General features: G+C 62.2%; 420 protein-coding genes, 4 tRNA genes, 1 other RNA gene, 3 pseudogenes and 1 CRISPR repeat array (2 of these 429 running past the window's edge). Of the genes and pseudogenes, 204 read left to right on the top strand and 224 right to left on the bottom strand.

All coding sequences use genetic code 11. The features are described 5' to 3' along the window. The 3 genes from N4J17_RS13755 to N4J17_RS13745 form a co-directional block, all read right to left on the bottom strand. Positions 1-197 carry the start of a transglycosylase SLT domain-containing protein gene (locus tag N4J17_RS13755; RefSeq protein ID WP_277458223.1) on the bottom strand. It extends 895 nt beyond the left edge of the window, so only the first 197 of its 1,092 coding nucleotides appear in the window; the start codon lies at positions 195-197; the stop codon falls past the left edge of the window. 285 nt (positions 198-482) lie between these two features. Continuing rightward, a complete protein-coding gene (locus tag N4J17_RS13750; RefSeq protein ID WP_232470262.1) occupies positions 483-2,033 on the bottom strand; it encodes an FAD-binding oxidoreductase in 1,551 nt (516 codons plus the stop codon). A gap of 423 nt (positions 2,034-2,456) precedes the next feature. Further along, a tRNA-Met gene (locus tag N4J17_RS13745) sits at positions 2,457-2,533 on the bottom strand. 265 nt (positions 2,534-2,798) lie between these two features. Between N4J17_RS13745 and N4J17_RS13740 the strand changes: the two genes are divergently transcribed. The 4 genes from N4J17_RS13740 (at position 2,799) to asd (ending at position 6,889) form a co-directional block, all read left to right on the top strand. Then, on the top strand, positions 2,799-3,986 hold the full coding sequence (locus N4J17_RS13740) for an aminotransferase class V-fold PLP-dependent enzyme (protein WP_198321987.1): 1,188 nt from the start codon (positions 2,799-2,801) through the stop codon (positions 3,984-3,986). A 96-nt stretch (positions 3,987-4,082) separates the two neighbouring features. After that, on the top strand, positions 4,083-5,054 hold the full coding sequence (locus N4J17_RS13735; protein ID WP_198321986.1) for a 2-hydroxyacid dehydrogenase: 972 nt from the start codon (positions 4,083-4,085) through the stop codon (positions 5,052-5,054). Between the two features lie 27 nt (positions 5,055-5,081). Then, positions 5,082-6,026: a hypothetical protein gene (locus N4J17_RS13730; protein WP_232470261.1), complete on the top strand. Its 945-nt coding sequence runs from the start codon at positions 5,082-5,084 to the stop codon at positions 6,024-6,026. Continuing rightward, on the top strand, positions 6,023-6,889 hold the full coding sequence (gene asd / locus N4J17_RS13725) for an archaetidylserine decarboxylase (protein ID WP_198321985.1): 867 nt from the start codon (positions 6,023-6,025) through the stop codon (positions 6,887-6,889). Before N4J17_RS13730 ends, asd begins: the two co-directional genes overlap by 4 nt. On the opposite strand, the gene lapB is transcribed toward asd, so the two are convergent. The 13 genes from lapB to N4J17_RS13660 all read right to left on the bottom strand — a co-directional run bounded on the left by lapB (position 6,855) and on the right by N4J17_RS13660 (position 23,042). Continuing rightward, positions 6,855-8,075, bottom strand: coding sequence for a lipopolysaccharide assembly protein LapB (gene lapB, locus N4J17_RS13720; RefSeq protein WP_198321984.1), 1,221 nt, complete (start codon positions 8,073-8,075; stop codon positions 6,855-6,857). The genes asd and lapB overlap by 35 nt on opposite strands. A gap of 63 nt (positions 8,076-8,138) precedes the next feature. Beyond that, positions 8,139-8,426, bottom strand: coding sequence for an integration host factor subunit beta (locus N4J17_RS13715; protein ID WP_198321983.1), 288 nt, complete (start codon positions 8,424-8,426; stop codon positions 8,139-8,141). Between the two features lie 73 nt (positions 8,427-8,499). Next, positions 8,500-10,167 (bottom strand): 30S ribosomal protein S1, encoded by a 1,668-nt coding sequence (gene rpsA, locus N4J17_RS13710; protein ID WP_198321982.1) that lies wholly within the window; start codon positions 10,165-10,167, stop codon positions 8,500-8,502. A gap of 116 nt (positions 10,168-10,283) precedes the next feature. Next, positions 10,284-10,952, bottom strand: a complete 669-nt coding sequence (gene cmk, locus N4J17_RS13705) for a (d)CMP kinase (RefSeq protein ID WP_198321981.1) — start codon at positions 10,950-10,952, stop codon at positions 10,284-10,286. Between the two features lie 6 nt (positions 10,953-10,958). Further along, complete coding sequence (aroA, locus tag N4J17_RS13700; protein ID WP_198321980.1) at positions 10,959-12,272, bottom strand: 3-phosphoshikimate 1-carboxyvinyltransferase; 1,314 nt, start codon at positions 12,270-12,272, stop codon at positions 10,959-10,961. Next, a complete protein-coding gene (locus N4J17_RS13695) occupies positions 12,265-13,137 on the bottom strand; it encodes a prephenate dehydrogenase (protein WP_198321979.1) in 873 nt (290 codons plus the stop codon). The genes aroA and N4J17_RS13695 overlap by 8 nt, the downstream gene beginning before the upstream one ends. Next, positions 13,134-14,249: a histidinol-phosphate transaminase gene (gene hisC, locus N4J17_RS13690; RefSeq protein WP_198321978.1), complete on the bottom strand. Its 1,116-nt coding sequence runs from the start codon at positions 14,247-14,249 to the stop codon at positions 13,134-13,136. The genes N4J17_RS13695 and hisC overlap by 4 nt, the downstream gene beginning before the upstream one ends. Before the next feature lie 10 nt (positions 14,250-14,259). Beyond that, positions 14,260-15,348, bottom strand: a complete 1,089-nt coding sequence (pheA, locus tag N4J17_RS13685; protein ID WP_198321977.1) for a prephenate dehydratase — start codon at positions 15,346-15,348, stop codon at positions 14,260-14,262. Between the two features lie 24 nt (positions 15,349-15,372). Continuing rightward, positions 15,373-16,551, bottom strand: a complete 1,179-nt coding sequence (locus N4J17_RS13680; RefSeq protein ID WP_198321976.1) for a phosphoglycerate dehydrogenase — start codon at positions 16,549-16,551, stop codon at positions 15,373-15,375. Positions 16,552-16,561: 10 nt separating this feature from the next. Then, positions 16,562-17,644, bottom strand: a complete 1,083-nt coding sequence (serC, locus tag N4J17_RS13675; RefSeq protein WP_198321975.1) for a 3-phosphoserine/phosphohydroxythreonine transaminase — start codon at positions 17,642-17,644, stop codon at positions 16,562-16,564. A gap of 126 nt (positions 17,645-17,770) precedes the next feature. Next, on the bottom strand, positions 17,771-20,353 hold the full coding sequence (gyrA, locus tag N4J17_RS13670) for a DNA gyrase subunit A (RefSeq protein ID WP_198321974.1): 2,583 nt from the start codon (positions 20,351-20,353) through the stop codon (positions 17,771-17,773). 93 nt (positions 20,354-20,446) lie between these two features. Further along, positions 20,447-22,141, bottom strand: a complete 1,695-nt coding sequence (locus N4J17_RS13665) for a cellulose-binding protein (RefSeq protein WP_277458216.1) — start codon at positions 22,139-22,141, stop codon at positions 20,447-20,449. Between the two features lie 136 nt (positions 22,142-22,277). Beyond that, positions 22,278-23,042 carry a glycosyltransferase family 25 protein gene (locus N4J17_RS13660; protein ID WP_232470260.1) on the bottom strand — a complete coding sequence of 255 codons (765 nt, stop codon included), beginning with the start codon at positions 23,040-23,042 and terminating at the stop codon, positions 22,278-22,280. A gap of 93 nt (positions 23,043-23,135) precedes the next feature. Between N4J17_RS13660 and N4J17_RS13655 the strand changes: the two genes are divergently transcribed. After that, positions 23,136-25,997, top strand: a complete 2,862-nt coding sequence (locus tag N4J17_RS13655) for an MFS transporter (protein ID WP_198321973.1) — start codon at positions 23,136-23,138, stop codon at positions 25,995-25,997. 119 nt (positions 25,998-26,116) lie between these two features. On the opposite strand, the gene N4J17_RS13650 is transcribed toward N4J17_RS13655, so the two are convergent. The 7 genes from N4J17_RS13650 to N4J17_RS13620 form a co-directional block, all read right to left on the bottom strand. After that, entirely contained in the window at positions 26,117-27,496 is a 1,380-nt protein-coding gene (locus N4J17_RS13650; protein ID WP_198321972.1) for an O-antigen ligase family protein, read from the bottom strand. Beyond that, positions 27,496-28,086, bottom strand: coding sequence for an acyltransferase (locus N4J17_RS13645; RefSeq protein ID WP_198321971.1), 591 nt, complete (start codon positions 28,084-28,086; stop codon positions 27,496-27,498). The genes N4J17_RS13650 and N4J17_RS13645 overlap by 1 nt, the downstream gene beginning before the upstream one ends. Before the next feature lie 4 nt (positions 28,087-28,090). Continuing rightward, positions 28,091-29,107: a glycosyltransferase gene (locus tag N4J17_RS13640; protein WP_198321970.1), complete on the bottom strand. Its 1,017-nt coding sequence runs from the start codon at positions 29,105-29,107 to the stop codon at positions 28,091-28,093. Beyond that, on the bottom strand, positions 29,100-30,158 hold the full coding sequence (locus N4J17_RS13635) for a glycosyltransferase family 4 protein (protein WP_198321969.1): 1,059 nt from the start codon (positions 30,156-30,158) through the stop codon (positions 29,100-29,102). Before N4J17_RS13635 ends, N4J17_RS13640 begins: the two co-directional genes overlap by 8 nt. Continuing rightward, positions 30,155-32,275, bottom strand: a complete 2,121-nt coding sequence (locus N4J17_RS13630) for a GumC family protein (RefSeq protein ID WP_198321968.1) — start codon at positions 32,273-32,275, stop codon at positions 30,155-30,157. Before N4J17_RS13630 ends, N4J17_RS13635 begins: the two co-directional genes overlap by 4 nt. 10 nt (positions 32,276-32,285) lie before the next feature. Next, positions 32,286-33,287 (bottom strand): polysaccharide biosynthesis/export family protein, encoded by a 1,002-nt coding sequence (locus N4J17_RS13625; protein ID WP_198321967.1) that lies wholly within the window; start codon positions 33,285-33,287, stop codon positions 32,286-32,288. 61 nt (positions 33,288-33,348) lie between these two features. After that, a complete protein-coding gene (locus N4J17_RS13620; RefSeq protein WP_198321966.1) occupies positions 33,349-33,693 on the bottom strand; it encodes an STAS domain-containing protein in 345 nt (114 codons plus the stop codon). A gap of 177 nt (positions 33,694-33,870) precedes the next feature. Between N4J17_RS13620 and N4J17_RS13615 the strand changes: the two genes are divergently transcribed. The 10 genes from N4J17_RS13615 to N4J17_RS13570 are packed head-to-tail and all read left to right on the top strand — an operon-like array spanning position 33,871 to position 44,743. After that, the gene (locus N4J17_RS13615; RefSeq protein WP_198321965.1) at positions 33,871-35,133 is read left to right on the top strand and encodes a glycosyltransferase family 4 protein; all 1,263 of its coding nucleotides are present in this window, start codon (positions 33,871-33,873) and stop codon (positions 35,131-35,133) included. Next, positions 35,130-36,359, top strand: a complete 1,230-nt coding sequence (locus N4J17_RS13610; protein WP_198321964.1) for a glycosyltransferase family 4 protein — start codon at positions 35,130-35,132, stop codon at positions 36,357-36,359. The genes N4J17_RS13615 and N4J17_RS13610 overlap by 4 nt, the downstream gene beginning before the upstream one ends. Positions 36,360-36,377: 18 nt before the next feature. Further along, entirely contained in the window at positions 36,378-37,568 is a 1,191-nt protein-coding gene (locus N4J17_RS13605) for a glycosyltransferase family 2 protein (RefSeq protein ID WP_198321963.1), read from the top strand. Next, the gene (locus tag N4J17_RS13600; protein ID WP_198321962.1) at positions 37,555-38,529 is read left to right on the top strand and encodes a glycosyltransferase family 2 protein; all 975 of its coding nucleotides are present in this window, start codon (positions 37,555-37,557) and stop codon (positions 38,527-38,529) included. Before N4J17_RS13605 ends, N4J17_RS13600 begins: the two co-directional genes overlap by 14 nt. A gap of 5 nt (positions 38,530-38,534) precedes the next feature. Beyond that, a complete protein-coding gene (locus N4J17_RS13595; RefSeq protein WP_198321961.1) occupies positions 38,535-39,047 on the top strand; it encodes a serine O-acetyltransferase in 513 nt (170 codons plus the stop codon). A 1-nt stretch (position 39,048) separates the two neighbouring features. Further along, positions 39,049-40,437, top strand: coding sequence for a WecB/TagA/CpsF family glycosyltransferase (locus tag N4J17_RS13590; protein WP_198321960.1), 1,389 nt, complete (start codon positions 39,049-39,051; stop codon positions 40,435-40,437). Next, positions 40,427-41,671, top strand: a complete 1,245-nt coding sequence (locus tag N4J17_RS13585; RefSeq protein WP_198321959.1) for a hypothetical protein — start codon at positions 40,427-40,429, stop codon at positions 41,669-41,671. Before N4J17_RS13590 ends, N4J17_RS13585 begins: the two co-directional genes overlap by 11 nt. Further along, complete coding sequence (locus N4J17_RS13580; RefSeq protein WP_198321958.1) at positions 41,662-43,125, top strand: sugar phosphate nucleotidyltransferase; 1,464 nt, start codon at positions 41,662-41,664, stop codon at positions 43,123-43,125. Before N4J17_RS13585 ends, N4J17_RS13580 begins: the two co-directional genes overlap by 10 nt. Beyond that, positions 43,126-44,331: a PP2C family protein-serine/threonine phosphatase gene (locus N4J17_RS13575; RefSeq protein WP_198321957.1), complete on the top strand. Its 1,206-nt coding sequence runs from the start codon at positions 43,126-43,128 to the stop codon at positions 44,329-44,331. It abuts the gene before it with no gap. Between the two features lie 4 nt (positions 44,332-44,335). After that, positions 44,336-44,743: an ATP-binding protein gene (locus N4J17_RS13570; RefSeq protein ID WP_198321956.1), complete on the top strand. Its 408-nt coding sequence runs from the start codon at positions 44,336-44,338 to the stop codon at positions 44,741-44,743. A gap of 1 nt (position 44,744) precedes the next feature. On the opposite strand, the gene N4J17_RS13565 is transcribed toward N4J17_RS13570, so the two are convergent. Genes N4J17_RS13565 through N4J17_RS13555 form a run of 3 tightly spaced genes read right to left on the bottom strand, consistent with a single transcriptional unit; the run spans position 44,745 to position 47,777 of the window. Continuing rightward, the gene (locus N4J17_RS13565; RefSeq protein ID WP_198321955.1) at positions 44,745-45,392 is read right to left on the bottom strand and encodes a class I SAM-dependent methyltransferase; all 648 of its coding nucleotides are present in this window, start codon (positions 45,390-45,392) and stop codon (positions 44,745-44,747) included. Positions 45,393-45,446: 54 nt separating this feature from the next. Next, a complete protein-coding gene (locus tag N4J17_RS13560; RefSeq protein WP_198321954.1) occupies positions 45,447-46,091 on the bottom strand; it encodes a carbonic anhydrase in 645 nt (214 codons plus the stop codon). Between the two features lie 57 nt (positions 46,092-46,148). Next, the gene (locus N4J17_RS13555; RefSeq protein WP_198321953.1) at positions 46,149-47,777 is read right to left on the bottom strand and encodes a SulP family inorganic anion transporter; all 1,629 of its coding nucleotides are present in this window, start codon (positions 47,775-47,777) and stop codon (positions 46,149-46,151) included. A 403-nt stretch (positions 47,778-48,180) separates the two neighbouring features. Between N4J17_RS13555 and N4J17_RS13550 the strand changes: the two genes are divergently transcribed. The 7 genes from N4J17_RS13550 to pqqE all read left to right on the top strand — a co-directional run bounded on the left by N4J17_RS13550 (position 48,181) and on the right by pqqE (position 52,132). Next, positions 48,181-48,357: a hypothetical protein gene (locus tag N4J17_RS13550; protein WP_198321952.1), complete on the top strand. Its 177-nt coding sequence runs from the start codon at positions 48,181-48,183 to the stop codon at positions 48,355-48,357. Positions 48,358-48,398: 41 nt separating this feature from the next. Then, complete coding sequence (locus N4J17_RS13545) at positions 48,399-48,779, top strand: hypothetical protein (RefSeq protein ID WP_198321951.1); 381 nt, start codon at positions 48,399-48,401, stop codon at positions 48,777-48,779. A gap of 166 nt (positions 48,780-48,945) precedes the next feature. Continuing rightward, on the top strand, positions 48,946-49,020 hold the full coding sequence (pqqA, locus tag N4J17_RS13540; RefSeq protein WP_010960722.1) for a pyrroloquinoline quinone precursor peptide PqqA: 75 nt from the start codon (positions 48,946-48,948) through the stop codon (positions 49,018-49,020). 86 nt (positions 49,021-49,106) lie between these two features. Next, complete coding sequence (gene pqqB, locus N4J17_RS13535) at positions 49,107-50,021, top strand: pyrroloquinoline quinone biosynthesis protein PqqB (RefSeq protein WP_198321950.1); 915 nt, start codon at positions 49,107-49,109, stop codon at positions 50,019-50,021. 8 nt (positions 50,022-50,029) lie between these two features. Continuing rightward, positions 50,030-50,755: a pyrroloquinoline-quinone synthase PqqC gene (pqqC, locus tag N4J17_RS13530; RefSeq protein ID WP_198321949.1), complete on the top strand. Its 726-nt coding sequence runs from the start codon at positions 50,030-50,032 to the stop codon at positions 50,753-50,755. Between the two features lie 5 nt (positions 50,756-50,760). Then, positions 50,761-51,042: a pyrroloquinoline quinone biosynthesis peptide chaperone PqqD gene (gene pqqD / locus N4J17_RS13525; RefSeq protein ID WP_198321948.1), complete on the top strand. Its 282-nt coding sequence runs from the start codon at positions 50,761-50,763 to the stop codon at positions 51,040-51,042. Continuing rightward, positions 51,011-52,132 carry a pyrroloquinoline quinone biosynthesis protein PqqE gene (pqqE, locus tag N4J17_RS13520; RefSeq protein WP_198321947.1) on the top strand — a complete coding sequence of 374 codons (1,122 nt, stop codon included), beginning with the start codon at positions 51,011-51,013 and terminating at the stop codon, positions 52,130-52,132. The genes pqqD and pqqE overlap by 32 nt, the downstream gene beginning before the upstream one ends. A 12-nt stretch (positions 52,133-52,144) precedes the next feature. On the opposite strand, the gene N4J17_RS13515 is transcribed toward pqqE, so the two are convergent. From N4J17_RS13515 to leuS, 4 genes are read right to left on the bottom strand one after another with little or no spacing between them, the layout of a single operon-like run. Beyond that, positions 52,145-52,360, bottom strand: a complete 216-nt coding sequence (locus N4J17_RS13515) for a hypothetical protein (protein WP_198321946.1) — start codon at positions 52,358-52,360, stop codon at positions 52,145-52,147. A 24-nt stretch (positions 52,361-52,384) separates the two neighbouring features. Further along, positions 52,385-53,389 (bottom strand): DNA polymerase III subunit delta, encoded by a 1,005-nt coding sequence (gene holA, locus N4J17_RS13510; RefSeq protein ID WP_198321945.1) that lies wholly within the window; start codon positions 53,387-53,389, stop codon positions 52,385-52,387. After that, positions 53,386-53,904, bottom strand: a complete 519-nt coding sequence (gene lptE, locus N4J17_RS13505; protein ID WP_198321944.1) for an LPS assembly lipoprotein LptE — start codon at positions 53,902-53,904, stop codon at positions 53,386-53,388. The genes holA and lptE overlap by 4 nt, the downstream gene beginning before the upstream one ends. Then, positions 53,901-56,564, bottom strand: a complete 2,664-nt coding sequence (gene leuS / locus N4J17_RS13500; protein ID WP_198321943.1) for a leucine--tRNA ligase — start codon at positions 56,562-56,564, stop codon at positions 53,901-53,903. Before leuS ends, lptE begins: the two co-directional genes overlap by 4 nt. A 114-nt stretch (positions 56,565-56,678) precedes the next feature. Between leuS and N4J17_RS13495 the strand changes: the two genes are divergently transcribed. Further along, positions 56,679-57,455 carry a ParA family protein gene (locus N4J17_RS13495; RefSeq protein ID WP_198321942.1) on the top strand — a complete coding sequence of 259 codons (777 nt, stop codon included), beginning with the start codon at positions 56,679-56,681 and terminating at the stop codon, positions 57,453-57,455. A gap of 192 nt (positions 57,456-57,647) precedes the next feature. Here the strand turns inward: N4J17_RS13495 and lnt are convergent, their stop codons facing one another. The 17 genes from lnt to rpoE all read right to left on the bottom strand — a co-directional run bounded on the left by lnt (position 57,648) and on the right by rpoE (position 72,967). Beyond that, the gene (gene lnt / locus N4J17_RS13490) at positions 57,648-59,132 is read right to left on the bottom strand and encodes an apolipoprotein N-acyltransferase (protein ID WP_232470259.1); all 1,485 of its coding nucleotides are present in this window, start codon (positions 59,130-59,132) and stop codon (positions 57,648-57,650) included. 12 nt (positions 59,133-59,144) lie between these two features. Then, complete coding sequence (locus tag N4J17_RS13485; protein WP_198321940.1) at positions 59,145-59,999, bottom strand: HlyC/CorC family transporter; 855 nt, start codon at positions 59,997-59,999, stop codon at positions 59,145-59,147. Beyond that, positions 59,996-60,448 carry an rRNA maturation RNase YbeY gene (gene ybeY, locus N4J17_RS13480; protein ID WP_198321939.1) on the bottom strand — a complete coding sequence of 151 codons (453 nt, stop codon included), beginning with the start codon at positions 60,446-60,448 and terminating at the stop codon, positions 59,996-59,998. The genes N4J17_RS13485 and ybeY overlap by 4 nt, the downstream gene beginning before the upstream one ends. After that, positions 60,445-61,410, bottom strand: a complete 966-nt coding sequence (locus tag N4J17_RS13475; RefSeq protein WP_198321938.1) for a PhoH family protein — start codon at positions 61,408-61,410, stop codon at positions 60,445-60,447. The genes ybeY and N4J17_RS13475 overlap by 4 nt, the downstream gene beginning before the upstream one ends. A 13-nt stretch (positions 61,411-61,423) precedes the next feature. Further along, complete coding sequence (gene miaB / locus N4J17_RS13470; RefSeq protein ID WP_198321937.1) at positions 61,424-62,797, bottom strand: tRNA (N6-isopentenyl adenosine(37)-C2)-methylthiotransferase MiaB; 1,374 nt, start codon at positions 62,795-62,797, stop codon at positions 61,424-61,426. A 121-nt stretch (positions 62,798-62,918) separates the two neighbouring features. After that, the gene (locus N4J17_RS13465; protein WP_198321936.1) at positions 62,919-63,455 is read right to left on the bottom strand and encodes a hypothetical protein; all 537 of its coding nucleotides are present in this window, start codon (positions 63,453-63,455) and stop codon (positions 62,919-62,921) included. A gap of 153 nt (positions 63,456-63,608) precedes the next feature. Next, on the bottom strand, positions 63,609-64,337 hold the full coding sequence (recO, locus tag N4J17_RS13460; protein WP_198321935.1) for a DNA repair protein RecO: 729 nt from the start codon (positions 64,335-64,337) through the stop codon (positions 63,609-63,611). A gap of 15 nt (positions 64,338-64,352) precedes the next feature. After that, positions 64,353-65,234 (bottom strand): GTPase Era, encoded by an 882-nt coding sequence (gene era / locus N4J17_RS13455; RefSeq protein ID WP_198321934.1) that lies wholly within the window; start codon positions 65,232-65,234, stop codon positions 64,353-64,355. Then, entirely contained in the window at positions 65,231-65,923 is a 693-nt protein-coding gene (rnc, locus tag N4J17_RS13450; protein ID WP_198321933.1) for a ribonuclease III, read from the bottom strand. The genes era and rnc overlap by 4 nt, the downstream gene beginning before the upstream one ends. Continuing rightward, complete coding sequence (locus tag N4J17_RS13445) at positions 65,920-66,297, bottom strand: DUF4845 domain-containing protein (protein WP_198321932.1); 378 nt, start codon at positions 66,295-66,297, stop codon at positions 65,920-65,922. Before N4J17_RS13445 ends, rnc begins: the two co-directional genes overlap by 4 nt. Positions 66,298-66,300: 3 nt before the next feature. After that, a complete protein-coding gene (lepB, locus tag N4J17_RS13440; RefSeq protein ID WP_198321931.1) occupies positions 66,301-67,089 on the bottom strand; it encodes a signal peptidase I in 789 nt (262 codons plus the stop codon). Positions 67,090-67,103: 14 nt separating this feature from the next. Further along, positions 67,104-68,909, bottom strand: coding sequence for a translation elongation factor 4 (lepA, locus tag N4J17_RS13435; RefSeq protein WP_198321930.1), 1,806 nt, complete (start codon positions 68,907-68,909; stop codon positions 67,104-67,106). Continuing rightward, on the bottom strand, positions 68,906-70,324 hold the full coding sequence (locus N4J17_RS13430) for a DegQ family serine endoprotease (RefSeq protein WP_198321929.1): 1,419 nt from the start codon (positions 70,322-70,324) through the stop codon (positions 68,906-68,908). The genes lepA and N4J17_RS13430 overlap by 4 nt, the downstream gene beginning before the upstream one ends. 58 nt (positions 70,325-70,382) lie before the next feature. Beyond that, positions 70,383-70,823 (bottom strand): SoxR reducing system RseC family protein, encoded by a 441-nt coding sequence (locus tag N4J17_RS13425; protein ID WP_198321928.1) that lies wholly within the window; start codon positions 70,821-70,823, stop codon positions 70,383-70,385. 11 nt (positions 70,824-70,834) lie between these two features. Next, on the bottom strand, positions 70,835-71,833 hold the full coding sequence (locus N4J17_RS13420) for a MucB/RseB C-terminal domain-containing protein (RefSeq protein ID WP_198321927.1): 999 nt from the start codon (positions 71,831-71,833) through the stop codon (positions 70,835-70,837). Positions 71,834-71,851: 18 nt separating this feature from the next. Continuing rightward, positions 71,852-72,367, bottom strand: coding sequence for a sigma-E factor negative regulatory protein (locus N4J17_RS13415; protein WP_198321926.1), 516 nt, complete (start codon positions 72,365-72,367; stop codon positions 71,852-71,854). A gap of 21 nt (positions 72,368-72,388) precedes the next feature. Further along, on the bottom strand, positions 72,389-72,967 hold the full coding sequence (gene rpoE, locus N4J17_RS13410; RefSeq protein WP_277458243.1) for an RNA polymerase sigma factor RpoE: 579 nt from the start codon (positions 72,965-72,967) through the stop codon (positions 72,389-72,391). Positions 72,968-73,146: 179 nt separating this feature from the next. On the opposite strand from rpoE, the gene nadB reads away from it, so the two are divergent. Beyond that, complete coding sequence (gene nadB / locus N4J17_RS13405) at positions 73,147-74,748, top strand: L-aspartate oxidase (protein ID WP_198321924.1); 1,602 nt, start codon at positions 73,147-73,149, stop codon at positions 74,746-74,748. 11 nt (positions 74,749-74,759) lie between these two features. On the opposite strand, the gene malQ is transcribed toward nadB, so the two are convergent. Together malQ and glgC are read right to left on the bottom strand one after the other, a co-directional pair. Next, the gene (malQ, locus tag N4J17_RS13400) at positions 74,760-76,244 is read right to left on the bottom strand and encodes a 4-alpha-glucanotransferase (RefSeq protein WP_277458211.1); all 1,485 of its coding nucleotides are present in this window, start codon (positions 76,242-76,244) and stop codon (positions 74,760-74,762) included. Between the two features lie 71 nt (positions 76,245-76,315). Further along, a complete protein-coding gene (glgC, locus tag N4J17_RS13395; RefSeq protein ID WP_198321922.1) occupies positions 76,316-77,590 on the bottom strand; it encodes a glucose-1-phosphate adenylyltransferase in 1,275 nt (424 codons plus the stop codon). Between the two features lie 148 nt (positions 77,591-77,738). Here glgC and glgB point away from each other — a divergent pair, with 148 nt between their 5' ends. Then, the gene (gene glgB, locus N4J17_RS13390) at positions 77,739-79,961 is read left to right on the top strand and encodes a 1,4-alpha-glucan branching protein GlgB (protein ID WP_198321921.1); all 2,223 of its coding nucleotides are present in this window, start codon (positions 77,739-77,741) and stop codon (positions 79,959-79,961) included. After that, positions 79,958-81,439, top strand: coding sequence for a glycogen synthase GlgA (glgA, locus tag N4J17_RS13385; protein ID WP_198321920.1), 1,482 nt, complete (start codon positions 79,958-79,960; stop codon positions 81,437-81,439). The genes glgB and glgA overlap by 4 nt, the downstream gene beginning before the upstream one ends. Before the next feature lie 18 nt (positions 81,440-81,457). Here glgA and N4J17_RS13380 read toward each other — a convergent pair whose 3' ends face one another. The 3 genes from N4J17_RS13380 to rluC form a co-directional block, all read right to left on the bottom strand. Further along, positions 81,458-82,060: an NUDIX domain-containing protein gene (locus N4J17_RS13380; RefSeq protein WP_198321919.1), complete on the bottom strand. Its 603-nt coding sequence runs from the start codon at positions 82,058-82,060 to the stop codon at positions 81,458-81,460. 2 nt (positions 82,061-82,062) lie between these two features. Beyond that, a complete protein-coding gene (gene sppA, locus N4J17_RS13375; protein ID WP_198321918.1) occupies positions 82,063-83,043 on the bottom strand; it encodes a signal peptide peptidase SppA in 981 nt (326 codons plus the stop codon). A 69-nt stretch (positions 83,044-83,112) separates the two neighbouring features. Beyond that, positions 83,113-84,066 (bottom strand): 23S rRNA pseudouridine(955/2504/2580) synthase RluC, encoded by a 954-nt coding sequence (gene rluC, locus N4J17_RS13370; RefSeq protein WP_198321917.1) that lies wholly within the window; start codon positions 84,064-84,066, stop codon positions 83,113-83,115. Positions 84,067-84,726: 660 nt separating this feature from the next. On the opposite strand from rluC, the gene N4J17_RS13365 reads away from it, so the two are divergent. Then, entirely contained in the window at positions 84,727-87,396 is a 2,670-nt protein-coding gene (locus tag N4J17_RS13365) for an Rne/Rng family ribonuclease (RefSeq protein WP_198321916.1), read from the top strand. Positions 87,397-87,534: 138 nt separating this feature from the next. On the opposite strand, the gene hrpA is transcribed toward N4J17_RS13365, so the two are convergent. The 10 genes from hrpA to dapC form a co-directional block, all read right to left on the bottom strand. Then, positions 87,535-91,428: an ATP-dependent RNA helicase HrpA gene (hrpA, locus tag N4J17_RS13360; protein ID WP_198321915.1), complete on the bottom strand. Its 3,894-nt coding sequence runs from the start codon at positions 91,426-91,428 to the stop codon at positions 87,535-87,537. Positions 91,429-91,434: 6 nt separating this feature from the next. Beyond that, the gene (locus N4J17_RS13355; RefSeq protein ID WP_232470258.1) at positions 91,435-92,202 is read right to left on the bottom strand and encodes an ABC transporter permease; all 768 of its coding nucleotides are present in this window, start codon (positions 92,200-92,202) and stop codon (positions 91,435-91,437) included. Continuing rightward, positions 92,192-93,121, bottom strand: a complete 930-nt coding sequence (locus N4J17_RS13350; RefSeq protein ID WP_198321914.1) for an ATP-binding cassette domain-containing protein — start codon at positions 93,119-93,121, stop codon at positions 92,192-92,194. Before N4J17_RS13350 ends, N4J17_RS13355 begins: the two co-directional genes overlap by 11 nt. Before the next feature lie 106 nt (positions 93,122-93,227). Continuing rightward, the gene (locus N4J17_RS13345; RefSeq protein ID WP_198321913.1) at positions 93,228-93,947 is read right to left on the bottom strand and encodes an SAM hydrolase/SAM-dependent halogenase family protein; all 720 of its coding nucleotides are present in this window, start codon (positions 93,945-93,947) and stop codon (positions 93,228-93,230) included. A 17-nt stretch (positions 93,948-93,964) separates the two neighbouring features. After that, positions 93,965-94,771, bottom strand: coding sequence for a twin-arginine translocase subunit TatC (tatC, locus tag N4J17_RS13340; protein ID WP_232470257.1), 807 nt, complete (start codon positions 94,769-94,771; stop codon positions 93,965-93,967). Next, positions 94,758-95,072 carry a Sec-independent protein translocase protein TatB gene (gene tatB / locus N4J17_RS13335; RefSeq protein ID WP_198321912.1) on the bottom strand — a complete coding sequence of 105 codons (315 nt, stop codon included), beginning with the start codon at positions 95,070-95,072 and terminating at the stop codon, positions 94,758-94,760. Before tatB ends, tatC begins: the two co-directional genes overlap by 14 nt. Positions 95,073-95,079: 7 nt before the next feature. Continuing rightward, positions 95,080-95,292, bottom strand: coding sequence for a twin-arginine translocase TatA/TatE family subunit (tatA, locus tag N4J17_RS13330; protein ID WP_198321911.1), 213 nt, complete (start codon positions 95,290-95,292; stop codon positions 95,080-95,082). A gap of 23 nt (positions 95,293-95,315) precedes the next feature. Beyond that, entirely contained in the window at positions 95,316-95,720 is a 405-nt protein-coding gene (locus N4J17_RS13325) for a hypothetical protein (RefSeq protein ID WP_198321910.1), read from the bottom strand. A 31-nt stretch (positions 95,721-95,751) separates the two neighbouring features. After that, positions 95,752-96,567, bottom strand: coding sequence for a 2,3,4,5-tetrahydropyridine-2,6-dicarboxylate N-succinyltransferase (dapD, locus tag N4J17_RS13320; protein WP_198321909.1), 816 nt, complete (start codon positions 96,565-96,567; stop codon positions 95,752-95,754). An 11-nt stretch (positions 96,568-96,578) separates the two neighbouring features. Beyond that, entirely contained in the window at positions 96,579-97,775 is a 1,197-nt protein-coding gene (gene dapC / locus N4J17_RS13315; protein ID WP_198321908.1) for a succinyldiaminopimelate transaminase, read from the bottom strand. A gap of 437 nt (positions 97,776-98,212) precedes the next feature. Between dapC and N4J17_RS13310 the strand changes: the two genes are divergently transcribed. The 5 genes from N4J17_RS13310 to N4J17_RS13290 are packed head-to-tail and all read left to right on the top strand — an operon-like array spanning position 98,213 to position 102,627. Then, positions 98,213-99,538: an NAD(P)/FAD-dependent oxidoreductase gene (locus tag N4J17_RS13310; protein WP_232470256.1), complete on the top strand. Its 1,326-nt coding sequence runs from the start codon at positions 98,213-98,215 to the stop codon at positions 99,536-99,538. Next, a complete protein-coding gene (locus tag N4J17_RS13305; RefSeq protein ID WP_198321907.1) occupies positions 99,538-100,575 on the top strand; it encodes a hypothetical protein in 1,038 nt (345 codons plus the stop codon). Before N4J17_RS13310 ends, N4J17_RS13305 begins: the two co-directional genes overlap by 1 nt. Then, complete coding sequence (locus N4J17_RS13300; protein ID WP_277458207.1) at positions 100,572-101,351, top strand: lysophospholipid acyltransferase family protein; 780 nt, start codon at positions 100,572-100,574, stop codon at positions 101,349-101,351. Before N4J17_RS13305 ends, N4J17_RS13300 begins: the two co-directional genes overlap by 4 nt. Further along, complete coding sequence (locus tag N4J17_RS13295) at positions 101,348-102,115, top strand: glycosyltransferase family 2 protein (RefSeq protein ID WP_198321906.1); 768 nt, start codon at positions 101,348-101,350, stop codon at positions 102,113-102,115. The genes N4J17_RS13300 and N4J17_RS13295 overlap by 4 nt, the downstream gene beginning before the upstream one ends. A gap of 17 nt (positions 102,116-102,132) precedes the next feature. After that, positions 102,133-102,627, top strand: a complete 495-nt coding sequence (locus tag N4J17_RS13290) for a nucleoside deaminase (RefSeq protein ID WP_277458206.1) — start codon at positions 102,133-102,135, stop codon at positions 102,625-102,627. A 27-nt stretch (positions 102,628-102,654) separates the two neighbouring features. Here the strand turns inward: N4J17_RS13290 and glcF are convergent, their stop codons facing one another. From glcF to N4J17_RS13265, 5 genes are all read right to left on the bottom strand, one after another. Beyond that, positions 102,655-103,863, bottom strand: coding sequence for a glycolate oxidase subunit GlcF (gene glcF, locus N4J17_RS13285; protein WP_198321904.1), 1,209 nt, complete (start codon positions 103,861-103,863; stop codon positions 102,655-102,657). Continuing rightward, a complete protein-coding gene (gene glcE, locus N4J17_RS13280) occupies positions 103,864-104,925 on the bottom strand; it encodes a glycolate oxidase subunit GlcE (RefSeq protein WP_198321903.1) in 1,062 nt (353 codons plus the stop codon). A gap of 8 nt (positions 104,926-104,933) precedes the next feature. Beyond that, positions 104,934-106,313: an FAD-linked oxidase C-terminal domain-containing protein gene (locus tag N4J17_RS13275; RefSeq protein ID WP_232470255.1), complete on the bottom strand. Its 1,380-nt coding sequence runs from the start codon at positions 106,311-106,313 to the stop codon at positions 104,934-104,936. Positions 106,314-106,516: 203 nt separating this feature from the next. After that, positions 106,517-107,230 carry a rhomboid family intramembrane serine protease gene (locus N4J17_RS13270; protein WP_198321901.1) on the bottom strand — a complete coding sequence of 238 codons (714 nt, stop codon included), beginning with the start codon at positions 107,228-107,230 and terminating at the stop codon, positions 106,517-106,519. Then, positions 107,227-108,129, bottom strand: coding sequence for a hypothetical protein (locus tag N4J17_RS13265; RefSeq protein WP_198321900.1), 903 nt, complete (start codon positions 108,127-108,129; stop codon positions 107,227-107,229). Before N4J17_RS13265 ends, N4J17_RS13270 begins: the two co-directional genes overlap by 4 nt. Positions 108,130-108,419: 290 nt before the next feature. On the opposite strand from N4J17_RS13265, the gene soxC reads away from it, so the two are divergent. The 7 genes from soxC to N4J17_RS13230 all read left to right on the top strand — a co-directional run bounded on the left by soxC (position 108,420) and on the right by N4J17_RS13230 (position 116,983). Further along, complete coding sequence (gene soxC, locus N4J17_RS13260; protein WP_198321899.1) at positions 108,420-109,679, top strand: sulfite dehydrogenase; 1,260 nt, start codon at positions 108,420-108,422, stop codon at positions 109,677-109,679. After that, positions 109,666-110,202 (top strand): c-type cytochrome, encoded by a 537-nt coding sequence (locus N4J17_RS13255; protein WP_232470254.1) that lies wholly within the window; start codon positions 109,666-109,668, stop codon positions 110,200-110,202. The genes soxC and N4J17_RS13255 overlap by 14 nt, the downstream gene beginning before the upstream one ends. 19 nt (positions 110,203-110,221) lie before the next feature. Then, positions 110,222-111,916, top strand: coding sequence for a hypothetical protein (locus tag N4J17_RS13250; RefSeq protein WP_198321898.1), 1,695 nt, complete (start codon positions 110,222-110,224; stop codon positions 111,914-111,916). A 626-nt stretch (positions 111,917-112,542) separates the two neighbouring features. Then, positions 112,543-113,187: a glycosyltransferase gene (locus tag N4J17_RS13245; RefSeq protein ID WP_198321897.1), complete on the top strand. Its 645-nt coding sequence runs from the start codon at positions 112,543-112,545 to the stop codon at positions 113,185-113,187. Next, complete coding sequence (locus N4J17_RS13240; protein ID WP_277458203.1) at positions 113,159-113,833, top strand: class I SAM-dependent methyltransferase; 675 nt, start codon at positions 113,159-113,161, stop codon at positions 113,831-113,833. Before N4J17_RS13245 ends, N4J17_RS13240 begins: the two co-directional genes overlap by 29 nt. A gap of 60 nt (positions 113,834-113,893) precedes the next feature. Then, complete coding sequence (locus N4J17_RS13235; protein WP_198321895.1) at positions 113,894-114,937, top strand: glycosyltransferase family 2 protein; 1,044 nt, start codon at positions 113,894-113,896, stop codon at positions 114,935-114,937. Between the two features lie 15 nt (positions 114,938-114,952). Further along, a complete protein-coding gene (locus N4J17_RS13230) occupies positions 114,953-116,983 on the top strand; it encodes a tetratricopeptide repeat protein (protein ID WP_198321894.1) in 2,031 nt (676 codons plus the stop codon). A 54-nt stretch (positions 116,984-117,037) separates the two neighbouring features. Here N4J17_RS13230 and N4J17_RS13225 read toward each other — a convergent pair whose 3' ends face one another. The 3 genes from N4J17_RS13225 to N4J17_RS13215 form a co-directional block, all read right to left on the bottom strand. Next, a complete protein-coding gene (locus N4J17_RS13225; protein ID WP_198321893.1) occupies positions 117,038-117,454 on the bottom strand; it encodes a pilin in 417 nt (138 codons plus the stop codon). A gap of 101 nt (positions 117,455-117,555) precedes the next feature. Continuing rightward, complete coding sequence (locus N4J17_RS13220) at positions 117,556-119,112, bottom strand: tetratricopeptide repeat protein (RefSeq protein ID WP_198321892.1); 1,557 nt, start codon at positions 119,110-119,112, stop codon at positions 117,556-117,558. Between the two features lie 64 nt (positions 119,113-119,176). After that, the gene (locus tag N4J17_RS13215; protein ID WP_425326318.1) at positions 119,177-120,703 is read right to left on the bottom strand and encodes a tetratricopeptide repeat protein; all 1,527 of its coding nucleotides are present in this window, start codon (positions 120,701-120,703) and stop codon (positions 119,177-119,179) included. Between N4J17_RS13215 and N4J17_RS13210 the strand changes: the two genes are divergently transcribed. Next, a complete protein-coding gene (locus N4J17_RS13210; RefSeq protein ID WP_232470282.1) occupies positions 120,641-120,916 on the top strand; it encodes a hypothetical protein in 276 nt (91 codons plus the stop codon). The genes N4J17_RS13215 and N4J17_RS13210 overlap by 63 nt on opposite strands. A 45-nt stretch (positions 120,917-120,961) precedes the next feature. On the opposite strand, the gene N4J17_RS13205 is transcribed toward N4J17_RS13210, so the two are convergent. The 4 genes from N4J17_RS13205 to N4J17_RS13190 all read right to left on the bottom strand — a co-directional run bounded on the left by N4J17_RS13205 (position 120,962) and on the right by N4J17_RS13190 (position 125,677). After that, entirely contained in the window at positions 120,962-121,693 is a 732-nt protein-coding gene (locus N4J17_RS13205) for a glycosyltransferase (RefSeq protein WP_232470253.1), read from the bottom strand. Between the two features lie 305 nt (positions 121,694-121,998). Next, positions 121,999-123,603: a methyltransferase domain-containing protein gene (locus tag N4J17_RS13200; RefSeq protein WP_198321890.1), complete on the bottom strand. Its 1,605-nt coding sequence runs from the start codon at positions 123,601-123,603 to the stop codon at positions 121,999-122,001. Further along, complete coding sequence (locus N4J17_RS13195; RefSeq protein WP_198321889.1) at positions 123,593-125,347, bottom strand: tetratricopeptide repeat protein; 1,755 nt, start codon at positions 125,345-125,347, stop codon at positions 123,593-123,595. The genes N4J17_RS13200 and N4J17_RS13195 overlap by 11 nt, the downstream gene beginning before the upstream one ends. A gap of 12 nt (positions 125,348-125,359) precedes the next feature. Continuing rightward, positions 125,360-125,677 carry a hypothetical protein gene (locus N4J17_RS13190; protein ID WP_198321888.1) on the bottom strand — a complete coding sequence of 106 codons (318 nt, stop codon included), beginning with the start codon at positions 125,675-125,677 and terminating at the stop codon, positions 125,360-125,362. A gap of 268 nt (positions 125,678-125,945) precedes the next feature. On the opposite strand from N4J17_RS13190, the gene N4J17_RS13185 reads away from it, so the two are divergent. After that, the gene (locus N4J17_RS13185) at positions 125,946-127,703 is read left to right on the top strand and encodes a cation:proton antiporter (protein ID WP_198321887.1); all 1,758 of its coding nucleotides are present in this window, start codon (positions 125,946-125,948) and stop codon (positions 127,701-127,703) included. Between the two features lie 77 nt (positions 127,704-127,780). Here the strand turns inward: N4J17_RS13185 and pta are convergent, their stop codons facing one another. Next, the gene (gene pta / locus N4J17_RS13180; protein ID WP_198321886.1) at positions 127,781-129,889 is read right to left on the bottom strand and encodes a phosphate acetyltransferase; all 2,109 of its coding nucleotides are present in this window, start codon (positions 129,887-129,889) and stop codon (positions 127,781-127,783) included. 452 nt (positions 129,890-130,341) lie between these two features. Here pta and N4J17_RS13175 point away from each other — a divergent pair, with 452 nt between their 5' ends. The 11 genes from N4J17_RS13175 (at position 130,342) to trmB (ending at position 138,301) form a co-directional block, all read left to right on the top strand. Next, entirely contained in the window at positions 130,342-131,202 is an 861-nt protein-coding gene (locus N4J17_RS13175; RefSeq protein WP_232470252.1) for a 4'-phosphopantetheinyl transferase family protein, read from the top strand. A gap of 90 nt (positions 131,203-131,292) precedes the next feature. Beyond that, positions 131,293-131,502 carry a cold-shock protein gene (locus N4J17_RS13170; protein WP_010960796.1) on the top strand — a complete coding sequence of 70 codons (210 nt, stop codon included), beginning with the start codon at positions 131,293-131,295 and terminating at the stop codon, positions 131,500-131,502. Between the two features lie 217 nt (positions 131,503-131,719). Next, entirely contained in the window at positions 131,720-132,052 is a 333-nt protein-coding gene (locus N4J17_RS13165; protein WP_198321884.1) for a hypothetical protein, read from the top strand. A gap of 86 nt (positions 132,053-132,138) precedes the next feature. Beyond that, positions 132,139-133,167, top strand: a complete 1,029-nt coding sequence (locus tag N4J17_RS13160) for an AAA family ATPase (protein WP_198321883.1) — start codon at positions 132,139-132,141, stop codon at positions 133,165-133,167. Beyond that, positions 133,164-134,003 (top strand): DUF58 domain-containing protein, encoded by an 840-nt coding sequence (locus N4J17_RS13155; protein ID WP_198321882.1) that lies wholly within the window; start codon positions 133,164-133,166, stop codon positions 134,001-134,003. Before N4J17_RS13160 ends, N4J17_RS13155 begins: the two co-directional genes overlap by 4 nt. A gap of 11 nt (positions 134,004-134,014) precedes the next feature. Beyond that, complete coding sequence (locus N4J17_RS13150) at positions 134,015-134,905, top strand: hypothetical protein (RefSeq protein ID WP_198321881.1); 891 nt, start codon at positions 134,015-134,017, stop codon at positions 134,903-134,905. Continuing rightward, a complete protein-coding gene (locus N4J17_RS13145; protein WP_198321880.1) occupies positions 134,902-135,879 on the top strand; it encodes a vWA domain-containing protein in 978 nt (325 codons plus the stop codon). The genes N4J17_RS13150 and N4J17_RS13145 overlap by 4 nt, the downstream gene beginning before the upstream one ends. After that, positions 135,879-136,427: an MxaK protein gene (locus N4J17_RS13140; protein ID WP_277458200.1), complete on the top strand. Its 549-nt coding sequence runs from the start codon at positions 135,879-135,881 to the stop codon at positions 136,425-136,427. Before N4J17_RS13145 ends, N4J17_RS13140 begins: the two co-directional genes overlap by 1 nt. Next, positions 136,424-137,350 carry a VWA domain-containing protein gene (locus tag N4J17_RS13135; protein WP_198321878.1) on the top strand — a complete coding sequence of 309 codons (927 nt, stop codon included), beginning with the start codon at positions 136,424-136,426 and terminating at the stop codon, positions 137,348-137,350. Before N4J17_RS13140 ends, N4J17_RS13135 begins: the two co-directional genes overlap by 4 nt. Further along, entirely contained in the window at positions 137,337-137,552 is a 216-nt protein-coding gene (locus N4J17_RS13130; RefSeq protein WP_198321877.1) for a DUF2905 domain-containing protein, read from the top strand. The genes N4J17_RS13135 and N4J17_RS13130 overlap by 14 nt, the downstream gene beginning before the upstream one ends. A gap of 56 nt (positions 137,553-137,608) precedes the next feature. Next, the gene (trmB, locus tag N4J17_RS13125) at positions 137,609-138,301 is read left to right on the top strand and encodes a tRNA (guanosine(46)-N7)-methyltransferase TrmB (protein ID WP_198321876.1); all 693 of its coding nucleotides are present in this window, start codon (positions 137,609-137,611) and stop codon (positions 138,299-138,301) included. A gap of 84 nt (positions 138,302-138,385) precedes the next feature. Here trmB and N4J17_RS13120 read toward each other — a convergent pair. The 3 genes and pseudogenes from N4J17_RS13120 to N4J17_RS13110 form a co-directional block, all read right to left on the bottom strand. Next, positions 138,386-138,445: pseudogene (locus N4J17_RS13120) on the bottom strand (hypothetical protein); the annotation flags it as partial. 36 nt (positions 138,446-138,481) lie between these two features. After that, on the bottom strand, positions 138,482-138,631 hold the full coding sequence (locus tag N4J17_RS13115) for a hypothetical protein (protein ID WP_232470251.1): 150 nt from the start codon (positions 138,629-138,631) through the stop codon (positions 138,482-138,484). Between the two features lie 82 nt (positions 138,632-138,713). Then, positions 138,714-139,190, bottom strand: a complete 477-nt coding sequence (locus N4J17_RS13110) for a PAS domain-containing protein (protein WP_232470250.1) — start codon at positions 139,188-139,190, stop codon at positions 138,714-138,716. A 478-nt stretch (positions 139,191-139,668) separates the two neighbouring features. On the opposite strand from N4J17_RS13110, the gene N4J17_RS13105 reads away from it, so the two are divergent. Further along, a complete protein-coding gene (locus tag N4J17_RS13105) occupies positions 139,669-140,613 on the top strand; it encodes an IS110 family transposase (RefSeq protein WP_198324346.1) in 945 nt (314 codons plus the stop codon). A gap of 435 nt (positions 140,614-141,048) precedes the next feature. On the opposite strand, the gene N4J17_RS13100 is transcribed toward N4J17_RS13105, so the two are convergent. The 3 genes from N4J17_RS13100 to N4J17_RS13090 all read right to left on the bottom strand — a co-directional run bounded on the left by N4J17_RS13100 (position 141,049) and on the right by N4J17_RS13090 (position 143,215). After that, a complete protein-coding gene (locus N4J17_RS13100; protein ID WP_198321629.1) occupies positions 141,049-141,627 on the bottom strand; it encodes a YggT family protein in 579 nt (192 codons plus the stop codon). 3 nt (positions 141,628-141,630) lie between these two features. After that, a complete protein-coding gene (proC, locus tag N4J17_RS13095) occupies positions 141,631-142,455 on the bottom strand; it encodes a pyrroline-5-carboxylate reductase (protein ID WP_198321628.1) in 825 nt (274 codons plus the stop codon). Positions 142,456-142,519: 64 nt separating this feature from the next. After that, positions 142,520-143,215 (bottom strand): YggS family pyridoxal phosphate-dependent enzyme, encoded by a 696-nt coding sequence (locus N4J17_RS13090; protein WP_198321627.1) that lies wholly within the window; start codon positions 143,213-143,215, stop codon positions 142,520-142,522. 54 nt (positions 143,216-143,269) lie between these two features. On the opposite strand from N4J17_RS13090, the gene N4J17_RS13085 reads away from it, so the two are divergent. Continuing rightward, positions 143,270-144,304, top strand: coding sequence for a type IV pilus twitching motility protein PilT (locus N4J17_RS13085; protein WP_198321626.1), 1,035 nt, complete (start codon positions 143,270-143,272; stop codon positions 144,302-144,304). 15 nt (positions 144,305-144,319) lie between these two features. After that, complete coding sequence (locus N4J17_RS13080; RefSeq protein ID WP_198321625.1) at positions 144,320-145,438, top strand: PilT/PilU family type 4a pilus ATPase; 1,119 nt, start codon at positions 144,320-144,322, stop codon at positions 145,436-145,438. Positions 145,439-145,473: 35 nt separating this feature from the next. On the opposite strand, the gene N4J17_RS13075 is transcribed toward N4J17_RS13080, so the two are convergent. From N4J17_RS13075 to metH, 7 genes are all read right to left on the bottom strand, one after another. Further along, on the bottom strand, positions 145,474-147,294 hold the full coding sequence (locus N4J17_RS13075) for a VWA domain-containing protein (protein WP_232470184.1): 1,821 nt from the start codon (positions 147,292-147,294) through the stop codon (positions 145,474-145,476). After that, positions 147,275-147,697 (bottom strand): protein YgfX, encoded by a 423-nt coding sequence (locus tag N4J17_RS13070; RefSeq protein ID WP_198321624.1) that lies wholly within the window; start codon positions 147,695-147,697, stop codon positions 147,275-147,277. Before N4J17_RS13070 ends, N4J17_RS13075 begins: the two co-directional genes overlap by 20 nt. Next, entirely contained in the window at positions 147,691-147,948 is a 258-nt protein-coding gene (locus tag N4J17_RS13065; RefSeq protein WP_198321623.1) for a succinate dehydrogenase assembly factor 2, read from the bottom strand. The genes N4J17_RS13070 and N4J17_RS13065 overlap by 7 nt, the downstream gene beginning before the upstream one ends. Continuing rightward, positions 147,945-148,727 carry a succinate dehydrogenase iron-sulfur subunit gene (locus N4J17_RS13060; protein ID WP_198321622.1) on the bottom strand — a complete coding sequence of 261 codons (783 nt, stop codon included), beginning with the start codon at positions 148,725-148,727 and terminating at the stop codon, positions 147,945-147,947. Before N4J17_RS13060 ends, N4J17_RS13065 begins: the two co-directional genes overlap by 4 nt. Positions 148,728-148,758: 31 nt before the next feature. Further along, a complete protein-coding gene (locus N4J17_RS13055; protein WP_198321621.1) occupies positions 148,759-150,168 on the bottom strand; it encodes a class II fumarate hydratase in 1,410 nt (469 codons plus the stop codon). A 235-nt stretch (positions 150,169-150,403) separates the two neighbouring features. Then, positions 150,404-150,640 (bottom strand): glutaredoxin family protein, encoded by a 237-nt coding sequence (locus N4J17_RS13050; protein ID WP_198321620.1) that lies wholly within the window; start codon positions 150,638-150,640, stop codon positions 150,404-150,406. After that, positions 150,630-154,343, bottom strand: coding sequence for a methionine synthase (gene metH, locus N4J17_RS13045; RefSeq protein WP_425326308.1), 3,714 nt, complete (start codon positions 154,341-154,343; stop codon positions 150,630-150,632). The genes N4J17_RS13050 and metH overlap by 11 nt, the downstream gene beginning before the upstream one ends. Before the next feature lie 196 nt (positions 154,344-154,539). Between metH and N4J17_RS13040 the strand changes: the two genes are divergently transcribed. The 12 genes from N4J17_RS13040 to N4J17_RS12985 all read left to right on the top strand — a co-directional run bounded on the left by N4J17_RS13040 (position 154,540) and on the right by N4J17_RS12985 (position 163,542). Continuing rightward, entirely contained in the window at positions 154,540-154,932 is a 393-nt protein-coding gene (locus N4J17_RS13040) for a hypothetical protein (protein ID WP_198321619.1), read from the top strand. 10 nt (positions 154,933-154,942) lie between these two features. After that, positions 154,943-155,383 carry a hypothetical protein gene (locus N4J17_RS13035; protein ID WP_198321618.1) on the top strand — a complete coding sequence of 147 codons (441 nt, stop codon included), beginning with the start codon at positions 154,943-154,945 and terminating at the stop codon, positions 155,381-155,383. A gap of 46 nt (positions 155,384-155,429) precedes the next feature. After that, positions 155,430-155,642: a DUF2970 domain-containing protein gene (locus N4J17_RS13030; RefSeq protein WP_198321617.1), complete on the top strand. Its 213-nt coding sequence runs from the start codon at positions 155,430-155,432 to the stop codon at positions 155,640-155,642. 93 nt (positions 155,643-155,735) lie between these two features. Beyond that, the gene (gene sdhC / locus N4J17_RS13025) at positions 155,736-156,143 is read left to right on the top strand and encodes a succinate dehydrogenase, cytochrome b556 subunit (RefSeq protein WP_277458267.1); all 408 of its coding nucleotides are present in this window, start codon (positions 155,736-155,738) and stop codon (positions 156,141-156,143) included. 5 nt (positions 156,144-156,148) lie between these two features. Then, positions 156,149-156,529 (top strand): succinate dehydrogenase, hydrophobic membrane anchor protein, encoded by a 381-nt coding sequence (sdhD, locus tag N4J17_RS13020; protein ID WP_198321615.1) that lies wholly within the window; start codon positions 156,149-156,151, stop codon positions 156,527-156,529. A 5-nt stretch (positions 156,530-156,534) separates the two neighbouring features. Continuing rightward, positions 156,535-158,322 (top strand): succinate dehydrogenase flavoprotein subunit, encoded by a 1,788-nt coding sequence (sdhA, locus tag N4J17_RS13015; protein ID WP_198321614.1) that lies wholly within the window; start codon positions 156,535-156,537, stop codon positions 158,320-158,322. Between the two features lie 123 nt (positions 158,323-158,445). Beyond that, positions 158,446-159,024, top strand: a complete 579-nt coding sequence (locus tag N4J17_RS13010) for a DUF2726 domain-containing protein (RefSeq protein ID WP_198321613.1) — start codon at positions 158,446-158,448, stop codon at positions 159,022-159,024. A gap of 2 nt (positions 159,025-159,026) precedes the next feature. Further along, a complete protein-coding gene (locus tag N4J17_RS13005) occupies positions 159,027-159,368 on the top strand; it encodes an arsenate reductase (protein ID WP_198321612.1) in 342 nt (113 codons plus the stop codon). Further along, positions 159,365-160,498, top strand: coding sequence for a succinyl-diaminopimelate desuccinylase (gene dapE / locus N4J17_RS13000; RefSeq protein ID WP_198321611.1), 1,134 nt, complete (start codon positions 159,365-159,367; stop codon positions 160,496-160,498). The genes N4J17_RS13005 and dapE overlap by 4 nt, the downstream gene beginning before the upstream one ends. A gap of 388 nt (positions 160,499-160,886) precedes the next feature. Beyond that, entirely contained in the window at positions 160,887-161,741 is an 855-nt protein-coding gene (gene sseA / locus N4J17_RS12995; RefSeq protein ID WP_198321610.1) for a 3-mercaptopyruvate sulfurtransferase, read from the top strand. An 11-nt stretch (positions 161,742-161,752) separates the two neighbouring features. After that, on the top strand, positions 161,753-163,138 hold the full coding sequence (gene atpD, locus N4J17_RS12990; RefSeq protein WP_198321645.1) for a F0F1 ATP synthase subunit beta: 1,386 nt from the start codon (positions 161,753-161,755) through the stop codon (positions 163,136-163,138). Then, positions 163,135-163,542 carry a hypothetical protein gene (locus tag N4J17_RS12985; RefSeq protein ID WP_198321609.1) on the top strand — a complete coding sequence of 136 codons (408 nt, stop codon included), beginning with the start codon at positions 163,135-163,137 and terminating at the stop codon, positions 163,540-163,542. The genes atpD and N4J17_RS12985 overlap by 4 nt, the downstream gene beginning before the upstream one ends. Before the next feature lie 2 nt (positions 163,543-163,544). On the opposite strand, the gene N4J17_RS12980 is transcribed toward N4J17_RS12985, so the two are convergent. The 4 genes from N4J17_RS12980 to N4J17_RS12965 form a co-directional block, all read right to left on the bottom strand. After that, on the bottom strand, positions 163,545-163,838 hold the full coding sequence (locus tag N4J17_RS12980; protein ID WP_198321608.1) for a hypothetical protein: 294 nt from the start codon (positions 163,836-163,838) through the stop codon (positions 163,545-163,547). Next, on the bottom strand, positions 163,822-164,067 hold the full coding sequence (locus tag N4J17_RS12975) for a hypothetical protein (protein ID WP_198321607.1): 246 nt from the start codon (positions 164,065-164,067) through the stop codon (positions 163,822-163,824). Before N4J17_RS12975 ends, N4J17_RS12980 begins: the two co-directional genes overlap by 17 nt. A gap of 85 nt (positions 164,068-164,152) precedes the next feature. Then, positions 164,153-165,037, bottom strand: a complete 885-nt coding sequence (locus N4J17_RS12970; RefSeq protein ID WP_198321606.1) for a class I SAM-dependent methyltransferase — start codon at positions 165,035-165,037, stop codon at positions 164,153-164,155. A 21-nt stretch (positions 165,038-165,058) separates the two neighbouring features. Further along, a complete protein-coding gene (locus N4J17_RS12965; protein ID WP_255527180.1) occupies positions 165,059-165,193 on the bottom strand; it encodes a hypothetical protein in 135 nt (44 codons plus the stop codon). Positions 165,194-165,563: 370 nt separating this feature from the next. Here N4J17_RS12965 and N4J17_RS12960 point away from each other — a divergent pair, with 370 nt between their 5' ends. The 6 genes from N4J17_RS12960 (at position 165,564) to N4J17_RS12935 (ending at position 171,546) form a co-directional block, all read left to right on the top strand. Further along, positions 165,564-166,502, top strand: a complete 939-nt coding sequence (locus N4J17_RS12960; RefSeq protein WP_198321605.1) for an ABC transporter ATP-binding protein — start codon at positions 165,564-165,566, stop codon at positions 166,500-166,502. Continuing rightward, complete coding sequence (locus N4J17_RS12955) at positions 166,499-167,233, top strand: ABC transporter permease subunit (protein ID WP_198321604.1); 735 nt, start codon at positions 166,499-166,501, stop codon at positions 167,231-167,233. The genes N4J17_RS12960 and N4J17_RS12955 overlap by 4 nt, the downstream gene beginning before the upstream one ends. 13 nt (positions 167,234-167,246) lie before the next feature. Further along, positions 167,247-169,106, top strand: a complete 1,860-nt coding sequence (locus N4J17_RS12950) for a GldG family protein (protein ID WP_198321603.1) — start codon at positions 167,247-167,249, stop codon at positions 169,104-169,106. Positions 169,107-169,117: 11 nt separating this feature from the next. Then, the gene (locus tag N4J17_RS12945) at positions 169,118-170,281 is read left to right on the top strand and encodes a DUF4340 domain-containing protein (protein WP_198321602.1); all 1,164 of its coding nucleotides are present in this window, start codon (positions 169,118-169,120) and stop codon (positions 170,279-170,281) included. Between the two features lie 417 nt (positions 170,282-170,698). Further along, positions 170,699-171,103 carry a group III truncated hemoglobin gene (locus N4J17_RS12940; RefSeq protein WP_198321601.1) on the top strand — a complete coding sequence of 135 codons (405 nt, stop codon included), beginning with the start codon at positions 170,699-170,701 and terminating at the stop codon, positions 171,101-171,103. Then, on the top strand, positions 171,100-171,546 hold the full coding sequence (locus N4J17_RS12935; protein ID WP_198321600.1) for a hypothetical protein: 447 nt from the start codon (positions 171,100-171,102) through the stop codon (positions 171,544-171,546). Before N4J17_RS12940 ends, N4J17_RS12935 begins: the two co-directional genes overlap by 4 nt. 21 nt (positions 171,547-171,567) lie before the next feature. On the opposite strand, the gene glp is transcribed toward N4J17_RS12935, so the two are convergent. The 4 genes from glp to N4J17_RS12915 all read right to left on the bottom strand — a co-directional run bounded on the left by glp (position 171,568) and on the right by N4J17_RS12915 (position 176,099). Then, positions 171,568-172,779: a gephyrin-like molybdotransferase Glp gene (glp, locus tag N4J17_RS12930; RefSeq protein ID WP_232470183.1), complete on the bottom strand. Its 1,212-nt coding sequence runs from the start codon at positions 172,777-172,779 to the stop codon at positions 171,568-171,570. A 149-nt stretch (positions 172,780-172,928) separates the two neighbouring features. Then, entirely contained in the window at positions 172,929-174,134 is a 1,206-nt protein-coding gene (locus N4J17_RS12925; protein ID WP_198321598.1) for an NAD-dependent formate dehydrogenase, read from the bottom strand. Between the two features lie 130 nt (positions 174,135-174,264). Further along, the gene (locus N4J17_RS12920; RefSeq protein WP_198321597.1) at positions 174,265-175,182 is read right to left on the bottom strand and encodes a LysR family transcriptional regulator; all 918 of its coding nucleotides are present in this window, start codon (positions 175,180-175,182) and stop codon (positions 174,265-174,267) included. A 176-nt stretch (positions 175,183-175,358) separates the two neighbouring features. After that, on the bottom strand, positions 175,359-176,099 hold the full coding sequence (locus N4J17_RS12915; RefSeq protein ID WP_277458263.1) for a peptidylprolyl isomerase: 741 nt from the start codon (positions 176,097-176,099) through the stop codon (positions 175,359-175,361). Between N4J17_RS12915 and N4J17_RS12910 the strand changes: the two genes are divergently transcribed. Then, positions 176,083-176,277: a hypothetical protein gene (locus N4J17_RS12910; RefSeq protein ID WP_232470182.1), complete on the top strand. Its 195-nt coding sequence runs from the start codon at positions 176,083-176,085 to the stop codon at positions 176,275-176,277. The genes N4J17_RS12915 and N4J17_RS12910 overlap by 17 nt on opposite strands. A 58-nt stretch (positions 176,278-176,335) precedes the next feature. Here the strand turns inward: N4J17_RS12910 and N4J17_RS12905 are convergent, their stop codons facing one another. Genes N4J17_RS12905 through N4J17_RS12895 form a run of 3 tightly spaced genes read right to left on the bottom strand, consistent with a single transcriptional unit; the run spans position 176,336 to position 177,470 of the window. Beyond that, positions 176,336-176,623, bottom strand: a complete 288-nt coding sequence (locus N4J17_RS12905; protein ID WP_198321595.1) for a BolA family protein — start codon at positions 176,621-176,623, stop codon at positions 176,336-176,338. Then, entirely contained in the window at positions 176,620-176,922 is a 303-nt protein-coding gene (locus N4J17_RS12900; protein WP_198321594.1) for a YciI family protein, read from the bottom strand. The genes N4J17_RS12905 and N4J17_RS12900 overlap by 4 nt, the downstream gene beginning before the upstream one ends. 5 nt (positions 176,923-176,927) lie before the next feature. Beyond that, positions 176,928-177,470 carry a septation protein A gene (locus N4J17_RS12895; protein ID WP_198321593.1) on the bottom strand — a complete coding sequence of 181 codons (543 nt, stop codon included), beginning with the start codon at positions 177,468-177,470 and terminating at the stop codon, positions 176,928-176,930. A gap of 186 nt (positions 177,471-177,656) precedes the next feature. On the opposite strand from N4J17_RS12895, the gene N4J17_RS12890 reads away from it, so the two are divergent. Then, positions 177,657-177,968 (top strand): DUF1244 domain-containing protein, encoded by a 312-nt coding sequence (locus tag N4J17_RS12890; RefSeq protein WP_198321592.1) that lies wholly within the window; start codon positions 177,657-177,659, stop codon positions 177,966-177,968. Here the strand turns inward: N4J17_RS12890 and gloA are convergent. Next, complete coding sequence (gloA, locus tag N4J17_RS12885) at positions 177,965-178,357, bottom strand: lactoylglutathione lyase (protein WP_198321591.1); 393 nt, start codon at positions 178,355-178,357, stop codon at positions 177,965-177,967. The two genes, N4J17_RS12890 and gloA, sit on opposite strands and share 4 nt — an antisense overlap. 179 nt (positions 178,358-178,536) lie before the next feature. Between gloA and N4J17_RS12880 the strand changes: the two genes are divergently transcribed. The 3 genes from N4J17_RS12880 (at position 178,537) to N4J17_RS12870 (ending at position 181,692) form a co-directional block, all read left to right on the top strand. Then, positions 178,537-178,627 (top strand) — tRNA-Ser (locus tag N4J17_RS12880). Positions 178,628-179,201: 574 nt separating this feature from the next. Continuing rightward, a complete protein-coding gene (locus N4J17_RS12875; RefSeq protein ID WP_232470181.1) occupies positions 179,202-179,999 on the top strand; it encodes a PAS domain-containing protein in 798 nt (265 codons plus the stop codon). Then, a complete protein-coding gene (locus N4J17_RS12870) occupies positions 179,980-181,692 on the top strand; it encodes a putative bifunctional diguanylate cyclase/phosphodiesterase (RefSeq protein ID WP_277458262.1) in 1,713 nt (570 codons plus the stop codon). Before N4J17_RS12875 ends, N4J17_RS12870 begins: the two co-directional genes overlap by 20 nt. A 20-nt stretch (positions 181,693-181,712) precedes the next feature. On the opposite strand, the gene N4J17_RS12865 is transcribed toward N4J17_RS12870, so the two are convergent. The 15 genes from N4J17_RS12865 to N4J17_RS12795 all read right to left on the bottom strand — a co-directional run bounded on the left by N4J17_RS12865 (position 181,713) and on the right by N4J17_RS12795 (position 195,786). Further along, positions 181,713-182,021, bottom strand: a complete 309-nt coding sequence (locus N4J17_RS12865) for a hypothetical protein (protein WP_198321590.1) — start codon at positions 182,019-182,021, stop codon at positions 181,713-181,715. A gap of 112 nt (positions 182,022-182,133) precedes the next feature. After that, positions 182,134-182,637: a phosphatidylglycerophosphatase A family protein gene (locus N4J17_RS12860; RefSeq protein ID WP_198321589.1), complete on the bottom strand. Its 504-nt coding sequence runs from the start codon at positions 182,635-182,637 to the stop codon at positions 182,134-182,136. Next, a complete protein-coding gene (gene thiL, locus N4J17_RS12855) occupies positions 182,634-183,623 on the bottom strand; it encodes a thiamine-phosphate kinase (protein WP_232470180.1) in 990 nt (329 codons plus the stop codon). The genes N4J17_RS12860 and thiL overlap by 4 nt, the downstream gene beginning before the upstream one ends. 2 nt (positions 183,624-183,625) lie before the next feature. After that, positions 183,626-184,222, bottom strand: a complete 597-nt coding sequence (nusB, locus tag N4J17_RS12850) for a transcription antitermination factor NusB (protein WP_198321587.1) — start codon at positions 184,220-184,222, stop codon at positions 183,626-183,628. Next, complete coding sequence (gene ribH, locus N4J17_RS12845) at positions 184,219-184,698, bottom strand: 6,7-dimethyl-8-ribityllumazine synthase (RefSeq protein ID WP_198321586.1); 480 nt, start codon at positions 184,696-184,698, stop codon at positions 184,219-184,221. Before ribH ends, nusB begins: the two co-directional genes overlap by 4 nt. A 12-nt stretch (positions 184,699-184,710) precedes the next feature. Further along, the gene (ribBA, locus tag N4J17_RS12840) at positions 184,711-185,826 is read right to left on the bottom strand and encodes a bifunctional 3,4-dihydroxy-2-butanone-4-phosphate synthase/GTP cyclohydrolase II (protein ID WP_198321585.1); all 1,116 of its coding nucleotides are present in this window, start codon (positions 185,824-185,826) and stop codon (positions 184,711-184,713) included. After that, positions 185,823-186,482, bottom strand: a complete 660-nt coding sequence (locus N4J17_RS12835; protein ID WP_198321584.1) for a riboflavin synthase — start codon at positions 186,480-186,482, stop codon at positions 185,823-185,825. The genes ribBA and N4J17_RS12835 overlap by 4 nt, the downstream gene beginning before the upstream one ends. A gap of 33 nt (positions 186,483-186,515) precedes the next feature. Beyond that, the gene (gene ribD, locus N4J17_RS12830; RefSeq protein WP_232470179.1) at positions 186,516-187,640 is read right to left on the bottom strand and encodes a bifunctional diaminohydroxyphosphoribosylaminopyrimidine deaminase/5-amino-6-(5-phosphoribosylamino)uracil reductase RibD; all 1,125 of its coding nucleotides are present in this window, start codon (positions 187,638-187,640) and stop codon (positions 186,516-186,518) included. Between the two features lie 27 nt (positions 187,641-187,667). Continuing rightward, positions 187,668-188,165 carry a transcriptional regulator NrdR gene (gene nrdR / locus N4J17_RS12825; protein ID WP_198321582.1) on the bottom strand — a complete coding sequence of 166 codons (498 nt, stop codon included), beginning with the start codon at positions 188,163-188,165 and terminating at the stop codon, positions 187,668-187,670. A 53-nt stretch (positions 188,166-188,218) separates the two neighbouring features. Further along, positions 188,219-189,475, bottom strand: a complete 1,257-nt coding sequence (gene glyA, locus N4J17_RS12820; RefSeq protein ID WP_198321581.1) for a serine hydroxymethyltransferase — start codon at positions 189,473-189,475, stop codon at positions 188,219-188,221. Positions 189,476-189,620: 145 nt separating this feature from the next. Continuing rightward, on the bottom strand, positions 189,621-191,636 hold the full coding sequence (locus N4J17_RS12815) for a methyl-accepting chemotaxis protein (protein WP_232470178.1): 2,016 nt from the start codon (positions 191,634-191,636) through the stop codon (positions 189,621-189,623). A 5-nt stretch (positions 191,637-191,641) separates the two neighbouring features. Continuing rightward, the gene (locus tag N4J17_RS12810) at positions 191,642-192,928 is read right to left on the bottom strand and encodes an ABC transporter substrate-binding protein (protein ID WP_198321580.1); all 1,287 of its coding nucleotides are present in this window, start codon (positions 192,926-192,928) and stop codon (positions 191,642-191,644) included. A gap of 35 nt (positions 192,929-192,963) precedes the next feature. Next, entirely contained in the window at positions 192,964-193,290 is a 327-nt protein-coding gene (locus N4J17_RS12805; RefSeq protein ID WP_198321579.1) for an STAS domain-containing protein, read from the bottom strand. Between the two features lie 40 nt (positions 193,291-193,330). Beyond that, positions 193,331-195,058: a solute carrier family 23 protein gene (locus tag N4J17_RS12800; protein WP_198321578.1), complete on the bottom strand. Its 1,728-nt coding sequence runs from the start codon at positions 195,056-195,058 to the stop codon at positions 193,331-193,333. A gap of 11 nt (positions 195,059-195,069) precedes the next feature. Next, positions 195,070-195,786 (bottom strand): carbonic anhydrase, encoded by a 717-nt coding sequence (locus N4J17_RS12795; protein ID WP_198321577.1) that lies wholly within the window; start codon positions 195,784-195,786, stop codon positions 195,070-195,072. 123 nt (positions 195,787-195,909) lie between these two features. Between N4J17_RS12795 and N4J17_RS12790 the strand changes: the two genes are divergently transcribed. The 7 genes from N4J17_RS12790 (at position 195,910) to mrcB (ending at position 203,046) form a co-directional block, all read left to right on the top strand. Further along, positions 195,910-196,377 (top strand): ATP-binding protein, encoded by a 468-nt coding sequence (locus tag N4J17_RS12790; protein WP_198321576.1) that lies wholly within the window; start codon positions 195,910-195,912, stop codon positions 196,375-196,377. A gap of 146 nt (positions 196,378-196,523) precedes the next feature. Then, on the top strand, positions 196,524-197,267 hold the full coding sequence (gene pdxJ / locus N4J17_RS12785; protein ID WP_198321575.1) for a pyridoxine 5'-phosphate synthase: 744 nt from the start codon (positions 196,524-196,526) through the stop codon (positions 197,265-197,267). 93 nt (positions 197,268-197,360) lie between these two features. Then, positions 197,361-198,041: a hypothetical protein gene (locus N4J17_RS12780; RefSeq protein ID WP_198321574.1), complete on the top strand. Its 681-nt coding sequence runs from the start codon at positions 197,361-197,363 to the stop codon at positions 198,039-198,041. Between the two features lie 7 nt (positions 198,042-198,048). Continuing rightward, on the top strand, positions 198,049-199,140 hold the full coding sequence (dusA, locus tag N4J17_RS12775; protein WP_198321573.1) for a tRNA dihydrouridine(20/20a) synthase DusA: 1,092 nt from the start codon (positions 198,049-198,051) through the stop codon (positions 199,138-199,140). 22 nt (positions 199,141-199,162) lie between these two features. Continuing rightward, positions 199,163-199,720 (top strand): GTP cyclohydrolase I FolE, encoded by a 558-nt coding sequence (folE, locus tag N4J17_RS12770; RefSeq protein ID WP_198321572.1) that lies wholly within the window; start codon positions 199,163-199,165, stop codon positions 199,718-199,720. Between the two features lie 4 nt (positions 199,721-199,724). Next, positions 199,725-200,702 (top strand): ferrochelatase, encoded by a 978-nt coding sequence (hemH, locus tag N4J17_RS12765; RefSeq protein ID WP_198321571.1) that lies wholly within the window; start codon positions 199,725-199,727, stop codon positions 200,700-200,702. A gap of 85 nt (positions 200,703-200,787) precedes the next feature. Further along, positions 200,788-203,046, top strand: a complete 2,259-nt coding sequence (mrcB, locus tag N4J17_RS12760; protein ID WP_198321570.1) for a penicillin-binding protein 1B — start codon at positions 200,788-200,790, stop codon at positions 203,044-203,046. A 66-nt stretch (positions 203,047-203,112) separates the two neighbouring features. Here the strand turns inward: mrcB and N4J17_RS12755 are convergent, their stop codons facing one another. From N4J17_RS12755 to hypE, 4 genes are all read right to left on the bottom strand, one after another. Continuing rightward, positions 203,113-207,150, bottom strand: coding sequence for a bifunctional diguanylate cyclase/phosphodiesterase (locus tag N4J17_RS12755; RefSeq protein ID WP_198321569.1), 4,038 nt, complete (start codon positions 207,148-207,150; stop codon positions 203,113-203,115). Positions 207,151-207,208: 58 nt separating this feature from the next. Beyond that, positions 207,209-209,299 (bottom strand): methyl-accepting chemotaxis protein, encoded by a 2,091-nt coding sequence (locus N4J17_RS12750; RefSeq protein ID WP_198321568.1) that lies wholly within the window; start codon positions 209,297-209,299, stop codon positions 207,209-207,211. A gap of 139 nt (positions 209,300-209,438) precedes the next feature. Beyond that, the gene (locus N4J17_RS12745) at positions 209,439-211,154 is read right to left on the bottom strand and encodes an ABC transporter ATP-binding protein/permease (RefSeq protein ID WP_198321567.1); all 1,716 of its coding nucleotides are present in this window, start codon (positions 211,152-211,154) and stop codon (positions 209,439-209,441) included. A gap of 182 nt (positions 211,155-211,336) precedes the next feature. Then, on the bottom strand, positions 211,337-212,362 hold the full coding sequence (gene hypE, locus N4J17_RS12740) for a hydrogenase expression/formation protein HypE (protein ID WP_198321566.1): 1,026 nt from the start codon (positions 212,360-212,362) through the stop codon (positions 211,337-211,339). A 124-nt stretch (positions 212,363-212,486) separates the two neighbouring features. Between hypE and N4J17_RS12735 the strand changes: the two genes are divergently transcribed. Together N4J17_RS12735 and N4J17_RS12730 are read left to right on the top strand one after the other, a co-directional pair. Then, positions 212,487-212,562 (top strand) — tRNA-Gly (locus tag N4J17_RS12735). A 54-nt stretch (positions 212,563-212,616) separates the two neighbouring features. Then, positions 212,617-212,690: transfer RNA gene (locus tag N4J17_RS12730), tRNA-Cys, on the top strand. A 205-nt stretch (positions 212,691-212,895) separates the two neighbouring features. On the opposite strand, the gene glnA is transcribed toward N4J17_RS12730, so the two are convergent. From glnA to secA, 4 genes are all read right to left on the bottom strand, one after another. Further along, entirely contained in the window at positions 212,896-214,305 is a 1,410-nt protein-coding gene (glnA, locus tag N4J17_RS12725) for a glutamate--ammonia ligase (RefSeq protein ID WP_198321565.1), read from the bottom strand. A 167-nt stretch (positions 214,306-214,472) separates the two neighbouring features. Further along, positions 214,473-215,393 carry a Nudix family hydrolase gene (locus tag N4J17_RS12720; RefSeq protein WP_277458261.1) on the bottom strand — a complete coding sequence of 307 codons (921 nt, stop codon included), beginning with the start codon at positions 215,391-215,393 and terminating at the stop codon, positions 214,473-214,475. Positions 215,394-215,430: 37 nt separating this feature from the next. Further along, positions 215,431-216,657: a bifunctional glutamate N-acetyltransferase/amino-acid acetyltransferase ArgJ gene (gene argJ / locus N4J17_RS12715; RefSeq protein ID WP_198321563.1), complete on the bottom strand. Its 1,227-nt coding sequence runs from the start codon at positions 216,655-216,657 to the stop codon at positions 215,431-215,433. After that, the gene (gene secA / locus N4J17_RS12710; protein ID WP_198321562.1) at positions 216,641-219,361 is read right to left on the bottom strand and encodes a preprotein translocase subunit SecA; all 2,721 of its coding nucleotides are present in this window, start codon (positions 219,359-219,361) and stop codon (positions 216,641-216,643) included. The genes argJ and secA overlap by 17 nt, the downstream gene beginning before the upstream one ends. Before the next feature lie 165 nt (positions 219,362-219,526). Between secA and uvrC the strand changes: the two genes are divergently transcribed. Together uvrC and pgsA are read left to right on the top strand one after the other, a co-directional pair. Continuing rightward, entirely contained in the window at positions 219,527-221,359 is a 1,833-nt protein-coding gene (gene uvrC, locus N4J17_RS12705) for an excinuclease ABC subunit UvrC (RefSeq protein ID WP_198321561.1), read from the top strand. Between the two features lie 3 nt (positions 221,360-221,362). Then, the gene (gene pgsA, locus N4J17_RS12700) at positions 221,363-221,932 is read left to right on the top strand and encodes a CDP-diacylglycerol--glycerol-3-phosphate 3-phosphatidyltransferase (RefSeq protein ID WP_198321560.1); all 570 of its coding nucleotides are present in this window, start codon (positions 221,363-221,365) and stop codon (positions 221,930-221,932) included. 42 nt (positions 221,933-221,974) lie between these two features. On the opposite strand, the gene N4J17_RS12695 is transcribed toward pgsA, so the two are convergent. The 5 genes from N4J17_RS12695 to N4J17_RS12675 form a co-directional block, all read right to left on the bottom strand. Beyond that, a complete protein-coding gene (locus tag N4J17_RS12695; protein WP_232470177.1) occupies positions 221,975-224,518 on the bottom strand; it encodes a PAS domain S-box protein in 2,544 nt (847 codons plus the stop codon). Positions 224,519-224,529: 11 nt separating this feature from the next. Beyond that, positions 224,530-227,838: an NAD-glutamate dehydrogenase domain-containing protein gene (locus tag N4J17_RS12690; protein WP_232470176.1), complete on the bottom strand. Its 3,309-nt coding sequence runs from the start codon at positions 227,836-227,838 to the stop codon at positions 224,530-224,532. A gap of 79 nt (positions 227,839-227,917) precedes the next feature. Beyond that, positions 227,918-228,346 carry an ATP-binding protein gene (locus N4J17_RS12685; RefSeq protein ID WP_198321558.1) on the bottom strand — a complete coding sequence of 143 codons (429 nt, stop codon included), beginning with the start codon at positions 228,344-228,346 and terminating at the stop codon, positions 227,918-227,920. 13 nt (positions 228,347-228,359) lie between these two features. Further along, complete coding sequence (locus tag N4J17_RS12680) at positions 228,360-228,695, bottom strand: STAS domain-containing protein (RefSeq protein WP_198321557.1); 336 nt, start codon at positions 228,693-228,695, stop codon at positions 228,360-228,362. A 549-nt stretch (positions 228,696-229,244) separates the two neighbouring features. Next, positions 229,245-229,382, bottom strand: a complete 138-nt coding sequence (locus N4J17_RS12675) for a hypothetical protein (RefSeq protein ID WP_198321556.1) — start codon at positions 229,380-229,382, stop codon at positions 229,245-229,247. A gap of 80 nt (positions 229,383-229,462) precedes the next feature. On the opposite strand from N4J17_RS12675, the gene N4J17_RS12670 reads away from it, so the two are divergent. Genes N4J17_RS12670 through mepA form a run of 3 tightly spaced genes read left to right on the top strand, consistent with a single transcriptional unit; the run spans position 229,463 to position 232,635 of the window. Next, positions 229,463-230,728, top strand: a complete 1,266-nt coding sequence (locus tag N4J17_RS12670; protein WP_198321555.1) for a hypothetical protein — start codon at positions 229,463-229,465, stop codon at positions 230,726-230,728. Next, the gene (locus N4J17_RS12665; protein ID WP_198321554.1) at positions 230,712-231,788 is read left to right on the top strand and encodes a hypothetical protein; all 1,077 of its coding nucleotides are present in this window, start codon (positions 230,712-230,714) and stop codon (positions 231,786-231,788) included. The genes N4J17_RS12670 and N4J17_RS12665 overlap by 17 nt, the downstream gene beginning before the upstream one ends. Positions 231,789-231,795: 7 nt before the next feature. After that, on the top strand, positions 231,796-232,635 hold the full coding sequence (gene mepA, locus N4J17_RS12660) for a penicillin-insensitive murein endopeptidase (RefSeq protein ID WP_198321553.1): 840 nt from the start codon (positions 231,796-231,798) through the stop codon (positions 232,633-232,635). 221 nt (positions 232,636-232,856) lie between these two features. Here the strand turns inward: mepA and miaA are convergent, their stop codons facing one another. The 4 genes from miaA to trxB all read right to left on the bottom strand — a co-directional run bounded on the left by miaA (position 232,857) and on the right by trxB (position 237,321). Then, positions 232,857-233,795 carry a tRNA (adenosine(37)-N6)-dimethylallyltransferase MiaA gene (miaA, locus tag N4J17_RS12655; protein WP_198321552.1) on the bottom strand — a complete coding sequence of 313 codons (939 nt, stop codon included), beginning with the start codon at positions 233,793-233,795 and terminating at the stop codon, positions 232,857-232,859. Then, on the bottom strand, positions 233,792-235,627 hold the full coding sequence (gene mutL / locus N4J17_RS12650; protein ID WP_198321551.1) for a DNA mismatch repair endonuclease MutL: 1,836 nt from the start codon (positions 235,625-235,627) through the stop codon (positions 233,792-233,794). Before mutL ends, miaA begins: the two co-directional genes overlap by 4 nt. Positions 235,628-235,718: 91 nt before the next feature. Further along, entirely contained in the window at positions 235,719-236,330 is a 612-nt protein-coding gene (locus N4J17_RS12645) for a hypothetical protein (protein WP_232470175.1), read from the bottom strand. 37 nt (positions 236,331-236,367) lie between these two features. Further along, positions 236,368-237,321, bottom strand: a complete 954-nt coding sequence (gene trxB, locus N4J17_RS12640; RefSeq protein ID WP_198321550.1) for a thioredoxin-disulfide reductase — start codon at positions 237,319-237,321, stop codon at positions 236,368-236,370. 193 nt (positions 237,322-237,514) lie between these two features. Between trxB and N4J17_RS12635 the strand changes: the two genes are divergently transcribed. Next, the gene (locus tag N4J17_RS12635) at positions 237,515-239,875 is read left to right on the top strand and encodes a DNA translocase FtsK (protein WP_232470174.1); all 2,361 of its coding nucleotides are present in this window, start codon (positions 237,515-237,517) and stop codon (positions 239,873-239,875) included. A 15-nt stretch (positions 239,876-239,890) separates the two neighbouring features. Here N4J17_RS12635 and N4J17_RS12630 read toward each other — a convergent pair whose 3' ends face one another. From N4J17_RS12630 to N4J17_RS12615, 4 genes are all read right to left on the bottom strand, one after another. Beyond that, entirely contained in the window at positions 239,891-240,358 is a 468-nt protein-coding gene (locus N4J17_RS12630) for a type II toxin-antitoxin system RatA family toxin (protein WP_338457606.1), read from the bottom strand. Positions 240,359-240,673: 315 nt separating this feature from the next. After that, a complete protein-coding gene (locus tag N4J17_RS12625; protein WP_338457605.1) occupies positions 240,674-241,291 on the bottom strand; it encodes a flavodoxin in 618 nt (205 codons plus the stop codon). 318 nt (positions 241,292-241,609) lie between these two features. Beyond that, positions 241,610-243,061 carry a sodium:proton antiporter NhaD gene (gene nhaD, locus N4J17_RS12620; protein ID WP_198321548.1) on the bottom strand — a complete coding sequence of 484 codons (1,452 nt, stop codon included), beginning with the start codon at positions 243,059-243,061 and terminating at the stop codon, positions 241,610-241,612. Between the two features lie 90 nt (positions 243,062-243,151). Continuing rightward, the gene (locus N4J17_RS12615) at positions 243,152-244,525 is read right to left on the bottom strand and encodes a porin (RefSeq protein ID WP_232470172.1); all 1,374 of its coding nucleotides are present in this window, start codon (positions 244,523-244,525) and stop codon (positions 243,152-243,154) included. A gap of 559 nt (positions 244,526-245,084) precedes the next feature. Between N4J17_RS12615 and N4J17_RS12610 the strand changes: the two genes are divergently transcribed. From N4J17_RS12610 to N4J17_RS12600, 3 genes are all read left to right on the top strand, one after another. Beyond that, positions 245,085-245,906, top strand: a complete 822-nt coding sequence (locus N4J17_RS12610) for an NADPH-dependent oxidoreductase (protein ID WP_198321547.1) — start codon at positions 245,085-245,087, stop codon at positions 245,904-245,906. A 1-nt stretch (position 245,907) separates the two neighbouring features. Continuing rightward, positions 245,908-246,483, top strand: coding sequence for a peptide deformylase (def, locus tag N4J17_RS12605; RefSeq protein WP_198321546.1), 576 nt, complete (start codon positions 245,908-245,910; stop codon positions 246,481-246,483). Between the two features lie 193 nt (positions 246,484-246,676). Beyond that, complete coding sequence (locus tag N4J17_RS12600; RefSeq protein ID WP_198321545.1) at positions 246,677-247,018, top strand: hypothetical protein; 342 nt, start codon at positions 246,677-246,679, stop codon at positions 247,016-247,018. Positions 247,019-247,459: 441 nt separating this feature from the next. On the opposite strand, the pseudogene N4J17_RS12595 reads toward N4J17_RS12600, so the two are convergent. Next, positions 247,460-247,555 (bottom strand): annotated as a pseudogene (locus tag N4J17_RS12595) ((2Fe-2S)-binding protein); the annotation flags it as partial. 141 nt (positions 247,556-247,696) lie between these two features. Then, positions 247,697-248,167 carry a bacterioferritin gene (gene bfr / locus N4J17_RS12590; RefSeq protein ID WP_198321544.1) on the bottom strand — a complete coding sequence of 157 codons (471 nt, stop codon included), beginning with the start codon at positions 248,165-248,167 and terminating at the stop codon, positions 247,697-247,699. A 173-nt stretch (positions 248,168-248,340) separates the two neighbouring features. On the opposite strand from bfr, the gene N4J17_RS12585 reads away from it, so the two are divergent. The 4 genes from N4J17_RS12585 (at position 248,341) to N4J17_RS12570 (ending at position 252,455) form a co-directional block, all read left to right on the top strand. Further along, on the top strand, positions 248,341-248,865 hold the full coding sequence (locus N4J17_RS12585; protein ID WP_198321543.1) for a YcxB family protein: 525 nt from the start codon (positions 248,341-248,343) through the stop codon (positions 248,863-248,865). A 21-nt stretch (positions 248,866-248,886) separates the two neighbouring features. Further along, a complete protein-coding gene (locus N4J17_RS12580; RefSeq protein ID WP_198321542.1) occupies positions 248,887-250,794 on the top strand; it encodes an ATP-binding cassette domain-containing protein in 1,908 nt (635 codons plus the stop codon). A gap of 18 nt (positions 250,795-250,812) precedes the next feature. Continuing rightward, complete coding sequence (locus tag N4J17_RS12575; RefSeq protein WP_198321541.1) at positions 250,813-251,316, top strand: hypothetical protein; 504 nt, start codon at positions 250,813-250,815, stop codon at positions 251,314-251,316. A 62-nt stretch (positions 251,317-251,378) separates the two neighbouring features. Beyond that, positions 251,379-252,455: a YkgJ family cysteine cluster protein gene (locus N4J17_RS12570; RefSeq protein ID WP_198321540.1), complete on the top strand. Its 1,077-nt coding sequence runs from the start codon at positions 251,379-251,381 to the stop codon at positions 252,453-252,455. A 6-nt stretch (positions 252,456-252,461) separates the two neighbouring features. Here the strand turns inward: N4J17_RS12570 and N4J17_RS12565 are convergent, their stop codons facing one another. Beyond that, positions 252,462-253,340 carry a RodZ domain-containing protein gene (locus N4J17_RS12565; RefSeq protein WP_198321539.1) on the bottom strand — a complete coding sequence of 293 codons (879 nt, stop codon included), beginning with the start codon at positions 253,338-253,340 and terminating at the stop codon, positions 252,462-252,464. Positions 253,341-253,586: 246 nt separating this feature from the next. Here N4J17_RS12565 and N4J17_RS12560 point away from each other — a divergent pair, with 246 nt between their 5' ends. The 33 genes from N4J17_RS12560 (at position 253,587) to N4J17_RS12400 (ending at position 295,013) form a co-directional block, all read left to right on the top strand. Then, positions 253,587-253,838 carry a zinc-ribbon domain-containing protein gene (locus N4J17_RS12560; protein ID WP_198321538.1) on the top strand — a complete coding sequence of 84 codons (252 nt, stop codon included), beginning with the start codon at positions 253,587-253,589 and terminating at the stop codon, positions 253,836-253,838. A 230-nt stretch (positions 253,839-254,068) separates the two neighbouring features. Further along, complete coding sequence (locus tag N4J17_RS12555) at positions 254,069-255,664, top strand: efflux transporter outer membrane subunit (RefSeq protein WP_232470171.1); 1,596 nt, start codon at positions 254,069-254,071, stop codon at positions 255,662-255,664. 106 nt (positions 255,665-255,770) lie between these two features. Beyond that, the gene (locus tag N4J17_RS12550) at positions 255,771-256,967 is read left to right on the top strand and encodes an efflux RND transporter periplasmic adaptor subunit (RefSeq protein WP_198321537.1); all 1,197 of its coding nucleotides are present in this window, start codon (positions 255,771-255,773) and stop codon (positions 256,965-256,967) included. Beyond that, entirely contained in the window at positions 256,964-260,128 is a 3,165-nt protein-coding gene (locus tag N4J17_RS12545) for an efflux RND transporter permease subunit (RefSeq protein WP_198321536.1), read from the top strand. The genes N4J17_RS12550 and N4J17_RS12545 overlap by 4 nt, the downstream gene beginning before the upstream one ends. 174 nt (positions 260,129-260,302) lie before the next feature. Then, positions 260,303-260,722: an NADH-quinone oxidoreductase subunit A gene (gene ndhC, locus N4J17_RS12540; protein ID WP_198321535.1), complete on the top strand. Its 420-nt coding sequence runs from the start codon at positions 260,303-260,305 to the stop codon at positions 260,720-260,722. A 6-nt stretch (positions 260,723-260,728) separates the two neighbouring features. Next, positions 260,729-261,370, top strand: a complete 642-nt coding sequence (locus N4J17_RS12535; RefSeq protein ID WP_232470170.1) for a NuoB/complex I 20 kDa subunit family protein — start codon at positions 260,729-260,731, stop codon at positions 261,368-261,370. Between the two features lie 18 nt (positions 261,371-261,388). Next, a complete protein-coding gene (nuoC, locus tag N4J17_RS12530; protein ID WP_198321534.1) occupies positions 261,389-263,152 on the top strand; it encodes an NADH-quinone oxidoreductase subunit C/D in 1,764 nt (587 codons plus the stop codon). Positions 263,153-263,164: 12 nt separating this feature from the next. Continuing rightward, positions 263,165-263,638: an NADH-quinone oxidoreductase subunit NuoE gene (gene nuoE, locus N4J17_RS12525; RefSeq protein WP_198321533.1), complete on the top strand. Its 474-nt coding sequence runs from the start codon at positions 263,165-263,167 to the stop codon at positions 263,636-263,638. Continuing rightward, positions 263,638-264,921: an NADH-quinone oxidoreductase subunit NuoF gene (gene nuoF / locus N4J17_RS12520; RefSeq protein WP_198321532.1), complete on the top strand. Its 1,284-nt coding sequence runs from the start codon at positions 263,638-263,640 to the stop codon at positions 264,919-264,921. Before nuoE ends, nuoF begins: the two co-directional genes overlap by 1 nt. After that, the gene (gene nuoG / locus N4J17_RS12515; protein WP_232470169.1) at positions 264,914-267,802 is read left to right on the top strand and encodes an NADH-quinone oxidoreductase subunit NuoG; all 2,889 of its coding nucleotides are present in this window, start codon (positions 264,914-264,916) and stop codon (positions 267,800-267,802) included. The genes nuoF and nuoG overlap by 8 nt, the downstream gene beginning before the upstream one ends. After that, on the top strand, positions 267,799-268,749 hold the full coding sequence (gene nuoH, locus N4J17_RS12510; RefSeq protein ID WP_198321531.1) for an NADH-quinone oxidoreductase subunit NuoH: 951 nt from the start codon (positions 267,799-267,801) through the stop codon (positions 268,747-268,749). The genes nuoG and nuoH overlap by 4 nt, the downstream gene beginning before the upstream one ends. A 13-nt stretch (positions 268,750-268,762) precedes the next feature. After that, complete coding sequence (gene nuoI, locus N4J17_RS12505; RefSeq protein WP_198321530.1) at positions 268,763-269,278, top strand: NADH-quinone oxidoreductase subunit NuoI; 516 nt, start codon at positions 268,763-268,765, stop codon at positions 269,276-269,278. 22 nt (positions 269,279-269,300) lie between these two features. Then, positions 269,301-269,795 (top strand): NADH-quinone oxidoreductase subunit J, encoded by a 495-nt coding sequence (gene nuoJ / locus N4J17_RS12500; protein WP_198321529.1) that lies wholly within the window; start codon positions 269,301-269,303, stop codon positions 269,793-269,795. Between the two features lie 11 nt (positions 269,796-269,806). Then, positions 269,807-270,115 (top strand): NADH-quinone oxidoreductase subunit NuoK, encoded by a 309-nt coding sequence (gene nuoK, locus N4J17_RS12495; RefSeq protein WP_198321528.1) that lies wholly within the window; start codon positions 269,807-269,809, stop codon positions 270,113-270,115. Between the two features lie 8 nt (positions 270,116-270,123). Further along, complete coding sequence (gene nuoL, locus N4J17_RS12490) at positions 270,124-271,965, top strand: NADH-quinone oxidoreductase subunit L (protein ID WP_198321527.1); 1,842 nt, start codon at positions 270,124-270,126, stop codon at positions 271,963-271,965. Continuing rightward, positions 271,962-273,431, top strand: a complete 1,470-nt coding sequence (gene nuoM, locus N4J17_RS12485; RefSeq protein WP_198321526.1) for an NADH-quinone oxidoreductase subunit M — start codon at positions 271,962-271,964, stop codon at positions 273,429-273,431. The genes nuoL and nuoM overlap by 4 nt, the downstream gene beginning before the upstream one ends. 1 nt (position 273,432) lies before the next feature. Further along, entirely contained in the window at positions 273,433-274,914 is a 1,482-nt protein-coding gene (locus N4J17_RS12480) for an NADH-quinone oxidoreductase subunit N (protein WP_198321525.1), read from the top strand. A 132-nt stretch (positions 274,915-275,046) separates the two neighbouring features. Continuing rightward, on the top strand, positions 275,047-276,042 hold the full coding sequence (gene cas6 / locus N4J17_RS12475; RefSeq protein ID WP_198321524.1) for a CRISPR system precrRNA processing endoribonuclease RAMP protein Cas6: 996 nt from the start codon (positions 275,047-275,049) through the stop codon (positions 276,040-276,042). 41 nt (positions 276,043-276,083) lie between these two features. Then, positions 276,084-277,214, top strand: coding sequence for a CRISPR-associated ring nuclease Csm6 (gene csm6 / locus N4J17_RS12470; protein WP_198321523.1), 1,131 nt, complete (start codon positions 276,084-276,086; stop codon positions 277,212-277,214). A gap of 334 nt (positions 277,215-277,548) precedes the next feature. After that, a complete protein-coding gene (locus tag N4J17_RS12465) occupies positions 277,549-277,953 on the top strand; it encodes a hypothetical protein (RefSeq protein ID WP_198321522.1) in 405 nt (134 codons plus the stop codon). A gap of 8 nt (positions 277,954-277,961) precedes the next feature. Beyond that, on the top strand, positions 277,962-278,492 hold the full coding sequence (locus N4J17_RS12460; protein ID WP_198321521.1) for a hypothetical protein: 531 nt from the start codon (positions 277,962-277,964) through the stop codon (positions 278,490-278,492). A gap of 9 nt (positions 278,493-278,501) precedes the next feature. Beyond that, complete coding sequence (locus tag N4J17_RS12455) at positions 278,502-278,924, top strand: hypothetical protein (RefSeq protein ID WP_198321520.1); 423 nt, start codon at positions 278,502-278,504, stop codon at positions 278,922-278,924. Positions 278,925-279,140: 216 nt separating this feature from the next. After that, a complete protein-coding gene (locus N4J17_RS12450) occupies positions 279,141-279,569 on the top strand; it encodes a hypothetical protein (protein WP_232470168.1) in 429 nt (142 codons plus the stop codon). Between the two features lie 354 nt (positions 279,570-279,923). Beyond that, the gene (cas10, locus tag N4J17_RS12445) at positions 279,924-282,671 is read left to right on the top strand and encodes a type III-A CRISPR-associated protein Cas10/Csm1 (protein WP_198321518.1); all 2,748 of its coding nucleotides are present in this window, start codon (positions 279,924-279,926) and stop codon (positions 282,669-282,671) included. Positions 282,672-282,755: 84 nt separating this feature from the next. Next, positions 282,756-283,160 (top strand): type III-A CRISPR-associated protein Csm2, encoded by a 405-nt coding sequence (gene csm2, locus N4J17_RS12440; protein ID WP_232470167.1) that lies wholly within the window; start codon positions 282,756-282,758, stop codon positions 283,158-283,160. A 168-nt stretch (positions 283,161-283,328) separates the two neighbouring features. Beyond that, the gene (gene csm3 / locus N4J17_RS12435; protein ID WP_198321516.1) at positions 283,329-284,054 is read left to right on the top strand and encodes a type III-A CRISPR-associated RAMP protein Csm3; all 726 of its coding nucleotides are present in this window, start codon (positions 283,329-283,331) and stop codon (positions 284,052-284,054) included. A 56-nt stretch (positions 284,055-284,110) separates the two neighbouring features. Beyond that, positions 284,111-285,079 carry a type III-A CRISPR-associated RAMP protein Csm4 gene (csm4, locus tag N4J17_RS12430; RefSeq protein ID WP_198321515.1) on the top strand — a complete coding sequence of 323 codons (969 nt, stop codon included), beginning with the start codon at positions 284,111-284,113 and terminating at the stop codon, positions 285,077-285,079. Next, complete coding sequence (locus tag N4J17_RS12425) at positions 285,076-286,767, top strand: RAMP superfamily CRISPR-associated protein (RefSeq protein WP_198321514.1); 1,692 nt, start codon at positions 285,076-285,078, stop codon at positions 286,765-286,767. The genes csm4 and N4J17_RS12425 overlap by 4 nt, the downstream gene beginning before the upstream one ends. A gap of 29 nt (positions 286,768-286,796) precedes the next feature. Beyond that, positions 286,797-287,429, top strand: a complete 633-nt coding sequence (locus tag N4J17_RS12420) for an NUDIX domain-containing protein (protein ID WP_198321513.1) — start codon at positions 286,797-286,799, stop codon at positions 287,427-287,429. Further along, positions 287,426-289,552 carry a CRISPR-associated ring nuclease gene (locus N4J17_RS12415; protein WP_198321512.1) on the top strand — a complete coding sequence of 709 codons (2,127 nt, stop codon included), beginning with the start codon at positions 287,426-287,428 and terminating at the stop codon, positions 289,550-289,552. Before N4J17_RS12420 ends, N4J17_RS12415 begins: the two co-directional genes overlap by 4 nt. Before the next feature lie 125 nt (positions 289,553-289,677). Then, positions 289,678-290,703 carry an RAMP superfamily CRISPR-associated protein gene (locus N4J17_RS12410; RefSeq protein WP_338457684.1) on the top strand — a complete coding sequence of 342 codons (1,026 nt, stop codon included), beginning with the start codon at positions 289,678-289,680 and terminating at the stop codon, positions 290,701-290,703. 12 nt (positions 290,704-290,715) lie between these two features. Then, positions 290,716-293,838, top strand: a complete 3,123-nt coding sequence (gene cas10 / locus N4J17_RS12405) for a type III-B CRISPR-associated protein Cas10/Cmr2 (protein ID WP_198321510.1) — start codon at positions 290,716-290,718, stop codon at positions 293,836-293,838. Next, positions 293,835-295,013 (top strand): type III-B CRISPR module-associated protein Cmr3, encoded by a 1,179-nt coding sequence (locus N4J17_RS12400; protein ID WP_198321509.1) that lies wholly within the window; start codon positions 293,835-293,837, stop codon positions 295,011-295,013. Before cas10 (N4J17_RS12405) ends, N4J17_RS12400 begins: the two co-directional genes overlap by 4 nt. Here N4J17_RS12400 and N4J17_RS12395 read toward each other — a convergent pair. Together N4J17_RS12395 and N4J17_RS12390 are read right to left on the bottom strand one after the other, a co-directional pair. Then, positions 294,982-295,248: a type II toxin-antitoxin system VapC family toxin gene (locus N4J17_RS12395; protein WP_198321508.1), complete on the bottom strand. Its 267-nt coding sequence runs from the start codon at positions 295,246-295,248 to the stop codon at positions 294,982-294,984. The genes N4J17_RS12400 and N4J17_RS12395 overlap by 32 nt on opposite strands. A 93-nt stretch (positions 295,249-295,341) precedes the next feature. Then, the gene (locus tag N4J17_RS12390) at positions 295,342-295,497 is read right to left on the bottom strand and encodes a type II toxin-antitoxin system Phd/YefM family antitoxin (protein ID WP_232470165.1); all 156 of its coding nucleotides are present in this window, start codon (positions 295,495-295,497) and stop codon (positions 295,342-295,344) included. Positions 295,498-295,559: 62 nt separating this feature from the next. Between N4J17_RS12390 and cmr4 the strand changes: the two genes are divergently transcribed. The 11 genes from cmr4 to N4J17_RS12335 all read left to right on the top strand — a co-directional run bounded on the left by cmr4 (position 295,560) and on the right by N4J17_RS12335 (position 308,099). Continuing rightward, positions 295,560-296,474: a type III-B CRISPR module RAMP protein Cmr4 gene (cmr4, locus tag N4J17_RS12385; protein ID WP_198321506.1), complete on the top strand. Its 915-nt coding sequence runs from the start codon at positions 295,560-295,562 to the stop codon at positions 296,472-296,474. Beyond that, a complete protein-coding gene (gene cmr5 / locus N4J17_RS12380; RefSeq protein ID WP_198321505.1) occupies positions 296,474-296,908 on the top strand; it encodes a type III-B CRISPR module-associated protein Cmr5 in 435 nt (144 codons plus the stop codon). Before cmr4 ends, cmr5 begins: the two co-directional genes overlap by 1 nt. Position 296,909: 1 nt before the next feature. Further along, positions 296,910-298,304, top strand: a complete 1,395-nt coding sequence (gene cmr6, locus N4J17_RS12375; RefSeq protein WP_198321504.1) for a type III-B CRISPR module RAMP protein Cmr6 — start codon at positions 296,910-296,912, stop codon at positions 298,302-298,304. After that, complete coding sequence (gene csx16, locus N4J17_RS12370; protein WP_198321503.1) at positions 298,301-298,720, top strand: CRISPR-associated protein Csx16; 420 nt, start codon at positions 298,301-298,303, stop codon at positions 298,718-298,720. Before cmr6 ends, csx16 begins: the two co-directional genes overlap by 4 nt. Positions 298,721-298,735: 15 nt before the next feature. Then, on the top strand, positions 298,736-299,905 hold the full coding sequence (gene csx2 / locus N4J17_RS12365; protein ID WP_198321502.1) for a TIGR02221 family CRISPR-associated protein: 1,170 nt from the start codon (positions 298,736-298,738) through the stop codon (positions 299,903-299,905). Positions 299,906-300,035: 130 nt separating this feature from the next. Further along, positions 300,036-300,320 (top strand): CRISPR-associated endonuclease Cas2, encoded by a 285-nt coding sequence (gene cas2 / locus N4J17_RS12360; protein ID WP_198321501.1) that lies wholly within the window; start codon positions 300,036-300,038, stop codon positions 300,318-300,320. Positions 300,321-300,327: 7 nt separating this feature from the next. Beyond that, complete coding sequence (gene cas1, locus N4J17_RS12355) at positions 300,328-301,302, top strand: CRISPR-associated endonuclease Cas1 (RefSeq protein ID WP_198321500.1); 975 nt, start codon at positions 300,328-300,330, stop codon at positions 301,300-301,302. Then, positions 301,299-302,072, top strand: a complete 774-nt coding sequence (locus N4J17_RS12350) for a CRISPR-associated endonuclease Cas1 (RefSeq protein ID WP_198321499.1) — start codon at positions 301,299-301,301, stop codon at positions 302,070-302,072. Before cas1 ends, N4J17_RS12350 begins: the two co-directional genes overlap by 4 nt. 2 nt (positions 302,073-302,074) lie before the next feature. After that, the gene (gene cas2, locus N4J17_RS12345; RefSeq protein ID WP_198321498.1) at positions 302,075-302,392 is read left to right on the top strand and encodes a CRISPR-associated endonuclease Cas2; all 318 of its coding nucleotides are present in this window, start codon (positions 302,075-302,077) and stop codon (positions 302,390-302,392) included. Positions 302,393-302,558: 166 nt separating this feature from the next. Further along, positions 302,559-306,670: direct repeats of the CRISPR family, unit length 36 nt; unit sequence GTTGTAATCGAGACCTGATGAAGAAGGGATTAAGAC. 92 nt (positions 306,671-306,762) lie between these two features. Continuing rightward, complete coding sequence (locus N4J17_RS12340; RefSeq protein WP_198321497.1) at positions 306,763-307,701, top strand: IS30 family transposase; 939 nt, start codon at positions 306,763-306,765, stop codon at positions 307,699-307,701. A 62-nt stretch (positions 307,702-307,763) separates the two neighbouring features. Next, positions 307,764-308,099 (top strand): hypothetical protein, encoded by a 336-nt coding sequence (locus N4J17_RS12335; RefSeq protein ID WP_198321496.1) that lies wholly within the window; start codon positions 307,764-307,766, stop codon positions 308,097-308,099. A gap of 1 nt (position 308,100) precedes the next feature. Here the strand turns inward: N4J17_RS12335 and N4J17_RS12330 are convergent, their stop codons facing one another. Beyond that, complete coding sequence (locus N4J17_RS12330; RefSeq protein WP_277458287.1) at positions 308,101-308,709, bottom strand: fatty acid cis/trans isomerase; 609 nt, start codon at positions 308,707-308,709, stop codon at positions 308,101-308,103. 79 nt (positions 308,710-308,788) lie between these two features. Continuing rightward, positions 308,789-310,750 carry a fatty acid cis/trans isomerase gene (locus tag N4J17_RS12325; protein WP_232470164.1) on the bottom strand — a complete coding sequence of 654 codons (1,962 nt, stop codon included), beginning with the start codon at positions 310,748-310,750 and terminating at the stop codon, positions 308,789-308,791. A gap of 255 nt (positions 310,751-311,005) precedes the next feature. Between N4J17_RS12325 and N4J17_RS12320 the strand changes: the two genes are divergently transcribed. The 10 genes from N4J17_RS12320 (at position 311,006) to N4J17_RS12275 (ending at position 322,391) form a co-directional block, all read left to right on the top strand. Continuing rightward, on the top strand, positions 311,006-314,413 hold the full coding sequence (locus N4J17_RS12320; protein WP_198321495.1) for a GH36-type glycosyl hydrolase domain-containing protein: 3,408 nt from the start codon (positions 311,006-311,008) through the stop codon (positions 314,411-314,413). A gap of 150 nt (positions 314,414-314,563) precedes the next feature. Further along, entirely contained in the window at positions 314,564-316,999 is a 2,436-nt protein-coding gene (locus tag N4J17_RS12315; RefSeq protein WP_198321494.1) for a phosphoketolase family protein, read from the top strand. A 67-nt stretch (positions 317,000-317,066) separates the two neighbouring features. Further along, on the top strand, positions 317,067-317,366 hold the full coding sequence (locus N4J17_RS12310; protein WP_198321493.1) for a hypothetical protein: 300 nt from the start codon (positions 317,067-317,069) through the stop codon (positions 317,364-317,366). Positions 317,367-317,373: 7 nt separating this feature from the next. Beyond that, on the top strand, positions 317,374-318,558 hold the full coding sequence (locus tag N4J17_RS12305; protein WP_198321492.1) for an acetate/propionate family kinase: 1,185 nt from the start codon (positions 317,374-317,376) through the stop codon (positions 318,556-318,558). A 49-nt stretch (positions 318,559-318,607) separates the two neighbouring features. Further along, entirely contained in the window at positions 318,608-319,144 is a 537-nt protein-coding gene (locus tag N4J17_RS12300) for a DUF2058 domain-containing protein (RefSeq protein WP_198321491.1), read from the top strand. A gap of 156 nt (positions 319,145-319,300) precedes the next feature. Further along, positions 319,301-319,397, top strand: an RNA gene (gene ffs, locus N4J17_RS12295) — signal recognition particle sRNA small type. A 38-nt stretch (positions 319,398-319,435) separates the two neighbouring features. Further along, positions 319,436-321,091 carry a DNA polymerase III subunit gamma/tau gene (dnaX, locus tag N4J17_RS12290; RefSeq protein WP_198321636.1) on the top strand — a complete coding sequence of 552 codons (1,656 nt, stop codon included), beginning with the start codon at positions 319,436-319,438 and terminating at the stop codon, positions 321,089-321,091. 4 nt (positions 321,092-321,095) lie between these two features. Next, positions 321,096-321,419 (top strand): YbaB/EbfC family nucleoid-associated protein, encoded by a 324-nt coding sequence (locus tag N4J17_RS12285; RefSeq protein WP_198321490.1) that lies wholly within the window; start codon positions 321,096-321,098, stop codon positions 321,417-321,419. Between the two features lie 6 nt (positions 321,420-321,425). After that, positions 321,426-322,022, top strand: a complete 597-nt coding sequence (gene recR / locus N4J17_RS12280; RefSeq protein ID WP_198321489.1) for a recombination mediator RecR — start codon at positions 321,426-321,428, stop codon at positions 322,020-322,022. A gap of 24 nt (positions 322,023-322,046) precedes the next feature. After that, positions 322,047-322,391 (top strand): histidine triad nucleotide-binding protein, encoded by a 345-nt coding sequence (locus N4J17_RS12275; RefSeq protein ID WP_198321488.1) that lies wholly within the window; start codon positions 322,047-322,049, stop codon positions 322,389-322,391. Positions 322,392-322,419: 28 nt separating this feature from the next. On the opposite strand, the gene N4J17_RS12270 is transcribed toward N4J17_RS12275, so the two are convergent. Further along, positions 322,420-322,854, bottom strand: a complete 435-nt coding sequence (locus tag N4J17_RS12270) for a hypothetical protein (RefSeq protein WP_198321487.1) — start codon at positions 322,852-322,854, stop codon at positions 322,420-322,422. Positions 322,855-323,001: 147 nt separating this feature from the next. Between N4J17_RS12270 and N4J17_RS12265 the strand changes: the two genes are divergently transcribed. Continuing rightward, a complete protein-coding gene (locus N4J17_RS12265) occupies positions 323,002-323,928 on the top strand; it encodes a 5'-nucleotidase (protein ID WP_198321486.1) in 927 nt (308 codons plus the stop codon). A gap of 75 nt (positions 323,929-324,003) precedes the next feature. Here the strand turns inward: N4J17_RS12265 and epmB are convergent, their stop codons facing one another. Then, complete coding sequence (gene epmB / locus N4J17_RS12260; RefSeq protein ID WP_198321485.1) at positions 324,004-324,990, bottom strand: EF-P beta-lysylation protein EpmB; 987 nt, start codon at positions 324,988-324,990, stop codon at positions 324,004-324,006. Between the two features lie 100 nt (positions 324,991-325,090). Here epmB and efp point away from each other — a divergent pair, with 100 nt between their 5' ends. Together efp and epmA are read left to right on the top strand one after the other, a co-directional pair. After that, positions 325,091-325,657 (top strand): elongation factor P, encoded by a 567-nt coding sequence (gene efp / locus N4J17_RS12255; RefSeq protein WP_010960601.1) that lies wholly within the window; start codon positions 325,091-325,093, stop codon positions 325,655-325,657. Beyond that, positions 325,647-326,636 (top strand): EF-P lysine aminoacylase EpmA, encoded by a 990-nt coding sequence (epmA, locus tag N4J17_RS12250; RefSeq protein WP_198321484.1) that lies wholly within the window; start codon positions 325,647-325,649, stop codon positions 326,634-326,636. Before efp ends, epmA begins: the two co-directional genes overlap by 11 nt. Positions 326,637-326,647: 11 nt before the next feature. On the opposite strand, the gene N4J17_RS12245 is transcribed toward epmA, so the two are convergent. Further along, the gene (locus tag N4J17_RS12245) at positions 326,648-327,373 is read right to left on the bottom strand and encodes a UDP-2,3-diacylglucosamine diphosphatase (protein ID WP_198321483.1); all 726 of its coding nucleotides are present in this window, start codon (positions 327,371-327,373) and stop codon (positions 326,648-326,650) included. Positions 327,374-327,619: 246 nt separating this feature from the next. Between N4J17_RS12245 and rimP the strand changes: the two genes are divergently transcribed. The 7 genes from rimP (at position 327,620) to pnp (ending at position 336,019) form a co-directional block, all read left to right on the top strand. Next, positions 327,620-328,072 (top strand): ribosome maturation factor RimP, encoded by a 453-nt coding sequence (gene rimP / locus N4J17_RS12240; protein WP_198321482.1) that lies wholly within the window; start codon positions 327,620-327,622, stop codon positions 328,070-328,072. A gap of 17 nt (positions 328,073-328,089) precedes the next feature. Next, on the top strand, positions 328,090-329,589 hold the full coding sequence (gene nusA / locus N4J17_RS12235) for a transcription termination factor NusA (RefSeq protein WP_198321481.1): 1,500 nt from the start codon (positions 328,090-328,092) through the stop codon (positions 329,587-329,589). Positions 329,590-329,623: 34 nt separating this feature from the next. Then, on the top strand, positions 329,624-332,233 hold the full coding sequence (gene infB / locus N4J17_RS12230) for a translation initiation factor IF-2 (protein ID WP_198321480.1): 2,610 nt from the start codon (positions 329,624-329,626) through the stop codon (positions 332,231-332,233). 17 nt (positions 332,234-332,250) lie between these two features. Further along, on the top strand, positions 332,251-332,607 hold the full coding sequence (rbfA, locus tag N4J17_RS12225) for a 30S ribosome-binding factor RbfA (protein ID WP_198321479.1): 357 nt from the start codon (positions 332,251-332,253) through the stop codon (positions 332,605-332,607). A gap of 4 nt (positions 332,608-332,611) precedes the next feature. Continuing rightward, on the top strand, positions 332,612-333,541 hold the full coding sequence (gene truB / locus N4J17_RS12220; protein ID WP_198321478.1) for a tRNA pseudouridine(55) synthase TruB: 930 nt from the start codon (positions 332,612-332,614) through the stop codon (positions 333,539-333,541). Between the two features lie 101 nt (positions 333,542-333,642). After that, positions 333,643-333,912, top strand: a complete 270-nt coding sequence (gene rpsO / locus N4J17_RS12215; RefSeq protein ID WP_169603754.1) for a 30S ribosomal protein S15 — start codon at positions 333,643-333,645, stop codon at positions 333,910-333,912. A 31-nt stretch (positions 333,913-333,943) separates the two neighbouring features. Next, the gene (gene pnp / locus N4J17_RS12210) at positions 333,944-336,019 is read left to right on the top strand and encodes a polyribonucleotide nucleotidyltransferase (protein WP_198321477.1); all 2,076 of its coding nucleotides are present in this window, start codon (positions 333,944-333,946) and stop codon (positions 336,017-336,019) included. Positions 336,020-336,087: 68 nt separating this feature from the next. Here the strand turns inward: pnp and N4J17_RS12205 are convergent, their stop codons facing one another. From N4J17_RS12205 to N4J17_RS12185, 5 genes are all read right to left on the bottom strand, one after another. Continuing rightward, on the bottom strand, positions 336,088-336,765 hold the full coding sequence (locus tag N4J17_RS12205; RefSeq protein WP_198321476.1) for a Bax inhibitor-1/YccA family protein: 678 nt from the start codon (positions 336,763-336,765) through the stop codon (positions 336,088-336,090). Between the two features lie 46 nt (positions 336,766-336,811). Continuing rightward, positions 336,812-338,269 carry a deaminase gene (locus tag N4J17_RS12200; protein ID WP_232470163.1) on the bottom strand — a complete coding sequence of 486 codons (1,458 nt, stop codon included), beginning with the start codon at positions 338,267-338,269 and terminating at the stop codon, positions 336,812-336,814. Positions 338,270-338,410: 141 nt separating this feature from the next. Then, entirely contained in the window at positions 338,411-341,164 is a 2,754-nt protein-coding gene (locus N4J17_RS12195) for an Hsp70 family protein (protein ID WP_198321475.1), read from the bottom strand. A gap of 94 nt (positions 341,165-341,258) precedes the next feature. Continuing rightward, positions 341,259-343,199 (bottom strand): Hsp70 family protein, encoded by a 1,941-nt coding sequence (locus tag N4J17_RS12190; RefSeq protein WP_198321474.1) that lies wholly within the window; start codon positions 343,197-343,199, stop codon positions 341,259-341,261. After that, positions 343,196-344,257 carry a DUF2760 domain-containing protein gene (locus N4J17_RS12185; RefSeq protein WP_277458286.1) on the bottom strand — a complete coding sequence of 354 codons (1,062 nt, stop codon included), beginning with the start codon at positions 344,255-344,257 and terminating at the stop codon, positions 343,196-343,198. The genes N4J17_RS12190 and N4J17_RS12185 overlap by 4 nt, the downstream gene beginning before the upstream one ends. A 245-nt stretch (positions 344,258-344,502) precedes the next feature. Here N4J17_RS12185 and N4J17_RS12180 point away from each other — a divergent pair, with 245 nt between their 5' ends. Continuing rightward, positions 344,503-345,117, top strand: coding sequence for a glutathione S-transferase family protein (locus N4J17_RS12180; RefSeq protein WP_198321473.1), 615 nt, complete (start codon positions 344,503-344,505; stop codon positions 345,115-345,117). Here the strand turns inward: N4J17_RS12180 and queG are convergent. Then, complete coding sequence (queG, locus tag N4J17_RS12175) at positions 345,108-346,229, bottom strand: tRNA epoxyqueuosine(34) reductase QueG (RefSeq protein ID WP_198321472.1); 1,122 nt, start codon at positions 346,227-346,229, stop codon at positions 345,108-345,110. The two genes, N4J17_RS12180 and queG, sit on opposite strands and share 10 nt — an antisense overlap. Positions 346,230-346,312: 83 nt before the next feature. Here queG and N4J17_RS12170 point away from each other — a divergent pair, with 83 nt between their 5' ends. Together N4J17_RS12170 and tsaE are read left to right on the top strand one after the other, a co-directional pair. Further along, positions 346,313-347,800 (top strand): NAD(P)H-hydrate dehydratase, encoded by a 1,488-nt coding sequence (locus N4J17_RS12170; RefSeq protein ID WP_198321471.1) that lies wholly within the window; start codon positions 346,313-346,315, stop codon positions 347,798-347,800. Then, entirely contained in the window at positions 347,797-348,216 is a 420-nt protein-coding gene (gene tsaE, locus N4J17_RS12165; protein ID WP_198321470.1) for a tRNA (adenosine(37)-N6)-threonylcarbamoyltransferase complex ATPase subunit type 1 TsaE, read from the top strand. The genes N4J17_RS12170 and tsaE overlap by 4 nt, the downstream gene beginning before the upstream one ends. Here tsaE and N4J17_RS12160 read toward each other — a convergent pair. The 9 genes from N4J17_RS12160 to N4J17_RS12120 form a co-directional block, all read right to left on the bottom strand. Then, positions 348,197-348,793 carry a DoxX family protein gene (locus N4J17_RS12160; RefSeq protein WP_198321469.1) on the bottom strand — a complete coding sequence of 199 codons (597 nt, stop codon included), beginning with the start codon at positions 348,791-348,793 and terminating at the stop codon, positions 348,197-348,199. The genes tsaE and N4J17_RS12160 overlap by 20 nt on opposite strands. Continuing rightward, positions 348,790-349,611, bottom strand: a complete 822-nt coding sequence (locus N4J17_RS12155) for a DNA-binding domain-containing protein (RefSeq protein WP_198321468.1) — start codon at positions 349,609-349,611, stop codon at positions 348,790-348,792. Before N4J17_RS12155 ends, N4J17_RS12160 begins: the two co-directional genes overlap by 4 nt. Continuing rightward, positions 349,608-350,474, bottom strand: coding sequence for a DUF692 domain-containing protein (locus tag N4J17_RS12150; RefSeq protein WP_198321467.1), 867 nt, complete (start codon positions 350,472-350,474; stop codon positions 349,608-349,610). The genes N4J17_RS12155 and N4J17_RS12150 overlap by 4 nt, the downstream gene beginning before the upstream one ends. Positions 350,475-350,492: 18 nt before the next feature. Further along, a complete protein-coding gene (locus tag N4J17_RS12145; RefSeq protein WP_198321466.1) occupies positions 350,493-350,807 on the bottom strand; it encodes a hypothetical protein in 315 nt (104 codons plus the stop codon). A gap of 68 nt (positions 350,808-350,875) precedes the next feature. After that, on the bottom strand, positions 350,876-351,118 hold the full coding sequence (locus N4J17_RS12140) for a zf-HC2 domain-containing protein (RefSeq protein ID WP_198321465.1): 243 nt from the start codon (positions 351,116-351,118) through the stop codon (positions 350,876-350,878). Beyond that, positions 351,118-351,717, bottom strand: coding sequence for a sigma-70 family RNA polymerase sigma factor (locus N4J17_RS12135; RefSeq protein ID WP_198321464.1), 600 nt, complete (start codon positions 351,715-351,717; stop codon positions 351,118-351,120). The genes N4J17_RS12140 and N4J17_RS12135 overlap by 1 nt, the downstream gene beginning before the upstream one ends. A gap of 29 nt (positions 351,718-351,746) precedes the next feature. Then, positions 351,747-352,064, bottom strand: coding sequence for a P-II family nitrogen regulator (locus tag N4J17_RS12130; protein WP_198321463.1), 318 nt, complete (start codon positions 352,062-352,064; stop codon positions 351,747-351,749). Between the two features lie 37 nt (positions 352,065-352,101). Next, positions 352,102-355,203 (bottom strand): efflux RND transporter permease subunit, encoded by a 3,102-nt coding sequence (locus tag N4J17_RS12125; RefSeq protein WP_198321462.1) that lies wholly within the window; start codon positions 355,201-355,203, stop codon positions 352,102-352,104. A 3-nt stretch (positions 355,204-355,206) separates the two neighbouring features. Next, positions 355,207-356,412, bottom strand: coding sequence for an efflux RND transporter periplasmic adaptor subunit (locus N4J17_RS12120; protein ID WP_198321461.1), 1,206 nt, complete (start codon positions 356,410-356,412; stop codon positions 355,207-355,209). Between the two features lie 216 nt (positions 356,413-356,628). On the opposite strand from N4J17_RS12120, the gene N4J17_RS12115 reads away from it, so the two are divergent. Next, positions 356,629-357,840 carry an N-acetylmuramoyl-L-alanine amidase family protein gene (locus tag N4J17_RS12115; protein WP_198321460.1) on the top strand — a complete coding sequence of 404 codons (1,212 nt, stop codon included), beginning with the start codon at positions 356,629-356,631 and terminating at the stop codon, positions 357,838-357,840. 8 nt (positions 357,841-357,848) lie between these two features. Here the strand turns inward: N4J17_RS12115 and N4J17_RS12110 are convergent, their stop codons facing one another. Next, complete coding sequence (locus N4J17_RS12110) at positions 357,849-358,124, bottom strand: hypothetical protein (RefSeq protein ID WP_198321459.1); 276 nt, start codon at positions 358,122-358,124, stop codon at positions 357,849-357,851. A 182-nt stretch (positions 358,125-358,306) separates the two neighbouring features. On the opposite strand from N4J17_RS12110, the gene N4J17_RS12105 reads away from it, so the two are divergent. From N4J17_RS12105 to N4J17_RS12070, 8 genes are all read left to right on the top strand, one after another. Next, positions 358,307-359,656, top strand: coding sequence for a UDP-N-acetylmuramoyl-tripeptide--D-alanyl-D-alanine ligase (locus N4J17_RS12105; RefSeq protein WP_198321458.1), 1,350 nt, complete (start codon positions 358,307-358,309; stop codon positions 359,654-359,656). Further along, a complete protein-coding gene (locus N4J17_RS12100; RefSeq protein WP_198321457.1) occupies positions 359,653-360,666 on the top strand; it encodes a ribonuclease T2 family protein in 1,014 nt (337 codons plus the stop codon). The genes N4J17_RS12105 and N4J17_RS12100 overlap by 4 nt, the downstream gene beginning before the upstream one ends. A 1-nt stretch (position 360,667) precedes the next feature. Continuing rightward, positions 360,668-361,042, top strand: coding sequence for a hypothetical protein (locus N4J17_RS12095; RefSeq protein ID WP_232470161.1), 375 nt, complete (start codon positions 360,668-360,670; stop codon positions 361,040-361,042). A gap of 87 nt (positions 361,043-361,129) precedes the next feature. Then, the gene (locus N4J17_RS12090; protein ID WP_198321456.1) at positions 361,130-361,639 is read left to right on the top strand and encodes a DUF1269 domain-containing protein; all 510 of its coding nucleotides are present in this window, start codon (positions 361,130-361,132) and stop codon (positions 361,637-361,639) included. A 68-nt stretch (positions 361,640-361,707) separates the two neighbouring features. Beyond that, positions 361,708-362,184: a hypothetical protein gene (locus tag N4J17_RS12085; RefSeq protein ID WP_198321455.1), complete on the top strand. Its 477-nt coding sequence runs from the start codon at positions 361,708-361,710 to the stop codon at positions 362,182-362,184. 192 nt (positions 362,185-362,376) lie between these two features. After that, positions 362,377-363,630 (top strand): hypothetical protein, encoded by a 1,254-nt coding sequence (locus N4J17_RS12080; protein ID WP_198321454.1) that lies wholly within the window; start codon positions 362,377-362,379, stop codon positions 363,628-363,630. 11 nt (positions 363,631-363,641) lie between these two features. Next, positions 363,642-364,013: an N-acetylmuramoyl-L-alanine amidase gene (locus tag N4J17_RS12075; RefSeq protein WP_232470160.1), complete on the top strand. Its 372-nt coding sequence runs from the start codon at positions 363,642-363,644 to the stop codon at positions 364,011-364,013. 477 nt (positions 364,014-364,490) lie between these two features. Beyond that, the gene (locus N4J17_RS12070; RefSeq protein ID WP_232470159.1) at positions 364,491-364,715 is read left to right on the top strand and encodes a hypothetical protein; all 225 of its coding nucleotides are present in this window, start codon (positions 364,491-364,493) and stop codon (positions 364,713-364,715) included. Positions 364,716-365,383: 668 nt separating this feature from the next. Here the strand turns inward: N4J17_RS12070 and dnaE are convergent. The 9 genes from dnaE to N4J17_RS12025 all read right to left on the bottom strand — a co-directional run bounded on the left by dnaE (position 365,384) and on the right by N4J17_RS12025 (position 376,676). Then, positions 365,384-368,881 (bottom strand): DNA polymerase III subunit alpha, encoded by a 3,498-nt coding sequence (dnaE, locus tag N4J17_RS12065; RefSeq protein WP_198321453.1) that lies wholly within the window; start codon positions 368,879-368,881, stop codon positions 365,384-365,386. Between the two features lie 579 nt (positions 368,882-369,460). Next, positions 369,461-370,366, bottom strand: coding sequence for a dTDP-4-dehydrorhamnose reductase (gene rfbD / locus N4J17_RS12060; protein ID WP_198321452.1), 906 nt, complete (start codon positions 370,364-370,366; stop codon positions 369,461-369,463). Beyond that, positions 370,363-370,920 carry a dTDP-4-dehydrorhamnose 3,5-epimerase gene (gene rfbC / locus N4J17_RS12055; protein ID WP_198321451.1) on the bottom strand — a complete coding sequence of 186 codons (558 nt, stop codon included), beginning with the start codon at positions 370,918-370,920 and terminating at the stop codon, positions 370,363-370,365. Before rfbC ends, rfbD begins: the two co-directional genes overlap by 4 nt. After that, a complete protein-coding gene (gene rfbA / locus N4J17_RS12050; protein ID WP_232470158.1) occupies positions 370,917-371,804 on the bottom strand; it encodes a glucose-1-phosphate thymidylyltransferase RfbA in 888 nt (295 codons plus the stop codon). The genes rfbC and rfbA overlap by 4 nt, the downstream gene beginning before the upstream one ends. Next, the gene (rfbB, locus tag N4J17_RS12045) at positions 371,801-372,874 is read right to left on the bottom strand and encodes a dTDP-glucose 4,6-dehydratase (RefSeq protein ID WP_198321450.1); all 1,074 of its coding nucleotides are present in this window, start codon (positions 372,872-372,874) and stop codon (positions 371,801-371,803) included. Before rfbB ends, rfbA begins: the two co-directional genes overlap by 4 nt. A 5-nt stretch (positions 372,875-372,879) precedes the next feature. After that, the gene (locus N4J17_RS12040; protein WP_232470156.1) at positions 372,880-373,683 is read right to left on the bottom strand and encodes an ABC transporter permease; all 804 of its coding nucleotides are present in this window, start codon (positions 373,681-373,683) and stop codon (positions 372,880-372,882) included. Then, entirely contained in the window at positions 373,680-374,423 is a 744-nt protein-coding gene (locus tag N4J17_RS12035; protein WP_198321449.1) for an ABC transporter ATP-binding protein, read from the bottom strand. The genes N4J17_RS12040 and N4J17_RS12035 overlap by 4 nt, the downstream gene beginning before the upstream one ends. After that, complete coding sequence (locus tag N4J17_RS12030; protein WP_198321448.1) at positions 374,420-375,409, bottom strand: YVTN family beta-propeller repeat protein; 990 nt, start codon at positions 375,407-375,409, stop codon at positions 374,420-374,422. The genes N4J17_RS12035 and N4J17_RS12030 overlap by 4 nt, the downstream gene beginning before the upstream one ends. Continuing rightward, positions 375,375-376,676, bottom strand: a complete 1,302-nt coding sequence (locus N4J17_RS12025; protein ID WP_277458281.1) for an ABC transporter substrate-binding protein — start codon at positions 376,674-376,676, stop codon at positions 375,375-375,377. The genes N4J17_RS12030 and N4J17_RS12025 overlap by 35 nt, the downstream gene beginning before the upstream one ends. Positions 376,677-376,837: 161 nt before the next feature. On the opposite strand from N4J17_RS12025, the gene N4J17_RS12020 reads away from it, so the two are divergent. Then, on the top strand, positions 376,838-378,292 hold the full coding sequence (locus N4J17_RS12020; protein ID WP_232470155.1) for a TolC family outer membrane protein: 1,455 nt from the start codon (positions 376,838-376,840) through the stop codon (positions 378,290-378,292). 26 nt (positions 378,293-378,318) lie between these two features. On the opposite strand, the gene murI is transcribed toward N4J17_RS12020, so the two are convergent. The 3 genes from murI to N4J17_RS12005 are packed head-to-tail and all read right to left on the bottom strand — an operon-like array spanning position 378,319 to position 381,419. After that, the gene (gene murI, locus N4J17_RS12015; RefSeq protein ID WP_198321447.1) at positions 378,319-379,134 is read right to left on the bottom strand and encodes a glutamate racemase; all 816 of its coding nucleotides are present in this window, start codon (positions 379,132-379,134) and stop codon (positions 378,319-378,321) included. A 20-nt stretch (positions 379,135-379,154) separates the two neighbouring features. Further along, positions 379,155-380,201, bottom strand: coding sequence for an AI-2E family transporter (locus N4J17_RS12010; protein WP_338457604.1), 1,047 nt, complete (start codon positions 380,199-380,201; stop codon positions 379,155-379,157). 42 nt (positions 380,202-380,243) lie between these two features. Next, entirely contained in the window at positions 380,244-381,419 is a 1,176-nt protein-coding gene (locus tag N4J17_RS12005; protein ID WP_198321445.1) for a pyridoxal phosphate-dependent aminotransferase, read from the bottom strand. A gap of 138 nt (positions 381,420-381,557) precedes the next feature. On the opposite strand from N4J17_RS12005, the gene N4J17_RS12000 reads away from it, so the two are divergent. From N4J17_RS12000 to sufT, 4 genes are read left to right on the top strand one after another with little or no spacing between them, the layout of a single operon-like run. Beyond that, complete coding sequence (locus tag N4J17_RS12000) at positions 381,558-382,874, top strand: TRZ/ATZ family hydrolase (protein ID WP_198321444.1); 1,317 nt, start codon at positions 381,558-381,560, stop codon at positions 382,872-382,874. A gap of 13 nt (positions 382,875-382,887) precedes the next feature. Next, positions 382,888-383,601 carry a bifunctional 2-polyprenyl-6-hydroxyphenol methylase/3-demethylubiquinol 3-O-methyltransferase UbiG gene (ubiG, locus tag N4J17_RS11995; RefSeq protein ID WP_198321443.1) on the top strand — a complete coding sequence of 238 codons (714 nt, stop codon included), beginning with the start codon at positions 382,888-382,890 and terminating at the stop codon, positions 383,599-383,601. Further along, on the top strand, positions 383,598-384,365 hold the full coding sequence (locus N4J17_RS11990) for an SDR family NAD(P)-dependent oxidoreductase (RefSeq protein WP_198321442.1): 768 nt from the start codon (positions 383,598-383,600) through the stop codon (positions 384,363-384,365). Before ubiG ends, N4J17_RS11990 begins: the two co-directional genes overlap by 4 nt. Continuing rightward, complete coding sequence (sufT, locus tag N4J17_RS11985) at positions 384,352-384,900, top strand: putative Fe-S cluster assembly protein SufT (protein WP_198321441.1); 549 nt, start codon at positions 384,352-384,354, stop codon at positions 384,898-384,900. Before N4J17_RS11990 ends, sufT begins: the two co-directional genes overlap by 14 nt. Before the next feature lie 345 nt (positions 384,901-385,245). Here the strand turns inward: sufT and N4J17_RS11980 are convergent, their stop codons facing one another. The 10 genes and pseudogenes from N4J17_RS11980 to N4J17_RS11935 all read right to left on the bottom strand — a co-directional run bounded on the left by N4J17_RS11980 (position 385,246) and on the right by N4J17_RS11935 (position 394,857). Further along, entirely contained in the window at positions 385,246-385,434 is a 189-nt protein-coding gene (locus N4J17_RS11980; protein WP_198321440.1) for a type II toxin-antitoxin system HicA family toxin, read from the bottom strand. Beyond that, on the bottom strand, positions 385,431-385,646 hold the full coding sequence (locus N4J17_RS11975; protein WP_198321439.1) for a type II toxin-antitoxin system HicB family antitoxin: 216 nt from the start codon (positions 385,644-385,646) through the stop codon (positions 385,431-385,433). The genes N4J17_RS11980 and N4J17_RS11975 overlap by 4 nt, the downstream gene beginning before the upstream one ends. A gap of 161 nt (positions 385,647-385,807) precedes the next feature. Then, positions 385,808-386,692 (bottom strand): DEAD/DEAH box helicase family protein, encoded by an 885-nt coding sequence (locus tag N4J17_RS11970; protein WP_198321437.1) that lies wholly within the window; start codon positions 386,690-386,692, stop codon positions 385,808-385,810. Positions 386,693-386,996: 304 nt separating this feature from the next. Continuing rightward, a pseudogene (locus N4J17_RS16615) lies at positions 386,997-387,230 on the bottom strand (hypothetical protein); the annotation flags it as partial. A 220-nt stretch (positions 387,231-387,450) separates the two neighbouring features. Next, positions 387,451-387,840 carry a YkvA family protein gene (locus N4J17_RS11960; protein WP_198321436.1) on the bottom strand — a complete coding sequence of 130 codons (390 nt, stop codon included), beginning with the start codon at positions 387,838-387,840 and terminating at the stop codon, positions 387,451-387,453. Positions 387,841-387,854: 14 nt separating this feature from the next. Further along, on the bottom strand, positions 387,855-389,477 hold the full coding sequence (locus N4J17_RS11955) for an ABC transporter ATP-binding protein (RefSeq protein WP_198321435.1): 1,623 nt from the start codon (positions 389,475-389,477) through the stop codon (positions 387,855-387,857). Then, positions 389,474-390,316: a phosphoserine phosphatase SerB gene (serB, locus tag N4J17_RS11950; protein ID WP_198321434.1), complete on the bottom strand. Its 843-nt coding sequence runs from the start codon at positions 390,314-390,316 to the stop codon at positions 389,474-389,476. Before serB ends, N4J17_RS11955 begins: the two co-directional genes overlap by 4 nt. A gap of 13 nt (positions 390,317-390,329) precedes the next feature. Further along, positions 390,330-391,718: an ABC transporter permease gene (locus N4J17_RS11945; RefSeq protein WP_198321433.1), complete on the bottom strand. Its 1,389-nt coding sequence runs from the start codon at positions 391,716-391,718 to the stop codon at positions 390,330-390,332. Then, the gene (locus N4J17_RS11940) at positions 391,718-392,695 is read right to left on the bottom strand and encodes an ABC transporter permease (RefSeq protein ID WP_198321432.1); all 978 of its coding nucleotides are present in this window, start codon (positions 392,693-392,695) and stop codon (positions 391,718-391,720) included. The genes N4J17_RS11945 and N4J17_RS11940 overlap by 1 nt, the downstream gene beginning before the upstream one ends. Beyond that, on the bottom strand, positions 392,692-394,857 hold the full coding sequence (locus N4J17_RS11935) for an ABC transporter substrate-binding protein (RefSeq protein ID WP_277458277.1): 2,166 nt from the start codon (positions 394,855-394,857) through the stop codon (positions 392,692-392,694). The genes N4J17_RS11940 and N4J17_RS11935 overlap by 4 nt, the downstream gene beginning before the upstream one ends. A 128-nt stretch (positions 394,858-394,985) precedes the next feature. Here N4J17_RS11935 and N4J17_RS11930 point away from each other — a divergent pair, with 128 nt between their 5' ends. The 3 genes from N4J17_RS11930 (at position 394,986) to N4J17_RS11915 (ending at position 396,752) form a co-directional block, all read left to right on the top strand. After that, positions 394,986-395,768: an enoyl-ACP reductase FabI gene (locus tag N4J17_RS11930; RefSeq protein WP_198321431.1), complete on the top strand. Its 783-nt coding sequence runs from the start codon at positions 394,986-394,988 to the stop codon at positions 395,766-395,768. 511 nt (positions 395,769-396,279) lie between these two features. Continuing rightward, on the top strand, positions 396,280-396,459 hold the full coding sequence (locus N4J17_RS11920; RefSeq protein ID WP_198321430.1) for a hypothetical protein: 180 nt from the start codon (positions 396,280-396,282) through the stop codon (positions 396,457-396,459). Next, positions 396,456-396,752 carry a hypothetical protein gene (locus tag N4J17_RS11915; RefSeq protein ID WP_198321429.1) on the top strand — a complete coding sequence of 99 codons (297 nt, stop codon included), beginning with the start codon at positions 396,456-396,458 and terminating at the stop codon, positions 396,750-396,752. Before N4J17_RS11920 ends, N4J17_RS11915 begins: the two co-directional genes overlap by 4 nt. A gap of 609 nt (positions 396,753-397,361) precedes the next feature. Here the strand turns inward: N4J17_RS11915 and N4J17_RS11910 are convergent. From N4J17_RS11910 to N4J17_RS11875, 8 genes are all read right to left on the bottom strand, one after another. Then, positions 397,362-397,574: an FmdB family zinc ribbon protein gene (locus N4J17_RS11910; RefSeq protein ID WP_198321428.1), complete on the bottom strand. Its 213-nt coding sequence runs from the start codon at positions 397,572-397,574 to the stop codon at positions 397,362-397,364. 12 nt (positions 397,575-397,586) lie between these two features. After that, entirely contained in the window at positions 397,587-398,009 is a 423-nt protein-coding gene (gene hemJ / locus N4J17_RS11905; RefSeq protein ID WP_198321427.1) for a protoporphyrinogen oxidase HemJ, read from the bottom strand. Positions 398,010-398,013: 4 nt separating this feature from the next. After that, entirely contained in the window at positions 398,014-398,517 is a 504-nt protein-coding gene (locus N4J17_RS11900; protein ID WP_198321426.1) for a TlpA disulfide reductase family protein, read from the bottom strand. A 29-nt stretch (positions 398,518-398,546) separates the two neighbouring features. Beyond that, positions 398,547-399,473, bottom strand: a complete 927-nt coding sequence (locus N4J17_RS11895; RefSeq protein ID WP_198321425.1) for a Tim44 domain-containing protein — start codon at positions 399,471-399,473, stop codon at positions 398,547-398,549. Positions 399,474-399,626: 153 nt separating this feature from the next. Further along, positions 399,627-399,797: a rubredoxin gene (locus N4J17_RS11890; RefSeq protein ID WP_198321424.1), complete on the bottom strand. Its 171-nt coding sequence runs from the start codon at positions 399,795-399,797 to the stop codon at positions 399,627-399,629. A gap of 37 nt (positions 399,798-399,834) precedes the next feature. Then, positions 399,835-401,883, bottom strand: coding sequence for an oligopeptidase A (gene prlC, locus N4J17_RS11885; protein ID WP_198321423.1), 2,049 nt, complete (start codon positions 401,881-401,883; stop codon positions 399,835-399,837). A gap of 382 nt (positions 401,884-402,265) precedes the next feature. Beyond that, a complete protein-coding gene (locus tag N4J17_RS11880; RefSeq protein WP_198321422.1) occupies positions 402,266-404,398 on the bottom strand; it encodes a sodium-translocating pyrophosphatase in 2,133 nt (710 codons plus the stop codon). A gap of 52 nt (positions 404,399-404,450) precedes the next feature. After that, a complete protein-coding gene (locus N4J17_RS11875) occupies positions 404,451-405,713 on the bottom strand; it encodes a 6-phosphofructokinase (protein WP_198321421.1) in 1,263 nt (420 codons plus the stop codon). A gap of 424 nt (positions 405,714-406,137) precedes the next feature. Here N4J17_RS11875 and N4J17_RS11870 point away from each other — a divergent pair, with 424 nt between their 5' ends. Further along, a complete protein-coding gene (locus tag N4J17_RS11870) occupies positions 406,138-407,436 on the top strand; it encodes a hemolysin family protein (protein WP_198321420.1) in 1,299 nt (432 codons plus the stop codon). A 19-nt stretch (positions 407,437-407,455) separates the two neighbouring features. Here the strand turns inward: N4J17_RS11870 and N4J17_RS11865 are convergent, their stop codons facing one another. Both N4J17_RS11865 and argH read right to left on the bottom strand, forming a co-directional pair. Next, positions 407,456-408,079 (bottom strand): histidine phosphatase family protein, encoded by a 624-nt coding sequence (locus tag N4J17_RS11865; RefSeq protein ID WP_198321419.1) that lies wholly within the window; start codon positions 408,077-408,079, stop codon positions 407,456-407,458. Continuing rightward, entirely contained in the window at positions 408,079-409,476 is a 1,398-nt protein-coding gene (gene argH, locus N4J17_RS11860; protein WP_198321418.1) for an argininosuccinate lyase, read from the bottom strand. Before argH ends, N4J17_RS11865 begins: the two co-directional genes overlap by 1 nt. A gap of 140 nt (positions 409,477-409,616) precedes the next feature. Here argH and pgi point away from each other — a divergent pair, with 140 nt between their 5' ends. The 7 genes from pgi to N4J17_RS11825 all read left to right on the top strand — a co-directional run bounded on the left by pgi (position 409,617) and on the right by N4J17_RS11825 (position 419,767). After that, the gene (pgi, locus tag N4J17_RS11855) at positions 409,617-411,257 is read left to right on the top strand and encodes a glucose-6-phosphate isomerase (protein WP_198321417.1); all 1,641 of its coding nucleotides are present in this window, start codon (positions 409,617-409,619) and stop codon (positions 411,255-411,257) included. 34 nt (positions 411,258-411,291) lie between these two features. Further along, complete coding sequence (locus tag N4J17_RS11850) at positions 411,292-415,434, top strand: EAL domain-containing protein (protein WP_198321416.1); 4,143 nt, start codon at positions 411,292-411,294, stop codon at positions 415,432-415,434. Between the two features lie 82 nt (positions 415,435-415,516). Next, positions 415,517-416,935, top strand: coding sequence for a DUF6513 domain-containing protein (locus tag N4J17_RS11845; protein ID WP_198321415.1), 1,419 nt, complete (start codon positions 415,517-415,519; stop codon positions 416,933-416,935). 3 nt (positions 416,936-416,938) lie between these two features. Next, a complete protein-coding gene (locus tag N4J17_RS11840; protein ID WP_198321414.1) occupies positions 416,939-417,550 on the top strand; it encodes a DUF447 domain-containing protein in 612 nt (203 codons plus the stop codon). Further along, on the top strand, positions 417,547-418,359 hold the full coding sequence (locus N4J17_RS11835) for a (5-formylfuran-3-yl)methyl phosphate synthase (RefSeq protein ID WP_198321413.1): 813 nt from the start codon (positions 417,547-417,549) through the stop codon (positions 418,357-418,359). Before N4J17_RS11840 ends, N4J17_RS11835 begins: the two co-directional genes overlap by 4 nt. Further along, entirely contained in the window at positions 418,356-419,411 is a 1,056-nt protein-coding gene (locus tag N4J17_RS11830; RefSeq protein ID WP_425326307.1) for a quinone-dependent dihydroorotate dehydrogenase, read from the top strand. The genes N4J17_RS11835 and N4J17_RS11830 overlap by 4 nt, the downstream gene beginning before the upstream one ends. Continuing rightward, complete coding sequence (locus tag N4J17_RS11825; protein WP_198321411.1) at positions 419,408-419,767, top strand: VOC family protein; 360 nt, start codon at positions 419,408-419,410, stop codon at positions 419,765-419,767. Before N4J17_RS11830 ends, N4J17_RS11825 begins: the two co-directional genes overlap by 4 nt. A 7-nt stretch (positions 419,768-419,774) precedes the next feature. Here N4J17_RS11825 and N4J17_RS11820 read toward each other — a convergent pair whose 3' ends face one another. From N4J17_RS11820 to N4J17_RS11810, 3 genes are read right to left on the bottom strand one after another with little or no spacing between them, the layout of a single operon-like run. After that, entirely contained in the window at positions 419,775-420,368 is a 594-nt protein-coding gene (locus N4J17_RS11820) for a UbiX family flavin prenyltransferase (protein ID WP_198321410.1), read from the bottom strand. Further along, positions 420,365-420,796 carry a type II toxin-antitoxin system VapC family toxin gene (locus tag N4J17_RS11815; protein ID WP_277458274.1) on the bottom strand — a complete coding sequence of 144 codons (432 nt, stop codon included), beginning with the start codon at positions 420,794-420,796 and terminating at the stop codon, positions 420,365-420,367. The genes N4J17_RS11820 and N4J17_RS11815 overlap by 4 nt, the downstream gene beginning before the upstream one ends. Beyond that, positions 420,793-421,179 carry an AbrB/MazE/SpoVT family DNA-binding domain-containing protein gene (locus N4J17_RS11810; RefSeq protein WP_232470152.1) on the bottom strand — a complete coding sequence of 129 codons (387 nt, stop codon included), beginning with the start codon at positions 421,177-421,179 and terminating at the stop codon, positions 420,793-420,795. The genes N4J17_RS11815 and N4J17_RS11810 overlap by 4 nt, the downstream gene beginning before the upstream one ends. On the opposite strand from N4J17_RS11810, the gene N4J17_RS11805 reads away from it, so the two are divergent. From N4J17_RS11805 to N4J17_RS11795, 3 genes are all read left to right on the top strand, one after another. Beyond that, the gene (locus N4J17_RS11805; RefSeq protein ID WP_198321407.1) at positions 421,178-422,536 is read left to right on the top strand and encodes an IS1182 family transposase; all 1,359 of its coding nucleotides are present in this window, start codon (positions 421,178-421,180) and stop codon (positions 422,534-422,536) included. The two genes, N4J17_RS11810 and N4J17_RS11805, sit on opposite strands and share 2 nt — an antisense overlap. A gap of 348 nt (positions 422,537-422,884) precedes the next feature. Then, a complete protein-coding gene (locus N4J17_RS11800) occupies positions 422,885-423,700 on the top strand; it encodes a hypothetical protein (protein ID WP_232470151.1) in 816 nt (271 codons plus the stop codon). Between the two features lie 128 nt (positions 423,701-423,828). Beyond that, entirely contained in the window at positions 423,829-425,931 is a 2,103-nt protein-coding gene (locus tag N4J17_RS11795) for an InlB B-repeat-containing protein (protein WP_277458288.1), read from the top strand. Positions 425,932-426,067: 136 nt separating this feature from the next. Here N4J17_RS11795 and N4J17_RS11790 read toward each other — a convergent pair whose 3' ends face one another. Then, entirely contained in the window at positions 426,068-426,574 is a 507-nt protein-coding gene (locus tag N4J17_RS11790) for a L,D-transpeptidase (RefSeq protein ID WP_198321405.1), read from the bottom strand. 61 nt (positions 426,575-426,635) lie between these two features. Here N4J17_RS11790 and N4J17_RS11785 point away from each other — a divergent pair, with 61 nt between their 5' ends. After that, the gene (locus N4J17_RS11785) at positions 426,636-427,640 is read left to right on the top strand and encodes a bile acid:sodium symporter family protein (RefSeq protein ID WP_198321404.1); all 1,005 of its coding nucleotides are present in this window, start codon (positions 426,636-426,638) and stop codon (positions 427,638-427,640) included. On the opposite strand, the gene metA is transcribed toward N4J17_RS11785, so the two are convergent. The 6 genes from metA to N4J17_RS11755 are packed head-to-tail and all read right to left on the bottom strand — an operon-like array spanning position 427,597 to position 432,271. After that, on the bottom strand, positions 427,597-428,664 hold the full coding sequence (metA, locus tag N4J17_RS11780) for a homoserine O-succinyltransferase MetA (RefSeq protein ID WP_198321403.1): 1,068 nt from the start codon (positions 428,662-428,664) through the stop codon (positions 427,597-427,599). The genes N4J17_RS11785 and metA overlap by 44 nt on opposite strands. A gap of 13 nt (positions 428,665-428,677) precedes the next feature. Then, complete coding sequence (locus N4J17_RS11775; RefSeq protein WP_198321402.1) at positions 428,678-429,517, bottom strand: ATPase; 840 nt, start codon at positions 429,515-429,517, stop codon at positions 428,678-428,680. A gap of 8 nt (positions 429,518-429,525) precedes the next feature. Further along, positions 429,526-429,921, bottom strand: a complete 396-nt coding sequence (locus tag N4J17_RS11770) for a group II truncated hemoglobin (protein WP_198321401.1) — start codon at positions 429,919-429,921, stop codon at positions 429,526-429,528. Positions 429,922-429,934: 13 nt separating this feature from the next. Next, positions 429,935-430,567, bottom strand: a complete 633-nt coding sequence (nadD, locus tag N4J17_RS11765; RefSeq protein WP_198321400.1) for a nicotinate-nucleotide adenylyltransferase — start codon at positions 430,565-430,567, stop codon at positions 429,935-429,937. 13 nt (positions 430,568-430,580) lie between these two features. Continuing rightward, positions 430,581-431,873 (bottom strand): glutamate-5-semialdehyde dehydrogenase, encoded by a 1,293-nt coding sequence (locus N4J17_RS11760; protein WP_198321399.1) that lies wholly within the window; start codon positions 431,871-431,873, stop codon positions 430,581-430,583. Then, positions 431,870-432,271 (bottom strand): hypothetical protein, encoded by a 402-nt coding sequence (locus N4J17_RS11755; RefSeq protein WP_198321398.1) that lies wholly within the window; start codon positions 432,269-432,271, stop codon positions 431,870-431,872. Before N4J17_RS11755 ends, N4J17_RS11760 begins: the two co-directional genes overlap by 4 nt. A gap of 231 nt (positions 432,272-432,502) precedes the next feature. Here N4J17_RS11755 and N4J17_RS11750 point away from each other — a divergent pair, with 231 nt between their 5' ends. From N4J17_RS11750 to N4J17_RS16610, 4 genes are all read left to right on the top strand, one after another. Continuing rightward, positions 432,503-436,465: a non-ribosomal peptide synthetase gene (locus N4J17_RS11750; RefSeq protein WP_232470150.1), complete on the top strand. Its 3,963-nt coding sequence runs from the start codon at positions 432,503-432,505 to the stop codon at positions 436,463-436,465. A gap of 16 nt (positions 436,466-436,481) precedes the next feature. Further along, positions 436,482-437,435, top strand: coding sequence for an acetylxylan esterase (locus N4J17_RS11745; RefSeq protein WP_198321396.1), 954 nt, complete (start codon positions 436,482-436,484; stop codon positions 437,433-437,435). Beyond that, positions 437,432-438,160 (top strand): esterase family protein, encoded by a 729-nt coding sequence (locus N4J17_RS11740; RefSeq protein WP_198321395.1) that lies wholly within the window; start codon positions 437,432-437,434, stop codon positions 438,158-438,160. The genes N4J17_RS11745 and N4J17_RS11740 overlap by 4 nt, the downstream gene beginning before the upstream one ends. Before the next feature lie 437 nt (positions 438,161-438,597). Further along, a complete protein-coding gene (locus N4J17_RS16610; RefSeq protein ID WP_198321394.1) occupies positions 438,598-438,846 on the top strand; it encodes a DUF2442 domain-containing protein in 249 nt (82 codons plus the stop codon). 42 nt (positions 438,847-438,888) lie between these two features. Here the strand turns inward: N4J17_RS16610 and N4J17_RS11735 are convergent, their stop codons facing one another. The 15 genes from N4J17_RS11735 to N4J17_RS11665 all read right to left on the bottom strand — a co-directional run bounded on the left by N4J17_RS11735 (position 438,889) and on the right by N4J17_RS11665 (position 453,242). Continuing rightward, positions 438,889-440,169 carry a cation:proton antiporter gene (locus N4J17_RS11735; RefSeq protein WP_198321393.1) on the bottom strand — a complete coding sequence of 427 codons (1,281 nt, stop codon included), beginning with the start codon at positions 440,167-440,169 and terminating at the stop codon, positions 438,889-438,891. 9 nt (positions 440,170-440,178) lie between these two features. Further along, the gene (gene fabG, locus N4J17_RS11730) at positions 440,179-440,898 is read right to left on the bottom strand and encodes a 3-oxoacyl-ACP reductase FabG (RefSeq protein ID WP_198321392.1); all 720 of its coding nucleotides are present in this window, start codon (positions 440,896-440,898) and stop codon (positions 440,179-440,181) included. After that, the gene (locus N4J17_RS11725) at positions 440,895-441,356 is read right to left on the bottom strand and encodes a hotdog family protein (protein ID WP_198321391.1); all 462 of its coding nucleotides are present in this window, start codon (positions 441,354-441,356) and stop codon (positions 440,895-440,897) included. The genes fabG and N4J17_RS11725 overlap by 4 nt, the downstream gene beginning before the upstream one ends. Next, the gene (locus N4J17_RS11720) at positions 441,347-442,147 is read right to left on the bottom strand and encodes a beta-ketoacyl synthase chain length factor (RefSeq protein WP_198321390.1); all 801 of its coding nucleotides are present in this window, start codon (positions 442,145-442,147) and stop codon (positions 441,347-441,349) included. Before N4J17_RS11720 ends, N4J17_RS11725 begins: the two co-directional genes overlap by 10 nt. Further along, on the bottom strand, positions 442,144-443,334 hold the full coding sequence (locus N4J17_RS11715; RefSeq protein WP_198321389.1) for a beta-ketoacyl-[acyl-carrier-protein] synthase family protein: 1,191 nt from the start codon (positions 443,332-443,334) through the stop codon (positions 442,144-442,146). Before N4J17_RS11715 ends, N4J17_RS11720 begins: the two co-directional genes overlap by 4 nt. Positions 443,335-443,474: 140 nt before the next feature. Then, the gene (locus N4J17_RS11710; protein WP_198321388.1) at positions 443,475-444,185 is read right to left on the bottom strand and encodes a class I SAM-dependent methyltransferase; all 711 of its coding nucleotides are present in this window, start codon (positions 444,183-444,185) and stop codon (positions 443,475-443,477) included. Beyond that, entirely contained in the window at positions 444,182-444,994 is an 813-nt protein-coding gene (locus N4J17_RS11705; RefSeq protein WP_198321387.1) for a polysaccharide deacetylase family protein, read from the bottom strand. Before N4J17_RS11705 ends, N4J17_RS11710 begins: the two co-directional genes overlap by 4 nt. Continuing rightward, on the bottom strand, positions 444,991-447,363 hold the full coding sequence (locus tag N4J17_RS11700; RefSeq protein ID WP_198321386.1) for an MMPL family transporter: 2,373 nt from the start codon (positions 447,361-447,363) through the stop codon (positions 444,991-444,993). Before N4J17_RS11700 ends, N4J17_RS11705 begins: the two co-directional genes overlap by 4 nt. Then, a complete protein-coding gene (locus tag N4J17_RS11695; protein WP_232470149.1) occupies positions 447,360-447,941 on the bottom strand; it encodes an outer membrane lipoprotein carrier protein LolA in 582 nt (193 codons plus the stop codon). Before N4J17_RS11695 ends, N4J17_RS11700 begins: the two co-directional genes overlap by 4 nt. Before the next feature lie 4 nt (positions 447,942-447,945). Beyond that, complete coding sequence (locus N4J17_RS11690; RefSeq protein WP_277458273.1) at positions 447,946-448,893, bottom strand: acyl-CoA synthetase; 948 nt, start codon at positions 448,891-448,893, stop codon at positions 447,946-447,948. Beyond that, positions 448,890-449,195, bottom strand: a complete 306-nt coding sequence (locus N4J17_RS11685; RefSeq protein WP_198321384.1) for a hypothetical protein — start codon at positions 449,193-449,195, stop codon at positions 448,890-448,892. The genes N4J17_RS11690 and N4J17_RS11685 overlap by 4 nt, the downstream gene beginning before the upstream one ends. Continuing rightward, the gene (locus N4J17_RS11680; protein ID WP_198321383.1) at positions 449,192-450,523 is read right to left on the bottom strand and encodes an AMP-binding protein; all 1,332 of its coding nucleotides are present in this window, start codon (positions 450,521-450,523) and stop codon (positions 449,192-449,194) included. The genes N4J17_RS11685 and N4J17_RS11680 overlap by 4 nt, the downstream gene beginning before the upstream one ends. An 18-nt stretch (positions 450,524-450,541) precedes the next feature. Further along, on the bottom strand, positions 450,542-451,216 hold the full coding sequence (locus tag N4J17_RS11675) for a hypothetical protein (protein ID WP_198321382.1): 675 nt from the start codon (positions 451,214-451,216) through the stop codon (positions 450,542-450,544). Beyond that, the gene (locus tag N4J17_RS11670) at positions 451,216-451,494 is read right to left on the bottom strand and encodes a phosphopantetheine-binding protein (protein WP_198321381.1); all 279 of its coding nucleotides are present in this window, start codon (positions 451,492-451,494) and stop codon (positions 451,216-451,218) included. The genes N4J17_RS11675 and N4J17_RS11670 overlap by 1 nt, the downstream gene beginning before the upstream one ends. A 185-nt stretch (positions 451,495-451,679) precedes the next feature. Further along, positions 451,680-453,242: a sigma 54-interacting transcriptional regulator gene (locus N4J17_RS11665; protein ID WP_198321380.1), complete on the bottom strand. Its 1,563-nt coding sequence runs from the start codon at positions 453,240-453,242 to the stop codon at positions 451,680-451,682. A gap of 350 nt (positions 453,243-453,592) precedes the next feature. On the opposite strand from N4J17_RS11665, the gene N4J17_RS11660 reads away from it, so the two are divergent. The 4 genes from N4J17_RS11660 to N4J17_RS11645 all read left to right on the top strand — a co-directional run bounded on the left by N4J17_RS11660 (position 453,593) and on the right by N4J17_RS11645 (position 456,939). Beyond that, positions 453,593-454,189: a DUF938 domain-containing protein gene (locus tag N4J17_RS11660; protein WP_232470148.1), complete on the top strand. Its 597-nt coding sequence runs from the start codon at positions 453,593-453,595 to the stop codon at positions 454,187-454,189. A 38-nt stretch (positions 454,190-454,227) separates the two neighbouring features. Further along, positions 454,228-454,806: a beta-class carbonic anhydrase gene (locus N4J17_RS11655; protein ID WP_198321378.1), complete on the top strand. Its 579-nt coding sequence runs from the start codon at positions 454,228-454,230 to the stop codon at positions 454,804-454,806. Positions 454,807-454,866: 60 nt separating this feature from the next. Further along, positions 454,867-455,244, top strand: a complete 378-nt coding sequence (locus N4J17_RS11650; protein ID WP_198321377.1) for a cupin domain-containing protein — start codon at positions 454,867-454,869, stop codon at positions 455,242-455,244. 165 nt (positions 455,245-455,409) lie between these two features. Then, entirely contained in the window at positions 455,410-456,939 is a 1,530-nt protein-coding gene (locus tag N4J17_RS11645) for an AAA family ATPase (protein ID WP_198321376.1), read from the top strand. A 54-nt stretch (positions 456,940-456,993) separates the two neighbouring features. On the opposite strand, the gene N4J17_RS11640 is transcribed toward N4J17_RS11645, so the two are convergent. The 5 genes from N4J17_RS11640 to N4J17_RS11620 form a co-directional block, all read right to left on the bottom strand. Then, the gene (locus tag N4J17_RS11640; protein ID WP_198321375.1) at positions 456,994-457,236 is read right to left on the bottom strand and encodes a hypothetical protein; all 243 of its coding nucleotides are present in this window, start codon (positions 457,234-457,236) and stop codon (positions 456,994-456,996) included. Between the two features lie 182 nt (positions 457,237-457,418). After that, on the bottom strand, positions 457,419-458,924 hold the full coding sequence (locus N4J17_RS11635; protein ID WP_198321374.1) for a hypothetical protein: 1,506 nt from the start codon (positions 458,922-458,924) through the stop codon (positions 457,419-457,421). A gap of 16 nt (positions 458,925-458,940) precedes the next feature. After that, a complete protein-coding gene (gene rlmD / locus N4J17_RS11630) occupies positions 458,941-460,272 on the bottom strand; it encodes a 23S rRNA (uracil(1939)-C(5))-methyltransferase RlmD (protein WP_198321373.1) in 1,332 nt (443 codons plus the stop codon). Continuing rightward, on the bottom strand, positions 460,272-461,159 hold the full coding sequence (gene cysM / locus N4J17_RS11625) for a cysteine synthase CysM (RefSeq protein ID WP_198321372.1): 888 nt from the start codon (positions 461,157-461,159) through the stop codon (positions 460,272-460,274). The genes rlmD and cysM overlap by 1 nt, the downstream gene beginning before the upstream one ends. A 117-nt stretch (positions 461,160-461,276) precedes the next feature. After that, on the bottom strand, positions 461,277-461,373 hold the final stretch of the coding sequence (locus tag N4J17_RS11620; protein ID WP_198321371.1) for a cation diffusion facilitator family transporter. Its footprint extends 848 nt past the window's final position; 97 of the gene's 945 nt are visible here — the last part of the coding sequence; the start codon falls outside the window, past its right edge; it ends in the stop codon at positions 461,277-461,279.

Raw genomic sequence — 461,373 nt, 5'->3', positions numbered from 1 at the left:
GAAACCGCCCTGGCCAGACGCAGATCGGCCGTCGCCCTGGTTTTTCGTCTCTTGGTTGCCGTAGCCATGGCCGTTTCAGAGTCTTCTCCCACCGGCAGATCTCCGTTCCACATGCGGCTCGCCAGCCGGTCCTGCAGCAGCGCCAGGTCCGACGGCAGCCGAAGATAAGACGGGTCGACCGGCTTCCCCGGCGGCAATTTGACATCGCGATGCGCTACCGAATGCTGATTGGCTGGCGGCGGAGTATGAGCACAGGCTGCCAGGAGCGGTGGAAAAGTCAGCGTACCAATCAATCGCGTCGCTCTTCGCAGTAGCGAAGACCGACACTTTTGCCTGCCATTGAGAAGGGCATGCGGGGATAATCGCTCGGGCATAAACTTATGAATATACGACAGAAATGGTTGATCCCTATCTTATTTGGTTTCAGATTCTGCCTCAAACACCACTCCGTGGCAAGTCTCTATCCCACAGGCGAGCGGCGCTTACTGATTTTTCTTCATCCGCCGGATTTCAAGGGGGGCTGCCCGAGCCGCAGTCGATACCTTGTCATATACCTCGTCGAATGCTAGCTTGCATAACGGCAATTTGTCGCGCAGACGATCATAGCCGGTATGATCGAACATTCGCCGGAAATCAGAGCGGCTCAAAGCCGTTTTCGCATATAGCGCCTGATATCCGTGATGCTGCAGGACGAATTGCTCAAGCGAGCTGAGCACGTCCCTGGCATCTATGTCTTTCTTTTTCAGGGTGCCGTAAGCGCCGATGTCCACGAACAGCTCGTCCTCGATGCCGTTTTCGTCGCGGAAGGGGCGAACGAACCCGATATTCTCGCCGCTGCGCCAGATCGACATGGGGGACAGCCAGAGAGGATAGAGTGCTGTATGCTCGTCAAAATATTCGATGGATTTCCTCAGATATCGTATAGGTATCAGCATGTCCTGAATCATCTGGTGGCGATCCCTCAGATCTCTGGTGGTTTCCGTTTCCGTATACTTCAGCAGCTCGATACGTGGAGGCAGCGCCCAGCCCAACAGAGCCCGAAACAGCGGATGATTACCGGAGGGGATAATGTCTTTCATCATCCAGAAATAGCTTCTTGTATGCCTATGAAAGTAATCCTCTAAAGGAATGTATTCGACGCTGCTCGAGTTCGACCGGAGGCGATTCTCCACATGCTTGAAGAACCAGGGTTTATACCACCGGTTTATGGGATTGACAGGGCCGTCGTGTCCTGCCATGTCTGTCAGTCTGCCGGACATGATGACGGCCGTGTCCCTACTGTATACGATCCCTTCCACGAAATCGTTGTCGGCGTTCCTGGCCTCGGACTCAAACAGCTTCGTCATTTCGCTCAAAGAAAATATGGGCTGGTAACGCAGTCTTACATATTTTTTGGCAGGCATTATTTTAAGTTCTGCGGCCACAAGAAAACCGAGTGTACCATGACTCCATGGAATCTGATGAAACAGCTCTGGATTTTCGGAGCGACTGCAGGGAACCAAATCCCCATCAGCTGTTACGATCTCGAAAGATTCACATATGTGTTGAAAAAGGCCGTATCTATGACTGCTGGTTTCAATGCCGAACCCCATGATCAGGCCGCCCACAGTCAAATCATTCAGCTCGGGAACCACAGGAAGCATCCATCCCTCAGCCCTCAGGGTTGAGGATAACTGTCCCATTGTGACCAGAGGTTCGACCCTCACGACACGCCGGATCGCATCGATTTCAAGAATATCATATAAATCAAGATGGATTTTTCTGTAAGAATATTTATATCTTGGGATGAGTTCGCTCATGCTTTTCCATCCCGAACGACCAGTACATAATTTTTCTTTGCATCCTTGTTCTTTCCATAGCTCGATTTGCCTGATCACGCGCTGGACCTTTTCATCATGCCTAGCCGGCGCAGTCCGCCAGAAAAACATGATGCGGTTTCTCAGATTGACATAGGCGCTATAAATGACTGATATAGGTAACAAGAACAGCGTGGCAAAAATACCGCGATGGTAGGTTAATATATATTCGAGCATGCCGAAATAAATGTTGACGGGTATCAGTAAATTGTTCTTGACATAAGTCCCGGCTCTGCCGGTCGACTCAGCGGCGTGACCTGTGCGGCGGTCATTGTGACCTTGAAACCTCGATCGCGAGGCCGAATGTCATCTGGACAGAGTACCAGAGTCTTCTCGGCACGCGAGGAGGCATTTCGAGGGCGAGAGCACGGTTCGGCTTGCCCGGATGTCTGGGATTGTGAGGAGTTCCAGCGGTGGGAATGTCCGGGCGACTCGCATGGCGGCGCGATTCACGATGCATCTGAACCTCTGCCCGTTGCAGGTCGCACATTAGTGCGCATAATGTATATTATGTAAAATATAGGGTCACGCTCATCGGCGGCTTGCCAATAGCGCGGCAAGCCTTGTTTGATGGGTGAGCAGCACGGGGAAAGTGTGATTTGGTGGTGGCGGGCGGAATCGAACCGCCGACCTAGGGGTTATGAATCCCTCGCTCTAACCAACTGAGCTACGCCACCATCGATGATGTGTCCGCCCGCCGAAAGCGCGGGACGGCTTGTTGCCAGAAGGGCTGCGTGACACGCGCCCCGGAAGTGAAGGCGCGCATTATCATTTTCGGTCACCCCCGTGTCAAGAGCGCTTCGTGATTGAAGAATGTCTGACTGCTGTGGCATGATTGTCCTCTTTCCTGAGGGGATGGATCAGTGTCGAGGTTCGTCCTGTCCCCGCCCACACCTCTACGAATAAGAGCAATATCCAAATCCTAAACTCAAGGTGAATTTGATGCCTGGTCGCAACCATCTTTACGTTCCCGGCCCGACGAATATCCCGGATGCCGTTCTCAGCGCGATGCACGTACCGATGGAGGACCATCGGCGGCCCGACTTCCCCTCCCTTGTGACGCCGCTGTTGGAGAATCTGAAAAAGATATTCCGGACGGAAGCAGGACAGTGCTTCATCTTTCCGGCCACGGGAACCGCGGGTTGGGAAATCGCCCTTTCGAATACACTCTCTCCCGGCGACAAAGTGCTGTCCTACCGTTTTGGGCAGTTCAGCCATCTGTGGATCGATTTGGCCAGACGTCTTGGCCTTGAAGTCGAATACGAGGAGGTGCCGTGGGGCCAGGGGGTGCCGCTGGACAGACTGGAGGCGCGCCTTAAAGCCGATACCGCCCACGAAATCAAGGCGGTGTTGATCTGCCACAATGAGACTGCGACCGGTGTCACCAACGACCTTCCGGCCGTACGCAAGGCCATCGATGCCGCCGGCCACCCTGCTCTGTTCTATGTGGATGGCGTGAGTTCCATCGGCTCCCTGGACTTCCGCATGGATGAATGGGGCATCGATATCGGTGTGGCCGGTTCCCAGAAAGGCTTCATGTTGCCGGCCGGTCTGGCACTGGTGGGCTTCAGCCAAAAGGCGCTCAAGGCGCGCGAGTCCGCGCAGTGCAGGCGCGCGTTCCTGGACATCAACGACCACATCATCCATAACGCCGGCGGTTTCTTCCCGTACACGCCTTCGATCCCGTTGCTGTATGGCTTGCGCAAGTCGCTGGAATTGCTGCTCGAGGAAGGACTGGAAAACGTTTACGCCCGCCACGCCCGCTTGGCGGAAGGCGTCCGCCGGGCGGTAGCCGCCTGGGGACTCAAGCTCTGCGCCCAGGATTCGAAATGGTATTCGAATACCGTCTCGGCTGTCGTCGTGCCGCCGGAGTTTGATGCGCGTGACGTGATCCACACGGCTTACTACCGCTACAACCTGTCGCTGGGTGCGGGTCTGAGCGAGGTGTCGGGTAAGGTATTCCGCATCGGTCACTTGGGGGATCTCAACGAATTGAGCCTGGCCAGTGCCATCGTAGGTTCGGAAATGGCCATGCGGGATGTGGGTATCCCCGTGATGCCGGGCAGCGGCATCGCCGCGGCCAGTACTTATTGGCGAGAGACCGCTCCGGCAATCCAGCCCCGGATTTGATCCGCCTGGCCTTGCAGCGGTACGGATCGCCGCTGCGGGCAAGATCCCATCGGAGCGCGCCGTCCGGCGCGCCCTCCCCTTTCTGGAGCTGCAGTCATGAGCAAACCCAAAATACTGGTGACGCGGCGCTGGCCGGAATCTTGTGAAAGCAGACTCCGGGAGTCGTTCGACGTCGTTTTCAACACCGATGATCATCCCATGAGCCGGGATGAGCTGAAGGCAGCTCTGCGTGATTATGATGCGGTGCTGCCCACGGTCACCGATACCCTCGATGCCGATGTGCTGGGTGTGGAGCCGCTGCGCTGCAAGATCCTCGGCAATTTCGGGGTGGGCTTTAACCATATCGACATCGAAGCCGCCAGGCGGCGCGGCATCACCGTCACCAACACTCCGGACGTGCTGACCGACTGTACCGCCGATATCGCGATGCTGCTCATGCTCGAAGTCGCCCGCCGGGGCGGCGAAGGTGAGCGGGAGGTCCGTAGTGGCCGATGGGCGGGGTGGCGCCCCACCCACATGCTCGGTACCAAGGTGACCGGCAAGACCTTGGGACTCGTCGGCTTCGGACGGATTGCCCGCGCCATGGCGAAAAAGGCCCATTTTGGATTCGACATGCCCGTCATTTTTTACGATCCCTTTCCGCCGCCTCAGGACCTGATCGATGCCCTTGGTGCCGAGCAATGTGGTACGCTGGAGGAGGTGCTGGAACGCGCCGATTTCGTCGCACTCCACTGCCCAGGCAGTAAAGAAAACCGGCATTTGATCAATACCGAGCGTTTGGCGCGAATGAAACCGCATGCCTATCTCATCAATACCGCCCGCGGCGATGTGGTCGACAGTGAAGCGCTGATCGACGCCTTGCGAAACCGGCGTATCCGGGGTGCGGGCCTGGATGTTTACGAAGGCGAACCCAGACTGAATCCGGGTTTTCTCGAATTCGACAACGTCGTATTGTTCCCTCATCTGGGCAGTGCCACGGAGGAGACGAGAGTCGCGATGGGTATGCGTGTCATCGACAACATCGCTGCGTTTTTCGAAGGGCGTCCACCGAGGGACAAAGTAGCCTGATTGCGGGCAATGGTTGCCGATCCGTCCATGTTGTGGCCCGCCTGGATATTGCCGGAGGATGTCTTTCGGTCGATCTGGGAGCGGGTCCGGCCGGTTTTCCTGGCCTCGATGGGCCAGCAGCGCATACCCTTCACGCTTGCCGAACCCTTGGCGAGAGTCTATTTGCCGCTGGCGGCTTGGGTTGTGGCGCACAAAAAGGACGGCCCTTTCGTACTCGGCGTCAACGGTGCGCAAGGCTCCGGCAAGTCGACACTGTGCGAATTCCTGGCTTTGATTCTGCGCGAGGGCTATGGGTGTAAAGTTGCCGGTTTCTCGCTCGATGATATCTACAAAACGAGATCGGAACGGGAGCGGCTGGCGCGGGAAGTGCATCCACTCCTGGTGACGCGGGGTGTTCCCGGCACTCACGACGTCGGCCTGGGATTGCAGACGCTCGATCGTCTAACGACGGCCGGGCCGGAAATCGCCGTGGCTTTGCCGGCGTTCGACAAGTCGATCGACGACCGATGTCCGATGTCGGCCTGGCCGCAGACCTCCGCCCCGGTCGATATCGTCATTTTTGAAGGCTGGTGCGTCGGTTGCCTTCCTCAATCCGGTGAGCATCTGGTCCGTCCGATCAATGCGCTGGAGGCCGGGGAGGACGCCGACGGTAGCTGGCGGACCTATGTCAACGAACAGCTCGGCGGACCTTACGCGGAATTATTCGGCCGGCTGGACAGGCTGATCATGTTGAAGGTCCCCGACATGGAATGCGTATACCAGTGGCGAAGTTTGCAGGAGCGTAAGCTCGCAGCAGCAATTGGCAACGGCTCCTCGGGGCACCGCCTGATGGATGAGACGGCGCTGCGGCGTTTCATCATGCATTACGAGCGCCTCACCCGGCACATGCTGGCGGAAATGCCTGCGCGCGCCGACGTCACGCTGTTTCTCGACGAAAATCATGGTTTCGCCCGCGTTCACATCAACGAATGATCATGCCCCCATCGTCGTCCAAGCTGTTTGCCAGCCTACAATATCTGCTCCCGCAACACGGCCTTTCACGGCTCATGCACAGGGTGGTGCGTATTCGCCGACCATGGTTCAAGAACGCCATGATCCGGACCTTCTGCAAGCTCTATCGGGTCGATCTCACGGAGTCGATTTGCACTTCGCCGGATTCATTCGAGTGCTTCAACTCGTTTTTCACACGCGCACTCAAACCTGGTGTGAGACCGATCTGCAGCGAGCCCGATGGCATTGCTTGTCCCGCGGACGGTGTAATAAGTCAGATCGGCGCCATTGAAGGCAGGCGGCTGTTCCAAGCCAAAGGACACTGCTTCGAACTGGCCGAACTGCTCGGCGGCGATGACTGCCGCACGGCGAAATTCGAAAACGGCAGCTTTGCCACTGTCTATCTTTCGCCCCGTGATTACCATCGTGTCCATCTTCCAGTGGCCGGCACTCTGGCGGCCATGGTGCATGTGCCAGGCGCCCTGTTCAGCGTCAACGTCGCGACGACGGAAAACATCCCAAATCTCTTTGCGCGAAACGAACGGGTGATCTGTTATTTCGATACTGTCGCGGGACCGATGGCGGTTATTCTAGTTGGAGCGATTTTCGTGTCGAGCATCGAGACCGTCTGGTATGGCGAGGTTACACCGCCTCGCTCAAAGACGATCCGGCGGTGGGATTATTCAGGACAAGGTCTCAGTTTTGAGCGCGGCGCTGAAATCGGCCGCTTCAACATGGGATCGACGGTGATCGTTCTTTTCGGCGCCGGCCATGCGTGTTGGCGGCCCGAGATTGAAGCCGGGCTCTCTGTCAAGATGGGTATGTCGCTGGGGTCTTACCGGTGAAGCCGACATCCGAACCGGATGGCTGGATGGTTTCCCAAGCGCGGCAGGTCGGACAGTGCCAATGCAGCTCACAGCATTCATAGCCGCACTGGATGCAGCCGTACCCGGGATGCTGGGCCGCAAGGCTGTCGAGAGCGGTCAGGCAGCGACGCAGGACCGACATGCAAGTGCTGTCGAGACAGGTGACCGATCCGGCATAATGCAGCGTGCGGCGGATCAAGTTCAGGCTGGACCGCTCGGACAGCAGCCCCGTCAGATAGCTCGCAGCCGCCTGTGCCCCTTCCCGTTGCGCCAGTTCGTCGGCCAGAAGTATGGCGGCCGCCTCCGTACGATAACGCTGATAGACATAGTCGAGATAGGTCAGATACCCGTCCATGTCCCGAAGATTGGCATGGCAGAGCCGCAATTGCCCTATGACCTCCGAGAGAAAGGCGGGATTCTGGAATTCCACCGACCGTAGCAGGACACCCGCTTCCGCCCATTGCTGCCGTTGCAGCGCGAGTCGTGATTTCAGGAGGGTCGCCCGGACGCAGCGCGGATCTTCGGCCAGGGCCTGCTGCAGATGGGTCTGTGCTGCGACCGTTTCTCCCCGGGCGATCGCCGACTCGGCCTGCTCGCATAGGAGGTGAGCCAAAGTGGCGTTGCGCTGGCCGGCGCCGAGTTTCTTGAGTGATCGGGCGCATTCGGCTGCCCTCACCCAATCCTTTTCACTCTGGTAGATCGCCAGCATTTGCTGGAGCGAAGCCTTGCCGTGTGAAGCACTCGCCGTCAAACCCGCGAAGACGTTTTCGGCCCGATCCAACAATCCCGCGCTGAGATAATCCATGCCCAGTTCGAAACGAATGGCGTGGAGCTGCTCGTCCGACAACTGGGGCTGGGAATGGAGGCGTTCATGCAGTTCGATCGCCTTGGAAAGCTCTCCGCTCCTGCGTAACAGACTGCCGAGAGCCAACTGCAACTCCAAGCTCTTGGCGCTGGAATCAGCGATCTGTCTGAGCAGCTGAAAAGCCTCATCGGCTTTGGCTCCGATGGCTGTATCGGTGGGGGGTTGATAGGCCCGTCGGAGGCCGTCTTTCAGTCCATCCGATCGGTTTCGTCCGTGGTGTCTGGATGCTGCATACCAGCCCGAAGCCGCGGCCACCGGAAGAAGCAGGGCCAACAGTTCGAGCATAAAGCCGTCTGGCATTCCAGCACCTCCACGATCGGCCTGGGGAGGACGGTGGCAAGAAATTACCCGCCGAAAAAGGCGTTATTCCTTGATCGAATTGACCCGGTCGCGTAACTCCTTGCCGGGTTTGAAATGAGGAACGCGCCTGGACGGCAGATGAACGGACTCGCCGGTCTTGGGATTCCGGCCGATCCTGGGGGGGCGATGGTGCAGGGAGAAGCTGCCGAACCCTCTGATTTCGATGCGCTCGCCGCCGGCCAGTGCTTCACTCATGTAGCCGATCATCTCCTTGATGGCATGCTCGATGTCCCGGGGAGACAAATGCGGGTACTTTCCGGCCAGGGATTCGATCAATTCCGATTTAGTCATGTCGATTTCCAGGTTCCAAAAAGCGAACCGGAAGGGGCCTCATGGCCCCCTCCGCCGGGAAAAACCTGAGCGATCAGCGGTTTTCCATCTGTTCCTTGAAGATGTCGCCGAGGGTCGGCGTGCCGGCTGCCTGATGCGAGTAGTCTTTGATCGCGGCCGCTTCCTCGTCCTGGTCCTTGGACTTGATCGACAGTGAGATCGATTTGGTCTTCTTGTCGACGCCGATGAACTTGGCTTCGATTTCCTCACCCACGCTCAGCAATGCCCGTGCGTCTTCGACCCGATCACGCTGGATTTCGGAGGCGCGCAGATAACCTTCCACGTTGTCCGCCAGAGTGATGACCGCACCCTTGGCATCCACTTCCTTCACTATGCCGCGCACGATCGAACCTTTGTCGTGAGCTGCCAGGAAGTTCTGGAACGGGTCCTGCTCTAGTTGCTTGATGCCCAGCGAGATGCGTTCGCGTTCGGGATCGATCGCCAGGATGACGGTTTCCAGCACGTCGCCTTTCTTGAACTGGCGGATGGCTTCCTCGCCCGGCACGGACCACGAAATGTCGGAGAGATGTACCAGCCCGTCGATGTTGCCGTCGAGGCCGATGAAAATACCGAAATCGGTGATCGACTTGATCGTGCCGCTGATCTTCTCGCCCTTCTTGTGCGTCGCAGCGAACTCATCCCAGGGATTCTGCCGGCACTGCTTCATGCCCAAGGAGATGCGGCGGCGCTCCTCGTCGATGTCGAGGACCATGACCTCGACTTCCTCGCCGAGCTGGACGACCTTGGCCGGGTTGACGTTCTTGTTGGTCCAGTCCATTTCCGAGACGTGGACCAGACCCTCGACACCCTCTTCCAGCTCGACGAAGCAGCCGTAATCAGTGATGTTGCTGACTTTCCCGAACAAGCGGGTACCGGCAGGATAGCGGCGGGCGATGTTGACCCACGGGTCTTCGCCGAGCTGTTTGAGGCCCAGCGACACGCGGTTCTTTTCCTGATCGTACTTGAGCACCTTGACCTGCAGCTCCTGACCGATCTGGACCGCTTCAGACGGATGGCGTACCCGCTTCCAGGCCATGTCGGTGATGTGGAGCAGGCCGTCGATACCGCCTAGGTCGATGAACGCGCCGTAATCCGTGAGATTCTTGACCACGCCAGTGACGACGGCGCCTTCCTTGAGGCTCTCCATCAGCGCTTCCTTCTCGGCGCTGAACTCGGATTCGACCACCGCACGGCGCGACAGCACCACGTTGTTACGCTTCTGATCGATCTTGATGACCTTGAATTCCAGGTCCCGCCCTTCCAGGAAGGTGGTATCTCGCACGGGACGGACGTCCACCAGGGAGCCGGGCAGAAACGCCCGCAGGGCGCCGATCGCCACGGTGAAGCCGCCGCGGACCTTGCCGACGATACGGCCGACGACAGTCTCGTTGTTTTCGAAAGCTTTCTCCAGGTCATCCCAGGCCTTGAGCTTTTTGGCTTTGTCACGGGACAGCAAGGTCGCGCCCAGACCGTCCTCCACCATGTCCAATGCGACCTCGACCTGATCGCCCACCTGGACTTCCAGTTGGCCATCGGCATTGAGGAATTGCCATTTCGGGATGACGCCTTCGGATTTCAGTCCGGCATTGACGACGACCGCGTCGTTGCCGATATCGACGACGGTGCCGGTGATGATGCTGCCCGCACGCATCTCGGCTTTCGCCAGACTTTCTTCAAACAGTTCTGCAAAGCTTTCGCCCATGATCGATGATTCCAGCGTCCGAGGTATTGAAATCGGACGAATGTTGGTTGAGTTGGTTGATGATCGTGCCCGCTCGCTGCGGAACACACCCTACGTACTGTATTGGCCTCGGGATTTCAGTGCGATGTCACCACCGAAAGGCAAGCCTCGATCACTTCATCGACGGTCAAATCCGATGAATCGATCACGACGGCATCCTCTGCGGCTCGAAGCGGGGCAGTTTGCCGCTCCCGGTCGCGCCGGTCGCGCTCCTCTATCTCTTCGGTCAAGTGCGCTAGGCTAACATCGATGCCTTTTTCTTTCAACTGGTTATAGCGCCGGAGCGCCCGAACCTCCGCGCTAGCGGTAAGAAAAATCTTGTACGGTGCGTCCGGGAAAACCACCGTTCCCATGTCGCGGCCGTCTGCCACCAGCCCCGGCAGACGGCGGAAGCTGCGCTGCTTGTCGAGCAAGGCCCGGCGCACTGCTGGAAATGCCGCCATTTTCGAAGCCAGGTTACCGCATTCCTCGGTGAGGATACGCCTGCCGATATCGTTGTTCCACAACAGGATACGCGGCGCCGGACCCGCCTCGAAAACGAGATCCATCGATTCTGCGAGTGCCTCCAGCGCCGCTTCGTCCTCCCAGGAGACCCTCCGGTCCATGGCCGCGACCGCCAATGCTCGGTAGATCGCCCCGCTGTCCAGAAAGTTCCAGCCGAGCCTGGCTGCGACCGCGCGGGCCGTGGTGCCCTTGCCGGCGCCGCTGGGGCCATCGATGGTGAGAACGGGAATGGTGTCCTGCATATCGGTTCAGTTGACCTCGATGTCCAAACCCAGGGTCCACGCCAGTTCGACGAAGTTGGGAAAAGAAGTCGCCACATTGGCGCAATCGTGAATCTCGATGGGATCGGAAGCGCGCAATGCTGCGATCGAAAATGACATGGCGATGCGGTGATCGCCGCGCGAATCGACTGTGCCGCCCTGGAGGCTGCCGCCTTGGATGACCATGCCATCGGGGGTCGGGTGGGCCTCGATACCCAGCGCGGTCAGTCCGTCGGCCATGACCTGGATACGGTCGCTTTCCTTGACCCGCAGTTCCTCGGCCCCGCTCAGCACGGTTTCACCCTTGGCGCAGGCCGCCGCGACGAACAGGGCCGGGAATTCGTCGATGGCCAGCGGCACGGTATGCTCGGGAATGCGGATGCCATGCAGTTCACGATGACGGATGCGGAGGTCCGCCACCGGTTCACCACCAACTTCGCGAGGGTCGAGTATCTCAATGTCGGCACCCATTGCCCGAAGGATTTCGACAACGCCGGTACGCGTGGGGTTGATTCCGACGTGACGCAGAAACACATCGGAGCCTGGGCTGATCGCGGCACCGACCATGAAAAAAGCCGCCGACGAGATGTCAGCCGGCACGTCTATGTGGGTGGCAGACAGTTTGCCGCCGGACTCGATGCAAACGCGATTGCCGTGCCGAGCCACCGGATAGCCGAAACCGGCCAGCATGCGTTCGGTGTGGTCGCGGGTCGGTGCGGGCTCGGTAACGCAGGTTCTGCCTTCGGCATAGAGGCCGGCCAGCAGCAGACAGGATTTCACTTGGGCGCTGGCGACGGGCATTTCGTAAGCAATACCTTTCAGCTTGGTCCCACCGCTGATGTATAGCGGGGCGGTGCCGGCTTCAGTGGTATCGATCCGTGCGCCCATGGCCCGCAACGGTTCGGTCACCCGACGCATCGGCCGGCGTACCAGCGATGAATCGCCGGTCAGCGTCACATCGAATGCCTGGCCGGCCAGCAGTCCGCTCAAGAGGCGCATCGACGTCCCGGAATTACCGAGATCCAGAGGCGCGGTGGGCGGCTTCAGGCCGTGCAGGCCTACGCCGTGGATACGCAACCGGCCTTCCGACGGACCTTCGATTGCAACACCCATCGCCCGGAATGCCGCCATAGTCGCCAGACAGTCCTCGGCCTGGAGGAAGCCGCTCACCTCGGTCACGCCTTCGGCGAGCGAACCCAGCATCACTGACCGGTGGGAGATGGACTTGTCGCCCGGCACCCGGATGTCGCCCCGCATTCGTCCGCCGGGCTTGGCGGTGAATACCACGTCTTTGTCATGCATGATTGTTTTCCGTCAACTGTAGAAATTTTTCGCGGGCGGACCTGGCTTCGCTGAAGCAGGCGTAGAGGCGCCCGGCGTCGTCGCTGCGGATCAGTGCCGCCACCTCGCGCAGCGCCGTTTCGTATTCGCCCAGGAGCTGCAGTAGCGGCTCCCGGTTGGCCCGGCAGATGTCCAGCCACATCCGGGGATCGCTGGAGGCGATACGGGTGAAATCACGAAAACCGCCGGCGGCGTAGCGGAAGATTTCCGCCTGCTCGTCTTTGCGGCCGAGCATACGCGCGAGCGTGAAGGCCAGCACGTGGGGTAGATGGCTGGTCGCTGCCAGCACCTCGTCGTGACGTCCGGCTTCCATTTGCTCCACCTTTGCGCCCAGATACGTCCAGAACTCTTCCACTCGTGCCAGCGCTTCGGGCGCACTGTCCGGCAAGGGCGTCAGGATGACGCGTTTACCTTCGAACAATCCCGAGTCGGCGGCTTCCACCCCACTGCGCTCGGCACCGGCGATCGGGTGGCCAGGGATGAAATTGCCTGGCACCTTGCCGAACACGCGCCGGGCAGCTTCAATCACGTTACCCTTGGTGCTGCCGACATCGGTGTACACGCAATCCGACCGCCATACCGGCTGCAGCCCTCGGAACAACGGCTCGATAGCGCCGACGGGTGTCGCGATGAGCACGAAATCGGCCGTTTCCGCGCCCTGCTCCGGATGGTCACAGCCGCGATCGATGACCCCCAGGGCTTCCGCCTGCTCCAGGTTGTCCGAATCGGCATCGACGCCGATGATTTCACCGAACAATCCTCGGGCGCGCCGGGCAGCCGAACCGCCGATCAGGCCGACGCCGATGACGCAGAGCCGCCGGCTCATGAACCCAACACGCGATCCAAGGCGGCGAAGAAAATGTCGATTTCTTCCGTAGTGCCGACCGTAACCCGGAGATGGTTCGGCAGGCCGTAATTTCCCACGGGACGCACGATGACCCCTTCACGCAGGAGGGCGTCGAAAACCGGAGCTGCCGGCCTGCCCAGATCGAAGCTGAGGAAATTGCCGGCGGAAGGGATAAAATCGAGGCACCGCTTCCGGAAACCGGCTTCCAGCCGGCGCAGGCCGGCATCGTTTGCCTGCACCGTGGCTTCCAGAAAGCCAGTATCTTCCAGGGCAGCGGTCGCGGCGGCCAGTCCCAGGGCGTTGACGTTGAACGGCTGTCTGGCCCGGTTCAGTAGGTCGGCGACCTCCCTTCCGGAAACCGCATACCCCACCCTAAGGCCTGCCAGCCCGTAGGCCTTGGAGAACGTGCGGGTGACGATCAGACCGGGAAACTCCTCCAGCCAATCCAACGCGTTCGGATGGTCAGGGGAATTTGCATACTCGAAATAGGCCTCGTCCACGACCGCGATGACATGCTCGGGCAGCGCCGCCAGAAAAGAATGCAGCTCACACCGGCCGAGCAGCGTCCCGGTCGGGTTGTTCGGATTGGCGATGAAGACGACGCGGGTATCGGGGTCGACCCGCTCCAGCATGGCCTGCAGGTCATGGCCGAAGCGCGGACCCCGGCTGCCGTCGTGAGCCGGGGCCGGCTTTCCCGTCGCCCCCGCAGTCTGGGTCGCGATCGGATAGACAGCGAAGGCATGTTCGGAATACACCGCATTGCGTCCTGGCGCGAGAAACACCCGCGCCACCAGATCAAGCACGTCATTGGAGCCGTTGCCGAGGACGATCTGCGCCGGCTCGACGCCCAGTTTTTGCGCCAGCGCGGCCTTCAGTTCGAAACCGTTACCGTCGGGATAGAGATGGCTAGCGCCGAGTATCCGCCGCACGACTTCCAGCGCCTTGGGGCTCGCGCCCAGAGGATTCTCATTGGAGGCCAGTTTGACGATGCGCTCCAGTGCGAACTCCCGTTCCAGCTCGCCGATGGGCTTGCCGGGCTGATAGGGCGTGAGTCCGCGAATGCCGGGGACCGCGAGTGTAGTGATGTTCATGTCGAAAGTGTCAGCTCAGTGCGCGCGGATAGGAGCCCAGGATACGCATCGTGCAGCTGTGCTCGCGAACCTCGGCCAGGGCCTGCGCCAGAATGGGATCGGCCTGATGCCCTTCCACGTCGATGAAGAAAAAGTAGTCCCACATGCCCCGCCGCGAAGGCCGCGATTCGACCTTGGTCATACTGATCCCCAGGCGGGCGAACGGTTCGATTAGACGGAACAGCGCGCCCGGGTCATTGCGGGTGGACAACAGCAGCGACGTTTTGTCACGGCCGGTCGGTCCCACCGGCTGGCTACCGATGACCAGGAACCGCGTCGTGTTGTCGGGTTCGTCCTCGATGTTGCGCTCCAAGATTTCCAGCCCATAGAGTCCCGCCGCCACTTCGCCCGCGATTGCCGCCGTACTGGCGGTTTCCGCCGCCCGCCGGGCGGCCTCGGCGTTGCTGCCGAGCGGTGTGCGGCGTACACCGGGCAGGAAACGGTCCAGCCAGCCTCGGCATTGCGCCAGCGACTGCGGATGGGAGAACACCTCGGTCAGCTCGGCCAACGCGGTCGGTGTCTTGCACAGGAGGTTGTGATGGATGCGCAGCTGAACCTCCCCGGCGATGATCAGACTGGAGCGCACGAAGCTGTCCAGGGTATGGGTGATGACGCCTTCGGTCGAATTCTCGACCGGAACCACGCCGTAATGACAGGCGCCGCTCTCCACCGCCCGGAAGATTTCGTCGATGGCCGGCAGTGGGATGGTCTGGATGGCCTGCCCGAAATGCCTGTATGCCGCCTGCTGGGTGAACGTCCCTTCCGGGCCGAGGAAGGCGACGCTCAGCGGCTTTTCGAGGGCCAGGCATTCCGACATCACTTCGCGGAAAAAACGGACCACGGCCTCTCTGCCTAGCGGACCGGGATTATTCGCCGTCAGCCGCTGCAGGATTTCCGCTTCCCGTTCGGGACGGTAGAAACAGTCGGTCTCGCCTGCTGCGACCTTGATCTCGGCCACCTGTTGAGCACACCGTGCCCGCTGGTTGAGCAACTCCAGCACCCGGTCGTCGAGTTCGTCGATGCGCTTGCGCAGTTCCGCGAGAGAAAGATCGTTCGCCATGCGTGTCTTGAAAAAGCTGACGTCTTAAGGTCGGTGGGCGAGTAAAGGATGGACGGACAGAACTCCGCGGATGTTCGCGATCCTGTCCAGAACTGCCGGTGGAACCTCCGTGTCGAGGTCGATAAGCGTATAGGCATATTCGCCGCGCGATTTGTTCAACAACTCCAGGATGTTCAGACCAGCCTCCCCCAAGGCTGCCGAGATCTGGCTCACCATGTTGGGGATGTTTTCATTGGCGACCCCGATGCGATGGGGGTGGCAACGCGGCATTTCGACTGTCGGATAGTTGACCGAATTACGGATGTTGCCGTTTTCGAGGAAATCACGGATCTGGTCCGCGATCATGACTGCGCAGTTGTCTTCGGCCTCGACCGTCGAGGCGCCTAGATGCGGCAGCAGGATGGTGCCTTTGACACCCATGAGGCGGGCGGTCGGGAAATCGCTGACATAAGCGGATAACCGGTCGTGTTCCAGCGCCGCGCGAACTGCCACCTCGTCGACGATGCCGGCGCGCGAAAAATTGAGTAGCACGGCCCCTTTCTTCACGGATCCCAGCCGTCCAGCATCGATCATGTTCCGGGTTTCGCCGTTCAGCGGCACGTGCAGGCTGATGAAATCGGCGTGTGCGATCAGATCGTCGGTACTGCCGGCACGGGAGACGGCGGCGGAAAGCTGCCAAGCGCGCTCCACCGTGAGTGCCGGATCGAAGCCGGTCACGTTCATCCCCAGGGACACCGCGGCGTTGGCGACGCCGACACCGACCGCGCCCAGACCGAGTACGCCCAGCGTCTTGCCGGCCAGTTCGGTGCCGACGAAATTCTTCTTGTTCCGCTCGACCGCCTGGGCGAGGGCCGCGTCGTCGCCTGCGAGCGAGCGGGTGAAATCCCAGGCCTCGCAGATATGCCGCGCCGCCAGCAGCATTCCGGCGACGACGATTTCCTTGACGGCGTTGGCGTTCGCGCCGGGAGTGTTGAATACCGGTATGCCGCGCCGGCTGCAGTCAGCCACCGGGATGTTGTTGACGCCGGCGCCGGCCCGGCCAATGCAGCGGACCGAGTCGGGAATCGTGACGCCCTTCAGGTCGAAGGAACGCAGCAGGATGGCATCGGGATGCTGGATCTCCGAAGCAACCTCATAGCGGTCCCGCGGCAAGCGTTCCAGGCCAGTCACCGCGATGTTGTCGTAAGTCAGAACCTTGTACATGGCACACCCCCTAGCCGTACCGGTGCTCGAAGTCCGCCATGAAGGCGATGAGTGCATCCACCCCAGCCTCGGGCATGGCGTTGTAGATGCTGGCGCGCAAACCGCCGACCGACCGGTGGCCTTCGAGCGCCACCAGTCCGCGGGCTGCGGCTTCGGCGGCGAAAGTCTTTTCCAATCGGGCGTCGGCGAGGCGGAAGGGCACGTTCATGCGCGAGCGGAAGGCCGGGTCGATCGGATTGGAGTAGAGCGCCGAAGCGTCGATTGCGGCGTAGAGCTTTTGCGCCTTGCGGATGTTGCGGGTCTCCAAGACCGCCACCCCACCTTCCTGCTTAAGCCATTCCAGCACGAGGCCGAGCAGGTACCAGATGTAGGTCGGCGGCGTGTTCAGCATGGAGCCGTTGTCTGCGTGCTTCTTGTAGTCGAACACCGTGGGCGTACCCGGGATCGTCGTTCCGATCAGGTCTTCCCGGACGATGACCACGGTGATTCCCGCCGGTCCCATGTTCTTCTGGGCACCTGCATAGATCAGTCCGAACCGGCTCACGTCGATCGGGCGGGAAAGGATGTTGGACGACATGTCGCACACCAGGGGTAGGCCGCCGGAATCCGGGACGTCCTGGAATTCAACGCCGTTGATCGTTTCGTTGGCGGTGTAGTGGAGATAAGCCGCGTCGGAGTCGATCCGCCATTCGCTACGCGGCGGCACCGTCGTGAAACCGCCCGCCCTTGCAGTGGCCGCAACCACGACGTCGCAGTAACGACTGGCCTCCTCGATCGCCTTCCCCGACCAGATGCCAGTATCGACATAGCAGGCCGCGGCCCTGTCTCGCAGCAGGTTCATTGGGACCATGGCGAACTGGGCGGTAGCCCCGCCTTGCAGGAACAGTACCTTGTATTCGGGGGGGATGGCGAGCAGCTCGCGCAGATCGGCTTCCGCCTTTTCGGCGATGGCACCGAAATGTTTGCCGCGATGGCTCATTTCCATCACGGACATCCCGCTTTCGCCCCACTCGAGGATTTCTTCGCCCGCGCGGCGCAGGACCGCTTCCGGCAGCATCGAAGGGCCGGCGCTGAAGTTGTAGATACGTGTCATGGGCAGACTCCCGCTATTCGTAGACGTGGAGGACCGCTCGCGCCCCTCGCCCGGGAAGTTAGCGCCAGTCCCGTATCGGTATTGAATACCCCAAAGATTTCATCGATAGCCATGGCCCACCTGGATTCATTTGGTTTCCGCGGATTCTTCGGAACCATTGTCCGGCTCATCCCCTTCGCCATCGGGCAGGCTACCGATTCGATCCATGCCGACGACCTTTTCACCGGCGCCCAACCGGATGACGGTAACACCTTGGGTATTGCGGCTGAGCACGGGGATTTCACCGACCCGCGTCCGCACCAGGGTCCCGGCGTCGGTGATCAGCATGATCTCGTCCTCGTCCTGGACCAGAGCCGCTCCAACCACCGCGCCATTGCGGGCGCTGGTCTGAATGGCGATCACCCCCTGTCCGCCGCGCCGGTGACGGGGGAATTCCTCCAGCCGTGAGCGCTTGCCGTAGCCGTTTTCGGTTATGTTGAGCACGGTGCCTTCACTGGCGATGATCAGGGCGATGACTTTCTGCCCCTCCTGCAAAGTCATGCCGCGCACCCCAGCGGCGGTACGGCCCATAGCACGGACATCCGTCTCGGGGAAACACACCACCTTGCCGTCGCTGCTGAACAGCATCACGTCCTGTTCGCCATGGGTAATCGCCACGTCGACCAGGCGGTCGTCGTCGCGTAGCTCGATGGCGATCTTGCCGCTGGGCCGGGGGCGATCGAACTCGCTGAGCGCGACTTTCTTGACGGTGCCGGAGGCGGTGGCCATGAAGATGAAATGGGCTTCGTCGAACTTCCGGATCGGGAGGATGGCGTTGATGCGTTCACCTTCCTCCAGCGGCAGCAGGTTGACGAAGGGGCGGCCGCGCGCGGTGCGGCTGGCCACCGGGAGCTCGTATACCTTGAGCCAGTAGACTTTACCGCTGCTGCTGAAGCACAAAATGGTATCATGGGTGTTGGCCACGACCAGCTTTTCGATGTAATCCTCTTCTTTCGTGGCGGCCGCCTGCTTGCCGCGGCCGCCACGACGCTGGGCCCGGTAATCCGCCAGTGGCTGGGCTTTGACGTAGCCTTCGTGCGAGACCGTCACCACCATGTCTTCCTCGGTGATGAGATCCTCGGCCGAAAGGTCGAGGCGGTCGGCAATGATCTCGGTGCGGCGGGGATCGCCGAATTGTTCGCGGATCGCGACCAGCTCATCGCGGATCACCTGCATCAGACGGCTGTCCTTGGCCAGGATGTCCAGCAGATCGGTGATCTGCTCCAACAGTGCTCGGTATTCAGCGATGATCTTGTCCTGCTCCAGTCCGGTGAGGCGATGCAGGCGCAGGTCCAGGATCGCCTGGGCCTGGGTGGGCGAAAGATAATACCCACCCTCGCGCAGCCCGTAGGCAGGGTCCAGATCGCGGGGACGGGAGGCTTCTGCGGCCTCCGCTCGTTCCAGCAGTTCGGTGACGATGCCGGGCTGCCAGGCGCGCGAAACGAGGCGCTCCTTAGCTTCGGCGGGACTCGGTGAGCTCTTGATGAGTTCGATGACTTCGTCGATGTTGGCCAGCGCCACCGCCAGACCTTCCAACACGTGCGCCCGCTCTCTGGCCTTGCGCAGTTCGTACAGCGTGCGCCTGGTCACCACCTCGCGACGGTGGTCGATGAAAGCGGAGATCAAGTCGCGCAGGTTCATCAGGCGCGGACGGCCGTTCAGCAGCGCCACCATGTTGATCCCGAACACGCTCTGCATCTGGGTCTGCTGATACAGATTGTTCAGTACCACCTCCGGCACTTCGCCACGGCGCAGTTCGATCACCATGCGCATGCCATCCTTGTCGGACTCGTCGCGCAGAGCGGAAATACCTTCGAGCTTGCCTTCCTTGACCAGCTCGGCGATTTTCTCCAGCAGCCGCGCCTTGTTCACCTGGTACGGCAGCTCGTTGACGATGATGCTCTGGCGGCCACCCTCCTCGCCCTCGAACTGGCAGCGGGCGCGCAGATAGATGCGGCCGCGGCCGGTGAGATAGGCCTCACGGATGCCCGCGGCGCCGTTGATGATGCCCGCCGTGGGGAAGTCCGGGCCGGGCACGTGGACCATCAGATCCTGCACGCTGGCTACCGGATTCTCGATCAGCGCCAGGCAGGCATCGATGACTTCCCTGAGGTTGTGCGGCGGAATGTTAGTGGCCATCCCGACCGCGATGCCTGCCGCCCCGTTGATCAGTAGATTGGGAATCCGTGTCGGCAGGACCGAAGGCTCACTTTCGGAATCGTCGTAGTTGGGGACGAAGTCGACGGTTTCCTTGTCCAGGTCGGCCAGGAGGTCGTGGGCGATGCGGGCCATGCGGACTTCGGTGTAACGCATGGCAGCCGGCGGGTCGCCATCGACCGAGCCGAAGTTGCCCTGGCCGTCGATCAGCATGTAACGCAGCGAGAACGGCTGGGCCATCCGCACGATGGTGTCGTACACCGCCGTGTCGCCGTGCGGATGGTATTTACCGATCACGTCGCCGACCACGCGGGCCGATTTTTTGTAGGGTTTGTTCCAGTCGTTGCCGAGTTCGTGCATCGCGTACAGGACGCGCCGGTGCACCGGCTTGAGACCGTCGCGGGCATCCGGCAGGGCGCGTCCTACGATCACGCTCATGGCGTAATCCAGGTAGGACTGCTTCATCTCGTCTTCGAGATTGACCGGAATGATTTCTTTGGCGAAGGCTGTCATCGGAACCGAGCGGTAGGGAATGGGCGTGGCGGCGATGCCTGCCCGGGACGGAATCTGCGCATTATAACAAAAGCGTCATCCCTTGCCCCGGACTCATTCCCGGGGCATCGCCGCCTTGACCGCGTCATATTTCGGCGCGCCGGGCTGGTCCCTGTATTCGAGCAGGCCCCAACTGCCCCACTGGGAATAAGGGCCTGCACTGTTCCACAGGTTGTAGAGCCCGCCGCCCGCTGCCCGCCAATCTTCCAGGTGGCGTAGGTAGGCATCACCCATCCGGTGGTCCCGGTTGGCGGCCACGAACAGGGCGGTGATCGCCGGATCAGCGCCGGCCTCGCCGACGCCCACCAGATGCTGGCCGCCTTCGTAGGCCACCAGGTCCAGCCCATACTCGCTGGCAAGGCGTTTGTTTTCCTGCATCTGTCGCTTGGCTTCCTCCAAGGCTCCGCCGGGCGGGCCGCCGGGAAGCTCGCCGCCGTAGAAGATTTCGGTGAAAAGGCGGCGCAGTCCGCCGTCGGGATCGGAACACCAGCCTTTCACCGTCGCCGCATGTTCGGGCAAACCCAGGTAGTGGCCGAAATAGGGGGCGATGGCCAAAGCCTGGATATGATGCCGGTAGCACGGCGAACCGCCGCGCCCGCCCTGCCACAAAGGACAGTCCAGGGCCTGGCGTGCAGTCCAGGGATTGGCCGCCTGGCTTCCCATGACACAGACGACCCGGTCCCCTTCCTCCGCCCAGACTTCTTTCCAAATGTCGCACATCTGTGCCGTACGCATTCCGTACCATTGCAGCCTTTTGCCGTAGGCGCTCTCGTCCGCGTCCGGCCATCTCGCCAGCGCCTGCGCTTCCATCCAGCGACCGGCGGAGAACGCATCGTTCCAGGCTTCGTTGCTGTATTCGACGTAGACCTTACGGTCTTTGTCGAGCTTCCGCCGCATCAGCATGGCGAACTGGCGGACGTAACCATCGTCGGCGCGGGCAGGCATGTTCACCCAGACGTCCGCCTGCAGGCGGTTGCCCAATGCCGGGATCATCTCGGCCGGACCGCCGTCGCCGGTCTCGGACGCCCAGGTCCGGCTTTCCGGAGCGGTGCGATCGGTCCAGCCGACAGCGGTGGAATCGTTGGTGTTTTGATAAGCCATGAAACGGATGGCGCGGAACTGCGCCAGATTGCGCAGGAATCGAGGATCGAAGATGGAGTCCGACTCCTCGAACGGCCGGCAGTCACGCTGCTCCCCGCAGCCCATGGAATCGGTGCAGAAGGCCGTGGGCTGTCCTTCGCAGGTGCCCCCTTCGGGCACGACTCTGATATTGCGGATGTGATCGCCGTTGCCGCCGGGATCCGTGGCCAGGATGGCGAGCTCGAACCAGAATTCGCCACCGACACCATTCACGTCGACGACATCCCGCCCGGGTCCAGATAAAGCGGCATTGCGAACGGCGCCCCGCGCATAGCCGAGCGTGCCCTGGCCTTGGTAGCGAACGATGAAGCGTCCGGCCGGTCGGGAAGGACTCAGGCCAGTCGGTACCAGAGTGGCGACGGAGGTGAAACGACTGCCGGACGCGCCGTTTCGGGGCGGATCCGGCAGCGAATTCGGATACCCCGCTGCGTCCAGTACCAGCGCATCCTGTTCGAAAGTGTTCCAAGCGCTCGCGCCGGGAGGCCAGCGTTGTTCGTCGCAGCCTGGATCGCGCCCGGGCCGACATTGGGTGAGCCAGGGTCCTGAGAGTTTGAACAGATCGACAAAAGGAATTTCAGTGCCGTAATAGGCTAGACCGGCGATGTTCACACCGATACCGGAGCTGGAGGCTGACGGAGCAGCTGGAGCGTCCGTTTCACCGCAGGCTGTAAAGCCAAGGCAAAGCACTGCGACGATAAGCCAGCATTCCGGCGGCCGCCCATCCCGTCTCCCGCCCGCCGAAGTTTCAAAGCCGGCGGTTGCCACGTAACCATACCTTGCCACGGCGTGCCAGGGCGACCAGATTCCGCATCAGAGGCCAGCGATCGTACCACCGATTGGGAGCGATATCGCTGCGCGAGCTGCGCTGCCATCCCAGGCTGGGCACCGCCACCAGGGTGACGACATCGGGATTCTGCTGCCGGAATGTCGAGTACGCTCCATCCACGTGCATGGGGCCCCCTTCCGGATGGCCCGGCGGACGCTGCAACAGAGTATCGAGAAACGCCAGCAGGCGGTCGATCACGGGACCGTTGACCGCATAGAAGTGCGCCGTGACGATGGGGCCTGCGTAGGGCTCCAGGTGCACCTTGTCTGACGGGACTTCGGAAAACTCCAATACATGGCCGAAGAACGTGAGATCCCAGGGGATTTCCCGCAATTCGCCGAGCAGCCTCTCTTCGACTTCGGGAAACTGCGCGGAGAGGGTGAGGTCATCCTCGAGTATCAGGACATTGCGGAGGCCCTGAGCCTTGGCTGCGCGCAAGATGCTCAAATGGCTCATGAAGCAGCCGTGTGCGCCGATACTGGGGAACGGCCCGGCGGATTCGGGCCGGATGGCCGGGAAGAACTCCACCCGGCCGGGCATCGGCGACAGGCCAACCCGTTCCAGTTCCTTTTCCATCTCACGCCGGCGATCCCTGCGTTCGGGCAGATTGATGATATAGCAGCGATCGAAATAATCCATCAGACGCACGATTCCCCCTCCTTTGCGCTCGATGCCACCCATCATACCGCAGCCCTCGTCGATTCGCAGGTTGCTGCAGCCGGATAGCTGTGCGCATGGCAAAATAACGCCCCCTTCGCCTCACCGGAGCAGCAGTCCATGGCCGACGACCACCGCAATGCCCATACCCGCCTGTCCAGGAATGCCATCGCCAGCGTCGTCGGGCAAATGATCTACCTCATTATCCGCGTCGGCCTGCCGCCGTTCATCCTGCTGCACGTATCGCTGCAGGACTACAGCATCTGGGCCACCTGCTTCCTGGTGTTGGGCTACATCGGCATGAGCACCTTCGGCATCGCCGGGGTGTACATACGTTATTCGGCGGAATACTACGCCCACGGCCGGCTCGACGACATAGGCCGCATGATGGGAGCCGGCATCTGGCTCACCCTGGCGCTCGGGAGCTTCATCCTGGGTACATTGTGGGTCTCGATGCCCTGGCTCTACGCCTGGTTCCATGTCGAACCGGCGATGCAGGAAACGATGCGGCTTCTGGTGCTGGGCGTGGTGGGAGCGATGCTGCTGGAACTGCTGGTTCCATACGGTTACGTCATGGGTGGCATCCACCGCAATGCGGAAAACGCGGTGATCTCGCTGGTCTGCTCGACCCTGGAGGCCGTGCTGATAGTCGTCTTCCTGCTCCAGGGCTGGGGACTGGTCGGGATGATGGCGGCCTATGTGTTGCGCGCGGTGTTCGCGCTGACGTTCACCCTAGCCTGGTTTCACCGGCTGTTGCCCGGATTCCGCATCCATCTGTGGGGGCTGGGAAAGGCCCAGTGGCGGCCGTTCCTGGAGTACGGCGGCGTCATGCAGGTGAACGGCCTGCTCAGTGTATTCTTGAATACCAGCGAACGGGCACTGGCCGGCTACATCACCCACAATCCCGGCGCCCTCGGCCTGCTGGACATCAGTCAAAAATTCCCGACGATGGCCAGCCAGCTTTTCAATTCGGCGACTAATAGCCTGCTGTCCGCGATCACCCACTTGCACACGCTCGGGGAGCGTGAGGAACTGGTACGGCTGTATCTGCGCTCCTCGCGCTACCTGAATGCGCTCAACGGGTTGGCGCTGGGATTCATGGCGCCGTTCGCGACGGTGCTGATCACGGCCTGGATGGGACAGAGCGTCCCGGTCGCCGATGCCGGAACCCTGCTGCTCTATGCCGCGGTCGGCTTTCATATCCATGCACTGACGGCCCCGGTCACCAGTTATTTCCAGGCGATCAACTCGCCCGCCCGCACTTTCTGGGCTTTCATCGTGCCGCAGATCGTCCTGTTGGCGGTGGGGTTGGTCTGGATGAAGTTGCGGGGTGAAACCAGTTTGCTCACCCTGGCAGCGATGATCATGCTGACCCGGATCGGCAGCAGCCTGGGCGTCATCGTTTATGCCAATGCGCAATTGGGCATTGGTCAGTTACGGTTTTTTCGGGAGGTCGCCCCCATCGGAGCCCTGCCCTATCTGGTCGGCTATCTGGCCAGCCGGGCCGTGTCCGGCTGGACCGGGCTCGCCGAGCTCACGCGGTGGGATGCGCTCGGCATACTGATCTTGTTCGGCCTGGCCTATGTCGCCGTCACCGCCGGTCTCGTATTCGTCCTTCTGTTCCGGCCCGACGAACGGCAGGTTGTGTACGCCGTTCTGGCCAGACTAGGCCTGAAGCTGCGGACCGAGCGGCGCGAAAGCGATTCTCCCCGTCCCGCGACCCGGAGTGGTTTCAGCCGCTGGCCGGTCTCGGTCGCCGCATTCGGTGTATTCATCGGCCTTGGCCTATTATATTCACTTGCCCTGCCCGGCGGACTCCTGGCCAGTCTCTTTGCACCCGATCTCATGCCGACTCAGGCGTGGATGTTCGGTTTGGCCGTGCTTGGCGTGGGATTGGCGGCGGACTTCGGTGGCCGCTGGGCGGACCGGGTCGGACCTCGTCCAGCGCTTTTCGCCGCCTCCCTGCTCTTGTTGGCCGGTCTGCTCTCAGTTCTGTTTGGCGCGCATCTCCAGGTGAAGAACCTGGTTTTGTCCGGTTACGGCATGGTAGGCGGCCTTGGCTTGGGTTTCGGTTATGCGGCCACGATGCCCGCCTTGATGCAAGTCATTCCTGCCCGTCGTGGAACGATGGCCGGACTGACGCTCGCAGGCTTCGGCGGTGGCATTCTGTTGGTCGGTCCGCTGGCGGAGGCGCTCTCGAAACTCAGCGGAAATCCCGAACCCTTGGGCATGGTGGAAACGGCGTTTGCGCTCGGATCGCTGGGTTTGGTTTTGCTGCTCGCCGGCTTTGCCCTACGGCTGTCGCCGTCGGATGGCAAACTGGCCCCGGTGCGGGAATGGCGGTCGCCGCGGTTTTATCTGCTTTGGCTCATGCTCTTTCTGAGTGCCGCCGCCGGTATCGGCCTTTCGAGCCTGGCAGTGCCAATACTGCGCGGCATGCCCAGCGCCGCCGGCACGGCGGTGTTTGTCGGAATGCTGGCTCTGGCCGACTTCGGTGGTCGCCTGCTGTGGGGCTGGGTGTCCGACCGGGTCGGCCGCAAGTCCGTCTATACGCTGGTGTTCCTGGGCGGTGCGGCGCTCTGTATGGCGCTGCCTTTCATAGGCCTGAGCGGCAACGTGCCTGCTTTCATGGCCTGCTGCGCCGCCGCGGCGAGCCTTTTCGGTGGCGGGATCGCCGCCTTGCCTGCCTATGCGGCGGATGTATTCGGAACCCTCCGGCTCGGGAGGGTCCATGGCAGACTACTGATGGCTTGGGCGGTTGCGGCGGCAGCCGTGCCGCCGCTGATCTCCTCGCTGGAAACCTGGCTGATCGGACTCGGCCTCGCCGAGGCCCATGCCCGGTTCGCCCTGCTGTGGATGGCGTCAGGCCTGCTGCTGATCGGCTTTCTCTGCAATCTGCTGATTAACGTGAAAGTCGCAGCATCTTGGCCTCCTTCTCCTTCCGGGCGAAGAGCCGAGGAGGAGGGGGAACGATCATGGTGAGCAGTTGCGCTCACGCGATACCTCCCGCTATTGCGCTCACTGCGTTATTGCCGAGGAGGCATTGTCCAAGGGCGGCCTGTCGCCATGATCCTTAGCCAGACCCAAAACGGGCCGGCGCGTCATAAGACCCTCCTGAACCGGAACGGCACTGCCGCCTCGAACCGCCGGCCTGCGCCCATCCAACCCCATTCTGGGCTCCGCCGCTGCATGTAGCTCTCCGCCCAGCCGGTGAGCATGAAAAACATGGGCATCGTCTGTTGCCCCATGAACACTGTGGCAATGGCGACGAAATAAGCGAGATAGATGCCGGCGAGCGTGAAGGCCAGCGAACTGCCGGGTGGGCCGGTGGGCGGCTGGCGCAGCCCATAGATCAAAAGCCGGATCATGGTGCCGGGCAGCAACAGTAGAAAAAACACCGAGGCCAAGTAGCCATGCATCAGCAACAGCAGCAGGAAATGATTGTCGATGGACTCCGCCCCCGGCACTTTCGGCCATTTGGTCAGGCCCCAGCCCCAAAGCGGCTCTTGATTGGCAATGTCCAGGTAGTTTTCGATCAGTTCATAGCGATAAGCCGCCGTTTCCTGATTTTCATCTTTGGCGTTTTCGCGGCCGACCGAAGCGTAGTTCAGGAAGGCGATGATTGCCGGAACGCCGATCACGACCATCCCGCCCAGAATCACCGCCATCGCCAGATTGCGGTGTTTGCTACGCCCCACGGCGGTAAGACTGGCGCCGATGAAACTGGCCAGCCAGGAACCCTTTGCCAGAGTGATGAACAGGCCGCCCGCTGTGATCAGTGTCAGCCAGAACGCCGGTTTGTAGGGCAGCCAGGGCAGCTGCCTGAACTTGTCCGGCCAGGCGCCGGACCATTGCAGCCAACGCTGCAAACGGAAGGCGACGATCATCATGATCCCGGCCAGCAGGGCGTGGGCGTAAGGACCGGCAGCCCGCGCCAGCCCAAAGCGGAAAGTCGTGACCCATTCCATCCCCTGACCCGGAAAGAACCGGTCGAACACGAAGCGCCACGGATTCAACCCCAGGCGCGTCTCGACCAGATTGAAGATCGATACCACTGCTATGGCAAGCACACAAATCTTGGCAAACAGGAAACGGTTGCCGAACGGCTCGATCAGACTTTTCGCCAGCAGGTAGGGAACGACGCCGCTGAACAGCATCGCGAACATCAAATTCTGGGCGTCGGAATACCCGGAAGCGCGGTACTCGGAAATCGATACGCACAGCGCATAGCCGAACACCCACACGTCGTTGAGGCTGAACCGGTAACCGGGGAAGCCCTTCATGGCGAAGCTTGCCGCGACCGCCACGCAGGCCGCCTGATTGAAGGTCGGGTCCGGCAGACCCGGGAAAATGCAGCGGTAATAATCCGGCAGAAGCAGTAACACCGGCAAATAGACACGGAGAAAGGCGTATTGGGTGTCGTGCCGGGTAGCGATCAGAAAGGCCGCGATGCCGGGCAGCAGCGCGATGTAGGAGAGCATCAGGCGGGGCGTGGGCGCTCGATGGGCCGGGCGGGCACCCCGGCCACGACCGCGCCGGCGGGGACGTCGTGCGTCACGACCGCGTTGGCGCCGACCACGGCGCCGTCTCCGACTGTGACTCCCCGCAGGATGGCGGCGCCCCGCCCGATCCATGCATTGCGCCCGATCCGCACCGGCCTGGCATCATGACCGGTATCCCGTACGGAGCGGCCTTCGGCGACACGGTGATGGGCATCCCGGATGCTGGTGTATTCACCCACCATCACACCGTCTTCCAGGACAACCGAGGCATAGGACACGATATGCACCCCGCGCGACAGCACCACGCCGTCGCCGATTTCGATGCGGCCTAGTTCCTGGGTTTCCAGGTACAGACCTGGATAAAGGAACAAGTCCCGCCCCAGATGGATGTTTCTGCTGCCGTGCAGTTCGGGTGTCTCCAGTACCACCACGGAAGGGTCCAGGTCCGAATCGAGGGCCGCCTTGAGCCGTGCATGCGCCCACAGGCGATGCCAGGAATCCAAGCGGTTGGCGATGGCCGCGGCCGGCGTCAATAAACTCAACAGGAGACGTTTGGTGATTCTGGACATGGCCTCACTTGTACTCGATCAGGTAACGGTTGTGTCGGCGCAGGCGGTCGATCCGGCAGGCGATCTGACCGACCAGGATGGGGATCTGCTGGAGATGCGAATGGACCCCGTAGAGCAGCAGCGTCCCCAACCCGCCTCCTTTCCACCGGGCCTTCCAGGCCGAGCGCAGGGCCAGCGCCAAGAAGAACGCCAGCGCCAGCACCAGCGGTAACAGGCTCTTGGCGATCACCGAAGCCAGGACTCCGCCAGCGAACAGAACGCTCAGGAAACCGCCCCGCACCCGGTTCCGCCGCGCATCCGTCAGCCACAGCGGAAAGGCCGTGTGCCGCAGCCGCTCGGATACTTCGGCATAGGCATAGCCCGCCCGGAATGCCCGCTTCCAGTAACTTGCCCAGGTTTTCATCGCCAGGTCATGCCCGGTCATGGGGCGGTCGACGTGCACGATGGTGAATCCCAACGCTCGGATGCGCTGGCACATTTCCGGTTCTTCCCCCGCGATCAAGCTGGCATCAAAGCCCCCCACGGAGCGGACGACATCGGCGCGCATCAGTGCATCGCCACCGCAGAAATCAGAAGGGCCCGGCGGATAGACCCAGTCGAGGTCCAGTACGCGGTTGAACAGCGAGTGCCCGGGATAGAGTTCACGCCGGTGCCCCCATACCACGGCAACCTTCGGATCATCGAACTCGGGTAGCGAATCGGCGACGAAATCGGGGTGCAGGACGGTATCGCCATCGAGAAAGAGGAGATACGGCGCTTTGGCTTCCCGCCAGCCGGCGTTGCGTCCCAGGGCGGCGGACGGACGTTCCGGCTTCACCTCGATGACTTTCGCGCCGAATGCGCGTGCGCGGGCCACGCTGTCGTCCCGCGAAGCCGAATCGACATAGATGATCTCCACCGGACCGCCGGGATCGCGCATGCCACGCACCGAGGCGAGACAGCGGCTCAGCCGCTCGCCTTCGTTCCGTCCGATGACGATGACCGATAGCAAAGGCTGGCTGGAAAGTGTCGACTCAGTCATCGGCAAGCTCCTTGAACAGTCTGGCATAGCGTTCCAGCCCGGCCTTGCTCGAATAACGTTCGCGCAGCCTGGCGTCGGCCGCCGCGACGATGCGATCCAGGCTCGTCGGCGCAAGGCCGGCGACTTCGGCCAGCACGCTTCCCAGATCATCGGCGTCACCGGCATGGAACTGAAATCCCGAAACACCGGGTTCGATCAGCGAGCCCGCGCCGCCGGCGTCCGGCACCAGCACGGGAACGCCAGCGGCCATGGCCTCCAGGATGGCGAGGCCGAACGGCTCGCACGGGCACAGGTGCAGCAATAGATCGCTCTCTGCCAGGATTTGCGGAATTTTGTCGCTGAAGCCTTCGAACACCACATTCGGATGATCCTTTTCCGCACGTGCCCGCAGCATTTCAAAGTCCCACCCTGTGCCGCAGATGCGGAAATTCAGGCGCTCGAGTGCCGGGTGCTGGTCCAGACAGTCGAGCAGCAGATCGACCCGCTTGATCGGATCAACGCGCGAAACCACGACGACGTTGTGGATCCCCTCGCGGAATGCCGGCCGTCGAGGGGCTTCGGCGATCTGCCGGTCCGGCAGGAAATTCTCGCAGACTTCGATGTCGTCTTCGGCGACGCCATGAGCGAGCAGGCGTTCCCGGACGAATTCGGACACCGCGACGAAGCGAACGCCCGTTCCGTTGAGTAGCCGTTTGCGCCCATAGCTTTCGCGCTCGTCCGTACCGCCGTGCACGAGATGGAGATGCGCGTTGCGGCGCCGGTACAGCCGGTTCCAGGCCAGGAATATCAGGGAATGACTCACGCCGGTGGCGGCGAAAGCGATCTGGCGGTGACGGGCGATCCAAGGCCTAAGCTTGATGGCCAAGTCACGCGCGCCGCGGAACGCCACCACCTGAATGCCCAGCTGCTCGGCCTCGCCCAGGGCTGGGCCGTGTGGAGCGAACAGGACGGGTTCCATGCGACCGCGCAAGCCGTCCAGAGTTGCCAGCGCCATGCGTTCGGTCCCATAGAGATTGCCGCTGTGCAGCACGTAAAGAAACACCGGTTTCATTCCTCCAGCCTCCTCGATGCGTGTTTCTTCCTGTTTTCGTTGCCGATGGCCAGGGCGAACTCCTCGGCCAGTTTGGCGTAATAACCGCCGCCCCGATAGACCTCCAGTCGGGTGACCACGAAACCCACCGCGCTAGGGTCGATCTTCTGCAGGATGCCGGCCGCCCGCCGCAGTTCGCCCGGCTTGACCTGGCCGGCGCCTACCAGCAGCAGGGTGACGTCCGCGACCTCCACCAGGTACTCAGTATCGGCGGACAACAGCAGGGGCGGCGCATCGACCAGCACCAGATCATAGGCCGCTTTCAACTCGTCGAAACACCGGCGCAATGTGGGATAGGCGAACAACTGCCGCCCCGGGGCGGTCCCCATTCCCAGCCGATCCGGCAATCCGTCTGCCGCTGCCACGACCGCCGTTGGAACTTCGCCGGAACCGGCCAACAGGTCGGCCAGCCCCGGTTGGGCCGGCTCGGCCCGGTAGCGGGGGTCGGGTTTGATGGCATCGGCTTCTACGACCACGGTGCGTACACCGAGCACGGCCAATTCGGAGGCTAGGTCCAGGGCGAGACTGGTCACCCCGGCATCCGGTTTGACAGAGGTCAGCAATACCAGCCGATTGCCGTGTACCTCCCGCTCCCGGTTTACAGCAATGGCCAGCCGGCGCAGCTGATCTGTGCTCATCCGTTTGAGATCGGGGCTACCGTGATGTTCGACGAACCAGGCGACTGGCCGGTGGCCGATGATCTTGGCGACCTGGCCTGTGGTCCGAATGCGCTGATCCAACATGTCGAGCCCGATTGGCGTGGCGCCCCCCAACATCAATGCCACGACGAGGACTACGGCGAACAGTTTCTTCCGGCCGCCCTTGACCGGAAGCTCCGGCGGACGGGCATAGGTTTCGACACGAACGAAACCGGGAGCCCGCGACTCGAGCTCGAAGAATTCGATACGCTCGTCGATCATGTCGAGCTGCTTACGGCTGCGTTCGATTTCGTCGTTGAGGCTCAGGGCTTCATTGTAAAGTCTTGCGAACCAGGAGGCTTTCTGGCGGAAGGATTCGAGCTGGCGGGAGAGTTCCTGTTCGATCTGGCGGTCCCGTTTCACATCGGATCTGCGCTGATCGATGAAGCTCTTCGCGACCTGCTCATTGAGCTTGTCGACGGTTCGGTTGAGCTCCTCGTCGATTTCCTTGAATTCACGGTCGATCTGGATTTTCAGAGGGTGCCTGGGATCGAGGCCGCTGGCCTGCTGCAGCAATTCGCTGCGGCGCTTGTAGAGGCTGCCTTTCAGGCTGATCAGGCCGGGATCTTTCTGGATGGCGTCGAAGGCTGCCGCGGCGATGGCGTCCTGGCCGCTGTTCCTGTCTTCGAACAGCGCCAGAGCGGCCTCGCTCGCCAGCCGGTTGCGCTGGGCCGCGGCCAGCGCGTTTTGGCTTTCGATCAGCAGTTTGTCATAGGGGCTTGCCAGCTGTTCGCTGAACGTCGTGACGCTCAGCTCCTGGGCGATCTCTGTACGGCGGGCAAGCTTTGTGTTGATTTCATCTTGGATCTGCCCCCGCCGCTCCCGCAGGCTGGCCAGGCGTACGTTGCGGGCGAAAAAGGAGTCCGATTCGCGGGATTTTTCGAGATAGGTATCGACGATAGTGTTGACCAGTTCGTCGAGATGGTCCGGTGTGGTCGATTCTAGCGTGACCGTGATGAGGTAGCTGTCCTTGACCGGCTTGACCTCGAGCGCCGCTTGCAGGCGCTCCGCAGCCCGCCGGTCCGACTCCTTTTCCCTCTGCCAGACGTAGCGTTTGTCGCCGAGCTTGGCCAGCGACTCCAGCAGGATGTCGTAACGCGGTACCGTCCGGGCCTGATGTTCGATGAATTGATCATAGGCAGGGATGTCCAGCTCCTTGGAATCTTTGAGGATGTTCACGAAGCGCGGCGCTACGTACAGCACCGCGGTGGCCGAATAGACGGCCTTGCCTTTGACCCAGGCGAATCCGGCTCCGAGGACGACGACCACGGCCATGACGATCAGCGCGATCCGGCGGTGCCGCTGAAAACTCACCAGCGGCATCAGCGTGCCGGCGGATTGCGGCGAGTTCTGCGGAATTTCGGAGGCGGAAGCGTTCATCGTGCCAGCGCTACATGGTGCCGATCTGGCGCAGCATCCAGGCCTGCATGAAAGGATTCGCCCGCTGCAGGATGAAACCGATCTTCGAAGCGGTGTTCATGGGTACGTAAATGATGTCGCCATGTTCCAGCGCGAGCGACAGGCTGGGGTCCGGCCTCATGATGTCACTCAAGGCAATCTGCAGGTTGACACCCTTTTGCGGCCGGATCAGGTGGATTTCTCCCTGGTGGGCATCCGGAGTGGGGCCCCCGGCCTGGCCGAGCGCGTCGACGAAGGACATTCGCGACGTGAGACGGATGGCTCCCGGTTTGTTGACGGCGCCGAGTACGAAGACTTGGCGGTCCGACGCGTCGGGGATATACACCACGTCGTTTCGGTGCAATTGCACATTGAGCTGCAGATCACCCGCCAACAGCCGCCCGATATCCACCCAGAGAATGCGGTCGCGCCGGATCACTGCACAGCTCGTAAGCACCTGTTCTGGCCGGATCAGCGGAAACACACCGGCTTTCGACAGGATCTCCAGCAGAGTCGGGGGGGTATCGAAAGGCACTGGGCCGGGATGTTCGACCCGGCCGAGAACGGTGACGCGGTTGGACGCGTACTGCAGCACCCGTACCGTGGTGAAGGGATCGCGATAATATTGCCGCAATGCCTTACTGATGGCATTGGCCGCCTCCTCCCGGGTCAGATTCCGGACCGCAATATTGCCGACCACGGGCAGGGTGACATAACCGTCCGGTCCAACCACCTGCGGCCCGGAAAGCTCGGGCCGGCCGACCACATCAATCTGGATCTGATCACCGTCGCCCACCCGGTAATCGGTCACGGTTTCCTCCTGGAAAGCCTTGATCACCTCAGCCGGCGACATGGTCTCGGCCTTCTGTGGGGCGCTGAAGGCCTCGCGGGCGCCGGGGGTGGCATCCGGCACCGATTCCCAGGAACCGCAGCCGGATAGTGCTACGGTCAGAGCAAGGATAGCGATGCGGGCGACCCTATGGAACGCTTTCATACCCACGCGTACCGGCCGGCGGTGGCTGTCGATCGCCGCGTCAGATCCCCGAGGCCGGAAGTCATTCGGCCGATGCGAGATATTCGACAGCCCGGTCGGCGTCGGCGAAAACCAGGAAGATCTCGTTGAGGCGAGTCAGTTCGATCAACGCCTGGATTTCCGGTGACAACCCGGCCAGGACCATTTTTCCCAACCGCTCCTCGATGGCCTTGAAGGCGGCGATCAGCACCGACAGACCGCTGGAGTCGATGAAATCGACATCGCTCAAATCCACCACCAGCCGCCCCGTGCCTCGTTCCACGACAGCCAGGAGCTCGCTCCTGGCCTTGGCGGCGTCTGCCATCACCAGGCGTCCGCCGAGTTCGACGATGTCCACATTGTCCTGCGTCCTGTGCTTAAGCAGCATCCCCTTTACTCCTAGCAGTCATCGAAAAATGGCTATCTTTATTATTGTAGTTAGAACGGTTTCACAAAGTCGATGAGATTGCGGGGGGGGCTATCCGCCTGCAAGCAAATGAATGCTACAATTCCAGCGCCCACTGGGCGGCAGGCATCGGCTCGATCGCTATCGACTGGGGAAAGCATGGAAAATATCGGCAGATTGCTCCTTTCGGCCTATCAGTGCGCACCAGGCATGGGCTCGGTCTCCCAGATCGGCTGGGAATGGTATTCCCGGCTGGCCGGGCGCATGCCGCTCACGCTGGTCACCCATGTTCGGAACCGGAACGCTCTGGAGGAAGCCGGAGCTCCATTGCCTGGTACCGACGTCACCTACATCGATACCGAGTGGTTCGCCGGCCCTCTCTACCGCTTGGCTTCCCGCCTCTTTCCCCGCAGCGAGCACCCGGTGTTTCTGATTTCATCCCTGGATTTCTTCGTTTACGACCGGATTGCGCTGCAAACGCTTCGGAAACTGCGCAAGGAAGGTCGAAGCTGGGATCTCATCCATCAGCCGACCCCGGTTTCCCCCCTGGCGGCGACCACCTTGCATCGGCTGGGAGTGCCTGTCGTCCTGGGTCCTTGGAATGGCGGGTTGAAGTCCCCGGCGAATTTTCCCGAAATCATGGCCGCCGAATCCGGCTGGATTTATCCGGTGCGGCGGTTGGGTCGGCTGGTGGATGGCCTGCTCGGCTCCAGCCGGAACGCCCGTATGATTTTGACCGCTACCGCCGCCACCCGCGCCGACCTGCCCTCACGCTACCGCCCGAAGTGCCGGGGTATGCTGGAGAACGGCGTAGACCTCGAGGTCTTTCGGGCCGCGCCCTGGCCCGAACCACCCGGTGATAGGCGGCCTTTGCGCATTCTTTTCGTCGGTCGTCTGCTCCCCTTCAAGGGCGTGGCCATGCTCCTCGAAGCGGTGGCGCGGATCGGTGCCGGTTGCCCGGTTCATCTCGCCATCGCAGGCGCCGGTCCCGAGGAAAATGCACTGCGGCAAAGGGCCGACGAGCTAGGGATCGCCAGCCGCGTGGCATTTCTGGGGCACCTGCCCCACGCCGAAGTAGCCCGCCGGCTGGCCGAGTCCCATGTGTTTTGTCTGCCTTCCATCCGCGAATCGGGCGGTGCGGTGTTGCTGGAGGCGATGGCAGTGGCAAGGCCGGTCGTCGCCCTCGATTACGGCGGGCCTGCGGAAATCGTCGACAGCGAGGTGGGCGCGCTGGTGCCTGCCAGCGGCTGGAAAGCCGTCGTGGCCGGACTCGCCGGTGTCTTCGAAGACATTTTCCGTGATCCGGAAAACTGGCGGGGCCGGGGCCAGGCCGGCCGCCAGCGGGTCGAACGGCGGTACTCCTGGCCCGCGAAGATCGACGCAGCCTTGTCCCTCTACCGTGAGTGCCTGGATCGCCGATGAATCCCCCTTGTAGACTGGCTTATCTGGTCAGCCAATATCCGGCAATTTCCCATACCTTCATTTTGCGGGAGGTGCTCGGCCTCAGAGCGCGCGGTTTTGCGATCTCCGTCGCTTCGGTGAACCCGCCGGACCGTTTGCCCGAAAAACTGACGGCGGAGGAACGACGGGAGGCCAAGGCCACTTGGTATCTCAAACCCCAAGGCGCGGCGGGCGCGCTGAAAGCTTTGGGCCGTACGCTCCTGCGCCGGCCAACGGCCCTCGTCCGGGGGCTGTGGTTCGCACTGCGCCTCGGCGGCACCGATGGCAAGAAACTGGGCTATCAGCTCGCCTATTGGGCGGAGGCGATCATGATCGGCGACTGGATGCACCGCGACGGACTTTCCCATCTGCACGTCCATTTCGCGACGCCTGCCTCCATGGTCGGTCTGATCGCTAGCAAAATTTTTCCCATCGGCTTTTCATTCACCGTACATGGCCCCGACGAGTTCTACGACGCCCCCGGTTACCGCCTGGCGGACAAGATTGCGGGCGCGGACTTCGTCGTTTGTATCAGCCATTACGCCCGCAGCCAGCTGATGAAGCTCTCGCCGGTGACACACTGGAACAAATTCGAGGTCTGCCGGCTCGGCGTGGATCCAGCCCGCTTCGCTCCCCGTGAGGCCAAAGTCGCCGGCGCCGTGTTCGAGCTGCTGTGCGTGGGACGCCTGGTGCCCGCCAAGGGGCAGCACATCCTGCTTGAAGCACTGGCCCGGCTGTTCGCCCGGGGCCGCCGGGTCCATCTCACGCTGGTCGGCCAGGGTCCGGACCGCCCTTCACTCGAAACCCATGCCCGCCGGCTGGAGCTGGGGGATGCCGTCGATTTCACGGGGGCCGTCAATCAAGACGAGATCACCGGCTACTACAGCGCCGCCGATGCCTTCGTCCTGCCCAGTTTCGCAGAAGGGTTGCCAGTGGTGCTGATGGAGGCCATGGCGCTCGGGGTTCCCTGTATCACCACCCACATCACCGGCGTGCCTGAACTGATCAGGGACGGCATCGAAGGGCTATTGGTTGCGCCGTCCGACGTCGAAGGGCTGGCCACTGCCATCGAGCGGCTGATGGATGATCCGGCGCTCGGCATGCGGCTGACGGAAGCCGGACGGACCAAGGTACTGGCCGAGTACGATCTCAATGCCAGCATCGCGCGGCTGGCGGCCGCCTTCGAACGCTGGCTTTCCCCTTCCTGACCACATCGAGATTCCGGCATGCCGACCGATACTCTCATCCTGTTACCCGGTGTCTTGCTGAGCGCCGCCGTCCTGCCCGGCATTTTCGAGCTGGCCATGCTGACGCTCGGAGGCGCTTTGCCCCCCCGAAAAACCGCCGCCATCCAGGGCGCTGCTCCGCTACGCTTCTGCATCGTGATTCCGGCGCACGACGAGGCCGAGGGCATTGCGGCCTGCCTGCGTAGCGTCCAGGGCGCCGCAACGGGCCCTCACAGCGTAACGACCGTAGTCGTCGCCGACAATTGCAGCGACGATACGGCCGCCCGTGCCGAAGCCGGCGGCGCACGGGTGCTGGTCCGTGACGAGCCCGAACGGAGCGGGAAGGGGTATGCGCTGGACCATGCTTTCTCGATTCTGCTTAAGGAGGACCACGAGGTGTTCGTGGTCGTCGATGCCGACACCCGGGTGGAGCCGAATTTTCTCACCGAGCTTGCGGCGCTGTTCCAGGCCGGTGCCGACGCGGCGCAAACGCGTTACCGCGTCTCCAACCCGGAACAGTCGGTCCGCGCCCGCCTCATGCACGTCGCCTGGCTGGCATTCAATGTGCTGCGTCCGCGCGGGCGGGACTATTGGGGTTGGTCCGCCGGCATCCTCGGCAGCGGCTTCGGGCTGCATCGCAGGACGCTGGAGAGCGTTCCCTTCGACGCCGGTTCCATCGCCGAAGACCTGGAGTACCACATCCGGCTGGTGCAGGCAGGCAGGCGCGTGCGCTTCTGCGACAGTACGACGGTGTGGTCACCCATGCCGGCCACGGGTGCTGCAGCTTCCAGCCAGCGTGCCCGCTGGGAGGGAGGCAGGTTCCGGATGATGCGCGAACAGATCCCCTCTCTCGTCCGGCAGGTCGCTAGAGGCTACTGGCCGCTGCTGGAGCCGTTGCTGGACCTGCTGCTGCTGCCTTTGGCCTATCATGTGATCCTCCTGATCCTGCTGCTGGCCTGGCCCTGGGCACCGGGGAGGATATTGGCCGCCACCGGTATGGTCATCGTCGGTTTGCACATCGCCGCCGCTCTGGTCATAGGACGCGCCGGCTGGCGCGACTGGGGGGCATTGGCTGCGGCGCCTTTCTATGTCGTATGGAAACTCACTCTAGGCAAACGCCTGCTCTCGTCCGCGAGCCGGGACGCCGCCTGGGTACGGACCGAAAGGATAAAATCCGATGAATCCCCCTGATATTTCGGTTCTGATCGTATCGTTCAACACCCGCGACCTGTTGCGCCAGTGTCTGGCCAGCCTGCAGGACCAGGGAGGACAGGCAGACATAGAAACCATCGTGGTGGACAATGCCTCGTGGGACGGGTCGGCCGATATGGTTGCCACCGAATTTCCGCCTGTTCGGCTGATCCGAAGTCCCGTGAACCTCGGCTTCGGCAACGCCAACAACCTCGCCTTCGCGCAGGCCCGGGGACGCTATCTGGTTCTGCTGAACTCGGATGCCCGCCTCGCTCCCGGCCTGCTCGACGCCGCCTTAAAGCGCATGGATGCCTCCCCGGACGTCGGCATGGCAGGAGGGCGACTGGTCGGTGTGGAAGGCGGCTGGCAACCCTCTGCCCGTATGTTCCCTTCACTGCTGAACGAGTTCCTCGTGTTGAGCGGTCTGGCGCATCGATACCCAAAATCCCGGCTGTTCGGCCGTTTCGACCGGACTTGGGCGGACCCGGCCGAGGAAGCCGAAGTGGACTGGGTGCCGGGGGCCTTCGCGATTCTGCGGCGCGATCTGATCGACCGCATCGGCTTTTTCGATCCACGTTTCTTCCTTTACTACGAAGAAGTCGACTTATGCCGACGGATCAGGGCTGCCGGTTGCAGGATCATGTACTGGCCGGAACTGGTCATCACCCATCTCGGTGGCGAGTCGGCCAAAACATTGAACGACATGGAGTTCTCATCTCACGCATCCCAGCTTACGCTTTGGCGTATGCGCAGCCAGGCGCTGTATTACCGCAAATGGCACGGCCTGGCTGGCGCCTGGGCCGTCAAGTCCCTGGAGCAGGTTTGGCATTGGCTGCGGGCCTTGCGCAATCGGGGAGCGGCTCCCGTCAAGGCCCGCGAATCCCAGGGGCTGATCCGTCTGTGGAACCGGGCCTGGAAAGAAACCGAAGGCGGCACGGTGTCGCCGCCGCAACCGTGGTGATCGGCATGTTCGAGTATGTTCGGGAAGACTGGAAAAACTATGACGGCGACCTGACCCGGCAGGGCTTGTGGGTCATGCTGGTCTACCGATTCGGACGCTGGCGCTACCGGATCGGACCGCGCTGGCTGAGGCTGCCGCTGTCGTTCCTGTACAAGGTACTGAAGCTGCTATCGCAGATACTCACCGGCATCGACCTTCCCTGCGAAACGCAGGTCGGACGGCGCTTCACCATCGAGCACTTCGGCGACATCATTATCAGCGGCGATGCCGTAATCGGGGATGACGTGACGATCCGCAACGGCGTCACCATCGGGCTGAAGCGCACCAACGAGCCCGGTTCCCCGGTGATTGGCAATCGGGTCGACATCGGTGCAGGGGCCAAGGTGTTGGGGCCGATCCGGATCGGCGATGACGTGGTCATTGGTGCCAATGCGGTGGTCATCACCGATGTGCCGTCGAACAGTCTGGCGGTGGGCGTTCCCGCGCGCATCAAACCGCGGACGGCCGTTGGGCGCTGACATGGGCCGTCACACGGCGATTCCCGGCCCCCTGGGAAAACGACCCCGTTGGCACTGGCGTTTGTGGCTGCTGCCGCTGCTGACTCTGGCCACCAGCCTGTTGCCACGGATCGTCGATTTCTGTGTTGCTGGGGCTGCGCTGATTTTGCTCGGACCACTGCTATTGCTTCGCGCCCTCGTCGCCAAACTGCGGGCAGGACGGATCTTCGCCGCCACGGAGAGAGTCGGCCGTTTCCAGGTGCCGTTCCGGCAGCTCGCCTTTGCCGATGATGCTCCTCTCCGCAACTTGGCTGTCCTGCTGAACGTATTTTGGGGAGACATGGCTTTCGCCGGACCGCGCCCGTTGAGTCCCGAGGAGGCCGCGGCGGTGCCTGCGGACCAGAGCATCCGTTTCCGTCTGCGACCGGGGATTTTCTCGCCCTACATGTTGCGCTCCAGGATCGGGATCGCCTATGAGGGCGAAGCGGAACTGGACCGTGAGTTCTACTACACCGAAACGGCGGCGGGCAATCTCGGCCTGATGTTGCGCACCGGCGTCGGCGGATTGCTCGCCGGCGATGCCGTGCGGCCGGCGCCGGACCTGCTCGAGTTCTTCGGTGTCGCCATCGCCAATACCACCATGAGCGAGGCCATCGACTGGATCGTCCGCCGCGTCCGTGAAGATCATCCTGCAACTATTGCCTTCGTCAACCCGGACTGTCTCAACATCGCCTATGGCAATCCGGAATACCGCGCGGTTCTGGGCAAGGTCGACCTCGTTCTGCCGGATGGTATCGGCATCCGCTTCGGCTGCCGTATTCTGGGTATCAGCCTGCGCGCCAATGTCAACGGCACCGATATGTTTCCCCGGCTGTGTGAACGCTGCGTGGACGAACAACTGTCGCTGTTCCTGCTTGGTGCCCGGCCCGGCGTAGCCCGGCTGGCCGCCGAAAACATGCTACAGCGCTATCCAGGCTTGAAGATTGCCGGTACCTGCGACGGTTACTTCGCGCCGGCAGCCGAGGCGGAGGTCATCGAGTCCATCAACCGGTCCGGGGCAGACATCCTGCTGGTCGCCTTCGGCGTCCCCAAACAGGAGCTCTGGCTGTGGAAACACCGTGCCCGGCTCAAGCCGCGCGTCGCCATGGGGGTGGGCGGACTGTTCGACTTTTACTCGGGCCGGATCCCCCGGGCTCCGCTTTGGCTGAGGGAAATCGGGTTGGAATGGAGCTGGCGGCTCTTGCAGGGATTGAGGCCGGCAGACTCGCAGATGGCGCAATTCGAAATCGGGTTGGAATGGAGCTGGCGGCTCTTGCAGGAGCCGGGACGGATGTGGCGGCGCTACATCATCGGCAACCCCCTTTTCCTCTATCGCGTGTGGCGACAGAAAATTGGAAAACTTGTCATCTGAAAGTAAATCCGGGCTAGCGGCGATTCTGGCAGGGGCCTTGCTGCTGCGCCTCGCGCTGGCGGCCTCCTGCAAAGGCCACCCCATCGACGTCGGCACCTTTAGTGCCTGGGCCGGGCATGCGGCGGAGGGGTTGCTTTCATTCTACAGTCCGGGCTATTTCGCGGATTACCCGCCAGGATATATCTATGTATTGTGGCTGATCGGCAAATTACGAATGCTGTTGCAGACGGGCTTCGATACCCCAGGATTTCTGGTGATGCTCAAATTTCCGGCAATCGCCGCGGATCTTGCGACGATCGGGGTGATCCATCGACTTGCCACCGACCGAAACCAAGCTCGCGCCGGCGCCCTCACTCTCACCGCGCTTTATGCCTTCAACCCCGCCGTAGTCGTCGACTCGGCGGTTTGGGGGCAGGTCGATTCCGTACTGACGCTGTTCCTTCTACTCGGCGTGTTGTGGCTGGAACCGCGCCCCGCAGCATCAGGGGCGGCTTTTGCGGCGGCGCTGCTGGTCAAGCCGCAGGCGCTGATCTTCGCTCCCGTCCCTTTGTTGTGGTTCGGGAACCGGCTGTTGCGGCAGCACACGGCCGTAGGAGTGAGCCTTTTCCTGCCCGCCGCGATCGTGGTGTTCACCCTGGGAGTCCTGCCGTTCGCCGCCATACACGGGCCAGCTTGGGTCGTGGAGAAATATGCCTCGACCCTGGCCTCCTATCCTTACGCCAGTCTGAATGCCGCCAACGTGTTTGCCCTGGTCGGTGGCAACGGCGCCGATGCGGCGCAAGCGATACTGTTTCTGAGTTACAAGACCTGGGGAACGGTCTTTCTTTTTCTCATCCTCGCCTGGGTGACCAGGCTCGCCTGGCGGACACTGGCCCCTTCGGATTGTGTTTACCTGGCAGCCTTTCTGGCGGTTTCCGTCTATCTCTGGTCGATCAAGATGCACGAGCGCTATCTTTTCCCCGCTCTCGTCATGCTGCTCGCCTATCACATCCTTAGTCGGGATCGACTGACGTTAGGGTTGTTCCTGGGCTTCAGCGCAACTTTGTTCATCACCATGGCGCAGGTACTGCATCTGAGCATGCACGAAATCTGGTACATCTCCCGTCTCGACCCCACCCTGCTGGCCGTCTCAGTGGCCAATCTGTTGCTATGGTCGCTGCTGGCAAGGGCCGGGGGGCGAAGGCGGCGCCAGTATCGAGTGGCCGACGGGCACAGGAGGGAAGCATGCGCGTGATCATTCTGGCCGACCGCATCGGCCGTGAACTCCTGCCTTTGACCGATCGTATCTGCGTCGCTCTGTTGCCGGTGGCGGCGAAGCCTGTAATCAACTATACCCTGGAAATGCTGGTGGCCGCCGATATCGGAGAAGCGATGGTCACCATCGGCCCTTTCGGTGAGCAGCTCCGGATGCATCTCAGCGATGGACGGAATTTCGGCTTGAGTCTGGATTACTGGCCCTCCCCTGGCGAAATGGACATTGCTTTGCTGCTGAGCCAGTTGCCAAAGTCCTCGGACGAATCGACCCTGATCGTGCGCGGCGACATGTTGCGCTCGCCGCTGCTGGTGGAATTTCTCCAGGCGGCCGGCTCCACTGCCGGCCCCGTCCTCCATGGCTGGTGCGAAGACAAACCGGCTGGACTGTGGCTGGTGCGCGGCAGCTTGGACGACACCCTGGGCATGGGTTGGCAGGACATCCTTTCCGACGCACCCGTTCCTGCGGCCGGCAAGCTCCTGCTGAAGGATGGCAGCGCATACTTGCTGGAATCCCTGCGAGCCTATCATCAGGCCAACCTCGACGCCGCGAGCGGACGGATCCAGGGACTCGCCATTCCCGGACGACAGCTCCAGCCGGGATTCACAGTGGGCCGCAACTCTTCCGTCGCGGCCAGCCGTCTCGCGGGCAGCACCGTCCTGGTCGGCAGCCATTGCCGAATCCATCCGAGTGCCCAGTTGCGGGGTGAGGTCGTGATCTCCGACAATGTAATCGTCGACCGTAGCGCCCGGTTGTCCAATGCCGTCATACTGCCCCATTCCTACGTCGGGGAGCTTGTCACGGTCGAGAACGGCATCGTGCGTGGCAACGATCTGCTCCGCGTCGACACCGGTGCCCGGCTCAGGATCGTCGATGCGTTCCTGCTGGCGGATCTGGCTCAGATCTCGATCAGGCGTGATTTTGCCGGGCTGTTGAATCAATTGGCGGGCATTCTGCTGCTGGTGCTATCGCTCCCTCTCTGGCCTATAGCGGCCGTGGCCGCCATGATAAGGCACCCGGCCCGGCCGCTGCGGTTCCGGCGTCTGCGCGGTAACCGCTTGGTCCGGGACGGCGCCGGCCTGCCGGTGCGGGCAGAGTTCACGGCTGCCGAATGGGCGACCGGTGTTCCGGTACTGGCGAAGCTGCCCTGGCTCTTGAATGTGGCTAAGGGTGACCTTAGGCTGGTCGGCGCGGAAGCCGTTACCTCCGAACAGGCCGCCTGCCGTACCGCCGAATGGGAAAAAATGGCGGACCGGGCTCCGGCCGGCCTGCTCGGGCCGACTCAGTTGGAACTGCCGGCTTCCGTCCCGGCCGAGGAACGCCTCATGAGCGATGCCTGGTTCGCCGCCCAGCCCGGCTGGGGCAAGGAGTTTCGCGTCATCCTGCGCGGTCTGCGTGCCCTGTTCAGCCGGCGCGCCTGGCATCCGGAGAACTGAGTGCGGATACTCCTCGTCGACGACGACCCCATCGCGGTACTCGCGGTCGCGGTTTACCTTCGCAAGCTCGGCTATGAGGTCACATCGGCCAGGGACGGTCGCGAAGCCCTCGAGCGGTTCCAGTCCCAGTGTTTCGAGTTCGTCATCAGCGACTGGAACATGCCTCACCTGAACGGCGAGGAGCTGTGCCGGCGGATACGCTCGCTGAAGCTGCCCCATTACGTTTATTTCATTCTGCTGACCGGTCGCGACGACAAGGATTCGCTGCTGCGGGGCATGGAGGCCGGGGCGGACGATTTTCTGGTCAAACCGGTCGACCGCGAGGAGCTTCGTGCCCGGATCCGGGCCGGAGAACGCATCGTCAGGCTTGAGCAGCAGCTCGACGAGCGCGGCCGCCTGCTGGAGGACATGAATCGCGAACTCAAACAGGCTTACCAGACCATCCGCAATGATCTCGCCACTGCTGCCGCCATTCAGAAATCCCTCCTGCCCGAGCCATGGACGCTGCCCGATTTGGAAGTCCGGTCGCTATTCATCGCCAGCGATTTTCTCGCCGGCGACATGTTCGGTTACTTTCCGCTGGACGATCGCCATGTCGGCCTGTTCCAGCTCGACGTCTCCGGCCATGGCGTATCCTCGGCTCTGATTTCCGTGGCGTTGAGCAAATGTCTGCTACAGAGCCGGCCGCTCGACGTGACCACAGACGGCCGCCGATCCCCGGGTTGCGGCGACTTGCCCCCCAATCGGATGCTGGAGGAACTGAACCGTTTCTTTGCCGGCCAGCCCGAATCGAACAGCTATTTCGCCACGATGATCTATGCCGTACTGGACCGGCAGACGGGGCGGCTCGACTTCAGCACGGCCGGACATCCTCCGCCGTTGATATGGAAAAGGGGGAATGGTGAAATCGTGGAAAGCGAAGTTCGCGGACTCCCGCTCGGGGTCGTCGCCGACCGTCGGTATGCTTGCGAATCTCACCACATGGTGGCGGGGGACCGGTTTTTTGCCTATTCGGACGGCATCACCGAATGCATGAGCCCGGCAAGGGAGGCTTTCGGTAATACACGCTTCCGCCGCCTGCTCGAAGAAACCATCCATCTGCCATTGGCCGAAGCGATCGGCCGTATCGAGTCGTCGCTGTCGGAATGGAGCGGCTGGGGCGGCTACACCGACGACATTTCGCTGGTCGTCGTCGAGAGGAAGTGATCAGGTGCAGCAGGCCATACGCCTCACGATCAGCAGCGAAGCCAACAACATCAACCTCGTCGGCGTGACGATTCGCGCCTTGTGCTTCGCCGCCGGGATTTCGCCGGTGGACGCCGCCCGCATCGAACTCGGTACCGTCGAAGCCCTGAACAACATCATCCGGCACGGCGGCGCCAGCGAACCGGTCACGGTGTCGTGGAACCGCTCCCCGCAAAGCATTTCGATCGAAATCGAAGACAGCGGCCAGCCCCTCCCCCACTGGCCGCCGCGCAGCGAATTTCCGGAGCCCTTCGAAGAATCCGGGCGTGGCTGGCCTCTGATCGCCGCCTGCTTCGACAGCATCGACTACCGGGTGGGAGCCTCCAGGAATACCCTGGTCCTGGTGAAGACACGAGGAATCGAAAGTATCTGACCTATCGTCCCCCTGAAGCCGGGAATGGACTGCGTGCTTCTATCAGCCGCACCAGCGCGTTCAGCCGCTCGACATGTTCCAACCGGAATCCGGCAGTTTCCACGTTCTCCACCGTGCGGCGATTGATGTGAGCGCCGACCAAGCGGGACACCCAGGGATCGAGCAGGTCCATCAGCCGGCCAGCCGCTTCCCCTTCCGAACGTACGTGTTCCAGCAAAACGAGTTTGCCTCCCGGTTTCAGAACCCGGCGCACTTCTTCCAGGCCGCGTCGTGGATCGGGTACCGAGCAAAACACGAAGGTACCGACCACCGTGTCGAACTCGCCGTCGGCAAATGCCAAGGACTGGACATCCATGAGTTTCAAGTCGGTTTGGACTCCCAGCCGGGCCGCACGCTGACTGGCCCGGCGCAGCATCCGTTCGCTGAAATCCACCGCGATGACGACCCGTCCTGCCGGGTGGAATGCGAGGTTCTTGCCCGTCCCGACACCCACCTCGAGCACGCGTTCGCCCTCGACCAGGCGCCAGACGCAACGCCGCCAGTGCTTGAACCACAGAGCCTCCATCATGCCTTCGACCACATCGAACAAAGGTGCGATGCGATCATAACGATGGCGGACGACTTCGGTAGCCTCGGGGGACCCGCTCATTTCCAGCTCCTGGATTCAGCCATTTTGGCAAACCGGAGGTTTCAGATATCCGCGCTATTCGGAAAAATCGTCATACTGATAAACGGGGCGAACCTCGCTGCCTGGAGGCAGGGTGATCAACTGTTTGAGGAGTCCGTCCTGCAGTCCGTACACCCAGCCATGCAAGGTCGGGCAGTGCTCCCGCTTCCAGCTCTGCTGAATGATCGAGGTGTGGGCCAAATTGTAGACCTGTTCGATCACGTTGAGCTCGACCAGGCGGTCGACGCGCTCGTCCTCATTGCCCAGAGCCTCGATCTCGCCGGCATGCAGCCGATAGACGTCTTTGATGTGCTTCAGCCATTTGTTCACGAGCAGGAGCTTCGCGCTCTGCCTCTGCAGCGCAGCTCTGATGCCGCCGCAGCCGTAGTGTCCACACACGACGACGTCGCGGACCTTGAGTACATCGACCGCGTATTGCAAAACGCTCAAGCCGTTGAAGTCGGTCGTGACCAACTGATTGGCGATGTTGCGGTGGACAAAGATTTCGCCGGGCTGGGCATGAACGATGATTTCCGCCGGCACCCGACTGTCCGAACAACCGATCCAGAGTACGGCAGGACTCTGACCGCCGGCCAGTCGCTCGAAATAACCCGGGTCCTTCAATACCTGGTCCTTGGCCCAGGCTTTGTTTTCCAACAGCATCCGCTCGAAAGCTTCCATGAGTTCGCTCTTTGAGATATTGAAAGGGAATGGTGAACGTTAATGCCGGCCCGAGACTCAGCCGGAAATCTTGTACAAGGGGACTTGGCCGGCGTCCCCTTGCCTGCTCTTCGAGTCAGCTCCGCTGCTCTTCGAGTCTCTGCCGACCTGCCCATGCGCCGCTTTGAGGTTCTTTAGATGAACCACGATACGGTCATCGCGCGCGGCTTCGACGAAGTTCTCGATGGTTTCCAGGATGTCATGATCCACGAATTCTGCATAGGCGCCGTCGATGATCAGCTCGCTGTCGGGTTCGACCTGGTCCAATTGCTCGCGCAGCAAGGCCTTGTTCAGGAACGAGACGTCCTTGCGCAGCCGCAGCAGGTAATGGTTGCCATGGCGGGTGAGGGAGATGGCGGCGTGGAAGTTCGTCCGGATGACGTAGTACAGACCGCAGGCGACACCGATAGCGATCCCTTTGAGCAAATCGGTGGCCAATATCGCCATGACCGTAACGGCAAACGGGATGAACTGTCCCCCTCCCTTGCGGTACATCTCCGCCACCATAGCCGGCTTGGCCAGCTTATAACCCGTCATCAGCAGAATCGCCGCCAGCACGGCCAGCGGGACGTGGTTGAAGTAGCGGGCAAGGAAGCTCACGCTCACCAACAGCAGGAGGCCGTGGACGAAACAAGCCACCTTGGTACGACCGCCGGCATTGATGTTGGCCGACGAGCGAACGATCACCGCCGTGATCGGTAATCCGCCCAGCAGTCCGGCCAACAGGTTGCCGATGCCCTGGGCCTTCAGCTCCCGATTGGTCGGCGCGACCCGTTTCAGTGGATCGAGCTTGTCGACCGCCTCCAGGCTGAGCAGGGTTTCGATACTGGCAACGACCGCAATCGTGAATGCCAGCGTATGCACCGTCGGGTCCATGATCCGGCTGAAATCCGGAAACACGAGGCGGCCTGCCAGATCCTCGAAACCTCGAATGTCCGGAAGCTGAACCATGTGCTCCGGTGCAATCTCCCAAGATGATCCCGCCATCGAGACATTGAACGCCACCGCCCAGGCTATCGCCACCAGTGGCCCCGGAATCTGCGCCAGCAGCGGCACGGAGCGTATGATGCGGGACTCCCACAGCACCATGATGGCGATGGCGACCGCACTCACTACGGTCGCTCCCGGCGAAATCGAACCCATGGCATGCAGCAGTTCCGAGAAAGTGCCCTGTACGTCCTGAGGCAGGTAGGTTTCCTCGCCCATGATGTCGTGACCGTAACCGACGGCGTGGGGGAGCTGCTTGGTGATCAGGATCAGCCCGATCGCCGACAGCATGCCTTTGATGACGGACGAAGGGAAATAGGCGCCAAGGGTTCCGGCCTTGAGGAAACCGAGGGCGAGCTGCATCAGGCCCGCCAGGATCACCGCGAGTAGAAAATGCTCGAAGCCACCGAGCTTTTCGATACCCTGCATGACGATGACCGTCAGCCCCGCCGCTGGACCCGACACGCTCAACTGTGACCCGCTGGTCCAGGCGACGACCAGCCCCCCGATGATGCCGGCAACCACTCCTGAAAGCAGCGGTGCTCCGGAAGCCAGCGCAATACCCAGACAGAGAGGGAGCGCCACGAGGAACACCACGATGCCGGCCGGGATGTCGTACCGGAGATGTGCAAGATAGTACGCGAGATGTTTTCTGACCATGTCCAATGCTTTCCACTCGTGTAGTACAACCAGCCCCCTACGCGGGTTCATCGTTGGGCCTGGTCCCGTTCGTTCGTCCAGGCGGATGCCCCTGCCGGTCTTCCGCCCTTGCTGCTTGCTCGCCGCGGGATTACACCACATCAAAGAGGTTCATTTCAACAATATGGTTGATATAAACCAAGCTACGCCCTTGGCGGTTCCATGTGACAGGCGCTTATAAAGTATCGAGTCAATCATATATTGACAATAAATCTTTCAGCGCCTACCCTTCCTCGTGGTTTCGTTACGAAACTATAAAAGCCTGCATGAAAGCGAAGACCCCGCTGCCGGCTACGGCGGAACACGGCTCCACTTTCATGCAATACGGGCACACGAGAGCACAAATAAAGAGGAGAACAACGAGATGAACGAAGAAACCCAGACGGGCAAAGATTACTTCTGGATTTACGTCGCGCTGGCAACGGCCGCTCTGGTGGGCGTGGTCGTCATGGCGAAGCTGAGTGAGAACGAAAAGTACGATCCCATTCGGGCGCAGCAGAACGAAGAAGTCGCGCGCATGAACATACGCGTTCTCAACTGAATCCGGAACTGCATCACCGGCCCTGCCAGAAGGACATCCCCATGATCGACACAAGCTTGAAACTCTATTCCCTTCTTCTCCTGGCCCTGGTCGCGGTACTGCCGGGAAGCGTCTTCGCCACGGAATACATCTATCGCGACCTGATCGGCAATACACTCCCGCCGCAGAAGTGCTCAGCGAGAACGGAAGCCGAGCGCGCTGCAACCGATGAATATAATCTCAAAAAGCATGCCCGGATATTCTGCGAATCCCAGGGCTATGGCTGGCACGTCGAACAACGCAAAAGTGCGGGCAAGCTGGTCTGCGAGGAATGCAGCGAAGGCGGCGACAATGGCCGCTTCCACTGCCATATGGAAGACCTCGTCGTACAATGCAAGCGGATCAAACCCGGCTCTGTCGGCCTGATCCCTGGCCAGGGCTGAGGAACCGTCCTGACGTTCATGGCGTGTGGGTTGCAGCCGGCGGACGGCCATTTCGGGAAAAACTCTGTTGCACAGGAGCTGGGCGGTACGTATACTGGCTGCCGAGCTGTAACCTGCTCTTTCTCTCGAAGACCAGACGTACAACATTATCTGGAGGACATATAAGATGCGTTGGGAAAAACCGAGCTACAACGACATGCGCTTCGGCTTCGAAGTCACCATGTATATCTACAACCGCTAATCCCAAACGGTTGTGCGCAAACGGGGTTCGATCATTCGAGCCCCGTTTTCGTTTGCGCGGCGGCATAAACCTTTCAAAGTATCCTTATGATCATTCGTGTGCTCGGCGCCGGCGCCGGCGGCGGATTCCCGCAGTGGAACTGCCGATGCGACAATTGTCGGCGCTTCCGGGAAAACAATATCAACGCCCGAGGCCGCACCCAGTCCTCGATCGCAGTCAGCGCCGATGGCCGGCGCTGGGTGCTGTTCAATGCCTCACCGGATATCCGCAGCCAGCTCGAGGCCTTTCCAGCCAGCCATCCGCGTGAAGGTGTCCGTGACACCGGCATCCACGCCATCGTGCTGATCGACAGCCAGATCGACCATACCACTGGCCTTTTGATGCTGCGTGAATCCCCCCGCCCCTTGCAAGTATACTGCAGCGAGATGGTGAAGCAGGATCTGTCCACCGGCTTCCCGATCTTTCGTATGCTGGAACATTATTGCGGGGTGGAGCACCATGCCGTACCGTTGGATGGGAGCGGCTTCATGATCCCCGGCATCGAAGGCCTGAAGTTCTCGACTCACTCGTTGAAAAGCAAGGCCCCTCCCTATTCGCCCCATCGCCACGATCCACACGAGGGCGACAACATCGGCGTGATCGTCGAAAACCTGGAAAATGGCCGCAAGCTCTACTACGCGCCGGGCTTGGGCGAGATCGAACCCCACGTTCGCGCCGCCATGGAAGGCGCCGACTGCATGCTGGTCGATGGAACCTTCTGGCGCGAAGACGAGATGTGCCATGCCGGCATCTGCGACAAACAGGCGCGTGCGATGGGCCACCTCCCGCAGTCCGGTCCGGGGGGCATGCTGGAAGTCTTGAACGGCTTGCCTGCTGCGCGCAAGGTGTTGATCCACATCAACAACACCAATCCGATTCTGGACGAAGATTCGCCGCAGCGTCAGACCCTGACCGAAGCCGGGGTCGAAGTCGCCTACGATGGTTTGGAAATCGTTTTGTGAGGAATCCCATGAGCCAAGACACGACCCCCTGGAGCCGCGAAGAATTCGAAGCCCGGCTGCGGGCGAAGGAAAAGTACTACCACATTCATCACCCTTACCACGTGATGATGGCGAATGGCGAACTGAACCGCGAGCAGATCCAGGGCTGGGTGGCGAACCGCTTCTATTACCAGATCGCCATTCCACGCAAGGATTCGGCCATCATGGCCAACTGTCCGGACCGCGACACCCGCCGCAAATGGATGCAGCGGGTGATGGATCACGACGGCTTTGGCGAAGATCCCGGCGGGATCGAAGCCTGGATCCAGCTCGGCATCGCCTGCGGCCTGAGTCGGGAGGAACTGACCTCGCTCAAACGCGTGCTGCCCGGCGTGCGTTTCGCCGTCGATGCCTACGTCAACTTCGCCCGCACCGCAAGCTGGCAGGAAGCCGCCTGTTCTTCGCTCACCGAGCTGTTCGCGCCGACCATCCACAAGCAAAGGCTGGCCGGCTGGCCCGATCTGTATCCCTGGATCGCGGCCGATGGCCTGGCCTATTTCCGCAAGCGGGTGACCCAGGCCAGCCGCGACGTCGAGCACGGCATCGAAATCACGCTGGATCATTTCAAGACCCGCGAACAGCAGGAACGGGCCCTGGAAATACTCCAGTTCAAGCTCGACGTCCTGTGGTCGATGCTTGACGCCATGTATCTGGCCTACGTCGACAAAAAGCCGCCCTATTTCAACATCACCTGATTTGCATGAGCCTGCAACCCGATACTCTGCTGGAACTTTCGCCTCTGCTGCGCCTGCAATGGGAAGAAGCGCAACAGTGCCACGTCATACTCTATCCCGAAGGCATGATCGAACTGAATGAGACCGCTGCGGCGATCCTGGAACTTTGCGACGGACAGCACAATCTCAACAGCATCGTGGAAAAGCTGGAACGTAGATACGAAGCTTGCGGAATCGAACCCGATGTGCGCGAAATGCTCGAAAGCGCCTTGAACAATGGCTGGATCAGAGAAATCATCGCTCACTAAACCGCGCTGGCTGCTGGCGGAACTGACCTACGCCTGTCCGCTGCAATGTCCCTACTGCTCCAACCCGCTGGATTACGCCCGTCTGGGCGACGAGCTGAGCACCGCGGAATGGAAGCGGGTGCTGAGCGAGGCCCGCACGCTCGGTGCTGTCCAGCTCGGGCTTTCCGGCGGAGAGCCGCTGACCCGCCGCGACTTGGCCGAGATCGTCACCCACGCCCGCCAGCTCGGCTATTACACCAACCTCATCACTTCCGGCTACGGCCTGGACGAAGCCCGTATCGCCGAGCTGAAAGCGGCCGGCCTCGACCACATCCAGGTCAGCATCCAGTCGCCGGAAAAGCTGCTGAACGATCAGCTCGCCGGCACCGAGTCCTTCGAGCGCAAGCTCAAGGTCGCCCGCTGGGTCAAGAAGCATGGCTATCCGATGGTGCTGTGCGTGGTGATCCATCGCCATAACATTCACCAGATGCGGCAGATTCTGGAGATGGCCGAGGAACTCGGAGCGGATTATCTGGAACTGGCCAACACCCAATATTACGGATGGGCGCTGCTCAATCGGGATCATTTGCTGCCGACCCGCGAACAGTTCGCCGAAGCCGAGGCAATCGCCCAAAGCTATAAAGAGAAAGTAAAGGGTCGGATGAAGATTTACTACGTCGTTCCGGACTATTACGAAGACCGGCCCAAGGCCTGCATGAACGGCTGGGGTACGACCTTCCTCACCATCGCACCGGACGGCCTGGCCTTACCCTGCCACGCCGCCCGCGAACTGCCTGGTCTCGACTGCCCCAACGTGCGCGACTTCAGCCTGCGCGATATCTGGTACGACTCGGAAGCCTTCAACCGCTTCCGCGGCGACGGTTGGATGAAGGAACCCTGCCGCTCCTGTCCGGAAAAGGAAAAAGACTTCGGCGGCTGCCGCTGCCAGGCCTATCTTATGACCGGCGACATGACCGCCGCCGACCCCGTTTGCAGCAAATCCCCGCACCACCATCGTGTGGCGGAAGCCATCGCCTCGGCCCAAGAAGCGGGGGGGGAGAAGCCGCTTGTATTCCGTAACTCCAGGAACTCCAAGGCTTTGAGTGGCTGAACCGCGGTCTGCTCAGTCCTCCGGGCTCATCAGATCGAACACCATCAGGACGTGCTTGCCGGTTTTGGTGTTGGTAGCCTTGAATGTCGCGACGTCGTTCTCCATACCGACGCACTCGATTTCCACCGGGGGATCGTCGTGCTCGCTCTCTGGAATCTCGAGCCGTTCGAGCAGGTCCGCGTCTTCCTCTTCGGTCAGTTCCATATTGCCATGTTTGTCAATTCTCATTTTTTTACCTTGGAATTTCCGAAATCAACTGGAAGCGGCTACGCGGAGACATACGTCGGAGAGACCTAGCCAGGGATCGCCCGGCTCCAGCCCTTTCGCTATCCGGTCTACCCGAGTACATAACCGGATGGCCTCCAGCACGCCGTCTCGGCCGAGCCGTTTGGCGGCTCTGGCGAACGCCTCCTTGCGCTTGTCGAATATCCGCAGGCGGGCCAGCGCGCCGTCCATCGACTGCCCCTGTGCGATCTCCCGCTGGACCGCAGCCAGGGAGCGCAGTTCGCGGCTGATGGCCCACAACACCACCAAGGGGGCCACACCTTCACCTTCCAGGCCACGAAGGATCCGCAAGGTCCGGCTGGTGTGGCCTTCGAGCATGGCCGCCGCGACGTCGAACACGTCATAGCGCGCGCAGTCGCAGACCGCCGATACGATCTGCTCGTCCTCGATGCGACCGGTGCCGTACAAGATGTGCAGCTTTTCGATTTCCTGGGCAGCGGCTAGCAGATTGCCTTCCACCCGGGCCGCCAGAAGCCGCAAACCGGACTGGTCTGCCAGCAGACCCAAGCGGTTCATGCGCCGGTCCAGCCAGGCGACCAGTTCGCGTCCTTGCAGTGGCCAGACCTGCACGATCACTCCGGCCGTGTCGGCGACCCGTGCCCAGGCCGCATTCAGATCCTCCCGGGTCAAGCGCGGCAAGGTGAGAATGAGGATCGCGTCTGACGGCGGCTGGTCGAGATAGCGCAGCAGCGCTGCTGTGCCTTCCTTGTCGGGCTTGGCATTGAGGCGTAGGTCCAGGATGCGCAGATCGCCGAACAGCGGAACGGAATCGCTGGCTTCCAGAAAAGTGCTCCAACTGAAACCGGGCTCGACGTGAAACAGTTCGCGAAGTCCATAGCCCCGCTCGCGCGCCGCCGCCCGGATGGTATCCCCCGTCTCACCCAGTTGCAGCGGCTCGTCGCCGGACAGGACGTAGACCGGAGCCAGGCCGCGCTCCAGCGCCCCGGCCAGTTGATCAGGCTTCAGCCTCAAGACTTGCCACCCGGATTCCTGCCCATCTCGATGAGGACACGGCGAACCAGGGTTTCGGCAAGCTCCCGCTCCATTTCGGACCTGAGCAGCGATTCCTCCTCCCCCTGCCCGATCGGAGAAAGCTGATTGTTGAAATATTCACGCTTCACCTCGACCTCTTGGGGTGGAATGATGATCTCACCCTGCGGCGTCGTGACTTCGTATCTCACCCGTGTGTAGAGGTCGAACAGGTTGCCGCGTCCGCCCAGGTTCAAGGACATCGTCCGGCGTTCATCGGTTTCCTTGAGGATACGTATCACACCTTTGGCGTCGAGCATAGTACGTGCGAGCTGAGCCCCTGTCAGACGGATCGCATCGGGAAGTCTCGAGCCTACGCGGGTGGAGCCGGCTTTCTCCAGGTAGAGGATCTGACCGGCGCCATCCGAGGTCTCGCCACCCCGCAAATGAAAGCCGCAGCCGGCCAGTGACGCCATGAAGAGCAGGGAAAGGGCCCGGAACGCTTTGCTCACGCTCATATCACGATGTTGACCAGTTTGCCCGGTACCACGATGACCTTCTTCGGCGGCTTTCCTTCGACGAAACGCTGCACATGGGCATCGGCCAAGGCCGTCCGTTCCATGGTTTCGCGGGAAGCATCCACCGCAACGGTGATCTTGCCGCGCAGCTTGCCGTTGACCTGAACCACCAGTTCGATTTCGTCCTGCGCCAGGGCCGATTCATCGACCTCGGGCCAACCGGCATCGAGAATATCGGTACCCGGCATGAGTTGCCGCCAGAGCGCGTCGCAGATGTGGGGCGCGATCGGGTACAACAGCCGGGTCAACAGCGAATAGCCCTCGAAGGCGACCACGGCGGCGCTCCGGCGGAACGCGTCCTTTTCGTCACCTTCGGGAAGGTGATCGCAATTCCAGAACCCCTTGTCATCGGCCAGGGTGTTGAGGATCTTCATCGCCGCTGAGACCACGGTATTGAACTGATGGCGGACGAAGTCAAAATTTGCCTGCTTCAGAGTCGCGTGGATCAGGCGGCGGGCTTCTTTGTGGTTCGGTGCCAACGAAACACGTGCCCAATCGTTGACCTGCAATTCGTCACGCCCATATTGCGAAAATGCGGTATTGACGTTGAATGCTGCACGCGCCCATAGACGCTTGAGGAACCTGAACGCCCCTTCCACCCCGCTGTCGGACCACTCCAGCGACTGGTCCGGGGGCGCCGCGAACATGGTGAACAGCCGCACCGTATCGGCGCCGTACCGGTCTATCAGATCCTCCGGGTCCACCCCATTGTTCTTCGATTTGGACATCTTCTCGATGGGGCCCACGGTGACCGGCGCTCCGTCCGATTTCAGGGTCGCGCCCACCGGGCGGCCCCGCTCATCGGTGCGCAGCTCCACTTCGGTGGGCCCGAAATAATGTTTCTTGCCGCCCTCTTCCCGGTAGAAGGTGGGAGCGACCACCATGCCTTGGGTCAGTAGGTTGGTGAACGGCTCGTCGCAGTGCACCAGACCGGCATCGCGCATCAGCTTGTGGAAGAAGCGGGCATAGAGTAAGTGGAGGATGGCGTGTTCGATGCCACCGACGTACTGGTCGACCGGCAGCCAGTAGTCGGCGCGCTGGTCCAGCATGGCCTCCATGTTGTCCGGGCAGGCGTAGCGGGCGTAGTACCAGGACGATTCGACGAATGTATCCATGGTGTCGGTTTCGCGTTCCGCCGCGCCACCGCACGTCGGACAGGTCGTGGTGTACCACTCCGGCATCTTCTTGAGCGGCGAGCCCACGTCGATGGTGACGTCCTCCGGCAGTACCACCGGCAACTGGTCCGCAGGCACCGGCACGTCGCCGCAGTTCGGGCAGTGGATGATCGGGATGGGGCAGCCCCAGTAGCGCTGGCGCGAAATGCCCCAGTCGCGCAGGCGGAACTGGGTGCGCTTTTGGCCCAGTCCTTTGGCTTCCAGATCCGCGGCGATGGCGTCGAACGCGGCCTGGAAATCGAGGCCGTCGTATTTCCCTGAGTTCGTGCAGCGGCCGTGCTCGGCGTAGGCATCGTTCCAGCCACCGTTCGCGTCCACGGTTTCATAAGCGCCGACGGTCGAAACGATGACCGTCTTAATGGGCAGGCCATATTTGTTCGCAAACTCGAAGTCACGCTCATCGTGCGCCGGCACCGCCATGACCGCGCCTTCGCCGTAGCCCCACAGCACGTAGTTGGCGATCCAGACCGGCAGTTTCTCGCCGTTCAGCGGATGGATCACGAAGCGGCCGGTGGCCATCCCTTTCTTTTCCATGATGGCGAGATCGGCCTCGGCGGTGCCGCCATGCCGGCATTCCTCGATGAACGCCAGTAGTTCGGGATTGCCTTCGGCGGCTTCCAGAGCCAGCGGATGCTCCGCCGCCACGGCGACATAAGTCGCACCCATCAAGGTGTCAGGGCGGGTGGTGTAGACCTTCAGGACATCGCGGCCATCCTCGTAGGGAAAATGCACTTCGCAGCCGTGGCTCTTGCCGATCCAGTTGCGCTGCATGGTCTTGACCTGTTCGGGCCAACCGGGGAGATTATCCAGCCCAGCTAGCAGTTCCTCGGCGTAGGCAGTGATCCGCATGAAATACATGGGGATATCGCGCTTTTCCACCAGGGCGCCGGAGCGCCAGCCGCGGCCGTCGATGACCTGTTCGTTGGCCAGCACCGTCTGGTCCACCGGGTCCCAATTGACCGGCGCGGTTTTCTTGTAAATCAAACCTTTCTCGAACAGCCGGGTGAACAACCACTGCTCCCAGCGGTAATAGTCCGGTTTGCAGGTCGCGATCTCGCGGTCCCAGTCGATCGCCAGTCCCAAGGACTTGAGCTGCTTCCTCATGTAATTGGCGTTGGCGTAGGTCCAGGCCGCCGGCGCGACCTTGTGTTGCATGGCCGCGTTCTCCGCAGGCAGTCCGAAAGCATCCCAGCCCATGGGTTGCAGCACGTTTTTGCCGCGCATGCGCTGATAGCGGGCGATCACATCGCCGATGGTGTAGTTGCGCACATGCCCCATGTGCAGCCGCCCGCTGGGGTAGGGAAACATCGAGAGACAGTAGAATTTCTCGCGGCCGGAGTCTTCCCGTGCCCGAAAAACCCCGCCCTCATCCCAGGCCTGTTGCGCGGCTTCTTCGATGGCCTTCGGAACGTAAGTTTCTTCCATTGGAACCGATTCGATCAATCAAGCAAAAGTGGCTAGAATACCGGACGCCGCGTCTAATCTAAAGCCGGAAACGGCGATGAACGCTTGAGAGCGGCAGCGTTCTGGGAGACAAACATGCATAGGGTCGTATTCAATCAAAAAGGCGGGGTCGGTAAATCCACCATCAGTTGCAACCTGGCCGCCATCAGTGCGGCTCGGGGCTTGAAGACGCTGGTCATCGACTTGGATGTCCAGGGTAATTCCACGCACTACCTGCTGGGGCAGAAGGTGGCGGACCAGGACCGGACCCTCGCCCGCTTCTTTAAGGACACGCTGGGTCTGAGCCTGTTCGGCAAGGGCCAGGATGAGGGACTGAATGCAGTCATCCACGAGACGCCCTACCCCGACCTGTACATCGCACCCTCTCATCCGGAGTTGGAACCGTTGCAGGGACGGCTCGAATCCCGCTACAAGATCTACAAGCTGCGCGAAGCGCTGGAAGCCCTGTCCGGTTTCGACCGGGTATTCATCGACACGCCGCCCGTGTTGAATTTCTACAGCCGCTCGGCCCTGATTGCAGCCCGCCGCTGTCTGATCCCGTTCGATTGCGACGCTTTCTCGCGCGAGGCATTGTATAACCTGCTGGCCGTGATCGCCGAAATCAAGGCGGATCACAACGAAGGCTTGATGCTGGAAGGCATCATCGTCAATCAGTACCAAAGCCGCGCCAGTCTTCCGCAAAAACTGGTCGAGGAATTGCTGGCCGAAGGCCATCCGGTGTTGGATACCCGGATTTCACCCTCAGTGAAGGTCAGGGAATCACACAGCGAATCCAAACCTCTCCTCTACTACGCGCCGGATCACAAGCTGTCCAACGAGTTCCAGGCACTGTTCGACGAGTTGGAGACCTAGCAAGCCAGTGTGGCCGACGCCACGGATTAGAGCGGCTCACGTGGACGATGGCTCAGATCGCTGACGATTGCCCCCCGTGAAACTGCGCCTCTCGGCCATCGAGGAAGGACTGGCGATCAGGAAGCGCGGTCAAGCAAGTATCGATAAACTGGCAGCATGCGTAGCCCCGGCCGAAACTCGCCTGGAACTGCTTCAACGCCCTCTTCCCCCGGATTTTTCCAGCCGGCGCCTTGCGAAACAGATGCCGACGATTCCGCCACATAGTCCGACCGCCGGCCAGTCGCCCCATACAGTGTAAGGTGTCGTACCTGCCATGGGCTGCAGCATGCCGGTCAGTGCGTGACGTTCGAACATGGGCGCCACCGCGACCGGTTTGCCGCTGGCGTCGATGATGCCGGTGACGCCGGTGTTAGTGGCGCGCAGCATGTAGCGCCCCGCCTCCAGAGCCCGCATCCTCGCCTTTTGCCAGTGCTGGTGGGGAGCGAACGAATCCCCGAACCATGCGTCATTGGTGACGTTGACGAGGTAGGCGCCCTCCGGCAGCCCGGTCAACGATTCCTGGCCGAAGATGTCCTCATAGCAGATCGAGGCGATCAGCGGATAGCCCGCTGCCTGGAGCAGCGTCTGTTGGGATGCTCCTGCGGTGAAATCCGCCAGCGGGATCTGCAGGATATCCAGCACGAAGCCCAGCACGGGCCGCAGCGGCAGAAACTCGCCGAACGGCACCAGATGGCGCTTGAAATAGCGGCCTGGCTTGGCGCCGAGCGTCACCAACGCATTGTAGTAACGATCGCCCTGAGCCTCGTAGTAAGGCACGCCGACCAGAATATCGACGCCGTGCTGGCGGGCCTCGGCTTCCAGCGGCGCCATGAAGCTGTCGGCCACTTGCTGATAGAACGCCGGCACCGCCGTTTCGGGCCAGACGATCAGACGGGAGTCCCAATGCTCCCGGGTCATCTCGATGTACATCTGGACGGTGGCGCTTTTGGCTTCCGGACGCCATTTCTGGTCCTGCGGTACATTGCCCTGCAAGAGCGTCACCTGGATCGGATCGCCGGCAGGATGGGTCCATCGTACCTTGGTCAACTGGGTGCTGCCGACGAGCACGACCGCGGCGCCGAGCAGCGCGAGGCGGCGTCCGCGTCGATCCAGCAGCCATGCGCTCAATACGAGGCCGGCCAGGATCGCGAGCAGCCAGCCCACCCCGAACACGCCGAATAGCGGCGCGATACTGCGCAAACCCGTATCGGTCTGGCTGTAGCCAATCTGCAGCCAGGGGAAACCGCTGAACAGCCAACCACGGAGCCATTCGGTGACCACCCAGGCAGCCGGGAACACCAGCAACGTCCGAACCAGTACCGAACCGCCACTGGCCTTGACGCCCAGCCAGCCTGCCAGTGCCGGAAACAAAGCCAGATAAGCCACGAACAGCGCAGTCAGGCCGGCGGCCGACAACACGTCGCTGCCGCCGTATTCATGCATGCTCACGAACACCCAGGACACACCGACTCCGAACTGACCCAGCCCGAATAAATAGCCGTACAGAGCGGCTTGCAGGGGGCGCGCATTCAGCCAGACCCGGAACAAGAGAGCCAGTGACAGCAGCGCCACCAGCGCGTAGCCGAACGGCGCGAAAGCGAACGGCAGCAAAACCCCGCCGGTCAGCGCGAGCAGCATGGCCTTCATTCGTCAGCCCGCCGCCGGACGGAGCGTATCCGCAGACAGGCGCAGCAGCCTCAAGAGATGCACGCGCCGGCTGTCGGCACGAATCACGATAAAGCGGAATGGACCGATCTCGATCCGCTCTCCCCTCTCCGGCACATGTCCCAGGCGGTGCACAATCATTCCGCCGACGGTGTCGTACTCGTCGTCTTCGAAATCGGTACCGAAATATTCGTTGAACTCCTCGATGGGGGTAATGGCTTTCAGGGTGTATTCCTGGTCGTTTTTCCGGAAGATGTATTCCTCCTCGCTCAGATCGTGCTCGTCCTCGATTTCGCCGACGATCTGCTCCAGTACATCCTCGATAGTCACCAGTCCTGCGGCGGCACCGTATTCATCGACGACGATGGCCATGTGGCTACGGGAAGTCTTGAATTCTTTCAGCAATACGTTGAGGCGCTTGCTCTCCGGCACGAACAGGGCCGGGCGCATGATTTCGGAGACTTTGAGGTGGCGGTTGCGCAGGCTTTGCGCGAGCAGATCCTTCACCAACAGGATGCCCACCACTTCGGCGCGGTCATCGGCGATAACCGGATAGCGGGAATGGCCGGATTCGACGACCAGCGGGAAAACCCGCTCCAGTTCGGCATCCTGAGGCACCACGGCCATCTGTGCTCGGGGGATCATGATGTCCCGGACGCGCAGCTCGGATACCTGCAGTACACCCTCGATCATGTTGAGGGCTTCGGTTTCGATCAGTTGACGCTTTTGGGCATGCCGGAGCGCCTCGAGCAACTCCTCCCTGCTCTCCGGTTCCCCGGATAGGAAGTGCACGAGCCGCTCCAGCCAACTTCGATGTTCGCCCGAGTTCCCCTCGCTCATTCCGGTTGAATCTCCAGATAAGGATTTTCGATGCCCAAGCTTTGCAGGATCGCGATCTCGCGGTTTTCCATGACTTGAGCGTCCGCTTCTTCGATGTGGTCGTAGCCCTGCAGATGCAGCATTCCATGCACGACCATGTGGGCCCAGTGGGCTTCGACAGGTTTGCCCTGCTCCGCCGCTTCGCGTTCGACTACCGCCGCGCAGATCACCAGATCACCCAAAAGATCGTTGGGAATACCCGCCGGCACGACAAAGGGAAAACTGAGCACGTTGGTCGGGCCGGTCTTACCCCGGTAGGCCGAATTCAAGGCGGCGCTTTCCTCCGCATCGACGATGCGGAGAACGACCTCCGCATGCGGTTTTTCCAGCGCCGCCTCAGCCCAGACCCGGAACGCCGACGCGTCCGGCACTTCAGAGCTGCTCGCCTGCTGCAGGGTCAGATCGATCACTCGCTGCTCTCCTGTTGCGCTTTTTCATGCGCTTCGTAGGCGGCGACGATGCGCTGCACCAGGGGGTGCCGCACGACGTCGCGGGTACTGAAGAAGGTGAAGCTGATGCCCTCCACATCGCGTAGCACCTGCAGGACGTGACGCAGCCCGGATTCCTTGTTGCGCGGCAGATCGGTCTGAGTGATGTCACCGGTGATGACGGCCCGGGAGCCGAAGCCGACGCGGGTCAGGAACATCTTGATCTGCTCGATTGTCGTGTTCTGGGCCTCGTCGAGGATGATGAAGGAATCGTTCAAGGTACGGCCGCGCATGAAAGCCAGGGGTGCCACCTCGATCACGTTGCGCTCGATCAGTTTGGCGACACGCTCGAAGCCCAGCATTTCGTACAGGGCGTCGTAAAGCGGGCGGAGGTAGGGATCGATCTTCTGCGCCATGTCGCCTGGTAGAAAGCCCAGTTTCTCGCCTGCTTCGACCGCCGGGCGGGCCAACACCAGACGTCGGACCTGTTCCTGCTCTAAAGCTGCTACCGCACAGGCCACTGCCAGATAGGTTTTGCCCGTACCGGCGGGGCCGATGCCGAAATTGATGTCGTGCTGTTCGATGTTCTGCAGGTATTTTCGCTGATTCGCCCCCCGTGCCCGGATCACTGAGCGCTTGGTGCGGATCAGCGCCTCATCTTCTGGTGCGCCGGTTTCGCTGACCAGCGTGTCGACATTCGCGGTCTGCAGCGACAGATGCACCCGCTCAGGCGTGATGATCTCGTGCTGAGCTGCATCGAACAGACTGCGGATTACCTCATAGGCGGCCCGCGCCGCCTTCCCGGCGCCGATGATCTGGAACTGATTTCCGCGGTTCTGGATCTCGACCCCGAGCCGCCGCTCGATTTGGCGCAAGTGTTCGTCGAACTGGCCGCAGAGGTTCGCGAGCCTGGCATTGTCCGATGGCTCCAGGAGCAACTGCATTGAACTGGGGTGATTAGGCAACTTGAACGGCAGCGTTTGAGAAGGAACGGGACTTACGAGCCAGTCCGATGAACCGGCCTCGCAGAGAATTGGGCAGGGACTCGGTGATGATGACGTCGACGAACTGGCCGATGAGACGGGGATGGCCTTCGAAATTCACTACGCGGTTGTTTTCGGTGCGGCCGCTGAGCTCGTTGAAATTCTTGCGCGATGTGCCTTCGACCAATACCGATTGCACGCTGCCTACCATACTCGATGCGATTTTGGCGGCATTGTCAGCGACTTTTGCCTGTAATCGGGCCAGCCGGGCACGCTTGATCTCCAGCGGCACGTCGTCGGCCATCTCCGCCGCCGGCGTACCCGGGCGGGCGCTGAAGATGAAGCTGAAGGACTGGTCGAACCCGAGCTGTTCGATCAACGCCATCGTGTCCTCGAAGTCCTCCTCGGTTTCGCCAGGAAACCCGACGATGAAATCCGACGAGAGGCTCAGATCAGGGCGGATCTCGCGTAATTTGGCGATTTTGGCTATGTATTCGGCGCGAGTATGACCCCGTTTCATCAGTCCGAGAATCCGGTCGCTGCCACTTTGGACCGGCAGGTGCAAATGATTGACCAACTGAGGGATGTCTCGAAACGCCTCGATCAGGGCATCGGAAAATTCCACCGGATGCGAGGTCGTGAAACGGATGCGATCGATGCCATCCACCGCCGCCACGTAATGCAGCAACAAGGCCAGATCGGCCATACCGCCGCCGGCCAGCGCGCCGCGGTAGGCGTTCACGTTCTGGCCCAGCAGATTGACCTCGCGGACGCCCTGTTCCGCCAGTGCCACGATCTCTGCGATCACATCGTCGACCGGACGGCTGATTTCCTCACCACGGGTGTAGGGTACGACACAGAAGGTGCAGTACTTGCCACAGCCTTCCATCACCGAAACGAAAGCCTTCGGTCCTTCGGCGCGAGGCTCCGGCAACGCATCGAATTTCTCGATCGCGGGGAATGATACGTCCACCACCGGCCGCCGCTCGCGTCTGACTTGCTCGAGCATGGCGGGCAGACGGTGCAGGGTCTGGGGACCAAACACGATGTCGACATAGGGTGCCCGTTTCTGCAGCGCTTCGCCTTCCTGGCTCGCCACACAGCCGCCGACGCCGATGACGACTTCCGGACGCATGAGTTTGAGGGGACGCCAGCGCCCGAGCTGCGAAAAGACTTTCTCCTGAGCCTTTTCCCGGATCGAGCAGGTGTTGAGCAGTAGAACGTCCGCCTCTTCGGGCGATCGGGCGAGTTCGAAACCGTCGGAAACCTCGAGCAGATCCCGTACCTTAGCGGAATCGTATTCATTCATCTGACAACCGAAGGTCTCGATGTAGAGCTTTTGCGGCATGTGTTAGGGCGGGGAACCGTTGTCAGCGGATGGCCATATTCTAGCAGACTTACCCGCCCCGATTAAGAAAGCCGGCTCCTGGCGCCTCGGGGGAAAGCCGGAACCGGCTGTGGCCGAAAGCTCAGACGGCAGGATGCGCAAATCTGAAAGGATTGATCAGCGTCGAGCCTACCCGCAGCAACTGCGCCTCCGGATGGGTACGCGCCATGAGTGCACGAACCCTTTCCTCCTCCTCCGCCCGGATATCGATGAGGATCAGATGTTTTCCGGCATCGATGTCGTCATGATAGGTAGAGATCGCCTGGTTCTCGGTGGCCATCCCCATCAGGCCACCCACCCAGACGCCAAAGAGTGTAATGAAGCCGAAAATCGCAAGATAAACCATCCCGCTCATGTCCGGACCGAATGGCTGCTCGCTGGCCACATAGATGCTGCCGAGGACGGAAAAGAGGAGTCCCGCCATGGCTCCGCGCTCCGCATAGCGCACGGCGTCGGACTTCTGAATGAAATTCGCCGAATGGATGTGACGGCGGTAAAGACCTGCCTGATCCTTACTGATGACATGGAAATTCCAGTCGGTGATGCCTTCCTTATGCAAGGCGTCGGATATCCGCTCCACGCTGTCGAGATTGTCCGCCAGGTAATACAGTCGTTTCATGACGCACCTCCTTACCATGTTACGGTACCAATGTCCCGGCATGACCCGCCGGGGTCAAGGAAACTCATATTACTTTTGCCGGCCGCTGTCAATGGACTGGTCGGGTACGGGAAAGGCCGGCTATACGGGGCTGGAGGTTTTCGGTCCGCGAAATCAGAATGAGCTGCGGAACAGCTCGCGGCTCTTGAGAGTGCGGCCGTCCAAATAGTGAGCGATGATCCGCCGCATCAGGTGTTTGGCTTCGGTGCGGGTTTGTGACGAGGGGAAACGGCGGTCGTGCAGCGCCAGCAGGGTCGTTCCGTGCACCGCACCGGCCTCGTCTCCGGCGGGAACTGGGCCGGCGTCGATCCGATAGCTGTAAAGGCGCTCCGGCCGGATGGCCTCCCCACTCTCGGCCTCGACCCGCAGTTGCAGACCATAGCCAATGGATTCAAGCAGCGATAGTTCGAAAATGCGCAGCGCGGATTCCAAGTCTTCGCCCGCCGCGAGTGTTTTCAACCCGTCTCGGTAAGCGCTGAAGAGTTCCGGATAGGGATCGTGCGGTGGCAGCAGCTTCACCAGAAGCTCGTTCAGGTAGAAGCCACAGAACAAGGCGGTGTGCTGCAGCCGAACGCCAGTGCCAGCGGCCTCGGCATGGCTCAGGTTGGCAAGCTCGCCGCGGCCGGACCAGGACGCCAACAGGGGGACGAACGGCTGCAATATCGTGGCGAATCCCTGCCGGCCGCGACGCGCGCCTTTGGCAATCACGCCGATGCGGCCATGCCTGAGCGTGAACAGTTCGAGGAGGAGACTGGTTTCGCGGTAATCACGCCGATGCAGCATGTAGGCGCGGTCGAGCAGGACCCGGCGCTGATCACCATGGCGCGGGGCTTCAGACGGCATGGGCTCCGGCCAGGTTCATTCGGCATAGCCCAGACCTTGCAGCGCCCGTTCGTTGTCCGACCAGCCGCGCTTGACCTTAGTCCAGAGTTCCAGGTAGACGCGCCGCTCAAGCATGCGTTCCAGATCCTTGCGCGCCGCCTCACCCACCCGTTTCAAAACCTCGCCTCCCTTGCCGATGACGATGGCTTTCTGGCCTTCCCGCTCCACCCAGATGACGGCGTGGATGCGGACCAGGGTCGGCGATTCCCTGTACTGTTCGATCTGGACGGTGAGTGCATGCGGCACTTCCTGCGCCAGACGGTTGAACAGCTTCTCGCGGATGATCTCCGCCACGAAGAAGCGCTCCGGCCGGTCGGAAATCTGATCCTCCGGATAGATCGGCTCACCCTCGGGCAGGAGGGCCAGAACCCGTTCTTCCAGCACCGCCAGGTTGACGCCCTTGAGCGCCGAAATCGGCACGATCTCGGAGAACAGCCCGGTAGCATTCGCTTCGGCGAGAAATGGCAGCAAGACATCCTTGTCCTCGAGACGGTCAACTTTGTTGATCACGAGAATGACAGGAAGCTTCGCCTCCTTGATCCGTGCCATGACCAGTTCATCATCCGGCAGCCAGCCCGCCCGATCCACCAGCCAGATGATGACATCGACCCCGAGCAGGGCGGAAATCGCGGTGCGATTGAGATAGCGGTTCATCGCCCGCTGCGCGCAACCGTGGATGCCAGGGGTATCGACATAGATGGCCTGGCCGCGCCCGTCGGTCTTGATCCCGAGGATGCGATGGCGGGTGGTCTGTGGCCGGCGCGAGACGATGCTGAGCTTCTGCCCCAAGAGACGGTTGAGCAGTGTCGATTTGCCGACGTTGGGACGGCCCACCAGAGCCACGTAACCCGATTTCAAACTCTGAACCTCGATTGTTCCGAAAGGCGGTTGAGCATGTTTTCCGCCGCCTGTTGTTCGGCTTTCTTGCGTGAACTGCCCTCGCCCACACAGGGTTCGACGGCCAGCGGTATCTCGCAGCGCACACGGAAATGCTGGTCATGCGGCAGCCCCGACTGGTCGATAAGGGTATAAACCGGAAGAGGCAGTCCTCGTCCTTGCATCAGTTCCTGCAAACGTGTCTTCGGATCTTTTTTCCAGTCATCCAGCGACAATGCGGACAGGGGGCGATCGAAGAGCTTAAGGATCAGTGCCCGACAGGCGTCAATGCCCTGGTCCCGCAGTACGGCGCCGAGGATGGCCTCCAGAGCGTCGGACAGGATCGAGTCACGCCGATAGCCGCCGCTCTTGAGTTCGCCCGAACCCAGGATGAGGTATTCGCCCAGCTCCAGCTCCCGGGCAATCTTAGCCAGGGCGGCTTCATTCACCAGGGTCGCCCGGAGCCGGCTCAGCACCCCTTCATCCGCCGAAGGGAAGCGCTGATAAAGATACTCTGCGATCACGAACCCCAGCACCGAATCGCCCAGGAATTCCAGGCGCTCGTTGTTTACCCCTTCGGCGCTGCGGTGAGTGAGAGCGTTCTTGAGTAGGCCCGGATCGCGGAACGGAATGCCGAGTTTGCGCGCCAAGTGCTCGTGGCTGCGGATCAACGGTGTTCGACCTCGATTTGGTCGTCGAAGTGGATCAGCGCAGCGACGTTGCCCACGATGGGCCGCACCACATCGTAGGCGACCTGGACGCGCAAGGAGCCGTCGCTGCGGGTGATCTTTACGTCTTTCGTCGTTACGGAATCTACCATATTGATGTCCCAGCGCTTCTCCAGCGTCTTGAGAATGTCTTCGCGAGTTTTCTCCGGCAACTGCTGGTCCGATTTCAGCGATTCCAGTGAGCTGCTGACCTTGTAATGATTGAGATAAACGGGCCCCAGGCGGAACAGGAGCAGCAGGAAAAAACCGGCCACTGCCATCAGCAGGACGAAGCCGATGAAAGTCAGGCCATGCTGATGACGGAGCATGCCGCCCATGGTTCACCGTCCGGAATTCAGTACCGTGCCGAGGCGCGAGAAGCCGATGCCGCCGTTCTCGAAGTCCCAGCTCATCCAGATGAAAAAGGCCTTGCCCACCAGGTTGGCTTCGGGTACCACCCCCCAATAGCGGCTGTCGTTGCTGTTGTCCCGGTTGTCACCCATCACGAAATAGCTGCCTTCGGGTACAGTGAACTCACCCTGCACCGTCGGCTGGCCACGGCGGATCAAAATGTCGTGCTTGACGCCTTCCAGATCCTCCGACAGCAACTCGGCCCCGCTCATACTGGCACCCTGCCCTACCCCTTGGTAAATGCCCAGCGGGGTCTGGGGAATGGGATTGCCGTTCACATAGAGCTGCTTGTTGTAATAGCCGATCTTGTCGCCCGGCAGACCGATCACGCGTTTGATGTAATCGACGGTCGGATCCTTTGGAAACCGGAACACTACGATGTCGCCCCGTTGGGGCTCGCCGAGCTCGATGATCTTGGTATTCAGCACTGGCAGGCGGATGCCATAGGTGAATTTGTTGACCAGGATGAAATCGCCGATCAAAAGCGTTGGCATCATGGAGCCCGACGGAATACGGAACGGCTCCACCAGGAACGAACGCAGCAGCATGACGATGAGCACGATCGGAAAGAACGACCGGGCATATTCCACCAAGATCGGCTCCTTGTGCGCTGCGCCTTCCGGCAGGGGGTGCCGTTTGAGCCAGAGCGCGTAGCCGCCCCATACCGCACCGGTGACGAACGTGGCAGCGACGAGAAAAAACGAGAAATCGTAGTCCATCGGGATGACCGTTATCAGGAATCCTTGTTGACGCGCAGGACGGCAAGGAATGCCTCCTGGGGAATGTCGATCTTGCCCACCTGCTTCATACGCTTCTTGCCGGCTTTCTGCTTTTCCAGAAGCTTGCGTTTACGGGTGATGTCGCCACCATAGCATTTCGCCAGGACGTTCTTGCGCATCGCTTTGACCGTGGAGCGGGCGATGATCTTGGAGCCGATGGCGGCCTGGATCGCCACTTCGAACATCTGCCGGGGGATCAGGTCCTTCATCCTCTCGACCAGGTCACGGCCGCGGTTCATGCTGATGTCGCGATGTACGATCAGTGACAGCGCATCCACCTTTTCGCCGTTGATCAGGATGTCGAGCTTGACCAGGGGCGCGGCCTGGAACCGCAGGAACTCGTAATCGAAGGAGGCGAAACCACGGCTGCACGACTTGAGCCGGTCGAAGAAATCGAGCACCACCTCACTCAGGGGCAGTTCGAAGCTCAGAGCCACTTGCCCCGCCATGTATTGCAGCTTCTTCTGCACCCCACGCTTTTCGATGCACAGGCTGATGACCGCACCGAGGTAATCCTGGGGTACTAGAATCTTGGCCTCGATGATCGGCTCACGGATTTCCACGATCTCGTTCGGGGGCGGCAGATCGGCCGGATTGTCGACAGGGATCACCGTGCCGTCGGATTTGGCCACCTCATAGACTACGGTCGGTGCGGTAGTGATGAGGTCCAGGTCGTATTCGCGCTCCAGCCGCTCCTGGATGATCTCCATGTGCAGCATCCCCAGGAAACCGCAGCGAAAGCCGAAACCCAGGGCCTGGGAGACTTCCGGCTCGAAATGCAGAGCGGCATCGTTCAAATGGAGCTTGTTGAGCGCCTCCCGGAGACTCTCGTAATCGTCCGATTCGACAGGATAAAGGCCGGCGAACACCCGCGGTTGAACTTTCTGGAAACCGGGCAGCGCTTCTGTCGTCGGACGGTCAGTCGCGGTAATGGTATCGCCCACCGGTGCGCCGAAAATGTCTTTGATACCCGCCACCACGAAGCCCACCTCGCCAGTGCTCAGTACCGTCTTGTCCAGCGGTTTGGGGGTGAACACGCCCAGCTTTTCGACCAGATGGCTCTTACCGGTCGACATGATGGTGATCTTCTGCTTGCGTGAGATCGAGCCGTTCACCACCCGCACCAGGGAGACCACCCCGAGGTAGTTGTCGAACCAGGAATCGATGATCAGTGCCTGCAGCGGTCCATCGGCGTTACCCTTGGGTGGAGGAATCTTTTTCACCAGCTCTTCGAGCAGGAGATCGACGCCGAAGCCAGTCTTCGCGCTGATCTCCACCGCGTCTTCCGCCGGGATACCGATGATCTCCTCGATTTCGCTCTTGACGCGCGCCGGATCGGCCGAGGGCAGATCAATCTTGTTCAGCACGGGCAGCACTTCCAGCCCCTGTTCGATGGCCGTGTAGCAGTTCGCCACGCTCTGCGCTTCCACACCTTGGGCAGCATCGACCACCAGCAGCGCGCCTTCGCAGGCTGCCAGTGAGCGGGACACTTCGTAGGAAAAATCGACGTGCCCCGGCGTGTCGATGAAATTGAGCTGGTAGATACTGCCGTCCCTGGACTTGTATTCCAGCGTGACACTCTGAGCCTTGATGGTGATGCCGCGCTCGCGCTCGATGTCCATGGAATCGAGCACCTGCTCGGCCATTTCGCGGTCGCTCAGCCCTCCGCAAATCTGGATGAAACGGTCTGCAAGCGTCGATTTTCCATGGTCGATGTGCGCGATGATGGAGAAGTTGCGTATATGCGTCTGGTCGGTCACTGCTTTTCGTCTTTCAATTTCATCGCTAGGAAGATGGAGCCATCGCGCCGCTGCACCAGCACCGCCAGGGATTTCCCTGCCGGCAAGGTCTTCTCCAACTCCAGCAATTGTTTCACGCTATTGATTTCCTTGTCCTGAATTCGAAGGATCACATCGCCGCGCCGCAGTCCCGCATCGTAGGCGGGACCGGGATTGACGCCGTAGACGAGCACGCCGCCCCGTGGCACCTCGAACTGCTCACGCAGTTCCGGGGTCAGATCTGCTACGCTGGCGCCCATACGTTTCAGCGGTACCGCATTGGGCTCGCCAGTGCCCATGGCCGGTTCTTCCTCATCGGGAAGCGATCCGATCTTGATGGTCAACTCCTTGATCGTACCGTTACGCAACAACTTGATCTTGGCGACTTCGCCGACCTTGGTCATGCCTACCATGGGTGGCAGCGCAGCCGACGTGTCCACCGCCTGGCCGTTGAATTCCAGCACGATGTCGCCGATCTGGATGCCTGCCGCCTCGGCCGGGCTCTTCGGCAGAACCTTGGATACCAGGGCGCCTTGCGGTTTCTTCATGCCGAAGGACTCGGCCAGTTCCCGCGTCACGTCCTGGATTTGGACGCCGAGCCAGCCGCGGGAAACCCGCCCGCTGGCTTTGAGCTGGTCCACCACCTGCATGGCGACTTCGATGGGAATGGCGAAGGATAGGCCCATGAAACCGCCGGTGCGGCTGTAAATCTGCGAGTTGACTCCGACCACTTCGCCGTTGAGGTTGAACAGTGGTCCTCCGGAATTGCCAGGGTTGATGGCCACGTCGGTCTGAATGAATGGCACGTAGTTGTCGCTCGGAAGGCTGCGTCCCTTGGCGCTGACGATACCGGCGGTGGCGGAATGGTCGAACCCGAACGGCGACCCAATGGCGAGTACCCATTCGCCGACCTTGAGCTTTTCGGACGACCCCAGCTTCACCGTGGGCAGCTGAGTCGCCTCGATCTTGAGCAGGGCCACGTCGCTGCGCTTGTCGGAGCCGACGATCTTGGCCACCAATTCCCGCCGGTCCTGCAGGCGCACTACGATCTCATCGGCCCCTTTCACGACGTGGTGATTGGTAATGATGTAACCGTCGGTCGACATGATGAAACCCGAACCCAGGGACTTCGCCTCGCTCGGCTGGCCGTCGCTGCCGCCTTCGCCGAAGTAATGCCGGAAAAAATCGTCGAACGGCGTGCCCTCTGGAATCTCCAGACCCTCTGGCATCTGTTGTTCGTTGGCCGCCACTTTCTGGGTGGTGCTGATGTTCACGACGGCAGCGTTGTTCTGCTCGACCAGCTGGGTGAAATCGGGAAGCTGGGCTCGGACCGCCGGCGAAACAGCCAGAACCAGCGCCGCACAAATCGCGCCGACAAAACGGTATCTATCAAACATGGTGACTCCTGAATGCAAGGGCGGCAGCCGCCGGCGCAGCCGGAAGACTCCGGGCATCTCAACGGGAAATGCGGCGAATGTATACCGGATGAAGACCCTGCCTTTGGAGGCCGGGACGATATTTGAGCAATACGAACGTCAGTCCCAGACCGAGCAGTCCTCCGACGATCGACCCGACATCGGCCGAAACGAACAACCCGTGCTCGGCCAGCTGCTTACCCAGCAAGGCACCGCCGAGCAGCGAAAACAGAGGCAACAGATACATCCGGAAAGAGCCCGCGAGCAGAGCGCCTTCTTCCACCCCGATGATGACGCGGTCCCCCGGCGACACTGGAGCCTCCGTGGCGACCCGTAGGCGCAGGGGCTTGCTGTCAAACAGCCTCGCCACCAGGGAAGTGCTGCAACCCTGGGCGCAGCTTCCGCACGCCGATTTCTGAACCTTTTCCACCCAGATCGAGTGTTCTTCGACCTCGGTGACCATAGCCTCTTCCTCAATCATTCACGTCACATTCATTCTTTGGATTTCTGGTGCCGGATTCCATTGGCGATCATATGAACCGTCTTGGGCGGAACCTCACCCATCACAGTCACGACGAAGCCGTCGATCTTCCGGGCATAGGCATTCACGGCGCCAATTTTATTCGGTTTTTCCAGGAAGGGCTCATCCTTCGGTTCGTCGACATAGATTGAAACAGATGAAAGCCCGTCGCTCAACAATATATGTTCGATGGGATGCTTCAGCGGAGGATGTTGGACGCGGCTGTAACCGCTGATCCTGAACCCCACAGGAACAGTGTCCAGACTCCAGTCCATCGCCTCGATGGGTATGATTTCCCGCTTCGACGATTGTTCCGAGTAGCTGTCGGAAGCCGCTGCCGGCGCCACCTCCAGACCCGGCGCATCACTGGATACTTCCAGGGAAGTGAACACCATCTGCTCGATCGGCTTGCCGTTTTCGTCGAGCAGTTCGAAACGGAGTGGCAGATGGGACTCTGTGTCGATCCAAACCTTGCGCCCGTAGCGGTAATCATCGACCGGCACGATCTCGATGGCCTGAGCGTGCCGCTGCGCCACGTACTCCTGATCACCGACCAGGAATGCGTAATAATCGCATAAACCGACGAACGACTCGGGAAGGTCGACCAGGAAAGAACGATTCAAAGGCACGCGCTCGGTCATCACTGACTTCGTTTCGGGAAAAAAGAACCGGACCCGATCGCCATCCCGGACGATCTCCCGCATCGGGCTGTTCAACGAGGTCAGCCGCTCGTGTTCGATGCCGTTCGACATGCCGTGCACGAACTCCATGCTGTTGACTTTCTCGTCCTTCAGATAGGCCACCAGGCCCCGATAATTGAGGCGGCTCATGGCATCGCGCATGCCCGTCAGCCATTCCACGCCGGCACGGCCACCGAGCGTCTGCGGTGCATCATCGGCGAGGGACGGCTGCGGATGCTCGAATGCGACGGCGGCCCCGAGGGCCGCCGCAATTACTCGAACTCTGAACATGGCCGGGTTCGCAGCGGATTAGTGTTCATAGCTGACCAGCCTCATGTAGGGCATCAGGGTTCCCGAACCCGCCACATGGGAGGTGCCACTGTGCGCGAGAAGATAGGCCTGCATTTCCGGATCTATGCGCGTCTCGGCCGAAGCCATATCAGCACCGGCGGACAGGCCGCCGTCCATGGCAGCGAAACCGCTCACGCCGCTCACGCCGCGCCAGACGAGAACCGCCACCGCCGCCATGGAAGCAGCGAGTGCTCCGGTGACGATGTGCCGGCGCAAGCTGTAGGAAGCCCTCGCCTTTGCAGGCGCGAGAATCGCCGGTTCGAACGCGATCCGGTGCGCCACTGCCTCCGCCAGCCTGTTGCCGACGGGAGTCCGTCCCGTGCGAAGCACTTCGCCGATCAGGTAATACCGGCTCAAGGTGGAACGGAACTCCTCCCGCTTTCCGATCAACCGCAAATAGCCCTCGGCTTCGGCCAGGTCCATCTCGTTATCCACGAAAACCGAGGCCTTTTGTGCCATATGCTCTTCCAACATCGTTCGATTCCTAATTCTCAATCAGTCGAGTAACGGCCGGAGCCGTTTGTCTATGGCTTCTCTCGCCCTGAAGATGCGGCTGCGGACCGTGCCGACCGGGCAGTTCATGACTTCGGCGATTTCGTCGTAACTCAGTCCGTCCAGCTCCCTCAGAGTTATAGCCAGCTTGAGTTCCTCCGGCAACTCGTTCAGCGCCGATTGAATCGTTGCCGCCAGCTCGTCGCTCAAAACCGCCGCTTCGGGCGTATCGACATCTTTTAGACGGTGGCCGTTCTCGAATTGTTCCGCAGATTCGACGTCGAACTCGTCCTCGCTGGGCCGGCGTGAACGGGTGACGAGGTAGTTTTTTGCCGTATTGATCGCAATGCGGTAAAGCCAGGTATAGAACTGGCTGTCCCCGCGAAACCCCGGCAGCGCCCGATAAGCCTTGATAAAGGCCTCTTGCGCCACATCCAGTGATTCGTAGGGGTCCTTGATGTAGCGGGAAATGAGCTGGGTGATTTTGAACTGGTACTTTCTGACGAGTAAGTCGAAAGCTCTCTTGTCGCCGCGCTGTACCCGTCTGACGAGTTCGTCGTCCAGTTCTTCACTCATCCCCATTCCACGCATCGCCTTGGACATCACACCATTTCCTTCCGGGAAATCCTCGGAATCGCGGACAATCACGATCCGCTGCTGGAACGGATAGGCGGAAACAAGATGCTGATTATCTTATGTTCGGAAGTGCGCTTCAACGCAATGCCGATTTACTGTAACATGCCGTTAACACAACGATACCCATGGACAAGGACATCATCTACGACGCGCTCATCATCGGCAGCGGTGCTTCGGGCCTCAGCCTGGCCCTGCGGCTCGCCGGCCAGGCCCGGGTCGCCGTCTTGTCGAAGGTCGCATTGAGCGAAGGCAATACCCGCTACGCCCAAGGCGGCATTTCCGCTGTGCTGGATGCCCAAGACTCGCTCGAATCGCATATCGAAGACACGCTGGCGGCCGGCGCCGGTCTGTGTGATCCAGACATCGTGCGCCTGGTGGTCTCCCAAGGCAAGCAGTGCATCGACTGGCTGCTCCAACATGGAGTCGCCTTCACCGAAGTCGAGAGCACCGACGGCGCCCATCATCTGCACCTGACCCGAGAGGGCGGTCATACCCACCGGCGGGTCGTGCATGCCGCCGACGCCACCGGCCGCGCCGTGGAGTCATCGCTGGAACAACACGCCCGCGCCCATCCCAACATCGATCTGTTCGAGTACCACAACGTCATCGACCTGATCACGTCCGGCAAGCTCAGCCTCGCCGGCCCGCAACGCGTGTTGGGCGCCTACGCGCTGGATACGAAAACCCACCGTACCCGGACGTTCCGCGCGCGCGTCATTGCATTGGCTACCGGTGGTGCCAGTAAGGTATATCTTTACACCAGCAATCCCGACGTTTCCACCGGCGATGGCATCGCCTTGGCCTGGCGGGCCGGTGCGCGGGTGGCGAACATGGAATTCATTCAATTTCACCCCACCTGCCTCTACCATCCTCACGCCCGGTCTTTTCTGATCTCCGAGGCCGTGCGCGGAGAAGGTGGCCGCTTGCTGCTGCCCGACGGCAGTGCGTTCATGCAGCGGTTTGATCCGCGCGGCGAACTGGCGCCCCGTGACATTGTGGCGCGCGCCATCGACCACGAAATGAAACGCCTCGGCGCCGACTGTGTTTACCTCGACATCAGCCACCGGCCGGCCGACTTCATCAAGAGCCATTTCCCGACGATTCATGCACGCTGCCTGGAATTGGGGATCGACATGACCCGTGAGCCCATCCCGGTGGTGCCGGCAGCACATTACACCTGTGGGGGCGTCGTGACCGATCGCCTGGCGCGGACGGATATCGCTGGCCTTTATGCAGTCGGCGAGGTGGCCTGCACCGGCCTCCACGGCGCCAACCGCATGGCCAGCAACTCCCTGCTGGAATGCCTGGTCTTTGCCAAGCAGGCCAGTGAGGATATCCTTAAGCGCCTGGGCGACATTCCTCCTCCCCCGCTGCTGCCGGACTGGGACGAGTCGCAGGTCACCGATTCCGACGAGGAGGTCGTCGTATCCCATAACTGGGACGAGATCCGGCGCTTCATGTGGGATTACGTGGGCATCGTGCGGACCGACAAACGACTGCAGCGCGCCTTACACCGGGCGGAGCTGCTCAAGCAGGAAATCGCGGAGTACTACGGCAACTTCCGGGTCACCAGCGATCTACTGGAACTTCGCAACCTGATCATTGTCGCTGAACTCATCATCCGGTCGGCCCTCCAGCGGAAAGAGAGCCGCGGATTGCACTTTACCTTGGACTATCCGGAACGGGACGAGACCCACCCGCCGCGGAACACCGTCCTCCAGCCCTGAGCACGCTGGGCTCAGGCCGCCCGGCCATACATCCGGACCTGGTGGGCCAGACGGTCGGCGTGCTCCTCGTGCAGTTGAGCCCAGTCGAAGCGCCAGCTCCAGTTGTCGCCCACCGTGCCCGGCGTGTTCATGCGGTGTCCCCGCCCCAGCTCCAGCACATCCTGCATAGGAACGATCGCCAGCCGCGCGACCGAGGCCATGGCCGCCTGAACCAACGCCGCCGGCATGGGGAGGCCGGACCGGCCGAGATAGTCGTAAACATACCTTTGCTGATCCGGCGAAAGCCCTTCGAACCAGGACAACGTCGTATCGTTGTCGTGTGTACCGGTGTAAACGACGCTGTCGAGAGCATGGTTGTGGGGTAGATACGGATTCCGGGGACCGCCTTCGAATGCAAACTGGAGTATCCGCATGCCGGGGATCCGGAAACGTCGCCGCAGCGCATCCACCTCGGCGGTGATAATGCCCAGATCTTCGGCGACCAAGGGCAGTGTTTCGCCGAAGGTCTCGATACAGCGCGACAAGAGCGCCTCGCCGGGAGCCTTGACCCAGCGTCCCTCCATCGCCGTCGGGGAAGAGGCGGGGATTTCCCAGTAGGCTTCGAACCCCCGGAAATGGTCGATGCGGATCAGGTCATAGAGGTTGAGCTGGGTACGCAGGCGATTCAGCCACCAGGAGAAACCCGAGCGCTCCATGTTTTCCCAGTTGTAGTGAGGGTTTCCCCAGCGCTGGCCGGTGGTGGAGAAATAATCGGGAGGCACGCCGGCGACGACACGCGGCTCGCCGTCATCGTCAAGTTCGAAATACTCCCGTCCGGCCCAGACTTCAGCGCTGTCCGAAGCGACGAAGATCGGCATGTCACCGAACAGCAGCACGCCAAGCCTCCTGGCGTATTCATGCAAACCCTGCCACTGCTCGAAGAACACGAATTGTTCGAAGCGGACCCGGGCGATGATGTCGGCATACAAAGTGCCCGCCGACGCCAGGGCATCGGGTTTGCGGTCCCTCAATGCCTTGGGCCAGGCCTGCCAGGGCAGACCACCGTTGACCTCTTTGAGCGCTGCATACAGGGCGTAATCGGCCAGCCACCAGTCGTTCGCGCTGACGAAATCGCCGAACGCCGAACACAAGGTGTCGGCAGTTCCGCGCCGGCGAAAAGCTTCGAAGGCCCGCTCCAACGCCTGTTGCCGGACGGTTTTTGCATCTTCGGCGGCAGGAATGGCATCGGCTTCCAGCAGTCCACGCTCGATCAGCCAGCCCAGCCCGATCAGGAGCGGATTGCCGGCGTGCACGGACGTGCATTGATAGGGTGAACCGTCCTCGTGAGTCGGATTGATGGGCAGCGTCTGCCATACCGAGACGCCTGCCGCGGCGAGAAAATCCACGAATCGGAAGGCATCGGCCCCCAGATCCCCGTTTCCCGGACCGCCGGGCAGGGAGCTGATATGGAGCAGAATACCCGCTCGGCGCCGATCGAAAATTCCGTGAGCATCCATGTGGCTATGACACCGAAAACAACGGGTGGAGCAGCAGTCCCGACCCTCCGGCCGGCACTTTCAAATCGCGATCAGCGATGGAAGTGCAGCTGCTGGCCGAGGCAATCGGGCGTCACCAGGACGATGCCGTCGGGGCTGACATAATAACGCTTGCGATCCTCCTCCAGATCCTCACCGATGACGGTGTTGGGCGGGATATTGCAGCCCTTGTCGATCACCGTCCGCCTGATCCTGCAATGGCGCCCGATGTTCACTTCCGGGAGGATCACCGAATCCAGCACGTGCGAGAATGAATTCACCCGCACATTCGAAAACAATAGCGAGTGGCGGACCTCGGCGCCGGAGATAATACAACCGCCCGAGACCATGGAATCCACGGCCATGCCGCGCCGGTCGTCGTCGTCGAACACGAACTTGGCCGGTGGCGTCTGGGCCTGATAGGTCCAGATCGGCCATTCCTGGTCATACAGATTGAGCTCCGGATCGACGCCGATCAGCTCCATATTGGCGGCCCAGTACGAGTCTACCGTTCCCACGTCACGCCAGTAGGACTGCACGCCGCTCTGGGCATTGCGGAAGCGGTAGGCAAACACGCGGTATTTCTGGATGACCTGAGGAATGATGTCCATCCCGAAGTCATGGTTCGAGCCGGGGGTGTCGGCATCCTTGATGAGCTGCTCGAACAGGAAGCCGGTGTTGAAGATATAGATCCCCATCGAAGCCGCTGCGTAATCGGGCCGGTGCGGGATGGCCGGAGGATCGGACGGCTTTTCGACGAATTTCTGGATACGTTGTTCGGCATCCATCTGCATGACACCGAATGCCCGCGCATCGGCGAGCGGCACCTCCAGGCAACCGATGGTAAGATCGGCGTTCTTCTCCACGTGATAGGCCAGCATGAGGCCGTAGTCCATCTTGTACACGTGGTCGCCGGCCAGGATCAGGATGAACTCGGGATGACGCTGCCGGATGATGTCCAGGTTCTGGTACACCGCATCTGCCGTCCCCGCGTACCAGCTTTCCTGCAGCCTCTGCTGGGCAGGCATGATGTCCACGAATTCGCCCAGCTCGCCGCGCAGAAAGCCCCAACCCTGCTGGATGTGGCGGATCAGCGAATCCGCCTTGTACTGGGTCAGTACGCCGATCTGGCGTATTCCGGAATTGACGCAATTGGACAGAGGAAAGTCGATGATGCGGAATTTGCCGCCAAACGGTACGGCAGGCTTGGCACGCCATTCCGTCAGTTTCTGCAGTCTGCTTCCGCGACCGCCCGCCAGGATGAGGGCCAGGGTTCGCCGGGTCAGCCGACTTACAAAACGGGATGAAGCGTGCATCGACTCGGGCATATAAGGGACTCCTGATTCCTGGCGAGGGGCAAACGCGGCAGGAAATCTGGTAACATCCTGCCACAGACATCGCATATTCCGGCACCGACCTGCCGGCATTGTACTATCAGAATTCCAGCAAAGTGAATCCGAACGGGAGGGATGCGGTTTGACGGACAGCTCGACCTTGACAGAACTCTCGCCGGACTTCCAACGGCTCATCGAAGCCCGCCATCACGATCCGTTTGCGGTGCTGGGCCGCCACCGGCGAGAAGGCCGGGATATCATCCGCGCTTTCCTGCCTCATGCCGAGGAAGTGCGTGTCGGCCCCGATGGACGGGTCATGGCACGTCTCGCCGGTACCGCCATTTTCGAATGTGAGGTCGAGGCGGGGGCCGCCGATCTGCACTACCGACTGTACTGGACCGACCAGACGGGGCAGACTCACAGCTTCATCGATCCGTACACCTTCCCTCCCCGGCTTTCCGAGTTCGATCTCTACCTCTTCGGGGAAGGCCGTCACTGGAACATCTATCGCATTCTGGGGGCTCATCCGCATAGCGTCGATGGGATCGACGGCATTTTGTTCGCGACTTGGGCGCCCAACGCGGAACGCATCAGCGTGGTCGGGGAATTCAATGGCTGGGATGGCCGCCGGCATCCCATGCGGGTGCGCGGCGCCAGCGGCGTATGGGAACTGTTCATTCCCGAACTGCAGCCGGGCCTGCTGTATAAGTTCGAGATACGCAACCGGCCGCATGGTACCATCCATCTCAAGAGTGACCCCTACGGTCGGCAGTTCGAGCTGCGGCCGAACACCGCCTCTATCATCACCCGCGAGAGCGGCTATGCGTGGAACGATGCCGGCTGGCTCGCCCAGCGCAAGGACTGGCCCTGGCTGCACCGGCCGCTGTCGGTATACGAGGTGCACGCCGGCTCCTGGAAGCGCGATCTGGAGGGCGGCTATCTGAACTATCGCGATCTCGCCCACGACCTGGTCGACTACGTCAAGTCGGCGGGCTTCAGCCACATCGAGCTGATGCCGGTGACGGAGCATCCGCTGGACGCCTCCTGGGGCTACCAAACCACCGGCTATTTCGCTCCTACCAGCCGCTTCGGCACTCCCGACGATTTCCGTTATTTCGTCGATCATTGCCATCAGAATGGCATCGGCGTGATCCTCGACTGGGTCCCAGCGCATTTTCCCAAGGATGCCCATGGTCTGGCTCGCTTCGACGGCACTGCACTGTACGAGCACGAAGATCCCCGCTTGGGCGAGCACCGCGATTGGGGCACGCTGATCTATAACTATGGCCGCAACGAAGTCAAGAATTTCCTGCTGGGCAGTGCGCTGTTCTGGCTGGAGGAATTCCACCTCGACGGCCTGCGCGTCGATGCCGTCGCCTCGATGCTCTATCTCGATTATTCGCGTCAGCCGGGCGACTGGATACCCAACAAGTACGGCGGCAACGAAAACCTGGAGGCCATTGCCTTCCTACGCGATCTCAATACCGTAGTACACCAACAGTTTCCAGGCGTGCTGGTCATCGCCGAGGAATCGACCGCCTGGCCCCAGGTCACCCGGCCGACCTGGACTGGGGGGCTGGGCTTCTCCATGAAGTGGAACATGGGCTGGATGCACGACATTCTGGTCTATATGAGCAAGGATCCAGTGCATCGGCATTACCATCACGACCAGCTCACGTTCGGCCTGCTGTATGCCTTCACCGAAAACTTCGTCCTGCCCTTCTCGCACGACGAGGTCGTCCATGGCAAGGGTTCCATGCTGGCAAAAATGCCGGGCGACGAATGGAGGCGCTTCGCCAACCTGCGTGTCCTGTACACCATGATGTTCACCTACCCCGGCAAGAAACTGCTGTTCATGGGCTGTGAATTCGCGCAGACCGGTGAATGGAACCACACGACGGCGTTGGACTGGCCCCTGCTCGAATCCAACCTGCACAAGGGGGTGCTGCATCTGGTGAGCGATCTGAACCGCCTGTACCAAAGCACCTCCGCGCTCTACACCTACGATTTCGAAAGTCAGGGCTTCGAGTGGATCGACAGCCACGACGCGGCGCAGTCGGTCATCAGCTATGTCCGCCGGGATGATGACAGCCACGTGATCGTCGTCTTGAACTTCACCCCGGTGCCGCGCCACAACTACCGCATCGGTGTGCCAGAGCCGGTTCGCTACCGAGAAGTCTTCAATTCCGACGCCGAATGCTATGGGGGTGCCAATCTCGGCAACTGGAACATCGAAACCGAAAACGTCGAATGGATGGGACGTGCCCAGTCCGCCGTGCTGACCCTCCCGCCCCTGGCCGGTATCGTGCTGGCGCCCGTCGCTCCGCCAGCCAAACCTGACACCAGAACGCCGGCCGACGAATGAAAGTCCTGTTCATCTCCAGCGAGGTCTTCCCCCTGATGAAGACCGGCGGGCTTGCAGACGTCTCCGGTAGCCTGCCGGCGGCCTTGTCCGCCCTGGGCCATGACGTGCGCATCCTGATGCCCGCCTACCCCGAGGCCATCGCCGCTGCCGAAACCCCCAAACAGCTGAGTCTGCGGCAGGCTGGCAGCCAGCTGACCCTGTTGTCGACGCGCTTGCCTGGCACCGCCGTGCCGCTCTGGCTGCTGGATGCCCCGGCCTCGTTCGGCCGCTTCGGGAACCCTTATCTGGCGCCCAACGGCGCCCCCTGGCCCGACAATGCCGAACGCTTCGCCCTGCTCGCGCGCGTCGCCGTCGATCTGACCCAGGACCGCCTCGGCCTCGGCTGGAAACCCGATGTCGTCCATTGCAACGACTGGCAGACCGGCTTGATCCCGCCGCTCTTGAGCGACGAGCCGAGTCGTCCGGCCGTGCTGTTCACCGTCCACAATCTCGCCTACCAGGGGCTGTTTCCCTACGAGACATTCCAGCGTCTGGCACTGCCTCCACGTCTTTGGAAAATGGAAGCGCTGGAATTCTACGGCCAGCTTTCCTTCATCAAAGGCGGTCTGGTATTCGCTGACCGCATCAATACGGTGAGCCCGAGCTATGCGGAAGAGATCCAGACCCCTGAGTTCGGCTGCGGCCTGGACGGTCTGCTTAGAAGCCGCAGATCATGCCTGAGCGGAATTCTCAACGGTATCGACGATGTAGCCTGGAATCCGGCCACCGATCCGCACCTTCCCGCGACCTACGGTCCGGACACCCTTGAGCGAAAAAAGATCAACCGCGCGGCGCTTAGACAGCGGTTCGGGCTGCCGGACGACCAGGAGGTCGCCGTGCTCGGAATGGTGGGAAGGATGGTCGAGCAGAAGGGAGTCGATCTGTTGATCGACATTCTGGATGATCTGCTGCAGTTGCCGGTTCAGCTCGTCATCCTGGGCAGCGGCGACAAAGAATTCGAACGCAGCTTCGAACGGGCCGCCGCAGCCTGTCCGGAACGTATCGCCGTCACCATCGGCTATGACGAACCGCTGGCCCATCTCATCGAAGCTGGCGCCGATATCTTTCTGATGCCCTCCCGCTTCGAACCGTGCGGATTGAACCAACTCTATAGCCAACGCTACGGCACTGTGCCGATCGTACGCAAGGTGGGCGGACTGGCAGACACCGTGGAAGATGCCACGCCCGAGCGCATTGCAGCCGGACAGGCCAGCGGCATCGTGTTCGAGACAGCCAAGCCCGCCTTTCTGCTGGAAGCCATCTACCGCGCCCTGGCACTGTACCGGGAGCCCGAGGTGTGGCGGGCGATCTGCAAGTGCGGCATGACCAAGGATTTTTCTTGGCGCAAAAGCGCCTCCCAGTATGTCGAACTCTACCGGGAGGCGCTGGCCGGGCTGAATGCCGGCCGTTCCATCGCCGACCCCCGGTACGCGGCCTAAAAAAACCGTCAAAGTCCGTCAGGCCGGGCCGTACCGCATCCTAAGACGCTCCCGGTTCAGTGCCAGCCATTGCAAGCCAATGATGGGAATGGCCGACCGGATCCGCCCTTCGCCGAGCAGGACCATCGCTTCGGCAAAGTCGACCACGCTGACCAGGATGTCCTCATGTTCGTCGGCCAGGCCGTGGATTCCGCCGAGGCCGGAGGAATCCACGATGCCGCAATAAAGGACGATGCTTTCGGAGCAGCCGCCTGGCGTAGTAAAGAACTCCGACACCGGTATGAGTTCAAGAATCCGGCTGCCGGCCTCCTCCATCGTTTCGCGATGGGCCACTTCGTCCGGCTGTTCGCCCGGTTCCACGGCGCCGGCAACGATTTCCAGCAACCACGGATTTTCCCCCGATTTGAGCGGTCCGACCCGGAACTGTTCGATCAACACCACTCGGTCGGCCACCGGATCGTAAGGGATGACCGCCACGCAACTGCTCCTGTGGTACAGCTCGCGCGTGAGGACTTCGCTCCAGCCGCCGCCATGAAGGGTATGGCGCAGGCGCAGCCGTAGCAGCGTGAAGAATCCGCCGTGAAGCTGCTCCTCCCGCAGAACTTTGAACTCGCGGGTCATCATTACAAGCGTGGCGACGAGGTGGCGAGTTTTGTCAAAGCCGTTTCCACGCTGGTGCCCAGTTGCCGGATGACGCGGTCCAGTAAGGTCTCCCGGTGCGAGTAATTCACGATTTCCTTGGCGCCGATGACCGTCTCGGCCACCTGATGCAACTCGCCGACGGCGTCCACGAGCCCCAGCTCGATTCCTTCGGCCCCGGTCCATACCAGGCCCGAGAAGATTTCGGGCCGGTCCTTGAGACGATCGCCACGGCCGGCCTTCACCGCTGCGATGAACTGTTGGTGAACCGCGTTCAGCAACTGCTGTACGTGCTGTTTCTCGGCCGGATCTACCGGACCGAACGGATCGAGGATCGCCTTGTGATCGCCCGCCGTCATCACCCGGCGTTCCACCCCCAGTTTCTCCAACGTTCCGACAAAGCCGAAACCATTCATGATCACCCCGATCGAACCGACGATGCTGGCCGGGTTCACAAAGATCCTGTCGGTGGCCGAGGCGATGTAATAGCCGCCCGAGGCACAAAGATCGGACACGACGGCATAGATCGGCAGCGCCGGATGTTCCTTCTTGATCCGACGGATTTCATCGTAGACATAGGCCGATTGCACCGGACTCCCGCCCGGCGTGTTCATTCTGAGGACGATGCCTTTCACTCCCTTGGCCTCGGCCGCCTCGCGCAACCCCTCAATGATGGTGTCGGCATCGATCTCACCGCCTTCGGCGATGGTGCCGATTACATCCACGACCGCCGTGTGTGCCTTGCTGGGTGCCGTCAGACCGCCTTGAGCCAGCGGCTTGAAGGCCAGTATGAAGCCGAGCCCGATCGCGGCAACCAGGAATACCCTGAACGCCAGACTCCACCGCCGTGCCTTCCGCTGCTCCACCAACGCTTCGAGCAGAAGCTTTTCCAGCAGTTCCCGGTCCCAGCCGGACGAGGGGCGGGCCGGTTCGGTCGATGACTGGGGTGTCGAATCCTCATTCATAGTTCTTGAACCCTGTGGAATTTTGAGACGGAAAACGAGAGTACTCGCGAATGAGCACCTGCGCCGGCCTCAGCGCCTGACAGCCGAGAGAAAGTCATGAAGGTCCTGTTCCAGGGGCGCTTCGACGCGAACCTCGCGTCCGCTTCGAGGATGGATGAACACGAGGGTCGCGGCATGCAGAAACAGGCGCTTCAAGCCGCGCTGGCGGAAAGCCTGGTTGAGCGAGGGGTCTCCATAACGTTCGTCACCCGCCAGCGGATGACCCAGCGACCTGGCATGCACCCGGATTTGATGGGTACGGCCGGTCACCGGCTTGGCTTCCACCAGCGTCGCCCCGGAAAGCGGTTCCAGGCGGCGGAATTCGGTGATTGCCGCTTTCCCCTCGGACGATATCTTCACCATCCGCTCACCGCTCTGCAAGACATTCTTGAGCAAGGGGGCGTCCACCACTTGTCGCCGGCGCGCCCACACGCCGCTGAACAGCGCCAGATAAGTCTTGTCCACCCCCTCCCCCCGAAATTGCTCGTGCAACTGCCGCAGTGCGGAACGGCGCTTGGCAATCAGCAGACAGCCCGAGGTATCACGGTCCAGCCGGTGTACCAGCTCGAGGAACCGCGCTTCCTCCCGCGCCGCCCGCAGACCTTCGATCACCCCGAAACGGAGGCCGCTGCCGCCATGTACCGCCATGCCCGCGGGTTTGTTGACGACCAGCAGGTCTTCGTCTTCATACAGGATCCGGTTTTCCAGCCGGTCCCGCAGCCATGGTCCCGGGACCTCTGCCGCCGGCGCCTCGGCGAGGCGCAAGGGCGGGACCCTGATGACGTCACCCTCGTTCAGCCGCTGCCGTGCCTTGCTGCGGCTGCCGTTGATCCGCACCTGGCCGGTACGCAGGATGCGGTACACATGGCTCTTGGGGACACCCTTAAGGCGCGCAAACAGAAAATTGTCGATGCGCTGGCCGACAGCCTCGGCATCGACTTCGATCAGGCGAGGTCGGTTCGGGTCTTGCAGGAGAGGTTTCATTACGGAAAAATCATATCAGCTTTACACCTTAAATTGATGCTTTTGCTGAAGGTTGCTATAGTTCATATTGGCATTTCACCGACCGCGTGCCTGATGGCGCGAGTCGTCTTCGGTGAGAGCCCCAAAGAATTGTTGAACGAATGACCCGGCGCATCGCCTGAAATACACAGACGCACCCCATGCGGCTACCTGCGGGCGGAAGCGTCGCAAAACAGTGGTGCCCGCCGGAATTCCAATATACAAATCAAAAACCCAAGGTCTGGATGCTCGACCATTGACGAGCTCGAGAGTTAAGTTTTCCAACACTATCATTATCCGTCGGACCGGCCTTCGGGCCGAGCGGACTGGCCGTGTTTTCGCACGGTATGGAAGTGGACGGGCCACGACGAAAGACCCTGCCGAACGCAGGTTCGAGGCTGGCATCGCGCTGCCTACCGTTCGCCGAATGGGAACGGTGCAGGAACCCTCGGGTTCCCCCGCAGCCCATCTTTAACACACAGCATCGGGATACCCATCATCCGATCGATCGCTTCGATATCGCGAACCTGAAGAAGAGCATTCGCATGACAGAAGAAACAGAACAGGAAGGGATGTGGGCGAAATCCTGCGGCACAACCGGTTCAGGCGGTTCTCCAGCAAGAACGCCCAAGGAATCCATTGATGAAAAGAATGTTGATCAACGCCACGCAGCCCGAGGAATTGCGGGTCGCGCTGGTCGATGGACAAAAGCTTTATGACTTCGACATAGAAATCCCGTCGAGGGAACAGAAAAAAGCCAATATCTACAAAGGCCTGATTACCCGTGTCGAGCCCAGCCTCGAGGCGGCGTTCGTGAATTTCGGCGCGGAGCGGCACGGCTTTCTGCCGTTCAAGGAAATCCTGCCGAAATATCTCGGCGCCAGCGGCGAAGAATCCATCTCCCGGCGGGAAATCAAGGACGTCCTCAAGGAAGGCCAGGAAGTCGTCGTCCAGGTCGAAAAAGAGGAGCGCGGCAGCAAGGGCGCGGCCCTGACTACCTATATCAGTCTGGCCGGCAGCTATCTCGTGCTCATGCCGAACAACCCCAAAGCAGGCGGTATTTCCCGCCGCATCGAGGGCGACGTCCGGTCCGACATGAAAGAGACGCTGAGCCAGCTCCACGTTCCCGAAGACATGGGGGTCATCATCCGCACGGCAGGCGGTGGCAAGACGGTCGAGGAACTGCAGTGGGACCTCAATTATCTGCTGCAGCTGTGGGAAGCGATCGAACGCTCGACGCGGGAAAAGCCGGCGCCGTTCCTGATTTTTCAGGAAAGCAACGTCATCATCCGGGCCCTGCGCGACCATCTGCGGGGTGACATCGACGAAATTCTGGTCGACAACCCTTCGACCTTCAGGCTGGTACACAGCTTCCTGCAACAGGTCATGCCGCAGTTCATCAATAAGGCGCGCCTGTATCAGGACAACGTGCCACTGTTCAGCAGGTACCAGATCGAAAGCCAGATCGAAATGGCCTATGCCCGCGAAGTGCCGCTACCCTCCGGCGGTGCCATCGTCATCGACCATACCGAGGCGCTGACGACCATCGATATCAATTCGGCGCGGGCCACCAAGGGCGGCGATATCGAAGAAACCGCGCTGAACACCAATCTCGAGGCCGCCGACGAGATCGCCCGCCAGTTGCGCCTGCGCGACCTGGGAGGATTGTTCGTGATCGATTTCATCGACATGATGGCGGCCCGCAACCAGCGTGCGGTGGAGAACCGTCTGCGCGAGGCGGTGCGCCTCGACCGGGCGCGCATCCAGCTCGGCCGGATTTCCCGTTTCGGCCTGATGGAAATGTCACGCCAGCGCCTGCGGCCTTCGCTCACCGAAACGGCACTCCTGACCTGCCCGCGCTGTAAGGGCCAGGGGACGATACGCAGCGTCGAGTCGCTGGCCCTGTCCATCCTCCGCGTCCTAGAGGAGGAAACGATGAAAAAGAACACCGACCGGATCATCGCTCAGTTGCCGGTCGAATCGGCCACCTATCTGCTGAACGAAAAACGCGCGGCGATCCAGCAGATCGAGACACGACACAACGTGGCCATTACCATCATCCCCAATCCACATCTCGAAACGCCCAACTACGACATACAGCGGATCCGGAGCGGCGGGGCCGGGGCGGAGGAAGAGGCGCGTAAGAGCAGTTACCAGCTCATAGCCGAGAAATCGCCCGAGGTTCCCAAGTCCATACGGATGCCCAGTGCCGCTGCGGAAGCTCCAGCGGTGCGGGAATTCATTCCCGCCGCCCCGCAGCCGTCCGGTGGCGATCAGCGTCCCCAGGCTCAACCGGGGCAGCACGGCGGCGGACTGATCAAACGTTTCCTCAACATCCTGACCGGCCAGCGCATCGAGGACCAGCCATCATCCCCCGAGGCGGCTCAATCATCCGCGGAACTGCCGCTGCCCGTGCCTTTCGTGCAGACGGGCAAGACGTCCGGTGAACAGGCGCAAATGAGCGCCGGTTCGGCCGACGAAGGTGAGCGTCCTGGTGACCAGCGCCGCCGTGAGCGGGACGGCAGCAGACGCGGCGGCAGTCGCCGGAAACATCCTGCGCAGCGGGACGAAACTGCCGACAGGCGCCGCAGTGGGCTATCGGCGGATATCGAAACCAGTCAGGAGCTCGGAACGGAAGGATCGCCCCAGATCATGGCTGCCCAAGAGGATCGGCCGAAATCCACGGAGGATCGCGGCCGCCGGCGGGATGGCAGGGGCCAGCGCCGTCGAATCTCGGCTCAGCCCATGACCGAATCACTGGCGGAAGATATCGCAGATGATACGGTCACGACGGAAAGTCCGGCAGCCACTGCGGATTTGAACGACCGGCTGCCGGTCGCCGATTTCGGCGAAACTCACGAACAAAGTGATGGCATCTGCTACGATCCGGCCGAAGGAGACTTCGGGGAGGCCGAACTCCGCCCGCGGTCTCCACGGTCGCGCCGGGCCGGCGTGAGGCGGCGCGGACGTGGCAGGCGGGATCGTCGTCCGGTAACCTCAGGTGAGCCGGAGGTAGGCGAAACTTTCGAGCCGGTCGGCCTCGAAGTACCCGAACGCAACGCCGTGGTAGCCGGGACCGAGCCGGCCTTACCGGGAGAAACCGACGATCGCCGTACCGTGCCGCCCGCCTCCGAGGTGTTTTCAACACTGGCGGAACACGAAGCTCATGCAGAATCCCGTCCGGAGCCTGACTACCATGCGCCCGGCCTGCCGCCCAAAGCATGGGAGCCCCCCAAACCGGATCACGAACCGCGGGACGATCGCAACGATCTCTTGCCTCCTGTTGAGCGCGGAACCGGGTCCACGGAGTGAGCATTGCCAACGGGCACACGGACCGAAGGTCCGTGTGCCCGTTGGCGGCTACGTAAAGGCAAAGCCATCTTCCAAGGCCGCTACGTCCTCGTACTCTGCGGGGAAAAAGACTCGTTGTTAAGGTCGCGCGATGTGATGTCAGGTCTTCAGCGCCGGCGGGGATGACCGCTGCGACCACAGCTCCCACAAACGCTTAGTCGAGACCGGATACGCCGTTTTCATCTGCTGGGCAAACAGAGAAACGCGGAATTCTTCCAGCGCCCATCGGAATTCGTCCCGTTCGGGGACAAAGGGCGCTTGGCCGTGTTTCACGGATTCCCAGTAGGGCTGCCAGAACGAATTGAGCTCCCTCTCCAGCGCGGCGTCGCGGACGGGATCCTGGCGACATTTTTCCAGACGGTGTAGCAGCGCCTTGAAATAGCGTGGATAGTGCTTCAGTCGGCGATAAGGCACCTTGGCCACGAAGCCCGCGTACACCAGATGGTCCAACTGGTCGGCGCCATCACGGGCGGCGGGATGGTTGCCCAGGGCAGCCAGGGCTTTGCGACACTCCGCATAAAGCCCCAGCGCCTGCTCAACGGTGCGCCCCAGTTCATTGGCCTTGAGCACTAAGTCGCCGCGCCCCTGTTCGCTGCGGGCATCGAATGCCACGCGGGTCCGCAACTCCGGCAGGTCGTCGAGGAACAAGGCCGCCATGAGCTTGTCCAGCAGGTCTTCCCTCAGATCGCGCCCGCCCGGGGGCAACTGGCGATAGAGCAGTTCGCTGGTCGCGGTGACGGGCAGGTTTTTACGTAGGTATTTGATCTCCCTGGCCAACCTCAGGCGCAGCAGACGGACCAGGCCGAATTCATGCTGCAGTTGGGCCTCCTCGGCCCGATCGAACACCCGCACGCCGACGGTCCCGCCTTCGTCGATAATGGCCGGAAAACCGTGCAGTTCTTGACCATCGACCCGTCCACTGTAAGCGGCCGGCAAATCGTCGAAATCCCAGACCCGCCGGCCGGAGACTGCAATTTCCTGGCAGGCGATGTTCTGGAAACTGCGGCCGGCTTCGGCGCCGTGGCGGGCCTGGAGCTGACCGAGATCGCGGGAGCGGGCGATCACGACGTTGTTTTCGTCGACCAGGGCATAGTTTATCCGCAGGTGCGCCGGCAGCGCGGCTTCGTCGAAGGCCGAAACCGGCGGCGCCACTTTGCCGATTTTTTTCAGCGCCTTGGCTAATTCCTGTGGCAGCGAGCCTCGCCGGTAGTCCAGCATGGGCAGGGCGCGGTCGGCGAAATCAGGGGCGGGTACGAAATGGATGCGCCAGGTCTTGGGCAAAGACTTGATCAGAGCCACCACTTTCTCGCGATACAGCCCCGGCACCAGCCAGCGCAACGGCTCGGGGTCGATCTGATTGAGCACGTGCAGCGGCACGATGGCGGTGACACCATCGTCCTCATGGCCCGGCTCGAAGCGATATTCGAGTTTCAGCCGCACCGGTCCCAGCACCAATTCGTCCGGGAAATCTCTCGCGTTTCCTGCCCCACCGCCGTCCAGGGTGATATCTTCCCGCGACAGCATCAGCAGTCGGGGCTCGCGGCGTTCGGCGGTCTTGCGCCAGATCTCGAAGCTGGCGCCATTGACCACTTCGGCGGGCACCCGCTCGTCGAAGAAACGGTACAGGGTCTCCTCGTCCACCACCAGATCCGCCCGCCGTTCCTTCTGCTGGGAGTATTCCGCTTCTTCCAGCAACTTGCGGTTCGCCATCAGGAACGGGGCCTTGCTGTCATAGTCCATGCGCACCAAGGCGGAGCGTATGAAGAGCTCCCGCGCCCCGGCGGGATCGACGTTCTCATAAGGCACTTTGCGGCCGTTTTGCACGGTGAGGCCATACAGGGCGGTGCGCTCGAACACGGCACCGCGCGCGGCCTTGCGTTCCCAGTGCGGCTCGTAATGGTGACGCTTCAACAAATGGGCGCCGCACTTTTCGATCCATTCCGGCTCGATCTTGGCTACGGTGCGGGCATAGACTCGGCTGGTCTCGACCTGTTCGGCGGAGACGATCCACACCGGTCGGGTCTTGAACAGGAACGAACCGGGAAAGATCTGGAACTTCTGTCCACGCACCCCGACATATTCATTGTAATCCTGGCGGAAACCGATATGGCACAGCAGTCCGCTCAGTATGGCGCGGTGGATCTCACCGTAGTCGGCGGGAACCTGATTCAACCGAAGTCCGAGTTCGCCCTTGATGACTTCCAGAATCTGCTGATGGATATCGCGCCATTCCCGCATCCGCAAAGCCGAAAGGAAATTGTCGCGGCAGTACTGGCGCAGCTTGCTGCCGGAGAGATGCTGGCGCTGCTCCTCGTAGTCCTTCCACAAAGCGAGGATCGCCATGAAATCCGAATCCGGATGGCGGAAACGGGCATGCTTCTGGTCGGCGGCCTGAGCTTTGTCCGCAGGACGCTCCCGCGGATCGGGGACGCTCAAGGCAGCGACGATGATGCAGACTTCGCTCAGACAGTTTTCCTCGGCTCCGGCCAGAAGGATCCGACCCAAGCGCGGATCGACCGGCAGCTTGGCGAGTCGGCGGCCCAGTTCGGTCGGCCGACCCTGAGCGTCCAGCGCGTTGAGTTCCTGCAGCGTCTTCAGACCATCCCGAACCAAACGCTCGTCTGGCGGTTCAACGAACGGGAAACCGCGGATATCCCCGAGATTCAGCACCTTCATCTGCAGGATGACGGCGGCCAGGTTGGTGCGGAGAATCTCCGGATCTGTGAATTCCGGCCGGTTCAGGAAGTCCTGCTCCGAATACAGGCGGATGCAGATTCCCGGCCCGACACGCCCACAACGGCCGGCGCGCTGATTGGCCGAGGCACGGGAAATCTTTTCGATCGGCAGGCGCTGCAACTTGCTGCGGTGGCTGTAGCGGCTGATACGGGCATAGCCGGCATCGATCACGCCGCGGATACCGGGCACCGTCAGCGAGGTCTCGGCCACGTTGGTGGCCAGCACGATGCGGCGGCGGCCGTGCGGCTTGAAGATTTTCTCCTGCTCGGACACTGCCAGCCGCGAATACAGCGGCAGCACTTCGCAGTCGACCGGATGATGCTTGCGCAGGGACTCGGCGGTATCACGAATTTCCCGTTCACCGCTCAGGAAAATCAGGATGTCGCCGGTGTTCTCCCGGCACAGCTCATCCACCGCATCCAGGATCGCCTGCTGTTCGCCGCGGTCGGTCTCGTCGCTCTCCTCTTCGGCCAGGTCCGGCGGGCGGTAGCGAATCTCCACCGGATAGGTGCGGCCGGAGACACTGACGATCGGGGCATCGCCGAAGTGCCGGGAAAAGCGTTCGGGGTCAATGGTGGCCGAAGTGATGACCAGCTTGAGATCGCGCCGTCGGGGCAGCAGCCATTTGAGGTAGCCCAACAGAAAGTCGATGTTGAGGCTGCGCTCGTGAGCCTCGTCGACGATGAGGGTATCGTACTGGTCAAGGAACCGGTCGGCCTGGGTCTCCGCCAGCAGGATGCCGTCGGTCATCAGTTTGATGAGGCTGTCCGGGCGGGTCTGGTCGTGGAAGCGGACTTTGTACCCGACGGTTTCGCCCAGGGGCCGCTTCAATTCGTCGGCGATCCGCGCGGCCACGCTGCGGGCGGCGATACGGCGCGGCTGGGTGTGGCCGATGTAACCCTGGATTCCGCGCCCCGCCTCGAGGCAGATCTTAGGCAACTGGGTGGTTTTGCCGGAACCGGTCTCGCCGCACACGATCACCACCTGATTCCGCCGGATCGCTTCGGCGATCTCGCTGCGCCGTTCCGACACCGGCAATTCTTCGGGATATTGCAGTGGGGGCACGGCAGCCGCCCGCGCCGCGCACAGAGCCGTCGAGACCTCGATCCGTCGGGCGATCGCCTCCAATTCTTGCACCGGCAGGGGTGCCGTTGCAGCCGTGGCCTTTAGACGCTGCAGTCGGCGTCGTAACGCAAACCGGTCCTTACCGAAACATCGGTCCAGCGACCGTTCCAGTCGTGTGAGGTAGTCGAGCATGAGGAATTATTGCGTCAGCCTGCACTCGAGGCGCCAGATGGCAAGGGAGATCGCCGATACGGCAAAGGCCAGCAATACCGCCACGTGCCCGAGCAGGGCCGAATCCAGCTCGCCGGCCAGCAGCGGACGGATCAGCGCCACGACGTGAAACAGCGGCAGACACTCGCTGCCGGCACGAACGATAAAGGGCAGACTGTCGGAAGGGAAGAATACCCCGCTCAGCAGCACCATGGGAGTGATGCCTAGCGTGATGTAATACACGAAAAAGTCGTATCCGCGCGCAAAGGAAGTCACCACCAGGGCGATGCTGCCGAAGCAGACACCGGCCAGGAAAGCCAGCGGCAGTACCCCCAACGCTGCCCATCCGGAAGTGAGACCAAAACCCGCCAGCACCGCCAGAATCAGACCAGCGGCGATCAAGCTCTTGGTGCCCATCCATAACACCTCTCCCATAACGACGTCGGCAAGCGACAAAGGCGCCGCCAGCATGCCGTCCCAGGTCTTCAACACCACCATGCGGGTATAGGCGAGGTACAGTCCTTCGAAGGTTGCGGCGTTCATGGCGCTGGTCGCGAGTATGCCGCCGGCGAGGAAATCCAGATAGGACAGGCCGGCGACCCGGCCGACGTAGCTCCCCAACCCGAAGCCGAGTACGAGCAGATTGAAAAGCGGTTCGACGAAACCACCCAGCAGCGCCGTGCATGCGCCTTTGCGCCATACCCAGGCGTTGCGCCGCCACACGGATTTCCAACGCTTGGCGGCCTCAAACATCATGCAGATCACGTCCAGTGAGCTTCAGGAACACGTCTTCCAGATTGGCGCGGCGGTAGACGTAATGCACGCCCTCCCAGGTATCCAGCGAGCGGACCAGGGCTTCGAGGTCATCACCATAGACGAAGACGCTCTCGCCGATGCGCTCGCAGCGCTGGCCATCGGCCAGCGCAAGCGCATAACACCAGTTTTCGGCGTTGGCGCCGTGGACTTCCAGCACATGCGGCTCGATGTGATCGCGAATCAGGGTCGGGGGACTGCTGTCGGCCAGAATCCGGCCGTGGTCCATCAGGATGATGCGGCCGCACAGGCGCTCGGCCTCTTCCATGTAATGAGTGGTCAGGATGATCGTCAGTCCTTCGTTCTGCAGCTGGCGCAGCATGTTCCAAATATTGTGCCGCACCTGGGGATCGAGTCCGGTGGTCGGTTCGTCCAATACCAACAGCTCGGGCTTGTTGATGAGGGCACGGGCGATAGAAAGGCGTCGCCTCATGCCGCCGGAAAGCTGGCCGATGCGAGCATGGGCCTTGTCAGTAAGCGCTGCGAGCTCAAGGAGCCTGGGAATCCGGACCTTCAGCGCCCGCTCGGCCAAGCCGAAATAACCGCCGTAAATGCGAAGGTTTTCCACCACCGTGAAATCGATGTCGAGATTGTCCTGCTGTGGCACTACGCCGATCCTGGCGCGCATCGTGCGCCCCTCGGCGGGGATGGCAAAGCCCAGCACCGAGAGTTCGCCCGAGCCCGGTGGCGTGTTGCCTACCAGCATCCGCAGCGTGGTAGTCTTGCCCGCGCCGTTGGGACCGAGAATACCCACGAATTCGCCTTGCCGAATTTCGAAGCACAGACCGTCCACCACCCGCTTCGCCCCGAAAGATTTGGTCAATTGGCGCGCGATGACGACTGGATGGCCGGGTGAATTCACGGAAAGCTTGTGGAAATGAACAGGCGGGAAGGCTTGAAAATTATACTATCGTGCTCCCCGGAGCCGCCATGCATCGGATGGCAATCCGCGGCGAACCGGCTATCCCCTACGGCTCGAAAAGCACACCGTCACCGATGGCAAGTCCCAGAATCTGGTCCGCTCTCCCCCGATTGACAGCGACCTCGACCAAATCCAGCGAGTTGCGGTACCACAATGCCGCGCCCCTCTCAACCGCGCAAAAAACCTCCGCATGCCGCACATACCGGTCGTTGACACGCAACATCCGTCCCGCGAATTCAGGACGGTAGCGCAGGCCTGTCAGCGCATTGCCATAATGGTCGCAATAGATGATTGAGGCTCGGTCCGCCGGCCATAACGTTAGCTCAGGTCCCGCGACCACGCGATGTTCCCAACTGAAATCCCGTCGGGCGATCCGGGCCGCGATCGGCGCGAACAGGTCGCGGCCATGGAAACTGGCCGACAGGATCGGCGGCCGCCAGTCGATCCGCAACCAGCGCCGGGTTTGCGCCTGTACGGCAATGGTATTGAGCAGACCATTGTTGGGGCCGACGAACCAGCGTCCGTCCGCTTCGAGTGCCAGCGCCTCCCGATCGCTGCCCACCCCCGGATCGACCACACAGAGAAAGACGCTGCCTTGCGGAAACTGCCGGCATAGCGCCGCCAGCAGGTAACCCGCGGGAAGCGGAGCCGGCGCGTCGCTCACCAAGTGGATGACGTCCACGCCGGGCGCGTTCAGCCGAAGCACCGCTTCCACTTGGCCCAGGTAGGGGCCAGCCGGCCCGAAGTCGGTGAACAGCAGAATCATGGCCGAAGGACCTGGCCTCAATGACCGGAAGCAGAGGAATCGCGGTGTTCGATGCCTCTGGTGGCTGCGGCCTCGTGGGCCGGTTTGGGCTCGAAAAACCGGGAGAAGAAGAACCCGAATTCGAACAAAAGCCAGATCGGAACCGAGAGCAGGGTCTGTGACACGACGTCCGGCGGTGTCAGGATGGCTCCTATCACGAAAGCGCCCACAATCACATAGGGGCGGTTGTTGCCGATGGTTTCGCGGGAAACGATGCCACTCCATACCAGGAGTATGGTTGCGATCGGGACCTCGAAGGCGACGCCAAAAGCGAGGAACAGAGTCAGGACGAAGTCCAGGTACTTGGCGATGTCCGTCATCACCGCCACGCCGGCCGGTGCCGTAGCGGTCAAAAAGCCAAACATCACGGGGAACACCACGTAATAGGCGAAAGCCACGCCAGCATAGAACAAGAGCGTACTCGCCACCAGCAGCGGCAGCACCATGCGCCGCTCGTGGCGATAGAGGCCAGGGGCAATGAAAGCCCACGCCTGGTAAAGGATGAACGGAATTGACAGGAATATGCAGACCACCAAGGTCAGCTTGAACGGCGTGAGAAACGGAGACGCCACATCGATCGCGACCATCTGCGAACCTTCCGGCAGGTGTTTCAGCAACGGCCCTGCCAGGAAGGAATAAATTCCGTTGGCATAGAATGCCAGTCCGAGAAACAGCACCAGCACCACCGCCAGGGCGCGAAGAATCCGCTGCCGCAATTCTACGAGGTGGGAGATGAAAGGCTGCTCCACATCCTCTTCGGCCATTCTCGATTTACGGTCGGTCATCGGCCTGTTCCGTCGCTGCGGCGCCCGACTCGTTCTCCGGTTGCACATGCTCCGGAGAGTTGCCACCTTTCTCTGCTGCGGATTCGAGAAGCCGGCCGGATTTGGCTTCCTGCATAGCCTGTTTCAACTCTTGCATTTCCATCTCGTGTTCGATCTCCGCGCGGACCGAAGCCAGCGTGCTGCGGGCCTTGCGTATCCAGTAGCCGGTTTCCCTAGCCACCTTCGGCAGCCGCTCCGGCCCGAACGCCAGCAGGGCGACCAGGCCGATCAGCAGCATTTCGGTGAAGCCGATATCGAACATGATCCGGTCAGACCCTGTCCTTTTCCTTCTTTTCCACCACTTCACCCTCGAGGGTGCGTGCCCCGCCCTCGGTGGGTTTGTCTTCGTTCTCGCTCATGGCCGAGCGGAAGCTCTTGATCGCTCCGCCCAGGTCGCCTCCGATGTTGCGCAAACGCTTGGTGCCGAAGACGACCAGAACGATCAGAAAAAGCAGCAGCAATTCCCAAACACCTATACCCATGGCTCAAACCCCCGGGTTGAACGTCATTTTACGAGAAGCAGCGGTTTGCCTTCCGATCCGAACTTGCAGTAGGTGCCAAGGAAATAGCCACAGTCCTTGGACTGCTCGATCACGGCCGCATCGCCTTTGAGGTGAATCTTGAGTTCACAGTAGCGCGCTTCGCTTTCCACCTGTTTCTTCAGCACCAGCTCATTGTCGGCAATCTTCTCCGCATTGCCACTGATCGTGTGGGAGCAGGGCCTCTTGCCTTCGTCGACACTGCCGACCGGCTCGAAGTCGACATCCACCTCGACGCTGATTTCATCGCCGACCTTGTTGATCTTCATGTGCTGGACGTGCCCGCCATCCTGGCGCACGTAATGCTGGGCGACGGCAAACACGTTGGCGGAGAACAAAAGGCCCGCTACTGCGGAGGATAATCGTTTCATGACTCTTCCTCGTTTATTTGTTGTTGGATAATCAGTCTCTGAGCAGCTCGTTGATGCCGACTTTACCGCGCGTCTTCTCGTCCACCTGCTTGATGATCACCGCGCAATACAGGCTGTGGCTGCCATCCTTGGCCGGCAGATTGCCGGACACCACGACGGAGCCCGCGGGCACCCGCCCGTAGCTGATCTCGCCGGTCATCCGGTTGTAGATCTTGGTGCTCTGACCGATGTAAACACCCATGGAAATCACCGAGCCCTCTTCCACGATGACGCCTTCCACGATTTCGGAGCGCGCTCCGATGAAGCAATTATCCTCGATGATGGTCGGGCCCGCCTGCAGAGGTTCCAGCACGCCGCCGATGCCGACGCCGCCGGAAAGGTGCACGTTCTTGCCGATCTGGGCGCAGGAGCCCACCGTGGCCCAGGTGTCGACCATGGTGCCGGAATCGACATAGGCGCCGATGTTGACGTAGGACGGCATCAGGATGACCCCGGGGGCGATGTAGGCGCCCCGGCGGACGGCGGCGGGCGGTACGACGCGCACGCCGGCGGCGCGAAAGTCTTCCGGAGCGAAGCTGCCGAACTTGGGTTCCACCTTGTCGAAATAGCGCGTCTCGCCGCCGTCCATCACGCGGTTATCGTTGATCCGGAAGGAGAGCAGCACGGCTTTCTTCAGCCACTGGTTGACCACCCAAGCGCCTTCCTTCTTCTCGGCGACCCGGGCCGCCCCGCTGTCCAGCAACCGCAGGGCCTCTTCCACCGCCTCGCGCACGTCGGGACTCACCGCGGCCGGACTGAGCTGCGCACGATTTTCGAAAGCTTCATTGATGATGTTTTCCAAGGACATGTTATCGCTGACTATAGGGTTTGAATGAACTGCTTGATACGGTGCGCCGCCTCGACACACTCCTCCAAAGGAGCGACCAAAGCGATGCGAACATGGCCTGCACCCGGATCGACGCCTCCACTCGGGCGGGATAGGAAGCGCCCCGGCAGCACCGTAACATTCTGAGCCTCGAACAGGCCGGCGGCAAATGCCGTGTCGTCGATGGGTGTGCGCAGCCAAAGATAAAATCCAGCCGAAGGTACGGCTAGATCGAGGATGTCTCTGAGCACGGTGGCAACCGCGTCGAACTTCCGCCGGTAAAGTTCCCGGTTTTCCCGCACATGAGCCTCGTCGGCCCAGGCCGTTGCGCTGGCTTTTTGCACCGGAAGAGGCATGGCGCAGCCGTGGTAGGTCCGGTAGAGCAGGAAACGGCCGAGGACATCGGCGTCGCCCGCCACGAAACCCGAACGCAGGCCGGGTGCGTTGGATCGCTTGGAGAGGGAATGAAACACCACGCAGCGGCGGAATTCACCGTTGCCCATCCCGGCCGCGGTCTGGAGCAAACCCGGCGGCGGATCGGCCTCATCGGCGTACAGTTCCGAATAGCATTCGTCCGATGCGACGATGAAATCGTATCTTTCCGCCAGTTCCAGCAACTGCCGCTGCTGATCGACTCCCATCACCGCGCCGGTGGGATTGCCGGGGGAGCAAACGTAGACCAGGCGGCAGCGGCTCCAGACCGCTTCGGGCACCGCATCGAAATCCGGCAGGAACCCGGACTCGGCCGTGGTATTGAGGAAAAATGGCTCCGCGCCGGCCAGGATCGCCGCCCCCTCATAGATCTGATAGAAGGGGTTGGGCATCAGCACCAGAGGCTGCTCCGCCGGATCGACCACCGCCTGGGCGAAGGCGAACAGTGCCTCCCGCGTGCCATTGACCGGCAGCACCTGCCGCTCCGGATCTATCGCGCCCTCCCCCAGGGCGAAACGCCGTTCCAGCCAGCGTGCGACACTGTGGCGCAGTTCCGGCCCGCCCTTGGTGGTCGGATAGGAGGACAGACCATGCAAATGCTGCAGCAGGGCTTCGGCAATGAAGTGCGGCGTCGGATGCTGGGGCTCGCCGATCGACATTGCGATGTGAGGCTTATCCGCCGGCGGCACGCGGCCCCGCTTGAGAACCGCCAGCTTCTCGAAGGGATAAGGATGGAGGCTGGCGAGCTTGGGATTCATGTCCGAAAGAATCGCGGGCGCCGTCTTCGTTGAAAAGGCAGGTTAGTATAAGTCATGGCGCCAGCGCTCTTCCAGAATCGGGACGGGATTCGGCCTGAAAGGCCCGGCAATGCTCCTGGGGCGCTGTCCTTGTCCCCGAAACAGTCGATGTTCACGCCCATAACGGGCGCTGGCCCCCGGCGATTTGTCGTGGGGAATACCATCGACCTAAAGGCTTCTGCCGGTCACCATCCCGCTGCCGCAGCCGAAATCCGACCATCGGCAAACCGTGGCGAAGTGGAAAAATCTGACACCCGCAAAGTCCGGCCCGGGTCGCCGTGACCCAGTCGGTGAGCTCTGGTCGGCACAATCGCCATGGGCGATCTTGGTTCGCCCCCCGCATCGTTGAAGCTATAATGCCTCGTCGGCCGTCACCCATCCGATCCTGATCCGTCCCGATGAACGCGAGTCCCGAATCCACGCCCCCTCGATCCACCGACTGTGATGTGCTGGTCATAGGCGGGGGGCCCGCCGGTTCCACGGCTGCCGCGCTCCTGGCCGAACGCGGCTATCGCACGGTCGTGCTGGAAAAATACCGGCATCCCCGCTTCCACATCGGCGAATCCCTGCTACCGGCCAATCTCCCCTTGCTGGAAAGGCTGGGGGTCAAAGAGGAAGTCGAGCGCATCGGCATGCACAAACCCGGCGCGGAATTCGTGTCGCCCGACCACGCCGAGACACTCACCTTCGAATTCGCCGACGCCTGGGATAAATCCATGCCATACGCCTACCAGGTGCGGCGATCGGAATTCGACCACATCCTCGTCCGCAACGCGGCGAAGCGCGGTGCGGAAGTCCTGGAAGGCTGGCGCGCGACGGATATCCGGTTTCTGGCCGGCGCACAAGGCGCGGAGGTCGATGCCCAGGACGACGACGGGCGGAGCCGGCGCTGGCAGGCGCGCTTCGTGGTCGATGCTTCCGGCCGCGACACTTTCATCGCCAACCGGCTGAAGCTCAAGCAGCGCAACCGGAAACACAGCAGCGCCGCGGTTTACGGCCACTTCGCCAACGCCCGCCGCTTGAGCGGCCGTCACGAGGGCTGTATCTCGGTGTTCTGGTTCGAACACGGATGGTTCTGGTTCATACCGTTGGCCGATGGCACGACCAGCGTGGGCGCGGTGACATGGCCCTATTACATGAAACGCAGGGACAAGCCGCTCGGCGAATTTTTCCTCGACACGATCGCGTTGTGCCCGCCCCTTGCCGAACGCCTGAACGCTGCCGAACTCGTTTCGGAGGTGCAAGCCACCGGCAATTTCTCCTATGTATCCACCCGGACGCACGGCGCATCCTATTTGTTGATCGGCGATGCCTTCGCTTTCATCGACCCGGTGTTCTCGTCTGGCGTTCTGTTCGCCATGCAGGGGGGGGTGGCCGCGGCCGAGACGGTGGATGCCTGCCTGCGCCAGCCGGGGCGAGCGGATACGGCGCTCAAACGCTTCGACCGGCGGATACGGCACGGCCCCCGCGAGTTTTCCTGGTTCATCTACCGGATGACCGACCCGACGATGCGCGAGCTGTTCATGGCGCCGCAGAACGTGCTGCGCATGAAGGAAGCCCTGCTGTCGTTGCTGGCGGGCGACATCTTCGGCCGTACGCCGATATGGTTTTCGCTGTATGCCTTCAAGGTGATCTATTACCTCAACAGTCTGTGGCACTTCCGCCGGACTGTGGAAGCGCGCCGGCGGCGCAGCCTGAACATCCAGGACGCCGATCCCGCCTGATGTTACCGGCCAATATCACGCCGGCGAACGGCATGCTGGCAGCCCTCTACCTGCGGCAGGCCGAACTGCCGGCCGCGCTCGATCTGATCGGGGAACGCGGGCTCGGCGCCGTCGGCTTCGGGGGGGAACCGCCGGCCGACCTGCCCTGCATGCTTCCCCGATTGGAGATCGCGATGCCCCAGAGGCTGCCGGCCGAGCCGCTGGTCGAAATTTGGTTGGGCGTCTCCCGAGCGACCTGGGGCAGAACCGGAGCCATCCACTGGGCCTGCGATGGCCACCATCTGTTCGGAAGCTTGCAGACCGATGCGGAGGCGGACATCCGCGGCGCGACGGCGCGCGCCTACGATGCGCTGTTCCGGTTGCTGGAGCAGCAGGGCTACCCGCACCTCGTGCGGGTCTGGAACTACTTCCCGGGCATCAACAGGGAAGAATCGGGTCTGGAACGTTACCGGCAGTTTAACATTGGGCGGCAGGAGGCATTTCTGCGGGCCAACCGGCCGCTTTCCGGTGCTTTGCCCGCCGCTTGCGCGCTCGGTACGCACGCCGGTCCCTTGGTGGTCTATTTTGTCGCTGCGCGTATACCGCTGATCCCTGTCGAAAACCCGCGCCAGCTCAGTGCGTATCGCTATCCTCCGGCATACGGGCCACGCAGCCCGAGCTTTTCCCGTGCCACTGTGCTGCGATCGGCCGATCAGACCGCGGTCTTCGTTTCCGGCACGGCGAGCATCCTCGGCCATATGAGTGTACATCCCGGCGATGCCGCGGCGCAGACCCGCGAAACGCTGATGAACCTCGCGGCCCTGGTCGAAACCCTGAACGGAGGGGCCAGCGGTGGCTTCACCTGGGAGGATTTCCGCTACAAAGTCTATGTCCGGCCCGGTTGCCCGCTGGAGCCGATAAAATATGAGCTCGCGGCGATGCTGCCGGCGGCGGAGGCGATCCTGATCGTCGAGGCCGACATCTGCCGCCGCGAACTGCTGGTCGAGATCGAAGCCTTCGGAAGCAGGAGCCTTGGCAATCCAGGAGAACCGATGTGAGTCGATTGATCAGCCTGCTAAAGGCGCTGTACGAATACAGCGTGCTATACCTGGGGCTCTTGCTTTATGCTTCCATGTCCCTTGTCTGGATCGGCGCCGCCGTGCTGCTCTATCCGTTGCTGCCCGAACGGCTGGGACGGCCGGTCGGCCGGTTCGGAATCATGTACGGCTGGCGGATCTTCTTTGCCATCATGCATGCGGCCGGCGCTTTCCGCTTCGACACTGCCGAACTCGAAGCCCTGCGCAAGGACATCCCGCTGCTGCTGGTCGCCAACCATCCCAGCCTGCTAGATGCCGTGATCGTCGCCGCGCGCCTGCCGGACCTGGTCTGCATCATGAAGGCGAACCTGAATGACAACATTTTTTTAGGCGCCGGCGCCCGCCTGGCCCGCTACATCCGCAACGATTCCGGCCATGGCATGATCAAGGCTGCCGTCGCAGAGCTGCACAAGGGCGGACAACTGCTGATCCTCCCTGAAGGCACCCGCACCGCGGAGCCGCCGGTCGGGCGGTTCAAAGGAGGGGCCGCCCTGATCGCCCGCCATGCGGGCGTCCCGGTGCAGACGCTGATCGTGGAAACCGACTCCCCTTTCCTGAGCAAGCGCTGGCCGGTTTATGCAAGACCCCGCCTCCCGATCCGCTTCCGCATCCGGCTGGGTCTGAGATTCGATCCGCCCGACGATCCTGTGGCCTTCACCCATGCGCTGGAAGCCTATTACGCCAGGGAACTCGCCCTGTTTTCCCCCCGCCCTTCGAAACCGGTTCCTAAGACATGAATACGCCCTCCAGTACCCATCTCGTCATCATTCCCAGTTATAACCCCGGCCCCAAAGTCTACGAAACCGTCCAGGCGGCCCGCCGGCACTGGAATCCGGTCTGGGTCGTGGTGGATGGCAGCACGGACGGTACCTGGGAAGGGCTGCTGAAGCTCTCGGCGGAAGATGGCGGCCTGGTGGTCCTGGGGATGCCGACCAACCGCGGCAAAGGCGCGGCCGTGCTGCGGGGATTGCTGACCGCCCGCCGCAAGGGCTTTACCCATGCCCTGGTCATGGATTCCGACGGCCAGCATCCCGCCGACTGGATTCCGGTCTTCATGGCACGCTCGCAGGAAGAGCCGGATGCCATGATCCTGGGGGTGCCGGTGTTCGATGACTCCGCCCCCTCTCTGCGCGTGAAAGGCCGGCGTATTTCCAACTGGTGGGCGAACCTGGAAACGCTCTGGAGCGGGATCGGCGACTCCCTGTTCGGTTTCCGCGTTTATCCGATCCATGCGCTATGCGTCATCATGCAGGATCATCAATGGATGCGGCGCTTCGATTTCGATCCGGAAGCCGCCGTCCGGCTCTGCTGGGCCGGCATGCGGCCGGTCAATCTACCGGTGCCGGTTTATTATCCCAAGCCCGAAGAGGGCGGCACCTCGCACTTCCATTACTGGCGCGACAACGCCCTCCTCACCTGGATGCACGTCCGTCTGATGTTCGGCTTTCTGGCGCGGCTGCCGATCCTGCTCGCCAGAATCGTCCGGCGGCCGGAAATCTGAGTTTGAGAGGAACCGACGTGCCCGCCAACGTTTTTCCCAGCGAGCAGGACCGGGCGTACATGCGGCTGGCAATCCAGACGATGCGGCATGCCGGCATCGTCGACCGAACCGGCGGCCCCTTCGGTGCGGTCATTGTGCGCGGCGGACAGGTGCTCGCCGTTGCCGGCAATAGCGTGATCCGCGACAACGACCCGACGGCCCATGCGGAAGTCAACGCCATCCGGGAAGCCTGCCGCCAAATCGGCAGCTACGACCTTTCCGGCGCCGTCCTGTATAGCAGTTGCGAATGCTGCCCGATGTGCTATGCATCGGCTTACTGGGCTCGGATCGATAAAATCTTCTACGCCGCCGCCTGGCACGACTACGAAGACCTGTTCGACGACTCGCGGATCCATCTGGACATCGCCAAGTCCTACGCCGAACGGCATTTAGCGCCGCAGCAGCTCATGCGGGAGGAAGCGCTCGAAGTCTGGCGGGAGTTCCGGGCTCTGCCCAATGGCGCGAGGTACTGACAGCCCCGCCGAACCCCATGGAGCCGGTCAGCACCGGTCCAGCAATTCGACCCAATGCCGCACCGGCCGCCTGGTGCCGGAAGCAAGCTGTAATAGGCAACCGATGTTGGCCGTTGCGATCACTTCGGGCTCGCCGGCTTCCAAGTTTCGCAGCTTGTCGTCTCGCAACCGCGACGACAACTCCGGCTGCAGTAGGGAATAGGTGCCGGCGGAGCCGCAGCAGAGGGCGGCATCCGCGACCGGCGTCAGTTCGAATCCCAATCTCTGCAACAGCGCCTCGACCACACCGTCGAGGTGCTGACCATGCTGAAGGGTACAGGGCGACTGAAAGGCGATCCGCCGGGTGGCGAGCGGCGCCAGTGAAGTCCAGTCCTCGGCAGCGACGACCTCGCTCAGATCCCGCGCCAGCTCGGACACCCGCGCCGCTTTATCCGCGTAGGCCGGATCGTCGCGTAGCAGTTCGCCGTATTCCTTCACCACCACGCCGCAGCCGCTGGCGGTGATGACGATGGCTTCGGCGCCGGCTTCGATGGCGGGCCACCAGGCGTCGACGTTGCGGCGCATGAAGTCCAGCCCTTCCCCGTGCGCGCCAAGGTGGTGGCTCAAGGCACCGCAGCAGCCGCTTGCCGGGACCCGGATCAGCGATATCCCAAAGCGGTCCAACACCCGCGCCGCGGTGGCATCGATGGACGGGGCCAGCACGGGCTGGACGCAGCCGCCCAAAGCTAGCATGGTGCGTCGATGACGGGCCGGTGGCCAAGGCGGCGTGCCTGAAGCAGGCGGCAGCTTGTTCCGCAAGACGGCAGGCAGCAACGGCCTCAACCGGCGGGCCAGACCGACCCAGGGCGCGAACCTGGACGGGTACGGCAGGAACATCCGCAACAACTTGCGCTCGAGCCTTTCCATGGCTGGCCTTGACCTCTGTTCCTCAATGATGCCGCGGGCGAGATCGGCGAGCCGACCGTAGCGCACGCCGGACGGACAGGCGCTCTCGCAGGCTCGGCAGCCCAGGCAGCGGTCCAGGTGGCTTTGGGTGCGCTCCGTAGCCGGTTCGCCTTCCAGCATCGCCTTGATCAGGTAGATCCGGCCGCGCGGGCCGTCCCTTTCGTCGCCGAGCAGCCGGTAGGTCGGACAAGCGGCCGTGCAGAAACCGCAATGGACGCAGGATTGGAGGATGGCGGCGGCCTCCTGTCCCTCCCGACTGTCTTTGAAATGTTCGTCCAAACGTGTGAGCATTCACGCCGCCTCGGGATACAGTCCGCGGTTGAGGATCCCCGCCGGATCGAAGACCGCCCTCACCCGGCGGTGCAGGGCGGCCAGCGCGGGGGCTAGGGGAGCGCAGCGCGGCGCCTGCGGATTCAGCGTCCGAAACAAGCGGGCATGCCCGCCTGCGGCCTGGGCGGCGGCAAATACCTCGTCCGGATCTGCATCGGTGCGCAGCCAGCGCTGAGCGCCGCCCCAGTCGATGAGCCATGCGCCGGACAACCGGCCGGTATCTGCGGCCGGCGGCAGCGATAGGCGCCACAGGTCAGCCTCTCCCGAGAAAAAGTCATGCGCATGCTCGCGCAGGCCGTTCCAGAATCCCGCTGCGTCTTCCGCCCTATCGCCGCCGATACGGCGGACAGCAGTGGAAACAGCCGGCTCCGCTCCGGCCAGCCGCAAGTACAGCCGCCCGTCCCAGGCCAAGCCGGTGACCGGCAGGCCGCTGCCGCCCCAACGGATCATCCGTTCGCGGCTTTCGACGTGCGAACATTCGAAGCTCAGAGTGATCTCGCACTCGGGCTTGGGCAGCACCTTCACCGAGATTTCCAGCAGCAGTCCCAGCGTCCCGAGCGCACCGGTCATCAGCCGGGAAACGTCGAACCCGGCAACGTTTTTCATGACCTGGCCACCGAACGACAGCACCTTCCCGCGACCGTCGACGATGCGGCAGCCCAGCACTGCATCTCGCAGGCTACCGGCCCAGGGCCGGCGCGGCCCGGACAATCCGCAGGCCACGGTTCCGCCCCAGCTCGCATCGGACCCGAAATGCGGAGGCTCGAAGCCAAGCATCTGGCCGGATTCCGCCAGCACCGCCTCGATCGCGGTGAGCGGGGTGCCGCTGCGGGCCGTGAGCACCAGTTCGGTGGGTTCGTAATGGACGATGCCGCTGTGGGTCCGGGTCGACAGCGGCTGCCCCGTGCAGGGCCCGGCGTAGAAGTCCTTGCTGCCGCCGCCTTGAATCCGCAATGGCTCACCTCGGGCGCAGGCTTCTGCCACCCGCCCCGCTAGATTTTCCGAGTCGTCCAGGCTACGCATGGTGGCTATCAGAACCGCTCCAGTTCGGGGTGGCGGAGCCGGCCACCGTGCACGTGCACGCGGCCGAATTCAGCGCAGCGCGCCAGCGTCGGGACGGCCTTGCCGGGGTTGAGCAGGCCGCCCGCGTCGAACGCGGCCTTCAACGCGTGAAACCGGCGCAGCTCCGCCGTGCCGAACTGCACGCACATTGGATTGAGCTTCTCAATACCCACCCCATGCTCACCGGTCACCGTGCCACCGACCTCGACGCAGAGGACGAGGATTTCTTCGCCCAGCGCCTCGGCGCGTTCCAGTTCGCCGGGGTGGGAAGCATCGTAGAGGATCAGGGGATGCAGGTTTCCATCGCCAGCATGAAAGACGTTGCCGACCGCCAAGCCATACCGTTCCGATAATTCGCCGATGCGCCCCAGCACTTCCGCCAGCCGCTTCCTGGGAATCGTGCCATCGATGCAGTAATAGTCGGGGGCAATCCGCCCGATCGCCGGGAAGGCGGCCTTGCGCCCCGCCCAGAATTTCCGGCGCTCGGCTTCGTCGCGGGATTCGCGCACTTCCACCGCACCGTGTCCCGCCAGCACGGTCCGCGCCCGGGCGATCTCGGCCTCGACCTGCTCCACCATGCCGTCCATTTCGCACAGCACGACGGCCGCCGCCTCCACGGGATAGCCGGCGTGAACGAACGCCTCCGTGGCGCGGAGTGTGAGGTTGTCCATCATCTCCAGGCCGGCCGGCACCAAAGCCGCGCTGATCACGCCGGCCACGGCCTCGCTCGCCGCCTCGATACTGTCGAACGCTGCTAGCACTGTCCGCGCCGTTTCCGGCACCGGCAGCAGCTTGACGACGACCTCGACGATCACGCCGAGCAGGCCTTCCGACCCGTTGATCAGGGCGAGCAGATCGTATCCGGGTCCGTCCAGCCCCAGCGAACCCAGTGTCAGCAGCTCGCCTTCGATCGTCAACAGGGTGACCTGCAACACGTTGTGCACAGTCAGGCCATACTTCAGACAATGCACCCCGCCGGAATTTTCCGCCACATTGCCGCCGATGGTGCAGGCGACCTGGGAAGACGGGTCCGGAGCGTAATACAGACCGAAGGGCGCCGCGGCTTCGGAAATCGCCAAGTTGCGGACACCCGGCTGCACCCGGGCCAGGCGGTTGGCGGGATCGACCTCCAGGATACGGTTGAACTTGGCCAGACTCAGCAGCACGCCCTCCGCCACGGGCAAAGCACCGCCGGACAGACCGGTGCCGGCGCCCCGGGTCACCACCGGCACACTTTGCGAATGGCACAGACGCAGCACCGCCCGGACCTGTTCCACGGTTTCCGGCAGCACGGCGAGCCAGGGCAGGACGGTGTAAGCGGACAGCGCATCGCATTCGAAGGGCCTCAAGTCCTCCGGCTCGCTCAAAACCGCCGCCGCCGGGAGAACCCGCTTCAATTCACGGAGAAAGGCCGCCCGCTCCATGCCTGACGTGAAACAATGGGCAGCGTTTTTTTGTCCTCCCTCACCCGCGAGCGGAACAGGGTCGGAGTGAGCAGTCGCTTCCATCCATCCAGGGCGGCCGGTCGCCATGATCGTCAGCTCCGAAAGACTCAGGTGCGTACCCGGCGCAAGCCGGTCTCTTCGGGTGGCTCGCGCTCCGGCAGCAGAAACAGCCGGTGTGTGAACACCCCCATGATGAAGCCGCCCAGATGCCCCCACCACGCCACATCGGCATAAGGCGCGTGACTGACGAAGCCGCTGGTGGCCTTGTAAAGCTGGAAGATGACCCAGGCGCCGAGAAAAGCGATCGCCGGCACAGTCACGAACAGCGGCAGGAAAAATACCCAGATCACCAATCGGGCGTATGGGTACAAAAAGAAATAGGCCCCCATGACGCCGGCGATGGCCCCGGAGGCTCCCACCGTGGGGACCGTCGACTGCGGGCTGAAATAGACCTGAAGCCCTGCCGCCACCACGCCGCACAACAAATAAAAGAACAGGAAACGGACCCCCCCCATGCGGTCCTCGATGTTATCGCCGAAGATCCAGAGCAGCCACATGTTACCGACCAGGTGGAACCAGCTCCCGTGCAGGAACATGCTGGTGATGAAAGGACTGTATTCATCGGCCGGGAAGCCCGCCGTCACCGCCCAGTCCGGAAATCCGTAGCGCGCCGGCACCAGCCCGTGCAGGGTGAGCAGCGCTTGCAACGCCCTGGGCGGCAGCGTTTGCGTGTAAACATGAACGGCGAGGTTACACACCATCAGGCTCCATGTCACCCAAGGCGTATAGCGGCAGGGAATGGTGTCGCGATAAGGAATCACGCCACTTTGCGCTCCGCCGCGGGCAGGCGGCGGAAATTCGCCAGCGCATCGACGGCACCCAGCACCGCCAGCCCGACGGCCCCGAACTGCGGCACGAAAACCAGGGCGAGATACGGCGGCAGCCAGCCTGTCCAACCGATTCCGCGCTGGGCCACCACCCCGTGCACGACCGCCAGCCCCTGGAACGCATACATCATGATACCCACCAGCAGCAGGTGCATTACCAACGCAGGACGCCCGAAATACGCGAGTACGAGCAGCGCCACAGCGACTGCCAGAGCGGCGCGAGGCAGACGGAGGCGCTGGAATTCCGCTCCGAACTGGTCCGGGTTATAGAGAAGGGATTGCCACCAGCGGGCCAAAAGCAGAGTCAGAAACGCGCTGGCTCCGACCAGCAAAGGGATGAGACCATTCATCAGCACCAGCGTGCCGTTCTCCTCGAAGCCCTCGACAGTTGCACCTTTGACGCCCTTCACCGCGTGCTGCAGCCAGCTCTTCCAGAACGCCGTGGCATTGCCGGAGATCAGCTCTATGGCGATGGCACCGGCCATGCAAACCGCACCGATGAATAGCAGCGCAGGACCTTGCCGTCCGTCACGACGCAGCAGGGCCGCCGCACCCAGCACCAGCGGACCGATCAGGACGAGCAGGGGCAGTTCCAGACCCGGCCGCGGCGGGAAAAGGTAGCCGCATGCCGTTACCGGCACGGCGACCGCCAGGGCCAAAAGTACTCCCCTCCCTGCGCCCAGGCGCAGGCTGACCAAGCCCATTGCGGCCGCGCAGAACGACGCGGCGGGGAGAAAATACAAGGACAGTATGCCCAATAGGCTCGCGACGAGGAAGGCAAATCCCGTCCCCCGCATGATCAGGCCGGCAAAGTCCCGCATGACCTCACGCATACTCAAGACCTCCGTTTCATCGTTATGGGCTTAAGTTAACTTAGGTGGCGGGCAATAAAAACCCTGGAACGAGTGGAAATTCCTGCGTCGTGGCGCCGAAGTTGGAATTTTGTAAGACTGTAAGCAAAAAGAAGGAACGGAAATGGCCGCGCTCACAATTGAAACCGACAAATCCATCCGGAAGCCACCCGATGCAGACTCCCTTCCGACGCAAGCCGGACTCGCTGCCACAGGCGCCTGAAAAAGGAATCGGTCCGCGCCTCATCCCTCATACACACCGAAAGCCCGACATGAAGCCATCCTTCGAACCCGATACCCTTCCGACCGAAACCCTTGCCAGCGGGCCGGACCGCCGGCGATTCCTGAAAGCCGGCCTGGCCGTCACCGGCGCCGCCTTGACCGGCAGCGTCCGGGCGTCGCCGGCGCCGTGGATGACGCGTCCAGGCGCTCCCCTTTCCAATTACGGTCAGCCCTCGCCGCATGAGCGCGCCGTCATCCGGTGGGTCGCAGCCAATGCCGACGCACCAGGGAACGGGGTATCCTGGACGCCGCTGGAACGACTGGAAGGCATCGTCACCCCCAGCGGCCTGCATTTCGAGCGCCACCACAACGGCGTGCCGCAAATTGATCCCGCCATCCATCGCCTGGTCGTACACGGCTTGGTGGGCAAGGCTTCCTCCTTTGGCATCGATGACCTGCTGCGCTATCCGATGATCTCACGCCTGGGCTTCATCGAATGCGGCGGTAACAGCAATGCCGGCTGGCACCAGGAGCCGATGCAGGTCCCGGCCGGGAATCTCCACGGCCTGGCTTCCTGCAGCGAATGGACCGGCGTTCCGCTGGCTACCGTGCTGGAGGAATGCGGCCTGCGGCCGAACGCCAAATGGCTGATCGCGGAAGGCGCTGATGCTGCCGCGATGAACGTCAGCATTCCCCTGGAAAAAGCGCTGGACGACGCCGTACTCGCCCTGTACCAGAACGGCGAGCGCCTGCGGCCGGAGAACGGTTATCCTTTGCGGCTCATCCTGCCCGGCTGGGAAGGCGTTACCCATGTCAAATGGCTGCACCGCCTGCAGCTCGCCGAGCAGCCGGCGATGGCCCGCAACGAAACCGCGAAATACACCGAGCTGCTGCCCTCCGGCCAGTCCCGGCAGTTCAGCTTCGTCATGGAAGCCAAGTCGCTCATCACCCGCCCCTCCGCCGGCCAGTCCCTGCCCGGCCCCGGCTTGCACCCGATCTCCGGCCTGGCCTGGAGCGGCCGGGGAACGATCCGACGAGTGGAAGTCTCCACCGACGGGGGACGAACCTGGCGCGATGCAATGCTAGACTCGCCCGTCTTGCCCCAATGCTTCACCCGCTTCCGCCTGCCCTGGCACTGGGACGGTGCTCCCGCTGTGCTAAAAAGCCGGGCCACCGACGAAACCGGCTATATCCAGCCCGAACGCCAGACCCTTATCGCCGAACGCGGGCGCCACGGTTATTTCCACTTCAATGCGATCGTATCCTGGGCCGTCGCCGTCGATGGGAGCATCAGCCATGTCTATGCGTGAGGGAGGGCTCGCTCTGTTCATCGCACTGGTCGGCGCTCCTGCAGCGAGCGCCCCCGAAGGGCCGCGCCTAGGACAACCGCTGGAACCGGCCGCGATCTCTGCTCTGGATATCACGGTGTTCCCCGACGGCACCGGCCTTCCGCCCGGTGAAGGCACGGCGGTCGAAGGCAAAGCCATTTACGATGCCAGATGCGCCGCCTGCCACGGCCCTAATGGCAGCGGTGGCAGTGCAGAGGAACTGGCCGGCGGCCGCAACCCGCTGACTAGCGCCGAACCCGACAAAACCATCGGCACTTATTGGCCCTATGCCAGCACGATATTCGACTTCATCCGCCGTTCCATGCCGCTGGATGCACCGCGCTCACTGAGCGACGACGAGACTTATGCCCTCACCGCCTACCTGCTCCATGCCAACGGCATCATCGGCGAGCGCGATCCGATCAACGCCTCGACGCTACCGAAAATACGCATGCCGAACGCCGCCGGCTTCGTTTGGGCCTATCCCGAACGGCAACCCCGCTGACATTCCGATCGATACGACCATGCAATTCCCCGAAGACCAATCCCCCCGCGACCGCGAATCCATCTCCACCCACGCCGGCCTGATCTGGCAATGGCTGGATGCCAATATCCTCGAACTCGGCCGCCAGATCCGGCTCAGTTACCTGCCCCCGCTCATGGTCTACCTGGCCGCCGGCATTTCGGGACTGACCGGCATCGTCGGCACCTTCTTCGTCAAGGAATACCTGGGGCTTTCGGCCGAATTCCTCGCTTCGCTCGGGTTCTGGGCCATGTTGCCCTGGGCGATGAAGATGCCCATGGGGCACCTGGTTGATCTACTTTGGCGACACAAGGGACGCCTGATCTACTTAGGCGCGGGACTCGTCGCCCTGAGTCTCCTCATCATGATCGGCTTGCTCGCCAAACCGGCGGCAATGCGGGAAATCATGGCGCCCGAAAGCTGGTATGTGCTCTCGGTCCTGCTGGCTCCGATGGGCTATGTCATCCAAGACACGGTGGCCGACGCCATGACCGTGGAAGCCGTCCCCCGCGTGGATGAGGAAGGCCACGCCGTTCCCGAGGAACAGCTCAAACTCGCCCACACCACCATGCAGACCTTGGGGCGCGTCGCCATCATCAGCGGCACCCTGCTGGTCGCCGCCATCAATGTGTTCATGTTCAACGGTGTGGAAACCATGGACATTGACCAGAAAAAGGAAATCTACCTCGAAATCTACCGGCTGGCCCTCGTCATCCCGGTCGTTTCCGTCGCCGGTGTCTGGCTGTCCGCGATGGTCCGGAATCGTGAGGCCCGGCGTCTCGCCGCCCAGGGATTCGAACTGGACGCAATCGAAAAACTGCAAAGCGCGCATGTCGAAACGCCGGAGGTAAACTGGTGGATACTCGGCGGCAGTCTCGCCTTCCTGGTGTTTTCCGTCGTCATGGGCCTGGCCGATTTCAAGTTCAGCGCCGAAATCGTCTTCGCCGGCTCCATGGGCATAGTCCTGTTCCTGATGCGGCAGCTCACCCAAGACCTCGCCCCCGACGCCCGCTTCGAACTCCTCGGCACGGCCGCCGTGATCTTCGTGTTCCGTGCCGTTCCCACCAGCGGCGCCGGCTCCACCTGGTGGATGATCGATGAGCTCGGCTTCGATCAACAGTTCCTTTCCAAACTATCGCTGCTGGCCAGCGCACTGGCGCTGTTCGGCATGTTCGTCTTCCGCCGCTTCATGGCCGAGCGCTCGGTGATCTATGTGTTCGGCGCGCTCACCGTCGCCGGCGCCTTGCTATACCTGCCGAACATCGCCATGTTCTATGGCTTCCACCACTGGACCTCGGCGCTCACCCATGGCCTCATCGACGCCCGCGCCATCGCCTTGATCGATACCGCGCTCGAATCGCCCCTCGGCCAGATCGCCATGATCCCAATGCTGACCTGGATCGCCCGCTCGGCTCCCCCTGCGCTCAAAGCGACCTACTTCGCCGTCATGGCTGCATTCACCAACCTGGCGCTGTCACTCTCACAGCTCGGCACGAAATATCTGAACCAGATATTCACGGTGACCCGCCAAGTGACAGACAGCGTCACCGGCGCCGTCAAAATCCCCGCCGACTACAGCCAACTCGGCGCGTTGTACATCAGCGTCGCCCTGCTCGGACTGATTCTACCGCTCACCACGATATATCTGGTCCAGCGCCATGCGCCGCGGCTTGCTCGACAGGATGCCCGAAATTAAAACTATCCCTGCCGTGTTCTGGGAACCGGGCTTTAAAGACTAGGCCAAACCGGAGGAAAACACTGCTCCGCGGCAAATTTGCAAAACCTCACTGGTTTTACATGAGCCGCCGAACTACGAATCCGAACCTCGCCACCCGATGAACTCCTTCTTCAGCCAAACCGCCGCCGACATGTCCGGGAAAAAATACGCGTCATGTCATTCGGTTCCAGAACCCACGACGAACAATGCGCCGGGGACATCGACTTGCTGGATCGACCTCGCGACCTTCGACACGAAAAAATAACGCGAGAGTCTGACATTCGTCATCCGCCTGCAAAAGACGGCTGGACGGCCAGTGCTTCGACGCCAGAGCCGCCCATATACCGAATCCTGCATGAAACCGCGAGACCCTTGTGAAAGACACTACATCTTCGCCTTTGTAGCGATCTATCGTATGCTCACATTGTGTGATCGATATGGAATTGACAAATATAATAAGCATGAATGCGACAGAAAGTACACGAGTTCACTCGACCTGAACATTCTGAACTGCTAGGTAGAACAAATTGAATAAGTTGCGTTTCATATGTGCAACCCGAGAAACCCGGAAGGGCTTTTTCGAAAAGACTCTTCTAGGTCGAACATTGAAACTTTTTGAAAGTCTTCCCTTGATAGGGCTGGAACTTAGCGCAGAAAATACTCGCGGCCTGCCAGAGGTTTATAATGAAGCCATAGATAAATCAAAATCAGATCCCGCCATTTTATTATTCTCACACGACGATATACAAATTCCTGACATCTACTTACCAAACCAAGTACACGCAGCCATGAAACATTTCGATATTGCTGGAGTCGCAGGCAACACACGCCGACTTCCAGCTCAACCTTCATGGTATTTTTCAGCCTTTTCAAATAACCGACTGGTCCGCGATGAAATAACCAATCTGAGCGGCATCGTAATGCACGGAAATGGTTTTCCAGAATGCAAACTAAGCTATTATGGCCGCCCTGGAAAATCAGTAAAGCTTCTGGATGGATTGCTTTTGATTACCAAAAGCGACACCTTACATAAACACGAACTCAGGTTCGACCCATTATTCAAATTTCACTTTTACGACATGGATTTATGCCGCCAAGCTGAATCAAAGAACTTAATCATGGGCACGTGGCCTATAACTGTAATTCATGGCAGCGCTGGCGACTATACCTCAACGAGCTGGAAAGAATCTTATATAAAATATTTGAACAAATATGGGGAGCATGATGTTGAAACAAACCAAAGCCCATGACAAACATAATGCTGACCTCTTGGCTATTCTGCCATTAAACGCTGAGCGGATCATCGAGGTGGGGTGCAGCACGGGAGCCTTGGCTAGGGAGTACAAGAAGCTGAACCCGAAATGCAACTATATAGGAATAGATATCGATCCAGACTACGCAAAACTTGCCGAGCGTTACTGTGACTCCACATTGGCAATTGATATAGAAAGAATACCAGAAGACATTTTTATCTCTCTGTTTCCATCAGACTGTTGGATTTTTGGGGATACATTGGAGCATTTTCATGATCCTTGGTCTGTTTTAACCAGAATACGCAAAATGATTTCTCAAAGTGGCTGTATATCTGCTTGCATCCCCAATGCCCAGCATTGGAGCGTCCAGGCACGTCTGAATTCCGGTAATTTCGTTTATGAGGAGGTCGGCCTACTCGATAAGACTCATTTGCGATGGTTCACTCGAACCACGATGTTAAACCTCTTCAATGATTGCGGATTCAGAGTAGAGGTAATTATACCTAGAATTTTTTACGAGCCTGGCAGAGATAAGGTTATGAGCGCCGTGCGCGCGATGGCCATAAGTATAGGGTCTGATCCGGAAAGAGCGGCCATAGACGCGATGCCAATTCAATATGTGATACGTGCTGCTCCAATATGATACATGCCTTTATTATAAAGGTGCCGCTTAATCATTTCCTCGCTCAAAATTGATAACGAGATGCTTTTGGTAAAAATAATAAAAAATATTTTCAATAAATATTTCAGAACCAACCATTCCAAGGTAAGCGTCCTCATACCAGCTTACAATCATGAGCTGTATATAGAAGAAACCGTGAGAAGTATTTGGGGTCAGAACTATCCAAATCTTGAGATAGTCGCCGTCGATGACGCGTCCAGCGACAACACCTTCGCCATTTTAAATGGGCTAAAAAAAATCTCACCCATACCTATGATCGTCTCTAAAAACGATGTAAATCGTGGCCCTGCATTCACTCTCAACCGGGCGGCAGCGATGGCAAGCGGGGACCTGTTCATTCTTTTCTCCTCAGATGACTTGTTTACGCCAGGCAGAGTCACGCTGCAAGTCGATATATTGTCTAATAATCCTGAATTATATATTTTATATTGCAATGGTCGCGGATTGGATATAACTACAAATATGAGAAAAGGCGTGTGTCATACGCCCCAGGCGATCGAGCTTTTGCGGAAAGATGCCAAAGATATTTACCTGTATCTTATAACACATAAAAATTGTATTTTCGTGCATACCGCAATAATCAGACGCAGTCTTTTTGAGGCTGTGGGTGGCTATGATCCCAGCATGTTGGCCGAAGACTGGAGCCTCAATGTAAAGATTTTTCATTATTTGTCGTCACTTCCGGATAAACGCCATGCATTTTGTGATGAGATCGTTTTTGAATATCGGCTCCATGCTGATCAAAGTTTTCGAAATGATAAACGGCAGCTTGAGTCCAAATGGAAAATGATCGAGCGATATACGCCTGATCATCTAAAGCTTCAGGCGAGCAACAATATAATTTTGGAACATCTCAATGCTCCGTGGTGCCGACTGACCGATACGGAAAAGTCTGAACAACTTATCAAACTTGTAAGATTCCATGCCTCTCTGGGCGAGTGGTCGTCTGTACTGAGACTTTGTTCCAGATATATATATTTGTACCAAGATAATGAAGACCTGCGGTTACTAAAATCGGCTGCCGAAAATCATGTATATTCAAACGCCAATGCAGCGTCACTCTAGAGCGTTGGGGCGAAGATGATGATTTGGCGCATCATACAGGATTTTGCTTCTGCAACGATTTATGGAATTAAAGGTATTTGTGACGCCGAGAAATTACTACAAAAAGGACAGATCGACAAGGCGGAACAAGCCGCTCTGAACATGCTTAGATGCAGACCAGATAATGCCAAGGCCCTGCATCTTGCCGGATTTATCGCGCATCGGAAAGGGCAGCACTCCCAGGCTATTGGGTTAATTTCCAAAGCACTTGAATATGCGCCTAACGAGAGTCTTTATTATTTTAATCTGGGCAATGCATATCTTGCAGCCGGTGCCGTTGACAAAGGGATCCAGGCTCTGCAGACTGCCACGCAGCTTGATCCGGAGCGTATGGATGCATGGATGAATCTGGGGCTTGCGTTGATAGAAGCGAAACGCCATCCCGAAGCCATTGTCGCATTCAAACGTGTACTGGAAATCGATCCTGATAACGACGTCGATGTTGCCTTCGCTTCCGCGCTGGTAGGTGCCGGGATCACGCTCAAAGATTCCGCAATGGTGGATCGTGGAATCTCAGTGCTCGCGTCGAAGCCCAGGGAGGGTTATGAACGCTATGCGGCGGGGGTCATCCTGGCCAGGGCGCTGGAACACCGGAATCGGCTCAGCGAAGCCGTCTTGCAACACCAAGCGTTGCTCGAAACAAACCCAGGCCATGTCGGAATCCGCAATAATCTCGCTCGCTGTCTGGTCCAGCTCGGGCGCGTAGAGGAAGCCAGAACACACTATCGATTGTGCGTTAATGCGGAACCAGACAAATATCATGCATTTTCGGCATTGCTCGCCGGCCTGAATTATGAACCCCATCTGACGCCAGAGATGCACGAGACTGAAGTGCGAAACTGGGAGAAGCAGCTGGCCTTACCCCATTACCCAATCGACCCGGATTTTCCGAACGAGCGCGATCCGGAGCGTCCCCTCAAGATAGGATATCTATCGCCGGACCTCAGACAGCACGTCGTCGGCCACAATTTCCTGCCCTTACTTGAGCACCGGAACCGCGATCAGTTTTCGGTCTTTTGTTATCACATCGGGAAAAAGGAAGACCACATGAGCCGCAGGATTGCTGCACTTTCGGATCACTGGCGCCATCTTCATGGCGCTTCCGACGATGAAGTGGCTGCGCTCATCCGTGAGGACTGTGTCGATATTCTCGTAGACTTGTCAGGGCACACCTCCCATACACAGCCCTTGGTTTTTGCCCGCAAACCAGCGCCGGTCCAGGTGAGCTGGCTCGGCTACTTCGATACCACGGGGCTGGCCACGATGGATTGGTTCATCACCGATCCGTATTCATCCCCTCCGGATCAAAAGCAGTATTTTTCTGAAAGACTATACCGTATGCCGCATACCCGTCTTTATTACCACCCTTATCCCGACATGCCGGAGGTAGGGCAACTACCGGCAAAGCGGAACGGTTACATCACCTTCGGTTGTCTGAACAATCTGGCAAAGATCAACGCGCAGGTACTCGACCTCTGGGCACAAATTTTGGCGGCGTCGCCAACCAGCCGCTTGCTCATTCAAACAGTCGCGCTGTGCGACAGGCTCAACCTCGAGAGGTTTCGCGCTCTTTGTGTCGAACGGGGTTTAGACCCGGCCCGGCTGGAACTTCGGCCCGCAACCTCTCTGGAAAAGTTCGCACAGACCTACCACGAAATCGACATTGCACTCGACCCTTTTCCCTTTTGCGGTGGTTTCACCAGTTTCGACGCCTTGTGGATGGGGGTGCCGGTGATCACATTGGAACAGCAACGACTGGCTGGACGTCAGACGATTGCTATGTTGATGAATCTGGGGTTGCCAAATCTCGTGGCCAGAACGAAAACTGACTACCTGACAATCGCGCTCGACCTCAGTCGCAATTTGTCAGCACTCGAACGCTTGAGAGCAGATCTTCGGCGACGGTTTATCCAGTCTCCCCTGATCGACAGCCGTCGGTTCGCCATCGATTTGGAACGAGCATATCGAGTCTTCTGGAGAACGTGGTCTACGCTATCGAATAGCTGACTTCATCAAAAAGCGCCTCAGAAGAGGCGCTACTGGTACGAGAAAGCTGTTTCGTTAGCGGCAAGAGCCCGGAACGTATCTTGCTGGAGCTCCTGTGCACGACCAGACCGCCGATCCCAACACAGAATTCCAACTGGGGGTCAAGGTAATGCTTACGGAGGCGCCCACGCTGTCAGTGGCAGTACTTCCCTGTATCACGATCGTTCCGTCGTTGCCAACATCGCTGCCTGTCGCTATTTTTCCCCCAATCGCAACCGTCATACTCGTCCCGGAGCCGGAACATGTACCGGCCAGCTGACACTTTTCAGTGATATCCGTCCTGAATTTGCTGCCTGCAAGAATCAGTTCCGACACTTTCGCTCGAACCGTATAGTCCTGATAGGCAGGCAGAGCGACTGCTGCGAGGACACCGATGATCGCCACGACAATCATCAGCTCGATCAATGTAAAACCTTTTTGTACCGCTTTCATATCATCTCCTTGTTTTGATTCTGCTTGCGGGGACAGTGGCTTGCACCACTTGCATAAACATAGCAGAGACTTTACCTTACCGAAAGGGGCACCCCTGCGATTCACGGCATGGCGCTGACCAGCCTCTGCGCAACGTGCCGCAGTACCGGCGTCCAGTCTCCGTGGCGGGGCTGACGGAACAGCCGCACCGAGGGGTACCACGGCATGGTGTCTCCCGAAGCGAGATAACGCCATTCCGGCACACGCGGGACCAGTACCCAGGCCGGACGTCCCAAGGCTCCGGTCAAGTGAACGATGGAAGTGCACACCGTGATGACTCGGTCCAGTGCCATCACCAAAGCGGCGGTTTCATCATAGTCGTCAATGGCTTCCTGCCAATGATGGACCACGATTCCATGCTGTGCCTCCAAAGTCTGGAGTTCCTGACGACAATCGGTGTATTGCAGGCTCACGAAATGCATCCCCTTGGTCGCCAGAATTGGCAGCCACTCGCGGAGGGGGATCGAGCGTACCTCCCGCCGGGTCGTCCCCTGCCCGCCGCGCCAGGAGATACCGATTTTTGGACCGTCACCCAACGCTGCCAGCCGATTTTTCCAAAATGTCACACGCTTCGGGTCGGCCTCGAGATAACCCCGATGGTTGGGGAAAGCGGCCTCCTCGGTGCGAAAAATACTGGGGAGGTCCCCTATCGCCGTCTGGAAATCTATGGTCGCCACATCCGCGAGACAATCGACGCCGGTTTGCGCTCTTGACCTGCCAATGACCAAAACGTCCGGAAACGAACGTCGAAACAGGTTTTCCAGACGGATGTTACATTCCAGAACTATCTTCGCCCCTGTTTTATCCTGCAAGTCCTTGAGGCAGGATGAAAACATGATTTCATCTCCCAATCCTTGCTCGCCGTAAACCAGCAAGGTTTTTCCCGTACAGGGCTGGCCGTCCCAGGCCGGAAATGGGAACGAGCGGCTCTGTGTGCCACGATAACGCCACCGCAGGTGATACTCCCGCCATCCGTCGCCGAATCGCCGGTTTTTCAGGAGCACAACGGAGCGGTGAAACATGACCTCTTCACGAAACGGTTCTGCCAGCATGGATTCGAAACCCGCGAGGGCTTCATCGACCTTCCCGGCATCCGCCTTGGCCTGATAAAGATTGAAGCGAGCTTCGGTCAGACAGGGATTCAGTTCCAGTGCCTGCATGAAACAGTCCGATGCTTTGTTGACATCGCCTTTCCCATAATGCCACTGCAATCCCAAATTGTTATGGGCCGACGCATCCAGAGGATTCAATGCAATCACTTCTTCCCAGGCACGAATCGCCAAATCGATTTCATCCAGATCGTCATAAATCAATGCAATCTGCGACAAAAACACCCCCGATCCGGAATGACGATTCTTGGCTTCCTCGAGGAGAGCAAGGGCTTCTGGTCTGCTTCCGAGAGCGACACAATTTCTGGCCAGCTTATGCAGAATTTCAGAAGAATCAGGGGAGCAGCGTAAAGCCATCCGTAAACAGTAATCTGCCTCGACCAGATCGTTTTTACGCTGATATATGTCACCCAACGTGGCATACGCCGAGGCATATTCCGGATCGTGGTCTATGGCCTGTTCCAGCCATCTCAGCGCTGAATCGATCTCGTTTGCGGCCAGTTCCGCCATCCCGCGCTGAAAACAGATTTGCGCCTCACTCCGAACCTCGTCCGCTATGGATATCATCGTCGTGCTACCCTATCTCAGCGAAATTCATGAGTGATGATACATTCGTCAAACGTGCGAGTTCCTTACCGATTTCGGCTATGACCGGTTCCCAATGGAGCGGTTTCTCCTGCCGGAACAAACGGGCCGCGGGGTACCATGGCATGCGTGATCCCTCGCGCCCGTAGCGCCAGCCCGGCGAACTCGGTACCAGAACCCACACCGGCACTCCCAGGGCACCAGCCAGATGCACGACCGCCGTACAGACACTGATGACCAGATCCAAGCTGGCAACCAAAGCGGCCGTTTCCTCAAAATCGTTTTCAAGCCAGCGCCAGGAATGAATCCGAGTGCCGTGGCGCGAGTGAAGCAAATCCAGTTCGGCCCGGCAATCGGTATACTGAATATTAACGAAATGCGTGTCCGGCATCTGTAAAATAGGCAACAAGATTTCCAGGGGGATCGAGCGTAAATAAGCGTTGGTTCTGCTGGTCCCGCCTCGCCATGACAAGCCGATTTTCAGCCCCGGTCCAAGTGCGGCAAGCCGTTCTTTCCAACGTCCGATACGCTGTGGATCGGCTGTCAGATAGCCAGAATGGCGGGGGAACTCACAGATTTCGTTGCGGAAAAACCGGGGAAGGCTGCCTAAGGGTATTTGCAAGTCGATGGGGCGGAATGCTTCCAGCCAGATGTCCGGATTTTTGAACCTTTTGCCGGCAAATTCAGCCTGTGGAAAGGAACGCCGATACAGGGTTTCGAGTCGGGGATCACATTCGATCACGCACCGACCGCCTCTAGCAAACAGGTCGGGGAAGCAGCTGGCCAGCATGATTTCATCGCCGATCCCCTGTTCGGCGCAGACCAGTAGGTTTTTTCCTGCAAGGTCCTCCCCTTTCCATTCGGGGAGTGAAAAACGGTCGCTTGGAAATTCCGGCGCCAGACGCCGGTATTCCTGTTCCTCCCAGCCTTCACGGAAACGTCTAGCCGAAAGCAGCAGATGAGCTTTGGTCAAATGAATGTCACCGGACTCCGGTTCCAGCTCCAGGGCGCGGTCTAAGGCTGCGATCGCATCGTCGAGCTTGCCAAAATCCTGCAGCACGACACCGATATTGGCCTGGGCCAATGCGAAGCCCGGCTTCAGCGACAAAGCCCGTTCGAGCATCTCCAGCGCTTCCGCAGGCCTGCCCAAATCTCTCAGCAAAAGCCCGCAATTGTGCATGGCTTCGGCGAAATCCGGCTTCAGTTCCAAAGCGCGCTGGAAACATGTCAAAGCTTCTTCGAGGTCGCCTTTGCGCTGCAATGCAATCCCCAGATTGCACCAGGCGTAGGCGTAGGTGTCGTCCTTGGCCAGGATGGAACGGAAACATGTCTCCGCTCTTGCGCAGTCATCCAGGTCCAGCCAGACGATGCCGATGCGGTTGTGAGTTTTCACGTCGAGGCCAGGCATGTGTTCGGCCCGGCCCAGACATCCTGAGGCTTCCGCCAGACGCCTTTGAGCGAGCCTGATCCGGGCGAGATGGAGACTGGCCAAGGCCGCATCGGGCCGCAGTTCCAAAGCTTTCCGGCAACATGTTTCGGCAAGCGCCAGATTGCCCTCCGCCAAAGCTTGCTCGATTTGCTGATAAAGCTGATCCATCTCTGCCTCACCGGATTCGACGGATTCCGCTTTATCGGTATGGCAACGAAGTATTCCGGCCGGGGTAGACTCGTCGTCCTCCGAATTCTGCAAAGCCTGTGCTCTGCCCGGAAAGCAGAGATTTTTGAATAACTGCAGCAGCATGATGGAATCCGGTGGCGGACCGAGAGCCAGCCGTCAGCGGGCCTGTCTCTGATCGACCCGCAACATGCCGGCGAGTTCGGCGCGCCACTCGTCGGAATATTCGCAGTCGCGGTACTCCTCGAAATAAGGTCCGCCTATGGTGTAATGCGCAAGTGATACTTCGCGTGATGGCGTATCGTATCCCACCAGGTGATTCCAGCGATGAGGTATATGACCGATCAAGGCTTCGTCATCCAGCCACTTGAACTGGTGTAGATCGAGGCCGGATGCGGTATTCACGTAATCCGGCGTCAAGGCTTTGCATTTTGTGTTGTTAAAAAGCACGACGCTGGACCAATTTTTCTTCTCATAGCGGGTTTGTGCCGCGTCCAGAAATTTGATTTCTTCGGCTGGAACGTGGTCGTGCTTGACCACCTGTATCGCATAACGCTCATCCCGCAGGGCCCAGAGCTTTGCGATATCGTCGAGGACGAGCATGTCGCAGTCCAGGAAAACGGACCAGCCGGAAAATCCCGACAGATACGGGACCAGGAACCGACTGAAAGAAAAATCCGTTGACTGGAGCGGATTGCGTTCCCGCCGGTAAACCTGGCCGAGCTGGCTCAGCATCAAAGGCGTGATGGAAACCGGCCGGGACGCTCGAACGTGGATGCTGTGGGCCAGCACACTGAAAGCCAGCGCTTCGCGCGGATCATAGCCAATGAATATTCGAATGGGGGATATTTCTTGCATTGTGCTTTTGGTAATTCCGTCTTTATTTGTCAAAAGGATCGAAGCCGGTGTTTTTGTTTAAATTCCGATCAACGAACGAAATTGCCGAGAGTAAAGAAACCGATGCCATGTAGCGGCTTCACTTATATCTCATCGCCTGACAGGATAATTCCGTTCGTTAAGAACAACTCGTCGTTCCAACACGGAATATCGGAACCCATAAATGCGGTAATGGCGACACCCCCACCCTTCCTAGTGCTCTGGATACTGAGCCATCTCTGCCGATATGACGGCCTAGGTCAACTGCATTATATATTTTAATGATTTGGCATCAGATTATTTATATCCGGCGCTCGATATCAAGAGCGGTGTGGCTTTATGCCAACAACCCTCATATCCCTGGGCTCTCTCAATTTGAATTGAGCAGGCTCCTGACGCACGTTGATCAACCCGGCTTGACGCATGATTTCCGCAAGGCTCTCGGGCGTATAAGCCCAGCGGTGAACCATCAGCGGATCACGCCAGGTTGGATCGCCGTAAAGCACCCACATCGACCGCTGGCATTCCCTCCCTTCCCCTGTCGCGGCGTTGGGATTCCGGAGGATCTCCTGGCATGCCGCGAGCAAATTCGGACATTCCAGAATCATCCTGCCGCCAGGTTTCAGAACCCTGACCCATTCCCGTAGCACATCCTGTACCTCCCATCGCCAAAAATGCTCGATGACGTGAACGGAAAGAATCTCGTCAGCCATATCGCCATCAAACGGCAAGGCATGAAGATCGCAAATGATGTCCGGCACCTTTCCAGCCCGGGCGAGGGCGACGTCGATGTTCAGATGGCCGGGAAGTATTTTGTCCCCACAGCCGAGATTCAAACGCAAGGGGTCGGCATCGGCCGTGACTTGTTTGTGAGTCGTGCCTGAGCCGGTTTCGGCGATGAGCTCCAGCCAGCGGGCCCCCATGTGTTCCGGGGTCAGATGATCATTTATGAACACCTGGGCCTGTGCCACCTGGTTCGGCACCATGTCCGGATGGGTCAATGCCCACTTGATGCCCGTCACCAGATCTTCGCTGATCCAGGCCCAGTCGATGAAATCCTGATAGGCCGGCAGCGGATGGGCGACGACGTATTTGCCGGCCCAAAGCGCTTCGGTCAGTCTGTTGTGACTCTTGACGGATTCCCGTCTGCCCTCGGGATCGCCGGGGACGATCACCAGATCACAGCGTTCCATGGCATCTTCCAGAGCCCGCAAAGACCACTCGGAGAACAAGATACGGAAGTTTTTGCTGGCCGTAGCCGCATGCGTCGACAACAAATCCTCCAAACCAGGATTTCTGGAGGTGACGATCTCCAGCTCTATCGGGTATTGCTGCGCCAATGCCCTGAGAGAAGGAATCACCGCCAACAGCGCCGGCAGATTGGACGGATGCCCAAACCACAACAGGCGTGCGGCCTCCCGAGTGCTCGCAAACAGGCCCACGCGCCGCCCGACGGTTCTCATGGCGGAAGGCGCCTTTCGTTGCCCTTCGACCGGATCGGGAATGACGGCCGCGATCAGACCGGTGTGCTGCAAAACCACCTTGCCCATCGCCGCAGTCGGTACGGTCACCCGGTCCGCCAGCGCCGCCATCGTCCGGTAGTGGGCGCTGAATTCTGGATGAATGAAATGATTGTCACTGATGTCGAACAGGACTTTCGCGCCGTTCCGCCGGGCGAAAGAAGCGGCTTGCTCGTTGGCCGGGTTGAAACTCTTGGAAAATATGACGACCTCGGCATCCAGCGAACCCCGCGGATAGGAATCCCAGTTCACCTCCGGGCCGATACCGTGAAACTCCACCTTATGTCCCTGGCTTTGGAGATACCTGCCCGGCAAGAGCATGCGATAGCGCGCGCTAGCCATGTCCGAAGTGATTGCACCATTCTCTGTACGGAGACTGGCGAAGGTGATCCAGCTAATTTTCATCGAGATAGGCGATCAGTTCATTTCTCACGCGAAGAATGAGTTCCTCCCACGCAAACGGCGCAGCCTGCCTGAATACACGGCAGGTTGGATACCAAGGCATCGTGCCTCCAGTCACCCCGTACCGCCATTCTGGCCCTACCGGCGCCATGACCCACACGGGCCGCCCCAGCGCACCGCCCAGATGCACCACCGCCGTACAGACGCCGATGACCAGATCGAGCGCCCCCAAAAGCGCGGCCGTTTCGTCGTAATCGGCGATGGCCGCAGGAAAATGATGGAGGGTCAGTCCGTGGACCGACCCGAGCTTTGCGATCTCGTCCCGGCATTCGTCGTACTGCAGGCTGATGAAATGCGCACCGGAAACTTCGAGTAGCGGCACCAGCGTGTCCAGGGGCATGGAACGATAGCTCTGGCGGGTCTGACGGGTGCCGCCCCTCCAGGTGATGCCTATCTTCAAACCGGGGCCGAGCCCTGCCAGCGACCGGCGCCAATATGACATACGTGCTTCGTCCGCCTTCAGGTAGCCGGTGTGTTGCGGGAAATCCTCCAGTCGCCGGCGGAAATGCAGAGGCAGGCTGCCCACCGGAATGCAACAATCGATCGGCGGTAGACCTGACAACCCGCTCGGTTCGTCATGTTGGCCGCCGTCATGCACGGTGGCGGTCGGGAATGAGCGACGGAACATCGGTGCCAGTTTTTTGTGGCATTCGATCACGCAATGGCCGGACCGGACGATGATGTCGGGCAGACAGGAGGCGAACATGATCTCATCGCCCAGACCCTGTTCGGCGTAGACCAGAATGGTTTTGCCGCTCAGCTCCGTTCCATCCCAGCGCGGAAAGGGGAGAGCCCGCCGGGGGCACTCCTCGTTGAGCAGGCGGAGTTCGTAGTCGGGCCAGCCCTGCTCGAAATCGTGCACCAGCAGCTTGGCCAGTGACCGGTGAAAACGCACCGCGCGGTTTTCCGGTTCCAGATGCAAGGCCTTGTCGTAACTGGCGAGCGCTTCATCGATGCGGCCTAGGTCCTGCAGGGCGATGCCGCGATTGCCGTGAAGTTCCGCATGGTTCATTCCCAGCGCCACCGCCCGATTGAAATGGGTGATGGCCAGATCGGGCCGGAAACGGTGCTTGAGCCACATGAAGCCCAAGGCGGCCTGCGCTTCGGCGTGGTCCGGCACCATATCGGCCCAACGCTCCAGAAGCTCCGCGGCGCCATCCGGCCAGTCGAGTTTCGTCTGAATACCTACCCAATGCCGCAGCGCCAGACCAAAACGGGGGTTCAGGTCCAGCGCCCGCCGGAAGCTCTCGGACGCCTCCGTCAGTTGGGAGCGCTTTTGCTGGCAGAGTCCTAAGTTACACCACGCCAAGACACTGGTCTCGTCCACGGCAAGCGCTCGTCGATAGGCCGACTCGGCCTCCTCCGGCTTATCCGACGTCAGCTGGACATTGCCGAGGTCGATCCAGGCTTCCGTGAAATCGGGTTTGAGCCGCACCGCCTTGGCCAGATTCCGGCCAGCGGTCGCCAACTCACCACGCATGCCCTGCAAGCGTCCGAGGCCATGGAGAGCCACCGGCGATTCCGGGTTTTGCCGAAGGAGGGAAACCCAAACGGCTTCGGCATTTTCCGCATCGCCTGATGCCAGCCGTGCGTCTATTTCTTCCCAAGCGGCGGGAGAAATCTCGCGTCCACGCTTGCCGCGGTCCGCCCATACCCTGGCGGCCCGTTTGAGGACCTGAGCGAGCATGCGTTTGCGGCGTTATTTTCTGCTGAGATAGACGATCAGCCCTTCGGTCGCCACCTCGATGAATTCCTTGCTGTAGCCGAGCTCCTTCAACTCCCAGCGGAACGTATTACCGAATTTGGCTTTCTTGTACATCCCCAGGGCCTTTTCCTGGTTGAACCGTTTGGCCTTCGCATAGGCATCTTCGAGGATTTTGGTGAGCCGGTTGGCGGAAATCTTTTTCTCCGGGGCGGTGTCCATGGATGGCGGGTAGCGTTTGGCGATGTCCTGCGCCAGCGTTTTGGCGAACAGATCGAGCTCTTTATTGGCGGAGAACCAGGAGAACAGGCCCATGTTGTTGCATCCCTCGACTATATTTAGAATTTTCGATCAATGTGCTGTAAAGCATTTGCGGTGGGAGAAAACTAGCAGATTTGCAACTTTCCGCAAGGGATCGCGCGCCATGGTCCCACACCGGGTGCACACGGACATACCCTTGCCGGCGCCAGGGAACGCCGTGTTTTTTCGGCGTCAACGGCTTGACGAAAACGTTCTGCGGCCCAAGAGTTCCGTTACAGGGCGGAAAGAACGCCCGATCGCTTTCCCACCCGATGCCCGGAACATGGCCGAACATCTCTATCCCGGTTTTTTCAGCGAACTCCTGGTGCTGCTCCTGGCATCCCTCGCCAGCGTACTGCTGTTTCAGCGCCTGCGCCTGCCCGACATCCTGGCCTATCTGTTCGCCGGCGGTCTGGTGGGGCCGTTCGGCTTCGGCATGGTGACCAACGGTGCCAACATCCATTTTCTGTCCGAGCTGGGCCTGGTGTTCCTGATGTTCGAACTGGGGCTGGAGTTCTCGCTTCGCCAGTTGCTGCACCTCAGCCGCGCGGTGTTCGGCCTGGGTTCCCTGCAGATGCTGCTCACCCTGTCGGTATTCGCATCGGCGCTTTTCTTTGGTTTGGACTGGCCCCTCGGCGCCACGCTGGTGGTCGCGGGTTCCCTGGCGCTGTCTTCGACGGCACTGGTCGTCCGCGAGCTGCGATCGCTCAAGCTCATCAACCGCCACCATGCCCAGCTTGCGGTGGGCGTGTTGATTTTTCAGGATTTGGCCGCGTTGCTCGGTCTGATCCTGGTGCCCGCGCTGGCCGGAAACAGCGGGCGCGCCCTGCATGAACAGCTGCTTCACGTCGTGGAAAAGGGTGGCATTCTGGTCGTGATATTGACAGGTGCTGGCAAATGGCTGCTGCCGACCATCTTTCACGAGGTCGCCCGGAGCCGCTCGGACGAAATCTTCGTCCTGACGGTGCTCGTCATCATCCTGCTGTCGGCCTGGCTGACGCAGACTTTCGGCCTGTCGATGGCGCTCGGGGCGTTCCTCACGGGGGTGATGCTCGGGGAGTGCGAATTCCGCCATCAAGTGGAAGCGGACATCCGCCCATTCAAAGACATTCTGATGGGCGTGTTTTTCGCCAGCGTCGGCATGCAGATCGATTTCGGCCTGCTGGTACAGGAAGGCCGCATCGTCCTGTTCGGCATCGTCCTGCTGATTCTGGCCAAGTCGGTGGTGATCGCCCTCGCCGCCCGGCTCATGGGCGAATCAGCCACGACGGCGAGCAAGACCGGCATCATACTCGCCCAGGCCAGCGAATTCGGGCTGGCCCTGATCACCTTGGGAGCGCAACTCCACGTGCTCGCCCAGCGGATCGCTTCGCTGTCGCTGGCCATTGTCGTCGGCAGCCTGATCCTCGCGCCCTGGCTGATCCGCTACAACTTCGAAATCAGCCAGTGGCTCTGCCGTCTGGCGGGCCAGAAAGTGTCGGGCCGGGACCGCGAGATGAGCCGGATTCCGCCGAACCTGTCCGACCACATCATCCTCGCCGGTTACGGACGGGTCGGCCAGATGATCGCGAAGTTCCTCAAAAACAACGGCATCCCCTTCATCGCCCTGGACCCGGACGGCAACCGGATCAAGGAGGGACGGGCAGCCGGCGATCCGGTGATCTACGGCTCCTGCGCGCGAATCGACCTGCTGCGACGCTGCCACATGGAACGCGCCCGGCTTGCCATCCTCACTTTCAAGTCGCTGAGCGAAGCGCGCCGGATCATTACCCAGATACGCCGCCAGGGCTATACCTTGCCTATCGTGGTACGCACCCAAAACGAAGCGGACTATGCCGAACTGATCGCGGCTGGTGCCGACTATGTCATCCCGGAAATGCTGGAATCGAGCCTGGTGATCGCTGCCAAAGTCTTGAGCCTGCTGGGGTATTCCAAGACCGTGGTGCAGCCCCAGATCGATGCCGAAAGAGCGCTGCATCCACAGATCAAAGAAACCGCCGCACCGGAACGCGAGGATGGTAGCCGCAGTCCGCCCAGGTAACGCCCTGGGCTTTCAGGCAAAGATTCGTCGTTCCGGCATCCATCCGGACCGGCCTCATTACGGACTTCAGTCACACCTTACCTCTCCTCGGCGGCTGTGGCGCCCTGCGCCTGAATCGCCGTGATCACCACCGTGTTGACGATATCGGCCACCGTGCAGCCGCGGCTGAGATCATTCACCGGCTTGGCGAGTCCTTGCAGGATGGGGCCGATGGCCAGCGCGCCGGTTTCACGCTGCACGGCCTTGTAGGTATTGTTGCCGGTGTTGAGGTCGGGAAACACGAATACGGTAGCGCGGCCGGCCACCGGCGATCCCGGCATTTTCTGGGCGGCGACGCCGGCATCGGCCGCGGCGTCGTACTGGATCGGCCCTTCCAGCAGGAGGTCCGGCCGGCGTTGGCGGGCGATGCGGGTCGCTTCCCGGACCCGCTCGACATCCTCCCCGTGTCCCGAGTCCCCGGAGGAATAGGACAACAGGGCCACCCTCGGCTCGATTCCAAAAGCCTTCGCCGTGTCGGCGGAACTGATGGCGATCTCGGCCAGTTGTTCAGCATTGGGATTCGGATTGACCGCGCAGTCCCCGTACACGACCACGCCGCTGTCCAGGCACATGAAGAAGACGGAAGACACGATCGAGCAGCCAGGCCGGGTCTTGATGATCTGCAGTGCGGGCAGGACGGTATGCTGGGTGGTGTGGATGGCGCCGGACACCATGCCGTCCGCATCGCCCCGATAGACCATCATGGTGCCGAAATAGGAGACGTCGAGCAGACAGTCGCGCGCGGCGTCCAGGGTCATACCCTTGTGCCGCCGCAGCTGGAAATAGGTTTCCGCATAGGATTCGCGCCGGGCGTCGGTGGCCGGGTCGACGATGTCCAGAACCGCGGGATCGAGGACAATGGCATGCCGCCTCAGGGCATTTTCAACCTCCTGCCTGGAGCCGAGCAGGGTGAGACGAACGGCGTCGCGCTCGAGCAGGAAGGCGGAGGCGCGCAGCACCCGGGAATCGGTGGGTTCGGGCAGGACGATGTGACGCTTGTCGGCCTTGGCACGCTGCATCAGGTTGTAGGTAAACATCCGTGGCGTCAGACCGTCGAAGCGGAGGTTTCGCACCTGCGATTCCAGGGATTCGGCATCGACGTGGTCGTTGAAGGCAGTGATGCTGCGCTCGATTTTGCCGCGGTCGCCGGCCCTCAGCTTGCTTTTGACCTGGAGCGCCCGGGTCGCGGTGGTATAGGTATCGGTGGCCACGGCCAGGATGGGCAGCGAGTCGGACGAGCCCTCGATCAGGTCCAGAATCGACGGCTCGGGCCGCTGACCGCCCGACAGCAGCAGACCGGCCAGCGACGGGTAGCGGACCGAACGGTCGGCCTGCAGCATCCCGATGATGATGTCGCCCCGGTCTCCCGGCGTGATGACCAACTGCCCTTCCTGCAGCCAAGTGAGGGCATGCTGCAACTGCATGGCCGCCACCAGATAGCCGGACACGAGCCCGTCCAGACGCTCTCCGCCGCTCAGGATCTCCGCACCCAGCCGGTCTGCGATTTCCCGCACGGTGGGGCTCCCGAGCCTGGCGTCGAATGGAATCACTGCCTTCAGCCCGACCTTGTCGCCGAAATGGCCGACCAGCGCTTGCCGGTAAGCCGCGAGGTCTGCCGGATCGGCCTTGTTCAGGAATACCCCGGCCACCCGTCCGCCACGCTCGCGGCAGGCATCCACCGCGATTGCCAGTGGATGCACCGCCTCGTCCAGGGTCTTTCCCTGGGCACCGGCGATCATCAGCACTGGCGCACCGAGATTGCGTGCAATCTCTCCATTGAGCTCAAACTCGAGAGAGGCCATCTCACCGAGGTAGTCCGTACCCATGCAGACGATGACATCGCAACCCGCTTCCAGCTTCTTGTAAGCCGCGATGATGCGTTCCAGCAGTTCGTCGGCCCGGTTTTCGCTTAGCAGCGTCTGTGCCTCACGGTAAGTCAGGGCATAGGAATCCTCGTAGCGCTGTGGAAGAGCGAAATGATCGAGGACCAGCCGGATGTCCTCGTCCGGGCCATCCGCCTCGGGAATCACCGGCCGGAAAAATCCGACCCGCGTGGTCTTCCTCAAGGCGAATTCGGTCGCGCCGAGTACCACCAGGGCCTTACCTGCGTCGGCTTCGGTCGCCGTGACATAGAACGCATGGCTCATGCCTGTCCACCTTGTCGAGGAAAATCGGTTCGAATTTTGCCAGCGACGGACCGCACAATCACCGCCCCGGTGAGCACCTGCGGACCTCCAGGCGGTCTCCGATCCGACCGGAGGATGCAGACACCGCAGCGCACCTCCGAAGGAAGCGATCGGCGAAGCCGCGGTATCGTCCACCGGACAGAACAGTTTGGTGATCGCGACGGGGGAATAGTCGTAGAACGGCAAAGTCATGCCATTCCATCACGTTGCCGCGCAGTCCGGCAAGGATGATGCGGTCGTGACGGCGACGCCGCACGGTTGCAGAAGCCATGTGGATATGCGGAATCCTCGCCGGAGCAGAATCGGGGAAAGGAAAACCGCCGGAGTCGCAGGGGCGAAAGACAGGCTCGCCATCTGCTGCCACCGCAAATACAATTCGCAGCGCCCGTATCCACCCCGCCGCCCATAATCCCTTGGAACCGAGAAGCTTCCCTACGCTCAGCGTTACCGAGTCCGAGACTGCCGTACCTTCGCTCGCGGCGCTCGAGGCCGGCCAAGTCCATGTCTGGCATGGGGATCTGGGCAGCCTGTCCGCCCTGGCTCAGAACTGGCTTGACGAAGGAGAAACCCTCCGCGCGGCCCGCATCGGTCTGGCCGCGGCGCGGATCCAGTTCGTGACCGGGCGCAGGCTGCTGCGTGGCGTGCTCGGTCATTATCTCGGCCGCAAACCGGCCTCGCTCAGCTTCTCGATCGGCCCCCACGGCAAACCGGCTCTGCGTGACGAAGGCATCGAATCCGAGCTTCAGTTCAACCTCAGCCACTCCGGCGACGTGATCGTGCTGGCGTTGGCCTGGCGATCCCCGGTCGGGATCGACGTCGAGGCACGGCGCCCCCTGGCTCGTCTCGATGCGCTGGCCCGGCGTTGCCTGGCACCGAGCGAACAGGCACAGCTCGATGGCCTCGATGACGAAGCGGCGGCATGCGCCTTTTTCCGCTTCTGGGTGCGCAAGGAAGCATTGGGCAAGGCCTCGGGACAAGGCATGGCGCTGGGCCTGCAACACTGCGTTTCCAGCCTCGAAGGCCGGCCGCGCTGGCTTGGAATTCCGCCGCAATTGGGAGACGTGCGAGGCTGGTCGCTCGCCGAATTGTCGGTACGGGAAGGGTTCGAGGGGGCGGTCACGGTGCAGGCGGCGAACGCCCGGTTTTTCTCCGGCGAGATCGAACTCGAAGGCGAAAATCTGGAATTTGAAAACCTCAAATCGCTTCTGTATCCTACCCCGGACTGCGTATTGGGAAACGCGGCAGCGGATTCATCGCGGTACCTTTCCCGGTAAAGCCACTTGTGCCATCGATCTCCTGCTACCAGTTCGCCCGGTCGCCGTCGGCAGCGGCATAGTTCGATCCACACCGAAGAGATGAGAGAGATGAGTCAAGTACAGCAGGGCACCGTCAAATGGTTCAATGAAACGAAAGGATACGGCTTCATTCAGCGTGAAAGTGGCGCCGATCTGTTCGTCCATTTCCGCTCCATCCTGGGCGAGGGTTTCAAGACCCTGAAGGAAGGCCAGCGGGTCAGCTTCGTGGAAGTCCAGGGCGCCAAAGGTCCGCAGGCGGATCAGGTCAGCGTCATCTGATTTTCCGAACCGGATATTCGCGGAAAACAGGCCCTGCGGGGCCTGTTTTTTTACCTCCCGTCGGATCCGGAGCCAGAGCTCCAAGCTATGCTAAAATGCCAATCATTTTGAGGTTGTGTTCCACTCCCGGCATGCCGCCATCCCGAGCCGCACCCGGAGACTGGACCGATACGCAGACAAAAATTCGATTAGAATAATCCCGGGAAGGGCAAAACGCATGAAAATCAATCTGATATTGGCCTATGTATTCAAGTTCGTCACCTTCGTGTTCTTCAGCTTCATCATTCTGGTCTATGCCGGCCTGTTGATCCTGCTGCCGCTGGACATCCTGTTCCAGGTCATCCGCCTCTTCGCGGGCATCGGCTTTCCCACGGTCATCGCCGCGCTGCTCGGCATCGGTACGCTGGGCTATGTCGGTTACAAAGTGTACCTGGCGCCCTCGCTATACAAGCTGGTTTTCGACGTGGGCTATCAGTTGATCGAATTCACCCGCTTCCAGTTGAAACGTTTCGACGACCTCATCGCTGCCGAGCAAAGCGGCAAGAGCTGAGCACTCCGGGTCGTTCCGACGTTGTCCCGATGCCCGGCGCCGCCGGGCATCGCTCGTTTTGAGACACCGCACTTTCCGCATTCGCCATGTCCGCTGACCTGAAACATACCCAACTCGCCGACTGGCGCCAGCGCGCTCTGGCCTTCGAACGTGAAGTCTGCAAGGCCGTGATCGGGCTGGACCGGCCCATCCGCCATATCCTGATCGCCGTCTTCGCGCGTGGCCATGTGATGCTCGAAGGCGACGTGGGCGTCGGCAAGACCACCCTGCTGAGGGCCGTGGCCCGCTGCCTGGGCGGCGCCTACGAACGGGTCGAAGGCACGATCGACCTGATGCCGAATGACCTGGTGTACCACACCTACATCAACGAACACGGCAAACCACAGGTCGACCCCGGCCCCGTCCTCAAGCACGGTGAGGATCTGTCGGTGTTCTTCTTCAACGAAGTCAACCGCGCCCGCCCGCAGGTGCATTCGCTGCTGCTGCGGATTATGGCCGAACACGCCGTGAGCGCTTTCAACCGCGAGTATTTTTTCCCCTATCTGCAGATCTTCGCCGACCGCAACCGGGTGGAGAAGGAGGAAACTTTCGAGATCCCCTCGGCGGCGCGCGACCGCTTCATGATGGAATTGCACATCGAGACGCCGGCCGACCCGGCGTTGCGATGCGCCCTGATGTTCGACCCGAAGTTCCACGACGTCGACCGCCTGCTCGATACCTTGACGCCGGGCCTCCTGCCCTACCGTGAAATCCCGCAGATCGCGCCCGTCATCCAGCAATCGGTCATGGCCAGCGAGACCCTGCAACGGTATGCACTGGACCTGTGGGAAGCGACCCGCCACCCCGCCGCCTACGGCCTCAAACTGGGGGACGTCGACATGGACCGGCTGATTCTGGCCGGAGCCAGCGCCCGCGGTGTAAGCATGATGATGCGCGCCGCCCGGGTCGCCGCCTGGCTCGACGGGCGCGACTACCTCGTGCCAGAGGACATCCATGATGTATTCCGCGAGACCATCGGCCACCGCATATTCTTCAATCCGGTATACGAACTGCGGCGGACGGCGCTGATCGACGAACTCCTGGACGGCATCAGGCAAAGGGTCGCTGCGCCATGATCCCGGAGTTCCACTACCGGGTCCGCTGGCGCGCCGGCGGAGCACATCCGGGCCACCACCCCAGCCACCAGACCGGAGGCGGCTACGAATTCGCAGGGCACCTGCCGTTCACGGCTTTCCCGGACCCGCGCAACATCGATCCCCATGCCACCTTGAATGATCCCTTCGGGCGGCTCATGGTGAAGAGCTTCCGCCAGCGCAGCGCGATCCCGGTGTTCGTCCTCGCGGACCTCTCGGCGTCCATGGGTTTCGCCGGCAAAGGGCGGACGCTGGTGGAATTTACCGCTGCCGCGGCTTATTCCGCCTACCGCAGCGGCGATCCTTTCGGCCTCATCGTCTGCGGTGAGACCATCCACTGGGATCTCAGCCTGCCGCTGCGCTGGCACAAGGGTGGTTTGCCCGCTGCCACGGCCGAACGTCTCGCCAGCGTCCGGCCGAGCGCCCGCAATGCCATGGCGCTGGCGCAGGCCGTTCCCCATCTCGGCCGCGGCAGGGCACTGGTGCTGTTGGTGTCCGATTTCCACCTGGATGATCCTTTCCTGGAATTGCTGCTCGACGCCTTGCGTCCGCACGACGTGGTGCCCGTCGCCGTGTGGAGCCGGGCCGAATACGAGGCGCTCCCCGACTGGGGACTGATCCATCTGCGCGACCCCGAGAGCGGCCGACGGCGGCGCTTGTTCATGCGTCCTGCCCTCAAACGGCGATTCCGGGATGCTTTCCAGGCGAGGCGGGATCGCCTACGGGAATTGGCAGCCCGCCACGGCACCCGCGAGCCCTTTCTGCTCGAAGACCGTTTCGACGCCGACGCGTTGACCCGGTATTTCTACGAGGCATGAAAGGCGGCCTCATGCGCAAGTTAACCCTGCCGCTCGCCAGTTTGCTCGCCGTCGTCGTGACCTTCGCATGGGTGTTGAGGGCGAACGACCGGACCGTGCCAGCGAGGTTCGAGAGCCAGGATGGCCACACCGCTACCCATACGATGGGCGACCTGATCACGCGCGATGTCGTGGTCTCTATCCACGGCGGCCAAATCGACCCCGCTTCGCTCCCCGTTCCCGGTCCGATCACTGAGTGGGCGGAGATTCGTAAGGTGGAAACCGACTCGGCCGACGATCGGACACGAGTCCGCATCACCTATCAGGTCTTCTATGGTGTGCGCGGGCCGGAAACCGCCGAGCTGCCGCCGCTGAGGCTGCGTGTCACAGACGCAGGCGGTTCGACCCTCGTCGAAGTGCCGGCACTGCCGGTCAGCTTCATGCCGCTGATTCCGCCCGGCATCCCCGACGAGAAAGTGACCATCCGAGCCACCCGGCCGGCAGAACGCCGGCCGTTTGCGCCTTACGGGCGATGGCTGAGTCTCGGAGTGGGCTTGGGCGCTGTAGCCGGCTTTTACCTGCTGTGGCTGCGCGGTCTACTGCCGTTATTCTCCGGGCCCCTGCCATTCCGCCGCGCCTGCCGCGAATTGCAGCAGCTGGTAAATCAGCCTTCACCGGGCCGGGCCGCCTGCCTCATCCTGCACCGGGCGCTGAATGAGACCGCCGGCGCCGCTGTGTTCGCCAACGGTCTGGAAGCCTTCCTCACCCGCCATCCGGAATTTGCCGACCTTCGCGAGCTGCTGGACAAGTTCTTTGCCCTGTCACGCCAGCTATTCTTTGCGGAAGGCTCCGATGACGGGGTCTACGCATTTTGCCTGAAACTTGCGCGCCAGGCCAGGCGCCTGGAGAGGCGGAGGTCATGAGCTTCGGATTCACTTCCCCCTGGTGGCTGCTGCTCGGCACCGGCGCCCTACTGCCCTGGCTGCAGGCAGGCCAGCCCACGGTCGGCTATTCCTGCGCGGCCATGATTCCGGAAGACCGATTGTCCGCCGCTATCGACCGAGGACTGCGCGCCCTCACCTCACTGGCGCTGCTGGCACTCGCCGCCGGTATCTCTGGCCCTTACGCTCTGGAGCAATGGGAGGAGCGGCTGGGCACCGGCGCTCACATCGTCCTGCTCATAGACCGCAGCAGCAGCATGAACGAGAATTTCTCTGGCCGCTATCTCGGCGGCACTGCCGGCGAGTCCAAGAACGCCGTCGCCCGCCGGCTGCTCGCAAACTTCGTCCGCCGGCGCGGCGACGATCTGTTCGCCATGGTGGCCTTCAGCGCTGCACCGCGCTATGTGATGCCCCTGACCCAGGACCGCGAGGCCGTGTTGGCCGCCATAGAGAGCGTCGGCGACCGCGGCCACGGTATCACGAACATCGCACCGGGGCTGGCCATGGCATTGGATTTTTTCAAAGGCAAGCCCGCGACCGGCGCCCGTATCATCCTGCTGGTCTCCGACGGCGCCACCCGCATCGAGGAAGAATCGCAGGACTTGATCCGGCAATGGTTCCAGGACAGCCAGGCGCGGCTGCACTGGATCTATCTCCGCAGCAAGAACAGTGCTCCGCTGGAACGCCCACCCACAGGGGCCAGCGAGGACGCCTCGCCCGAATACCTGCTGCACCAATACTTCCAGAGTCTTGGAGTGCCCTACACGGCCTACGAGGCGACAAATCCGCAGGCAGTGGAAGAGGCCATTGCCGATGTCGGACGGCTGGCCAACCAGCCCCTGCGCTATCTCGAGAAGGTGCCCCGCCAGGACCTCTCCGGATGGTGCTACGGCTGCGCCCTGATCCTGCTCCTACCCCTTCTTGTCGCCAAATCCCTGGAGGTGCGTGCATGGTGATGCAGGCTAAACTGCGCGAAAGTGCCGCATGGGGGCTCCTTGCCCTCAGTTTGGGATTGGCCGGATGGGCCGGTTACCACCTGTTCGTCGTGGCGCGGGAGAATGCGGCCATCGACGATCCCCGGCACATCATTCCGGACGAGGACACGGCGCCGGAAGTGATCCTGGCCAAGGCGCAGACGCTGGACCTCGGGGGCGATTACCAGGAAGCGTTGCGGCTCTACCACACGATCCGGAACGATCCATCCCCCGCATTTCGGCAACGGGTTCACTACAACATGGGCACAATCTACTTGCGGGAGGCGGCCAGTCTATGGAACTCGCGCGGAGTGCTGGAGTATGCGCGCGTCAACGCCCTGGTGGCGCTGGCCAAGGAAAATCTCAAAGAGGCCTTGCGGCTGAGGCCGGACGACCAGGATGCACGGTTCAATCTGGAATACGCCTTCCGTATCACGCCGCCGCCCAAGGAAAAGGAAAAGGCCAACTGGCAGGGCACCAAGTCCTCCGTGTTCTCTACCCTGCCCGGTATCCCTGGGGGTGGTCCATGAAGCCGCGCTTCGGCCGGTCATTCGCGGGGCTGGCGGCAGCCGCCGTACTCACCCTGCTGGCCTGGGCCGATCCCCGGATTCCACTGGAACAGCCGGTGTTCCGCTACCTGTTCGTGCTCGACATCACCCAGAGCATGAACGCCCGCGACTATCATTTCGAAGGACTACCAGCCGACCGGCTGAGCTTCGCCAAGGCCGCTATCCGCCGAGCCATCGCCGATTTACCTTGCGGCTCACAAGCCGGTCTCGGTCTGTTCACCACCCAGAACGTGGAACTGCTGTTCGAGCCGCTGGAAGTCTGCCGCCACGCCGGGGTGATCGAAGACGTGCTGGAGCATATCGACTGGCGCATGGCCTGGGCCGCCGACAGTTTCATCGCCCAAGGCATCAATGCCGCGCTGCGTATCGTCAAGAAACGCGATCCGGTTCCGCGGCTGGTGTTCCTCAGCGATGGCCAGCAGACGCCGGAGGATCCGGTCAGACCGGAGCTCCAGGTCAAGCCAGGTGAAGTCCAAGGGCTCATCGTCGGCGTCGGCGACACCAAGCCGGTACCGGTGCCACGCCTCGATCGGGAAAACCGGCCGCTGGGATTCTGGGAAAAGGCCGACATCCTAGCCCCGGTAACCACCACCGCTTACCTCGACGCTTCCGCCGATACCACCCATCGGCGCGGAAACGACGGCAGTCTGTACCTGTCCTGGCTACACGAGACGGAACTCAAGGATTTCGCCAACACTGTCGGATTGGGCTACCTGCGGCTCGACACGCCGGAAGGGCTGAGCCTGGCGCTGCGCGATCCGGCGCTGGGCGAACTGCGCGTCGTACCCACCGGCATCGGCTGGATGCTCGCACTCATCGCTTGGCTGCTGGTAATCTGGCCACATCTCGTTCCTGACCTGAGAGTCCGCCATGTCCCTGGCTAAGCTGCTGATCACCCTCGGACTCGGTATCGCCGCCCTGGGCGCGCTGCTGCATCTCGCGCCCGGTCTGTTCGGCTGGTTCGGCCGGCTGCCCGGCGATATCCGGCTGGGCGATGAAAACCGTTATGTTTTCATTCCGATCACTTCTATGATCGTGATCAGCCTCATCATCAGCCTGATATTGAACCTGTTCTTCCGACGCTGAACAGCCTCCGCCGGGGGAACATGGGCTGAATCCACTCCCACTGCCCCCCTACGACCATGACCGATACGCAAAACGCCGACCTACCCCGCCGCATCCGCAGCTTCGTGCTCCGGCAAGGCCGCATCACCGCCTCGCAGAAGAATGCCCTGGAAAACCTATGGCCGCGCTATGGCCTGGATCCGGAAGCGCCGTTCGACCCCGCAGCCGTATTCGGCCGAAGGGCGCCGCTCACCCTGGAAATCGGGTTCGGCAACGGCGAAAGCCTGGCGGCGATGGCCCAGAGCCTGCCGGCAGAGGACTTCATCGGCGCGGAAGTCCATCCTCCCGGCATCGGCCATCTGCTGATCGAGCTGGAGCGGCGGGGGCTGGACAACGTCCGGGTATTCCGGATCGATGCGGTCGAGCTGTTGGAGAAATGCATCCCCGAAGGCGCTCTGGCGCGGATCCTGGTGTTCTTTCCCGATCCCTGGCACAAGCAGCGGCACAAGAAACGCCGCCTCATCTCGCCGGAATTCGCCCGGTTGGCCGCCTCCCGCCTGGCTCCGGGAGGCGTGTTCCATGCCGCCACCGACTGGGAGGATTATGCGATGCAGATGCTGGAGGTATTGAACGGCTGCGAGCCGCTGGTAAACCAGGCGCCGGACGGGCGCTTCAGCGAACGCCCCGGGTACCGCTCGCTGACCAAGTTCGAACAGCGCGGTCAGCGGCTGGGACACGGGGTGTGGGATCTGGTTTACCGGCGATCCTGAACCGCTCCCTCCGTGGACAACCAACCAATGCCCTTCGGTCTCGATCGCCCGCCAGAACCGCTGGTAGAAATCGCTGTCATGACGCCCGGACTGGAGAATCCTGGGTGTGCGTCCGAGCGCCTCTTCGGCACTGTAGCCGGTGATGGTTTCAAAGGCGGGGTTGAGCTGCAGAACCCGGGGCTAGGCGTCGGTGATCAACACCGCATCGCGAGTATGCTGGAAAGCGGTTTCGACCAGGCGTAGCTGCGCCATCGCCTTTTCCCTGTCGGTCACATCGTTCAAGGAGAACAGCAGACATTCGACCTCGCCATTGCCGTCGAGAACCGGCACCAGGGTCCAGTCCCAGTAGGTGACACCCCGGTCCGGCTGATCCGGAAATGTGAAAGGGCGCGCAAAAACTCCGACCGGGCCGTCAGCTCCGCACGACCTCCTCGAAGAGGAACCGGGTATCCGAAGGATATAGTTCGAAATGGTTGCGGCCTTCGAACTCGGCAGCATCCCGGCGGCAGGCCCGCGCATAGGCGGGATTGACACGGATGAAATAGAACCGTGGATCCAGCACGACGAGGCACGAGACACTGTATTGGAAGACCATTTCCACCAGTTTGAGCCGCTCTTGCAATGCTGCTTTCAGCCGCTCCATTTCCGTGATGTCACGAATGATAGCGGACACCCCGGCCAGGCGGTTTTCGGCGTCGAAAAGCGGTGAAACCGTGAGTGATATCGGGAAGTCATGGCCGTTCTTGTGCCGGTCCCGGCTCTCGAAGCGGACGACCTCATGCTCATGGATGACCTGCCGCAATATCCGCCCTGGCTCGCCCTGCTTTTCGAACGACGGCAGAACAGTGGCCGGCTGTCCCACGATCTCGTCCGCCGCATAGCCCCACATCCGCTCCGCCCTTTGTTCCAGGTGCAGATCCTGCCCTGGAGATCGATGACGATGACAGTGTCACCGGTCGATTCCACGATGGCAGCGAGTCGGCGAAGTTTCTCTTCGGTTTCGTGAAAGGAAGTGATGTCCCATACCGTCCCCACCGATCGCAAGGGCCGCCCATCGTCGCCGTAAAAGGTCTGGCACCACTCGCGGACATGTTTGACACGGCCGTCCGGCATGAGCGGCCGATGGACGATTTCGTAGGGCTGCCTGTTGGCGACCGAGCGGCGGTAGGCCGCATCCACCCTTGTATGTTCTTCCCTGAGCCACGGAGGTATGAATAAGAGGTTCGGAGGAAGATAGATCGTTGACCCTCGAAGCCGAGAAATTGAGCTTGTGGGAGAGCGTGGATCGTCTTTCTTCTTTTGTTGGCAGAGCCCGAACAGTTGCTGGGACGGAAGTCCGAATTTTTACAAGGTGGGGTGTGTACGACATGAATAACGAAGAGCGATTTGCCGGGGTGGATGTATCGAAGGCGTATTTGGATTTGGGAGTCAGTCCCGAGGGCGGGGTCGAGCGTTTTAGCAATGATGAGGCAGGGGTCACGGCACTGATCCAGCGACTCCTCACGCTCCAACCGGCGTTAGTCGTCTTGGAGGCGACCGGGGGACTCGAAACCTTGCTCGCGGCTTCCGGTCGAGTGGCCGGACTGCCGTTGGCCGTCGTCAATGCTCGCCAAGTGCGTGACTTCGCCAAGGCCACCGGCCGGCTCGCGAAAACCGATAAGCTGGATGCCCTGGTATTGGCCCATTTCGCCAAGGCCGTGCGCCCCGAAGTTCGCGCCGGCCGGACCGAGGCAGAGCAAGCCTTGGTGGAACTGGTCGCCCGGCGACGGCAATTAGTGGAGATGCGCGCCCAAGAGAGAACCCGCTTGGCGATGGCCGGCTCACGGCAAAAACAGGGCTTAAAGGAGCACATTGCCTGGCTGGACGAGCATATCGCTCGACTCGACGGGGATTTGAAAAACCGGCTGCGCGAATCGGACATTTGGAAAACCCGAGTCGACCTGCTCCAAAGTGCACCGGGCGTAGGCCCCGTGACGATGCTCACGTTGCTGTCGTATCTGCCAGAACTCGGCAAACTCAACCGGCGCGAGATCGCTGCCCGGGTGGGATTGGCGCCGTTTAATCGGGACAGTGGCTTCCAGCGAGGACGGCGGAGGATTTGGGGCGGACGAGCGGAAGTGCGCTCGGTGCTGTACATGGCGACCTTGGCCGCTACCCGAGGCGATAATCCCATCGCCACCTTCCATCGTCGATTGGTCGAAAAAGGCAAACCGGCCAAGGTCGCTTTAACGGCGGCCATGCGTAAGCTCCTCACCAGCCTGAATGCCATGCTGAAACAAAATAAACCTTGGTCATGCCCACAAATCGCTTGACCTCCAACACAGTTGCTCTCCCTATCGTCGGGATGCACGAGGGCGAGAAACGCCTCGTAGGACGCCCCGAATCGCGCGAGATCAAGCTCGAAAATACGGAAAACCTGATCCGACCATTCCAACCGGTCTTCCACGAGATCGAGTTCCCAGCTGCCGAGATTGCCCACCCGCTGCGCCTCGCGCAGATGGTGAGTGCTCCGCCGCAGCGCCGACTCGACCCGCTTGCGCGCGGTCGAGAATGCGCAGGCCAGCGCCATCATGACCAGCGCAATTGCAAAACCAAAGATCAGGTAATCCATTTGCCGTTGCCGTTCGGACCCCGGCCACGCGCCTTCTGCCCCGGCACGCCTCCCCGCACGTCCCGATTTCTTGCCAGCCTCTTCGGGGGAAGAGACGTTCTTCTCCACAGCCGGCACAGAACCGGCCAGTACTGCGTCAGTTCAAAAGCACTGCCAGATGCTGAAGTGGTGGCAGGAACAGCATCCTGACCAACTGGATGCCGATCAGCGGCAGGAGGGGGGAGAGATCGAGTCCGCCGGTGGGCGGCAGCAAGCGGCGGCTGCGGCGCAGCAGCGGCTCGGTCAGGCTGGCGAGAAGGGCGGCGGCCGGATGGTAGGGCATCCGGCCGAACCAGCTCAGCAAGGCACGGGCGATGATGCAGAAAAAAAAGATGTTGAGGACGAGATCGAGCAGATCGTGAACCGACCACACCGCCAGGGCCGCAACCGAAATGGCGGTAGTGCCCTGCAGCAAAAACACCAGATAGCCCGCCACCATCTGCAACGCCAGCATCAGCACCAGCGAGGCGGTATCGACCCGGCCGATGGCCGGAATGAAACGCCGCAGCAGCCGAAGCGGAGGATGGGTCACCTTGACCAGAAATTGTGATATGGGGTTGTAATAGTCCGCTCCGGTCCATTGCAGCAGAAACCGCAGGAGAACGGCGAGAATGTACAGGCCGAACAGGGTTTCCACCAGAAACACCGCCGGATTGACGAGATAGCCCAGGTCCATCGCTCAAGCCCCCAGTTCCCGCGCCAGCTCGATCGCTCGGGCGTGGGCGGCCGCCACGGCATCCCTCACGATCTCATGCAGCCCCCGCTCCTCCAACACGCCGATGGCCCGCTCGGTCGTCCCTTTGGGAGAGGTCACCCGCTGCCGCAGTTGGGCTGGGCCTTCTTCGGACTCGATGGCGATACGGGCGGCCCCGAGCGCCGTCTGTTGCACCAACAGGCGCGCGGTCTCGGGATCGAGACCCAGGCCGGTCGCCGCATTTTCCATCGCTTCCATGAGCAGAAAAAAGTACGCCGGTCCACTCCCGGAAATCGCCGTGACGGCATCCAGTGCTTCCTCCCGCTCGACCCATACGGTCACGCCGACGGCACGCAGGATGCTCTCGGCTTCGCTGCGCTGGGCCGAGGTCGTCTTTTCGTTCGCATGCAGGGCGGTGGCGGAACTTTTGACCAGCGCTGGGGTGTTCGGCATGCAGCGGACGAGGGACTGTCCGCCGCCCAGCCAGCGGTCGATGACGGACTCGCCGACGCCGGCCGCAACCGACAGGATCAGCGGCCGGGTTTCCGCGACGATGTCCGCCACACCTTCTGCCACTTCCCGCAGAATCTGCGGTTTCACGGCCAGCACCAGGATTTCCGCCAGTCTCGCCACCCGCCGGTTGTCTCCGCTCACGTTGACGCCGAATTTCAACGAAAGCGCGTCCAGCTTGGCCTCATCCACGTCCGACACCCAGATATTGCGGGCCGGATAACCGTCAGCCACCAGCCCTCCCACCAGGCTCGAGGCCATATTGCCGGCCCCGATGAACCCAAGCATTTTGTGTTTCACTATCCCGCCCCTCCCAACTGAAAAATTTTGATTATCATAATTTACTGTCTGCCGCGCCGGAATCCTAAGCTCGTCCCTTGGCACGCGGGCGGCGGCCGAAAATCGAAGTTCCGATGCGCACCAGGGTCGCCCCTTCCGCCACTGCCGCCTCCAGGTCGTTGGACATACCCATGGACAGCGTATCGAGTCCCGGTATCCCGAGACGTTCCAGCAGTTCCCGCAAACGGCGGAATGCGGCATGTTGCGCTCCCACCTCGGCGGTCGGCGCCGGAATCGTCATCAAGCCCCGGAGCCGCAGGCGAGGCAAGCCGGCGACCGCATGTGCCAGCCCGGCCACATCGGCCGGAGCCACGCCGGATTTGGTCGACTCCCCGCCGATGTTGACCTGGATGCAGACATTCAATGGCGTCATGGATTCCGGGCGCTGGTCACTGAGGCGCTGGGCGATTTTCAGGCGGTCGATTCCGTGCACCCAGTCGAAGCGCTCGGCGATGGGCCGGGTCTTGTTCGATTGGATCGGCCCGATGAAGTGCCAGAGGATGTCGAGATCGGCCAGGGCATCCTGTTTCTCCATGGCTTCCTGCAGATAATTTTCGCCGAACTCCCGCTGGCCCAATCCATAAGCCGCGCGCAACACCGTGGCGGGCTGGGTTTTCGAGACGGCCAGCAGCCGCACCGAGCCCTCCGGACGGCCGCATGCCTGCTCCGCCGCCCGGATTCTCCGTCGCACGGCCTGTAAATTTGCCTCGAGCTCCAGCATTACATACACCGTTAGCTATACTTTTGCGCTTTCGGATTTTACCCGACTGGCCCGATGGATATCGCCGAACTGCTCGCCTTCTCAGTCAAGAACAAATCTTCCGACCTGCACCTTTCTTCCGGGCTGCCGCCGATGATCCGCGTCGACGGCGACATCCGGCGCATCAACGTGCCGCCGCTGGAGCACAAGGAAGTACACGCGCTCATATATGACATCATGAACGACAAACAGCGGCGCGACTTCGAGGAGTTCCTGGAAACCGATTTCTCATTCGAACTGCCGGGTGTCGCCCGTTTCCGGGTCAATGCCTTCAACCAGGACCGCGGCGCGGCGGCTGTGTTCCGGACCATCCCTTCCAAAGTCCTCACGCTGGAGGAACTGGGCTGCCCGAAGTTCTTCCAGGACGTCACCCGCCAGCCACGCGGCCTGATCGTGGTCACCGGACCGACGGGTTCGGGCAAGTCCACCACGCTGGCGGCCATGATCGACTACATCAACTCCAACGACTATTCCCACATTCTGACCATCGAAGATCCGATCGAGTTCGTCCACCAGAGCAAGAAATGCCTGATCAACCAACGCGAGGTGCACCGCAACACCTTGGGCTTCAACGAAGCCCTGCGCTCGGCCCTGCGCGAAGACCCGGACGTGATCCTCGTGGGCGAAATGCGCGACCTGGAAACCATCCGCCTTGCGCTGACCGCGGCCGAAACCGGACACCTGGTGTTCGGCACTTTGCATACCAGTTCCGCCGCCAAGACCATCGACCGCATCGTCGACGTGTTCCCGGCCGCCGAGAAAGACATGATCCGCTCCATGCTGTCGGAATCGCTGCAGGCGGTCATTTCGCAGGCCCTCGTCAAAAAAGTCGGCGGCGGCCGGACGGCGGCCTGGGAGATCATGGTCGGCACTCCGGCCATCCGCAACCTGATCCGCGAGGCCAAGGTGGCCCAGATGTATTCGACGATCCAGACGGGCCGTAAGGACGGCATGCAGACCCTGGATCAGCACCTGCAGGAACTGGTGGAGAGAGGGATCATCACCCGTCAGGTCGCCCGCGAAGTCGCCGTCAACAAAGCCGCGTTCTAGCACCAGAGCCCGCCCATGGAATTCGAGTCACTGCTCAAGCTGATGGTGCTGAAAAAAGCATCCGATCTCTTCATCACTGCGGCCAAGGAACCCTGCATGAAGCTCAACGGCAACCTCGTACCGCTGGCCAGCACCAAACTCACCAGTGAACAGGCGCGCCAGCTCGTCCTCGGCATCATGAACCAGCGCCAGCGCGACGAATTCGAGAACACCAACGAGTGCAATTTCGCCCTCTCAGCGGCCGGACTGGGCCGGTTCCGGGTCAGCGCCTTCGTCCAGCGGAACAGCCCCGGCATGGTGCTACGCCGGATCGAGACCGAAATTCCCACAGTGGAGCAGCTCAACCTGCCGCCCATCCTCAACGATCTGGTGATGGCCAAGCGCGGTCTGATCCTGTTCGTGGGCGCGACCGGCACCGGCAAGTCCACTTCGCTGGCGGCGATGCTCAAGTACCGCAACGAGCATTCCAGCGGCCACATCATCACCATCGAGGATCCCCTGGAGTTCGTCCACCCGCACGCGGGCTGCATCGTCACCCAGCGCGAGGTCGGCATCGACACCGAATCCTACGAAGTCGCACTGAAGAACACCCTGCGGCAGGCGCCAGACGTGATCCTGATCGGCGAGATCCGCACCCGTGACACCATGCAGCAGGCCATCACCTTCGCCGAGACCGGTCATCTCTGTCTGAGTACCCTGCATGCCAACAACGCCAACCAGGCGCTGGACCGCATCCTCCATTTCTTCCCGGAAGACATGCATCCGCAGCTGCTCATGGATCTGTCGCTGAACCTGCGCGCGATCATCGCCCAGCAGCTCGTGAAACGCGCCGACGGCAAGGGGCGCTATCCGGCGGTGGAAATCCTGATCAACACGCCCCTGGTCTCCGACCTGATCCGCCAGGGAGAGATCCACAAGCTCAAGGAGGTCATGAAGCAATCGCGCGAACAGGGCATGCAGACCTTTGATCAGGCGCTGTTCGAACTGTTCAAGGCGGGCCGGATCGGCTACGAAGATGCCCTCTACTCGGCCGATTCCAAGAACGAAGTCCGCTTGATGATCAAGCTCAGCGAAGAAGGCAGCATCGACAAATACGCGCCCACGGACGCATCGATCCAGATCGTCGACAACTGAATAGCAGAAGTGGCTGGTACGATCCGCCGCGGCCCCTATTTGCAATGCTCTGGCTTCTCGGCATCCTTGGCGGCCTGATGGACCATCTGGTCCAGGCTCATGCCCGATCGGGGGGTGAGTACGTCGCCACCGGTGGCCTTCGCGATGCAGCCGACTGCGCCGTCACCGACGATGTCCACCACGTTGATCTTGAGTTTGGGCTTGGCGGCTTTGACCGCCGAGGCGATGGAGCAGGGATCCGCATTGCAGCTGTCCTTGCCGTCCGACACGACGACCATGACTGCCGGCGCCCGCACACCGTCCACCTTGTTTGCCGCCTGCACGATGCCGTTGCCCAGCGGCGTGCCCTTGCGCGGAATCAGGCCGTTGACCCGCTGCAGGAGCTGCCCCCGGCGGGAGCCATCGTACATCCCGTAATCGGATGCCTGCGGGCAGTCCTCCAGGACTACGAGGCCGACGTCGACGTCGCCTGGCAGGCCGCTGACCACGTTGTTGACGGCCCGCTGGGCGGCCATCAGTCGGGTCGGGCCGCGGCCGCCCTGAATGATCGATTCGTAGACGCCGATGAGGTCCGCACAGACCACCGGGGCGAGCAGTCCACTGTCCAGCATGCAGCGCTCGAAGCGGGCGATGAGCTGGGCACTGTTGCCATCCAAAACAGATGGAATGCGCATGCTGCCGGAAGCGTCGAGCACGATTGCGACATCGGGCGCATCCTCCGGCGGACGCTCGCCGGGACAGGGCGGCAGGCCGCCCGCCGCCTGGGCTGGCCTGGGCGAGCCTTCCGGAACAGGCGAAACGGCGGCCGGCGAGGTCGTTTCGGCAGTCTTGATGGGCGGCTGCTTGCCGCAGCGGTTCAGCTTGGCGGCGAGTTTGGCTTCCACAGCGGTCAGCTTGGTGCGCAGTCTGGCCGACTCGGCCAGTTCGCCGCTCAGTTTGGCGCCGCCGCACTTCCCCAGCGCGGCTCTCAGGTTCCGCTGCAGACCGGCGAGCTCGATGTTCAGTGCGTCGCGTTCCTTCGACAAAGCGTTGACCGCTGCCTCACCCCGGCAGTTCTCCAGGCCTCCGGCCAGCTCTGCCGCCAGCGCTTCCAGCTTTCCCGCCAACAGTTCTCCTTCCCGCGCCAGCGCATCACGCTGGGCTTCAAGCGCACATCGGCCCAGGGCCCGCGCCAGATCGGACTGGCGTGCGAGTAGGACACGCCGCAGATCATGGCCGGTCTCCCTTTCGGCAGCGAGCACGGCGGCATAGTCCGGACCCCACGGGGGCCAGCGCCACCAGTCGAAACGGAGACCGGCCCACCCCAGACCGGCGGCCAGAATCAAGCCGGCCAGGTCCCGCCACAGCCGGCGGAAAAGCTTCGCCCACGAGCAGTCGGAAGGCAAAACGGGACGCTCAGGCTGTGTCGTGGTGCCATAGCCCCAGAACGTCAATACCGGCTGGCCGTCGACCACGTAGACCGCGGACTCATCGGGGAACCCCGCCGCCCGGCGCATCGCGTCGGCCAGATCAGGATCGACGGCAGCCAGCCGCTGCGCCAGCACCGCCATGGCCTGGATGCGGTCCTGCAGCAGATTGCGCGTACGTCGCAGGGCTTCCCCGGACAGAGAACGCAGCGGGACGGGCTGGCCCGCCAGCCCGGTGTACCAGTCGATCCATGCGCCATCCCCGCTCGGCACGGGCTCAGCCAAGAGAGTCGCGGCGGCGGGGGAAAGATGGCGCCGCAACGCATCGCACAGCCGGGCGTGCAATACTGCATCGGGCCGGCCAGAGGGCGGATGCGGATAGGCGGCGGCGCGGGACCGGCAAATGCGCAGACGGCTCATCCGCGCCGCTTCAATGAAGTTGACCAGCATTCCGGCTTTGATGCGACATCGCCCGGCAACGCAGATGGACGCGGAGGCGACGATAGGTTTCGGCGTCGACGCTGTCCCTGAACACCGGAACTACGACCCTGCCGCTTTCGGTCGAGAAATGCAGCACCACGCAGAGCGACGAAGCGAAACTCGATCCCCTCAGCTTCGCCGGGATCGCTTCTCCACCAGAAGAAATCACGCTCCAGGCACCCGCGCCATCGAAGCGGGCGCCGATACCCGGGCCACCCTGCAGGAACACGAGGTACCCTGCCAGGCACAGAGTGAACCCCAGCCTGACCAGCAGCGGAACATCCGCGATCCAGATGCCGTAGCAAGCCAGCAGACCGACGGCGTGGACGGCCAGTGAATGAATCCGCGACGGGGTCGGCTCCACGGTCAGCATGCTGCATATGCACCGGTGGCGAGAATGCGAAGTTTGGCCGCCAGGGCGGCCAGCGCCGGATCTTCGGGACAGGCGAGGCCGGTCAGGCAGCGCCAGAGGTCGGCGTCCGGCATATCCAAAAGGCATTCGAACGCCTGCCGCTCGGCGTCGTCGGCTTGCTGGTAAGCAACGTCCACATAGAGTGTGAGCATCCGATCCAGTTCGGCCATCCCCCGGCGGCAGCGCCACAGCAGCCGACCCTGTCCGCTCATTTTTGCCGCTCGACCAGCAGCTTCTTGATCTCGGCGATCGCACGCGCCGGATTGAGGCCCTTCGGGCAGGAATCGGTGCAGTTCATGATGGTGTGGCAGCGGAACAGCTTGAAGGGGTCTTCCAGCGCGTCCAGGCGTTCTCCGGTAGCTTCGTCCCGGCTGTCGGCGATCCAGCGGTACGCCTGGAGCAGGGCGGCCGGCCCCAGGAAACGGTCGCCGTTCCACCAGTAGCTGGGGCAAGCGGTGGAACAGCACGCACACAGGATACATTCGTGCAACCCATCCAGCTCGGCCCGCTCCGCCTTGCTCTGCAGGCGCTCGCGATCCGCGGGCGGCGGGGTCTGGGCTTCGATCCAGGGTTTGATCGAGGCATATTGGGCGTAAAAATGGGTCAGATCCGGCACCAGATCCTTGATGATCGGCTGGTGGGGCAGCGGGTAGATCCGGACCGGCTCGCTGCAGTCGTTCAGCGGCTTGATGCAGGCCAGCGTGTTGCGCCCGTCGATGTTCATGGCACAGGAGCCGCATACGCCCTCCCGGCAGGAACGCCGGAACGCCAGGGTGCTGTCGATCTCGTTCTTGATCTTGATCAGAGCGTCCAACACCATCGGACCGCAGCGGTCCAGATCGACGTGGTAAGTGTCCAGGCGAGGATTGCCCCCCGTATCGGGATCCCAGCGGTAGACTAGGACGACCTTCACCCGTCGCGCACCTTCCGGCGCCGGATAGGTTTTGCCCCGCTCAACAACCGAATTCTTGGGCAGCTTGAACAAGCCCATGGCGTCGCTCCCAAAGGTTTTGACAAAAGAATCAGCCCGCACCGCCAGCCGGCACGCTATGGATACCCCCGGAAGTCAGGGTCGCCGGATCAAGCAGATGCTCCAGTTCGCCGCGATCCAGACCGCTCATTTCAACGGCCACCTCCAGGATCGGCCGCCCCGTCCGATAAGCGGTCTTGGCAATTTCCGCCGCCTTCAGGTAGCCGATGAGCGGGTTGAGCGCGGTCACCAGGATCGGATTCGTTGCCAGAGCCCGACGCAGATTATCCTCGCGCACCCGGAAATCGGCGATGGCTTTATCGGCCAGCAGGCGGGCAATGTTGGCTAGCAGCTCGATGCTCTGCAGCAGGTTGTAGGCGATCACCGGCAGCATCACATTGAGTTGGAACGAACCCGACTGCCCAGCCACCGTGATAGTGGCATCGTTGCCGATCACTTGCGCCGCCACCATGCAGGCAGCTTCCGGAATCACCGGATTGACCTTGCCCGGCATGATGGAACTGCCGGGCTGGAGCGCAGGCAACTCGATCTCGCCCAGGCCGGCGAGGGGGCCAGAATTCATCCAGCGCAGGTCGTTGGCGATCTTCATGATGCCGACGGCGATGGTCTTGAGCTGGCCCGACAGTTCCACTGCCGCGTCCTGGCAACTCAGGCTCTCGAAGAATGAATCGTTCGGCCGGAACGGCAGGCCCGTGGCATCGGCCAGAGCTTCGGCAAAGCTGGAAGCGAAGGCCGGATCGGCGTTGATGCCGGTGCCCACGGCCGTACCACCCTGCCCCAATTTGTAAAGCCGCGGCAGGCTCGCCCGCAGCCGGTCGACGCCGTTGGCGATCTGCAGCGCCCAGCCCGAGAGCTCTTGCTCCAGCCGCACCGGCATGGCGTCCATCAGATGGGTCCGCCCGGTCTTGACCACCTTCGGATGCGCTAAGCCCTTGTAGCGTATCGTCGCCGCCAAGTGTTCCAGCGCCGGGATCAGCTGTTCGTTGACTGCCAGCGCGGCACTGACGTGAATCGCTGTGGGGATGACGTCATTACTGCTCTGGCCCATGTTGACGTCGTCGTTGGCACTCACCGGCATTCCCGAGCGCCGGGAAGCCAGGGTCGCCAGCACTTCGTTGACGTTCATGTTGGTGCTGGTGCCGGAACCGGTCTGAAACACGTCGACCGGGAACTGCTCGGCATATGCCCCGCCAATGATCTCCTCGGCCGCAGCCATGATCGCCTTGCCCTTGCCTGCATCCAAATACCCCAGCGCCATATTGACCCGAGCCGCACATTGCTTGATCCGGGCGATGGCGCGGATGAACGCCGGCGGCAAAACCAGCCCGCTCACTGGAAAATTGTCAATGGCACGCTGAGTCTGGGCCGCGTAGAGCGCGGAAACCGGAACCCGCAGCTCACCCATGCTGTCTTTCTCGATGCGATAGCCGTCGTGGCTCATGATCTCTGTTCCCCCTTCGATTCAGTCCTGCCGGATAAGACTCCGGCATCCAGTTCCCAAAGCTTGCCCCAGACTCGATCCGGGAGATGGGAAGTATGCCGGAGCGACGTTGCGCTGTATGGTGCGTAGATTACCGAGCTTGCCTTCCATGACCGTGGGCTCCGGTTTCCCGGCCGGAGCGAGGTCCGTTATGTCCAGGATTCCCCCTACCTTCTTGGAACCGCACTGCACATAGTCATCGGTCTCCGAGAAACCGCCGCACCGCCGCAGCGTCGAACGGCCAGCCCAGCTCGCGCCCGGCGCCATCCCGCAGCACCGGAATCCGGAGACCGTACCGCTGCAACAGATGGTCGTCGCCGAGGATGTCCACCGCCGTTGCCACCACGCCCAGATCCGTCAGCACCTCCCCGGCTGCCTTGCACAGATGGCAACCGTCCGTGCCATATAAAACCAGGCCGGATTCAATCGGCATCGTAGCCCAGACTCGGCGCCAGCCAGCGCTCGACCTCGCGTACCGTCATTCCCTTGCGCCGAGCGTAATCTTCGACTTGATCGCGGCCGATCTTACCGACGTTGAAATACTTTGCCGAGGCATGCGAAAAATACCAGCCGCTGACCGAGGACGCCGGATACATGGCGAAACTTTCGGTCAGTGAGATGCCGGTGTTGGCTTCGACATCCAGCAAGCGGAACAACGTGGCCTTCTCGGTATGGTCGGGGCAGGCTGGGTACCCCGGCGCCGGCCGGATGCCGCGGTATTCCTCCGCGATCAGCTGATCGTTCCCCAAGGACTCCTCCGGCGCATAGCCCCAGAATTCACGCCGCACCCGGCGGTGCATCAGTTCAGCGAATGCCTCAGCCAGTCGGTCGGCGAGCGCCTTCAGCATGATGCTGCTATAGTCGTCATGGACCTGGGCGAACCGCTCCAGCTGCACCTCGATACCATGGCCGGCGGTGACGGCGAAACCGCCCAGGTAATCCGCCACTCCGCTGCCAACCGGAGCGACGAAATCCGCCAGACAGTATTCTGGCTGCCCGCCCGGCTTGTCCTGCTGCTGACGCAGATGATGCAGCACAGCCAGCCGCTCGCTCCGACTCTCGTCGGTCCAGAGCACGATGTCATCCCCTTCCGAATTGGCCGGAAAAAATCCGATCACGCCACGGGCAGTGAGCCAGCGCTGCTCGATCAGGAGCGCCAGCATGGCGCGGGCATCCTGCAGCAGGGTACGGGCGTGCTCACCCACGACTTCGTCGTCCAATATCTTTGGATAGCTGCCGGCCAACTCCCAGGTATGGAAGAACGGCGACCAATCGATGTATCCGGCGATCTCCTCCAGGGGATAAGCGTCGAACACCTCCAGCCCCAGCCAATGCGGCGGCGGCGGTACGTAATGCGCCCAGTCCGTATGGAAGGCTCTGGCCCGCGCCTGCTCCAGACTCAGCAACGTACCTTGGGCGCGTCGTCCGGCGTGATGCCGCCGTACCTCTTCGTATTCCTTGCGCACCCGGGCCGTAAAGTCATCTTTCAGGTCGGCGCTGAGCAGGCTACCCGCGACGCCGACGCTGCGCGAGGCGTCGGTCACATAGATGGTCGGCCCATGGTAATTGGGCTCGATCTTGACGGCGGTGTGCGCCCGGGACGTCGTGGCGCCGCCGATCATGAGCGGGATTTCGAAACCGAGCCGCTCCATCTCCCTGGCGACATGGACCATCTCATCCAACGAGGGCGTAATCAGCCCGGACAAGCCGATGATGTCGACGTTTTCCGCCCGGGCAGTCTGCAATATCTTGTCGCAGGGTACCATGACTCCCAGATCGATCACCTCGAAACCGTTGCACTGGAGCACCACGCCGACGATGTTCTTGCCGATGTCATGCACATCGCCCTTCACCGTCGCCATGAGGATTTTGCCGTTGGCGCTGACGTCGGTTCCTGCCTTCTCGGCGTCCATGTAAGGCATCAGATAGGCCACGGCCTTCTTCATCACCCGCGCCGATTTGACCACCTGGGGCAGGAACATCTTGCCAGCACCGAACAAATCGCCGACCACATTCATTCCGGCCATCAGCGGTCCTTCGATGACATGCAGCGGGCGTTCGAATTGCCGGCGTGCTTCTTCCGTATCGGCTTCGATGAACTCATCGATGCCTTTGACCAGCGCATGCTCCAAGCGCTTGTCCACCGGCAGCGAGCGCCAGGCCAGATCGGCCTTGCGCTCGCTGCCGGCGCCCTCCTCGCCCCGGTAACGGTCAGCAATGGCGAGCAGGCGCTCGGTGGCGTCCTCGCGGCGGGCGAGGATGACATCCTCCACGGCATTGCGCAGTTCCTCCGGCACTTCTTCGTAGATCGCGAGCTGGCCGGCGTTGACGATTCCCATGTCCATCCCGGCGCGGATGGCGTGGTACAGGAACACCGCGTGGATGGCCTCGCGCACCGCATTGTTGCCGCGGAAGGAGAAGGAGACGTTGGATACACCACCGGAGATCAGCACATGCGGCAGCCGGGCCTTGATTTCGGCAACGGCCTCGATGAAATCGAGACCGTAGCGGTTGTGTTCCTCGATGCCGGTCGCCACCGCGAAGATGTTGGGATCGAAGATGATGTCCTCGGCCGGGAAGCCGACCTGCTCGGTCAGTAGTTTGTAGGCTCGCTCGCAAATCTCGACCTTACGCTCACGGGTATCGGCCTGGCCCTGCTCGTCGAAAGCCATGACGATGACCGCCGCCCCGTAACGCCGCACCAACCGGGCATGGTGGATAAAAGCCGCCTCCCCTTCCTTGAGCGATATCGAGTTGACGATACCCTTGCCCTGGATACACTTGAGCCCGGCTTCCAAGATCTCCCACTTGGACGAATCGATCATCACCGGCACGCGGGCGATATCGGGCTCCGAGGCGATGAGATTGAGGAACTGCACCATCGCGGCGCGCGAATCGAGCATCCCCTCGTCCATGTTGACGTCGATGATCTGGGCTCCGCTCTCGACCTGCTGGCGCGCCACTTCCAGGGCTTCATCGTACTTCGCCTCCCGGATCAGCCGCCGAAAAGCCGCCGAACCCGTCACGTTGGTGCGTTCGCCGACGTTGACGAACAGTGAATCCGCCGTGATGTTGCAGGGTTCCAGTCCGGCCAGCCGGCAGGCCGGTGGTATCTCCGGAATGCGCCGGGGTGGAAAATGTTCGGCCGCGTCGTGGATCGCCTTGATGTGCGCCGGCGTGGTACCGCAGCAGCCGCCGATAATGTTGAGGAAGCCCTGTTCGGCCCAGTCGGCGATCTCGCGTGCCATCGCTTCGGGTGATTCGTCGTATTCGCCGAATTCGTTGGGCAGGCCCGCATTGGGATGAGCGGAGACGTAGGTGTCGGCGATGCGCGAGAGTTCTTCGACGTGCTGGCGGAGCTGTTTGGCCCCGAGTGCGCAATTGAGGCCGATCGAAATCGGCTTGGCGTGGCGCAGTGAATTCCAGAAGGCTTCGGTGGTCTGCCCCGACAGCGTGCGGCCGGAGGCATCGGTAATTGTGCCGGAGATCATCACCGGCAGGGTATAGCCCTGTTGCTCGAAGAACTGCTCGACGGCGAATACTGCCGCTTTGGCATTGAGGGTGTCGAAGACCGTTTCGATCAGAATGATGTCTGCACCGCCATCGACCAGGCCGCGTACGGCCTCATCGTAGGACGCCACCAGTTCGTCGAAGCTGATGTTGCGGAAACCCGGGTCATTGACCGAGGGCGAGATCGACGCGGTCCGACTGGTCGGTCCCAGGACCCCAGCAACGAAACGCGGCCGGTCCGGCGTCTGCCGGCTCATGCGGTCCGCCGCCTGCCGGGCCAGTCGGGCCGCAGCCACGTTGATCTCGTAAACCAGCGCCTCCATGCCGTAATCCGCCATACTGATGCGGGTAGCGTTGAAGCTGTTGGTTTCCAGGATGTCGGCGCCGGCTTCCAGATAGGCCCAGTGGATGGCTTCGATCACGTCCGGACGGGTCAGTGACAAGAGGTCGTTGTTGCCCTTGACGTCCTGCGGCCAGTCGGCGAAGCGCTGGCCCCGGTAATCGTCCTCCGCCAGCTTGTAGCGCTGGATCATCGTACCCATGGCGCCATCGAGAAACAGGATGCGTTCCTTGAGCAAGCGTCTCAGGAGCGACGAACGCTCCATGGCAGTAACGGGAATGGTCATTGTCCGAAGCCGAAAAAAAAAGGGCTCCATTGTATTCGCTCGGGCGCCATGGATAAACTTGGCCGGTTCCTTGCCAGATGCGAGTCAACCGGGAGACAATTGACCAGTGACATAGGAGTTTAGACCCGAGCGCCTCCCCGAACGAACGGAAGGAGAGCCGCACCCCGCTATGGGCACTTGAATGAGGAGGATCGGAATGAAGCGTTTTTCCACCCTCGCGGGCATCGCACTGCTCGCAGGACTCTCGGCTGGCACCGCCGCTGCCGATGTTTACCTGAAGGATCCGAGCGAAATCGTGGGAACCTGGCAGCTTGAAACGGTGTCTTCTTCGCTGAAGGGTCCTCGGATCGAAGAGAACCGTACCTGGGAGTTCCGCGCCGATGGCGTCATCGTGACCTCGGGTTACAATCGGCATCTGAAGACGAATGACGTGCACGAATGGAAATACCAGATCGTGAACGGCAAGATCTCCGCCGACGATCCCGGCCGCCCAGGTAAGACGATCGACTATACGGTACAGGAGAAAACCGCCGATAGCATGATATTGAGAGGAGGAATAGAAGGCTTCTATTTCTTCAAAAAACGCTAGGAGAAAAACAATGAAAATCAGTGACTTCTTGGAATTCAGCGAAGTAGACAAGAAACTCTGGATCGGCATCGCCGGGGTGAGCGCCCTCATCATCGTCCTACTGTCGGTGTTCGCCACGACATCTCCGTTCTACTGGGTGGAACGCTTCCTGATTACCATCCTGGAAATGTTCATGCCGGGCTATCTGATCACGAAGTTGTTCTTCGACAAGGTGACTTTTTCGGAGTACCCGGTCGCCGACAAGTTCATCGTCTCTCTCACCCTGTCCATCGCCACGGTTCAGACGCTCTACTTCCTGAGCACCTATGTGCGTACCTATGGCTTGAACGTGGACGAAGACGTGATCAGCAGCGACAAGATCGCCGTGGGGTTGGTGTTCCTGGTGATCGCCGGCGCTTTCGGGATCAAGTACTATCTGCTCCGGAAAAAAACGTCCACCCCGGCATCTTGACCCACTGCTCGAACGAAGGCGATCCGCCGCGAATCCCCTGCCCAGTATGTCCGACACCCCGAACAAACCCAATCTGTTGCAAGTGATGGTCAGCACGCTTGCCGGCGCCTTCGGCGTACAGAGCGAAAAGAACCGGCTCCGCGATTTCCAGTACGGCTCGGCGAAAGCCTACATCGCTGCGGGTATTATCGGAACGGTCGTTTTCGTCCTGATAGTGTACGGTGTGGTGAAGCTCGTTCTGAGCGGCGCTGGAAAGTGACGCCGGTGCCATGATCTCCGGCCCGTTTGCAAGCGAGCCGCACGGCGTGGCGGTGCCTGATCCGGGCAGAGTGTTGCATCGCCCATGGAAAGAATGAACACCGAGTCATCCCGGCCGTCGGTCCGCGAACGTCCGCTTTCGCCTCACCTCCAGGTTTATCGCCTGCCGGTCACAGCCCTTCTGTCCATCACCCACCGCATCACCGGCGTCCTGCTCAGCATCGGCCTGATTGGGCTGGTGCTGGTGCTCATGTTGGTGGTCCAGGGGCCCTCGGCCTATGCGCCGGTCCATGCATTCCTGTCCGGCATCGTGGGCCGAATCCTGCTTTGGGCCTGGATCACCGCCCTGCTTTTCCATCTTTCCCATGGCATCCGCCACCTCGCCTGGGACACCGGCCATGGTTTTTCGCGGGATTCCCTCCTGTATTACGCAGTGGGTGAACTCGTGGCAACGCTGGTACTGGTATTGGCCGTCGCGGTTGCCACCCTCGCCAGGAGCTGAACCCGATGAAAAACTATCAGACGCCGCTCGCCCGTGCCCGCGGCCTTGGCTCCGCCCGCGAAGGGCTGCACGACTGGTGGCGACAGCGGGTGACGGCGGTTGCTCTGGTCCCGCTGGGACTGTGGTTCGCCTTCAGCGTGGCCCTGCTTCCTTCCGCCAGCCATGCCGAGCTGGTGGGATGGATCACCGTCCCCTGGAATACGCTGCTACTTCTTTCCTTCGTACTGATCGCGTTCTACCACACGATGCTCGGCCTGCAGGTCGTCATCGAAGACTACGTCCATCTCGATTGGCTCAAGCTGGCAGCGATTCTCGGCGTCAAACTGGTGACATCTTTCCTGACGCTGGCAGCGGTCTATGCCATCCTCCGCATCGTATTCGCATAGCTGAAATGAGCAAGGCCTATGAAATCGTCCGGCACACCTACGATGCCGTCGTAGTCGGAGCCGGTGGTGCGGGACTACGAGCTACCCTGGGGATGGCCGAGAAGGGCCTCAAGACGGCCTGCATCACCAAGGTGTTTCCCACCCGCAGCCACACCGTGGCGGCGCAGGGCGGCATCAGCGCCGCGCTCGGCAACATGGGTGAGGATGACTGGCGCTGGCATATGTATGACACGGTCAAGGGCTCGGACTGGCTGGGCGACCAAGATGCCATCGAATATATGTGCCGCGAGGCCATGCCGGCGGTCATCGAATTAGAGCACTACGGCGTTCCGTTCTCGCGCACCGAAAACGGCAAGATTTACCAGCGACCCTTCGGCGGCATGACCACGCGTTTCGGCAAAGGGGTCGCCCAGCGCACCTGCGCCGCCGCGGACCATACCGGCCACGCGATCCTGCAGACCCTGTACCAGCAATCGCTGAAACACGAAGCCGAGTTCTTCGTCGAATATTTCGCGCTCGACCTTCTCATGGATGAAGGCGAATGCCGCGGCGTGCTGGCCTGGCGCCTGGACGACGGTACGCTGCACATGTTTCGGGCACATATGACCTTGCTCGCCACCGGCGGCTACGGACGGGCCTATTTTTCCTCCACCTCGGCCCATACCTGCACCGGCGACGGCAACGCGATGGTGCTGCGGGCCGGCCTGCCCTTGCAGGACATGGAATTCGTCCAGTTCCATCCCACCGGTATCTATGGCGCCGGCTGCCTCATCACCGAGGGCGTGCGCGGGGAAGGCGGCTATCTCACCAACTCCGAAGGCGAGCGCTTTATGGAGCGCTACGCCCCGCATGCCAAGGACCTTGCCTCGCGCGACGTAGTCAGCCGCGCCATGACGATCGAGATCCGCGAAGGTCGTGGCCTCGGCCCGGAAAAAGATCACCTGCATCTGCATCTGGAACATCTCGACCCGGGGGTCATCCACGAGCGGCTTCCCGGCGTCGCAGAGACCGCTCGGATCTTCGGCGGCATCGACGTGACCCGGGAACCGATCCCAGTGCTGCCGACCGTGCATTACAACATGGGCGGTGTTCCCACCAATTACCGTGCCGAAGTCGTGACGCTCAAGGACGGAAATCCGGAAACCGTAGTGCCGGGCCTGATGGCGATCGGTGAAGGCGCCTGTGTCTCCGTCCATGGCGCCAACCGGCTGGGTTCCAACTCACTGCTGGATCTGGTGGTATTCGGGCGCGCTGCCGCGCTGCGCTGTGCCGAACTGATCCGGCCCCGCCAGATGCACAAACCTCTGCCCGAGGGCACCTGTGATACCGCCCTGGCCCGCTTCGACCGCCTGCGTCATGCCTCTGGCAGCCGGCGGACCGCCGACATCCGGCTGGACATGCAGCGCACGATGCAGAGCCACGCCAGCGTGTTCCGGACCGGCGAGGTATTACGGGAAGGGGTGAAAGAACTGAAGCGAATCATGGATTCCTTCGGCGACGTGTGCATCCGTGACCGCTCATTGATCTGGAACGCTGATCTGCTCGAAACCCTGGAGCTGGAAAATCTGCTTCAGCAGGCTATGGTAACCGTCGTCGCCGCACTCAACCGGGAGGAAAGCCGCGGCAGCCACGCCCGGGAAGACTTCCCGGAGCGGGATGATGTCAACTGGCTCAAGCACTCTTTGCTTTGGCTCAACGAGCGGCACGAAACGACCATAGCCTACCGGCCCGTCCACCTCCATACTCTGACCTCCGACCTGGAGCCGATACCACCCCAAAAGCGTGTTTATTGAACCGCTATTCGCTCCACGGAAAAATACTGCTTCCCGAATTTTCCCGGCCATGCGGGAAATCGCACGCCAGCTCTGGTATCTTTAACTATTTCCCCCACCTCCCTGCTTCCGATCGGCATCCCGATGTATTGGCTTTGGTACCTTTATGGCTTGGCGGCTCTCTTGGCCGTCGGCTGGCTGATACGGGCCATTCCCCGGCGCAAGCTCAAGCGCGCCCGCACAATGCCCTGCCAGATCAAACGGATCCTGTTTTCCCCGGAAGAACATGCCCTGTTTGCCGTCCTGAAGAGTGCAATCGGGAACGAATTCGAGATCTTCGCGAAAATACGGGCGAGCGACATCCTGTCTCCGCATCCGGGGATCGGTCGCCGGGAAGCAGGTGAGCTTTACCAGTCGATGGCCGGCCGGCGCTTCACATTCGTGCTCTGTCACAAGCCCGACCTGTCCGTCGCCGGGATCGTGGAGCTGGCCGAGCATGGAACGGGACGAAAGCTCCAGGAACCGGACGACCCGGTCGTACTGCTGTGCCACGCCGCCGGACTGCCTTTGATCCGCATCCCGGCCAGCCCGTACTACGACACGGGAGAAATTGCCCGGCAGGTCAAGGACGAAATCCGGCGGGAACCCGTGTTCGTCCACGGCGACAGCGAGAGTGGCCGGATCGAGCCGCGGATATCCAGTCTCGAAGACCTCAAGTTCTGAACATGGCAACACTCACCCTCTACGGTATCGCCAATTGTGATGCCTGCCGCAAGGCGCGCCGGGCTCTGGAAAGCCGGGGATATAACTTGCGCTTCCATGACCTCCGTCACGACGGCCTGGATCCACTCTTGCTCGGATGCATGGTCACAGACTTGGGCTGGGATAATCTGCTCAACCGCCGCAGCACCACCTGGCGCCTGCTGCCGGAATCCATTCGGACCTCGCTCGACCGCGAACGCGCGCTGGAGCTCATGCTGGCCCACCCGACACTGATCAAGCGCCCGGTCGTCGAAGACGCAGGCCAATTTTTCCTCGGTCTTGCGGACTTCCCCTCCATCCCATGAGCGATACCCTGAACCTTGCCTTCGAGCTGATTCGGCGCGAATCCGTCACCCCTGAAGACGCAGGCTGCATGGACTTGGTGATCGAACGGCTGGCACCACACGGCTTCCGGCCCGAATGGCTGAATTTCGGCGACACCAAGAACCTCTGGCTCCGCCGCGGCGACGCGGCGCCGCTCTTCGTGTTTCTGGGCCATACCGATGTAGTACCGCCGGGCCCTTTGGAAGACTGGTCATCTCCGCCGTTCGAGCCCGAAATCCGTGACGGCAGACTGTACGGACGCGGCGCGGCCGACATGAAGGGCAGTGTCGCTGCCATGACCACCGCCTTGCAGCGGTTCGTGGGCCGTCATCCGGGGCACCCCGGTTCCCTCGCCGTTCTGCTGACCAGCGACGAAGAAGGCTCGGCCTACGACGGTGTGGTCAAGGTGGTGGAGGTCCTGAAATCGCGAGACACGGTGATCGACTGGTGTCTGGTCGGCGAACCTTCGAGCTTCGCCCGGCTGGGCGACGTGATCCGGGTGGGCCGCCGCGGCTCCTTGGGCGGCATATTGCGGATCCTGGGCGTGCAGGGCCACGTCGCTTATCCCGATAAGGCCGACAACCCCATACACCGCTTCGCTCCCGCGCTTCACGAGCTCACCGCAGAAATCTGGGACGAAGGCAACGAGTTCTTTCCTCCAACCAGCTTCCAGGTCTCCAACATCCATGGCGGGACCGGCGCGGACAATGTCATCCCTGGCAAACTGGAGGTCCTGTTCAATTTCCGCTTTTCGACCGAACTCACGGTGGAGGACATCCAGCGCCGGGTAAAAACCATCCTTGACCGCCATCGCCTCCGCTACGAACTGAGCTGGCGGCTTTCCGGCCTACCGTTTCTGACTCGGGAAACGGAACTGGTGAATGCGACCCGTGCCGCCATTGCCGCAGTCACCGGCCTCAGCCCGCGTGCCGATACCGGTGGCGGCACTTCCGATGGCCGCTTCATCGCCCCGACCGGCGCTCAGGTCGTGGAACTGGGACCGATCAACGCCAGCATCCATAAGATCGACGAACACGTCGATGTCGAAGACCTCGAAGTGCTGTCCGCGATCTACGAACGTATTCTCGGTTATCTGCTGGCAATCTCCTGACCGTCTGAAGCGGATCGCCGCCGATGCGGTTTGTTCAGTTAACAATTAATTGCTATTTACCGGTATTGTCAACACACTCTCCCCTCTATAACCTAGAGCCGTGTTCCACATTCAAGGGTCGAGGTATTTCTTATGACTGCTCTCGAACTTGTTCTGTTCACGGCGCTCTTCGCCACCTTCGCCGGCAGCGTCGGCTATTGCTGGAACCATTACCGCTCGCTCGGCAAATAAGTGCCGGGCCCGATTTCACGGACACCGACGATCTCCTCCTCGTGTGCCATAGAGCTCACGCTTGACCTGCCCTTTCGGCAGGTCTTTTTTTGCCCGCCGGAAGAGCAGATGGCGATGGTATCATCCGGAGGACCCTACGAGATTTCAGGACGATTCCATGCATGATACCGCTTTCCCTCCTCTGGTCGATGCCCGCTGGTTGGCTGAGCACCGGCACGATCCTCGGGTCTTGGTGGTCGATGCCAGTTTCTTCATGCCAGCACAGCGGCGCGATGCCAAAGCCGAATTCGCCGCCGCGCATATTCCGGGCGCCCGGTTCTTCGATATCGACGTGATTGCCGACGCCGCCACCCCCCTGCCTCACATGCTGCCGGCCCCGGCGTTCTTCGCCCACCAGGTCGGCCGGCTGGGGATAGCCAATGACAGCCATATCGTCGCCTACGACGACAACGATTTCATGGCTTCTGCCCGGGTCTGGTGGACATTCCGGGTGTTCGGCCACGACCGGATATCGGTGCTCGACGGCGGGTTCCAGTCCTGGCGGGACCTGGGCCTGCCGGTTTCTTCCGAGGATACGCCACGGGCCGAACGCCCCTTCCGGGCGGGGTTCCGCCCTGAACTGGTGATAGACCTCGAAGCCATGAGGAAGGCGACAACGGAACGGACGATACAAGTGCTGGATGCCCGTTCGCCTGGACGATTCACCGGCACCGAGCCAGAGCCCCGGCCCGGTCTGCGCTCCGGCCATATACCCGGCAGCCGTAACCTGTTCTTCAAGCGACTGATCGATGAAACCAGCCATCGGTTCAAATCCGTCGCCGATTTGGCGGCGCTCTACCGCGAAGCCGGTATCGACCTCAACCGTCCGGTGGCTGCCACCTGCGGAACGGGTGTGACGGCCGCGGTCCTTGCGTTGGGATTGTATTTGCTGGGGCGCTCGGATACTGCGGTCTACGATGGCTCATGGACCGAATGGGGCGGTCGGACCGACACCCCCGTCGAAACGGGTTGAACGCTTCCCGCATGCCGTTCGCTCCGGAACATGCCCCGATCATCGGCAATATCGCCGAGGTCCACGGTCCGGTGGTGGTGATCGCCTGCCAGACACTGCCGCCGCTCCGGCAGGCCCTGTACAGCCGAATCGATCACGAAACCTATCTGTTCGAGGTCCACCAGCACCTCGACGAAAGCCATGTCCGGGCCGTGACCCTGCACCGTACCGCGGGTCTCAAACGCGGCATGGCGGTCCACGATCTCGGGGCGCCGCTGCAGGTCCCGGTGTCCGCGGCCTGCTTGGGCCGGCTGGTGAACCTGTTCGGCGAACCGCTGGACGGCGGCCCGCCGCTGCCCGACTCCGAATACCGCAAGGCCCATCGGCCGCCGGCGCCGCTGGCTGAATCGCTCGCCGCCAGCGAAACGCTGGAAACCGGTATCAAGGTCATCGACCTGCTCTGCCCTTTCGCCCGCGGCGGGAAGACCGGGCTGTTCGGCGGTGCAGGGGTCGGGAAAACGGTGCTGATCATGGAGTTCATGCATGCCGTCATCGCCCTGCACCGCGGAGTCTCGGTCTTCGCCGGCGTGGGCGAACGCATCCGGGAAGGCCACGAATTGTGGCGGGAGCTGGCCGAAGCCGGCGTCCTCGACAAGTCGCTGCTGGTGTACGGCCAGATGGACGAGTCGCCCGGCGTCCGTTTCCGGGTCGGCCTGACCGCTCTGACCTATGCCGAGTATCTCCGCGACACCCTGCACACCGAAGTGCTGTTCCTCGTCGACAACGTATTCCGCTTCGTTCAGGCCGGCAGCGAGATTTCCAGCCTGCTGGGCCGGATGCCCGCGACCGTGGGTTACCAGCCGACCCTCGCCACCGAGGTGGCGGAAATCGAAGAACGCATCACCTCGACCGCTGCCGGTGCGATCACCTCGATACAGGCCGTGTACGTGCCGGCCGACGACATGACTGACCCCGCCGTGGCCGCCATTCTCAGCCACCTCGACACCACGGTCGTGCTGTCGCGCGCCCAGGCGGGCAAGGGCATCTACCCGGCGATCGACCCGCTGGCCTCGGGCAGCCGCCTGATGGACCGCCATGTGATCGGCGGCCGCCATTATGCAATCGCCCAGGGGGTGAGGGAACATCTGGCCCGCTATCGGGAACTGGAAGACATCATCACCATGTTAGGGATGGAGGAGCTCTCGCCCGCGGACCGGCTCCTCGTGCTGCGGGCACGCAAGCTTCAGCGCTATCTGACTCAGCCTTTCTTCGTCACCGCCCAGCATACCGGGCTTGCCGGCGTCAGCGTGCCGCTGGAGGCCACACTCGGCGATTGTGAAGACTTTCTGACCGGGCGTTACGACGATTTAGCGGAAGAAGATTGCTATATGCGCGGCAGGCTCGGGCGCGGCACATGAGGACCTTTGCCCTGAGTCTGAGGGATACCCGCCGCTGTGAGGAAATCGAAGGCATCGAAACCTTCGTCGGCGCCGACGACACCGGCAGTTTCGCCATCCGCGCCGGGCACGCCCCGCTGATCGCCGCCTTAGGGTTCGGCCTGGCGCGCTTCAAACCCGCAGACGGCGACTGGCGCTACCTCGCAGTACCCGGCGCCATGCTGAATTTCGTCCAGAACCGGCTCGAGGTCCTGACGCGGCGGTTTTATCTCTTCGACGACTACCGGATCGCAGCCGCGGCATTGAGGGAGGAGCTGGAAGCCGAGGAGAAGTCGCTGGCGGAAACCCGAGCCAGCATCCGCGCCCTGGAAAGGCACATGCTGAAACGCCTGTGGCAGCTACGGCGCGAGGGGATCAAGCTTTGACATCATAAGGGACCGCCCCAGTAGCCGCCGCTCAGTGACCCCGCGCCCAAGTATCCGCCACCGACCCCGTACCCATAAGGTCCCGCATAGGGCATGCCGTAGTAATAATAGGGGTTGCCGCCGTAGAAACCACTCTCACCCATGGGGTTGCCTGCTTGGCCTGCGTAGTAACCCAGGGGTTCCCCGTCCTGCGTCAGATAGGCATCGGCCCCCGGCCCGCAACCCGCCATTGCGAAGAGAGCCAGACCCGCGAACATGCGCGGCCTCGAAACGCCGGATTCAGCGATGGCGGTCATCAACATCCCCCACGTAAGGATCGCCCCAGTAGCCACCCATACCGTACGGCATGCCATAGTAGTAGTAGGGATCGCCGTAGGGACCTCCATAGCCGCCGTAATAACCCATACCGGCATAGGGATTTCCGGCCCCCACGGAGTAATACCCGAAGGGCTCGTCGTTGTTCAGATAACCCTGATAGCCGGGATCGCCGCAGCCGGCGCCAAGGACTGTCAGACTTCCCGCCATCACTCTGCTCCAAATCTTATGCCGGACCTTCAATGGCGGTCTCCTCCAGCCACTGCACGAACCCAGAGGATAGCCGGTTTCACGCTCACACGCACGCGCGTTCAGCGGTCGCAGCCGGTTCCGGCTCGGACACCCGTTTGCGGTAAGTGAGGATACGATAGCGCAGGAGCCCCAGGCGGCTGGCAAGCTCGGCAAACAGCGTTTCCGCCACGGCGGATGACCGCAGCGCCGGCAGTCTCGGGCTCAAGCGGCGCAGGAATGGATAGGTGGGCAGCGTATGACGGGTGATGTCGCGATCGAGCAACGGCAGAAAGCCGGCTTCGGTAGCGAGCTTCGCGTAACGGTGCGCAGTGCAGCGCATATCGACCTTGCCGTAGAATCCGCGGGATCCTGGCCAGAAACCCGCGGCCAAGGTCACGGGCAACAGGACTTTGGCCGGCACGAAATCGGACAATGCCAGCCGGCCGCCGGGTTTGAGCACACGCCAAGCTTCGGCGAAAAAACGTCGGCGGTCGGGAAAATGAAAGATGCACTCCACCGCGAGAACGACGTCACAGGAGACAGCGGCGAGGGGAAGGGCACAGGCATCGGCACACAGCCATGCCAGTGTGTTTCCAGCATGGGCGGCTTTCGTCATCCGGGCGGCGCGGAGCAGCTGGCGGTGGTCGATGTTTACACCGGTAAGGGTGACACCGCTGCGCTGCGCCTCCACACTGACCAGCGTCCCGCCGAAGCCACAGCCGACGTCCACCACCCGGTCACCGTCACGGATGCCGGCGGATTCCCAGACCTCCCGGCACAAACGCTCGGCCGCCCTTGCGAACTCGGCCGAGGTCGGCGCACTTTCCGGTTCCTGCTCCCAATAGCCCCAATGGACATGGCGGCCGAAAGCCTCGGCGACATTCGTGTCTCCGGCGTCGAAGCTCTCCAGCAACGTATCGAAGTAAGGAAGCCGGGAACCTTGGACCATGCCTGCTCCGTATGCCCGCTGTCAGATCAATGCAGTCAAGAGGATCAATGAAACGAAACCGACCAGGATGAAGGTGAGAGTACGTTCGTGATGCCCCGCTTCTTGATCTGTAGAGAAATTTTCAAGCTTGTCAAGAGCCTTGTCCAGAAATTTCATGGTGTTTGCATTCCGAATACAGCACACGGAATGAGCCGTGCCTCAGAAAAACTCAAGCACGATTCGGGCCACATAACACATATCGTTGGATCAAAAGGTTGCATGGCGAGCGATTGGCTCGCCTTCCAGTCTTCCGGTTGAAGACAACCAGACCGGTGGTCGTTGAAACCACGGATCGACACCAGGTATTCCCCTCAGGAAGCTTTCCCGCAGCGTAGTTTTGGGTATCACCGCCGCCTCCCAACAACTTGAAAAACCGGGCGCTGGCCCTATGAATCCCCGCGGACTCTCAAGCAACTGCAACCCATAAGGAGGTAGAACGCATGCTTGCTCAGTTGGCCCCGTCCTCCCAACCGTCGAGGTATCCGTCATGATTGAAGCCTCGGCGCTCACCAAACGCTATGGCCGTTTCACCGCCGTAAACGCCGTCACCTTCGAGGTCAGGCCCGGACAGGTGCTCGGTTTCCTCGGACCCAACGGAGCCGGTAAATCCACCACCATGAAGATGATCGCCGGCTTTCTCTCCCCTACGGCCGGCCGCGCGAAAGTCTGCGGTTTCGACGTCGAGACCCATCCGATCGAAGCCAAGAAGGCATTGGGCTATCTCCCGGAAGGCGCTCCCAGCTATGGCGAAATGACGGTCCGCTCGTTTCTCGAGTTCATCGCCGGTATCCGGAGTCTTACGGGAGAGTCGAAACGACGCCGGCTCGACGATGTGATCGGACGCCTGCACCTAGAAGACGTACTGCAACAAGCCATAGACACACTGTCCAAGGGCTTCAAACGCCGGGTCGGTCTGGCGCAGGCCATACTCCATGATCCGCCCGTGCTGATCCTCGATGAGCCCACCGACGGCCTCGATCCCAATCAGAAGCACGAAGTGCGGCGCCTGATCAACGATATGGCTGAGAACAAGGTGATCGTCATCTCGACGCACATCCTCGAGGAGGTGCACGCGGTCTGCAACCGCGCCATCGTGATCGCCGATGGCACGCTCTTGGCCGACGCCACACCTGGCGAACTGGAGGCCCGTTCCCGCTACCACATGGCGGTGTCCCTGACCACCGGTGAAACTGCAAAAGCCAGGGAAGCACTGACGGCCATCCCCGAGATCGAGACCATCGAAGTCGATCCGCAGAACCAGCGCATCACCGCCTTTCCCCGCAAAGGCAAACAGATACTTATGGCCGTCAGTGACGTCCTGAGAGCACAGGGCATCACCGTCAGCGAACTCCAGCTCGAAACCGGACGCCTGGACGAGGTGTTCCGGAGCATCACCCAGTCGCATCTGCGAGAGGCCCATGCATGAAGCCGACCTTCACCCTCTTCTGGCGCGAATTGCGCAGCTATTTCGCCACGCCCGTGGCCTATGTCTTCATCGTCATCTTTCTGCTCTTGTCCGGCGCCTTCACTTTTTACCTGGGCCGGTTTTACGAACGAGGCCAGGCCGATCTCGATCCGTTCTTTCAGTTCCATCCCTGGCTTTATCTGTTCCTGGTACCGGCGGTGGCGATGCGGCTTTGGGCCGATGAACGCAAAAGCGGCACCATTGAGCTGCTGCTGACGCTGCCCGTCACCATGGGACAGGCCGTGCTGGCCAAATTCCTCGCGGCTTGGTCCTTCGTCGCCCTGGCCTTGGCGCTGACTTTCCCCATCTGGCTCACGGTCAATTATCTGGGCGATCCGGACAACGGTGTCATTGTCACGGGCTATCTCGGCAGTCTGCTGATGGCAGGGGCTTATCTCGCCATCGGCGCTTGCCTGTCGGCGGCAACGCGCAGCCAGGTCGTCGCTTTCATCCTCAGTGTGGTGGTGTGTTTCCTATTCCTTTTGGCCGGCTTTCCGCTGGTGTTGGACGTGTTCCGCGCCATCGCCCCCCAAAGCCTGGTGGATGCGATCGCTGGCCTGAGCTTCCTCAGCCATTTCAACGGTATTTCCCGTGGCGTGATCGATCTGCGCGACCTGATCTATTTCCTCCTCACCATCGGCTTCTGGTTGTATGCCAATGCCGTCGTCATCGACCTGAAAAAGGCCGATTAAGGAGCAAAGGACCATGACCCTGAATCGCAAGACCCTGAGTGGTAGCGCACTCGCCGTCCTGGCGGTGCTTTTCGTGTCCTTGACGCTGATTTCCAATACCCTTTTCCGCGGCGTCCGGCTCGATCTGACGGAAAACTCGCTATACACGCTGTCAGAGGGAAGCCGTAACATCCTGGCGAAGCTCGATGAACCGATCCACCTGCGGCTGTACTTTTCCGACAAAGCGACCGCCGAAAGCAATCGCCCCGATGTACGGGCACTCCGGCTGTACTTCGACCGGGTTCGGGAGATGCTGGACGAGATGAGCGCGCGCGCCGGAGGCAAAATCGAGCTCGAAGTGATCGATCCCTTACCCTATTCCGAAGCGGAAGACCGGGCGGCAGCGGCCGGACTCCAGGGTATCCCCCTCGGACCCTCCGGAGAAAAGGTATTCCTCGGGTTGGAAGGCAGCAACTCGACCGACGGGCGGGCTACGATCCCCTTCTTCGAACCCGGTAAGGAACCGTTTCTGGAATACGATCTGGCCAAGCTCGTCCATGATCTGGCCACGCAGAAAAAGCCGGTGGTGGGACTCGTTTCCGGTCTGCCCTTGGCGGGCGGCTTCGACCCGCAACGCGGAGACATGGGCTCACCCTGGACCGTCTACGAGCAGCTCTCACAATCGTTCGACGTCCGGTCCCTAGATGCCGACAGCCTCAAGGCCGTCGCCCCCGAAATCGAAGTATTGGTCGTCGTCCATCCCAAAAGGCTCGGAGAGGACGCCCAGTACGCTCTGGATCAGTTCGTTCTGCGAGGTGGACGTCTGATGGTGTTCGTCGATCCCCATGCGGAGAGCGATAGTGTGGGCGATCCGATGGCGGCCATGGTGACTCCCAAGGCTTCGGACCTTCCCGCCCTGTTCAAAGCCTGGGGGGTGGAGTACAAAGCCGATGAAGCGGTGCTGGACCGCGCCCGTGCGGTCACAGTCAATACTGCCCCGGGTACTCCTCCAAGCCGGCATCCAGCGATTCTGCGGCTAGGCAAGGCGGATCTGGACACCGTCGATGTGATCACCGCCAACCTCGACACCATTCATCTCGCCAGCGCCGGCCACTTCAGGCCGACAAAGGACAGGGAGACCCGGCTGACCCCCCTGCTCCAGAGCAGCGACCAAGCCATGATCGTCCCCGCAGACCGCCTCCGCTTTCTCGGCGACCCCTCCGCCCTGTTACAAGACTACCAGCCGGGTGGCGAGCGTCTGGTCCTTGCCGGCAGGCTGGAAGGCAAGTTCAAAACTGCTTTTCCGCAACGCAGCGATCCGGGTCACCTGGCAGAAGCCAAGAAAACCGGGGAGATACTGCTGATAGCAGATACTGATCTGCTCAGCGACCGGCTGTGGGTCAGATCTTCCAACTTCTTCGGTCAGAAGCTGCTCACCACCTTCGCCGGCAACGGTGACCTGTTCATCAATGCTGTGGACAACCTCGCCGGCAGCTCTGACCTGATTTCGATACGAGGACGGGGCATCTCGGCACGTCCCTTCACCAAGGTCGAGGAACTCAAGGCAGCAGCGGACGACCGCTTCCGCAGCAAAGAGCGGGAGCTCCAGCACGAGCTCAGCGAAACAGAGCGCAAGCTGGCCGAGCTGCAAAGGGACAAAACCGGAGATGACGCCTTCGTCCTCAGCCCCGCACAGCGGAGAGAGCTGGATGACTTCCTCAGGCGCAAACTCGAAATCCGCAAGGAACTGCGCGAGGTGCGGCGACAACTGGATGCGGATATCGACGCGCTGGGAGCCCGGTTGAAGTTCATCAACATCGCACTCGTGCCCCTCCTGCTTACCCTGGGCACGCTGGGTTTCATCGCCTGGAACGCCAGGCGAGGGCAAGCTTGAAGGAGACAACGATGACTCATCTCAATGCCAGGGCGGTGCTGGGACTGGGCGCCGCCGCCATTATCGCCGTGATCGCCGCCCTGATGATATCCTCGGGCCGTCAGCCCGTCAGCGAACCCAAAGGTGCAGGCTATGCCCTCCCCGGGCTACGGGATCATCTCAACGAGATCCGATCCGTCACCATCTTGGGTCCGGAAAACAAGACAATGGTCAGCTTGCTGAAGGAGGAGCAAGGCTGGAAGGTCCTGGAAAAAGATGGCTACCCCGCGGACAGCGGCAAATTGCGGGAAATGCTGATCACGCTGGCAAACGCCGAACTGCTGGAGCGTAAGACGGCAAACGTCGAACGTTATGCCGACCTGGGCGTTGAAGACGTCCAGGCCAAGGAGGCCCGTGGCGTCGAACTGCGGGTGGAAGGACTGAGCCAGTCCGCCCGTCTCATCGTCGGAAAGGTCGATGACGACAATAGCGCCACTTTCATCCGGAGACCGGAAGAGAAGCAGAGCTGGCTGGCGAAAGGGGTGTTACGCATCGATCGGGACCCGCTCCGGTGGCTGGACAAAGCCCTCACCGACATTCCTTCGAGCAGGATCATGGAAATCAAGCTGTCCCAGCCCGGCAGCAAGAGCCTGCGGCTGTTCAAATCAAAACCCGAAGACAGCGCTTACACTGTTGCCGATCTGCCGTCCGGACGAGAAGCCGATCCCGCTAGCGGCGGGCTTGCATCGACCCTCGCGGGTCTGAGCCTGATCGATGTCTTCCCGGTTTCCGCGGTTACGATTCCGCCCGAAAGCAATCTGCTCAATGCCCAATACCGGACCTTCGACGGACTGACGATCGAAGTAAAGGCATGGAACCAGGAGGGCAGACACTATGCCCAGTTTTCGGCGCAATTGGACCCCGAACTGGCCGAAAGTCACCTCCAGTCCGAAGTGGTAACGCCTTCTCAGACAGCGGATGCCGGAAATACCCAAAGTTCTCCGGCCCTGGCGACGCCTGATCCCGATCCGGGCCGGCGGCTGGATGCTTTGAACAAGGAGGTGGAACTGCTCAACCGGCGCTTTAGCGGCCGTGTTTTCGCTATTCCGGCGGACAAATACGGCAACATGGACAAATCATGGGCGGATGTCTTGAAGCCGGCCCCCTCGGCAAAAACGAAAGGAAACCGTTCCTGAGGAAGGCGGACAGGGACGTCCCCCCTTTGACCGCCACCTGGCAGATCACGCTCAGGGCAAGCAACCGGTCCCTTCCTTTGTTCATGAATAGCGGCGTGAGCGATACGGGCCTCTGGACCGGCGATCTCCTGCTTTATACTCTGACGAGCAAGGCAACGCGGGGATCCGTCCAGACCACCGATCCGGGCTGCGGCCGGGTAACGGCCCCTCGGAAAACGTTGGATGCTTCACAGTCTCCGCCCTGCGCGGACTGTCGGTACTACTGCTGTATTTTCCTGACGGACGCCGCAACGACATCCCTGATGTGGTAGATTTTTACGAAACCCGATTCGGCCCAGGCAACAGGGAAAGTCTGGCGCTGATCAGTTTTTTGCGGACCCTTGGACGAATCGAACGACCATTCCAGCGGGCACCTTTATGAACACTCCACCCACATCCGCCACCGAACAGCAGATAGCCGAACTGGTGAGGCGTTTTTACGAACGGGCTCTCGCCAACGACAGCCTGCGGCCCATTTTTGATGCTACCGTAACGGACTGGGACACGCATCACCGCGTGGTCCAGGATTTCTGGTCTCGAACTTTGTTGGACACGAACAGGTACCGCGGGCATCCCTACCCCGTCCATGCGCAGCTTCCGTTGCAGCCGGAGCATTTCGACATCTGGCTGGGGCTGTTCCGAGAAACGGCAAGGGAAGTGCTCCCCGCCGATGCCGCGGCCCAGGCCATTGCACGCGCCGAGCACATGGCCGAGAGTTTCAAGGCGGGCATGTTCAGTTTTCCGCCCTATCCAGGCCCGAAGCTATGGAAGCCGGCCCTGTGAAGCCGCGGCCGGCCGCCGATGCCGAACCCCGCTTCCTGCTTTATCACCTTCATCCCCTCAGTTCGCGCCTGTTGTTCATGCGCCATGCCACAGGCAGCGTACTGACACCGCGCCCCCTGCCCTGGCTATCCAGCCCAGTCGAAGGCGACGGCGCCGATGAGGAGCTCGATCCTGTCCTCCAATTACGCCTGGGCATGCAGATCCATGCTGGGCTGGGGTTCGAACCCGGCACGCTGGTGGTGGAACGGAAATTCCTGCGTCAGGCGGAAATCCCCATGGCGGTAGTGAACCTCCATCTGGCCCGCTTCATTGCCCTCGACCCGCCCCATGAGGAAATACAAGCGAAAGGCGGCCAGTTCTGCTCTATAACTGAACTCCAAGGCGGCCATCCAGTGGAAATGGCTTTGCTCCGCTGGGCTTATGAATTTCTACTCGGCGGTTGAATCTTCCGCGCTCCGACGAAATCAGACCAGGCCAAAGAACGGCTGTACGTCCACCAGGCTGCCTGGTTCCACCGGCCCGCTGTCCAACGGCAGCACGATGAAACAGTTGGCTTGACTCATCGAAGTCAGGATACCCGATCCCTGCTGACCGGTCTTGCGGACCACCATCCGGCCCCCGCCATCCGGCTCGACGATCCCACGCTGGAATTCGACCCGCCCAGGCCGCTTTCTGAGGCTGGACAAGCACACAGCCTTGAACAGCACAGGGACCGGCAGCGGCCACTCGCCTGCCATCCGGCGGAGCGCCGGCTGAACGAACTGGTAGAACGTTACCATGGCCGCCACAGGATTTCCGGGTAGGCCAAAGAACGCAGCGCCACCGACGCTGCCGAAAGTGAGAGGCCGCCCAGGCTTTATCGCGATCTTCCAGAACCCGACTCGACCGGCCTGCTCCAGCGCTTCCCGCAGGAGGTCGAATTCGCCGACCGAAACGCCGCCGGTCGACACAATCGCGTCTGCTTCGGCGGAAGCCTGGGCCAATACGGCTTCGAGCCGCTGCCTGTCGTCACCGACGATGCCGAATTCCCGTATTTCGATCCCCAGACGCTGCAGCATGCCGAGCAGCGCATAACGGTTGCTGTCATACAGGCCGCCTTCGGGAAGTACTTCGCCCGGCTCCCGCAACTCGTCCCCAGTGGTGAACAATGCGACCTTCAGTTTGCGGTAAACCGGTACCCGAGTCGCTCCCTGGCCGGCGAGCATCCCCAGGTCGGCGGGCACCATGCGACGTCCCCGCGCCAGCACGACCTGGCCAACAGCAACGTCTTCCCCGGTCTGGCGCACATTCTGGCCAGGCTTTTCCCCGGAGCCGACGACCACCCAACCGGCTTCAGCTTCGGCATGCTCCTGCATGACGACGGTATCGGCTCCGGCCGGCATCACAGCGCCGGTGAATATCCGCACGCATTGCCCTTCCCCGACAACACCGCTGTAAGGTGCACCGGCGCGCGACATCCCGACAATCTCCAGGCGACGCTTTCCTGACACCGGCAAATCCGCGCCCCGCAAGGCATAGCCATCCATCGCCGAATTCGGCGCCGAAGGGACTGCAACCGCGGCGCGGACATCCCCCGCCAGCACCCGGCCGAGCGCCGATCGCAAATCCACGGTCTCGGTTTCGGCTATGACGTGTACGGCGTCGAGAATGCGGGTTTGCGCGACCTCGATCGTCAAGGCACTGGGATCAGAGTCATCTTCGCAGCTAAAGGCTTGAATGGCGGAGTTCATGAGAAAGCTGGGAGCCGAGTCTTCGGTCAAACGGTGGCACTGCCGGTGCGTGGGGCGAGAATGATAGCGCTATCATCCCCACGCTCGGAAGGCGGCTATGCCGTCTTCTTGAACCGAGCCGCCTCCTCCGACCCTCCGGTCGCATCGCCTTCGCTGTATGAGTGCGCCCCCATGCCGGCCAGCTTTCCGCCGTCGACGATCAGATATTCTTCCCGGATGGGACGGCCATCGAACCAGCATTCGAGCACTTCCCGCACCCCGGCGGCATAGCGGGCCTGTGCGGACAGGCTGGTGCCGGAGATATGCGGCGTCATGCCGTGGTAAGGCATGCTCCGCCACGGGTGGTCCTGCGGCGCCGGCTGAGGGAACCAGACGTCGCCGGCGTAGCCGGCCAACTGGCCGCTTTCCAGCGCAGAGGCGATAGCGTCACGGTCGCAGATCTTGCCGCGCGCGGTATTGATGATGTAGGCGCCGCGCTTCATCTTGGCCAACATCACCTCGTCGAACATGTGTTCCGTTTCCGGATGCAGCGGACAGTTGATGGTGACCACATCGCACACCCGGATCATGGATTCGACGGTCGGATGGAAAGTCAGGTTCAGCTCCCGCTCGACTTCCGGCGCCAGCCGATGACGGTCGGTGTAATGCAGTTGGACGTCGAAAGGCTGCAGACGCTTCAGCACCGCCAGACCTATGCGTCCGGCGGCGACGGTCCCAACCTGCATGCCCTCCAGGTCGTAGGACCTCGCGACACAGTCGGCGATATTCCAGCCCCCCTTTACCACCCATTGGTACGACGGAATGTAGTTGCGCACCAGCCCCAAGATCATCATGACCACATGCTCAGCCACGCTGATGCTGTTGCAGTAGGTGATCTCGGCTACCGTGATGCCGCGCTCCATCGCCGCCTGCAGATCGACATGATCCGAACCGATGCCTGCAGTCAACGCCAGCTTAAGCCTGGGTGCCTTGGCGATCCGCTCACGCGTCAGGTAGGCCGGCCAGAACGGCTGGGAAATCACGATGTCGGCGTCGTGCAGATGCCGATCCAGCTCGCAACCCTCCCCGTCCTTGTCCGAAGTCACGATGAGGGTATGGCCCCGAGCCTCAAGAAATTTCCGCAGGCCCAATTCACCCGAAACGCTGCCCAGAAGGTGACCGGGCACGAAATCAATCGCCTCGGGAGGGGGAGCGGTCTGCCCGTCGGGATAAACGCGAATCTCCGGGATGGAATCGCGCGCATAGGATTGCGGATAGCCGTCGACTGGGTCGTCGTACAGCACACATACGATTTTGGCCATGACACTTACTCCAGAAACTGAAATTATCTCCGGTGCCCTGAGTGGACTACCGTCCTCGATCGGGAGTGATCAAGTGCGAAACATTCTCAACGTCATAACAGGAAGCAAGCCAATCGTTTGCGACGATCGTTCAATAGCTCACGTTTATCAAGGCATCCAGCCGAGATTGGAGACCCAGGTTTTCGGCGAGCATCCAAGCTTCGGCAAGAATAGTAGGCAGCAATTGGTGATTGCGCGCCACCAAACCAATCTGCCGCGAAAGCTCGGGCCGCACAGGAATTGCCACCACCTCCTGCCGCATCTCGAATAGCGTCAACAGGCTATGGGGAACCACGGAATAAAGGCCGGCACAGCGGACGTGGGCGTAAAGCGCGAACACCGAATCTGTTTCGACCATGACCCGCGGCGTAGCGCCTGCGTCACGGAAGGCGGCATCGATCAATCTGCGGTTCTGCATGTTGGCGGAAAGCAGGCAAAGTGGAAGCTCAGCCGCCTCCCGCCAGCCGATGGTCTGTCCCCCAGCGACTCCCGCGCCATCCCTGGCCAGCAGCACATGGGTTTCGCGGTACAGCGGCAAGACACGGAATCCCCGCAGGCGGGGATCCTCGAGATAAGTCAGACCAAGATCGAGTTCGAAGGCATCGAGGCCGCGGATGAGTTCTTCCGCGCACAATGCGCTCACACTCAAACGGATGCCGGGGTGGACCCGCTGCAGGGATTCGGTGAACAAAGGCGAAACTGGCAGGGCGGTCGGAATGGCCCCCAGCCGCAGCACCCCGCTCAAACTGCCGCGAAGCTGTGCCGCTGCTTGCCGCATGCCGTCATAGTCGGCCTGAACCCGCCGTGCCCATTCGAGCAGGCGCTCACCTTCCGGAGTAAGTCCTTGAAAACGCTGGCCGCGCTGGATGAGCATCACGCCCAGCTCGGCTTCGAGATTCTGAAGTGCGATGGAAAGCGCCGGTTGCGAGACATGGCAACTTTCGGCGGCGCGTCCGAAATGCCCGGTCTTGGCCAAGGCGACGAAATAGCCGATCTGGCGTATGAACATGGTTGTCCCCGCTCTAAACAGGTAGGTATTCCGCGATAGCCATCCCGATGATGCTGGCTAATGCCGAATATGCGCCTTAAAACCTGAAAAACGGCGGTGAGTTTCCGACCGGCAACGCCCGTTGCGCTACCGGCCGGACTTAGGGACGTCGGGACAGGAATCCCGAGTGCGGCCGATTATTTCTTGGGCTGGGTCGCGGGAGCGGAAGTCCCTGCAGGCGCTGCCGCCGGCTTGGCGGCGGCAGGTTCGTTACCCTCCGGTGAGCCAGCCGGAGCCGCTGCAGGGGAAGCCTCGGAGGCCGGCGTCGGCGTCGCAAAGCGCTCGACCTTTGCCTTCGCCGTCAGATCATCGATGTACTGATGCAGTTTCTGCGTCTGCAGCATCGACTTGAGCTGTTCCTTGACGGCATCAAATGCCGGCGGAGCGGCTTCCCGCGAATCCTCGCGCTGGATCACATGCCAGCCGAACTGCGTCTGTACCGGCGTCTGGGTGATCTCACCGTTTTTTAGCTTCTCTACCGCAGCAGAGAAAGGTTCGACCATTTGTTGAGGGCTGAACCACCCCAGTTCGCCGCCTTCGTTCTTGGAGCCCGGGTCCTTCGAAAACTTCTTGGCGAGGTCTTCAAACTTCGCCCCCTTTCTGAGCTTGGCGATGATGTCCTTCGCCACCTCTTCCTTGTCCACCAGAATATGCCGGGCCCGGTATTCGGCGCGCTGCATGGCGCCAATGCGGCTGTCATACTCCTTCTTGAGCTCCTCATCGGAGATAGTGAGGTTTTTCATGAATTCCTCGGCAGCGATCTGAGAAAGGATCACCCTTTCGGCGTTGTTGACCCGTGCCTGGTATTCTGGATTTTTGGTCAATTGCCTGGCCACCGCGTCCTGCCGCAGCAGTTCGCGCTTGACCAGCTCGTCCACGATTTTTTCCTCCGAAACCTCGCCGCTGCGGCGCTGGGCGAGCTCCGATTTGATCGCGCCAACCTCGGCCTTGGTGATGGCCGTTCCGTTGACGCTGGCCACCGAATTCTCCGGTGTCGCCGCGATGCCGGCTTTGGCTGCGGAGGACGGGGATTTCGGCGCTTCTGAAGCGGGTTGATTGCAACCGGTCAAGGCGACCGCCAAGATTGCTGCGCCGCTGGCAAGAGTCTTTTTCATCAAAGATTTCCTGTTGTTGGATATTCAGAAGGAGTCAAAGCTTTCATGCTGAAGGCATGAATTTCGTTGTGCATCATGTCGCCCAGCGCCGAATACACCATCTGGTGACGTTGCACCAGCGATTTCCCGTCGAATTGGGCTGACACGATTGTGGCATGGAAATGCCCACCGCCCGCCATCACCCCCGCATGGCCGGCATGGGATGCGCTGTCGTCGATGATTTCCAGATGCAGGGGCGCCAGCGCCCCCTCAAGGCGTTCGCGAATCTGTTCGAGCCGGTTGTTCATTTGGGGTACACCTGCCGAAAGGGTTTGACCACCACGCGGGCATACACGCCTGCGTGACCGTAGGGATCTTCTTCCGCCCAACGTTGCGCTTCTTCCAGGCTCGGAAATTCGGCGACGATCAGGCTGCCGGTGAAACCGGCCTCGCCCGGATCCTCGCAATCGACTGCGGGATGCGGTCCCGCCAGCACCAGCCGGCCTTCGTCCTGCAGGCGGTCGAGCCGCTGCAGATGAGCCGGACGCGCGGCCTTGCGCAGCTCGAGGCTGCCGGGGTGATCTTCGCAAAGTATGGCGTACAACACCGACCTCACTCCTCAGTCTTGGCATCGGGAACGTGGCGCGCCAGGAAGATCGATTGGGCCACGACGAACATCAGGGTCAAGCCCATCATGCCGAACAGTTTGAAGTTCACCCAGGTTTCGGTATCGAAACTATAGACGACGAACAGGTTGGCTGCGCCGACGGTCAGGAAAAACAGGACCCAGGCCAGATTGAGCCGCTGCCAGAGTGCCTTGGGCAGGTCGATCTGCCGACCCATCATCCTTTCGATCAAAGTGCGCTCGCCGACGAAGCGGCTCAGCAGGAAGCCCAAACCTAAGGCCCAGTTGAGCACGGTCGGCTTCCATTTGATGAACAATTCATCCTGGAATATCAGCGTCGCTCCGCCGAACACGACGATCAGACCCAGGGTCACGAGGTGCATCGGTTCGACCTTACGGGTGCGATACCAGACGATGCCGACCTGCAACAAGGTCGCGGCGATCGCCGCTGCCGTGGCGATGAAGATGCCATGAAACTTGTAGGCGACAAAAAACAGGACGATGGGAAAAAAATCGGACAACAGTTTCATCGGTACTCGAGTCTTTGGAAAAGACGCCGGAAATAGTTCTTGCTTTCCAGCGCGGCCGTCTGCAGGATCGGACGGCATCACAGTCGCCCAACAGAGGCCATTACGGAAGCCCATAGTTTACACATCCCAGTGACGGTGGGCATTATGATCTTCATCCGGATTCACGCTTCCCTACACGTTCATTTCATGGACCCAAAGCAACGCACAGAAATCGAAGCGCGGGCGTTCCGCCGCCTCCTCGCCCATCTTCAAGCCCACACCGAGATCCAGAACATCGATCTCATGATCGCGGGAGACTTCTGCCGCAACTGTCTGGCGAAATGGTACAAGGCGGCAGCGGACGAAATCGGCGAAGAACTGGCATACGCCGATGCGCTTGCCGCCGTCTATGGCATGCCTTACGACGAATGGAAAACCCGCTACCAGACTGAGGCCACACCCGAACAATTGCGGCAATATGAGGAAAAACAGAAGCGCAAACAGGCCCCTCCGGCCTAGCCTGCTGGCTTATTTTCGATCAGTTCGATCCGGTAGCCGTCGGGGTCGGCCACGAACGCGATGACCGTGGTTCCATGTTTCATCGGACCGGGCTCCCGCACGATTTCGCCCCCTCGTGCCCGGATCCGCTCCACGGCCGCATGGATGTCATCCACACCCAATGCGATATGACCGAAGCCGGTGCCCAGCTCATACTTGCTCACGCCCCAGTTGTAGGTCAGTTCGATCACCGCATCGTGGGCCTCGTCACCATAGCCCACGAACGCCAAAGTGAATTCGCCGTCCGGAAAATCCATCTGCCGCAGCAATCGCATTCCCAGAATTTCGGTGTAAAACCTAAGGGACTTCTGAAGATCCCCGACTCGCAGCATGGTATGCAAAATACGCATGGTTTCGTGCTCCTTATGTGCTTAGGGGTCCCCAACGTAGCCGGCAAACGCGTTCGGCGCGGACGATGATAGCGCGGCGCAAACGGAAAAACGTCGGATTTTCCCTTGTCGCAGGGAGACCGTCGCGAGCAAGGGCTGACAGTCGGAAAAATCTCGGATAGAATGCGCCCTTCTTCCACGGAGAGATGTCCGAGTGGTTTAAGGAGCACGCCTGGAAAGTGTGTATACGGTAATACCGTATCGAGGGTTCGAATCCCTCTCTCTCCGCCATCCGACTGTTCCAGACAGTCCCAGAATGTCCCCAAGCCCGCAGAATTGCGGGCTTTTTTGTGGACCTGTGGCCGGCTTGACCGTATTTTAGCAAGAGCCGGCCCCGGCGGGTGACACCTCGCGCCGCTGGAAATGCCACCCGTACCAAAAGTGGCAGCCAGCGGTTTATTCATCTTTGTAACCCTCTATCTTTTTGCCTGGTTCGATCGCCTCGATGCGCGGCGACATCCGTTTGACACGACGTCGTCGCAGCCCTATATTAAGCAAATATCATGCCGACATGGTGTCCGGATTTCTGTCGGATTTGAGACCGGAAAAGGTAACGAAGAGGTCCGATCCTGCTCCGTATAATGACAGCTATGACGCGATTGGCCCGGCAGCTCCCGCGCAACAGGCGGCTTGAAAACGGCGAAAGCCAAAGTGGAACATTGGTCATCGGGTGATAAGCTTGATTTCGATGAACGTGGTGTGCGAGGAGCCGTATCATGAAAGGCCCAACGACTTTACTGTTCTTTCCGCATGCAGGCGTCGCAAGGTTTTACACTGGCACCGCCGATGTCACTGCTGTCCAGGAATGAACCGCAGAGGGGAGGAGGACCGCGGCTATGGCACCAATCACGGCTTTGAAGGACTCACTGGATTACCTCCCCCACGGGTACTGCTACGCCTGGGTTCCGGCGTTGCTCTGGCTGCACGTGATCTCCGATCTGGTCATCGCCCAGCTTATTATGCGATCTCCATCGCACTCCTCTATTTCGCCAAACGGCGGCGGGACGTGGTTTTCCGGGGTATGTTCCTCCTGTTCGGCCTGTTCATACTGGCATGCGCCAGTACGCATATCATCGGGGCCTGGACGGTCTGGTATCCCGCCTATTGGACGGACGGTGCCGTCAAGGCCATCACTGCGGTGGTGTCCCTCGGCACCGCGATCATGGTCTGGCCGCTGATGCCGCAAGCGCTGCAAATTCCTTCGCCGAGACAACTGCTTGAACTCAACCAGAATTTGGCGAGTGAGGTCGCAGAACGAAAACAGGCGGAAGAACGCCTGCGCATGCTCATCGACGCGGAGCCGGAATGTGTCAAAACGATAGGCGCCGACGGTGCCCTCCTCGACATAAACCGGGCAGGTCTTCGCATGATCGAGGCGGAATCGATCGAACAGGTACGGGGAAAGCCGGTCTCCTCGCTCGTCGTTCCCCCGGATCGGGAACGGTTCGAAACTTTCAATCGACGGGTGCTGGCAGGCGAAAGCGGTACGCTGGAATTCCAGATCATCGGCCTCAAGGGCGGCAGGCGCTGGATGGAGACCCACGCGGTGCCTTTCGCGGGCAGACCCGGCGCCCCCCCACGCGGTGCTGGCAGTCACGCGTGACATTACCGGGCGCAAGCTGGCGGAAGAAGCCGTCCGGCTTGCGGCAACGGCTTTCGAGACCAGCGAAGCCATCATGATCACCGATGCCGCCGGCATCGTGCAGCGGGTCAACTCGGGCTATACTGCGATCACCGGCTATGCCTCCGATGAAATCGTGGGTATGCCTTCGGAATTTCTATGTCTTGGCGCGAACGAAGGCAGGATTTCGTCCCCAGGACTACTGGACACCTTGAACGCGACGGACGGCTGGAAAGGGGAGGTCACGGCCCGGCGCAAGAACGGCGAGGTGTATCCAGCATGGCTTTCCATCAAGGCCGTCCGAAACGACGAGAAGATCCTAACGCATTATGTCGCGACCTTCGTCGACATCAGCGAGCGCAAGCGCGCACAGCAGGAAATCGAGCAGTTGGCCTATTTCGATTCACTGACCGGCCTGCCGAACTGCCGCTTGTTTCTCGAGCGCCTGAATCAGGCCGTCGGCGACAACCGCGTCAACGGATCCCGCTGCGCGCTGCTGTTCGTCGACCTCGACCGGTTCAAGCATCTCAACGATGCGCGCGGCCATGCGGTGGGGGACCAGCTGCTGCGTAAAGTCGCGGAGCGTCCGTCCGATGGCATCGGCCAAGGCGACATGGTCGCCCGCCTAGGCGGCGACGAGTTCGTGATCCTGCTGGACGGTTTGGCGGAAGAATTCGACTCCGCGTTCCGGCATACCATGGAGGTTGCGGAAAATCTGTGGGTGATGCTGCAACGGCCCTTTGTGCTCTCCAGCGGCCGGCATTATGTCACCGCGAGCATCGGCACCGCCATCTATCCGTTCAATACGGTCTCGGCGGACGACCTGCTGAAAGCGGCGGACATGGCCATGTACCAAGCCAAAGCTGAGGGGCGCAATGCGGTGAGGGCCTATGCATCGACCATGCAGGCCGCGGCCGAGCGCCGCCTGACACTGGAAAGGGACATGCACGCTGCGCTGGACCGCGGCGAATTCCGGCTCTATCTGCAGCCTCAGGTCGATGGGGAAGGCAGAACGGTCGGTGCGGAAGCCCTGCTGCGCTGGCAGCACCCGACCGAGGGATTGCTGCTGCCCGACAAATTCATTGGCCTGGCCGAAGAAACCGGACTGATTCTGCCAATCGGCGAGTGGGTCTTCGAACAGACCTGCCGCGAAAGTGTCCGTCTGTCACAGGCGGGGTACCGGCTGAACCTCTCCGTGAACGTCAGCCCCCGTCGCTTTCAGCAATCCGATTTCCTCGAACGGGTCCGGCGGATTCTGGAACGGACCGGCGCCAATCCTCACGATCTGATCTTCGAAATCACGGAAGGGTTGCTGGTTTCGGACATCGACGATGCCATCGCCAAAATGAGTGCACTGGAACGGCTCGGAATCCGGTTTTCCGTGGACGACTTCGGTACCGGCTACTCTTCACTGGCCTATCTGAAACGCCTGCCGCTCAGTGAACTGAAGATTGCGCAAACCTTCGTCAAAGACCTGCCGGACGACCCCAGCGACGTCGCACTGGTCCGGACCATCCTGTCGATGGCGTACCATCTGAACCTTGAAACCATCGCTGAAGGCGTCGAGACCCGAACCCAGCTGGACTTTCTCAAGGAGAGCGGCTGCACCCGCTTTCAAGGATATTATTTCAGCCCGCCGCTGCCGTCCGCGGAATTCTTCGAGAAACTTGCGTGACACCACGCCTCCGGCTCGTGTCAGTCTGTCGGCCGCATCACCGGGGTTTCGACGCCGATCTCGGTCTCGCATTTCGGGCAGGCATACCAGGTTTCGGCGTCCGGCCCCCAGGCATAAGCCCCGTTCCCGTCCTCCTCCATCGGCACGAGCTCCCGGCCCCGCCCCCGCCAACCGCATTCTGGACACAGATACATGGATCGCTCCATTTCGTCCAGAAACCGCTGAAAGGCAACGAAGCTGATCTTGCTCATCGACAGGCGGGCGGAACTGATGTGAAAGCGGATCCCTGCCGCTTTGTCGTCGCATTCCCTGGTGATGCGTCTGGCCATGGCGATTCCCCGTTATTGGCGTCTGTGGACTGGCACAGGTAATCCGGTTACCTGAGGGCAAACAACTTACTCCTTCCCGGATCAACGGGTCAAATCCCGCAGCCTCCCCCGCTCAGCGAAGATGGCTGGTCATCGACGATGGTGCTATCAGGATATGAAGGATCACGGACGACAGTAAGCCAGCAGCGACGTCGTCGAGCATGACGCCCCAGCCACCGGCGGTTCGACGGTCGATGGCCCGGATGGGCCAGGGTTTGACGATGTCGAAGAATCTGAAGAGGACGAAGCCCAACAACACGTTCTGCCAGGAGGCCGCAATACCCCACATCGTCAGGAGGAAACCGACGATCTCATCCCACACGATCGCCGGATGGTCGGGCTCACCCAGAGTGCGGCCACAGCGCCCGCAAGCCACCACGCCCAGCCCCAGCAGCACGATGACGACAGCCGAATATACCCCCGGACTGGTATCGACGAGCAGAAGATACAGCGGAATCGCCACCAAGGTCCCCCAGGTGCCAGGCACCCAGGGCGCCAGCCCGGCGCCGAAGCCAAGGGCGATCAGGGTCCAGGGATTCTGGAATGCCTGGCGGAATTCGAGGCGACGACGCTTCATCTTCGCGTATCCCCGGGGGAAAAGTGTACATAGCCAGAGTATGGCAGCTCCACCGACCGGCCGTAACGCCGGATGATCAGCCCCGATCCGGCACGGATCGTCCCTATGCGCCTCACCGGCGTGGCGGTTGCATCGGCGGCAAGCGCGATCGCATGAGCATAGGCGGGGGACGCGGTGAAACAAAGTTCGTAGTCGTCACCGGCGACCAACGGCATTTCCCAATCGCCGGAATCGGCCACATAACGGCAGACGGCAGACGACAACGGCAGTACCTCCCAATCCACCTCGGCTCCTACGGAACTCTGTTCGAGGATGTGTCCCAAGTCCGCCACCAAGCCATCCGAAACATCGATGGCAGCGCTGGCAAATTCCCCGAGGCGTAAGCCGAAGGCGGTCCTCGGTTCGGGAGCCTCCAGCCGGTCCAGCGCCTCCTCGTCCGGGACAAGATATGCACCCTGCCTGATCTTCAGACCCAGACCGGCAAGGCCGATGCTGCCGCTGACATAAACGGCATCACCGGCCTGGGCGCCCGATCGCTTCACTGCTGGCCCCTCGTCTATGGTCCCCAATGCATGGACGGTGACTGCGAGGGGCCCGCGTGTGGTGTCCCCGCCGATCAGCTGTACACCGTAGCGCTCAGCGAGCCGGAAGAAGCCTCGCGCAAAGGCCGTGATCCATTCGGGATCGTTTTCGGGCAGGGTCAAGGCCAGTAACGTCCATCTTGGTCTGGCCCCCATGGCAGCCAGGTCACTGAGATTGACTGCGAGCGCCTTGTGGCCGAGCCTCGCCGGATCGGTATCGGAAAAAAAATGGACGCCCGCGACCAGAGTGTCGGTGGTCAGGGCGAGCCGCGCCGCTGTCGCGAAGTTGAGGATCGCGCAGTCGTCGCCGATGCCGATCTCGGTATCCGCATCCACCACCCGCTGCGCGGAAAAAAAGCGCCGGATGATCTCGAATTCACCCGGCCATTGCGATAAACCTGGCAAGCTCACCCCCGCCGGCGAGCCACCATTTCCACCGCCCGGCATTCGTGCGCCACCCGATCGAGAATGCCGTTCACGTAACGGTAGCTCTGGGCGGCACCGAACTCCTTGGCCAGATTGATGGCCTCGTTCAGGATCACTCGGTACGGCGTTTCCGGACGGTGCAGGAATTCGTAGCAGCCGATGCGAAGGATCGCCCGCTCCACCGGATCAACTTCATCGATGGGGCGATCGAGGTATTTTGCCAGCGCGGCATCCAGCACGGGCAGATTGTTTACCACCCCATGCAGGAGCTCCTTGAAATAGCCGACCTGGACGTCGGGCACCTGGCATTGGCTGGCCCTCCGTTCCAGCGTCGCATCCTCCTCCTCGATCTCGTCGGCCTCACGGGAGCGGCCGAATTTCTCCAGCAGCTCCTCGAGCTGCTCCCGCTCGGGAGCAGTCAGTTCGAAACCGTTGGCATGGCGCCGGTACAATGACTTAGCGAGCTGCAGCTCCTCGACGAATTGTCGTTCGATTTCCGGCAGGCTGTCCCGCGCCAGCTGCCACTGGTAGACGGCCTGCACGGCGGCGCGGCGCGCCAATGTCCTTGCTAGACTCATTCGGCCTCCAACTGCCGCAGCAGATTGACCATTTCGATCGCTGACAGGGCCGCTTCTGAGCCTTTGTTGCCAGCTTTGGTCCCGGCCCGCTCGACCGCCTGCTCGATGGTGTCCACCGTGAGCACGCCGAAGGCGACTGGCAGGCCGTGCTGCAACGAAACGCTCGCCAGGCCTTTCACGCATTCCCCGGCGACATAATCGAAATGCGGGGTGGCGCCTCTGATGACTGCACCCAACGCGATGATCGCGTCGAAACGCCCGGAACTGGCGATCTTTTTGACGGCCAGCGGCAGCTCATACGCCCCCGGCGTCTTGGCGATGCAAATGTCCTCCCTGCTGACACCGTGACGGACTAGAGTATCGACCGCGCCGCTGACCAGGTGATCCACGATGAAACTGTTGAAGCGTGAAGCGGCGATGCATACACGCAGCCCTGCGGCATTCATGTCGCCCTCGAAAGTCTTGATATGAGCCATGTCGATTCCCGATCAGTCGGTTGTCACGTAATCCACGACTTCCAGTCCGTAGCCGGAAAGTCCCAAATATTTCTTGTGCGCTCCCAGCACCCGCAATTTACGCACGCCCAGGTCGGCGAGAATCTGCGCCCCGGTTCCGGTCGTACGCCAGTCCACCCCTGGGTCCTCGCGCTGGCCGATGTCCACGCCGTGGTCCTCCATCTGGTACTGATGAATGCGCTCCACCAGGCAACGATCGTCTTCCTCGTTGCGGATCACGACGAGCACGCCCCGCCCTTCGTCAGCGATCCGCTTCATCGCCGCACGCACGGAGATGCCGACATCGCCGCGCCTCACCCCGAACAGATCGGTCAGCAGATTCCGGCCATGGACCCGTACCAGCACCGGCTCGCTGCCGGCAATGTCGCCCAGCGTAAGGGCGAGATGCAGCTTGTTGTCCAGACGGTCCTGATAAGCGTGGAGGCGGAAACGCCCGTGTTCGGTCGGGAAATCGCATTCGCAGATGCGCTCAACCGTCTGCTCGTTCTGCATCCGGTAATGGATCAGGTCGGCAATGGTGCCGATCTTGAGGCCATGGACCGCCGCAAATTTTTCCAGGTCGGCACGCCGCGCCATCGAACCATCCTCGTTGAGGATTTCCACGATGACTGCTGCCGGCACCAGTCCGGCCAGGCGCGCCAGATCGCAACCCGCCTCGGTGTGCCCGGCACGGTTGAGTACCCCGCCGGGCTGCGCCATAAGCGGAAAAATATGACCCGGCTGGACCAGATCTTCGGGCTTGGCGTCCGGGGCCACGGCGCACTGGATGGTACGGGCCCGGTCGCTGGCCGAAATACCCGTGGTGACACCGGTGGCGGCTTCGATCGACACCGTGAAATTGGTCGAGTGCGGCGTCCGGTTCTCATTCACCATCAGGGGCAGCCGCAATTGCTGGCAGCGCTCACGGGTCAGCGTCAGACAGATCAGACCACGGCCATAACGCGCCATGAAGTTGATGTCCTCCGGCCGCACATGCCCTGCCGCCATGACGAGATCGCCTTCGTTTTCCCGGTCCTCGTCATCCATGATGACGACCATTTTTCCCTGGCGGATGTCTTCGATGATTTCTTCGATCGTATTGAGCGTCATTCCGGGATGAATCCATGACCGCGCAACCATTCGCGCGTGAGTGAACCGGCGGGCCGCGCCGCGCCTTCGCCTTGAATCAGGCGTTCCAGGTACCGCGCCAGCAGGTCCACTTCGAGATTGACACGTCTGCCGGCCTGGGCGTCCCCCAGCGTCGTTACCGCCAGCGTATGGGGAACGGCGTTGACGTCGAACACCGGGCCGTCGACGCGATTGACCGTCAGACTGATTCCATCGATGCAGATCGACCCCTTTTCGGCGATGTATTTCGCCAGGTGCGCAGGCGCATCGATCTGGAATCTGACCGATCGTCCATCCTCGTCCCGCACCCTGACGATACCGATGCCATCGACATGGCCGCTGACGATGTGTCCACCCAGGCGGCTGCCCGGTGTCAGTGCAAGCTCCAGATTGAGCGCCGCTCCAGTCCCGAGCTCTCCCAGGGTAGTGCGTGATAGGGTCTCTCGGGAGACGTCGGCGCAGAAACTGCTCCCGCCGAACTCGACCACCGTCAGGCAGACGCCATTGACCGCGATGCTGTCGCCGAGTCTCACCTCGCTCATGGCCAAGTTGCCAGAGGCGACGGTCAGGCGGTAATCGCCGCCGCGAGGCTCCTTGCGCTGTAACTGCCCCATGGCCTGTATTATGCCTGTAAACATGGTTTCAAGGTTCTCCGGAACCAGCCACCGGTTTCAGCCGCACGGCCGCAGGATCAGCCGCATGTCCCTGCCGACCCGCCGTGCATCCACGATCGCCAGTTCCTGGCGGTCCGCCATCCCGGCCAGACCGGGCAGCCGGAACAGTCCACGCGCCTCGTCCCCCAAAACACAAGGGGCGAGATAAACGGTCCACTCATCGACCACGCCAGCCAACAGTAGCGCTCCGTTCAGGGTAGCACCGGCTTCGAAAAGCACCTCGTTGAACTCCATCCGTCCCAGCAGGCGCAGAACGGCCGTCAGTTCCGGTCTCCCCGCGGCATCGGGCTGCACCTCCAGCACTTCGGCGCCGGCATTGAGCAGTGCTTGCCGAGCCGGAGGATCGCTCGCCGTGGTCAGCACCAGCGTACGGCCGGCCTGCCGGAAAACCCGTGCGTTCGCTGGTGAGCGCAGACGGCTGTCCAGAATCACTCGCGCCGGCTGCTCCAGATCGGTCGCTTCATCCGGCCGGGCGGAGAGCAAAGGATCGTCGGCCCGCACGGTGCCGATCCCGGTGACGATGGCGGAGCTGCGCGCCCTCAGGCGATGGACGTCTTGCCGTGCCACTTCGCCGGTGATCCATTTGCTCTCACCGGACGCCAGGGCGGTCCGCCCGTCGAGGCTCATCGCCAGTTTACTCCGGACGAATGGCAACCCCGAACGCATCCGCTTGATGAAGCCTGGATTCAGGCGCTCCGCCTCCTGCCACAGCAAACCACAGGAGACGTCGATGCCGGCCCGCCGCAGCCGTTCGAGACCTCGTCCGGCCACCCGCGGATTGGGATCCTGCATGGCCACGGCCACACGGCGCACGCCCGCCTCGATCAGGGCATCGGCGCAGGGCGGCGTGCGGCCGTGATGCGAACAGGGCTCCAACGTCACATAGGCCGTGGCATCCCTAGCCCGCTCCCCGGCATCCCGCAGCGCCACGATCTCGGCATGAGGGCCGCCGGCCCTTTGATGCCAGCCTTCGCCGACCACCTCGTTTCCTTGCACCAGGACGCAACCCACCCGCGGATTGGGATCGGTCGTATACAAACCCTTTTCGGCCAGGCGCAAGGCGTGCGCCATGAAGCGGTGATCTTCGGGAAACCAGTTCACGGCATCAGACGAAGGGACCATCGAGGAAGACACGGATCGCCCGTTCTTTTAGGCATCGAAAGCATCCGCCTGCCTGCCGGCGGTTTCCGAATCCGGCTCGCTTTCCAGGCGGTCGATCACTTCACGAAACTGGTTGATGTCCTCGAACCGGCGGTAGACCGAGGCGAATCGGACGTACGCCACGTCGTCGAGCTGGCTGAGCTCGCTCATCACGTATTCGCCGACCAGTCGGGACTGTACCTCACGCTCACCCCTCGCAAGGAGGCGCTTTTTGATACGGGTAATGGCGGCTTCCACCCGGTCGCTGGATACGGGGCGTTTTTCCAGGGCACGCAACATACCCGCCCGCAGCTTCTCCTCGCGGAACGGCTGCCGGCTGCCATCCGATTTCACTACCCTGGGCATGTTGAGCTCGGCTGACTCATAGGTGGTGAAGCGCTCCCTGCACTCGCCGCATTCGCGGCGACGACGCACCTGGTCCCCCTCCTGCGACAACCGGGAATCCACGACTCGGGTATCTTGAGCACCGCAGAAAGGACACCGCACAGGCGAAACTCACCCCTCAATGGCTGCGGAGCGCCGGCCAACGCCTCGTATTTTCAATCGGCATAGACCGGGAAACGCCGGCACAGATCGGTCACCTCTTCACGCACTTGACCGATGACCGTTTCGTCTCCGGGATGGTCCAACACATCGCACATCCAGCCCGCCAGCAAACGGCATTCCTCGACCCCGAAGCCACGCGTCGTCACGGCGGGGGTACCCACCCGGATACCGCTGGTCACGAAGGGGGACTGCGGGTCGTTCGGCACCGCATTCTTGTTGACGGTGATATGCGCCTTGCCCAACACTTCTTCGGCCAGCTTGCCGGTGAGTCCTTTTTCGCTCAGATCGACCAGGAACAGATGATTCCGGGTGCCGCCGGACACGATGCGGTAGCCGCGATGGCTGAAGGTCTTCGCCATGGCGTCGGCGTTCACCATCACTGCAGCCTGGTAGTGCTTGAAATCCGGCTGCATGGCTTCCTTCAGTGCCACGGCCTTCGCCGCGATCACATGCATCAGCGGACCACCCTGAATGCCGGGAAAAACCAGTGAGTTGAGCTTTTTCTCGAGGTCGGGGTTGGCCTTGGCCAGAATCAGGCCGCCCCGCGGACCACGGAGGGTCTTGTGTGTGGTGGTGGTCGTCACGTCGGCGATCGGCACCGGATTGGGATATAGACCGGCCGCGACCAGTCCGGCGACGTGGGCCATGTCGACCATGAGCCAGGCGCCGACCGACTCGGCGATCGCGCGGAAACGCTGCCAGTCGACCACCTGGGAGTAGGCGGAGAAGCCCGCCACGATCATCTTCGGGCGATGCTCCCGGGCCAGCTCTTCGACCTGCCGGTAGTCGATTTCGCCGGTCTCCGGCTGCAGCCCATACTGGATGGCATTGTAAAGCTTGCCTGAAAAATTGACCTTGGCGCCGTGGGTCAGATGTCCGCCGTGTGCCAGGCTCATGCCCAGCACCGTATCGCCCGGATTCAACAAGGCCATGTAGACGGCGGCATTGGCCTGCGAACCCGAATGCGGCTGGACATTGGCGTAATCGGCCCCGAACAGCTGTTTGGCACGCTCGATGGCCAGAGTCTCCACGACGTCCACGTACTCACAGCCGCCGTAATAGCGCTTGCCCGGGTACCCTTCCGCATATTTGTTGGTTAGCGCAGTCCCTTGAGCCTGCATCACCCGCGGGCTGGCATAGTTCTCGGATGCGATCAGCTCGATGTGGTCCTCCTGCCTGCGTTCCTCGTCCTGGATCGCAGCCCACAGTTCGTCGTCGAATCCGGCAATCTCCATACCCTTGCTGAACATGGGAACCTGAACCTCTTTCCGTCGGAATGAAAAAACGCGCCGTGGCGGCGCAAGATCGAACGCGTAAGTTTACACCGATTGATTGCCGGCTTCCAAATGCGTTTGCCGGTGGCGACCGGAAATTTCACCGTCATACCAAAGCACATCACGACAAACGGAAAATGGCGATCTCCTTGCGCAGCTCGGCGATCGCCTTCTCCAGCCGCTGCGAGGCCCGGTTCGTTTCATCCAATGTCTGCGCCGACTGCATCGCACTTTCCGACAAGGCCACCATGGCATCGCGAATCTGGAGCGCGCCGGCCGATTGCGAGCGCATACCTTCGTGCACGGCATCGAAGCGGGGCGTGAGCTCGCCCACCTGTTCGATGATCCGGGAAAACTGCTGGCTGATCCGGCTGGTCTCATCAACCCCCCGGCGGACCTGCTCGGAAAACTTGTCCATTTCCATGACCCCGACCGATACTGCGGCATGCATCTCCCGCACCACGGTCTCGATGTCCTGGGTGGCCACGGCGGTTTGATCCGCGAGGCGGCGGATCTCACGGGCGACGACGGCGAATCCCAGACCGGACTCTCCGGCTTTTTCGGCTTCGATCGAGGCGTTGAGCGATAGGAGATTGGTTTGTTCGGCCACCCGCTTGATGGTAGTGGTCATGGTGGAGATGTCACTGGCACGCGCACTGATCGCATTGAGCTTGTCGGCGATGGAACCCGTGGACTCGGCCAGAGTGCGCATCACCTGTTCCATGTCGGCCAGCTCATTCCGTCCTGCATTCGCCATCTCGGCCGTGCTGCCGGCCATGCGGGTCACGTCCGCCATCGTGCGCAACAGCTCTTCCGAGGTCGCCGAGATTTCCCGCGATGCCGCCGCGATCTGATTCGTGGTCGCGCCGAAGGCCGATATGTCTTCCTCCTGGGCCCGGTTCATCGCCGTCAGCGTATTGGAGGTCGACACCAGCTCAATGATGGATTTCTGCACCTGTCCGACCAGCGAATTGAGATAGGTCGTCATCCGCCCCAAAGCCCGGAGCAATTTGCCGGTTTCGTCGTTGCGGTCGCTGTGGAGATTCGCCGTGAGGTCACCGGCGGCGACCGTCTCTGCGGCGGCAATGGCTTCGCCCACTGGGCGCGAGATGGTACGCGAGACCAGGGACGCCGCCAAAGCGGTGGGAATCAGCAGCAACGCCAACAGTCCGCCATTGACCAGGCGCTGGGTGTCCACCAGAGCCAGCGCTTCGTCCACGTCCATCTGCACTGAGAGACCCCAGCGGAAGGACGGCAGATATGTCCAGCTCGCCAGCACCGCTTCCTCGAAGAGGTCTAGAATTTCCCCGAAATCGCGGTTGCCGAGGACGGCTTTCTGGATACCCTGGCCTCGGCGGTCCCCCATCTGGATACGGAGCTTCTGCGCCGCATCGGGCTGGTGTCTCAGCGGCGAAATGATGCGTATCTCATTGTGGTCGAGGAGACCCACCACCGTCTTACCGGTATCTCCCAGCCCGCTGTAGTCCAGGAGCGGCGCGAACACCTCATCCGTATCCAATTGCAAAGCGATGATAGCGACAAGCTCTCCCCCCCTGTCGAAGAGCGGCGTCACGACGTATCCCACCGGCTTGTCACCACCCGGATAGGCGCCGAAATCGGAGATTTCGGCATCGAGCAGCGTCGTAGCGTTCTGCACCGCTTTGGCAAGCGGTGACTCCTTCAACTGGCCTTCAAAAAGGTTTTTCCCGAGCTGCTGGACCGGATGCAACTGATACAGGACATCCCCACGCGGATCGAAGGCGATCAGATTCCTGAAAGCCAGATTTTCGATCATGAAGTCCAGTACGGGGCGCACCTCCGCATCGAATGCTTGTTGTTCCCTGGCATAACGTCCCGGTTCCAGCCGGTACTTCTGCAAGGCGTTGATCGACGAGATCAGATAACGGTCGTTGCGCAACACCACCGCCGCCCGTATCCGCTCATAGGCATAGGTTTCGACGTCCTCGGCCTTGGAAAGGGCGATGAACATCAGCTCACCCTGGACCCGGTCGCGCAGCGCCTCCGCGGAAAGGTTATTGGTGACCAGGGTCAATACGATGGCGGGAACCGTCGCCAGGATCAGAAACCAGCGGAGTATGCGCCCCGCGATGGTGCCTTGTTCGAGCCAGGAAGCCATGAATTTCACCGCTGCCTGTCCTTGCGTCCGGCGGTCGCCACGGGAGGCACGGGATTCGCCCAGTTATGGTTCCAGCGCAGATAGAGTTCATTGAGAAAATTTTCCCACTCCCGTCTGCTGCGGGTTCGGGGATAGGGCACGGGCCTGATGGGGTGATCCGTCGACCAGACGATTTCGACCTGGCCATTGTCGAGGATGCGCCCGATGTTGAACGACCGCCAGGTGTGGCGGGTGGAAGGATCGATCGTCACCACGCCCTCGGGGGCATTGAGACTCTGGCCGAGAATGTATTCGTTCACCAGAGCGGCCTCGGGCGATCCCGCCTCCCGCACCGCCTCGGCCCAAAGCAATATGCTGAAATAGGCCGTCTCGGGGAAATCCGCCGTCACCCGGTCCTGGCCGTAGCGATCCCGGAAACGCCGGACGAACGCGGTGTTTTCCTCGCGGGCCACCGCCTGAAAATAACCCCAGGCCGAATAATGCCCGGCAGCATCCTGCGGCGGAATATCGCGGAGTTCCTCCTCCCCCACCGAAAGCGACACCACAGGGACGTCTTTCGCCTGGATACCGGCTTCCCGCAGCGCACGGTAGAAAGCCAGATTCGATTCTCCCGCAATCGTGCTGATGACGACATTCGGACGCAGGGCGGCGATTTTCCCGACCGCGCCGGCGACGTCGCTGCTGCCGAAGAAAACGTATTCCTCGCCCACGATTTCGCCGTCCAGCCCCTTGATCCAGTCCCGCAATACGGCATTGACGCTGTGCGGCCAGACGTAATCCGACCCCACCAGGAAAACCCGCCGTCCCAGCTTGTCCAGGCTCCATTTCAGGGCGGGGACGATCTGCTGGTTGGGGGACAGCCCCGTGTAGATGATGTTCTTGGAAATCTCCAGACCCTCATAGGCCATGGGGTAGATCAGCAGATGGTTGTATTTTTCCACCACCGGCTTGACGTTTTTTCTGCAGGCCGAAGTCCAGCAACCGATGATCGCGCAGACCTTTTCCTCGGTGATCAACCTGCCCGCCTGCCTGGCGAAAGTACCCCAATCCGATGCGCCGTCGGCCACCACCGCTTCGACGCGACGCCCCAGCAGGCCACCCCCGGCATTGATTTCGTCGATCGCCATGAGTTCAGCATCCACCGCTGATTTCTCGCTGATGGCCATGGCGCCGGTCAGCGAATGCAGTATGCCAATCCTGATAGGCGGCCGGGCATGTTCGCGAAAGCCCCATGCGCCCGCCAATGCGGCCACGATCACGAACGCCGAAGCCCAACCGACCAGCTTTCTCATGGCAGACACCCGCAGCGCCGCGCCGGCATCTTTGCTCAGGTCACATGTTCCAACGACGGATAGATCGAAAACAGCCGACTGAATCCGCTGATCTCGAAAACATCGTTGACCGCCGGGGTCAAGGCGCAGAGTTTCACCGAACCTTCCGCTTCCTTGAGTTTCTTGGCGATCAGCAGAAAGACCCGTAAACCGGCGCTGCTGATGTAGCTGATGGATGAAAGATCCATCACCAGGTCGCGGTTCCCCGTCTCCAGCCAGGCCAGCGCCTGTTCTTCGAAGGCACGGGACGCGGCGGCGTCGATACGGCCGCTCAGGTGCGCGACAAGCATCCCGCCCCGGGTTTCACAAGTAATATCTAGCATCGGTCTACTCCAGGCAACAAATTGAAATACAGCGAATGAATCATTCGACGAAAGTCAGGCGCAGCTCCGCCAGCCCATTGGAAAGCTCACGCGAACGCACCCTGTCTGCAAGCTTGTAAAGCAGATAGCCCGCCATTTCCAGAATCCCCTTGTCGGACTCCAGCAGCGCCTCGTGGCTGGGGGCATGGGTGGAGACCGGTATCACCTCGCCGCGGTAGCGGGCGACGACGGTGAACGTGAATTCGTCCACCAGGGTTTCCACCTCTACGACGCCCTGACCTTGTTCGTTCCGAGCCACGAAACCGTGATCATGGAGAATCTCGAACGCCTGCCATATCGCATATTCGCTGCGTCGCACGACATCGGCGCGAGCGCCCCAGGCCCGGCCCTGCCGATCCAGGTAACCGACGACGTCGTCGAGCTGCGATTCCCCCAGGACAAACGATCGCCGCTGCCGCGTCCCTGCGCCGATGCGGAACACCCCCGACAGCAACGTCGCACCGGCCACCCCAAGAGCGACGCTCGACTGGGTCACCGGCACCAGAAAGGCAGGCAGTTCTTCACGGTAATAGTGCTTCAAAGGCTCATGACTGATCCCCAGCAACAAGCCGATGCCAACGGTAAGAATCTTACGGTTGTCGAGCATACGCGATGCGATCATCTGCAAGCCGGCCAGCAGGGTGAAGGATGACAGAAACACCGCCGCCGCCCCGATCACCGGCACGGGCAGCACGAACCACAACATTGTGATCTTGGGTACGAAGGCCAGGGCGATCAGGATACCACCGAGCCAAAAGGCGATATGGCGGCTGGTACAACCGGTGGCGGCGGCGAGGGAGACGGCGCCGCCGCTTGAGGTGAGCGGCAGACTGTTCACCAACCCAGCAATGAGGTTGGAAACCCCTTCGGCACGGATGCCCCGCGAAATCTGCGCCATGTCGGGACGCCGCCATTCCGAATCGTTGAAACGCTGGGCGGCGGCGAGAGCGCCGAATCCGTGCAGGGAAAAAGCCAGACCCAGCACAATATACGGCACGATCAGCGTCGGGTCGAATGCCCAGCCGAAGGTGGGCAACCGGGGTAGCGCCAACAGAGGCGTATCCTTGTAGCGCTCGGCGTCTTCAGGCCGAACGCCGTCGACCAGGACACTGACGGCCAAACCTGTAGCCAAGCCGGCAAATGCCGAAAACAAGCGCAGGCTGCCGGACGACCAGACATTGCAAACGATCATGACTGCAAGCGCGAGAAATCCGACGGCGATGTCGTGCTTCCATAGCCCTCCGGGCGCATCGATGCCGCCGAGCAGGGTGACCCCCTTGTAACCGAGGCCCAGGCCGATCAAGGTCACCGCCACGCCAGCGAGTTCGACCGAAAATACGCTGCGCAGCCGCCGGAACACCTCCCCCAACATGACCTGCGCCGCCCCCATCACGCCCACCATGCCGAAAGCAAGTTCCAGCCCTCCGCCAAGCCGCGCCAGTTCCATGGTCGCAAACGATGCCGAAGTGGCCTGCAACGGGCAAAAGTAGCCGGAACCGATACCCAGCCGCCCGGCCGCCTGCAACATCACTCCGATGCCGGAAACCAGGAGCGTGGTCGCCATCAGAATCTGTGAATCGTGGTCACCGATGTTCTCGGTCCTCACGAACAGTGGTGAAATCGCGAGATAAACGCCCAAAAACGACATCTGCTGCAGACCCACGAACACGGCGATCGCGGCCGGCGGTCTGTCGTTCAGCCAATAGACGATGTTCTCGGGCCGCTTCATTCGGGACGAGATCAGTCGGCGACGGGGAGGAACTGCGAATTGTCACCGGTGGTCACCCACAGGTCTCCGGATTCGAGATCGAACCACCAGCCCTGCAGGAAAAGCCGCCCCTTCTCCACCGCCTCCCGGACCCATGGATAAGTCAGCAGATTCCCTAGAGATCCCTGAATGGCCGCGCGCTCCACCAGATAGGCATAGTCTTTCAGCCGCTCCAGAGAGACCTGCCTGAGCCCCTCCCCGCTGGCATCCGGCACATACTGCCAGCAAGCGTCCATGGCCATAGATACCCACTCGCCGATGAAGTCGCTCTCGAACTTGGCTCCGGTTGCCATGTCGAGCAAGGCTTTGATGCCACCGCACTGGGCATGCCCGAGAACGATGATATGGGGCACATGGAGATGACGGACGGCGTATTCGAGCGCCGCACCCACCCCATCGGGGGCCAATGAGGCATGGTAGGGCGGCACGAGATTGGCGACGTTGCGCACTACGAACAGATCACCTGGCGCCACGTTCATGAGCAAAGCCGGATCGACCCGTGAATCGCTGCAGGCGATCATGAGCGCGACCGGACGCTGCCCCTGCTCGACGAGCTGCTGCATGTGTTCCGGGTAGTGGCCGTAAAAACGTTCCTTGAACCCTTGGACGCCGGAAATGAAACGTTCGAGATCGCAGCAGGAGTCTTCAACCCCGCCTTCCTCCTTGCCTTCGCTGTCAGACTCTTGCACGATTCGTATCCTTGTAGAGAGTGGATGCGGTCCGCGCCCGGCCCGCCGCGTCGAGAGACGCTTAAGTCAAAAGCGGCGTTATTCTACACCGGTTTTTTTCTGACCCAATCCACATCGAGCGCCATGGAACCGAACCAGCCCGACGTGCAATGCGCCAAGTTCGAGCGCACCATCGAAGCCGGCATAGCGCCACTGATCGAGGTCATGGAGCAGCTGGAAGCATTCTGCTCGGCTGCGGGCGTACCCGAACCAGTCACGGTCCAGTTGAATCTGGTATTGGAAGAGTTGGCGACCAATACCATCAAATACGGATACCCAGCGGGTGAGCGGGGGGAAATCGGCGTTTGCCTCACCCTCCACGGCAGCCGCGCCTCCCTCACCGTCACCGACGATGGCGATGAGTTCGACCCCACGATCGCCCCGTCTCCCGATATCCACAGCAAGCTGGAGGAACGCGCCATCGGCGGCCTGGGGATTCTCCTGGTGATGAGGATGATGGATTCGATCGGCTACCGGCGCTGCGATGGAAAAAATGTCGTGTCGGTGACCAAGCGTCTAACCGCTGTGGCGGGCGAGCAAGCCGGGGCTTAGCTCAATCGTATCGCGCCACCCGGGCGCCGTAGCGGGGATCCAATGAAATTGCGCAGATCAATTGATAATATGCCGCGTCAATGTCAGCCGAACTGTGGACTGTCCGGTCCCGGTTCGATTCCCCTTAGTACGTCACATCACCCAACGTGAAATCCAAGCAAGCCATCAGACTAGGCGTCAACATCGACCACGTGGCGACGATCCGGCAGGCGCGGCACACTTCTTACCCTTCGGTCCTGCACGCCGCCTTCGTCGCCGAACAGGCTGGTGCCGAAGGGATCACCGCTCATCTGCGCGAAGACCGCCGGCACATCCAGGACCGGGATATCGAGCTGCTTCGTGACCACATCGAGACCCGGCTCAATCTCGAGATGGCCGTTACCGACGAAATGGTTGCCATTGCCTGCCGTGTGAGACCCCACGCCTGCTGCCTGGTGCCGGAAAGACGGGAGGAGCTCACGACCGAGGGAGGGCTGGACGTAGCGGGGCATTTGGACCGGATCGGCGAAGCGTGCCGCCACCTCGGCGACGCCGGCATCGAGGTGTCTCTGTTCATCGACCCGGATCCCCCCCAGATCGAGGCGGCAGCCCGCGCCGGTGCGCCGGTGATCGAACTGCACACCGGCCGTTACGCGGATGCGGAGACCGACCGGGAACGATCCGCCGAGTTGGAAAAACTACGCCATGCCGCGGCGGTGGCAGAGGCATTGGGACTGCAGGTCAATGCGGGACATGGCCTGACCTACGCCAATGTGGGCGCGATCTGCCGCATTCCGCAAATCGTCGAGCTGAACATCGGTCATGCCATCATCGCCCGGGCGTTGTTCTCGGGGCTAGAAAAAGCCGTGGCGGACATGGTGGACATCATGCGGAGGGCCCGGTACAAATGAAATTGACCGGCCGCGGGCGATCTGTCATATTTGAAAATCAGTTCCGGTCCGGCTGAACCGCTGTGAGTAGGTGCAAACCAACCTTCAACGCCCATGGATAACAAGGGAAGCAATGTCTCCCAGAGCCGTCCCCGTCCGGACTGCGGCGGAATCGTGCTCGCCCGGCCGAGCATGGCGGAGCCGCGAGGGTCGTCCTGGCTGCGCGTGGCGGGGATAGCTTTCCTGTGGCTTACGCTGGCGATCATGGCGATGATCCTGTGGCGGGGAGAAGCCCTGATCAAAGCGCTGAACGCATCTTACGGCGAGCGTATTCTCGTTCAGAACCCGGATCTGCAACAGTACCAGAACGAACTCGATTCCCTGCAAGGGAGGGTCGCCGGCCTGATGAAGGACTCGGTCGAAAACAAACTCAGAATGCTGGAAAAAAGCGTCCAGGGTGGCCGCTTCGGACCGGACGAAGCGGGGCTCCTCGAGGCCCTGAAATCCGAACTCCAGTTCCTGCAGAATTACGCAACCCAGGGCGGCCAGTTCAAGTCGACAGGGGAGCACGAGCGCTACCGCATGTCGCCGGAAATGGCCGAGGATCCGGCCGTCGCCAGAACCGTTCGGGAATGGGTGGAATTCGAGAAACTGCTCTATCTCGGTGCCGGTGCCCTGGGAGCGGGTACGCTGATGCTCAGCGGAGCCTGGCTGAGCACACGTTCGGTGCAGTATCAACCGTCCCGCCAGGATGTGTTCCTGACCGGCCATTCGGAAGACAATTCCGCATCGTGACGCCTCCTTGAGCGCTTTCAACGTCCGGCCCCCGTCCGGTGATCCAGCCGGGCCATTGGCGGTACCGTCGGTTACAGCCGACACCCAGCAGTTCCGACGCCGTCTGAGTGTGGCGCCGATGATGGACTGGACCGACCGGCATTGCCGCTTTTTCCTGCGGCTGATTTCCCGCCACACCCTGCTCTATACCGAAATGGTGACGACCGCAGCCATCCTTCGCGGCGACCAGGAGCGGCTCCTTGGCTTCCATCCGGCGGAGCACCCGCTGGCGGTCCAGCTCGGTGGCAACGATCCCGAGGCTCTGGCTGAATGCGCGAAAATCGCGGAAGGCAGGGGGTTCGACGAAGTCAACCTCAACGTCGGTTGTCCCAGCCCCAGAGTCCAGATCGGCCGCTTCGGCGCCTGCCTGATGGCCGAACCGGAGTGCGTGGCCGATTGCGTCCGCGCCATGTGCGAGGCCGTCTCGGTACCGGTCACGGTCAAGACCCGCATCGGCATCGACGACCGCGATTCTTACGAAGACCTGCTCCATTTCGTCACGACCGTTGCCGACGCCGGCTGCGGCACTTTCATCGTCCATGCCCGCAAAGCCTGGCTGCAAGGGCTTTCACCGAAGGAAAACCGCCAGGCTCCGCCGCTGCGCTACGAGGTGGTCCGCCGACTCAAATCCGACCTGCCGCAACTGGAGATCGTGCTGAATGGCGGTATCCAGACTCTGGACGAAGCCGAGCAGCATCTGTCATGGTGCGACGGCGTCATGATCGGCCGCGCCGCTTATCACAATCCCTACCTGCTGGCCGAAGCCGACCGCCGTCTGTTTGGGCAGGGTGACCTCGGACCCAGGACACGGGAAGAAATCATCGAAGATTTTCTGCCCTACGTCCAGGACGAACTGGCCAAAGGCAGCCGGCTGCACGCCCTCACCCGGCATATCCTGGGCCTTTATCATGCTACGCCAGGTGGCAAACGTTGGCGCCGGCACATAAGCGAAGGCGCCTCCCGGCGGGACGCCGCTGAAACCTTACTCCTGGATGCCGCGAATGCACTCGCCGCAGGCGACTTTCGCGGAGACCAGACCAGGCGCGGCTCGTTCTGTTAACTCGATTCTAGAGGCTTACCCGATGTACAGCGCAATGGAAAAATTGTTCAGCCAGCTCATTCAGGAAATCGGCGAAGACGTTTCCCGCGAAGGACTCGTCGACACGCCCAAGCGGGCGGCGAGCGCCTTCCGGTTCCTCAATAGTGGCTATCACCAGTCGCTCGATCACGTCCTCAACAACGCGGTTTTCGAAGCAGACTCCGAGGACATGGTGATCGTCAAGGACATCGAGTTGTATTCGCTGTGCGAGCATCACCTGCTGCCCTTCATCGGTAAATGCCATGTCGGCTATCTGCCCCAGGGCAAGGTCATCGGTCTGTCCAAGATCGCGCGGATCGTGGAAATGTATGCACGCCGTTTGCAGATACAGGAGCGACTGACCAAGCAGATCGCGGAGGCGATCCAGACCGCAGTCAATCCACGCGGTGTCGCCGTCGTGGTCGAAGCCAAGCATCTGTGCATGATGATGCGCGGCGTCGAGAAACAGAACTCGGTAATGACCACCTCTTCCATGCTCGGCCTCTTCCGCAAGCAAAGCAGTACCCGGGCGGAATTCCTCGATCTCATCAACCGAAAATAAGGCGATGAATACCGGCACCGCCCGAGTCGGGGTCCTGCTGGTCAACCTCGGCACACCGGAGGCGCCGACGCCGAAAGCGGTCCGGCGCTATCTGCGCGAATTCCTGTCCGATCCGCGGGTGGTCGAAATTCCCCGCGTCCTGTGGTGGCCGATCCTCCACCTCGTCGTGCTCCGCATTCGGCCCGGCAAATCGGCCCCTGCCTATCGGACGGTCTGGACCGAACGCGGTTCGCCGCTCCTGGTACACACGCAGGACCTGCGCGATCTGTTGGCCGCGGATGGCAGGTTTGCCGCCGTCGAAATCGCCATGCGCTATGGCATTCCCTCCATCCGCTCGAAGCTGGAGGAACTGCGGAACCGGGTTGAAACGATCGTCATCCTGCCACTCTACCCTCAGTATTCGGCCGCCACTACCGGCTCGGCGTTCGATGCGGTATGCGACACCGTGAAAAGCTGGCGCCACATTCCCAGCCTGCATTTCATCGCCGACTACCACTGTTCGCCCAAATACCTGGAAGCCGTCGCCTCGAGGATCCGCTCGTTCTGGCGGGAACATGGCCGTCCCGACCGCCTGTTGTTCTCCTTCCACGGGCTGCCCCGACGCTGTATCGACCTGGGCGATCCCTATGCCGGCCAGTGCCAGGTCACGGCGCAAGGCATCGCCCGCCTACTCGGTCTGAGCGATGATGAATGGCTGCTGGCCTACCAGTCGCGCTTCGGCCGGGCCGAATGGCTCAAGCCCTACTGCGTAAACCTCCTGCGGGAACTTCCGGACCGCGGCATCCGGCGAGTGGATGTAGTGTGTCCCGGTTTCGCGGTGGATTGCCTGGAAACCCTGGAGGAAATCGCGATCACCAACCGCAAAGAATTTCTCGCTGCCGGCGGAACATCCTATCGCTACATTCCCGCCCTGAATGCGAGTCAAGAGCATGCCGATACCCTGATCAATCTGCTGGAGCCTTACCTGGCCTTGCCCGCCTGACTGGCCCGGTCGCAAGTTCAGGCCGCCATTGCCAGGAAGCCTTCCTCGGGGATCCCCTTTTGACACCACACCCCTTCCTACGCGCATGACCCGCAAGTTTCTTTACCTGTCGGCGTTGGCCTTGACGGTCGCACTGATCAGCTACCTCGCCTACCAGGATTCCGTGATCCGCGAAAAATTCGAGGGGCGGCGCTGGGCTCTGCCAGCCAGGGTGTATGCCATGCCGGTTGAACTCTATGCCGAAGCACCGATTTCTGCAGATCAACTGGTGTGGATGCTGGATCAGCTCAAGTACCGGAACGACGCCGGGCTGACATCTCAAGGCAGCTATTCGCGCCGGGGCAACGAAATACAGCTCCGGACCCGGGAGTTCCTGTTTCCCGACAAATCCGAACCCTCTAGCAAAGTCAGGGTACAGTTCGACGGCGGTAGGGTACGAGCGCTGGAAAGCCTGGATTCGGCCGAGTCTCCCCCCCTGGTGCGGCTGGATCCGGTGCAGATCGGTAGCTTTTATCCCGCGCTAAAGGAAGACCGTATACTGGTCAAGCTCGAGGAGGTGCCCAAGTCGCTGATCGACGCGCTGCTCGCGGTCGAAGACCGTGATTTTTATGAACATTTCGGCCTCTCCGCCAAGGGCATCCTGCGGGCCACCTGGCAGAACGTCAAGGCGGGCGGCTTCGTCCAGGGTGGCAGTACACTGACCCAGCAACTGGTCAAAAATTTCTTTCTGAGTTCCGAACGTACCCTAGGGCGTAAGATCAGCGAAGCTTTCATGGCGCTGATTCTGGAAGCCCGCTACAGCAAGGCTGCGATTCTCGAGGCTTATCTCAACGAAATCTACCTGGGCCAGGACGGCACCCGCGCCATCCACGGCTTCGGTCTGGCGAGCCAGTATTATTTCAGCCGGGCCCTCAACGAATTGGAACTGCCTCATGTGGCGCTGCTGGTTGCCCTGGTGCGGGGACCGACCTATTACGATCCGCACAAACACCCCGAGCGCGCCCGGGAGCGGCGGGACCGCGTTTTGGATGCGATGGTGGAGCAGCGATTCATCACGTCCGCCGAGGCCGACGCCGCCAGACAGCGGCCGCTGGACGTGATCAGGAATCCGCACCAGGCCATCAGCCGTTATCCGGCCTTCCTCGATTTGATCCGGCGCCAGCTTCAGGAGCAATACCGCCCCGAGGATCTGACCTCCGAGGGGCTGCGCATTTTCACCACACTCAACGTGTTCGCCCAGGAGCATCTGGAGTCGGCGATCACCAAAACCCTGGCGCGGCTCGACCACTCGACCCGGCCGGACGGTCGGCTGGAAACCGCCGCCGTCTTCACCCGGCGGTCCAACGGTGAGATCGCAGCCCTTGCAGGGAGTCGCGATGCCGAGTCGTCGGGCTTCAACCGCGCACTCGACTCCGTCCGCCAGATCGGCTCCCTTTACAAACCGGTGGTTTATCTTACCGCCCTGGAGCAGCCCGGCGGCTATACCGTCGCCACCCCCCTGCTGGACGAACCCATCAAAGTGGACGGTGGCGGCAAACCCTGGACGCCCAAAAATTACGATGGCAAAGAACACGGACAGGTGCCGCTCCACACGGCGTTGGCCCATTCCTACAATTTGGCGACCGTGCGACTAGGCCTTGGCCTCGGCATCGAACGCACCGCCGAGACGCTCCGAAAGCTGGGTGTGAACCGCGAAGTGGAAACCTATCCCTCACTGCTGCTAGGCGCGGCCAACCTGTCACCGATCGAGGTCGCCACCCTTTATCAGACACTCGCGAGTGACGGTTTCGTCACGCCGCTGCGCGGAATCCAGGCCGTCCTGTCCCAGGACGGCCGGACCCTGCAGCGATTCGGACTGGAACTTCGCCAGGCCGTGGATCCCGGGGCTGTCTATCTGCTGAACACCATCCTACAGGAGGTCATGAGCGAGGGAACCGGCCGTTCGGTCTACACCTACCTGCCGGAGGACTTCCATGTCGCCGGCAAAACGGGGACGACCAACGACATGCGCGACAGCTGGTTCGCCGGTTTCAGCGGTGACTATACCGGGGTGGTCTGGGTGGGGCGCGACGACAACCGCCCGGCGGGTCTGACCGGGGCCCGGGGAGCTTTGCAGATCTGGGGCGCCACGATGCAGAAGCTGGCGAAGGAGCCCCTCGATCTCATCCCGCCGGACGACATAGTCGTGCTGCGGGTGGATAGACATACGGGGCTGCGCGCCGATGAGGGCTGCGCAGACACCCAGGAATTGCCATTCGTCAAAGGCTCGGAACCGGCGGCCTGGGCACCTTGTGCCGAAGGTGGCGAAACCGGCGGAGATTCATGGTTCCGACAACTGTTCTGACGACCCCGGCGATTCCAGGCTGCCGCACCGCCCGGTTTTTTTACATCGAACGCCAAAAGGGCGGTCTCAGTCACGATAGCGCAGGTCCGTTTCCAGACGTAGCGCGTGCTCCATACGCCATTTGGTGAACTCCTTGGGGCTCAGCGGGCAGGAGAACAGATAACCCTGTCCGAAGTCACAGCCCTGTTCCAGCAGGATGCGCCGCTGTTCCTCGCTTTCGACCCCTTCCGCGATAACCTTGAGCCCCAGGCTGTGGCCCAATGCCACCACCGTGCCGGAAATGGTCCTGTCATCGGCATCGAAGGCGATATCGCGGACGAAGCTCTGGTCGATTTTCAACGTAGCTATCGGCAGGTTCTTGAGATAGGACAGGCTAGAATAGCCGGTGCCGAAATCGTCGATCGAGAGGCTGCATCCCAGCGCGATCAGCGCCTGCAGCACGACCATGGTCTGGCCGTCGGCATCCAGCAAGGTGGATTCGGTGAGTTCGAGCTGGAGGGACGAGCCCGGTACGCCATAACGGCACAGCAACGACTCGACACGCTGCACCAGCCGTGGATCGCGGAAATGACGGGCGGACAGGTTGACACCGACGGTGATCGGCGCCAGATCGGCTTTCTTCCATTGGGCAAGATGGCGACACGTGTCCTCGAGCACCCAGTCGCTGACGGCGACGATCAGATCGTTGCTTTCCGCAATCGGGATGAACTGATCGGGCGATAACAGGCCCCGCGCCGGATGCTGCCAGCGCACCAGGGCTTCGGCCCCAACCAGTTGCCCGCTGGCCAGATCGATTTCCGGCTGGAAAAAAGTCCGGAGCTCGCCGACGGAAATCGCCTCCCTGAGTTCGGAAAGCACGGTCAGGCGCGCCAAGATGTCCACGTTCATCCCGGGATCATAGAAACGGAACCGATTGCGGCCCTGCTGTTTCGCATGGTACATCGCTGTGTCCGCGTTGCGGAGCAGGGTTTCAAAATCGGTTCCGTCATGGGGATAAAGGGCGATGCCGATGGAGCCCGTCACCGCAAACGCCTGGCCCGAATGCTCGAAAGGCTTGCGCAGCGCGACCAGGATCTTTTCGGCGACCTGCGACACCGCGTCACGACCGAGGTCCGGCAGCAGCAGCGCGAACTCGTCTCCCCCAAGGCGCGCGACCGTGTCCGTATCGCGGGTGAATTCCTTGATCTGCGCTGCCACCCGGACCAATAGTTCATCGCCTACCTGGTGTCCCAGGGAATCGTTGACATCCTTGAAATGATCGACGTCCAGGAACACCACCGCCAACTCCTCCTTGCGGCGTTCCGCCAGCGCCAAGGCGTATTCCGCCCGCTCCATCAGATAGCGCCGGTTGGGCAAAGACGACAAAGGGTCATAATAGGCCAAGTGGTGGATGTGCTCTTCCGCCGCCTTGAGGCTGGAAATGTCTGCGGCGACGCCGATGTAGTTGACCGTGGCGCCGGCCTCGTCGCGAACCGCCACAATCGTCTCCAGCACCGCGAACAGCTCGCCATTCTTTCGCCGGTTCCAGAATTCGCCCTGCCAGGACCCTTCCTGGTCGATAGCCCGCCACAGTGCCGCATAGTATTCTTTGCCATGGCGGCCGGACTGCAGGAAAGCCGGCGTCTTTCCTACCGCCTCCTCCGGACTGTAGCCAGTCATGTCGCTGAAGGCCGGATTGACAGCCACAATCACGCCGTTCGCATCCGTCACCATGATCGACTCGCGTACCGCTTCGAACACCTTGCCGGCCAACATCAGGCGTTCGTCGCCTTTTTTCCGGTCGGAAATGTCGATGCACGAGCCGATATAGCCGATGAATTCGCCGCCGGCGTCGAACCGCGGCGTCGCCTTGCCCAACATCGTGCGGTATTCCCCGTCGCGACGGCGCAGGCGGTATTCGATCTCGAACGGCTTGCGGGCAGCGAAGGCAGCAGAGTAGGCTCCGGTCCAGCGGGAACGGTCCTCGGGGTGCACACCCTCCAACCAGCCGTCAACCAGTTCGTACCCCAGCGAACGTCCGGTGAAATTCAGCCACATGTCGTTGAAAAAGGTGCAGGCACCTGCGGTATCGCCCATCCAGATCAACACCGGCGCCGAATTGGCCGCCAGCCGGAACCGCTCCTCGCTTTCCCGGAGCCGCATTTCGCTCCGCGCCCGCTCGGCATCATGGGCCAGGATGTCCAATGCGAAAGAGACGTCCATGGCCATGGTGTCGAGCACGGCGACAATATCTTCCGAAAAGAAACCCGGTTCACCCGCGTAGAGGTTGATCGCACCTACCACTTCTCCGAACCGCCGGATGGGAAAAGCGCCGGAGGCACGCACTCCCGCAGCAATACCCGCCTCATGCCATGGCCGTGTCAGGGGGTCGGCAAGAAAATCATCACTGATCATGTGCCGGCCGGCGGTCACGGCCATGTGCGTGAGATCGTGATGTTGCGCAGCAGCCGCCCCGGACACATGCAATCTCCCCAGGTAACCGGCATCATCGCCATAGCGGGCAACCGGGACGAGGGTGCTGGTTTCACATTCGAGCATCCCGATCCAAGCGAAGCGGAAGCCGCCATTGCGAACGGCAATCCGGCAAATCGCGTCGAACAGATCCTGTTCACAGGTGTGGCGGACGATGATCTGGTTGGTCTGCGCCAGCAGGCCGTACAGGTTCTTCTGCCGGGCCAGCGCCAGCTCGATGCGCTTGCGCTCGCTCACATCCCGCACGATCGCCTGGACGAAATCGGAGCCGTCCACGCTGATCAAGCGGATGCTCAACTCCACCGGAACCGCGCCTCCATCCTTGCGGGTATGCACCGACTCCCAGACGCCTCCACCGCGGGCGAGCGCTTCATCCAGGCGTATCTGCTGGACAGCTTCTGCATTCCCGGCCACGATATCGGCCAAGGCCAACCCGATAAGTTCTGCCCTGGAGTACCCATAGAGTTCCAGGGCGCGGTCATTAGCGTCGACGATGTGATGATCCCGGTCCGCGAGAAGAATGGCGTCATTGGCGTATCTGACGAAATACTCGAAGCGTCTCAACAGGTCGGCCCTTTCCCTTTCCGCCTTGAGCACGGCTTGCAGGTGATTGCGCTCGGACCGGCGCCCGAGCAGTGCCGCCCCGGCCGCCAAGGCGCCGAGCAGTGCCAGTAGCGAGGAGCCGAGAAAAAAGGGCTGATTTTCCTGCGAGAGCTGAGTCGCAGTGGCTTCGGCCATGACGTACCAGCTGGATCCCGGAATCGATTCTCCCAACGACAGCAGTGTTACACCGCCATCACGTTCCTGTGTGAGCAGGCCGCGATCCCCCTGGGTGATCCTGAGCGCCGCTTCGGAAAGCGGCTTCGCCGGCGACGAAGGCGTTCCCTCACGCGCCAGAAAGTCGCGATCCAGGGAAACCATACGGTTTCCCCCCTGACCGATGAAAGAAATCTCCGGTCTGAACTGTGACAGCGATTCCAGCAATGCACGCAGGAAATGCCCGGCATCGGCCACCATCACGATGGCGCCCACGAGCCGATGCTCGCCATTCACTTCGTGCGATACCGGGATGAACACATCGGCCAGAAGTTCCGCTTGGTTTTGCGAAAGGTACCAGTCACCGAGGAGCGGACGTGCACCCTCGTCTACCATTGGCATAGGAACACGCTCGTAGAAGCCGCCTCGATCGTCCCCACCCTGGGGCGTCAGCGACAACCGGATGCGGCCGGCCACGTCGAGCAGCAGAACATTTCGGTAGGAGCCCATGGCCAGGAATGACTCCATTCGGGATAGCACAAGCTGAGTCGAGGCCGTCTCCTCCTTGTCCGCAGCCAACCAGGCGGCGGCGGCCGCGAGGAATGGCGCATTCCCGGCCACTTGCTCGGCATCGGCCAACCGCTCGGCGCGCCAGTGCGCAACATGCTGAAACTTCGCCTGAACCACTGCTGCCAGGGTTTCACTGGCGTGCAGGCGCGACTGCTGTACATAGGATAGACAGAACTGTAACCCTCCAAGGAGGGTAGTGAATAGCGCCAGCGCGACGATGACCGACCATGGGAGGAAGCGCCGGAACGGCTGCAACACCGCCAACCGCTTAGCGCGAGGTGCTGCCCCCTTTGCCTCGTTACTCATGGATACCTCAGGAAAGAACACGACAACACAGGGCGCGGCCACGCCTCGCGAAAGTGGGTTACAGCCTGAACCTGCCGATTTCGGTCTGCAGCTCCTGCACTGCAGTGTGGAGTCTGACCACCATTGAGTTCAAGTGCTCGGCCGACTCCGCCACCCCCTGGGCTTCATCGTTCCACGCAACCATCGCCTCATTGATCTGGCGAGCACCCTCTGCCTGCGCTCGCATTCCTTCATAGACCCGGCCGAAACCGGGCACCAGATGGTCGATCCGCTCCAGGACGGTAGTGAAATGGTCCGCCAGTCTCCGCACATTTGACAGACCGGCCGTCCTCATGTCCTCCTGGAAAGACTCCAGAACCTGGACACCGCCTGCAACCACCTGCTGCATGTCGCGCACCATCGTCTCCACATCCAGCGCCGCGACGGCGCTCTGATCGGCCAGCCGCCTAATCTCGCCAGCGACGACAGCGAACCCCGCTCCCTGCTTCCCTGCTTTTTCGGCCTCGATCGAGGCATTCAACGAGAGCAGATTGGTTTGCACGGCGATATCCGTCATGGCATTCATGATCCTGTTGATGCCCTTCGCCTGTTCTCCGATGGCGGTGAAACGCTCTACCACGGATGACATCCCCTCGTTCATACGGCGCATCGCCGCCTCCGTTTCCCCCAGGCATGCCCTCCCGGCCGAAGCGACTTCCGCGGTCGCGGCCACCGCACCGGCGACATCCGCGACGTTGCGGACCATCTCGTCGCCAGTGGTCGAAATCTCACGGACCGACGCGGCGATCTGCTGTGTCAGAGCGCCGAACTCGTGCGCCAGGCTTTCTTCATGCTGGGCGGCCACGGTGATTTCATCGCCAACAGCCACCAATTGATCGCTGGACCGCTTCACCCGCCCGATCAAATCGGCCAAAGCCTGCCGCATGGCATCCATGGCCCGCAGCAGGTCACCGATTTCATCCGGCCCGGCAATGTCCAGTCGTGACCCCAGATCGCCAGCCGCCACCCGCGCCGCGGCACCCGCAGCGTCCTCGATACGCCGGCTCACCGCCCGCAAGGCCAGGAGAGCCATGCCCAGAACCGAAGCGAGCACCACCACGGACACGCCCGCCGCCCCCTTGACCACATCGCTTAGGCCAGCCAGGATTTCAGCGCGACTGGCCGCCAGAACCAGCGTCCAGTCGCCAGTCGCCAGTCGCGTCGAGACGACATAAGTTGCGGTGCCGTCGCGGGGATCCGGCGCCAGCTGGAAAGTCCCTTTGCCCGTATCGAGATATGCCAGCTCCAATGCTGGCAACCAGGGGGTATCTTCGATACGGCGGGCCCGCATGGATGGATCGACCGTCGAGGCGATGACACGCCCTCGCTGGCTCAAAAGGAAAAAACCGCCGGATTCGTGGCGATGTATTCTCCGAAGGGTGTCGTCGATGTCGTTGAGCGCCGTGTCCACCCCCGCGATTCCCAGGAACCGCCCATCCCGCAGCAAGGGAACCACGTGCTCCACCATGTATTTTCCTTCGTACTCATAAGGTTCGGTCACCATCGTGAAGGACTGGCCTGGCGTCCCGTTTACGGAATGCCGGTAAAGCCGGCTGATTCCACCGGGCAGACTGACACCCTCCTCCTCGGTTTTTCCTTCTTGCCTATTCTTGACACCGCGGTAATAGTAACTCGACTCGGTGTTTACCAACGGCGACAGCCGGATTCGCAAGGGGTCTTCGCGGTCGCGAAACCAGTAGGGTAGAAACCGTCCTTCCCGGCTCACCGCATCCCGCGGAACCCCATCGGTCTCGGCAGCGGAACGGTCATGGCCGTCGCCGTCGGGCTCATAACCGAAATAAGCGCCAGTAAACTCCGGAAAGGCTTCCAGGATCCTGCGGGCGAATTCCAAGGAGACCGGTCGGTTGCCGAACAACCCCGCTTCTTGCGCCAGCGCCATGGTCTTCGGGACGGTCGAGGCGGTGACATTGGCGAGATCTATCCTCAACCCGGCCTCGTTGACCTCGGCGCGGAGCCTCAACTCCGATTCCCGCACCAGATCCCGGTAATAGTTCCAAATGACGAAGCCCAGCATCGAGACCATGGCCAAAGCAAAGGGAAGAAAGCAGGCGAGCAAAAGCCGCGCGCGCACCGTCAGCCGGAGTCGCATGTCGAACCCCTAAGACAAAGCCAATGGGCTACGGCGGAACGCAACCCCCACGGGGCAAGAGGAGACGGCATGTGGCATTACGGCTCGGCGCTAGGCATGCTGCCTCTGTCCAAGGGACTGGGATCGCCCTTGACCCGCATCAACCTGGCGACTCGACGACTACTCCATCCCGAACTTCTTTCCATGACCAACGGCCCTCCGGTTCCAAGTCCAGCACGGCGTCGTAGAACGACAGATTGTCGTGACTGTTGCCAAGTGTGATGTAAGCGATCGAATGGTCATGCAGCATTTGCAACACCCGGTTCAGTTGCTCGGCATCGAGGGCGGTTCCCGGCCGGTCCAGGAACACGAAACGAGGTTCCAAAAGCAGGAGATGCGTGAACGCCAGAAGCTGCTGCTCCCCCAAGGACAGGACGTCATCCCAATCGGCTTCCGTATCCAGCCCGCCGACCCGGATCAGGATGGAATCGATGTTCAAAGACCGCAGAGTCGCTATGATCCGCTCGTCAGGAATCTGATCCTCACCGCCCGTGCGCAGCAAGGATTCACGCAAAGTCCCCGGAGGCAGATACGGCCGTTCCGGCAGAAACAGGGTATCCTCCAGACCGGGACGAATGATCTTTCCGGTTCCCGCGTTCCAAAGATCGGCCGTCGCTCTGAACAAAGCCACCTTCGCAGTCTGATTCTCGCCCCGGATCAGCAGGCGGCCGCCCGCGGGAATCTCCACGGAGAGTTGGTCGATCAGCACCCGGCCGTCCCGTGGCGAGTACAGGGTCAGTTTCTCATAAGCGATCCGATCACACATCTCGCAGACTTCGATGGGAGAAGTGGTTTCCGAGCGCACCTTCTCCACGGCCTGAATCAGACCGCGAAGGCGGGCTATGACCGCAGTGTATGCCGAAATGGATTGAAACTGAGTCACGATCAGCGAGAATGCACCGAGCAGATAGGTGAATGCCATCGTCGACTGGGTGATCACCCCGAACTCGACCTTACCCTCGATGAACAAGGGTGCCACCACCAGTGCTGGTATGACCGGGATCAAATAGTTGTACCAGGTCGTGAAAAACCCGAGATTGCGATTGACCGCGATCAGCCTCCGGAAATTGGCGGTGAGGGCTTCGAGCTGACGCAGCAGGCGGGACTGAATCCGCCGTTCCCGATGCAGCAGGGCGATGGATTCGGCATTTTCGCGGACATGAAGGAGACCTGCGCGAAAATCCGCTTCGCGGTCGAGCTGATCATAATTGAGTTGGACGAGGGGCCGCCCCAGCCGAACCGTGAAGTAGGAGCCGGCCACGGCGTAGGCGACCGCGACCCCGAACAGCAGCGGACTGATGCTCCACATCACGCCGGAAAAAGCCAGCACAGTGAACGTACTGTTGAGAAGCATCAAGGTAAAAGAAAGCGTGGTGACGGTGAACGCCTTCACGTCTTCGGCGATACGCTGGTCGGGATTGGCGACCTCCTGGCTCTCGTCGAGACGGTAATAAACGCGCTCGTCCAAATAAGCATTCAGCAATCTTCGAGTCAGCCATTCCCGCCACAACAGACCCAGCCGTTCCTCACAAAACCGGTAGATCACCGCAGCGACGGTGGTGGCAGCGAATACCCCGAGATAGATCACCGCATACCAGACGAAGCCGCCCATGTAGCGATTCTCGATCGCGGTCATGAAATCCCGGCCCACGTAGCTGTTCAGCACGTTCAGACCGTTGATCGCCAGCATCAACGAAAGAAGTGAAACAAATAGGATCTTGGCCTTCCAGCCCACCTCCGAGCCGGCGAAATCCCGTACACTGCCAAGGATGCGCTTGACGATCAATCCGTGTTTTGAGACTTGTTCGGCGCTCATGTTTGTTCTTCTCGAATGCTTATCCCGCAGATGCCGACGACGGTCCACCCATGAAAGGGGGCGGCCGACCGGACCGCGCCTCACCCTGCCGGCACCGGAACCGGACGGCGTTGAGGCATTATCGACAAAACGCGGCAAGACACAATCGAGGCGTCTTGGACAAACGGCTGCCTTTCGCCGGATCAGCAAATGCGGGGCAGCGGATCGTCTTCGAGCTCCGGGAGGATTCTTTCACCGCCGAGGGAAGTCTTAAGAACAACTCGCGGCGCACCCGCCTCGATCGTGCCCGCAATGCTTGCTTCCGGGAATCCGCCACGATGGAGCGCTGCGAGCGCATCTGTCGCGGCTGCAGCATCGACCACAGCCACGACTCTTCCTTCGCAGGCCAGGTAATAAGGATCGTAACCCAGAATCTCACATACACTGCGGACTTCCGGCCGGACCGGCACATCCCGTTCGATGAGGCGAACGGTCGCCCCGACGGCGCGGGCAATCTCGTGTGAGACGGTCGCCACGCCGCCACGGGTGGGATCTCGCATGAAACGCAGCCCTGGAAAGCCGAGCAGAATGTCGGCAATCGGCAGAACGCTCCCGGCGTCGGAGCGGAGGTTGCCAGACAAACCGAACTGCTCCCGGGCCAGCAGGACGGCGGCGCCATGATCCCCCACCGGACCGCTCACGATCACCCGGTCACCCGGGCGAACACGGTGCAAGCCCAGATCGACGCCCGGCCGCCGGCGCCCTATGCCGGTGGTCGCCAGATAGAGCCCGCCACCCTGTCCCCGCCGGACTACCTTGGTATCCCCGGCCAACACCCTGACACCACAATCTGCGCAGGCTCGTGCCATGGATGCAACGATCCGCCCGAGAATCGCGATATCCAGCCCCTCCTCGATGAAAACGTTGAGGCTGAGGAAGCGTGGCACTGCCCCGGACACGGCGAGGTCGTTGACAGTACCATGTACCGCGAGACTCCCGACGTCACCACCGGGGAACTCCAGGGGCTCTACGGTGAAACCGTCCGTGGTGATCATCCACTCGTCGCTCCCGGTGTCCAGCGGCAGCCTTACCGCATCGGCCGCAGTATCCAGTTCTTGCTGGCCGAGGTGGAAAGCGAAAATTTCTTCGATGATTTCCCGCATCAAGCGGCCGCCGTTACCATGGGCCAGAGAAATCCGAGCGGTATCACGACAGGTGTCGTCAGTCATGAGGAGTGGCAGGAAGACGTCTTGAGAATGGACCGAGATGGTAGCAGAGTGTGGAGTCAGCGGAGCGGCCGAATAAAGTTTGTTGACATCCCATTCACGACCGGTATAATTTGCAAAATCAGATGCGGGAATAGCTCAGTTGGTAGAGCACAACCTTGCCAAGGTTGGGGTCGCGAGTTCGAGTCTCGTTTCCCGCTCCATCGCTTTCGGAAAAAGCCGCGTTTGTGATCGCGGCTTTTTGCTTTGGCTTCAGAGGCTGAGTGGCAGAGTGGTTATGCTGCGGATTGCAAATCCGTCTATGCCGGTTCGATTCCGACCTCAGCCTCCATCTTTAACTCCCCAAAAGGCAAGACCATGCTTCGGCCGGTCTTGCCTCACCACATCACATCTGACGCCGGCATGAAATCCTGTCCGGAAGCAGCGCCGTTCGCACCGGCAGTGACGCGACGCATTTTCCCGCTGGAAATCAGCGCCGATGGGAAGAACCCGCCGGGCCCCGGAAGGCGGCGGGTCATCCACTGCTTCAGCCCGCCTTACAGGCTGTAATACATATCGAACTCGACCGGATGAGTACTCATCCGCAGGCGGGTCACTTCCTGACCTTTCAGGTCGAGGTAAGCATCGATCATGTCATCGGTGAAGACACCACCACGGGTGAGGAACTCGCGATCCTTGTCCAGCGCTTCCAAGGCCTGATCGAAGGAATAGCACACCTGAGGAATGGCCTTCTCTTCTTCCGGCGGCAGATCGTACAGATCCTTGTCCATGGCATCGCCCGGATGGATCTTGTTCTGGATGCCGTCGAGACCGGCCATCAGCATCGCCGCGAACGCAAGGTAAGGATTCGCAGTGGAATCCGGGAAACGGACTTCGATGCGACGGGCCTTCGGGTTCATCACGTAGGGGATACGGATGGAAGCCGAACGGTTACGGGCGGAGTAAGCCAGCATGACCGGCGCTTCGAAGCCGGGTACCAGACGCTTGTAGCTGTTGGTGGAGGCATTGCAGAACGCGTTCAAGGCCTTGGCATGCTTGATGATACCGCCGATATAGTACAACGCGGTTTCGGACAGCCCGCCGTAAAGGTCGCCGCTGAAGAGATTCTTGCCGTCTTTCGCCAGGGACTGGTGAACGTGCATGCCGTTACCGTTATCGCCGACCAGGGGTTTCGGCATGAAGGTGGCGGTCTTGCCATAGGCATGCGCCACGTTCTGGACGGCATATTTGAGCAGCAGTACCTCGTCGGCCTTTTTCACCAGCGTGTTGCAACGGACGCCGATTTCACACTGACCGGCGGTAGCCACTTCGTGGTGATGAACTTCCACGGCCATTCCCATGTCCTCCAGCGTGTTGCACATGGCGGAACGCAAATCCTGGAAGGAATCGACTGGTGGCACCGGGAAGTAGCCTCCCTTCACCCCGGGACGGTGACCGATGTTGCCGTCTTCATAGACCTTTTCCGAGTTCCAGCCTGCTTCTTCGGAATCGACCTTGTAGAACGAGCCGGACATATTGGCGCCCCAGCGGACGTCGTCGAAGATGAAGAACTCGTTTTCGGGCCCGAACAGCGCGGTATCGGCGATGCCGGTGGACTTCATGTAGGCTTCGGCCCGCTTGGCGATAGAGCGCGGATCGCGCTCATAACCCTGCATGGTGGCCGGTTCGACGATGTCGCAACGGAGGATCAGCGTCGGATCATCGAAGAACGGATCCATGACTGCAGTGGACGCATCCGGCATCAGAATCATGTCGGACTCGTTGATGCCTTTCCATCCGGCGATCGAGGAACCGTCGAACATCTTGCCCTCTTCAAAGGCGGCCTCATCGATCGTCGAAGCAGGAACCGTCACGTGCTGTTCTTTGCCGCGGGTGTCGGCGAAACGCAGGTCCACGTAGCGGACTTCCTTTTCCTTGATAATTTGCAATACGTCTTTCGGTGTCATAGTAAAGTCGTCTCCTCCAGCTAGGATTGGGTAACTCAAGAACTAAACAGGAATTATACCAAGGGTACCGGGCAATTATCTTCTTGATTTTACGCCCGAGTTAAGTGCCATTCGTTTCGAATGGCGCACTATCATAGTGCCAATTGCACTTTGATGGAGCATCGTGATCACAGAAATCCCCGAATACCGGCTATCCCCCAGGCTCCGGCCGATCTGGCGCGAGCGAGATGCCTTAACGCCATTCCGCCCAATGCATAGACCGGGAGGTTGACGGCTTGGAGACATCGGGAGAAATGCTCCCAGCCCAATGGGGCCGACCCCGGATGGGACCCGGTCGGCAACACGGGACCGAAGACGGCGAAATCCAGTTGCAGAGATTCCGCCTTTTCCAGTTCGCTCACATCGTGACACGAAGCGGCGACCCAGAATCGCTCGTCCAGCGGCCTTGAATCGAGGCTGTTCAAGCGCGCGCTGGTTAGATGAACGCCGGCGGCACCGAGCTCGACTGCCAGTTCCGGTTCGGCGTTCAAAATCAGTCGAGTATGATCATCAGCACAGTAGTCCAGGCATTCCCGCGCGAACGCGCGGAAGTCCGTCGGCGACAGCGCCTTCGCCCGCAACTGGATCAGCGAATAGCCTTCGGCTACCAGGCGCCGGAACTGGCGGCGCATGGCCGTGAGACCGCCCGCTGCATCATCCACGATCGGGTAGTGGTACGGCAGCCGAGCCGCCGTTACGATGAAACGGTTCGCCGCCGGAAACTGGAAATCGACCAGTTCATCGGGGCAGACCCAGCGGACGGGCTGTCCCAGACAGCCGCGCGCGACACCGGAAAACCGCCGAACCCGCCAGATATCCAGGACGACCCGCCGGGAGGGATAGTTGTGGCGAACCACCAGCATCGGTTCGGCGCCAGCCACGGCGATGCCCGTCTCCTCCATCAACTCGCGGCGCAGGGTATCGAACGGCGTCTCGCCGGGCTCGATCTTGCCGCCGGGGAACTCCCACAGGCCGCCTTGATCCGCTTCGGCCGGCCGTCGTGCGATCAATATGCGGCCGCCGGCATCTTCGACGACGCCGACGGCCACGCGAATCTCCTTGTTGCCGGAAGGTGTCAACGGAGCTTCAGGTCCGGTACTCAGCGTTGATACGAACGTAATCGAAAGACAAATCGCAAGTCATGATGCGTGCGGACGCCTGCCCCCTGCCCAAGGATACACGCACGGTGATCTCCGGCCGCTGCATCACGGCGACACCACGCGCCTCGGTATAGTCGCTGTCGCGCCCCCCACCGGCAACGATTCGGACCTCGTCCAGCCAGATCGCCACCCGCGAAATGTCCAGATCCTTACACCCCGCCCGTCCGACTGCCGCCAGAATGCGGCCCCAATTGGGATCACTCGCGAAGAAGGCGGTCTTTACCAGGGGCGAATGCGCGATGGTCTTCCCGACCAGCCTGGCTTCGTCTTCCGAGGCCGCTTCTTCGACCAGGATGCGAATGAATTTGGTGGCGCCCTCCCCATCACGGACGATCGCTTCGGCCAGCTCCTCGAGCACCGCGTCCACGGCGGACTGAAAGGCCCTCAGATGCGCACTCCCCGGCTCGATCGGCGATGCTTCCGAGCGCTGGCTCGCCATCAGCACGCAGGCGTCATTGGTCGAGGTATCACCATCGACGGTGATGCAATTGAAGGAGCGGTTCACCGCCTGCTCGAGAACGCTCTGCAACAGCCCGGCCCCGATCCGGGCATCGGTGGCGACGAAGGCCAGCATGGTGGCCATGTCGGGGTGGATCATGCCGGCGCCCTTGGCGATACCGGACACGAATATGGGATAGCCTTCGATATCGATTCTGCGTGTCGCCTTCTTAGGGCGGGTATCAGTGGTCATGATGGCGCGGGCGGCCTTATCCCAGCCTTCCTCCGACAGAGTCTCGTAGGCTTTTGGCAAGGCGGCGCGGATCTTATCGAGCGGCAGATATTCACCGATCACCCCGGTGGAAAAGGGCATGACCCGCTCGGCGGGTCCCCCGACAAGCGCTGCGACCGCCTCGCAGCTCGCTCGAGCATCCGCCAGACCTCGCGCCCCGGTACCGGCATTGGCGTTGCCGGAATTCACCAGCAGCCAGCGCGGTGCCTGCCGCAAATGCTCGCGCGCTAAGGAAACCGGCGCCGCGCAGAAGGCATTCCGGGTGAATACGGCCGCGCAGGCCGAACCTTCCGCCATTTCGATGAGCAGCACGTCGTCGCGGCCGACTTGCTTGATGGCCGCCGCTGCCGTACCCAAACGAATCCCGGCTATCGGAAAGAGGCGGATGTCTGCCAGCTTTCTGTCCTCAGGCGAGGCGGCCATGGCACTGCTTGTATTTTTTCCCGGAACCGCAAGGGCAAGGATCGTTGCGGCCGATCTTTTCGCCGGAACGAACGAAAGGCCGCGGACCTTCAGGAATCGCATAGCCTTCGGATTCTTCCGGCGGTGCGGCGGCAGGTTCTTCGAGGGTCAGAGCGCTGACCTCGGCATGTTGGAACTGCATTTCCTGCGGCTGGCGGCCCTGCTCCTCCATCTCCTGGACTTCTTCCTCGGAATGGACCTGAACGCGGGAGACGATGCCAACCACTTCCTGCTTGATGCTGTCGAGCATGCCGGTGAACATCTCGAAGGCTTCCCGCTTGTATTCCTGCTTGGGATCCTTCTGGGCGTAGCCGCGCAGATGGATTCCTTGGCGCAGATGGTCCATCGAGGCCAGATGCTCTTTCCATGCGTTGTCGAGTACCTGCAGCATCACCGACTTCTCGAAATGACGCATGACCTGCGGTCCGATCGCTTCGACCTTGGCGGCGTAAGCTGCATCGGCCTCTTGAATGATGCGATCCAGTAAGCTCTCCTCATGGAGGTCGGGCTCATCCTCCAGCCATCGCCGTATCGGCAGGCTCAAGCCGATCTCGCGCTCGATCACCTCCTCCAAGCCCCGGACATCCCACTGTTCCTCGAGGCTGTGCGGAGGTATGTGTTCGGCGAACATGCGGCCAATCACATCGTGGCGGATATCCTCGATGGTCTTGGAAATGTCGTCGGCCCGCATCAGTTCGGTGCGCATGTGGTAGATCACCTTGCGCTGATCGTTGGCGACGTTGTCGTATTCCAGCAACTGCTTGCGGATGTCGAAATTGCGCGCTTCCACCTTGCGCTGAGCGTTCTCGATGGCGCGGGTCACCCACGGATGTTCGATCGACTCCCCTTCCTTCATACCGAGGCGTTGCATGAGCACCGCCACCCGGTCGGAAGCGAATATGCGCATGAGGGGATCTTCCAGAGAAAGATAGAAGCGGCTGGAGCCGGGATCCCCCTGACGTCCGGAACGGCCGCGCAGCTGGTTGTCGATGCGGCGCGATTCATGGCGCTCGGAGCCGATAACATGGAGACCACCGGCGGCCACGGCGGCATCATGGCGTTGCTGCCACTCCGCCTTGATCCGCTCGGCCATGGCGGGATCGGCATGAGCCAGATCCTCTTCAAGACTGCCTCCCAGCACGATGTCCGTACCTCGCCCGGCCATGTTGGTGGCGATGGTGACCGCTCCCGGCCGGCCGGCCTGGGCGATGATGTGAGCTTCCTGCTCATGATGCTTGGCGTTGAGCACCTGATGCGGCACGCCGGCCTGGCGCAGGATGCCGGACAGCAGTTCCGAGTTCTCGATCGACGTGGTGCCGACCAGCACCGGCTTGCCGTGTTCGACGCAATACTTGATGTCCTCGACGATTGCAGCGAATTTCTCGCGGGCGGTGAGATAGACCAGATCCCCCATGTCGTTCCGGATCATCGGCCGGTTCGGCGGAACCATGACCACCTCGAGGCCATAGATCTGGTGGAACTCGGCCGCCTCGGTGTCCGCCGTACCGGTCATGCCCGCCAGTTTTTCGTAAAGGCGGAAGTAATTCTGAAAGGTGATCGAGGCCAGCGTCTGGTTCTCGTTGTGCACCGGAACGTTTTCCTTCGCCTCCACCGCCTGGTGCAACCCCTCCGACCAGCGCCGGCCGGGCATGGCGCGGCCCGTGAATTCGTCGACGATGATGACCTGCCCGTCGCGCACGATATAGTCCACATCGCGCTGAAAGAGCGCATGTGCTTTCAGTGCGGCGTTGATGTAGTGCATGAGTCGGATGTTGACGGCATCGTAGAGGCTTTCGTCGGCACCGATCAACCCCTGTTCCACCATCAGCCGCTCGATGGTCTCGTGGCCGCTCTCCGTCAGATAAACCTGGCGGGCTTTCTCGTCCACCCAATAATCGCCGGGGCCGCCCTCCGTTTCCTGGCGGGTCAGATGAGGAATCAGGGTGTTGACTTTGTGATAGAGGTCACTGCGATCTTCGGTCGGACCCGAGATGATCAGAGGGGTTCGCGCCTCGTCGATGAGAATGGAGTCCACTTCGTCGACGATCGCGAAAAACGGATCGCGCTGCACCCGCTGATCCAGGCTGAACGCCATGTTGTCACGCAGGTAGTCGAAGCCGAATTCGTTGTTGGTGCCGTAGGTAATATCGCAGGCATAGGCCCGACGGCGCTGTTCCTGGTCCAGATTGCTGACGATGACGCCGGTGCTCAAACCCAGAAAACCGTAAAGTTTGCCCATCCACTCGGCGTCGCGCCGCGCCAGATAATCGTTCACTGTCACCACATGGCAGCCTTTGCCTGGCAGGGCGTTGAGATAGGCGGCCAGGGTAGCGACCAAGGTCTTGCCTTCGCCGGTTTTCATCTCGGCGATCTTCCCGTCGTTCAGCACCATGGCGCCGATCAGCTGAACATCGAAATGACGCATGTTCAGCACGCGCCGCGAAGCCTCCCTCACCACTGCGAAAGCTTCCACCAGCAGGTCGTCGAGCGCCTCACCGCGACTCAGCCGCTCCCGGAATTCCACGGTCTTCCGTCCCAATGCCTCGTCGCTCAGCGACGCAATCGTAGGTTCGAGCTGGTTGATCTTCTTGACCAGCCGCCTCTTGCGTTTGATGATTCGGTCGTTGCGGCTGCCGACGACTTTTCTGACAAGCTTGCCAAGCATGATTGGGTGAATTCCGGACAAAAACGTAATCCGTGCATGATACCGCAAAACCCAACCCCTGGAAAAATGCAGGGAGTAGGCCGGTGTGCGAACGGGTAAAGCGGCTGCGGAGGTATGCTGCGAAGGTATAATGAATAACGGCAATCTCCCACGCTTACCTCCACCATGAGCACCGCGGCAGCGGCTTTCGACATCAAGACCTTCCTCGCCACCCTCACCGGTGCGCCCGGCGTCTACAAGATGCTGGATCGGAACGGCGAGGTGATCTACGTCGGCAAGGCGAAGAACCTGAAGAAGCGTGTGGCCAGCCACTTCGCTCAACGCGCCAGCTCGCCCAAGCAGAACGCGATGGTGGCCCGGGTGCAGGCGATTGAGGTCACCGTAACCCGCACCGAAGGCGAGGCATTGCTGCTCGAAAACCAGCTCATCAAACGCCATAAGCCGCGCTACAACATCAACCTGCGCGACGACAAAAGCTATCCTTACATCTACGTCTCCACCCACCAGGAATTCCCGCGGCTGGCCTTCCATCGCGGCAGCCGGGCGCGGCCGGGGCGCTTCTTCGGACCCTTCCCAAGCGCCGCCGCGGTGCGCGACAGCCTGAAAACCCTGCAGAAAATCTTCCCAGTCCGGCAATGCGAGGATTCGTATTTCGCCAACCGCACCCGGCCCTGCCTGCAATACCAGATCGAGCGCTGCACCGGCCCTTGCGTAGGACTGGTCGGGCCGGACACTTACGGCGAGGACGTCGCCAACACCTTGTTGTTCCTCGAAGGCCGAGGCGAAGCACTGATCGACCGGCTCGCCCAGCGCATGGAACAAGCCGCCCAGCGCCTCGAGTTCGAAAAGGCGGCGCGCTTCCGCGACCAGATTTCCAACCTTCGGACCGTACTGGCGAAGCAACTCGTCGCCGGCGAGCAGGGGGATCTCGACATGATCGCCTGCGCCATCAGGGGCAATCTCGGCTGCGTCCACGTCGTGTTCATCCGCAACGGGCAGCAGATCGGCGACCGCAGCTTTTTCCCGAGAATGCAGGACGAACACGACGCGGCAGCCGTACTAGAGGCCTTCATTCCCCAGTTCTACCTGGACAAGGAGATCCCGCGCGAACTGCTGCTGAGCCACGAGATCCGCGAACGCGAGCTGTTCGAGGCCGTGCTCGGACAGCAGGCCGGGCGCGGCGTCAAGATTTCCTGGCGGCTGCGGGGCGAGCGCGCCAGGCGCATGGAGCTGGCCTGTGCCAACGCTGAATATGCGCTGAAAACCAAGCTGGCCAGCCAGCAGAACATCGCCGATCGCCTGCGGCATCTGACCGAAATGCTGGGTCTCGCCGAGCCGCCCAACCGCATGGAATGTTTCGACATCAGCCATACCCAGGGAGACCAGACCGTTGCGTCTTGTGTGGTGTTCGACCGCAACGGCCCGCTGAAATCGGCCTACCGCCGCTTCAACATCGAAGGCATTACCGGCGGCGACGACTATGCGGCCATGGCCCAGGCGTTGTCGCGCCGCTACCAGCGAGTTCGCGCCGGTGAATTCGATGCGCCAGACATCCTGTTCATCGACGGCGGCAAGGGCCAGGTTCACGCGGCAGCCCAGGCCCTCGCCGAACTCGGCGTGGGAAATATCCGTATAATCGGCATCGCCAAAGGGCCCGACCGCAAGCCCGGCATGGAGACCCTGTTCCAAACAGGCTGCGGCGACCCCATCGTCGTCGAACCCAACAATCCAGGTTCCTTGCTGATCCAGCACATCCGCGACGAGGCGCACCGCTTCGCCATCACCGGGCACCGGCAGCGGCGGGCAAAAGCCGCGACCCGCTCCCCGCTGCAGTCCATCGCGGGATTGGGACCCAAACGGCGCCAGCAGTTGCTGCGGCAGTTCGGCGGCCTACGGCAGATCAGCCGCGCCGACGTAGAAGCCCTGAGCCGAGTCGAGGGAATCAACCGGCAACTGGCTCAGCGGATTTATGACCTGTTCCACGATCATGGCGCCTGACCCATGCACTTCAACCTGCCCACTTATCTGACGCTGCTGAGGATCGCTCTCATCCCGATCCTCGCGGTGCTGTTCTACCTGCCCTGGAGCGGCGCCCACGTCGTCTGCGGCATCATTTTCGCGATTGCTGCGGTGACCGACTGGCTGGACGGCTACCTCGCACGGCGGCTGGGCCTGACCACCCGCTTCGGTGCATTCCTGGACCCTGTGGCCGACAAGCTGATGGTTGCCGTCGCTCTGGTCCTGATCGTGCAGGCCGAACCCCAGCCGTTGATCGCCGTAGCCTCTGCCATCATCATCGGCAGGGAAATCACCATCGCCTCTCTGCGCGAATGGATGGCGGAAATCGGACAGCGGAAACGGGTCGAGGTATCCGCCCTGGGCAAATGGAAGACCACCTTCCAGATGCTGGCGATCACCCTCCTGCTGCTGGGTCTGGACGCACCGCACGCTGGGGTCAAAACGACGGGTGAATTGCTGCTAGTGGTTTCCGCCACCCTGACGCTGTGGTCGATGATCCTTTACCTCCAAGCTGCCATGCCGGTGTTCAAGGCAAGTACCGAAGCAGAATGAGGACGGGCCCGAGCGGGCGGTCGGCCGAGACCGCTCCCCGGTTCAGCACACCCGGAGCGCCACCATGCTGATGTCATCGCGCAGCGGATTCTTCCCGGCGAATGCCCGCAGCTCGTCCAGGAGTCCGGCGACCATCGCTTCCGGCGACAGCGAGCGGCGTGCCGAAAACTGGCGGCAAAGCCGGCCGATGCCGAAAAACTCCCCTTCGCTGTTCTGTGCTTCGATCACACCGTCGGTGTAGAGCAGGAGCCAGTCCCCAGCCTTCAAGTTTTCGGCCTTTTCCTCGAAGGACACGCCTTTTCTGACGCCCAGAACCAGACCGTCCGCATCCAAAGGGATGCAGCTCTCCTCGCCGCTTCGGAGCAGCAACGCGAAATTGTGCCCCGCGTTGGCGTAGCTGAGCCGGCGCGTCCTGCAATCGTAGCGGACATAGAACATCGTGATGAACAGATCCGCCCCTGACAGATCCTCATGCAGCGCGTCGTTGATACCGGCGAGAATCGGGGCTACACCCTCCCCGCCGACCGGTTCGACCGGTGTTCTGCGCGCCTCAGTCCGTAGCACGCTGCGAACTTCCGCCATGATGAGCGCCGCCCCGACGCTGTGGCCGGACACGTCGGCAATGACCAGATCCACCCAGTCCCCGCGATGAAAATAATCGAAATAATCGCCCCCCACATGGGTCGCCGGCACGCAGAAGCCGGCAATCTCGGCTGTCGCCAAATGAAGCGGTGCCTCCGGAAGCAGCGAGAGCTGGATCTGCTTGGCGATTTCCAGCTCGTGCCGCTCTTCCTCCGCGCGGCGGCGTTCGGTCACATCCGTCTGGATCCCGATGTAGTGGGTGATGACGCCGCTCTCGTCCTTCACCGGTGAAATCAGCAGTTCATTCCAGAAAGGTGTGCCGTCTTTGCGGTAGTTCCTGATCGTCAGCCGGCACGGCCGGCCTGCCCGGATCGCCGCGCGGATTTCTTCGACGCTCGCCGGATCGGTCTCCGCTCCCTGCAGCATCCGCATACTGCGATGGAGCAATTCCTCCCGGGAATAGCCGGTGATCGAGCTGAGCGCCGGATTGACGTATACGTTGGGCAGCCCCTCGGCCTGTGCATCGGCGATGTTGATGCCGACGCTCGCCGATTCGATCGCGCGGTCGCGCACCCTCAGTTCGTCTTCGTAACGCTTGCGGGTGGTGATGTCGTGGTCAACGCCCCGCCATTTGATGAGTTCGCCCCGCTCACCGAAGATCGGCGCTCCCGTGGATTCGGTATAGACTTCGTGCCCGTCCTTGTGGCGATAACGATTGATGAGACGGAAGAACGGCTTTTCGCTCGCCTTCGCCGGTGGCAGGGCGCTCATCCAGTGCTGCCTGTCCTCCGGTGTCAAGAGATCGAAGTAATGCTTGCCGCGCACCTCCTCCGGCTCGAAACCGAGGATAGCCCGGACGGCGGCGCTGCTGTAAAGGTAATGTCCCTGGGGGTCCTGCTCCCAGAGCCATTCGCCCGCCATCTCCGCCACCTGCCGAAATCGCTCCTCGCTCTCGGCGAGCGCTTCCTTGTCCCGTTTCTGTTCGGTGATGTCCTGCTGAATCAGGAGGTAATGGGTCGCTTCGCCGTGCGCATCCAGTATCGGCGTGATGCTTTCGAGCGCCCAGTAGATTTCGCCGTTCTTACGCGACTCCTGGACCTCACCGCGCCATGCTTCGCCCGATCGAATAACCTTGCGCAGACGTCCGAAGCGATTCGCCCTCCCCGCGCCACCGGGACGCGTACCCACCAGTTCCTCTGCGCCGCATCCGGTGAGCGCCGTGTAACCCCGATTCACATACTGGATACGGCCCTGAGCATCGGCGATCACGACTCCAGTAGGGCTTTGCTCCACTGCACTGGATAGCATGAGGAGCCGGTCTTCCGTCTGTTTCCCCGCGGTGAGATCGCGGGTGACACCGACGAACCAACGGTGCTGGTCCCTGCAAAATTCGCCGACGGAAAGCTGGAGCGGGAACAGACGGCCATCCTTCCGACGCCCCTGGACCTCCCGTCCGCTCCCAATGATCCTTGGTTCACCGGTACGAAGGTAACGGCCGATATAGGCATCGTGCTCCTCACGGTAGGGCGATGGCATCAGCAGCGCCACATTGCGGCCAAGGACCTCGTCCGCATGGTAGCCGAACATGTGCTCCGCGGCAGGCGTGAACAACTGGATCACACCCTGGTCATCGATGACGATGATGCCATCGACCAATGTGTCGAGCACTGCCCTCAGGGTCGCTTCGCTATCCCGGCCGCGGCCATCGCTCACCGACGGGTCAGACAGGCGCAACAGGCTCATCGGGCTGCCGGCGACAAGTGGACGGACTTCGCCATCGAGCAGCCGGTCGTTCCTGCCTCCCAGGCTGATCCCCAGCCGCCGCGAGGCCGGTCCGGACATCGGCTCCGACAGCAGTTTTTTTCCCAGCAGAGCCCGCCGCTCGAGGCCTAGGAGGCGTTCCGCCGCTCCATTCACTTCCACCAGACTGCCGGTGGAGTCCACCAGACAGAGCGCCTCGTCGAAGGCGTTGAGTAATGCCCGCAAAAGTTCCTGTTGCCGCATGGATGAAACCGTCAGACCCCTGGGGACCGGCGGAGATCGACCAGGGCTTCCAGCTCCGCACCCAGGACGGCGAACGGCGTCAAGGACGGCGAGGAAGTGTCCTCCAGCTCGTTCAACAACCGCCGGAACCGCATCAGTCTGTGCCGAAACCGTTCCCCGGAAAACGCGGCCAGCGGTTCCGTCGTGCCCGCTTGCAAAGCCTGCCCAGTCAGGCGCGCCGCGGCGCTGCGGAATCGCTCGAGAAGAGCGGCCTGGGCGCGCCGTTCCCAGCGGTCGCGCGGCCGGACGCCCCGGAGCAGGCTGAGGCAGCGGCGAAGCCCTAGCTGTCCGGCAACGACATCGTCCACGGCGACAACCCGCTCCAACGGTGCACCAGCCGATCGGGCGAGATGGGCCAACACCGGGAAATCCCGGAGCTCCCCGAGCGACGCGCTTATCCAGGCTTGTTCCCGGCTCAGGCCGCGATCCGTCAACTCCGTCACCCGCCCGTCCCAAGCGGTACGCTCGGTGTCGCCGAACGATGCCACACGGTGATTCAGATACGCCCCAAGATCAGACCGCCAGGCTTCGATTCCGGATTGACCCGGACGCAGTTCCAGACCTTCGCAGACTGCCCATTCGCACCATGCACACAGGAGATCCGACAGATCCAGGAGCATGCGGTAGGAGGCAGACACCGCCGTGCTTCCGGTCCACCTCGAAACCGTCCTCCGCAACGCTTCACCGCCGAGCACAGCATCGAAGCATAAATAGGCGCCAGCCAGATCAGCGGCCGTCGCGGGATCGAATTCCTCGGCCAGAGTCAGGAAAGACGATCCCGCCTGATCCAGTATGCGATTGCAAATGACGGTGGCGGTGATTTCACGGGCCAGGGAATGGCCGGAGAGAGCCGGTCCATAACGCCGCCTCACCTCCGGCGGAAAATAGTCCGCCAGGATCGGCCGACTCCATTCGGCGTCGAGAAAACCAGGCGCGGCGAGCAGCGCCCGCTTCAGAACCAATTTGGCATGGGCGAGTAGAAGTGCCAGTTCCGGTCGCACCAGTCCTCTTCCCTCACGAGCCTGAACCTCTTTCCGGCTCGGGAACGCTTCGTAGCTCGGGTCCAGGCTGCCGGCATTTTCGAGCCGCTCCGCAAGTTCCAGGAATGGCTCCACATCACGCAGGCAGCGTTCCCGGTCGAGCGATATGGCGAGACTCTGGGAAGCGTTGTCGCGCAGCACCGAATCGCAAACGCTTCCGGTCAGTTCGGCCAGCAACCGGTCGCGCTCCTCCCTACCGCCCAGTACCCCTTGCGCCTGCAAGATGCCCGTGAGTATCTTCAGGTTGACCTCGTGGTCGGACAAATCCACGCCGGCCGAATTGTCCACCGCATCGGTATTGATCCGACCGTTGCCCAGGGCGAACTCCACGCGTCCCTGCCGGGTGAAGCCGAGATTGGCCCCTTCGGCCACCACTGCCGCTCGCAGCTGAATGCCATCCACCCGTACCGCATCATTGGCCCGGTCGCCGACATCGTCGTGGCTTTCCGCACTGCCCTTCACATAAGTGCCGATACCGCCGAGCCAGAGCAGATCGACCGGAGCGGTCAGCAGCAACCGGACGAGCCCTTCGCCATCCACGGACCGGTGGCGTAGGCCGAGCCAGGCTCGGATCGGCGGAGCGAGGGGGATGTCCTTTGCATCACGCCGGAACACCCCGCCACCGGCCGAGATTGCCCGGTGGTCGTAATCCGCCCAACTGGACCCCGGCAGATCGTACAAGCGCCGCCGCTCCCGGTACGACACCTGCGGATCGGGGTCCGGGTCCAGAAAGATGTGCTGGCCGCTGAAAGCCGCCAGCAACCGGATGTTCTGCGAATACAGCATGCCGTTGCCGAACACGTCGCCGTCCATGCTGCCGACGCCGACCACCGTGAAGGGTTCTTTCTCGATGTCCCGGCCCAACTCCGCGAAATGCCGCTTCACGCATTCCCACACACCGCGCGCCGTGATGCCGAGACGCTTGTGGTCGTAACCCTGTGAACCGCCGGAGGCGAAGGCATCCCCCAGCCAGAAGCCGTATTCCTGCGCGATGACGTTGGCCGTGTCGGAAAGACGCGCGGTACCTTTGTCCGCCGCGACCACCAGATACGGGTCGGGGTCGTCATAGGCGATTACGAAAGGCGGGCGCACGATGCCAGTGGCCGTGACGTTGTCGGTCAAATCCAGCATGCCGCGGATGAGCGTGGCATAGGCCACCGTGGCGAGGCGTCGGCACTCTTCCGGATCGCGGCAAGGCGACTTGAGGACGAAGCCGCCCTTGGCGCCCTGCGGCACGATCAGGGCATTCTTGATCATCTGGGTCTGCATCAGGTCCAGTATCTCGACCCGGAAATCGTCGGGCCGGTCCGACCATCGGATGCCGCCACGGGCCACGCGAGCCCCTCGCAAGTGGATGCCCTCCATCGCCGCCGAATGGACGTAGATTTCGCACAGCGGCTTCGGCGCAGGCATGTCGATGACGCCCAGACTGCTGATTTTGAAGGCGAGGAAGAAATCGGGGTCATCGCGGCGCCGGTAGAAGTTGGTGCGCACGGTGGCATCTATCAGGTTGAACAAATCCCGAAGGATATGGTCTTCGCTACTGTCCGCCACATTGACCAGTGCCGCGACGAAGTCCTGCCGCAGCGCCGATTGTGCTTCCTCATCGCCCTGCACATCGGGGCGGAACCGGGCCTCGAAATAGCGGTAGAGTAGACGGGTGGCTTCAGGATTGTTGAACAACGCACGGAAAAAGCTCGAACGGCCGAACCGGCCGCCGAGTTGGCGCCGGTAATCGCGATAGGCCCTGAACACCTGGATTTCCTTCCAGGACAGCCCCGTGGCAAGGATCAAGGCGTTGAGCGCGTCATTCTCCACCCGGCCCGCCGTCACGGCAGCCAGGGCTTCCAACAGCGGTTGGCGCCGCCGCATGAGATCTCCGCCCGGTGCTTCCCCGGCAGCCACGGCGAAACTGCGGACCGAGCAGCACTGCCCTCGGAACTCGAGCCTGAACCAGATCTGATCGACGATGCGCAGTCCCAGATTCTGCAACAGGGGCATGATCCGGTCGAGGTCATCCTCCGCCAGACTGTAAATTCGAAGACGACAGTAGCCATCGCCGAACTGCGGCGAAGGGCGCCACAGATCGGCGGTGCAAGATACCGTCCGTACCACCTTTTCGAGCAGGAGCGCATCCCGTACCGCTGCCGCCGGCGGAATACGCGAGCGGTATTCGAGCGGAAAAATCCGGGCGTCGGGCAAAGACCCCGCGGCGATTCGCCGGCGACGGCAAAATCGCATCAGTATGTCCGTGTAAGCGCTTTCCCAGTTTCCGCCGGCATCCGGCCCCCTACCGTCCAAACCGGCGTCCCCCCGTAAGCTAGGCCAGCTTCTTGCGCATTTCCAGGACATTGCCGCTCTCGGTACGACGGTAGGTCACCGTGTCCATCAGCGTCCGGATAAAAAAAATGCCACGGCCGTGTTCACCCGGCTCGTCGAAATCCGGCATCGGAACGGACTCGAGATCGAAGCCTTGCCCTTGGTCATAAACACGGATGCACAGCTCATCATCTTCGATATGGATCCAGACCCGGACCGTCTTGCCCGTTTCGCCCGGCGTGGCGTGTTCGATGGCGTTGACCATGGCCTCTGTCAGCACCAGATTCATGTGGTAACCCAGCGTATCGCGGTCGCCGCGGTAATCCACCAGCTCCCGGGCGATCTGCTCCGCAATGTTCCCGATCAGCCCGAGGTAGCGGGTCTGGTTGGGGACCACGATGTCGACATTGACATCGGTTTCGCCTGGCATGACCACCTCCCGGCTAATCGCCGCGCAATGCTTCCTCGACGGTGGAATATATCTCGAATACCCGGTGCAGGCGGGTCAGCTCGAACATGGAGCGCACCCGCGGCTGGAGACCCGCCAGCATAAAGACACCGGAGCGCAAGCTGGCATTCTTCTGCCCGGACAACAGGGCACCCAGCCCCGAACTATCGATGAAGCTCACCGGGCTGAGATCGACGACCAGATGGCGTCCGCCGCCCTCCAGCAACTTGAGCATGAAGTCCTTGAGTTCGCCGGAATTGTGGGCATCCAGGCGCGGTTCGTCCAGCCTCAGGACCGTCTTGCCGTCCACGGTTTCGGTTGTGAGCTTCATGCCTGCGGATTCCCCATCATGCGAAAAGACGTCATCCCAGAAAGATGGGCATACTCATACACCGAAGCCTCCGGGCAGACAAGCACGGCACGAGCGGTTCATCGCCGAAGGAGCACTAAGGAAGTCGAGCGGAGCGCGCGAGTGCGCCCCCCCGCGAAGCCGTAGGCCCGGATGTTTTGTCGGAGTCTGCGGCTTCATCGTAGGTGGAGACAAAACATAAGGGAACCGACACGGCGTCGAGTCAGTGGGGGAGCCTTGGCGGAGAGCGTCGCTTGAGAGACGGACGGAGCCGAGGCGGACGCAGGACGGCGCGGGCCGCCGAAGGCAAAGATGTCGCCACAATTTGCTCCCGAGGGTGACAGGGATGTCCCGTCGGGTTTCGCAAAAAATGGCGACGCTCCAGTCCCACGGCCATCTCGCTGCGAAAGCTTTCCTCCTCCGACAACAGGCGGGCGACGGAACGCCCGGCCCGGACTTCGACCACATGGCCGATCAGCGAATTTTCGGATATGTCCATGGATCTCTGTACATCCTGGTTGAGGCGAGCCCTCAATCCTCGGCGTTCCGGTGAGGCTTAGGCCTCCCCGGGTCAGCCTGCTCCGGCTTCCGCGCCGTGCGCAGCAAAAGCAATGCGTTGCCGACGATGACCAGGAAAGCAATAATGGAGAAAATCAGAAACAGCTCCATGACATCCCCCTGCCCATTCACCCACAGACTCGATCGATGACCGGCCGCCAAGGTTTCCATTCTGCCTGGACGAGGAAGACATGAATACATCGGTCTGGCACATCGGACAGATATTGAACTCGGTGCAAAGCACCTTTGTGGGACTCCTGCGCATCTGGTCCATTCCGCTGGTGCTGCTGCTCAGTCTCGCCTCGGGCTACACCACGTATTATGGTCTGTCCTACTTCATCACGGACTGGATCGCACTGATCATCACCGTCGCCGTGCAATCGGTCATCGTGATCTCCTCCCTGGAACTGGCGGGCTGTCACTGGCGCGCCAACCTTGCGCGCGTCCTCACCGTCGGCGCGACGCTGGCCGTCGCTCTGCTGGTCTCGGTGTCGTTCTCGTATTTCAAGTTCTACGAGCTTTCGCAGCAGGACAACACCTTGCTGGCCCGCTACCGCACCCTGGACCGGAATCTGAACGACTACCTGGACCAGGTCAACAAACTGAAGAGCACGCTGATGGCGCGCCAGCAGAAGCGCGCCGAAGCCGCGGCCAAGGAAGCCACCCAGGCCTATCTCGGCACCCTGCAGGGCATACGCGATGAAAACCGGAAACGGGTGGGCAAGGGACCGATGTGGAGCCACTACAACGAGCTCCAGCTCGCGGAACAAAACCGGCTGAGACAGATGGAAGAAAGCTTCGGCGAGCTCGACCAGCGCATCGCGGCCGCGCGCGGAACCCTGCAAAAGTTCTCTTCCGATCTCAAGAATCCGGCCCTCTACGCCGACCTCATGGAACAGGTGCGACAGGTCCAGGGCAAGGCCGACAATCTGGCATCGGTCCATGCTGCCAGCCCGGTTCCCGCCCCGCTCTGGGGCAGCCACGCCGAATTCGTCCGGGGTATCACACCTTCCTTTGCGATGTGGGAGGACCTGTCGCTGTTCGCGCTCGCCTGTGCCGCCATGGTGGATTTCTTCACGCTCGTGTTGTCCTACCGGCTGGAATTCAGTGCGCCCGGCCCATTGACCGAGGAGGAGAAGCTGCTGGCCTTCCACGGACTGCGCGAGTTCTCGCAGTTCGCCATCAACGACAACGACGAGCTGGAATTCGTGTTCGAGAAAACCGAGCTCGAGCGGGCGAAACGCTATCCCGACTGGAACCGCATGTTCACCGTTGCTTTCCTGCTCAACCGGGGGTTTCTGAGAAAGGTGAGCGAACGCAGCGTGGAATTCGCGCCCAACCTCTACCCCATCGTGGCCGAATGCATGAGAAAGGAGCTACCGCAGGCCGGCTCGGGTTTCCACGATGGCAAAGTCCGGCAATTGATCGAGAAAAAAGCCCATGAACAGCGAGCCTGACACCGATCTCTGGGATCCCGGTTTTGTCGGCGGCCATTACCTCGTCACCGCCCGGCTCGGTCTCTTCCGCAAGCTGTTCCTCAAGCCGCGCGATTTCACCCCCCGCTTCTATCACCGCCTCACCGAACTGGCCATCGAGGACTGGAGCCTGCCAGTGCCGGATCTGATACTGGGCGATGCGCTGCGCATCGGCGTCGATTTATCGATACGGTTCCAGCCGACCCTGGACTACGCCCGCAGCAACCCGGACAACCTAGACCAGCTCGCCCATGCTATCAAGCTGCGCTACCAGCGGCTTCTGCTCGATATGGTCATGGAAGAACTGCGGGTGCTGGAGGACCCGTTCTGGCTGACAGAGGGCTGTGCAACGATCGAGCGGCGCGTGGAAACCCTGATCAACGAGGCACTGGCGGCCCAGAGCATCCGCTGCCGCACCCGCTGTATCCTCGCTCCGGAGTTTCAGGCACTGGATGAAGCAGAAGTCGAAAATCTGCCGGCATGGTCACCGCATCGACCGCTGTATCGGGCTTTGCTGCAACGCCAGCGCGACCTTGCCGAAGAAGCCGCACGGCGGCGGATGGAGCAAGAGGCCCGCGACGAAGCCGCCCGAATCGAGCGGGAACGTGCCAGGCTGGCGCTGGAGCAGCTGGAAACCGACTTGCAGAAGGCAAAGTACGCCCACGAAACCGAACGCCTAAAGGCTGCAATCGCCGCGGAAGAAGCGCTGCAGGCCGAACGGCGGGCCGCGGAAGTTCGCCAGAAGGAAGAACAGGTACGCCATGAGCAAAAACTGCGGGAGATGGAAATCGAAGCCGAATTGCAGTCCAAGGCCCGGCGGGCCGAAGCCATGGACGACACCGACGCCCGCCTGCGCCGGGAAATCGAGCTGCTCGCCCTGGAACGCCAGCGCCTGCTGCTCGAGGAAGAGGTCAGGGACATCAAGCTCGCCAAGGCCAAGGGCTGGATCATCAATGCCTCGCGCCGGTTTCAGCTCGGTCAGGACGCCGGATTCGACGAGCCGGAGCCTCCCAGCCTTCCCCCCGAATTGCCGGAAAATTGAAGCACGGATGCCGTCGAACCGCCTGGCCCTACTCACTGCCCTGGCCTTCTTCGTCAGCCTCCCTGTGGCGGGCCGCGACTGGGGGGACGTCCTTTCCCCCACCTCAGGGACGCCCGAGGCCATCGGCGAAACCGGGGCAGGATGCTTGGCCGGCGGCATTCGCCTGCCCCCCGAAAGTGACGGCTACAAGGTCATGCACCTCGAACGCAACCGCAACTACGGCCATCCGGACCTGATCCGCAGCATCATCGACCTGGGACGCGCGACCGTGCAAGGGCGTTGGGGCGAACTCCATGTCGGCGATTTGTCCCAGCCCCGCGGCGGGCCGATGCGGTTCGGCCACCGCAGCCATCAGACCGGCATCGACGCGGATGTCTGGTTCGCGCTGGACCCCAACCTGATCCGCAACGCCGACGGCCTGCGCAGCAACATTCCCGCGCCCTCGTTGCTGACCCCCGACCAGACCCACCTCAACCACATGCTTTGGGACACCCGCCACGCCCGGGTACTGGAAGCCGCCGCCCGCGACCCGCGCGTCGACCGGATCTTCGTCAACGCCCACATCAAACAGGAACTCTGCCGCTCGGTACGGGGGGACCGCTCCTGGCTGCGGAAAATCCGTCCCTGGCACCGCCACGACGACCACTTCCACATGCGCCTCGTCTGTCCCGCCGACAGTCCCGATTGTGTGCCGCAAAAGCCGCTCGAACCCGGCGATGGCTGTGACGCATCGCTGGACTGGTGGCTGTCCCTCCCGCCGCTGCGGCCACTGCCCGACAACCATCACGGGCCAGCCCCCTCGCCCGCCCTGCCCAGAGCCTGCAGGGCGGTGTTGAATGGCAAATGACAGCCGGGTTCAGCTTGATTCGGCGTAACTGCAGTAAACGGGAACCTCAGAAAAATTTTCTGACGTTCAGCGATGCGGGCGGCCAGACCCCAAAGCGCCCTCTTCTGCTCCGAAAAAGAGCGTCCTATCCAGCCAGAGGGCTTCCGCCCCGCGACCTCCTCTCCTGCTCGAAGATTTGGCTCAAGCGGCGGTCCGGCATGATCACGTCCGTACCCAAAGATCTATAGTACTGCCTTTACCTCCCTCACCGCTTTGTCGATCAAACCGGGTGCCTCGCTTTGCAGCCAAGTCGCCTCCGTCTCCTTTCTCAACCAAGTGTACTGCCGCTTGGCGAATTGCCGGGTAGCGATGATGGCGCGTTCCACGAAAGTATCGAAATCGCATTTCCCTTGCAGATAATCCCAAGCTTGGCGGTACCCCACGGCGCGGATAGAGGGCAGAGTTTCGTTCAGGTCGCCGCGCCGATAGAGGGCCTCGACTTCTTCCAGAAAACTCTCCTGCAACATCCGCCTGAACCGCTCGGCGATGCGCTCCGCCAGCACGGCCCGGCTCGATGGCGCCAGCACGAGGCGCAAGGGCCGGAACGGCAGCGCGGCGGGGCGGCTGCCTCCGCACAGGTCGGACAGCGTCCGGCCGGTGAGGTAGAACACTTCCAAAGCGCGTTGCAGGCGCTGGGGATCGTTGCGATGGATGCGGGCAGCGGCAGGCGGATCGATACGGGCCAGTTCGGCGTGGAGGGCATGCCATCCTTCCCGCGCCGCCCGCGCTTCGATCTCCCGGCGGATAGTCGGATCGGCTGACGGCAGTTCCGCCAATCCCCGCAATAGCGCGTTGAAATACAGCATGGTGCCGCCGGCCAGTATCGGCAGTCGGCCGCGGGCGGTGATGTCGGCGATCAGGGCCAAGGACTGGTCACGGAACTGGCCGGTCGAGAAGACCTCACTCGGGTCGAGGATGTCGATCAGGTGGTGCGGCACGGCCGCGCGCTCAACAGGGGAAGGCTTGGCGGTGCCGATGTCCATGCCGCGGTAGACCAGGGAGGAATCGACGCTGACGATCTCGCCGTTCAGTGCGTCGGCGAGTTCGATCGCCAGTCGTGATTTGCCCGACGCGGTGGGCCCCATCAGCACCACGACCGGCGGCAGCTCGGAGACCGTCATCGGCCGCGCAGGAACAGACGGTCGAGCTCCTGAGTGTCGAGCTGTACCCAAGTCGGCCGGCCGTGGTTGCACTGACCAGCGCGCTCGGTGGCCTCCATTTCACGCAGCAGCGCGTTCATCTCCGGCACCGTGAGCTTACGCCCGGCCCGCACGGAACCGTGGCAAGCCATGGTGGCAAGAATGGTGTTCAAGGTTTCCTGCAAACGCCCGGAAGACCCGTGCTCGTGCAGATCGGCCAGCGTATCCCGCACCAGGCGTTCGACGTCGCTCCCCTCCAACAAAGCCGGCACCGAACGGACCAGTACGCTGTCCTCCCCAGTGCGCCGCAGCTCCATTCCCAACCGCGTCAAATGCTCGCCATGCTCTTCAGCCAGATCGGCATCAGTGCGGCTCAGCTTGATCCTCACTGGCAGCAGCAGGGGCTGGCTGGCGATCCCCCCCGCCTGATATTCCCGTTTCAGGCGCTCGTAGGTGATCCGCTCGTGAGCGGCATGACCATCCACTAGGATCAGCCCCTGCGCGTTCTCGGCCAAGATGTACACACCCTTGAGGTGGGCCAGGGCATACCCCAGCGGCGGGATCTCCTGCTCGGCCCGGGTCTCCATCGGATTCGGCTGAGGAGCCGAATACAATTTGCGCAGATCGCCGAAGAGCTCGGTGATACCGCCGGGCAAATACGGCCGGTGCGGTGTCTCCGCCACCCGGAATAAAGGCTGCTGACGCTGCTGCGGCTGTTCCGCAAGCGAGGTCGGTCGTTCTACGGCGGGTGCTTCGACGACGCCCACCGCCTGCCCCGGCCGATGCCCGGCGATGGACCGGTGCAAAGCGCTGAACAGGAAATCGTGCACCATCCGCCCTTCGCGGAAACGCACTTCCAGCTTGGCTGGATGGGCGTTGACGTCGACCAGCCCGGGATCAATCTCCAGATACAGCACGTAGACCGGCTGGCGCTGGTGGTACATCACGTCCTGGTAGGCCTGGCGGACCGCATGACCGACCAGTTTGTCGCGGACCAGCCGGCGGTTGACGTAGAAGAACTGTAGATCGGCCTGGCTGCGTGAGAAGGTCGGCAATCCCACCCACCCGTGCAGGCGCAGGCCGGATGCCTCGAAATCCACCCGCAACGCCTGTTCCAGAAAATCCGACCCGCACAGCGCGCCGATCCGTTCGGCCCCGCCGGCTTCCTCAGTGTCCGGCCGCAGCCGGAGCACTTCGCGCTGGTTGTGCCGGAGCCTTAAGCCGACATCGAACCGTGCCAGTGCCATGCGCTGCACCAGCATCTGGATATGGCCGAACTCGGTTTTCTCCGCCCGGAGGAATTTGCGGCGAGCGGGGGTATTGTAGAACAGGTCCCGCACTTCCACCGTCGTACCTCGGGCGTGCTGGGCGGGCTGAATTTCGAAGCCGCTTTCGCTGCCGTCGGCGCTCACCCGCCAGCCGCATGGGGCATCGGCAGTGCGGGAGGTCAGCGTCAGCCGGGCGATGGCGCTGATACTGGACAAAGCCTCGCCACGAAAACCCAGGGTCGCCACCCGCTCCAGATCCTCGAGCGACGCGATCTTGCTGGTGGCATGGCGCGACAGGGCCAAGCCCAAGTCTTCACGGTCGATGCCGCAACCATCATCGCGTATCCGGATCAGCCGGACGCCGCCCTCCTCAACGTCCACTTCAACCTGACGGGCACCGGCGTCGAAAGCATTCTCGACCAGTTCCTTCACTACGGAAGCCGGCCGCTCGATGACCTCGCCGGCCGCAATCTGGTTGATCAGCTGGGGAGGGAGTTGGCGGATCCGCATGCGGAGCGAGACTGGGGGAAGTTCGACGCCGCTCATCCGGCAAGTCTTCTCCGCACGCATGCGAACACGGGACGCAGGCGAACTTTCTCTCTCATCGCGGCCGGCAGCCGGCCCGGCTGTGGAGACATCATTTCCCAGGTGAGTGCACGACTTTGGCCTTGATGCCGGGATCGGCCCAGACCTGCATCCTGCCCTGCTTATCCCAGACGAGCTGGTACCGGTCGAAGCTGGACAGCCAGTAATTCCACACCGGGGCGTCCAGCGAAGGGGTTTCGCTGGTCAGGGGATAACCGACCGCCATGATGGCCTGTTCCTTCGTCATGCCCCCAGATACTTTGCCCATCCGGATGGCCTCCCGCACATCCGGCGAAAACACGGCGAGACGGACCTTGGGATCCTTCGTCACGACGATTTTCTCAACCCAGTGCTGCAGCGTTTCCTCGTTGCGGCCGTAGTCATGGCCGAGCCGCATCTTGCGCCCGCCGATCTCTGCATAGGCGCAGTCGCCACTGTATCCGTACACCTTGACGGGCGTTCCCGCGGCGATGAACGGGTTCTCGCCGTAGTTGCCGTCGCTGATCCAGTCGTCTTCGAAATGCAGATTGCAGCAGGTATAGCCAGTCCTCAGCGCAGGAGCGTTCGGATCATAGTGAGGGGCACACGCGATCACCCCTGCCATGATCAGACCTGAAAGCGCGAACCGACAAGCCGTCGGTGAATTCCAGACAGTCATTTTCATTCGCGACTCCTCGATGAGCTCTGGGACCCCAAAATACTCACCCCTGGTTGTCGAGAAACTTCTCGGCATCGAGCGCGGCCATGCAGCCCGAGCCCGCGGAAGTGATGGCCTGCCGATAGATCGCATCGGAGACGTCGCCGGCCGCGAACACACCATCCACGCTGGTCGCCGTCGCGCCGCCCTCGCTGCCGCCCTTGACCACGATGTAGCCGTTGCGCATCTCCAGTTGCCCCGAAAAAATCTCGGTGTTCGGGGTGTGACCGATCGCGATGAATACGCCCTCCAGGGCAATGTCCTTGGTCGTGCCGTCGTGCACGTTCCTGATGCGCACGCCCGTGACGCCCATCTCATCGCCCAGGACTTCGTCGAGCACGCTGTTCCACTCGATGCTGACGTTGCCGTTCGCCGCCCGATCCAGCAATTTGTCCGACAATATCTTTTCGGAGCGGAACTTGTCGCGGCGGTGGACCACGGTCACCTTCGCCGCGATGTTGGACAGGTACAGCGCCTCCTCCACCGCGGTGTTGCCGCCGCCGATCACGGCCACGTGCTTACCTTTGTAAAAGAACCCGTCACAGGTGGCGCAGGCGGAAACGCCCCGGCCCTTGTACGCTTCCTCCGAAGGCAGCCCCAGGTAGCGGGCGGATGCACCGGTGGCGATGATCAGGGCGTCACTGGTATAGACACCGGCATCGCCCGTCAGGGTGAAAGGACGCCGTGACAGATCGGCCGTGTGGATATGATCGAAGACGATCTCAGTGTCGAAGCGCTCGGCATGACGCCGCATCCGCTCCATCAGTTCCGGCCCCATCACGCCGTCGGCATCGCCCGGCCAATTGTCCACCTCGGTCGTCGTGGTAAGCTGCCCGCCCATCTGGATACCGGTCACCAATACCGGCTTGAGATTGGCGCGCGCGGCATAGACTGCGGCAGTGTAGCCGGCCGGGCCCGAACCCAGGATCAATACTCTGGAATGCTTCGGTTCGCTCATGAAATCCTCTATCCTGCTGAGAAAATGAAAGCATTATACGGCTCGGCTGTGCGCGATTTCTAACCGCCAGAACACGGCAACCCGCCTGCGTCACAAACAGTGCGCCTTGCGGATCGGCGCGCACATTTGAAACAATACCCGGTTTGTATATTTGATTGATTTGGTGAGCCTTTTGGCGAAAGCGGACAAGAAAATGAAACCGGCGGACGATCTGCGCTCCTCGCTGGTGCGGACATTGAGAGAGGGAGCATTTCTGGCCTACCTGGCGCTCGCCGCGTTCTTCCTCATCGCACTGGTCACTTTCGACCTGGAGGATGCCGGTTGGACCCATACCGGCAACCGCGGAACGGTCTCCAACGGCGCCGGCGCTGTAGGCGCCTGGTTGTCGGATTTCTCGTTTTCCTTGTTCGGCATCGTGGCCTACCTACTCCCGCTGCTTCTGGCCGGTTACGGCTACCGCATCTACCGGGGCCGCTGCGCACACTCCCGCTTCTCGCTGCTGGACTCCACCTTACGCTGGCTCGGCCTGGGCGCAGCCATCGCCGCCGGTTCCGGCATCGTCGACCTGCAACTGCTGCGGGTGCCGCTGCCTCTGCCGGAGACTACGGGAGGCATCGTCGGGCGGGAACTTGCGGACCTCATGACCGGCTCGTTCGGCGTCAAAGGCGCATCGGTGCTGCTCGGCGGTGTCTTTCTGGCCGGAGTGTCGCTGGCGACCGGCCTGTCCTGGCTGAAGCTGGTGGATGCCACCGGCCAGGCGGTATTGCTCCTGGTCCGGCGGGTCACGACCATTCCTGCTTTCCTCGCCAGGGGCGGGCAGCAACCGGCAGCCGCGCCCGAGCCGCCCCCGCCGATGGCCGCCGCTCCGGCGAAACCGCGCCAAGCCGTGCCGCGGCCTGTCAAGCCGCAGGAACGGCCGGCGGCGCCATCCTGTGCCTCCGAACCTGCCGGACAGCCATCGGAACCGGCAGCGCCGCGTGCTCCGGTCATTCCTTTCTTGCAGCCCAAGAAGCCGCCGGCCTCATCCATGGTCCGGAAGCCGGCCAGCGGTGCCCTGCCCTCGCTGAGCCTGCTGAACGACGCTTCGGCCAAGGTGCATGCCTATTCACCGTCCGTGTTGCAGCAGATGTCGGAACTGGTGGAAACGATCCTGGCGGATTTCGGCGTGGACGTGGAAGTCGTCTCGGTCCATCCGGGACCGGTGATCACCCGGTTCGAGTTGCAACCCGCCCCTGGCGTCAAGGTCAGCCGGATCAGCGGTCTGGCGAAAGACCTGGCGCGGGCACTGTCGGTTACCAGCGTGCGGGTGGTCGAAGTGATTCCCGGCAAATCGGTGGTAGGTCTGGAAATCCCCAACCGGGAGCGCGAGATCGTGCTGCTGCACTCGGTCCTGGCGTCCGAAGCCTACCAGCAGGCGTCATCCCCTCTCACGCTGGTACTCGGCAAGGACATCAGCGGCCAGCCCGTGGTGGCCAACCTGGCCAAAATGCCGCATCTCCTGGTCGCCGGCACCACGGGCTCCGGCAAATCGGTCGCCATCAACGTGATGATCCTGAGCCTTTTGTACAAGGCCCGCCCGGCTGACGTCCGGCTGATCATGATCGATCCCAAGATGCTGGAGCTTTCAGTTTACGAAGGCATCCCCCATCTGCTGACGCCGGTAGTCACCGACATGAAGGAGGCCGCCAATGCACTGCGTTGGTGCGTCGCCGAGATGGAGCGCCGCTACAAGCTGATGTCGCTGGTCGGGGTGCGCAATCTCGACGGTTTCAACCAACGGGTAAGGGAGTCCGCCGAAGCCGGCAAGCCGCTGCGCGACCCACTGTGGAACCCGAACCTTGCCTTGGGCGACGAGGAGCCGCCGCTGCTCGAACCCCTGCCCTGTATCGTCATCGTCATCGACGAGCTGGCCGACATGATGATGATCGTGGGCAAGAAAGTGGAGGAGCTGATCGCCCGGCTGGCGCAGAAGGCGCGTGCCGCGGGGCTGCATTTGATCCTGGCCACCCAGCGGCCCTCGGTGGACGTGATCACCGGCCTGATCAAGGCTAACATCCCGACACGCATCGCGTTCCAGGTCTCCTCCCGAATCGACTCGCGCACCATCATCGACCAGGGCGGCGCCGAAGCGCTGCTCGGCAACGGCGACATGCTCTATCTGCCCCCCGGCACCGGCTTCCCGCAGCGCGCCCACGGCGCTTTCGTGTCCGACCACGATGTCCACAAGGTGGTGGAGTTCCTCAAGAGCACCGGCGAGCCGGATTACATCGAGGACATCACACGGTTCAGCGAAGACTCGACAGACGGAACAGGATTCCGCGGGGGGAACGGTGACGGCGGAGGGGGCGATGAAAGCGACGCCCTTTATGACGAAGCGGTAAGGTTCGTTACAGAAAGCCGCAAGGCTTCCATATCCTCCGTGCAGCGCCGCTTCAAGGTGGGCTACAACCGTGCCGCGCGGATGATCGAGGACATGGAACGCGCCGGCGTGGTCACGCCGGCCGATACCAATGGAAGCCGCCAGGTACTGGCTCCGCCGCCACCGCCGATCTGAAGAAATTCCCTTTCTTCAGACAGACCCGCTGCTTCCGACGCTATCCCGTACCTCCCCTTGCGGCAACGCCGGACCGGCGTTGCCGTAGCGCTTGGCCGCCTGATTGCAGAACGCGGCCACCAGCGATTCCATCACCTCCCTGAAAATCCCGCCCAGAGCCATCTGCAGGAGGGGATTTGCAAATTCGAAATCCACCCGGAACGAAACGTCGCAGCCGCCGTGAGGATTGGCGTCGAAACGCCAGTTCCCGCGCAGATATTTGAACGGCCCGTCCACCAGCTTCATGTGGATATGCCGGCCGGGTTCCATGGTATTGGCCGTGGTGAAATTCAGTCTCACAGCGCCTTTGGCCAGGGTGATGGTCGCCTTGATATGGCGCTCTGCCGCGGACAGCACTCTGACATCGCGGCAGAGCGGAAGATATTTCGGATACTCGGCCACGTCATTGACGAGCTCGTACATCTGGTCCTGCGTGTAGTTCACGCAGACGCTGGTCGATATTGTCGGCATCATTTCCCCCGGAAGTTCGACGATCCTCCGGCCCCCTTCGTCTGGAGCCGCAGTGCAGACCGGAACGTGAAATGATAAAGCAGTTTACCCCCTGGATCGAAGCGGGGCCTCCTCCAAAACCAGCCAGGCGAAGCGGATGCCCTGCGACTCACGAACTCCGGCCACTCGGCCTTCAGGCCACACCAGACATACAAAAATTTGACCGGCCAGCGGGCGGAAAATTCGAGGAAGCTCCGGCTGCCCCGGAGCTTCCATGCAACGTTGCGGGCTGAAGCAAACCAGCGGCCGTCAGGCGCCGACGAGGGCCGGCTTGACGATCGCCAGCCACTCGTCCAGGCGTTCGTCCGTCATTTCGCTCTGGTTCTCGTGATCGATCACCAGGCCGACGAACTTACCATCCACGACCGCTTTGGACTTTTCAAACTCATAGGTATCCGTAGGCCATGCGCCGACCACCCTGGCCCCGCACTCGATCACCTGATCGTAGATTTCGCGCAGCGCGTCGACGAATTCATGGCCATATCCCTGCTGATCGCCCAGGCCAAACAACGCCACGGTTTTCCCAGACATGTCCCTGCCCTTGAACTTCGGCAGGAACTCGAGCCAGCTTTCCTCAGAAGCACCGGAGTCCAGGCCAGGCAATTCGCCCTCCCCCAGGGTCGGTGTGCCCAGAATCAGTGCATCGTACTTGAGCACATCGTCGATGCTGGCTTTCTTGACATCGACCGGAGCGTCCGCATCATCGCCCAGTTTCTTGGCAAGCTGCTTGGCGACGCGGCGGGTATTACCGGTATCGGAGCCGAAAAAGATCCCTATCTTCCCCATGACTGTTTCCTCTATAACATGTTGTTCAACCAAGGATAATATTGCGTCCGAACCGGTCTTGGCCCGATCGGCCGCGGCCAAAGGACTTCCGCCCCCGGGGTTCCTGAACCAGGATGGCCGCGCGCAAGTCCGCGGCAAGCGCCAGCGGTTCAGACATCGAGCAGAATAAAGCAATAACCAGACCAATCGTAAGGAAAACCGCGGATCACGGCCACCGACACGATTTCCAGGCCGGAAAATGTCCACAGAATCTGTGGATAAGAATGTGGGCTCACCGGGCAATCATGAGTCATCAATCTGATATATATGGATATTTGTACGATGCTCAGAGCTTTTCCAGAGACGCCCGCAAAAAGTGCAAAAAGCCCTCCACGGCACCGTCCCCAGAGGCATGGACTGTCAGAAAAAACGCGAGTTGACGATGAGATGAGCCCCGATGGCTGCAAAATAACCAAGAAGGATCACCGGGCACCATTTCAGATGACTGCTGAAACTGTATTGTCCGCGGGTCATCCCGAGCAAGGCAATGCCCGGTGCCGAGCCGATGGCCAGCAGACTCCCGCCAACCCCCAGGGTCAGGGTCACGAGCAGCCATTGCCCTTCGGGCAGTTCAGGGTGCATGCTCAGGACGGCGAACATCAGCGTCCCGTTATCGACAAAGGCGGACGAAAGTCCGATCAACACGTTAGCCAAGGTGGCGCTGTGCTGACCATACAGCCAAGCAGAAACGGCGTCCAAATAGCCGATGAAGCCGAGCCCGCCGATCCCCATCATCGCCCCATAAAAGAAGAGGAGCGTGTCCCATTCGAGCCGTCCCACTTTTTCGAAGATGTCGAAGCGCTGAGTCTCGAGGATACCATCCGGCATATCGGGCTCGTCCAGGGACAGTTTGACACCTTGCGACCCCGGCGCGATCCGGCTCGAGGTCTTGCGGAGATAAAACGTGAAGAACTGCAACAGCGACAGGCCGGCCATCATCCCCGCAGCCGGCGGCAGGTGAAGATACATGTCGGAGAACACGGCCAAGCCGATGGTGACCCCGAACAGAAATACCACTCCCCCGGCCCCCCGCTGCATCACGACGCATTCCGCTTCGACCAGCGGCCGGTCCCTGGGCAGCGCGAAGTGCATGGCAAGCGCGGGCACCAGAAAATTCACCAGACAGGGAACGAACAGGGTGAAAAACTGGGTGAACTGCAGCATTCCCTTCTGCCAGACGAACAGCGTGGAAATGCCGCCCAGCGGACTGAACGAACCGCCGGCATTGGTCGCCACCACGATGTTGATACAGGCCAGGGAAACGAAGCGGGGACTGTTCCGCCCCACCGCGACCACCACGACGCCCATGAGCAGACCGGCGGTGAGACCGTTGATCACGCAGGCGATGAAAAACACCAGGATTCCGGTGACCCAGAACAGCGACCGATAGCCCAGCCGCCGCCTTACCAGGGCGATCCGCAAGGCATTGAACACTCTCATGTCTTCCATGACGTTCAGATAGGTCATGGAGACCATAATGAACAGCAGCAGCTCGCTGTAGGCCAGGAGATTCGAGGCGAACGCCGTCACCGCCGCATCGACCTGCCCGTGCCGCCGGTAGACCAGGGAAATGGCGAACCAGACCAAGGCAGCACCGAGCAGCATGGGCTTGGATTTTCTAAGATGCGTGACCTCCTCCAACATGGCTGCTGCATAAGCAGACACCATCACGACCAGTGAGAAATATCCTGCCCAGTGTTGAGTGAGATCCAAGGGTGGTGACAGCGTGTCCGCATTCCCCAGGGCGACCGATGGAAGCCCGACAAGCAGGCCCAGCAACGGCAAGGCCGATTTCCGCGAGCGCCGATTCATTCGATGTCCTTTGTCAAACATCAAGAATATGGTGGAAAGGGGTATGCCGGAAACCAGCGCACGCGCCGTCCGCCGCCAAGGGTGCGGGCATCAGAAAGTCACGACCACATCCGCGGAAAACAGGAACTGGTCCGAGCGTTTCCCGGCATCGAAGATCTTGATGTTGTCGGACCAATCGTAGCGGGCGTTGGGACGCAGGATCACCCAGTTCAGTGGCTTCCAGTTCAAGCCCACCGTCAGCGCGTAATAGCCGCTGCCCTGGAACGGATAGACGGTGGAAAAATCGGGGTTGCAGGCATAGGGCCGTGCGGCCCCGGCGCCATCGATGTTCACGCTCCCGCTGCAGCGCGGCGGTCCGGACACTCGGAAGCCGTTGTTGTCGCGCCACCATTCGGCCCGCAGCCCCACCGACCAGTGCTCCTCTAGCGTATAGGTCAGCCATTGGGCAATTCCGTACCATTGGGCGTTCTCGAGCTTTCCGCCGTTGCGGGAGTAATTGGCGGTCTGCACCTGATCCGCGAAACCATGGGTATGTTCGATGACGTAATGCAGCCTGTCGTCCAGAAAACTCGTCTTGCCCACCAGACTGTATACCGCCCATAGGTCGCCGAACCGTTCGGAACGCCCTCCCGCCATCGAGGTCACACTGAATGAATCGCTCCTGTCGTCGCCGGTCCAGCCCGCACCGCCCAGGAAATCCCAGTTTCCGAGCTGCTGGTCCCAGGTGCCGTCACCCCCGCCGGTGGCGCTTCCGGTGACCGCACCGGCCGACACCGACCAGTTGGCGTCGATCGTATAACTGGACAGTACGCCGGTGTGGGTGAAGGGATTGAACTGGAACGTATAGGGCCGGGTGATGAAAAAGTTGTCCGGCGCCGTGACCATTTCGTACCCCAGCGGAGTATAGAAATGGCCGGCCTTGACGACGAGGCCGTTGCCCACTGGCAGATTGAATTCGGCAAAGGCCTGGGGCAGAGCGATCCCGTAGAAACGGTTCGACCAGCTTGAGAGATGCAGGTCCCAATGCCCCCGGTTCAGTGGCCGACCCGTTCTCGGGTCAACGTAGGGGATACCATAGGACTGGGTGAAGATCGCGTCGGTACCATACATGAAGTCGAAACGGCCGCCGATGTCCCAATCGTCGGGACTGGCCGCGACGGCACGCTCCAGATACAGATAGAACTGGTTCATCTGAAGTTCGCCGGCGCGGTCGTTGAACGAAACCGGACCGTTGAAATTGTCCGGCGGATTGCTCGCATTGTAAGTCATGCTGGCGTTCACCCATCCGCCCACGTGGATGCCCAACCGCTGGAATTCCGTGCGGCCATCGATGCCGGCGCCGAGATAATCGAGCAGGCCCGACGTGGTATCCGTGGCGAATGCGTGGGAACAGACCAGGAATAAACTCACTGTGACGGCGGAGCTACGGGTAAAGGGAAACAGCCTCTCCGGCACCAGAGCCATTCAATTGTCCAATGAAAAAAGAGGGCAGTTTATCTACGCGGTGATAAAAAGTGCGTAAAAGATTCGAGCACGGTCAAACTCCCTGCCTTGACTGAGGAACCCACTGTACTGGGCCTACGACACGCTCGACGATGCCCCCAAGCGTCTCATCGACGGCCTGCAGCTCATCACCTACAATCCCTTTAAGTGCAAGCAAGGTGCCTCACGTCCCCGCTGCCGGTTCGACCCGAAAACCCCACCCAGCAGCAAGGCTTTCCCCCAGCCGCAGGTGCGCGCCCATGCCGAGGCCGGCAGGCAGCTGCTGTATCTCAGCGTGGCCACCGAAGTCGAAATCGTTGGCTGGGAACCGCAGGAGGACGCGGTCTGACCGGGCTGTTGCGAGCCCATCTTGCGGACCCGCGTTTCGCCTATCGCCACCGGCGGCACGTGGGCGGATCGTGTTCCGGGACAATCAGGCAACCGTGCTTGTGCGAATCCCGTTCCCCGCTGAATCGCAGCGCGTGCGCAAGCGCACCAGCTTGGCGGGAGGGCGGCCCTTCTGATCCAACGATCAAAAACCATGAGCTCAGTCCCAACGCTACTCGCCTCACGTTACGGCAGGCATGAAACCGTACCGGCCATCACCTCGAACGCTGTCCTGGAACACCTGCTTTCCCACCGCTCGGTCCGCAACTACACCGCCGAGCCCTTGGCCCCGGGTACGCTGGAAGCCCTGGTCGCTGCGGCCCAATCCGCCGCCAGTTCGTCCAACCTTCAGCTCTGGAGCGTGGTCGCGGTCGAAGACGGCGCGCGGCGCGCTCGCCTGGCCGAACTGGCTGGCAATCAGGCCCACATCGTCCAGGCGCCGTTGTTCCTGGTCTGGCTGGCCGACCATGCCCGTCTGCGGAGGATCGCCGCCCGGCGCGGCATCGCCACCGAGGGACTGGACTATCTGGAGATGTACACCATGGCTGTGGTCGACGCCGCCCTGGCGGCGCAGAACGCCGTGGTCGCTGCGGAATCGTTTGGATTGGGCACGGTCTACATCGGCGCGATGCGCAACCACCCGGAACGGGTGGCGGAGGAGCTCGGCCTGCCTCGGGGAGTTTTCGCCGTCTTCGGCCTGTGCGTCGGCCACCCCGAGCCCGGCGCCATCCCCGCCATCAAGCCGCGTCTGCCGCAAAACGCGGTGCTGCACCGGGAAACCTATGCTCTGGAAAGCCAGGACGAGGCAGTGGAGCGTTACAACGCCACGATGTCGGAGTTCTATGCCGAACAGAACATGGCGGTCACGGGTGACTGGTCAAAACACTCCGCCTCGCGCATCTCCGGTCCCGCCAAGCTGTCCGGCCGCGACCGGCTCAAGGCAGCCCTGAATGCTCTCGGCTTCGAATTGCGCTGAGATGGACAGCCTTGCCCTCAAATTGAAGATTGTCCAGGCCGGCGAACCGGTGCTGCGGCAGCGGGCGCGTCCCTTGAGCCCGGAGGAAATCCGCAGCGCCGCGGTGCAGACGCTGATCGGGCACATGCGCGAGACGATGCGCGACGCGCCGGGCGTGGGACTCGCCGCCCCACAGATCGGCCAGGGTCTGCAACTGGCCGTCATCGAAGACCGCGCCGACTACCAGAAGGGCCTGTCGGCCGAGGAACTGGCGGCGCGAGGGCGCGAACCGGTGCCCTTCCACGGCATCGCCAACCCGGAAATCGTCGCCCGCTCGGAAGATACCGACGTCTTCCACGAAGGCTGCCTCAGCCTCGCAGGCTTCAGCGCACGGGTCGCGCGAGCCCGCTCGGTACGGGTATCCTGCCTGGACCACTGGGGCGAACCGCGGATCATCGAGGCCAGCGGCTGGTATGCCCGCATCCTGCAGCACGAGATCGACCACCTGCACGGCAGGCTCTACATCGACCGGATGGACCCGCGCAGTTTCACTACGCAGGCCAACTACGCCCGCTACGGTGACATCGAAACCGGCTGAGGGTGACGGCGGACTGCCCGGCCGGCAGCAGTACTACAACAGCACATGGAGCCAAGAACGCAGAGCTATTTGCGCAACGGGGCGGAGCTGGCATTAAGGCAATGGACGAACCGTGGCTCACCGCGCGCAAGGGCCGTTCAGCGGGTCAGCGGGCCCATGCTAAACTGCGACGCAAGGCGTTTCCGGGACGACCATGAGCGTAGCGCTACGACTGTACGAACAACTGACCGAGGCGGGCGAAGACAAGACGCGCGCCAAACTGATCGCGGAAGCCTTCGAGCATCTGGAGGACCGCTATCCCCAGTTGAAGGACGTGGCGACCGCCGGCCAGGTGCGCGAGACCGAATTGCGGCTGCAAAAGGAGATCAAGGAAGTCGAATTGAAGCTCCAGAAAGAGATCAAGGAGGTGGAAGTGCGTCTGACGCAGGCCATCCATCGCCAGACCCTCTGGGTGGTCGGTTCCGTCGGTGCGGTGGTGGGCGTGATAATGATCCGGCTGCTGGAATGGTTCCTCGCCCATCTGCCCAACCCATAGGGCAACGTCACTGAAGAGAGCTTTGGCAATGGGCGACCTTCGGCTGCAGAAGCCTCCTCGAGTTTCCGTCGCGGCAGCGACAGGGGCGCATCATTCGCGTCAGTTATGCCGCCATGAACCGGAGAGGCGACGCTGCCGAACCGATGCAGGCATCCCAATTCAAAGCGACGAAGGGAATATTCAAGTTGTCGGAATGGCCCGGTGCGGACCATGAAGAAGGGGCCAAGGTGACCCGTGTTTCGCCCGGATAGGGAAAACCCGAGCCCGCCTGCGAAAGCTGCATAGCTGCCCGCAGCGCGGCGCCATCACGTTCGGTATGAACCGAAGCGATACTCAGGCCGCCATGCCCTGCTGCTCGAGCATGGCGTTCTCCGCCTGGGCTTCCCGGATGAGCGTCTTGACTTCCAGCGCGCATTTTCCGCACTGACTGCAGGCGTCCAAACGCTTCCGCAACGTGCGCATATTGTGCACGCCATGGCGAGTGACGGCTTCCCGAACCTGGCGGTCAGTGACGTTCCTACAGATACAGACATACATAAGCATGGACCTCAAGACTGGGTACGAGCTTAGACTAGCAGAACTGAGAACGTTTCTCAAACAAGAATCGGAAAAAATTTTGTTTCCGAATCGGGACAACGGCATTGCCCCATCCAGCTGCCGACACGGCGCCTAAACCCTTCATTCCATTTGGCTTTGCAGATAATTCTCCAGGCCAATGCTCTCGATCAGCCGAAGCTGAGTCTCCAGCCACAGGCAGTGATCCTCCTCGGTGTCGTCGAGGAGAACCTGCAGGATACGCCGGGTCTCGTAGTCGCCCTTCTCCTCGCACAGGCCGATCACCTCGCGCAGATGGCCGATGACGGCGTATTCGACGCCGAGGTCGTTTTTCAGCATCTCCGGCACGTTCCGTCCGACGTGGATCACATCCCTGCCGACCACATCCGGAACCCCTTCCAGGAACAGGATACGCTGGATCAGCGCACCGGCGTGACCCTGCTCCTCCTGCATTTCGTGGGCCGCGTGCTCATGCAGGACATGAAATCCCCAGTCCCGGTACATCATCGCATGGATGAAATACTGGTCGATCGCAGCGAGCTCGCCCGCCAGCAGCCGATTCAGCGCCGTTATCACCTCAGGCTGACCTTTCATATCCCCATCTCCCGGAACGCCCTCTTCAGGGCTTTTGTGGTTGTCGTACGTAATTGAAACAGAATTACGTATACTAGTCAGCTCAAAAAACCCTGCCACAGTCGAACCTACGCCCGATCCGAGACGCAGGCAACAAGAAGACCACGACATCGGCGACCGGACCACCTGGACAAATGAACGAAATCGAGTACGAACTACGCGAACAGGACCTGCTGGCTTTCAGCGAGTATCAGATACGAGAAACCAAGGCCCTAAAGAAACGGCGGCAACGGCATCAGTCCACCATCCCGGCATTTTTCGTCGCCATTTCGCTGTTTCTCTGGTTCTATTACCAGGACATGGTGTCCGCGGCCTATGTGGGCATCATCGCGCTGGCCTGGGGCTTCTTGGTTCCCGCCTATATGCGCTGGACCACGCGCAAGCAACTGCTGGCCATGTACTCGGACGAAGACAAGCGCCGCATTCTGGGTCGTTACCGGCTGACTGTGGCCAGGGACGCGCTGATCGAGAAAAAGCTGGACGGCGAGGAAACCCGGATTCCCTGGAGTGAAATCCTGCGGATCGAGCTCACCGACAAATACGCGTTCATTTTCGTCGCGATCGACGAGGCTCTGATCGTACCGCGGGCCACGACCAATGCCGCCAAGCTGCGCGACTTCGTAAAGGCGGCGGACGAACGGATCGCTGCGGCGGACTGAAGCGGCTGCGCCTGTCTCACGATGATCGAGTTTCGCGAGGTCACCCTCAGAATCGGCGGCCGGATCCTGTTCGAGCACGCCTCATTCAACATCTTTCCCGGCCAGAAAGTCGGGGTGACCGGCGCCAATGGCGCAGGTAAGTCCAGCCTGTTCAAGTTGGTGACCGGGAGCAGGCAGACCGACGCGGGCGAAGTTCGGCTCCCGCCGAACTGGGTCATCGCCCATGTCGCCCAGGAAACGCCAACCGACACACGGGCGGTGATCGAGTTCATCATCGATGGCGACGCAGAGCTGCGCGAGGTCGAGCGTGAGATCGCCTTGGCCGAAACCTCTGGAGACGGCCTTGCACTGGCCCGAGCGCACGCCCGTTATGCGGCCATCGGCGGCTATCAGGCCAGGGCCAATGCAGCGCGGCTGCTCGCCGGTCTGGGGTTTGCGGCCGGCGATAGCGAGCGTCCGGTCGACGCCTTCTCTGGCGGCTGGCGCATGCGGCTTGCACTGGGCCGAGCGCTGATGTGCCGCTCGGATCTCCTGCTGCTGGACGAGCCCACCAACCACCTCGACCTCGATGCTATATTGTGGCTGCAGGAATGGCTGGCCGGCTATCCCGGCACCTTGCTGTTCATCTCGCACGACCGCGACTTCCTCGATGGTCTAGCCGACCACATCCTCCACATCGAAAACGGCCAAGTGGTTCTCAACACCGGCAATTTTTCCGCCTTCGAACAGGCACGGGCCCAGCGGCTGGCGCAGAACCAGGCGGCCTTCCACAGGCAGCAGGCCGAAATCGCCCGCCTGCAGGGTTTCGTCGACCGGTTCCGTGCCAAGGCGACCAAGGCGCGTCAGGCCCAGAGCCGGCTCAAACTACTGGCGAAGATGGAAGTGATTTCACGGGCCCATGTGGATTCACCCTTCGAATTCGCCTTCCGCTCTCCGGAAAAACTGCCCCGTCCGTTGCTGCAAACCGAAGATGTGACGGTGGGATATGAAGGCGTACCGCTCTTGGAAAAAATCGGGATGTCGCTGATGCCGGGCGACCGGGTCGGCCTGCTGGGTCGCAACGGCGCCGGCAAATCGACCTTGATCCGGCTGCTGGCCGGGTTGCAGCCGCCCTTGAGCGGTGAGCGCCGGGTTTCAAGCGAACTGCGGCTGGGATATTTCGCCCAGCATCAGCTGGAACTGCTGCGTCCCGGGGAAAACGCCGTGTTCCATGTCCAGAGGCTGGACGACAAGGCCTCCGAAAAGGACATCCGCGATTTCCTCGGCGGCTTCGGCTTCAGCGGCGAACGGACTTTCGACCCCATCGCCGGGTTTTCGGGCGGCGAGAAAGCCCGACTGGTACTGGCCCTGATCGTCTACCAGCGACCCAACCTCCTCTTGCTCGACGAACCAACCAACCATCTGGATCTGCAAATGCGGCTGGCGCTGATCCGTGCGCTGCAGGATTTCGAAGGTGCGGTCGTGCTGGTGTCGCACGACAGCTACCTGCTGCGCGCGGTGGTAGATGATTTCTTCCTCGTCGCCGATGGCGGGGTTACCCCATTCGACGGTGATCTGGACGACTACCGCGCCTGGCTGCGCAACCGCGCTTCCTCCACCTCCAGCGGAGCCGATGGCCACCGCGACGCGGGGGCGTCCCGCCGCGAAACCCGGCGGGCCGATGCCGAAAGACGACAGCGGCTCCGGCCTTTGCGCCTGCAGCTCGAACGTGCCGAAGCGGAGCTGGAGCGCTGCTCGAAGCGGCGGGAAGAACTCGAAGCCCAGTTGACCGATCCCGGCCTGTATGCCGCGGAAGCCAAGGACCGGCTCAAACGCCTGCTACTGGACAAGGCCGAGGCGGAAAATTCGCAGGTCCGCGCTGAAGCAGCCTGGTATGCCGCCAGCGAAGCGCTGGAACAGGCGCAGCTCCAGACCGACATGGCCTGCTGAATCCGGAGAAGACCCCGCATGCCGCTGATCCGACTGTTCATCGAAATCTGCCTGTTCCGCAAAGGGCCGCAGGATGTCCCGCGGTCCATGCTGCTGTTGTGGCTCACAGCGGCAGCCTACCTCCTGGTCGGCTTCATCCTGCTAGGGCTGGAAGTGGAATGGCTACCAGCCATCGTCGAATCAATGGCGGAATTGGCGATGCTCCTCGGGTTCGTATGGCTGTTGCTGGCTCTGTTCAAGAAAACGCCGCGCTGGCAGAAGACGGCGATCGCCATGCTCGGCAGCGACGTTGTCATCAGCGCGCTCGCCATCCCCCTGGTGGCCTGGACCTTGGCGGCGCCCGACGTTGCCGGCATCCATCTCATCCTCTTCAGCATGATGCTCTGGCATGTCGCCGTCGTCGCGCACATTTTCCGGCACTCCCTTTCCCAACCCTGGGCCACCGGCTTGCTGCTCGCCGTCGCGTACGTGGCGGGAAGCTACAGCGTGATGATGACATTGTTCCCCCCTTCGGCCGTTTGACGATATCGGCATTCCCCGCCTTAGGCTTCGTCCTTCTCAGTGCGCACATACGCTTCCGCTACATGACCGCTTTCCTGCGCCGCCCCCATCACAGTTACCAAGACCCCCTGGCGCGGATCTGGATCGCCTGTGCCGAAAACATAGGCTTCCGCGTCGCGCGCAGCCCGGAGGTGTACGCCTCCACGGACGGACGAGGCACGATCTTGATCGGCACCGACGACCTGCTCGACCCGGACGACTCCCTCGCCCAAATGATCTTCCACGAGTTGTGCCATGCGCTGGTGGAGGGCGAAGCCGGCGAGGCCCAAGTGGATTGGGGACTGGACAACACCAGCAACCGCCACCTGTGGCGCGAGCAAGCCTGCCTGCGGCTACAGGCCTATCTCGCCGACGGTGTGGGCCTGGGCGACTTCTTCGCCCCTACCACCGACTTTCGCGTCAAATTCTGGCCCAACCTCGGCGATGACCCGATGACGGCCCCGCCAGACCAAGGCGGCCGCCGCGAACCCTCCTGCGTCGCCGCCCGGCTGGCTGTCTGGCGTGCCTCGCAGCCACGCTGGGCGCCGCACCTTCAGGCCGCTCTGGCGGCGACCGCAGCCATCGCCCGCGTCGTTCCCCGCCATATCACAAGCGACGACGGGCAGCTGCCGTCCTTATGGGCTACGGTCACGCCCCCGCCCCCCATGCATCCCGCGGGCCATGCCGCCGTCGCTCGCTACCGGGTGGAGGCAGGCTGCACCGGCTGCGCCTGGTCATACGCCGGCCGCCGGGGGATGAGCTGCCGTCATGCGCAGAAGGCGCGCATCCCTCCCGATGCGCCGGCCTGCATGCGCTGGGAGCCTGCCGAAGACCTCGATTGCCTCAGTTGTGGCGCCTGCTGCCGGGAAGCCTACCAGGCAGTGGAAATATCGGCGCGCGAACCGCTCGTCCGCCTGCATCCCGAACTGGTCGTCTCCACCGATGGACGCCGGAAACTGCGCCGCGACGGCGGGCGCTGTGCCGCCCTAACGGGGGGTAACGCCCCGGCGGAATCCTATGCCTGCGGCATCTACCCGGACCGGCCGCGGACCTGCCGGGATTTCACCCGTGGCAGCGCAAATTGTCTGGATGCCCGCCGGCGGGTGGGTCTGTCGCTGTAGAAATGCTCATTGCCCGGTGCTCCTGGGTACGGAAAACCTCACCGAGACGCGATTGCTGGTATAGCCGTGATCGTAAGCCTTGCCGTTGTAATCCAGGCGGGTATCGGCCGGTCGGCCGAGCGTGACCCTAAACGGCGCCTTCCCCTGGACAGTTCTCACTTGGCCTTTGGCCAGAGTCTGAAAGAGCAATCTTTTCCCTTCCGCGTCGATCACGCTGGCCCAGGACTCCCCCGAGAAGCTCAGCGTCAGAGTATCCACCTCGGGCGGCAAGGGTTCCGGACTGGGCTGCGCCGACGGAGACGGCGCAACGACCGGTACAACGAGGGCTTCGACCGCCGCCGGGCTTGAAGCGGGTGGCGGCATACCGGAGGGAGACGGCGCCTCCTCCCGGTCGGCCACGGTGGCCCCGGTCCCGGCCGGTTCGGCCGGCACGGGTTTGGCAAGTCCGGCCGGAGAGGGGGCCGGCCCGGAGGTCTGGGACGAATGCCAGTACTGATAACCCCAGATGCCCGCAATCCCAACCAGGACCAGAGCCAGCGGACCGAACCAGGCAACCGGTCTGACCTCGCTCTGGGCATGCACCACCGGTTCCGGCTCCGGAGCCGGTCCCTCCCCTGCGACGCGGTTATAGGCGTCGACGATTTCCTGCTCCGGCAGATCCAGCAAACGTGCGTAACTGCGCAGATATCCGCGAACGAACGTAGGGGGCGGCAGACCGGAATAGTCGTCCCGTTCGAGTGCGCCGACGGTACCTACCGATAAATGCAGTTCGCGCGCCACCTTGTCGAGCCCCAGCTTGCGTGCCTCCCGGGCAGCCCGAAGCCTGTATCCCGCGCCATCCTCTCCCGGCCGGTCTGCGGGATCGTTGTCCAGCGTGTCACCCATGTCGTTGTTCCGCCGCAAAAACGAAATTACTTGAGCGCTTGCCCGTCGCCCCATTCAAACGCATCCGGTTACGGCTTGGCAAGTTCAATTCCGCCGTTCCCTGGCATGCAAGGCGCCACATGCCACGGCCTGCCCCGAGGTGTCAAAATAGCCGTACCGGACAACCACTCCGGCGTAAGGCTATGCAGTCTCCACTCCCAAAACAACAAAGGGCCGTTGGCCCGATTGCAGAACGAGGAGAAAACTATGGAACTCGGCACCTGTGTCCATTGCGGAACCCAAATCTCCGCGCAAGCAAACATCTGCCCAAGCTGCGGAAAAACGGTCGAATCAACCTCCAGTGAAAGCGAACCCCCAATCCGAAAGCTCCGCGGAAAATTCCAGGCCATCGGCATCCTGACTCTTGCCGCCGGCATCGTGGCCACCCTGGGCGGCGCCTGGTGGGGACCGGCGCTTGCGATGCCGGGGGCGGTGCTGTTCATGCTTGGCATACTGTAAGCGAAGGCCCGACACGAAGGGAGGGAGCCCTTCGTGTTCTTGCTGACGTGAAATCCTGCTACAGAGGCCACATGACGGTCGCCGATCGACGCGGCCCTCATCGAGTGAATTACAGTTCCAAGGCATAGCTCGACACCCCCGGAGACTTGAGGCATGCTTGGCACATTCCAACGCGCGGTCGGCGGGACACGACCTTCCCCAGGACCTTTAACTGCAGGATTCCATACAGGATGGATCCCCAAATCGAGCTGTTGAAAAACACCGGCTGCCGGCTGCTTCTGGTCCTTCCAGTGGTTCTGGCCAGCGGCTGCAGCAACAAGATCGGACCGGACTACCAGACGCCCGAAACCCAGGTTTCCCCTGACTGGCTCGAAAGCGAAGACACGCGGGTTTCCAGGAAGGAGGGCAATTTCCGCGAGTGGTGGCGCATATTCAAGGACCCGGTCCTGAACAAACTCGTGGAAACCGCTTACTCACAGAATCTCCCGCTGCAGGTCGCCGCCGTCCGCATCCTGGGTTCGCGCGCGGAGCTGGGTATCGCCACCGGCAATCTGTTTCCGCAGCAACAGGGATTCGAAGGGCAAACCGAGAAAATCAGTTTGCCTTTCCTCCGGGATCTCGGGCTGGGAAGTGGCAACAGCCTTTGGTATACCCGCGTCGGCGTCATGTCGAACTGGGAAATCGACATCTGGGGCAAATATCGCCGGGCCATCGAGTCCGCCGACGCGCAGTTGATGGCTTCCATCGCCGAGTACGACGACATCCTGGTCACCCTCACCGCCGACGTCGCCAACACCTATATCCTGATCCGAACCCTGGAAAAGCGCCTGGATATAGCCCGCCACAACGTCGAGACCCAGAGCGAGAGCCTTAGGATCGCCGAGGCCAAGTTCCACGGCGGCACCAGTACCCAGCGCGACGTGGAGCAAGCCAAAACCGTGCTCGCCGGCACCCAGGCAACCATCCCGGTGCTGGAAGCACAGCTTCGGCAGGCGAAGAACACGCTTTGCTATTTGCTCGGCATGCCGCCCGATAAACTCGACCAGCCCTTGGGCTCTGGAGCGCAATTCGGCCAGATCCCCGCTCCGCCGGTCCAGGTCGCCGTCGGCATTCCCGCCGACCTGCTGCGGCGCCGCCCGGACGTGCGTCGGGCGGAACAAAGCGCCGCGGCCCAGTCAGCCCGCATCGGCATCGCCAAAGCCGCGCTCTATCCGGCCTTCTCGATCAGTGGCAGCTTCGGCTTCGTTTCGACCAACTCCCAGGGCCACAGTCTGGGCGACATTTTCAATTGGGGACAGCATTTCTACCGCTTCGGCCCTTCCGTGCAGTGGAATCTGTTCAATTACGGCCAACTCACCAATCAAGTCCGGGCCCAGGACGCCCGGTTCCAGGAACTGGCCCTGGGTTATCAGAACACCGTACTGAAGGCGCAGCAGGAGGCCGAGAGTGCCTTGATCGGCTTCCTCAAGACCCAGAATTCCGCACAGTTCCTGGCCGAGAGTACCGCCGCCGCCCAACGCTCGCTGGATCTGGCCACCCTGCAATACCGCGAAGGCATTGCCGATTTCACCACGGTGCTGACGGCGGAGCAGGATCTGCTCAAGCAGCAGGACAACTTCGCCCAGACCCTAGGCAGCATCGCCACCCATCTGGTCGGCGTCTACCGGGCCCTGGGCGGCGGCTGGCAGATCCGCGAAGGCAAGGACTTCGTGCCCGAGCCCATTCTGCAGGCCATGGGCGAGCGAACCCACTGGGGCGACCTGTTGAAGCCGGGGGCCGTCTCCAAGACACCGCCGGCCAACCTCATCCGGGCACCGGATTGGTGAGGCCGCAAGCCTTGCCGAATATTCATTTTGACTTAATTGGGCGACTAGCCGCGCTCCAGCCGATTCAGCCGCCGCCACCGGAAACGACTTCAGGGAGACTCTTCCAGTGATTCGCACGACGCCACACCGCCGGGGCAATTTGCGGCGCACCCTTGCCGGCACCTTGACTTACCTGCTGTTCGTGGTCGGCAGCGGCTGCGATCGATCCAACACTTACGCCCCCCCGCCGCCGCCCCAAGTGATCGTCAGCCAGCCTGTCGAAGGTCCGGTCACGCCTTACCTCGAACTCACGGGAAACACCCAGGCGAGCAAAACCGCAGAACTCCGCGCCCGCGTCGAAGGTTATCTGGAAAAAATTCTGTTCCGCGAGGGCGAAATCGTCAAGGAGGGACAACTGCTGTTCCTCATCCAGCAGAACACCTACGAGGCCAAGCTGAAGGAGGCCAAGGCCCAGCTGCTCGCCGACAAGGCTCGTCTGAAGCATGCGGAAACCGAATACATACGGTTTTCCGGATTGCTCAAACAGAACGCCGCCGCCCAGACCGACGTCGATCGCTGGCGCTACGAGCGTGACGCAGCGCAGGCTGCGGTCATGGCCTCGGAAGCCAACGTCGACCTCGCGCAGCTCAATCTAAGCTATACCGAAGTCAGAGCCCCCTTCACCGGCCGTGCCGGCCGCCGCCTCAAAGACCCCGGTAACCTGGTGGGCGCTGGTGAGAAAACCGTGCTCGCCGAAATCAACCAGATCGACCCGATCTATGCCTATTTCACGATCAGCGAGCAGGATCTGCTGCGGGTTCGCGGCCAGCACCAGGACGAGGCAACCAGCCCCCGCGTGCCGGACGTACCCGTGTTTCTGGGACTGGTCAACGAAGACGGCTATCCGCACCAAGGGAAACTCGACTTCGCCGGCATACGGCTGGACCCCACTACCGGCACCTTGCTGCTGCGCGCCATTTTCCCGAACCCGGACTATTCCATTCTTCCCGGCCTGTTCGCTCGGCTCAAGGCGCCGGTCGACGTGGCGCAGTCCGCGCTGCTCATCCCGGTGGAAGCCATCGGCTACGACCAGCTCGGCCCCTACGTACTCGTCGTCAACGACAAGAACCTGGTCGAGCGGCGCAGCATCGCCGCTGGCCCCCCTTCCGGGCGCATGCTGTCGGTCAGCGACGGACTGAAAAGCACCGACTGGATCGTGGTCGACGGCCTGCTGCGCGCCATTCCGGGCAAGGAAGTGGCTCCCGTCCGGCAGCCGCTGGCGGCTGACTCGACCGGTAATTCCGCGGGAGCGCCCGCCCGATGATCTCCAAGTTCTTCATCGAACGGCCGATCTTCGCCAACGTCATCGCGATCGTCACGATCATCCTGGGTGTCGTCAGCCTCATCAATTTGCCGGTCGCCCAGTATCCCGACATCGTGCCCCCCACCATCCAGGTCACCACTCGCTATCCCGGGGCCAGCGCCGAGATCATAGCCAATACGGTCGGCATCCCGATCGAACAGGCGGTCAACGGGGTGGAAAACTCGCTGTACCTATCCTCGACCAGCGGCAGCGACGGCTCCTACGCCTTGACCGTGACCTTCAGGGTCGGCAGCGATCTCAACACCGCCTTGGCCCTGGTGCAGAACATGGTCAACGGCGCCCTCGCCCAGTTGCCGGACGCCGTCCAGAAGCAGGGCGTCACCGTCAAGAAAGTCTCGACCGACATGCTGCAGGTCATCAGCCTGTACTCGGACGACGACCGTTTCGACGAAACCTATCTGTCCAATTACGCCGTCATCAATCTGCAGTATCCGCTGGCCCGCATCCATGGCGTCGGGCAGATCAAGGTCGTCGGCGCCGGCTCCTACAGCATGCGGGTATGGCTGAATCCGGAGAGGTTGCGCTACTACGGCCTGACCGCCAAGGACGTGGCCGACGCCATTCAGCAACAGAACGTCGAGGTCGTGGCCGGCCAGCTCGGTAGCCCTCCGGTGCCCGAGGACCAGCCCTACCAGTTCACCATCAATGCCCTGGGCCGTCTGTCCGATGTCTCGGAATTCGAAAACATCATCATCAAGACCAGACGGGGAAAGCCCCAGCAAGCGGTCGCGAACGAGGATATCGCCCGGATCGTGCGCGTGAAGGACCTCGCCCGAGTCGAGTTGAGCCAGCAGACTTACACCAACTACGCCGAGGTCAACGGCCACCGATCGACCCAGATCGTGGTCTACACCCTGCCCGGGGCCAACGCGGTCGACGTTGGCGAAAAAATCAAGCAGTCGATGGAAGAAATGAGCCAGGACTTTCCGGAAGGGCTCAAGTACGCGATCTTCTACGACACCACGAAGTTCATCGATCAATCGATCCATGCGGTCTACGAGACCTTGCTCGAAGCCGGCGTGCTGGTGCTGATCGTCATCATGGTGTTCCTGCAGAACTGGCGGGCGACCCTGGTGCCGGCAACGACCGTGCCGGTCACCATCATCGGCGCCTTCGCCGCGATGGCGATGCTCGGCTTCTCGGTCAACCTGATGACCTTGTTCGCCTTGATCCTGGCGATCGGCATCGTCGTGGACGATGCCATTATGATCGTCGAGAACGCCTGGCACTACATCGAGAAGGGGCTGACGCCGAAGGAGGCGTCGATCAAGGCGATGAGCGAGATGACCGGCCCGGTCATCGGCATCACCCTGGTGCTGACCGCGGTATTCCTGCCTTCGGCCTTCCTGCCCGGCATTACCGGCCAGATGTTCCGACAATTCGCTCTGGTGATCGCCTCTACCGCGGTCATCAGCGCCATCAACGCATTGACCCTGAAACCCGCGCAGTGCGCCCTTTACCTGAAGGCCAGGCCGGCCGAGCACCGCCCGAATGCGTTCTATCGCGGATTCAATACGGTCTACGCGAAAATCGAGGCGGCCTATACCCGGCTGGTGCGTTGGATGGTAAACCGGCCCGGTACCATGGCCGCGGTTTTTTTTGCCGTCATCGCCATGGGCGGCTGGCTGTTCAGCATCCACCCGACTGGCTTCCTGCCCAGCGAAGACCAGGGTTATGCGATGATCATGACGCGCCTGCCGGACGGCGCCGCGCAGCCCAGACTCCGGCAAGCCAGCCGGAAGCTGGACGAGGTCCTGAAGAAAACCCCCGGCGTCCATGCCTGGGTCGTGATCGGGGGGTTATCGATCCTCGATACCGCCAATCTTTCGAACGCCGCCACGACTTTCGTCATTTACGACGATTGGGACAAGCGCGGCGAGACGCTGACTCAGGCCCGCATTCTCGGCGGCCTGAAAAAGCAGCTCGACGCCATTCCGGAAGCCCAGTTCGCCATCATGATCCCCCCGCCTATCCGCGGCCTCGGCCAAGCCGGAGGCTTTCAGATGATGGTCGAAGACAAACGCAGCCTCGGCCTGCCCGAGTTGCAGAAAGGCGTGCTGGAACTGGTCCACGCCGGCTCCGCGCAATCCCGTCTCGGCTTCGTCGGTTCGACCTTCAGCAACCGCAGCCCCCAGCTGTACCTCGACATAGACCGCACCAAGGCACAGTCGCAAGAGGTGCCGCTGAACAACGTATTCGCCACCCTGCAGGCGTATCTCGGGTCGGCTTACGTCAATCTGTTCAACAAATTCAACCAGTCGTTCCAGGTCTACGTCCAGGCCGATGCGCCCTACCGGCTGCGGCCGGAGGACATCCAGAATCTGTACGTGAAGAACGTCCGGGAGGACATGGTACCGCTGGGTTCCCTCCTGACGGTGAAACACAAGCTGGGTTCGGAACTGGTCACGCGCTACAACCTCTATCCGGCGGCTCCGGTATTCGGCACCGCGGCCCCGGGGTTCAGCTCTGGCGAGGCGATCCAGCTGATGGAGCAGGTCGCCAAAAACACCTTGCCGCAAGGCATGAGCTTCGAATGGACCGCGACCGCGTTCCAGGAAAAGCAGCTCGGCAACCAAGCCTATTACATCTACGCGCTTTCTATCGTCCTGGTGTTCCTGGTGCTGGCTGCCCAGTATGAGAGCTGGGCAAGCCCAGCCGCCGTCATTCTGGTGGTGCCCATGGCCCTGGTGGGCGTCATCGTCGCCCTCATCATCCGCCACTTCGACAACAACCTCTACACTCAGGTCGGGCTGGTCCTGATGATTGCACTGGCCAGCAAGAATGCCATCCTGGTGGTGGAATTCGCGCGGGAACTGCGCGCCGAAGGCATGGCCATCGCCGATGCCGCAGTGGAAGCCACCCGGCGCCGGTTCCGGCCCATCATCATGACTTCGTTCGCTTTCATCCTGGGTGTCGTCCCACTGATGAAAGCCGGCGGCGCCGGCGCGGCCAGCCAGCAGGCGATCGGCACCGTGGTGTTCGGCGGCATGCTGGCCTCGACGATCCTGGCCATCCCCTTCGTACCGGTGTTCTACGTCATCACCCAGCGCTGGAGCGAGCGGAAGAAAGGAGGTAGGCCGGAATCTTCAGCGGCCGGCTGAAATGGGCCGTAGGCATATCCAGGCTTTCCGTCCCGGCTAAAGGGCAGGGCATGAGCCGCTCCTGCAACGACGATTGACAAACCGCCTCCACTTGACGAAAGTGTATCCGACCCTTGCGGCAGGTCTTTCGCCCCGGCGAGGAATGCTTATACGAACATCCGGAGACATGGGCACATGAGTTCCACCGGCGTTCCACATACCGATCTTTGGCCGCTCCTGCTCTATTTCGGGCTGGTTCTGGTCGTGGTAGGCACGATGCTCGCGCTGCCCCCTTTCCTTGGGGAACGCCGCACCCGCCGCACTTGGTCTACGGAGCAGCCCTACGAGTCCGGCATCGTCGCGGTGGGCGGCCCCCAGCTCCGCTTCTCGGTCCGCTTCTATCTCATCGCGATCTTCTTCGTCATTTTCGATCTGGAAGCCGTCTTCATCTTCGCCTGGGCCATCGCCTTTCGCGAAAGCGGCTGGCCAGGTTACCTCGAAATCCTGATCTTCATCGGCGTCCTGGTCGCCACACTGGTTTATCTGTGGCGCATCGGCGCACTCGACTGGCGCACCCCCCGCCAGCGCATCGTCGAAGCCAAATTCCACCTGTAGCCCCCCATGCGCTGGAGCCTGACACGAGCAGACCAGATCCCGGCCCCCCAGCCGGGCCGGCAGACTTACGAGGAAGCCCTGCGGCGCAACATCCTGTTTGCCCGCCTGGACGACCTGGTGCGCTGGGGTCGCAAGAATTCGATCTGGCCGTTCAATTTCGGCCTGTCCTGCTGCTACGTGGAAATGGCGACGGCCTTCACCAGCCGCTTCGACATCGCCCGTTTCGGTTCCGAGGTGATCCGGGCCAGCCCCCGCCAAGCCGACCTGATGGTGATTTCCGGCACGGTCTTCCGCAAAATGGCGCCGGTGGTCAAGCATCTCTACGACCAATTGCTCGAACCCAAGTGGATCATTTCCATGGGCTCCTGTGCCAACTCCGGCGGGATGTACGACATCTACAGCGTGGTCCAGGGCGTGGACAAATTTTTACCCGTGGACGTCTACGTGCCGGGCTGCCCGCCACGGCCGGAAGCCTTGTTGGAGGGACTGATGATGCTGCAGGAATTGGTGGAAAAGGAGGAGCGGCCCTTGAGCTGGGTGATCGGACCGCAAGGCATTCAAAAGGCTCCCGTGCCCAGCCGGCGTGACCTCAAACAGGCCGAACGCAACCGGGCCACCGAACTGCACGATCCGTTCAGCCTGGATTGAGCGGGAGGAAATCCGGACATGGCGGCCTCGATGACGGAACATGCTGGAACCATCGTACCGGCCCTGTGCCGTCGCTTCGGCGACGAGAGCTTCGTCTACCAAGCCACCGCCGACGGCATACCCACACTGTGGCTGCCCGCCAGAACCCTCGTCGAGACGATCCGCTACCTGCGTTCGGAAATCGACCGGCCCTATGCGCTGCTGTTCGACCTGACCGCCGTCGACGAGCGGGTCCGCAAACACCGCGAGGGATTGCCCGCCAGTGCCTACACCGTCGTCTATCACCTCATTTCGTTGGAGCGCAACGCCGACGTCCGGCTGAAAGTCGCCCTCCCGGAAACCGATCCGGCACTCCCCAGCATCGTTGCCGTCTGTCCCGCCGCCAACTGGTACGAGCGCGAAGTCTGGGACATGTTCGGCATCCGTTTCGACGGCCATCCCAACCTGCGCCGCCTCATCATGCCGCCGACTTGGCAGGGCCATCCGTTGCGCAAGGACCACCCGGCTCGGGCCACCGAGATGGAACCGTTCAGCCTACCGGACGAGGTACAGCGGCAGGAACAGGAAGCTCTGCGCTTCGTGCCTGAAGAGTGGGGCATGCAGCGCCAGAGTGACGACACCGATTTCCTGTTCCTGAACTTAGGCCCCAACCATCCCAGCGTGCATGGGGTGTTCCGGGTCGCCCTCCAGCTCGATGGCGAGGAGATCGTCGATGCCGTCCCGGACATCGGCTACCACCACCGGGGCGCCGAGAAGATGGGCGAGCGCCAATCCTGGCACAGCTACATCCCCTACACCGACCGGATCGATTACCTGGGCGGTTCGATGAACAACCTGCCTTACGTCATGGCGGTCGAAAAACTGGCCGGAATCGAGGTGCCGGAGCGCGCCCGGGTCATCCGGGTCATGATCTGTGAGTTCTACCGGATCGCCAGCCACCTCCTGTTCTACGGGACTTTCGCCCAGGATGTGGGCCAGATGTCGCCGATCTTCTACATGTTCATCGACCGCGAGAAGGTGTTCGAGATCATCGAATCCTTCACCGGCGCCCGGATGCATTCGAGTTTCTTCCGCATCGGTGGCGTCGCCATGGACCTGCCCGAGGGCTGGGACAGACTGATCCGCGAGTTCATCGCCTATTTTCCCAAGCGTCTGGCCGAATACGACAAGGCAGTGATGGCCAACAAGCTGATCCAGCGCCGCACCCGCGGCATCGGTGCCTACACCACTGCTGAAGCCATCGACTGGAGCGTGACCGGGGCGGGACTGCGGGCTACGGGTCTGCCCTGGGACTACCGCAAGGCCCGGCCCTATTCGGGTTACGAGCACTTCGAATTCGACATTCCGACCGGCACGAATGGCGACTGCTACGACCGTTGCGCGGTGCGGGTGGAGGAGATGCGGCAGAGCCTCCGGATCATCGAGCAGTGTGTGGAGCACATGCCTACCGGCCCTTACAAAGCCGAGCACCCGCTCACCACCCCGCCGCCCAGGGAACGCACGATGCACGACATCGAAACGCTAATCCAGCATTTCCTCAGCGTCTCTTGGGGCCCGGTGATCCCGCCCGGCGAGGTTTGCATGACGATCGAGGCGACCAAGGGCCTGAACGGCTATTATCTGACCTCCGATGGCGGCACGATGGCGTACCGTACCCGTATCCGCACCCCCTCGTTCCCGCATCTGCAAATGATTCCGCTGATGAGCCGCGGCATGATGATCGCCGACCTCATCGCCATCCTCGCCAGTATCGATTTCGTGATGGCCGACGTGGACCGCTGAAGGAGCCTGAACATGATCCTCACTGCCGACGAAATCCAAGCCATCCGCCAGGAAGCCGGGCATTTCCCCCACCCTTCGGCGGCCGCGATCGAAGCGTTGAACATCGTGCAGCGCAGCCACGGCTGGATTTCCGATGAACTGCTGGAGGAGATCGCCGAACTGTTGGGGATGTCACCGGCGGAGCTGGACAGTGTCGCCACCTTCTACAACCTGATCTACCGCCGCCCGGTCGGCAAGCGCGTCATCCACTATTGCAACAGCGTAAGCTGCTGGATGTTGGGCGCGGAGGAAAACCGCCGCCATCTGACCGAGAAGCTCGGCATCGGTCTGGGGGAAACCACGGGGGACGGCGAATACACCCTGCTCCCCATCGTCTGCCTGGGCGCCTGCGACAAGGCGCCGGTACTCATGATCGGCGACGAGACCCATTTCAACGTCGATCCCGCCAGGCTGGACACCATTCTCGGTGAAACCGGAGCGCCCTGATGGACGCGCCGCTCACCCGCAACATCAAATCCGACGGCTCGACCGTGACTCTGGCCGAATATCTCGCCGGCGGTGGCTACGAAGGGTTGAAAAAAACCCTCGCCGAATTCACCCCTCTGGAGGTGCAGCAGCGGGTCAAAGACTCCGGACTACGCGGCCGCGGTGGCGCCGGCTTCCCGACCGGCCTGAAATGGAGCTTCGTGCCGATGGGCGAGGATGCGCCCAAAACCAAATACTTGGTGGTCAATGGCGACGAGATGGAGCCCGGCACGTTCAAAGACCGGCTGTTGCTGGAAGGCGATCCGCACCAACTGATCGAAGGCGTGGCCATCGCATCTTACGCCATCCAGGCGAACGTCGCTTATATCTTCCTCCGGGGGGAGTACCGGCTGGCGGCGGCGCGACTGCGGCGGGCGATCGCCGAAGCCGAAGCACACAAGCTGCTCGGCGAAAACATCCTCGGCTCGGGATTCAGCCTGGATCTGCGTCTGCACACCAGCGCCGGCCGCTACATCTGCGGCGAGGAAACCGCCCTGCTCAACTCCTTGGAAGGGAAGCGCGCCACCCCTCGCGCCAAACCACCGTTTCCGCAAGTCTCCGGGCTGTTCGGCAAGCCCACCATCGTCAACAACGTCGAGACTCTGTGCAATCTGCCGCACATCCTCCGCAACGGAGTGGAGTGGTACCAGAGTCTCAGCCGCAGCGGCGAGCCGGGCACCAAGATTTACGGCGTCAGCGGTCGGGTCGAGCGCCCCGGCGCATGGGAGCTGCCCATGGGTACCACGGCGAGGGAGATCATCGAAGAACATGCCGGCGGAATGCGGCAAGGCTACCGGTTGAAAGGCTACCTGCCCGGGGGGGCGTCCACCGATTTTCTGCTGCCCGAACACCTGGACATCCCCATGGACTACGGGTCGATCGCCAAGGCCGGCAGCAGGCTCGGTACCGGCACGATGATCCTGTTGGACGATAAGACCTGTCCAGTGCAGATGGTGCTCAACCTCGAACGGTTCTTTGCTCAGGAATCCTGCGGCTGGTGCACCCCCTGCCGGGATGGCCTGCCCTGGACCGTCAGCCTGCTCGAAGACCTGATAGCAGGGCGCGGCCGGCCTGAGGACCTCGAGACTTTGGCGCGCTTGTGCGGCCTGCTCGGCCCCGGCAATACCTTCTGCGCCCTCGCCCCCGGCGCGATGGAGCCGCTGCAGAGCGCCCTCAAATATTTCCGCGCCGATTTCGAGCGCTATCTCCAGCCGCAAAACATCAACGGAGGCGCCCATGCCTGACAAAATCGTAAGGAACGATTTTGGACGGCCGAAGGCCGGTCCCCAGGACGGACTCCAGGGAGGGAGTCCGCACAAAATCGTAAGGAACGATTTTGAACGGCCGAAGGCCGGTCCCCAGGACGGACTCCAGGGAGGGAGTCCGCACAAAATCGTAAGGAACGATTTTGAACGGCCGAAGGCCGGTCCCCAGGACGGACTCCAGGGAGGGAGTCCGCACATCGAAATCGACGGCAAGAGCTATCCGGTCAAGGCAGGGGAAAACCTGCTGCAGGCGATACTCTCGCTGGGCCTGGACCTGCCTTATTTCTGCTGGCACCCGGCCATGGGTTCGGTCGGCGCCTGCCGCCAGTGCGGCGTGATCCAGTTCAAAGATGCAGACGACACCCAAGGCCGGGTGGTGATGGCCTGCATGACACCGGTTGCGGAGGGTATGCGGATTTCTCTGCAGGGCCCTGACGCCAAAGCCTTCCGCGCCGGCATCCTGGAACTGCTGATGACCAACCATCCGCACGACTGCCCCGTGTGCGAGGAAGGCGGCGAATGCCATCTGCAGGACATGACTGTGATGACCGGCCATACCTTCCGCCAATACCGCGGCCTCAAGCGCACCCACCGCAACCAGGACTTGGGACCCTTCATCAACCACGAGATGAACCGCTGCATCGCCTGCTACCGCTGCGTCCGCTATTACCAGGACTATTGCGGCGGCGAGGATCTGCAAGTATTCGCCTCGCACAACCACGTCTATTTCGGCCGCCACGAGGACGGGACGCTGGAGAACGAATTCAGTGGCAACCTCGTTGAGGTCTGCCCCACCGGGGTGTTCACCGACAAGACCTTCAGCCGTCATTACAGCCGCAAATGGGACCTGCAGACCGCGCCCTCGGTCTGCGTCCACTGCGGCATTGGCTGCAACACCAGCCCCGGTGAGCGTTATGGCAGTCTGCGGCGGATCGTCAACCGCTACCACGGCGAGATCAACGGCTATTTCCTCTGCGACCGGGGGCGATTCGGCTACGGCTTCGTCAACGGCCCGGCTCGCCTGCATCAGGCCCGCTCCGCCGAAACCGCTCCGCTGGACGTGCACGCCGCCGAAAACCGCTTGCGCGCCATGCTCGAGGATGCCAAGGGAATCATCGGCATCGGATCGCCCCGCGCCAGCCTCGAGGCCAATTTCGCCTTGCGGGAACGGGTCGGCGCGGAGCGTTTCCATGCCGGCATCGGCGGCGCCGAACATGGCTGCCTGCGCACCCTGCTCGACCTCATCCGGAACTTCCCCGTCCACCTCGTGTCGCTGCGGGAGGCCGAACGGGCGGATGCCGTCTTCATCCTGGGCGAAGACCCGACTCAGACCGCACCGCGGCTGGCGCTGGCGCTGCGCCAAGCAGTGCGCAACCGTGCCCTGGCCATCGCCGACGAACTGGGCATCCCGCACTGGCAGGATGCCGCCGTGCGTGAAGCGGCCCAGGCCGAGAAGAGCCCGCTGTTCATCGCCAGTCCGGCGCCGACCCGGCTGGACGACATCGCCGTGCGAATCTGCCGCGCATCCCCTCAGACCATCGCCCGGCTGGGCTTCGCCGTCGCGCACGGGATCTGCCCCGAAGCGCCGGCCGTCTCAAATCTGCCCCCCGAACACGAAGCCCTGGCTGCGGAAATCACCCAGGCGCTGACCTCGGCCGAACGGCCCCTGATCGTGTCCGGCACTGGCTGCCTGAGCGAAGACGCGCTGCGGGCGGTGGGCCAGATCGCCGCCGCACTGGCGGCGACACGGGGGGGTCAGGCCACGGCGGTGCATTTCGCCGTACCGGAATGCAACAGCCTGGGGCTGGCGATGATGGAGGCGCAGCCTCTTGCCCACGCCTTCCAGACCATCGAGGCCGGAAGGGCCGACACGCTCCTGATCCTGGAGAACGATCTCTACCGGCGGGCGGACCGGACCGCGATCGATGCGCTACTGACGCGTGCGAGACAGGTGATCGTGATCGACCATACCCTGCACGCCACAGCGGAGCGCGCGCACCTCGTCCTGCCGGCCGCCAGCTTCGCCGAAACCGAAGGGACGTTGATCAGCAGCGAAGGGCGCGCCCAGCGCTTCTTCGCAGCGATGCAGCCGGCCGGCGACAGCCGGGATGGCTGGCGCTGGCTCGGGCCGTGGCCCCACCTCGACGATCTGACCCGAGCGCTGGCCGGCTCGCTACCGGTGTTCCAGCAAATCACCGCTTGCGCGCCGGGAGCGGCCTTCCGCATCGCAGGCCAGAAGATCCCGCGCCAGCCGCACCGCTACAGCGGACGCACCGCAATGCTGGCCGACGTCCGCATCCACGAACCGAAACCGCCGGAGGACACCGATTCGGCCCTGGCCTTCTCCATGGAGGGAGCGGCAACCGATCATCCGCCTGCCCTGAATCCCTTCGTCTGGGCGCCGGGCTGGAACTCGAACCAGGCGGTCTGCAAATTCCAGGATGAAGCCGGCGGGCATCTCTCCGGCGGTGATCCCGGCATCCGTCTGCTCGGTGGCGGCGACGGGGCCGAACGGCCGTGGTCCCCGCCGCCGGAAGCCGAGGCGCCCCTTGCGGACGCGCTGCGGCTGGTACCGCTTCACCACATCTTCGGCAGCGACGAGACCAGCATGCACTCGGCCGCAGTGGCAGAACGGGCGCCGCATCCCTATCTCGCCATCGCTCCCGAAGACGCGACCCGGCTCGGTCTCGCCGAAGGCGAAGAAGTCGAACTCGCCCCGGACGTCTGGCTGCCGGTGAAGCTCCTCTCCGGCCTCGCGGCCGGCGTCGCCGGCGTACCGGCCGGCCTGCCCGACCTGCCTTTCCTGGCAACCGCCTCGCGGCCGTGGAAACCGAACGAAGCTGGAGAGGAGATGTCATGACCGTCGGATCGCCTTATGTCGTCGTCGGCATCCTGCTCTCGGTCGTGGTCGTCGCGGCTTGGCTGATCTGGGTGGAGCGCCGCCTGATCGGGATCTGGCAGGACCGGCTCGGGCCCAACCGGGTCGGCCCGCTCGGGCTGGGACAGGTGGTGGCTGACATGGTCAAGATCTTCTTCAAAGAAGACTGGATTCCGCCTTTCGCCGACAAGCCGGTGTTCGTCATCGCGCCGGCCATCGTCATGGTGACCATGCTGCTCGGCTTCGTGGTGGTGCCGTTCGCGCCGGGCGTGGGCGTCATCGACTTCAACTTCGGCCTGCTGTATTTCTTCGCGCTGTCTTCGCTGGCGGTCTACAGCCAGGTGCTCGCGGGCTACGCCTCGAACAACAAATACTCCCTGCTCGGGAGCCTGCGCGCCGCCGCCCAGAGCATCAGCTACGAGGTCTTCATGGGGCTGGCCGCCATGGGTGTGGTGATGCTGGCCGGCAGCTTCAACCTGCGGGAGATCGTCGAAGCGCAGAAAGACGGCTGGTACGTACTGCCGCAGTTTGCCGGCTTTCTCGCCTTCCTGGTGGCGGCTGTGGCGGAATGCCATCGCGCTCCCTTTGACCTGCCGGAAGCCGAACAGGAGATCACAGGTGGCTTCCACACCGAATATTCCGGCATGAAGTTCGGCATGTTCTTCGTCGGCGAATACTTGGGGATCACCCTGAACTCGGCCATGCTGGTGACACTGTTCTTCGGCGGCTGGCTGGGACCGGCCTTCCTGCCGCCTTTGGCCTGGTTCATCCTCAAGACCCTGGTCTTCATCCTCTTCTTCATCCTGCTGCGTGCGGCGCTGGCCCGGCCGCGCTACGATCAGCTCATGAGTTTCGGCTGGAAGGTGATGCTGCCGCTGACCCTGGCCAATATCGTCATCACCGGGGCCGTCGGCCTGTTGGTGCCATGAGTGAGAAAGCGAGATGATCAGCCAATTGCGCACCCTGTGGATCGTGCTCAAGCACACCTTCTCCCGTGCCGACACGGTCCAGTACCCCGAACAGCGACCCAAGCTCTATCCGCGCTACCGCGGCCGCATCGTGCTCACCCGCGACCCGGACGGCGAGGAGCGCTGCGTCGCCTGCAATCTCTGCGCTGTCGTTTGTCCGGTGGACTGCATCGCGCTGCAGAAAACCGAGGATGTCGATGGCCGCTGGTATCCCGAATTCTTCCGCATCAATTTCTCGCGCTGCATCCTTTGCGGCCTGTGCGAAGAAGCCTGCCCGACCTACGCGATCCAGCTCACCCCCGATTTCGAACTGTGCGAATACGACCGCCGCAACCTGGTGTACGAAAAGGAACACCTTTTGATCCAGGGGACCGGGAAATATCCGGGCTACAGTTTCTACCGGGTGGCGGGCAAGGCGATCGCTGGTAAAGACAAAGGCCAGGCGGAAAACGAAGCGCCCCCGATCGACGTGCACAGCCTTCTGCCCTGACTGCAACCCCACAGGCATCGACATGGAACTGACCCTTTTCTACCTCTCCGCCCTGGTCGCCGTCGCCGCCACCTTCATGGTGGTGATCCAGTGCAATACCGTGCACGCCCTGCTCTACCTCATCGTCTCCCTGCTGGCCTCGGGCTTCATCTTTTACCTGCTGGGCGCGTTTTTCGCGGCGGTGCTGGAGGTCATCATCTACGCCGGGGCGATCATCGTGCTGTTCGTGTTCGTGGTGATGATGCTCAATCTCGGCAGCAAAACGATCGAGCAGGAAAGACAATGGCTGTGCCCAGGCATCTGGCATGGCCCCGCCGCACTCTGCGCCATCCTGTTCGCCGAGCTGCTGTTCACCCTGACGCGTTCCGGCGTCCACGAGGCGAGCCGGATCGTCGAATCCAAGACACTTGGCATTGCCCTGTTCGGCCCCTACCTGCTGGCGGTCGAAACGGCCTCCATGCTGCTGCTGGCGGGGCTGGTCGGCGCCTATCACCTCGGCCGTCCCCTCAAGTCTTAGGAGCTGAAGTAATGGCGCCGATTCCTTTCGAACATGCGCTGCTCCTAGCCTTGGTCCTGTTCGTGCTAGGCCTGATCGCCCTGCTGATCCGGCGCAATTTGATCGTGATGCTGATGTCGGTGGAGATCATGCTGAACGCGGCGGGACTGGCCTTCATCGCCGCCGGGTCCCGCTGGGGCCAGCCCGACGGCCAAGTCATGTTCCTGTTGATCCTGACCCTGGCCGCTGCCGAAGTCGGTGTAGGGTTGGGGCTGGTGCTGCAGATCTACCGGCGCCACAAGACGCTGGACGTGGATCGCCTGAGCGAAATGCAAGGCTAGGAGTCGTCATGCTGAATCTGTTGTGGCTGGTTCCCTTCCTTCCTCTGACGGGCTTCCTGATCCTCACCGGGAGCGAAGGCCGGCTGGCCAGACGTTTCGTCCCCTGGATCGGCGCCGGTTCGGTCGGCGTCTCGGCAGCCCTGACGGCCGCCCTGGCTTTCGAACTTCTGACCCTGGCGCCGGAAGGCCGGGTGTTCCGACAGACGCTCTGGCACTGGATGGCGGCGGGCGATTTCGGCGTCGATTTCGCCTTCTACCTCGACGCCCTGTCGCTCAACATGCTTTTGGTGGTCACCGGAATCGGTTTCCTGATCCACATCTATTCCGCCGGCTACATGGCCGATGACCCCGGCATGGCCCGTTTCTTCGCCTACATGAACCTGTTCGTGTTCGCCATGCTGATCCTGGTATTGGCGGACAACCTGCCGCTGCTGTATCTCGGCTGGGAAGGCGTGGGGCTGTGCAGTTACCTTCTGATCGGCTTCTGGTATGAGAAACCCGAGAACGGCTATGCGGCCCGCAAGGCTTTCGTCGTCACCCGCGTCGGCGACACCGCCATGGCGCTGGGGTTGTTCCTGCTGTTCAGCCAGCTCGGCACGCTCGACATCCAGGAGGCATTGACCCGAGCCGATACCCAATGGCCGGCGGGCTCGGCCATGGCCACCGCCGCGGCCCTGCTGCTGCTTGGCGGCGCCGTCGGCAAATCGGCCCAGTTGCCGCTGCAGGTCTGGCTGCCCGACGCCATGGCTGGCCCCACCCCGATCAGCGCCCTGATCCATGCCGCCACCATGGTCACTGCCGGCGTCTACCTCATCGCCCGCACCCACACGCTGTTCACTCTGGCGCCCGAGGTACAGACCCTGGTCGCGGTCATCGGTGCCACCACCCTCCTAATGTCCGGTTTCAGCGCCCTGACCCAGACCGACATCAAACGCGTCCTGGCCTATTCCACCGTCAGCCAAATCGGCTACATGTTCCTGGCGCTGGGCGCGGGCGCCTGGTCGGCGGCGATCTTCCATCTGACCACCCATGCCTTCTTCAAGGCCCTGCTGTTCCTCGGCGCGGGCGCCGTCATCCTGTCGCTGCATCATGAACAGGACATCTTCAGGATGGGAGGCTTGCGGCGCAGCCTGCCGCTGGTATTCTGGACCTTTCTCATCGGACTGGCGGCCCTGGTCGCTCTGCCGTTCACGTCCGGGTACTACAGCAAGCACGAAATCCTGCTCAGCGCCTACGCTGCCGGTACCGCCGGCCCCTGGTTGTGGGCCGCAGGTACGGCGGGCGCGATCCTCACCGGCCTCTACAGCACCCGGCTGCTCCTGATCGCGTTTTTCGGCCCGGAACAAACACCGGCCCATCGGCATTACGGCTCCAGCATCGGCGTGCCGCTGGTGGCTCTCGCCGTTCTTTCCCTCGGCGGAGGTCTGGCGAAACCGTCCCTGTTCCCTGCGCTGCCCGAAACCGGACCGGAACAGGCCGGTGGCCCGATCGGCATCTTGACCACAACAGCACCGTTCCTCGGCATCGCGCTCGGCTATCTCATCTACCGTACCGGCGCCAGTTCAGCCGAAGCCCTAGTGCGGCTACCCGGCGCAGAAGCATTGCGGCGCCTGTGGTTCAACGGCTGGGGCATGGACTGGCTCTACGACCGGCTGTTCGTCCGGCCTTTCGTTGCGCTCGCCCGGCTGAACCAGGCCGACGTGGTCGACCGGCCGTATCAAGGTATCGTCGCCCTCGCCCGCCTGGGTCATCGCCTGCTGGTACCCACCCAGACCGGCCAGCTCCGGCGCTACGCCGCTGGTATGCTGTTCGGCGCCGCCCTGATCCTGGCCTTGGGGGTATGGGCATGATCCTACTCTGGCTGATCCTGATTCCCCTGATCGGCGGACTGCTGGCGCTCCCCGCCGGCCGCTGGCGGGACCACGCTCCGCGCTGGCTGGCACTGGCCGCCCTGACCTCGGACACGGCACTGCTGCTGGCTCTCTTCGCCCAGCCCGTGCCGGACTCCACCTGGCTGGTGCAGACCGACTGGGCCTGGATTCCGCGCTTTGGCATCCGTTTCCATCTGGCGCTGGACGGATTGAGTCTTCTCCTCACCACCCTCACGGTGTTCCTCGGCTTCGCCGCGGTGCTGTGCTCTTGGACCGAGATCCGCGAACGGCAGGGCTTCTTCCATTTCAACCTGCTGTGGACGCTGGCCGGCGTCATCGGCGTGTTCCTTGCCCTCGACCTGTTCCTGTTCTTTTTTTTCTGGGAAGTCATGCTCATCCCGATGTATCTGCTGATCGCCATCTGGGGGCATGAGAACCGGGTCTATGCGGCCATGAAATTTTTCATCTTCACTCAGGTCAGCGGCCTGTTGATGCTGATCGCGATCCTCGCCCTGGTGTTCCTGCATTACCAGACGACACGGACGCTCAGCTTCGATTATTTCGAGCTGCTCGAAGCCGACCTGTATCCGGGCGCGGCCCGCTGGATCATGCTCGGCTTCTTCATCGCCTTCACGGTCAAGCTGCCGGCGGTTCCCTTCCACACCTGGCTGCCAGACGCCCATACCCAGGCACCGACCGGCGGCAGCGTGATCCTGGCCGGGGTGCTGCTGAAGACCGGCGCCTACGGCCTGCTGCGCTTCGTGGTACCGCTGTTCCCCGGCGCGGCGCAGGATTTCGCCCCCATCGCCATGGCGCTGGGCGCGGTCAGCATCCTCTACGCCGCCAAGCTCGCCTTCGCCCAAACCGATCTCAAGCGCCTCATCGCCTATACCAGCGTCAGCCACATGGGCTTCGTGCTGCTCGGCACCTTCGCCGGCAACCAAGCGGCGCTGCAAGGCGCGGTGATGACCATGCTCGCCCACGGCGTCAGCGCGGCAGCGCTGTTCATGGTCGCCGGCGCCCTGCAAGAGCGGCTCCACACCCGCGACATGGGCAGGATGGGCGGCTTGTGGGCCCGGGCGCCCCGCCTCGGCGCTATCACCCTGTTCTTCTCGGTCGCCGCGCTGGGCATGCCGGGGCTGGGCAATTTCGTCGGCGAATTCCTGGTGCTGCTGGGGAGCTTCCGCGTCGATGCCGCAATAACCGCGTTCGCCGCCCTCGGCCTGATCCTAGCGCCGGTGTATGCGCTTTACGTGATGCAGCGGGCGTTCCACGGGCCGGATTCCCGCCATGAAATCCGCGATTTCGGCCTGCGCGAAATGGGCGTGATGCTGTTCCTGGTCTCTGCGACTGCCTGGATGGGGCTGCATCCCCAATCGATGCTGGCCTACACCGATGCCACGGTGACCGGCCTGACCCGGACCCTGGCCCAGCGAGGAACCTGACGTGACCGCCGACGCTTTCACCGCCCTGCTCCCCTTCATCGTACTGTCGGCGGCCACCGTCGCCGTGATGCTCGCCATCGCGATCCGGCGGAGCTTCCGCCTCGTTTTCTGGCTGACGGTCGGCGGCCTGCTGGCCACACTGTCCACTCTGCCCCGCGCACTGTCGGTCGCACCGGCCCGCGCCACCGACCTGCTGCTGATCGACGCCAACGGCGTGTTCTTCCATGCGCTTTTCCTGCTCGCCGCGCTCGCCGTCGCCCTCCTGTGCCTGGCCTATTTCCGCCGGCGCGAGAACGAGAACGAAGAAATCCTCGTGCTGCTCCTCACCTCGACCCTGGGCGCACTGCTGCTGGTATCCAGCGCCCATCTCGCCATGTTCTTCCTCGGCCTGGAAGTACTGACGATCTCCCTGTTCCCGATGATCGCCTACAGCGTCCGGGCCTCCCGCCCACTGGAAGCAGGCATCAAATACCTGATGCTATCGGGACTCGCCTCCTCTTTCCTCATGTTCGGCATGGCGCTGGTCTATGGCGACCTGGGCGTGCTCTCGTTCGAACAGATCGGCGCGAGCGGCCTGGAACTGGAGCAAAAACCGCTCGCTCTCGCCGGCCTGTTCCTGATCCTGGCCGCGGTTGGCTTCAAACTGTCTCTGGCGCCGTTCCACCTGTGGACGCCGGACGTCTACCAGGGCGCACCCGCCCCCGTCACCGCCTTCCTCGCGACCGTATCGAAGGCATCCATGTTCGCCCTGCTGCTGCGGTTTTTCACCGCCGTCCATGCCGAGCGCTCGGAAACCTTTCTTTGCGTGCTCGGCATGCTGGCCGCCGCCTCCATCCTGGCAGGCAATCTCCTGGCGCTCCTGCAGGTCAGCCTGAAGCGGCTGCTCGCCTATTCGTCCATCGCTCACATGGGCTATCTGCTGGTGGGATTCGTCGCGGCGGGACTACTGCGGCGGGACTTGCAGGCGGAAACGATCGCCTTCTACCTCGCCGCCTACACGCTCACCAGCCTGGCCGCGTTCGGCGTCATCTCCGCTCTATCCGACGACGACCGCGAAACCGACCGGCTCAGCGACTACGCCGGCCTGTTCTGGCGTTCACCCTGGCTCGCCGCAGTGCTCAGCCTCGCCCTGCTGTCGCTGGCCGGCATCCCCCTCACGGTCGGCTTCGTCGGCAAATTCTACGTCTTCGCCGCCGGCGTGCAGGCTGGAACCTGGCCCCTGGTCGCCGCCGTCGTCATCGGCAGCGGCATCGGCATCTACTACTACCTTCGGGTCGTGCTGGCCATGATTCAGCCGGCCGGCGCCGCTCAACGGATCGCACTGCATCCGGCGGCCGGCGCCGCGCTGGGCGCCGCAGCGCTACTGGTGCTCGCGGCCGGCTTGTTTCCACAACCTTTGATCGATGCCGCCGCCAACGGCCCCCAACCGCCCTCCACCGCCGACAACCCGCAACGGCTGACCGCGATGGGCGGAAACCCATAAGACGTTTCCGCGCCACCTGCTCATCGCATCGCACTTTCCGGGAGGGAAGCACCGGCAAGCTTGCTGGCGGTCAGCGCTCGGGAACCGGAATGTTATGATCGGCGTGACGACAACAACACCGCCATCCTTATCATGACTTGGCCTGGTCTCCCTCTCGCACACTACCGCTTCGAATTCTCCTCCGAACAGCCGGTCAGGCTGCCCGATTATCCCGGCTCGGCCTGGCGCGGCGCCCTCGGCCGCGCGCTCAAGCGCGCGGTATGCGTAGTCCGCGGCACCCCCTGCAAAGAGTGCCTGTTGTATCGCGCCTGCGTCTATTCTTACGTATTCGAGACGCCCCCACCCCCCGGGACCCGCAAGATGCGGAAATACGACGCCGCCCCACACCCTTTCGTGCTCGAAGTTGAGCCCTCCCACGCGCCACAAGCCATCCAGATCGGTGTAACCCTGATCGGCCGGGCCGAGCGTAATCTGCCCTACCTCGTGCACGCCCTGCAGCAGGCTGGGCGACAAGGCATCGGCAAACGCGACAACCGGCTCGAACTCCAGACCATCCGCCAGCACGACGGCAATGGCAACACGCTGCCCATCTGGAGCGCCGAACAGCCGCTCACGCCGCTGCCCGCCGCCATTCCGGCCACCCCGCCGTTGCCGGAACGCTGCCGCATCCTGTTGCAGACCCCGTTACGGCTACGGCGGGAAGAACACCACGTCGGCCCTGGCGAATTCGGTTTCGCCATCTTCTTCGGCAATCTGCTGCGCCGCCTCTCCATGCTCAGCTACTTCCACACCGACACTCCGCTGGAAACCGACTTTGCCGATCTCATGACCCAGGCACGCCAAGTCCCCCTGAAAGATACCGAACTGCGCTGGTACGACTGGACCCGTTATTCCTCCAGGCAGAACACCGCCATGCAGATGGGGGGACTCCTCGGCAGCTTCATCCTCGACGGCAGCCGTCTCGCCCCCTTCTGGCCCTACCTCTGGCTGGGGCAATGGACACACACCGGCAAAGCCACCAGCATGGGACTGGGGCGCTACCGGATTGAAGCCCTGCCGGCAAACTCCGATGCCGCCGGACCCCGGCAACCCCCCGCAAACTTGCCGCAGCCCCCCGCGAACGCCTGATCCGGCATACTTCCGCCCCGTGTTCGTCTCAGCCACATCGTATGGAAACGCCACCACTTTGCTACACCCGGCGCATTCTGCTCGCAGTCACCGGCCTCACGCCGCAAGTCGTCACCGAAACCCTCTATGCCCTACGTCACCGAGCAGAGGATGCCCTGCCGACCGAGGTCCACCTTCTCTCCACCGCCGAAGGGGTCGAACGCGCCCAGCTCACCCTGCTCAGCGATGAGCCCGGCTGGTTTCACTGGCTGCGGCGGGATTACGCCCTGCCGCCCATGCACTTCGACGAAACCTGTCTGCATGTCCTCGAAGACGCCGCCGGGCGAGCGCTCACCGACATCCGCACCGAAAGCGACAACATCGCCGCCGCCGACGCCATCACCGACTGGATCCGCCACTTCACCGACGACGACGCAGCACAGCTCCACGTCTCGCTGGCCGGCGGCCGTAAGACCATGGGATTTTATGCCGGCTACGCCCTCTCACTGTATGGCCGCTCACAAGACCGGCTCTCGCACGTCCTGGTGATGTCCCCCTACGAATCGCATCCCGACTTCTTCTACCCCACCCCGACCAGCCGCATCATCTACACCGCTGGTGTCGACAGTCGGCCACTGGACACCAAAGCCGCCACGGTCACACTGGCCGACATACCCTTCGTGCGGCTGCGGCAAAACCTCCCCAAAGCCCTGCTCAAAGGCCGCAGTCGATTCTCCCTCGCAGTCGATGCCGCCCAATCCGCGCTCGCCCGGCCGGAACTGACGATCGACCTGGCGCATCGGCGAATCCAGGCCGGTGGCGTGAGTCTCTGCCTCGCGCCCACCCAACTGGCCTTTCTGGCCTGGTTCGCCCGCCGCCGCCTGGCTCAAGCGCCCGCCCTGGTCTGTCCTCCTGACGGTGTTTTCGAATCCGAATACGCCCGCGAATACCTCGATGAATACATGAAGATCATCGGCGCCATGGGCGATGGCGACCGCACCCAGGAACGGCTCAACCGCGGCATGGACAAAGGATTCTTCGAACAGACCAAATCCAAGCTGCATCGCAGCATCGACGACGTGCTCGGCCACGCTGCCGGCCCCTATCTCGTCGGCCACGATGGCAGCCGGCCCCGGCGTTTCAGTCTCACCCTTCCGCCGGAAGCCATCCGTTTCGGAACCATCGACACCTGATGTTCGCGTAAATAGCGAGCGTAAAGAAATCAACCGCAGATCGTCAGGCCGGAATGGACAACGCCCCTCGCAAGGACGTAAAAGCCTTGCCCCCGATCGGCTCCGGGGCAGGCGCCCGACGCCGGAGTCCGGGTTCCCACATGGAAATGGCTTCAGGCAGCGGCAGCAAGTTTCTTTCCGTCAAGAAACTTGCCGACCGGCTAGGCCGCTCATGCCAGCAAGCTTGCCGGCTCTGACACGGCCGCCGTCTCTCCCTAAACTCCGCGCCGAACCACGACAGTCGCCGCAATAGCGGCTCATCGTCATCGACCTACCAAGGAGAGTGCAAAGTCTCATGAAAAAACCGCTGATCATCGCCACCGGCCTTATCCTCTCGGCCTGCAGCGCGGCGTGGCATGGCCACAACGTACAAGATGCCCTGAACTCCGGCGACAGACTCACCGCCGGTACCGTCCAGCGCAGCATCCGCGTCGGCATGAGTTCCGCCGACGTCATCGCCGCCCTGGGTGCCCCCAACATCGTCAGCACCGACGAACAGCGGCGGGAAGTCTGGGTATACGACAAGATAGCCACTGACGTCGCCTACTCCACCAGTACCAGCTACGGCACGCTGCTGCTGCTCGGCGCCAATGGCGGCAGCGGCGCCCGCTCCAGCAACCAGCGCACCCTCACCATCGCTATCAAATTCGATGAACAGCACAAAGTGCGCGACTTCTCCTACCACCAATCCAGTTTCTAAGAATCCCTATGATGCATCGCACACCACTCCTGCTGCTGCTCGGCCTGACCCTGCTCACCGGCTGCGCCGGAAAAATCCCCAAAGAAGCGCTCGCCCTGTCCCAGGAAAGCCTACAGGTCCGCCAGTTGGAAACCCGCCGCTTCGCCACCCGCGACGAAAGCCAACTGCTCAACGCCTCCTCTGCCCTGCTGCAAGACATGGGCTTCTCGATCGAAGAAGTGAACGCACCACTTGGCGTACTGGTCGGCAAGAAAACCCGCGACGCCCGCCGTGCCGGCCAGATCGTCGGTGCAGTACTGCTCGCCCTCCTCACCCGGGTACCCATGCCCACCGACAGCTACCAGATCATGCGCGCCTCGCTAGTTACCCGCCCCCTGTCGAACGGCAAGGACACCGCCGTGCGCATCACCTTTCAGCGCATCGTATACGACACACAGGAAAGGGTCACCGCCGCCGAACCGATCCTTGAACCGGAAATCTATCAAGAATTTTTCGCCAAACTTTCCAAATCCGTGTTTCTCGACGCCCAGCAAATCTAAAGCCCAGACATGAACGCACTCCGACTCGCCCTTGCCACCAGCCTCGCCGTGCTCACCCTCACCGCCTGCAAAAGCACCCGCGAACACCTGCTCGACAGCGACCAGAGCCAAATCGCCCTGCGCCAGATCCAGACCAAAGCCTTCGACACCGCCGACAAGGAAAAGACCCTGCGCAGCGTCATTGCCACCTTACAAGACCTGCAGTTCGTAATCGACAAAGCCGACCTGACCGTCGGCGTGGTCAGCGGCACCAAACTATCGGGTTACCAGCTCAAGATGACCGTCACCGTGCACCCGCGCGGGGACAAACAAATGGTGGTGCGAGCCAATGCCCAGTACAACATAACCCCCGTCACCGATCCCGAGCCTTATCAGCAATTCTTCGCCGCCCTGCAAAAAGCCATGTTCCTAACCGCCCATGACGTCGACTAAGGCTCCCGGTACCGTCGCAAGTGGACCGCGAGACTTGCCTGGCACCTGCCTCGATGCTTAACTAGCCGGTACCGGTACTCTCACCGGTACCGGTCAACCCGTGCAAAGCTAAAATCAGCTTTTTGAGACCGCGATTCCATGGTAACCAATGGATTGGAAAGGATAAAAAAACGAATGGTGTAATCGAGATCTGATTAAGAAGGGATTCAAATTAATATGAAACAAGCCATCATTTTCCACCTAAAAAGGATACTCATGGATAAACACACTCCAGTTGTCGCCCTGCTACTCGTTCTCGGCATGCCAGCCCATGCCAGTATCGAGGGCCAATGGCTTTGCAAGATCAAAACGCAAACCGTCACTACGGTCCATGGCCGGCAACATGTCTCTTACGATAAATCCGTCGCCGAATTGATTTTGAATGAAGACGGTTCATATACTTCGACCACGCCCGTTCTTAGGGATTTCGTGATGACGGGCCATTTCAAACAAAACGGGTTCAAGTTTAGCTTTCGTCCGAACTATGAGGACTTGATTTTTGTCGTCGAAGAAGGCTGTCGTCAAACGGGTATGGAATGTAAAGTCTATGGCATTTCGGGCAGATCCAAGGGAAAAATAACTGCCAATGAATCGCGGTGCCAATGAATCGCGGATCAAAACCCACAACACCTAGACGATCTCCCTACGGGTCAACTCCACAATACCCGTTCATACCAAATCAACCTCGTTTTCGGTGTGCCAGCGGGATTAGGACCATAGCATTCGATCGCGGCGAAACCTCCGGACACGATGATCCGCCGTAGTCCGGGTCAGGCATTCCCTCGCATAACCCCACACGCACCTTTGCGCCGGGCTCCTCACTGAACGGCCGCGTAGATCCGGCAAACTTGCCGTGCATGACAACGCTTTTAAGCTTAAATTACACTCCTCACCCGCCGAAGACACGCCAGTCCTTGGTAAGGCGGCCTTCGGCCATAGACCGACCCCGATACAAGGAGCATGGCTTTGGACCTTCAGGAACGGCTCGATGCTTCCAGCCTGCTGGCGCTGGCGGCATTTCTTCACGATCTCGGCAAATTCGCGGAACGCGCCCGTATCGGTGAAGCCAACGAAAAGCGCGCCGATGGCACGACGCGCATCGAAATCGAGAAACAACTCCACTGCCCCCATTTCAATGGTCGTGCGACCCATATCCATGCGGCGTACACGGCCATCGGCTTCGATCTGCTGGAGCGAGATCTGCCGGATCTGGCGGGTGAGCGGGTGACGCCGTTCGCGCCCTGGCGGGATTGCGATGCCGACGATTCCCTCATCAACGCCGCAGCGCGCCACCATCGCCCGGATACCTTCCTGCAATGGATCATCGCCACGGCGGACCGGCTGGCCTCCGGCTTTGAGCGCGACAGCTTCGCGGCCTATAACAAGGCCAGCGACGAGGCGCCGGCACAGAAGCTGAACCATTACACGACCCGCCAATGGACGCTGTTCGAGCGCATTCATCTGCAGGAGCGGCCGGCGTCCGGACGCTGGCGTTATCCGCTGAAGCCGCTGTCACCGGCGTCGATTTTCCCGGTCTTGGCGGATCGCTACGAATCGGCGGACACCAACGCGGCGCAGGCGGAATACGCGGCATTGTGGAATGGATTCCGGGCGGGGCTGGCGCGGATTCCGGCCGAGCACCGGCGCAACCTGGCGCTGTGGCTGGATCACTTCGATAGCCTCTGGCTCACTTTTACCCATGCCATTCCGTCGGCCACCGCCGGTTTGGGCGGTTCGGTGCGGCCGGACGTGTCTTTGTACGACCATTCCAAGACCACGGCTGCGCTGGCAGTGGCGCTGTGGCGCTTCCATGACGATCGCGGCGACGCGCCGGAAGCGATCCGCGAGCAGTTGCGGGCGCAATGGGACCGTTTGCGGGCCGGCGACGACGACAGCCGGCAGGCTTGGGAAGAGGAAAAGTTCCTGCTGATCCAGGGCGATTTCTTCGGTATCCAGGATTTCATCTTCGCCAGCGGCGGCGAAACCCAAAAACGCGCCGCCAAGCTGCTGCGCGGGCGCTCGTTCTACGTGTCGCTGCTGGCCGAGCTGGCGGCGCTGCGGCTACTCGAGGCCTTGGGGCTGCCGCCGACCAGCCAGGTGGTGAACGCGGCGGGCAAGTTCCTGATCGTGGCGCCGAACACGGCGGAGGCGCGCGCCACGGTCCGGGCGGTGCAAGCGGAATTCGATGGCTGGTTCCTGAGCCACAGCTACGGCCAGTCCGGCATCGGGCTGGCCATGCTGCCGGCACGGGCGCGGAATTTCCAGGCTGGTAAGGCGGGCGAGGACAGCCCATTCCGCCGGCTGACCCAGCGGCTGTTCGAGCAGCTGGAAGAGGCCAAACTGAAGCGCTTCGCGCTCTGCGGTGAAGCTCCGGCCGGGCCGTTGTTCAGGGATTTCCTCGATGCCTTCACCGCAAAAGGGGTTTGCGGCATCGATGGACGCTCGCCTGCCACGACGGAGGAAGGCGGCATCGCGGTCAGCGCGCTGGCAGCGGACCAAATCCAGACCGGGCACTACCTGGCCACCCAGCAGCGGGTGTTGATCAGCACCGAGTGCTTGAACCATCACACGCTGAAGCTGCCGATCTTCGGCTATTACGTGAATTTCTCCCACGGGGAGGCGGACACCGGCCGGTTCGGGCACGAAGCGAAAACCGGCCATTTGCGCCGCTGCTGGGATTTTTCGCTGCCCGAATCCGCCGATGCGCCGTTGTGGAACGGCTATGCGCGCCGCCACATCAACGCCTACGTGCCGCGCTTCGGCGCGCTGAATGAGTTCGAGCGAAGCCGTTACTCCGGCTTGGATTCGCCTAGCGTGGATGAGATCAAGACCCTGAACCACATCGCGCGGGATGACCGGAGGCTGGACGAAGAAGGCCACTGGTACGGCCAGGAAGCGCTGATGACGCTGAAGGGGGACGTGGACAATCTGGGTCGGATCTTCGAAAGCGGGCTGGAACGGCCGACCTTCGCCCGCATGGCGGCGCTGTCGCGGCAGATGAACGCCTTTTTCGCCATCTACCTGCCTTGGCTGTGCGCGCACGGCGAGGACAATGGCGTGTCCCGCTACCGCAACACCTACACCGTGTTCGCCGGCGGCGACGACTTCTTCCTGATCGGGCCCTGGCACTCCACGCTGCGCCTGGCCGAGCGCATGCGCAAGGCCTTCAATCGCTATGTCGCGGGCAATCCCGATATTCATTTTTCCGCTGGCCTGTCGATGACCAAGCCGGGTTTGCCCATCCGCCAGTTGGCAGCGCTGGCCGAAGAGGGCCTGGAGGCGGCCAAGGCGTATGCGCCCGGGGGGCCGAACACCGCGCCGGTCAAGAACGCCGTGACCTGTTTCGGTCAAACGGCAAGTTGGTCCGATTTCGACGCCATTCTGGCCCAGGAGGCCGAACTGGAACGGCTGGCCGGCGAATTCGGGCTGTCGACCGGCTATGTTTATGGCTTGCTGCATCTGACCGACATGGCGGCGGCCGTGAGCCAGCGCCCGGAGAATGCACTGTGGCATGCCTACTTCGCCTACCGCACCCGGCGGATGCTGGAATCGCGCGTCAAAGGGGGCGAGGACCGCGAGGCCACCGAGTGCAAGCGGCGGGCGCTGCAAGGCGAATTGGCCGCAGAGATCGCCCATAAGGGCATCGGGCAGTTCGGGGCGGCCTACAAAATCGCCCTGTTTACCTATTTGTATCAGCAACGGGATTGAGGAGCACAGATGGCTGAATATCACGGGCAACAGCGAAATCAAGGGCCGCGGAGAGGCCACGAGGAACGGTTCCCAGAACCGGCCTTGGATACCAGCGCCGTCCATTTGGCGCCGGTGGATGCCGAACTGTTCAACGGCACCGCGAAGATGATGGCTCAGGCGGTGGCCCGGGCGGATCGGAACCGCAACAAATCGACCCAGTTGCGCCGTTTTTACGATGAGCTGGTACTGTGGGAAACCCGGGTGAACCAGGCGTCCACCGAACAGCGGGCCGCCAAGTTCGCCGAATGCCTGCCGTTCATCCGCATGATCAACGCCAAGGCGGCTTACGCCGAGGGCCGCAAGCTTGTCGACTCCAGCTTCGTGAAGCTGATGCACGATACTTTGGCCCAAGTGACCGACCCCGCGACGCTCGGCACCTGCAAGCTGTTCTGGGAAGCCTTCATGGGCTTTTACAAACAGGAAAGGCAGGACTCAAACACCCCGTAGGATGCGGTTCGTTCAACGATGCGGTTCGTTCCTCACCGCATCCTACAACCAATGGGGGTAGGTTGAACGCGTTGATGAATCTTATAAAGCCGTATTCCCTGCGGCTTGGCGAAGCATCTTCGATCGGTTCGAGCCACCACCCAACCCCTGAACAAGGAGACATAACCCATGAAACTGATCGCACTCCAAAAACTCACCGGCACCCTCGAACTGGTCTCGGGCCTGCACATCGGTTCCGGCAACACAGAAATGCACATCGGCGGCACGGACAACCCGGTGATCAAGCATCCGCTGACCCAGCACCCTTATATTCCCGGCTCCAGCCTCAAAGGCAAAATCCGCAGCCTGCTGGAATGGGAACTGGGGGTGGTCGGCATCACCGATGGCACCCCGCTGGGTTTCAAACACATCGACAGGATCGACCCGGCCCAGCTGGAGCCGGCCAAGAACCTGCTGCGCCTGTTCGGCGGAGCACCGGAAGGCGGCAACCATGACAGTGATCTGGTGAAAGAGATCGGCCCGACCCGGCTGGCTTTCTGGGATTGCGCGCTGGAACCGGGCTGGATCGAGGAAATGAACAGCCGCAATCTGCTGCTGACCGAAAACAAGTCGGAAAACATGATCGACCGTATCCGCGGCGTGGCCGAACATCCGCGCAACACCGAACGGGTGCCGGCCGGCGCACGCTTCGAATTCAACCTGACCCTCCGCGTGCATGACGGCGATGAAAACTTGCTGGAAATCGTCTGGAAGGGACTCAGGCTGCTGGAACTGACCGGCCTTGGCGGTTCCGGCTCGCGCGGTTACGGCAAGCTGAAATTCACCCGGCTGGAGCTGGAAGGCGAGGACAAGCTGCCGGAATTGGGAAAAGTCCGCTTCAGCGCCGCGGCGTGAGCAAAGCCGAGAGCATTTTCAATTTCGATGATTCCTGAATTTTCGGACTATTGTGCATGTATCAGCTCTACCGCTTCATCATCCGCCCCCTCTCCGCCTTCGGTTCGGAACCGCTGGGGGACATGCTGTTCGGCCACTTGTGCTGGGCGGCGCGCAACCGCTTTGGCGAGGAGCGGCTTGACACGCTGCTGACGGGTTATACCGAAAACCGGCCGTTCGCGGTGCTTTCCGACGCCCTGCCGGCGGGCCATCTGCCCCGCCCCACCCTGCCCGGACATTGGTTTGAACATGCCCCGGAAAGCGACCGCAAAACCGCCAAAAAGTTGGTCTGGATGCCGCTGGACCAGGCGACGGTGCCCGCATCGGAATGGGGTCGGCATTGCAAGAAGCCTGGCGATATCGCCGGTGTGATCGCTTCGGAGCATCCCCAGCCGCACAATAGCATCCAGCGCCTGACCGGTACAACCGGGGAAGGCCAGTTCGCGCCGTACACCCAGAGCCAGCTCTGGTACGGCGCAGGCGCCGCGCTCGATATTTACGCGGTGCTGGACGAAACCCGCCTGACCCGCGCGGAGCTGGCCACGCTGTTCGACGACATCGGCACCTTCGGTTTCGGCCGTGACGCCAGCATCGGCCTGGGCAAGTTCCAGGTGGAAGATCTGGCGCCGTTCGCCTGGCCCGAGCCGGCCGCCGCCGATGCCTGGCTGACGCTGGCGCCGTGCGCGCCGCAAGGCCTGGACTGGGACGCCGAGCGCAGCTTCTACCGACTGTTCACGCGGTTCGGACGGCATGGCGATGTCGGTGTGCATCAGAGGCATCCGTTCAAGACCCCGGTGCTGCTGGCCCAGCGCGGGGCGGTTCTGACCCCGCGGACCGGTGGCCCAAGCTCCGGCGATAGCCGGGCATGGTTCATCGGTCAGGGCCTGGGCGGCGCCAATGCCTTGTCCCGGGCCGTACCCGGCACCGTCCACCAAGGTTATGCACCGGTGTTCGGAATTCAACTGCCGCGAAGGGAGGCCGCATGAGAGCATTCACCAGCTACCGGTTGCACATCACACCACTGTCACCGATCCACATCGGCACCGGCGAATCCTACGAGCCGACCCATTACGTGATTGAGGACGATCTCCTGCATGAGTTCGACAGCGGAGCGGTGATGGACGCCTTATCCGACCAGGACCGGAAGGAGCTGCTGACCGTCGTCAGCGGCAGACCGGACACCGAGATGATCAAAAAGGTGCAGCGCTTTTTCCATGCTCGCCGAAGCAAGCTGATACCTTGGGCGCGCTACTGCGTGCCGGTTCTACCCCAGGTGGCTCAAATGTACGCAAGCCGGGTGGGACAAGCCGCCAACCGGGAAGGCGACGGCGGGCAGGTATTGAACCGCCTGGAAATCGACCGCACCGCCTTCGATCCGATCAGCCGGGCACCGGTGCTGTTCGGCTCCTCGCTGAAAGGCGCGATACGGACGGCGCTGCTGGACAAAATCAATGGCGGCGCCCGAGCGCCGGAGCGCAAGGGCTTGCACGAGTTCCAGGGCCGCTTGCTACGTTACCGCGATCTGCAAACCGGAAAGCAGCGCCTGGAACTCGATCCGCTGCGGCTGGTGCATCTGTCGGATTCGGCTTGGCGGGAATCTTCCGGACTCACGGCCACCGCGGTGCATCTGGCCGTGAACCGCAAGAAAACGCCGGTCAAGGACGAAAAAGGCCAGTTGCGCAAGGCCATGGGCGAAAATCTGTACCAGATCCTGGAATGTGTATCGCCCTGGCGCTACCGGGCGTTTTCCGGACAGCTCAACCTCTACCGGCTCGATGCTTTACCCCGGCAAGAGCTCCTGCCTTCGCCTGAGTTTCGGTATTCGATGGAAGCATTGGCCACGGCCTGCAACCGCTTTTATCTCCCAATGCTGACCGGGGAAACCAAGCTGCTGAAGGAACGCGGCTTCGCCGATCAGTACTGGTGCGAAACCATTCAGAACACGCTGAAACAGTCTCAAGACAGGCTCAAAGCCGGTCGGGCTTTCGTGCTGCGGGTGGGACGCCACAGCGGCGCGGAATCGATCACGGTTTCCGGTACCCGAAAGATCAAGATATTGAAAGGCAAGGGTCAGCAACCCGATGAGGCGAACGCCGCCAAAACCCTCTGGCTTGCCGCCGAAAGCAAGGATCAGAACACCGGATTGCTGCCTTTCGGCTGGCTGTTGGTGGAGGTCGAACCGCTGGTTGCTCTCGAAACCGATTGGCCGGAGCTGAAGGCCCTGTGTGAGACGCGGCTGGTTGAGGCACGCCGTTTGGCGCAGAGGTTGCGGGAGCGCGATGCCCAGGCCGCGCGGGATAGGGCCGAGGCCGAGGCGCGACGCCGGGACGAACAGGAAAAAGCCCGCCAGGAAGCCGAGCGGCTGGCCCAGGCCGAACGTGAGCGGGCGGAACGGGCGGCGCGTCTGCAGGCCATGGGACCGGAGCTGCGCGCCGTCGAGGAATTCCGCACGTATTACCTCGCACAGAAACAGAAGGGGCGCTATCAGCCGGGTAGCCAGTTCGACGAGAAGCGCCGCGCCCTTCTGCAAACCGCCCTTGGCTGGAGCATCTCCGAAGCGCGCCGGGCCGCCGCTGCCCTGCTGCGCGAAACCATCAAGGACTGGACCGACTGGCCCTCGAAAAAGGAACGCAAGGCGGAATTCCGCTCCGGCCTGGAAGCGCTGGAAAGTTAGGCCACAGCCGATAAGGAAGACAGCGAAGTATGCAAACCGAAGTTCTCGTCATTCCGCAGCCGCGCGGCCGGGCTCAGGACGCCCTGCCGGGTGGCTCGCTTTTCGTATTGCCCACTGGCAACGACCCGGCCGCTGCGCTGGCGTGGCCCCGCGACTGCGGCGACTGGCCGGACGAAACGCTATGGCTGCCGCGCGCCGACGCCGAGGGGAATGAGCGCTATTTGCAGCTCATTCCTTACGCCTTGCTCCGTAATGGGTCGGGCGATCTCTGGTGTTATCGCCGCCATGGCGGCGACCAGCGTCTGCGGGAGTGCTTCAGTTGCGGTGTGGGCGGACACGTGGACCGTGAGGACGAGGATGTCACCCTCAGAGCGACGGTATGGAACACCTTGCTCCGTGAACTCGGTGAAGAACTGAACTGGCAACCGCCGCCCGAGCCGATCGAACCCGTGGCTTGGATTTACGAGGGACTTTCTCCGATAGGACGGGTGCATTTGGGGCTGCTCTATCTGCTGGACTGGCACGACGAAGAACCACCCCGCGCGGTGGACCCTGCCCTGGCCGACATCGGCTTCCGGTCGGCGGCGGACATCCTGGCCGAACCCCGCTTCGAATTGTGGAGCCGCCTCGCGGCCCGCTATGTCAGCGGAGAAAGCCGATGACGCCCATCCTGCTTTGCACCTTGGGTGCGTCCTGGGCGGTGATCCCGGAAGCCTACGGATTTCTCGCCCCCGACCGCCTGCCGCTGTTTGCGAATCATCCCGAACGCGAGGCGCTCGATGCGCTCCGCGCCCGCTACCAGTTAGCCGCGCCCGAGGAAATCTGGGTATGCACGACACAAGGTGAAAAAACCCGCACCGGCATCGAGCATCTGCTCGACTGGCACGGCCTTCTGGATAGCCCCGTCACATTACGCATCTGGCAGGCCGAAGCCACCGACCAGCTCGCCAGCCAGGCCGAATGCGACCACATGCGGGAGCTAATCCTCCGGGCGGCGCTACTGGCGCATGAGCACGCCAGGGGCGGCCAAGTGCTGCTGTCGCTGGCCGGCGGGCGCAAAACCATGAGCGCCGATCTGCAACGGGCCGCATCGGTATTCGGCTGCCAGGCCTTGCTGCACGTGATCGAAAATGAGATGCCGCCGCTGCTGAAAAACCCCACGGCGGAATTCCTGACCCGCCCGCTGCCCGCCACGGACCCCGAAGGCAGGAGCTGCGCCGGCGCCATCCTACCCTTGATCGCCACGGGGGCCTCGCCCCGCAGCGAGTTGCTGGATGTCGCCTTGGATGAACGCCCGCCGGTCTCCGCTCCCCGTTTTCCGCTGCCCTTGCCGGCCTCAGGAACCGTTCTGGCCTGGCCCGCAGCCACGGACGACCTGCTGACCCGAGAACTGAACGAACGCGAAACCGCGGGAAGCCGGCTTCTCGGCAATTACTTGCAACAGCTCAGCCACAGCGAACGACACGAGAATTGGCGCAGCCTTTACCGGCTGCCGCCGCGCACCATCGAATTTCTGCGTGATACCGCCATCGGCCCGGAATACCGGAACTGGCTGGAACGCGTGCCCAAAGCCGACCTGCACCGGCATTTGGGCGGTTGTCTCGATATTCCCGCGCAGCGCACGGTGGGACAGGCCATCTGGCAGAGCTTGAGCCCGGGTGAGCGAGACAACGCCCTGAAAGCGGTGAACCCCTTGCTGCAAACGGCTGCATGGCCCGACCAATGGCCGGAAATGCTCGCGGCCAAGGCGCCGCGCTCGCATTGCGCCGCCGCCCTGCTGGTCGAGGCCGACGATGACCGGCTCCACCGCAATCTGTACGGCGTCACCGAACCGCGCGTCGCCCTCAAATCCAAACATCGTTTGGGATTTGCCGCCTACGAACGACCGGGCGAGTTATCCGGTTCCGCGCTGTTGACGCATCCGGCGGCCATCGAGCCGTATGCCCGCGCCGTCGTCGGCCAGGCCCGTGCGGAAGGACTCCTGTATGTCGAATTGCGCGGCAGCCCCCAGAAATACGGCGACGGCCTCGCCTTTCTGCGGCAATTGCGCCAGGCGCTGCACGATGCTCTGCCCGGTCCCGCCGATGGCCCGGTTCCACGCTTTTCCTTCACCGTCATCGCCGACCGCCGCCAGCGCGACCGTATCGCCCAAGTGATCGAGCTCGCCGTGGAAGCCAAGAATGAGATGCCGGATTTCGTGGTGGGGTTGGACCTGGCCGGGGACGAGGGCACCACCCGGCCGGAACAGATCGCCGGCCTGTTCAAAAAAGCATTCGAAATCTGCCTGCCGATCACCATTCATGCCGGCGAAGGCGAATCAGCGGAGTCGATCTGGCAGGCCGCGTATCACCTCCACGCGGACCGGATCGGCCACGGGCTCACCATTGCCGAACATCCCCAATTAGCCGAGCGCTTCCGCGACCGCGGCATTTGCCTGGAGCTTTGCCCCACCTCGAACCGGGAAGTCGTCGGCTACCTCGATCCGGCAGTGGAAACGAGCCAGGGCTGCCCGGCCTACCCGGTTTTGGAGCTTTGGCAAAAAGGATTGCCGCTCACCCTATGCACCGACAACCCCGGCATCAGCCGCACCCGCTTGAGCGATGAATACCTGACGGCGGCGCGCATGAGCGGCGGCAAGCTCTGCCTGTGGGATGCGTTGGCCATGATCCGGCAGGGATTCACCCACGGCTTTTTGCCGGCGCTGGACAAGGCGGAATTGCTCAGGGAGGCCGACGCCCAGATCTATCGGCGGGTGCTCGACCGCTTCACCGATGCCCCTGCGTGATTTCTGTCCGGGATTTCGTCGTCGGCAAACTTGCCGAACCGGGCGAGCGGCTGCCGGAACGATCAGACTAGGTACCGATCTTCCGCTGTTTGGCTATTGATCAAGGAGAGCCCCTCTTGAAACCGATGAAAACGCTGTCCTATCAAGTGACATTCCTCACCCCCGCCTTTCTCGGCAACGCCGAGCAAAGCGGCCAATGGCGCACGCCGCCGTTCAAGCACCTGCTGCGCGAGTGGTGGCGGGTGGCGTATGCGGCCGATCACAAATTCGAGATCAACATGGCAGCCATGCGGCATGAAGAAGGGAAACTGTTCGGCCATGCCTGGCTCGATGATGACTACGATCAACGCGGGCAAAAAGTCGCGGCACGCAAGAGCTTGGTGCGGATGCGGCTGGAACACCCAAGTGGTGACCATGACAAAGCGTGGCTCGTTGGAACCCAAAGAGGAGTGGCACCGCTCTCCGATGGATTGGAGACCAGCTACGCCTGGTTTGGCCTCATCAAGCGTGGTAGGGGCCAACCTGACCGCACCGCGATCAAGGCAGCGGACGGCAACAACGCCACGGCAAACGAAACGACGCGCCTGCTGCATATCGCCGTCCCTGACGGATTCGCGCCAAAAATTCTTGAAATCATGCAATTGATCGATGCATTCGGCCTGCTCGGAAGCCGCAGTCGCGGCGGTTGGGGAGCACTTCATGTCGAAGGTATCGACCGGATGCGTCGCGAGGCGATGAGCCGTTATACAAGGCCGCTCGACAAATGCCTTGAACAAGATTGGGCAATGTCGCTGGCAAGAAACGATGACGGATTGTGTGTCTGGCAGAGCAATTCTTCATTCGATGCGTGGCACAAAGCAATGCGGGTCGTTGCTATCGAGCGCAGGCTGGTTCGCAGCAAACTGAAAGGAATCAATGGAAGAGACCTACGTCCTGCGCTGGGGTTTGTCACGCCGAGCCGCATGCCAAGCCCATTGCGGTGGAAAATTATTCCGAGTGACAACGGGAAGCTGGGGATTCGCGTATTTGCCCTGCCACACAAACTGCCCGCAGAAAATGGAAAATCCATACAGGCCGATCTGTTACGGCGAGCGTGGCGGGTCGTATGCAACACCCTTGATCAATCCCAGCATGTCACCCGCTTGGGTTGATAGGACAAGATCATGGAAAACACCAACTACACCCTCTGGCAAACCAAACTCGCCGCCCGCCTCCACGACCCGGCGGAAAAAGCCCTGGTGCTGCTGCGCGACCCGGCGGGGCACGAGAACGGCACGTCGCGCGCCCTCACCCGGCTGCTCGGTCTCTCGGAGACCGGCGCCGAAACCCTGGATCCGGACAACGCCGACGTCCTTTCCACGGTGATCTTCAAGAAAGGCCTGCCGCGGGAAATCTACCGCCACGTCCAGCGCGCCGACTGGTGGGCCGCCGCGGCCGACCGTCCGCAGTGGCCGATGCAGGAAATCACGGTGACCACCCAAGCGGGCAAACGCAAGACGCTGAAAGTGGCCGACTGGGCACAAGTGCGCTGGACGAACCAACCGGTGTTGATCCATCCGCTCACCGGCAAGCAGTACGCCTTGCCCGGCGGCCTGTCCGAAACCGATTTCCACGACATCAAGCAGCGCAGCTTCGAGCACTTCTCCCGCCTGCTGGTGAAGCTCGGCGCCGAGGAGGGTGAAACGCGCGATCTGCGCAAGACCTTACTCGCCTACTGGCGCTTCGGCCCGGATTTGTCCGTGAATGGGGCAGACACCGAAGACTTCGGCAAGCTGGGCGCGCTGTGGGGGTTACTGCCCGCCGATACCCGCATTCCCGATCATTCCATCTGGGATCATCTGGACCTGACCTCGGCCTTCGCAGGCGCCTTTGCCGCCGATCCGAACGGCGAATCGGCGCTGCTGGCGCTGTCGATCGGCCCGGTGCAAAGCTTCATCGCCACCGCCCGCACCACCTCCGACCTGTGGGCCGGATCGCACCTGCTCGCGCGCTTGAGCTGGGAGGCGATGCGCCCGGTATGCGAGCGCCTGGGCCCGGACGCCATCCTGTTCCCCCGGCTGCGCGGCATTCCCCAGGTGGATCTGTGGCTGCGCGACCAAATGGAACTGCCCGGCGAGTTATTCCAGAACAGCGACTGGACGCGCGGCGCGACGGATGCGAACCCGCTGTTCTCGGCGGCGCTGCCCAACCGTTTCGTGGCCGTGGTGCCGGCCAGCCAGGCACGAGCCATCGCCGATGAGGTCACGCAGGCCGTGCGCGGCTGGCTGCAAAGGCTCGGCGAGGATGTGGTGATGCGTCTGCTGCACGAAGCGGGCTTCGACAAGGAGGCCACGCACACACCGTATGAGCAAATGAAAGAACAGCTCGAAGGCTTCCCGGAAGTCCACTGGGCCGCCGTGCCGTTCTCCCTGATCCGCCCGCGCAATGAAGCGAGACAGACCGACCTCGACGTGAGCGCCCTCTCGTCCGCCATGGCGCCTTTTTTCTCCCCTCTCCCCGTGGGAGAGGGGGCGGGGGGAAGGGCCGGAGGAGAGGGCCAATATGGCTTCCTCGCTACCCCCGCCTGGCAGGTTCTGCAGCAGGAAATCGACTGGGGCGACGGCACCACCTTTTTCGCCCCCAACCCCGGCGTGCTCTACCCGGCGGTGTACGACCTGGCCGAGCGGGTCATGGCGGCGGCCAAGGCCACGCGAACCTTCGACCAGACCTCACAGACGGGGTGGCGCTGTTCGCTGACGGGCGAGACCGAATGGCTGACCACCGACCGCGCGCAACTTGCATGGCCGCCCGGTCAACGCAAAGACACTTTGTGGACGAGAGTCGCCGACGAAAAGCCCGCCTGGGCCAAGAAGGGCGAGCACCTCGGCGCCCTGCCCGCCATCAAGCGCCTGTGGCCGACGATCTTTGCCGAAGAAGTCGGCAAAGCGCTCAACCCGAAAGACGACGGCACGGCGAAGGCCATCGGCCGCTTCGTCGTCTCCACGCACACCATGGCGCTGGCGCACCAGCTCGATCAATGGCTGGAAAAAGGCGGGCATACGGCCGAAGGACTGGCCTCCGCCCTCAAGAAGTATCGCAGCGACACGGTAGCGCTGCCACGTCGCCTCATGCGCCGCCACCAGGACAACCCGGCATTGGCGGATGCCAAGTGCATCCCCGGCCTGCTCGAATCGGCACGCGATGACGAGGATGACGACGCTTACGAGAAGGTAAAAAGTCTGGTGCGCCAAACCCTGGCCCTCACCCCCAGCCCCTCTCCCAAAGGAAGAGGGGAGAAACGCGAGGAAATCCGGCTGGAAACCTATTACGCCCTGCTGATGATGGACGGCGACCGCATGGGCGCCATTCTCTCGGGCGACGACAAAACCGGCACCGCCATTTCCTACCGGGACAGCTTCCACCCGCAGGTGCGGACAGGCTTCGACGCGCACGCGGCGCGGCAGGACTTGATCCGCAAGTACGGCGCCCAGAAGCGCCCCATTTCGCCCAACCGGCATCTGGCCATTTCCGGCGCGCTCAACGACTTTTCCCAGACCGTGGTGCGCCATGTGGTCGAGGAAGAACACCTGGGACGGGTGATCTATGTCGGCGGCGACGACGTGCTGGCCATGCTGCCGGTGGCCGATCTGCTGCCCACCATGCAGCGGTTGCGTTATGCCTACTCCGGTGTCGATCCCGAACATGAAGGTGGCGTGTGGCAGGGGCTGACCCTGCAAGGAGGCTTTGCCGCCCTCAGAACCGGGCATGGCAAGAAGCAACGGCTGCAAGTTATGCGCATGATGGGGCATAACGCTACCGCAAGTTGTGGCGCCGTCATCGCACACCACCAAGCGCCCTTGGGCGCGGTGCTGCGCGAACTGCGCGCGGCGGAACAACGCGCCAAAACGCAAGGTGGGCGCGACGCGTTCAGCGTCACCGTCATCAAACGCTCGGGCGGGGCGCTGTACCTGACCGCCAAGTGGGGTGAGCCAATCAAGCTGCTGCTTGATCTGCGCGACTTTCTTGCCCAGGACGACGTCTCGCGCCGGGCCATCTTTCACACCCACGCCTGGCTGCGCGACTTGCCAGAACCGCATGGCGACGGCCGGATGCTCGCCGATCTGCTCACCTACCAGCTCGTGCGGCAAGCGCAGGGAGACGCCGAGCGCAAGGCAAAGGGGCTGGCCGAGCGCCTGACCGAACTGGCACTGCAACAGCCTGGAAAGCGCCGGGCGTGGCTGGAAAACTTCCTGTCCGTCGCCGAATTCCTCGCCCGCGAAACCCGAAGCCAAGGAGAAGACGCATGAGCGCCGTCGCATACCGTTTTCTGGAACCCCTGGACGTGCTTTTCCTGCGCGGCAACAAGCTGTTCGGCGATCCGGGCAGTTTCGGCGATTCGCTGATCCCGCCCTGGCCTTCGGTGGCGGCGGGCGCGCTGCGCTCGCGGATACTGGCCGACGATGGCGTGGACCTGGCCGCCTTCGCGCGGGGAGAGATCGACCATCCGGCGCTGGGAACGCCCATGGAACCCGGCCCGTTTGCCGTGACGGGCTTTCACGTGGCGCGGCGGTGGGCTTCAGGCCAGGTGGAACTGCTCATCACGCCGCCAGCCGACCTGGTCATCTCGGAGGATGATCGCAAGCCATCCGCAGTGCGGGCGATCGTCCCCCTCTCCTGGCCTGGTGGCAAGCCATCGTCCGCAGCGGGGTTGGCCAGCTCCTTTATCCTGCCGCGATTGCCCGTGCTGGCCGAACGCGAGCGGGGCAAGCCCGCCAGCGGCTACTGGCTCACCCAAGCCGGCTGGGCGCGCTACCTGCGCGGTGAGGTGCCTGCTGTAGGCGAACTCGTCTCCAGCCACGAGCTTTGGCAGTTCGACCACCGGGTGGGCGTGGGTCTCGATGCCGCCACCCGTCGCGCCGCCGACGGCAGGCTCTTTACCGTGCAAGCGGTGGCGATGAAGGCCGGCGTAGGCTTCCTTGCTGTCGTTGTGGGAGCGGATCTCCCCAGCAACGGGACTGTTCGCCTAGGCGGTGACGGACGCGCGGCGGCCGTCCAATCCGTGGATTTCTCGCCGCCGCAATCGGACTACGAAAGCATCGCCAAGGCGCGCCGCTGCCGGCTCGTGCTCACCACCCCCGGCATCTTTGCCAAGGGCTGGCTGCCCACCGGGGCGCGGGAGAACGATAAGCGAGACGATGGCGCCGTGTGCTTCGATCTCCACGGCGTCAAGGGCTGGATCGTCTCGGCCGCTGTGCCGCGCTTCGAATTCGTCTCCGGCTGGGATCTCGCGAAGTGGCAGCCCAAGCCTGCGCTGCGCGCCGCCCCCGCCGGCAGCGTCTGGTGGTTGGAACTCGACGAAGGCATCACGGCGGAAGCGCTTCGCAAGCTTGTCGAGCGTGGGCTTTGGACCGATGAGCAGTACGATGAAGAAATGCGCCGCGCCGAGGGTTTCAACCGGGTGGCGCTGGCTGTCTGGAAATGAACGATGCGCTCATTCCTACAAGGTTCTGATGTCGTACGAAATGCGCCCACGCGCCTTCCGGCGCATGCACCGTGAGCTTGCCCTGGGCGGGTTTTTGCGTTGCTTCCCCCACCGAAACCGCGCTCAGGAAAAGGGTGTGATCGGGGTCGGAAAGGATCTCGCGCATCGCAGGCGGAAGTTCTGGCCCATCCCAGATCAACCACAGGAATACATGGGTATCGAGCAGCAATCTCACCGCGGCTACTCGGTCTTGGACTTCCCCTCCGGGTGCAGCGGGTCACTGGGTTTGATCTCGTACCAATCGGCAAGCTCCTCCTCGCTCATGGGTTCAAAAAAATTCGGGGCCGACGTGTCCCATGCCTTTGGCGAGTCCGATCGGCCGCCGCGCCTTGGAAGGAGAGGGACCCTGGACCGGATGCAGCTCGGAGACCGGCTTGTTGCGCCGCGCGATCACTACGGTCTCGCCCTGTTCAACCAAAGCCAAGTACATCGATAGATGGGCTTTGACCTCGTGAATATTGACTACTTTCTGGAGAGTTATAGACCATGTTTGAGAAAAGGGCCGCTGTTTTTCTCTACGCCGTCAGCCCCGTCCACCTGGGCGCCGGGCAAGCCGTAGGCGTCATCGACAACCCCATCCAGCGCGAGCGCCACACCGGGCACCCCTGCTTTGCCGGTTCCGGCATCAAGGGCGCGGTGCGGCATGGGTTCGAGACCATTGGCGGTGATGCCAGCCTGATCGACCGGCTGTTCGGTCCCGATGCGGGAAGCGCCGACCTGCACGCCGGCGCCGTCAGCTTCGGCGACGCCCAACTGGTGGCCCTGCCGGTTCGCTCGCTCAAAGGCGGCTACGTGTATGCCACCTGTCCCCAAGCCATCTCTCGCGCCCAGCGGCTGCTCGGCCTGATTGGCATCCCGGAGGGTTGGCCCGCGCTGCCCGGCATCGAAGAAGGCCGCTGCCTGCTCGCCAACCCGGCCTTGCTTTCCGGCGACAAGCTGCACCTGGAAGCCTTCGAATACACCGCCCAAGTGTCCCAAGACTTGCCCAGGCTTTCCGAAGACCTCGCCACCCGCGCCCTGCCCGCGGACGACGGCTACACCTTTTTCCGCGACAAGCTCAAGACCGACCTGGTGGTGCTCTCCGACACCGATTTCGCCTACTTCGCCCAAAACGCCATGCTGATCGAGCCCCATGTGCGCATCGACCCCGATACCGGCACCGCCAAGGAACGCGGCCTGTTCTACACCGAGAACCTGCCGCCGGAATCGCTGCTCATCGCGCCCCTGCTGGCCAGCCAGACCCGCACCGGCAAGAAAAAGGACGACAAGGAAGACTGGGAGGATGCCGCCGGGGTGATGCTCAAAATCAAGAACGTCATCAACGGCAAGCTGCTGCAAATCGGCGGTGACGCCACCACCGGGCGCGGCCTGGTGGTGGCCAAGGTGGTGGAGGGCAACTAATGAAAACCCTCTCCCTCAGCAAAGACAAACCCCGGCAAACGCTGGAACAACAACGTGCCCAGGATGCATGGGACTGTGCTGTCAAGGCCAAGCAGCAACTGGGGGCCGAATATGACAAATACGTCGATCTAGCCAAGAGCGTACCCGCGTTGATCATGAATTCGGGGCTGATGCAGGTATTGGCGTACCTCCACGAGAAAAGTCTGGACAAGAAAACCGGTAGACCTAAACCTGACGACCCGCATACGCACATTGGTCAGCATCTTAGGGACGCCTTGCACACGCGTTTCGATGATCTTCCTGCGGATTTCGAAGGGGCCATGAAGAAACTCATGGAAGCCGAGTCACTCCGCTTTCAAGCCATCACCGCCGAAGCCTTCGCCTGGCTCAAATGGCTGCGGCAAATGGCCAGCGCACGTATGGGAGGAGAGTGACATGCCGATTGCCGCCGTGCCCCAATATCTGGGGCAAGATTTCAAGGACGCCTCCCCGGGAATGCGGTTTGGACTGCTGCTCCCGATATGGACTGACCGTCAGGATCAGGAAAATCAGGTCAAGAAACAAGCTGAGCGGAAAAGTTCCGAAGGCCGAGAAATCGCCGAAATGCTTCGACGCTACGGTATGGATGCCACCATCGCGGAGCTGTGCCGACGCCAATGCAACCCCTTGCCTGGGCTATGGGAGAAAAACGATTTCGCCGCACGTAATGCCTGGGACAGCATCAAGGTGCTCACTCCGAACGATCGCAAACGCATGAAGGCGCTCGTTGACCGTCAAACGGATTTGACCTGTGGAATTCCTGACGACGCCCTGCTCCGTCTCGACGCCATCGCCACCTCCCCCTTCACCACCGGCCTCGGCAACGAACACCCGCTCGAAAACGGCTTTTCCTTCCTCTGGCCCTATGGTTTGCCCTACTTGCCGGGCAGCGGGGTCAAGGGCGTGCTGCGTCAAGCGGCACGGGAGCTGGCCAGCGGCGAATGGGGCGAAACTCACGAGTGGGATGTGCACCCTCACCCTAAATCCCTCTCCCCCCGGGAGAGGGACTTTCCGCTCCCCTCACCCGCAAGCGGGAGGGGGGACGGGGATAAGGGCCAGTCGGTCATCGACATTCTCTTTGGCTTCGAATCAAAAGATGGTGACACCGAACACCTGCGCGGCGCGCTCAGCTTTTGGGACGTCATCCCCCAGATCGAGGGCGACAGCCTTCTGGTCGAGATCATGACCCCGCACCAGTCGCACTACTACCAGGAAAAACGCGACCGCAAGACCGGCGACAGCATCACACCCCACGACTCCGGCCAGCCCACGCCCATCTTCTTTCTCACCGTACCGCCAGGGTCCGGATTCACGTTTCATGTGCAGTGCGATCTGGCACATCTCGATCGCCTCGCACCGGAACTTACTGCCGATAGCCAGTGGAAAAAGCTGATCGAAGCCGCGTTCGAGCACGCGTTCCAATGGCTCGGCTTCGGCGCCAAGACGGCGGTGGGATATGGGGCGATGCGCTCGGACAAACAGCGCCAAGCGCTGGAAACCGCAGCCGCGGAACGTGCAGCACAACTGAAGGAAATCGCCAAAAAACAGGAGGAAAAGCGGCAAGCCGAGCAGGCTGTTCCATGGCCCGGTGCACGCATCAAATTTAACCGGAACAATGGAACGCTCTCGGTCGAGAAGGACGGCAAGATCGCCTCCGCCCTCGCGCCGCAAGGAAAAGAATTGCTGGAAACCTTGCCATCGGAAATTCAAAAGAAGGTACTCGCCAATCAGTTCATCAAAGTCACAGCCTACGTGTGCGAAAAAACCCTGATACGGCTGGAGACGGCATGACTACCTTCTTCATCACCCGCCACGCCGGCGCCCACCTCTGGGCGGAACAGGAAGGCATCCGCGTCGACCGGCTGGTCGACCATCTCGATCCGGCGGAAATCGAGCCGGGCGATACGGTGCTAGGCACCCTGCCGGTCAACCTCGCCGCCGAAGTTTGCGCCCGCGGCGGCCGGTATCTGCACCTCAGTCTGGTCTTGCCGGCGGAATGGCGGGGGCGGGAACTTTCCGCCGACGATCTCCGCCGCTTCGGGGCGCGCCTGGAACAATTCGAGGTGCGGGCCACCCCGTCGGCTGGACGGCCATACGGTCCCGTCGGTCGTGATGCTGGAGACGAAACCGAAGCTCGGCATTGCCAGCGGACGACCGATTCCGTAACGGGAAATACTGGAGTAAGTTCCGAACAAACCGATCCGTGAGAACCAAGCACACCCGTGAAAACCCTTATCAGCTTCCTCGGCAAAGGCCAACTCGACCCCGCTACCGGCTACAAACCTGCGACCTACCGTTTCGAAGACGGCAGCCAACGCACCTCACCCTACTTCGGACTGGCGCTGACTGAATATCTGCGGCCCGACCGGCTGGTCATCCTCGGCACCTCCGGCAGCATGTGGGACGTGTTCATCGAGCATCAGGCCCAAACCGGCGAACATGAAGAAACCCGGTTGCAACTGTTTGACGCCGTACCGGCAAACCGGGTTGACGATGCGCTGCTCGAAAAACTCGCTCCGTTGCTGGAAGACCGATTGGGCGTTCCGGTATACCCCGTCATCGTGCCATATGCCGTGAGCCAGGAAGAACAGGTCGCAGTACTGGGAAGGCTCGCCGACACCGTGAATGAGGGTGGCGAGGTTTTTCTGGACATCACCCACACCTTCCGCACCCTGCCGATGCTCGCGCTGGTCGCCGCCCAATACCTTGAGCGGGTCAAGAAAACCCAAATCGCCGATATTTACTACGGCGCTTTAGGCATGGAGAGCGAAAATGCCACCCCCGTGGTGCGTCTAGGCGGCCTGCTCCGGCTCATGAACTGGGTTCAAGCCCTAGCCGCCTATGACAAAGACGGGGATTATGGCGTTTTCGCCTCATTGCTCGAGCAGGAAGGCTTCGATACGAGAAACGCCGAACAGCTACGCTTGGCCGCCTTCCGTGAACGCACCGGTAATCCGGTCCAGGCCCAGCAATCGCTCAACACCGTCTATTCAGCGATCGAGCAACTGAATACGCCGATCGGCAGATTATTCCGACCGGAACTGCTACGCCGGCTGGCGTGGTGCCGCGAACCCCGCCGCGCCGACTGGGAGCTGGCATTGGCGGACACCGCACTGGAGCGCTCCGATTTCCTGCGCAGCGCGATCTTTCTGCAGGAAAGCTTCATCACCCGCAAGGTCTACGCGCGCAAGGAAAACATCAACGACTACCAGGCGCGCGAGAACGTCCGGAACGATCATCGGGAGCAGGCCGACTTCAAGTTGCTTACTCGATTGCGCAACGCCATGGCCCACGGCCTGCGCGCCAATGACAACGACGTACGGCAGGCGATGACAGACGCGAATAAGCTACGGACGAAGCTCCGACGGATCCGGAAAGCGCTCTTCGGTTAAAGCCGAACCTCCCCTCGGCACCGCTCGGGGGACGGCAAGCAAAAGTCGCCGGCTGAGCGCACTCGAAGCCGGCGGCCCCCGCAAGCTTGCCGACCCACCCTTCCCGCCGTTCGCGCGGTAATCTTGCGCCATGGCGAAACGCACCCTTTACCTCGGCGCTTACGACGTCTCCGACGACACCCGCCTCCGGGCCGCACTGAAAGTGCTGCGCAATTACAGCACCGGCGGCCAGAAGTCGGTATTCGAATGTTTTCTGAGCGCCTTGGAAAAACGCCAATTACTGGAAGACATCGCCGGCGTCATTGACCTCACCGAAGACCGCTTCTTCCTGATCCGGCTCGACCCGGCATCCAAAGTCGCGGTACTCGGCACCGCCATAGCGCCGGCCGATCCCGCCTACTACTACGTCGGCTGACTCTCCCATGGGCACACTGTATCTCGACCGCAAAAACCTCGAACTCCGCCACGAAGGCAAGCACCTTTGTCTCTACGAAAACGGCACGAAAAGCGGCACCGTCCCGATCGGTCTGATCGACCGCGTCGTCATCCGTGGCGCCGTGACACTCACCTCCGGAACCATCGGCGCCCTGACCGAAGAAGGCATCGTCCTGGTATTGCTCAGCGGTCGCCACGGCAAACACATGGCCACCGTACTGGGCCGTCCGCAAGGGGACGCCTGGCGGCGGATCGGCCAATACCGCTGGTATCACGATGCCGGCTACCGCAGCCGCTGGGCCCGCCTCCTGGTGCTGCTCAAATTGCGCGCGCAGCACCGCATGCTCACCCGTGCCCTGCAGGAACGGCCCGATTGCCGCAGGCCTCTGACCGACGCCCAGGACAAACTGCTGCAACTGATCGGCAAAGTCCAAGCCCTGCCGGCCGAAGCTGCCGCGCTGCCCACCCTGCGTGGATTGGAAGGCGCCGGAGCCGCCGCCCATTTCGGCGCTCTGCAAAGCCTGTTTCCGCCGGCGCTCGGTTTCACCGGCCGCAACCGCCGGCCGCCGCGGGACCCGGTCAATGCCGTACTGTCGCTGGCCTACACCCTGCTGCATTTCGAAGCCATCGCCGCCTGCCATGCCGGCGGGCTCGACCCCTACATCGGCTTCTATCACGAACCCGCCTATAACCGCGAGTCGCTCGCCGCCGACCTGATCGAGCCCTTACGCGCCCACATCGACGACTGGGTCTGGCGATTGTTCGCCGACCGCGCCCTGCGCGAAGACCATTTCACCCGCAGCGGCGACACCTGCCTGCTCGGAAAAACCGGTCGCGAACGCTTCTACAGCGCTTTCGAAATCCGCTGTCGGCCCTTACGCCGGCTGCTGCGGCGCCAGGTATACGGCATCGCCACCCGCCTCAAGGACGACCACGACGCCAACGGGAGTGCCGCCGCATGAAACCGCTCTATCTCTACGGCAGCCAGTTGCAAGTCGCCAACGACGGCGCCGCGCTGAAAATCAGCCAGCCCGAACAGGCGCCGCGCTGGTACCCCCTGGGCCGGTTGTCCCGCGTGGTATCCGCGTGCAACGTCGAATGGACCACTGCGGCGCTGCTGCGGTGCGCCGAGTCCGGTATCACCGTGACCTTCCTCGATGGTGACGGCAGGCTCGTCATGCGCTGCATCGGACCGCGTCCCTCACCGCACGACCGCTTCGCCCAGCGCCTCGACGAATTCCTCCAGCATCCCGATCGGGACGTACTCTACGCCGTCTGGCTCGAAGGCGTCGAGCGCAACGCCATCCGCAGCCTGATCCGCCGCGCCGGACTCATCTTCACACCCGACCTCACCGCTCCGGAACTGCGCCGGCTGTTCCTTGCCTCCGCCAAAGACATGGGCGGGTACGACGCCTACCGGGCCATTGGCGCTCACCTCCGCTGCCTGTTGAATTCCCACGTCACCCAGACCCTGCACGATCTCGGCGTAGACCTGGGCCAGTGTACCGCGGTCGGCTTCGACCCCGTCACCGGGTGGGTCCGCCTGTTGCGGTGGGAATTCGAGCTGCCCTGTGCAGCGTGGCTGGAACACCGGCTGCAGCAAGGCCGAATCGCTGAATGTCCGTCGCCGGCCGAAATCGTAGCCTGGTACGAACGACGGAGAGAAAGGCTCGACTGGCTGACCCGCAGCATCACCTCCCGCATGCACCGCTGGCTCATAGAAACGGAGTGAACATGGCTCAAAACACCCCCCGGCTCCATATCATCAGCTACGACATTGCCGATCCTCGTCGTCTGACCCGTCTGCACCGCTATCTCAGTGGTCTCGGCATACCCTTGCAGTATTCCGTGTTCGTTGCCAAACTCTCGCCCCGCAAACGGGCGCGCATGCTCGAAACCATCGCCGACATCATCGATCCCCGCCGCGACGACGTCCGGATTTATCCCTTTCCCCAGCATGGCGAGCGCATCCGGCTTGGCCGCCAGAGCTTTCCCGAGGGCATTTTCCTCATCGACGGCGGCTGCGACCTGCTTTCCTTGAGCAAATCCTGACCGCCCGTCTTGCCCGGATTTCGCACCGATGATTTACTACAGACCGAACGGACGTCATGGCATAAGCAGAAACGCCACCCTCCGGGGAGTCAGCTTTTTGAACGGGCGAATTTTCTTCAACCCCCTTTGCAAGCCATTGAATGGCAAGGAGGAAAAAGACGAAGCAGTTGTAATCGAGACCTGATGAAGAAGGGATTAAGACGTTAGTTTCTGAAGCGTTTGTGTTTCGCTTCAGTGTTGTAATCGAGACCTGATGAAGAAGGGATTAAGACTTCATCATATACGTCCCATTCCTTAAATTCGTTGGTTGTAATCGAGACCTGATGAAGAAGGGATTAAGACCCATTAGAATTTTTATAATTAATTAAATTACTATGTTGTAATCGAGACCTGATGAAGAAGGGATTAAGACATTATCCGCCAACCATTTAAAAGCATCCGACTCCGTTGTAATCGAGACCTGATGAAGAAGGGATTAAGACCATTGATACATCCGCCGGCTTCGATGCCTCCGCTTGTTGTAATCGAGACCTGATGAAGAAGGGATTAAGACTCTATCAGTCCGCCGGCTTCGATTCCTCCGCCGGGTTGTAATCGAGACCTGATGAAGAAGGGATTAAGACCGACAGCCTAATCCGCTTTTTTCAGCTAACCGGCGGTTGTAATCGAGACCTGATGAAGAAGGGATTAAGACGTATGTCTGACAACGGAACATCAAGAATACTGGCGTTGTAATCGAGACCTGATGAAGAAGGGATTAAGACGCAGCAAATCGCGACGATGCAGACGATGCAGACGGTTGTAATCGAGACCTGATGAAGAAGGGATTAAGACGATTTCTCCAAGGTCGCATTGGTTCTCACCGTATGTTGTAATCGAGACCTGATGAAGAAGGGATTAAGACTAAATAATATGTATAAGTTTGCGTTTGCGTTTTGTTGTAATCGAGACCTGATGAAGAAGGGATTAAGACTCTCGGTCTGGTTCAACCGAGTTTATCTTCCATTCGTTGTAATCGAGACCTGATGAAGAAGGGATTAAGACGGCGTGATGCCACGTTTCTTTAGCTCTTCGGCAAGGTTGTAATCGAGACCTGATGAAGAAGGGATTAAGACGTCCATTCGCCTAGGGCATTGCCCCAGACTTCAGTTGTAATCGAGACCTGATGAAGAAGGGATTAAGACAATCTCTTGCGCGCGGGTATCGATAACGGCAGGAGTTGTAATCGAGACCTGATGAAGAAGGGATTAAGACATGGCTTTTAGGCCTGTTATTTTTTGTTTTAATTCGTTGTAATCGAGACCTGATGAAGAAGGGATTAAGACTACAAGAAATTGCCTAATTATTGAATTCTCCCAGCGTTGTAATCGAGACCTGATGAAGAAGGGATTAAGACGGCACAATAACGCAGTGTTTTTGGCGATTTCTGTGTGTTGTAATCGAGACCTGATGAAGAAGGGATTAAGACTCAAGCTGTTCGGGAGTCGCTCTATGCTGTGTCAAAGTTGTAATCGAGACCTGATGAAGAAGGGATTAAGACGGAGCATAGGAAATGTACTTATACGGCATTCCTTGTTGTAATCGAGACCTGATGAAGAAGGGATTAAGACTGCATCGCTGCCGGCCTTTCTTCTTCATGCATCCGTTGTAATCGAGACCTGATGAAGAAGGGATTAAGACCCCGTAGCGCCTCTATGGCATCGAGCATCTGATGTTGTAATCGAGACCTGATGAAGAAGGGATTAAGACCGTCAGGCGCTTGCAGAATTGGGCAAGCTGGCATGTTGTAATCGAGACCTGATGAAGAAGGGATTAAGACCGAGTAGTAGTCGCGGATACGCGCGATGAGCTTGGTTGTAATCGAGACCTGATGAAGAAGGGATTAAGACTATGTACAGTCGTCGATGCGCTTGGCGATGGGGTTGTAATCGAGACCTGATGAAGAAGGGATTAAGACGAAAACGCCACAGGGATGCCCTACGCTCCGGCCGTTGTAATCGAGACCTGATGAAGAAGGGATTAAGACATCACCATACAGGTAGAAATCACGCAGGACGCAGCGTTGTAATCGAGACCTGATGAAGAAGGGATTAAGACGAGACCTCTTGACGCAAGGTATCTACCAAGTCTCGTTGTAATCGAGACCTGATGAAGAAGGGATTAAGACCGATGAGCATTTTCTTTTCCTCCAAAAAATCAAGTTGTAATCGAGACCTGATGAAGAAGGGATTAAGACACGCCGCGCAATCCCAATGCGCGGTTAAATTGAGTTGTAATCGAGACCTGATGAAGAAGGGATTAAGACTCTAAGTAAACCGGGTTATATCCCGGAAGTCTTTGTTGTAATCGAGACCTGATGAAGAAGGGATTAAGACCCTATCATCCAACGGGATGATAGGGCACGGAAGGTTGTAATCGAGACCTGATGAAGAAGGGATTAAGACTATATGTAGTTTACAAAGCAAAAATCCCTATGTCGTTGTAATCGAGACCTGATGAAGAAGGGATTAAGACCGTTGCCCGATGTTGGGTTAAATTGATCATTTGTTGTTGTAATCGAGACCTGATGAAGAAGGGATTAAGACCACGGTCTACCATCCTGTCTAGGATGGCTTCCGCGTTGTAATCGAGACCTGATGAAGAAGGGATTAAGACGACACGGCCGAGTCATATTCGACTGTGCCAATAAGTTGTAATCGAGACCTGATGAAGAAGGGATTAAGACGGATGATAGGGCACGGAAGATCATGCCGGAATGAAGTTGTAATCGAGACCTGATGAAGAAGGGATTAAGACGGCGGACAAGACCGGCATTAGCCAAGGTGGCCCGGTTGTAATCGAGACCTGATGAAGAAGGGATTAAGACCGCAGACCTCTTGCCGCAAGTTGTCGACAAGGTCGGTTGTAATCGAGACCTGATGAAGAAGGGATTAAGACTGTGTAAGGTTTATCATTTTTCTCTCCAAGAAATCGGTTGTAATCGAGACCTGATGAAGAAGGGATTAAGACGCGTCTTGCTGTTCCGGTGTCGACCTATGCTGAGTGTTGTAATCGAGACCTGATGAAGAAGGGATTAAGACGGATGATAGGGCACTGAAGATCACGCCGGGATGAATGTTGTAATCGAGACCTGATGAAGAAGGGATTAAGACCAATTTCTTGTGCCCGAATCCGAATGGATTCGGGGTTGTAATCGAGACCTGATGAAGAAGGGATTAAGACGCTTACAAGTCTATCAGCGGTTATTGTGGTCATTGTTGTAATCGAGACCTGATGAAGAAGGGATTAAGACAGAGCCGAGCGAAGCTCTTCTACTGCCTTAGCGTGTTGTAATCGAGACCTGATGAAGAAGGGATTAAGACCCGATAAGGGCGTCCGTGTGCCTCGTCCATGAGGCGTTGTAATCGAGACCTGATGAAGAAGGGATTAAGACCCGATAAGGGCGTCCGTGTGCCTCGTCCATGAGGCGTTGTAATCGAGACCTGATGAAGAAGGGATTAAGACTGTCCATGCTGTTAAGCGTTTCTTCCGGTGTTATGTTGTAATCGAGACCTGATGAAGAAGGGATTAAGACGATGACCACTGGGTGAAGCTGCCTAGGCAGCGCGGTTGTAATCGAGACCTGATGAAGAAGGGATTAAGACTTGGCATAGGCCAAGGCCTTAGACACGGCAGCGTGTTGTAATCGAGACCTGATGAAGAAGGGATTAAGACTTGGCATTGCCCCATACTTCGTAGATGTAGAACGTTGTAATCGAGACCTGATGAAGAAGGGATTAAGACTTCCGGCGTGGGAATGTGGTTGAAGGTTAGCAGCTGTTGTAATCGAGACCTGATGAAGAAGGGATTAAGACTTGGCATAGGCCAAGGCCTTAGACACGGCAGCGTGTTGTAATCGAGACCTGATGAAGAAGGGATTAAGACTTGGCATTGCCCCATACTTCGTAGATGTAGAACGTTGTAATCGAGACCTGATGAAGAAGGGATTAAGACAGTATCGACTACCCAGCCTTGCCCGTACCTATGAGGTTGTAATCGAGACCTGATGAAGAAGGGATTAAGACATCATTGCGTTGGGATCTTTGGTAAGCGCGGCAAGGTTGTAATCGAGACCTGATGAAGAAGGGATTAAGACTTTTCACTCCAAAAAATAGTCATAGAAATTAAGACGTTGTAATCGAGACCTGATGAAGAAGGGATTAAGACACTGAACTCCACGCTCTGAATACGGGCAATCCCGTTGTTGTAATCGAGACCTGATGAAGAAGGGGCGGATTCAAGGATGAAGTGCAATTATGAGTAACGCAGGTCAGGAGGGCGGGATGCGGTAGCATCCATGCCTTTTTGACCGCCCAGTCGAAATTGCAGAAATGAACTACACACACCTCAGCCGAGAAGAACGATACCGGATTTACGCCTTGAAGAAGGCAGGACAGACGCCAAGCAGGATTGCCAACGTGCTGGGACGTCATCCATCGACCCTCCGCCGGGAGTTGCGCCGCAACCGCGGCCTGCGCGGCTACCGACCCAGGCAAGCCCAGAGTCTGGCCGATGCCCGTCGCGCCTTGAACGCCCGGCCGATCGACGATGCCACCTGGCAGTTCGCCCGGGATCGGCTAGGGGAGCAGTGGAGTCCAGACCCAATCAGCCAGCATGCGGCCATCAGCCATGCGACGGTGTATCAGCGCGTCCCTGCCGACAAGAAAGCGGGCGGTGCGTTATGGCGCAACCTGCGCTGCCCGAAGCTGCGCAGGAAACGCTATGGCAAGCATGACCGCCGCGGCGTCCTCCCCAACCGGCAGTCCATCGAACAGCGCCCTGCCGTTGTCGCAACGCGCAGCCGGATCGGCGCTTGGGAAGCGGACACCGTCATCGGCGGTGGACACAAACAAGCCATCGTCAGCCTGGTCGAACGCAAGTCAGGCTTGACCCTGATCGAGAAGGTCGGGCGCAAGACCGCGCAGGCCGTGAGCGATGCGATGATCAAACTGCTCAGGCCATACCGCAGACGCGTGCTTACCCTCACCTCCGACAACGGCAGGGAATTCGCCGGACATGAGTCGATCAGCAAGCCATTGAAGGCCGACGTCTACTTCGCTCATCCCTGCCCTTCATGGGAGCGCGGCACGAACGAGAATACCCATGCGCTCATCCGGCAATACTCCCCGAAGCACCGGGACTTCACCACCCTCACCCAACAGGAGATCGATAGGGCTATGGAGAGACTCAACAACTGCCCCAGGAAGAGTCTGGGATACCCGACACCTGCTCAGGTATTCTTTCAATCAGGCGTTGCTCTTCAAATTTGAAGCCGCGTGATGCCGCTATGTATTAAGGAGAAAAAAAGCCGTTCCGACCGGCGGAGGTAGCAATGTTCCAGTCCGATACCGGTCGTCGCAAGCTCCGCCTGGCCTGCAGGGTGGAATTTGCCGGCAGTTCGACGATCAGCGGCAATACCCGCGTGCTCTCACCGGTGGCCGTCTCTCTGCAAAGCGCCGCCTTGCTGACACCGGGGCCGCGCCGCCCCAAGCCGGGAGACCGGGGCGTGCTCACCCTCATCATCCGCGGCCCTGGGTTGCCCAATGCTTTGCTGAAAATTCCCTGCCGCGTGGCTTTCCTCAACGGCAATATCCTCGATTTGCAGATCATGACGGCGGGCCTGGACGCTCGCCAGCAGGCGACCTTCGATCTGCTGTTCCAACGCTGAGCTAACGGTTTTCGAGCCGATTGAAATCGAACAGCGCTGCTTCCACCGGGTCGGCCTGGCGGAAGGCTTCGTGCAGGGCATCGCTGTGCGCCCAGAAACGGGGATCGGTGCGGCGGACGGCAAAGCGGGCGGCGAGTACCGCATAATCCTGCTCTGACCGGAGACGGCCGACCTGGTCGACGAAGGCCGCCAGCCGGTTGCTCCGGAGCCGGTAGAAGGCATTGGGATAGGCGCCGATGAATCCTTGCGCCACCAGCAGGGTGTCTTCATCCGGCAGGCGCCGGTCTTCCTCGAAGAACAGCTCGGAAATGTTGCTGTGGGCGCTGTTGCGGATCAGGGTGTAGTGACGGTCGATGCCGTCGATGCCCTGGACGGTCAGGAAACTGGATTCGGGCAGGAAGGAAAGCATTCTGCCCTGCAGATTGGCAAGTTTTTTCAGGAGCCCGGCATTGGGATCCTCCCGCGTGCTTGCGGCCAGGTCGTAGCGGTGATCCAGCACCGGCGCGAGATGCGCTTTCCAGAGTCCGAACAGTTCCGGTAAGGGGTCGCCGGTCCGGTATTCGACACCCGTGCGCTGGGTGAAATAGGCTTTGCTGCCGTGAAGGAGCACAAGGAAGTCGAGCGAAGCGAGCGAGTGCGACGACCCCCGCGAAGCCGTAGGCCCGGATGTTTTGTCGGAGTCTGCGGCTTCATCGCAGGTGGAGACAAAACATAAGGGAACCGACACGGCGTCGAGTCATTGTGGGAGCCTTGGCGGAGTGCGTCGCGGAGAGACGGACGGAGCCGAGGCGGACGCAGGACGGCGCGGGCCGCCGAAGGCAAAGACGTCGCCAATTTTTCGCTTCCGAGGGTGACTTGGAAGTCCCGTCGGGTTTCGCGAAAAATGGCGACGCTCCAGTGAGATAGGATTTCACTTCCTCCCCTGCCCCGCGATACCAGAGATCGCGCACTGCGTTGCGATCGCCGCCGGGCAGCAGGGCCAGGAAGTTCATCTCGCCCTCCATCCGGAGAAAATCCATGTAGAGCCGGGCCTCCAATTGGTGTGCGGTGTTGCCGTAGACGTCGAAACCCGCCACTAAAAGGTAGTGGATACGCTCCAGTAAGGTGTAGCCCATGATGAGGGCGGTCTGCGGCCGCTCGCCCAGCAGCCCCTTGACCACGCTGGCGCTGTCGAAATGGCGAAACACGGTGAGCGCAGCATTGGTGTTGTTGCCGTCGCCGTCCCACAGCATGGACAGGCTGGGGCTGTTGTTGCCGGTAAACCGTCGATTCGCCAGTTCCGATTTGCGTCGCAGGTATTCGGTCTGACCGCGTGAATACGAGAGCCAGCGGGTGAGGAGCGCATTGCTCTGCTGTTCCGTCGGCAGGCTGACTTCCTTCAGGACGTCGGCCAGAAACGCCGAGGTTTCGTTGAACACCGGCAGGTCCGGGTGTATGAACCCGATCCAGAAGTGGTCGGTGATCACGTTGAGTGCGACCTGCCCCCGGCATACGGGCCCTTTGATGAAATTCATGATGGTGAACTGCGCCTCGTCCAGCAACAGGCGATAGCGCGAACGCACCGGAATCTGCTCGAATGCGATGAATGGATTCGCCGAGACCTTCGGGTCGTAGGACGGCAGCGCCTTGACGGTGTAGGGCTCATCGAGGAACCACGTCTTGATACGCGCCATCCGTGCCGCGTTCAGGGCATAGGGCATGTGGGTTTTGGACACCAGCGTCGGCCGATGCGGCCGCAGGCGGTAGTAGACCCGCGCCACGCCCGGGTCGTCGTAGGGACGGCGGGTCGCGATGGGCTCGATGGGCCGGCCCGGCGCGGTGCGGGAGCGGATGAGTTCGAAGTAGCCGCCCGGCGGAAGCTCGTCGAAATAGAGATGAGCCAGGAACCAGTGTTCGTACAGATAGCGGCTCATCAACTGGGTCTTGGGATCGGCCCCGTTGAGGAATGCTTCCCAGCGGGCGATCTGGTCGCGCTGCGCCTCGGTGAGGGAAGGCTCCGGAGCGGCGGGAGCGCCAGCCTCCAGCCACGCCATGAGGGTGCGGTTTTCCTCCTCGGAGAGCGGCGGCAGACCATAAGGCATGCCCCATTCCGGATGCTCGGCTTCGAAATCGCCGATTTCTTCGATGGCCGGGCATTGCTGGCTGCGGTCCAGGGAAAAATCGTAGCGATTCGGGGACAGTAAGCCGTATTGGGGAAAATCGAGCCGGCGTTTGAGTGTTAGCAGGCGCGCCATCACGCCGGCGTCGCGATTGGCTTCGGGGCCGGCGCTGCGCTCGTTGAGCACGGGATGGAATCCTTTGCTTCGCCATTCAGCAGTGCTGCGGGCATCCAGGAACAAACGGGTGGGCTCGGCCGCCAACAGGCGGGCGGCATCGTAGACCCGCTCGCCACTGGCGCCGCGCGTCACCCCTTCGTAGCTTCCCAGTTGCAACTGACAGGGCGCATCGTAGCAGGCATGACAAACCACGCAGCGGCTGTCGAGGACGGGTTTGACGTCGCGCCGGTACTCGACGGGCAGTACCGCAGTGCTCCGGGGCCGGTCGAAACGACGGGGGTCGGGCGCGCCGTAGCGCTGATCCAGCCGAATCTGGCCATAGGCGGCGCAGCCGGCAACGAGGGCGAGAAGGAACAGCACGATGAAAGGACGCATTCAGAATTCTCCGGAAGCAAGGCAAGACACTGCGGCGGCAGCACCGGGACACCCTGGCTAAGGTAGCAAACACACTGCCGCGGAGCGAACGCGGCTTGGTTTGCCCTTTGTAATCCACTATCCTCCACTGGAAGCGGTTACGCCGCCGTGCCCAGCGGCCGAATTCGGAAATATCCCCCGCATGCGCCTTCAGATTACTCAGCCTTTTCATTCCGGCTTCCGGGGCCGGATCATTTGCAACGGCCGGTGTTGACCATGAACCCACAGCATCCGATGACCGCACGGCCGGCGATCCGCCTGGAAAGTCCTTCCGGCGTGATCTTCCACCTTACATCCAGCGGGTCGATCCGGCGCATGGATTACGGGGATGTCCTGCTCAACCTGTTCCCCGGCTCGGAGGTCGAGGGCGGACCGGCCAACCTCTATCTGCGCCGCCTCTCGGAGCCTGCCCGGAGCGTGCCCGAAGGGCCGGCCGAGGCCGTGCCGCTGCTCGGTCCGCGCAGTCCTGGCCGCATACGGTGCGACGGACGCGGGCTATCGATCGAGGGGGAATGGGCGGGCATCCGGTTCTGGGTGTCCCTGGTGCTGGCCGAAGCCGCGCCCGCCTGGTTCTGGCACGTGGCCCTGGAGAACGTCGGCGGGACCGCCGAGACGGTGGAGCTGGTCTATGCCCAGGATTTGGGGCTGGCGCACTATGGCGCGGTGCGGCTCAACGAGTACTACGTCAGCCAATATTTGGACCATACGCCGCTCCCTCACCCCTCACAGGGTACGATCCTGGCCTCCCGCCAGAACCTGGCGATGGGCGGTCGTTTTCCCTGGGTCGCCATCGGCTCGCTGAACCGGGCCCGGAGTTTCGCCACCGACGCATTGCAGTTCTACGGGCTGGCGGGCCGCGCCGGCCGCCCGCCGCGGGGGCTGATGGAGGGCCTCCCCGGAACGCGCCGCCAGCACGAGCATGCCATGGCGGTGCTCCAGGACACCCCGTTGACACTGGCACCGGGCGAGGCGTCGGCGGCGGGGTTCTTCGGCTGGTTCGAACCGGACCACCCGGCGGCGACCTCCGTCGCCGATCTGGCCTTCGTCGACCGCGCATTGAGCCTGCCGGAGGCGGCGCCTCCCGCGGTAAGGTGGGATCCATGCGAAGGCTTCGCGCCGTCGGCCAGTCTGTTCAGCACCGCACCACTCCTCGAAACCTTGGACCTCGGCGAAGCCGAGATCACCAGGCTGTTCGGCGGCGAACGGCGGGAGGCGGAGCGGGAGCATGGCCGCCTGCTGTCATTCTTTTCGGGGGAACGCGCTCATGTCGTGCTCAGGGCCAAGGAACTCGAGGTGCTGCGTCCCCATGGCCACATCCTCCGTACCGGCCGCGGTCTGGTACCGGACGAGGCCGGCCTGACCTCCACCGCCTGGATGGCCGGCGTGTTTCATTCGATGGTGACCCAGGGCCACGTGAGCATCAACCGCTTCCTGTCCACCACCCACAGTTACCTGAGCCTGTTCCGGGCGCACGGCCAACGGCTGTTCATCGAGATCGACGGCCGCTGGCGGCTGCTGGATGTGCCTTCCGCCTTCGAGATGCGACCGGAGGGCTGCCGTTGGATCTACCAGCACGCCAGCGGATTGCTGCAGGTGCGCAGCGAGGCCGCCAGCGGGAGCCATGAACTCTCGCTAACCCTGGATGTGCTGGAGGGACCGCCCATCCGCTGCCTGCTCAGCAACCATGTCGCCCTCAACGGCGACGACGGTGCCGAGGCCGTGCCGGCGCAGTTCGTCCGCGACGGGACGGGGGTGTTGGTCCGCCCGGTCCCCGAATCCGATGTCGGCCGCCGTTTCCCGGATGGCGGCTTCCGCATCGATCCGCTGCCCGGCACCCCGCTCGAGACCGTTGGCGGGGACGAGCTGCTGTACGCCGACGGCCGATCCCGCGGCGAACCCTTTCTGTGCCTGATCACCGCGCCGGTGTCGTCGGCCGGCTTCCGCATCACCGGCTGTCTGGTGCCGGCTCCCCCGGCCGCAGCCGACACAGGCCCATATTGGCACGAAATGACCGCGGCCTTGCGGGTCCATCCGCCGGGCGGCAGTACGCTGGGGGGAGACATCGGGCGCCTGCGGGAAATCCTGCCCTGGCTCGCCCATAATGCCCTGATCCATTACCTCAGCCCGCGCGGGCTGGAGCAGTATTCCGGCGGCGGCTGGGGCGTCCGTGACGTCTGCCAGGGACCGGTGGAAATGCTCCTGGCCCTGGGCCGGCCCGAGCCGGTCCGCGACCTGCTGTGCCGGGTGTTCAGGAACCAGAATCCGGACGGCGACTGGCCGCAGTGGTTCATGTTCTTCGAGCGGGAACGCCACATCCGCCCTGGCGACTCGCACGGCGACATCGTGTTCTGGCCGGTCCTGGCCCTCGCCCAATACCTGCTGGCCTCCGGAGACGGTGCGCTGCTGGATGAGGTTCTGCCCTTCTTCCATCCAGAAGGCGGCGACAAGGCCGAGCGGGCGACGCTCTGGGGGCACGTGGAGCGCGCGCTGCGAGTCGTGGCCGCGCGGAGCATTCCCGGCACCCGGCTGGCGGCCTACGGCCACGGCGACTGGAACGATTCGCTGCAACCGGTGGACCCGGCCATGCGCGAACGGCTGTGCAGCACCTGGACGGTGACCCTGCATTACCAGACTCTGACCACGCTGGCCGAAGCGCTGCGCCGCTTGAAGCGCTATGACCAGGCGGCGGCTTTCGAGACCGCGGCGGCGGAAGTGCGCGAAGATTTCCAGCGGCGGCTGTTGGTCGACGGCGTCCTCGCCGGCTACGCCCATTTCGGCGAGGACGGACGAATCGCTTATCTCGCGCATCCACGTGACCGGACCACCGGCCTTTCCTACAGCTTGCTGCCGATGATCCATGCCATCGCCAATGGGCTGTTGACGCCCGCCCAGGCGGCGCGGCACCTGCGGCTCATCGAAGACCATCTGCTCGGCCCCGATGGCGCCAGGCTGTTCGACCGGCCGATGGCCTACCGCGGCGGCCCGCAGAAGTATTTCCAACGGGCCGAGAGCAGCAGCTTCTTCGGCCGCGAAATCGGCCTGATGTACACCCACGCCCATCTCCGCTATGCCGAAGCGCTGGCCCGCTACGGTGACGCGGAGGGCTTCTTCGAGGCGCTTTGCAAGGCCAATCCGATCGGCATCCGCGCTCTCGTACCCACCGCGACCTTGCGCCAGGCCAACTGCTACTATTCGAGTTCCGATGCCGCCTTCGCCGACCGCTATCAGGCTCAAGCCGAGTACGAGCGGGTTCGCAAGGGGGAAATCGCCTTCGACGGCGGCTGGCGGGTGTATTCGAGCGGCGCTGGCATCGGCATGAGCCTCATCTTGCGCGGCTTGCTGGGGTTACGGCTGGAAAGCTCGAAGCTGGTGATCGACCCGGTCATCCCGAAGGCTTTGGACGGCCTGCGGGTCGAATTGGAACTCGCCGGATCAGCGTTCGAAGTGGTCTACGCCATACAGAATTCCGGGGCTGGCCCTCTCTCGCTCAGCCTGAACGGCGCCGATCTGCCGTTCAGCCGGGCGCCCAATCCGTACCGGACCGGCGGCGCGGAAGTCGCCCTGGACGCGCTGCGGATGAATCTGACGGGAGACCGGAACCGGCTGGCCGTGGCTCTGCGCTAAGGCGCGTGGACGGCATCGGAACCGTTTCGGCGATTCAAAAGCCTGCGATGGTTCTTGCGCTGTCATAATGGGATAGCAAAATAGCCGGGGCCCGCCGGGCCCTGCTCAAAACCTCCTTAAGCCCCGAAGCTCACCTCAGGAGAGTGACCCATGGAAACCCAGCCCCCCTTTTCTTCCGAATTCGAACGGCTCACCGTCTACGGCCCGACCCGCGCCACCGTGGGCGGAACCCCGCTGGATGCCGAAGAAGCCCGGAAAATCCATGCCTTCTGGCGGGCTTGCAACTACCTGGCGCTGGGCATGATCTACCTGCGGGGGAATCCGTTACTGCGTGAGCCGCTCAAACCCGAGCACATCAAGAACCGCCTGCTCGGCCATTGGGGCTCCAGCCCCGGCCTTGCATTCGTCTACACCCACATGAACCGGGCCATCCGGAAACACGACCTGAACATGATCTTCATGGCCGGCCCCGGCCACGGCGCCCCCGGAGTGCTGGGTCCGCTCTACCTGGAAGGCAGCTACACCGAAATCTACCCCGACAAGGACCTGAGCGAAGAAGGCCTGCTGAACTTCTTCAAGCAGTTCTCCTTCCCTGGCGGGATCGGCAGCCATTGCACGCCGGAGACGCCCGGCTCGATCCACGAAGGCGGCGAACTGGGCTACGTGCTGTCGCACGCCTGCGGCGCGGCCTTCGACAATCCCGATCTGATCGTGGCTGCCGTGGTCGGCGACGGCGAGGCGGAAACCGGCCCGCTGGCCACTTCCTGGCACATCAACAAATTCCTCAACCCGATCCGCGATGGCGCGGTGTTGCCGATCCTCAACCTCAACGGCTACAAGATCAACAATCCCACCCTGCTGGCACGCATCAGCCACGACGAGCTGGAAAACCTGCTCAAGGGCTACGGCTACACTCCCTATTTCGTGGAAGGCTCGGAACCGGAGAGCATGCACCAGGCGATGGCCGCAACCGTGGACCGCTGTGTCGAAGACATCCACGCCGCCCAGACCGAAGCCCGCGCCTCCGGCCTCGCCCGACGGCCGCGCTGGCCGATGATCGTGCTGCGCTCGCCCAAAGGCTGGACCGCGCCGCGCCAGATCGACGGCCGCCACGTCGAAGGCTTCTGGCGCGCCCACCAGGTGCCAGTGGCCGACGTCGCGAAAAACCCCGAGCACCTGAAGCTGCTGGAAAACTGGATGCGCAGCTACAAGCCGGAAGAACTGTTCGACGCCGAAGGCCGCCCCATCCCGGAAATCCGGGAAATGGCGCCGGCCGGCCTCCGCCGTATGGGTCTCAATCCCCACGCCAACGGCGGCCTTCTGAAAAAGGCTCTGCGCATCCCGAACTTCCGCAACTACGCCATCGAGGTCGCCAAACCGGGCCAGATCGAAGCCCCGAACACCCAGCCGCTGGGCGTGTTCCTGCGCGACGTCATGAAGGAGAACATGCACAACTTCCGGATCTTCGGCCCGGACGAGAACACCTCCAACAAGCTGGACGCCGTGTACACTGCCGCCAAGAAGTTCTGGATCGCCGAATATTTCCCCGAAGACCAGGACGGCAGCGAACTGGCCCCCGACGGCCGGGTCATGGAAATGCTCAGCGAGCATACCCTTGAAGGCATGCTGGAAGGCTACCTCCTCACCGGACGCCACGGTTTCCTCTCCACCTACGAAGCCTTCGTCCACGTCATCGATTCGATGTTCAACCAGCACGCCAAGTGGCTGTCGATCTGCAACAACCTGTCCTGGCGCCAGGACGTGGCCTCGCTCAACCTGCTCATCACCTCGACCGTGTGGCGGCAGGACCACAACGGCTTCACCCACCAGGACCCCGGCTTCCTGGACCTCGTCGTCAACAAGAGCGCGGAAGTCACCCGCATCTACCTGCCGCCGGACGTCAACAGCCTGCTTTCGGTCGCCGATCACTGTCTGCGCAGCCAGAACTACATCAACGTGATCGTGTCGGACAAACAGTTGCACCTCCAGTTCATGGACATGGATGCCGCGATCGCCCATTGCACCGAGGGCTTGGGCATCTGGGAATGGGCCAGCAACGACGAGGGGCAGGAACCGGACGTGGTCATGGCCTGCGCCGGCGACATCCCAACCCTGGAGGCCCTGGCCGCCACCGCTATGCTGCGCGAGGAGTTCCCGGAACTGAAGATCCGCTTCATCAATGTGGTGGACCTGTTCAAACTGCAGCCCGAATCCGAGCATCCGCACGGTCTCAGCGACAAGGATTTCGACAGCCTGTTCACCAAAGACAAGCCGATCATCTTCAACTTCCACGGCTATCCTTGGCTGATCCACCGCCTGGCCTACCGCCGCACCAACCATGTCAACATGCACGTGCGCGGCTACAAGGAGAAAGGCAACATCAACACTCCGTTGGAGCTGGCGATCAACAACCAGATCGACCGCTTCAGCCTGGCGATCGACGTCATCGACCGGATTCCGGAAATAGCGGTCTCCGGCGCCCACGCCAAGGCCCGCTTCCGCAAACAGCAGATCGCCTGCCGTCAATACGCCTACGAACATGGCATCGACATGCCGGAGGTCGCGGCCTGGCGCTGGCCGGGTTGACCGGCCACAGGGACGGCGGTACCGCCCGGCCGTCTTCCTTTCTTATCCATAGCAAACAGGAAACCCCATGACGGAAGTCTCCAAAGATCAGGGCATTGCGGTCGCTCTGTTGACGGAATTCACCACTCACCGCCTGCCGCGGGCACGGGACATCCAGGCGAAAGTCGAGCGCAAGGAACCGCTCGACGAGCTGGACATCGGCTTTCTCCGCAATGTGTTCGAAACCGCGCAAGCCATCAAACCGCAGGTGGACCGCCAGCCGGAATACCAGGAAATTTATGCCCGCGCGGTCGAGCTCTATAAAGAGATCATGGACAAGGCGATGGAAAACGAACGTGAACAACCGGGACCGGCTTCCCTCCTCTGAGAACGCCATGGACGGGCCCGTCGCAGTCGTCAACGGCGGTTCCTCGACCGTCAAGTTCTCCCTGCTGAACGGCGAGCAACGGCTGCTGAGTGCCCTGCTCGACCGGCTGGGCGACAAGCCCGGCAACGGCGCCTGCGCCCACCTGCGCGATGCCGCTGGTACCGTGCTGTTTCAGGGTCCGATCCCGGCACAGACCCACGAGGAGGCGCTGGACTGGCTGTTCGCCTGGCTGCAGCGCAACGACGGGGGCTTCGAGCCCGCCGCGGTCGGCCACCGGGTGGTGCACGGCGGTGACCGCCTGATCCGGCCGGTACGGGTTACCGATGAAGTCATCGGCCAGATCGAGGCGCTGATTCCCCTGGCGCCGCTGCACCAGCCGCATAATCTCGCCCCCATCCGACTCTTGGCGACGAAGTTTCCCGACCTGCCGCAGGTGGCCTGCTTCGACACCGCCTTCCACGCCACTCAATCCGCCATCGAAAAGCGCTTCGCCCTGCCCAGGGAATACGAGGCGGCCGGCATCCGCCGCTATGGCTTCCATGGCTTGTCCTACGAATACATCGCTTCGCGCTTGGCCGAAATCGACCCCGTCGCGGCGGCAGGCCGTACCATCGTCTGCCATCTCGGCAACGGTGCCAGTCTGTGCGCTATGCGGGCGGGCCGCAGCGTCGCGACCACCATGTCCTTCACCGCCCTGGACGGCATTCCCATGGGCACCCGCTGCGGTGCCATCGATCCCGGCGTGCTGCTGCATCTCATGGACCAGCCGGGCATGGATACGCGGACCCTCTCGGACCTGTTGTACAAGCGCTCGGGACTCCTGGGACTGTCCGGCCTAAGCGGCGACATGCGCGACCTCCTGGCCAGCGCCCGGCCGGAAGCCGCCGAGGCCGTGGAGTATTTCTGCTACCGCATCGCCCGCGAAATCGGTTCGTTGAGTGCCGCACTGGGCGGGCTGGACGCGCTGGTCTTCACCGCCGGCATCGGCGAACACGCAGCGTCCGTGCGGGCCCGGATCTGCGAGCTTTCGGCCTGGCTCGGGGTCGCGATCGATCCGGCGGCCAACCGGGTCCTGCATACGCCGGAAAGCCGCATTCATGTGCTGGTGGTCCCCACCAACGAGGAGGCCATGATCGCCCGCCATGTCCGGCGAACCCTGGCCCTCCCGCCCGGTTCCCCCAGACCCCTTTAAGTCTTAACATTCGCCCCCCCAAAATAGCGAAGCGAACAGGTAGCCGACCATGAGCAATCCTCTCCAAGAACAACTGCGCAAGGCAGGTCTGGTCAATGACAGGCAACTGAAAAAGGCGCAGAAGGACCTGCGCAAGGAACGCCAGCGCAGCGCCGAAAACAAGGGCGCGGATGCCGAAAAGGCCACGATCCGGCAAGCCCAGGCCGAGAAAGCCGCGCGCGACCGCGAGCTGAATCTGCAAAGGAAGGAAGCCGAGGAGCGCAAGGCACGTGTTGCGCAGATACGCCAGCTCATCGAAGCCAACCGCCAGAGTGGCGATGGAGAAGTCGCCTACAACTTCGCCGACGGCGGCATCGTCAAGCGTATCTACGTCGACGAGGCCATGCGCAGACGCATCGTCCACGGCCAGATCGCCATCGTTAAACTGGACGGCCGATACGAACTGGTACCGGCGGAAGTCGCCGAGCGCATCGCAGTGAGGGACCCCTCGTGTATCGTGCTGAAAAACCCGCCGCCCGGCGCCGGCGAGGAAAACAAAGACGATCCCTATGCCACCTACCCAGTGCCGGATGATCTGATCTGGTGATCCGGGCAGGCCGGCGCACCGGCGTCGATCGGCCGTCCACCGGAGAGGGTCGCTTCGCGGGAGACGGCGGACATCGCTCCTTGTGCCGCTCTGGATTAACAGGCATAATGCGCTTTCTCTGATGAGCACCCGGCTCACCGATTCTATGGCAAGCCGCATCGGTCCCCTCGCAATGATACGCTGTGAACCCCGCCAGGCCCGGAAGGGAGCAACGGTAGCAGCGGACTCGTGTGCCGGGGTGTGGCTGGTGCGGTGAGCCACCCAATTCCCTACTTCTTCCGCCGCAACCCCATGCTCTACCAGGCACTTGCGCGTAAGTGGCGGCCCCACGACTTCACCGAAGTGGTCGGCCAGGAGCACGTCGTCAAGGCGCTGACGCATGCGCTGGAAGCAAACCGCATGCACCACGCCTATTTGTTCACCGGCACCCGCGGCGTCGGCAAGACCACGCTGGCCCGGATTCTGGCGAAGGCGATCAATTGCGAAGACCGCCAGGGGCCGAATCCCTGCGGGCGCTGCCTGAGCTGCCGGGAGGTGGACGATGGCCGCTTCATCGATCTGATCGAGGTCGACGCCGCCTCCCGCACCAAGGTCGAAGACACCCGCGAGCTCCTGGAAAACGTCCAGTACGCTCCTAACCAGGGACGCTACAAGGTCTACCTGATCGACGAAGTCCATATGCTCTCCGGGCACAGCTTCAATGCCCTGCTGAAGACCCTGGAGGAGCCGCCGCCGCATGTGAAATTCCTGCTGGCGACCACCGATCCGCAGAAGATCCCGGTCACCGTGCTGTCACGCTGTCTGCAGTTCAACCTGAAACGGCTGACTCCAGAACAGATCCGCGCACAGATGGTGCAGATCCTCGCGGCAGAGAATCTGGAGTTCGAGCCCGGTGCCGCCAAAGCCCTGGCCCGCGCCGCCCGGGGCAGTATGCGCGACGGCCTGAGCCTGTTGGACCAGGCCATCGCACATTGCGGCGGCCGACTCACCGATACCGGCGTCAGCGCCATGCTCGGCACCGTGTCGCGGGAACCCGTCTACAGCCTGCTCGATGCTCTGGCCGAGGGCCGTGCCGACACGCTGCTTGCGGAGGCCGCCGCGCTCGCCGAATTTTCGCCGGACTACCAGGACGTCGTGCAGCAACTGCTGGCAATCTTGCACCAGATTGCGATCGCCCAGTTTGCACCGGATGCCATCCGCCACGACGAGGAGGCTGAATGCGTACTGGCCCTCGCCCGCCGCCTCGCGCCGGAGGATACCCAGCTCTACTACCAGATTGCGCTGCAAGGTCAAAAGGATTTGCAGTTGGCGCCGGACCCGCGCGATGGCTTCGAGATGCTGCTGCTGCGGATGCTGGCCTTTCGGCCACAGGCCGCGGAGGCCGCCGCCCTCAGGGCTGTCCCGCCGACCGCAGCGGCGCAACGCCCCCCCTCCGACGGCGGCGGCATCCGGGAGCCGCGCAGCCTCCCGGAAGGCCCCCATCATGCCGCTGTCCGTCACCCTGTCGCGGAAACGGCCGAACCCGCCGCCCGGCCGGCAGCAGCCGGCACCGGCCGGGATTGGCCGCAGATGATCGAGGCGATGAACCTCGCCGGCATGACCCGCCAGCTCGCCAGCCACTGCGTGCTGAGGGCGCTGACGGAACAGACCTGCGAGTTGGCGCTGGACCCCAGACAGGCGCAGATCCACACGCCGACGGTGACGAACAATCTCGAGACCGCCTTGCAAAAGTTCCTCGGGCGCCCCATCAAGCTGACGATCCGCAGCGAATCCCTGGACGAGGAAACACCGGCGGCCGCCGACCAGCGCGCCCAGGCCGAGAGACAGCGTGAGGCTGAACTCGAAATCGAAAACGATGCCACCGTCCACGCGCTAAAGGACATGTTCGGTGCGCAGATCGTGGCCGGCTCGACCCGGCCGCTGGACAGCCACGAAAATCCGAGGTAACCCCATGAAAAACCCTTTGGCCAACCTGATGCAGCAGGCACAGCGCTTCCAGGAAACCTTCCAGAAAACCCAGGAAGAGATCGCGGCGACCGAAATCCAGGCCGAAGCCGGCGGTGGCTTGGTAAAAATCCGCATGAACGGCAAACGCGAAGTGCTCAAGGTGGAGATCGATCCCAGTCTGCTCCAGGAGGAACGCGAAGTGTTGGAAGACCTGATCGCCGCGGCCTTCAACGACGGTGTGCGCCGGGTCGCCAAGCTCAAGCAGGAAAAAATGGCCGGACTGACGGGAAGCCTGGGCATCCCGCCCGGCTTCAACATGCCGTTCTAGTTCCACATGCGGCAAGGCGGCGCCATTGCCGAGCTGATCGAAGCGCTGCGCTGCCTGCCCGGCGTCGGGCCCAAAACTGCCCAACGTATGACGCTGCATCTATTGCAGCGCGATCGCGACGCTGCCGGTAGGCTGAGCGAAGCCCTCCGCCAAGCTCTGAACAAGGTGGGTTTATGCAGCCAGTGCCGCACCTTGACCGAGCGCTCGCTGTGCGAGTACTGCGCCAGCCCGGCTCGGGACCGGTCCCTCCTTTGCATCGTGGAATCGCCGGCCGAGGTGTTCGCCATCAGCCGCTCCACCGGCTACAAGGGCCTGTTCTTCGTACTCAACGGAAGGCTCTCGCCACTCGATGGCATCGGCCCCGAAGAGCTGGGGCTGGACATCCTGGAGCAACGGCTGAAGAACGACGGGGTCGCGGAACTGATCCTGGCGACCAACGCCACCGTCGAGGGCGAAGCGACCGCCCATTACATCAGCGACATGGCCCGGCGCCACGGCGTTCGTACCACCCGCATCGCCCACGGAATCCCATTCGGCGGAGAGCTGGAATACGTCGACGGCGCCACGCTTTCGCATGCCTTTGACAGTCGCAAGGATTTCTAAAAACGTCCACCCAAGGAGCCGCGTATGCCGCAATGTATCTTCTGCCAAATGGTCGCCGGGGAAATCAAACCGGCCGTGGTCTATGAGGATGAGTTGACGTTGGCGTTCAGGGACATCAACCCGCAGGCGCCGGTGCATGTGCTGGTGATTCCCAAGGCGCACGTCACCAATCTCAACGAGCTGCCGGCGGATGCGCCGGGTCTGGCCGCAGCGCTGTTCGAGACGGTCAAGCGGGTCGCCGCGCTGGAAGGGATCGCCGAATCCGGCTACCGCACAGTGGTCAACTGCCTGGGCGATGCCGGCCAGGCAGTTGACCACCTGCATCTGCACGTCCTCGGCGGCCGCCGCCTGCACTGGCCGCCGGGCTGATCCGCCCATAGGCGGAGAGGCAAAGCTGTCATTCGCCGCCGTCGACGGGATTCAGCTCGGTGCCGAGGATGGACCAGTCGTCCGGATTGGCTTGGTCTTCCCCCGTCATGCGCAGCTTGCACACGAATTTCTGGGCGGTCCGGCCCTGCTCGGAATCGACCAGCACCTCGGACCGCAGAATGTAATTCCTGCCGCCCAAGGCCCAGGCTTCGTATTTGTCATCGAGGAATTCCGAATTCTCTGGCACCACGTGGTCTTCCAGCATTGCGGCCTTGCAATGCAGGTAAGCGAAGTCGGTACGGGCATTCTTGATCTTGCCGAGCTGCTCTTCCTCTTCGTCCTTTATATCGAAGAGGTCGGATTCGAGGACCTTCATCACGAAAGGCGTCACACCCTTGTTCTGCAGCACGTAAAGACCGACGATGAATAAAACCAGTAATAGGAGGGAGATGTTGCGGCGCATGATGCTCCTCTTGTTTTGTTCTGCTTTTGTTCTGATTGCCACGAATCCGGGAACCTCTCGGGGAGACGCCACGGAAAACGATCAATTGTGCGGCACCGCTGCCGAAATGTATACCGGCGCTGCCGGAACCTTCGCGATTTTCAAGCCATGAACCAACCCTCCAGCCTCGTCGTCGCTATCTCCTCACGCGCGCTTTTCGACCTCGACGAATCGCACCGCATCTTCGAACAGGAAGGCCGGGAGGCCTATTGCCGCTACCAGATCGAGCATGAAGACGAAATTCTGGCGCCGGGTGTCGCTTTCCCGCTGGTCCGCAAACTTCTCGCGATGAACGACCGCCTCGGCGCCCCGCTGGTCGAAGTCATCCTGCTCTCGCGCAACAGCGCGGACACCGGTCTTCGGATCTTCAACTCCATCCAGCATCACGGACTGGACATCACCCGGGCGGCCTTCACCGGCGGCCGCTCACCGTTCAAATATGTCGCGGCCTTCGGTGCCCATCTGTTCCTGTCGGCGGAAGCCGGCGACGTCGCCGACGCCCTCAACGACGGGCAGGCAGCGGCCACCATCATCACGGCTCCTGCCCGCGGTAGCGACTCCGACCAGCTGCGCATCGCCTTCGACGGCGACGCGGTGCTGTTCTCGGACGAATCCGAACGCATCTACCGCTCGGCCGGACTGGAAGCCTTCGCCGAGAACGAACGCGTCGCCGCGCGCGAACCTTTGCCCGGCGGCCCGTTCCGGAATTTCCTGGCAGCTGTCCATCATATTCAGACCCGCTTCGATGCCGACAGTTCACCGCTGCGCACCGCCCTGGTGACAGCTCGCGCCGCGCCCGCACACGAACGGGTGGTACGGACGCTGAGGGCGTGGAATATCCGGATCGACGAAGCGCTGTTCCTCGGTGGACGGGACAAGAGTCAGTTCCTGGCCGCTTTCGGGGCGGATATCTTTTTCGATGACCAGAGAAGCAATTGCGAAGCCGCCAGCCGCCATGTAGCGACCGGCCACGTGCCGCTTGGCGTGGCCAACCCGCCCGATGATGAAGGGCAAACGGCGGCCCGGGATGGATGAAGGTAACCGCTCGTCATGATCGCCCCTTCACCCCGAACCTCTCCCAATTGCGGGAGAGACGGACAAAGAAACACTTCACGTTGTCTCACATGAGCCGCGCGGCAGCTTGTAGGGCTGTCCCTCGATTTCCCGGACCAGGCGCGGTACCAGATATCCAGGCAGCCGGCGGCGCAGGGCTTCGTGCAGCATCCGGGCTTCGGCTTCCGGCACTTCGAAATGGGCAGTACCGCGCACTCTGTCCAGCAGATGCAGGTAGTAAGGCAGCACCCCGCGTTCGAACAAGCATTCGCTGAGTTCGCACAAAGTGCTGACGGAATCGTTGACTTGCTTCAGCAGCACCGCCTGGTTCAGCAGCGCCAGGCCCGCATGCCGCATGGCGGCAAAGGCGCGGTCGCTCTCGCCGCCCAGTTCCCGGGGATGATTGGCGTGAATCACCACCACCGTTTTGAGCCGATGGCCGGCGAGAACTTCCAGCAGCTCGTCATCGATGCGGGACGGCAACACCAGAGGCACCCGGCTGTGGATACGCAGCCGCCGCAAGTGCGGAATCGCCGCGAGCTGGTCCGTCAGGCGCGCCAGGCGGTCGTTGCTGAGGAGCAGCGGATCGCCGCCGCTCAGAATGACCTCCCCAAGCTCCGGATCGCGGGCGATGTAATCCAGAGCGGCCTTCTCCCGCTGGCGCGTGAACTGGCTTTCGGCATAGGGGAATTCGCGCCGGAAACAATAGCGGCAGTGGATCGCGCAGGCACCGGTAGTGATCAGGAGCGCCCGCCCCCGATATTTGTGCAGCAGGCCGGGGACCTTGAGGGCCTGCCGGTCGCCGACCGGATCGCTAACGAAACCTTCTGGAGAGGCCAGTTCCTGCCCCAACGGCAGAACCTGCCGGAGCAGCGGGTCATATGGGTCGCCCGGTCTTATTTTCCGGGCATAGGCGCGCGGCACACGGAACGGAAACTTTCCCGCAGCCTCCACCGAAAACGGCGCGGCGATGCCGAGAAAATCCAGGAGATCCCGGACACTGCCAAAACCCTCGGCCAGTTCGGCCTGCCACTGCTCACTCATGTCGTCTACCGTCCCTGACCGGCGCTGTACGGTTTCGCAATAAAAAAGCGTCCATTATAATGCTCCGTATTTTTTTCAGATGCATTGACCCGAGGTATGCATGGCTATTGTTAGCACGAGTGAGTTCAAGAACGGTTTGAAAGTGATGCTGGATGGTGATCCCTGCACGATGCTCGAAAGCGAGTTCGTCAAGCCGGGCAAGGGCCAGGCCTTCAACCGGGTCAAATTGCGCAACCTCAAGACCGGCCGGGTGGTGGAACGGACATTCAAGTCCGGCGAGACCCTGGAAACCGCGGACGTGGTCGACGTGGAGATGCAGTATCTCTACAACGACGGCGAGCTCTGGCATTTCATGGTACCGGAGTCCTTCGAGCAGTACGCCGCCGATCAGAATGCCGTAGCCGACGCCAAGAAGTGGCTGAAGGAACAGGACATCTGCATCCTGACCCTGTTCAACAATGTCCCGCTGGCGGTTCAGCCGCCCAATTTCGTGGAACTCACCATTACCGAAACCGACCCCGGCGTGCGCGGCGACACCTCCGGCGGTGGCGGTAAACCTGCCACACTGGAAACCGGCGCCGTAGTCCGGGTACCGTTGTTCGTCCAGACCGGTGAGGTCATCAAAGTGGACACCCGCACAGGGGAATACGTCTCTCGTGTCAAATAGGGCGCCTTCCGACTGGCGTCCGTCCTGCCCGCCGGCCATGCTGCACCGGCGGGCGGAGCTTCTTCGGAAAATCCGACAGTTCTTCGCCGAACGGGAGGTGCTGGAAGTCGAGACCCCCCTCCTCTCGCACGGTACTGTGACCGATCCGCACCTGAGCGTTTTTTCCGTCTGTGGAAGCGGCGACGGTTCGTCACGGCTGTTCCTGCAGACCTCGCCGGAATTCGCGATGAAGCGGCTGCTGGCCGCCGGCAGCGGCTCGATCTATCAGATATGCAAAGCCTTCCGCAAAGATGAATCCGGCCGCTTCCACAACCCCGAGTTCACTCTCCTGGAGTGGTACAGGGTCGGTTTTGGCCTCGCTGAATTGATCGAAGAAACCGATGCGCTGTTGCAGGTACTGAGCGAAAACGTCCGTCCGCTGGCCCCCTCCGAACACCTGAGCTACCGCGAGTCCTTTCTGAGACATGCCGGCATCGATCCACTCGACGCCGGGTTTGCCGATTTCGTCGGCTGCGCTGCGAGCCACGGCCTGCAGGAAGCCGAAGCAATCTGCGGAACGGACCGTTCGATCTGGCTCGACCTGCTGTTCAGCCACCTCGTCCAGCCCCATCTGGGGCAGGGACGTTTCACGTTCGTACGCGATTTTCCCGCGATCCTGCCGTCCCTGGCCCGGTTCAAACCGGACGATAAGCGGCTGGTGGAACGGGTGGAGGTATTCCTGGACGGGATGGAGCTGGGCAATGGCTTTTTCGAACTCAACGATCCGCTGGAGCAGGAATGCCGCTTCGACCGGGACATCGCGGCCCGCATCGACGCCGGCCTTCCCGCTCCGGAAAAGGACTACCGCCTCCTGGATGCTCTGAAAGCCGGTCTGCCCGATTGCGCCGGTATCGCCCTCGGCATCGACCGGCTGCTGCTCGGTCTCCACCGGCTGGACGCGATCGCCGATACCCTGGCCTTCCCTTTGGCCAAAGCCTGAGCCGGTCGAACTTACGGGGAAATCCGTACCCGCTCCCCCCCTTCTGGCGTCCAGCGCAGGAATTCACCTTCGCTGTGCCACTCCGCCAGTACGATCCGACGGACCGGACGACCGCAGACCAGGTCGTGATCCGCCGGGCGGTGGGTGTGGCCGTGGATCATGACGTCCACGCCGAAATCCCGGAACACCCGCGCCACCTCGGCCGCGTTGACGTCCATGATGTCCGGCGCGTTGCCGCGCTTGTCCAGCGCGGAACGCAAGCGGTACCCGCGTGCGTAAAGTCTGCGTATCCATAGCGGTTTGCCCAGGGCGTGGCGCTTCCAGGCATCGGTGCGGACCCGCGCCCTGGCCTGCTGATATTTGCGATCGTCCGTGCACAGCAGATCGCCATGCGTGACCACGGCCTTCTGCCCGTACAGGTCGATGACCGCATAGTCGTCGAGCAGGGTTGCCCCGGTGGTCGCGGCGAACGCCGGGCCGACCAGGAAATCGCGGTTGCCCTGCTGGAAAAACACCCGGGTGCCGGAGTGCGTCAGCGCCCGGAGACTTCGCCGCACCACTCCGGCGGGAAAAGCGGTATCGTCGTCGCCGATATAAGCGTCGAACAGATCGCCGAGTATGTACAAAGCCTCGGCGCCACGGGCATGGCCGGCGAGGAAATCCTCGAACAGCCGGACCCGGCCAGCCCCTCCCGCGCTCAGGTGCAGGTCGGCAATGAACAGCGTCTCCGGTCTCAAAGTCTGCTCCAGGGAAGCCTAAGGATAAAAGCGCCGGTTCGACCGAACGGCGGGGTAAAGTGCTTGAGAATCTGGGGGTTTATCTCCTCGAGTTATTTATGGTAGCATACACAGTCTGATGAGACGGGTCTTCCAGCCTGGAGGACCAGGTCCCGAATGGCGCCCCTTGCGGGCGTTTTTAGTTTCTGAAGGAACGGGATAACAACATTGGGCCTTGTGCCCTTTTTTTGTGAGCGGACACTGACCATGCGGATGCCCGAACACCTGCAGCGACTGATCGAGCCCGTCGTTACCGGCCTGGGTTATGAACTGGCGGGAATTGAATTCGACGCCCGTGCCAGAGTTCTGCGCGTCTACATCGACCACTCCGAGGGAATAGGTCTGGACGACTGCTCGAAGGTCAGCTACCAGCTCAGCGGTATGCTGGATGTGGAAGATCCCATCCCCGGCCAGTACCAGCTGGAAATATCATCGCCCGGACTCGACCGGCCGCTGTTTACCATCGAGCATTTCGAACGCTTCATCGGCCGTCAGGTGCGGCTGCAAACGATGCGATCCCTGGATGGTCAGCGGCGGTTCAAGGGCAAGATCGCGGGCGTCCGAGGGGATGTGATCGACCTCGAGGACGACAACGGCCTGCATGCCATCCCTTTCGACCTGATCGACAAGGCCCGGCTCATACCCGAATTTGATATCTGAGATTGTAGGACGACCTGATGGCGAATAAAGAAATCCTGCTGGTAGTGGACGTGGTGTCGAACGAAAAGGACATCGAAAAAGAAGTCATTTTTTCCGCGATCGAAGAGGCGCTCCGCACCGCGACGATCAAGCGGCACGACGGCAGGTATGATGTGCGTGTGAGTATCGACCGCAAGACCGGCGACTACGAAACCTTCCGCCGCTGGAAAGTGGTGGAGCCCCGCGAGGAATTCGAAGGTGGCGTCGAATTCCCGGATAAAGAGATATTGCTCGAAGAAGCGCGCAAAACCCACCCCGGCATTGCCGTCGGCGAATTCGTGGAAGAACCGTTCGACTCCATCGAGTTCGGCCGGATCGCCGCCCAGACGGCCAAGCAAGTGATCGTGCAGAAAGTGCGCGAGGCCGAACGGCGTAAGATCGCGGATGCCTATCAGAGCCGCGTCGGTGAGCTGGTCACGGGTGTCATCAAGCGCATCGAACGGGGCAATGTCTTTCTCGACCTCGGCGGCAACGTGGAAGCCTTCATCCCGCGCGACGAAATGATTCCGCGCGAGTCCGTCCGGGCCGGCGACCGCCTGCGCGGCATCCTGAGCGCGGTCCGGCCCGACGCCAGGGGCCCGCAGCTTTTCGTCAGCCGCACGGCGCCGGAACTCCTGATCGCCTTGTTCCGGCTGGAAGTCCCGGAAGTCAGCGAAAATCTCATCGAAATCAAGGGGGCAGCGCGCGACCCCGGCGTCCGTGCCAAAGTGGCCGTCAAGAGCAACGATCCCCGCCTCGACCCGATCGGCGCCTGCGTCGGCATGCGCGGTTCGCGGGTCCAGGCCGTGTCCAACGAACTGGCGGGAGAACGCATCGACATCATCCTGTGGAACGAAAATGACGCCCAGTTCGTGGTCAACGCCATGTCGCCGGCCGAGATCGTATCCATCGTCGTGGACGAAGACCGTCACAGCATGGACATCGCCGTCGCCGACGAAAACCTGTCGCAAGCCATCGGACGCGGCGGCCAGAACGTACGCCTGGCGTCCGAACTCACCGGCTGGACCTTGAACGTCATGAGCTCCACCCAGGCCGCCGCCAAGACTGAGGAAGAAACCCGTCGCCTGATCCAGACTTTCGTCGAGCAGCTCGGCGTGGACGAAGACGTCGCGGAAATCCTCGTCCGGGAAGGCTTCTCCAGTGTGGAAGAACTGGCCTACGTGCCGACCAAGGAATTGCTCGAAATCGAGGAATTCGACGAGGATATCGTGGAAGAATTGCGCAATCGTGCAAGGGACGCACTGCTCATCAAAGCCATCGCCTCCGAGGAGAAGCTCGAGGACGTCGAGCCCAGCCAGGATCTTCTGGAACTCGAAGGTATGAACCGCGAACTGGCCTACCGCCTCGCGCGCCACGGCATTCGCACGCTGGAAGACCTGGCCGACCAGGCCGTCCCGGATCTTTTGGACATCGAAGACATGGAAGAGGAAAAGGCCGCTGAACTCATCATGAAGGCGCGCGCCTCGTGGTTTTCCTGAAGACGCAAGGACGATTACCGATAGGGGCTGAATCATGAGTGATGTAACAGTGAGACAACTGGCCGGGATCGTGGGCATTCCCCTCGATCGGCTGCTCCATCAGCTCGGAGACGCTGGCCTTCAGATCTCTGACGCGGACGATGTGTTGAGCGATGCCGAAAAAATGAAGCTGCTCAATCATCTGCGCCAAAGTCATGGCAAAGTGCAGGAAAGTGTGACCGAACCCAAAAGGGTCACGCTCCAGCGGCGCTCCGTCACCGAGCTGAAACAGGGCACGGTACCGGGCAAGGGGGCGAAAACGATCAGCGTGGAAGTGCGCAAGAAGCGCACTTACGTCAAGCGCAGCGAACTGCCCGAAACCAGCGAACGGCTTACCGAAGCCGAACTGGCCCGACGGGCACTGGAGGAACAGCAGCAGCGCGAACTGGCCGAGCAGGAAGCACGCCGGCAGCAGGAAGAACTGCTCCGCCAGCAGGCGGCCGAAGAAGAGCGCCGCAGGCAGGAAGAAGCCGCCCGCGCGGCCGAAGAGCTTAAGCGCCAGGAAGAGGAAGAGCGCCGAACCACAAGCGAGCGTGAAACCCCTGCGCCCATGCCCGCACCGGCCCCCACTCCTTCGGCCCCTCAGCGGGCGCCGGAAGCCCGTCCTGCGGCGCCGCGGCCACCCGCAGGCAAACCCAAGGGCGAAGCCCCTCGCGCCTATGTCCCCGAACGCGAAGTGGAAGCGCGTGGTGAGAAGCGGGGCGCGGGTTTGAGCCGAAAAGACGAATACCGGGAAATCCAGGGTGACGATTTCCGCAAAGGCGGCGGAAAACGCAAAAAACCCAAGTCCGGCAGGCCGATGGTCATGCCGGAGCAGAAGCACGGTTTCGAGAAACCGACCGCCCCTATCGTTCACGAAGTCGCGGTTCCCGAGTCCATCACGGTCTCGGATTTGGCCCAGCGTATGTCGGTCAAGGGCATCGAAGTCATCAAGGCCCTGATGAAAATGGGCGTGATGGCGACCATCAACCAGATGCTGGACCAGGAAACGGCCATTCTGGTGGTCGAGGAAATGGGCCACAAGGCTACCGCGCAAAAGGAGGACGACCTGGAAGCAGAAATCATGGCCAATCTCGCCGCCGAGGCCGAAGCCCCGCATCTGCCGCGTCCGCCGGTGGTCACCATCATGGGCCATGTCGACCACGGCAAGACCTCACTGCTGGACTATATCCGCAAATCGCGGGTCGCCGCTGGCGAAGCCGGTGGCATTACTCAGCACATCGGCGCTTACCAGGTCAAGACCGACCACGGCTCCATCACCTTCCTCGACACGCCCGGCCATGCCGCGTTCACCGCGATGCGGGCCCGCGGCGCCAAAGTCACCGACATCGTGGTGCTGGTGGTCGCAGCCGATGACGGCGTGATGCCACAGACCAAGGAAGCCATCGACCACTCCCGCGCCGCCGGCGTACCTCTGGTCGTCGCCCTGAACAAAATGGACAAGGCCGACGCCGATCCCGACCGGGTCAAGCAGGAGTTGGTAGGACTCAACGTGGTGCCCGAAGAATGGGGCGGCGACGTGCAATTCGTTCCGGTATCGGCCAAAACCGGCGCCGGCATCGATGCGTTGCTCGATGCCATCCTGGTCCAGGCTGAGGTGCTGGAACTCAAGGCGCCCGTGGACATTCCGGCCACCGGTGTGGTTCTGGAATCGAAGCTGGAAAAAGGGCGCGGCCCAGTGGCCGACATCCTGATCCAGCGCGGCACCTTGCGCAAAGGCGATTTTCTGCTCTGTGGCAAAGAAATCGGCCGCGTCCGCGCCATGTTCAACGAAAACGGCAAACCACTGAAGGAAGCCGGGCCCTCGACGCCCATCGAAGTGCTGGGGCTCTCGGGTGCACCGGAAGCGGGCGATGAATTCATCGTGGTGGCCGACGAACGCAAGGCGCGCGAAATCGCCTTGCACCGCGAGGAAAAACTGCGCTCCACCAAGCTGGCCGCGCAACAGGCCGCCAAGCTGGAGGACGTGTTTTCGCTCATGGGCAGCGAAGAAACCATCGACCTCAACCTGGTCATCAAGGCCGACGTCCAAGGCAGCCTCGAAGCACTGCGCAGCGCCCTGACCGAGTTGTCTACCGACAAGGTGAAGGTGAGGGTCATCGGCGGCGGCGTCGGCGGCATCTCCGAAACCGACGCCAACCTGGCGTTGGCCTCCAACGCGATCCTGATCGGCTTCAACGTGCGCGCCGACGCCAGCGCCCGCAAGCTGATCGAGGAACGGGGCATCGATTTGCACTACTACAGCGTGATCTACAACGCCATCGACGAGGTCAAGAAGTCGATCAGCGGCATGCTGGAACCCGAGTTCAAGGAGCAGATCATCGGCATCGCCCAGGTCAGAGAGGTCTTCCGTTCATCCAAGTTTGGCACCGTCGCCGGCTGTCTGGTCGTGGAGGGCCACGTCCGCCGCAACCTGCCGATCCGCGTGCTCCGCGACAACGTGGTCATCTTCGAAGGCCAGCTCGAATCCCTGCGCCGCTTCAAGGACGACGTCAACGAGGTCAAGTCCGGCATGGAGTGCGGTATCGCGGTCAGAAACTACAACGACGTCCGCGAAGGCGACCAGATCGAGGTGTTCGAAAAGGTCCAGATCACGCCCCACTGACACGATGATCCAGAAACATGCCTAGAGAATTCAGCCGCAGCGATCGGGTCTCCGCCCAGATGCAGCGGGAAATCGCCGAGTTCCTGCGCACCGGCATCGATGCGCCGGAGCTCGGCATGGTTACCGTCAGCGACGTCGAGGTCAGCCGCGACCTCACCGTGGCTAAGGTATTCGTGACTTTTCTCGGCGGCCGACTGGAGACCAAAGCGGCTGTAAAGCGGCTGGGCGAGTTCATCCCTCAGCTCCGACAGGTGCTGGGGCGGCGGATGCGGATGCGCATCATCCCGGAAATCCGTTTCGCTTATGACGACTCCATCGAGCGCGGGATGCACATGGACGAAGTGTTGCGATCTCTGAACAAGGGCGATGCCTAAAGGCATGAGGTCCTCTTCGGCAGCTACGCTGTCCGGGGTCCTGCTGCTCGACAAGAACAGCGGCATGACATCGAACAGCGCCTTGCAGCGGGCCCGAAAACTGCTCGGCCTGCGTAAGGCTGGCCATACCGGCAGCCTGGATCCCCTTGCCAGCGGCATCCTGCCGCTCTGCTTCAACGAGGCCACCAAGCTTTCCGGCTACCTGCTGGATTCCGACAAGCGCTACCGCGCCTTGGCCCGGCTCGGCATCACCACCGATACCGGCGATGCCGACGGCGAAATCCTGTCGCGGTCGCCCGTACCTGTGCTCGATGAACCGGCCCTCCTCGCCCTGCTGGCAAAATTCACCGGCCCCATCCTTCAAGTGCCGCCGATGTTTTCGGCCTTGAAGCATCAAGGAAAGCGGCTCTACGAACTGGCGCGCAAGGGGGTGGAAGTCGAACGGCAGGCGCGCCCGGTGACGATCTTCCGCATCGAACTGGCGGCAAGGGGGGCGGATTATCTGGAACTGGACGTCCACTGCTCCAAGGGCACTTATGTCCGAACCCTGGTGGAGGATATCGGCCATGCGCTTGGCTGCGGGGCTCATGTCGAAGTGTTGCGGCGCACCGCCGTCGCCGGATTTTCCGTCGCTCAGGCCGTCACCCTGGAGCAGTTGGAGGCCATGGCACCGGCGGCCCGGCTCGATTGCCTGCGGCCGATGGACTCGATGGTGCCGCACTGGCCGGCGGTGTCGCTCGATGCCGACCGGGCCCGGCTGTTCCTGCACGGGCAGGCCGTCAGCGGGATCGATGTCCCGGTTGGCGAGCTGCTCCGGGTGTATTCCCGCGGACAGGTGTTTCTCGGCATAGGCCGCAGCGACGGCAAAGGAGGAATCGCCCCCCAGCGGGTGATCAATCCTTGCGGCTGCGAAGCAGAGCCCAGGTCCGCCTGAGTCGGTCCGGCTCGAGGGAATCTTGTCCTGATCCTGAGTCAGACGGTACAATTAACGATTGTTTAAAAGGTTTTCAACGAGTTTTTTTTGGAGATTATCCCATGGCTTTCACAGCAGCAGAAAAAAGCGCCATCGTACAGGAATTCCAGCGGGCCCCCGGCGATACCGGCTCCCCCGAGGTCCAGGTGGCCCTGCTGACCAACCGCATCAACTATCTGACCCCTCATTTCGTCAAGCACAAAAAGGACTTTCATTCCCGCCGCGGTCTGCTCCGTCTGGTCAACCAGCGCCGCAAGCTGCTGGACTATCTGAAGAGCACGGACAACGAACGCTACCGCACGCTCATCGAGCGGCTGGGTCTCCGCAAATAACCCTTACCCGCCGACAGCCCAAGGAGAACCCGTGAACCCGATCCGGAAGCAATTTCAGTACGGCGCTCATACCGTTTCGTTCGAAACCGGCGAGATCGCCCGTCAGGCCGATGCCGCGGTCATGGTGGACATGGCGGGCACCGTGGTGCTGGTTACCGTGGTGGGGCGCAAGGACGCCTCCCCGCACGGCGATTTCTTCCCCCTTACCGTCAATTACCAGGAAAAGGCCTACGCTGCCGGACGCATTCCGGGCGGATTCTTCAAGCGAGAGGGACGTCCCAGCGAAAAAGAAACACTGACCGCACGCCTGATCGACCGGCCCATCCGGCCGTTGTTCCCGGACGGCTTTACCCACGAAGTCCAGGTCGTCGCCACCGTCATGTCGCTGAATCCGGAAGTCGACCCCGACATCCCGTCGATGCTGGGCGCGTCGGCAGCGTTGACGCTGTCGGGCCTGCCTTTCAAAGGTCCGATCGGCGCCGCCCGGGTGGGATTCGTGAATGGCGCCTACGTCCTGAATCCGGACGGCTCGGTCATGGAAGGATCGGAGCTCGACCTGGTGGTCGCGGGAACCGCCAATGCGGTGCTCATGGTCGAATCGGAGGCGAAGATCCTGCCCGAGGAAGTGATGCTGGGGGCGGTCGTGTTCGGCCATGAACAGATGCAGACAGCCATCCGCGCCATCAACGAGCTGGCGGAAGAAGTCGGCGTGACACCCTGGCCGTGGGAACCGCCAACCGTCGACACGGCCCTGGTCGCCGCAGTCGACGAACTAGCCCGGGCGGGACTGAGCGAAGGCTACAGCATCGCCGACAAGCAGCTCCGCCAGCAGAAGCTCAAAGAAGTTCGGAAGGCGGTGACCGATGCCCTGACCGCCGAAGGCGCTCACGATGAAAACGCGGTCAAGCGGCAGATCGAGAAACTGGAAGAAGAAATCGTCCGGGGCAACATCCTCCACCACGGAAAACGGATCGACGGGCGTGACCTTTCCACGGTGCGCCCCATCACGATCCGCACCGGCGTGCTGCCCCGTACCCACGGCTCCGCCTTATTCACCCGCGGCGAAACCCAGGCGCTGGTAGTCGCAACGCTAGGCACGGGCCGCGACGCGCAGCTCATCGACGCGCTGGAAGGCGAGTACAAAGAAAATTTCATGCTGCACTACAACTTCCCCCCCTATTGTGTGGGGGAAACCGGCGCCATCGGCTCGCCCAAACGGCGCGAGATCGGCCATGGACGCCTGGCCAAGCGCGGCGTGCAGGCGATCATGCCAACGATGGACGAGTTCCCCTACGTCATCCGCATCGTCTCGGAGATCACCGAATCCAACGGCTCCAGCTCCATGGCTTCGGTCTGCGGAAGCAGCCTGGCATTGATGGATGCGGGCGTGCCGACCAAAGGCGCCGTGGCCGGCATCGCCATGGGACTGATCCTCGAGGGCGAAGAATTTGCCGTGCTGTCCGACATCATGGGCGACGAGGACCACCTGGGCGACATGGACTTCAAGGTCGCCGGCACCCGCGACGGCGTCACCGCGCTGCAGATGGACATCAAGATCGATGGCATCACGCCGGAAATCATGCGCCAGGCGCTGCATCAAGCCCGCGAGGGACGGATGCATATCCTGGACAAAATGGCACAGGCGCTGCCGGCGCCGCGCAGCGAAATGTCCGATTACGCGCCGCGCATCACCAGCTTCACCATCGATCCCAGCAAGATCCGGGAAGTGATCGGCAAGGGCGGTGCGACCATCCGCGCCATCACTGAAGAAACCGGCACCAGCATCGACATCACCGACGACGGCGTCGTCAAGATCGCCTCGGTCGACAAGCAGGCCGGTCTGGAAGCCCGCCGCCGCATCGAGGACATCACGGCGGAGGTCGAGGTCGGCAAGGTCTACGAGGGCAAGGTCGCGCGGTTGATGGACTTCGGCGCCTTCGTCACCATCCTGCCGGGCAAGGATGGCTTGGTGCACATCTCTCAGATCTCCGACGAGCATGTCGAGAAAGTCAGCGACAAGCTGGCGGAGGGCGACGTGGTCAAAGTCAAGGTACTGGAGATCGACCGCCAGGGCCGGGTCCGGCTCAGCATGAAAGCCGTCGACTAATCTACAGCCGTCGGAATGAAAAACCCCGGCTTAGCCGGGGTTTTTTATGGCCGAATGACCGGCGACGATCAATCGTCGCTACTGAACACACCGAGCAACTGCAACAAACTGGTAAACAGATTGAAGATCGTCACATACAGCGACACGGTGGCGAGAATATAATTGGTTTCGCCACCGTGAATGATCGCGCTGGTCTGAAACAGAATCATTCCGGCCATCAGCACCACGAACATTATCGACACCGCCAGGCTCAACCCCATCAGGCCAGGCACGAAAACGGCGACCAGACCGGCCAGGAATGCGACCAAGATGCCAGCTCCGAGCATGCCGCCGAGGAAGCCGAAGTCCTTGCGGGTCGTCAGCGCATAAGCCGAAAGGCCCAGGAACACCGCACCGGTACCGCCCATGGCCATCATGACCAGCTGAGTACCATTGGCGAAGTGTGTGATATAGGCGTTCAGGATCGGCCCCAGGGTGTAACCCATGAAGCCGGTCAAGGCGAAGACCCACAGGAGGCCAAGCGCGCTGTTGGAATACCTGTTGGTCAGCCACAGCAAGCCGAAATAGCCCACCAGGGTGATGATGATGCCCGGATGGGGCAGTGCCAGCGCCATGGACACACCGGCAGTGAGCGCACTGAACAGCAGCGTCAGTGACAGCAGCGCATAGGTGTTGGTCAGAACCTTGTGGCGAGACACGACGGCGGAAGCGCCACGGCTCAAGACCTGTTCACGGGGGATACTCATTCGATAGCTCCTCAAGTTATTTCACACAAAACCAATATGAACCGCATTATATTAGCCGAGTTTCACTGCAACAGGATGCGCTTTCACACGCCGATGTCCTCATTCCAGAGCGCCGGTTGGGTTGGGCTGCGATGAAATCCTTCATCAGCGCGGCACATTCCGGATCATCCAGCACCAGCAGCTCCACGCCGCGTGAGCGGCGGTACGCCTCCGGTCCCTGGAACCTCCGGTTCTCCCCGGCGACGATGCGGGGGATGCCGTAGAGCAAGGCCGTGCCGCTGCACATATCACAGGGCGATAAGGTGCTGTGGAGCCTCGCCCGGTGGTACTCCGCAGCACTCAGGCGTCCGGCGTTTTCCAGGCAATCCATCTCCGCATGCAGGATCGCGCTGCCTTTCTGCACCCGCTGGTTGTGTCCCCGGCCCACGATTTCGCCATCGATCAACAGGACCGAGCCGATCGGGATGCCGCCTTCTTCCAGCCCTTTGCGGGCTTCGGCGATGGCGGCCTGCATATAGATATCGGCGGATTCGAGCAGCCTCAGGTCGAAGGGTGACAGGTCGAAGGCCATGGCCTGTTTTTGCTCCGCCGAAACCGCCTCCGCATACAGGCGGATCATGGTGTTGGCCAAGGCGGCGTGATCTTCGCGGCTGACCTTGCCGATCACGTGCTGCTTGAGCCGCGACAGGGAGCCGAAGGGGTCCAGCATGCCATCGTGCAGATAGAACTGCCCTTCGGTGATGTAGCCGGTGTTGTCGGGCACCGGATGGGTCACGTCGTTGCCCGGCATGGTCGTCACCGCGAGTATGGTGACCGATCCGGCGCCGCTGAAATGACAGGCCTTTTCATAACGGCGCGCCAGTTGCGAGTAGAGGTCGCCGCCATAGCCACGGCTCACCGGCCCCCGTTCCAGAGCCACGCCGATCTCTTTCATGGCGTCGGCATAAGTGGTCATGTCGGTCATAAGGACCAGGACCCGCTTGCCGTGCTCGACGGCGAAGGGTTCGCCAGGGATGGAGAAAATCGGGATCTTCTGGCTCTCCACCAGGCAGTTGAACAGGTCGATCATCGGCACGTTGGTACGGATCATGCGTGCGGGCACGGTCCGCCTCAAGGGGTTCACCGACGCAACGCCGATCGGTACCTTGGGATCGAACTCCAACCGGGAGTTGCCGTCGAGAGGCTCCCCCGTCCCCGCAAACACACGGCCTAGTATGTTCGAGGAATAAGTGACTCGCATGGCGTGGCCGAGGAAATGGACCGAAGCCTGGGTGGCCCCCCTGGTTCCGGAGAAGACCTGGAGCGACACCTGTTCTTGCTCTATCCGGATTACTTGGGCCAGGGATCGAAGTGCTGGGGTATCTTCGATCACGGCGAGGTCACCCAAGCGAATCCCGACTGCACCAAGGTCCGTATGACCAATGGCGGGCACCTCGACCTTAACGATGTCGCCCACTATGGAAAGGATCTTCTTGAAACGGACCAGACTCTGAGCCATCGTCATGCCGCGCCGGGATTCCTCCCAAGATGCTAGAAGTCTGCCATGACCATTGTGTGACGGCCCGAAGGGAAATGCCCATAGGTTGTGTCTGGACTTCTCGCCATGGACCCGGTGATCTTTCTGGAGGGGAAACCAAGCTGTTCGCTACGTGACCTCCATCGAGTCGACCAAACGCAAGCCCGGCGGCAGCCCCTCGCCGAAGATGCGCTTTTCGTCCGCTGCACCCAACACTCTGATCTCGGTCACCAGCTCCAGCCACGATTCCGGTGCACGGGACGCAGCCAGTTTTTCCGCGACCCGGTCCCGCAGGGCAGCGTCGAGGTCGCGCTCGCGGTCTCCGGTCAGGCGCGCCAGCAGGGTCGCAGCGAAAGCGATGAAGCTCTGTTTCTTCCAGTCCCGCTGCAGGGCCAGCTCTACCCAGCTTTCGACGACTTCGCGGGCGACGAGGTTGTGGGCGCTGCCGTGGAACGGCGCACGCGCACCGACACGGCCCAGCGCCCACCAGAGCTCCGTCGAATCCGGCGCCTTATCCAGTCGCTGGATGAGCCATCCGCCCAGCATGGCCTTATCGCCCGATGACAAACGCTCCAGCGACGCCGCCAGCCGCAGCATGTCCTCGAAGCCGCGCTTCTTGGCCAGCGCTTCGGCATTGCCCCGCCGCGCCCGCATCGGATCGATGAAGCCGGTGACATCGGCGAACAGGCGTTGCTGTGCCTCGGCTCTCAGTCCCCCGGCGATGCGCCGCCACAATATCCACCATTCGGACCAGTTTTGCGCCTCGTTCACGAACTGCAATCCCTGCGAATACAGATTCCAAACCTGCCCCACCCGCCAGTCGTCCAGCGGCGCGCCGAAGCCGGGCCGCAGGCAATAGCCGGCCAGGCTCAGCCAGAGCCGTTCGTGATCGGCCGAGCGGCGGCGATGCGGTGCGCCTTCGAGCAGGGCCGCGTACAGTTCGCGGCACAATGCACTATCCCAGTCCTCCCGTTTGCCCAAGATCTTTTCGAGATCGTTGCGCAAGGTCTTGACGGCCTTGGGATCGAGTTGGCGTGTTTTCTTGCCGAAGATCAACCCGATGTGCTCCTGCGCTTCCGCCGTGCGCGGATGCAGACTCGCGGACGCCGTCGGCCTCGGGCCGCCCGCACGCAGCTGCAACTCGAGATCCCAGCGCTTTTCCGGATCGGCGACCGACACGCACTGCAGCTGCAGCGTACCGATCGCCGTGAGTCGCGCGGCCAGGCGCACCTCGACGTCACCCCGCTCCTGCGCCTGGAGCGCTACCGCTAGCGGCGGCAGCTCGCCGAATCCGGCCTCGTCCAATACCGCGAGGTCGCCTGGAGCGTGACCCGAGTCGACGGTGGAAGAAAACACGTGAAACCGCACAGGCCGGCCAACGCTCAGCAGGAAATTCCGCTGCTCGACGGTCCACTCTTGGCCCTCGGCGGCACCACGCGGTAGGATGCAGACGCCGCGGCGGATCTGTTCGTTGGCATCGCCGACCAGCAGATAATAGGTCCGGGGCGAGCCGCCACCGATCTTCCGCACGGCGAGCCCCCGCCGCGCCATTCCGAAGGCCACGGCGCCGAAGGCGACGGCCTGGTCGGGGCGCGGGTTCCGTAGCATCACCGGTGTCCGCCCGCACCAGGAGCCGATGACTTCCGCCATCCGCCCGGCGATCACCGGACTATGGAATGCGCCCCCGTTCAGCAACAGTGCGTCCGGCACGGCACCGCCGGCATCTTTCCGGTGGCGGGCCAGGAACGCCGCGGCATGGCGTGTGATCGCCGGATCGGACGCATAGGGCAAACCGAACTCGACCACGCCGCTGCGCCGTTCCGGCACTGCATCCGCCCCGACCCGCGGAAAGAATCCGTCGAGGACGACTTCCAACACTTCGTGGCGGCTCAGCTCGACGGAACGGGCGCTCCCGATCAGGCCGCCGCCTTTGCCAAGCAGGGTGACGGTCACCGATTCCGGTCCATGCTCCGCCAGCAGCGTTTCCTTGGCGCGCCGGCACTGTTCGGCCAGGAGGATCAGATCGGTGGCGGATAGGCTGTGCCCGGCCCCGGTCAGCCGCGGCTCCAGCCGGTGCGCCAGAGTGAGGTCGATGTTGTCCCCACCCAACATCAGATGATTGCCGACGGCGATGCGCTCGAGTTCGGGTTCCGATCCGCCGCCATCGACACGTATGAGCGTGAAATCGGTGGTGCCGCCGCCGACGTCACAGACCAGCAACAGGTTCACACCCTCCAGGGTCTCGGCCAGCCGGCCGCGGTGGGTCCACAGGAAGTCGTAGCAGGCTGCCTGCGGTTCTTCCAGCAAACGGACGTTCGCAAGGCCGGCCCGCCGTGCCGCCTCCACCGTCAAGGCGCGGCCCGCGTCGTCGAACGATGCGGGGATGGTGACGATGACATCCTGCGTTTCTAGCGGATGCGCCGGGAAACGGTGGTTCCAGGCATACCGCACGTGCCTGAGGAAACTTGCCGATGCCTCGACTGGCGACACCTTGGGCACGTCGTCCGGCGCGCCCCACGGCAGGATATCGGCCGTCCGGTCGACGCCCGGGTGGCACAGCCAGCTCTTGGCGCTGGCGACCAGCCGCCCGCGGCTGCGACTCCCGAGCTGGCGGGCCAGTTCACCGATCACCGGGCGGCAGCCCGGTGCCATTTCCTCCACCGGCCAGGGCAAGGCATTGTCGGCTTCGGCAAGTTCGCCTGCCGCCGGGTGATAACGCACCGATGGTAATAGCGGCCGCCCGACCACCTGTCCCGGCGCAACGAGCTGTTCCAGGAACAACGGTTCGATCCGCGACGGGTCACCGCCGTCGGCGTAAGCAACGACGGTATGCGTCGTGCCGAGGTCGATGCCTACGATGTAGTGTGGCGCAGCGGAAGACATGCGTGAAACCGGCCGCCGAAGCGGGACGAGGCCGGCCGCCGTCCCCATCGGTCAAGATTTATTTGTTGAAGGACCAGAAGGGCTTCCTCTCGGCCTACTCTTCCCCGCCAGCAGCCCCCTCCGGCGCCGACTCGGCAGGCGCTTCGAGGGTGCCGAGATAAGGCGCCTCGGGAACCGCCTCATCCAAGGCTTGCGCGGGTTTCTCGCCACTGCGTACCTCGAACTCGACCTTCCACCGCTCGCCACTGTCCCGCGCCACGGCTTCGAGCTGGAGCGTACCGACTTCGGTGACCCGCGCCGCCAGCCGTACCGGCACCACCTCGCCGGGTTGGTGGCCTTCGACCGGCAAGGTTATCTCGATTTCGTGCAGTTCTTCGATCTCGTCCTCGCGCCAGTCCTCCAGCCGCGTGCCGACCAGGTCCTCGCGACGCAGTGTCGAAGCGAAGAAACGGAAGCGCACCGGCTCGCCCACCACCAGCCCGAACTCCTCCGGCGGCAGCTCCGCTTCGGTGCCTTCTTCCATGCCGAACGGAGCGATGCACAGCACTTGCAGCGGGGCGGGGAAACCGGGCACCGCCGGCATGGCGCTTTCCACCCCCACATAATAGGCCGCCGCCGTGCCGCCCCGGATGCGCACCCCCTTACCCTTGCGGACATAGCCGTAATAGGCCGCGCCGCGGGCCACAGCCAGATCCAGATCGGCGCCATGCAGCAACCGTGCTTCCGGCGCTCCGTCGACCCGCAGCCAGCCATTGAGCACATCCAGCAGGCGCCGTTCCAGGGCCTCGGACTTGAACACCCCGCCGTTCAGGAGCAGCGCCGTAGGATGGATGAAGCGCGCGCCCTCGGCCAACGCGAAACCTTCCAGTTCGGCGGCCGCACTCACATGCCGGCTCAGGAACGCCGCCAGATGACAGGTGATGCGGGCATCCTTGGCGTAAGGCAGGCCAAGGGTCGTCAGGCCGGTACGGGCCTGGACCAAAGGTTTCTCCTCGATCGGCACCTGAGGGAAGAAACCCTCGACCAGGGTGCGGTTCACTTCGTCCTTGGTCAGCGCAGTGCGCAGTGTCCCGCCGACCAGCGAGGAACCGCGGCTGGGCACCACCACCGCAACCTCGGAAACCTCTGGATCGGACAGCAAGGATTCTTTGGCATCCCGGCAGCCATGCATCAGAGCCTGCACTTGCCAGGCCTCGAGCTTCCGGCCTTCGGCTTCCAGTTTCAGCTTCAAGCCATAGGCCAGCGCCAGGTCCATGTTGTCGCCACCCAGCAAAATGTGATCGCCGATGGCGATGCGGTTGAGTTCCAGGTTGCCGTCGGCCTCGGTGACCGCAATCAAAGACAGGTCGGTGGTGCCGCCGCCCACGTCGACCACCAGGATGACGTCGCCCGGCTTGACCTGCTCGCGCCAACTGCCGTCGCTGGCCTGAATCCAACTGTACAACGCCGACTGCGGCTCTTCCAGCAAGATCGCCTGGCGTAGTCCTAAGGCATGGGCCGCCTCCACCGTAAGCTCGCGCGCCGCCGGGTCGAACGAGGCCGGCACGGTGATGGTCAGGTCCTGTTCGCTCAGGGGATATTCGGGATGACGGGCGTTCCAGGCATCGCGCATGTGGCGCAGATAAGCGATCGAAGCCTGCAGAGGTGAAACCCGTTTGACCTCTTCCGGCGCCTGCACTGGCAGGATCGGCGCGCGACAGTCCACCCCGCTGTGGCACAACCAGCTCTTGGCGCTGGCGACCAGCCGGATCGGGGTCTTGGAACCGAGCTGGCGGGCCAGCTCACCAGTGATGGCTTCGGGGTGCTCATCCCAAGGGAGGACGATATCGCCCGGCGCCAGTTCGGCGTCATGGGCCTGATACATGAACGATGGTAACTGCTTCCGGTCACCGATCGTCCCCGGTGCGGTGAGCTGGGGGATTTCGAGGATTTCCAGCGGCGCTTTTTCACCGTCGCAGCCGCTCAAGTCCACATAGGCCACCACACTGTTGGTGGTGCCGAGGTCGATACCGACCGAATAGCGGGTCTCACTCACAGTTCCACCTCGGCCTGGGCGAGAATGCGGATGTCATGGCCCTCCGCGACCTTGGGCAGGCGGATGTTTTCCACCTTCCAGCCCCGGTGAACCAGTGTGCCGGTAAACGGCGGCTCGCCCACGACGTTGCCGGCCAACCGCACGCTGGCGGCGTCGAAGCCCTTGGGCAGTGTCAGACGGCTGCCTTCGGTCTCGTTGCGCACCGGCGCCAGATCGAAGACCTGGCCGATCACCTTGCGGCAACCTTCGTGCACTACTCGTGCCGCCGCGCCGATTTCCGCGTCGGAGTAGTGGGCGATGTTTTCCTGCACGAAGTCGATGAAGCGCGCCTCCTTCTGCAACAAAGCCAGGAGCTGCAGCGCCGCGTCGGGCGTCGTTTCCTTCAGCACCACGGTTTCTTTCTTCACGACCGGCTCCGGCGCTTTCACGGCTCCGGGTGTCGGAGCAGCCGGCGCCGGCGTGGGATAAAAGGTCACGGCAGGCTCGGGTTTGCGACGCAACAGAGCGATCACCACCACCGACAGCAGGATGATTTGCACCAGCAGCAAGACCACCACGATGGCGGCCAGGCCGGCATGCACCGCGTCCAGCTTCGCGGGAATCAGATTCAGATCGATTTCCATGGGTTTCCCTTCTGAGGGGTAAGGATGGGGGGAGGGGGTATCGGCCGTCGCCGAGAGCTCCGGCGCCGGCTCCGCCGCCGCGCGTGCGGCCTGAGCCGACATCAGCAGCCGGACGAGATCCCGGGCACCACGCGTGCGGTATGAACGCATATAGCGCTCACTGATCGAATCGGGCACTTGCTCGGCATCGAACGCAGCCTTCATTGGAGTCAGCCGGTTTTCGCAAGCATGTAAAATCCGGTCGGTCTGAAGGCGGGAATCGACGTCTTCGCCGACATGGGCCCGGAATGCTTCGTTCAGGCAGTCCTGGTATGCCTTGGCCGCCTCGTGCACCTTGGCCAAGGTCGCCTCGGACAGCGTCGAGGGCTGCCACTCGCCCTCCGCGTGGAGAAAGGCTGGTGCACCCAGCGCCACCAGAAGCACGGCGCCTGCCACGCATCGGCTATACGAATGTTCTGTTCTCAATGCTCTTCTATCATCGGCAACGGCGGGGGGCGATTTTACGCCATGTTGATGCTCTTCTCATGCCCTGGGCCGATATAAGGCTGCCGCGCCGGCATTACAAGCGTACCGGCGGAACCGTCGGCGATTCAACGAACAGGCCGTTTCCTCTCTGGGAGCTTGTTTTGGAGCCGGTGTCGGTTAGGCTTCAAGGCATCCTGCCTGGCGAACCCCAACCAATGAAACTCTACATGACTCCCGGCTCCTGTTCGACCGGCATCCACGTCCTGCTGGAAGAACTGGACATCCCCTTCGAGGCCTACATCGTGAACCTCCCGGCGGGCGACCACCGCAAGCGGGAGTACCTCGCAATCAATCCCAAGTCCACTATACCGACGTTGGTGCGTGACGACGGATCGGCGCTGACCGAGTTCCAGGCCATCGCCTATTGGCTGGCGCGTGCCTACCCCAAAGCCAAGCTTCTGCCGGAAGACCCCGACGGCGCGGCCCAAGTGATCGAAATGCTGGCCTACGTGGTCGGCACCCTGCACGGGCACGGCTTCGCCCGGATATTCACCACCGAGAGCTTCACCTCCAACGAAGCCGAGCGCGAGGCTGTACGGGCGCGCGGCCGGGAGATCGTGGAACGGGGATTCGAGATCGTGAATGAAGCCCTGGCGGGGAAAGACTACGTGGCCGGCACCTTCTCGATCGCCGATGCCGCGCTGTTCTATGTCGAATTCTGGGCCGACAGGCTGAGGTTCGACCTGCCCGAGCACTGCCTGGCGCACTACCGGCGAATGCTCCAGCGCCCGGCAGTGCAGCGGGTGCTGCAGGAAGAGGGCTACCGCTGAAGCGGCACTGCCCCGTCGCCGCCGATAGAGAGGACCGGAGCCGTCTTCGTCTGTCTTTCCAAGCCCCAGGCCACATGCTCGCGCACCAGCGGAGATGCATCGTCGAGCCGTCGCCGCAAGGCTTCGGCGAAGTCTGGATGGGGCGGTGCATTGCCGATGGCCACCGCCAGGTTGCGCAACCAGCATTCATGGCCGATGCGACGAATGGCCGAGCCTTCCGTGCGGCGGAGGAATTCGGCCTCGTCCCAGGCGAAGAACTCCAGCAGCAAGGCACGGTCGATTCCCCGCCGCGGCAGAAAGTCGGCTTCCCCCGTCATCCGGGCGAAGCGGTTCCACGGACAGACCATCTGGCAATCATCGCAGCCGTAGATGCGGTTACCTATGCCGGGGCGCAGCGCCTCCGGAATCGATCCTTTGAGTTCGATGGTCAGATACGAGACGCAGCGGCGGGCGTCGAGCCGGTAAGGAGCAACGATGGCCTGGGTCGGACAGACGTCGATGCAGGCCCGGCATTGACCGCAGTGATTGGTGACCGGCCGGTCCGGAGGCAGCGGCAGGTCTGTGTAGATTTCGCCGAGGAAAAACCAGGAGCCGGCCTCGCGGTTGATGAGATTGGTATGCTTGCCGATCCAGCCGAGTCCGGCATTCTCCGCCAGTGCTTTCTCCAACACCGGCGCGCTGTCGGTATAGACCCGGTAGCCGAACGGCCCGGCATGCCGGGTGATGGTAGCTGCCAGTCTCTGCAGGCGGCGGCGCATCAGCTTGTGATAATCCCGTCCCAAGGCATAGCGCGAGACATAAGCAGCGGCCGGGTCGGCCAGTGTCTCTTTCATGTTCTGCATGGGTTCGGGCAGATAGTCCATCCGCACGCTGATGACCGACAGCGTGCCGGGCTCCAACTCGGCCGGACGGCTGCGCTTCAAGCCGTGCCGGGCCATGTAGTCCATTTCGCCGTGAAACCCTGCCGCCAGCCATTCGAGCAACCGGGCTTCGTGGCCACCCAGGTCGATGCCTGCGAAGCCGATCTGCTGAAAGCCCTGCGCTCTGCCCCATTCGCGGATACGCTCCTTCAGCGCCACGAAGTCGGGGGTTGCAATGGCGGCAGGGAGCACTCAAGAATCCTTGGCGTGGCGACGGGAGTCGGCCAGAATAGCGCTTTTTTCAGCATTCCGCACAGCGCGCTTTCGCCCAGCCGATGCCTCCCGATTCGAACGACAGCCTGCCCACCGCACTTTTCACCGCCGCCCAGGTGCGGGCCATGGACCGCCATGCCATCGACAGGCTAGGGATTCCGGGACTGGAACTGATGCACCGAGCCGGCGCCGCGGCCTTCGAGGCACTGCGCCGGCGCTGGCCGGAGGCGAAGACTTTGTCGGTAGTATGCGGTCCCGGCAACAATGGCGGCGACGGCTATGTGATCGCTCGGCTGGCGCTGGCAGCGGGCTTCGACGTCCGCGCCTATCCTGTCGGCCCGGTCGAGCGACTGCGGGGAGATGCCGCAGCCGCGTTCGCGGAGTACCGGAACGCTGATGGACCGCTGCTGAACTTCATTCCACCCGGCTTCGAAGGCGCCGAGATCCTGGTCGACGCCCTGCTCGGCACCGGCCTGGACCGGGACGTGGCCGACGAATACGCTGCCGTCATCGACGCTGTCAACGATTTTCCCGGTACAGTGGTGGCCGTGGACATCCCCTCCGGACTCAACGCCGACACCGGGGCAGTGATGGGAAACGCGGTCTGTGCGGACCTGACGGTCAGCTTCATCGGCCTCAAACAGGGCCTGTTCACCGGCGCCGGCCCGGCGCACTGCGGCGAGATCGTCTTCGACGATCTGGACACGCCGCCGGAAATCCGTCTGGGACAAGCGCCTTCCTCACGCTTGCTGCGGAGCAATGACTTCGCCCTCCCGCCCCGGCGCCGGGATGCCCATAAAGGCCACTACGGGCATGTATTGGTGATCGGCGGAGAACGCGGTTACAGCGGCGCGGCACGGATGGCGGGCGAAGCGGCGGCACGGACCGGCTCGGGTCTGGTCAGCATCGCTACCCGGGCGTCTCACTCGCCCCTGCTGAACCTGGGCCGGCCGGAGCTGATGGTGCACGGCATCGAATCCGGCCGAGAGCTCGAGCCGCTGCTGCAGCGAGCATCGGTGCTGGCACTCGGTCCCGGCCTCGGGCAGAGCGAATGGGCGAAGGCGCTGTTCGACGCCGCGATCGCCTGCGGCAAACCGCTGGTGGTCGACGCCGACGCGCTGAATCTGCTGGCGGAGCACCCGCTCCAGTGCGACCGCTGGGTACTGACGCCGCATCCCGGCGAAGCCGCCCGCCTGCTCGGGCTTTCCGGCGCCGACATCCAGCGCGACCGCTTCGCCGCCGCGTCCGCCTTGCAGCGGCGCTACGGCGGCATCGCCGTGCTCAAGGGCGCCGGGACGCTGATCGCGGGACCGGATGGCGTCCCGCACGTGGCCCGCTGGGGCAATCCCGGCATGGCCAGCGGCGGCATGGGCGATGTGCTCACCGGGGTGATCGCGGGGCTTCTGGCGCAGCACGTGCCGCCCTTCGAAGCCGCCTGTCTGGGGGTACGGCTGCACGGCCAGGCCGGAGACCTGGCCGCCGCAGCCGGAGAGCGGGGTCTTCTTGCCGGCGACGTGATCGAGGCTTTGCGCACCTGCGTCAACCGATGATGCTATACCTTCCCGACGAGGAGGCGACGCTGGCCTTCGCCGCCCGCCTGCAGACGGCTCTGCCGCCCGGATATGTCGTGTTCCTCCACGGCAATCTGGGTGCCGGCAAGACCACCCTGGTGCGCGGCTATCTGCGCGCCTCCGGCTACCAGGGCACGGTGAAGAGCCCCACTTACACCCTGGTCGAGGAATACCCTCTGGGCGACCGCACCGTCTACCATTTCGACCTGTACCGCCTGAACGACCCGGAAGAACTCGAATGGATGGGCATCCGCGATTATTTCCGGCCGGACAGCCTGTGCTTCGTGGAATGGCCCGAAAAGGGCGAAGGCCTCCTGCCCTCGCCCGACCTGGAGGTATACCTGGAGCAGGAGAACACGGGAAGGCGGCTCCGAATCAGCCCGAATCCGTTCTGATCTCATCCGCTCCCTGCGCGTGATTAAAACCGCACCGCCGGGCCCTGCCGGAAACCCACGCATCCAGGCTGTATCGCCCGGCGCCGCCGAACAACAGCGGCAGGAGCATGGCGAGATACATCAGCGGCAGTTTGAAGTTGCCATGACCTTCATCGGTGATCGCATACCCTTGGGCCAAGTCCGAGAGGCTGGCCCAGTCTGAAGGCCAATGGACCGCGGCGATGGCGACGACGGTGAGGACGGCCAGGGCGAGGCTGAACAGCCGCGTCGCCACCCCCAGCGCCAAAGCGATGGCGCCGAGCAGTTCGAAACCGGTCGCCAGCCACCAGTTGACAGATGGCGGGAACAGATTGAAGGGAAATGGAAAGCTGAGATCGGCGAACCAGTTTTCCCCGTAAAGCTTCATCAACCCGGCCTCCCAGAACTCCCACGCGAGAAGCAGCCGGAGCAACAGCGGCGGCGCCCCCGAGGCTTGCGATTCCAGCCATCCCGACAACCACCGCAGCCTCGACGGCCCCAGAGGTTTCCGGTCTTCGCGCGATGCATCCGGGCGGCAAATTTCGAAGGATTCGTTCATGGCTGACCCCATTGGCATTGAACAAAAGGAGCGCGACGGGTACCCAGGATGGCCCCTTGCTCCCGCAATCGGACCAGAATGTCCATGCCGAACGCCATGAAGGCTTCCGGGTCGAGGAATTTCCAATCCGATGCCAGTTTCCGCAGCACAGTCCTACCGGACGAAGCGCCCGTCATCAGGCGCTCGACCAGTGCCGCCGCGGGCTCGTTGAGTTCGATGAAACGTACGGTGTAGGCCCGATCGCGGAAACCGAGCAGAGTTGCCGGCTCCTTCGATCCGCTGGGCCAAACCGGAGCTTCTGCAACGATCCGGTGGACCGGATAGGCGTAGCGCAGCAGCGCCATGGCAGGAGCGAATACAGGGAAGCCGTCCAGCAGGCTGCCATTCCCATCCAGCGGTTCGTCGGGAAGCCGATCTTTAGCGATGGCGAGATGGAGCTCCATCCATTCGAAATGAGCCAGCTCCGCCAGAAACGCCGGCTCCGGGGTCTCGTTCCATTCGTCCCGGAGGTAGGCCAGGAACTCGTCCGGAATCTGGCGGTACAGAGGCGAGAGGCAGTGATGCCCGGCGATGAACCTGCGGACCAGATCCTCCCAGCGCCGCGTTCCCAGCAGGGCGCGCGTGACGGGAAAGCAGCTCGCCAAGCTGTCTTCGATCTTGTTCCGCACCAGTTCCACGTAGATCCCGACACGCTCCACCGATACGCCGGCGGGCGGCGGGAAACGGGATGGGTCGCGAAGATGCCGGACGAATTCGCGCTGGTAGTCCTGAAAGACGAACAGGGACGTCTTCCCGGGAATCTGCCGTAGCCCGCTCATAGTCCACCCCCGCCGCTTGCCGCGCGTTTAGGCTGTTCTGAGCAACAGGCTCGCTGCAGCCCGACGATGCGGGAGACCTTGGCGAGCAGATTGCCCAGCGCCGGGAGGTTGAAATCCCGCTCGAGCGCGGTCGGAAAGATCCCGAATGTCTCATAAGCCGTCGCAAGCAGTTCCCATACGGGATCGGCGACGGGCCGTCCGTGCGTGTCGATGATCAGATCCGGCCCATCCCAGTCGTGGCCCGCGACGTGCAGGTAAACGATGCGATCGCCCGGTAAGCCGAGCAGGAACTCCCGGGGATCGTAGCCGTGATTGAAGCCGTTGACGTAGAGGTTGTTCACATCGAGGTGCAGGTCGCAGTCCGCCTCTTCCAGCACCGCCTTGAGGAAAGACAGTTCGTCCATCTCCGAAATCGGCGCCTGGACGTAGTAAGAGGCGTTCTCGACGGCGATGCGCCTTTCCAGGACGTCCTGGGTGCGGCGAATCCGCGCCGCCACGTAATGAACCGCCTCTTCCGTAAACGGGATAGGCAACAGATCGTAGAGATGAGCTCCGTCGCTGCAATAGGCCAGATGCTCGGTGTACAGGGCGATCCGGTGGGCATCCAGAAACGCCTTGATCCGCCTCACGAATCCCTCGTCCAGAGGCGCGGGGCCACCCAGGGACAGCGACAGGCCATGGGCCACGAAGGGGAAACGCTCGGTAAACCAGCGCAGCTCCCCGGCCGACCGGCCGCCGACGTCGATCCAGTTTTCCGGCGAAATCTCGAAGAAATCGATGGCGGATGATCCAGCGGCCCGCAGGGGGAGCATCAGCTCCCGCCTGAGGCCGAGGCCCGCCCCATAGACGCATGGGGTATCCATGGCAGGCCCAGTGCCGGATTATTGACGGGGTTGAGCGGCTTCTTCCTTCTTCGCGCTGCCGCTGCAGCCGCCTTCCTTCATTTTACTGGCGCCGCAGTTGCCCTCTTTGGCTTTGCTTGCGGTGTCGACACCGGTCGCGGCTTTTTTCCCGGCGCCGCATTTCCCTTCCCCGCACTTTCCGTCCTTCATTTTTTCGCCGCTCTCGGCCATCTGCGTGGGAGTCGAAAGGACTTTCATGGCAAAGGGATTTTCCACCGCATCCGCGGCAGGGGCGAGGATCAAAGTGGTCGCGATGGCACCGCCAAGGCTCAGGGACAAGGATTTCTGATTCATGTGTCACTCCAAAAGTTGTAAGGAACGTCGAATGGGAGCGATGCGCACATGAACCGAAAAAGATCATGTCATTGGCGCACCGCCTTTCTGATGCGTTCCCGCGCCTCGGCACCCAGTTCGACCCGGTCCGAGTGGAGCATTTCCTCATCCAGCTTGCGGGCCGCCTGCCTCAGGAACAGGAGCTGCTTCTCGATGTTCGGGCAGGCCTTGCAAAACCAGATATGGAGGCGAATCTCCACCCGCTTTCGGAGCGGCAGCGACTGGTCCATGGAGAGCGACAGCAGGCGGCTGACGTCTTTACAGCTCAGCATCAGCCTGCCTCCCGGTCGTTCTCGAACCATCTATATTCCAGGCACTGCCTCAAACTCAGGCGGGCGCGGTACAGCATCACCCATACGTTGGTCGCGCTCACCTCGAGTTCCTTACAAATTTCTTCATTGCTCATGTCATGAATTTCCTTCAGGACGAACAGATGGGCCAGCCTGGGCGGCAGCCGCTGGATGCATCTCCGCAGCACTTCGAAAAACTGGCTCTGTTCCAGAGCGCTGTACGGATTGCCCCAATGCGCCGGCTGGCGGTCCCAGTGTCCGTCCGGAGCAAACAGTTCGTCCATGCCGAAGTCCTCGCCCGGATAGGCGGAAGGATCGTCGTCCAAAGACCGTTCACGCCAGGAGCGGCGCAAGTAGTCGACGACCTTGTGCTTGAGGATACCGGTCAGCCAAGTCCTTTCGCTGGACAATCCGGAACAACGATGCTGCGCCGACATTGCCGCTAGCAGGGTTTCCTGCACCATGTCTTCGGCCGTGCTTTCGTCGCGGACGCGTAACAGGGCAAACCGAAACAGATAGTCGCCGTGCTCGTCCAGCCAGCGTTCCGGAGCGGCCGGTTCCGGCGATTCGGGATTTGCCACTTGCCTGCTCCTCGCTGTTCGTAGCGGGTTTATTCGCTCAGCCGCCTGGTCTGCTCGACCGGCGTCACCCAAACGATGCCGTCGCCCAGCCGGCCTGAATGGGTATTCTCGTAGATGATCCGGACAATCTCCTCGACCTGAGCTTCTTCGGCGAGGATCTCGATCCTGACCTTGTGCGAGAAATCGGTCAGTTCGCAGCGCAGGCTGTCGTGCACTTCCTCACCTTCGTGGGAACTGCAACCCTCCACCCGCCAGACGCTCATGCCGGGGAAACCAGCCATGCGCCGGAAAGCGTTGCGCAGGGATCTCAAGCGGTAGGGCTGGATGACAGCCTTGATCTCTTTCACATCATCACCCGAAGGTTATTCATCTTATAGTTCGCGCTCAGGCCTCGATCCGCTTTTCCTCGAACCAGCGATAAACGGTAGGTAAAACCAGCAGGGTCAATGCAGTCGAAAATACCAGTCCGCTGATCACCACGATCGCCAGCGGCCGCTGGATTTCCGAACCCGGACCGGTCCCGAACAGCATGGGGATCAGGCCGAGCAACGCGGCCGACGCGGTCATCAGGACCGGCCGCAAGCGCTGCATGCAGGCCTGCACGCACGCATCGTACTGGCTGTAGCCATTCTTGCGCAGGTCGATGATGCAGGAAACCAGCACCACGCCGTTCAGCACCGCGACGCCGAACAGGGCGATGAACCCCACCGAGGCCGGCACCGACAGGTATTCGCCGGTCGCGAACAGGCCGAAAATCCCTCCGATGCAGGAAAACGGCAGTTCCAGCAGGATCAGCGCAGCGTACCGCAGCGAGCTGAACAGTACGAACAGCAGGAAGAAGATCATGGCGATGGTGATCGGCACGGTGATGCCGAGCCGGGCCATGGCCCGCTGCATGTTCTCGAACTGTCCGCCCCAGTCCAGCGAATAACCTTCCGGCAGGTCGACCATTCGGGCTATCTTTTCCCGGGCTTCGGCGACGTAGCCGCCAACGTCGCGGTCCTCCAGATTGGCACCGATCACGATGCGGCGCCGGCCCGTCTCGCGGCTGATCTGGGCCGGACCGTCCTGGAGCCGGATATGGGCCACGTCGTCCAGCGGCACCACCGCGCCGTTCGGAGACAGCAGGGCGATCGTATGGATACGCTCGACGCTGTTACGGAAACCCTCCGGATAGCGCACCACGGCGTCGAACCGGCGCTGGCCTTCGTAGATTTCGGTAGCCTTTTTGCCGCCCACGGCGGTCTCAATGATGTCATGGATGTCCGCGGCATTGATGCCGTGGCGGGCGATGGCAGCGCGGTCCACCTCGATGGTGAGATACTGCTGGCCGGTCACGCGCTCCACCCGTAAGTCCCGGGTACCCTTGATGTCCCTGAGAATCCTGGCGATTTCGTCGCCCTTTTCCTTCAGTACCAACAGATCGTCTCCGAATAGCTTGATGGCAACCTGGGAGCGGACGCCCGATACCATTTCGTCGAGCCGATCGGCGATGGGCTGACTCATCACCAGCTGAATACCCGGCAGCACATCGAGCTTGCGGCGGATTTCCTCCTCGATGCGAGCCTTGTTCCAGCCGTCCGGCATGTCGCGGTTCGGCATCAGCGTCACCACCGGATCGGCCTCGTTCGGTCCGCCCGGGTCGGCCGGACTCTCGCCCCGGCCCAGCTTGGATACCGCCATCTTGACGCCCGGCACTTCCATGACCCGCTTCATCGCCTCCATTTCCATGCGCAGCGATTCATCGAAGGCGATACTGGGCACGCGGGTGATGCCGGGCGTGATCGTCCCTTCGTCGAGCGTCGGGATGAACGAAGTGCCGAGAAAGGGAAACACTGCCAGCGCCGTGGCCAGCAATATCCCCATCATGACGCTGACCAGGACCCCGCGCGGCATCAGCCAGTGCAAAAGCCTGGCGTAGGGACGCTTGATCCGGGTGATGATCCGGCTCTCGGCATGCGCCTGCGGCTTGAGCAGATAGGACGAGAGCACCGGCACCAGCACCATCCCCAACACCAGCGAAATAGCCAGAGCTATGGCGATGGTCAGAGCCAGGGGAGCGAACAGCTTGCCCTCCATACCCTCCAGCATGAGAAGGGGCAGGAACACCAGCACGATGATGCCGACGCCGAAGATTACGGGGATGCCGACTTCCAGAGTCGCCTCGAACACGATGCGGACCCGGCTTTCGCCGGTGTCGCGGCGCTCGCTCAACTGACTCACCGCATTCTCCACCACCACCACCGAGCCGTCGACCATCATACCGATGGCGATGGCGAGGCCGCTGAGCGTCATCAGGTTGGCCGAGATGCCGTAATGGTTCATGACCAGGAAAGTCAGGAGAGGCGTCAAGACCAGGGTGGAAACCACGATCAGGCTGGAACGGATTTCGCCCATGAACAGGAACAGCACCCCGATCACCAGCAAGACGCCTTCGGTCAGCGCCTTGGTAACGGTGTTCAAAGCCGCATCGACCAGATCGGTCCGGTCGTAGAACGGCACGATCTTGAGCCCGCCTGGCAGCATGCCCTTGTCGTTGATCTCCTTGACCCGCGCCTTGACCCGAGCCACGATTTCCTTGGCGTTGCCGCCCCGCACCATCATCACCACCCCGGCCACCGACTCGGTGTAGCCGTTCTTGACGATGGCGCCGGTTCGCACCTCGTGCCCGAACCGGACTTCCGCCACGTCACCCACATGCACCGGCACCCCGCTGATCTCCTTGAGCACGATGCTGCGGATGTCTTCCAGGCTCGAAATCAAAGCCACGCCGCGGATCAGGTACTGCTGGGCGAAATGGGGAAGAATGCCGCCGCCGCTGTTGGCGTTGTTCCGGGCCAGGGACTCATAGACCTCGCGCAGACCGATCTGGTAGTGGCGCAGCCGGTCCGGGTTGGCCAACACCTGGTATTGCTTGACGAAGCCGCCCTGGGAATTGATCTCGGCGACACCGGGAATAGTCCGGAGTAAGGGCCGCACCACCCAGTCCTGCACCGTGCGGCGCTCCAGCAGCTCCTCGTAGGTCAGCGTGCGCCGGCCGTCGTCCGGACGCTCCAGTGTGTACTGGTAGACCTCGCCCAGCGCCGTCGACACCGGCCCCAGCACCGGCGTGACACCCTCCGGCATGCGCGAAGCCACTTCGATCAGCCGTTCCATCACCAGTTGGCGGGCGAAGTAGACGTCGGTGGCATCGGTGAACACCAGGGTCACGATGGACAGGCCGTTTTTGTTCAGCGAGCGCAACTCGGCGAGGTTGGGCAGGCCGGTCATGGCGACCTCGATCGGCGCCGTGATGAAGCGCTCGACCTCCTCCGGCGAGCGGCCGGGGGCTTCGGCGGCAATCTGCACCTGGACATTGGTGACGTCCGGAAAGGCGTCGACCGACAGCTTGCGCGCCGCATCCAGACCGAAGCCTAAAAGAGCCAGCGCCACGACCAGCACGATCAGTCGCTGTTTGAGCGCGGCCCGCAACAGAGCCTCGATCACGGATTACTGCTCCAGCTCCCGGCGGAGGCGTTCGTTGTTGAGATGGAATGAACCTTCGGTCACCACCTCATCGCCGGCCGAGAGACCCGACAGCGCTGGCCGCTGGCCGCCGACCTCCTTGCCCAATTTCACCGGTACCAGGCGAAACCGGTCCGCTCCCGCCGGCGCGAATACCGCTTCCTGATCACCATCCCGGACCACGGCTTCCGCCGGCACCATAGGCAAGCGGCTCACCTTGCCCGAAATCAACATGGTCGCCAACATCTCCGGTTTGAGCGAGCCGTCCGGATTGGCGACCTCCATGCGCACCGTGACGGTGCGTGTCTCGGGATCGACGGTCGGAGCGATGTAGACTAGATGGCCTTTGACCCGCCGGTCCGACAGCGCCGGGATTTCCGCCTCCACCTGCTGTCCGAGCCGTGCCCACTCGGCCTGCTGTTCGGGCACTTCCGCTACAATCCAGAGCTGGGACAGATCGGCGACCACGAAGAGGACGTCCGCCGGCTGGACCACCAGGCCCTGGCTGACGTGACGCTCCATCACGATGCCGTCGATGGAGGAGACGACCGGCACCAGCGGCTGGATCACCCGGGTCTTTTCCAGCAATGCGAGAGACTCGCTCGACATGCCGAGTACCTGCAACTGATCGGCCATGGCGTTGTACTCGGTCTCCGCCTGCGACAGCTCGCTGGCGCGGCGCTGGAATTCCAGCTCACTGATCACGCCGGATTCGTAGAGCTTGCGCGCCCGCTCGACGATCACGCTGTGCAACTGTTTCTGGGCAAGCGCCTTCAGGAAGGCCCGCTGGGTATCGGAAAACTCGGTGCTGTTCAACACTGCGAGCTTCTGCCCCCGCTTCACCCGCTGGCCCACGGAGGCATCGATATGGGTAATGCGTCCGGTCACCGTCGCACCGATACGGGCCAGGCGTCTAAATTCTTCGATGCCAACCCGCCCCGGCACCCGCAATGGCTCGTGCAGTTCACCTTCGGACACCACGGCGATACGCAACTGCTTCATCAGATCCGGAGGAACCGTCACCACCGCTCCATCCGGTTCCGTGGCTTCCTGCGGAGCCGCCGTGGCCGCGATGTCTGCCTGCACCCGTTCGGAACGTTCCGGTTCGGGCTCGCCTTGACAGGCCCACAGAAAAACCGCGGTCCCGGCCAGCTGCGCCACGCGCATCCCCCCGACCGACGCAAATCTCATATCGCCAACTCCTAAAAACCCTGGACAAATTGAATTGCAGCCAGCGTGCCACAACCCATTATATCCGTGTCGGCGACGGCGTCCCGTTTGCGGGTCCTGGCAATGGCCAGGCGATGCGATCTTGAATCCCGCGCTTCGTCCCGAACGAGGCCCGTTATTGCAGAAGCCCCGGCACGCGGAGTATCGTTACTGCGCCCGTTCCGACGCCTTCCACCCATGCGACATCCTTTTTCGGCTGCATTCCTGTTCGCCCTCATCGCGCTGCTGTCGCCGGCCGGATCGGCGGACCCGGCGGCAAAGGCCACGGTGAGTCTGAAATCCGGGGCAAACGTAACGCGCTTGCTGCTCACTGTGCCCAAAGGATCCAGCTTAAAACCACAGGCTGGGCGGGCAGATCAACTGATCGTTGCGATGGAGGGTGTTGATGCGCTGCCGGGACTGCCCAACCCGGCGGGAGACCGTTATATCGCCGCCCTGCATACCCGCAGCAAGGCCAAGGGCAGAATCGATCTGATCGTGGAACTGCGGCCCGCCGCAGAGTACCGGACGCTGCTGTCGGTGACCGACTCGGGGAATCCCAGCCTGACCGTGGACGTGACAGCAGGCGGGGCAATGACATCCCGGCCGCCACCGACCCCAGTGGCCAAAGCATCAGACGGACCTCATCGCAAACGCTTCGTGGTCGCCCTGGACGCTGGACACGGAGGAAAAGACACGGGAGCGCTGGGGGCCGGAGGCAGCCAGGAAAAAGACATCGTTCTGGCCATCGCCCGAAAGTTGGAAGCCCTGTTGCAAGCCGAACCCGGCATCCGTCCCGTCATGATCCGTCGGAACGACGAGTTCATCGACCTGCGGCAGCGCATGGAACGCGCCCGCAAAGAACACGCCGATCTGTTCATCTCACTGCATGCCGATGCCTATAACGATCCGCATGCCAGAGGTGCCTCGGTATTCACGCTTTCCGAGCACGGCGCCACCAGTGAAGCCGCCCGCCGCCTGGCCGACCGTGAAAATGCCGCGGACCGGATCGGCGGAGTGGCATTGCACGACAAGGACGAAGTTCTGGCCTCGGTACTGCTGGACCTGACCCAGAATGCCACACTGGAGGCCAGCGACCGCGCCGCGGACAGCATCCTTCAGGCGCTGCGGAAAACTCACTCCATCCATCAGCCGGGCATACAGAAAGCCGGCTTCGTGGTGTTGAAGTCGCCGGACGTACCTTCGATCCTGGTGGAAACCGCCTTTATCTCGAATCCGGAGGAAGAATTGAAACTGCGTTCCTCCGCTTACCAAAACCAGATCGCTGCCGCGATCGCCGAAGGGATCCGCAACTATTTGAAACTTGCCCGGCCCGCCACCGTCGCTCCCCCCGACCGGCCGGTCCGCCAGGAAGTAGCCGTGTCGGCGACCGACAACGTGGTCAAATAACCCGCCGTTCAAGTCTCCTCACCTTGCACGACGACCAGCCCCAGCGCGATCGCGGCCGTCGCCCCCGCGAATATGGCGACTGCCTCAACCGTCCCGTCGGCATAGCGTTCGTAATGGTGTACCGTGCCACCGTAAATCAGGCGGACGCTCCAGTCGACGAACATATAGATGAAATAGTAAGCCACGATGCCAGTGATCGCCGCCGTCGCGGGATTCCGCTTACGGACCACGGCCCGGTGAAAAAACCAGGCGCCGATACCGAGCGCAACTAAGAGACTAACCATGACACACCCCTCCGATGTTGTTGTGCCGACCAGTCTATCGGCACAATATTGCATTGGCTTGACTCCGAGGAGGCGTCGCTCGTCCGGCAAAATCCGCCCCGACACCGTGCGATAATCACCAAATCGTGAAAATACCCGGCACGACAAGGTAAGCCATTTTCCGTCCTGGATGAAACCTTCCGATGAATTTAGGCGAGCTCGCAAAGCACATTCCTGACGCCAAACTGAGCGGCGATGCCGAAACCGGTTTCGACGGCGTCTCGACCGACACCCGTACCATCCGGCCCGGCGCGCTGTTCTTCGCCCTGCGGGGAAACCGCTTCGATGCCCATGATTTCATCGCCGATGCGGTGGATCGAGGGGCCGCGGCACTGGTTGTGGAACGGCGGATCGACACCTACCTGCCGCAGATCGTCGTTCCGGACGGACGCAAAGCGTTGGGTGCCGCAGCCGCCGCCTGGCGCGCGCAGTTCGATATGCCGCTGATCGCGGTCGCCGGCAGCAACGGCAAGACCACCGTCACGCAGATGATCGCTGCCATTCTGGCGGTCGCATTCGGTGAGGAGCGCCGCCTGGCGACGCGCGGCAATCTCAACAACGACGTCGGACTCCCGCTGATGCTGTTCAAACTGAAAGCCGGCCACCGCATTGCCGTGCTCGAACTCGGCATGAATCATCCGGGCGAAATCGCCTACCTCGCCAGTCTCGCCCGACCCACCGTGGCGCTAGTGACCAACGCTCAACGCGAACACCAGGAATTCATGGCCAGCGTGGAAGCCACGGCCCACGAAAACGGATCAGTGATCGCGGCACTACCACCCGATGGCACCGCCGTGTTCCCTGCGGATGACGCCTGTGCGGGCATCTGGCGAGAGCTGGCCGGAACGCGCCAGGTGATCGATTTCGCGCGCCACGGAACAGCAGCCGTCAGTGGGACATTCCGGGCCAGCGCCGGTTTCACCGAAGTTTCGATCACGACTCCTGCCGGCTCTTGGCAAGCCACGCTCCCGCTTGCCGGTGAACACAACGTCCACAACGCGCTGGCTGCGACGTCGGCTACGCTGGCGGCCGGCGTGCCTCCTGCGGCCGTACGCCAAGGTCTGGAATCCTTCCGCCCGGTCGCCGGCCGCGGCGTCCAACTGCGCACACGAACTGGCGCCAGACTGATCGACGACACCTACAATGCCAACCCCGATTCCGTAAGGGCGGCGATCGACATGCTCGCCGGCTTTCCGCAGCCGCGCATCCTAGCCCTGGGCGACATGGGGGAAGTCGGTGCCCAGGGCCCGGAATTTCACCGCGAAATCGGCCGCTATGCGCGTGAGCGCGACATCGATACCCTGCTCGGTCTGGGCGAACTGTGCTCCGAAGCGGTCCAGACTTTCGGCACCAACGGCCGCCACTTCGGCTCCATGGACCAGCTCATCGCGGCACTGGCATCCGCTGACCGTCCCGGGGCCACGCTGCTGGTCAAAGGCTCGCGCTTCATGCAGATGGAACGCGCGGTCAAGGCGCTGGCGAAACCGGAATGAAACCGTCCGGTTTCAAAGCGCTCCTGAGCCTGCTGCTGTGGCTGGAAAACCCGGCCGTAGCGATGGCCGTGCCAGTCGAAGGCACATTCTCCGCTGGGCGGGATTGTCCGGCCTATGTCTCGAAAAACAAGCTGACCAACCCGGACGGTGCCCGCGTCACGGCAGGCAAGGCTTATCCCGTGATCGAGGCCGACAGACGGTGGGACGCCCGCTGGTACCGGCTCCGGTTGCCCTCGGCCAATCCGCCCGAACGGTGGGTGGGCCGGGACTGCGGCCGGCTGCAGCCGGGCGCGGCAGCCGAACCGGCCGCGGAGCGATGCGATGTCGCCGGCCAGGCGGACGCCTACGTGCTGGCCCTGAGCTGGGAGCCGGCCTTCTGCGAACTCAAACCCGACAAGCCGGAATGCCGCCTGGCCGATCCGGTGGCCTATTCCGCCCGCCACTTCAGCCTCCACGGCCTGTGGCCGAACAAGTCGGGCTGTGGCACGGATTACGGCTTCTGCGGAGAGGTGAAGCAGCCCAGGCGCGATTTCTGCGACTATCCCCCGATCACTCTCGATCCGGTCAGAAAAGCCTCTCTGGCCGAGGTCATGCCCGGAACCGCATCGTGCCTGGAACGCCACGAATGGCACAAGCACGGCACCTGCCAGACCGCGATGTCGAGCGATGCCTATTTCGCCCTGGCCGCCGACCTGACGCGCCAGTTCAACGGCTCCGGCATCGCGGATTTTGTCGCAGACCGCATCGGACGAACGGTACGCACCGAAGAGTTTCTCGCCCGATTGGATGCGGCCTTGGGCAGAGGGGCCCGTGACCGGATTGGGCTGAACTGCGAGCACGGCATGCTGGTCGAGATCCGCGTCAACCTGCCTTCCGAGCTCAAACCCGGCGCCAGTCTCGGCTCTTTGCTTCCCCTGGCCGGCAAAAGCAGCGGCTCGAACTGCGGAAGCCGCTTCCGGCTGGACTCGATGGGACGCCAGTTCCTATCCAGAATCGAGACAGGGGGCTGACATGATGCGTCTGATCGTTGCGATGTTCGGCATGCTGATCGCATCCTTTGGGGCTTTCGGGTTGATCAGACCCGCGGATTTCGTCGGGCTCGTCCGGAATTTCTGGGCCACGCCGAAAAGCGTGCATTATGCTGCCGCCCTGCGTCTGGCACTCGGCGCCGCCCTGCTCCTGGCCGCCGCCGGCTCCGCGTACCCTCGGACGTTCACTGCGTTTGGCTATCTGTCTCTGGCCGGTGCCGTGATCGTTATCGTCCTCGGTCGCGCCCGGCTCACGAATCTCATCGAGTTGTGGGCCCGGCAGCCGGAAGCCATCATCCGTCTGTGGGGGCTCATTGCTCTCGCCTTCGGAATCTTCCTCGTTTCCGCCATACGCTGATGACTCCGATCGGGCTACCATAGCGGCGGCGCAGGTTCCCTGGCCGCGCCTGATCCCTACGACCATCAACCACCAAGGAGTCCACGAATGGCTGAACTGATCTCTATCGTCTACCCGGACGAATTCCGCGCCGCCGAAGTCATGGCCACACTCAAACGCCTGCAGCGCGGCTATTTGGTCGACCTGGAAGATGCCTGTGTCGTGGTGCGCGACAAGGAGTCCGGCAAAATCAAACTCCATCAGGCGGTGGACCTCACTACCATCGGAGCCACTTCCGGCGCGCTGTGGGGTGCGCTGATCGGACTCATTTTTCTGTCGCCGCTGGCGGGCATGGCGGTGGGAGCCGCGGCGGGTGCGATCGGCGGTTCCTTGAGCGACTACGGGATCGACGACGGCTTCATCAAGAACATCAGTGAAAAGATGCGGCCCGGCACCTCCGCGATCTTCATGGCGCTGCGCAACATCACGCGGGATAAGGTCGAGCCCGAACTGGCCCGGTTTGGTGGCGAGATTCTCTATACCAACCTGCCGAAGGAAAGCGAGGAAGCGTTGCAGAAGCTCCTCGCCGCACACCGCTCGGCCAATCTCTCGGCCTGAAACGTCGGGGCGGGTGGCGTCATCCTCACCCGCCCTCGTTCTGGTCATACCGAATTCGTCGACCGACCGTGCTGAAACAGCTTTTCCTCTCCATCCTCGCCATTCTGGTCCTGTTTGAAGAATGGCTCTGGGACCTGTTGACCATTCTCGGCCAACGGCTCTCACGCCTGTTGCATCTGGAACGCTTCGATGCTTGGCTTTCGCAAGCCTCGCCGAACCTGGCACTGGCCGCCCTCGCCCTCCCGCTGGCTCTGGTCACACCCCTCAACGTTGGCGCAGTGGCGCTGATGGTGCACGGTGCAGTGACTGCCGGCATCCTGATGGAAATCGCCGCCAAGCTGCTGGGCACGCTGCTGGTTGCCCGAGTCTTCAGACTGACGCGGCCGGCGCTCATGTCGTTCGCGTGGTTCGCCCGGCTCTACGAATGGATCATGCGGCTGCTGCGCTGGGCACACGCGCTGGTGCAGCAATCACGGCTCTACTGCGCGGTGCTGGCTCTCAAGACAGCTATGAAGCGTTTTCTCCGCGGCTTCCTCGCGGATTAACATAGCCCCTCTGTCCTCCTTACGCCGGCTTCGACTGCCGGGAATGCATCACGAATATCGCCGCGGAGGGATTTCCGGCTAAACTGCGGTAACACCATTTCGGCAAGCGGTTCCTCGAACAGGGAAGGTCCGCCCTTTCCACCGGACCGCACAGCCTGGCTCCGCGTTTCTCGCCAATCGGAGGATTCGGCAATGCTGAAAACCATCGACCTATTGCTGGGGATTTCCGTCGTCATGCTCATCGCCAGTATGGCGGTGACTGTGCTGACCCAGCTCATCACCGATGTGGCGAACACCCGGGGAAAACATCTCGCACGCGGGCTGGGCGATTTGTTGCGGCAGATCGATCCCAGTCTGAGCCGCGAAATGGCGGAGCAGGTCTCCCGCGCCCTCCTTACCCACCCCATGATCAGCCACGTAGGACAGCGACTCGGCGCCACGATACACCGCGAGGAATTCACCAAGCTGCTGCTCGACATCGCCAGCGGCCAGACGCCGAGGGATGACAGGAACCGCCTGTCCGACTCCGCCCGGCAAATACTCACCAAGATGCTGGAAAAAAACGGTATCGAGGATCCGGCGGCCACGCTCGAAAACGTCCGGGCCTGCGCCTTGCAGCTCGAGTTGAGCCATCCGGAACTCGCGACCAACGTGCGCCACAGTAAGGCGCTGTTGCAGGAGGCCAATAGCCGTCTGGTGGCCAAGATCAACGGCTGGTTCGATCAGACCATCGACCGGGTTTCCGAACGTTTTACCGCCACCACCCGGCTGATCACCGTAGCCTGTTCGACCGTGATCGTCGTCGCGGTTCAACTCGACACCATCGACATCATCAACCGGCTGACCGTCGACGAAGGTCTGCGAAACACCCTGGTCCAAAAGGCTTTCGAGCTTGACCAGCGGCCACATGATGCCGCCGGTCCCGAAAAGGCCAGCGCGGTCTCCCGATCGAAGATTCCCTCGCCTCCTTCCGGCAGTGCCCCTCTGCACACGAAAGGCCCAGACGGCACGACAGCCGTTCCCGACCGGCCGGAGGCACCCAAAGGCAAACCGGCGGCCGCTCTGAGCGCACTGGCAGGCGTGGCGGCGGTACCGTCCCCGGTTCCCATTCCACTCAGCAATGGCGGATGGGTCGATGTCAGAACCGACCTGGAACATCTGCAAGACCTCGGTCTCATCAACGTCCTCGGCAGCAGCAAGGGATGGCTGGAGCGATGGGGTGAGGTCAATCCGATCGGCATGATTCTCTCGGTGTTTCTCCTCAGCCTCGGCGCGCCTTTCTGGTACGCCGCGCTGCAGAATCTGCTCAAGCTTCGCGGCGTCCTGGCGGTAAAGGATGACGAGCAGCGGCGCGAGCGGCAGAGCCCTCAGGCATCTGCCGACCAGTCGGCTGGCAATACGCCGGCCGTACCGCCGCTCACCGGCGAGCGCGGCATATTGGGATAGGAGAGCCTGCCATGCTCAAACAATGGATCGGCTGCCGCGTCGATAACTTCACCCACAGCTGGCGTGGCAATAAACCTCTGGCCGTTGTCATCCATGGCTACTCAGGCATGGAAACCGCCCAGGTTCTGTTCGCCAATCCCAGGTCCAGCGAATCCTGTCACTACCTCGTGGCTGCTGGCGGCCGGATCCATCAGCACGCCGACGAAGCGGACACGGCCTATCATGCCGGCCTGGTCATCAACCCCGCTTGGGTGCTGTATCGCCGTGGGTTCAATCCCAACCTCATGACGATAGGCGTCGCAACCGCCGTCGGCCCGGACGAAAACTGGTCCGAGGAAATATACGACGCCACGGCGGAACTGATATGGGAGAAAGCGGCATAGTGGAGCTTCCCGCCAGACGCGGAACACATCGTGCTGCATGCCGAGATACGGGCTGCGCGTGACTGTACCGGCCACGGGTTCGACCGCGCGGAACTGCTGAAACGGATCGGATCCCACCCGGCCCCGCCGGCGCCCGCTACTGCGCCACTCGTCACGAGTCTGGAATAACACGTCATACGACTCCTCGGTGCGGCCAACCCGCGCGAAGACGCACCCACCGCCCGCGTCCGCATCGCCGACGGTCTCATCGCCTGCACGAACAGACCCAACGGCGGTGTTGACGCCCGAACGGGTATCGCGCTCGACCCAGCATTCAATCTCATCCGCGCTCCCTGGACCGGCCGCTTCGAAAAATCTGCCCTTCACCTGCCCTTTCAACGGGCCCAGGTCCAAACCGCCGCAGGCGCGCTCCGCCAGTTTCTTGGAAAGATAAAGAACTACGCATCGGACCTCCACCCGGAACGCGGCATCGCCCTCATGCTGGCCATCACCAACCAGTTCGGTGACGGCGGCCTGAAAAAGCGCTATCTGGCGGCCCCCAGCGAGGACATGGCCGAAATGGACCTTCTGGAAGCCATAGCCGATGAAAGCGTGGAGCGCATGCCGGACAGATTCAAACAAGGTGTGCAGGCCAGGCGCGATGGCTTTCTTCAGACGGACAGATTGTCGGACGCAGCCGTCGACAGGGAGGAGTGGGGATAGACCGGGACTCCGTCCAGCATTCGGACGGTACTCACGGGCTGATGGCTCTTGATCTCGAACACGCCATAGAATGCCCGAACCTTGGTTTGCGCTTCCTGCGATACAGAACGGGCGATGAATACCCCTTTGTTTACCGATAATAAACGTCAAGCATGGACGTCATAAGAAACTCTGATACTAATGCGCATCGAATTCGGTATAATTTATCTAAGTTCAATAGGACGATGCGGTGCAGTTCAACCAGTGATGGTTATTGCGCGGTTTTTGTTCTCCTCCTCCTGGGCGGCTTTTTGGGGTCGCCTCATTCTCCCTCCCTGGCGGACATAAGAAAGCCCGCCAAGGGCGGGCTTTTTAGCGTTTTTTGTTATTGTTGTTGTTTCAACGCTATCGCCGAGTTTACCTGCGAAGCGCATCGGTAGTTGCGTTATTGTTGTAATTATCGATTGCCCCGAAGGGCTCTCCTCCTCATTGACGACTCTCTCTGAGGCCCCATCCCTGACGGCTGGGCAGAAGTATAGCGGAAAAGTTCCCGGTGTCTAGATTTTTTTACAAACTTGAAACAACCTCTTTACCGTCCAACTTTACCTTTATAATTCAATAAGCTGTACTTCGTGACCAGGAAAGAGGCGATCCGGCGGCTGAGGACCTGAGGATTTCCCTCTGCCAGATTACTGGTACACCACTTGGACCCGGGAACTGCCGATGCATTTCCTCAGGCTCCCCAGCAACTCGTCGCGGGGATGGACCCGCCAGCGATCAGCAAGACGGAGCACGGTCTGCGCACCCCGTCCCCGGTAGGCAACATGGACAGGACAATTCCCCCCCGCAAACCGGTCGAGCAGCGTCCTGAATTCCCCCAGGAATGAAGAAGGAACACTGTCGGCCTCCGCAGCGGGCCATTCGATCCGGAGACAGCGGGCAAAATGCGCCCTCGCCTCCTCGATGCTCAATATTCTTTCCGCGGTGATGCGGGTCTGCCCGGCATATTCGTCGTATCCCAGGATCCCCTCGGCAACGATGAGACCGTCCTTGGCAAGATGGTGGCCGTCGCGCTGGAAGGTTTCCGTATAGACGGCCAGTTCCATACGGCCGGTACGGTCGTCCAGCGACAGAAAGCCCATTTTCTGACCGCTGCGGGTCACTCGGGTACGGATATCGACGATAAGGCCAGCGACGACCACCCGCGTCTCCCCCCGGGTGCCCTCGCCCTCTCCCATGAGAGGGCCGAGCCGGCTGGTGATGATCTGCTCGAGTTCGCGTTCGTGCGGCGTGATCGGATGGCCGGTGAGATACAGACCCAGCGTGGCTTTTTCCTGAGCCAGCCGTTCCGCTTCGCTCCAGGGTTCGACCTCCGCCACCACCCGGCTTGTGCCGGAGGCCGAGGGGCTTTCCGCAGTAAAGCCTCCGAACAGGTCATCCTGACCGGCAGCGCTCATGACTCCTTGCTGCTCCGCCGCCTTCAGCACGTCCGGCAGGGCAGCGAACAGGGCGGCCCGATTCCGGTCGAAACAATCGAACACGCCCGCCCGAATCATCGCCTCCAACACCCGCCGATTGGCCTTGCGGAGGTCGATGCGTCGGCACAGGTCGAGTAGGTCGGTGAACGGTCCGTTGTTCTTCCGCTCCTGCAGGATGTCTTCGATCGCGGTCTGACCCACGCCTTTGACCGCACCCAGGCCGTAAAGGATTTCCCTCCTGCCCTGGACGGTAAACCGGTATTCAGAGAGATTGATGTCGGGCGGCAAGATAGACAGCTTCATCTCGCGGCATTCGTCAATCAGCACGACGACCTTGTCGGTATTGTCCATGTCGGCTGACAGCACCGCCGACATAAACTCGGCCGGATAGTGTGCCTTGAGCCAGGCGGTCTGATACGACACCAGGGCATAGGCAGCGGAATGCGATTTGTTGAACCCGTAGCCGGCAAACTTCTCCATCAAGTCGAAAATGTAGGAGGAGATGCTCTGATCTATGCCTTGGCGGGTGGCACCAGCAATAAAGATTTCCCTTTGCTTCGCCATCTCCTCCGGCTTCTTCTTGCCCATGGCGCGCCGCAACAGGTCGGCTCCGCCCAGGGTATAGCCGGCCATATCGCGGGCGATCTGCATCACCTGCTCCTGGTACAGGATGACGCCGTTGGTCGGTTTGAGGATGGGCTCCAGCACCGGATGGGGATATTCCGCCTTGGTCCGGCCGTGTTTGACGTTAATGTAATCATCCACCATGCCGGACTGCAGCGGGCCGGGGCGAAACAGCGCGACCAGGGCGATGATGTCCTCGAAGCAGTCGGGCTTGAGGCGCTTGATCAGGTCCTTCATGCCGCGCGATTCGAGCTGGAACACCGCGGTGGTCGCGCACCTTCCCAGCAGCTCATAGGTCGTGGGATCGTCCAAGGGAATCCGGTTGATGTCGACCGGCTCCTCTCCAGCTGACCGCCGTTTGGCATTGATGTCGGCCAGCGCCCAGTCGATGATCGTCAGAGTCCGGAGTCCCAGGAAGTCGAATTTGACCAGGCCGACAGCCTCTACGTCGTCTTTGTCGAATTGGGTCACCAGGTTCCCGCCGCCCGGCTCGCAGTACAGCGGACTGAAATCGATCAGGCGCGAAGGTGCAATCACCACCCCACCGGCATGTTTGCCCGGATTGCGGGTGATGCCCTCGAGCGACTGGGCCAGATCGAGGAGCGCCCTGACCTCCTCGTCTCCCTCGTACAGCTTGCGCAGATCTTCGCTGTCCTCCAGCGCCTTGCTCAAGGTGATACCGAGCTCGAACGGGATCAGCTTGGCGATACGGTCGACGAAGCCGTAGGGGTGACCCAGCACCCGGCCGACATCACGCACCACGGCCTTGGCGGCCATGCTGCCGTAAGTGATGATCTGGGACACCTTGTCGCGGCCATATTTGCGGGCGACATAGTCGATCACTTCATCGCGTCGCTCCATGCAGAAATCGACGTCGAAGTCTGGCATGGAGACGCGCTCGGGATTGAGGAAGCGCTCGAACAGCAGCTCGAATTCGATCGGGTCGAGATCGGTGATCTTGAGTGCATAGGCTACCAGGGAGCCCGCACCGGAGCCGCGTCCCGGTCCTACCGGGATACCCTGGCTCTTGGCCCACTGGATGAAGTCGGCGACGATCAGGAAATAGCCTGGAAAGCCCATATGGCAGATCACGGACAGCTCCAGTTCGAGCCGGTCCCAATAACGTTTGGTCCGTTCTTCCAAAGTTCCGGCTCCCGAAGGCGGTCGCACGGCCAGACGTTCCCTCAAGCCTTTGCGCGACTGCTCCGAGAAAAAATCGTCGGGCGTCATGCCCGCCGGCACCGGGAAATCCGGCAGGAAGTTCTTGCCCAGAGTCAGGCTGATGTTGCAGCGGCGCGCGATCTCGACGCTGTTCTCCAGCGCCTCCGGCAAATCGGCGAACAGCGCCAGCATCTCCTCCTCGCTGCGCAGATACTGCTGCTCGCTGTAGTCCTGTGGCCGGCGCGGGTCGTCCAGCACCCGTCCCTGGTAGATACAGACCCTCGCCTCATGGGCCTCGAACTCTTTGGCGGACAGGAAGCGAACGTCGTTGGTGGCCACCACCGGCAAGTCCAGGCGGGCGGCCAGGTCCACCGCTGCATCGATGTAGCGCTCCTCGTTCGGGCGCCCCGTCCGGCACAATTCCAGGTAGAAACGGTCCCGGAACGTTCCTCCCCAGTATTCGGCCAGCCGCGTCGCTTCCGACCCGTTACCGGCGATCAAGGCATGGCCGATGGCGCCTTCGCGGCCGCCCGAGAGCGCGATCAGGCCGGTATTGCGATCCGCCAGCCATTCCGGCATCAGCATGGGAACGCCTTGGTGCTGGTTTTCCTGGTAGCTGCGTGAAATCAGCTCGGTCAGCGCGAGGTATCCCTCCTGATTCTGGACCAGCAGGGTGAGCCGGTGAGGGGCACTCACATCCTGCGGGTTCTGCACCCAGACGTCGGCCCCGGCGATCGGCTTGATACCGGAGCCCATGGCCGCTTTGTAGAACTTGACTAGCGCAAATAGATTGGACTGGTCGGTGACCGCCACGGCCGGCATGCCGAGTTCAGTCAGCCGCTTGACCAGCGGCTTGATCCGGACCACCCCGTCGACCAGGGAATACTCGGTGTGAATCCTGAGATGGACGAACTTAGGCTCCATGAGTGCCAGCTATTGCAAATTCATATTCAAAGGCCGCGGGCCGCGCGCAGCAAGGCCGTTTCCGCTCTTGATCTCTTCCCCGTTAGCTCGCACCGAGCATCGCAGGTTTCGGCGAGACTAGCCCGAACGGGAGCCGCAGGGATGTGGCTCGTCCATCGAGGGGCAGGAACCCCTTCGATGGACCCTCCCCGAAAGCGACACCTTTGCTGGGAGCAAAGTTGAACAGCCGAAGGCTGGCCCATTAGGCGAAAACCAGGGACGGTTTTGGTAATTGCACAAAAGATTTCGCGGCCTCCGGGCGGTTCTTCTTTGCGTACTTCGTTTTGCGGCTTTCCTGCCGCAAACCCTACGGGCGCACTCCGTGCGGCCCCATTTGCTCCCAGCGAACGGGTCTTTTGTCCGTACAAAAAACAAATTCGCCGGGAGCGAATTCGGGCAGCCGAAGGCTGACCCGCAGAGCGAAACCCATGGAGGGGTTTCGCAAAGTAACCCGACCTGGGTTCGGATACCCACATTCAATCAAACCGCGCGTAACGCCTCCTTACCGATCAGCCCAAGCACACCGCCTGAAGACAGTTCTCACCGACTGGCAAGATCAGCCAGACAAAGCTCCAGCGCCTGGTCCCAGACGGGGGGTACGATGCCGAAGCGCGCCTCGAGTTTGCTCAAATCCAGCACCGAATATGCCGGCCGCTTGGCTGGCGTGGGATATTCCGAAGTCGGGATGGGCTCGACCCGGGCCGCTGTGTCGGAAAGCAATCCGGCGGCCACGGCCTGCTCCCGGATGGCGCAGGCGAAGCCGTACCAACTGGTCTGGCCGCGGCAAGTGAGATGGTAGATGCCGCCAGCCTCGGCCAGATCGGCTGTGCCGGAACGCAGTGAACGCGCGACCAGAATCGCCGTCGCCTCGGCGATCATCCGCACCCAGGTCGGAGTGCCGAACTGATCGTCGATGACCCGTACCACCTCGCGCTCGGCCATGAGCCGCAGCATGGTCCTCAAGAAGTTCTGGCCGCGTAGGCCGTAGACCCATGCAGTGCGGAGGATGAGATGGGCGGCGCCGGATTCGACGATAGCCGCTTCGCCGGCCAGTTTGCTGCGGCCATAGACGTTCCGCGGACCGACCGGGTGGTCTTCGCGGTACGGCGCGCTGCCATCGCCGGGGAAGACGTAATCGGTCGAGTAGTGGATCAAACCCGCGCCCAGGCGTGCCGCCTCGACCGCCAGGACGGCGGGGCCTTCGGCGTTGACCCGCCATGCCGATCCGGTCTCCTGTTCAGCCCGGTCGACCGCAGTGTAGGCCGCCGCATTGACGATCAAATCGGGCCGGACGGACCGCACCGCCGCAGCCACACCCCCCGGTTCAGCCAAATCGAGGACCGGCACGGTTCGGCGATCGAGCGCGACGACCTCGCCGAAACAGGCGAGCGTCCGCCGTAGCTCCCACGCCAGTTGCCCGCCCCTGCCGATGACGAGGATCTTCATGGATAGACGGGCAGCCGGTCCTGCGGGAAGTCCCGGAGCAGCAGGGCGTCCCTGTCCTTGGCCGAGAGTTCGGGGGCAGACTCCAGCGGCCAGGCGATGCCGATGTCTGGATCGTCCCAGCGCAGCGAGCAATCGGCCGCAGGCTCGTAATACTCGGTGCACTTGTAGGCAAACAGGGCGGCCTCGCTCAGCACACAGAAACCGTGGGCGAAACCTTCCGGCACATACATCTGCAGATGGTTCTCCGCCGACAGCACGGCGCCGAACCAATGGCCGAAGTGCGGCGATCCGCGCCGGATGTCCACCGCCACGTCGAACACCTCGCCCTGCAGTACCTGCACCAGCTTGCCTTGGGGGCGGGGATTCTGGAAATGCAGGCCGCGCAGGATGCCTTTGCGCGAATAGGACAGATTGTCCTGCACGAAGTCGCCGGGCAGTCCGGCGTCCTGGTAGCGCCGCCGGCTCCAGGTCTCCTTGAAATAGCCGCGGGCATCGCCGAACACTTTGGGCGAAATCAATACCACACCAGGCAAACTCGTCTGTTCGACGTTCAAACCGGCATCCCTCCTTCGATCAGCCGGCGCAGATAGGCACCGTAGCCACTCTTGCCCAGATTGTCGGCCAGTCGGGCGACGTCTTCCACGCCGATCCAGCCCTTGTTCAGTGCGATTTCCTCCGGGCAACAGATTTTGAGACCCTGCCGCTCCTCGATGGTCTGGATGAAATTGGACGCCTGCAGGAGTGAATCGTGAGTCCCGGTGTCCAGCCAGGCGACCCCACGCCCCATCTTTTGGATATGCAGCTGACCCTGCTCCAGATAAAGCCGGTTGATGTCGGTGATTTCCAGTTCGCCCCGTGCCGAGGGTTTGAGCGTGGCCGCCATGTCCACGACCTGGGCATCGTAGAAATAAAGCCCGGTGACGGCATAGTTCGACTTGGGGCGAGCGGGCTTTTCCTCGACCCCGATCACCCGGCCCGCCTGGTCGAATTCGGCGACACCGTAGCGCTCCGGATCGCGCACCCAATACCCGAACACCGTGGCGCCTTCTTCACGGGCCGTGGCGCCGGCCAGGAACGCCTGGAAATCGTGGCCATAAAAAATATTGTCGCCGAGGATCAGGCAGCTGCGCCGCCCGTCGATGAAATGGCGGCCGATGAGAAAGGCCTGGGCAAGACCTTCCGGCTTCGGCTGAGCCGCATAACGGATGCTGATGCCCCACTGCCCGCCATCACCGAGCAAGGCTTGGAACAGCGCCGCATCGTGCGGCGTCGTAATGACCAGGATGTCGCGGATGCCGGCCAGCATCAGCACCGACAAAGGATAGTAGATCATCGGCTTGTCATAGACCGGCAGCAGTTGCTTGCTGACCACGTGAGTCAGGGGATACAGCCGGGTGCCGGAGCCGCCGGCCAGAATGATGCCACGGATTCCGCTCATGCCTTCTCCTTGACGCTACCTACACCCAGACGCTCGCCGCCGTAGTTACCGGATTTGACATACTCCACCCAGTCGCGGTTGTCGAGATACCAGCGCACCGTCTTGCGCAGGCCCGTCTCGAAGGTCTCCTCCGGCTGCCAGCCCAGTTCCCGGCCGATCTTGCCGGCATCGATGGCGTAGCGCAGGTCGTGGCCCGGCCGGTCCTGCACGAACTGGATCAGCTGACGGTGCGGTCGGTGGGGCGAATCGGGCAGGAATTCATCGAGCAAAGCGCAAATCGTCTTGACCACCTCGATGTTGGTCTTTTCATTGTTGCCGCCGACGTTGTAGACCTCGCCTGGCCTGCCCCCGGCCAGCACGGTCTCGATCGCCCGGCAGTGGTCCTCCACGTAGAGCCAGTCGCGGACATTGGTCCCTGAGCCGTAGACCGGCAGCGGCAGGCCCTGAAGCGCGTGGTCGATCATCAAGGGGATCAGCTTCTCCGGAAACTGGTACGGCCCGTAATTATTCGAGCAATTGGTGGTCAATACCGGCAGTCCGTAAGTATGGAAGTACGCCCGCACCAGGTGGTCGGAACCGGCCTTGGACGCCGAATACGGCGAGTTGGGCCGGTACGGCGTCTCCTCGGTGAACTTACCGGTCGGACCCAGTGTGCCGTACACCTCGTCGGTCGAGACGTGCAGGAACCGGAACGCCTTCCGACGCTGGCCGTCCAACTGGCGCCAGTACCATCGCGCGGCTTCCAGCAGTTCGAAAGTGCCGAGGATGTTGGTGTGGACGAAAGCGTCCGGGCCGTCGATCGAACGGTCGACATGGGTCTCCGCGGCGAAATTGACGATTGCATCGGGCTGATAGCGTTCCAGCAGGTATTCAACCAGTTCACGGTCGCCGATCGAGCCGAGCACGAAGTCGTGGTTGGGATTGTCCTCGACTTCGGCAAGGGTGCGCAGATTGCCGGAGTAGGTCAGGGCATCCAGGTTGACGACCCCGACGCCGCCTCGCCGCATCTGCCTGAGAACGAAATTGCCACCGATGAATCCGGCTCCGCCGGTAACGAGTAAAGTTTTCACTGGGTTCAAGCGCCGCCTTTACGCTGCATCATGCCTTTGGAAGGGTTGTAGCCAACAATCGCCGCGGCGAGAAACAGCGCCGTGGCCGCGGCCGTGTAGCCACATGCCAACCCGTTGAATCGTCCGTACAGCGCGAAGCGGATCAGTTCCACTGCCTGCGAGAAAGGGTTCCAGCGGGCCAGCCAATACAGCAGTTCGCTGGACTCCTGGATCTTCCAGAGCGGGTACAGCGCCGTGGACATAAAAAACATCGGGAATATTACGAAATTCATCACGCCGGCGAAATTCTCCAATTGGCGGATGAATGATGATAATAGCAGGCCGAGCGCCCCCAGCATCACGCCGGAGAGCAGCAGTGCCGGCAGCACCGCCAGATAGCCCTGGACCGGCGCCTCGATGCCGTAGGCCCAGGCGATCCCTAAGAACACATAGACCTGGAGGATCGACACCGCGACGCCCGCGACCAGCTTGGCCGTCAGCAAAAACCAGCGCGGCAGAGGGCTGACCAGCAAGGTTCGCATGCTGCCCATCTCACGGTCATACACCATCGACAGCGAACTCTGCATGCCGTTGAATAATTGGATCATCCCGAGGAGTCCCGGAGTGATGTACACCTCGTACAGAATATAGGTCTCATAGGGCGGAGTGATCGCCAGACCCAAGGTCGAACGGAAACCCGCGGCGAAGACGAACAGCCAGACCAAAGGCCGCACCAGGGCAGAAACGAAACGTTCGCGCTGCTGGACGAAGCGGTAGAGTTCGCGGGCGACGATGCCGCGCAACGCCCGCAGATAATGCATCGGCCTCATCCCTCACCCTCCGCCGTCAGCCGGTGGAATGCCGCGCTCACCGTATCCACCCCCTGCCCGGCCAGCACCTCACGCACGGTACCCTGTGCCCGGACCCGCCCCTTGTGCAGCACGATGAGGCTGTCATCCTCGCCGATCTCATCGATCAGATGGGTCGCCCACAGCACAGCCACACCGCGGGAGCGGCACAGCGCATGGATGTATTCGACCAGGGCCCTGCGGCTGGGCACGTCCAGCCCCACACTGGGCTCGTCCAGCAGCAGCAGGACGGGACGGTGCAGGAGAGCGCGGGCAATCTCCACCCGCCGCCGGTGGCCGCCGTTGAGCTGTCGGACCTTCTCGTCGCGCCGGCCGTACATGCCCTGCCGCTCCAGTTCCTCGCCGATCCGGCGTTCGGCCTCCTTGCGACTGAGCCCATGCAGGGCGGCATGATAGCGCAGGTTCTGGGCGACGCTCAGATCCAGGTCGAGGGTTGGCTGCTGGAACACGACGCCGAGCCGGGACAGCGCGGCATAGGAGTCCTCGCGCAAAGAACGGCCGGCAATGCGGATCTGCCCGGCAGGCGCATCGTAAAGCCGGGTGACCAGCGAGAACAGTGTACTCTTGCCCGCGCCGTTCGGGCCAAGCAGGATCGCACACTCGCCCGGCTGGACCCGGAAGCCCACTTCGTCCAGCGCCTTGCGCGGCCCGTAGGCAAACGACAGCTGTTCGACCTCGAGTACTGGAACCGCCACACTCATGGCCGGACAGCAACCCCCCAGGGGTGGGAGCCCACCGCCACCGATTTGGTCACTTTGTGTGATGCCAGGTCGATGATGGAAACATCGTTGCTCAGACCGTTGGTCGTATACAGCCGCTTGAAGTCCGGCGAAAACTCCAGATTCCACACCCGCTGACCGACCAGCAGGTAATCCTTCACTTCCAGCTTCTGCGCGTCGACCACCGCGACGCGGTTGGCCGGCCCCAGCGCCACGTAGGCGTAGCTCCGGTCGGGATCGATGCGGATGCCGACCGGCTGGACCTTCTCCGGCGTCACTCCGGCAATCTTGAAAGAAATCGTCTTGAGAGGCTGGCGGGTTTCCGTATCGATCACCGTGACCGTCCCGGCGATCTCGGAACTGACCCACAGTTGCCGGCTATCGGCGGTGAAGGCTGCGGCGCGGGGCCGGGGGTCGAGGAGGGTGTTGTCTACGACTTCCAGTTCGGCCCGGTCGATCCAGTGCGCCATGTTGGTGGTCTCGCTGGTGCTCACCACCCAGCGTCCGTCCGGGCTGACCGCGATGCCTTCCGGCTCGACACCCACCGGGATCGCCTTGACCGCCTTACGGGCTGCGATGTCGATCACCGTCACCCGGTTGTCGTCCTCGTTGGAGACGTACAGAAACCGGCCGTCCGGGTCCATGGCGAAGGTTTCCGGATCCTTGCCGGAAGGCAGCGTCCCGATGACGTTCAGCGTCCCGGCATCGATCACCTGGATGGCATCGCTGTCGCTGGCGGCAACATAAAGACTGTTGCCGTCCTTCGCCAGCGAGATTCCGCGCGGGCGCTTGCCGATCTTGGCCGTCTTGGTCCGGGTGCCGGTGGCGCCGTCGACGACGGCGATGGCATCGTCCTTCTCCAGGGTGACGTAAACGGTATCCGCGGCCGCGACGCCGCAGAGCAGGACGAGGACGGCGCCGATCAGGCGGCTGTCATGGCTTGGCACGGCACGAAGTCTCCGGTTCATCATAACCCAGACTGTCCAATTCATTCTTCGGATGGGCAAACCCCTCCAATGGGGCCACCGCGACCAGGGAGCGTTCCTGTGCCAGCAGTACCGGCTGCCGCAACTGGCCGTCCCAGCGCCGGAACGACAGCGGTACGCCCTTGAAGCCGGCCAGCGCGAAGCCGTCACCCAGCAGGAAGGACCGGATCGCCTCGAACTCCAGCGACCGGGTCCGGGTCGCAGCCTCGCCGATCGCCCGCACCGCTAGCCACGCGCCGTAATCGGCCTCGGTCATCCACCGCCCCGCCTGCTGCCGGAAACGGTTTTGCAATTGGATCGCCCCCCATGCCTCCAGGGTGTGATGCCAGGCGCTGGCAGTCAGTCCCTGGGTCCCGGCGACGGGTCGGGGCAGCCAGGTCCGGTATGACAGAATGTCTCCGAACAAACCGGCCTCATCGGCCACGAGGACGATGTCGTAATCGCTGCCCTGAGTGAACACCGGCACCTCCGATTCCGGCGTCCTCCGGTCGTCGAAGCTGTGCGCCCAGGTCTTCTCCGCGACGATCTTCATGCCGAAGCGCTTGGCCGAGCGCTGCAACGCGTCGGCAAACAAGCGGTCCTCCGGCGCCGGCCCCACGGCCAGGAACCATCGGGTCCATTTCTTCTTCGCCAGATACTGGGACAAGGCGTCCGCCCGCATGGCCCGGCTCGGCAGCAGATGCAGCACGTTGGACGCGCAGGCCTCGCCACGCAGGGCATCGTCGCGACTGGAAACGTCCAGCAGCAGGATGTCATGCGCCTCAGGCAGAGCGGCCAGTCGCCGCAGAACTTCAGGCTTCAGATCGGTCAGGATGAAACGGCGGCCGTCCGCGACCAGCCGCTTGAACGCCGCCTCCGGATCGTCTGACGGCGCGAGCAGGGCTTCGGCGATGGCGAACTCCTGGCGGGTGAAGCGTCCGGTGGTGTTGTCATCCGCCAGCCCGAGTCTTGCACCTTGAATGCCGCGGTCAGTCACCACGGGGTCGAAATACGGTGGAACCACGGTCGTTTCCGCTGGCTGGCCCAGATAGGCGAGGGTTAACCGTTCCACCGCCGGGGGCGCCGCCACCGGTGCCTGGGTCTGCTGCGGGTGAGGCGAAGCCCGTTTGGCCGCCTCGACCGCATCGGCCTGAAGCAGCGCCAAGGCGGCGATGCCGGACCTGAGCGCGGCCCGACCCGCACTGACTCCGAGGCGGTTGAAGCGGATCAAAAGTTTCAATGCCGGATTGACTTCAAAGCGAAGCAACACCCCAAGACCGGGGAGGGTGGAATTCTATGGGATTTGTAAGGAACACACCATGAGGCGGCGAGATGATAGATAATCGCTAAATTACACGCAGGTCGTAGCGGCCCGACAGCCAGACCGCCCGGTCACTGGCCGCGCATTCCCATCTCCTTCGCTCACGCTGCATGAATAAGCCCGCGTTTGCCGCTTTGTTTCTGTCATTGTCCGCTCCGCCCGCTCCTGCCGTCGATCTGCTCGGCGTATTCGATCTCGCGCTGCAATACGATCCCCGTCTGCATGCCGCCCAGGCCCAGCGCGACGCGGCGCTCGAGAACAAACCGCAGGCCGTGGCCCGGCTGCTGCCGACGGTATCGGCCAGCACCGGCCTGACCCGCCAGATAGTCCAGACCGGTGACTCGCCCATCCTGGCGTTCAATGCCAAAAAGAACGTCGGTTTCTGGCTGGCGACCGGCATCGTGCAGCTGGTGCAGCCGATCTACCAGCACGACTTGTGGGTGCGGCTGGCCCAGGCCGACAATGCGGTGGCCGAAGCCGAGGCCCTCTACGCGGCGGAACTGCAGAACGTGATGCTGCGGGTGACCCAGACCTATTTCGAGGTGCTGTACAAGGAAGCCTCGCTGGACTTCGCCAGAGCCGAACTGGAGTCGATCAACCGGGAGCTGGAGCAAGCCAATGCCCGCTTCGAGGTTGGCCTGTCAGCGGTGACCGATGTGAACGAAGCGCAGGCCGCAGCAGACAGGGCGCGGGCAGGCGTCATCATCGCCGAGAACGAGCTGAACAACGCCCGGGAGTATCTGCGTCAGATCGTGGGTGACGATCCCGGCGACCTGGAACCCCTGAAGCTCGAAGTGCCGTTGGAAGATCCAATGCCGGACGACATCGAGCGCTGGAACGACACCGCCCAGCAGAATGCGCTGACCATCATCGCCGCGACCAACCGGGCCGACCGAGCCAAACAGGAAATCGAGGTGCAGTTCGCCGGGCACTATCCCTCGATCAACCTGATCGCCGATACTCAGTTCTACGACAACGACCGGCCGCCCCGCCCCAATCGCTACCAGCAGCAGGACGTGGGCATGCAGATCAACGTGCCGCTGTTCGCGGGCGGCGGAGTGAATTCCCGGGTCCGGCAGGCGCGCTTCGGTTTCGAAGCCGCCATCCAGCAGCTGGACCAGGAACGCCGCGCCGTCCGCACCAAAGTGAAGAACGCCTATCGGGCCATCCGTTCCGCCATTGGCCAGGCCCAAGCCTTCAAAACCGCGATCAAGTCGTCCGAAAGCGCGCTGGAGGCCGCCATCTCCGGCATGGAGGTCGGCACCCGGACCATGACGGACGTGCTGTTCGTACAGCGCCAGTATTACCAGAACAAACGCGACTTCGCCCTGGCTCTGCGCGACTACATCATCAACAGTGTCGCGCTCAAGGAAGCCGCCAGCGTGATGCAGCGCGAGGACCTGGACCGGATCAACGGATGGCTGCAGGCTCAGGCCGCGGCATCGGCAAAGGACAAGGCCGGGCCGCGCCAGTGCAATCGAAGCCCCGGCCGGGCCGCACCGCCGGCTGAGGAAGCAACCTGCTCGAAGCGCCCCGGACCTGCACCGGCAAACCGCCCTCGGTAATGTGTCGCGACCTGGCGCAAAACGCTCTATCCCCCCGCGGCGAAACCGGCCGGCAACGGCTGCACCCCCTGTGAGCCTGGCCATAATACCGCCACGGCATGGCTCGTTACCTCCTCCGGACCGCTGCTCCAGAACGCTTCGGCACCCGGCGACGTCCGCCGCGTGAGCAGCCCCTCGGCTTCGAGACGGCGCCGGAGCTGGCGCGCCACCGCAGAACCGGTTTCGACGATGCACACCTCGGGCCCAGCAATCTCGGCGATCAGACCGGCCAGGAAAGGATAGTGGGTACAGCCCAGCACCAGGGTATCGGCACCGCGTTCCAGCGCCGGCCCGGTGTAACGGCGGACGAGGTCGCGCGTCGCCGGACTCGTCAGTTCTCCCCGCTCCACCTGCTCCACCCAGCCGGGGCACGCCTGCGCGATCACTTCCACCCTTTGGCCGGTACGGCCGACCAGTTCGCGGAACCTGGCGCTGTTCAATGTACCCTCGGTCGCCAGCACACCGACGACGCGCGATTTCGACAACGCAACGGCGGGCTTGATGCCCGGCTCCATGCCGATGACCGGGACGCTGAACTCCGCGCGCAACACCGCGATGGCCGCCGCCGTCGCGGTGTTGCAGGCCACGACGATGGCTTTCGCGCCGCGGCCGAGCAGAAACCGTCCGACCGCCAGCGCCCGCCGTTCGATGTATGCCGCGGGCTTGCTGCCATAGGGCAAATGGCCCGAATCAGCGACATACAGCAGGTTCTCGCAGGGAAGCGCGGCGCGTATCTCCCGCAGCACGGAGAGTCCGCCCACACCCGAATCGAACACGCCGATGGGATGGTCGTTGCCAGTCAAGTCCGGAACACTCTTCGCAATCAGGCCGGGGGCAGGCGCATCTCGTCGTTCCAGTCGCGCCACAGCGAAATGAGCACGGCCATTACGGTGGGTCCGATGAACAAGCCGACGAACCCCATCGCCTCGACGCCACCGAAAATGCCCAGCAGGGTGGGCAGGAAAGGAATGTTGGCGGCACCGCCGATCAGGGCCGGGCGCACGTAGTTGTCCGCGATGAGGGTAACGATGAAGCCGTAGACGGCCAGTGCGATGCCTGCCATCACATGCCCTTGCACGATCAGATAGATCGAAGCGGCGCCAAACACGAGCTTGGCGGCGAACGGCACCAACGCAATGACTGCCGTCAGGGTGCCGAGCAGGACCGGCTGGCTCAGACCGGCCGCCCAGTAGCCGAGGCCCAGCACGACTCCCTTGCCGATCCCGACCAACAGCATCCCGTTGACCGTGCCCCGCACCGCGGTGACGGCGTGCCGTGCATAGCGGGCACCGGCGGAACCGAACAGCCTCACGGAACGGTCGAGGATCTGCCGCCCCAGCCCGTGTCCGTCGCGGAATATGAAAAACAGCGCGAGCAGCGTGATGAAGCCGGACATGAAGCGGTGCAACACCTGCGCCGCCAGATCACGGGTGTAGGTGAACACCGTACCCATCCCCATCGCGTTGAGCGCATTCTTGATCGTTTCCGGGTTACCGAAAGTCTCGCTCCAGGTTTCCTCTATCCAGCCGCCGACCCAGGGCAACTGAATCAGCCACTCCGGCGCACCGATGCCGGAACTCTGCACCTTGATCAGCAGGCGGTGGAGCATCTGCACCTCATGGCCGAGCACCACGACGCCGAAGGTCGCGGGAACCATCAGCAACACCATCATCAGCACGGTCATGCCCAGCGGCAGCCAACCCTTGCGCATCCAACGAGGCGCCCTCTGGTACAAATGCTCGTACCAGGGCCAGACGGCAAAAGCCAGCACGGCAGCCCAGGCGATGGGCATGATGAAACCATGCAGCACCCAAAAGCCCGCCGCGAGGAGCAGCAACACCGCCAGGCCGGCCGGTTTGATAATCGTCAAAAAGTGGGAAGAGGTCATCGTGATTAGGTTTCTTATGTGTTCTTATCGGCTGTCCAGAATCGTCCGCAGGCCGTGCACCAGGCGGCCTATGCCTTCCTCCGCGGTCGTGGGTCCGAGCGCGCCATAGGCGATCCGCAGGTAACAGCCGCCGTCGAGGCCAAAGGCGGTGCCGGGGATCACCGCCACGCCGAATTCGCGGATCAGCCGTTCAGCCAGGGTCAAGGCATCGCCGCCCCCTTCCACACGGATGAGGACATAGAACGCGCCTTGGGCGTCCGCCACATGGCAACGCTCCCCCAGACCAGACAACGCATCGAGTACGATGCGCCGCACCCGCGCAGTCGTCGCCAGCTTTTCCCGACAGTAGGCCGAGCCGGTTTCCATCGCTCCGACCGCCGCGTGCTGGCAAACCAGGGGCGCGCAGATCAGGTTGGTGTCCTGTACCTTGAGCACGGCCGGCTCCAGCATTTTTGGGATGAGCATGTAGCCGATGCGCCAGCCGGCGAAGCCGTAGGCCTTCGACAGAGAATACAGGGAAATCGTATGAGCAACGGAATTGGGCAGGGAAGCCGGCGAGAAATGGCGCGCACCTTCGTAGACGAAGCACTCGTAGGTTTCGTCGGTGATGTGGAACAGCCCCCGCGCGCGGCACAGCGCATTGACCGCCGCCAAGTCGGCTTCCGGATAGACCGCACCGGACGGATTGTTGGGTGATATCGTGACGATGGCCCGGGTACGCGGCGTGATGGCACGTTCCAGGCAGTCCAGATCGAGTTGGAACCGGTCGTCGGTTGGTGCCGGGACCGGCGTGCACCCCAGCATGCGGACTGCCATTTCCTGGTTGAAATAATAAGGACTCGGCAGGATGATCTCATCACCCGCATCGGCGATGGCAAACAGCGCATTCAGAAATCCCATGTTGGCGCCCGCCGTCACCAGCACCGACCGGCCGACGAGGGAAATGCCGTTCTCCCGTTCGAGTTTTTCGGCCATCAGCGCCCGCAACTCCGGCAGCCCTTCCACCGGGCCGTAGCGGTGCTGGTCCGGCCGCTCGCCGAATTCCCGCATCCGCTCCAACGCCCGCCGCGGTGGCCCGTACCAGGCCACGCCCTGCCCCATCGAAATGCCGCCGGGGTGCTCGCGGATCATCGCGGCGATGACCGGAATGATCGGTGCCTGGACCGCGCGCATCCGCCCGCTCACGGGATTGCTCATCATGGAAAAACCGTCAAACCGAAAAAATCCCTTTATTCTAGCGTCCTGCGAAACATTTACGCTTGCCCTCCGAACCGCCGGAGTCATCTTCCGCCGGGAATACGACGTGACAAAGCCAAGCGAAATGGTCAGAATTATTTGATGATTATCGACACTCTGATCACCGCGCGCTGGATCATCCCGGTCGAGCCCGACGGGGTGACGCTCGAGCACCATGCCCTGGCCATCGACCGCGGCCGCATCGCCGACCTCCTCCCCACCGCCGAAGCGCTGGTCAAATACCAGCCGCGGCGGATCGAACGGCTGGAGCATCACGCCCTGATCCCCGGCCTGGTCAATGCCCACACCCATGCCGCCATGACGCTGCTGCGCGGCGTCGCCGATGACCTGCCGCTGATGCAATGGCTGCAGAAACACATCTGGCCGCTGGAGCAAAAATGGATCGGAGAAGCCTTCGTCCGCGACGGCGTACAGCTGGCCATGGCGGAGATGATCCGGGGAGGTGTCACTTGCTTCAACGACATGTACTTCTTCCCCGAGGTGGTGGCGCGTGAAGCGGCGCGCGCCGGCATGCGGGCGGTGGTTGGCATGATCGTGGTGGACTTCCCCACCGCCTGGGCCACCGACGCGGACGAATATCTCCGCAAGGGATTGGCCCTGCGCGACGACTACCGCCATGAACCGCTGATCACCACGGTGTTCGCACCGCACGCCCCGTACACCGTGAGTGACGAACCGCTGGCGCGGATCCGTACCTGGTCGGAGGAACTGGACTGCCCGGTCCACATCCATCTCCACGAGAGCGCCGAGGAAATCCACCGGAGCGGACAGCAGTACGGCATGCGCCCCCTCAAACGGCTGGACCAGCTCGGCCTGGTCGGGCCACATCTGATCGGCGTCCATATGACTCAAGTGGAAGACGGCGAGATTGCGCGCCTGGCCGAAGCCGGCGCCAGCGTGGTGCACTGCCCCGAATCCAATCTGAAACTGGCCAGCGGCTTCTGCCCCGCCGCCAAGCTGCTGGCGGCCGGCGTCAACGTCGCCCTGGGCACCGATGGGGCGGCCAGCAACAACGACCTGGACCTGCTCGGTGAAACCCGCACCGCGGCACTGCTGGCCAAGGCGGTGGCGAACGACGCCGCTGCCCTCCCCGCCCACCAGGCGCTGCGGATGGCGACGCTGAACGGCGCGGCGGCCTTAGGATTGGCGGCAGAAACCGGCTCGCTGACGATCGGCAAAGCCGCCGACGTGGTCGCCATCGGCCTGGAGCACATCGAGTCTCTGCCCATCTACAATCCGATTTCCGACTTGGTCTATGCCGCCGGCCGCCAGCAGGTCACCGACGTCTGGGTGGCGGGGCGTCAACTGCTGAAAAAGCGCGAGCTGCTGACGCTGGACGCCACGGGAATCCGCGAGAAGACGCTGATCTGGCGCGATAAACTGATCCATCATTCCTGACCGGTCGAGACCCATGACAACCGACAACGTCCACATCGGCGAAATCGAAAAATTCGGCTCTCACGCCCACCGCTGGTGGGACCCGGACGGCGAACTGAAGACCTTGCACGCCGTCAATCCCCTGAGGATGCAATTCATCCAGGCCCACGCATCGCTTGCCGGCCGCAAGGCGGTCGATGTGGGGTGCGGCGGCGGCATCCTCACCGAAGCCCTGGCCAAGGCCGGCGCGGATGCCTTGGGAATCGACCTCAGCGAAGACTTGCTGAGCACCGCGGAGGAGCACGGCCGCGAATCCGGCCTGACCGTGGCCTACCGGCAAATCAGCGCCGAAGCGCTGGCAGACTCGCAGCCCGGTGAATTCGACGTGGTGACATGTATGGAAATGTTGGAGCATGTGCCGGATCCTGCGTCGGTGGTCGCCGCCTGCGCAAGGTTGGCCAAACCCGGCGGGACCGTGTTCTTTTCCACCCTGAACCGCACCCTCAAGGCCTATCTCCTGGCCATCGTCGGCGCAGAGTACCTGCTGCGCATGATCCCCCGCGGCACCCATGACTTCAGCAGCTTCATCCGTCCCTCCGAGCTGAGCCGCTGGGCGCGCGACTGCGGCCTGGACCTCGCCGGCATGGAAGGCATCGGATACAACCCCATCACCGGTCAGTTCCACCTGACTTCCGAACTCGGCGTCAATTACCTGGCCGCGTTCCGCAAACCCGCCGCTGCCGGATGAGCGCTGCCAACCCTGCACTCCAAAGCCGCACCGTCGTGATCACCGGCGCCGGGGGCGATCTCGGCGCCGTCGCCGCCGAAGCCTGCGCCGGCGCCGGCGCGACGGTGATCCTGCTGGGCCGTACCCTCGCCCGACTGGAAGCCACCTACGACCGCATCGTCCGGCAGGGTGGCCCCGAACCGCTCCTGGCGCCGCTGGACCTGGCCACCGCCACGCCCGAAGAATTGTCGGCCATCGCCGGCTCGATCGAATCCCGACTCGGGGCGTTGCATGGGCTGATCCATTGCGCTGCGCACATGGATTATCTGAGCCCTTTGCGCGACGTCGGCGACGCCCAGTGGCGCGATACGCTCGACGTCAACCTGACCGGGGCGTTCCGCCTGACCCGGACCCTGTTGCCCCTGCTGACGCGCTCGGAAGCCGCCGCCGTGGTCTTCGTCAGTGACAGCGAAGCCGAGCGGCCGCGCAGCTATTGGGGACCTTATGCCGTCGCCAAGGCCGGGCTGGAAGCCTTCGCCCGGGTTCTCGCGGATGAATACGACGGCGCCGGCACGCTCAGGGTCAACCTGTTGACTCCCGGCGCGATCCGCACCCGCCTGCGGCGCAAGGCCTTTCCCGCCGAAACCGCCCTGGAACCGGCGGCGCTTGCCCCTTGTTTCGTCGACCTGATGCGCAGCGACAGCCCCTACGCCAACGGCGAACGGATTGCCGCTGCGGTCACCCCATCCGCCATCGAGGAGGAAATTCAGCATGTACGGACGTGAAGACATCGTCCTGCGGCGGGATGTCAATGCGGTCCAGATTCCCGACGGCACCCCTTGTGTGCTGCCGCAAGGCCAGGTCGTCAGCCTGTTCCAGTCCCTGGGCGGCAACTTTACGGTCACCACCGAGCGCGGCTACATGGCTCGGATCGCCGGCGCCGATGCCGACGCGCTGGGCAAGGAACCACCCGTCATGCCCGGCATCAGCCCCGACGCGGACGCCGAATCGGTGGAAAAGAACGTATGGGAAGTCCTGCGCACCGTGTACGACCCAGAGATTCCGGTCAACATCGTCGACCTGGGACTGGTCTATGCCTGCCGCGTCATCCCGGACGGCAGCGGCGGCTTCAAGGTGGAAATCGTCATGACCCTCACCGCACCCGGCTGCGGCATGGGACCCGTGCTGCAAAGCGACGTGGAATACCTGGTGAAGAACCTCCCCGCCGTGACCGCCGTCGAAGTCAGCGTCGTGTTCGACCCGCCCTGGGGCCGCGACATGATGTCCGAAGCCGCGAAGCTGCAGCTCGGGATGCTTTGAGCATACCGCAACCCATCCTGAAAGAAATGAGCGGCTGATCTTCTGCGGAATCCAACGGCAACGTGCTGTACCCTTGTATCTTCCCGAATCATGAATCCAGTAGTTGATGATACGCTGTGGAGCTTGTGGGCAGCCGCCGACCTGTGGGCAAGCGGTGGGAAACGCGCAGCGTTTTCCACGGCTTGTCCATGGGGAACCGCGCTTTGCCGGTTAGGCGGGAATCGGCGCAGCCGGCTGTCCACAAATCCACGGCGTCCGTTGTTTCGGGCACGGCGGCGCAGCCTGTTCCCCCCTGGGGCCACCAAGCCCGTCCGCGAGCGGATGGCGCGCCGCCGTGACCGTTGCTCATTTCACCTTCTCCACGCCCAAATCCTGGCAAATCTTGTTGGCCAGAAGCTCGGGGATTTCATGATGGCGCGGAATGGCGGAGCGGCGTTTGTTGGCCGGATTCCACCACCAGGAATGGCGGCCGCCCTCGCGCAGCAGATCGCAGCCTTGCTGCCGCAAATAGCGCAGCAATTCTTGCCGCTTCACAGGGTAATGACCTCTTCCCGGTAATTCGGCCCGGCTGCGGCGAGGGCGTCCTGGCGGTTCATTTCGATGGATTCGGCCAGACAAACCCTCAGGCTGTCGAGCAGTGCTTCATACGTGGTTTCCTGGGCGTTGACACCGGGAAGTTCCTCGATCCAGCCAATCCACCAGCCTTCGCTTTGCTGGACCACAGCGGTGTAGGTTTGCTGATTCATACATCGACCTCTTCATTCAAGTTCAGTCATCAATTTTTCCAATCCCGCCACCACCTTGCAGTAATCCTCCAGCACCTCGGCCACCAGCGCGCGGGTCTTCGTCGCTGGTCTTTTCCGCCACGCGCGGCTTCCACTGGCCGGCGCCCAGGTTGTAGCCGGCATCAGGTAAGCTTTTCGCGGCTCACCCACCAGCAAGTCGGTTCCTCGCTACCGTGCGGCAGCAGGGTGTTGGCTTCCAGTCCGAGCGGGGCGGCGAAGCCGCCGGCCTTGTAGGCCTTCCAGTGCGTGAGCAGGTCGGGAATGTCGTTCTTCTCCGGCGTCTCGACGCGGCCGCCGCCGGCGATCTTGTCCGGGTCGTAGCCGTCGTTCCTGACCTCGTAGAACCAGACCTTATCCACCCCGCTTGGCGGTGTCGGAGGCGGGCTTTCTGAACATTCGAAGATGTCACCCTTCACATCCGGACCGAGCTTGCGGAATTCGAAGCTGTCGAGCTCGTCGATGACCTGCTTGAGCACGTTGGAATCGACGATCTTCCAGCACGGCATCGCGGAAGTACTCGGCCACTCCGGCTCATCCTTGGCGAGCGAAGCCATGTAGGGGAAAACCTCGTCGCGCGGATGAAGTCGCGCAGCTCCGTGCCGCTCTTGAAGCGCCAGTGGCTCCAAGTCGGGCGTATCGTCCTTGCAGCGATAGAACTGGAAGGTGTTGCGCTCGATATAGATGGCCGGCGTGGCCGTCAGGCCAATGTGCAGCGCGTCGAAATGGGTGAGCGCGGTCTGCCAGGCGCCGTAGATGGAGCGGTGACACTCGTCGGCCACGACGACATCGAAATATCCGCTGGTGCATTCCTGATAGCGGCCGATCATGGTCTGTAGCAGGCAGACGGTGATCTGCTTTTCCTGCCGCACGATGCCGGGCTTGAGCCAATAGCTGGAATAGCTTGGCAGCAAATCCTGGATGGCTTCGATGGCCTGCTTGGCGAGTTGATCGCGGTCTACCAGGAAAAGGATGCGCTCGGCCTGCCCGGCCTGCACCAGCCGCTTCAAGTAAAGGGCGATCAGCTCGGTCTTGCCGCAACCGGTGGGGGGGTTCGATCAAGAAGCGGCGCTTGCCGAGTTCGACCGTGCGGTCGAGTGCCTGCATCGCCTCTTTCTGGTAGGGACGCAGCGTGCGGGTTTCGCCTTGGCGCAGATAAGTGTCGGGGATTGGCACCGTGGCCAGGGGCTTGCGCTCGGCGCGCATGTGCACCAGTTGCTCCAGGTCGCGGCGGGAGAAAAACGAATTGACGATGCGTGCGTCGTCGTTCTGATAGTCCCAGAAATAGATCAGTTCGCCATTGGTAAGGAAGATGAACGGCGCACCGATCTGCTTGGCGTAAGGCAGGGCCTGTTGCTTGGCGGTGTAAGGCTGAATGGTCTGTTTCTTGGCCTCGATGATGGCCAGCGGACGGCCGCGCTGATCGAGCAGTACGTAATCCGCCCGACCGGTGGGAATCGTGTCGCCATCCGCAGTGTTGAGGACGGTCGATTGCGCAGCCGGCTCTGCGACGTGGTGGCCGCCGGAAACACTGACTTCGGTCAGCACGGGCGACTTGTCGGCCGGATTCCAGCCGGCAGCGCGCAACTGATCATCGATCAGGATGCGGGCGTCGGTTTCCTTGGATTGGGTGTTCAGGTCAGTTCCCCATATATATTGCGCAAGATTTCTTACGGATGCCGGGTTATAAGCATTTGGTGTGCCAGCTAGCCAACTCCATACTTCTGCAGCCCAATCGACATGGAATATAATTTTTTTGATGACAAATTTATTGTACGGGGCGGCGTATTTGAACCCACAGCAACCCCAGCACGACAAGCACCAGCCAGATGCCGACGACCACGAAGCCGGCGGCGCGGCTCACCGGCCGGCCATTCACCGCCATTTCCGCCGCCTTGGCCCGGCATTCCGCCAGCACCGGCGGCGGTATGAGCCTGAGGGCAAGCAGGATGCCTAAGGGGATCAGCACCAGGTCGTCCAGATAGCCGAGGATGGGTACGAAGTCCGGGATCAGATCGATCGGGCTGAAGGCATAGGCCACGACGCCTGCGACCAGCAGCTTCGCGTACCACGGAGTCGCCGGATGGCGCGCGGCCAGATAGAGCGCGAAGGTTTCCGCCTTGAGGTGGCGGGCCCGGGATTTGAGACTGGCCAACATGGATGAGAACCGCGCTAAGACGCTTTCCGCAGCCCGGGCAATGCCTCGAGCAAGGACCGGGTGTACGGATGCTCCGGCCGCAGCAGCACCTGTTCGGTCGGCCCGGTTTCGACGATCCGGCCGCGGTACATGACGGCGACCCGGTGGGCGATGTCGGCGACTACGCCGAGGTCGTGGGTGATGAACAGATAGCTGAGTTTTTCTTTCTTCTGAAGATCCTTGAGCAGTTCCAGGATCTGGAACTGGACCGAGACGTCCAGTGCGCTGGTCGGTTCATCGCAAACGATGAGACGCGGTTCGACCGCCAGGGCTCTGGCAATGCAGATGCGCTGGCGCTGACCACCGGAGAATTCGTGGGGATAGCGCAGCCGGCTTTCCGGGCTCAAACCCACCGATTCCAGCAGGGACTCCACCCGCCTGCGGCGCTGCCCGGCGCTCAGCTGCGGCATCACTGCCTTCATCCCTTCTTCGATGATGTCGCCCACGATCATGCGCGGATTCATCGCGGCATACGGGTCTTGGAAAACGATCTGCATGGCCCGGCACAGCATGCGGCGCTGCTCGCCGCGGGCGGCGGTGATGTCGGTGCCGTCGAATTCGACCCTTCCGCCGGAGGAATCGATCAGATTGAGGATACCCTTGCCCAGAGTGGTCTTGCCGCAACCGGATTCGCCCACCAGAGCCAAGGTTTCCCCCGCCCGAAGGCTGAAGGACACGCCGTCCACTGCCCGCACATGACCCACCACGCGCTGGAACAGCCCTTTGCGGATCGGATAGTGTACCTTGAAATCGCTGACCTCCAGCAAGGAACGTCGGTCCTGAGCTACCGGCTCGCGCCCGACGCAATCGCTCAGTCTGGGCAAGGCATCGAGCAACTGGCGGCTGTAAGGATGCTCAGGCTGTCTGAAGAAATCATCCCGGCGGGCCTCTTCGACGATCAGGCCGTTACGCATTACCGCGATGCGGTCCGCCAAGTCGTGGACGATGCCGAGGTCGTGGGTGATCAGCCACAACGCCATGCCGGTTTCCCGCTGCAGGCGCTTGAGCAGCTCGAGGATCTGCGCCTGTACCGTGACGTCCAGCGCCGTGGTCGGTTCGTCGGCGATCAGGAGATCCGGCTCGCCCGCCAGGGCGATGGCGATCATGACGCGCTGGCGCATGCCACCGGAAAGCTGATGCGGATATTCGGCGAAATGCCGTTCAGGCCGGGGCAGACCGACCAAGCCCAGCAATTCGATCACCCGTGCCTTGAGCGCGCCGCCGTTGAGCCGTTTGTGCAGCCGCAGCACTTCGCCGACCTGCTGGCCGATGCTCATGACCGGATTGAGCGAACTCTGCGGGTCCTGGAAGACGATGCCGATGCGCCTGCCCCGCACCGAGCTCATCGCCATCTCGGGCAGGGCGAACAGGTTCCGGCCCTTGAGGGTCACCTTGCCGTCGAGAATCCGTCCGTTCTGCGGCAAGAGGCGCAGCACGGAGAGCGCCGTCACCGATTTGCCAGAGCCGGATTCGCCGACGAGGGCAAAGGTTTCACCCCGTTCAATGGCGAAGGACACGCCGCCGACGGCCTTGGTCATCTGTCCGCCTTGGACGAAGCCGGCCTTGAGGTTCTCCACCTGCAGCAGGGGGCTGCTCATCGCGTGTTTTCCAGAAAATCGCTGACGGCGGCCAAGTCGGCGTGTTCGATCACCGCGTCGGCGACGGCCCGCAGGGCCGGTTTGGGCCGGTAACCCACGCCCAATCCCGCGACCCCGAGCAGCCTGGCGTCGTTGGCCCCGTCGCCCAGACCGATGGAGGCCGCCGGCGTAAGCCCCAGCCGCCGGCACAGGCTGAGCAGAAAGCCGGCCTTCTCTGCCCCACCGCAGACCGGCCCTTCGATACGGCCGGTCAGGAAACCACCGCGCGATTCCAACCGGTTGGCGAGGGCGAAGTCCAGTCCGAGCCTGTCCTTCAGCCGGTCGACGAAGAAGTCGAAACCGCCCGATACCAGGGCAATGCGAACTCCATGGCGCCGGCAGGCGGCGACCAGCGACTCCGCTCCGGGGTTGAGCACGACCTTTTCGGCGTAGACCGCCTCCAGCACCGAAACCGGCAGTCCTTCGAGCAAGGCAACCCGGCGCTGCAGAGCTTGAGCGAAGTCCAGCTCGCCGTTCATTGCCGCCTCGGTGATCGCTGCCACCGCTTGTCGCTGACCGGCGCGGTCGGCGAGCTCGTCGATGCACTCGATGGCGATCAGAGTGGAGTCCATGTCGGTGACCAGCAAGCCGGTGGCTGCGCCCTCGAAGCCCCGCGGCAGCGGATTGATGTCCAGACGGAGCGAAGTGCGCAGCGTCTCGACGGCTTCGCGTTCGGCCGGCCGCTCATGCCTCAGCAGCCAGTGTCTACCCCGGGCCTCGAGCCGGCCGGGGATCGCCGCCAGGATGCTTGCCGCATCGGCATCGGCAAGGCGGGCGGTATGGATCAGGGTTCGGTACACCTATAAGGCTCCTTCAGTCGGCCCGGCGTGGATCGAAGGCGTCGCGCACCGCGTCGGCGAACAGATTGGCCGCCAGCACCAGGGCGAACATAAATGCGAAGGCTGCGGTGAGCGACCACCACACTGGCGGCTCGCGGGCCATTTCCAGGCGGGCGCTGTTGATCATATTGCCCCAGGAATCGGTGGTCGGATCGACACCGATGTTGACGTAGGACAGCACGGCCTCGGCCAGCACCAGCGAGCTGAAATCGAGCGCCACCGAGATCAGCACGAGGTGAAACACGTTGGGCAGGATGTGGCGCAGCAGGATCGTCCCCTGCCGTACCCCGAGCGCCCGCGCGGCCTGGACATATTCCATCTCGCGCAGCTTCAAGGTCTCGCCGCGCAACAGCCGGCACAACCCGGTCCAGCTCGTGATGCCGAGGATCAGGCACAGAAACAGCAGGCGCAGGTCTGCACGCAGGGCCAAGCTGGCGAATTCTTCCTCGTGTTTGGCCATATAGACCTGGGTGAGCAGGATCGCCGCCGCGATCAGCAATACGCCCGGAATCGAATTCAGGGTGGTGTAGAGATACTGGATCAGGTCGTCGACCCAGCCGCGGCAATAACCGGCAAGGACACCGAGCAGCAGCGACAGCGGCAGGGTCACGAAAGTGGTGAGGGTGCCGATCAGGATGCCGGTACGGATGCTCTTGAGCGCTTGATAGAGCACGTCCTCCCCCACCTTGTCGGTACCGAACACGTGGTATTTGAGCGCCAGCTCGCCAAGCACCCCGCCGACGATGCACAAGGCGACGACAGTGCCCAGGATGGCGCGCCAGGGAATCTCACTCTGGCCCGAGAACACCTCGCCACCCACGAAGGACACCGGTAGCTCCCGCACTCTGGCGATCAGCAGCACCGTCCCGAAGCACAGAATCGCGCCCAGGCCCATGCCCCCGAGCGCTCCCTTGAAACCGGTCCGCAGCACGTCTCCCAGCCACCCCCGCGCCGGATCCTTCAAATGAGCACCGCCGAACTTGAGGCGGGGATAGTCCCAGCGCGTACTGCCATCGGCCAGGCGCAGGGTTTCCCTGGCGTAGCTCTGCACCGCCAGCGGTGCTGAATAGGTCTTCTCCACCCGCGTCCGTAGCGGCGTCAAACACCAGTCCAGCACACTGACCGGCTCGGTCTTGTACCGGGCTCCGCCCTCGCCGTCCCGCGGCAGGAAATGGATCGAATCGAGCACGGCGATGAACAGATAGGCCACCAGGATCACCGCCGAAATCATCGCGCTGCGGCTGCGGGCGACTTTGCGCCACGGCCGGCGCAGATGTTCATGCCGACGGCTGTGCCAGATCAGGCCGCCCAACATGGCGAGCAGCAGCAGAAACAGGGCATCGGTCCAAAACAGAGTCAGCATCAATTCAAGCGCACGCGCGGGTCGGCCAGAGTGTAGGAAATGTCGGTCAGTACCAGCCCCAGGATGTACAGCGCCGAGCCCAGGAACACCATGGCGCGCACGATGGCGAAATCCTGCTGGGCGATGGCGTCGATGGTATAGCTGCCCAGGCCGGGAATGGCGAAAAACGACTCGGTGATGAGGCTGCCGATGAACAGCGAAGGCAGAATGACCACCACGCCGGTGAGAATCGGAATCAGTGCGTTGCGCAGCACGTGGGTAAACAGCACCAGGGTTTCCGAGAGCCCTTTGGCACGGGCGGTGCGGACATAATCGCGCTCAACCTCTTCCAGGAACAACGTCCGGTACCAGCGCACGCCGGAGCCGGCGCCCGCCACGATGTTGATGAGTACCGGCAGGATCAGGAACTTCACGGCGTTCCAGCCGCCGTCATAGCCGGAAATTGGCACCAGCAACAAGAGCTTCCCCATGAGGTACTGACCGCCGATGATGTAGAACAGGGAGGAAATCGACAACAGTGCCACGCATAACGCGACGCCCCAGAATTCCAGGTAAGTCAGGCGGAAGAACACGAGCCCCACCGCCAGGGTGATATGGACCAGCAGCCCGAAGATCAGGGCGGGTACGGCGAAAGCCAGCGAAGGCCAGGCCCGCTGGGCGATGTCCGCCCCGATGTCGCGCCCACTGTCCGAGCGCCCGAAGCGGAACAGGAACAGTCCCACCGATTTCTGAAAAAAAATGGTTTCGGTCAGTTTGGCCGTACCTTCAGCCCCGGCGTTCCAGAGCTTGGGCAGGTCATAGCCGCGTTCGTGCTTCCACAGATCGATCGCCTCCTGAGTCACGTGCTTCTGACCCAGGTGCATGCGCGCCATGTCATCGGGACTGTTGACCACGAAGAACAGCACGAAGGTGAGAACGTTGACGCCGAGCAGGAGCGGCAGTGCGTACAACGCGCGGCGGATGAGATAAGCCGTCATAAAGCAGCAGCCCTCAACCTGTGGCGGTAGCTGCGATAGGCCGGAACGACGGCCGCGAGCAACAGCGCCAATCCCGCCAACAGCGGCCACCACACCGGCCGGTTCCACTCGGCGCGGCGGGCCGCGCGCTGCCGTGCGTCGATCTTCAGGTACTTGAGTTTGTTGTTGGCCATCAGGTTGGGCTTGAGATTACCGTACCAGGCATGATGCAGCGAGAAACCCTTGGGATGCAGCCCGAAAATCCAAGGGGCATCGTGCCGGACCTTTTCCTGCAGGGCATCGATCAGTGCCAGACGCTCCGGACCATCGTCCAAGTTGCGCATCCGTTCGAACAAGCGGTCGAATTCTTCGCTCACATAGTTCGAGGCATTCTCGCCGCCATTCGGTACCTTGGCATTGCGCCCGTACAGCAGGAAGAAGAAATTCTCCGGATCGGGATAGTCGGCATTCCAGCCCCACTGGTAGATCTGGGCGTTACCGGCCGCCATCTTTTGCTGGAACTGGTTGTAGTCGGTAGCACGAAACACCAGTTGTACGCCGAGCTTCTCCAGTTGCTTGCGGTACCAGGCCAGTAACGGCTTGTCGTCTGCGCCGTGGGTGGAAAGATCGAGATACAGCACCAGCGGCTTGCCGGTCACAGCATCGACGCCGTTGGGGTAGCCTGCCTCCGCGAGCAGACGGCGGGCGGTTTCGATGCTTTTGCGCCGTGGCGCCCCGTCCACCCAGTCGTAGACATAAGGATTGATCCCCTTCTCCCCTTCCCGGTAGCCGTAGATGCCTGGCGGGAGCACGCCTTGCGCTGGTACCCCCCGGCCATTCATGAAGATAGCGATGAATTCCTCGTAATCCATGGCGATGCTGAGCGCCTGGCGCAGCTTGCAGTGCGCTTCGTCCAGTCCGCCGACCACCGGGTCGCGCAGGTTGAACCCGAGGTAGTAATCGGACGCCGCGACCGAAGTCTCCAGCCGGATGCCCTTCTCCAGCATTTCCGGCGTCAGCTCTGGACTGCCCGAACTGCCGACCTGCACCGCCTGGTCGAAATTGTCCGAAGCGATGCCGGAATAATCGTAATAGCCTTGCAGGAACTTGTTCCAATAAGGGATCGTTTCCTTTTCCAGAATCATGACCACCCGGTCGACCAACGGCAACAACCTGCCCGCGTCGGCCAGCAGACCGGCCGGCCCGTCTTCGGGATCGCCCTCGGCCGGATAGCGGTCCTCGTGGAAATAGGGATTGCGTTCCAGCACCATGCGACGGTTGGGGTTGTTCTCCGCCAGCAGGTAAGGGCCCGAACCCACCGGATACCAGTCCAGCGTGATGTTCTTCTCGATGAGCCCCGGCTGGGCATAGAAGGCGTCGGCCTCCCAGGGCATGGGCGCGAAGAAGGTCATCGCCAGCCAGAAGCGGAACTGCGGATATTTGCCATGGAGCCGGATGACGAGGCGATGAGCGTCCGGAACCCGCACACCTTCCAGGGTATAAGGTCGGAGATCGAAGAAGCGGCCTTTGGGAGTGGCGAAATAATCCCGCTCGAGGATGTCCCCCAGCGCTTTGAAGCCGACGATGTGTTCCTTCATCAGTTCCGCGATCGGCGAATGCAGCGCCGGATGCAGCAGACGCTTGATCTGGTAAGCGTAATCCTCCGCCGTCAGTTCCCGGGTACCGGTTTCGGGGAAATCCGCCAAGGTCCGGATTTGGGCGAGCTGCTCGGGATTCAGATGGTGATAGAGGTACTCGCCCTCCGCGCTGCGGGCGAAGGCCGGATGCGGCTGGAAACGGATGCCGCGTTTCAGGCGGAAGTCGTACTCGCTGTAGGCGATGGCCGAATCCGGCGCGCCTGGCGGCAGCGGCCGGCCCTTGGCGTCGAGATAGCGGATCTCCGGCAAGGCCTCAGCGGTCGCCGGCTCCAGGACATAAGGGCGCTTGAGGTAGTGATACTGCAGCAGCGGCTCGTAGATCTGGCCAATGATGAGACTCTCGTCGGAACTGTAGGCGCGCGCGGGGTCGAGATGCTTGGGACGCTCCGAAAACGAGGAATACAGAATGTTGCGCTCGGCATCATCCGCCGGATACGGGCTGTTGAGCGGCCCCTCGCAGCCCGCCAGCCCGAGGGTGACAACCAGCAGCAGCCCCAACCCGAGTTCGCCCGATCTCCTGATCACAATCCGAGCCCATGAAAAAGGTGGGCAATTATACGCGAACCACCCGTGGACGATAGCGCTGGACAGCCCATTGGCCCTTGGCGATACTCTGCGCCTTTCCAAAAACCCCATCCCGAAGGAGCATCCCCATGGGTTTCATGCAAAACAAGCGCGTACTCATCGTCGGCGTCGCCAGCAACCGCTCGATCGCCTGGGGCATCGCCGAAGCGATGAAGGCGCAGGGCGCGGAGATCGCTTTCACCTACCAAAACGAGAAGCTCAGGGAACGCGTGGAAAAGCTGGCCGCCGACTGCGACTCCTCCATCGTCCTGCCCTGCGACGTCTCCAGCGACGCCGAGATCGAGCAGTTGTTCGCCGATCTGGGCAAGCACTGGGACGGCCTCGACTGCATCGTCCACTCGGTGGCCTTCGCTCCCCGCGAAGCCTTGGAAGGCTCCTACATCGACTCGGTCACCCGCGAGAACTTCCGTATCGCCCACGACATCAGCTCCTACAGCTTCGCCGCCCTGGCCAAGGCCGGCCGGGCGATGATGGCCGGACGCAACGGCGCCCTGCTCACCCTGTCGTACCTGGGCGCCGAACGCGCGGTCCCCAACTACAACGTCATGGGGGTCGCCAAGGCCAGCCTGGAAGCCAATGTCCGCTACCTGGCCTATTCCTTAGGGCCGGAAGGCATTCGAGTCAATGCCGTCTCCGCCGGTGCCATCCGGACGCTGGCCGCCTCCGGCATCGCCAACTTCCGGGAAATGCTGGCAAAAGCCGAACAGGCTTCGCCACTGCGCAAAAACGTCACCATTGAAGAAGTCGGCAACGCCGCCGCCTTCCTCTGCTCGGATCTCGCCTCCGGCATCACCGGCGAGATTCTCTACGTCGATGCCGGCTACAACTTCGTCGGCTTGCCGAACTTTTGAGCCCAAGGTGGGGTATCGACGCTGCTGCACCAACTCCCGGAGCCGTTGCGACACTCCACCTACAGCGATTGCCCGCCTGCCATGCGGTGGCACGCGCCTAAACCGAACCAAGTGGCGTCTGCAAATTCATGCGCAGCGCCGTAAACGCCGGAAAAAATGAGAACGGCGCCGCCGTGGACGGCTGCGGCGGCCCTTAAGTGGCGCGACTATACCTTTGCTACCTGTTACGTCCCGGACGATCCTATAGACGAAAGGCATTATCCGTTATTCTATGCGCGAGCGCTGTTGACGGCGCATTTCGCGCCATCATGTGATATCGACGTAAGAGAGTCCGCCCCATGCAGATCGCCCTGCATAAACCAGCCCGCACGACCCCGGCAGCGCGAGCCGAGATAGCCCCAAGTCAGGATCCCATCCGGGTGTTGGCGCGCCGATACACCGGTGACGGAGGCCACCGTCCGAAATCCTGTTCGCCTGTGCCAAGAGCGAGCGTGGACGGCCCGACCAGTATGTGCATCGCTACCAGGGGCGGGAGTACGAGGGGCACAACGCGCTCGAGGTCATGACCATGGCGTTCCAGGGCCTCCTGGGTGAGGACAAATTCGCGGATGAATTGCTGGCAAAGTTGCTAATATTCGATCGCGAGATGCTCAAAGTGGCACTCGGCCTGTTGTTCCATTTCCGGCCATGAAACTCGACCTGACCTTGTCTCATCATCTGGCCGGTGAAGCGCTGTCGTTTTCCTGGGATAGCGACACCGGTACCTTGACTGGCCCCGATGCCGATCGGGCGCGCCGGATGGTCGAGCGCGCCGAGGGAAAAGTCACACTCCCCACGTGGCCAACGATCGAAGTGCCCGATCCCCTTCATGACCCAGCCTCATTGGCTCTGATCTTCGCCGGCTTCGGGTACGAATTGTCGCCCGAACTGGAAATCCTTTTGCCGGAGCTCACGGACGATCTTCCCACCGATGCGGTGGCCTGATAGCCGGCACGGTCATTCAAGTCGATGACGAGAATGCCAGGAAGGCCCTGGCAGAATTGGCGCGCCTGATCGGCCATCCGGAGCCCGCGCTCCGTGACATCGGCGCTTATCTGGAGCGGTCCCACGATGAACGCTTCGCCGCAGGAGAAGCGTCAGCGGCGGATTGGATGCGATCAAAAACAGACCATGACCGAGCGACCTGCCGGTGCAACCATTTCAGCGCCCAACCGGCCCGCTCCAGAAGGGCACGCCCGGTCTCTCCAGAACGGGGGGCTTCCGGACCGACACGCTGGAAGCAAAACCAGGATTCCCTATCGCCGTTGACCGGCATCGCTATGCAGCAGGAATCACTCTATCGAAAGGCGCGGACAGGTTGGATAGAATTCGCCATCGTACCAGCCGGGTGCAGATCCCGTGCCGGATGCAAAGGGGGAAACGGCCGGCATGCCGTGGATGGGCGATGATGCTGGGATCGACGCCGCCCTGGTCGAGACAGCGGCACTGCTCCGCAGAGGCCGCATCCCGCCCGAGGCGAGGGTGAGGATGGCAGATCAGGCCCGTCAGGCGGATCGTCCCACCTCGGGCCTCACCGGATGGACTCGAACGAAATCAATGCTTGCAGCCGCAGCCGCCCATGCCGCAGCCGTGGCCGGCTGCAGGCGGCGAGGAATGGCTCGATCTGCCATGCACGGCGGGTGCCGATAGCTTCTTGGTCACCGACTCGGCGCCGCAGTGCGGACAGACGGGCGCCGGATCGGCGATTTTCTGCATTACGGTGAAATCCCGGTTGCAGGATCGGCAGGCATAGTCGTAGGTGGGCATTCGTGCATCTCCTCAGAAGGGTTTCAAACTTGCGAGCAGGACGATGGCGAAAAGAAACAGCACGGGGACTTCGTTGACCCAGCGGTAAAACAGATGGCTGCGCCTGTTGCGGTCTTCGGCGAAATCCCGCAGCCATTGCCAGCACAGGCCGTGGTAGCCGACGAGCAGCGCGACCAGAATCAGCTTGACATGCAGCCAACCGCTGCCGCCGTAAACTGCCCAGGCATAGTCGGCCAACATCCAGACACCGAACAGGAGGGTCAGAAGCATCGCCGGCGTCATGATTCCCCAGAACAGTTTTCTTTCCATGATCTTGAACCGGGCGATACCCACCGCATCGGAGGTCATGGTGTGGTAGACGAACAGCCGCGGCAGATAGAACAGACCAGCGAACCACGTCACCATGAAGATCAGGTGAAAAGCTTTCAGCCACATGCGCTCATCCCTCCCGGAGCAGCTTGCCTATCGTTCCCCGCAGTTCGCGGAAATCCGGTTTGCCGAGGTGCGTCGCAACGATCGCACCGTCGCCGTCCAGCAGGTAGCAGTTCGGCACCAGTTCGACCCCGAGCGCACGTGCCAGTTCACCCAGGGGATCGAGCGCCACAGGAAACGGCCAGCCTTCCCTCCCGGCCAGAGATACGACGCGGCTGGGCACATCATAAGGCATCGCCACTGCCGCCAACCGCAGCCCTTGCCCTTGATAATCCCGAAACATCGCAGCGAGCTCCGGCATTTCTTCCAGGCAAACGCGGCAATTGCTGGCCCAGAACGCCAGCAGGACGGGATGGCCGCGCCAGTCCCCGAGATTCACCCTTTGTCCATTGATGGTGGTGAAACCCAGAGCCGGAGACAGACTTCTGCTCTCCAGGTGTCCATAGCCGAGCCAGATCACCGCCGCGAGCAAGCCTGCGGCGGCGAGGAGCCGGACTAACCGCCCCCTCACTCTCCTGCCTCGGCGTAAGGAGACGATCTTCAGTCCTCGACCTGCTGGATGCCGTCCAGGAACCAAGTAGGCTGTCGGCTCGAACGCGAGCGCACGAAATGCCAGACTTCATGAACCACGGCCGGTTCTTCGGCTGGCGTCTCGCGCAGGGTGACGTCGAACAGCACGGCGACCTCACGTTCGTCACCGCGGTCGCTGACCTCCAGGATTTCCGCATCGACCCGCAGCAGCTCCGTGCGGTGGCGCGCAGCGGATGCCCGCAACTGGTCCTGCAATTCGGCAAACACCTTGTCGGTCGTGAGCCCCCGCAAGGTCCCCAGGTCACGTTCATCCCATGCCGCCTGGAGCTGGCGGTAGGCGGCCTTGGCGCCGTTGAGAAAACCGGTTGCGTCAAAATCCGCCGGGAAGGCTGGTCCCGGCTGCGCACCACTTCGACGGGAAAGCAGATCGGTATCGAAGGAAGGATATCCCGAAGACTGCTTCATGCCCACGGTATTTTCCGAATGCGGGTAATAGCCCGCCCCCGTCGCAGGCTGCGGCTGACTCCTGCGGGCGGCTAACAGCCGATAGAGCAAATAGCCGATCCCCGCGAACAGCAGGATGTCGAAAAAATTCAGGTGCTCGAAAGCTCCGCCAAACAGCATGGCACCCAGCAGGCCACCCAGCGCCAAGCCGCCAAGCATGCCCATCAGTCCGCCACGGCGGGCGTAGGCCTCACGCGCCACCTGGTTGTGCTGGCTGGCGGCGTTGGCCGACTGAGCGGGCTGATAAGCCGGCCGCTGGGTCTGCGAGAAGGAATTTCCGTCGGTCGAACGCCGATAGGGTTCGCTGTATGACGGCCTGCTTCCAAAGGACTTGCCTCCGCCCAGGCGTTTGGCGAACGCGTCGTTCATGCCGGAGAACAACAGTGCCGTGACGAGCACGGTACTCAGTGCGAATCCGAAAATCTTATTCATAGGGCCCTCAAGCCTCAACATCGTCGCAGGTGTTATAGGGGAAGCAAGGGCTAATTACAACTCCCCCGCCAAGGCCAGGCTGCTCACCGGCGTGACCGCCGGTGAACAGCCTGGCCGTCGCCGCCCACCAGGCCGGCGAACACGGTTTCCTGCTCAATCCAGCAGCTCGAAGAAACTCTTGTCCACGCCGCACTCAGGACAACCCCAGCCTTCGGGAATATCTTCGAAAACAGTGCCGGGCGGAAGCCCTGCGTCGGGATCGCCTTCGGTTTCGTCGTAGATGTAGCCGCAGGCGGAACATTGGTATTTGTGATATTCGACCATGATTCATCTCCTTGTCGGTTGTGAAGCTCGAAAAAATTCAGCCGGCGGATTCGAGCATTCCGCTATGGCGCAACAACGCCTCGATTTCCGGTTCCCGGCCGCGGAAGGCGACGAAGGACTCCAGCGCACTGCGACGCCCCCCCTGTTCCAGCACGTTGCTCAGGAAAGCATGGCCGGTCTCCGGATCGAAGATGCCGTGCTCCTCGAACAGCGAAAAGGCATCGCTCGACAGGACTTCCGCCCATTTATAGCTGTAATAGCCCGCCGCATAGCCGCCACCGAAGATGTGCTGGAAGCTGTGGGGAAAGCGGTTGTACGGCGGAGGAGGCATGACCGAGACCTGCCGCCGCACGTCGTCGAGGATTTCATAGACGCGTCCGCCTCGGGCCGGATCGTATTCGTGATGAATGCGGAAATCCAGCAGGGCGAACTCCAGTTGACGGACCGTCTGCATGCCGGCCTGGAAGTTTTTCGCCGCCAGCATCCTAGCCAGCAGTTCATCCGGCAGAGGCTCACCGGTCCGGTAATGGCCGGAGATCAAGGCCAGCGCCTCGCGCTCCCAGCAGAAGTTCTCCATGAACTGGCTCGGCAATTCCACCGCATCCCATTCCACGCCACGGATTCCCGAGACGCCGAGATGTTCGACGCGGGTGAGCAGATGGTGCAGGCCATGGCCGAATTCATGGAACAGCGTCACCACGTCGTCGTGCCGCAGCAGCGCCGGCTCATCGCCTGCGGGCGGGGTGAAATTGCAGGTCAGATAGGCGACCGGCATCTGAATCGCGCCGCCGATGCGGCGCCGGCTGATGCATTCGTCCATCCAGGCTCCGCTGCGCTTGCAGGGCCGGGCGTAGAGGTCGAGATAGAACCCGCCCCGCCGTTCGCCGCTGCGGTCGAATATCTCGTAATAGCGGACATCCGGATGCCAGACGTCGACACCTTCACGCCGCTTGATTTCCAGACCGTAGAGCCGCTGTACCACCGCGAACAGACCGGAAACCGCGCGTTCGGCGGGAAAGTAGGTCTTCACATCTTCTTCGGAAAACGCATACTTGTGCTGGCGGAGTTTTTCGGAGTAATAGGCGAGATCCCAAGCCTGCAACTCGTCGAGGCCATGATGCTCGCTGGCGAAAGCCTTCAGCTCCTCCAGGTCACGCCGGGCGAAGGGGAGCGCCCTTTTGGCCAGATCGTTCAGGAAGCTGAGCACCTGTTCGGGGCTCTCCGCCATCTTGGTGGCGAGTGACAGCTCGGCGTAGTTGGCGAAGCCGAGGAGTCTGGCCTCTTCATGACGCAGGGCCAGGATCTTCTCCATCACTTCGCCGTTGTCCCAGCGCCCGCCGTGGGGGCCGGTTTCCGATGCGCGGGTCACATAGGCCCGGTAGAACTCCTCCCGAAGCGCCCGGTCATCGGCATAAGTCATGATGGCGATGTAGGAGGGGAAGGCGAGGCCGAACAGCCAGCCGCTCTTACCTTCGGCTTCCGCGGCCTGGCGGGCCACCGCCCGGTCGGTTTCAGGTACTCCCGCCAAGATCGCCTCGTCGTCGATATGCCGCGTCCAGCCCTTGGTGGCATCGAGCACATTGTCCGAAAACCGGCTGCCTAGGCGTGACAACTCCTGGGCGATTTCCTTGAAACGCGCTTTCTGCCTCCCTTCCAGGGCCACACCGGACAAGCGAAAGTCGCGCAGGGCATTGTCGATAACCTTGCGCTGGGCGGTATCCAGCCGGGCGTACTCCACGCCTTCGGCGATTTCCCGGAAAGCGTCGTACAGCCCCGTATTCTGACCCATTTCGGTGGCATATTCGCTCAAGAGCGGCAGACCGGCGTTATAGGCATCCCGCAACGCCTCGCTGTTCATCACAGCGTTCAGATGAGCGACCGGCGACCAGGCCTTGTTCAGACGGTCGTCGAGATCGTCCAGGGGCTCCACCAGCCCGGCCCAGGTATATGGCCCGCCGCGGTGGAGCAACGCGTCCACCGCAGTCCGGCTTTCACCCAGGATTTGTCGAACCGCCGGCAATACATGGCTCGCTTCGATGCGCGAGAACGGTGGCAGCTCGTAATCTTCCAGCAAAGGGTTGGTCATCGCATCACCTCGAATCCGGTTGGAATCCCGTAAACCGCAAGAGCGGCGACCGGCTTGCCACCGGCGACCCCTGACGGCTTTATCGAAAGGAGGGAATATACAGGAAACTGGAACAGACCCTCAGCTCATCTCTCAGAGGGACAACGCGGTCCAGCCAAGAAGAAGAACGCGTTGTTCCGGCGGGGGAACCCCAAAATCCGGAAGCCAAGGATAACGACGGCTGTACACCTCCATCTGACCTGGAGTCATGCCGGGCTGTCCCGCCCGACACCCAGCGGGCCAGGGCCAATGAGCCGCTCCGGGCGGATTGGTCCGGCGATCCCTGCCGGTATGACGGCTTGGGTCATTGGGCATTGCCCACAGGGAGAGGGAATGGGAGGATTCAAAGCAGAGGCACGATTAGGAGAGCGACGATGTTGATGATCTTGATCATCGGATTCACGGCGGGACCTGCAGTGTCCTTGTAAGGATCGCCGACGGTATCGCCGGTGACGGCCGCCTTGTGCGCTTCCGATCCCTTGCCGCCAAAATTGCCGTCCTCGATGTACTTCTTGGCATTATCCCAGGCGCCGCCGCCGGTGGTCATCGAGATGGCAACGAACAGGCCGGTGATGATGGTGCCGATCAGCACGCCGCCCAGCGCCTCCTTGCCGAGCAGCAGCCCCACCAGGACTGGAATCACGACCGGCAGTAAGGAAGGCACGACCATTTCCTTGATCGCCGCCTGGGTCAGCATGTCGACCGCCTTTGAGTAATCGGGCTTGGCCGTGTGCTCCATGATGCCCGGTATCTCCCGGAACTGCCGCCGCACTTCGTTGACGATACCGCCGGCAGCCCGTCCCACCGCCTCCATGGCCAGGGAGCCGAACAGATAGGGCACCATGCCGCCGATGAACAGGCCGATGATGACCATGTGGTTCGACAGATCGAAATTGACGTTGCCGCCCAGGTTATGCGTATAGTCGGCGAACAGCACCAGCGCAGCCAGCCCCGCCGAGCCGATCGCATAGCCCTTGGTCACGGCTTTAGTGGTGTTGCCCACGGCATCCAGCGGGTCGGTGATGGCGCGGACCGACTCCGGCAGTTCCGCCATCTCGGCGATACCGCCGGCGTTGTCGGTGATCGGACCGTAGGCATCCAGCGCGACGATCATGCCGGTCAAGGACAGCATCGAGGTGGCCGCCACCGCGATGCCGTAAAGCCCCGCCAGCTCATAGGCGCCCCAGATGCTGGCGCACACCGCCAGCACCGGCGCGGCGGTCGCCTTCATCGACACGCCGAGGCCGGCGATGATGTTGGTGCCATGGCCGGTGGTGGACGCTTCGGCGATGTGGCGCACCGGGGCGAATTCTGTCGCGGTGTAATACTCGGTGATCACCACCATCAGCCCGGTCAGGCCCAGCCCGATCAGGGCGGAGAAGAAGATGCCGATCCAGGACACGTCGACACCGCCGAGGCTGAGGCCGCCGCCGAACACGAAGCCCGTGATCGGCAGGAAAGCCGCCGCTGCGAGCCCCCCCGCTACGATCACACCTTTGTACAGCCCGCTCATGATCTTCTTACCCGGGGTGATCCGGACGAAGAAGGTGCCGATGATCGAGGCGAGGATAGAAACGCCGCCCAGCACCAAGGGGTACACGATGGCCGCCTCATTACCCCCGGTCAGGAGACCTCCCAGCAACATGGTGGCGACAATGGTCACCGCATAGGTTTCGAACAGGTCAGCCGCCATACCCGCGCAATCGCCGACGTTATCGCCCACGTTGTCGGCGATCACAGCCGGATTGCGCGGATCGTCTTCGGGAATCCCCGCTTCCACCTTACCGACCAGGTCGGCGCCGACGTCAGCGCCCTTGGTGAAGATCCCGCCGCCCAATCGGGCGAAAATCGAGATCAGCGAACCACCAAACGCCAGGCCCACCAGGGCATGGAGCGGATCACTCGCGCCGGCCGATTTGAGGAGGGCATAGTAGCCGGCCACGCCGAGCAGCCCCAGACCCACCACCAGCATGCCGGTGATGGCCCCGCCCCGGAATGCCATCGAAAACGCTTCGTCCATCCCCGTGATGGCGGCCTGGGCCGTGCGGGAATTGGCGCGCACCGAAATGTTCATGCCGATGTAGCCCGCCGCACCGGAAAGGGCGGCACCGATCACGAAGCCGAAGGCGATCGACCACCCCAGGAAAGCACCGATGACAAAGAACAACAGGCAACCGACGGTCCCGATGGTACGGTATTGACGGTTGAGATAAGCCTGGGCACCCTGCTGGATCGCCGTGGCGATCTCCACCATCCGCTCGTTGCCGGCAGGCTGGGCATTGATCCAGCCAATGGAGAGGATGCCGTAGAGCAGCGCAGACAGCGCAGCAGTAAAAGCAAATGCCGTTCCCCAGTCGACCAGCAGGCCGATCGCGAGAAATTCCGCGAGCCCCGCCAAGGCGATCACCTTGGTCCGCGGATTGCTCATCACACAACACAGCCCCTCCCGGGCGCAGGACATAACCGAGCAAGCCATAGCGATACTCCTCGAACGTTGTTGGTGTTACGGAATAGGTTAGGTGAGGAACTCAGACGCTGAACGAAGCAGCCAGTTTTTTCGGGACGGCGACATTCCGCAAAGTCACATAGTCCGGCAAGCCTCCGACATAGGGCGGGTAATCCTCGCCCTCGATCAGCGGCTGGAGGTAGCGGCGGCATGCTTCGGTGATGCCGAAGCCGTCGGCGCTGATGAATTCGAGGGGCATTTTCTTTTCGACGTTGGCCACCTCCGCCAGATTGGCGGCCGCGATTTCCCAACGATACGGCGAATCCGAGGTGCGGACGATGGCCGGCATCACGGCGTTGCGCCCTTTCAGAGCCATCTCGACGCCCGCCTTCCCCAACGCGTAAGCCTGCTCGACATCCGTGCGGGAGGCGATGTGACGGGCCGCACGCTGGAGGTAATCGGCCACGGCCCAGTGGTACTTGTAGCCCAGGCGCTCCTTGATCAGAGCGGCGACGACCGGCGCCACACCACCGAGCTGGGCATGTCCGAACACGTCCCGGCTGCCGGATTCGGCGACGAATCTGCCGTCGGCGTCTTTGATGCCTTCCGACACCACGATCGAACAATAGCCGCGCGTCCGGACCTTTTCGTCCACCGCCCGTAGAAACCGTTCCGGGTCGAACACCCGCTCGGGAAACAGGATGACCAGGGGCAGCTGATGCCGCTCGTCGCTCGCAAGTCCCCCGGCTGCGGCGATCCAACCGGCGTGGCGGCCCATGACCTCGAGCACGAAGATGCAGGTGGAAGTCGCCGCCATGGAACGCACATCGAACGTCGCCTCACGTACCGATACTGCGATGTACTTGGCAACCGAACCGAACCCCGGACAACAGTCGGTGATCGGCAGATCGTTGTCCACCGTCTTCGGAATATGGACGGCCTGGAGCGGATAGCCCAGCTTTTCGGAAAGCTGAGAAACCTTCAGGCAGGTATCGGCCGAATCCCCGCCGCCGTTGTAGAAGAAATAACCGATGTCGTGGGCGCGGAAGACTTCGATGAGCCGTTCGTATTGGGCCCGGTTCTCCTCCAGTCCTTTGAGCTTGTAGCGGCAGGAACCGAACGCCCCGGACGGCGTATGACGCAGTGCGGCGATGGCTTCGGCACTTTCCTGCCCGGTATCGATCAGGTCCTCGGTGAGTGCGCCGACGATGCCGTTACGCCCGGCGTAGACCGTGCCGATACGGTCGGGATATTGCCTGGCGGTTTCCAGCACCCCGCAGGCTGATGCGTTGATAACGGCGGTCACACCGCCGGACTGGGCATAGAAAGCATTCCGCGCCGCCATGAACCGCCTCCCCTTCAGTATTGTTGGCTGGCGCCTAACTTAGAACAAACGCCCCCTCCGTTACAACAAGTTTCGGCCCGCCAGCCTCACCCGGCTACGCGCGAAAACAGTTGAATCGAACCCACGACCCCGCTACGCTAACGCCCGGGGCATATCAGCCTCTTGCCGGTCATCATGTTCGAATCCTCAACCCATCCCAACCGCCGGTTTTGCCGGACGGCCGATTGACGGACTGACTCGTGTCCGACGAATATCCCAGTTCATGCCATGGGCATGAACTTTTCCTACTCCCGAGCCTCCCAGCCACCTCGCACGCACCCCGCCGGTTTGCCGGGGATCGCCACCATCCGTGCTCCAGCCCCGGGGTTCAGTTCCGCTTCGCTCGTGAGCCTGTGCCATTGTTCCACTACCTGCACCCGATAAAGTGATCCAGATCGGATTGGTTCTGTTCCTCATCTTCGTCAACGGCCTGTTCGCGATGTCCGAAATGGCCATTGTCTCCGCCCGGCGGTCCCGGCTGCAACAACGGGCCGACAAAGGCGGCACCGGCGAAATGCGTGCCCTCGAACTGGCGGCACAGCCCTCGCGGTTCCTCTCTACGGTGCAGGTCGGCATCACCACGATCGGGGTGCTGAACGGCGCGCTGGGCGAGGCTTCGGTGTCCAGCCAACTCGAGCCGCTCTTGCTCACGATGCCGGAATTGGCTCCGTATGCCCATGAGATCAGCCTCACGGTCACCGTTTGCGCGATCACCTATCTGTCCCTGATCATCGGTGAACTGGTGCCCAAACGGCTGGCTCTGCTCCACGCCGAAGCCATCGCGGCGGCTGTGGCAAAACCCATGCATTTTCTTTCCCTCATCGCCCTCCCCCTGGTCAAACTTCTGAGCGTATCCACGGACATCGTGCTCCGGCTGCTCGGCGCCAGACCGGTCCGGCAGCCCTCGGTCACGGAAGAGGAAATCAAGCTGTTGCTGCAGCAAGGCACGCTGGAAGGGGTGTTCGAAGAAGTCGAGCAGAAGCTGGTGGAAAACATCCTGCGGCTGGACAGCCGCAAGGTCGGCGCGATCATGACGCCGCGCAAGGACGTGGTCTACCTGGATGTCACCAAGTCCTACGAAGCGAACCGCGGCATCCTGACCGACCATCCGCACTGGATCATCCCGCTGTGCCGGGGCGGCGTGGACAACGTCCTCGGCTTCGTGAAAACCAAGGATGTGCTGAACCGCCTGCTGGCTGGCGAAAAGCCGGAGCTGGCGGAACTGGTAACCCCCGCGCTGTTTGTCCCCAACTCGCTCTCGCTGATGCAGCTGCTCGAACATTTCAAGCGGTCGCACTTGCAGACGGCGCTGGTGGTGGACGAATACGGCGAACTGACCGGCCTGGTGACGCTGACCGATGTGCTGGAAGCGATCGTCGGCGCCATCGCCTCCGAAACCCCTGAGGAAGAACCCCAGGTCTCGCAGCGCGAAGACGGCTCTTGGCTGGTCGACGGCATGCTCGATATCGAGCGCTTCAAGCAGCTCTTCGACCTCGATGCCCTGCCGGAGGAGGAGACCGGCAATTTCCATACCATGGCCGGTTTCGTCATGCTGAGGCTGGGCAACGTGCCGAAGGTGACCGACAGCTTCGAATTCCAGGATCTGCGGTTCGAGGTTGTCGACATGGACCGCAACCGGGTCGACAAGATTCTGGTCACGCGGCTTACGCCGGTGGCCGGATGATCCTGATCCGGTCTGCCCTTCAAGCGGCCGGCGTGCCGCCGTGGAACACCAGTTGCGACAGGAATTCGTCGCCCTGCTCGATGCACTCGATGCGGGTGATGCCCGCGTTGGCCACCTTGATGTGGAACAGATTGGCGAGCGGCACGTCGAGCACGTGCGCGATCACCATGCGGATCGTGCCGGCATGGCAGACGACCAGGATGTGCTTGCCGAGGTGCCGCTCCAGCATCTCCTTCCAGGCCGAAATGACGCGGCTGCGGAAATCCCCCAAGCCTTCGGCATTTTCCGGACGGTGGTTGAGGGGATCGCGATAAAAGCGCTGCAGCACCCCCGGATCGTATTCGGTGGTGATTTCTTCCCGGGTCTTGCCCTGCCAGACGCCGAAACCGAGTTCCTTGAAGCGCGGCTCAATTTCCAGCGGTCGTCGATGGCGCTCGGCGAAAGCCTCCGCAAACGCTTGGCAGCGCAGCAGCGGAGAAGTGACGATCACATCCCACGGGCAATGCCGGCCCACCGCCCGCCACATCTGCTCCCAACCTACGGCGCTCAAGGGGTCGTCGATCTGCCCGCGGTAACGGCTGCCGCCGGCGGGTTCGCCGTGGCGCATCAGGTCGACCAGGGTATTGCAGCTTTCGCCGGCCATCAGCTCTCCTGCAGGGTCGCCAAGCGGACCCGCGCATCGGCGACGGCCCGTCTCACGCAATCAGGCGCTGTGCCGCCAGGATGCGAACGCGCCGCCACCGAACCCTCCAGCGTCAGGACCTGGTAAACGTCCGGCCCGATGGCATCGGACAGCGATCGAAGCTCCTCCAGCGGGATATCCGCCAGGTCGCGGCCGCTGTCTATCCCTAAGCGGACCGCCCTGCCCACGATTTCATGGGCGTCGCGGAAGGGCGTCCCACGCCGGACCAGGTAGTCAGCCAGATCGGTAGCGGTCGCGTAGCCCTTACGGGCCGAGGCGTACATGGCAGACCGGTTCGGCCGCACGTGCGGCATCATGTCAGCGAAGGCGCGAAGACAGCCCGCCACCGTATCGACCGTATCGAACAGCGGCTCCTTGTCCTCCTGGTTGTCCTTGTTGTAGGCGAGCGGCTGGCTCTTCATCAGGGTCAGCAGCGCGAACAGATGACCGAATACCCGTGCGCTCTTGCCGCGTATGAGTTCGGGTACATCGGGATTCTTCTTCTGCGGCATGATCGACGAGCCGGTGCAGAAAGCATCGGGCAGTTCGACGAAACCGAACTGGGCCGAGGTCCACAGGATCAGCTCCTCCGAAAAGCGTGACAGATGCATCAGCACTAGGCTGGCGCAGGCGGCGAACTCGATGGCGAAATCGCGATCACTGACGGCATCCAACGAATTCGCCGCCGGCCCGGAGAAGTCGAGCAGCGCCGCCGCGTAATCGCGGTCCAGAGGGAAACTGGAACCGGCCAGGGCCGCGGCGCCCAGCGGCATGACATTGACCCGTTTGCGGCAATCGCGCAACCGGTCGTAATCACGCGACAGCATTTCGTACCAAGCCATCATGTGATGGCCGAAAGTGACCGGCTGCGCTACCTGCAGATGAGTGAACCCCGGCATGATGGTGCCCGCCTCACGCTCGGCCAGATCCACCAGCGCAGTCTGCAGTCGCAGGATCAGGCCACAGATGCGGTCGATTTCGGTGCGCAGGTACAGGCGTACGTCGGTAGCCACCTGGTCGTTGCGGGATCGCCCGGTATGCAGCTTCTTGCCGGCTTCACCGATCCGCTGAGTCAGGCGGGCCTCGATGTTCATGTGCACATCTTCCAGACTCACCGACCAGGGAAATTCACCAGCCTCGATTTCTGCGCCGATGGCTTCGAGACCGCCGACGATCGCCCGCAGTTCCTCGCCGGTGAGAAGCCCCAGCCGCTCCAGCATCGTGGCATGTGCGATCGAGCCCCGGATATCATGCGACGCCAGCCGCTTGTCGAAATCCACAGAGGCAGTGAAGGCCTCGACGAAGGCGTCCGTCGCCTCCTCGAACCGCCCTCCCCAGGGCTTTTGCTGGATGCTCATTGCGTCTTTCCGCTGCGAGGTTCAAAGCAACCCATTATAAACCCAATGCCGCCCGAGCTTCGCCCACCCCCGCCGCTTGTAGTAGCATTTATGCTATGAGCGGCAGCCACCAGCCCGCGCGACACTATGATAAGGAAACCATGCCACAATCGACCGACCTCCCCGCCTGGCGGACTCTTTCCGAACACTACAAGACCATTGCCCCCCGCCATATGCGCGACATGTTCGCCGACGATCCGGGGCGTTTCGATGCTTTTTCCGTCCGGCTGGGCGATCTGCTGTTCGACTACTCGAAGAACCGGATCACCCGGGAAACCGTCGCTACGTTGATCCGGCTCGCCGAAGAGGCCGGCCTGCGTGAAAAGATCGATGCCATGTTTAACGGCGAACGGATCAACGTCACGGAGAACCGCGCAGTGCTCCATGTCGCCCTGCGCAACCGCTCCAACCGTCCGATTCTCGTCGACGGCAAAGACGTCATGCCGGAGGTCAACCGCGTTCTCGACCGCATGCGCCGGTTCTCACAGTCCGTGCGCACGGGAGAATGGCGCGGCGCAACCGGTAAGGCTATCACCGACGTGGTCAACATCGGCATCGGCGGGTCCGACTTGGGCCCCAAGATGGTAGTGAAAGCCCTGCTCCCTTATGCAGATCCGCGGCTGCGCGCGCACTTCGTCTCCAACGTCGATGAATCCGACCTGGTCGAAATCCTTAGGCCGCTGAATCCGGAAACCACCCTGTTCGTCGTCGCCTCCAAGACTTTCACGACCCAGGAGACCATGACCAATGGCCGTTCGGCCCGCGCCTGGCTCCTGGAACGTATTCAGGATGAAACTGCCATCGCCCGCCACTTCGTTGCTATTTCGACCAACCGGAGCAAAGTGGTGGAGTTCGGCATTGATCCCCTCAATATGTTCGAATTCTGGGACTGGGTGGGTGGCCGCTATTCACTGTGGTCGGCCATCGGCCTGCCCATCGCCCTGAGTATCGGTATGGACCACTTCGAGGAACTGCTCGAAGGCGCCCACTTCGTCGATGAGCATTTCCGTACCGCCCCGTTCGCGCGCAACATTCCGGTGTTGATGGGGCTTCTGGGCATCTGGTACATCAATTTCTTCGGCGCCCAGAGCCATGCCGTACTGCCATACGATCAATATCTGGAGGATCTGCCGACCTATCTTCAGCAGGCCGACATGGAAAGCAACGGCAAAACCATCGACATCGAAGGCCGGCCGGTGACCTACTCCACCGGTCCCGTCATCTTCGGCCAGCCCGGCACCAATGGCCAGCATGCTTTCTACCAGTTGCTCCATCAGGGCAGCGTGTTGGTTCCCTGCGACTTCCTCGCGGCGGCCGAAAGCCATTACCCCCTGGCCGAACACCACGACATCCTCATCTCCAATTTCCTGGCCCAGACCGAAGCCTTGATGCGCGGGCGCACCACTGATGAAGCCCGCCAGGAGATCGCCGCGGAAAACCTTCCTCCCGACCGGCTCGAGGCGCTGGCGGCCGCCAAGACGTTCCCCGGCAACAAACCGACCAACAGCTTCCTGTACCGCCGTCTCGACCCCCATACCCTCGGCATGCTTATCGCCTTGTACGAGCACAAGATATTTACCCAGGGCGTGGTCTGGCACATCAATTCCTTCGATCAGATGGGCGTGGAACTCGGCAAGAAGCTGGCGAAGACCATTCTGGCCGAACTCCCCGGTGATGCGCCGGTCACTTCGCATGATGCATCCACCAACGGCCTGATCTGCTACCTCAAGTCGCTACGCTGAAAATTTTTTTGGATAGTCAGGAAACGCCGGCAGCATGGACAGTGTAAAAGCCGACGAAGGGTCGATCGCCGGTCGCCTGGTCATCCTTTGCTGGGAGGAGACCGAGCTGGTGAGAGCATTTTTCGAGGCGATCCCCGCAAACTGCGAAGCCGCGTTTTTCCTCCCCGCACTTTCGGAAACCGCTCTGGCTCAACTGGCCGAGACGCGGTTGCCTCTGCCGGTGACGATCGCCGAATCCGGCGCTCCCGTTCTGCCGTCACACGCGTACCTCCCGCCTTCCGGGAAATATCTGGCCATCGAGAACGGACGGGCGAGGGTGGACAGCCCACCTGCTTCCGGTCATCCGGTGGAGCATGTCCTGCGATCGCTCCCGACGGATCGCCATGGCCAGACCGCGGTCGTATGCCGCCGGGACGCCTCGGACCTGGAACGCACGCTGGCAGGTGTGATTGAACGCGCCGGCGGCTTGGTATTCGCCACGCCGCGGTTCGGAGCTGGGGCGGACAAGGCGGATTCCGAACCGGAGGCCATCGCGCAAGCCATTGAAAATTGGGCGAACGGCAAACCAGCGGCTGGTTCAGAAGCCCTGATGGCGATTCTCGACCTGGTTCGCAGCCATTCCGGTGCCGATCTCCGTGCCTATAAACTCCCTCCGCTGCAGCGCCGCATCGCACGCCGCATGGACATCGCCCGCATCGAGGAGCCAGCCGGTTACCTGAAACTGCTCGAGACCGACGTGAACGAACTCGCCTGCCTGGCCGAAGATCTGTTGATCGGGGTCACGGCCTTTTTTCGCGATACCGAGGCCTTCGCACTACTAGAAGCCACCGTCGTCCCGGTGATTTGCGGGGAAGTAGGCGCCGACCGGCCGGTCCGGTGCTGGGTCGCGGGCTGCTCCACCGGCGAGGAAGCCTATTCGATCGCCATTCTTCTGACAGAAGGATTCGAGCGCATCGGACAACGGCCGCGCCTGCAAATCTTTGCGACCGACGTCGATGCCGAGGCGCTGGATTTCGCCCGCCAAGGTCTTTATTCCGAAGCGGCTCTGGCAGGCATCTCCAAAACACGCCTGGAGCGCCATTTCATCCGGGAGGGCGAGGCTTACCGCATCGCGAAACAGATAAGGGAATCCATTGTCTTCGCCCCTCACAATCTGATCGGCGACCCACCGTTTTCCAGGCTCGACCTTGTGGTATGCCGCAACGTCCTGATTTACCTGAATGCGAAGATCCAGGAGAAACTGCTCGAAAGCTTCCACTTCATTCTCAACCCCGGCGGTCACCTGTTCCTCGGCAGTTCGGAAAGTCTCGGCGAGGCTGCCCGCCTGTTCGACGAGATTTCGAAGCCCTGGCGCATATTCCGGCGCAACGATGCTGCCGCTGCAGTGCGGCCAAGCCTGCCGCCGTTTGCTCCAGCGACCACCGCGCGCCTCGCCGAAGGGCGGATTCTGACCGCCTTTCCGGGGACACACGAGTTCCAGGAAAGGTTGTACCGCGGACTGATCGAACGCCACGCCGCTACCCTGATCGTGGCGAATGACCGACATGAAGTCCTCTATATCAGCGGCAACACTCAACCGTACCTGGAACTGCCTTCCGGCGAACCGAGCCTCGATCTGTTCAAGCTCGTCAAATCGCCGTTGCGCGCCATGCTGCGCTCTTCGCTGGACCTATGCCGACGCGAGCAAAGGAAAGTCGCCGCAGTGGTAGCAGGAAGCGGCCACGCTTTCCCGCTGCCGGAAGCGGTCCGTATCACCGTCACCCCCCTCGCCGATGACCAGGTCTCCGATCTGTTTCTGATCGGGCTGGAAGCGGAAGCGCCGGCTGATCCGGTCGCGACGACGGCAACCAGGAGCGGGGATGACGGCTGGCTGCTGCAGCAGCTCGAGCAGGAACTCGCGGCGACCCGGGAGGACCTCCGCCGCACCATCGAGAAAAGCCGCCATACCCACGATGAACTGCGGGCCTCGAACGAAGAAATCATGGCCATGAACGAGGAACTCCAGTCGGCCAACGAAGAGCTGGAAAGCGCGCGGGAAGAACTGCAGTCGCTCAATGCCGAACTCACCGCCACCAACGCCATGCTCGACGCGAAGGTCGTGGAACTGGAAGCCACCAGCAACGACCTCAACAATCTCCTGGTCGCCACCGACCTGGCGATCCTTTTCCTCGACCGCAACCTCAACATCCGCCGCTATACCCCCGCATGCAACCGGCTGATGCACCTCATCCCCAGCGACATCGGCCGGCCTTTCGGCGACATCGTCCACCACTTCGAAGACGGTGAACTGTTCCATGACGCAGCGGACGTGCTCAAGGGCGAAGGCCCCAAGAGCCGGGAAATCCTCGACCGGCAGGGGGCCTGGTATCTTCGCAAGATCTTGCCCTACCGGTCGCGGGACAACTGCTGTGTGGAAGGACTGGTGATCACCTTCGACGAAGTGACATCGCTGAAGCAGGCCGAACAGGAGCTGATCGCGCAGGCGGCGGAACTTCGCCAGCAGGCAGAGCTGCTCAAGCACGCTCACGTCCTGGCGCGTGATTTGGATGACCGCATCGTCTTCTGGAACAGTTACGCCGAAAAATTCTACGGCTGGAGCAGGGACGAAGCGCTCGGCCGTACCTCCCACGAATTGCTGAACAGCAGGTTTCCCCTGCCGCTGGCCACGATCCGCCAGCAGCTACTCGCCGACGGTCATTGGAAAGGCGAACTCATCCATGTCGATCGGCAAGGCAGGGAAAGGACCGTGGCCACTCACTGGGAATTGTACCGAGATGCCGAAGGCACGCCGCGCGCCATCGTCGAAGTCAATAACGACATCACCGAACGCAACAGCTTCGAGGCCCAGTTGCGGCAAAGCCGTCACTACCTCGATTATCTGGCGTATTACGACCCCTTGACCCAGCTGCCCAACCGGCTCCGGTTCCAACAACGGTTGGAACAAGCCGTAGCCCAGGCGCTGGTGGCTGGCAAACGGCTCGGCCTCCTGTTTCTCGACGTCGACCGCTTCAAACTCATCAACGACAGCCTGGGCCATGATGTGGGCGACAATCTCCTGCTGGAAGTCAGCCGCCGCCTCGAGGAACGACTGGGGCCCGCCGATACCCTGGCACGCATCGGCGGCGACGAGTTCGCCGTCCTGATGGAAGACCTCGACGACATCAGTTACCCCTCGCGCTTCGCCCTGGCGGCCATCGAAGCCGTCAAGACACCAGTGGTACTGGACCACCATGAGCTGTTCGTCAGTCTCAGTGGCGGCATCAGCCTGTTTCCCGAAGACTCTCGCGACGCCGACGGCCTGCTCCGGAGCGCCGATGCCGCCATGTTCCTGGCCAAGGAGAAAGGCCGCGGCAACTACGAGTTCTTCACCCCCGATCTCAACCGCCGGGCCAACCGACTGCTGTCGATCGAAACCCGGTTACGAAAGGCCTTGGAAAATGGGGAACTGGAGCTCGCCTTCCAGCCCCAGATGAACCTGCAAAGCGGCACCCTCAGCGGCGCCGAAGCGTTGGCGCGCTGGAACAGCCACGAACTCGGTCGGGTGCCCACGGATGAATTCATCCAGGTGGCCGAGGATAGCGGATTGATCGTTCCGCTGGGCGAATGGGTCATCCAAACGGTCTGCCAGAGGCTCGCCGAATGGTTGCGATCCGGGCTGAAGCCGGTACGCATCGCGGTGAACATCTCGGCGCGCCAGTTTCGCGAACCGAATTTCGTCCGGCTGATCGCGGATTCTCTCGCTGAGACCGCAGTGGATCCGGCCCTGCTGGAACTCGAATTGACCGAGCGGCTGCTCTTGCAAGACGTGGATACGGTCGTCCGGACGCTGCTGGAACTCAAGCGCACCGGCGTCAGTTTTTCCATGGACGATTTCGGCACCGGCTACTCTTCGCTGAGCTACTTGCGCCGGCTGCCCCTGAGCCATCTCAAGGTGGCACGCGAGTTCATCCCCTGGGGCGCCGACGACTGCAACAATCTGTCGATCTCCCGCGCCATCGTCTCGCTGGCCAAAAGTCTGGAACTGACCTGCACCGTCGAGGGGATAGAAACGCAAGCGCAGTTGAATTGCTTCAAAACCCTGGGCTGCGACCAGGCGCAGGGTTATCTGATCAGCCCGCCGTTGCCGGCCGGAAAATTCGAGGATTTTCTCCGCGATCCCCTGCCGTTCAAACTTTGAGCATCGAGAGACGGCGCTCCGCAGCGGCTTTGCTATACTTTCCGCCCCCTCACTCCCATCCCGGACATCCCCGCACCCACCCATGGCGGAACACATCCTGTTCCTCACCGGCAAGCTGGCAGAGCAACAGCTGCATCGGATTCTCGAGGAGATGGCGCCGGAATTCGAATACACGGTGCACCAGCTCGGCCTCAGTGTCGCCGCGCTGATGACCGCGGACATGATCCGCCGGCGGCTGAAAGACACCTTTGGCGCCGACCGCATCCTGGTGCCAGGGCGCTGCCGCGGCGACCTCGAAACCCTGTCTCGGGACCTGGGACTGCCGGTGGAACGGGGGCCGGAAGAACTACGCGATCTGCCGGAGTTCTTCGGACGGGCAGCGCGGAGGCCGGATCTCAGCCGCTACGACATCAGAATCTTCGCCGAAATCGTCGACGCCCCCCACCTGGATGTCGACGGCATCCTGCGCCAGGCCGCCGACTACCGCAAACACGGCGCGGACGTGATCGACCTCGGTTGCCTCCCAGCCACGCCATTTCCCCACCTTGAAGCAGCAATCGGCGCTCTCAAGGAGGGAGGGTTCCAGGTCAGTGTGGATTCGCTGGAACCCGAGGATCTGGTGCAGGGCGGCAGAGCCGGCGCCGACTATTTGCTCAGCCTACACGAAGACTCGCTGTGGGTTGCCGACCAGGTACCCTCCACTCCTGTCCTGATCCCAGCCCGGCACGGCGATCTGGATTCGCTCGACCGCGCCGTCGCCGACATGCAAGGGCGTAGCAGACCGTTCCTGGTCGATCCCATCCTCGATCCCATCCATTTCGGCTTCGCCGATTCCCTCGTGCGCTACCACGAAACCCGTCGCCGCCATCCGGATGTCGAGATCATGATGGGCGTCGGCAATCTCACGGAGCTGACCCATGCCGATACCGCCGGCATCAATGCCTTGCTGCTGGGGGTGTGTTCGGAACTCGGCATCCGCGCCATCCTGGCGACCCAGGTCAGCAAACATGCGCGGCGGGCCGTGGCCGAAGCCGATATGGCGCGGCGGATCATGTTTGCCGCCCGCGAAGCGAACGCGCTGCCCAAGCACATGGGTGATGGCCTGATGGCGCTCCATGAACGCGCCCCCTTCCCTTACTCGGAAGCGGAAATCCGGGAACTGGCCCAGGCCATCCGCGACCCCAGTTACCGGATACAGATCAGCGCCGAGGGCATCCACATCTTCAACCGGGACGGCTTCCACAGCGCCACCGATCCGTTCCAGCTCTATCCATCACTGGCCGTGGAACACGACGGCGGTCATGCCTTCTATCTCGGGGTGGAACTGGCCCGCGCCCAGATCGCCTGGCAGCTCGGCAAGCGCTACACCCAGGACGAAACCCTGGACTGGGGCTGCGCCGTCGACCCGCAGGACTCGAAGAGCAGCGGAGCTGACTCCACGGTCGACCCGCACGCATACAAACCGGCCGGCACCACACTGGCCAAACCGAGGGGTGAATGAATCATGATCCGCGAAACCCTGCTGACCACGGCCGCCGCCGGAGAAACCGCGCACATCGCCCCCATGGGCATCCACCTGCTGAACCCCGACTCGAAGAGCAGCAGAGTTGACTCAAAGAGCAGCGGAGCTGATTACCTCATCATGCCGTTCCGGCCTTCCCGGACCCTGGACAACATACTGGCTTCCGGCTGCGCTGTGGTCAATTACAGCGACGACGTCCGCATCTTCGCCGGCTGTCTGACCGGCCGCCGTGACTGGCCGTTGGTCCCGGCCGAACACGTTCCCGGCCAGCGTCTGGGCGGTGCTCTGGCGCATGCCGAACTCGAACTGATCCGGCAGGAGGAAGATCCGGAAAGGCCACGCCTTTACTTCCGCGTGGTACACGAGGCCAACCACGCGCCATTCCGTGGCTTCAACCGCGCCCAGTTCGCCGTGCTGGAAGCCGCTATCCTCGTCAGTCGCCTGCACTTCCTGCCCTGGAGCAAGATCGAGCGGGAGCTGGATTATCTGCGTATCGGCCTGGACAAGACCGCCGGTCCCCGTGAACTGGAGGCTTGGAGCTGGCTGATGGAAACTATCGAAGCGTATCAGACCGGGCGGGAGCAAACTGCATGAGCGGCATGCTCGCCAGCGTCCGCAACCTGGCCGAGGCGCGCATCGCCCGGGAGGCGGGCGTCGACATCGTCGACCTCAAAGCACCTGAGCGCGGCAGCCTGGGTGCCCTGCCAGCGGAAGAAGTGGGCCTGATCGTGGCTGAGATGCATGGCACGGTGCCGGTCAGCGCCACCATCGGCGACCTGCCGCTGGACCCGGATCCGATCTGCCGCGCCGTGCTGGCGATGGCCGCCGCCGGCGTGGATTACGTCAAGATCGGCATGTTCCGGGGCGGGGACTGGGGCTCTACCCTGGCGACCCTCGCGCACTTGGCCGGTCGTGGGACGCGGCTGATCGCCGTGCTATTCGCGGACGATCTGCCGGATTTCGACTGGATCGTCCGGCTGAAGAGAGCAGGCTTCGCCGGCGCCATGCTAGACACCCGGGACAAAGCCTCTGGCCCACTGACCAGCCTGCTCGATCGTCCGACCCTGGAACAATTCGTCGGCGAGACTCGAGAGCAGGGCCTGCTCTGCGGCCTGGCCGGCTCGCTCCGCAAAGAGGACATACCGGAGCTGTTGAGCCTCAAGCCCGATTACCTCGGCTTTCGCGGCGCGCTCTGCCACAGCGCCCGGCGCACCGCCGGACTCGATCCCGACGCCGTGGCCGCGGTGCGCCGGCTGATTCCGCCCCCTCCTCCCCAGACCTTCTCATGCCCGGCGTCGTCCCCCGGCACCCTTCGAGTCAATTCAAATCCGCTCCCGACAGAGGTGTCCCAAAGGGGAAAGAAGGCAAATCCCCTCCCCCTCTGGGAGACGGATTCACAATGAAGGTCTGCAGACTACAACCCACTACTCGCCTCATGTACGAAAAGCTGCTCCGTCCCTTGCTGTTCCGCCTGGACCCTGAAACCGCCCACACCCTGAGCCTGTCGGCCCTGCGGATGGTATCGAAGCTGGGCCCGCTCAATCCCTGGGAGCAGACCCTGTCAGCCAGCCCGCGTATCGTCATGGGGCTGAAATTCCCCAACCCGGTCGGTCTTGCCGCCGGCCTGGACAAAAACGGCGACTGCATCGACGGACTGGCTGCACTCGGTTTCGGCTTCCTTGAAATCGGCACAGTCACGCCACGCTCCCAGCCCGGCAATCCCAGACCCCGGTTGTTCCGGCTGCCCGAGGCAGGCGCCATCATCAACCGTATGGGCTTCAACAACTTGGGCGTGGCACACCTCATCGGCCGAGTCCGACAAGCCCGTTACCGCGGCATCCTGGGGATCAATATCGGCAAGAACCTGACGACCCCGGTGGAGCGGGCGCTGGACGATTACCGCGAGGGGCTCAGAGCGGTCTATCCATATGCCCACTACGTCACCCTCAACGTCTCCTCCCCCAACACGCCTGGCCTGCGCAGCCTGCAGTTCGGCGCCCAGCTCGACGAATTGCTGGGCGGGTTGATGCAGGAACGCGAGAAACTGATGGGAGAACATGGCAGACGGGTGCCGCTGGCTCTGAAGGTCGCCCCCGACATGAATCCGGAGGAGATCCAGGCGCTGGCCAGAGCCCTGGTCCGCCACGGTGTGGACGCCGTCATTGCCACCAACACCACGGCTTCCCGGCACGGCGTGGAGGGACTGAAATATGCCGAAGAGGCCGGCGGCCTGAGCGGCAAACCATTGTTTTCGCGTTCGACCGCGGTCGTCGCGCAGCTGGCTGATGTCTTGCAGGGCCGGCTGCCCATCATCGCCTGCGGCGGCATCTTTTCCGGCGCAGATGCCATGGCCAAACTTGAGGCCGGAGCCAGCCTGGTGCAGGTCTATACCGGCTTCATCTACCGCGGCCCGGCCCTGCTGGCCGAAATCGGGCGGACGCTCGCCACGCCGTGAGTTACGTTGCGCTCACGACCCGGCAGTTCGAGGCTTTGACGGATTTTTACGGCAAGGCGCTCGGTTTCGCCGTCCTGCAGCAATGGGATCGCCCGAATGGACGCGGCTGCGTGTTCGACCTGAACGGATTGAAGCTGGAAATCCTCGATGCGGCCCGCGAAAAAGCGGCCCTGGAACTCGGTCCGGTCGGCGACCGGATCCATCTGGTGATCGAAGTCGCAGACGTGGACGCCGCCTACCGAAGTCTCGCCATGGCCGCTCCGCCGCCGGTCACGACGAGTTGGGGGGCCCGCACATTCAGCCTGCGCGATCCGGACGGCACCGCGGTGTGTTACCTGCAATGGGCCGGAAGCTGAAGCTGGCTCAAGCCGTTGCCGCGCCCGTATCGATGTCCTCGCCCCAGCGCTTGGCCCGGCCCACATCGATGTCGAACAAATCCAGTACCCGGCACACGGTATCGGTGACCATGTCGTCGATGGTCTGCGGCTGGGTATAAAACGCCGGCACCGGCGGCATGACAATGGCGCCGCATTCGGTCACGGTCAGCATATTACGCAGATGGATAGCGTGCAGCGGAGTCTCCCGCACCAGCAGCACCAGCCGCCGCCGCTCCTTCAACACGACGTCGGCGGCACGGGTCAGCAGGGTGCTGGTCACGCCGGTGGCGATCTCCGCCAGCGTCCGCATGGAACACGGCAGGATCACCATGCCTGAAGTCCGGAATGAGCCGCTGGCAAGCGCCGCGCCGACGTCGTTGGCACCGTAGCTCACGCTGGCGAGGCCACGCAGCGCCGCGGCGCTCAGCGCCAGCTCGTGCGCGCGGGTGAGGTCGGCGGCCCGGGACACCACCAGGTGCGTCTCAATGTCGGTGTCTTTCAGCAGCTCCAGCAGCCGCGCACCATAGATGATTCCCGTGGCACCGCTGATACCGACGATGAGACGCTTGGATGGAGTCATGGCAGTCTCCGTGGATCCCAGTTCGGCGCGATCAGCTGTAAATCCGGGAAATAGGTTCGATAACGCGCCGCGTCCCGGGTCAGCAGCCTGAGCCCGGCGACCTGAGCGTGGGCGCCGATATAGAAATCGGGCAAGGGCGCGGTACGGTTTCCATCGCGACGGCGGTAGGCGACGAATGCCCGGCCGGTGAGGAACGCGGCCTGCCAGAGCAATTGCGCCTTTTCCAACAGGAAATCGTCGATCAGCGCGGCCAGCGCCGATTCGTCGTTCACGTACGCCGACAGTTCCGCATAAATGATGGGATTGACGCACCCGCCGAAGTCGTCGACAACCCGGCACAATTGCCGCGCGGACCATTCATGCCATTCGGTTCGAGGGCTCGCGGCGTCGATGATGACATGGGTGTCGATGAGGACGGCCGCCATCATTCCTCGCCGCGAGTCCCGCGCATGATTTCGTCGGTACTCTTGCCGCAGGCGCTGAACATGCCGGCAAGACGCGAGACCAATTCCTCGCCGCGCGTTTCCCCGCCGACCCGCCGCAGGATGACCACACCGTCGCGATACTCGAACTCCACTTCGGATTCTGGAGGCAAACCCGCCTGCCGGCGAATCTCGGCCGGAATGGTGACCTGGCCTTTACTGGTGATGCGCATGGGAACCCCGCCCAAAAGTATTACATTGAGGGAAATACTACGCGGAATATTACCCTCCCGCCATGCTATATTGCCTAGCAGCCTGTCGGACTTAACCGTCTGGCATTCTGAAATGCGATAATCACGACGTTCCTTCCCCGACAGCGAGGCTGCCATGAGCAACTTCCGTCCGATAGACCGCAGCACTGGATTTTTGCTGCCGCCCTCGGTGGACGAATGGCTGCCCGAACGCCACCTGGCGCGCTTCGTGGTGGAAGTCATCGACCGGCTCGACCTGTCTTCCATGACCCGCGCCTACCGCGGCTCGGGCTCCGCGTCCTATCACCCGGCCATGCTGCTCGGGCTTCTGGTGTACGGCTACGCCACCGGCGTGTTCTCCAGCCGCAAGATCGAGCGCGCCACCCATGACTCGGTGGCCTTCCGCTTCATCGCCGCCAACAGCCACCCCGATCACGACACCCTGGCCAGCTTTCGCCGCCGCTTCCTCAAGGACATCGAGCGCCTCTTCGTCGAGGTGTTGATACTGGCGCGCGAGATGGGCCTGTTGAAACTCGGCACGGTGGCGCTCGATGGCACCAAGATTCACGCCAACGCCTCGCGCCACAGCGCGCTGTCCTACGAACACGCTAACAAGCTCGAAGCGCAATTGAAGCAGGAAGTGGCCGAACTGCTGGCGCTGGCGGAAGCCTGCGACCGGGCGGACGTGCCCGACGGCCTGTCGATCCCGGAAGAGTTGGCAATTCGCGAAGACCGTCTGGCGAAGATCGGCGAGGCCAAACGCAAGATCGAAGTGCGCGCCATGGAGCGTTGCACGCGCGAACAGGCCGGGTACGAGGCGAAGCTGGCCGCGCGCGAAGAGAAAGAGAAAGCCAGCGGCAGACGCCCGCCCGGCAAACCGCCCGCGCCGCCTGCGACCGGCCCCGGCCCGACCGACCAAGTGAACTTGACCGACGAAGAATCGCGCATCATGCCGGTATCTGGCGGCGGTTTCGAACAATGCTACAACGCGCAGGCGGTGGTGGCGGCCGACAGCCTCTTGGTGGTGGCGCAAGACGTGGTGCAGGACAGCAACGACAAGCGGCAGGTCGCGCCGATGCTGAAGAAGTTGGGCGCGTTGCCGGAAGGACTGGGCAAGCCGGAAAGCCTGCTGGCCGACAACGGCTATTTCTCCGAGGCCAATGTGAATGGTTGCGCAGCGGCCGGGATCGCGCCGCTGATTTCGCTGGGGCGTGAGCAGCATCATCCGGGTTGGAAGAAGCGCTTCGAGGAAGCCGGGCCCGCGCCCGGGAATGCCACGCCGATGCAGGCAATGGCGCATCGACTGGCGACACCGGAGGGCAAGCGCTTGTACGCGCTGCGCAAGCAGATTCCGGAACCGGTGTTCGGCATCATCAAATCGGTGATGGGGTTCAGGCAATTCTCGCTGCGCGGGCTGCAAAAGGTCAAAGGCGAGTGGCATCTGGTGACGTTGGCCTGGAATGTGCGGCGGATGTTCGCCCTGATGCCCGCCTAAAGCAGGGGCGGGATCACTCGACCGCCATTTCAGCCATTTCATCGGCTCGATCATCTTGAAAATCCAACCCACCGCTTCGCCTTAACATGCAATTCTCAACCTTCAGTCCGACAGGTTGCTAGTTTAGCGGCCAATGGGGTAATGGCCGCCCAGCGGGCATCGCCAGCGACGGCGCCGGTTGAATTCGAGCCGGGCGGCATACCGCGGAGCCCGGCGATCTCAAGAACACGTTACGCTCAAGGCCTGGAGGTTACCCTCAACGGGTCCGTCCGCCGCTTTACTTGGCGTTATCCGGGTGGCGGAGCGCGGTAGCCTCTTTCGTGGAAAACGAAACAATGGGAATCCACTATGTGCCTCTCTGACAATGAATCCCAGAACAACCATACCGAAGCGTCCGAGGCCGAAGAGACCTTATCGCCCGGTGCTCCTCTTGGACCGCCAGGAGCGGGTCTCGATTCGCCTCTGTGGCGGGCGGATGCCGAAGGCGATCCGCCAAATCCCCATCACAGGCATCTACCACAAATCAAGAAAAAAATCATCGTCCATTTGACTGATGCGGAACGCGAATCCGGCGTGAGGTTTCGCGGCGACTGGACGGATGTCATGGCATCCGCGGACTTTGGCGATGAGGAGACGCGCATGGACCCTTTCACGACCCGAATGACGACGGCCGCCGGCAGGGCGCTGGCGGGCTTCCTGCTGGCGACGATTGCAACCAGCGCCGCCTACGCCGCCGATACGACACCACCCGTGGTTACCTTCGTCGGTGCACTTCCCCCCGCCTATTCGTCACAGCATACATTTACGGTGAACTACACCATCACTGATGACTCTCCCTTCACGGTCTATTGCCAAGTTTCTTCTGGGTCAGTTTCTTCTTGCACGAATACTTCCGCGACCTTCACGATCACAAATGAGGGGCAGCAGTCGATCAGTATAATTGCCGTTGACAGTGCTAACAATGAGTCACTTCCTCAAGATGCTGCATGGGTGGCCGATTGGACCGCACCAACAGTTGTTTTACAAAGCACCCCCCCGCCTCTACGCCAAACACCTCGGCTACTTTTCAGTTTACGGCGAGCGATTTCTCACCAATTCAAGCCTACTGCTCCCTCGATGGGGTTCAAAGTGCATGTCAGTCGCCGGTCAGCTATACGGGCTTGACGCCCGGTCTGCACCGCTTCGCGCTCGAGGTCGTCGACGCGGCCGGAAACCACACGGCGCTTCCCCGCTATACCTGGACCGTCGGAACGCCGCCGGAAAATGCGCCGGTCGTCCTTTGCCCGGCGGACGTGGGGGCGCTCGAGGGCCAGCCGGTTGCCCTGGGCGCGGCGACGGCCAGCGACGGCGCCGGCAACCCGCTGACGCCGGAGAACGACGCGCCGGCCCAGTTCCCGCCCAGCACCACGCCGGTGGTCTGGACCGCGACGGACGCCTTCGGCCAGTCCTCTTCCTGCACCCAGCATGTCGTGGTGTTCGAGCGGCCCGCCCAGCGCCGGGTGGGCACGGGCGGCTACAACGCCTGCGAGGTCCGTCCGGACCTGAAGCTGGCCTGCTGGGGGGATGACGCCTACGGCCAGGCCACACCCCCCACCGGCGTGTTCACTCAGGTGAGCGCCGGAGAACGCCACAGCTGCGGGGTGAGGGCCGACGCCAGCCTGGCTTGCTGGGGCTCGAACGACGACTGGAACGGCGATCCCCTCGGCCAGGCCACGCCGCCGGCGGGGGCTTTCACCCAGGTCAGCGTGGGGTACTACCACACCTGCGGCCTGCGCAGCGGCGGCGCGGCGGCGTGCTGGGGCTCGAACGGCAGCGGCGAGGCCGCGCCGCCTGCGGGGACTTTCACCCGGATCGCCGCCGGCGCCTATTACACCTGCGGGCTGAAGAGCGACGGCGGCCTGGCCTGCTGGGGCTATGACAATTTCGGCCAAGCGACGGCTCCGGCCGGGAGCTTCCGCGAGGTCACGGCGCGCTGGCAGCATGGCTGCGGCCTGCGCACCGACGGAACGCTGGCGTGCTGGGGCGACAACGGCTACGGCCAGGCGACGCCGCCGGATGGGGAGTTCTCCCAGGTCAGCGCGGGCGGCTATCACACTTGCGGCGTGACCACCGGCGGGCAGGTGCTCTGCTGGGGCGGCAACGCCAGCGGCCAGGCGCCGCAGCCGGTGATCCAGCCGGCGACGCTGGCGGCCGGCAGGCTGGGCACGGCCTACGCCCGAACCCTGAGCCTGGCCGATGCCACGGGGCCGTACCTCCCGCCCCAGCCGCGGTTCGAGCTCGCCGCCGGCAGCCTCCCGAACGGACTGAGCTTGGACGCGGAAGGCCTGCTCAGCGGAACGCCGGAAACGGAAGGCAGCTTCGGCTTCACTGTAGCGGTCCGCGACGGTAACGGCTTCGCGGCCCGCCGGGACTACGTGATGGCGGTCGCATTGCCGGACACCACCGCGCCGGTCGTTACCCCGACCGTCACCGGCACCCTCGGCGCCAACGGCTGGTACCGGAGCAATGTCACGGTGAACTGGAGCGTGACTGATCCGGAATCGCGGGTCACTTCGCAAACGGGCTGTGACATGGTCACGGTCTCCGCCGATACCTCTGGCCAGACCTACACCTGCACGGCGGTGAGCGGCGGCGGCAGCGCTACGCAAAGCGTCACCATCAAGCGTGATGCCACGCCGCCTGTAATCAACCTCACCACCACGCAGGACGGCCAGAGTTACCTGCGGAACAGCAGCATCCTGGCCGACTACGCCTGCAGCGACGGCCTCTCCGGCGTCGCGACCTGTGCCGGGCCGGTGGCGCCGGGCGCGGCGATCGACACCGCCGCGGTGGGCGCCCATGCCTTCACCGTCGCCGCGGCCGACCAGGCCGGCAATCAGGCTGCGGTCACGCACAGTTACAGCGTTGCCGCGGTACCCGTTGTGCTCAACGTGAACCGCACCGGCGAGGGCGGCGTCATCAGCGACCCCGCCGGCATAAACTGCGGCAGCCAGTGCCGCGCCACGTTCGCTCGGGGTACGAACGTCGTTCTGGCCGCGACGCCTGCCTACGGTTACCGTTTCGCCGGCTGGAGTGGCGGTGTCTGCTCAGGGACCGGGCCGTGCGGCATCACCCTGGATGGCAACAGGACGGTCACGGCCAACTTCACTCCGATCCCGCGCTACGGCCTCGTCGTGATCCGCAGCGGCTCCGGCACCGTCACCAGCAGTCCGGCCGGCATCAACTGCGGCCGGACCTGCGGCGCGCAGTTCTACCAAGGCACCGCAGTTACGCTGACCGCCACGCCGGCCGCCGGCCGCAGGTTCGCCGGCTGGTCCGGCGGTGGCTGCAGCGGAACCGGTACATGCACGGTAACCATGAACCGGAGTACGCAGGTGAGGGCGACGTTCCGGTAGAAGGCTAACAGTGTCGGCCGATCGCCTTCCGTCTGGAGTAGGGCGGAACCGGCTCTTCCGGGTTCCGCCATTCCGAAGCGGCATCCGTGCCGGCAAGGAAGTTGGCGGATCGCCTTCGGCATCCGCCCTACGGTCCTCAGGCGTCCGCGTCTATATAAACCAGCGCTCCGGCGGGCACCCGGTCGAACAATTCGATGACGTCGGCGGAAGTGAGGCGGATGCAGCCATGGGACCGGGGCGTGCCGTCCACACCGTCGTCCGGGCTGCCATGGATATAGATGTAGCGCCAGGTCGTGTCGACTTCGCCGTAGCGGTTGAAGCCTGGTTGGAGCCCACCCAGCCAGAGGACGCGGCTCAAGATCCAGTCGCGGCCGGGATGGCGGGCGGCGAGTTCCGGCGTGTGGATTTCGCCGGTGGGCCGGCGCCCGACCAGGATGGCCCCTGCCGGCAGTCCGGCACCGATCTTGGCGCGGATCCGGTGCCAGCCGCGCGGCGTGCATTCCGAGCCGCGCTTTTCGCCCACTCCGTTCTTCGCGGTGGACACACGGTAGCGGGCCACCACCTTTCCGGCTTCGATCAACTCCAGACATTGCCGGGGCACGCTGATGCGCAGGAAGTCCGTAACGTTGTTCGGGATCGTCATGAGTTACACCTTGTCGCGATAACCCGTAAACTTCGCAGTTTCTCTTTCACGGCGTCCGACGATGCTTCGAATCTGCAATTCATTGGCAAACCTGTTTCCGGTCTGGGTGCTGCTGTGCTCAGGAATGGCGCTGTATTTCCCCGCCTGGTTTACCTGGTTCACTGGCCCGATGATCGTCTGGGGTCTGTCGGTCATCATGCTCGGCATGGGCATCACGCTCACGTTCGACGATTTCCGCCGGGTGGCGAAGATGCCGCGGATCATCTTTGCCGGCACCATGGCGCATTTCGGCATCATGCCGTTCCTGGGGTGGTCGATTGCGCATGGGCTGACACTCGAGCCCGAACTGGCGGTGGGACTCATCCTGGTATCCTGCTGCCCCTGCGGCACGGCTTCCAACGTGGTAAGCTATATCGCCCGTGCTGACGTGGCGCTGTCCGTGCTGCTGACCATGGTGTCGACCTTCACCGCGGTGGTGATGACCCCGCTGCTGGTGAAGTTCCTGGCGGGCGCCTATACGCCGGTGGACGGCTGGGGCATCTTCCTGAACACCTTGCAGGTGATCGTCATGCCCGTCACTGCCGGCCTCCTGCTGAACCGCTATGCGCCGCGGCTGGTGCATGCCGTCAGCCCGGTGACGCCGCTGGTGTCGGTGATCTTCATAGCCTTCATCTGCGCCAGCATCATCGGCGCCAACGCCGACATCATCAAGGCCGCCGCGCTCAAGCTGTTCGGCGCCGTTGCCTTGCTGCACGTCGGCGGATTCGGGCTGGGCTATGTCTTCGCCAGGATGCTAGGCTACCGGGACGCGGTGGTCCGCACCATCGCCATCGAGGTCGGCATGCAGAACTCGGGACTCGCCACTGTGCTGGCCAAGGCCAATTTCGCCGCTATGGCGCTGGCGCCCATTCCCTCGGCGATCTCCGCCAGCTTCCATTCGATCATCGGCAGCCTGCTGGCGGGCTGGTGGCGGCTGCGGACGCACCGGCCCCTGCCGGCCATGGGGCACGGATTCGATGCCGCTACGCCAATCCAAGCGGATTGTCCGGGTCGATGTGATCCATGAAGGGCTTGCGGCGGTCCTGGTCGGTGATCTGGTAGATTTTGCCGAGCCAGTTGTTGAACACCGCCTTGGCTGTATCTCGCCAGGTATTGTCCAGGTGCCGACGCACGAATTCCTCCGGGAATTCCGGCGGTGCCCTGCCCGCCCGGCGGGCACTGCGCAGGGCCTGGCCGTAGTCGTTGAGCGCAGCGCCCACTTCCAATGAGAAATAATGTTCAGGGAATGGCGGGTAATCCTCGCGCTCGCCGGAAAAGTAGCGCAGGATTTCGCGCTTGTACTCCTTGAGCAGACTCACGGTGTCGTACTCCGGATGGGCCTGAAAGTAGACGACGCGGAACAGATCCGGGCTCACCGCGAGGTGCACCCCGGCTTCTTCGCTCTCGACTAGCACCCGCAGTCCGGCGGCCTCCATGTCCTCGCGGAAAATTTCGTTGTAGCGCGAATGGGGCACGTCGAAACGGGTGTTGATATCCGCCACCAACGGATGCAGCGGCTCGACCACCCGGTGCGAATAGACGCCCCAGCGTTTGAAACCGAGATGGGTGCGCTCCACGCCGTAGCTGTACTGGAACAGAGCGTGGGTGGCGAGGCACGAGCACAGGATCGAGGTGACATGGCTGCGCGCCCAGTCGAACACCTCGGTCAGCGGCTGCCAGAAGGCTTCCTGCTGCAGATGTGGATGGGTGACGTTGGCCCCGCTCACGATCAGACCGTCGAGGCCCTCCTCGCGGATACGGTCGAAGTTCTCGTAATAACGGGCGATGTGCTCCGCCGCCTGTTCCCCGCGCGGCAACCCCTCGATGGTAAACGGATGCATGTGGAACTGCACGATCGGATTGGCTCCACCGACCAGCCGGAAGAACTGGCGCTCGGTGGCTTCCAGGGCGGCATCTGGCATCATGTTCAGAAGGCCGATGTGCATTTCCCGGATGTCCTGCCGGGCGGCCCTTTCGACACTGAGGACGTCCTGGCCCTCCTCACGCAGACGCTGGAAGGTGGGAAGATCGGTATGTGCGACCAGAGGCATGACAATCCCTCCCTCAGCCGCCCAGGACCGAGGCCACGAGTTTTAAGAAATCACCCTCGTCCCGCACCCGGGCGACGTCCGCGACGTCCACAGTGTAGCCGTATCGGTCGGCGATGGCCTGGTAGCGTGGCAGGCGCGATTTGAACAGGTAAGGAAACACCCAAGCCACGAATTCGTCCGGCGGCATGGCCTCGACCGAAGGGTAGCCCCTTTCTTTCAGGAAAACCGGCAGATATTCATCCAGGAAAGCTTCCCGGTAATACAACGGTTTGGGATCGCGCGCGGCCCGTTCGACCAGCATCTGCTCCAATTCCGGGCTGGTGCGGATGTAGAGGATCAGCGTGTTTTCCGCCAGTACCTCCAGGGTTGCCGGATCGTCCAATTCGCACACGCTGCCGCCGGCATCGTTGATGAAATGCTGGTAACCGTAAATCTTGCGCACTTTGTCGATGAATTCCGGTACGTCGCGCATCGCCGCGATCTCGGCCTGCCGGTGCAGCGCCTGCCGCCGCTTGAACTCCTTCAACGGCAGGCCGCCTTTCGCCGGGTCGCCGAGTTTGCCCAGGAAGGAGGAGATGGGCGCCAGATTGTCAACGGTGATATTGCTGCAGATATAGATCGAATCCGACATCAGCAGATCCCGCAGGAACGGCACCTCCATGGCCTGGCGCTTGATGTTGTCCAGAATCGGCTCATCCAGATAGCGGGTGCCGATCCTGTAGTCGCCGGAATAATGGAACCAGGTCCGTTTCGGCAGCTTGTTGGCCAGGGTGGTCTTGCCCGTCCCCGACATGCCGAGCAGGGTGATCTTCTTGCAATCCCAGTCCAGAAACTCTTGAGGGGTTAGACGCATCGGGCGTGTCAATCTTCGCGGTTGATCATGTGGTGAGCGGTGCGCGCCAGGGCTTCGTACAAGGCTTCGCGGAACGGGCCGTCCAGCGGAATGTCGTCGAGTGCCTTGCGCATGCACAAGAGCCACTGGTCGCGCTCGGATACACCAATCGAAAATGGGAAATGCCGCGCCCGCAGACGCGGATGGCCGAACTCCTGCATGAACAGATCCGGCCCCCCCAGCCAACCGGAGAGGAACTTGAACAGCTTGGACTTGGCACCGGACAGGTCCTCGGCATGCATGGCCCGGATCGGCGCCGCCTCCGGCAGCGTGTCCATGTAACCGTAAAAACGTTCGACCAGTTCGTGCAGCACTTCCGCACCACCGAGGCGCTGATAGGGTGTCTGGGTTAGCGGTTCCTGCATGGCTGAAACGATCTCATTTGGCGTAAACCGATTCCCGGTGGATCAGTTCGAGCACCGCATCCGGAAGCAGGTACTTGGCGCTGCGCCCTTCCCGCAGCATGCGGCGGATCGAAGTGGAAGCGATGGCGAGCTGGGTCACTTCCAGAAAATAGATCATCCCCTCCGGCTGGGCCGCGAGTTGCGCCGGGTCCGCCACCTGCCGTTCCTCGACACAATGCTCCAAATCCTCGGCGTATTCGATGTCGTAATCCGGGCGCTGCAGCACCACGATGTGCGCCAGAGAAAACAGCCGGCGCCAGCGATGCCAGGCCGGCAGCGCGAGGAACGCATCGAGACCGAGGATGAGACAGAGCGGTTCGTCGCCGATTTCCTTGCGGATCGAACTCAAGGTGTCGACCATGTAGGACGGCCCGTTGCGGTCCAGTTCGCGGGTATCGAGGGTGACGCCGCCATCGGCATCGGCCAGTGCAATCTCCAGCATGCGCAGGCGCGTCTGGGCATCGGCCACCGGCGGCGGACGGTGGGGCGGCTGGCGACAAGGCAGAAAGCGCAGTTCGCGCAGTTCCAAGGCTTCCCGGACCTCTAGCGCCGCCCGCAGATGCCCGTAGTGGACCGGATCGAAAGTGCCGCCATAAATGCCGATCATCCCTTGTGCCGCCTCAAGTCCGGACGTGGCCGTCGCCCAGCACGATGAATTTCTGGGTGGTGAGCCCTTCCAGCCCGACCGGTCCTCGGGCATGGAGCTTGTCGGTGCTGATGCCGATCTCCGCCCCCAGGCCGTACTCGAAGCCGTCGGCGAAACGCGTCGAGGCATTCACCATGACCGAAGCCGAATCGACCTCGCGCAGGAAGCGGCGGGCGCGACCATAGTCCTCGGTGACGATGGCATCGGTGTGGCCCGAGCCGTGGCGGTGGATGTGCTCGATCGCCTCGTCCAGTCCGGCGACCACGCGGACCGCCAGGATCGGGGCCAGGTATTCCGTGTCCCAGTCCACATCGGTGGCCGGAACACAGTCCGGCACGAGGCGGCAGGTTTCGGGGCAGCCGCGCAGTTCGACGCCCTCGCCCCGGTACAGCGCCGCCAGTTCCGGCAGGATCGCTGGCGCGATGCCGGCGGCGACCAGCAGGGTTTCCATGGCGTTGCAGACCCCGTAGCGCTGGGTCTTGGCATTGATCGCGATGCGGCGGGCTTTGACCGGATCCGCGCCGTCGTCGATGTAGACATGGCAGATGCCATCCAGATGCTTGATGACCGGGATCCGCGACTCCGCCACGACACGCTCGATCAGCGAACGCCCGCCGCGCGGCACGATGATGTCGACGTACTCGTCCGCCGCCAGCAGCGCGCCGACCGCCGCGCGGTCGGTGGTCTCGATGAGCTGGACCGCATCGGCCGGCAGCCCCCCGGCTTCCAGACCCTGGCGGATGCAGGCCGCGATGGCCCTGTTGGAATGGATCGCCTCGGAACCGCCGCGCAGGATACAGGCGTTGCCGGACTTCAGGCACAGCCCCGCCGCATCGGCGGTGACGTTGGGACGGGATTCGTAGATGATGCCGATGACACCCAGCGGCACCCGCATCCGTCCGACCTGGATGCCGGACGGCCGGTAGGTCAGGCCGCTGATTTCACCCACCGGATCGGGCAGGGCGGCGATCTCCCGAAGTCCCGCGGCCATGGCCTGGACCCGTTTGGCGTCGACTCCCAGCCGCTCGAGCTGGGCCCGCTCCAGCCCCATGGCCGCGCCGGCCTCGAGGTCTTTGCGGTTTTCGTCGATCAGCAGTGCCGCCGACTGCTCGAGCTCATGGGCTATCGCCAACAGCGCCCGGTTCTTCGCCGCCGTCTCGGCCCGCCCCAGGACCCGCCCGACTTCCCGGGCGCGCCGCGCCAGGCCGTCCACGTATTCCGCCACGGCCTCGGGCCCGGTCGGACGCAATGCGCTTACCGCCGTCATCGTTCCGTCGGACCGTTACGTTCGATCGCCTGGCCCATGCAGGTCATGATGTAATCGGTCATGCGCAGCGCCGCCTGATGGGCCGCCTTGACCGACCCGAATAGATCCTTGTACTCCTCGGCCACCTTCTCGAAATCACCCGAGCCTTTCACCGAATAGAACCGCGCATAGGCCGTCAAGTATTGCTTGCGCCGCGGGTCGCCCGGGAAACCCGGGAGATCGTCCGTCAGATCGTTGACTACGCAGTCCGCGATTTCGCCCGGATCGAGCTTGTAGTCCTTGAGATCGCTGTCGTCCTGGAGCTTGGCCAGCAATGCCTCGCGCAAATCGCCCTGTTCCTTGCCGGCGCACGCTGCCAGCAGCGCAAGCACCAGCACCAATGAAAATTTCCCCTTCATGAAATCAACCATTTCCTAATTATAATGCCGACTCGGCCGCACGCCGCCATCGGTCCGATCCCACCCGCAACTCGGGTCTAAGACGCATCAAAGCGGAAATGATACAGCGAATCCGCCCCTTTTGCGGAAATGCCGCTGCGCCGGCGTTCACAGTTCCCATGAATGTCCTGTAAATGTCCATCTGCTTACACATGTTGAGGCTATGCTGGACAAGACCCCCGATACGACGCAATGAACGTCAAGGAGCAGAACGTGACGGATTGCTACGCGCTTTCGCCGATGCAGGGAAACATGCTGTCGGCGACCCTGTTCGATCAGCGGGTAGGCACTTACATCCAGCAACTGGTTTTGCGAACCCGCGAAAATCTCGACCAAGACGCTTATCGCGAGGCTTGGAGCCGCCTCATCGCCAGGCATGACATCCTGCGGACGGCATTCGTCTGGCGGAACGTGGAGGCGCCGCGGCAACGGGTCGAACCCGCTGTGGCGATGCCCTGGGCCGATTTCGACTGGCGGGCGATGCCACGCCCGGAGCAGGAAAGCCGGTTCGACGCCTTCCTCGCCGAGGACAGGCTGCGGGGCTTCGACCTGGCGCGGGCGCCGCTACATCGCCTGACCCTGATCCGAACCGGTGAGGACGAACACTGGGCGGTGTGGACCTACCACCATGCGCTGCTGGACGGGCGGGCACGGCTCATCGTCATGGAAGAGCTGTTCCGTCTCTACCAGGCGCTGCGCGATGGTTACGCACCGGAGCTGCCGCCGCCGACGCCTTACCGCAACTACATCGGCTGGCTGGACTCGCTCGATTTCGCGGCGAGTGAAGGCTACTGGCGCGGGCTGCTGGGCGATTTCCATGAACCGAACCGGGTCCTGAGCGCCCTGCCCGAGCCGCGGCCCTTGCCGCCTGCCCACACCGCCGGACTGGTTCAAGCCTGGACACCTCCAGCCCTTTATGAGGCGCTCCAGCAACTGGCGAAGAAACAGGACGTCACCCTCAACACCCTGGTTCAGTCCGCCTGGGGACTGCTGATTGCACGCCACAGCGGACGCGACGACGTGGTGTTCGGCGCCACGCGCTCCTGCCGGAAATCCGTGCCGGGGGGCGAGGCCATCGTCGGGCCCATCATCAACACCACCCCCGTGCGCCTGAAGATCGACCCTGCCAGACCCGTCGCTGAATTCATCCGCGAACTTCGGCGCCAGCACCTGAGCGTGCGCGACCACGAACACACGCCGACGGCCCGCATCCATGCATGGAGCGGTCTGTCACCCGACATGCCACTGTTCACCACCATTGTGGTGTTCGAGAACTACCACGTCGTGAAATCCCGCGGCGGCGACTGGGACAAACGCCATTTCGAGCTGAAAGAACAGACCGACCACCTCATCCTGGCAGGCTACCTCGCCGACGGCCTGCTGCTGAAGATCGAATACGACCGCCGCCTGTTCGAGGACGACACGGTCGAACGTATGCTGCAACAGCTCCTGACGATCCTCGAAAGCCTGACGGCCTGCGCCGATGGCCGACTCGCAGACCTCCGCACTCTCCCCGACCACGAGCTGCGGCGCCTCACGGTGGAATGGAACGACACCCGTGCCGATTACCCTCAGGTCACCCTGGGCGAACTTTTCTCCGCGCAGGCACGCCGCACGCCCGACGCCATCGCAGTCCAAAGTGGAAACCAACGTCTCAGTTACGGCGAGCTGGAACGGCGGTCGAATCGCCTGGCGGCGTTTTTGCTGGGCAAAGGCACCGGTCCCGGTGTCGTGGTCGCCCTGTTGTTGGACCGTCGCTGCGAACTCGCCGTCGGCCTACTCGGCGTACTGAAAGCGGGCGGCGCCTACCTGCCGTTGGACCCCGCCTATCCCCCAGAGCGGATCGCCTACATGCTCGAGGACTCGGGCGCCCGGATCGTACTGACCCGGAGCGCCCTGGCCGATGCCTTTCACCTTCCCGGCATCGACCTGCTGAGGCTGGATGCCGACCGGGAAACCGGCGTTGCCGGCCCGGACGAAGCGCCGCCGTGCCCGGCCGGGCCGGACGACATCGCTTATCTGATGTATACCTCCGGTTCGACGGGCCTGCCGAAGGGCGTGATGGTCCCGCATCGCGGCATCGTCAACCTGTGCGTGGCGATAGGTCGCCGCTACGGCCTGGCGCCGGGAGACCGGGTCCTGCAGTACGCCTCCCTGAGTTTCGACATCTGCGTGGAGGAGATTTACCCGACCTGGCACGCCGGTGGGACGGTCGTGTTCCGCGACGAGAGCCGTGGGCATTCGGTGCACGAATTCCTAAACTGGGCCGACCGCGAAAGAATCACCGTATTCGACATTCCCACGGCATTCTGGAACGAACTGGTGCGCGGACTCACGGCAAGCGGCGGTGGCCTGCCTGCCAGCCTGCGACTGACCGTGGTGGGCGGAGAAAAGGCCTCCCGCGCCATGCTGGATGCCTGGAACCGGTTGCCTGGCGCGGCCCGCGTTGCCTGGTTCAACAGCTACGGACCGACGGAGACGACGGTCACCGCGACCGTCTACCACCCGCCGTCTCCGCCGGCCTCCCCGCTCACCGATCCCCCGATCGGCCGCCCCATCGACAACGTCCGCCTGTACGTGCTCGATCACCATCTGAAACCTGTGCCCATCGGCGTTCCGGGCGAACTGTACATCGGCGGTGCCGGCGTGGCGAAAGGCTATCTGCGGCGTCCCGAACTCACTGCTGCGGCCTTCGTCCCCGAACCATTCGCCGGCGACGCCGAGGCGCGGATGTACCGGACCGGTGATCTGGTGCGTTACGACAGCGACGGCCAATTGTTTTTCGTGGGACGCAACGACGACCAGGTCAAGATCAGCGGATTCCGCGTCGAACCGGCCGCAATCGAAGCGGCGATCGAGCGTCACGACAGCGTGGCCCAGGCTGTGGTGAAAGCCGTCGAAACGGCGGGCGGGAAATACCTCGCCGCCTACCTCGTGCCGGCACTGGGCCACCGGTTCGACGCCAACGGACTGAAAGCTTTCCTGCGAGACACCCTGCCGGAGCACGAAATCCCTCAAACCTTCGTGGTCATGACGGAATTTCCGCTCACGCCGGGCGGCAAGCTGGACCGCAAGGCCCTGCCCGACCCGGCGGTGCCCACCCCGGCAGGCGGCAGCGCCGACGCTCCCCGCAATGACACCGAGCGGAAACTCGCCGCGATCTTCGAGGAAATCTTTCCGGCGCGTTCGATCGGCATCCGGGACAATTTCTTCGCCATGGGCGGTGATTCTCTGCGCGCCTTCCAGCTTCTCACTCGAATCGAACTCGTCTGCGGCCAACGGCTTTCGTTCGCCGCCCTGGCGAAGGCCGCCACGGTCGAACAGCTGGCGGCGCTGGTCGAAGGCAGGAGCCGGGACGGGGCTCAGAGCAGCCACATCGTTCCCTTGAGCCTGGAGGCCGCCGCGGGACCCGCCCTTTTCCTCGTCCATGGGGTGGGCGGGAACGTACACTGGTACCACGCCCTCGCCGAACGTTTGAAAGCCGATTTCAATGTCTACGGCATCCAGTCGCCCGGCATGGAGGACTGCGACGATGCCATGGTCGGCGCCGACATCGAAAGCCTGGCCCGGCTCTACGTCTCTGAAATCAAAACCGTCCAGGCACAGGGACCGTATTGGATCGGCGGCCACTCCATGGGGGGCATCATTGCGTTCGAAATGGCCCGCCAGTTCCATGCCCTGGGCGACGAGGTCGCGCTGGTGGCGAACTTCGACAACTGGAACCGCGCGGCGGACGCCCCCCATTTCGCCACCAAACTGCTCCGCCTCACCAGCCATTTCCTGAAACTCGGCGCCGCGGACAAGCTGCGGTTCCTGCGCGACAAAATGCAATGGGCGAAACAGTGCGTTCACGCCCGCCTGGCGCGCGGCCAGGCCGACATCCGGCAGCTTCAGGAAATGAAAGCTGCAAACGTCCGGGCCGCCTACCGTTACGTGCCCGGCTTCTATCCCGGCACCCTGACGCTGTTCCGTGCCCGCCAGCAGGCCGCCACCGCTTTGAACGATCCGTTGCTCGGCTGGAACGGACTGGCGGAAGCGATCGACGTGGTGGAGGTGCCTGGCGACCATTACACCCTGCTCGGCGAACCGCACGTTGGCACGCTGGCCAACGAACTGCGACGCCGCGCGCGCTCCCGGAGGAGCAGCAATCCCTGACCCCGTGCCGGAAACCATGCCGTTCAGCCATGCTTATCCGTTCGACCCGACCTACGGGTTTTCCCTCGACCAGTTGCTCCGGGTGGAAGCGCCCGACCCGCCGGAAGACTTCGCCGCCTTTTGGTCGGCACGGTATGACGATGCGAGAAACCTAGCGCCCCGGCCGGAACTCCGCCGCTGCGGCTGGAACCATCCGCGTTTCCAGGTATTCGACCTCTGCTACCGCTCGACCGGCGCGATCACCATCGGCGGGTGGGCGCTGGTTCCGGCACAAGGGGAAATCCGCCGCGGCTTCGTGGTCGGCCACGGCTATGGCGGCCGCGCCGGGCCCGATCTCGACCTGCCGTTCGCGGACGCCGCCATCCTGTTTCCTTGCTTCCGCGGCCTCTCCCGCAGTCGCTGCCCCGAGATTCCGGAAACGCCGGACCGGCATGTGCTGTGCGAGATCGAGGATCGCGACCGCTATGTCCTCGGCGGCTGCGTGGAAGACCTCTGGCTGGCCGTCAGCTCCCTGCTCGATCTGTTTCCCGAGACCGAAGGCCACATCGGCTACCTCGGCATCAGTTTCGGCGGCGGCATCGGCGCCCTGAGCCTGCCCTGGGAACCGCGCATCCGCAGGGCCCATTTCAACGTGCCGACCTTCGGCCATCAACGGCTGCGGCTGACCCTACCGACCGTCGGCAGCGGAGAATCGGTCCGGCGCTATCAGGCCTTACACGGTAACGTCATGGCAACCTTGGCCTATTACGATGCCGCCATCGCCGCACGTTTCATCGGAATCCCGGTGCACGTCGCCGCCGCTCTGTTCGATCCGGCCGTCGCGCCGCCCGGCCAGTTCGCCGTCTACAACGCGCTCGCCGGCCCGAAGGAGCTGTTCGTACTGGAGGCCGGGCATTTCGACTATCCCCGGAAACCGGAACAGGACCGATCGCTGTCCGCCGCCATCGCAGCTTTTTTCGAATTGCTATGAATCGGGAATATCACTGCTGGTACACCGAACGCCTGGGCCGAGACATGGAACTGCTGGTGTTCGGCCATGCCGGCGCCAAAGTCCTGGTCTTCCCGACCCGTGACGGCCGCTTCCACGAGTATGAAGACCTCCGGCTGGTGGACAGCCTGCGGCCCAAGATCGAGGCCGGCCACCTGCAACTGTTCTGCCTGGACAGCATCGACCACGAATCCTTCTATTGCTTCTGGCGCCACCCGGCCGAGCGCATCCGGCGCCACGTCCAGTTCGAGGAATATGTCCTCAATGAAGTGTTCCCTTTGATGGCCGCCAAAAACCCGCATCCCTGCACCATCGCGCACGGCTGCAGCCTGGGCGCGTTCCACGCCGTCAATATCGCCTTCCGCCACCCCCACCTGTTCCGCAAGGTGGCTGCCTTCTCCGGCCGCTACGACCTTACCCACGGCGTGGAACACTTCCGCGACCTGTTCGACGGTTATTACGACGACACCATTTACTACCACACCCCCTCGCATTTTCTCCCCAACCTGGAATGCCACTGGCGGCTCGAAGCGCTGCGGCGCATGGACATCGTGCTCGTAGTGGGCGGCGACGATCCTTTTCTCGACAACAACCGCGAACTGAGCCGGATTCTGTGGTCCAAGGGCATTTCCCACGCCCTCCATACCTGGGACGGGCGTGCGCACCAGGGGCATGCCTGGCGGAAGATGGCGCCGCTGTACATCTGAGACGAAGATCACGCGCTTTCCCGCTTGATGTTCGGTCGGCCTGTTTTCATGTGAAGGGATGATAGACAGGAGGACAGCCTGAGCAACCCGAGGCAGCTTGTCGAACGGCAGGCGGCGTGGTAATGGTGACCGCAAACTATACGAAAACGATTCAATAAATTGTTATGGCATTAGACACCGGAAAGCATATGCCTGAGATAGCAAGATGCTACGGGATAATCATTAAGCTGTTCTTCGGCGCCCCCACCGCATTTCCACGCCGTGTACGGTGAATTATGTAGGCCTGTTCGACCTCGAAACCCTTGAAATGATCGAAGGTGATTTACCAAGCCGAGCGAATAACCTTGTTATTGAATAAGGCATCCATGTACCAGAATGAACTGAAGGAAATGTGGGATAAGCAGGAGTTACATAAACTGCCACCACTATAATAGACAATGAAGTACCCAAGAGTAAAGTCAGTAAAGGCGGTAGAGAGTCATGCCTTGTTTGTCGGGTTTGATAATCAACAAAAGCGAAAGTACGACGTCACGCCATTGCCAAGTAAGGAAATGTTTTCACCTTTGACGAATCTCGCTTTGTTTAGATCGGTCCGGGTGGATGAGGGAGGGTATGCCGTCGTGTGGAACGGAAATATTGATATTAGTGAATATGAATTATGGAGACATGGGCAACCGATACCCTGATTCATCACGCCGTGGGACGCTCTCATCCTCGCTCCCCTGGGTTCACGCCTCAGGTGCGGTCTTCGGCAACCAAGCCCTCAAACAGGGGGTGGTCAGAACCGTGCTGACGATCGCCATCAGCACCAGCATGGTGAAGACGTTGCGGGAGATCACGCCGAGGTCGTAGCCAACGTTGAGCACGATCAGTTCCATGAGGGCGCGGGTATTCATCATGATGCCCAGAATGGCCGATTCGTGGCGATCGAGTCCTGACAGGCGCGCGGCGAGGTAAGCACCGCCGAACTTGCCCATGGTGGCCAGCAGGATGACGAGAGCGCACCAGCCCCATAGCTGCAGGGTGTCCAAACCGCCGATCTCGGTGCGCAAACCCGTGTAGGTGAAGAAGATGGGAAGGAAGAACACTGTGACGAAGTGCCCTACCCTGTCCTTCCAAGCTGCGCGTAGTTCCGCTTCGTCATGCAGCAGCACGCCCATCATGAAGCCGCCGAAGATCGCGAAGATCCCTAGTTTGTAGGTGCATATGCCGGCGAGGAATATCCCGGCCAGCAGCACACCAAGCTGGTTGCCCGTCAGCCCGGCTCCGGCTTTATGCAGCCGCCGCACCAGCCACTTCATCACCGGCCGCGCCACGAACCAGCTCAGCCCGACGAAGGCGGCGACCAGCCCTACTTTGAGCGCGAATTCGGCATGGGAGTATGCGGCAACGGTCAGCGCGGTGACCACGGCCAGCAGCAGCCAGCCTACCACGTCGTTGATCGCCGCCACGCTGATGGCGATGACGCCAAGTTTGTGGTCGGTCATACCGAATTCGATCATGATCCGCCCCAGGATGGGCAGGGCCGTGATCGAAAAAGCCGTGGCGACGAACAGCGCCGAAGCGATGCGGTCGGCCTCGGGCGACAGCAGCGGCGCGGTCTGATAGCCGAAGCCGAAGCCTAGCGCGAACGGCAACAGCAGGCCGGCGAGGGCCACGTTGCGGACCGCGCGGCGGTTGCGCCTTTCTTTCAGATGAGAAAAATCGAATTCGAGTCCGATCTGGAACATCAGCAGGATCAGGCCGAGCTGCGAGAGGATGGTGAGCGGTTCGGGCGGGGCGGAGCGGAACACGAATGTGAAGATGTCGGGCCAGAGCAATCCGAACAGGGAAGGCCCCAAGACGACGCCGCCGAGAATCTCGCCGACCACCGGAGATTGGCCGGCGCGAATGGCCAGGGCGCCGCCGAGCCGCCCGATCAGCACGATGACGGCGAGTTGCAGCAAGGTGAAGAACAGCAGGGTTTCGGCCGCGTGGACCGACACGGTGGTCGCGGGGGACGTGCTCATGGATGCCCTTCAGATGATGCCGCCGTTGATGGAGATGATCTGCCCGGTGATATATGCGGCGCGGTCGGAGGCCAGGAACGCCACCAGATCGGCCACTTCTTCCGGCCGGCCGGCCCGCTTCATGGGCACCAGGCGTTCAATAGCCACCCGGTCGAACACGCCTTCCGCCATGCCGGTTTCGATGATGCCCGGCGCCACGGCGTTGACGGTCACGCCCCGGCTGGCGAGTTCCAACGCCAGGGACTTGGTGGCCGAATGCAATGCGCCTTTGGCGGCGGAATAGTTGACTTGGCCGCGGTTGCCGGTGAGTGCTGCCACCGAGGAAATGTTGACGATCCGGCCCCAGCGCTCGCGGATCATCGGCATGACCAGCGGCTGGGTGAGGTTGAAGAAGCCATTCAGTGAAACGTCGATGACCCGTTGCCATTGGGCGGTTCCCATCGCCGGAAACACGGCGTCGTCGTGGATACCGGCGTTGTTCACCAGTACCTGGATGGGCCGCTCCGCACACATCGTACCAATGGCCTCAGCGACCGCCGCCGCGTCGCAAACGTCAAAGCCGATCGCTGTGGCGCTGCCGCTGGCATGGCGTATCGAATCCACGACCTGTTCCGCGGACTCGCGATGGCCGTGGTAATGCACCCAGACGTGCAGGCCGTCGGCGGCCAACCGGCGGCAGATCGCCGCGCCGATGCCCCCACTGCCGCCGCTGACCAGGGCCTGCCTCATAGCTTTACTCGTCCTTCACCTGCTTCCGCGTCCAGCCGCACCGCGAGACGCCCAGTCAGCAGCTCACGGCCATCCGTAGCCAGCAGACGGAATTGATAGAGCGCATCGTTTCCGTCGCCGGTGAGGCGTTCCACTTCGACCACCAGATCCCCGTCCAATGTATCCAGCCGGCGCACATGGAATTCGACGTCGCGCACGCTGACCAGGAAACCGCTACGCGGCGCATCCTCTTCTCCGGCCGATCGCAGAGCGCCGTGTACGGCGGTAGCCTGGGCCGCGTACTCGATCCCGCAGACCACCGACAACCGACCACCCGAGCGGAGCGGATTGCCGGGACTGAGGTGGCTGACGGCTACACAGCGCAACCGTTCGGCATTCCAGGTCAATACCCGATCCAACAGGCACATGGCGCCGGCATGGGGAATCCGCTGTGCGATCCAATCTCGGTCTAGCGGCATGGTGCGACCTCCAGTTCGAGACGCAATGGATCGAGATAATCGATGACGAGACGACACGGCTCGGCAAGCGCTAGCGCCCGCAGCAAGGGCAGCCCACGGCCGGCGGGAATGCTGCGCCGCATGGCTTCCAAGCCAGGTTCGCTGAGCCCGGTGCAAGGCCCCTCACCCAAGCCCACGGTGAGCTGCGCCACGCTCCGGGCCGTGGCTTCGGGCGCCAGCGCCAGCGCCAGGCACATGGCGCCACCGATCGCCCGCACGCGGCTCAGTGGATAAGGGTAAGGCACGTCGTAGGCAATGAGCAGGCACGGCTCGCGACTCTGAGCAACCTGCGCCATGGCTTCGAGGAGGCCGGCGCCGAAGCTGGCGTCGAAGGCGCACAGGCTGGTCGAGGGCACCGTGGCGCCAAGCGCTATGCCCCAATAGCCGGACGGGGCGTTGTGTACCGAATTGTGAAACCGTGTCGGCGAAATCTGCCGGTCGTCCGAGGCGAGCGCTTCACAGATGACATGGCAATTGTCGCCATCCCCGCCCGACGAGGTGAACACTGTCGCAAGGGTCGTGGCATCGCGGCCGGAAGCCTCCATGGCCTGCAACCCTGCGGCCAGAGCGAGCTTGATCGACGTCCCGGCGCGCCGCCGCTCCGCCGCCGGCAGGCAGGTCGGCGCCGGCACTGGGGTCGGCGCAGAGGGATCGGCCTGGCCCGTCTCGATCAGCCTCCGGAATTCTTCAGGGCTGGCGAAACCCGGGCCGATTGCGCCTATGCCTTCGATAAGGCAGTGAAGTAGGGTCATGTCCGTCCGAACACCAGCGCACAGTTGGAGCCGCCGAATCCGAACGAATTCGACAGCACGGTCTCCAGACGTCCATGGCGGCAGGAACGGACATAGTCCAGCTCAAATCCCCGCTCCAATATTCCCGTATTCACGCCCGCAGGCATGAACCCGTGCCGGATCGCCAAGAGGCTGATGACAGCCTCGACGGCCCCCGCCGCCCCCAGGGTGTGGCCGGTCGACCCCTTGGTGGAACTGCACGCTACCGCATTGCCGAAGATCGCATGCACGGCCAAGGCCTCCGCCGCGTCGTTGGCGCGGGTGCCGGTACCGTGCAGGTTGATGTAACCGATACGCTCCGGTGGCAAGCCGGCCGATGCCAGCGCCGCGCCGATCGCCGCCCTGGCGCCCAAGCCCTCCGGATGCGGCGCCGACATATGATAAGCGTCGCTGCTTTCGCCGATACCGAGCAGAAACAGGGCCTTGGGTCCGGCATCGTCCGGGGTCCGTTGCAGCAGGGCAAAAGCCGCCGCCTCCCCGATCGAGATGCCTTCGCGGCGGGCGTCGAAAGGCCGGCAAGGCCGGGGCGAAAGCAGCTCCAGCGAATTGAACCCGTACAGCGTGGTCAGGCACAGCGAGTCGACGCCGCCGACCACGGCCGCGTCGATCAGCCCGGACTGAATCATGCGGGCGGCGTTGCCGAAAACCTTGGCGCTGGACGAACAGGCGGAAGACACCACCACCGCCGGTCCCTCGATACCGAAATAGTCGCGGACGAAAGCGCCGGCGGAAAAACAGTTGTGGGTCCCGCCGTAGTCGAAATCCGCCGGCAAAGCCCCGCTGGACGGATCGCGCCGGCGGTAGGCCAGCTCGGTTTCCATTATGCCGGAGGTGCTGGTGCCGATGAACACCCCGACGCGGCGTCTCCCGAACCGTCCCACCGCCTCGCGCACCGCTTCCGTGAAGCCGTCCTGTTTCAGACCCAGCAGGGCGAGACGGTTGTTGCGGCAATCGAAGGCGGACAAACGCCGGGGAATAACGACCTGGTCGACTCCCGCCACCTCGCCGACGAAGGTATCCAGGGCGACGGTTTCGAACCGGCAGGGCGCCAGTCCGGTCAACCCCTGCTGCAGGGCATCGCACGTGGCTCTACGCCCTCGCCCGATGCAGGTAGTCAGGGTGAAATCGGAAATCAGCAGGGGCGTCACAGACAGCAGATTGTCCGCTCGAAGGCGGGAGTGACCGGAAGAGGAACTATTTTGGGCCGATGGGTTGCGGGCGGCCGAATCCCGAAATGGTGCACGAAACCCTTGCCTTGGTCTTTGGACATACCCTTTGCGCCGAGACACTAGCCCAACCGGGCCGCCAGCAACACATTGGCAAAGGGCATTCCTTGGCTCATCGGGATCGCTTCCACACGGAACCCGAGCTCTTCGAGCAGACTGCACCAGGCCGGCAAGGGGCGGCAGTATAACGCCGGTAGGCGATGTCCGCGAAGGAAAGTCACTAGCCGGTCCACCCAGAAGCTCACCAGGAACGGCAGCCCGGCTCCGGCATCTCCCACCCGCAGCAACAGCACGCCGCGAGGAGTCAGAACGTTGCGGATGCGGCGCAGGAGGGTTTCCTGATCCGGATACGCCATGTAATGCAGCACATCCAGCACCACCACGGCATCGGCAATGCCGAAGTCGGCAAGGCGGATGTCGCCCTCGATGATTTCGGCCCGTTCCAGCAACGCTTGTCTGGCACGAGCGACATCGGCCGGCATCAGCTCGATGCCCCGTACGCCGTCGAGCCGCGGCGGCGGCGCCCAGTCCGGCGGCCACAAACCCGCCTCGTGTAAGGCGCGCGCAGCCAGGAGCAGCGACGCCAAGAGCCCCTGGCCACAACCCAGATCCAGCAGCCTCGCCTTTTCTGGCAAAAGATTACGTTCGAGCAAGGCAATGAAGACCGGATCGGACTTGAGCTTACCGCGGGCGAAATGCCAGGCGAAACGCCCCGCCCGGCGGTAAGGCGCGGCGGCGACTTCGACGAGCAGCCGTTTGAAAGCTCGGATCATGGGCAGGCGGCGCGCAGGGTCACGGGACGAAGCCGCCGTTGCCGGATGGCCTCGAGGAGCGGCGGCAGCACTTCCAGAATGACAGGGCGGCCGCCCCGGGTGCGGGCGGCGTTGCCGTCATGCAGCAGCAGGATGTCCCCGGCCCGCAGCCGCCGGGTCAACGCGGCCAGCACGCGCCGCGGCTGACCGCTGCGCGTATCGAAGCCGCGGCGGGTCCAGCTCACCAGGGAAAGGCCCAGCCGGGCCAGGACGGGATCGAGCAGGGGATTGCGCAGGCCCGCCGGCGCCCGGAAGAACTGGGGCGGTGTTCCGTAAACCGCGGTGAGTGCCTCCTGCGCCAGACGCAGTTCGCGCTCGAAGCCGCTCAGCCCGCATAACGAAAACATATGGCTATGGCTGTAGCTGTGGTTTTCCAGGGCATGGCCCCGTGCCGCCATCTCTGCGCAAAGCTCGGCTTGTTCCCGGACTTTGCGGCCTATGCAGAAAAATGTGACCGTCGCTCCGTAGACTTCCAGGATGTCCAGCACCTGGGGGGTCACTTCCGGATCGGGCCCGTCGTCGATGGTGATGGCCACCTCGCCGCGTGCCGCCGCCGCCGCCGGCAAACGCGTGATGATGGGGCCGAGCAGCCGGCTGTGTGGCCACAGCCCCGCCGCTGTCAACAAGACATGGTTCGCAGCAACCGCCCCTAGCGCCGCGAGCCAGTCATCGGGCCGCCATAAAGCCAGCACTGACGCGGCCGCGTGGAAACCCATGGACGCCTTGATGCCGACCGACGGCGTCCAGCGCCCGGCTTGCCGTGGCTTCATGGCATGCACCCCTCGTCCGGTTTCCAATACATCGCCGAAATCACCAGGGCCAGAAAAGTACCCGGCGCCACCATCACCCCGATCGCGCTCAGAACCGGCACCGAGGAACCGGCCAGCAGGCCGAATATGGCCACCGTGGCGAGATTCGCCAGAGTCAGCGAAACCAGGGTCCTTCCCAGGCGGGGCCGGACCGTGGCGCCAGCCTGGGCGAGGCGGTCGAAAAACAGGCAGTAATTGGAACCGATCGCCACCGCCAGCATCATCCCGATGAGATGCAGCATGGTCAGCCGATGCCCGCCCGTCACCAGCGCGGCGGTGACCAAGGCCAGCGCGGCGGCGAGCGGAAGGCAGACCCGCAGCACCCTCCACGGCGAACGCAGGGAGAGGGCCAGCAGGAGCACGATCGCCCCCGCTCCGCCGGCGGACAGCCGGGTCGCCTCGCTCAGATAGCCCTGATAGAGGCGGTCCGTCTCGGCCTTCAGATCGAGGAAAACGGCTTCCTGAAGCTCGGACAATGCGGCACGGATCCGGGGTGCGTCCACGCCCGGCCCGGACGTTTCTGCAGGAGCACGCAACGGCAGCAGGGCCGTCCACCCCCAGCGGCCCCGCATCAGCAGCGAATCCACCGCAAACGCGAAGCGCGTACCCCGCAGCTCCTCGGCGCTCAGCAGCGGCTCCGCGCGGGTGGCCTTCACGTCGGCGAAGAAATTCTCGAAACCTCCGGGACGTACCGGCAGCCCTCGAACCGCCGCCGCGAAGCGTTCGCGCAGCACGCCATCTTCCGGCAAGGCCGCGCGCCTAAGAGCTTGGGTCCGCCGGCTGGGGAGGTAATTGGATGGGCTCTGGAAGCCGGCGATGACGCCTTGCTCGACCAGTGCCGCCAAATGTGACGACACCCGTTCCGCAGCCTGCAAGGCGGCTTCGGCGTCCTGCCCGCCCACCACGACCAGGTAACCCGCGTCTGGCGCGCCCAGGTCGGCCCGAAGCTCGGCATCCAGGCGTTGGGCTTCAAGTGGAACCGGACTGAGCGCACTGAGCTCTTCATTCCACACGCTGTCGCGGTGCAACCACAGCATCCCGCTGGCCAACACGGCCGCCGCCGGCACCAGCCACCGCAGCGGCCGCAGTCTGGATACCAAGAGAATCAGCAGCTCTCCCGCCCCGCTGAGATCGCGAATCCGGAACCCCCGAGGCAACAGCCTCGGCAATACCCAGCGGGTGACGGCGGCCGCGGCCAGCAATCCGGCGATCGAATAGACGCCGAGCTGCGAAAAACCGGGGAAGCCCGACAAGGCCAAAGGCAGGGCGCCACACACCGAGGTCATGACCCCTAAGCGGATGGTCGGCCAGTACAGGTCGAACCAGCCCGGGCCCTTCTCCTCCCGCCGCCGCTCGCCGGTCTGGACGAACAGATAAATGGCATAGTCCACCGCCTCGCCGATCAGCGTCGCCCCGAACCCGAGGGTGATCCCATAGACCATACCGAAGCCCAGACTCACGGCCGCAATACCGGCCAGGGCGCCGGTCGCCACCGGCACCAGGCCCAGGAGCAGCGCCGCGAGCGAGCGGTACACGGCGAACAGCAGAACGGCCACGGCGACCGTGCCGAACGCCGACAAGCGGATAGCCTCGCCCTTGATCCGATCCCGGGCCTCCACAGTGAACACCGCGGGGCCCGACAGGATCAAGCGGGCATCCCCCACCCCTGCCTCCCCGACGGCCGCGACGAAGGCGGCGCGTATGGATGCGAGCGCCCGCTCCTGGGCATCCGTGTCCGATCCCGCCGCGCGGATTTGAGCGAGCAGCAGCGCACGCTGGCGGTCCCGTGACACCCACACGCCGCTGGCGGTTTCCGGGTGCGCTTCGGCCCCCAGGCGATCGAGGATGCCCAGCAGTTCGCCCGTCGGATCGCTCGGCAGCAAGGACTTGGTCATCAATCCCCCTGAAGAAGCGAGCCGGTCGATGGAAACGCGTACCGCACTGCGCAGTCCCTCTTCCGTGAATCGCTCCGGCGTCACCGAAGGGCTCAGCAGGTAACGCCGGCGGAACAGCAGCTGTTGTTCCGGCTCGCGCTCGGCCGCCGCCCCATTGCTCACCGCCGAAAACTCCGCATCGTGCCGGAGCCGCTCCGCCATGCGCCCGGAAATGAGAACACGGGCGGAATCGGTCGCCCCCTCGACGGCGATCAGGACCAGCCGCGAGGCCGGCCCTTCTTTCAACTGGTCGATCAGGAGCTGCTCGCTTGCGCTCGGCCGGCTCGGCAAAAATGCCGACAGATCGGTCGCGAGCCTCATACGGCCTGCCGCCACCGCGAACACGCCGAGCGACAAAAGCCAGACGATGAGCGGCCAGCGGTGCGTCACGGTCATCGCTGTGCGATTTCCCGGATCGACATCACGGAATAGTCGCCTCCGGGCAGGTGGATTTCGACCCGGTCGACCTTACCGTCAAAACCGCCGATGCGAAGGTAGGCGACCCGTTCGGCCACTGCCGGTGTCGAAGGCACCAGCAGCAGCGTCCAACGGCCAGCGTCGCCGTTGAGCGACAGACGGTAGAGCTTTTCCAGGGCGATGCGATCGCCCAGCAAGATGGAGCGGATACTGCCCACCAGCGCGGCGATTTCGGGATATTCATCCAATCCTGCGCTGCGGCGTTCTCCGCCCCGCTCCAGGCTGAGCCGATCACCCTCCAGCACCAGGCGTTCGCTGACGGGCCGGACCGTCCGCTTTTCCAGCCGATCCGGCTTGACGAACGTCAGTTCACCCGAGGATTCCACCGGTTCGGTCAGTATCGAGACATACTTTCGTTCCACGAATTCGGCCCGTCCGGAATGCCTGGCGGCGAGCGCCTCCATCAGTTGGGCGACACCCCACGGCCCTGCCCGCACCTCCGTGGCGACGCAGCTCAACATCAGACAGATGACGGTGATTCCCGAACGAAATCCCATGAACCTAACCTGCGCCACCGGTGCGCGCGTGTCCCGCGGCCCAGAAATCGAAAAAGTTGAACCAGTTGTAAGGATGCAGCCGGCACAGCGTCTCCAGCCGTTTCACGTAGCGGGCCATAGCCGCCCCCGCTACTTCGGACCGGTCGCCGGATCCATCGGAGAAGTCCTCGAGCCTTTCGAAATGAAGCTCGTAACGGTTTCCACCCAGATGGATCCCGGCCATCAACAGGACCGGCCGCTTCATCAAGGCCGCCAACCGCAAGGGACCGGTCGGAAAGTACGCCAACTCGCCCAGGAACGGCAACTGCCGGGCAGGCTCGGAACCCAGGCTACGATCGCCCAGCATGCCGACGATCTTGCCACGATTCAGCGCTTCTCGCAGGCGCAGCATGGAATCCAGCCGTCCCAGCGGAATGACCTCGCCGCCGCGGCCGGGCGCGATGGCCGCCAGCATGGCATTGATCTTGCGGGCATTCTCCTCGTACATCACCATCGCGGACTCCAGTCCTGGACGCTGTCTGGCCAGCGCCCGCAGCACCTCGAAACTGCCGAAGTGCGCTCCGAGCAAAAACGCGCCCCGCCCTTCCGCTAGAACCTGCTCCATCACTTCCTCGCCGATGACACGGATGTCGAAACGGTCGAACTCACCGTTGAGCAGATACACGCGGTCGTGAATGGTCGAGGCGAAGCGGAAGAAATGGCGGTAGCAGTCGGAGAGCCCGGGAGGCCGCTCCAGCACCCGGCGCAGATAGTTACGTGACGCGCGATGGGCGCTGGGTGCGAATAGCAGAAAATAGATCACGATGAGGTGAAGAACCAGGCGCCCGGCCCGCCGTCCCAACCGCAGCGAGATCCATACCATGATCCGCAAAAAGAACATGTTGCTGCGCTCAGGCCGTTCCGCCCAGTGCGAGGCGGCGGCCGGCCCGCGCGGCGAGAACGGATCGCTCATCGGAGAACCAGGATTCCGCTGGCGACGGCGCGGCCATCGGAGACGAGACCGAACCGGACGGCGCCCTGCTCATCCAGCCGGTATTCCAGCGACACCTCGGCGCCGGGCGCGAGCGGCGCCGGGAACTTGGCGACCGACAGACGCCAGCCGCAGAGATCGATCGCCAGCGCCGATTCGAGGCGGCTCAGGATCTCATCCAGCAAAACGGCGCCGGGCACCACAGGAAATCCCGGAAAATGCCCGTCGCAGGCCGGATGCTCTGCCGGTATTTGGAACCCGACGCTGCCTGCGGCCGTGCTCACGAAGCCTCCCTCAGACTGTCCGAGAACGCCTCCAGCGCGCTTCGGGGTAATTTCCCCGTGGCATTGCGCGGAAGGCTGGCGACCAGATACAAAGGACGCGGCAGGAAAGCGGGATCGAGCCGCTCCCGGAGGGCCTGCATCAAGCCCGTACGGGTCAGGTCGGGGGCGACGGCATAGGCCGTCAGGCGGGTCACCGCCCCCAGCGAGTCTTCATCCGGCATGACGAAAACCGCGTCCACGACACCGGGAATCGAAGTGATCTGGTGATTCAGATACGCCAGGGAGGTGCGTTTGCCGGCAATATTGACCAGGTCACCGGAGCGCCCGAGCCAGACGAAGCGCTGCGGGGACTTCAGTGCCAGCACGTCATCCAGCCTCACCTCGCCCGAAACATGACCGCCGCGCACCCGGAAGCCGTCCTTGGCCCGGATGATGGATACCCCGGGAAACGCCGTCCACTCGGGTCCCTCGACCGGCCGTCGGGTCGCGAGCTGGCCGGCCTCGGTGCAGCCGTAGATTTCCAGCAGGGGCGCGCCGAAACGGGATTCGGCGGCCTGGGCGAGCTGCGGCGCCAGAGGAGCTGTGGCCGAAACCAGCAGTTCGATGTGTGGCAGGCTCCCATCAATGTTCAAAAGAGCACGCAGGTGGAAAGGTGTGGTGACCAGGACCACGGCGCCCGGCAATTGCGTGATTTCCGCGCACACGTCCGCCGGATAGAACGGGCGGGTGGAGGAAAACGCAGCGCCGTTCTGGAGCGGCAACAGCACCGTGGATTCGAATCCGTACATGTGCTGCGCCGGCACGGTGCCGAGCAAGGTGTGACGGCCTTGCGCGATTCCGAGCCGTTCCCCTTCGGCACGGGCGCTCCGCACCAGATTCGCCCATGTCTTGGCATGCGGCACGGGCGTCCCGGTGGAGCCCGAAGTGAGGGCGACCGCCGCGATCTGACCGGCATCCGCCGCCGGTATCCGGTCTATGCCCAGGGGGATCAAATCCTCCGGATACAGCCAGACCGGCAGATCCAGATCGCGGGTCGGATCATCGGTCAGGCAATAGAGGTTGGGGAACGAAGCGGCGAGTTGCTGCACGGTTTCCGCAGTCAAGGTCGGCGGCAGCAGACTGACCTGCCGACGTAGCAAGGCCGCGGCGAATACCACGGCGAATCGGTAACGGTCCGCGCAGTCGTTCAGCAGATAGGACCGCTCCGGCAGCCATCCAGCCAGGGCCGCGGCCTCACCGAGAAATTCCCGGACGGTGATCGCGCGCCCCTTACGGAAGGCAACGGTGTCATCCAGGGATGGATGTGTCAGGAAAGGGAAATCGGCCATCTGCCGCATCCGCTGGATTCATCCTCGTCCCGCTTCGGTGACAGCCCCGCCGGGCCTGGACGATGCCGTGAACGAGCGGAAACCGGCCAGAATCGAGGCATGCGGAAAATCCGGGAGCACCCGCAAGCGGATGCGGTATTCCGCCACGAACATCGCCACCGCCAATGGCAAGTTCACGAAATTAGCGAAAACCGACCAGGCGTCGATGGAAACCAAGAAAAACAGCAGCACAGAAACGGCCGCAACGCCGCCGAAAAAAACCGTCCAGGCCACTGTCACGGCACGCGAATACCGCTCCACCTCGGGAGGCAGAGCACCGTGAACCGAACGTGCGAACCGCGTGCACAATGCCTCACGCCCCCCCAGGAGGGTACTGCCAAATCCCCAGCCCAGGAACAGATTGATGCCGATATGCTCGGTAAGATAAACATAGAGCACCTTCTCGCCCGGCGCCAGTCGGTCCGGAGACAACCACAGCAGCGCCAGCAGACCGGCACCGGCGCCGACCAACGAATAGCGCCAACGTGACCGCCAAGCGACAGCCCCCGCCGCCATCGCAACCGGAGCAAGAGGGAGCCACGCCACCAGCGAACTTCCCGGATGAACGGCTGTGAGGTAATGATTGAATGCGGCATAGGCCGCCAGAGCAAAACCGGCGAAGAACCAGGACAGTGCCAACCGCGCCCGGCACATCAGCATTCGACGCGGTTGGCCGCGATGTGCTGGCAAAGACTGCGCAGCGAACCGAAAATGCGGACATTGTCCTCATTGTCCGCCCTCAGCTGGAACCCGTAGCGCTTGGAAACGACCAATGCGATCTCCAGGATGTCGATCGAATCCAGCCCCAGCCCCTCGCGGTACAGCGGTGCTTCGGGATCGACCGACTCCGGGCTCACATCCAGGTTCAAGGTGGAGATGACCAAATCGGCCACTTCGCGCTCGAGCGTTTCGTCCGGGAACGTCGTCGCCATCTTTCCGTGATTCAATGGATGAGACATAAGCTGTTTGAACAAAAAGAGTCGAAATTATAGGGGTTTCCCAAAGAATTTTGCATGACTGCGGGAATCCCAGACAATCGAAAGCACGATTCAGGCCAGACCATACTTTGCCGCCGGCCAGCCTACCGGAAACAGCCGCCCCGGGGCGGTGACGGCTGTCACCCGCGGAATTTGGCTGGGTCCATGCCATAGGCGCTCAGTTTCAAATATACCGCCCTCGGCGTCAGTTCCATCCATTCGGCGACTGCGTTCACGCTACCCCGGGCGCGCCGCAACGCCTGCTCCAGATAGGACCGCTCGAGACGCTCGAGCGTCTGCCGGCGGAGCGCTTTCCAAGACTGCCCGCCGACCGCCGGATCGGCATCTGGCAGAGGCACGTCGGTGATCTCCGGCGGCTGCGCGAACAGCACCGCCTTCTCCAGGATGTTTTCCAGTTCACGCACGTTGCCGGGCCAGGCATAGGCAAGCAGCCTGCTCATGACCTCCGGGCTCACCGAATTCACGGGCTTGCCGTAGCGTCTGCTCAGGCGCCCGAGGATCAGGCCGACGAGGTGCGGCAAGTCCTCGGGCCGCTGACGCAGCGGCGGAATCACGATCTTGACCACGTTGAGCCGGTAGTAGAGGTCCTGCCGGAAGCGGCCTTCGGCGACGGCCTTTTCGATGTCGCAATTGGTGGCGGAAATGATGCGAGTATCCACCATCAGCGTTTTATGCCCGCCCACACGCTCCAGTTCACCTTCCTGAATGACCCGCAGGAGGCGCGTCTGGATCGCCGGCGTCAGCGCGTCCACCTCGTCCAGGAACAGCGTGCCGCCATCCGCCCGCTCGAAATATCCGCGGTGAACCTCGACCGCCCCGGTGAAAGCGCCCTTCTCATGGCCGAACAGCACACTTTCGACGATTCCTTCGGGAATCGCACCACAGTTGACCGCGACAAAGGACTCCTGGCAGCGCTCGCTCATGGCATGGATGGCCCGCGCCACCAGTTCCTTACCGACGCCGGTCTCGCCATGGATCAGCACTGTGGCCGGCGTCGGGGCGACCGTTTCGATCGCCTGCAAGACCGCCTGCATAGCCGGCGACTTGGCGACGATAGTCGGCGGCCGGGTCGAGCCGCGGGAATGTCGGTGGGCATTCATCTGGCACCAGATCCGGTGCATCTGCTCGTCGATGCGCGCCTGCAGCGCGTCCATGGCCCGGCGGTCACAGGGCGGCGGCGGCGCGAGGTATTCGGCCCCTTCCACCTTCCCGGCGACCCGCGGGTCGAGATGGATGTGGACTTCACAACAGGGATCACCCATGGCTATGCGCCTGGCCAGCGTCACTTTGGCGTAACCGAAATTCCGGGCGGCGATCCCACCGAACACACTGGACGTCATCCGGCACAGTTCCGGAGAGTTTTTGACGCCCTCACCGAAAGGACAGCGCTCGTTCACCACGCGGATGCAGCCGGCCTCTCGGGAGGCCAACGAAAACTGGCCGCCAATATGGTTTTTCAGCCCCACGACCAGCTCCGCATAACGCTTGGGGTCCAAGGCCCCCTCCACGGCATATTCCTCCCGGAAAGCCTCCTCGAAAAAACGGGCTGCACTACGTGCAATCCGGTCGATCAGGCGTTCGGCAGGCGCCAGCCCGGCCTCCTCGCAGGCATGCATCAGTTCCAGAACGAAAGTCTGCAGAAAGCCGATGGGGGTCAGTTGAGAAAAACTTGTACCTTGCATGGGGGAACAAAAAAACCATGGCGTACCGTGGAACGCAAGCGTGTCGCAAGCTCCCAACCCGAGAGGCGCCGCGCTTCGAACGGCCATAAGGCTACCATGTCACAGGAGAAGGATTGAAAACATATTTCAATCATTGAAATATATTTTCTGCTCGAGGCCCTCTGTCGCTTCATAAGCGAATGAATTTATTCGTGAACGGACTTGGCACGTCCTCTGCACCAAGGCTCACGCGCACGCCCGGGTGCTTAGGCTGGCATACCGTTCGCGACCGTTCGACAATTCCCCAGGAGAATCCCTGAAGAATGTATTCGGAGAGACCACCGCTCGATCCCCCACCGCTCAGCCCTGATATGACCAGGACCGGCTCGCGGAACCGCGACGCCATCCTCGACGTCCTGAAAGGCATCTTTCCCCGGGAAAAAAGCGATGTGCTGGAACTCGCTGCGGGCACTGGGATGCATGCGCACTATTTTGCGCAGTATTTCGGCCATATCACGTTCCATCCTTCAGACGGTGACGAAAACCTGCTGCCTCATATCGAAGAGCTGACCCGGCAAAGCGGCCTGGCCAACGTCGCCCGCCCACGCAGACTGGACCTGAGGCAGCCGCACACCTGGCCGGATGGCGAAGAATTCGGCGCCATTTACTACATCAACGTCGTCCAGACCGCCCCGGTTTCGATCGTCGGCAGGATCATGCAATGCAGTTCGAGGCTACTGGCGGACGGCGGCTTCCTGTTCGTCCATGGCCCGCTCCTGGATTACGGCCGGTTCATATCCGCGTTCGACGAAGAATTCGACCGCCTGCTGCGGTCGGTCGGACAAAACGGCTGGGCGCTGGAAGACATCGCCGAACTGCACCGCGCCGCCGGCAGACACGGGATGCGGCTGGATGATGAGATCGATATGCCTTCCAATGACTTTGCTTTGATTTACCGCCGGGCTTGAGCCCTTGTAAAAAAACCAAACCAGAGGAGACCAACACCATGTCGCAGATTCTCAATGAAGTACTGGCAGCCAACCAGGGTTATGCATCCACTTTCGACAAAGGCGACCTGCCCATGCCGCCGGGCCGCCGCTTTGCGATCCTAACCTGCATGGACGCACGCCTCGATCCGGCCAAGTATGCGGGCCTTAGCGAAGGCGATGCCCATGTCATCCGCAACGCCGGCGGACGCGCCAGCGACGACGCCATCCGTTCGCTGGTCATTTCCTACAAACTGCTGGGCACCCGCGAATGGTTCGTGATCCACCATACCGACTGCGGCATGGAAACCTTCACCAACGAAATCATGAACAATCTCCTCGCCAGCAGTTTGAAGACTGCGACGATCGATGCCAGCGGCTGGCACGACTGCTGTGAGGGTCCCGGCTGCACCGAGGGCAAGTACATCAACTGGCTGACCATCGAGAATCAGCAACAAAGCGTGCTGGAGGATGTCACGCGCATTCGCCGCCACCCCCTGGTTCCCGGTGACATTCCGATCCACGGCTACCTTTACGACGTCCGCACCGGCCGCCTGGTGGAAGTGCCAGAGGCCACGGCCGCTGGCAGAGCGGCCTAGGCCGCGGCGACGCCGACAGATCCAGGGCAGGACGCCTTCCCTTCATTCCGGAGGACAATCATGTCGAGAAAACGTTTTCATCTGTACTTCATCCTTCTGCTGGGCCTGCCGTGCTTCGGTGCCACGGCTGTCGCCGAGGAGCCAGTAGCGGCGCGGCAGCTTCTGCTGCAGAAAACGGTGATCCTCCCCGCCAATACGGTCGATACCCGTCTCATCCGCGTCCGGTTTCCGCCGGGCTACAAGACGCCGATCCATACCCACCAGGGCACCGGCCCCCGCTACGTGCTCCAGGGCCGGCTGCGGGTGGAAGACGCGGGCGAAAGGCACGACTACGGGGCCGGCGACGTGTTCTGGGAAACTGGGAGCGCAATGACCGTCGAAAACATCGGTGGCAACGATGCCGAACTGGTGATCTTCGAACTCGGCACGGTCGAATGAGGCGCCGCAGCCGACCTTGAACCCGTGTGCCCGGCGGCGGTATGCCGCCGGGCACACGCTTGGTGTATCATCCTGCATGGTCCTCGCCGGACCCGGCACACCGCCGTTCTTTCCCGGGCACCCGGCATAGCGGGTGCCGCACCCCGTCCAGCAAGAACACTGTCGATGACTTCCTCAACCACCCCTCCCGCCCGATCCGAAAGCCGTTCCATCGCCGCATTGCGCGAGATCGTCGAATCCGCGCGGCCGCTGAGCTACATCCGCTCCTCTGAGGAACAGCGCGTCGAGCGTCTCCTCAAGGACGCCGCGCAGCGCTTCTTCAACACGAAAGTGCCGGTCTGGACCTGGAGCCTGACCGAAGGTCTGCGCTGCGACGAGGGCGCGGCCGACGCGTCCGCTTCCGACCCCCGCGCCGCGCTCGATTTCATCGCCGCTTACCAGGGACCTGCCCTGTTCCACCTGAAGGACTTCCACGAACCGCTGCGCGAGCGGGCCGACATCCGCCGCCGCCTGCGCGACCTGTACGGTGTCTGCTTCGACCACAACAAATTCGTCGTCATTTCCTCGCCGGTCCGTTACATTCCCGAGGAACTCAGCCGAAGCATCATGTACATTGAGCTGACGCTGCCGGATCTGGCCGAACTGATCGACTTCCTCCGCGACGAAGTCCAAGCCGTGAAGGCGCTGGGCGGTAGCGCCGACACCGATGACGCCACTCTCACTCAGATCGCGAGGGCGCTGCAGGGCCTGACGCTCGATGAGTCGCGCCATGCCATCCGCCGTGCCCTGGCCGCACGGGGCGCCCTGGGGGCGGATTCCCTGCCCGCACTGTATGAGGAAAAGCGCCTGCTGGTGAACCGCACAGGCATGATCCAGTACGTCGCCGACGGCACCCAGATCGACAGCGTCGGCGGCCTGGAGATCATGAAGAAATGGCTGATGGAGCGGCGTGAACTGTTCCAGCTCCGTGACAGCATCAGCGCCGAAATCGTGCCCAAGGGCGTACTCATCATGGGCGTTTCCGGCTGCGGCAAGAGCCTTTCGGTCAAGGCCATCGCCTCCGCCTTCGGTCTGCCGCTCTACCGCATCGACATGACCGAAATCTTTTCCGGCCGTCACGGCAGCGCCGAAGGCGCTTTCGTTTCTGCCTGCCGCATGCTGGAACAGATCGCACCGGCCGTGGTGTGGTTCGACGAAATCGAGATGGGCGTCAACTCCACCGAGTCCGCCGGCGAACAAGGGCGCATCTTTGCCTTCTTCCTGACCTGGATGCAGGAAAAGACCAGCGGCCTGTTCGTGGCCGCCACCGCCAACCGCATCGACCTCCTGCCGGCTGAAATGACGCGAAAAGGGCGTTTCGACGAAATTTTCTTCGTCGACCTGCCGCTGGATGACGAACGGGTCGAAATCTTCCGCATCCATTTGGAGCGCCGCGGTATCGACACCCGCTCCTTCGACCTCACCCGCCTGATCAAGATCACCAAGGGCTGGGTGGGCGCCGAGGTGGAACAGTGCGTGGTTTCGGCCCTGACGACCGCCCACCTGGACAACCGCGAGGTGACGGTGGAAGACCTGCTGCGAGCCGCCGGCAAGATCGTACCGCTGTCCAAGACCATGAAGGAGCAGGTCGACCATATCCGCAGTTGGGCCTACAACCGTGCCGTGCGCGCCTCGCCCGCGGAGTTCGCGCACTGAGTATGCCTTTGCGCGGAGGGACCGGGGCGGATCAAGACGCCCCTCCCTGCGCGCCTACCACTCGTCTTTCATGCCCCAAGGCGTAGCGCCGTCCACCAGAGGGGCTTTGATGCCCTTTTTCTCCATGTCTTCCAAGGTTTTATAGAACGTCGCCTCGTGCATCAAGGTGCCATTCCGGGTGTAAAGCGCGACGTATCTCGCTGCGGTGTCGACGTCGACCACGAAATCGCCGCCAGCGTCTTCGGTGCGACGCGCGTTGCCGTTCCAATCCACGAAAAAGCCCGGTGCTACCGCCATGATCGGTCCTCCTTTGGGAAGAGTTATCGCGCTATGGATAGCAAGAACCACACCACAAAGCGATATCGACAAAAAATCTTATGTTCCACGTAGTTACGCGTCTACGGCAATAAGGAACGGGGTAAGGCAGACGTCGTAAACGCAGCAATGTCGCATGGCCTGCAAAGACGACAGCGACAAAGTCACTTCACCCCAGCCACCGGCCGCATCTGGGTATCGCATCTCCCGCCGACGCCGACGGTTTTGGCGACCGCGGGTGTCTGGCAGTTTTCTCCACGGTCCTCGAGATGACAGCGCAGTTCCAACGATCTGCCCGTGTTCAGCCAGCCCGGGGTGGTGCGGTAACGTCCAGGCTCGCCGGATTCGCAACCGGCGGGGATGCCGTAGGGCACGCAACGGGCTGTGGGCTTGAGATCAATCTTGCGGGCATCGATGACGAAACCGGGATAATTGTCGACGATCCTGATTTCATCCCGGTCGTCTTTGGCTGTCACGATGAAATCCTGGAAGAAGTAGCCACCGTCGGTGCGACCCTCCACCTGAATCCGGGTATTGGCGATGAGCGCGAAATCTCGCCCATTCCGGGCAACCGCGCCGGAAATGTATGCTGCCCGCCCGTAACCGGGGAAGCATTTGCCCATGGCGGGGGCGTGGTAATAGTGCTTGAGGCTCTTCAGGTCGGTGAGGGCGGCGCCAGGAAAGATTTCCCTCAGCTCCACATCGTCGCCGAACAGAATGCGCTGCACGTCCGGCAAGCTCTGTTCGTACATGGCCTGCAGTCTGGCGTAGCGCTCGGTGTGGCTCAAATCCTGGCGCAGGAAGCAGGCCGTGAGACCCGTGACTTGGGTGAGGTATTCGTCCCAGATGTTGTACTGCGAGGGCTTCGACGCCACTCCCTGGAAATCCCCCGGGGCGCTACAGCCCTGGATTCTGCTGCAACCTTCCTTGCCGCGGTTGCGGATGGACAGGGCGATGACATTGCGTTCGCAGGCACCGTAGGCATTGCAGCCCCGTTCGAGATGCCCCTCGAACAGGGCGGTGCGCATGACGTAATCGAGCTGCCTGGCCTGCTCCAATGTCCGCGCCGGCCAATGGCCGGGGTTGGCCCGCGCGAACTGGTCCCAGGCGCGGGCCAGGGCGGAGCGCCGACCGACGACACTGCCGTTGGCGCTTTCGCACTGAGGCGAGTTGTGGAATGCCTTTACGATCCGGTCCAGCTCGCCTTGGTCCGGCCTAGCCAGCCGGCGGGCCGACACCGGCGGCGGATCGAAGAAAGGCGCTTTTTCCATGGGATAGAGCTTGCGAACGTCGATCACATGCCGGACTGAAGCATCGCAATGGTGGTTGGCGACAGCCAGGGTCTTGCGCTCCGCCACGGCCTGCTTGAACTTTTCCACCGAGGCAGGAGTGGCGGCGCGCGAATCCACGACGAGCTTGAAACCGACGTAAGGCGTACCGGTGGCGTCGGTCAGTGGTTGACCGTTTTTCAGAACCAGGCAAGGGATGACCGAACTGCCCTGGCTCAGCGCCCCGGCCGGCGAAGCCGGGCCGTTGCGCAGGAAAGCATCGGCGTCGTAATACGGGATGTCGAGGGGTCCGTTGAACTGGTACAGTGTCATCACCGGCGTGGCCGGAATGGCCAGGGCGAGTCCGGGCACGGCGGCCAGCGCAAGCAACAGTCTTTTCATGGTGAAGATCTTAAGTTCAGCGCTCGAACACGGCGATGGACTCGACGTGGGCCGTGTGTGGGAACATGTCCATGACCCCGGCCTTGAGCAGACGATAGCCGTATTCATGGACCAGGACGCCGGCATCGCGCGCCAGGGTGGAAGGATTGCAGGACACGTAGACGATGCGCCCGGCATTCCACTTCGGCACGCACTGGAGGATTTCCAGAGCGCCGGCGCGGGACGGATCAAGCAGCACCTTGTCGTACTCCTGGCCGGCCCAACCACCGCAACGCTCCGGCTTAGACAGGTCGGCGACATGGAATTCGACGTTGCCGATACCGTTGTCCGCCGCGTTCCGGATCGCCCGCGCCACCGCCTCAGCGCCGCCCTCCACCCCGGTGACATGGCCGGCGCGGCGCGCCAACGGCAAGGTGAAATTTCCCAGGCCGCAGAACAGATCGAGCACGCGTTCCTCCGGCTGCGGATCAAGCACCTGCATGACCCGGTCAATCATCTGCCGGTTGATCGCCATGTTGACCTGGGTGAAATCCAGGGGGCCGAAGCGGAAGGTCACGTCCCATTCCGGCAGACTGTAGCTCAGGTCGTGTGCAGTCTCCGGATAGACCGGAGCAACCGAGTCGCGGCCTTCCCGCTGGATGTAGACGTCCAGCCCCTGGTCTTTGCCAAATTGCGCCAGCCTGGCGAAATCCTCGGCGGTCGGGTCCTCCAGCACCCGGAACACCAGCGCGGTGCGCTCCTCGCCGACTGCCACCTCGATCTGCGGCAGCCGTTCCCGCAGCGAGAGACCCTCGATCAACTCGGCGAAAGCCTGGATGCGCTCGCCCAACGCGGGGTGCAACACGGGACAATCGGTCATGTCGACAATCTTGGCGCTGGCGTGCTCACGGAAGCCCACCAGCTCCCTGCCCTTCTTAGCGACATAGCGCGCCCCAAGCCTGGCCCGGCTGCGGTAACCCCAGTGCGGCCCGCGCAGCGGCGGCAACCAGCCCGCCGGCTCGACTTTGCCGATGCGGCGGAACTGCTCCAGCAGCAACTCCTCCTTCAGGGCGATCTGCGCATCCTCGGATAGATATTGCAGGGTGCAACCGCCGCAATGGGCGAAATGTTGGCATCGCGCCGGCACGCGGTCGGGCGAAGCCGTCATGACCTCTTGTACCCGGCCGGAGGCATAGTCGCGCTTGATTTCGGTATACACGAAAGTGACATCCTCACCCGGCAAAGCGCCATCGACGAACACCACCCGCCCGTCGACGTGGGCGATTCCCTTGCCGTCATGGGCGAAGGATTCGATGTGCGCCGCGATCGGCTCGACCGGCAGCGGCTTTCTTTTGCCTCGATAACCCATTATTCCGGAAATACCCCGGTGGAAAGATAGCGGTCGCCGCGATCGCAGATGATGACGGCGATCACCGCGTTCTCGACCTCCCGCGACAGGCGCAGAGCCGCCGCCACCGCACCGCCGGACGAAATCCCGGCGAAGATGCCTTCCTGCGCCGCCAGCTCCCTTGTAGTGGATTCAGCCTCTTCCTGGGTCACGTCGAGAATGCGGTCCACCAGCGAGGCGTCGAAGATCTTCGGTAGATATTCCTCCGGCCAGCGCCGGATACCCGGGATCTTGGCCTCGTCCCTGGGCTGGACGCCGATGATCTGCACGGCCGGATTACGCTCTTTGAGGTAGCGTGCCGTGCCCATGATGGTGCCGGTGGTGCCCATGGAGCTGACGAAGTGCGTGATCCGCCCCTGGCTGTCGCGCCAGATCTCCGGCCCCGTACCTTCATAATGGGCGCGTGGATTGTCGGGGTTGGAAAACTGGTCGAGGATCTTGCCCTCTCCCCGCGCCTCCATCGCTCGTGCCAGGTCGATGGCCGCCTCCATACTGCCCGCCGCCGGCGTGAGGATGATCTCGGCGCCGAAGGCCTTCATCGTCGCCCGCCGCTCGGCGCTCATGTTGTCGGGCATGATGAGCGTCATGCGGTACCCTTTGATCGCAGCGGCCATCGCCAGGGCGATGCCGGTATTTCCGCTGGTCGCCTCGATCAGCCGGTCACCCGGCCTGATGTCGCCGCGCGCCTCGGCACAGCGGATCATGCTCAGGGCCGGCCGGTCCTTGACGGACCCTGCGGGGTTGTTGCCCTCCAGCTTGGCCAGGAGGACGTTACCGGTGTCGCCAGGCAACCGCTGCAGACGCACCAGCGGCGTGTTGCCGACAAAGGATTCGATGGTGGGAAACATGGATGAGGCCTGCGGGAAACTTCAGAATAGGGCTTATTGTAAGGGGTAATGACCAGGCAGTTTTCTTTCGGATTGTCCGTCAAACCGACGACGCAGCGTTCCTCGGAGGTTTCCGACTCATTCCCCCTGATAGCGGTGATTCGGCCGGGAAATGTCGCAATACAACAGATCTGGCTGACAGCCCTCGGACTCCAGTTGCAGAGTGGTATGCGCG

Origin of the sequence: Methylococcus capsulatus (assembly GCF_036864975.1) — a bacterium.
GTDB lineage: Bacteria > Pseudomonadota > Gammaproteobacteria > Methylococcales > Methylococcaceae > Methylococcus.
This window is presented reverse-complemented; position numbering and strand designations above follow the sequence as displayed.

Bases quoted from the DNA above. Each gene is read 5' to 3' on its own strand.
- N4J17_RS13750 (WP_232470262.1), bottom strand. From the start codon at position 2,033: ATGCTCGAATATATATTAACCTACCATCGCGGTATTTTTGCCACGCTG.
- N4J17_RS13740 (WP_198321987.1), top strand. From the start codon at position 2,799: ATGCCTGGTCGCAACCATCTTTACGTTCCCGGCCCGACGAATATCCCG.
- N4J17_RS13735 (WP_198321986.1), top strand. From the start codon at position 4,083: ATGAGCAAACCCAAAATACTGGTGACGCGGCGCTGGCCGGAATCTTGT.
- N4J17_RS13730 (WP_232470261.1), top strand. From the start codon at position 5,082: ATGTTGTGGCCCGCCTGGATATTGCCGGAGGATGTCTTTCGGTCGATC.
- asd (WP_198321985.1), top strand. From the start codon at position 6,023: ATGATCATGCCCCCATCGTCGTCCAAGCTGTTTGCCAGCCTACAATAT.
- lapB (WP_198321984.1), bottom strand. From the start codon at position 8,075: ATGCCAGACGGCTTTATGCTCGAACTGTTGGCCCTGCTTCTTCCGGTG.
- N4J17_RS13715 (WP_198321983.1), bottom strand. From the start codon at position 8,426: ATGACTAAATCGGAATTGATCGAATCCCTGGCCGGAAAGTACCCGCAT.
- rpsA (WP_198321982.1), bottom strand. From the start codon at position 10,167: ATGGGCGAAAGCTTTGCAGAACTGTTTGAAGAAAGTCTGGCGAAAGCC.
- cmk (WP_198321981.1), bottom strand. From the start codon at position 10,952: ATGCAGGACACCATTCCCGTTCTCACCATCGATGGCCCCAGCGGCGCC.
- aroA (WP_198321980.1), bottom strand. From the start codon at position 12,272: ATGCATGACAAAGACGTGGTATTCACCGCCAAGCCCGGCGGACGAATG.
- N4J17_RS13695 (WP_198321979.1), bottom strand. From the start codon at position 13,137: ATGAGCCGGCGGCTCTGCGTCATCGGCGTCGGCCTGATCGGCGGTTCG.
- hisC (WP_198321978.1), bottom strand. From the start codon at position 14,249: ATGAACATCACTACACTCGCGGTCCCCGGCATTCGCGGACTCACGCCC.
- pheA (WP_198321977.1), bottom strand. From the start codon at position 15,348: ATGGCGAACGATCTTTCTCTCGCGGAACTGCGCAAGCGCATCGACGAA.
- N4J17_RS13680 (WP_198321976.1), bottom strand. From the start codon at position 16,551: ATGTACAAGGTTCTGACTTACGACAACATCGCGGTGACTGGCCTGGAA.
- serC (WP_198321975.1), bottom strand. From the start codon at position 17,644: ATGACACGTATCTACAACTTCAGCGCCGGCCCTTCGATGCTGCCGGAA.
- gyrA (WP_198321974.1), bottom strand. From the start codon at position 20,353: ATGACAGCCTTCGCCAAAGAAATCATTCCGGTCAATCTCGAAGACGAG.
- N4J17_RS13660 (WP_232470260.1), bottom strand. From the start codon at position 23,042: ATGATGGGTGGCATCGAGCGCAAAGGAGGGGGAATCGTGCGTCTGATG.
- N4J17_RS13655 (WP_198321973.1), top strand. From the start codon at position 23,136: ATGGCCGACGACCACCGCAATGCCCATACCCGCCTGTCCAGGAATGCC.
- N4J17_RS13650 (WP_198321972.1), bottom strand. From the start codon at position 27,496: ATGCTCTCCTACATCGCGCTGCTGCCCGGCATCGCGGCCTTTCTGATC.
- N4J17_RS13645 (WP_198321971.1), bottom strand. From the start codon at position 28,086: ATGTCCAGAATCACCAAACGTCTCCTGTTGAGTTTATTGACGCCGGCC.
- N4J17_RS13640 (WP_198321970.1), bottom strand. From the start codon at position 29,107: ATGACTGAGTCGACACTTTCCAGCCAGCCTTTGCTATCGGTCATCGTC.
- N4J17_RS13635 (WP_198321969.1), bottom strand. From the start codon at position 30,158: ATGAAACCGGTGTTTCTTTACGTGCTGCACAGCGGCAATCTCTATGGG.
- N4J17_RS13630 (WP_198321968.1), bottom strand. From the start codon at position 32,275: ATGAACGCTTCCGCCTCCGAAATTCCGCAGAACTCGCCGCAATCCGCC.
- N4J17_RS13625 (WP_198321967.1), bottom strand. From the start codon at position 33,287: ATGAAAGCGTTCCATAGGGTCGCCCGCATCGCTATCCTTGCTCTGACC.
- N4J17_RS13620 (WP_198321966.1), bottom strand. From the start codon at position 33,693: ATGCTGCTTAAGCACAGGACGCAGGACAATGTGGACATCGTCGAACTC.
- N4J17_RS13615 (WP_198321965.1), top strand. From the start codon at position 33,871: ATGGAAAATATCGGCAGATTGCTCCTTTCGGCCTATCAGTGCGCACCA.
- N4J17_RS13610 (WP_198321964.1), top strand. From the start codon at position 35,130: ATGAATCCCCCTTGTAGACTGGCTTATCTGGTCAGCCAATATCCGGCA.
- N4J17_RS13605 (WP_198321963.1), top strand. From the start codon at position 36,378: ATGCCGACCGATACTCTCATCCTGTTACCCGGTGTCTTGCTGAGCGCC.
- N4J17_RS13600 (WP_198321962.1), top strand. From the start codon at position 37,555: ATGAATCCCCCTGATATTTCGGTTCTGATCGTATCGTTCAACACCCGC.
- N4J17_RS13595 (WP_198321961.1), top strand. From the start codon at position 38,535: ATGTTCGAGTATGTTCGGGAAGACTGGAAAAACTATGACGGCGACCTG.
- N4J17_RS13590 (WP_198321960.1), top strand. From the start codon at position 39,049: ATGGGCCGTCACACGGCGATTCCCGGCCCCCTGGGAAAACGACCCCGT.
- N4J17_RS13580 (WP_198321958.1), top strand. From the start codon at position 41,662: ATGCGCGTGATCATTCTGGCCGACCGCATCGGCCGTGAACTCCTGCCT.
- N4J17_RS13565 (WP_198321955.1), bottom strand. From the start codon at position 45,392: ATGAGCGGGTCCCCCGAGGCTACCGAAGTCGTCCGCCATCGTTATGAT.
- N4J17_RS13560 (WP_198321954.1), bottom strand. From the start codon at position 46,091: ATGGAAGCTTTCGAGCGGATGCTGTTGGAAAACAAAGCCTGGGCCAAG.
- N4J17_RS13555 (WP_198321953.1), bottom strand. From the start codon at position 47,777: ATGGTCAGAAAACATCTCGCGTACTATCTTGCACATCTCCGGTACGAC.
- N4J17_RS13550 (WP_198321952.1), top strand. From the start codon at position 48,181: ATGAACGAAGAAACCCAGACGGGCAAAGATTACTTCTGGATTTACGTC.
- N4J17_RS13545 (WP_198321951.1), top strand. From the start codon at position 48,399: ATGATCGACACAAGCTTGAAACTCTATTCCCTTCTTCTCCTGGCCCTG.
- pqqB (WP_198321950.1), top strand. From the start codon at position 49,107: ATGATCATTCGTGTGCTCGGCGCCGGCGCCGGCGGCGGATTCCCGCAG.
- pqqC (WP_198321949.1), top strand. From the start codon at position 50,030: ATGAGCCAAGACACGACCCCCTGGAGCCGCGAAGAATTCGAAGCCCGG.
- pqqD (WP_198321948.1), top strand. From the start codon at position 50,761: ATGAGCCTGCAACCCGATACTCTGCTGGAACTTTCGCCTCTGCTGCGC.
- pqqE (WP_198321947.1), top strand. From the start codon at position 51,011: ATGGCTGGATCAGAGAAATCATCGCTCACTAAACCGCGCTGGCTGCTG.
- N4J17_RS13515 (WP_198321946.1), bottom strand. From the start codon at position 52,360: ATGAGAATTGACAAACATGGCAATATGGAACTGACCGAAGAGGAAGAC.
- lptE (WP_198321944.1), bottom strand. From the start codon at position 53,904: ATGAGCGTGAGCAAAGCGTTCCGGGCCCTTTCCCTGCTCTTCATGGCG.
- leuS (WP_198321943.1), bottom strand. From the start codon at position 56,564: ATGGAAGAAACTTACGTTCCGAAGGCCATCGAAGAAGCCGCGCAACAG.
- N4J17_RS13495 (WP_198321942.1), top strand. From the start codon at position 56,679: ATGCATAGGGTCGTATTCAATCAAAAAGGCGGGGTCGGTAAATCCACC.
- lnt (WP_232470259.1), bottom strand. From the start codon at position 59,132: ATGCTGCTCGCGCTGACCGGCGGGGTTTTGCTGCCGTTCGCTTTCGCG.
- N4J17_RS13485 (WP_198321940.1), bottom strand. From the start codon at position 59,999: ATGAGCGAGGGGAACTCGGGCGAACATCGAAGTTGGCTGGAGCGGCTC.
- N4J17_RS13475 (WP_198321938.1), bottom strand. From the start codon at position 61,410: ATGCAGTTGCTCCTGGAGCCATCGGACAATGCCAGGCTCGCGAACCTC.
- miaB (WP_198321937.1), bottom strand. From the start codon at position 62,797: ATGCCGCAAAAGCTCTACATCGAGACCTTCGGTTGTCAGATGAATGAA.
- N4J17_RS13465 (WP_198321936.1), bottom strand. From the start codon at position 63,455: ATGAAACGACTGTATTACCTGGCGGACAATCTCGACAGCGTGGAGCGG.
- recO (WP_198321935.1), bottom strand. From the start codon at position 64,337: ATGCCGTCTGAAGCCCCGCGCCATGGTGATCAGCGCCGGGTCCTGCTC.
- N4J17_RS13445 (WP_198321932.1), bottom strand. From the start codon at position 66,297: ATGGGCGGCATGCTCCGTCATCAGCATGGCCTGACTTTCATCGGCTTC.
- lepB (WP_198321931.1), bottom strand. From the start codon at position 67,089: ATGGACTACGATTTCTCGTTTTTTCTCGTCGCTGCCACGTTCGTCACC.
- N4J17_RS13430 (WP_198321929.1), bottom strand. From the start codon at position 70,324: ATGTTTGATAGATACCGTTTTGTCGGCGCGATTTGTGCGGCGCTGGTT.
- N4J17_RS13425 (WP_198321928.1), bottom strand. From the start codon at position 70,823: ATGATTGAGGAAGAGGCTATGGTCACCGAGGTCGAAGAACACTCGATC.
- N4J17_RS13420 (WP_198321927.1), bottom strand. From the start codon at position 71,833: ATGTTCAGAGTTCGAGTAATTGCGGCGGCCCTCGGGGCCGCCGTCGCA.
- N4J17_RS13415 (WP_198321926.1), bottom strand. From the start codon at position 72,367: ATGTTGGAAGAGCATATGGCACAAAAGGCCTCGGTTTTCGTGGATAAC.
- rpoE (WP_277458243.1), bottom strand. From the start codon at position 72,967: ATGGGGATGAGTGAAGAACTGGACGACGAACTCGTCAGACGGGTACAG.
- nadB (WP_198321924.1), top strand. From the start codon at position 73,147: ATGGACAAGGACATCATCTACGACGCGCTCATCATCGGCAGCGGTGCT.
- malQ (WP_277458211.1), bottom strand. From the start codon at position 76,244: ATGGATGCTCACGGAATTTTCGATCGGCGCCGAGCGGGTATTCTGCTC.
- glgC (WP_198321922.1), bottom strand. From the start codon at position 77,590: ATGCCCGAGTCGATGCACGCTTCATCCCGTTTTGTAAGTCGGCTGACC.
- glgA (WP_198321920.1), top strand. From the start codon at position 79,958: ATGAAAGTCCTGTTCATCTCCAGCGAGGTCTTCCCCCTGATGAAGACC.
- N4J17_RS13380 (WP_198321919.1), bottom strand. From the start codon at position 82,060: ATGACCCGCGAGTTCAAAGTTCTGCGGGAGGAGCAGCTTCACGGCGGA.
- sppA (WP_198321918.1), bottom strand. From the start codon at position 83,043: ATGAATGAGGATTCGACACCCCAGTCATCGACCGAACCGGCCCGCCCC.
- rluC (WP_198321917.1), bottom strand. From the start codon at position 84,066: ATGAAACCTCTCCTGCAAGACCCGAACCGACCTCGCCTGATCGAAGTC.
- N4J17_RS13365 (WP_198321916.1), top strand. From the start codon at position 84,727: ATGAAAAGAATGTTGATCAACGCCACGCAGCCCGAGGAATTGCGGGTC.
- hrpA (WP_198321915.1), bottom strand. From the start codon at position 91,428: ATGCTCGACTACCTCACACGACTGGAACGGTCGCTGGACCGATGTTTC.
- N4J17_RS13355 (WP_232470258.1), bottom strand. From the start codon at position 92,202: ATGATGTTTGAGGCCGCCAAGCGTTGGAAATCCGTGTGGCGGCGCAAC.
- N4J17_RS13345 (WP_198321913.1), bottom strand. From the start codon at position 93,947: ATGATTCTGCTGTTCACCGACTTCGGGCCGGCTGGCCCCTACCTGGGC.
- tatC (WP_232470257.1), bottom strand. From the start codon at position 94,771: ATGACCGACCGTAAATCGAGAATGGCCGAAGAGGATGTGGAGCAGCCT.
- tatB (WP_198321912.1), bottom strand. From the start codon at position 95,072: ATGTTCGATATCGGCTTCACCGAAATGCTGCTGATCGGCCTGGTCGCC.
- tatA (WP_198321911.1), bottom strand. From the start codon at position 95,292: ATGGGTATAGGTGTTTGGGAATTGCTGCTGCTTTTTCTGATCGTTCTG.
- N4J17_RS13325 (WP_198321910.1), bottom strand. From the start codon at position 95,720: ATGAAACGATTATCCTCCGCAGTAGCGGGCCTTTTGTTCTCCGCCAAC.
- dapD (WP_198321909.1), bottom strand. From the start codon at position 96,567: ATGTCCTTGGAAAACATCATCAATGAAGCTTTCGAAAATCGTGCGCAG.
- dapC (WP_198321908.1), bottom strand. From the start codon at position 97,775: ATGAATCCCAAGCTCGCCAGCCTCCATCCTTATCCCTTCGAGAAGCTG.
- N4J17_RS13310 (WP_232470256.1), top strand. From the start codon at position 98,213: ATGAACGCGAGTCCCGAATCCACGCCCCCTCGATCCACCGACTGTGAT.
- N4J17_RS13305 (WP_198321907.1), top strand. From the start codon at position 99,538: ATGTTACCGGCCAATATCACGCCGGCGAACGGCATGCTGGCAGCCCTC.
- N4J17_RS13295 (WP_198321906.1), top strand. From the start codon at position 101,348: ATGAATACGCCCTCCAGTACCCATCTCGTCATCATTCCCAGTTATAAC.
- glcF (WP_198321904.1), bottom strand. From the start codon at position 103,863: ATGCTCACACGTTTGGACGAACATTTCAAAGACAGTCGGGAGGGACAG.
- glcE (WP_198321903.1), bottom strand. From the start codon at position 104,925: ATGCGTAGCCTGGACGACTCGGAAAATCTAGCGGGGCGGGTGGCAGAA.
- N4J17_RS13265 (WP_198321900.1), bottom strand. From the start codon at position 108,129: ATGCGTGAGGTCATGCGGGACTTTGCCGGCCTGATCATGCGGGGGACG.
- soxC (WP_198321899.1), top strand. From the start codon at position 108,420: ATGAAGCCATCCTTCGAACCCGATACCCTTCCGACCGAAACCCTTGCC.
- N4J17_RS13255 (WP_232470254.1), top strand. From the start codon at position 109,666: ATGTCTATGCGTGAGGGAGGGCTCGCTCTGTTCATCGCACTGGTCGGC.
- N4J17_RS13250 (WP_198321898.1), top strand. From the start codon at position 110,222: ATGCAATTCCCCGAAGACCAATCCCCCCGCGACCGCGAATCCATCTCC.
- N4J17_RS13240 (WP_277458203.1), top strand. From the start codon at position 113,159: ATGATGTTGAAACAAACCAAAGCCCATGACAAACATAATGCTGACCTC.
- N4J17_RS13235 (WP_198321895.1), top strand. From the start codon at position 113,894: ATGCTTTTGGTAAAAATAATAAAAAATATTTTCAATAAATATTTCAGA.
- N4J17_RS13230 (WP_198321894.1), top strand. From the start codon at position 114,953: ATGATGATTTGGCGCATCATACAGGATTTTGCTTCTGCAACGATTTAT.
- N4J17_RS13225 (WP_198321893.1), bottom strand. From the start codon at position 117,454: ATGAAAGCGGTACAAAAAGGTTTTACATTGATCGAGCTGATGATTGTC.
- N4J17_RS13220 (WP_198321892.1), bottom strand. From the start codon at position 119,112: ATGGCGGAACTGGCCGCAAACGAGATCGATTCAGCGCTGAGATGGCTG.
- N4J17_RS13200 (WP_198321890.1), bottom strand. From the start codon at position 123,603: ATGAAAATTAGCTGGATCACCTTCGCCAGTCTCCGTACAGAGAATGGT.
- N4J17_RS13195 (WP_198321889.1), bottom strand. From the start codon at position 125,347: ATGCTCGCTCAGGTCCTCAAACGGGCCGCCAGGGTATGGGCGGACCGC.
- N4J17_RS13190 (WP_198321888.1), bottom strand. From the start codon at position 125,677: ATGGGCCTGTTCTCCTGGTTCTCCGCCAATAAAGAGCTCGATCTGTTC.
- N4J17_RS13185 (WP_198321887.1), top strand. From the start codon at position 125,946: ATGGCCGAACATCTCTATCCCGGTTTTTTCAGCGAACTCCTGGTGCTG.
- pta (WP_198321886.1), bottom strand. From the start codon at position 129,889: ATGAGCCATGCGTTCTATGTCACGGCGACCGAAGCCGACGCAGGTAAG.
- N4J17_RS13170 (WP_010960796.1), top strand. From the start codon at position 131,293: ATGAGTCAAGTACAGCAGGGCACCGTCAAATGGTTCAATGAAACGAAA.
- N4J17_RS13165 (WP_198321884.1), top strand. From the start codon at position 131,720: ATGAAAATCAATCTGATATTGGCCTATGTATTCAAGTTCGTCACCTTC.
- N4J17_RS13160 (WP_198321883.1), top strand. From the start codon at position 132,139: ATGTCCGCTGACCTGAAACATACCCAACTCGCCGACTGGCGCCAGCGC.
- N4J17_RS13155 (WP_198321882.1), top strand. From the start codon at position 133,164: ATGATCCCGGAGTTCCACTACCGGGTCCGCTGGCGCGCCGGCGGAGCA.
- N4J17_RS13150 (WP_198321881.1), top strand. From the start codon at position 134,015: ATGCGCAAGTTAACCCTGCCGCTCGCCAGTTTGCTCGCCGTCGTCGTG.
- N4J17_RS13145 (WP_198321880.1), top strand. From the start codon at position 134,902: ATGAGCTTCGGATTCACTTCCCCCTGGTGGCTGCTGCTCGGCACCGGC.
- N4J17_RS13140 (WP_277458200.1), top strand. From the start codon at position 135,879: ATGCAGGCTAAACTGCGCGAAAGTGCCGCATGGGGGCTCCTTGCCCTC.
- N4J17_RS13135 (WP_198321878.1), top strand. From the start codon at position 136,424: ATGAAGCCGCGCTTCGGCCGGTCATTCGCGGGGCTGGCGGCAGCCGCC.
- N4J17_RS13130 (WP_198321877.1), top strand. From the start codon at position 137,337: ATGTCCCTGGCTAAGCTGCTGATCACCCTCGGACTCGGTATCGCCGCC.
- trmB (WP_198321876.1), top strand. From the start codon at position 137,609: ATGACCGATACGCAAAACGCCGACCTACCCCGCCGCATCCGCAGCTTC.
- N4J17_RS13110 (WP_232470250.1), bottom strand. From the start codon at position 139,190: ATGTGGGGCTATGCGGCGGACGAGATCGTGGGACAGCCGGCCACTGTT.
- N4J17_RS13105 (WP_198324346.1), top strand. From the start codon at position 139,669: ATGAATAACGAAGAGCGATTTGCCGGGGTGGATGTATCGAAGGCGTAT.
- N4J17_RS13100 (WP_198321629.1), bottom strand. From the start codon at position 141,627: ATGGACCTGGGCTATCTCGTCAATCCGGCGGTGTTTCTGGTGGAAACC.
- N4J17_RS13090 (WP_198321627.1), bottom strand. From the start codon at position 143,215: ATGCTGGAGCTCGAGGCAAATTTACAGGCCGTGCGACGGAGAATCCGG.
- N4J17_RS13085 (WP_198321626.1), top strand. From the start codon at position 143,270: ATGGATATCGCCGAACTGCTCGCCTTCTCAGTCAAGAACAAATCTTCC.
- N4J17_RS13080 (WP_198321625.1), top strand. From the start codon at position 144,320: ATGGAATTCGAGTCACTGCTCAAGCTGATGGTGCTGAAAAAAGCATCC.
- N4J17_RS13075 (WP_232470184.1), bottom strand. From the start codon at position 147,294: ATGCTGGTCAACTTCATTGAAGCGGCGCGGATGAGCCGTCTGCGCATT.
- N4J17_RS13070 (WP_198321624.1), bottom strand. From the start codon at position 147,697: ATGCTGACCGTGGAGCCGACCCCGTCGCGGATTCATTCACTGGCCGTC.
- N4J17_RS13065 (WP_198321623.1), bottom strand. From the start codon at position 147,948: ATGAGCGGACAGGGTCGGCTGCTGTGGCGCTGCCGCCGGGGGATGGCC.
- N4J17_RS13060 (WP_198321622.1), bottom strand. From the start codon at position 148,727: ATGGGCTTGTTCAAGCTGCCCAAGAATTCGGTTGTTGAGCGGGGCAAA.
- N4J17_RS13055 (WP_198321621.1), bottom strand. From the start codon at position 150,168: ATGAGCCACGACGGCTATCGCATCGAGAAAGACAGCATGGGTGAGCTG.
- N4J17_RS13050 (WP_198321620.1), bottom strand. From the start codon at position 150,640: ATGCCGATTGAATCCGGCCTGGTTTTATATGGCACGGACGGTTGCCAT.
- metH (WP_425326308.1), bottom strand. From the start codon at position 154,343: ATGACCATTCCCGTTACTGCCATGGAGCGTTCGTCGCTCCTGAGACGC.
- N4J17_RS13040 (WP_198321619.1), top strand. From the start codon at position 154,540: ATGAAGCGTTTTTCCACCCTCGCGGGCATCGCACTGCTCGCAGGACTC.
- N4J17_RS13035 (WP_198321618.1), top strand. From the start codon at position 154,943: ATGAAAATCAGTGACTTCTTGGAATTCAGCGAAGTAGACAAGAAACTC.
- N4J17_RS13030 (WP_198321617.1), top strand. From the start codon at position 155,430: ATGTCCGACACCCCGAACAAACCCAATCTGTTGCAAGTGATGGTCAGC.
- sdhC (WP_277458267.1), top strand. From the start codon at position 155,736: ATGAACACCGAGTCATCCCGGCCGTCGGTCCGCGAACGTCCGCTTTCG.
- sdhD (WP_198321615.1), top strand. From the start codon at position 156,149: ATGAAAAACTATCAGACGCCGCTCGCCCGTGCCCGCGGCCTTGGCTCC.
- sdhA (WP_198321614.1), top strand. From the start codon at position 156,535: ATGAGCAAGGCCTATGAAATCGTCCGGCACACCTACGATGCCGTCGTA.
- N4J17_RS13010 (WP_198321613.1), top strand. From the start codon at position 158,446: ATGTATTGGCTTTGGTACCTTTATGGCTTGGCGGCTCTCTTGGCCGTC.
- N4J17_RS13005 (WP_198321612.1), top strand. From the start codon at position 159,027: ATGGCAACACTCACCCTCTACGGTATCGCCAATTGTGATGCCTGCCGC.
- dapE (WP_198321611.1), top strand. From the start codon at position 159,365: ATGAGCGATACCCTGAACCTTGCCTTCGAGCTGATTCGGCGCGAATCC.
- sseA (WP_198321610.1), top strand. From the start codon at position 160,887: ATGCATGATACCGCTTTCCCTCCTCTGGTCGATGCCCGCTGGTTGGCT.
- atpD (WP_198321645.1), top strand. From the start codon at position 161,753: ATGCCGTTCGCTCCGGAACATGCCCCGATCATCGGCAATATCGCCGAG.
- N4J17_RS12985 (WP_198321609.1), top strand. From the start codon at position 163,135: ATGAGGACCTTTGCCCTGAGTCTGAGGGATACCCGCCGCTGTGAGGAA.
- N4J17_RS12980 (WP_198321608.1), bottom strand. From the start codon at position 163,838: ATGACCGCCATCGCTGAATCCGGCGTTTCGAGGCCGCGCATGTTCGCG.
- N4J17_RS12975 (WP_198321607.1), bottom strand. From the start codon at position 164,067: ATGGCGGGAAGTCTGACAGTCCTTGGCGCCGGCTGCGGCGATCCCGGC.
- N4J17_RS12970 (WP_198321606.1), bottom strand. From the start codon at position 165,037: ATGGTCCAAGGTTCCCGGCTTCCTTACTTCGATACGTTGCTGGAGAGC.
- N4J17_RS12965 (WP_255527180.1), bottom strand. From the start codon at position 165,193: ATGAAATTTCTGGACAAGGCTCTTGACAAGCTTGAAAATTTCTCTACA.
- N4J17_RS12960 (WP_198321605.1), top strand. From the start codon at position 165,564: ATGATTGAAGCCTCGGCGCTCACCAAACGCTATGGCCGTTTCACCGCC.
- N4J17_RS12955 (WP_198321604.1), top strand. From the start codon at position 166,499: ATGAAGCCGACCTTCACCCTCTTCTGGCGCGAATTGCGCAGCTATTTC.
- N4J17_RS12950 (WP_198321603.1), top strand. From the start codon at position 167,247: ATGACCCTGAATCGCAAGACCCTGAGTGGTAGCGCACTCGCCGTCCTG.
- N4J17_RS12945 (WP_198321602.1), top strand. From the start codon at position 169,118: ATGACTCATCTCAATGCCAGGGCGGTGCTGGGACTGGGCGCCGCCGCC.
- N4J17_RS12940 (WP_198321601.1), top strand. From the start codon at position 170,699: ATGAACACTCCACCCACATCCGCCACCGAACAGCAGATAGCCGAACTG.
- N4J17_RS12925 (WP_198321598.1), bottom strand. From the start codon at position 174,134: ATGGCCAAAATCGTATGTGTGCTGTACGACGACCCAGTCGACGGCTAT.
- N4J17_RS12920 (WP_198321597.1), bottom strand. From the start codon at position 175,182: ATGTTCATACGCCAGATCGGCTATTTCGTCGCCTTGGCCAAGACCGGG.
- N4J17_RS12905 (WP_198321595.1), bottom strand. From the start codon at position 176,623: ATGAACAACCGGCTCGAACAGATTCGCGAACGCCTTGAGGGGGCGCTG.
- N4J17_RS12895 (WP_198321593.1), bottom strand. From the start codon at position 177,470: ATGAAACTGTTGTCCGATTTTTTTCCCATCGTCCTGTTTTTTGTCGCC.
- N4J17_RS12890 (WP_198321592.1), top strand. From the start codon at position 177,657: ATGGACCCAAAGCAACGCACAGAAATCGAAGCGCGGGCGTTCCGCCGC.
- gloA (WP_198321591.1), bottom strand. From the start codon at position 178,357: ATGCGTATTTTGCATACCATGCTGCGAGTCGGGGATCTTCAGAAGTCC.
- N4J17_RS12875 (WP_232470181.1), top strand. From the start codon at position 179,202: ATGAACCGCAGAGGGGAGGAGGACCGCGGCTATGGCACCAATCACGGC.
- N4J17_RS12865 (WP_198321590.1), bottom strand. From the start codon at position 182,021: ATGGCCAGACGCATCACCAGGGAATGCGACGACAAAGCGGCAGGGATC.
- N4J17_RS12860 (WP_198321589.1), bottom strand. From the start codon at position 182,637: ATGAAGCGTCGTCGCCTCGAATTCCGCCAGGCATTCCAGAATCCCTGG.
- nusB (WP_198321587.1), bottom strand. From the start codon at position 184,222: ATGAGTCTAGCAAGGACATTGGCGCGCCGCGCCGCCGTGCAGGCCGTC.
- ribH (WP_198321586.1), bottom strand. From the start codon at position 184,698: ATGGCTCATATCAAGACTTTCGAGGGCGACATGAATGCCGCAGGGCTG.
- ribBA (WP_198321585.1), bottom strand. From the start codon at position 185,826: ATGACGCTCAATACGATCGAAGAAATCATCGAAGACATCCGCCAGGGA.
- N4J17_RS12835 (WP_198321584.1), bottom strand. From the start codon at position 186,482: ATGTTTACAGGCATAATACAGGCCATGGGGCAGTTACAGCGCAAGGAG.
- ribD (WP_232470179.1), bottom strand. From the start codon at position 187,640: ATGGTCCCTTCGTCTGATGCCGTGAACTGGTTTCCCGAAGATCACCGC.
- glyA (WP_198321581.1), bottom strand. From the start codon at position 189,475: ATGTTCAGCAAGGGTATGGAGATTGCCGGATTCGACGACGAACTGTGG.
- N4J17_RS12815 (WP_232470178.1), bottom strand. From the start codon at position 191,636: ATGGCTTCCTGGCTCGAACAAGGCACCATCGCGGGGCGCATACTCCGC.
- N4J17_RS12810 (WP_198321580.1), bottom strand. From the start codon at position 192,928: ATGAGAAAGCTGGTCGGTTGGGCTTCGGCGTTCGTGATCGTGGCCGCA.
- N4J17_RS12805 (WP_198321579.1), bottom strand. From the start codon at position 193,290: ATGCTAGATATTACTTGTGAAACCCGGGGCGGGATGCTTGTCGCGCAC.
- N4J17_RS12800 (WP_198321578.1), bottom strand. From the start codon at position 195,058: ATGAAGCGGCCCGAGAACATCGTCTATTGGCTGAACGACAGACCGCCG.
- N4J17_RS12790 (WP_198321576.1), top strand. From the start codon at position 195,910: ATGGAACCGAACCAGCCCGACGTGCAATGCGCCAAGTTCGAGCGCACC.
- N4J17_RS12780 (WP_198321574.1), top strand. From the start codon at position 197,361: ATGGATAACAAGGGAAGCAATGTCTCCCAGAGCCGTCCCCGTCCGGAC.
- folE (WP_198321572.1), top strand. From the start codon at position 199,163: ATGTACAGCGCAATGGAAAAATTGTTCAGCCAGCTCATTCAGGAAATC.
- hemH (WP_198321571.1), top strand. From the start codon at position 199,725: ATGAATACCGGCACCGCCCGAGTCGGGGTCCTGCTGGTCAACCTCGGC.
- mrcB (WP_198321570.1), top strand. From the start codon at position 200,788: ATGACCCGCAAGTTTCTTTACCTGTCGGCGTTGGCCTTGACGGTCGCA.
- N4J17_RS12755 (WP_198321569.1), bottom strand. From the start codon at position 207,150: ATGAGTAACGAGGCAAAGGGGGCAGCACCTCGCGCTAAGCGGTTGGCG.
- N4J17_RS12750 (WP_198321568.1), bottom strand. From the start codon at position 209,299: ATGCGACTCCGGCTGACGGTGCGCGCGCGGCTTTTGCTCGCCTGCTTT.
- N4J17_RS12745 (WP_198321567.1), bottom strand. From the start codon at position 211,154: ATGAGCGCCGAACAAGTCTCAAAACACGGATTGATCGTCAAGCGCATC.
- hypE (WP_198321566.1), bottom strand. From the start codon at position 212,362: ATGACTGACGACACCTGTCGTGATACCGCTCGGATTTCTCTGGCCCAT.
- glnA (WP_198321565.1), bottom strand. From the start codon at position 214,305: ATGACACCGAAAGACGTATTGCAAATTATCAAGGAAAAGGAAGTCCGC.
- argJ (WP_198321563.1), bottom strand. From the start codon at position 216,657: ATGGCCGCCTCGCCTGAGGACAGAAAGCTGGCAGACATCCGCCTCTTT.
- secA (WP_198321562.1), bottom strand. From the start codon at position 219,361: ATGCTTGGCAAGCTTGTCAGAAAAGTCGTCGGCAGCCGCAACGACCGA.
- uvrC (WP_198321561.1), top strand. From the start codon at position 219,527: ATGAGCACCGCGGCAGCGGCTTTCGACATCAAGACCTTCCTCGCCACC.
- pgsA (WP_198321560.1), top strand. From the start codon at position 221,363: ATGCACTTCAACCTGCCCACTTATCTGACGCTGCTGAGGATCGCTCTC.
- N4J17_RS12695 (WP_232470177.1), bottom strand. From the start codon at position 224,518: ATGCGGCAACAGGAACTTTTGCGGGCATTACTCAACGCCTTCGACGAG.
- N4J17_RS12690 (WP_232470176.1), bottom strand. From the start codon at position 227,838: ATGCGATTTTGCCGTCGCCGGCGAATCGCCGCGGGGTCTTTGCCCGAC.
- N4J17_RS12685 (WP_198321558.1), bottom strand. From the start codon at position 228,346: ATGCCAGGCGAAACCGATGTCAATGTCGACATCGTGGTCCCCAACCAG.
- N4J17_RS12680 (WP_198321557.1), bottom strand. From the start codon at position 228,695: ATGAAGCTCACAACCGAAACCGTGGACGGCAAGACGGTCCTGAGGCTG.
- N4J17_RS12675 (WP_198321556.1), bottom strand. From the start codon at position 229,382: ATGGAGCTGTTTCTGATTTTCTCCATTATTGCTTTCCTGGTCATCGTC.
- N4J17_RS12670 (WP_198321555.1), top strand. From the start codon at position 229,463: ATGAATACATCGGTCTGGCACATCGGACAGATATTGAACTCGGTGCAA.
- N4J17_RS12665 (WP_198321554.1), top strand. From the start codon at position 230,712: ATGAACAGCGAGCCTGACACCGATCTCTGGGATCCCGGTTTTGTCGGC.
- mepA (WP_198321553.1), top strand. From the start codon at position 231,796: ATGCCGTCGAACCGCCTGGCCCTACTCACTGCCCTGGCCTTCTTCGTC.
- miaA (WP_198321552.1), bottom strand. From the start codon at position 233,795: ATGACGGTCTCCGAGCTGCCGCCGGTCGTGGTGCTGATGGGGCCCACC.
- mutL (WP_198321551.1), bottom strand. From the start codon at position 235,627: ATGAGCGGCGTCGAACTTCCCCCAGTCTCGCTCCGCATGCGGATCCGC.
- N4J17_RS12645 (WP_232470175.1), bottom strand. From the start codon at position 236,330: ATGAAAATGACTGTCTGGAATTCACCGACGGCTTGTCGGTTCGCGCTT.
- trxB (WP_198321550.1), bottom strand. From the start codon at position 237,321: ATGAGCGAACCGAAGCATTCCAGAGTATTGATCCTGGGTTCGGGCCCG.
- N4J17_RS12635 (WP_232470174.1), top strand. From the start codon at position 237,515: ATGAAACCGGCGGACGATCTGCGCTCCTCGCTGGTGCGGACATTGAGA.
- nhaD (WP_198321548.1), bottom strand. From the start codon at position 243,061: ATGAATCGGCGCTCGCGGAAATCGGCCTTGCCGTTGCTGGGCCTGCTT.
- N4J17_RS12615 (WP_232470172.1), bottom strand. From the start codon at position 244,525: ATGGCTCTGGTGCCGGAGAGGCTGTTTCCCTTTACCCGTAGCTCCGCC.
- N4J17_RS12610 (WP_198321547.1), top strand. From the start codon at position 245,085: ATGAGCTCAGTCCCAACGCTACTCGCCTCACGTTACGGCAGGCATGAA.
- def (WP_198321546.1), top strand. From the start codon at position 245,908: ATGGACAGCCTTGCCCTCAAATTGAAGATTGTCCAGGCCGGCGAACCG.
- N4J17_RS12600 (WP_198321545.1), top strand. From the start codon at position 246,677: ATGAGCGTAGCGCTACGACTGTACGAACAACTGACCGAGGCGGGCGAA.
- bfr (WP_198321544.1), bottom strand. From the start codon at position 248,167: ATGAAAGGTCAGCCTGAGGTGATAACGGCGCTGAATCGGCTGCTGGCG.
- N4J17_RS12585 (WP_198321543.1), top strand. From the start codon at position 248,341: ATGAACGAAATCGAGTACGAACTACGCGAACAGGACCTGCTGGCTTTC.
- N4J17_RS12580 (WP_198321542.1), top strand. From the start codon at position 248,887: ATGATCGAGTTTCGCGAGGTCACCCTCAGAATCGGCGGCCGGATCCTG.
- N4J17_RS12575 (WP_198321541.1), top strand. From the start codon at position 250,813: ATGCCGCTGATCCGACTGTTCATCGAAATCTGCCTGTTCCGCAAAGGG.
- N4J17_RS12570 (WP_198321540.1), top strand. From the start codon at position 251,379: ATGACCGCTTTCCTGCGCCGCCCCCATCACAGTTACCAAGACCCCCTG.
- N4J17_RS12565 (WP_198321539.1), bottom strand. From the start codon at position 253,340: ATGGGTGACACGCTGGACAACGATCCCGCAGACCGGCCGGGAGAGGAT.
- N4J17_RS12560 (WP_198321538.1), top strand. From the start codon at position 253,587: ATGGAACTCGGCACCTGTGTCCATTGCGGAACCCAAATCTCCGCGCAA.
- N4J17_RS12555 (WP_232470171.1), top strand. From the start codon at position 254,069: ATGGATCCCCAAATCGAGCTGTTGAAAAACACCGGCTGCCGGCTGCTT.
- N4J17_RS12545 (WP_198321536.1), top strand. From the start codon at position 256,964: ATGATCTCCAAGTTCTTCATCGAACGGCCGATCTTCGCCAACGTCATC.
- ndhC (WP_198321535.1), top strand. From the start codon at position 260,303: ATGAGTTCCACCGGCGTTCCACATACCGATCTTTGGCCGCTCCTGCTC.
- N4J17_RS12535 (WP_232470170.1), top strand. From the start codon at position 260,729: ATGCGCTGGAGCCTGACACGAGCAGACCAGATCCCGGCCCCCCAGCCG.
- nuoC (WP_198321534.1), top strand. From the start codon at position 261,389: ATGGCGGCCTCGATGACGGAACATGCTGGAACCATCGTACCGGCCCTG.
- nuoE (WP_198321533.1), top strand. From the start codon at position 263,165: ATGATCCTCACTGCCGACGAAATCCAAGCCATCCGCCAGGAAGCCGGG.
- nuoF (WP_198321532.1), top strand. From the start codon at position 263,638: ATGGACGCGCCGCTCACCCGCAACATCAAATCCGACGGCTCGACCGTG.
- nuoG (WP_232470169.1), top strand. From the start codon at position 264,914: ATGCCTGACAAAATCGTAAGGAACGATTTTGGACGGCCGAAGGCCGGT.
- nuoH (WP_198321531.1), top strand. From the start codon at position 267,799: ATGACCGTCGGATCGCCTTATGTCGTCGTCGGCATCCTGCTCTCGGTC.
- nuoI (WP_198321530.1), top strand. From the start codon at position 268,763: ATGATCAGCCAATTGCGCACCCTGTGGATCGTGCTCAAGCACACCTTC.
- nuoJ (WP_198321529.1), top strand. From the start codon at position 269,301: ATGGAACTGACCCTTTTCTACCTCTCCGCCCTGGTCGCCGTCGCCGCC.
- nuoK (WP_198321528.1), top strand. From the start codon at position 269,807: ATGGCGCCGATTCCTTTCGAACATGCGCTGCTCCTAGCCTTGGTCCTG.
- nuoL (WP_198321527.1), top strand. From the start codon at position 270,124: ATGCTGAATCTGTTGTGGCTGGTTCCCTTCCTTCCTCTGACGGGCTTC.
- nuoM (WP_198321526.1), top strand. From the start codon at position 271,962: ATGATCCTACTCTGGCTGATCCTGATTCCCCTGATCGGCGGACTGCTG.
- cas6 (WP_198321524.1), top strand. From the start codon at position 275,047: ATGACTTGGCCTGGTCTCCCTCTCGCACACTACCGCTTCGAATTCTCC.
- csm6 (WP_198321523.1), top strand. From the start codon at position 276,084: ATGGAAACGCCACCACTTTGCTACACCCGGCGCATTCTGCTCGCAGTC.
- N4J17_RS12465 (WP_198321522.1), top strand. From the start codon at position 277,549: ATGAAAAAACCGCTGATCATCGCCACCGGCCTTATCCTCTCGGCCTGC.
- N4J17_RS12460 (WP_198321521.1), top strand. From the start codon at position 277,962: ATGATGCATCGCACACCACTCCTGCTGCTGCTCGGCCTGACCCTGCTC.
- N4J17_RS12455 (WP_198321520.1), top strand. From the start codon at position 278,502: ATGAACGCACTCCGACTCGCCCTTGCCACCAGCCTCGCCGTGCTCACC.
- N4J17_RS12450 (WP_232470168.1), top strand. From the start codon at position 279,141: ATGAAACAAGCCATCATTTTCCACCTAAAAAGGATACTCATGGATAAA.
- cas10 (WP_198321518.1), top strand. From the start codon at position 279,924: ATGGCTTTGGACCTTCAGGAACGGCTCGATGCTTCCAGCCTGCTGGCG.
- csm3 (WP_198321516.1), top strand. From the start codon at position 283,329: ATGAAACTGATCGCACTCCAAAAACTCACCGGCACCCTCGAACTGGTC.
- csm4 (WP_198321515.1), top strand. From the start codon at position 284,111: ATGTATCAGCTCTACCGCTTCATCATCCGCCCCCTCTCCGCCTTCGGT.
- N4J17_RS12425 (WP_198321514.1), top strand. From the start codon at position 285,076: ATGAGAGCATTCACCAGCTACCGGTTGCACATCACACCACTGTCACCG.
- N4J17_RS12420 (WP_198321513.1), top strand. From the start codon at position 286,797: ATGCAAACCGAAGTTCTCGTCATTCCGCAGCCGCGCGGCCGGGCTCAG.
- N4J17_RS12415 (WP_198321512.1), top strand. From the start codon at position 287,426: ATGACGCCCATCCTGCTTTGCACCTTGGGTGCGTCCTGGGCGGTGATC.
- N4J17_RS12410 (WP_338457684.1), top strand. From the start codon at position 289,678: ATGAAAACGCTGTCCTATCAAGTGACATTCCTCACCCCCGCCTTTCTC.
- cas10 (WP_198321510.1), top strand. From the start codon at position 290,716: ATGGAAAACACCAACTACACCCTCTGGCAAACCAAACTCGCCGCCCGC.
- N4J17_RS12400 (WP_198321509.1), top strand. From the start codon at position 293,835: ATGAGCGCCGTCGCATACCGTTTTCTGGAACCCCTGGACGTGCTTTTC.
- cmr4 (WP_198321506.1), top strand. From the start codon at position 295,560: ATGTTTGAGAAAAGGGCCGCTGTTTTTCTCTACGCCGTCAGCCCCGTC.
- cmr5 (WP_198321505.1), top strand. From the start codon at position 296,474: ATGAAAACCCTCTCCCTCAGCAAAGACAAACCCCGGCAAACGCTGGAA.
- cmr6 (WP_198321504.1), top strand. From the start codon at position 296,910: ATGCCGATTGCCGCCGTGCCCCAATATCTGGGGCAAGATTTCAAGGAC.
- csx16 (WP_198321503.1), top strand. From the start codon at position 298,301: ATGACTACCTTCTTCATCACCCGCCACGCCGGCGCCCACCTCTGGGCG.
- cas2 (WP_198321501.1), top strand. From the start codon at position 300,036: ATGGCGAAACGCACCCTTTACCTCGGCGCTTACGACGTCTCCGACGAC.
- cas1 (WP_198321500.1), top strand. From the start codon at position 300,328: ATGGGCACACTGTATCTCGACCGCAAAAACCTCGAACTCCGCCACGAA.
- N4J17_RS12350 (WP_198321499.1), top strand. From the start codon at position 301,299: ATGAAACCGCTCTATCTCTACGGCAGCCAGTTGCAAGTCGCCAACGAC.
- cas2 (WP_198321498.1), top strand. From the start codon at position 302,075: ATGGCTCAAAACACCCCCCGGCTCCATATCATCAGCTACGACATTGCC.
- N4J17_RS12340 (WP_198321497.1), top strand. From the start codon at position 306,763: ATGAACTACACACACCTCAGCCGAGAAGAACGATACCGGATTTACGCC.
- N4J17_RS12335 (WP_198321496.1), top strand. From the start codon at position 307,764: ATGTTCCAGTCCGATACCGGTCGTCGCAAGCTCCGCCTGGCCTGCAGG.
- N4J17_RS12325 (WP_232470164.1), bottom strand. From the start codon at position 310,750: ATGCGTCCTTTCATCGTGCTGTTCCTTCTCGCCCTCGTTGCCGGCTGC.
- N4J17_RS12320 (WP_198321495.1), top strand. From the start codon at position 311,006: ATGAACCCACAGCATCCGATGACCGCACGGCCGGCGATCCGCCTGGAA.
- N4J17_RS12315 (WP_198321494.1), top strand. From the start codon at position 314,564: ATGGAAACCCAGCCCCCCTTTTCTTCCGAATTCGAACGGCTCACCGTC.
- N4J17_RS12310 (WP_198321493.1), top strand. From the start codon at position 317,067: ATGACGGAAGTCTCCAAAGATCAGGGCATTGCGGTCGCTCTGTTGACG.
- N4J17_RS12305 (WP_198321492.1), top strand. From the start codon at position 317,374: ATGGACGGGCCCGTCGCAGTCGTCAACGGCGGTTCCTCGACCGTCAAG.
- N4J17_RS12300 (WP_198321491.1), top strand. From the start codon at position 318,608: ATGAGCAATCCTCTCCAAGAACAACTGCGCAAGGCAGGTCTGGTCAAT.
- dnaX (WP_198321636.1), top strand. From the start codon at position 319,436: ATGCTCTACCAGGCACTTGCGCGTAAGTGGCGGCCCCACGACTTCACC.
- N4J17_RS12285 (WP_198321490.1), top strand. From the start codon at position 321,096: ATGAAAAACCCTTTGGCCAACCTGATGCAGCAGGCACAGCGCTTCCAG.
- recR (WP_198321489.1), top strand. From the start codon at position 321,426: ATGCGGCAAGGCGGCGCCATTGCCGAGCTGATCGAAGCGCTGCGCTGC.
- N4J17_RS12275 (WP_198321488.1), top strand. From the start codon at position 322,047: ATGCCGCAATGTATCTTCTGCCAAATGGTCGCCGGGGAAATCAAACCG.
- N4J17_RS12270 (WP_198321487.1), bottom strand. From the start codon at position 322,854: ATGCGCCGCAACATCTCCCTCCTATTACTGGTTTTATTCATCGTCGGT.
- N4J17_RS12265 (WP_198321486.1), top strand. From the start codon at position 323,002: ATGAACCAACCCTCCAGCCTCGTCGTCGCTATCTCCTCACGCGCGCTT.
- epmB (WP_198321485.1), bottom strand. From the start codon at position 324,990: ATGAGTGAGCAGTGGCAGGCCGAACTGGCCGAGGGTTTTGGCAGTGTC.
- efp (WP_010960601.1), top strand. From the start codon at position 325,091: ATGGCTATTGTTAGCACGAGTGAGTTCAAGAACGGTTTGAAAGTGATG.
- rimP (WP_198321482.1), top strand. From the start codon at position 327,620: ATGCGGATGCCCGAACACCTGCAGCGACTGATCGAGCCCGTCGTTACC.
- nusA (WP_198321481.1), top strand. From the start codon at position 328,090: ATGGCGAATAAAGAAATCCTGCTGGTAGTGGACGTGGTGTCGAACGAA.
- infB (WP_198321480.1), top strand. From the start codon at position 329,624: ATGAGTGATGTAACAGTGAGACAACTGGCCGGGATCGTGGGCATTCCC.
- rbfA (WP_198321479.1), top strand. From the start codon at position 332,251: ATGCCTAGAGAATTCAGCCGCAGCGATCGGGTCTCCGCCCAGATGCAG.
- truB (WP_198321478.1), top strand. From the start codon at position 332,612: ATGAGGTCCTCTTCGGCAGCTACGCTGTCCGGGGTCCTGCTGCTCGAC.
- rpsO (WP_169603754.1), top strand. From the start codon at position 333,643: ATGGCTTTCACAGCAGCAGAAAAAAGCGCCATCGTACAGGAATTCCAG.
- N4J17_RS12205 (WP_198321476.1), bottom strand. From the start codon at position 336,765: ATGAGTATCCCCCGTGAACAGGTCTTGAGCCGTGGCGCTTCCGCCGTC.
- N4J17_RS12200 (WP_232470163.1), bottom strand. From the start codon at position 338,269: ATGACGATGGCTCAGAGTCTGGTCCGTTTCAAGAAGATCCTTTCCATA.
- N4J17_RS12195 (WP_198321475.1), bottom strand. From the start codon at position 341,164: ATGTCTTCCGCTGCGCCACACTACATCGTAGGCATCGACCTCGGCACG.
- N4J17_RS12180 (WP_198321473.1), top strand. From the start codon at position 344,503: ATGAAACTCTACATGACTCCCGGCTCCTGTTCGACCGGCATCCACGTC.
- N4J17_RS12170 (WP_198321471.1), top strand. From the start codon at position 346,313: ATGCCTCCCGATTCGAACGACAGCCTGCCCACCGCACTTTTCACCGCC.
- tsaE (WP_198321470.1), top strand. From the start codon at position 347,797: ATGATGCTATACCTTCCCGACGAGGAGGCGACGCTGGCCTTCGCCGCC.
- N4J17_RS12160 (WP_198321469.1), bottom strand. From the start codon at position 348,793: ATGAACGAATCCTTCGAAATTTGCCGCCCGGATGCATCGCGCGAAGAC.
- N4J17_RS12155 (WP_198321468.1), bottom strand. From the start codon at position 349,611: ATGAGCGGGCTACGGCAGATTCCCGGGAAGACGTCCCTGTTCGTCTTT.
- N4J17_RS12150 (WP_198321467.1), bottom strand. From the start codon at position 350,474: ATGGATACCCCATGCGTCTATGGGGCGGGCCTCGGCCTCAGGCGGGAG.
- N4J17_RS12145 (WP_198321466.1), bottom strand. From the start codon at position 350,807: ATGAATCAGAAATCCTTGTCCCTGAGCCTTGGCGGTGCCATCGCGACC.
- N4J17_RS12140 (WP_198321465.1), bottom strand. From the start codon at position 351,118: ATGCTGAGCTGTAAAGACGTCAGCCGCCTGCTGTCGCTCTCCATGGAC.
- N4J17_RS12120 (WP_198321461.1), bottom strand. From the start codon at position 356,412: ATGAGATTTGCGTCGGTCGGGGGGATGCGCGTGGCGCAGCTGGCCGGG.
- N4J17_RS12115 (WP_198321460.1), top strand. From the start codon at position 356,629: ATGCGACATCCTTTTTCGGCTGCATTCCTGTTCGCCCTCATCGCGCTG.
- N4J17_RS12110 (WP_198321459.1), bottom strand. From the start codon at position 358,124: ATGGTTAGTCTCTTAGTTGCGCTCGGTATCGGCGCCTGGTTTTTTCAC.
- N4J17_RS12105 (WP_198321458.1), top strand. From the start codon at position 358,307: ATGAATTTAGGCGAGCTCGCAAAGCACATTCCTGACGCCAAACTGAGC.
- N4J17_RS12100 (WP_198321457.1), top strand. From the start codon at position 359,653: ATGAAACCGTCCGGTTTCAAAGCGCTCCTGAGCCTGCTGCTGTGGCTG.
- N4J17_RS12095 (WP_232470161.1), top strand. From the start codon at position 360,668: ATGATGCGTCTGATCGTTGCGATGTTCGGCATGCTGATCGCATCCTTT.
- N4J17_RS12090 (WP_198321456.1), top strand. From the start codon at position 361,130: ATGGCTGAACTGATCTCTATCGTCTACCCGGACGAATTCCGCGCCGCC.
- N4J17_RS12080 (WP_198321454.1), top strand. From the start codon at position 362,377: ATGCTGAAAACCATCGACCTATTGCTGGGGATTTCCGTCGTCATGCTC.
- N4J17_RS12075 (WP_232470160.1), top strand. From the start codon at position 363,642: ATGCTCAAACAATGGATCGGCTGCCGCGTCGATAACTTCACCCACAGC.
- N4J17_RS12070 (WP_232470159.1), top strand. From the start codon at position 364,491: ATGCTGGCCATCACCAACCAGTTCGGTGACGGCGGCCTGAAAAAGCGC.
- dnaE (WP_198321453.1), bottom strand. From the start codon at position 368,881: ATGGAGCCTAAGTTCGTCCATCTCAGGATTCACACCGAGTATTCCCTG.
- rfbD (WP_198321452.1), bottom strand. From the start codon at position 370,366: ATGAAGATCCTCGTCATCGGCAGGGGCGGGCAACTGGCGTGGGAGCTA.
- rfbA (WP_232470158.1), bottom strand. From the start codon at position 371,804: ATGAGCGGAATCCGTGGCATCATTCTGGCCGGCGGCTCCGGCACCCGG.
- N4J17_RS12040 (WP_232470156.1), bottom strand. From the start codon at position 373,683: ATGAGGCCGATGCATTATCTGCGGGCGTTGCGCGGCATCGTCGCCCGC.
- N4J17_RS12035 (WP_198321449.1), bottom strand. From the start codon at position 374,423: ATGAGTGTGGCGGTTCCAGTACTCGAGGTCGAACAGCTGTCGTTTGCC.
- N4J17_RS12030 (WP_198321448.1), bottom strand. From the start codon at position 375,409: ATGAACCGGAGACTTCGTGCCGTGCCAAGCCATGACAGCCGCCTGATC.
- N4J17_RS12020 (WP_232470155.1), top strand. From the start codon at position 376,838: ATGAATAAGCCCGCGTTTGCCGCTTTGTTTCTGTCATTGTCCGCTCCG.
- N4J17_RS12005 (WP_198321445.1), bottom strand. From the start codon at position 381,419: ATGATGAGCAATCCCGTGAGCGGGCGGATGCGCGCGGTCCAGGCACCG.
- N4J17_RS12000 (WP_198321444.1), top strand. From the start codon at position 381,558: ATGATTATCGACACTCTGATCACCGCGCGCTGGATCATCCCGGTCGAG.
- ubiG (WP_198321443.1), top strand. From the start codon at position 382,888: ATGACAACCGACAACGTCCACATCGGCGAAATCGAAAAATTCGGCTCT.
- N4J17_RS11990 (WP_198321442.1), top strand. From the start codon at position 383,598: ATGAGCGCTGCCAACCCTGCACTCCAAAGCCGCACCGTCGTGATCACC.
- sufT (WP_198321441.1), top strand. From the start codon at position 384,352: ATGTACGGACGTGAAGACATCGTCCTGCGGCGGGATGTCAATGCGGTC.
- N4J17_RS11975 (WP_198321439.1), bottom strand. From the start codon at position 385,646: ATGAATCAGCAAACCTACACCGCTGTGGTCCAGCAAAGCGAAGGCTGG.
- N4J17_RS11960 (WP_198321436.1), bottom strand. From the start codon at position 387,840: ATGTTGGCCAGTCTCAAATCCCGGGCCCGCCACCTCAAGGCGGAAACC.
- N4J17_RS11955 (WP_198321435.1), bottom strand. From the start codon at position 389,477: ATGAGCAGCCCCCTGCTGCAGGTGGAGAACCTCAAGGCCGGCTTCGTC.
- N4J17_RS11945 (WP_198321433.1), bottom strand. From the start codon at position 391,718: ATGCTGACTCTGTTTTGGACCGATGCCCTGTTTCTGCTGCTGCTCGCC.
- N4J17_RS11940 (WP_198321432.1), bottom strand. From the start codon at position 392,695: ATGACGGCTTATCTCATCCGCCGCGCGTTGTACGCACTGCCGCTCCTG.
- N4J17_RS11930 (WP_198321431.1), top strand. From the start codon at position 394,986: ATGGGTTTCATGCAAAACAAGCGCGTACTCATCGTCGGCGTCGCCAGC.
- N4J17_RS11915 (WP_198321429.1), top strand. From the start codon at position 396,456: ATGAAACTCGACCTGACCTTGTCTCATCATCTGGCCGGTGAAGCGCTG.
- N4J17_RS11910 (WP_198321428.1), bottom strand. From the start codon at position 397,574: ATGCCCACCTACGACTATGCCTGCCGATCCTGCAACCGGGATTTCACC.
- hemJ (WP_198321427.1), bottom strand. From the start codon at position 398,009: ATGTGGCTGAAAGCTTTTCACCTGATCTTCATGGTGACGTGGTTCGCT.
- N4J17_RS11895 (WP_198321425.1), bottom strand. From the start codon at position 399,473: ATGAATAAGATTTTCGGATTCGCACTGAGTACCGTGCTCGTCACGGCA.
- N4J17_RS11890 (WP_198321424.1), bottom strand. From the start codon at position 399,797: ATGGTCGAATATCACAAATACCAATGTTCCGCCTGCGGCTACATCTAC.
- prlC (WP_198321423.1), bottom strand. From the start codon at position 401,883: ATGACCAACCCTTTGCTGGAAGATTACGAGCTGCCACCGTTCTCGCGC.
- N4J17_RS11880 (WP_198321422.1), bottom strand. From the start codon at position 404,398: ATGGCTTGCTCGGTTATGTCCTGCGCCCGGGAGGGGCTGTGTTGTGTG.
- N4J17_RS11875 (WP_198321421.1), bottom strand. From the start codon at position 405,713: ATGGCGGCGCGGAATGCTTTCTATGCCCAGTCCGGCGGTGTGACCGCC.
- N4J17_RS11865 (WP_198321419.1), bottom strand. From the start codon at position 408,079: ATGGCCGGCGAAAGCTGCAATACCCTGGTCGACCTGATGCGCCACGGC.
- argH (WP_198321418.1), bottom strand. From the start codon at position 409,476: ATGAGCATCCAGCAAAAGCCCTGGGGAGGGCGGTTCGAGGAGGCGACG.
- pgi (WP_198321417.1), top strand. From the start codon at position 409,617: ATGCCACAATCGACCGACCTCCCCGCCTGGCGGACTCTTTCCGAACAC.
- N4J17_RS11850 (WP_198321416.1), top strand. From the start codon at position 411,292: ATGGACAGTGTAAAAGCCGACGAAGGGTCGATCGCCGGTCGCCTGGTC.
- N4J17_RS11845 (WP_198321415.1), top strand. From the start codon at position 415,517: ATGGCGGAACACATCCTGTTCCTCACCGGCAAGCTGGCAGAGCAACAG.
- N4J17_RS11840 (WP_198321414.1), top strand. From the start codon at position 416,939: ATGATCCGCGAAACCCTGCTGACCACGGCCGCCGCCGGAGAAACCGCG.
- N4J17_RS11835 (WP_198321413.1), top strand. From the start codon at position 417,547: ATGAGCGGCATGCTCGCCAGCGTCCGCAACCTGGCCGAGGCGCGCATC.
- N4J17_RS11830 (WP_425326307.1), top strand. From the start codon at position 418,356: ATGAAGGTCTGCAGACTACAACCCACTACTCGCCTCATGTACGAAAAG.
- N4J17_RS11820 (WP_198321410.1), bottom strand. From the start codon at position 420,368: ATGACTCCATCCAAGCGTCTCATCGTCGGTATCAGCGGTGCCACGGGA.
- N4J17_RS11815 (WP_277458274.1), bottom strand. From the start codon at position 420,796: ATGATGGCGGCCGTCCTCATCGACACCCATGTCATCATCGACGCCGCG.
- N4J17_RS11805 (WP_198321407.1), top strand. From the start codon at position 421,178: ATGAGCAACTTCCGTCCGATAGACCGCAGCACTGGATTTTTGCTGCCG.
- N4J17_RS11810 (WP_232470152.1), bottom strand. From the start codon at position 421,179: ATGGCAGCCTCGCTGTCGGGGAAGGAACGTCGTGATTATCGCATTTCA.
- N4J17_RS11800 (WP_232470151.1), top strand. From the start codon at position 422,885: ATGTGCCTCTCTGACAATGAATCCCAGAACAACCATACCGAAGCGTCC.
- N4J17_RS11790 (WP_198321405.1), bottom strand. From the start codon at position 426,574: ATGACGATCCCGAACAACGTTACGGACTTCCTGCGCATCAGCGTGCCC.
- N4J17_RS11785 (WP_198321404.1), top strand. From the start codon at position 426,636: ATGCTTCGAATCTGCAATTCATTGGCAAACCTGTTTCCGGTCTGGGTG.
- metA (WP_198321403.1), bottom strand. From the start codon at position 428,664: ATGCCTCTGGTCGCACATACCGATCTTCCCACCTTCCAGCGTCTGCGT.
- N4J17_RS11775 (WP_198321402.1), bottom strand. From the start codon at position 429,517: ATGCGTCTAACCCCTCAAGAGTTTCTGGACTGGGATTGCAAGAAGATC.
- N4J17_RS11770 (WP_198321401.1), bottom strand. From the start codon at position 429,921: ATGCAGGAACCGCTAACCCAGACACCCTATCAGCGCCTCGGTGGTGCG.
- nadD (WP_198321400.1), bottom strand. From the start codon at position 430,567: ATGATCGGCATTTATGGCGGCACTTTCGATCCGGTCCACTACGGGCAT.
- N4J17_RS11760 (WP_198321399.1), bottom strand. From the start codon at position 431,873: ATGACGGCGGTAAGCGCATTGCGTCCGACCGGGCCCGAGGCCGTGGCG.
- N4J17_RS11755 (WP_198321398.1), bottom strand. From the start codon at position 432,271: ATGAAGGGGAAATTTTCATTGGTGCTGGTGCTTGCGCTGCTGGCAGCG.
- N4J17_RS11750 (WP_232470150.1), top strand. From the start codon at position 432,503: ATGAACGTCAAGGAGCAGAACGTGACGGATTGCTACGCGCTTTCGCCG.
- N4J17_RS11745 (WP_198321396.1), top strand. From the start codon at position 436,482: ATGCCGTTCAGCCATGCTTATCCGTTCGACCCGACCTACGGGTTTTCC.
- N4J17_RS11740 (WP_198321395.1), top strand. From the start codon at position 437,432: ATGAATCGGGAATATCACTGCTGGTACACCGAACGCCTGGGCCGAGAC.
- N4J17_RS16610 (WP_198321394.1), top strand. From the start codon at position 438,598: ATGAAGTACCCAAGAGTAAAGTCAGTAAAGGCGGTAGAGAGTCATGCC.
- N4J17_RS11735 (WP_198321393.1), bottom strand. From the start codon at position 440,169: ATGAGCACGTCCCCCGCGACCACCGTGTCGGTCCACGCGGCCGAAACC.
- fabG (WP_198321392.1), bottom strand. From the start codon at position 440,898: ATGAGGCAGGCCCTGGTCAGCGGCGGCAGTGGGGGCATCGGCGCGGCG.
- N4J17_RS11725 (WP_198321391.1), bottom strand. From the start codon at position 441,356: ATGCCGCTAGACCGAGATTGGATCGCACAGCGGATTCCCCATGCCGGC.
- N4J17_RS11720 (WP_198321390.1), bottom strand. From the start codon at position 442,147: ATGACCCTACTTCACTGCCTTATCGAAGGCATAGGCGCAATCGGCCCG.
- N4J17_RS11710 (WP_198321388.1), bottom strand. From the start codon at position 444,185: ATGATCCGAGCTTTCAAACGGCTGCTCGTCGAAGTCGCCGCCGCGCCT.
- N4J17_RS11705 (WP_198321387.1), bottom strand. From the start codon at position 444,994: ATGAAGCCACGGCAAGCCGGGCGCTGGACGCCGTCGGTCGGCATCAAG.
- N4J17_RS11700 (WP_198321386.1), bottom strand. From the start codon at position 447,363: ATGACCGTGACGCACCGCTGGCCGCTCATCGTCTGGCTTTTGTCGCTC.
- N4J17_RS11695 (WP_232470149.1), bottom strand. From the start codon at position 447,941: ATGGGATTTCGTTCGGGAATCACCGTCATCTGTCTGATGTTGAGCTGC.
- N4J17_RS11690 (WP_277458273.1), bottom strand. From the start codon at position 448,893: ATGAGCGATCCGTTCTCGCCGCGCGGGCCGGCCGCCGCCTCGCACTGG.
- N4J17_RS11680 (WP_198321383.1), bottom strand. From the start codon at position 450,523: ATGGCCGATTTCCCTTTCCTGACACATCCATCCCTGGATGACACCGTT.
- N4J17_RS11675 (WP_198321382.1), bottom strand. From the start codon at position 451,216: ATGTGCCGGGCGCGGTTGGCACTGTCCTGGTTCTTCGCCGGTTTTGCT.
- N4J17_RS11670 (WP_198321381.1), bottom strand. From the start codon at position 451,494: ATGGCGACGACGTTCCCGGACGAAACGCTCGAGCGCGAAGTGGCCGAT.
- N4J17_RS11665 (WP_198321380.1), bottom strand. From the start codon at position 453,242: ATGCAAGGTACAAGTTTTTCTCAACTGACCCCCATCGGCTTTCTGCAG.
- N4J17_RS11660 (WP_232470148.1), top strand. From the start codon at position 453,593: ATGACCAGGACCGGCTCGCGGAACCGCGACGCCATCCTCGACGTCCTG.
- N4J17_RS11655 (WP_198321378.1), top strand. From the start codon at position 454,228: ATGTCGCAGATTCTCAATGAAGTACTGGCAGCCAACCAGGGTTATGCA.
- N4J17_RS11650 (WP_198321377.1), top strand. From the start codon at position 454,867: ATGTCGAGAAAACGTTTTCATCTGTACTTCATCCTTCTGCTGGGCCTG.
- N4J17_RS11645 (WP_198321376.1), top strand. From the start codon at position 455,410: ATGACTTCCTCAACCACCCCTCCCGCCCGATCCGAAAGCCGTTCCATC.
- N4J17_RS11640 (WP_198321375.1), bottom strand. From the start codon at position 457,236: ATGGCGGTAGCACCGGGCTTTTTCGTGGATTGGAACGGCAACGCGCGT.
- N4J17_RS11635 (WP_198321374.1), bottom strand. From the start codon at position 458,924: ATGAAAAGACTGTTGCTTGCGCTGGCCGCCGTGCCCGGACTCGCCCTG.
- rlmD (WP_198321373.1), bottom strand. From the start codon at position 460,272: ATGGGTTATCGAGGCAAAAGAAAGCCGCTGCCGGTCGAGCCGATCGCG.
- cysM (WP_198321372.1), bottom strand. From the start codon at position 461,159: ATGTTTCCCACCATCGAATCCTTTGTCGGCAACACGCCGCTGGTGCGT.